This is a genomic window from Hydrogenophaga sp. SNF1 (assembly GCF_034421675.1).
GTDB lineage: Bacteria > Pseudomonadota > Gammaproteobacteria > Burkholderiales > Burkholderiaceae_C > Hydrogenophaga > Hydrogenophaga borbori.
This window is the reverse complement of record NZ_CP139793.1, coordinates 1550454-2004563: the sequence shown is the minus strand read 5'-3', so window position 1 is coordinate 2004563 and position 454110 is coordinate 1550454. Positions and strand designations below refer to the sequence as shown.

Below are 454110 nucleotides of genomic sequence, written 5' to 3'. Positions count from 1 at the left end.
CGATGAGCCAGGTGCCCGACAGCCGGGCCGCGCGGTTGCGCGGCGCGCGCGACCAGGTGGGCGCGTAGAGCCAGTCGGCCACGTCGCGGCTGAAGGCCAGGTCCTGGGCCCCGCCCGCCTTTGCGACCGGCGCGTCGGCAGCCGGCGCGGGCGCCGGCGCGGACGCATCGATCGCGCAGCGCTGGCGCTCGAAGGGATAGGTGGGCAGGGGCACGCGGCGCGCGGGGCGCCCGCCATGCAGGCCGGCCCAGTCCAGCGCCACGCCCGCGAGCCACAGGCGGCCCGCCGCGTCCAGCGCGGCCGGCGCTTCCTGCTTCGCCTCGCGCGCGCCGCCCAGCGAAGCGGCCACGCGCCGCGCGCCCTGCGGGCCCAGCGCCAGGCCGGCCAGCGTGGCCAGCGCGCGGCCCGGGCCCACCTCCAGCAGGTGCAGCGAGGCATCGGCCGAGAGCGTGCGCACACCGGCGTCGAACAAAACGGCGCGGCGCAGGTGCTCGGCGTAGTACGCGGGCGAGGTCGCCTGCTCGGGCGTGATCCACTGGCCCGTGAGGTTGGACACGTAAGGCAGCGTGGGCGCGTGCAGCGCGATCCCGCGCACCAGTGCGGTGAAGGGCTCGAGCACGCCGTCCATCATGGAGGAGTGAAAGGCGTGCGAGGTGTGCAGCGGCTGCGCCTCGGTGCCCATCGCCGCGAGCGCGGCCAGCCCGGCCTCCAGCGCCTCGCGCGGGCCGGCGATGGCGCACAGGCCGGGCGCGTTCACGGCCGCGATCTCCAGCGCCGGCGCGTTCGCCGCCAGCCAGGCGCGCAGCGCGCCTTCGTCCATGTGCACGGCCGCCATGCCACCGGGCGCCATGCCCTGCATCAGGCGGCCGCGCGCGGCCACCAGCGCGAGCGCGTCGGCCAGCGACAGCACGCCCGCCAGGTGCGCGGCCACGTACTCGCCGATGCTGTGGCCCAGCATGGCGGCGGGGCGCACGCCCCAGCTCTGCCACAGCAGGGCCAGCGCGTATTCGGTGACGAACAGCGCGGGCTGGGCGTAGCGCGTCTCGTTGATGGTGGTGTCGCCCGCCGGCGCGAACAGCAGCTCGCGCAGGTCGCGGCCCAGGGGTTCACGCAGCAGCCCGGCGCAGCGGTCCACGGCCTCGCGGTAGACGGGGTACTGCGCGTACAGGCCCGCGCCCATGCCCGCGAACTGGCTGCCCTGGCCGCTGAACAGGAAGGCCACGGGGCGCTCGCCGCCTTCGTGCCGCGCGCCGTGCATGGGCGGGCGCTGCGGCGCGTCGAGCGCGGCGATGAGTTCGGCCACCGAGGACACGGCCACCGCGCGGCGCTGCGCGAAGGCGCGCCGGCCGGTCTGCAGGGTCCAGGCGGTGTCGCGCAGGGCCGCCTCGGGATGGGCCTGCAGGTGCTGCTTCAGGCGCTGGGTGGCGGCGTCCAGCGCGGCCTCGGTGCGCGCGGACAGCACGATGAGCTGCGGGCCTTCGTCGGCCAGCGGGCGCTCCCGCTCGGGCGCCTCTTCCAGCACCACGTGCGCGTTGGTGCCGCCGATGCCGAAGGAGCTGACGCCCGCGCGGCGTGGCGTGGGCCCGGCCGGCCAGGGCGCGGCCTCGGCACTGGCGGTGAAGGGCGAGGCCTCCAGGTTGAGCTGCGGGTTGGGCCGCTGGAAGTTCACCAGCGGCGGCAGCTCGCGGTGCTTGAGCGCCAGCACGGCCTTGATGAGCCCGGCCACGCCGGCCGCCGCGTCCAGGTGGCCCAGGTTGGCCTTGAGCGAACCCAGGCGGCAGAAGCCGCGCTGGTCGGTGTCGCCCTCGAACACCTGGCGCAGCGCGGCGATCTCGATCGGGTCACCCAGCGGCGTGGCCGTGCCGTGCGCCTCGATGTAGCCGATGCTGCGCGGCGCCACGTCGGCCAGGATCTGTGCGGTGGCGATGGCCTCGACCTGGCCGTCCACGCTGGGCGCGGTGTAGCCGGCCTTGCCGGCGCCGTCGTTGTTGATGGCCGCACCGCGGATGACCGCGTGGATGGTGTCGCCGTCGGCCAGCGCGTCGGCCAGGCGCTTGAGCACCACGATGCCCGCGCCCGCGCCGGGGCGCGTGCCCTTGGCCTCGGCGTCGAAGGGGCGGCAGCGGCCGTCGGGCGAGAGGATCATGCCCTCCTGGTAGAGGTAGCCGCCGCGCTGCGGGAAGCTCAGCGAGACGCCGCCGGCCAGGGCCATGTCGCATTCGTGGCGCTCCAGCGCGCGGCAGGCCGCCTGCACCGCCACCAGCGAGGTGGAGCAGGCGGTCTGCAGCGTCATGCTGGGGCCGCGCAGGTCCAGCTTGTAGGACACGCGCGTGCAGAGGAAGTCCTTGTCGTTGCCCAGCATGAGCTGGTAGCCGCCCACCGCCGCCGCCAGCGCGGGCTGGCGCAGGATCTGCGACATCAGGTAGGTGTTCATGCTGGCGCCCGCGTACACGCCCACCGGTGCCTCGATGGCGCCGGGCGCGTAGCCCGCGTGCTCCAGCGCCTCCCACGCGCATTCCAGAAAAATCCGCTGCTGCGGATCGATCACCTGCGCCTCGCGCGGCGACAGGCCGAAGAAGGCGGCGTCGAAGTGCTCCGATTCCTGCAGCACGGTGCCGCGTTTCACGTAGCCCGGCGAGGCGCTCAACGCGGGGTCCACGCCGGCCTCGCGCAGGTCCTGGTCGCTGAAGTCCTCCAGCGATTCCACGCCCTCGCGGATGTTGCGCCAGAAGGCGTCGAGGTCGGCCGCGCCGGGGAAACGCCCCGCCAGGCCGACGATGGCGATGGCGTGCGCGGGGTACTGGTCCTTGAGGTTCATCCGTCAACCCTGAATCTGTTTCGCGGCCCGGGCGCGCGCGCGCTCCAGCGCCGAACTCGCGCCCACCGGCGCGCCCAGGCGCTGCGCCTGCGCCGCCACCGTGGTGCGCTGGAACAACTCGACCAGCGCGATCTCCTGCCCGAACTCGCGCTTGAGCGCGGCCTGCAGGCGCACCAGCAGCAGCGAGTGCCCGCCAATGTCGAAGAAGTTGGCGTGCAGGCCCACGCGATCGATTTTGAGGATCTCGCGCCACAGCGCGGCCACCTGGCGCTGCACGGGCGACATCAGGGCCTCGGTCACCTCGTCGGCCTCGCTCGGCGCGGCCGCCTCGGGCACCGGCAGGGCCTTGCGGTCGACCTTGCCGTTGGGCGTGAGCGGAAAGGCCTCCAGCACCACGAACTGGCCGGGCACCATGTACTCGGGCAGCTGCGCGCGCAGCGTGGCGCGCATGGCCTCGGCCTCGGGCCGGGCGCCGGCCTCGGGCACCACGTAGGCCACCAGGCGCTGGTCGCCGGGCGTGTCCTCGCGCACGTGCACCACGTTGCCCTTGAGGCCGGGGTGGCGCGAGAGCACGGTCTCGATCTCGCCCAGCTCGATGCGAAAGCCGCGCACCTTCACCTGGTGGTCGCGCCGGCCCACGAACTCCAGTCGGCCGTCGGCCAGGAAGCGCACCACGTCGCCGGTGCGGTACACGCGCGTGGGACCCACGCCGGGCAGCGCCAGCGTCACGAACTTCTCGGCCGTGAGCTCGTCGCGGTGCCGGTAGCCGCGCGCCAGGCCGTCGCCGCCGATGCACAGCTCGCCGCCGACGCCGATCGGTGCCGGCAGGCCCGAGGGCTCCAGCACGTAGACCTGGGTGTTGGCGATGGGCCGGCCGATGGAGATGCCGCGCGCGGTGTCGGTGATGCGCTGCACCGTGGACCAGATGGTGGTCTCGGTGGGCCCGTACATGTTCCAGAGCTCGCCACCGGTGGCGATGAGCTTGTCGGCCAGCTCGCGCGGCAGGCCCTCGCCGCCGCACAGCATCTTCAGGCCGGGCCGGCCGCGCCAGCCGCTGTCGAGCAGCAGGCGCCAGGTGGCGGGCGTGGCCTGCAGCAGCGTGGCCTCGTGCCAGTCCAGCAACTGCGCCAGGCGCAGGCCGTCGAGCGCGGTGGCGCGCGCGGCCAGCACCACGGTGCCGCCCACGGTCAGCGGGCCATGGATCTCCAGGCCGGCGATATCGAAGGACAGCGTGGTCACGGCCACGAAGCGGTCCTGCGCACCAATGCCCGGCTCGCGCTGCATGGACAGCAGGAAGTTCACCACCGAGCGGTGTTCCAGCATCACGCCCTTGGGGCGGCCGGTGGAGCCCGAGGTGTAGATGACGTAGGCCAGGTCGTGGGGCCCCGCGATCGCGGGCGGGTTCAGCGGCGACAGCGCCGCCAGCTCGGCCTCGCCCGCGTCCAGGCGCACGCCGTGCACGCCATCGGGCAGGCCATCGGCCAGCGCGGACTGCGTGACCACGATGCCCAGCTCGGCGTCTTCCATCATGTAGTCGAGCCGGTCCTTGGGAAAGGCCGGGTCCAGCGGGACGTAGGCCGCGCCGGCCTTCAGGATGCCCAACACCGCGACCACCATGTCCAGGCCGCGCTCCATCCACACGCCCACCAGCGAACCCGCCCCCGCGCCGAGCGAGCGCAGGTGGTGGGCCAGGCGGTTGGCGCGCGCGTTCAGCTCGCCATAGCCCAGCGCCTGCTCCTCGAAGCGCACGGCCACCGCCTCGGGCGTGCGCGCCGCCTGGACCTCGAACAGGCCGTGCACGGTCTGCTGGCGCGGGTAGTCCTGTGCGGTGGCGTTCCAGTCGAGCAGCAGCTGGCGCTCCTCGGCCGGGGTCAGCAGGTGAAGGTCGGCGATGCGCGCCTCGGGCGCGTCGATGAACCCGCGCAGCAGTCGCTCGTAGTGGCCCTGCCAGCGCGCGATGGTGCTGTCGTCGAACAGGTCGGCGTTGTATTCGAAGTAGCAGCGCAGGCCCTGGGGGATGTCGAAGACGTCGACGGCGAGGTCGAAGCGCGCCGACTTCACCTCCAGCTCCACGGGCTCGCAGCGCAGGTCGGGCAGGTCCAGGCCGGTCAGCTGCATGTGCTGCAGCACGAACAGCACCTGGAACAGCGGCGAGTGGTCGAGCTCGCGGCGCGTGCCCAGCAGGTCGACCAGCATGTCGAAGGGCATGGCCTGGTGCTGGTAGGCCTTGAGCGCGCGGTCGCGCACGCGCGCCATCAGCTCGCGCACGCTGGGGTTGCCCGAGAGGTCGGCGCGCAGCACCAGGTTGTTGGCGAAGAAGCCGATGACGTGCTCGACCTCGGTGCGGTTGCGGTTGGCGATGGCCGAGCCGATGGCGATGTCGGTCTCGCCGCTGTAGCGGTGCAGCAGCACCTGGAAGGCCGACATCAGCACCATGTACAGCGTGACGCCTTCCTGGCGGCCGAAGGCCTTGAGGCGCTGCGACAGCTCCGGCGAGAGCTGCAGCGTGCGGCGCGCGCCCCGCGTGGTCTGCACCGGCGGGCGCGGCCGATCGGTGGGCAGCTGCAGCAGGGAAGGCAGGTCCTGCAGCTCGCGCTTCCAGAACGCCGCGTGCTCGTCCAGCGCGCCCTGCGCGAAGGCCTGCCGCTCCCACTCGGCGTAGTCGTGGTACTGCACCGGCGGCGGCGCCAGGTTGGGCTCCTGCCCGGTGACCAGGTGGGTGTAGAGCGACTGGAATTCCAGCATGAAGATGCCGATCGACAGCCCATCCGAGACGATGTGGTCGATCGCGATGGCGAGCACGTGGCGATCGGCGGCCTCGCGGATCAGGCCCACGTGCAGCAGCGGCGCGCGCGTGAGGTCGAAGGGCTTTTGCACGACGCCCTCCGCCGCCCGGGTGGACGCCGCCGCCAGCGCCTCGCCCCGCAGGTGGGACAGGTCGATGCGTTCGATGGCCAGCGGCGTCTGCGCCTCGATCACGCAGCGCGGCTCGCCCTGCACGGTGACGAAGCGCGTGCGCAGGCTTTCGTGGCGCACCACCAGCATCTGCAGCGCGCGCTCCAGCGCGCCGTCGTCGAGCGCGCCCGTGAAGCGCAGCACCGCCGGGATGTTGTAGGCGTGGCTGTGCGGATCGACCTGGCGCAGGAACCACAGGCGCTGCTGGGTGTGCGACACCGGCATGTCGGCCTGGCGCGGCACCGGCACCAGCGGGGGCAGCGCCGATCGCGCGGGGGCCGCGCCCGCCCCGGCCTGCGCGCCCAGGTGCGCCTTGACCTCTTCCTTGCGCCGGCCGAGCTCTTCGCGCAGCGCCGGGGTCAACGCGCCCTTGGGCGCGCTGACGTTGAGCTTGTCGCCGTCGACCGAGAGGCGGATGTCCAGTCGCGCCAGTCGCGCCAGCAGATCGGCCACGCCGCCCGAGGCCGGCGGCGCGGGCGCGGCCTTGTCGCCGAGCGCGGCCAGCAGCTCCGCGCGGCGGCCCGCCAGTTGCTGGCGCGTCTCGGCCGAGAGCGCGCCCGGCGGGGCGCGGAAGTGCAGCTGGCCGCCCTCCGCCCACAGCTCCACGCCCTGCGCCTGCAGGGCGGCCATCCATTGCCTCAGCTCCTCGGACACGTGCTCATTGCCTTTCATGGGGAAGTCCCTGGCGCGCCGCGCGGGCCGGCGGACACCCGCCAGGCGAGCAGCACGGCCACGCCGATCAACAACAGCGCCAGCCACTGCCCGCGCGACGGCCCGCTGCCTCGGGCCAGGGATTCGATGCCGAACATACCAGCCAGGTGCAGCACCAGGACCGGCGCGGCCAGCGACACCGGCGCGGCCTCGCAGGCGCGGTCCAGCGCCCACAGGCCCAGCAGGCCCACCACGCCGATACCGGCCAGCACCAGCGCGTCGTGCGCGCTGGGCGTCACCCACACCCAGGGCATGAGCGGCGTCAGCAGCGCGAACACGCCGGCGGCGGTGTAGAACAGGTTGGCCTGCACGGTCTCCTCGCGCAGCTGGCGCGTCATGGCCACGTACAGGGCGAACGAGGCCGCCATGGCCAGCGGCCAGGCCAGCCGGCCCGGCGCGGCGGGCCAATGGGGTTGCAGCAGCAGCACCGCGGCCAGCGCGCCGAGCGCGGCCGCCGCCCAGGCCAGCGGCGGCACGGCTTCGCGCAGCCAGCCGCGCGAAAGCGCCAGGATCAGCAGCGGAGCCACCCAGAACAGCGCCCACACGGTGTGCCCGCCCACACCGCCGACCAGGGCCAGCGCGAAGCTCAGGGGCATGACCAGCATGCACAGCGAGCGCAGCAGCTGGAACACCGGGCGGCGCGTGCGCCACAGCCGCGAGGGCTCGCGCCAGCCGCAGACCAGCAGCAGGCAGGCCAGGTGCACGGCGTAGCGGCACCACACGATCTGCATCAGGTGGTAGGGCTGCTGGAACTGCGCGCCGACCACGCCTTCGAGCAGCGTCCAGGAGAGCACGAACAGCGCGAGCAGCAGCAGCGCGCGGCGGCCGTCGCCCAGCGGCGCGGCCCAGGCCGGCGTGGCCAGACCGGTGGTCATGGGACCACGCTCCGTGCGGCGCGCGGCGCGGCGGCGCTCATCACAGCCCTCCCCGCACCGACACCGGTGCACCGAGCCCCGAATCGCCGAGCAAGGAATCGCCGGTTCCGGTCCTCGCCACGCGGCGCGCCGAGGCGCGCCACCACACGATGGCCACCACCCCGCCGATCAGCGCCGAGGCCAGCACCAATCGCCACGACGGCCACTGGCCCCGCCACAGCGCCGGCAGCCACTGCAGCACCAGCACGTGCGCGTACAGCAGGGGCGCCAGGTGCGACAGCGACCAGCGGCGCAGCGCCTGGTCGAGCAGCCACAGCGCCAGGTAACCGAAGGCGCCGACGCCCGCCAGCAGCGCCAGGTCGCGCGCGCTGGGCCGCACCCACACGCCGGGCAGGAAGGGCAGCAACACCAGCAGGCCCACGGCGGCGACGAAGAACAGCCCCGTCTGCACGGGTTCGTCGCGCAGCAGGCGCGTCAGCAACAGGTAGACCGCGAGGGCCGCGCCCGACAGCAGCGGCATCAGCAGCGCCGCTGGCGAGCCCGGCAACGCCGGCTGGAACAGCAGCAACACGGCCCCCAGCCCCGCCAGCGCGCCCAGCCACAGCACGGCGGGCGGCCGCTCGCGCAGCCACAGCGCCGCCAGCGCCAGTGCGAACAGGGGCGCGAACCACAGGCCCGAGAGCGCGAGCGGGATGGACACGCCCGAGTAGACCGCGGCGGCGAAGGCGAAGGGCAAGGCCAGCATGGACAGGCCGCGCAACACGTGCCAGGGCGCGCGCCGGCTGCGCCACCAGCCCTGGCCGGCGTCGCCGCGCCAGGTCCACAGCAGCACCATCAGCAGCAGCTGCACGCCGAAGCGCACGCCCTCGACCTGCACCAGGCTGTAGGCCTGGTGCAACTGCGTGACCAGCACCTCGACCAGCGACCACACCAGCGCGAAGGCCAGCGCGAACAGCACCGCCCACTGGCGGCTGGAGCGCTGGGCCAGCCAGCGGCGCGCGGGGCGCACGAACGGCACACGGTTCACAGGGTTCCCTCCTCCCATTCGACGCCCTCGACCGTACCGGCCTCGAGCGCCGCCTCGCCGCCCGGCAGGTCCAGGCCGTCCAGCAGGCTGCTGGCCAGCGAGGACACGCTGGGGCCTTGCAGCAGATCGGCCACGGCCACGGTGGCCTTGAGCGAAGCCTGGATGCGGTTGCGCAGCTCCATGGCCATGAGCGAGTCCATGCCCAGGTCGATCAGCGAGCGCTGCGGATCGACGTGGTGGGCCGCGCCCAGGGCGAGCACGCGCACCACCTGATCGGCCAGGAAGTCCGAGAGCACGGCGTGGCGCTCGGGCGCCGGCGTCTCGCTCAGGCGCGGCAGGATGTCCACCGGCTCGGCCACCGGCGCGCCCGCCTGGGCCGCCGGCGCGTTGACCAGCGCGCTGAAGAAGGGCCCCAGGTTGGCGGGCAGTCGCGCGCGCACCAGCGGCATCGCCGCCATCTGCGGCGCGCGCGCGCCGCGCAGCATCTGCCCGAGCATGCGCATGCCGTCATCGGGCGTGATCATGCCCAGCCCCATGGCGGCCCATCGGCGGTGGTGCAGCTCGCCCAGGCCGGCGGCCATGCCGACCTCGGCCCAGCTGCCCCAGTTGATGCTGAGCGCGTGGCGGCCCTGGCTGCGGCGCAGGTGCGCCAGCGCGTCCATGAAGGTGTTGGCCGCCGCGTAGTTGCCCTGGCCGGGCGAGCCCATCAGCGCCGCGCCCGACGAGAAGCAGACGAAGAAGTCGAGCGCCAGCCGCGCCGTGGCCTGGTGCAGGTTCCAGGCGCCGCGCACCTTGGGCGACAGCACGGCCTCGAATCGCTCGGGGGCGAGTTCGGCCAGGGTGCCGTCGTCCACCAGGCCAGCGGCGTGCACCACGCCGCGCAGGCGCGGCATGTCGCGACCCAGTCCGTCCACCACGGCCGACACCTGCCCGGCGTCGGCCACGTCGGCCTGGGCCACGCGCACACGCACGCCCGCCGCTTCCAGTTCGGCGATGGCGACCTGCGCCTCGGCCGAGGGCGCGCGCCGGCCCATCAGCACCAGGTGGCGCGCGCCTTCGCGCGCCAGCCAGCGCGCCGTCACCAGCCCCAGGCCGGTGAGACCGCCGGTGACGAGGTAGCTGGCGTCCGCGCGCACGGCGGGCGCGTCGTGCTGGGTGATGACGATCTTGCCCACGTGGTGCCCCTGGCCCATGAAGCGGAAGGCGTCCTCCGCGGCTTCGATGGGGTACAGGCGCTGCGGCAGCGGCTTGAGCACGCCGGTCTCGAAGTCGGCCAGCAGATCGCGCAGCATGTCGCGCACGAACTCGGGCCGCTCGGCGGCCACCTCGCCCAGGTAGAGCGGGTGGTAGTGCACGCCGGGGAACTCGGCGCCGACCTTGGCCGCGTCCCAGATGCCGGTCTTGCCGATCTCGATGAAGTGGCCGCCCGGGCGCAGCAGGCCCAGGCTGGCGGGGATGAAATCGCCGGCCAGCGAGTTGAGCACGATGTCCACGCCCTCGCCCTTCGAGTCGCGGCGCACGTCGGGCACGAAGCTCAGCGAGCGCGAGTCGGCCAGGTGGTGGGTGCCCAGCTCGGTGGCCAGGGCGCGCTTGGCCGGCGAGCCGGCGGTGCCAAAGACCTCGGCGCCCGCGCGGCGCGCCAGCTGCAGCGCGGCCATGCCCACGCCGCCGGTGACGGCGTGCACCAGCACGCGGTCACCCTTCTTCATGCCGGCCAGGTGGCGCAGCGCGTACTCGGCGGTGAGGAAGGTGACAGGAATGGTCGCGGCCTCGGCGAACGTGAGGCTGGGCGGCTTCTTCACCGTCATCACGGCCGGCGCGATGACCCAGGTGGCGAAGCTCTTGTCGACCATGGCGACCACCTCGTCGCCCACGGCCAGGTCGGTGACGCCCTCGCCCACGGCGGAGACGACGCCCGCGCATTCGTTGCCCAGCGGCCCCGGGTCGCCCGGGTACATGCCCAGGGCGTTGAGCACGTCGCGGAAGTTCAGGCCCGTGGCGTGCACGCGGATCTCCACCTGCCCCGGCCCGGGCGCTTCGCGCGGCACCGGCAGCAGGGCCAGGCGGTCCAGCGAGCCGCGCTCGGTGATCTCCAGCCGCAGCGGCCGGGGCTCGGGCACGAAGTCGCCGGGCACCAGGCGCGAGACGTGACGCAGGCCACCGCGCAGCGCCACGCGGTCCTCGGCGTCGGCCGAGCGCAGGCTGGCGCACAGCAGCTCGGTCTCGTCGTCGCGGGGCGTGGGGTCGAGGTCGACGCGCACGCAGCGCAGGGCGGGGTATTCGGAGGCGACCACGCCGCCCAGGCCCCACAGCGGCGCCTGCAGCAGGTCGGGCACCGAGCCGGCCACGGCCTGCGCGCCGCGCGTGAGCCAGTACAGGCGCGCGCTGGACTCGCCCAGCGATTGCACCGCGCGCAGCAGGTCGCCCAGCAGCGCCAGGTGCGTGTCCTGCAGGTCGGCGCCACCGGCCGGGGGCGTGAGCGTCCAGGCCACCACGATGCCCTCGAGCGCGCGCGCATCGGCGCGGGCCGCGGCCTCGATCGCCTGGCGGATCTGCGCGGCGTTCGAGGGGTCCACCCGCCAGCCCTCGGCGCCGCACTCGGCGTACCCCTCGCCCCGGGCGATCACCGCCACGCCCGCGCCGTCGCGCCGCAGCCGCGCCGCCAGTGCCTGGCCCACGCCGCTGCCGTCGGCCAGCACCAGCCAGCGCCCCTCGGCGTCCGCGTCCGGCGCCGGGGCCGGCGGCAGCGCCTGCCAATCGGCCTCGAAGGCCCACTCGGCGGCCGGCGCGTTGCCGGCCATCGCACGCTGCAGCAGGGCGCGCGTGACGCGCTTGAGCACCAGCCGGCGCACCTCGGCCACCACCACGCCGTGGTCGTCGAACAGGGTCACGTCGGCGCCCACCGCCTCGGCGTCGGGCGTCGCCTCGTCCACGCTGACATGGCACCAGGCCTGCGACAGGCCGCTCTGGTGGACGCGGTAGTTGCCCATGCCCACGGGCACGCAGAGGTCGTCGCTGGGCGTGCCGTCGGGCGCGGTATCGCCCCAGGACAGGCCCACGCCCACCAGTTGCAGGCAGGCGTCGAGCAGGGCCGGGTGCAGCACGAAGGACGGCGCCGCGGCGGCCACGCCCGCCGGCAGGGCCACGCGGCCCAGCACCTGGCGGCCCTCGCTGCGGATCTCGGTGATGCAGCGCAAGGCCGGGCCGTAGTGCGCGCCTTGCTCGGCGAGCCGCGCGTAGTAGGCGTCGACGTCGTGCTCGCGCGCGGCGGCGCCCAGCAGGCCGGCCCGCCGCAGGGGCGCGGGCGCGGCGCTGCCCTGCCCCACCACGAAGTTGGCGCCGACGTGCAGCTTCCAGGCCGGCGCGTCGGCGCCCGGCGCCTCGGCGTCGGCGCGGCTGAACACGCGCACCGCGTAACGGCCCTGATCGGGTTCGTCCACGACCACCTGCACCGTGCGCTGGCCCTCCTCGGGCAGCGGCAGGCCTTCGCGGATGAGCACGTCAAACAGCTGGCCGTCGTCGCTGCCCGCGGCCTCGCGCCCGGCGATCTGCGCCAGCTCCAGGAAGCCGGTGCCCGGGAACAGCGTGAACTCGAAGATGCGGTGGTCGGCCAGCCAGGGCTGGGAGGCCACGCCGATGCGGTTCTGGAAGATGAACAGCGGGCTGGGCACCACGCCGCCCAGCAGCGGGTGGCCGCTGCGCGTGGGCGCGAGCGCGGCGCCCTCGGCCCGGCCGCCCGGCTCGAACCAGTAGCGCTCGCGCTGGAAGGCGTAGGTGGGCAGCACCACGCGCTGGCGCGCGGTGGCTTCGCCGAGCACCGCGCGCCACTGCACCGGCAGGCCGCGCGCGTGCAGGCGGCCCAGGCTTTCCAGCAGGCAGCGCGTGTCCGCTCGCCCCTTGCGCAGGGAAGCGATGAAGCTGGCGTCGGCGAGCGCGCTGGCGCGCTGGGCCATGTTCACCAGCGTGGGTGCCGGGCCGACCTCCACGAACACGCGGTAGCCTTCTTTCTGCAGCGCGGCGATGCCGTCGCCAAAGCGCACCGCGTCGCGCACGTGCTGGCACCAGTACTCGGGCGTGCACACCTCCTCGCCGGCCAGGGTGCCGGTGAGGTTGGAGGCCAGGTCCATGCCCGGCGGGTTCAGCTGCACCGTGGCCAGCTCGGCGCGGAAGGCTTCGAGCATGGGCTCCATGAGCGGCGAGTGGAAGGCGTGCGACACCACCAGCGGCTGCGACTCCACGCCCTGCGCCCGCAGGCGCGCCAGCGCCGCCGCGAGCGCGTCGCTGCGGCCGGAGACGACGGTGTTGCCCGGGCCGTTGACGGCCGCGATCGACAGCACCGCCGCGTCGGCCGCGATGGCCTGGCGCACCGTGGCCTCGTCGGCGAACACGGCGGCCATGCCGCCGTCGCGCGGCAGCTGGCCCATCAGGCGGCCGCGCGCGGCGATCAGGCGCAGGCCATCGGCCAGGCTGAACACGCCCGCCAGGCAGGCGGCCACGTACTCGCCCACGCTGTGGCCCATCACGGCCGTGGGCACCACGCCCCAGGAACGCCACAGCTGCGCCAGCGCGTACTCGATGGCGAACAGCGCGGGCTGGGTGAAAGCGGTGTCGTCCAGGCGCGCGGCGTCCTCGCCGCTGCCGAAGAGGGTGTCCAGCAGGCCGTGCGGCAGCAGCGGCGAGACCAGGCGATCGCATTCGTCGAGGGCGGCGCGGAACACCGGTTCCTGTTCGTAGAGCTGGCGGCCCATGCCCGCGTACTGCGCGCCCTGGCCGGTGAACATGAAGACCACCTCGGGCGCGGCGCCGAGCGCGGCGCGCGCGCGCACCACGCCGGCGGGCGCAACGCTCTCGCCATCCGGGGCAGCGACGCTGTCCAGGAAGGCCTTGAGCTGGGCGCGCAGCTCGTCGGTGCTGGCGGCCACCAGGGCCAGGCGCTCCACGAAGTGCGAGCGGCCCAGCGCCAGCGTGGCCGCGACCGGCGCCAGCGGCAGCCCGGGTCCGGCGGCCAGCGCCTCATCCAGGCGGCGCGCCTGCGCGGCCAGGGCGGTGGCGGTGTGCGCCGACAGCACCACCAGGTGCTCGGCGCGCGGCGCCTCGCCGCTGGCGGGCGCCGCCGGCGGGGGCGGCGCCTCCTCCAGCACCACGTGCGCGTTGGTGCCGCTGAAACCGAAGGAACTGACGCAGGCGCGCCGGGGCGCGTCGCCGGGGCGCGGCCAGGCGGTCGGCGTGGTCGGCACGGTGATGGGGTACTGGTCCCAGGCGATCAGGGGATTGGGCTGGCGCAGGTGCAGGTGCGGCGGCACGGTGGCGTGCTGCAGGGCCATCACGACCTTCATGACACCGGCCACGCCGGCCGAGGCCTCCAGGTGGCCGATGTTGGTTTTCACCGAACCCACCATGAGCGGGCGCTCGCGCGGGCGGTCGCCGAAGACCTGGTTGAGCGCCTTCATCTCGATCGGGTCGCCCAGCGGCGTGCCGGTGCCGTGCGCCTCGACGTAGCCGATGTCGCCGGGCTGCAGGCGCGCGTTGGCCAGCGCGGCGCGGATCACCGCCTCCTGCGCGGCGCCGTTGGGCGCGGTGAGGCCGCTGCTGCGCCCGTCCTGGTTGAGCGCCGAGCCGCGCAGCACGGCCAGCACGCGGTCACCGTCGCGCTGGGCGTCCGACAGGCGCTTGAGCACCAGCACGCCGCAGCCCTCGCCACGCACGTAGCCGTCGGCCGAGGCGTCGAAGGTCTTGCAGTGGCCGTCGAAGGACATCATGCGGGCGCGCGAGGTCAGCACCGCGCCATTGGGCGCCAGCGTGAGGTTGACGCCGCCGGCGAGCGCGAGCTCCGCCTCGCCGTTGCGCAGCGACTGGATGGCCCAGTGGATGGCCACCAGCGAGGACGAGCAGGCGGTGTCCACCGCCACGTTGGGGCCGTGCAGGCCGAAGAAGTACGACAGGCGCCCGGCCGCCACGCTGTGCGCGGTGCCCGAGGGCGTGTAGGCATCGCCGTGGCAGGGGCCGCGCTCCTCGTTCATGAGGCCGGCGTAGTCGCTGGTGGTGATGCCCATGTACACGGCGGTGCGCGAGCCCGCCAGCGACGAGGGCGCCAGGCCCGCGCGCTCCAGCGCCTCCCACGACACCTCGAGCAGCAGGCGCTGCTGCGGGTCCAGGCTCACGGCCTCGCGCGGCGAGATGCCGAAGAAGGGCGCGTCGAAGCGGTCCACGCCCTCGACGAAGGAGCCCCAGCGCGTGTAGCTCTTGCCCATGGCGTCGGGGTTGGGGTCGTAGTAGCGCTCCACGTCCCAGCGGTGCGGTGGCACCTCGGTCACGGCGTCGCGGCCGCTGTGCAGCAGCGACCAGAAGGCCTCGGGCGTGTCGGCCTGGCCGGGGAAGCGGCAGCCCATGCCGATGATGGCGATGGGTTCGCTGCGGGCCTGTTCCGCGGCCGCCAGCTGGGCTTTCAACTGGTCGATGGCCACCAGCGAGCGCTTGAGCAGCGCGGCGTGGTCGGTGCCTTGGCGGGGTTCGGTCACGGTGTTTCCTAAAGGGTGTGAATCGCTTCAGCCCAGGCCGTCGAGACGGCGCATCAGCTGCTGGGCCAGTTCGTCTTCCGACAGTTCGTCGAAGGCGTCGACGTCGGGCGCGGCGGCGGGGGTGGGCGCGGGGTCGGGTGCGGGCCCCTGGGGCGCCGGCGCGCCGGCCGCGGGCATGAGGTCGGCGAACACCTCACGCGCCAGGTGCTCGGTGAGCGCCGCGACGCTGGGGTGGTCGAAGGTGAGCGTGGCCGGCAGGGTGCGCCCGACCGCCTGACCCAGGCGGTTGCGCAGCTCCACCGCCATCAGCGAGTCCAGGCCGAGCTGGCGCAGGGGTTCGGTCACGTCCAGGTCTTCGCCGCGCTGCAGGCCCAGCACCTTGACGGTGAGCTGGCGCACGTGGTCGCGCAGCAGGGTCTTGCGCCGGTTGGCGGCGGCCGATGCCAGGCGCTCGCGCAAGGACGGCTCGGGTGCGGCGGCGGTCTGGCCGGGCGCCGGCGCGTGGCCGGGCCGCGCCAGCCCGCGCAGCAGCTCGCCGAACAGCGGCGGCGCGCCGTCGGCCAGGTGCGCCCAGTCGCTGTCCAGCACGGCCAGCTGGGCGTTCGGGAACAGCGCGCCGGGCGCGGACCGGCGCATCGCGTGGTCGAGCGCGGCCAGGCCGTCGGCGGGTGCGATGGCGCGCAGCGAGCCGGGCTTGTCCAGGCGGCGGTCGGCGGCGGCGCCGATCTCCGCCCAGGGGCCCCAGTTGATGCTGACGGTGGGCAGGCCGCGCGCCTGGCGGTACCAGGCCAGCGCGTCCTCGAAGGCATTGGCCGCCGCGTGGTTGGACTGGCCGGCCGGCCCCGCCACCGACGCGCCCGAGGAGAACAGCACCAGGAAGTCCAGGCCCGGGCACAGGGTGTGCAGGTTCCAGCTGCCCCGCACCTTGGGCCCCATCACGGTGGCAAAGCGCGGCCAGGTCTGCGCCGCGATGACACCGTCGTCCAGCACGCCGGCCGCGTGCACCACGCCGGCCAGCGGCGCCAGCGCGGCGGCCTCGGCCAGCACGCGCTGCAGCTCGGCGCGGCGCGCCACGTCGCCGCGCGCGGCCAGCACTTGCGCGCCCTGCCCCCGCAGGCCTTCGATCACCGCCAACGCGCGGGCGTCGGGCGCCTGGCGGCCCATCAGCACGAGGTGGCGCGCACCCCGCTCCACCAGCCACTCGGCCACGCGCAGCCCCAGGCCGCGCAGGCCGCCGGTGACGAGGTAGGCGCGGTCGGCGGCGAGGCGCGTCGGCCCCCGGCCGGCGCGGTGGCCGCGTCGTGGCGCACCAGGCGGCGCGCCAGGCGCGCGCCGCCGCGCCGCGCGATCTGGTCCTCGCGCGAGGGCGATTGCAGTTCGTCCGCCAGCGCGCGCGCCTCGGCGTCCTCGCTGGCGGGATCGAGGTCGAGGCGCACGCAGCGCAGCTCGGGGTGCTCCACCGCCACCACGTGGCCCAGGCCCCAGGCCGTGGCCTGGGCGGCGTCGGCGCTGTCGTCCGCGCGCGCGGCCTGCGCGCCGCGCGTGACCAGCCACAGGCCCGGCGCGCCGTCGGCGCTGCCCGCCTGGGCGGCCAACGTCTGCACCGTGGGCAACAGCCCGCCGATCAGGCGCTGCTGCTGCTGCTCGACGGCGTCCAGGTCCAGCGCCTCGTCCAGGCGCGCGTCCAGCGGCTGCAGCTGCACGACGCCCTGCCAGGGGCCCTCGCCCAGCGCGGCGGCCAGGCCGGCCGGGCCCTCGGCCAGCACGCGCACCTCGTCGCCGCGCGCGCGCAGTTCGCTGGCCAGCGCCTGCTGCAGGCCCGCCGCGTCGGGCAGCAGCAGCGCCGCGCCGCGCCGCGTGGGCCTCGGCCTTGGCCTTGGCCTCGGCCAGCGGCTGGCGGGCCAGGAACACGGCCTGCTGTTGCAGCACGGGGTGTGGCGTGTCGCCGGGCAGCGCGGCCGGCTCGCCCAGGCCGTGCTGTTGGAACAGATCGATCCAGGCCCCGCGCGGCATCAGCGCGTACTGGCGGCGCTGGGTGTCGGCGTAGGCCCACCAGCCCTCGAGCAGGCCCACGGTGAGGTCGCCGAAGCGCTGGGGCGTGGTGCCCTCCAGCAGCACCAGCGTGCCGCCGGGTGCCAGCAGGCGGCGCACGTGATCCATGGTGGTGTCGAGGTCGGGCGTGGCGTGCAGCACGTTGGCGCCAATCACCACGTCGTAGGCGGCCTCGGCGAAGCCCTGCCCGGCGGGCGCGGCGCCGATGTCGAGCACGGCGTAGCGCATGAAGCCATGGGCGGCGAACTTCTCGCGCGCGCGGTGCAGGAACAGCGGCGACACGTCGGTGAAGGTGTAGTCCAGGTTCGCCGTGGGCAGGCGCGAGAGCACGTGGTGCGTGGTGCTCCCGGTGCCAGCGCCGATCTCCAGCACGCGCAGGGGCCGCCCGGCGGGCCAGGCCGCCGCGATGGCCGCCAGCGCGTCGGCGATGAGGGCGTTGTAGACCTGGGCTGGCGGCGAGTGCTGGTACAGGCGCTCGGTGTCGGCCAGCGAGCCGCCGGGGAACAGCAGGGCCAGCGGGTCGGCCTGGCCGCGCAGCACCGCCGCGAGTTCGCGCGCGCAGCGCGCGGTGAGGTTCAGCTCGGCGTCGCAGTCGGCGAAGCGCGCCAGCAGCTCGTGGTACCGCGCCTCGGGGTCGCCGGCCCCGGGCCAGTGCCGCACCGCGTAGCCGCCGGCACCGCGCACGAGCGCGCCGTCTTCCACCAGCATGCCCAGCATGCGCTCGAACAGGCGGCCGTGGCGCGGCAGCACGCCCAGGCGCGTGGCGAGCGCGGCGGCGGGGCCGAGGGCTTCGCCGGGACGCGGGTCCAGGCCCAGGCCATGCAGGGCCTGGCGCACGTAGTCGGCGGCCAGGGCGTCGAGTTCGGGCAGGAAAGCGGCGTAGCGGTCCAGGCCGTGCTGGCGCGCGAGTGCGTCCACGCGTGGGCCCAGGGCCTGGGCGATGGCGGCGGGCGAGGCGGCGCCGGCCGCGTTCGGCGGCAGCTCGCGCCACACGATCTCATGCAGCATGCGGCGCACGCTGGCCGGCACGCGGCCCTGCGGCGCCAGGGCCTCGGGCCGCGCGCGCTTGAAGTGCATGCCCTCGAAGCGGGCCAGCACGGCGCCGGCGTCGTCGAGCAGCGTGAGGTCGGCGCTGAAGGTCTCGGCCCGGGCCGGGTCGCGGCCTTCGCCGGGGCGCAGCCTCACGTGGTTCCAGACCGCGCGCCCCGGCGCGCCGTCCAGGCGGATGCGGTCCACCTGCAGCAGCAGGAAGGCCTGGTCCAGGGTCGCCCCCTGCTGGGGCAGGCCAGCGCCGATGACGTGGAAGCAGGCGTCCAGGCAGGCGGGGTGCCACAGCAGACCGGCCTCGGGCGCCAGGCCTTCGGGCCAGCACATGCGCGCCAGCACCTCGCCCTCGCCGCGCCGGATCGACTCGACGCCGCGGAACAGCGGGCCGAAGTCCAGGCCCAGGGTCTTGAGCCAGCCGTAGTAGCGGTCCACGTCGATCGCTTCGCCCAGGCGCGCCGCGATCGCGGCGGGCGCCTCGTGCGCGGGCACCGGCGCGGTGGCGGCCGCGAGCCGCGCGCTGGCGTTCACCGGCCAGCCGCCCTCCTCGGCGTCGAAGGCGGCGATGCGCAGGGCGCTCACGCCCGCCTCGGGCGCGCCCAGCACCAGTTGCGCGCGCACCGGTTCGTCGCCGTCGAGTGGCATCGCGCGGTGCACGACGACATCGGTGATCTCCACCGGGCCGTCGCCGAACTGCAGCTGCGCGGCGGCGCGCGCCATTTCCATGTACACGGGCGAAGGCAGCAGCCAGCGGCCCAGGATGCGGTGGTCGCGCAGCCAGGGCTGGGCCGCCAGGCCCCAGCGCGTCTCGAACAGGCGGTCGCTGGTGAGCGACTGCGCCACCTCCCAGCCCCAGCAGCGGGTGCAGCGGCGTGGGCAGCGGCTCGGCGCCGCGCGCGGGCGCGTGGTCGTCCGGCGCCCAGTAGCGCTCGCGCTGGAAGGGGTAGCCCGGCAGCGCGACACGGCGGCGCGCGCGGCCGGCGTCGAAGGCCGTCCAGTCGATGGCGGCGCCCAGGCCGTGCAGGCGGGCCAGGCTGCCGAGCAGGCTCTCCCAATCACCGCGCCCTCGGCGCAGCGAGGGCAGCCAATGGCGCTGGCCGTCGCCCGAACCGTCCGGCAGGCAGGCCTGGCCCAGGCCCAGCAAGGTGGGGTGCGGGCCCACTTCCAGAAAGACCTCGACGCCCGCCTGCGCCAGCGCCTGCACCGCGGGCGCGAACTGCACCGCCTCGCGCACGTGCTCGCGCCAGTAGCCGGGCCGGGTGATGGCCTCGCCCACCGGGCGGCCCGTGAGGTTGGAGATCAGCTCGATGCGCGGCGCGCGCAGGTCCACCGACGCCACCACCCGCTCGAACTCGGCCAGCATGGGCTCCATCAGCGGCGAGTGGAAGGCGTGCGACACCTTGAGCCGCGAGCAGCGCAGGCCCTGGGCCTGGCATTGCGCCTCGACGGCCTCGATGGCGCGCAGGAGGCCCGAGACCACCACGTTCTGCGGCCCGTTGACCGCGGCGATGGACAGCTCGCGCGGCCAGGCCGCGATGAGCGCGGCCACGCGCGCGGGCTCGGCCATCACCGCGAGCATGCCGCCGTCGCGCGGCAAGGCGCCCATCAGGCGGCCGCGCGCCGCGATCAGCCGCAGCGCGTCGTCCAGGGCGAACACGCCGGCCACGCAGGCCGCCACGTATTCGCCCACGCTGTGTCCCATCACCGCCGCCGGCCGCACGCCCCAGGACAGCCAGAGCTGCGCCAGCGCGTACTCGACGGCGAACAAGGCGGGCTGGGTGAAGGCGGTGTCGTCGATGGCGCCGTCGGCCTCGGGCGCGAACAGCACCTCCAGCAGCGGGCGCGGCAGCTCGGCGTCGAGCCCGGCGGCGCAGCGCTCCAGCGCGGCGCGAAACACCGGCTCGCTGGCGCAGAGCTCGCGCGCCATGCCGGCGTACTGGGCGCCCTGGCCGGTGAACAGGAAGGCGATCTTGGGCGGGCGCGCGCCGGCCGTGGCGGCGAACACGCCGGGCGGGTCCTCGCCCGCGAGGTGCGCGCGCAGGCGCGACGCGGCTTCCTGCGGCGACGCCGCCAGCACCGAGAGGCGGTGCGCGAAAGGCGCGCGGCCGGTGTTGGCGCTGTAGGCCATGTCGGCCAGCGAGGCGCCGGCGCCGTCGAGCGCCTCGGCATAGGCCGCCGCGAGGGCGCGCAGCGCGCCGTCCTGGCGGGCCGCGGCGGTGAGCAGGTGCAGCGGCCGGTCGGGGCCGGCGGGGGCTGCGGCGGGCGCGGGCTCGGGCGCCTGCTCCAGCACCAGATGCACGTTGGTGCCGCTGAAACCGAAAGAGCTGACGCCGCCCAGGCGCGGGCCCGCGCCGGCGGGCCAGGGCGTGAGCGCGGTGGGCACGCGCACCGCCAGATCGTCCCAGGGGATGTAGGGGTTGAGCGTCTGCACGTGCGGCTGGCCGGGCACCTGGCCGTGGCGCAGGGCCAGGGCCAGCTTGATCACGCCGCCCACGCCGGCGGCCGCTTCCATGTGGCCCACGTTGGCCTTGACCGAACCGAGCAGCAGCGGCGCATCGCCCGCCTGGCGCGGCTCGCCCAGCACCTTGGCCAGGGCCTGCACCTCGATCGGGTCGCCCAGCGAGGTGCCGGTGCCATGCGCCTCCACGAAGCCCACGCGCGCCGGGTCGACGCGCGCGTCGGCCAGGGCCTCGCGCAGCACGGCCTCCTGCGAGGGGCCGTTGGGCGCCGTGAGGCCGTTGCTGCGGCCGTCCTGGTTGGCCGCGCTGCCGCGGATGAGCGCGACGATGTTGTCGCCCGCCGCCTGCGCGTCGGACAGGCGCTTGAGCACCAGCACGCCGCAGCCCTCGCTGCGCACGAAGCCGTCGGCGCGCGCGTCGAAGGTCTTGCAGCGGCCGTCGGGGGCCATCATGTGCGAGCGCGACAGCGCCACGCTGACGTCGGGCGTGAGGATCAGGTTGACGCCGCCGGCCAGCGCGGCGTCGCACTCGCCGCGGCGCAGGCTCATGACGGCCTCGTGGATGGCCACGAGCGAGGACGAGCAGGCGGTGTCGATCGACAGGCTGGGCCCGCGGGTGCCCAGCACGTAGGACAGGCGGCCCGAGGCGATGCTGTGCGCGATGCCCGAGGCGGTGTAGGCGTCGAAGCGCTCCTTGCCGCCGTCGCGCAGCAGCTGGTAGTAGTCGCCGGCCGACATCCCGATGAAGACGCCGGTGCGGCTGCCCTCCAGGCGATCGGCCGGGATGCCGGCGTGCTCCAGCGCTTCCCAGGCCACCTCGAGCAGCAGGCGCTGCTGCGGGTCCATGCTGCGCGCCTCGCGCGGCGAGACGCCGAAGAAGTGCGGGTCGAAGCCGTCCACGTCGCCCACGAAGCCGCCCCAGCGCGTGTTCATCTTGCCCGGCGCGTCGGGGTCGGCGTCGTAGAAGTCGTCGATGGCCCAGCGCTGCGGCGGCACCTCGGTGATGGCGTCCACGCCGTCGCGCACCAGGGTCCAGAACCGCTCGGGCGTGTCGGCCCCCCCGGGGAAGCGGCAGCCGATGCCGACGATGGCGATCGGCTCGCGCGCGCCGGTGCCGCCGGCCTCGGCGAGCCGCGCCTGCAGCGCCGTCACGCGCTCCTGCAGCTCGTCGGCCAGCAGCGCCAGGCGCTTGGGCGAAAAGTGGCTGATGCGTTCCAGGAAGTCAGACATCCGATGGCTTTCTCTGCAGCTTCTTCGCAAACAAGGCCTCGATCTCCTCGTCGCTCAGGTCATCGATGGCCTCGACCGCGCCACTGGCCGTGGGCACGGGCGCGGGCGCGGCGGCGGCTTCGGTCTCGGCCTGCGGCGCCAGCAGCTGCCCGATGTACGCGGCCAGCGCGTCCAGCGTGGGGTAGTCGAACACCAGGGTGGCGGGCAGGCCGCGCGCCAGGCCCAGGTCGTTGCCTTGCCCAGGCGGTTGCGCAGGTCCACGGCCATCAGCGAGTCCAGGCCCAGCTCGTTGAGCGGCTGGCGCGGGTCGATGCGGCGGGCGTCGGCCACGTCGACCACGCGCGCCACGTGCTCGCCGACGAAGGCGAGCAGGCGCTCGGCGCGCTGCGCGCTCGACAGCCCCTTGAGTTGATCGGCCAGCGAGGCGCCGCGCTCGGGCGCCGGCGCGCTCGCCGCGCGGGGCGCCTCGCTGCGCGCCGCGGCGCGGAAGCGCTCCAGCAGCGGCGGCGCGCCCGCTTCCAGGAAGCGCTCCCAGCGCACCGGGAACACGCCCACGCTGGTGGCCTCGCTGCGCATCAGCGACTGCAGCAGGTCCAGGCCCATGCGCGGCGCGATCGCTTCGATGCCGCGCGCGCCCACGCGCTGGTCGATCGCGCGGTCGGCGGCGGCGCCGACCTCGCTCCAGGCGCCCCAGGCGATGCTCAGTCCCGGCAGGCCTTGCGCGCGGCGGTGCAGCGCGAGCGCGTCGAGGAAGGCGTTGGCGGCCGCGTGGTTGCCCTGGCCGGACGAGCCCAGCAGGCCGGCCACCGAGGAATACAGAACGAAGAAGTCCAACGGCAGCTCGCGCGTGAGCGCGTGCAGGGCCCAGGCGCCCTCCACCTTGGGGCCCAGCGGGCGCGCGAAGCGCTCCCAGGTCTGCTGCTGCAGGGCGCCGTCTTCCAGCACGCCGGCGCTGTGAATGACGCCGCGCAGCGGGTGGTCCTCGCCGATCAGGTCCAGCACGCGCGCCACTTCGTCGGCGCGCGACATGTCGGCCTGCACCAGCTTGAGCTGCGCGCCGAGCGCGCGCATGGCGTCCAGCGTGGCCAGGGCGGCCTCGCCGGGTGCGCGGCGGCCCACCAGCACCAGGTGGCGCGCGCCCTGCTCGGCCAGCCGCATGGCGCTGATCAGGCCCAGGCCCGAGAGGCCACCCGTGACCAGGTAGCTGGCCTCGGGCGAGAGCGATTCCATGCAGGCCTGCGCCGGATCGTGGCGCGTGAGCACCACCTTGCCGGTGTGGCGCGCCTGGGCCATGAAGCGGAAGGCCTCGGCGCCGCGCGCCAGCGCAAAGGCGTGGTACGGCAGCGGCTGCAGCTCACCCGCGTTCACCAGGCCCATCACCCGCTCGAACAGGGCCTGGGCGGCGGCCGGGTCCTGGTAGCGCTGGGCGTTGAGGTCGATGGCGTGGTAGCGCGCCTGGGGGCGCTCCTGCGCGAAGCGCTCGGGCGTCCAGATGTCGCGCTTGCCGATCTCCAGGAAAACGCCATCGGCCGCCAGGCAGCGCACGCTGGCCGCGATGAAGTCGCCGGCGAGCGAATTGAGCACCAGGTCCACGCCGCGGCCCTGCGTGAGGCGCAGCACCTCGTCGGCGAAGTCCAGCGTGCGCGAGTCCATGACGTGGTCGACGCCGAGCGCGCGCAGCGTGGCGCGCTTGGGCTCGCTGCCGGCGGTGGCGAACACCTGCGCCCCCGCGCGCCGCGCCAGCTGGAGGGCCGCCATGCCCACGCCGCCGGCACCGGCGTGGATGAGCACGCGCTGGCCCGGGCGCAGCCCGCCGAGCGTGTGCAGCGCGTGGCAGGCGGTCATGAAGGCAAAGGGCAGCGTGGCCGCCTGGGCGTAGCCCAGGCCGCGCGGCAGCGGCGCCACGTGGCGTTCCTGCGTGATCACGTGGCTGGCGAAACAGGCTTCGCCCGTGGCCACCACGGCGTCGCCCACGGCGAAGCGGGTGACGCCTTCGCCCACGCGCACGATGCGCCCGGCGCATTCGCCGCCCAGGGGCTCGGGGTCGTCGCGCAGGGCGACGGCGTTCATGATGTCGCGAAAGTTCAGGCCGGCCGCGCGCACCGCGATCTCGACCTCGCCCGGGCGCGCGCGCGCCGCGCCATCGGGCGCAGGGCCATGTCGTCGAACACGCCGCTGGCGGCCTTTTCCAGTCGCACCGGCGCGTCGTCGGCGGCCACCAGCGGGAAGGGCGCCAGGCGCGCCACGTGGCGCCGACCGCCGCGCAGCGCGACCTGGTCCTCGGCATCGGCCGCGGCCAGCGCGCGCAGCAGGCCGCCGGCCATCGCGGACGCATCGGCCCGCGGATCGAGATCGACGCAGCTGGCGCGCCACTCGGGGTGCTCCAGCGCAATGACCTTGCCCAGGCCCCAGGTCGGCGCCTGCGCGGCGTCGACCGCGTCGGCGCCATCGACGGCCACCGCGCCGCGCGTGGCGATCCACAGGCGCGGCGCGGTGGCGAACGCGGTGGCGCCCATGGCCTGCACCAGATCCAGCAGCGAGCCGAGGCCGGCGCGCAGCGAAGGCACCACGGCGCCGGCAGGGGCCGGGGACGTGTCGAGGCTGCCGAGGTGGACCACGCCCCGCCAATCGGCACCGGCCAGGGCCTGGCGCAGCGCGGCGGCGTCGGCCCCGGTGGCGGCGTTCGCGGGCCGCAGGTCCACCACCTGGCCGGCCCCACGCAGGCCGGCGGCCAGGGCGTCGCCCACGCCCTGTTGATCGGTCAGCAGCAGCCAGCGCCCGCCCGTGGGCATCGGCTCCAGCGCTTCCACCGGTTTTCGCGCGGCCAGCAGCACCTCGCGCGATCGCGGGTCGGGCGAATCGATGGCCGCGGCCTCGAAGCCGGTCTCGGCCAGCAGCGACAGCCAGCGCTCGCGCGACAGCAGCGGCTGGCGGGGCCGCAGGTCGGTGTCGGTGAAGCGCCACCAACCCTCGGTGAGGCCGAAGGTGATGTCGATCCAGCGCTCGTCGCCAGCCACCTCCAGCATCAGCAGGGTGCCGCCGGGCGCCAGCGCCCCGCGCAGGCGGCCCAGGGTGCGGCGCAGGTCGGCGGTGGCGTGGACCACGTTGGAGGCGATCACGAGGTCGAAGCGGCGCCCGTCCAGGCCCTGCGCGGCCAGGTCCTGCTCCAGGTCCAGGGCCTGGAAGGCCATGAAGCGGTGCGCCGCGAAGGCCTCCTTCGCGCGCGCCACCATGGAGGGGCCGACGTCGGTGAACAGGTAGTCGCAGCGCCCGGCGGGCAGCGCGGGCGCCAGCCAGGCGGTGGTGCCGCCGGGCCGCCGCCCACCTCCAGCACGCGCAGGCGCTGGCCCGGGGGCAGTTGGCGCAGCGCGGCGCGAACGGTTTCGCGCACCAGTTGGTTGTAGGCCTTGGCCTCGGGGGCGTCGCGGTACAGGGCCTCGGCCAGCGCGGCCGAGCCGTCGGGGAACAGCCGGTGCAGCGGGTCCACCGCGCCGCGCAGGATGCCGCCCAGCGCCTCGCCGCAGTTCGCGGTGAGCGTGAAGCGCGGGCGCGCGGCCGGGTGGCGCTGCAGCAGCGCGGGCAGGCGCTGCAGGGGGTCGGCCGGCGTGGGCCAGTGCAGCACGCGCCAGGCCCCGCCCTCGGCGCGCAGCACGCCGTCCTCGGCCAGGATGGCCAGCAGGCGCGGCAGCAGGCGGTGGTAGCGCGGCGCCACGCCGAGCGTGCGCGCCAGCGCGGCGGCTTCCACCCGCTCGCCGGCCGCGGGGCGCCAGCCCAGCTCGGCCAGCGCGCGCACGATCCAGTCGGCGCTCAGGGACTCCAGCGCCAGGAAGGCCTGGTGGTAGTCGTCCAGGCCATGCTCGCGCGCCAGGCCGTCGAGCAGCGGGCCGGCGCACGCGGCCAGCTCGGCGGGCGCGGGCAGCCAGGCGGCGTCGCTCGCGCGCGGCCATTCGATCGCGTAGACCGGGGCCTCGCCCGCGCCCAGCGGGCGCAGCGCGATGCCCTCCAGCGTGGCCACCGGCCCGTGCTCGTCGGCGACGGTGACGCTGGCCTTGAGCAGCCCCGCCCCGCCCTCGCCCACGGCGATGCGCGCGTGGCTGGTCACCCGCGGCCCCGGCGTGCGGTGCCATTGCAGGCGCTCGATCGCCATCGGCAGGTAGGCCTGGCCGGCGGCCGTGCGCTCGGGCAGCGCCGCCGCCATCACCTGCAGGCAGGCGTCGAGCAGGGCCGGGTGCAGCAGGTAGTCGCCCTCGCCGGCGGCGGCGGGCAGTTCGATCTCGCCCAGGGCTTCGCCGTCCTGGCGGTGCAGGCGTTGCACGCCGTGCAGGCTGGGACCGAAGTCCAGCCGGCGCGCGCGCAGGCCCTCGCGGTGCGCGGCGCCGTCCAGCGTGCGGGTGCAGCGTTCCCGCACGGCCTCGCGCGGCTCGGGCAGCGGCGCGTCGGCGCGCTCGGCCGGGTCGGCGTAGCGGCCCAGCACGTGCCGTTGCCACGCGTCCTCATCGGCGCCATCGGCCTGCGACAGCACCTCGACGCTGGCGGCCTCGCCCTCGGGCCGGCGCACGATGACCTGCACCGTGCGGGCCTCCTCGCCCTCGAAGGCCAGCGGCTCGACGATCGCCACCTCGTGCAGCGCACGCGCCTCGCCCCAGACCTGGCGGCTGGCGGCCAGCGCCATTTCCAGGAAGCCGGTGGCCGGCAGGATGGCGCGGCCGTTGACCTGGTGGTCGGCCAGGTACGGCAGGTCGGCGGCGCGCAGGCGCTGTTCGAACGACACCACCTCGCGCAAGGCGCCGCGCAGGCGCGCGCCCAGCAGCGGTGCGCGGTGTCGCGGCCCACGGGCCGGGGCGCCACGGCGCGCGCGCGGAACCACTGGCGCTCGCGCTGGAAGGGGGTGCTGGGCAGGTCGGCGGGCCGGCAGCCGGACGAGGACCAGACGGCCCGCCAGTCCAGCGGCGCGCCGGCCAGGAACAGGCTGCCCAGCGATTCGGCGAGCTGGTCGAGGTCGTCGCGGCCCTTGCGCAGCGTCGGCACCAGGGTGGGCAGACGGGCGGGCGCGCCCTCGCCCAGCGTGGCCTCCACGAACGGCAGCAACGTGGGGTGGGGGCCGACCTCGATGCACACGTCGGGCGAGAGGCCGGCCAGCGTGCGCAGGCCGTCGGCGAAGCGCACGGCCTCACGCACGTGGCGGCGCCAGTAGCGGGGCTGGGTCACCTCGGCCGGGTCGGCCCAGCCGCCCGTGAGGTTGGACACCAGGCGCAGCCGCGGCGCGGCGAACGGCACGCTCGACGCGGCCTGCTCGAAGGCGTCCAGCACCGGGTCGACCAGGGGCGAATGGAAGGCGTGCGAAACCGGCAGCACCTGGCAGCGGTGGCCGCGCGCCGCGAAGCCCTCGCACAGGGCGTCCACGTCGGCGGCGGCGCCCGCGATCACGGTCTGGCGCGGGCCGTTGACCGCCGCGATGGCGACACGCGCCGCGCGCGGGGCGAGCGCCTCGGCCACCTCGGCCTCGGGCGCGGACACGGCCGCCATGCGGCCACCGGCGGGCAGCGATTGCATCAGCCCGCCGCGCCGGGCGATCAGCCACAGGGCGCGCTCCAGCGGCATCACGCCCGCGAGGCAGGCGGCCACGAGTTCGCCCACCGAATGGCCCATCACCGCGTCGGGCCGGACGCCCCAGCTGATCCAGAGCTGCGCCAGCGAGTACTCGATGGCGAACAGCGCGGGCTGGGTGAAGCCGGTGTCGTCGAGCCGCTTCGCCGGCGCCTCGGGGTCGAACAGCAGCTCGAGCAAGGGGCGCTCGATCGCGCCCTGCAGCCCGGCGGCGCATTCATCGAGCGCGCGGCGGAACACCGGCTCGCGCTCATAGAGGGTGCGGCCCATGCCCGGGTACTGCGCGCCCTGCCCCGTGAACAGGAAGGCGATGCGCGCCGGGTCGCGGCGGTTCACGCGCGCGGTGCGCAGGTTCGGCGCCTCGCGGCCCTCGGCCAGGGCGCGCAGGCCCTCGACCAGTTCGGTCACGCTGCGCGCCAGCACCACGGCGCGCTGCGCGAAGGCCGCGCGGCCCACGGCGGCGCTGAAGCAGAGATCGGCCAGCGATTCGTCGGGCCGGCCCGCGAGGGCCTCGGCGCAGCGCGCGGCCAGCGCGGCCAAAGCGGCTTCGTTCTTGGCCGACAGCACGAACGGCCACTGGCGGCCCAGGGCGTGGTCCGCCCTGGCCGGCGCCGTGGGGGCCTCCTCCACCAGCACGTGCGCGTTGGTGCCGCTGAAACCGAAGGAGCTGACGCCCGCGATGCGGCGGCCGTTGATGGGCTCCCAGGGCGTGAGCGCGGTGGGCACGCGCAGGGCGAAATCGTCCCAGGGAATGTGCGGGCTGGGCGTCTTGAAGTGCAGGTGCGGCGGGATCTGCCGCTGCTGCAGCGACAGCACCAGCTTGATGAGCCCGGTGACGCCGGCCGCCGCTTCCAGGTGGCCCACGTTGGTTTTCACCGAACCCAGCCACAGCGGCTGTTCGCGCCCGGCGCCGAACACCGCGCCCAGGGCCTGCACCTCCAGCGGGTCGCCCAGTTGCGTGCCGGTGCCGTGCGCCTCGATCAGGCCGACCTCGTGCGGCCGCAGGCCGGCGCGTTCCAGGGCCTCGCGGATCACCGCTTCCTGCGCCGGGCCGTTGGGCGCCGTCAGGCCGCTGCTGGGACCGTCCTGGTTGACGGCGCTGCCGCGAATCACCGCGAGCACGCGGTCGCCGTCGGCCATCGCATCACTCAGGCGCTTGAGCACCACCACGCCGCAGCCCTCGCCACGCGCGAAGCCGTCGGCGGACGCGTCAAAGGTCTTGCAGCGGCCGTCGGGCGCGAGCATGCGCGCGTGCGACAGCGCGATGTACAGGTCGGGCGAGAGGATCAGGTTGACGCCGCCGGCCAGGGCCATGCGGCAGTCGCCCGCGCGCAGCGCCTGGCAGGCCAGGTGCACGGCCACCAGCGAGGACGAGCAGGCGGTGTCCAGCGTGAGGCTGGGCCCCTGCAGGCCCAGCAGATACGAGAGGCGGCCCGAGCCGATGCTGTGGGCGATGCCGGAGGTGAAGTGCGCATCGAGCAGGGAACGGTCGCCGCTCATGAGCTGCAGGTAGGCGTAGTCGCTGCTGCACATGCCCATGTAGACGCCGGTGCGCGTGCCCTCCAGCCGGTCGGGCGCCTGGCCCGCGTGCTCCAGGGCCTCCCAGCTCACTTCGAGCAGCAGGCGCTGTTGCGGGTCCATGCCCTGGGCCTCGCGCGGCGCGATGCCGAAGAAGCCGGCGTCGAAACCGTCGATGGCGCCGAGGAAGCCGCCCGCGCGCGTGGCGATGCGACCGGGCGCCTCGGGGTCGGGGTCGTACAGGGCCTCGGTGTCCCAGCGATCGGCGGGCAGCGGGCCGATGGCGTCCACGCCGTCGCGCATCAGGCGCCAGAAGCTGTCGGCGTCGTTGCCGCCGCCGGGCACGCGGCAACCCAGGCCGATGATGGCGATGGGCTCGCGCGCCGCGGCCTCCAGCGCGGCCACGCGCGCCTGCGCCGCCTCCAGCGCGAGAAAGGCGCGCTTGAGGGGCGACAGGGCGGATTCGCCAACGGGGGCCGGGGAGCTTGCGTCGTTCATCGTTCAGGTCTTGTCCAGGCGCGCGAGCAGCAGCGCTTCGATCTCGGCGTCGCTCATGGCGGCCACGGCGGCCTCGCCCCATGCGGCGGGCGCGGCGGCGGGGCGGGGCGCGGCCAACGGGGCGGCGGGTGCGGCCGTGTCGGTGGGCGCCACGCGACCCAGCAGGTGCGCGGCCAGCGCGTCGATGGTGGGGTAGTCGAACATCAGCGTGGCGGGCAGCGGCTTGTCCAGGCCCAGGCCGGTGCCGAGCTGGTTGCGCAGCTGCACGGCCATGAGCGAGTCGAATCCGAGGTCCATCAGCCGATCGTGCCGCCCTGGCGGCTCGTTCTGGTCCAGGCGCAGCACGCGAACGACCCGATCGCGCACGAATTCACGCAAGAGGTCCAGGCGTTCGCCTGGCAAGGCCTCGCGCACCCGCCGCCGCAGCGCCTCGGCCGCTTCCTGCGGCCCGGTGCGCGTGGGCGCGCTCGCTGGCGCACCGGCCGGCTCGATCGCCTGCGTCACGCCACCGGCGGCCTCGGCCGAGCCCGGCGCGCGCGCCACGATGAGGTGCTGGCCCAGGGCCTCGGCGGGCGAGCCCGCGGGCGGCCAGGCGCCGGCCTCGTCGAAGCCGGCCTCGCGCAGGGCGCGCACCCAGGTGGTGGGCGGCAGCAGCGGGTTGTCGGTGCGCAGGTCGTCGGCGAAGTGCTGCCAGCCTTCGATCAGGCCGGTGCTCATGTCGAACCACGCCAGGTGGGTGGTGGACTCCACCAGCACCAGCACGCCGCCCGGGGCGAGCAGGCCACGCAGGCGCTGCAGCGCGGTGCGCAGGTCCTTGCTCGCGTGCACCGCATTGGCGGCGACGATGGCGTCGAAGCCGCCCGGCGCATAGCCCTGCGCGGCCGGGTCCTGGTCCATGTCGAAGGCGCCGAAGCTCAGGAAGCGGTGCTCGGCGAAGCGCTCGCGCGCGCGGTCGAGGAACACGTCGGACACGTCGCTGAAGTGGTAGCGCGCGCGATCGGGCGGCAGCGCGGCCAGCACCGCGGCGCTGGTGCCGCCGGTGCCGGCGCCGATCTCCAGCACGCGCAGCTGGCGGCCTGGCGGCACCGAGGCGCCCAGCGACTCGAAGGCGGTGGCGGCCAGGCCGTTGATGTAGCGCATGGTGGCCGAGCGCTGGTACAAGTTTTCGGCGAGTTCGAAGGAGCCACCAGGGAACAGGGTTTCCAGCGGGCTTTCGCGGCCACGCAGCACGGGCTCGACCAGCGAGCCGCAGTGGCGCAGGTAGTCCAGCAGGGGCTGGTTGTCGGCGAACAGGGCCTCGGCGCCGGCCCACAGCGCGGGCAGGTCGGGCGCGGCCAGCGGCGCGTCGGCCACGAAGGCCTCGCCCGCGGCGCGCAGATCGCCGCGCGCGGCCAGGCCGGCCAGCCAGCGCGCCACCAGGTGGCGGTAGCCGGCCGCGATGCCGCCGGCCTGCAGCACCTCGTCGAGCGTGCGCGATTCGCCGGCCACGCGAAACAAGCCCGCTTCGTGCAGCGTGTGCGCGGCGTGCGCGAGGGTGATGGCCTCCAGGCAGGCCCATTTGGCGGGGTAGGAGGCGATGCCCAGGTCCAGCGGGCCGCGTTGTGCCTGCCGGTCCAGCGCCTGGCTCAGCGCGGCCCAGCGCTGGCCCGCGTTCAAGGCCATGCCCGGCGCCTGGTTGACCACGTCCATCCAGTGGCGCGTGGCGCGCCAGGGATAGCTCGGCGCGGCCACGCGGCGGCGCGCGAAGGGTGCGTCGAAGCCGGCCCAGTCCACCTCGGCGCCCGCCGCGTAGAGCTTCTGCAGGCCCTCCAGCATGTCGTTCGCCTCGGGCCGCTCGCGGTGCAGCGAGGGCAGCCAGTCGACGGCCGACCCGGCCGCGCATTCGGCCCCCATGCCCAGCAGCACCGGGTGCGGGCCGACCTCGATGAAGTGCGTGATGCCCTGGCGCAGCAGCACCTGCAGGGCCGGCGCGAAGCGCACCGGCTGGCGCATGTGGCGCAGCCAGTAGTCGGGGGCGGCCAGCTCGTTCGGGCCCACGGGCTCGCCCGTGAGGTTGGACACCAGGGCGATGGCCGGCGGCGAGAAGCGCACGCTGGCCAGCGCTTCGCGCAGGCCGGGCAGCGCGGGCTCGATGAGGGCCGAGTGCGCCGCGTGCGGCACGCGCAGCGATTTGGCGCGCACGCCCTGGGCCTGCAGCGCAGACACGGCGGCCATCACGCTGTCGCGCGGGCCGCTGATGACGAAGAAGCTCGCTCGGGGCCGTTGTCGGCGGCGATGGCGAGCGCCGGGTCGCCGCTGGCGGCCAGCTGGGCCTGCACCGTGGCCAGCGGCGCGAACACGGCGGCCATGCCGCCGTCGGCCGGCAGCGCGTGCGTGAGGCGCCCGCGCGCGGCCACGGCGCGCAGGCCGTCCTCCAGCGACAGGGCGCCGGCCACGCAGGCCGCCGCGTACTCGCCCAGGCTGTGGCCCAGCAGGGCCTCGGGCTCGATGCCCCAGGAGCGCCAGAGCGCGGCCAGCGAGACCTCGATGGCGAAGGTGAGCGGCTGGGCGTAGACCGTGTCGTCGATGGACACCGCCGCGTCAGGCGGGGCGTACAGCAGCGCCAGCAGGCCCCGGTCCATGTGCGGGCGCAGCGCGGCGTCGCAGGCGTCCATGGCGGCGCGGAACACGGGCTGCTGTTCGTACAGCGCGCGCCCCATGCCCACGTGCTGGGCGCCCTGCCCGGTGAACAGGAAGGCCACGCGCGGGCGCGTGGCGCCTCGTTGTGGCCGCTCACCAGCGCCTCGGACTCGCGCCCGTCCAGAAAAGCGCGCAGGCCGTCGATCATCTGCGCCGCGTTCTGGCCGCGCACGGCCAGGCGGTGCGCGAAATGCGCGCGGCCGGCGTTGGCGGTGAAGCACAGGTCGGCCAGGTTCAGGTCGGGCGCGGCCAGGGCCTGCGCGTAGCGCCGCGCCAGCTCGGCCAGCTCGCCGTCGTGCCGCGCCGACAGGGCCAGCAGGTGCGTGGTGCGCTCGTGCGCGGGCGCCTCGCGCGCGCGCGCCTCGGGCGCGGCCTCCAGGACCACGTGGGCATTGGTGCCGCTGAAGCCGAAGGCGCTGACGCCCGCGAGCCGGCGCCCCTCGATGGGCGCCCAGGGCGTCACGGCGGTGGGCACCTTCAGCGGCCAGGCGGCCCAGTCGATGTGCGGGTTGCCCTGGCGGAAGTGCAGGTGCGGCGGCAGCTCGCCGCGCTGCAGGCCCAGCACCACCTTGGCGACGCCGGCCAGGCCGGCCGCGGCCTCCAGGTGGCCGATGTTGGTCTTGATGGAGCCGATGAGCAGGGGCCGCGCGGCCTCGCGGCCCGCGCCGAGCACGGCCCCCAGGGCGCCGACCTCGATCGGGTCGCCCAGCGGCGTGCCGGTGCCGTGCGCCTCGACGTAGCCGATCTCGCCCGGCCGCACGCGCGCGTTGGCCAGGGCGGCGCGGATCACGTCTTCCTGCGCCGGGCCGTTGGGCGCGGTCAGGCCGCCGCTGCGGCCGTCCTGGTTGATGGCGCTGCCGCGCACCACCGCCAGCACGCGGTCGCCCCGCGCCTGCGCGTCCGACAGGCGCCGCAGCACCAGCACCACGCAGCCTTCGCCGCGCACGTAGCCGTCGGCGGCGGCGTCGAAGGTCTTGCAGCGGCCGTCGGCGGCCATCATCCGCGCCTTCGAGAAGTTGATGTTCATCTCGGGCGTGAGCATCAGGTTGACCGCGCCCACCAGGGCGGTGTCGCACTCGCCCAGGCGCAGGCCCTGGACCGCCAGGTGCAGGGCCACCAGGGACGACGAGCAGGCCGTGTCCACCGTGACGGCGGGACCCTGCGCGCCCAGCACGTAGGACAGCCGCCCCGAGGCCACGCTGTAGGAGTTGCCGGTGCCGAAGTACGGGTCGATGAGTTCGTGGTGGCGGTAGATGGCGCGGCCGTAGTCGTTGTTGCCCACGCCCATGTAGACGCCGGTGCGCGTGCCCGCCAGCTCGCCCGGCGCCTGGCCGGCGTTCTCCAGGGCTTGCCAGGCCACTTCGAGCAGCAGGCGCTGCTGCGGGTCCATGCTGGCGGCCTCGCGCGGCGAGATGCCGAAGAACTCGGCGTCGAAGCGGTCCACGCCGTCGAGGAAACCGCCATGGCGCGTGGTCATCTTGCCGGGCGCGTCCGGGTCCGCGTCGTACAGCGCGTCGAGCGGCCAGCGATCGGCGGGAATGCCGCCGATGGCGTCGCGGCCGTTCCACAGCAGATCGCCCAGGCCCTCCATGTCTTTCACGCCGCCCGGCAGGCGCAGCGCCAGGCCGACGATGGCCAGCGGTTCGTGCGCGGCCGACTGCGCGCGCGCCAGCTGCGCCTTGAGCTCGCGGATTTCGAGCAGGGCGCGCTTGACGGGCGACAGGGCTTCGGTGGCGGGCTGCGGGTCGTTCATGTTCCGGGGCTTTCGGGTCCGCCCGAGAGTTCCTGCATCAGCAGGGCCTCGGCTTCTTCGTCGGAGAGCGCGGCGAGCTCGCCATGGGCCGGCGCGCCGGCCGTGGCCTGGGGCGCGGGCGCGTCCTCCAGGCCGAGCGCGCGCATCAGGTAGGCGGTGAGCGCGTCGAGGTTGGGGTAGTCGAACAGCAAGGTGGCCGACAGCGGCTGGCCGATGGAGCGCGTCAGGGCGTTGCGCAGCTCCACCGCCATCAGCGAGTCGAGGCCGATGTCCTTGAGCGCGCGCCGGGGGTCGATGGCGGTGCCGGCGTCCAGGCCCAGCACCTGCAGCGCGCGCTCGGCGAGGTGGGCCATGAGCGCGCCGCGGCGCTGGCCGGCGGGCAGCTGGCGCAGGCGGGCGGCCAGGGTGGCGTCGGGCACGGCCTCGGCGGCGGGCGCGGGGCGGCGCGCGGCGGCCGGGAACAGGGCCGCGTCCACGCCGGCCGGCAAGTGCGAAAGGAAGGCCGACCAATCGATCGGCAGCACCAGGGCGTGCGTGGCCCCCTCGCGCCACAGGGCTTCCAGGCGTTGCAGGCCCAGCTCGGGCTCGATGGGCTTGAGGCCACGCCCGGCCCAGGGGTCGCGGCCCGAGGCCGCCAGCTGCGTGGCCATGCCGCCCTGCGCCCAGGCGCCCCAGCCGACGCTGAGCGCGGGCAGGCCCGCGCGCGCGCGCGCGCGCCAGGGCGTCGAGTTCGGCGTTGGCGGCGGCGTAGGCGCACTGGCCGGGCGCGCCCAGCCAGCCGCCGCCGCGGCGGAATAGAGCACGAAGAAGTCCAGCGGCCACTCGCGCGTGAGCGCGTGCAGCACGCGCGCGCCCCCACCTTGTTGCGCAGCACGGCGGCGCAGCGCGCCCAGGTCTGGCGGATCAGCGCGCCGTCGTCCAGCGCGCCGGCCGCGTGCACCACGCCGCGCAGGGGCGGCAGCTCGCGCGCGCGCGAGTTCGGCCAGGAGCGCGCCCATGGCGCCGGCGTCGGCGGCGTCCAGCGCGGCCACGCGCACGCTCACGCCGCTGCCGCGCAGCGCGGCGATGGCCGCCTGCGCCTCGGCCGAGGGCGCGCGGCGACCCAGCAGCACCAGATGGCGCGCGCCGCGCTGGGCGAGCCCGCGCGCGGTGTGCAGCCCCAGCGCCCCCAGTCCCCCGGTGATGAGGTAGCTGGCGTCGGCGCGCACGAGACCGGCCGGTGCCGCCTGCGGCGCCGGGGGCAGGCGCAGCACCAGTTTGCCGGTGTGCCGGGCCTGGGCCATGTGGCGGAAAGCTTCGCTGGCGCGCTCGAAATCGAAGGGCGTCACCGGCAAGGGGCGCAGGCTGCCGTCGGCCAGGCCGGCCAGCACCTCGTCCAGCAGCGGCGCCACCATCGCGGGGTCGGCGTAGGCCTCGTCGCCGAAGTCGTAGGCGCGGTAGCGCAGGCCGGGGTGGCGCGCGGCCACGGCCTCGGGCGTCCAGATGCCGCGCTTGCCCAGCTCCAGGAACCAGCCGCCCGGCGCGACCACCGACAGGCCCGCGGGAATGAAATCGCCCGCCAGCGAGTTGAGCAGCACGTGCACGCCCTCGCCTTGCGTGGCGCGCTTCAGTTCCTCGGCAAAACCGGTGCTGCGCGAGTCCATCACCTGCGCCACGCCGAGCGAGCGCAGGAAGGCGCGCTTGTCCTCGGAGCCCGCGGTGGCGTACACCGTGGCGCCCGCGCGCAGGGCCAGTTGCACCGCCGCCAGGCCGACGCCGCCCGCCCCCGCGTGGATCAGCACGCGCTGGCCGCGCCGCAGGCCGGCGATGCGCTGCAGGCCGAACAAGGCGGTGAGGAAGGCCACCGGCAAGGCGGCCGCCTGCTCGAACGACAGCGTGGCGGGCAGGCGCGACAGGAAGCCGCGGGCACCACGGCCTCGCTGGCCATGCTGCCGTGGGCGAAGCCGAACACGGCGTCGCCCACGCGCAGGCCGTCGACGCCGGCGCCGCATTCGATCACCGTGCCCGCGCATTCGGCGCCGAGCGGGATGCCCGTGCCGGGGTAGACGCCCAGGGCCAGCAGCACGTCGCGGAAGTTCAGCGCCGCCGCGGCCACGCGCAGGCGCACCTCGCCGGCCTGCAAGGCCGGGCGCGCCAGGGGCGGATGGCCAGCCCGTCGAGGGTGCCGGCCTGCGCCACTTCCAGGCGCCGGGGCGCGTCGGCCACGGGCGCCGGCGCCGCGTCCGGGTGAGTCAGCGCCAGCGGCACCAACCGCTGCACCCAGGCGCCGCCGCCGCGCAGCGCGGTGTCGGGACCGGCGCCCAGCAGCCAGGGCAGCAGCGCCGCGCCGTCGCTGGCCGCGGCATCGATGTCGATCGCGCGCGGCTGCAGTTCGGGGTGTTCCACGCGCAGCACACCCAGGAAGGCCCAGGCGCCCGCGGCCGCCAGGCCCGCCGGTGCTTCGCCGGCGTGCAGCGATTGCGCCGAGCGCGTCACCAGGGTGAGCGGTGCCGGCGCCGCGACCAGGGCCTGGGCCAGGTGCAGCAGCGCGCGCCGGCCAGCCGCTCGGCGTGTTCGGGGTCATCGGCCTCCAGCGCCGGGGCGTCCAGGCCCCAGAGGTGCACCGCGCCGCGCAGCGGCCGCTGGCCTGGGCCGCGTCCAGCACCGCCTTGAAGTCCTGCGGGCCGTGCGGGTCCACGGTCCAGCGGTCCCCGCCCAGGGATTGCAGGCGCTCGCCCGGCCGCACCTCGATGCAGCGCGCACCGCGCGCCTGCAGCGCCGCCCGCAGCGAGGCCGCCAGGCCCGAGGCGTCGCTCAACAGCAGCCAGGCGCCGTCGGCGGGACGCTCGGGGGACACGGCGCCGGCGGGCGCCGGCTGCCAGCGCGCCTCGTACACACCTCGTCCGGCGCGTCGCCGGCCAGGCGCCGCGCGTCGGCGCGCGCGAAACGGGCGCCGGTGATGAAGGCCACCGGCTCGCCGGCCTCGTCGTCGAGGCGCAGGTCGGCCGCGAAGGCCTCGGCGCCCGGCGCCGGTTCGGCGCGCAGGGTGGCGCTGGCGCGCAGCCGCGCCAGGCCCGGGCGCCACAGCGCGAAGCGCTCGACGCCCATGGGCACCCAGAGTTGGGTGGGCAGCCCCGCCGAGCCGGCCGAGGCGGCGGCCGCGCAGAGCTGCAGGGCCGCGTCGAGCAGGGCCGGGTGCAGGCCGAAGCGCGGCGCCTCGTGCGACAGCTCGGGCGGCAGGGCCAGCTCGCCCCGGGCCCAGCCGTCGCCGGCGGCCAAGACCTGCACGCCGCGAAAGCCGGGGCCGAAGGCCACGCCGAGCGAGTCGAAGCGTTGATAGAAAGCGGCGCGGTCGACGGCGGCGCCTTCCATCGGGGCGGGTGCGGCGCCAGGCGACGGCGCGGCCTCGCGCCGCCCGATGGCCGAGCACACGCGCTGCCAGCCGGGTGCCGCGTCGATGGCCTGGAACAGCTCCAGCACCGCGCCCGCCGCGCCGTCGCGCACGACCACCTGCCAGGCCAGTTCGCCCGCGTCCGGCAGCGGCAGCGGGCGGTCGACGGCGAAGGCCTCGAGCGAGCCTGCGCCGGCCTCGGCGCGCCAGGCCGCGTGCAGGGTCTCCAGCATGGCCGCGCCGGGCATCAGCAGGCGCCCGCCGATGCGGTGGTCGCGCAGCGCGCCCGCGCTGTCCACCGTCCAGCGCGCCTGGTAGACCCGGTCGCTGGTGGCCGCGAGCGGCAGGCGCGCGCCCAGCAAGGGGTGCGCGCCGCTGGGCCGCGCGGGGGCGGCAGCGGCCACCGGCGTGGGGCGCAGCCAGTAGCGCTGGCGCTGCCAGGGGTAGCGCGGCAGGTCCACCACCTCGCCCGGGCCGCCGAGCAAGGCCTCGGTGTCCAGCGTGTGGCCCACCACGCGCGCGGCGGCCGAGGCCAGCAGCGTGTCGCGCTCGGGCTTGCCCCGGCGCAGCGAGGCGGCCACCGTGGCGGCGCGGCCGCGGGCCTGCAGCGTGTCGCCCAGCGCGCCGCTGAGCACCGGGTGCGGACCGATCTCCAGGAAGGCGTTGAAGCCGTCGTCCGACAGGGCCTCGATGGCGGCTTGCAGGCGCACGGGCTCGCGCACGTTGCGGCCGAAGTAGTCGGCGTCGAAGCGCTGGCGCGGCGCGGCGGCGCCGGTGACGGTGGAGTACACCGGCACGGCCGCCGGCGAGGACGCCACCTCGCCCAGGCGCGCCACCAGCTCGCGCTGCAGCGGCGCCATCTGGGCGCTGTGAAAGGCGTAGTTGACCGGCAGCAGGCGGTGGTGCACGCCGCGCGACGCCAGGGCATTGAGCGCTTCGTCCAGCGCGGCGGCTCGCCGGAGAGCACCACGCTGCGCGGCGCGTTCAGGGCCGCGAGCGAGAGCCGCTCGCCGAAGGGCGCCAGCAGGGCCTCGGCCTCGGCGGCGCTGCAGTCGACGGCGGCCATGCGGCCGTGGCCGGTGGCCTGCTGCATCACGCGGGCGCGCAGGCAGACCACGCGCACGGCCTCGGCCAGGCTGAGCACACCGGCCACCTGCAGCGCGGCGATTTCGCCCACGCTGTGGCCGACCACTGCGCCGGGGCGCACGCCCCAGGCGGCCCAAAGCGCGGCCAGCGACACCTGGATGGCGAACAGCGCGGGCTGAGCCACCTCGGTCTGGTGCAGGCGCGACGCCGCTTCGTCCACGGACAGCTCGGCCAGCAGCGACCAGCCGGTGGCCGCGCGGATCAGCGCCTCGCATTCGTCCATGCGCGCGCGAAACACCGGTTCCTGCGCCAACAGCTCGCGGCCCATGGCGTACCACTGCGGGCCCTGGCCGCTGAAGACGAAGGCCAGGCGCGGCGCGGCGTCGGGCGCCACGCGGCCCAGGCAGGCGCCGGGCGCTTCGCCGTCGCGCGCGAAGGCCTCGAGCCGGGCGCGCAGTTCCTCGCGGTCGCGGCCCAGCACCGCCAGGCGGTGGTCCAGCGCGGAGCGGCGCGCGCCCGCGGTGAAGCAAAGGTCGGTCAGCGAGGCCTGGCTGCGGCAGGAACCCGGCCCAGGACCGGGCGAGTTCGCGCAGCGCGGGCCCGCTCTGCGCGGACAGGTGCAGCAGATGCGTGCCCTGCCCGGCCGGCGCCTGCGGCGCGGCGCCCAGGCGCGGCGCTTCTTCGAGCACGACGTGCGCGTTGGTGCCGCCCACGCCGAACGAGCTGGTGCCGGCGCAGCGCGTGCGCGCGCGCGCGGCCAGGGCGTGAGCGTCGTGGGCACGGCCAGGCGCGTGCCGTCCAGCGAGGTGCTTGTTGAGCGACTTGAAATGGATCTGCGGCGGGATCGCCTCGTGGCGCATGGCCAGCACGGTCTTGATGACACCGGCCACCCCCGCCGCCGCCTCCATGTGCGCCAGGTTGGCCTTGGCCGCGCCCAGCCAGCAGGTGCCGCCGCCCACGTCGGCGCGGCCCACGGTGGCCGCCAGGGCCTCCACCTCGATCGGGTCGCCCAGCGGCGTGCCGGTGCCGTGGGCCTCGATGAAACCGATGCGGCCGGGCTCGAGCTGCGCCGCGGCCAGGGCCTCGCGAATGAGGTCCTGCTGGGCCAGGCCATTCGGCGCGGCCAGCAGGGTGGAGTGGCCGTCCTGGTTGACGGCCGAGCCACGCACCACGGCCAGCACGCGGTCGCCGTCGGCGACGGCGTCGCTCAGGCGCTTGAGCACGATGACGCCGCAGCCCTCGCCGCGGCCGAAGCCGTCGGCGCTGTCGTCGAAGGTCTTGCAGCGGCCATCGGGGGCCATGAAGCCGACCTTGGAGAGCGACACCATCAGGTCGGGCGTGACCATCAGCGAGACGCCACCGGCGAGGGCGATGTCGCTCTCGCCGTGGCGCAGGCTCTGGCAGGCCAGGTGGATGGCCACCAGCGAGGACGAGCAGGCGGTGTCCACCGACACGCTGGGGCCGCGCAGGTCCAGCAGATAAGACAGGCGGTTGACCAGCACGCTGTGCACCGTGCCGGTGAGCGTGCGCGCGTCGATGGCTTCGGGGTCGCGGTACTCCAGCAGCTGGTAGTCGTTGTGGTAGCTGGCCACGAAGGCGCCGGCGCGGCTGCCGCGCAGCTTGTCGCGCGTGAAGCCGGCGTCGTCCAGCGCCTCCATCGCCACTTCGAGGAACAGGCGCTGCTGCGGGTCCATGCGCTCGGCTTCGCGCGGCAGGATGTTGAAGTAGGCGGCGTCGAAGCCGTCGATGCGCTCCAGGAAACCGCCTTCGCGCGCGATGGACTTGCCGGGCACCGAGGGGTCGGCGTCGTAGACGGCCTGCACGTCCCAGCGGTCGGCGGGCACGGGGCGCACCGCGTCCACGCCGTCGACCAGCAGCTGCCAGAACGCCTCGGGCGAGTCCGCGCCGCCAGGGAAGCGGCACCCCATGCCGACGATGGCGATCGGGTCGGCCCGCAGCACGGCCTCGCTCTGCGCGCGCACCTTCTGCGCCATCAAGGCGAGCTTGATGGCCGACAGCTGGCCCAGCGAAGGAGAGGAAGGCGTGTCGCTCATGGGGGTCAGCGGCGCTGGCGCAGCAGCAGGGCCGCGTCCTCGTCGGAGAGTTGGTTCACGTCGTCGAGCGCGGCGGCGAGCTCGGGCGCTGGCCCGGCGGCCGGCGCCGCCACGGGCGCGGCGGCTGGCGCCGGCGCGGCGGCGTGCGCCCCGGCGAGAAAGCCCGTGAGGGCCTCGATGGTGGGGTAGTTCCAGGCCAGCGTGGCCGACAGCGGCTGGCCGTGCAGCGGCTCCAGGCGGTTGCGCAGTTCCAGCGCCATGAGCGAGGTCAGGCCCAGGCTGCCCAGGGGCTTGCGTGGGTCGATGCGCGCGGGGTTGAGCTTGAGCACGCGGCCCACGACCTCGCGCACCGTGAGCTCCAGGGCGCGGCGGCGCTCAGCCGGGTCGGCCGGGTCGGCGGGTGCCGGCGCGGTGGGCGCCGCGCCGGGCTGCGCCGGGGCGGCCTCGGACTCGAACAGGTCGCGCAGCAACGCGCCTGGCGCGCGCCGCCTTGCGCGCGCAGCCGCGCCCAGTGAATGGGCATGGCCAGCAGGTGACCGTGCGGCCAGCGCAGGGCCTCGTCGAACAGGGCCAGGGCCTGCGCCGGCGCAAAGGCGGCGATGCCCTGGCGCTGCAGCTCGTCTTGCTGGCGCTGGCCGGTGTCGCCCCGCATCACGCCGGTCTGCGACCACACGCCCCAGCCGATGCTCAGCGCGGGCTGGCCCAGGGCACGTCGGTGCCGCGCCAGGCCGTCGAGGAAGGCGTTGGCCGCCGCGTAGCTGGCCTGCCCGGCCTGCGGCATGACAGCGGCCATGGACGAAAACAGCACGAAGGCATCGAGTTCGGGCAGCAGGCGGTGCAGGTTCCAGGCACCGCCCAACTTCGGGCGCAGCACGGCGGCGAGCGAGGCGGCGTCGAGGTCGCGCACCAGCTGGTCGTCGGTGAGGCCGGCGGCGTGGAACACGCCACGGATGGGCGGATGGGCCTCGGCGGCGAAGCCCTCGAGCCAGTCGCGCAGGGCGGCTTCATCGGCCACGTCGAGCGCGACGTGGCGCACGCTGGCGCCCTGCGACTCGAGACCGCGCACGGCCGCCACGGCGCGGCCCGCGGGCGTGTCCGCGCCCAGGCCCGCCCAGGCCGCGCGCGCCGGCAGCGGCGTGCGCGACAGCACCACGAGGTGGCGCGCACCCTGCGCCACCAGGCGCTGCGCGATCTGCTGGCCAATGCCGCCCAGGCCGCCGGTGATGAGGTAGCTCGCGTCCGGGCGCCAACGCGGCGGCGCCTCGGGCGCCCAGGGCGCGCGGCGCAGGCGCGGCTCGACGCGCTGGTGGCCGCGCAGGGCCAGGGTGCCCGGCGCCGCGCCCGGCAGGGCCTGGGCCAGCGCGAGCGCCGCGTCGCCGGGCGCGGCGGCAGGGTCCAGATCGATCAGCCCCCCCAGCGCTCGCCCTGCTCCGTCGCCATGACGGCCGCCAGCCCCGACAGCGGCGACTGCGCCAGCGCCAGCGCCGTGGCGGCCTCGGCCGGCGACACGGCCATGGCGCCGCGCGTGACCCACCACAGGCGGGCGCGCGAGGACGGCGGCAGGCGCTCCAGCGCCTGCGCGCCCAGCAGCAGGCGGTGCAGCCCGGCGGCGTGTTCGGCGTCGAGGCGGGACAGGTCCAGCGCGCGCAGGTCCACCAGCTCGATGGGGGCACCGGCGTCGTCGGCGGCGGGCGGGCCGTCGACCAGCTCGGCCGTTTCACCGGCCTGCCGCAGGGCGTTCAGCAGCGCGGGGCCCAGCCCGCCCTGGTCGGCGATCAGGCACCAGCGGCGGGCACCCGCCGGCGCGGCGCTGGCCGCCGGCTCGGCCGGCACCCACTGCAGGTCGTAGAAGCAGTCGGCGGGGTCTGCCGGGGCGCGCTCGCCCAAGGGCTGCAGGCGCAGGCCGCGCAGTTCCAGCGCGGGGCCCTGCCCGTCCCTCAGCGTCGCATCGATCAGACCGCTGCCGGCGCGCCGGATCAGGTGCACGCTCAAGGCGCCCCGTGGCGCGCGTGCGCCGCCACGTCGTCCAGGCCGGTGGGCAGGCAGAGCTGGCCTGGCGGCGCCAGCAGCGCGGCGGCCTGGAAGCAGGCGTCCAACACCTCGGGCGCCCAACAGAAGCCGGGCGCGGCGGCGGTGTCCTCGGGCCGGGCCTCGAGGTCCACCAGCGCCTCGTCGGCCGACAGCCAGGCGCGGGCGATGCCACGCAGTGGCGCGGCGAAGCCGGCGCCCAGCGCCGCGAGCCGCTGGTAGACCGCGTCCGCCGAGAGCGCCGCGCCACGCCGCAGCGCGGCCGTGTCCACGGGCGACACCGGGCCGGCGCGGCGGGCGCTGGGCGCCGCCAGCCGGGCCCGCGCGTGCGACAGCCACTCGCTGCCGCTGTGCGTCTGGAACGCGAGCCGCAGACCGCCCTGTCCGTCCGCGCTGGCCTGCAGCTGCAGCGCGCAGGCCGCATCGGCCTGCAGGTGCAGGGCGCGCTCGAAGCTCAGGCCCTCGAGCGCCAGGGGCTGCCCGGGCGACAGCGCGCGCGCGCGCCGCGAGCGCGAGCTCGAGGTAGGCGGAGGCCGGCAGCAGCGCGCTGCCGTGCAAGGCGTGCCCGAACCAGGCGGGCACGCGCTGCGGGTCCAGGCTCAGCGCCCACAGGGCGCCCGCGCGGGGCGCCCGCGAGTTCGATGCCCGCGCCCAGCACCGGGTGCTGGCTGGGCACCGTCCGCCCGTGGCCCTGGGCGCCCGCGGCCGCCCGCTCGGCGGCGGCGATCCAGTGCCGCTCGCGCTGCCAGGGGTAGGTGGGCAAGGCCAGGAAGCGCCCGCCCTCGGGCATCAGGCGCGACCAGTCGGGCGCCACGCCGGCGCAGAACGCGGCGCCCACGGCCGCGAGCCAGGCCGCCTGTTCGGGTTCGCCGCGGCGCGCGCAGCCGATCACCGCCACCTCGGCGCCCGCCGCCTGCGCGGTCTGCTCCACCGAGGGCAGCAGCACCGGGTGCGGCCCCAGTTCGATGAACACCGTGACGCCATCGTCGAGCAGGCGCTGCACGGCGGCGCCAAAGCGCACCGGCTGGCGCAGGTTGTCGCCCCAGTAGGCGGCGCCCAGTTCGTGCGCCTCGGCGCGGCGAGCCAGCACGGTGGAGACCAGCGGCACGGCCAGCGCCCCGGGGCTCAGCCCCGCGAGTTCGGCGCGCAGTTGCTCGGCCAGCGGCTGCATCTGCGGGCTGTGCGAGGCCACGTCCACCTTCACCAGGCGGCAGAACACGTTCTGCGCTTCCCAGGCGGCCATCAGCGCCTGCACGGCCTCGGGCCGGCCGGAGATCACGCTGGAGCGCGGGCTGTTGCTCACCGCCACCGAGACCTCGTGCTCGTGGCCGGCCAGGCGCCGCTGCGCCTCGTCCATGGGCAGGTCGACCAGGGCCATGGCGCCCTGCCCGCTGGTGCGGCGCATCAGCGCGCTGCGGCGGCAGATGATGCGCATCGCCTCGTCCAGGCTGAGGGCGCCCGCGATGCAGGCCGCCGCCACCTCGCCCATGCTGTGGCCCACCACCGCGTCGGGCCGCACACCCAGCGAACGCCACAGCTCGGCGTAGGCCAGGGCGATGGCGACCAGCACGGGCTGGATGACGTCGATGCGCTCCAGCAGGTGCTTCGGATCGCCGGGTTCGAGCGCCAGTTGCTCGACGATGGACCAATCGACGTAGGGCCGCGCGGCCGCGTCGCAGCGCTGCAGCGCGGCTTTGAACACGGGCTCGCGCGCCATGAGTTCGCGGGCCATGCCGTCCCACTGCGCGCCCTGCCCGGGGCAGATGAAGGCGATGCGCGGGCGGGCCTCGGGCGCGCGACCTTCGGCCGCGGCCGCCTGGCCATCGCCGTGCTGGCGCAGGGCCTCGGCCATGGCGGCGGCGTCACCGGCCACGAAGGCGGCGCGGTGTTCGTGCGGCGTGCGGCGCACGGCGGCGTTCCAGCACAGGTCGGCCAGGGACGCGCCATCCGACAACACCTCGGCGAAGCGCCGCGCCTGGGCGCGCAAGGCGCCTTCGTCGCGCGCGCTGAGCACCAGCAGCGCCGCCTCGCCCGCCGGCGCCAGGCGCGGCGCGGGCGGGGTGGTGGTGGCGGCGGGGGCTTCCTGCAGCAGCACGTGCGCGTTGGTGCCGGCGATGCCGAAGGCGCTCACGCCGGCCAGACGCGGCTGCTCACCGCGTGGCCACGGCGTGGCCTCGCGCGCCACCACCACGGGAATGTCGGTCCAGGGAATGGCGGGGTTGGGCTGCTGGCAGTGCAGGCTCTGCGGGATGCGCCCATGGTGCAGGGCCAGGGCCGCCTTGATGAGGCCGGCCACGCCGGCCGCGCCTTCGGTGTGGCCGATGTTGGTCTTGACCGAGCCCACGCGCACCGGCTGCGCGGCGTCGCGTCCGGCGCCCAGCACGGCGGCGATGGCCCCGAGCTCGACCGGGTCGCCCGCGCGCGTGCCCGTGCCATGGGCTTCCACGTAGCCCACCTGGGCCGGGTCGATGCCCGCGTCCTCGCAGGCGCTGCGCAGCAGGGCCTCCTGGCCGGCCTGGCTCGGCGTGCCCATCGATCCGCTGGCGCGGCCGTCGTTGTTGAGCGCGCTGCCGCGGATGACGGCGTAGACGCGGTCACCGTCGGCCAGGGCCTTGTCCAGCGGCTTGAGCACCACCAGCCCCGCGCCTTCGCTGCGCACATAGCCGTCGCCGCGGGCGTCGCCGAACTTGCAGCGGCCATCGGGCGCCATCATGCGGCTCTGCGAGTAGGCCACGCTGATGTGCGGCTGCAAGATGATGTTCACGCCGCCGGCGATGGCGACTTCGCTCTCGCCGCTGCGCACGCTGCGCGCCGCCAGGTGCACCGCGGCCAGGGACGACGAGCAGGCCGTGTCCAGCGTGAGGCTGGGGCCGCGCAGGCCCAGCAGGTAGGACAGGCGCCCCGAGCTGGCGTAGCGGCCGCTGCCCGTGGTCATGAAGAAATCCACGCCCTCGGGATCGGCGAACAGCCGGGCCTCGAAGTCGCTGAGCCACTGGCCCACGAACACGCCGGTGCGCGAGCCGTCCAGCGCGCGCGCATCGAGGCCGGCGTCCTCCAGAGCTTCCCAGGCGGTTTCCAGCAGCAGGCGCTGCTGCGGGTCCAGGCGCTCGGCCTCGCGCGGCGAGATGCCGAAGAAGCCGGCGTCGAAGCGGTCGATGCCCTCGAGGAAGCCACCCCAGCGCGTCATCATGCGGCCCGGCGTGGCCGGGCGCGGATCGAAGTAATGGCCGAGGTCGATGCGGTCGGTGGGGATCTCGCCAATGGCGTCGACCCCTTCGGCCAGCAGGCGCCAGAAGCCCGCCGGATCGGTCACGCCTCCGGGAAAGCGGCAGCCGATGCCGACGACAGCGATGGGCATCGGTGGATTCGGGCTCATTCGGAGAACCCCGCGCAACGCGCTGCGGTGCGAGCCCCTTCGGGCGGCCGTGCGGGGCGAATTCGAGACACCTGCGCGCAACGCGCTGCGGTGCGAGCCCCTTCGGGCGGCCGTGCCGGGCTCATGCCACCACCCTCCCCAGCAGCGGTGCCAGGCTGGCCGACACCTCGGCCAGCAGCGCGTCGCGCTGGGCGTTCAGGTAGAAATGGTCGCCCGGCAGCACGCGCAAGCGGAAGGGTCCGCTGGACTCGTTGCGCCAGGCCTCCAGGTGCTCGCGCGGCGTCAGCGGGTCGTGCGAGCCGCCGAACACGGACAGCGGGCAGGCCAGCGGCGGGCGCCCGGCGAGCGGCGCGTGCGTCTCCAGCGCGTGGATGTCGGCGCGCAGGGACGGCAGCAGCATGGCCATCAGTTCCTCGTGCTCGGCCACCTCGGGCGGAATGCCGCCGTAGCGGCGCTGGATCTCGGCCACGAAATCGGCGTCGGACAACACGTGCAGCAGCGGGTCGGGGTTGGGCCAGTGCGGCGGGCGCCGGCCCGAGACGAACAGGTGCCCGGGCTGGGGCGCGCCCTCATGGCGCAGCGCGCGCGCCACTTCGTTGGCCAGCACGGCGCCCATGCTGTGGCCGAACAGCGCGTACGGCCGGTCCAGGTGCGGCCTCAACGCGGCCACCACGGCCTCGACGATGGTGTCCAGCCGCGTGACCACCGGATCGTTCAGGCGATTGGCCCGCCCGGGCAGCTGGATGGCGATCAGCTCCACCGCGTCGGGCAAGGCATTGCACCAGGGCCGATAGACCGCCGCGCTGCCGCCGGCGTGGGCGAAACAAAAGAGGCGCAGGCGCGCGCCGGGACGGGGAACGAAGCGCTGAAACCACGGGCTGTTCATGGCGCGCCCCGGCGGCTGGAGACCTGAGCGTCGACGGCTGGTGCGACCCTGCGTTGCATGATGACTTCCTCTGGCTCGCCCAGGTGGGCGCACCTGCTCCCCATGTAGAGGGAACGTATGGGTTTTTGGCCTTCGATGTTACCGAATGTATCGTCTCGGGCGGCTCCGCCGACCCCCTATTTCAGTGCCTTTCATCACGTTCCTTCCTCTACCTGTATCAAGTTCCATGCGAGCACCGTGCGCAGAGTGAAGAACTGGTGAAATCCGGGGGCCTCCGAATACCCGTTACAGAATGTCGGCCGGGGCCGGCAGGCGATTAGACGGGCACCGGCCAAAGATAGGTAGTAAATATTCACGCAACGGCCCACGAGGGTGTAACCAAGGATGCGGATCAAGCAACAGGCGCCCCTCGCGGCCCCGGGCATCGAGCTGTGGCTGGTGGACCTGGAGGTCCCGGCGCGCGAACACGAGGCGCCCGCCCCCGGCGACTGGCTGGACGACGCCGAGCGCGCGCGCGCCGCGCGCTTCCACTTCGAGCGCGACGCCCACCGCTACCGCGCCAGCCACAGCGCCCTGCGCCACCTGCTCGCCCAACGCACAGGCGTGGCGGCGGCCAGCCTGCGCTTCGGGGCGGGCAGCCACGACAAGCCGCGCCTGGACCTGCCCGGCGCGCCGGCCTTCAACATGAGCCACAGCGGGCGCTGGGCCCTGATCGGCATCGGCGGGCAAACGCCCATCGGCGTGGACATCGAGGCGCCGCGCGAGATGGGCGAGCTGATGGCCCTGGCCGAGCGCAACTTCACCGCCACCGAGTGCCGCGAACTGCTGGCCCTGCCCGAGGCCGGGCGCCTGCGCGCCTTCCTGCGCTGCTGGACGCGCAAGGAAGCCTGCCTCAAGGCCATCGGCAGTGGGCTGTCGATCGAGCCAGGCCTGTTCGAGGCTGGCACCACGCCCGAGCAGCGCACCACCACCGTGCCGGTGTCGGGCCAGGCCTGCCAGGTGACGGTGCTCAGCGTGGACGTGGACCGCGAGGCCCTGGCGGCCGTGGCCTGGCTCGAACCCGGCTCACGGCACCTGGCGTTCTAGTCCGGCGAGACGGGGTCGCCGCCCCCTTCAGCCCACCGGCGCCGGCACCGGCGCGGGCGTGCGCGGCATTTGCGTGAGCACCAGCAGCGTGACCACCGAGGTCACCGCCATCACGCCCAGCAAGGCGGTGAAGCCTGCGGCCTTCACCACCGGCCCGATCAGCCACACCGCCACCGAACTGGCGCCCAGCGACACCGCCAGCCGCATGCCGGCCACGCGCGAGCGCATGCCGTCGTCGACGAAGCGCACGATCATCGCGTCGGTGAAGGGAATGGCGCCGAAGATCGCCGACATGAACAGCAGCTGGATGAGCAGGAAGGCCCAGCCGTTCAGCGTGGTGGCCAGCAACAGCAGCAGCGCCTGCAGGGTGATGACGCCGATGTAGAGCCGCTTGAGCGAGTGCCGGTCGATGAGGTGCCCCACGATGAGCTGCGTGACCGAGGCCACCGCGTAGACCAGCGCCAGCAGCGTGCCGATGCGCGCCGGGTCCTGCGAGACCTCGCGCAGGCGGTCGGTCAGCAGCTCGAAGTTGGCGTTGGTGGAGAAGTTGAACAACAGGCTGCCGCTGGTGGCGGCCATGGTCATGATGAGGAACAGCCGCGCCATCGGCACCCCGGACACCTGCGCCGCGCCGCCCTTTTTCTTGGCTGGCGCCGCGCTCTCGCGCGAGCCGTAGACAGCGAACAGCAGGCCGCAGGCCAGGCACAGCAGCCCCGGCACCACAAAGGCCACACGCCACCCCGCGTACTTCACGAGAAAGCCCGTGACGATGGCCGCGAAGGCCACGCCCAGGTTGCCCGCCAGGCCGTTCACGCCGATGGTCCAGCCCGGGCGCGGCGCGCCCTGCACCAGCATGGGAATGCCCACCGGGTGGTAGATCGACGCGAAGGCGCCCAGCAGCGCCAGCGCGAACGCCATCTGCAGCGGCGTGTTCGTGGCGGCCACCAGCAGCGAGGCCAGGCCCATGCCGAAGAAGAACACCAGCATCATCTTGCGCCGGCCCCAGTGATCGCCCAGCTTGCCTGCGGGCAGCGAGCCGATGCCGAAGAAGAAAAACGCCGCCACGCCGTAGGGCATGAGGTCTTCCCAGCGCGCCAGGCCGAACTCGGTGGCGATGCTGGTCACCGCGGTGGCGAAGATCAGCAACATCATGTGGTCCATGGCGTGGCCCACGTTCAACAGGGTCTGGGTGGTCTTGTTGTGCATGGGGGCGATCATCGCCGGTTAAGCTGCGCGGAAGAAATTCAAGACCGCCAGAAATGCGTCCAAAACCGCCAAGCCGTCCCGGCGTGCTGCGCCGGGGTCCCAGCGCCGACGCGCAGGCCGCCAACCGGGTGCCGCGCCCCGTGGCCGCGCTGGCGCGCTCCGATCCGGCCGGCATGGAAATCGCCCCCCACCTGCACGCGCGCGACCAGCTGATCTACGCCATCCGTGGCGTCATGACGATCCGCGCCAAGGGCTTCATCTGGACCCTGCCGCCCAGCCACGGCATGTGGATGCCCGCGCACACCGTTCACCAGATCCGCATGGACACCGAGGTCGAGATGCGGACCCTGTACTTCCAGCCCGGCACGGTCACGGGCCAGGGCCGCGACTGCCAGGTGCTGGCGATCACACCGCTGCTGCGTGAGCTGATCCTGCGCGCGATGACGATCCCGCCGCGCTACGCGCTCGACAGCGCCGACGCGCGCCTGATGGACCTGATCGTGGACGAGGTGGGCTGGCTGGAGCCCCGGCCCCTGTCCCTGAAACTGCCCGACGACAAGCGGCTCGCGCGCCTGTGCCAGTGGCTGATCGAGAACCCGGGCGAGGCCGCCTCCATCGCCGAACTGGGCCGCGAGGTGGGCCTGTCCGAGCGCAGCGTGATCCGGCTGTTCCCGCAGGAAACGGGCCTGAGCCTGCACCGCTGGCGCCAGCAGGCGCGGCTGATGCGCGCCTTCGCGCTGAGCGACCAGGGCATGAACATCGGGCAGTTGGCGGATGAACTCGGCTATGCGAGCGCGTCGGCCTTCGGAAAGATGTTCGCCAAGCAGTTCGGGCAGGCGCCGAGGAAGGTGTTGGGCGGGTCGGGGTGAAGGGGCCGCGGGTGGGCGGGTGTCAGGGAAGGCGCCCTGGTGCACCCACGGGGCACCTGCTTCGTTTCCGGGTGCCGGCTGGGGGCCCGAAGCCGTCTTTGGCACTGGCCACAACGCGCTGCAGAATCCGGTCCTCAATGAATCAGGCAAAAGACATCCTCATCCTTACCGGTACTCCAGGCGCGGGGAAAACGACCACCGCCAAGGCGCTAGCAGCGACATCGGGCTCGCCCAAGGTGCATCTTCATTGCGATGACTTCTGGCACTTCATCAAGCACGGAGCGATCCCACCTTTTCTGGAATCGGCGCACAAACAAAACGAAACGGTCGTCAAGGTGTTGGCCCAGGCGGCGGAGGGCTATGCGAAGGGTGGCTACTTTGTCATCGTGGATGGCATCGTCGGGCCGTGGTTCCTGGACGCCTTCATTGGGCTTTCGGCGCGCCTTCACTACATAGTGCTTCAGATCGATGTCGACAGCGCAATTGCGCGCTGCCAAGCCCGTGGCGGCGACACGCTCACCGATGCGCAAGTGATTGCATCCCTGCATCGCCAGTTGTCGTCTCTTGGGGCGCTGAACAAGCATGTGCTGGACATACGAAGCCTGTCGCCAGAACTCACATTGGCTGCCGTGGTCGCCGCAGTTGAAAGCGAAAAGTTTCTCCTGAACGCCTAAGCGCCTGAGTTCACCACCGCCGCGCTTGGTAAGAGCCCGCTCCTGGCCGTGAGCCGCGATCGCAGTCGACACGAAACCACTCGGCCCACATCCGCGCCAGGGCGCACGCCCGCCAATGCTTCGCGGCGATCGCCCGCCCATCGCCAGCCGAGGGCTTGGGCCCGGCCGCTGGGGGCGACTATGCGCAGGCGAGGAGCGCAGGACGGCCGGCCCAAGCGACCGACTCACCCCCGCCCGGCGCGTCCCAGCAAAGACGACACCTCGTCCGCCGCCGCCCGCAGCTTCGGCAGCAGCTGCTCCTTCATCACCGTCGCCGAGGTGCGGTTCGCCTGCCCCGACACGTTGAGCGCCGCGATCACCGCGCCCGCGCGGCTCCTCACCGGCGCCGCGATGGAGATCAGGCCCTCCTCCAGCTCCTGGTTCACCAGCGCCCAGCCCTGGCGACGCACCTGCTGCACACGCGCCAGGATCTCGGCCGGCTCGGTGGCCGTGTGGCGCGTGTTCGCGCGCCGCTCGCTGGCCTTCAGCCGCGCCTTCACCTCGGCGTCGTCCAGCCCCGCCAGCAGCACACGGCCGAGCGAGGTGCAGTAGGCCGGCAGGCGTGTGCCCACGTTGAGGTTGAGCGAGACGATCTTGTGCGTGTGCACACGCAGCACGTAGACGATGTCGCTGCCGTCCAGCACCGCCGCCGAACACGACTCGCCCACCGCGTCCGCCAGGCGCTCCATCACCGGCTCGGCCAGGTTCCATATCGGCATGGACGTGAGGTAAGCGAAGCCCAGGTCCAGGATGCGCGGCGTGAGGCGGTACAGCTTGCCGTCGCCCTCGACGTAGCCCAGCGTCTGCAGGGTGAGCAGGATGCGCCGCGCGCCGGCGCGCGTGAGCCCGCTGCGCGCGGCCACCTCGGACAGGGTCTGCTCGGACGCCTCGGCGCTGAAGGAGCGGATCACCTCCAGACCACGCGCGAAAGACTGCACGTAGCCGTCACCGGGCGTGGGGGCGTCGGGTGCGCGACGGGCGTGGGTTGCCATGGGCTTTGGTGGGCGACTAGAATGATTCGTCAATCGAACAAGTGTTCGTCATTAGAACATCTGGCGATCGACACGGCAAGCGCCCCTCCCCGCTGTTTCAGCGTTCCGTCCGGAGACCAACCCCCGTGATCAACAAGATCGCTTCCTCGGTGGCCGAGGCCCTGCACGGCGTGCGCGACGGCGCCACCGTGCTCATCGGCGGCTTCGGCACCGCCGGCATTCCCAACGAACTCATCGCCGGCCTGATCGAACAGGGCGCGCGCGAGCTCACCGTGGTGAACAACAACGCCGGCAACGGCGAGCACGGCCTGGCCGCGCTGCTCAAGACCGGGCGCGTGCGCAAGATCATCTGCAGCTTCCCGCGCCAGGCCGACAGCCAGGTGTTCGACGGCCTGTACCGCTCGAAGCAGATCGAGCTCGAACTGGTACCCCAGGGCAACCTGGCCGAGCGCCTGCGCGCCGCGGGCGCGGGCATCGGCGCCTTCTTCACGCCCACGGGCTACGGCACCGAGCTCGCCAAGAACGCCGACGGCTCGCCGAAGGAAACGCGTGTCATCGACGGCCGGCCCTATGTGCTGGAGTACCCCATCCACGGCGACGTGGCGCTCATCAAGGCCGAGCGCGGCGACCGCTGGGGCAACCTGGTCTACCGCAAGGCCGCGCGCAACTTCGGCCCGGTGATGGCCACCGCCGCCAAGCGCTGCATCGCCAGCGTATTCGACATCGCCGAACTCGGCGCGCTCGACCCCGAAACCATCGTTACCCCAGGCATCCACGTCAGCGCGGTGGTGAAGATTGCGCGCGTGGCCACGCAGGCCGGCGGTTTCAAGGAGGCGGCATGAGCTACACCCGACGCACCAAGGACGCGCTCGCAAAGCGCGTCGCGCAAGACATCCACGACGGCGCGTACGTGAACCTGGGCATCGGCCAGCCCACGCTGGTGGCCAACCACCTGCCACCGGGCATCGAGGTGATCCTGCACAGCGAGAACGGCATCCTCGGCATGGGCCCGGCGCCCGCCAGCGGCCAGGAGGACTACGACCTCATCAACGCCGGCAAGCAGCCCGTGAGCCTGCTGCCCGGCGGCGCCTTCTTCCACCACGCCGACAGCTTCGCCATGATGCGCGGCGGCCACCTCGACATCTGCGTGCTCGGCGCCTTCCAGGTCTCGGCCACGGGCGACCTGGCCAACTGGAGCACCGGCGAGCCCGGCAGCATCCCGGCCGTGGGCGGCGCCATGGACCTGGCCATCGGCGCCAAGCAGACCTGGGTGATGATGGACCTGCTCACCAAGCAAGGCACGAGCAAGGTGGTGCCGCAATGCAGCTACCCGCTCACCGGCATCGGCTGCGTCAAGCGCATCTACAGCGACCTGGCCACGCTCGAATGCACGCCCCAGGGTCTGCGCCTGATCGACACGGTCGAGGGCCTCTCGCTCGACGAACTGCAGCGCCTCGTGGGCCTGCCCATCGCCGCCCCGGCCACGCCCGCCTGAACCCCTTCACTTCTTCCGGAGAACCCATGAGCACCCGTCAAGCCTTCATCTGCGACGCCATCCGCACCCCCTTCGGCCGCTACGGCGGCGCGCTGTCCAGCGTGCGCACCGACGACCTCGGTGCGATCCCCATCAAAGCCTTGATGGAGCGCAACCCGTCCGTGGACTGGGCCGCCGTGGTCGACGTGCTGTACGGCTGCGCCAACCAGGCCGGCGAAGACAACCGCAACGTGGCGCGCATGGCCGCGCTGCTGGCGGGCCTGCCCATCGAGGTGCCCGGCGCCACCATCAACCGACTCTGCGGCTCGGGCCTGGACGCGGTGGGCAGCGCGGCGCGCGCCATCAAGGCCGGCGAGGCGGGCCTGATGATCGCCGGCGGCGTGGAGAGCATGAGCCGCGCGCCCTTCGTCATGCCCAAGGCCGAGAGCGCCTTCAGCCGCGCCAATGCGGTGTACGACACCACCATCGGCTGGCGCTTCGTCAACAAGCTCATGAAGGGGCAGTATGGCGTGGACTCCATGCCCGAGACGGCCGAGAACGTGGCGGTGGATTACAAGATCGAGCGCGAGGCCCAGGACCGCATGGCCCTGGCCAGCCAGCTCAAGGCCGTGGCCGCGCAGAAGGCCGGCCACCTGGCGCGCGAGATCGTGCCGGTGACCATCCCGCAGAAGAAAGGCGACCCGGTCATCGTCGACAAGGACGAGCACCCGCGCGAGACCAGCCTGGAGGCGCTGGCCAAGCTCAAGGGCGTGGTCAAGCCCGAGGGCAGCGTGACCGCCGGCAACGCCAGCGGCGTGAACGACGGCGCCTGCGCTCTGCTGCTGGCCGATGAGGCGAGCGCGTCCAAGCATGGCCTCACGCCCAAGGCGCGTGTGGTCGGCATGGCCACGGCCGGCGTGGCGCCGCGCGTGATGGGCATCGGCCCCGCGCCGGCCAGCGAGAAGGTGCTCGCGCTCACCGGCCTCACGCTGGAGCAGATGGACGTGATCGAGCTCAACGAGGCCTTCGCGGCCCAGGGCCTGGCGGTGTTGCGTTTGCTCGGCCTGAAGGACGACGATGCGCGCGTGAACGCCTGGGGCGGGGCCATCGCCCTGGGCCACCCGCTGGGCGCCAGCGGCGCGCGCCTGGCCACCACGGCCGTCAACCGCCTGCACGCCACGGGTGGGCGCTACGCGCTGTGCACCATGTGCATCGGCGTGGGGCAAGGCATCGCGGTGATCGTCGAGCGGGTTTGAGCGCTGCGGGGCTGGCCGGGGCGAAGCACCCGGCACTCGGCCATCCACCCGGTCGTCGGCTTGCAACGCTGGCCCGCCCCGGCCCTTGGCTCACCCCCCCTTCACCCAGGCATCGAACTGCTCCGCGCTGGCCAGCCCACGTTCGAGCACCAGCTCGCGCAGCGGTCTCCCCGAGGCCTGGACCTCGCGGTACAACACCGCCGCTTCCTCGTGCCCGATGCGCTTGGCCAATAGCGTGGCCTGCAGCATCGCGGGCGACAGCGTGGCCGCGATGCGCTCGCGATCGGGCTCCATGCCGCGCACGGCATGTTCCTCGAAGCTGCGCATGCCATCGGCCAGCAGGCGGATGCTCTGCAGCAGGTTGTGCGCCAGCAGCGGCTTGGCGGCGTGCATCTGGAACTGCCCCAGCGTGGCGCCAACGCCGATGCTCACGTCATTGCCCATCACCTGCGCGCACACCATGAGCAGCGATTCGCACTGCGTAGGGTTGACCTTGCCCGGCATGATGGAGCTGCCGGGCTCATTGGCCGGCAGCCGCCATTCACCCAGCCCCGGGCTGGCCTCCCAGCGCAGGTCGTCGGCGATCTTGCACAACGCCAGCGCCAGCCCCCGCAGCGCGCCGTGCAGCTGCAGCAGCGCGTCGTGCGCTGCCTGGGCCGCGTAGGGGTTGTCGGCGCGGCGCAGCGGCAGGCCGGTGGCCTCGCTCAAGGCCTCGGCCATGCGCGGGCCGAAGTCGGGGTGGGCGTTGGCGCCGCTGCCCACCGCCGTGCCACCAATGGCCAGGCCCTGCACCGCGCGCAGCGCCGGCGCCAGCGCGGCCCCGGCCTGATCGAGCTGCGCCACCCAGGCCAGCAGCTCGTCGGCCAGCGTGAGCGGCAGCGCGTTCTGCAGGTGGGTGCGGCCCGTCTTCATCACATCGTGCACGCCCTCGGCCTTGGCGGCGAGCGTGTCGCGCAGGGTGCGCAGCGCCGGTTGCAAGGCGCGTTCCACGCCCAGCAGCGCCGCCAGGTGGATGGCGGTGGGAATGGTGTCGTTGGACGACTGGCCGAGGTTGACCTCGTCGTTCGGGTGCACCGGCCGGCCCAGCAGCGCCGAGGCGCGGCGCGCGATCACCTCGTTCATGTTCATGTTGCTCTGCGTGCCCGAGCCGCTCTGCCAGAGCGACAGCGGAAAGGCATCGGGCCAGCGGCCGTCCACCACCTCGGCGGCGGCCTGCGCGATGGCGTCGGCCACGGGCCGCTCCAGCGTGCCCAGGGCCGCGTTCACGCGCGCCGCGCAGCGCTTGGTGAGTGCCAGCGCGTGCAGCAGCTCAGGCGGCATCTTCTCGGTGGAAATGGCAAAGTGGCCGATGGCCCGCTGCGTCTGCGCGCCCCAGGGCGCGTCGGCGGGGATGTGGATCTCGCCCCAGGCATCGTGTTCGGTGCGGGGCGAAGGCGAAGGTGGGTTCATGGCGTGTTCCTGGCGTCGGGTGGCCGTGTGGCCGTACGGCGGCCGTCGGGCGAGCGGCAAGCGGTGTGCCCATCCGTCCCCGATCCGCCAGCTTGAGGCCCGCGCTTGACGTTCGTCAAGCGGCCGGGGCCGCCCCCATGCTGCAATCCCCGGCATGCCTGCCACGCCTGTCTTTTCCGCGCGCGCGCTCACCAAGGTGTACGGCGAAGGCCCCACCGCGGTGCACGCCCTGCGCGGCGTCGACCTGGACGTCATGCCGGGCGAGTTCGTCGTGCTGCTCGGGGCCTCGGGCAGCGGCAAGAGCACGCTGCTCAACATCCTGGGCGGGCTCGACTCGCCTTCGGGCGGCTCGGCGCGCTGGACGCACGCCGGCCAGACCCACGAGCTGGCCGGCGCCAGCGACGCCGAGCTCACGCGCTACCGGCGCGAGCACGTGGGCTTCGTGTTCCAGTTCTACAACCTCATCGCCAGCCTGACCGCGCGCGAGAACGTGGCCCTGGTGACCGACCTCGCCACCGATCCCATGGCGCCCGAGGAAGCGCTCGCGCTCGTGGGCCTGGAAGGGCGTCTGGACCATTTCGCGGCCCAGCTCTCCGGCGGCGAGCAGCAGCGCGTGGCCATCGCGCGCGCCATCGCCAAGCGCCCCGAGGTGCTGCTGTGCGACGAGCCCACCGGCGCGCTGGACTGCGCCACCGGCGTGCGCGTGCTGGAAGCCATCGAGCGGGTGAACCGCGAACTGGGCACCACCACCGTGGTCATCACGCACAACGCGCCCATCGCGCAGATGGCCGACCGCGTCTTGCGCCTGGCCGACGGGCGCATCGCCTCCGTGCAGGCCAACCCGAGCAAGCTCGCCGCCGCGGCGCTGAGCTGGTGAGCAGCGAGGCCAGGACCATGCGCGCGCTGACCATCAAGCTGGGCCGCGACCTGTGGCGCCTGCGCGCCCAGGTGCTGACCATCGCCATGGTCGTGGCCATCGGCGTGGGCGGCTTCGTCGGCCTGTTCTCGGTGCACGCGTCCCTGCTCGACGCGCGCGACCGGTTCTACGCCAGTCACCGCCTGGCCGACGTGTTCGTCGCGCTCAAGCGCGCGCCGCTGGCGCTGCGCGAGCGCATCGCCGCCCTGCCCGGCGTGGCCGAGGTAAAGACTGGCCTGGCCTTCGATGCGCGCGTCGACCTGGGCGACCCCGGCCCGCCCGTGACGGGCCGCTTCGTGGCCCTGGACCTGGCGCGCGTGCAGCGCGGCGAACAGGGACTCAACGCCCTGCGTCTGCGCGAGGGGCGCTGGCCCGAGGCGGGCACCACCCTGGAGGCATTGGTGAGCGAGGCCTTCGCCAAGGCGCGCGGCCTCAAGCCCGGCGACAGTGCGCGGGCCGTGCTCAACGGCCGGCAGCAGACGGTGCGCATCGTCGGCCTGGCGATCTCGCCCGAGTACGTGTTCGCCTCCGGCGGCGCCGCGCCCGACGAACGCAGCTTCGGCATCTGGTGGACCGACGCGCGCCGCCTGGGCGAGCTGCTGGACCTGCAAGGCGCCTTCAACCAGGCGGCGCTGCGGCTGGACACCGGTGCCTCCAGCGAAGCCGTCATCGACGCGCTGGACCGCCTGCTCGAGCCCTATGGCTCGCTGGGCGCGGTGGCGCGCGCCGACCAGCTCTCGGCGCGCGTGGTGGACGACGAACTCGACCAGCTGCGCGTGATGGGCACGGTGCTGCCCGCCATCTTTCTCGGCGTGGCGATGTTCATCCTCAACGGCGTGCTGGCGCGCCAGGTGGCCACGCAGCGCCCGCAGATCGCCGCGCTCAAGGCCCTGGGCTACGACGACGCGGTCATCGGCGGGCACTACCTGCAGCTGGCGCTGGTGGTGGCCGGCCTGGGCGTGCTCGGCGGGCTGCTGCTCAGCGCCGTCATCGGCCGGCTCATGCTGGGCCTGTACGAGCCGGTGTTCCGATTCGATGCCCTGGCCTACCGCACCACGACCGCCGCCGTGGGCGTGTCGGTGCTGCTGTCGCTGCTGGCGGCGGGCCTGGGCACCTGGGCCTCGATCCGCGCCGTGGTGCGGCTGCGCCCGGCCCAGGCCATGCTGCCACCGGCCCCCCCGCACTACCGGCGCACGCTGCTGGAACGCCTGGCGGGCCGGCGCGTGCGCGCCGCGCCGCTGCTGGTGCTGCGCGATGTGCAGCACCGGCCCTGGCGCACCGCCTTCACCATCGGCGGCGTGGCCATGGCCATGGCGCTGCAGATCTCGGGCGCCTTCTGGCTCGACGCCATCGCCCACATCGTGGACGTGCAGTTCCGCCAGGTGCAGCCCGGCAACGTGGCGCTGCAGTTCGAGCCGCGCGCGCCCGAGGGCGTGTTGCACGAGTTGCGCCGCCTGCCCGGCGTGCTGCAGGCCGAGGGCTACCGCAACGAGGCCGTGCGCGTGCACCACGGCGCGCGCTGGAAAGACGCCAGCCTCGCCGGCATGCCGCCGGAGGCGCGGCTGATGCGCGTGGTGGACGATCCGCTCGGCGCGGTGGAACTGCCCGACGAAGGCCTCGTGCTGTCGCACCTGCTCGCGCGCGCGCTGGACGCGCGCGTGGGCGACACCGTGACGGTGGTGTTCCGTACCGGCCACCGGCGCCGGATCGACCTGCCCGTGGTGGCCGAGGTGCACGCCCTCATGGGTCAGCAGGCCTACATGCGCCTGTCCACCCTGCAGGGCCTCACGCGCGATGGCGCGGGCCTGTCGCAAGCCGTGCTGCAGGTGGACCCGGCCTCGATGCCGGCGTTCTGGTCGGCCGTGAAGGCAGCGCCCTCGATCGGCGGGGTGTTCGACAAGCGATCGGTCCAACAGACCTTCGACGAGCGCACCCAGCACAACATGGGGGCCTTCAGCGCCATCCTCACGCTGTTCGCCATTGCCATGGCCGTGGGAATCACCTACAACGCCGCGCGCATCGCGCTGTCCGAACGCGCCTGGGACCTGGCCAGCCTGCGCGTGTTGGGCATGACGCGCGCCGAGGTCTCGGTGCTGCTGCTGGGCCAGCTCGCCGTGGAGCTGCTGCTGGCGCTGCCGCTGGGCCTGCTCGCGGGGCGCGCCCTGGCCGGCCTGCTCATGCGCCTCATGTCATCGGACAACATCGATTTTCCCGTGGTCATCGCGCCGTCCACCTACGCGTGGGCGGCGCTCATCGTGCTGGCCGCTGGCGCGGCCAGTGCCCTGCTCGTGCGCCGCCACGTCGACCGGCTCGACCTGGTGGCTGTTCTGAAGGTGCGCGAATGAACGACGACAAGACCCCACCCAGGCGCCGCGTGCGCCTGATCGCCGCCGCCACGGCCGCGGCCCTGGCCATCGCCGCCCTGCTCGTCTGGGCCCTGCGGCCCGCGGCCTTGCCGGTGGAGATCGCCACGGTGCAGCGCGGCGACTTCGAGCAATCCATCGAGGAGGACGGCGTGCTGCGGCTGCTGCAGCGCTACACCGTGGCGGCGCCCACCGCCGGCGAACTGCTGCGGCCCGGCCTGAAGGTGGGCGACACCGTCGCCGAGGGCGAGCCGCTGGCGGTGCTGCGGCCCGCGGCGCCATCGATGATCGACAGCCGCACGCGCGAGGTCTTGCTGCCAGCGCGTCGGCAGCGCCGAGGCCGCGCTGGCGGCCACACGGGCGCAGGCCGCGCGCGCGCAGGCCGCGCTGGCGCAGGCCGAGCTGGACGCGCGGCGCAGCGAGGAACTGGCGCGCGCGCAGTTCGTGGCGCCGTCGGCGCGCGAACAGGCGCAGCTCAACCTCACCGCGGCGCGCCAGGCCCTGGCCGGCGCGCAGGCCGAGCAGCGCGTGGCGGCGCATGGCCTGAGCGAGGCGCGCGCGGCGCTGGCGCGCGCCGACGGCGGCGGCGAGGCCAGCGAGGGCCTGTGGACGCTGCGCAGCCCGATCGCGGGCCGCGTGATCGCGGTGCACCGCGACAGCGCGGGCCCGGTGGGCGCAGGGCAGGCCTTGATGGAGCTGGGCGACACCACGCGGCTGGAAGCCATCGTGGACCTGCTGTCGGGGGATGCGGCGCGCGTGCCGCCGGGCGCGGCGGTCACGCTGCAGGCGGGCAGCGGCCTGCCGGCCTTGCCGGGGCGCGTCACGCGCGTGGAGCCGGTGGCGTTCACCAAGGTGTCCGCGCTCGGCATCGAGGAGCAGCGCGTCAACGTGCACGTGGAGCCGGCCGCTCCCTGGCCCGACCGGTTGCCGCTGGGCGAGGGCTACCGCGTGGAGGCCCGCATCGTGACGCTGGCGCAGACCGACGCGCTGCTGGTGCCGAACGCGGCCCTGGTGCGCACACCAACCGGCTGGCAGGTTTTCGTGGTGGACGGGGACGGGCGGGCGCGGGCGCGCGCCCTCACCCTGGGGCCGCGCGGCAACGAGCAGGCCGTCGCCACCGACGGGCTGCGCGCTGGCGAGCGGGTGGTGCTGTACCCGGGCAACGGGGTGCGCGAGGGACAGCGCGTGCGCGAGCGCTGAGGCCTGGCGTCCGCACCGGCCTCGACCGGCGCGGCTCGCTAGGCCCGCAACGCCGCCCGGACCTCGCGCACCAGCGCCTGCGCCGTCAGCGACAGCGCGCGCCCGCGCTTGGTCACGATGCAGATGTCGCGCGAGACGCGCGGCGCGCTCAGCGGCAGCACCGCCAGTTCTTGTGGCCGCGCCGCGCGCGCATACGCCGCCGGCATGATGGCGATCGCCATGCCGGCGCGCGTCATCCACAGCGCGGTGGAGAGGAAAGTCACCTCGTGCACCACGCGCAGCCGCACGCCCGCGCGCGCGGCGCTGGCGTCGATCAGCGGGCGCACGCCGTAGCCCGGGCGCACGGTGATCACCGGGTGGCCGTCCAGGTCGGCCCAGCGCAGGCGCGAGCGGCCCGCCAGCGCATGGCCCGCCGGGCAGACCACCGCCAGGTGGTCGCGCACCAGGGTGTCGGTGTCCACGTCGGCGCCGGCCTGCTCGGGCACACCGATGCCGAAGTCCACCTGCTCGCCCACCACGCGCGAGACGAACTGGTCGGGCGCGCAGTCGTTGATATCGACGTGGATGCCCGGGTGGCGCTCGCGAAAACGCACCACGGCCGCCGGCAGCAGCAGCTCGGCCAGCGTGGGCGTGACGGCCACGCTCACGCGCCCGCGCCGCAGCTGCGACAGCTCCAGCGTGCCCGCGCCCAGGGCCTCCGCGTCGCGCAGGATGCGCTCGGCCAGCACGATGGCCTCGAGCGCGGCCTGCGTGGGCTGCAGCGTGCGGGTGGTGCGGTCGAACAGGCGCGCGCCCAGGCCCTCTTCCAACTGCCGCAGCGACAGGCTCACCGCCGACTGCGTGACCGACAGCTGCTCGGCCGCCGCGCTCACCTTGCGCAGGTGGAAAACCGCAGCGAAGGCGCGCAACTGGCGCATGCTGGGGATGAAGCGGGCGTCCATATTCATGAGTTCGAATAATAAATGGTTCGATAAGTTTTACTTTACGCATGAATCGGGAGCGGGTTGAATCGCGGGCGGACAAGCACCACCAGAAACAGGAGACAAGTCAATGAAGCCTTCCGCCCTCCGGCGCGCGCTGGGCGCCGCCCTTGGCGCCAGCGCCCTGCTCGCGCTCGCCGCCCCCGCGCTGGCCAACGAGGCCGCCTGGCCCACCAAGCCCATCCGCGTGATCGTGACCTTCCCGCCCGGCGGCAGCGCCGACGCCATCGTGCGCGCCATCGGCCCGCGCGTGAGCGAGAAGCTGGGCCAGCCGCTGGTGATCGAGAACCGCCCTGGCGCGGGCGGCAACATCGGCCTGACCGCCGTGGCCAAGGCCGAGCCCGATGGCCACACGGTGGGCCTGGGCGCGGCCGGCGCGCTGTCGGCCAACGTCAGCCTCTACCCGCAAATGCCCTACGACCCGGTGAAGGACTTCAAACCGGTCTCGCTGGTCGCGGCCATCCCCTTCGTGTTCGTGGGCCACCCGTCGGTGGGCGTGCGCACGCAGGCCGAGCTGATCGCCCTGGCCAAGCGCGACCCGAGCAAGCTGACCATCGGCCACGGCGGCAACGGAACGGCCATGCACCTCACCGCCTCGTTGTTCGATCAGATGGCGGGCACGAAGATCGTGCAGGTGGCCTACCGCGGCTCCGGCCCCGCCGCCGTGGATGCGCTGGCGGGCCAGATCCCGCTGGCCGTGACCGACCTGCCCGCCGCGCTGCCGCACATCCGCGCCGGCAAGCTGCAGGCCTTCTCCGTCACCAGCGACAAGCGCGTGCCCGCCCTGCCCGACGTGCCCACCGTGGCCGAGGCCGGTCTGGCGGGCTACGAATCGGTGGGCTGGTTCGGCATCGTCGCGCCCGCGGCCACGCCCGACGCCATCGTCAACAAGCTCAACGCGGCCCTGGTCGAGGCGCTCAACGACCCCGCCACGCAGGCCACCATCCGCGGCCTGGGCGTGGAACCCGCGCCGACCACGCCCAAGGCCTTCGGTGACTACATCAAGTCCGAAACCACCAAGTGGGCCAAGGTGATCCGCACCGCTGGCATCAAACTCGAATGAACCCCTCCGCCCCCCTGACCGACCCGACCAGCGCGTCGTCCACCGACGTGCTCATCGTGGGCGCCGGCCCCGTGGGCCTGACGCTCGCCATGGACCTTGCCGCGCGCGGCGTGCGCGTCACCATCGCCGAGCTGCGCGCCTACAAGGAGCCGCCCAGCGTGAAGTGCAACCATGTGGCCTCGCGCACCATGGAGCGCTTCCGTCAGCTCGGCGTGGCCGACCGGCTGCGCCAGGCGGGCCTGCCCGATGAACACCCCAACGACGTGGTGTTCCGCACCGCCATGACGGGCATCGAGCTCACCCGCATCCCCATCCCGAACCGGCTGGAGCGTTTCGTCGACAACGGCGGCCCCGACACCTGGTGGCCCACCGCCGAGCCACCGCACCGCATCAACCAGATCTACCTGGAGCCCATCCTGCTGGAGCACGCGGCGGCGCTACCGAACGTGACCCTGCTCAACCGCACGCGCGTGGACGGCTTCGAACAGGACGCCGATGGCGTCACGGCCACGCTCGTCGGCCTGGACGGTGGCACCCCGCGCCGCGTGCGCGCGCGCTTCCTGGTCGGCTGCGACGGCGGCTCCTCCGGCGTGCGAAAGGCCATCGGCGCGCGGTTCGAGGGCACGGCCGTGATCCAGCGCGTGCAGTCCACCTACATCCGTGCCAAGGACCTGCTGAGCCGCCTGCCCGGCAAGCCCGCCTGGTGCTACTACTCGGTGAACCCCCGCCGCTGCGGCACGGCCTTCGCCATCGACGGCCGCGAGACCTGGCTGGTGCACAACCACCTCAACCCGCACGAGACCGAGTTCGATTCGGTGGACCGCGACCAGAGCATCCGCCACATCCTGGGCGTGGGTGACGACTTCCAGTACGAGGTCATCTCCAAGGAGGACTGGGTGGGCCGCCGCCTGGTGGCCGACCGCTTCCGCGACCGGCGCGCCTTCATCGCCGGCGACGCCGCCCACCTGTGGGTGCCCTATGCCGGCTACGGCATGAACGCGGGCATCGCGGACGCGCTCAACCTGTCGTGGCTGCTGGCCGCGCAGGTGCAGGGCTGGGCCGACCCGTCCATGCTCGACGCCTACGAGGCCGAACGCCAGCCCATCACCGAACAGGTGTCGCGCTTCGCCATGGACCACGCGCAGAAGATGATCAAGGCGCGCAGCGCGGTGCCGCCGAACATCGAAGCCAACGACGCGGCCGGCGCGGCGGCGCGCGCCCTCATCGGCGACGAGGCCTACCAGCTCAACGTGCAGCAGTTCTGCTGCGCGGGCCTGAACTACGGCTACTACTACAGCGGCTCGCCCATCATCGCGGCCGATGGCGAGGCGCCGCCGGCCTACACCATGGGTGACTTCACGCCCTCCACGGTGCCGGGCTGCCGCGCGCCGCACTTCTGGCTGGCCGACGGCCGATCGCTCTACGACGCCTTCGGCGCCGGCTACACGCTGCTGCTCGCGCAGGCCGACACCGAGGCCCAGCCGCTGCTCGACGCCGCCGCCGAGGCCGGCGTGCCGCTGACGGTGCTGGATGTCTCTCGCGAAGTGCGGCGCCCGCCCGAGTACCGCCACGCGCTGCTGCTCTGCCGCCCCGACCAGCACGTGGTCTGGCGCGGCGACACGGTGCCCGCCGACGCGCGCGCGCTGGTGGCGATGCTGCGCGGCGCCGCCCGCACGGGCACCAGCGCCGCGCCCCACCCCAGCGCCGCGCTGGCCTGAGGCCGCCCGCCCCCGCCGGCCCCCGCGCCGGCGGGGCCCCCGTGCCGTGTACATTGGCGCACCCCGCGCGCACCCCATCGAACCGGCCATGGACCTCCCCTCCCACCAGCTGAGCATGACCGTGCTCATGACGCCCGACATGGCCAACTTCTCGGGCAATGTGCACGGCGGCACCATCCTCAAGCTGCTGGACCAGGTGGCCTACGCCTGCGCCAGCCGCTACGCGGGGCGCTACGTGGTCACGCTCTCGGTGGACCAGGTGATGTTCCTGCAGCCCATCCACGTGGGCGAGCTCGTCACCTTCCTGGCGTCCATCAACCACACCGGCACCTCGTCCATGGAGGTCGGCATCAAGGTCGTGGCCGAGAACATCCGCTCGCAGGTGGTGCGCCACGCCAACAGCTGCTTCTTCACCATGGTGGCGGTGGACGACGGCGGCAAGCCCGTGCCGGTGCCACCGCTCAAGCCCGCCACGCCCGACGAGCACCGCCGCCAGGCCGCCGCGCGCGTGCGCAAGCAGCTGCGCCAGGAGTTCGCGCAGCGCACCGAGGCCCTTCGCCAGGCGAGCTGAGCCGCGCCGCCCGGCCTGCCGGGAAACCTTGACGGCGCGCGCCACCGCATGCCGGGAAAGCTTGCGACTTGGCGTCAAACCTCAAGAAAACCTCTGCCCGAAACGCGCGCCCTCTAAAGATAGATTGCGGGCCTCCGAGATCGCAGACAGGCACGCACCCCACCCGGACCGTGCGGCCGAGGTCTCGATGTCCGTCCAGGAGGTCGCCATGTCCCGCTGTCACACCCCCATCCGCCGCACCCTGGCCGCCGCCGGCCTGTGCCTGGCCGCGCTGCCCGCGCTCGCGCAAAGCAGCGCCACCTTCGGCGTCACGGCCACCGTGCTGGCCAGTTGCACGGTGGTCGGCGGCATTCCCCTGGCATTCGGCATCGTGTCGCCCGGCGTGCAGGCCGACAGCAGCACCGTCGTCACCGCCACCTGCACCGTGGGCACCCCCTACAGCCTCTCGCTCGACGCCGGCACGGGCAGTGGCGCCACGGTGGCCGACCGGCGCATGACCAGCGGCACGGACACCCTGGCCTACCGCCTCTACCGCGACGCCGGGCGCACCCAGCTCTGGGGCGATGGCACCAACGGCACCGTGTTCAACAGCAGCACCGGTACCGGCCTGCTGCAGTCCTTCACCGTGTACGGTCGGGTGCCGTCCAGCGCCACCGCCACGGTGGGTGTCTACGCCGACACCATCACCGTGACCGCCACCTACTGAGGCGGGGTCCGGCATGAAGCGCCTGCTCGCCCCGCTGCTCGCGCCAGTGGTTCTCGCGCTGGCCTTCCCGCCGGCCGCGTCGGCCTTCCAGGTGCGGCCCGTGCGGCTGGAGCTGGGCAGCCGCGCCCCGGCCTCGCAGCTGACGGTGCACAACCCCACCACCCGCCCCCTGCTGCTGCAGGCCGAGGCCTTCGATTGGAGCCAGGACGGCGGGGCCGACCGGCTCAAGCCCACGCAGGCGCTCATCGTCAACCCGCCCATCTTCGAGCTCGCGCCAGGCGCCACCCAGGTGGTGCGCGTGGGCCTGCGCCAGGCGGTGGAGTCGGGCGTGGAGCGCAGCCACCGCCTCTGGCTGAGCCAGGTGCCCACGCCTGGGGACGTCGACGACGGCGTGCAGCTGCTGCTGCGCGTGAGCCTGCCGGTGTTCGTCACCGGCGTGGCCACGCCGGCGGCCCAGCCGCAGTGGCAGCGCCACGGCGACACGCTGGAGCTGCACAACGCCGGCGGGCGCCACCTGCACGTGCATGGCCTGCAACTCCTGTCGGACCAGGGCGGCAGCACCCACTTCGGCCCCTGCTACGCCTTGCCCGGCCAGGGGTGCCGCTGGACGCTGCCGGCCGGCTGGTCGGCCGCCACCACGCGCTACGACGCCGACACCAGCGCGGGGCCGCTTCGCGGGGTGGTCGATGCGGTGGCGCCGCGTTGAGGCCCTGCTGCTCGCCATCGGCCTGTGCGGCGCGCTCACACCCGCGCGGGCCGAACCCGCGCCGCGCCTGCTGGAGGTCTGGCTCAACGGCGAACGCGTCGACGGCTTCGCGCCGCTGATGGAGGACGACGGCCGCTGGTACGCCACGGCCGAGACCCTGGCGCGCTGGCGCCTGCGCCCCGCCGATCCGCCGCGCACCATCGCCGGCGTGGCGCACCATGGCCTGCAGAACTGGTCGCCCCGCTTCGACAAGGCCCAGCAGCGGCTGGCGCTGCAGGCGCCGCCCGAGCAGTTCCTGGCCCAGCGCCTGCGCCTGGACGGTCGCAGCGACAGCGAGGCGCCGCTGATGGAGCCCCTGCCCGGCCTGGCCATGGACTACAGCGTGAACGCCGAACGCAGCGGCGGCCAGAGCAGCACCGCCGCCCTGCTCGACCTGCGCGGCTTCGGCTGGAGCACCGGCGGCCTGGCGCGCGCCAGCGGTGTGCTGCGCGCCGGCGCCAACCCGGCCGGACTGCCGCGCTGGCAGCGGCTGGACACCAGCCTGCAGCACAGCGACCCCAACGGCCTGTGGCGCGCCAGCCTGGGCGACGCCATCACCTGCGGCGGCGAGCTTGCGCCCGCGCTGCGCTTCGCCGGCGCGCAATACGGCACCGACTTCAGCCTGCGCCCCGACCTCGTCACCCAGCCCCTGCCCTCGGTGTCGGGCAGCGCGCAGGTGCCCAGCGGTGTGGACCTGCTGATCGACAACCGCCCGGCCGGCAGCGCCCAGGTGGGGCCGGGCAACTACACCCTGGATCAGTTGCCCGGCGTGACCGGCGCGGGCGAGATCCGCGTGGTGCAGCGCGACCTGCTGGGTGTGGAGCGCGTGCAGGTGGTGCCCTACTACAGCAGCCCGCGCCTGCTGCGCCAGGGCCTGAGCGAGCACTGCGCGGAGGCCGGCGTGCTGCGCCGCGGCTACGCCTCGGCCAGCGACACCTACGGTGGCGGTTTTATCGCCGGCAGCCTGCGCCACGGACTGAGCGACACGCTCACCCTGCTGGGCCGCGCCGAGGCGGGCCAGGCCGTGCGCGCCGTGCACCTGGGCGCGCATTGGGTGGTGGCGGGCGCGGGCGTGCTCAGCCTGCAGCTCGGGCGCAGCCAGGCCGACGGCACCGGCGCCGGCCAGCGCACCGCCATCGGCTTCGAGCGCGTGGCGCGCGCCGGCAGCCTGAGCGCCACGATCGACACCGCCGGCACCGGCTTCCGCTCGCTCGACGGTTCGCGCCTGCCGCAGCGGCGCACCACCCTGTTCGCCGGCACCAGCATCGGCCAGACCAGCCTGTCCGCCGGCCTGGTGTGGCAGCGCGGCGCCCAGGGGCAGGACACACGCGTGCTCACCGCCGGCCTGCAGCGCCGCCTGGGCGCGCACTGGCACGCCGGCCTGAGCCTGTACCGGCGCGACGGCCAGTTCAGCGCGGCCCTGCTGCTCACCCGCGCGCTGAGCCCCGACACCACGCTGGCCGCGCGCGCGCAGGCCGGCGCGGACGCCGGCCTCACCGTGCAGGCGCAGCGCAGCGAGCCCGACGCCGGCGGCCTGGGCTGGCGCCTGCAGGGGGGCAGCGACGCGCTGAGCGCCCTGGCCGGCGTCAGCTGGCTGGGCCAACTCGGCCGTGTGGAAGCGCAAGCCACGAAATGGCGCCACGACCCCGAGGCCCACCTGCGCGTCGCGGCGCAGGGCGGCGTGTTGTGGATTGGCGGCCAGCCCATGCTGGGCCGCACCATCGGCGAGGCCGCCGCCGCGCGCGTGGAAATCGAGGGCATGGGCGGCGTGGGCGTGCGCCTCAACCACCGCGACACCGCCGTCACCGACGCCAAAGGCCAGGCCTGGGTCTGGGGCCTGCAGCCCTGGCAAGAGAACACCCTGGGCGTGGCCGCCGACGTGCTGCCGCTGGACGTGGTGCTGGGCGTGCCCGAGCTGCAGGTGCGCCCGCCCGCGCAGACCGTGGTGCGCGTGCGCTTCCCTGCCCGGCGCACGCGCTCGGCGCTGGTCAGCGTGCGCCTGCCCGACGGCAGCCCCGTGCCACCGGGCGCGCGCGCCTACCGCGCGCCCGGTGGCGCCCCGGCCGGCGACGAAGGCGCGCCCTTCGCCCACGGCGGCCAGGTCTGGCTCACCGATCTCGACGACTTCAACACCCTGCGCGTCGAAGGCCCGCAGGGCCTGTGCCGGGTGAGCTTTGCGCTCGCACCGACCCAGGGCGCCGCCGCCACCCTGGGCCCATTCACCTGCACACCATGAACACCAAGCCCCTCCTGCGCGCACTGCTCCTGCTGCTGACCGCCCTGCTCTGCGGCACCGCCGCCCGGGCGCAGAGCTGCAGCGTGAGCGCCACGGCCCTGGCCTTCGGCAACTACACCTCGCCAGGCGGCGCGCGCGCCGACAGCAGCGCGGCCGTGCTGGTCACCTGCACGCCCCAGTACCTGCTGCTCGCCTGCAAGAGCAGCTACACGCTCTCGCTGTCCGTGGGCGACCACGCCAGCGGCGCCCAGCGGCAACTGGCCGCCGGCGCGGGCCGCCTGGCCTACGGCCTGTTCAGCGACAGCCTGCGCCAGCAGCCCTGGGGCGATGGCGGCGCCAGCGGTCCCACCACCGGCGGCACCATCACCACCAGCCTGCTCAACCTGGTGTGCCTGCCGGGCAGCAAGTCGCACACCGTCTACGGCCGCCTACCCGCCAACCAGAGCGTGCCGGCCGGCAGCTACAGCGACAGCGTGGTGCTGACGGTGACCTACTGAGGTGAGGGAAAGGTGATGAGCCGCGCGGGACGTGGCGGTTACTGAAGGCGCTTCCCCTCCGCTCGCGCTTTCCCTCGACATGCAACGCTTCTCGTCCTTCTTCTTCTCGAATCCCAAACCACCGTCCATCCCCCGCGCCGAGCACAAGCCCCTCATCAACCGAAGCGGCACCGAGGCCGCCGACACACCTCACCCCTCCAGTCGCAACGAAGCCAACCGACGCAACGCCCGGTTCCTGGAGGCATCGCTGAACATCCAGGACCAGCGGGTCCTCGCGCAGGCCACGCAGGCCTTGGAGTCGACGCTCAATGCCCTGCTCGACAGCCGCCCCCCGGTGCTGCGCATCTGGGACGGCAACGGCGGCTGGCACTGCAGCGCCACGCCGACAAATGCGCAGCAGGTGGAGCACTTGCTGCACCTCGGCCAGTTTCTGCTCCAGCACCGACAGAGGAGCGCCGTGTTCGTGCTGTCGGCGACCGTGCTGCAACTGAAAGACCCTCATCACCCGGAGATGCCCCGGCTCATGCTCGCCTGCGGCCAGGCCGTTCGCCAGGTGCGCGGGGCCATCGACCCCCAACTGCTGCAGGCCTTGCAGGGCCTGGCCAGCGACTGCGCCCAGGCGAACCGGCTGTCGCCCGATGAACTCGCGCTGTTCCTTTCAGCAGAGAAGGATCCGCCGCCCCACCCCGCCTTCGACGCGCTGCTGGACCAGCTCGGCGCCAGCGCCGAGCAGCGCCGCCAGGCCCTGGAGCGCGACGATCTGCGGCAAGCGTTCGACACCCTGCAGTCGGGCGAGCCGCCCGCACTCACCGTGTGGAACGACGGCGGCTGCCAGCACTGCCTCGTGCCCCCCGGCGACGAGCGTGGCGGGCGTTTCGACCAGTTGGCCTGGTTCGCCCACCAACTGCAGGCACTGCACATCCCCGGCGCGGCGAACCTGCTCGCGGCCCTGAGCCTGGCCGCCCACCACCAAGGCGGCAAGGAAATCGATCTGATCGAACGCTGCGGCAGGGCCCTGCTCGACCGGCTCACCCAACAGCACCTCGGCAGTGCCCCGCCAGCCCGCAGCGGCGCACTGCCCCACGAAGTCTTGACGGCGCTGTGCGCGCGCGTCGGCGAGCTGGTCGCCCGTGGCGCGCTCCCCGCCGAATGGCTGCAGACCTTTGAATCGATTGCCCAGCGGCACCAGGCCCCGGGCTGCGTCGTCGGGCTTCGCCTGCGGGGCATCACCCTGGACATCCAGCGCCTGGGCGCCATGGGCGCGGCAGAGGAGCGGCAGGCCCTCGCGGCGCGGCTGGTGCTCGACATCCAGAAGGTCCACCGCCTGCTGGGCGCCAATGGCCTGGATGGCAGCGGCGCCCTGGCGTTGATGCGAACGCTGTGCGCCGTCTGTGGGAACGACGCCCAGGCCCAGGCCGTGCAGGCGGCCCTGCAAGCCATGGGTCAGAAGACCCCGCAGCAACTCGCGCTCGAACAAGGCATCGACGACATGCGCGAGGCGATGGCGTCCTGGCTGCCGTCCTTCGACAAGCGCCCGGTGGACGACGCCGTGCGCCTCTACCTGTCGCGCGACGACGCGGCCACGCCCGGGCTCGCTCTGCAGCGCCAGGCGCAGCTCCTGCACTACATCGAGGCCCTCGCGGACAGCCCCCAAGCCCCCCGCGCGCTCATCGAGCGGCTGGTGGAGTTCACCCTGAGCGCCTTCCCCGCCCCGACCCCGACCCCCATCGACAGCGCGCTGCGGCTGCTCGACCGCTTGGACGGCGGCCCCCTCACCGAGCGCCTGACCCAACTGCTGAAGGCCCTGCCCAGCGGCACCCCGTGGACCACTCCCCAGCGCGGGCGCCTGATCGCCCTGGTGCTGCGCGCGCCGCGTCCCCGGGCCACGCTGCTGAAGCTCTGGCTGGAGCGGGGTCCCTTGACCCGTGGCACCCGCACCGAGCAACAGGCCGTGGGCGCCCTGTGCTTCGGCCTGAACCAACTGGCCAAAGGCACGAAACCCGAGGCGGTGATGGCGCACGTGCTGCACACGCTCGACAACAGCGGCGTCGCCGACGTGCCCGAGTGGCGCTCCTTGGCCCAAGGGCTGCTGATCGCCTGGCTGGAGCAGGACCACAGCGCCGCCCGCCTGCAGTCGCCCGAGCTGCTGCGCTTCGCCGTCGATATCGTCGTGCCCCCCGTCGAGCACACCGCCATGGCCGAGGAGGCCTGCGCCGAACTGGCCCGCGCGCTGCACCCCACCCTGCTGCGGCTGGACCGGCGCGAGCCATCGAGCCGCCAGGCCGCACCGGTCGAGCTGTTCGGCCACGCGCTGCTGCAGCCCGCCCCACAACACCTCGCGCCATTGCAGCGGCCCCAAGGCCTGGGCCTGTTGCAGGCGGCCTGGCGGGCGCTGGTCCCCGCACGGCCAGAGACCACCACGCCCCTGCCCGCGACCGACAGGCCGGCCACCGAGCCGCCGCCCTTCGCCGGCTGACGCCGGGCGCGGCCCCGGCGGCGCGTCCCGAGGCCCCGGGCGCCATGCGTACACTCGTGGCACCCCATGAGCCCGCAAGACTACGTCCAGCAGAAAGCCGCCGCTTCCGGCAGCAGCTTCTACTACGCCTTCCTCTTTCTGCCGCCCGAGCGGCGCGCCGCCATCACGGCCTTCTACGCCTTCTGCCGCGAGGTGGACGACGTGGTCGACGAGGTGAGCGATCCGGGCGTGGCGCAGACCAAGCTGGCCTGGTGGCGCGGCGAGGTGGCGCAGGCCTTCGCGGGCCAGCCCAGCCACCCGGTGACGCAGGCCCTGATGCCGCTGGCCGCCGCCTACGGCATCGAGGCGCGCCACCTGCTGGGCGTCATCGACGGCTGCCAGATGGACCTGGAGCAGAGCCGCTACCTCGACTTCGCCAACCTGCAGCGCTACTGCCACCTGGTGGCCGGCCTCGTGGGCGAGGTTGCCGCGCGCATCTTCGGCCAGACGCAGGAGCGCACCACCGAGTACGCGCACCGCATGGGCCTGGCCTTCCAGCTCACCAACATCGTGCGCGACGTGGGCGAGGACGCGGTGCGCGGGCGCATCTACCTGCCCATCGACGAGCTGCAGCGCTTCGACGTGAAGGCGCACGAGCTGCTGCGCCGCGGCGCGGCGCCGGGTGGCGAAGCGGCCGATTTCGAGCGCCGCTTCACCGCGCTCATGGCCTTCCAGTGCCAACGCGCGCTGGCCACCTACGACGAGGCCCTGGCCCTGCTGCCCGACGCCGACCGCCGCAGCCAGAAACCCGGCCTGATGATGGCCAGCATCTACCGCACGCTGCTGCGCGAGATCGAGGCCGAGCCGCTGCTGGTGCTCACGCGCCGCGTGAGCCTGACGCCGCTGCGCAAGTTCTGGCTCGCGTGGAAGGTGCAGGCGCTGGGGCGGCTGTGAGCACGGGCCCCAGCGTCGCCATCGTCGGTGGCGGCTGGGCCGGCTGCGCCGCCGCCGTGGCCGCCGCGCAAGGTGGCGCCCGGGTCACGCTGTTCGAGATCACCCACACCCTGGGCGGGCGGGCCCGCCGGGTCGACATCGCCCCCCCCGACGGCGCGCCCCTGCCGCTGGACAACGGCCAGCACATCCTCATTGGCGCCTACACCGCCACCCTGGCCTTCATGCGCGCCGTGGGCGTGAACCCGCGCGAGGCCCTGCTGGCGCTGCCGCTGTCGCTGCGCTTCGCCGACGGCCAGGGCCTGGCGGTGCCGCCCTGGGCCGCGCGCTGGCCCGCGCCGCTGGACGCGCTGGCCGCCATGCTCGGCGCGCGCGGCTGGCGCGCCGCCGAGCGGCTGGCCCTGCTGCGCGTGTCGCTGCGCTGGCGCGCGCAAGGTTTTGCCTGCGGCGCGTCGGACACCGTGGCCACTGTCTGCGAGGGCCTGCCCCCGCGCGTGATGGACGAGCTGATCGGGCCGCTGTGCGTCTCGGCCCTGAACCTGCCGCCCGACCAGGCCAGCGGCGCCACCTTCCTGCGCGTGATGCGCGACGCGCTGTTCGGCCGCGGCGCGCCGGGCTTCGCGCCCTCGGCCCTGCTGCTGCCGCGCCACGACCTGTCCGAACTCGGCCCCGACCCGGCCGCGCGCTGGCTGCGCGAGCGCGGCCACGCCGTGCACCTGGGCCGGCGCATCGAACGCATCGAGGCGGACGGGCAGGGCTGGCGCCTCAGCGGCGAAGGCCAGAGCGAGCGCGTCGACCGCGTGGTCTGGGCCACGCCCGCGCCGGTGGCGGCCGACGCGCTGCGTGGCATTGCCCCCGACTGGGCCGGCACGGCGGCGGCGCTGGCCCACACCGCCATCACCACGGTCTACGCCCTGGGCCCGCGCGAGCACCCGCCCTTGCCCGCGCCCATGGTGTCGCTGCGCGGCGGTCCCGCCCAGTTCGCCTTCGACCGCGGCCGGCTGCGCACCGCCGACGCCGGCGTGCTGGCCTTCGTGCTCAGCGACAGCCACGGCGAACGCGAGGACCTGCAGGCCGCCACGCTGGAGCAGGCGCGCGCGCAACTCGGCCTGGAGGGCCTGATCCCGCTGCGCACCATCACCGAGCGGCGCGCCACCTTCGCCTGCACGCCCGGCTTGCGCCGTCCGCCGGCCACCGTGGCGCCCGGGCTCTGGGCGGCGGGCGACCACGTCGACGGCCCCTACCCCGCCACCATCGAAGGCGCGGTGCGCAGCGGCCAGGCGGCGGGCCAGGCCGCCGCGCGCGGGCGCTGAAAACGCCCCATCCGTGACGTACGGCGGTCTCATGAACCGCTTCGCCCCTCGGCATGGCGAATCGGGGCTGTTAACCTTGGCCCCTCGGGGGAACCTGGGTCGCGCGAGCGGCTCCCACCCCCTTTGTTTTTTCTTGACCCGAGGAAAGGAGCCCATCGCCATGCCGGTCAACACCGTTGCACGATCCCTGTTCCGCGGCCTGTTCGCCCTGACTCTGGGTGTGGCCGCCATCAGCGCCCATGCCCAGAACATGGTCAGCATCAGCGGCAGCACCGTGAACATGCGCGATGGCCCCAGCCTGAAAAGCACCGTGCTGTGGGAGCTGCGGCGCGGCTTTCCGCTGCAGGTGACCGAGCGGCGCGGCAACTGGCTCGAGGTGAAGGACTTCGAGGGCGACACCGGCTGGGTGGCGCGCTCGCTCACCGGCGACGAACCGCACCACATCGTCACCAGCAAGATCCTCAACGTGCGCAGCGGCCCCGGCCTGAACAACGAGGTGGTGGTGCAGGCCCAGTACGGCGAACTGCTCAAGACCCTGGAGAAGCGCGGCGACTGGGTGCGCGTGGAGCGCGAGACGGGCGAGTCGGGCTGGGTGTCCGAGCGCCTGGTCTGGGGCTGGTGAGGCGCGGGCGGGCGCTCAGTCCTCGCTGAGGTAGCCCCGCTCCAGCTGCTGCTGCGGATTCGAAAAGATGGCCATCGCCGTCTTCATGCGCAGGAAGCCGAACTTCCGATAGAACGGCTCCTTGCCGGGCACCGCGTACAGGATGATCTTCCTGTGGCCGCGTGAGCGCTCCACGAGCTGGGCAACGATCTGTTTGCCCAGGCCCGTGCCCTGGTGACCAGGCAGCACGGCGATATCGCAGAGGTAGGCGCAGTCGGCGCCGTCCGCCAGCGCCCGGCCGGCGCCGACCAGGCGGCCGCCCTCGAACACGAAGCACTTGAACAGGCTGTTGCCGAACACCGTGCGCAACAGGTCCGGCGGCTTGTCGCCCAGCGGCGCGTCCCGATAGAGCGCGCTCAGCTCATCCCAATCGATGCCTTCGGCCGTGTGCCGCCAATCGAGTGCCATGCGTCTGCTCCGATCATTGAACTCAGCCGCTCTCGCGCACGCGCAGGTAGGCCGGCCGCTCCATGCAGCGCCGCAGCCATTCGTGCATCAGCGGGTGCGCGCCCAGCAGGGGCCGCGACACGCGCACCCAGTTCAGCACGCTGGCCACGCACAGGTCGGCGACGGTGAAGCGCCCCGCCGCCAGCCAGTCCTGTCCCGCGGCCTGCTGGCGCTTCAGGTGCTGTTCGAGCACGCGCAAGGGCACCGCCAGGCGCCGCTCGGCCGCCAGCGCGAGCTCGGGTCTGCGGCGCTCTTCGGGCATGGCGTGCAGGTGCGCCAGCACGGTGAGCGCGTCGCGTTCCACCTCGTTGACCACCCAGAACGACCAGCGCAGGGCCTCGGCTTCCTCGCGCGCCGTCGCCGGCGCGATGCCGCGGCCATCGGGCCGGCCGTGCACGCGCGTCAGGTACAGGGTGCAGGCCATGCTCTCCCACACCACCACCTCGCCTTCGGGGCGCCGGTCGATCAGCACCGGGATATGGCCGTTGGGGTTGAGCTCCAGAAACGCCGGCGTGCGCGTGCTGCCGTCCACGTAGGGCGTGGGCACGTGCGCGACATCCAGGCCCAGCTCGGCCGCGGCCCACAGCGGGCGCAGGGCGCGCGACGCGGGGATGCCGTGGATGGTGAGGCTCATGGGACGGACTCCGTCAGGCCAGCTGGTTGCACAGCGTCATGAGGTCGGCCACGGTGGTGTGCGGCGCCAGCGGCGCATGGTCCCAGGCGTGGCCGTCGCGGTTGAGCCAGGCCACCTGCAGGCCCGCCACCAGGGCGCCGAGCGCGTCGAGCTGCGCGTCGTCGCCGATGTGCAGCACCTCGCCTGGGCGCACGCCCGCGGCGCTGGCCGCCGCGTGAAAGATGCGCGCGTCGGGCTTGGCGACACCAAACTCGCGCGCGCTGATGGCCGCGCGAAAGTGCTGGCCCAGGCCGATGCGCCGCACGTCGGCGTTGCCGTTGGACAGGGCCACCACCGGGTAGCGCCCGGCCAGCCATTCGAGCGCGGGCAAGGCGTCGTCGAACAACTCCACGCGCTGGCGCTCGGCGAAGAAAACATCGAACGCCTCCTCGGCCAGCTCAGGGTCGTCGCCGGCCTTGAGCAATACGAAGCGGATGGACTCGCGGCGCAGCGCGCTCAGGTCGTGCGACAGATCGGGCCGCTTGATCTGCAGGAAGTGCCGCGCCTCGCGCAGCGACTGCGGGTTGGCGGCGAGGATGGCCGCGGCCGGCGCGTGCTCGCGGAACCAGGCCAGCAGCGCGGCCTCGGCCCGCTCGATGGTGGGTGCGATGGGCCAGAGGGTGTCGTCGAGGTCGATGCTGATCGCGCGCACGCGCGACGGCTCCAGCGTGGCGGCGCCGGACCCCGCGGGCTCCGTGCTCAAGGAATCGTCTTTCATGCTTGCGAGAGAATAGCGCATGCCCTTCGCGACCGAACCGCCCCTCCGCCATGGCCGCGCCGAGCGCACGGCAGTGATCTGGTGCAACCTGGGTACCCCCGAGGAGCCCACCCCCGCCGCCCTGCGGCGCTACCTGGCCGAGTTCCTCGCCGACCCGCGCGTGGTCGAGATCCCGCGCCTGCTGTGGTGGCCGATCCTGCACGGCGTGATCCTGCGCGTGCGGCCCGCGAAGTCGGCCGCCAAGTACGCCAGCGTCTGGACACCCGAAGGCTCGCCGCTGAAGGTCTGGACCGAGAAGCAGGCCAAGCGCCTGCTGGGCCACCTGGGCGAGCGCGGGCACGCGGTGCTGGTGCGCCACGCCATGCGCTACGGCCATCCCTCCATCGCCTCGGTGCTCGACGAGCTCAAGGCCCAGGGCGCCACGCGCGTGCTGGTGCTGTCGGCCTACCCGCAGTACAGCGGGGCCACCACCGCCAGCCTCATCGACGCCGTGAACGCCTGGAGCGCCCGCCAGCGCGCCGTGCCCGAGTTGCGATTCGTCAACCGCTACCACGATGACCCGGGCTACATCGAGGCGCTCGCGCGCTCGGTGCGCCAGCACTGGCAGGCCCATGGCCAGGCCGAGCGGCTGGTGATGAGTTTTCACGGCGTGCCCGAGCGCACCCTGCACCTGGGCGACCCCTACCACTGCGAGTGCCACAAGACCGCGCGGCTGCTGGCGCAGGCGCTGGGCCTGGCGCCGGAGCGTTTCGCCGTCACCTTCCAGAGCCGCTTCGGCAAGGCCAAATGGCTACAACCCTACACCGAGCCCACGCTGGTGAAGCTCGCGGGCCAGGGCGTGAAAAGCGTGGACCTGATCTGCCCCGGCTTCGTGGCGGACTGCATCGAGACCCTGGAAGAAATCGACATGGAAGCGCGCGCCGCCTTCCTGCAGGCCGGCGGCGAACGCTTCGCCTACATCCCCTGCCTCAACGACCGACCCGAATGGATCCAAGCCCTGGGCGATATCGCCGCGCGGCACCTGCAGGGCTGGCCCACGGCGCCCGCCGACGAGGCCGAGCGGGCCGCCAGCCGCGAACGCGCGCTGGCCCTGGGCGCGAAGGACTGAGCCGGCAGGCTCAGTGCGCGCGCGGATCGCTCAGGAAGCGCTGCACCAGCTCCAGCTGATCGGGCACGTTGAGCGCGGGCGCGTGTCCGCAGCCGGGGATGGTCACCACCAGGGCGCGCGGCCCGCGGTCGCGCATGGCCTCGGCGGTCTCGGCCAGCAGCAGGTCGGACTCCGCGCCGCGCAGGCACAGCACGGGCACATCGATGGTGTCGAACACCGGCCAGAGTTCGTAGTCGTCGGGGTGGTGCTCGAACTGCTGCACCATGGCCGGGTCGTAGTGCGGTGTCACGCGGCCGTCGGGCAGCCGGCGCATGGAGCTTTCGCTGAGCAGGCGCCACTGCGCGTCGGGCAAGTGGCCGTAGGGCTTGTAGACGGCGCGAAAGTACTGCTCCAGCTCGCGCATGGTGTTGAAGGCCGCGGGACTGCCCGCGTAGCTGCGGATGCGCTGCACCGCGGGCGCCGCGAGCTGCGGGCCGATGTCGTTGAGCACCAGGCGCTCGATGCGCCCGCGCAGCGGCCCGGCCGCGCAGGCCATGCCGATGGCACCGCCCATGGACGTGCCCACCCAATGGAACTGCTTCAGGCCGAGCTGGTCGACCAGCGACTTCGCCAGACGCGCATAGAAGTCCAGGCAGTACTCGGCCTTCGGGTCCGGGCTCCACTGCGACAGCCCGCGCCCGATGGTGTCGGGGCAGATCACCCGCCAACCCTGGGCGCACAGATGCGCCGCCAGCGGGTCCATGTCGCGCCCGGTGCGCGCCAGGCCGTGCCAGGCCACCACCACCGGGCCACCGGCCTGCGCGGGCACCCAGTCCATGAAGTGGATCTCGCGCTCCTCGCAGGTGATGTAGCGCGAGCGCGGTTCGAGAGCGGCGAAGTTCATGTCGACTCCTTCGTCGCCTTGTGCGCCGCGCGCTCGCGCAGCTTGCCGACGACACCCGTGGGGAAGTGGTAGACGGACAGCACGAACAGCAGGCCCAGCCACAGCAGCCAGCGATCGGGCGTGAGCAGCGCGGGCAGCAGCGGCAGGCCCTCGAAGAGCCCGCCGAGCCAACGCAGCAGGTCTTGCAGGTAGCTCTGCGCGACCAGGAAGACCACGCTGCCGATGATGGCGCCGTACAGCGTGCCCATGCCACCGATCACGACGATGAGCAGGATGTCCAGCATGATCTCGAAGGACAGCGAGGTGTCCGGCCCGTTGTAGCGCAGCCAGAGCGCGAGCAGGCAGCCCGCGAGCGTGGCGAAGGACGCGGCGATCACATTGGACAGCGTGCGGTAGACCACCACGCGATAGCCCAGGGCCTCGGCGCGGAAGTCGTTCTCCCGGATGGCCTGCAGCACGCGGCCGAAGGGCGAGTTCACGATGCGCAGCATCACCAGGAACATGACCACCACGCTCACGAACAGCAGGTAGTAGGTGATGAAGCGGCCATTGAGCGGCACGGCGCCGAAGGGCCCCTGGAAGTCCTCCTCCATCAGCGCGAAGCCGGGCGACAGCAGCTCGGGCAGGCGGAAGGTCAGGCCGTCTTCGCCACCGGTGATGTCCGACAGCTGCGAGGCCAGCGTGAGGAAGGCCGAGGCCACGGCCAGCGTGATCATGGCGAAGAAGATCGCCCGCACGCGCAGCGAGAACAGACCGATGAGCAGCGACAGCAGGAAGGACAGCAGCAGCGCGCCCACGGCGCCCACGACCAGCGCCCACCAGGTGGGGCCGAGCGCGCTGGCCGAGATGGCGATGCCATAAGCGCCGATGCCGAAGAACATGGTGTGCGCGAAACTCACGATGCCGGTGTAGCCCAGCAGCAGGTCGAAGCTGACCACCAGCGCGATGAAGATCAGCACCTTGGCCGCGACGTTGAGCGCCTTCACGCCGGGAAACAGGAAAGGCGCGAAGGCCAGGCCCAGCACCAGCAGCGTGAGCAGCAGCGCCAGCCAGCGGCTGCGCGGCAGGTCGTGGGAGAGCAGACGGGACAACACGATCGGCGCTCCTCAGCGGTTCGCAACGGGGTACACGCCCTGCGGTCGCCACAGCAGGATGGCCACCATCAGCGCGATGTTGGAAAACAGCGCGACCTTGGGCATGAGAAAGCCGGTGTAGTTGGCCATCAGGCCCACCAGCAGCGCGCCCACCAGAGCGCCCAGCGTGGAGCCCAGGCCACCGATGATGATGACGATGAAGATCAGCACGTTGACCTGCGCACCCATCTGCGGCAGCACGGTCTGCTGGTACAGCCCCCACATCACGCCGCCCAGGCCGGCCAGCGCACTGCCCGCCACGAACACGCCCACGAACAGGCGCCGGATGCGGTAGCCCAGCGACTCCACCATCTCGCGGTCCTGCACGCCGGCGCGGATCAGCAGGCCGACCTTGGTGCGGTTGAGCGTCCAGACCATGGCGGCGAACACCGCCAGGCCCACGGCCATGGCGAGCAGGCGGTACTTCTCGATCGAGGCATCGCCCAGCAGGAAACTGCCGCGCAGCGTCTCGGGCAGCGGCAGCGCGAGCTGGCCCGGGCCCCAGACCACCTTGATGAGCTCCTCGCCGATGATCATGCCGCCCATGGTGATGAGGATCTGCTTCAGGTGCTGGCCGTAGACCGGGCGCACGATCACGCGCTCGAACACCAGGCCCACCGCGCCGGCCACCACCATGGCGGCCAGCATGGCAGGCACCAGGGCCACGAGGTTGAGCCAGAAGCTGTCGGCGATGGCGTAGGCGTTCAGGCCACCGAACACGCTGACCGCGACGAAGGCGCCCAGCGCGATGAACACGCCATGGCCAAAGTTGAGCACGTCCATCAGGCCGAACACCAGCGTCAGGCCGGAGGCGATGATGAAGACGATCAGGCCCATGGCCAGTCCGGCCACGGTGAGCGTGAGCCAGGTCGAGCCGCTGCCCACGGCCGGCAGCGCCAGCGCGGCCAGCAGCGGCACCAGGGCCACGGGCTTCCAGTCGAAGTCTCTCAGCGCCTGCCAGCGCGCAAGGCTGCCGCTGGCGGGCGTGGGGATGGCCGTGGTGTTCATTGATGCGCTCCCAGCGAGAGGCCGAGCAGGCGCGCCTGCAGCGCGCTGTCCTCGGCGAGTTCGGCCATCGCGCCGCTGTGCACCACGCGGCCGTCGTCCATCACGGCCACGCTGTCACCGAGCTGGCGCGCGAAGTTGAAGTTCTGCTCGACGAGCAGGATGGTGGTCTGCGCGACCTTGAGTTCGCGGAAGGCCTCGATCATGTTCTGGATGATGGCCGGCGCCAGGCCCTTGCTGGGCTCGTCGATGAGCAGCAGCTGGCGCGGCTCGACGATGGCGCGCGACACCGCCAGCATCTGCTTCTGCCCGCCCGAGAGCTTGCCCGCCGGGTGCAGCCAGAACTTCTTCATCGCCGGGAACATGTCGAAGATCCACTCCAGGCGCTGCGTGTCGATGCCGTCGATGGAGCGCGCGCCGCGCGCGGCCAGCAGCATGTTCTCCTTCACGCTCAGGTCGGCGAAGATGCCCATGCTCTCGGGCACGTAGGCCACGCCGCTCTGCGCGATGTCGGGCGTCGCCTTCGCGGTGATCTCCTGGCCAGCGAGCGTGATCCGTCCCCGGCTCGCGTGCCACAGGCCCATGATGGTGCGCAGCGTGGTCGTCTTGCCCGCGCCATTGCGGCCCAGCAGCATGGTGAGCTGGTTGGCGGGCACGGCGAGGTCCACGCCGTGCAGGATGTGGTACGCCCCGATGTGCGTGTGCACGCCTTCGAGCGTCAGCAGTGGCTGCGTCATGCCGCGACCTCTTCTTCGGGGTTGATGCCCAGGTACGCCTGCTGCACCACGGGCGAAGCGATCACCGCCTCGGGTTCGCCGTCGGCCACGAGCTCGCCGTTGTGCAGCACGATGATGCGGTCCGACAGCTCGCGCACCACGTCCATCTTGTGCTCCACCAGCAGGATGGTCTTGCTCTTGTCGGCCTTGAGGCGGCGGATCAGGTTCAGGATCACCGGCACCTCGTCCACGCTCATGCCGGCGGTGGGCTCGTCGAACATGTAGACCTTGGGGTCCAGCGCCATCAGGATGCCCACCTCCAGTTTGCGCTGGTCGCCGTGCGGCAGGCTGGCCGCGCGCGCCTCGGCCTTGTCGGCCAGGGCCACGGTCCGCAGGATGTCGTCGGCCTGGTCCAGCAGGTCTTTGCGGTCGCTCCAGATGCGGAAGAAGTCCAGCCCCGCGCCCGCGCGCGCCTGCACCGCCATGCGCACGTTCTCGCGCACGCTGAGCTGCGGGAACAGGTTGGTGAGCTGGAAGGCCCGGCCCAGGCCGGCGCGCGTGCGCAGCGGCGCGCTCAGCGGCGTGAGCTCGCGCCCATCGAGCGTGACCGTGCCGGCCGTGGCCTTGATCTGTCCCGAGATCAGGTTGAAGTAGGTCGTCTTGCCCGCGCCGTTGGGGCCGACGATGGCGGTGAGCGTGCCCGGCGCGAATCCGCAGGAGACAGCGTTCACCGCCACGTGCCCGCCGAAGCGGACCGTGAGGTTCGAGGTTTGCAGCATGGGGATCGTGCGCCCGGCGGGCGCACGCCAGGTTCAGCGCTTGTTGCGGATGGGGATGTTCATGTCCCCGGGCTTGATCTCACGCACCAGCTCCGGCACCCCCCAGGCGAAGGCCGGGTCGGCCTTGATCTTGAAGTGGTACATGCTCTGCATGGCCTGGTGGTCTTCCTTGCGGAAGGTCATGGTGCCCTTGGGCGTGTCGAAGCTCATGCCTTCCATGGTCTGGATGAGCTTCTCGCTGTTGGTGTCGCCATTGGTTTTCTTCAGCGCGGTCACCACCGCCATGGCGGCCGAGAAGCCACCGGCGGTGAAGAAGTCCGGCGGCTGCTTGAACTGGCGGTAGTGCTCGGCCACCATGGCGTCGTTGACCGGGTTCTTGGGGATGCCGAAGTAGTAATACAGCGCGCCTTCCATGCCCGGGAACTGCTTGTAGGCCACCATGGCCGGCAGGATGTTGCCGCCCGTGGCGAGCTTGATGCCGTAGCGCTTGTCCAGCTCCATCTCGGCGATCTTGGGGAAGGGCGTGGGCGCGCCCGACCACACCACCGAGATGTACTTGTTGCCCGGCTGGTCCTTGAGCTTGTCGACCAGGCGCAGCAGGCCGGCAGTGAAGTCCGTCGTGCCCACGGGCAGGTACTCCTCGTGCACGATCTTGGCCTTCTTGGTGAAGTCCTTGGAGGCCTTCACGGCGTCGCGGCCGAAGGCGTTGTCGTTGGCCAGCACACCGATCACGTTGTTCGGGGCGTCGAGGGCCACGGCGTTGGCGGCCGCGTCCTGGCTGCTGTTGCGGCCGGTGCGGAAGATGTACTTGTTCCACTTGTCACCGGTGATGGAGTCGGCCACGGCAGGCTCCACCAGCAGGATCTTGCGGTACTCCTCGGCCACCGGCAGCATGGCCAGCGCCACGGGCGAGGCGGTCGGGCCGATGGCGAGGTCGACCTTGTCGTCGGCGTAGGCCGCCGCCAGCAGGCTCTTGCCCACGTCGGGCTTGCCCTGGTCGTCCTTCTCGATCACCACGATCTTCTTGCCGGCCACCATCATGGTGCCGCCCGTGGCGTAGTTCAGGCCCATCATCAGGCCCGCCTGGGTCTGCTTGGCGTAGGCCTCCAACGGGCCGGTCTTGCTGTGGATGTGGGCGATGCGGATCTCGCCCTTGTTGGCTTGGGCGAAACCCAGGGTGGCCGTGCAGGCCAGGGCAATCACCGCCAGGCGGCGGGTGGTGTCGAACATGCTTGTCTCCTGATGGTTGCTGGCACAGCGCGGTGCGCCGTGCGCCTCTTTTGCACATGCCGTGCCAACCCAGCAATGCCTTGATATCAAAGGAATTTTTCTTTGACACCCGATCGATTGACGGAATTTCAGACAACCCATCGCACACGATTTGTCTGAAATTCAGACAGTTGCCGGAATTTCAGACAGCTTATCCAGCGCGGCGAGCCGGTCGTACAGGCTGGCGCGGGAGATGCCCAGCAGCTTGGCCGCCGCGCTGCGGTTGCCGCCTGTGGCCGCCAGCGCCTGCGCGATGGCCCGGCGTTCGAGCTCGGCGATCTGCTCGGCCAGGGGGCGCAGAGCGTCCTGCTGCGCGGGCGCGGCGGGCGGCGCCTCGCGCACCGGCGCCAAGGCGGGCAGGCCGGCCTCGCGCAGCACCTCGTCCACCTGCGCGGCATCGATGAGGGCCGAGTCGGTGCGCAGCGCGAGCTGCTCCAGCACGTTGCGCAGCTCGCGGATGTTGCCGCGCCAGGCCTGCGCGGCCAGCAGGGCCTGGGCCTCGGGGCCGAACTCCAGCTGCGGTCCTCCGCCGCGCGCGGCGATGTCTTCGCACAGGGCCTCGATCAGCAGCGGCACGTCGCTCTGGCGCTCGCGCAGCGGCGGCACGCGGATGGGCAGCACGTTGAGGCGGTAGTACAGGTCCTCGCGGAAGCGCCCTTCCCTCACCATCAGCGGCAGGTCGCGCGAGGTGGCGGCCACCACGCGCACGTCGAAGGGCACCAACTGGTTCGAGCCCAGGGGCTCGATCTCGCCCTCCTGCAGGGCGCGCAGCAGCTTCACCTGCATGGCCATGGGCATGTCGCCCAATTCGTCGAGGAACAGCGTGCCGCCATCGGCCAGCTTGAACTTGCCGTCGCGGCCCTTCTTGTCGGCACCGGTGTAGGCGCCGGGCGCGACGCCGAAGAACTCGGCCTCCAGCAGGGTCTCGGGCACGGCGGCCATGTTCACGCTGACGAAGGGCCGGCCCGCACGCGGCGAGGCCGCGTGGATGGCGTGCGCGAGCAGTTCCTTGCCGGTGCCCGTCTCGCCGAGCAACAGCACCGGGCTGCTGGACAGCGCCGCGCGGCGCGCCTGGCGCTTGACCTCCACCGCCGCCGCGCTGGTGCCGACGAAGCTGGCGAAGGTGTACTTGCTGCGGCGCTGGTGGGCGAGCTCGCGGCGCGCGTCGTTCAGGTCCTGCTCCAGCCGCGCGAACTTGGTGATGAGGGGCTGCAGCGTGGTCTCGGGGTGGTCGAACAGCACGATGCCGAGCACGCCGATGACCTCGCCCGCGTCGTCGCGCAGCGGAATGCGCGTGACCACGAAGGTGCCCGCGCGGTTGGTGAGCAGGTCGATGAGGATGGGCTTGCCGGTTTCCAGCACGCGGTGCATCTGGGTGTTGTGCACCACATTGCTCACGGGCTGGCCGACAAAGTCTTCCTCGCGGTCGAAGCCCAGCGCGGGCAGGAAACGCCGGTACTGGTCGTTGATCCACACCACGCGCGCGTGCCGGTCCACCAGCAGCATGCCCTCACTGGCGTTGGCGAAGAGATCGAACATGGAGCGCGCGGCGAGCTCCAGGATGCTCTGCGCGTCACGGGGCAGGCGGTCGTCGCGGGTCATGCCCGGGATGGTACCCGGGGCGGGTATGCGAGAGAAAGCGGCCTTATTCCGATCGACTTGCCCAGCTTGCCATTCCGAGCACCACCACTGCCGCGCCCAGTGGCCAGGCCAGCAGCGACCATCGTCCCTCCAGGGCGGCCCTCAACTGGCAGAGGCTTGCGCCGGCGCCCAGCGGCAGTTGATGGCGGGGCTTTGGCCGCACCAGCAACACGGCCAAGGTCAGGCCCAATGCCACCCCACCCAACCCATCACCATTCATGTCTCTGCCCCGCCTTGTCTCAACCCTTGGGCTGACGTCGTTTGTTCCATGCGATACGCAGGATGCATGCCAGCGGCACGGCGTGCGGCAAGGCTTTCCAGAGCAGCCCTCGCCAGATATCAGGCCACGAATCCATTGGCGCTGCCCAAAGAAAAATCGACAACGCCGTACCCAGGACTGTCGTCAGATAGGCCACCAGGTAGGCGACGGCATACAGCCGCCAAGAGAGTGCTTTCATGGCTCGCCTATCGGCACATGCGAAGAAGCGGGCGACTCTAGGCGAGCACCCCGGACAACGATGCCCTCGAATCGGCGGGTTCAGGCAATGATGAAAAGCAAGAAGCGGCTCGCGGCCTGGGGTCCGCGAGCCGCTGCGCCGAAGTGGGGTGGTTTCAGGCGGCGGCCATCGCCTGCCGCCGCGCCAACAGCCTCGGCACCACCAGCACCGCCAGCACCACGAGCAGCAGCACCAGCGACATCGGACGCTGCACGAAGATCAGCCAGTTGCCTTCGCCGATCGACAGCGCGTTGCGCATCTGCGCTTCCGCCAGCGGCCCGAGGATCAGGCCCACGATCACCGGCGCGGCCGGGAAATCGAAGCGGCGCATCAGCACGCCCAGCAGGCCGATGCCCAGCATGAGGTACAGGTCGAACGCGCTCTGGCGCATGCCGTAGACGCCCACCGTCGCGAAGATCATGATGCCCGCGTAGAGCTGCGGGCGCGGGATCTTCAACAGCTTCACCCACAGGCCCACCAGCGGCAGGTTCAGCACCAGCAGCATCACGTTGCCGATGTAGAGCGAAGCGATCAGCGCCCACACCAGAGCGGACGACGTCTGGAACAGCTGCGGCCCCGCGTTGATGCCGTAGTTCTGCAGCGCGGACAGCAGGATCGCCGCCGTCACCGAGGTCGGGATGCCCAGCGTCAGCAGCGGCACCAGCGTGCCCGTGACGGCCGCGTTGTTGGCCGCCTCGGGGCCGGCCACGCCTTCGATCGCGCCCGTGGTGCCGAACTGCTGCCGCGCCTCGGCGTCGGCCAGCTTGCGCTCGGTCGCGTAGCTCAGGAAGGTGGGGATCTCGGTGCCGCCGGCGGGAATGGTGCCGAAGGGAAAGCCGATCGCCGTGCCGCGCAGCCAGGCTGGCCAGGACCGGCGCCACTCGCCGCGCGTCATGTGCACCTTGTTGAGGTGGTTCATGGCGGTCTGCATGCGGCCTTCGTACAGCGCGTTGTAGAGCGCCTCCGTCACCGCGAACAGGCCCACGGCCACCAGCACCACCTCCACGCCATCCATGAACTCCAGGATGCCTGCGGTGTAGCGAACCTGGCCGGTGATCTGGTCGATGCCCACCAGGCCCAGCGAGATGCCCAGGAACAGCGCGGCCAGCCCCCGCAAGGCGCTTTGCCCCAGCACCGAACTCACCGTGGTGAAGGCCAGCAGCATCAGGCAGAAATACTCGGGCGGGCCCAGTTGCACGGCAAAGTCGGCCAGGATGGGCGCAAACAGCGTCACCAGCACGGTGGCGATGGTGCCGGCCACGAAGGAGCCGATGGCCGAGGTGGCCAGCGCGGCACCCGCGCGGCCGTGCTTGGCCATCTTGAAGCCTTCGAGCGCGGTCACCATGGTGCCGGTCTCGCCCGGCGTGTTGAGCAGGATGGAGGTGGTGGAGCCACCGTACATCGCGCCGTAGTAGATGCCCGCGAAGAAAATCATCGAGGCGGTGGGCTCCACCTGGCCCGTGATGGGCAGCAGCATGGCCACCGTGACGGCCGGCCCCAGGCCCGGCAGCACGCCGATGGCGGTGCCGAGCGCGCAGCCGGCCAGCGCCCACAGCAGGTTGATGGGCGTGCCGGCGGTGGCGAAGCCACCCAGGAGTTGCGAGAGGATGTCGCCCATGTCAGATCCAGCCGCTGGGACTGATGCCGGGCAGGTTCACCGCCAGCACCTTGGTGAACACCCAGAACACCGGCGCCGAAATCAGCACGCCGGTGACCAGGTCGATGAAGGTGGCGCGCGCGCCGCCGCCGGCCCGGCCCTCGCTCAGGCGCAGGCCGCGCACGGCCAGGGCGTAACACAGCGTGCAGCTCAGCACGAAGCCGATGGTGGTGATGAGCGAGGCGTTGGCCACCACGCCACCGGCCACCCAGGCCAGCGCGCGCCAGTCGCCGCGCTCGGCGCCCGAAGGCGTCTCCACGTGGCGCCAGCCGCCGCGCAACGCTTGCCACACCAGCAGCGCGCCGCACACGGCCATGGCCGCGCACATCAGCCAGGGCAGGAAGTCGGGGCCGACGCCCGAGTAACCCGCGGCCGAGGGGATCTGCCAGGCGCCCACGGCGAGCACCAAGGCCACGCCCAGCGCGCCCAGGCCGATGGCCACCTGTCCCACGTCCGTGGACGCGGGCTGCTGCATGTCGCTCATGTCGCCGTCCGCGTCAGACCATGCCCGCGCGCACCATGGTCGCGCGCAGGGAGGAGAAGTCGCGGTCCACGAACTCCTCGAAGGCCTTGCCGGTCAGCAGCGCGGGCGTCCAGTTGTTCTTCTTCACCGCCTCCGCCCAGGATTTGCTCTGCGTGGCCTTCACCACCATGGCCACCAGCGCGTCGCGCTGCGCGGGGGTGATGCCGGCCGCGCCATACACGCCTCGCCAGTTGCCGATCTCCACGTCGATGCCCTGCTCTTTCAGCGTGGGCACGTTGATGCCGTCCAGGCGCTTGCCCGAGGTGACGGCGATGGCGCGCATCTTGCCGCTCTCGATGTAGGGCTGGAACTCGCTGAAGCCGCTGCCGCCCACGGTGACGTTGTTGCCCAGGATGGCCGCCACGGCCTCGCCACCGCCACGGAAGGGCACGTAGTTGATCTTGGCCGCCGGCACGCCCACGGCCTGCGCGATCTGCGCCGCCGCGATGTGCTCGGTGGCGCCGCGCGAACCGCCGCCCCACTTGACGCTGCCGGGGTCCTTCTTGAGCTGCTCGATCACGTCCTTCATGGTCTTGAGCGGCGAATCGGCCGGCAGCACGAAGACGTTGTACTCGGTGGTGAGGCGCGCGATGGGCGTGACCTGGGTGATGGACACCGGTGGCTTGCCGGTGATGATGCCGCCCAGCATGACGGCACCCATGACCATGAGCGCATTCGGGTCGCCCTTGCTGGCGTTGAAAAACTGGGCCAGGCCGATGGCGCCGGCCGCGCCGCCTTTGTTCTCGAAGGTCACCGAGGAGGCCACGCCGGCGTCGCGCAGGGCGTCGCCCAGCGCACGGCCGGTGCCGTCCCAGCCGCCGCCGGGGTTGGCGGGGATCATCATCTTGATGTTGGCGCTGGCCCAGGCCGCGTTCGGCAGAGCGCCAGCGGCGGCCAGGGCGGCCAGGGATTTGAGGAAGGTATCGCGGCGCATGGCTTGTCTCCGTGGTTGATGGGAACGACGCCGCGAATGGTCGGCGGGCGGGCTGTCAGTTGGCTGTCGGGCACCCTGGGATAAACCCTGAGGCGCGCGCGTCCCCATAATCGGTCCCCCCATGAAACTCCTGCTCGTCGAAGACAACACCACCATGCAGGCCACGCTGAGCCGCGCCTTCGAGCGGCGCGGCATCCAGGTGGTGACCTGCGACGACGGCGAGCGCGCGCTGGCGGTGTGGCGCGACACCCAGCCCGACGCCGTGCTGCTGGACCTGTCGCTGCCCGGCAAGGACGGCCTGGAGGTGCTGGCCCAGGCGCGCGGCGGCGGCCTGAAGACGCCCGTGATCATCCTCACCGCGCGCGGCACCGTGGGCGATCGCATCCTGGGCCTGAACACCGGCGCCGACGACTACCTGCCCAAGCCCTTCGACCTGGACGAGCTGGAGGCCCGCGTGCGCGCCCTGGTGCGCCGCGCGGGCGACGCCGACGCCGCGCCCGCCGCCTGGTGCGGCATGGCCGTGGACCGCGAGAGCGGCGCCGTGTACCACCTGGGCCAGCCCCTGGAGCTGCCGCCGCGCGAGCTCGCCCTGCTGCGCGCCGTGCTCGCGCGCCCGGGCCATGCCATCGCCAAGGAGCGCCTGTTCGAACTCGTCTTTCCCGGTGAACCCGACGTGCAGCCGGAGGCGATCGAGGTCGTGGCCTACCGGCTGCGCAAGAAGATCGCGCACACCGGCGCGCAACTCGTCACCCTGCGCGGCCTGGGCTACCTCATCAAGGCCCAGCCATGAAGCCGCGCGCGACCTCGCTGCGCCGCACCCTGCTGCTGGGCATCCTGCTGCCGGTGTTCGGCTACGTGGTGTTCAACACCGTGGTGCTGTACCGCCAGGCCCTGGCGGCCGCCGACACCGCCTACGACCGCACGCTGCTGGCCACCGCCAAGTCGCTGGGCGAACAGCTGCAGGTGACGTCGCAGGGCGGCGAGGTGCATGTGCAGGCCACGGTGCTGTACTCCGCGCTGGAGGCCTTCGAGGCCGACAACCGCAGCCGCCTCTTCTACCGCGTGAGCGGCTTCCAGGGCGAGATGGTCTCGGGCTTCGCCGACATGCCCGCGCCGCGGCGCCACGCGCCCTCGGACAACATCTACGCCGCGCTCGTGAGCTTCTACGACGACCACTACCGCGACATGCCGGTGCGCATGGCCGTGCTGCTGCAGCCGGTGGCCGGCGTGCAGGGCCAGGGCATGGCCACCATCCAGGTGGCCGAGACCCTGGAACTGCGCGAGACACTGGCGCGCCAGATCCTGGTGGATACGCTGTGGCGCCAGGCCGCGCTGCTGGCCGTGATCGCCTTCGTGGTGGTGCTGGTGGTGCAGCGCGCCACGCGGCCGGTGCGCGACATCAGCCGCGCCCTGGCCTCGCGCAGCGAAAACGACCTGTCGCCCTTGCCCGGCCAGGACGCGCCGCGCGAACTGCTGCCGCTGCTGGATGCCACCAACCAGCACATGCAGCGGCTGTCGCAGTTGCTGGAACACCAGAAGCGCTTCGTGCGCGACACCTCGCACCAGCTGCGCACGCCGCTGGCGGTGCTGAAGACGCAGGTGCAGTCGGCGCGGCGCGGCGACGTGGAGCCGCGCCAGGCGCTCGACGAGATCGCGCACACCGTGGACCGCGCCACCGAACTGGCCAATCAGATGCTGGCCCTGGCCAAGGTAGAGCAGCTGCGCCAGGACCGCGACGTGCCGGTGAGCGACTGGGCCGCCGTGGTGCGCGCGGTGGCGCTCGACCTGTCGGCGCTGATCGCCGAGCGGTCCCTGGACTTCGCGCTCGACGTCGGCCAGGCCGCGCCGGTGCGCGCGCACGAATGGGCGCTGCGCGAGCTCACGCGCAACCTGCTGCACAACGCCATCAAGCACTCGCCACCGGGCGGCGCGCTGCGCGTGGGCCTGCTGAGCGACGAACGCACGGCGGCGCTGATCGTGCGCGACAGCGGCCCCGGCATCGCGCCGGCGCTGCGCGAGCGCCTGTTCCAGCCATTCGCTACCGACCACCGCGCGGGCCCCAGCCTCTCGGGCTCGGGCCTCGGGCTCGCCATTTGCCGGGAGATCGTGCAATCGCTCGGTGGCCAGATCGAGCTGGACAACCGCACCGACGGCGGCAGCGTGCGCGGACTCGACGCCACGGTGCGCCTGCCCCTGACACCCGCGAACGCATGACAAGCAGAACCGAACCCGAGCGCGTGCGCCTGGACAAATGGCTTTGGGCCGCGCGCTTTTTCAAGACCCGCGCGCTCAGCGCCGAGGCCATCGACAAGGGCCGCGTGAGCGTCAACGGCCAGGCGGCCAAGGCCTCGCGCGAGCCGCGCGTGGGCGACACCATCGAGTTCCGCCAGGGCAATGAGGCACGTGTGGTGACCGTGAAGGGCCTGAGCGCGGTGCGCGGGCCGGCGCCCGTGGCGCAGCAGCTCTACGAGGAAACACCCGCGTCGGTGGCGCGCCGGCTGGCCGCGGCCGAGCAGCGGCGCCTGGCCCCCGAACCGGCATTGAGCCAACCCATGGGACGCCCCACCAAGCGCGACCGGCGCACGCTCAAGGACTGGGGAGACCGCTGGAGCGCGTCGCTCGACGACAACGGCAGCGAATGAACCTGGCCCCGCGCGCCGGCCTCAGCCCTTGCGCAGGCCCAGCCACATGACCGTGGCCACGACGATCAGGCCACCGGCCACCTGAATGGCCGCGATCGATTGCCCCAGGAACACCCAGGCCAGCACCAGCGCGAAGATGGGCTCGATGTTCATGATGGCCGAGTTGCCCACCACCCCCAGGCGCGGCAGCACCGTGAACATGATGGTGAAGGCCGTGCCGTAGAGGAAGGTCAGGCCCAGCAGCCCCCACCAGCCCGGCAGGGCGTTCGGGAAATGCAGCCCGCCCTGCGTGGCGCTCGCGGCCAGCGCGATCACCGCGACGATGCCCATGGTGGTGGCGGTGCGCAGGCGGCCGTCGAGATCGCCCGCTTCGTGCTGCGTGAACACCAGCGCCAATCCGAAGCTCGCCGCGGCCGCCAGCGCGAAGCCCACGCCCACGCCGATGCGCGCCCAATGCCCACCCGCGCCCAGGCCCGAGGCCGCGCCCGACACGTCCAGCGCCAGCGCCAGGCCCAGCAGCATCAGCGGCATGGCCTTGAGCAGGTGCGGTGCCGGCTTCTGGCCATAGACGATGCGCGACCACAGCGCCGTCCACAGCGGGTAGGTGTTGAAGGCCAGCAGCGCCAGCGCCACCGGCAGGCGCGCCACCGCCGCGTACAGGCACAGGCTCTGCACACCCACCAGCAGGCCGATGGCGGGCAGCGCCTTGCGGTGCCGCGCGGTGAGCGCCAGGGGCACGCGGTAGAAGAACAGAATGCCGGCCACCACCAGCGCCGTGACGCCGCTGCGGAAGGTCACGGCCGTGGCCACGGTCACGCCGTGGTCGAAGGCCAGGCGCGCGGCCACGTGGTTGGCGCCCATCATGAAGGCGATGAGCAACAGGGTGGCGAACGCGGTGCGCGACAGGCTCTGAGACATGGCGGGTCCGGCGGCAAGAACAGCAGGAGGACAAAAAACAAAGGCGCCCCGCAGGGCGCCTTGTCGATGTGAACATCTGGCGGAGTGAGAGGGATTCGAACCCTCGATGAGGCTCTACACCCCATACTCCCTTAGCAGGGGAGCACCTTCGGCCACTCGGTCATCACTCCGCGAAGCCCGCATTATGCCCCAAAGCACACGCGGGCCAGGCCCTCTCAGGCGCTGATCGTGTCGGCGGCCTGGTCGAGATCGAACTCGCGGTGCAACGCGCGCACGGCCAGCTCCATGTACTTCTCGTCGATGACCACCGAGGTCTTGATCTCCGAGGTGGAGATCATCTGGATGTTGATGCCTTCGGTGCTGAGGCAGCGGAACATGCGGCTGGCCACGCCCACGTGGCTGCGCATGCCGATGCCCACGATGCTGACCTTGCAGATGCGGTTGTCGCCCACCACGTCGGCGGCGCCCAGCGCGGGCACGACCTGTGACTTGAGCAGGTCCAGCGTCTTCTGGTATTCGTTTCGGTGCACCGTGAAGCTGAAGTCGGTCTTGCCGTCCTTGCTCAGGTTCTGGATGATGACGTCGACCTCGATGTTGGCGTCGGCGACCGCGCCCAGGATCTGCGCGGCGATGCCGGGCTTGTCGGGCACGCCGAGCACCGAGACCTTGGCCTCGTCGCGGTTGAAGGCAATGCCGGAAACGACGGCTTGTTCCATGTCTTCGTCTTCCTCAAAAGTGATCAGGGTGCCGGAGGCCGCTTCTTCGGCCAGGTCGATGTCCCAGGGCGTGAAGCTGGAGAGCACGCGCAGCGGCACGTGGTACTTGCCCGCGAACTCCACCGAGCGGATCTGCAGCACCTTGGAGCCCATGCTGGCCATCTCCAGCATTTCCTCGAAGCTCACGCGCAACAGGCGGCGCGCCTCGGGCACCACGCGCGGGTCGGTGGTGTAGACGCCGTCGACGTCGGTGTAGATCAGGCACTCGGCGGCCTTGAGCGCCGCGGCCACGGCCACGGCCGAGGTGTCGCTGCCGCCGCGGCCCAGCGTGGTGATGTTGCCGCCGTCGTCGATGCCCTGGAAGCCGGTGACGATGACCACCTTGCCCGCGTCCAGGTCGGCGCGCACGCGCGCGTCGTCGATGGATTCGATGCGGGCCTTGGTGTAGGCGTCGTTGGTCTTGATCGGCACCTGCCAGCCCGCGTAGCTCACCGCCTCCAGGCCTTCGGCCTGCAGCGCGATGGCCAGCAGCGCGGAGGAGGCCTGTTCGCCGGTGGCCGCCAGCATGTCGAGTTCGCGGCCATAGGACGTGCCCGGTTTGGCGGGCGCGAGTTCCTTGGCGAGCGCCAGCAGGCGGTTGGTTTCGCCGCTCATGGCGCTGGGCACCACCACCATCTGGTGGCCGGCCTTGTGCCATTTGGCGACGCGACGCGCGACGTTGCGGATGCGTTCGGTCGACCCCATAGAGGTGCCGCCGTACTTGTGAACGATGAGGGCCATTGGAAGGGAGGAAGGACGCGGCGCGGCGCGTCCTTCAGGGCTTCGTCGGGGCGCGCGCCGCACAGCCACTGGGGCCGGGCAGAACCGCGGGATTATACCTAGGGGGTATAGGCCAGGCACGGGCCATCGCGCACCACGAAGCCCTCGGCCACCTTGAGCCGGATCGCGTGGCCGCGCGTGCGGCAGGCCCCGACCTGGTCGAGCAGTTCGTCGAGCTGCGCGGCGCTGGGCGCCACGCCGTGCGCGCGGCGCAGCCAGTGCCGCAAGGCGTTGGCCTGGCGGTCGCGCGACAGGCCCTGCAGGGTGGCGATGCGCGGCGGCTCGCCGCTGGCCGCCAGGTCCAACGCCGCCAACTCGTCCAGCAGGCGCTGCGCCTGCGCCGCGTGCGCCGCGCTGCGCGCGAGCGCCGCGCGGTAGCCCGGAAAGGCGCGCGCCCAGGCCGGCATCAACTGCGCGCGGATGCGGTTGCGCGTGTAGCGCTCGTCGCCGTTGCTGGGGTCGTCGACGAAACGCTGGTCGCGCGCGATCAGCGCTTCGCGCAACGTGTGCGCGGGCACGCCGAGCCAGGGCCGGCCAAACCGCTGACCATGGCGCTCGAAGGCCTCGGGCATGGCGGACAGGCCGGGCAGGCCCGCGCCGCGCGAGAGCGCGAGCAGCACGGTCTCGGCCTGGTCGTCGCCATGCTGCGCGAGCAGCACCCAGCCGATGCCCTGGTCCCGCGCCAGGCCGGCCAGCGCGGCGTAGCGCGCGAGCCGGGCCGCGTCCTCGGGGCTTTGGCCCGGTGCGTGCCGGGCGTCGACGCGGGCCACCTGCACGGGCAGGCCCAGGGACGCCGCGACCTCACGCACGCAGGCCTCGAAGCCGTCGGCTGCGGCCTGCAGGCCGTGGTGCACGTGCAGGGCCACGCAGCGCCCCGGCCAGCGCGCGTGCGCGGCCAGCAGCAGGGCGACCGAGTCGGCGCCGCCGCTGCAGGCGATGCCGATCGGCGCGGTGTCCTGGTCGAGGGCGTGGCGCGCCGCCCAGCGCTGCAGCTCGGCGGCACCGGGAAAAGCGTCCGCCTCAGCGGCGGTCTTTGGCGTCGGCCTTGGTGTCGGTGAAGCGGCCATAGCCATCGAGGCGCGCATGGCGGCGCTCCAGCAGTTCCTTCACCTTGAGGTCGGCCACCTGGCGGTAGGCGTCGGCCAGGGCGCGCTTGAGGAAGGCGGCCATCTGCTTGTGGTCGCGGTGCGCGCCGCCCACGGGCTCGTTGACGATCTTGTCCACCAGGCCCAGGGCCTTGAGGCGGTGCGCCGTGATGCCCAGGGCCTCGGCCGCGTCGCTCGCGCGTTCGCTGGTCTTCCAGAGGATGGAGGCGCAGCCCTCGGGGCTGATCACCGAATACACCGAGTACTGCAGCATCAGCACCTGATCGGCCACGGCGATGGCCAGCGCGCCGCCGGAACCGCCCTCGCCGATGATGGTGGAGATGATGGGCACCTCGAGCTGCGCCATCTCGAAGATGTTGCGCCCGATGGCCTCGGACTGGCCACGCTCTTCGGCGTCGATGCCCGGATAGGCACCCGGCGTGTCGACGAAGGTGAACACCGGCAGCTTGAACTTCTCGGCCAGCTTCATCAGCCGCAGGGCCTTGCGGTAGCCCTCGGGCTTGGTCATGCCGAAGTTGCGCAGGCCGCGCTCCTTCGTGTCACGGCCCTTCTGGTGGCCGATGACCATGCAGGGCTGGCCGTTGAAACGCGCCATGCCGCCGACGATGGACAGGTCGTCGGAGAAGTGGCGGTCGCCGTGCAGCTCGACGAAGTGCGTGAAGATTTCGCGCACGTAGTCCAGCGTGTAGGGCCGGTCGGCATGGCGCGCGATCTTGGTGATCTGCCAGGGTGAGAGGTTGCTGTAGATGTCCTTGGTGAGCTGCAGGCTCTTGGACGCCAGCTTGTCGATCTCTTCGGAGATGTCGACCGCCGATTCGGTCTGGACGTAGCGCAGTTCCTCGATCTTGGATTCGAGTTCCGCGATCGGTTGCTCGAAGTCGAGAAAGTTCTTTTTGGCCAAGATAGGCTCCTTTGCTCAGGCGGCTCAATAGCTCACGGGGAGCGGATCGAGCGACCGCCAAATATACCAAGTGGCCACGCTGCAGAACGGGGCCCAGGAGCCGGCCACCTCGCGGATCTCGCTGCGGCTGACGGGCTCACCCGAAAAATAGGCCTGACTGATGCCGTTCTGCAAGCCGAGGTCGTCCAGCGGTAGCACGTTGGGCCTCATGAGGTGGAAGATGAGGAACATCTCGGCCGTCCAGCGGCCGATGCCGCGGATGGCCACCAGCTCCGCGATGATGGCCTCGTCGTCCATGTGCGGCCACTCGTTCACGCGCACGCGCTTGTCCGAGAAATGCAGCGCCAGGTCCACCAGGTACTCGACCTTGCGCACCGACAGGCCGGCCGCGCGCATGTCGTCCACCTTGAGCTTGAGCACCTGCGCGGGCGTCATCTTGCGGGTGAGCGATTCGAAGCGGTCCCACACCGACTGGGCGGCCTTCACCGAAATCTGCTGGCCCACGATGCTGCGCGCCAGCGTGACGAAAGCGTCGCCCCGCGACTGCAGGCACACGTCGGGGTGGCGCGGGATGAGCTTCTTCATCACGCGGTCGCGCTTCATCAGGTGCTTGCAGGCGTCCTGCCAGTAGGCGGGCTCGGGCACGGTCAGCACGGCGCTCATCAGGCGCGCTCCCAGGTGGTGCCTGCGGCGCTGTCTTTCAGCACGATGCCCTGGCCGAGCAGCTCGTTGCGGATGCGGTCGGCTTCGGCGAAGTTCTTTGCTTGCTTGGCTGCGGCGCGCGCGGCGATGCGCGCGGCGATGGCGGGCTCGTCCAAGCCCGATGTCACATGGGCATTGCCAGAGACGCAGGCGCCCTGCCCAACAAGGGCACCAGACGCTTCATGATGCCTAGATGGTCCGCCCTGCAACCATGCCATCGGATCGGCCTGCAACAACCCCAGCACGCCGCCCAGCGCGCGCAGCAGGCCCGCGTGGCGCGGGTCCTTGCCGCGGTTGACCTCGCTCGCGAGCTCGAACAGCACGCTCAAGGCCACCGGCGTGTTGAAGTCGTCGTCCATCGCGGCCTTGAAGCGCGCGGCGAAGGGCTCGCGCCAGTCGATGGAAACGTCCGCCGCTTTCACCACCGACAGCGCGGTGTACAGGCGCTTGAGCGCGGCGCGCGCGTCGTCCAGGTGGGCGTCGCTGTGGTTGAGCGGGCTGCGGTAGTGGGCCCGCAGCATGAAGAAGCGCACCGTCTCGGCGTCGTACTTCTGCAGCACCTCGCGGATGGTGAAGAAGTTGCCCAGGCTCTTGGACATCTTCTCGTTGTCGACGTTGACGAAGCCGTTGTGCATCCACACCGCGGCCAGCGGCACGCCGTTGGCGCCCTCGCTCTGCGCGATCTCGTTCTCGTGGTGCGGGAACTGCAGGTCGGCGCCGCCGCCATGGATGTCGAAGGTCTTGCCGAGCAGCGCGCAGGCCATGGCCGAGCACTCGATGTGCCAGCCCGGACGGCCGCGGCCATAGGGCGAGTCCCACTGCGCGTCGGCGGGTTCGTCGGGCTTGGCGGCCTTCCACAGAACGAAGTCCAGCGGGTCGCCCTTGCCCTGGGCCACGGCCACGCGCTCGCCCGCCTGGAGTTCGTCGAGCGTCTTGCCGGAGAGCTTGCCGTAGCCGGGGAAGCGGCGCACCGCGTAGTTCACGTCGCCGTCGGCCGCGCGGTAGGCCAGTTGCTTGTCTTCGAGCGCGCGCACGATGTCGAGCATCTGCGGCACGTAGTCGGTGGCGCGCGGGTCGTGCGTGGGGCGTGCGATGCCCAGGGCGTCGAAGTCCTGGTACATGGCCTCGATCATGCGGTCGGTGAGGCCGCGCACCGTTTCACCGTTCTGCACCGCGCGGCGGATGATCTTGTCGTCGATGTCGGTGATGTTGCGCACGAAGGTGACGCGGTAGCCACTGGCCTCGAGCCAGCGGCGCGCGACGTCGAAGGCGATGTTGGAGCGGGCGTGGCCCACATGGCACAGGTCGTAGACCGTGATGCCGCAAACGTACATGCGCACGTGGCCGGGCTCGATGGGCGCGAAAGGCTCGAGCCGGCGCGTGAGGGTGTTGTGGATATGCAGGGTCATCGCAAGGCGCAGGGCAGGCGCGGTGCCGACCGCTTCCAACCACGCTCGCCAGCGCGGCGCCTCACGGGTCCGGCGCCCCGCAGGCACGGTCTGAAACGACCGGCTCGCCGGTACCCCTCAGATACAATGCGCCAGTATATCGACGCCCATCCCGCGCACGCACGCACCGATGGGCGCCACTGGTCGGGCATCCGCTTCGCCCGGCGCATCCCATGAGGTTCCATGTCTCACCGAGCTTCACCGCTGGACCGCGCCGTCCTCGCTTGTTTCCGTGGTTTCACCCGTGCGCTGCTGGTCGGCCTGGCCGCCGCCCTGCCCTGGCTGGCGCAGGCCCAGTCGCCCAGCATCCCCGCGCCCTCGGCCTACGACGAGGTCTCGCGCCTCATGCGGGCCCAACAGCTGGACCAGGCCCTGAGCCGCGCGCAGGACTACCTGCGCAGCAACCCGCGCGATCCGCAGATGCGCTTCCTGCTCGGCGTGGCGCAGAACCAGAAGGGCGACAGCGCGGCCGCGCTCGAGACGTTCACCAGCCTCACGCAGGACAACCCCGAGCTGCCCGAACCGCACAACAACCTGGCCGTGCTGCACGCCGCGGCCGGCCGCTACGACGAAGCCCGCGTTGCGCTCGAGGCCGCCATCCGCGCCAACCCGCGCTACGCGGTGGCGCTGGAGAACCTGGGCGACGTCCATGCGCGGCTGGCCGAGCGCGCCTGGCAGCGCGCGCGCGAGATCGACACGCAGAACCCGCGCCTGGCGCCCAAACTCAAAGCCGTGCAGAACCTGCTCGCCCCACCCCCCCGCTGAGGACTTCGCCCATGACACTGCACCGCCGCGGCTTCGCCCGCCTGGCCACCGCGCTGACCACCAGCCTGACGCTCGCCCTGGCCTTCGCGGCCCAGGCCCAGGACAACAAGGCCCCGCGCGTGCGCCTGTCCACCTCGCTCGGCGACATCGTCGTCGAGCTCGACCCCGCCAAGGCGCCGAAGACGGTCGAGAACTTCCTGCAGTACGTTAAGGACAAGCACTACGACGGCACGGTGTTCCACCGCGTGATGGGCAACTTCATGATCCAGGGCGGCGGCTTCACGGCCGACATGCAGCAAAAGCCCACGCGCGCGCCCGTGCCGCTCGAGGCCGGCAACGGCCTGAAGAACGACCGCGGCGCCATCGCCATGGCGCGCACCGGTGACCCGGACTCGGCCACCTCGCAGTTCTTCATCAACGTCGTGAACAACCCGGGCCTCAACGCGCCCTCGCCCGACGGCCACGGCTACACCGTGTTCGGCAAGGTGGTCGCCGGCATGGACGTGGTCGACAAGATTCGCGCGGTGCCCACCGGCAACCGCGGCATGCACCAGAACGTTCCGCAGACCCCCGTCACCATCGTCAAAGCCAGCCTGGAGAAATGAACATGGCCAATCCGAAAGTCGAACTGCACATCGCCGGCATGGGCGTCATCACGCTCGAACTCGATGCCGAGAAGGCGCCGCAGTCCACCGCCAACTTCCTGGCCTATGTGAACAAGGGCCACTACGACAACACCGTGTTCCACCGCGTCATCCCCGGCTTCATGATCCAGGGCGGTGGCTTCGAACCCGGCATGAACCAGAAGCCCACCGACAAGCCGATCCAGAACGAGGCCAACAATGGCCTGAAGAACGACGTCTACACCGTGGCCATGGCGCGCACCAGCGACCCGCACTCGGCCACCGCGCAGTTCTTCATCAACGTCACCAACAACGGCTTTCTCAACCACACCGCGCCCAGCGCGCAGGGCTGGGGCTACGCCGTGTTCGGCAAGGTGGTCGCGGGCAGCGAGATCGTCAAGCAGATCGAGGGCGCGCCCACGGGCCGCCGCGGCTTCCACGACGATGTGCCGAAGACCGACGTCGTGATCGAGAAAGCGGTCGCCGTCTGAGCGACCGGCCCACGCCCATGACCGAGCGCTTCCCCGAGCTGGTGGCGCCCGCGTCGTGGCGATCCGTCGAGCTGATCTCCGATCTGCACCTGCACGCGGGCGATGCGGCCACACACGCCGCCTGGCTCGCCTACCTCGCGCGCGCGCCGCGGCCCGACGCGCTCTTCATCCTCGGCGACCTGTTCGAGGTCTGGGTCGGCGACGACCTGCTCGCGCCCGACGAGGCGCACGACGACACCGACCGCCGTTTCTGGCGCGGCTGCGCCCAGGCGCTGAGCGGCTTCGCCCGCCACACCCCCACCTTCTTCATCGCCGGCAACCGCGATTTCCTGCTCGGCGCCGAGGGCCTGGCCGCCTGCGGCATGACGGCCCTGCACGACCCCACCGTGCTGGTGTTCGCCGGCCAGCGCTGGCTGCTGAGCCACGGCGACGCGCTGTGCCTGGCCGACACCGACTACCAGACCTTTCGCACCCAGGTGCGCGGCGCCGGTTGGCAACGCGACTTCCTTGCCCGCCCCCTGGCCGAACGCCAGGCCATCGCGCGCGATCTGCGCGCGCGCAGCGAGGCGCGCAAGCGCAGCCTGGGCCCCGACCCCGGCCTGTGGGCCGACGTCGACGCCAACGCGGCCACCGCCTGGCTCGAACAGGCCGGCGCCGCCACGCTGATCCACGGCCACACGCACCGCCCCGCCGAGCACACGCTGGCCCCCGGGCGCCGGCGCCTCGTGCTCAGCGACTGGGACGCGGGCGCCCGACCGCCGCGCGCCGATGCCCTGCGCCTGAGCGAGCGCGGCGCGCAGCGGGTGAGCGCCGCGTGAGCTGGCTGGCCTCGCTGCGGCGCCGCTGGCGCCGCCCCGCCCCCATTCCCGAGGCCCTGTGGCGCGATACGCTCGCGGCCCTGCCCTTTCTCGCCGCGCTGGACGGCGGGGACCGCGCGCGCCTGCGCCTGCTGTGCCAGCATTTCCTGGTCGAGAAGGAGTTCAGCGGCGCCAACGGCCTGGTGGTCACCGACGCCATGGCGCTGTCGATCGCGGCGCAGGCCTGCCGACCGCTGCTGCACCTGCACGGCCCCGGTGGACGCGCCCTGCGCCGCGCGCCCGACCTGCTCGACTGGTACGACGACTTCGTGGGCATCGTCCTGCAGCCCGGCGCCGTGCTGGCGCGCCGCAAGGTGCACGACGCCGCCGGCGTGGTGCACGAGTACACCGAGGCCCTGGCCGGCGAGGCCATGGACGGCGGCCCGCTGATGCTGAGCTGGGAGGACGTGGCCAGCGCGGGCGAGCGCGCCGCCATCGGCCACAACGTGGTGATCCACGAGTTCGTGCACAAGATGGACATGCGCGAACTGCAGGCCGGCGAGCACCCGCAGGGCGCGCCCACCCTGCCCCAAGGCTTCCTGGGCACGCGCAAGCCGCGCGAGGCCCGCGCGCGCTGGCAGCGCGTGATGAAGGAGCACTTCGAGGGCTTTCGCGAAGCCGTGTCCATGGCCGAGCGCTTCGGCGGCGAGCCGCCCTGGCTGGACGACTACGCCGCGAAGGACCCGGCCGAGTTCTTCGCCGTGACCTGCGAGGCCTATTTCGTGAGCCGCGAGCGCTTCGGACAGGAGTTCCCCGCCCTGCTGGCGCTCTACGACGCCTTCTTCCTCAGCGCGCGCCCGCTCAGCGTTTGAGCAGCGCCTTCAGCGCGGCCTGCAGGCGCCGCGCCGACTTCTCGTCGTGCGCCCCACCCAGCACCTGGGCCACGTCCTGCGCCCAGGTTTCCGTGGGCGACGGTGCGTTGCGGCGCGTGAGCAGCTGCAGCTGCAGCAGGCGGCGCTCGCTCAGGTGCTCGGCCGGGGTCGGCGCCTCGGCGGCGATCTCCAGGCGCAGCAGGGCCTCGGCGGGCAAGGCATTCGCGGGCTGGCCAAGCGCGGAGGCCCAGGCCGAGCGCTGGGCCGGCGCCACGCGCCCGCCCAGGGCCTGCGCGGCGGGCAGCTGCTGCGCGTCGCGCGCGCGCCAGGCGTCCAGCACCTGGGTGAGCACCTCGCCGTGCGCCTGCTCGGCCAGGCGGCGCAGGCTGGCCTGCGCGGCTTCCATGGCCTGGCGCTGCGCGCGAAAGGCGGTGTCGCCCAGGCGCGGGCCACGCGGCTCGCGGTCTTCGCGCGAATCGCGGAAGTCGCGGCGGTCACGGCCATCGCGACCGTCTCGGCCGCCGCGCGCGTCGGGGCGGCCAGGGCGGCCATCGCGGCGCGCGTCGCGGGGCGCGGGTTCGGCTTTCCTGGCGCCGGGGCGGTCGTCGCCCCGCATGGCCACCAGCTTGCGTGGCGCCGCCGGGGGCGCGGCGGGGGCCGGCGCGGTCTCGGCGCCATCGGCCGGTGCGGTCTCTCCGCCGGCGGCGGTCTCAGGCGCTGCGGCCGGCGTGGCCGCCGGTGCCGCGCGCCCGGCGGCCTCCAGCGCGGCCATGGCCGCGCGGATGCGCTGCGCGTCGCCCGACTGCGTGGCGGCCTCGAGCTCGCGCGAGGCGTCCAGCACGCGCTGGTCGACGGCGCTGAGCGCCCCCGCCTGCTGCTGGCGCTCGCTGGTCTTGCGCTCGAAGGCGGCGTCGATGGGCGAACGGAAGGCCTCCCACAGCTTCTGTTCCTGCTTGCGGTCGAGCGGCACCGCGTGCGCCTCGGCCTGCCAGCGCTGCTGCAGGGCCTTCACGGCGTCGATGCGCAGCGGCAGCGCCTGCGACAGCGCGGCGGCCTCCTCGATCAAGGCCCGGCGGCGCGCCACGCTCTCGGCCTGCGCGGCCTCCAGGCGCGCGTGCGCCTGGTGCATGGTGTCCTTCCACAGCGGCTGCACCTCGGCGAAGGCCTTCTCGCTCAGGTGGCCGGCCTGGCGCCAGCGCTCGGAGAAGGCATGCAGCTCGCGCAGCTGGGCTTTCCAGTCGCTGCTCTCGGCGTGCGCGGCGGTCCAGGCCTTGAGTTCGTCGATGATGGCCTGGCGCTGGGCGCGCGTGGCCTCGGCCTGATGGCGCACCTGCGACAGCCAGGCCTCCACGCCCTTGTGCGCCTCGGTGCAGGCCTCGTCGAAGCGCTTCCACAGGGCGTGGTTGGGCGCACCGCCCTGGTCGGTGGTCTTCCACTGTTCGCGCAGCTGGCGGATGGCCTCCTGCAGCTTGCGCCCGGTGGGCCGCTGGCCCTCGGGCGCCTGCGTCAGCGCCTCGGCCTTGGCCACCAGCTCCTCACGCAGCTGGTCGGCGCGCCAGCGCTGCCAGCCTTCGAGTTCGCCGGCTTGCGACAGCACGGCATGCGCGCGCGCTTCCAGCGCCTGGCCGATCAGGCGGCCGTGCTGCTTGAGCAGCTGGCGCAGCTCGGCCGCGGCCTTGGGCGTGGCCTTGCCATGGCCTTCGGCCACCTCGGCCTCGAGCGCGGCCACGGCCTTTTCGATCTCGGCGCCGGCGCGCTCGCGGCGCGCCTGCTGGGCCTGTTGCGCCTGCTCGTTGGCGGCCTGCTGCTCGGCGGGAGCCAGGCCGCGCGCGGCGCGCAGCTCGTCGGCCCACACGGGCACGGCGGGCAGCGGGGCATTGGCGTCGGCGGCGGCCGCGGTGGCCTGGGCCAGCGCGGCATCGAAGGCGTCCCAGACCAACTGCAGCTGCTGGCGCGAGGCCTCGAGCATGGGCGGGAACTTGGCCTCCACGCTGGCCCATTGCGGGTCCTGCGTCAGGCCGTCGATCTGCTGCTGCCACTGGGCCACGTCGCCGCGCAGCGCGTCGGCGGCCTGGCGGGCCTCCTGCCAGGGCTTGGTGGACAGCACCTCGATGCGCTGGGCGATCAGCACGGCGGCCTCGCGCTCCACCTGCACCGCGTGCTGCAGGTCCTCGATGGACTTGATGCGCTCGGCCAGGCGCTGGCGCAGCGTGGCCAGGGGCTCGCGCGACAGCGGCGCGCCGGCGCGCGCGGCGTCGCGCTGCCAGGCCAGGGCGTCGGCCAGGTTCAGGCGCGACGCGGCCAGCAGGGCCTCGGCCTTGGCCGACCATTCGCTGGCGGCCTGCTCCTGCGACTTCTGGCGCTTGAGCTCGTCGAGCTTTTCCTTCAACGCCTTGGCCGCGCCGCGGTCGCGCTGGCTGAGCTCCTTGAACACCTCGTTCATGTGCTCGGCCGAGGGATCGGTGGCGAGCCAATCGCGCACGCGCGCGGCGCGCTCGCCGGCGGTGGGGGCCGAGAAGACGCCGCCGGTGAGCGCGTCCAGGGGATGGGCGTTGGCGGACTTGGGGTTGGAGGGGGTGTTCACGGCGGGCTCGGGGGCGGATGTCTGGCGCGGAGAAAACAGCGACATGTGAAAAGGGCAGCGGATGCGCGGCGGGCCGCGCGGATAAACGCGTATTGTCGCCGCTCAGCGCGGCGCCGGCGCTCCTGCGGTCGCGCCGCTCAACGCGGCGCGAGTTGCAGTTCGGCCCGAGGCACCCACCGGTCGCCGCTGGCCCGGGTCTTGGGCGCGCCCAGGAACAGGCGGTCCTCGGGCAGGCGCAGGCCGGCCAGGAAGTCCTTCACCGCCACCGCGCGCGCCACCGCCAGCTCGCGCATGGTGTCCTCGGAGGGCGATTGGGCGGCCAACAGCAGCGCCTCCATTTCTTCCAGCGGAATGTCCTTGGCCAGACCGATGAGGTTGCGCGGCTTGGGGATGTCGGCGCGGCGGTAGGCCTCGCGCAGCAGTTCGGGGCGCTCCTGCGCGCTCACGCTCACGCGCGCGGGCACCTCACCGCCGGCGCGCGCGAGGCGGCGGCGCTTCTCGGCCTGCAGCAGCCCGTCCAGCCGGGCGCGCTGCCAGCCCGCGCGCTCGGCCTCCAGGTCGCTGTGGCCCACGATGGTGACCCGCAGCGCCGGCCGGTTCTCCAGTGCCTTGGCCAGTGACTCGAGCTGCGTGCGGTTGGCGTCGCTCAGCACGGCGCGGCCGGGATCGAAGCCGATCTGGCTGGCGTCCGCGCCGCCGCCCGAGAAGGCGCTGGCGATGAGCGAGAACGGCGCGGTGATGGCCTTGCCGATCAGGTTGACGATGACCCGCACGATCACCGGGCCGAGCCGGAACTGTGGGTCGTTGAGCGAGCCGCTGATGGGCAGGTTGATGTCGATCACGCCGTTGCGGTCGGCCAGCAGGGCCACGGCCAGCTTCACCGGCAGGTTCGCCGGGCTGTCGGGCACCCGCTCGCCGAAAGCGAGCTGGTTCAGCACGATCTGGTTGCTGGCGGTGAGCTGGCCGTTCGGCTCCACCTTGTAGGCCACGTCCACGCTGAGCTTGCCGCGCTCGATGCCGTAGCCCGCGTACTTCACGCTGTAGGGCGACAGCGGCGGCAGCTCCAGGTCGCGCACCACGCCCTTGATGTCCAGCGCCAGCGGCGTGGCCAACGGGTTGATGCGGCCATTGATGTCCAACGTGGCCGTGCCCTCGGCGCGGCCCTTGAGCGACAGCGTGGCCATCTCCGGCGGCTGGCCGGGCGCGGCCGGGGTGCTGGAAAACGCGCTGAGCGAGCCCGTGACCTCGCTGAGGTTGGCGCTGTAGTTGGGCCGCACGAAGTGGTCCGAGAACAGGATGCGGCCGTTGACCAGGCTGATGGGGCCGATGCGGATGTCGGCCGCCGGGCCGGGCGGCGGCGACGCGGCCGCCGCCACGTCGGTTGTGGTGGTGTCGGCGTTGGGCGCGGCCACGCCGGGTGCCGGGGCGGCGGGCGCGGCCGGCTCGCCCGGCGCGGGCTTGACCAGGTCCTGCAGGTTGAAGCGCCCGTTGGGGTCGATGGCGATGCGCGCGTAGTAGTCGCTCAGCACGGTCTCGGCCACCTGCACCGACAGGGGCTGCCCTGGCGCCTGGCGCACCCGCAGGCCACGCACCTGCAGCGACTGCCACTGCAGCAGTTCCTCGCCGGGCGAGCGGGTGTTGGCGCGGAAGTCCTCCACCGCGAGGTCCACCGCGGCCTGCACGCGCGGGCCCTTGGCCGGCAAGGCCAGATCGACGTCGCCGCGCACGCTGGTGTCGGCGCGCAGCAGCTCCAGGTTGAGGTAGTCGGCCAGGTAGGGCTCCAGCGCGTGCACGGGAAAGCGCTCCACCTGCACGCGGCCGCGCCAGTGCAGGTCGGGGCCGGCGCCGGCCGGCCCGGGCAGGCGCAGGCGGCCGTCGGCGGCCACGGTGCCGGCGGTGGCCCCCCCGCCGGCCACGCGCAGCCTGAGGTTCAGCGGCGCCTCGGGGGCGCGCTCGCCGGGGGGCTGCAGGTCCTGCAGGCGGACGTCGAAGCGGTCGAGGTCCAGCCGCACCGGGTTGGCCTTGCTGTCGTCGATGAAGCGCACGCGCCCGCCGCGCAGGCGGGCATCGGCCAGGCGCCAGGTCCAGGACGCGGTGGGCTCGGCCGCCGGGCCAGCCGCCTTCGTGGCCGCGGGCGCGGCCGGCGCGGGCGTGAGCCAGCGCTCCACCATCCAGCGCCCCTGCGCGTCGCGGTGGGCGTCGAGCACGGGGTTGTCCAGCGCCAGCTGGCCCAGCTCGGCGTGGTGTTTCGCCAGGTCGATCTTCAGCTCGGCCAGGCGCAGGCTGTCCAGCCGGGCCAGCGGGCGCTTGGCCGGGCCCAATTGCAGCTTCTCCAGCACCAGCTCCGCCCCCTGCAGGCCCAGCTGGTCGGGCTGGCCCTCGGCACCGCGCACCCAATCGAACACCAGGCTGGCGCGGGCGCGGCCGTCGAGTTCGGGCGCCAGCACGCTGGCCAGATAGGGCGCGGCCAGGCGCAGGCCCCAGTTGTCGAGCGCGGCGCGCACCTGGGCGCGGTCGCCCGCGACCTCGCCCTCGGCCTTGAGCGTGGCCTCGCCCACGGCGGCGGCGAGTTGCAGGCGCGCGGGGTCCTTCACCGGCCAGGCGATCGGCGCCAGCGTCAGCGATGCGATGCGCAGGTCCTGCTCGGCGCGGGGATGCACCGAGGCGTCGCGCCAGCGCACCAGGGCCTCGTGGAGTTCGAAGCCCTGCATGGCCAGTTGCCAGGCCGCTTCCGGCGCCGGGGCGGGGGCGGGGGCGGGTGTGGCCTCGGCCGCCGGGGCCATGGGCCAGCTGGCCGCCAGCCGCTGGAGATTGAGCCGCCCCTGCGCGTCGCGGCCCAGGTCGAGTTCGAGCCCCTGCCAGCGCACCGCGCCCAGGGCCACGCGCCGGCGCAGGGGCTCCACGCGCTGCAGCGCCACGTCCAGGCGCGGCGACAGCAGCAGGGGCGCGCCGCCCGCTTCGTCCAGGCGCAGGTTCGACAGGCCCACGGTGCCGGCCACCACCAGGGTCGGCTCGGCGTGCTGCTCGAAGTCGAGCGTCAGGTCCAGGTGCAGCGCCCCCGAAGTGAACTGCACCGGCCAGGCCTTGGGCCAGTACGGCCGGTAGGGGGCCAGGTCCAGCTCGGGTATCTGCAGCCGCGCGCGCGTCTGGTGGTCTTCGGCGAAGGGCGTGGTGGCCACGCGGCTGTCGAAGGCGCTGCCGTTGAGCGTGAAAGCCAGGCGCGGTTCGGTCACCACCTCGCGGCGCGAACCCAGGTTGCTCAGGAAGGGCACGGCGATCTGCAGGCCGTCCAGGTGGTGGGTCACGCCCACGGGCTCGTCCCGCACGCTGGCCTGGCCGTCGGCCACTTCTATATTGAAGACGGCGAAGCGCGCGGGCGAGTTGTCCTGGGGCCCGCTGGGCGGCGGCGGCGTCAGGCGCTGCAGCACGTCGTCGAAGTCCCAGCGCCCTCCCCCCAGGTGGCGCAGCGCCAGACGCGGCGTGTCGATCCTCAGGGCATCGATCACCGGCGCGAGCCTCACCAGGGACTGCAACTCCGCATTCATATAGAGCTGCTTCACCGACAGCAGGTCGTCGGCGCCCTCGGCGCCGGCCACCCGCAGGCCATCCACCCACAACTCCAGCGACCAGGGGTGAAAGCGCACCTGCTCCACCGTGACCGCACGGCCCAGCCGCTCGCTGCCCTGCTTTTGCAGCTGCCACTTCAGCAGCGGCGGCAGGCCCAGCCAGGTCAGACCCCACAGCAACAGCAGGCCGCCCGCCGCCCAGGCCACGCCCCGCGCGAGGCGCGAGCGCGGCGTGGCGGCGGGCGGAAGGGGGGCGGGGGTATCCGTTGCGGTGTCGGCCATGCGCGAGTGTCGCGCAAGCCAAGGCCCCGCCGCATGACGGCCCCAAAAACAAGAAACCCCGGCGGGAAAAACCCGCCGGGGTTGACGGCGGGCAATGAAGCACTTGCCGTCGGTTGGGTGGTGGGAGGGTGATGTCCCGCCAGCCGGGGAGCAAGAGATTGCTCCCAAGGGGGCCGTTCGGTGGAACTCCACCGGGTCGGCTGTGCCGGTCTGCGACCGACCGATGAAGCGTACGCCGCGCCACCGGTCGAATCAAGGCTCACGCGTCGCCCGACCATGGAACTTTTCAATCGTGGCCCGGCAACCCATTCCGGCCCCCCAAAACCCCGTTTTGCCCCATGAAAGGTGGGTATCGGCCGACCAGCGGTCATACGCCTGTCATCGCGCGCAAACCCGCGTGGCCATTGGCGGCGGCGCTGCGTTTGTCCACTTTGGCACGTCGGCCGACGATTTTATATTACTAATTATTCTTCAAACAGCGTTCAAAACCATTGACTGGCTATTAACGCCTCCCTACCATCCGCCGACTTTTGCCCACGCGAGGGTAAACCCGGGCCTGCACGGCAGGCCCACTCGTTGGAAGCGGCCCCCTGCGGCCCTCCACCGAGAGCCCCCCCAACGACCGCCCGCGCCGTTCCCACGAACGCCGCGGGCGACCTGCAAGGAGCGACCCATGAGGACCCACTCGCCGACGCCGCAGAAGAGCACGACACGTGCCCTGGCATCGTCCCTGAACCACGCCGCCTCCGACGTGTACCAGGGGTTCATCCACACCACGCAGAACAGCCTGGCGCTGCTCGGCACGGTGGCCGCGGTGGCCCTGCTCGTCTTCGGCATGCGCGCCGACCTGCGCGCCAGCGCCGAGGAGCGGCTGCTGAGCTGGCTGCTGCAGCGCCAGGAAGCGCAGCAGATGGTCGAGCGCGACGTCGAGGTGGAACCCACCGCCATCGACCGCGTGACCGTGGCCAACCTGCGCGACCTGACCGAGCAGCAGGCCAAAGTGACGCAGTGGCTCAGCCGCAAGTACCGCGTGGCGCCCGAGCCCGTGGGCGCCCTGGTGGCCGAGGCCTACCTGATCGGCGAGCGCAGCCGCCTGGACCCGACGCTGCTGCTGGCCGTGATGGCCATCGAGTCGCGCTTCAACCCCTTCGCCCAGAGCCCCGTGGGCGCCCAGGGCCTGATGCAGGTGCTCACGCGCGTGCACACCGACAAGTACGAGGACTTCGGCGGCGAGCTGGCGGCCTTCGACCCGCTGTCCAACCTGCGCGTGGGCGCGCGCGTGCTGAGCGACGCGGTCAAGCGCGCCGGCTCCCTGGAGGGAGGCCTGCGCCTGTACGTGGGCGCGGTCACCACCGACGGCAGTTGGTACATCAACCGCGTGATGGCCGAGCACCTGCGCATCCAGCGCGTGGCCCAGGGCAAGCCGCTCAAGCACTTCGACGCGCCGCCGCCGGCGCGCGCCATCCCCGTCAATGCGCCGGCGCCGAGCAACGAGGTCGAGGCCGAGGTCCGGCCCACGGTGGCGCCCCCGTCCACGGCCATTCCATCCTGAAGCCACCCGCCCGCGCGGCCGGCGGGATCCGCATCCCGCTGGGCTAAACTAGCGCGGTGCGCGACTGGCGATAGGCGGCCACCCCTTGCGGGGATCGGCCGCTGACGTGGACACCCGGCCCCCTGTTCAGGGCGACCACCGGGACAACCACTGGGAAGCGCACCGCCCGCGCCGCCAGGCCGGGCGTTCAGCCGTTCGCCTGGGCAGCCCTTGTCACGCGCAAGGTTCCTCGTCATTCAGGACTGCCATGTACGACCGCCGCATCCTCATCGAACAGACCGACCCCGAGCTGTTTGCCGCCATCCAGGCCGAAAACGCCCGCCAGGAACACCACATCGAGCTCATCGCGAGCGAGAACTACGCCAGCCCGGCCGTGATGGCCGCGCAGGGCACCCAGCTCACCAACAAGTACGCCGAGGGCTACCCCGGCCGCCGCTACTACGGCGGCTGCGAGTACGTCGACGTGGCCGAGCAGCTGGCCATCGACCGCATCAAGCAGCTCTTCGGCGCCGAAGCCGCCAACGTGCAGCCGCACTGCGGCGCCTCGGCCAACGAAGGCGTGTTCCTGGCCTTCCTCAAGCCCGGCGACACCATCATGGGCATGAGCCTGGCCGAAGGCGGCCACCTCACCCACGGCATGGCGCTCAACATGAGCGGCAAGTGGTTCAACGTGGTCTCCTACGGTCTCAACGAGAAGGAAGAGATCGACTACGACGCCATGGAGCGCAAGGCCCACGAGACCAAGCCCAAGCTCATCATCGCCGGCGCCTCGGCCTACAGCCTGCGCATCGACTTCGCGCGCTTCGCCAAGGTGGCCAAGGACGTGGGCGCGCTCTTCATGGTCGACATGGCGCACTATGCCGGCCTGATCGCCGCCGGCGTCTACCCCAACCCGGTGCCGCACGCCGACGTGGTGACCTCCACCACCCACAAGAGCCTGCGCGGCCCGCGCGGCGGCTTCATCCTCATGAAGGCCGAGCACGAGAAAGCCATCAACAGCGCCATCTTCCCCGGCCTGCAGGGTGGCCCGCTGATGCACGTGATCGCCGCCAAGGCGGTGGCCTTCAAGGAGGCGCTCTCGCCCGAGTTCAAGGCCTACCAGCAACAGGTGCTGAAGAACGCCCAGATCGTGGCCGAGACGCTCACCCAGCGCGGCCTGCGCATCGTGAGCGGCCGCACCGAAAGCCACGTCATGCTGGTCGACCTGCGCGCCAAGGGCATCACCGGCAAGGAAGCCGAGGCGGTGCTGGGCCAGGCGCACATGACGATCAACAAGAACGCCATCCCGAACGACCCCGAGAAGCCGATGGTGACCAGCGGCGTGCGCATCGGCACCCCGGCCATGACCACGCGCGGCTTCAAGGACGAGGAAGCGCGCCTGACCGCCAACCTGGTGGCCGACGTGCTCGACAACCGCGACCCGGCCAACATCGCCGCGGTGCGCGAGAAGGTCAACGCGCTGACCGCGCGTTTCCCGGTCTACCGCTGAACCCGGAGCGGCGGCGATGCGGTGCCCCTTCTGCGGCCATCTCGAGACCCAGGTGGTCGAGACGCGGGTCTCGGAAGACGCCGACTTCATCCGCCGCCGCCGCCGCTGCGGCCACTGCGAGAAGCGCTTCACCACCTACGAGCGGCCCGACGTCAGCTTTCCGATGGTGGTCAAGAAGGACGGCCGCCGCGTCGAGTACGTACCCGACAAGCTGCGCGCCTCCTTCGCGCTGGCCCTGCGCAAGCGCCCGGTGAGCACCGAGCAGGTCGATGCCGCGATCGAGCGCATCGAGGAAAAGCTGCTCAACCTGGGCGTGCGCGAGATTGCGGCCAACCGCATCGGCGAGATGGTGATGCGCGAGCTCAAGAAGCTCGACAAGGTCGCCTACATCCGCTTCGCCAGCGTTTACCGCAGCTTCGAGGACATCGACGAGTTCCGGGCGCTGGTGGATGAGGTGAAGCGCTGATGGCCTGCGGGCGCTCCAGTCCATCGGCGGATGCATGGCATGGAGAATAGGCGGAAAAAATAGTTCTTTAGGGGTATTTATTGACGAGAAAAAACCCCGTCGAAAAGCCAACCGTTCGTCTCGCACAGCCCACACTTCGGCGCTTGTGCCGGATACCCCTAGACCGCCCGTCGACAATCCGGGCGTGAAACATCCGCTAACCACCTACCGTTTCCATCGCCAGCAGCAGGGGTTCACGGTTATCGAGTTGATGACGGTGCTCACCTTGCTCGCCGTGCTGGCCGTGCTGGCGACGCCAGCTTGGCGAACCTTGGTGGTCCGCAACGCGATCCGCTCAATGACGAACGACTACACCCTTTCGGTGTACTTCGCCAGAACTGAGGCGGTTCGCCAGAACTCCCCCGTCACGATCTGCCCCAGCAACAACGGCACCAACTGCACCGATAGCGCACTGGAAGCCGGGTGGATCGTTTTCGCCGGCCTGCCCAATGCTGCCGCCCCAACCATCCTTCAAGACACTCTGCCGAGGGCGAGGGTTCGAACCGCGTTCAGCGACAACGCCGTAGCCAGTCGCGCCCTTACGTTCCTTCCCAACGGTCAGCCCGCCGCCAATTTCGCTGGGAACACACTGCGCGTGTGTTCAACCGAAGCGGACTTTGCCAATCTGTCGCGCGACATCACCATCACCCGGGCCGCGCGCATCAATGTGGTAACCCCTGGCGTATGCAACATTCCCTGACTTGCACAGGCCGCATTTCACGGCAACGTGGTGCCTCACTGCTAGAAGTGCTCATCACCATGCTGGTGGTGGCCATAGGCCTGCTCGGCGTTGCCGGACTGCAACTCGCCTCCACACGGTATCAGCAGACATCGACCGTACGCACACAAGCCCTCCTGCAAGCCGACGTCATCATCGAGAAGATGCGTGTCAACAATGCCAACCTCACCTTTTCGAATCTCCTGACAGCGCAAGCCAACCCCGAAACCGCCTATCTGGCAGAAGACGAGTACGACGCTGCCGACGCGTTACCCGATGACCCGGGATGCGGGCTTAGCGGTCAACCAGATTGCACCGCAGCGCAATCCGCCCAGCGCGATCTCCGCGAATGGCGGCAGTCACTCGCGCGTGAACTGCCAGGAGGGCGTGGTTCAATTTTCCCTGTCGCGAATGCAGGCGGAACGACGGAGCCCAATGCCCGTCTGGTGGTTGTCATGTGGCGTGAAAAGGCAGAGGCAGTCACCGACGAGAACACCGCCGAGGCCGCCGACGCATCCTGCCCTGGCGACCCAGTCCCTGGCATCCGGTGCCTCAACATTTGGGTGACACCATGAAGATCGCTTCGTCCACCGCACGACAAAGAGGTTTGACCCTCATTGAATTGCTTGTCAGTCTGGTCATCGGCCTGGTGATCCTGGCCGCGATTGGCACGGTCTACCTCAATACTACGAATACCACCCGGCAACGCGAAGACCAAGCGCAGTTGAACGAGCCTGCCAGGGTAGTGATGCGCATGTTGAAGCAAAGTCTTACGCAAGCGGGGTATGTGGATTTTTTTGACCTAGACGCCGCCAACCGCGCGCAGGCTGCGGCAGTGTTTGTGCCAGGCAACGCCGTGCAAACCAATATGTTCGTGCGGGTGCCGTCCGCCACACCCCTTCCTTCCCCGCTGAGCCAATTCTTCGGCGGTCTGACGCCGGTGTTTGGCTGCGATGGCGCCATGACGAGCTCACCCAACACAATCGCCACGTCGGCACCACCAGCAGCGCAAGCTTGCGGAGCAGCAAATGCCACGCGCCATACGCTGCAAATTGCCTACCAAGGACTGCCAAACAACCCGGCCAATCCAAGCAATAGCCTTGTGCCTGCGGATACGACCACTGGCGACGGCCTGGATTGCCTGCAGCGTGTGCCCGCTGCCGGGGTAATGGTGATCAATCGCTTCTCAGCCCCTGCGCCAGCGGCAGGCGCGGCGTCTCAATTGATGTGCGAGGGCTCTGGGGCAGCCGGTGCGCAACCCATTGCCGAAGGCGTCGAAGAGTTTGTGTTGCGCTATCAGATGTCGGCGCCTGGCACAGCCGGCAACCTCGTCGCCGCAGGCAGCGGACAACAACGCTATCTCAGTGCCAGCGACGTCACGGCCAGTGCGCAGGGTTGGGCTGCCGTCACGGCTGTCGAGATCTGCATCGTAGCGGCGACGCCCGTTACGTCTGGCGCAGCCGCGCAAGGCACGGCAGCGCTGCAAGCGACCCGACCCACTTGCACGCGGGATGCCGACGGCGCATTCGACGCGAACGTTGCCAGGGCGGCAGGTGACAACCGGTTATGGAAGCGATACGTCTCCGTTGTCTCACTTCGCAACGCAGTTTTCGCCACCCCCTTATGAGCCCGGCACACATGCATCGCCAACGCTCCAAGGGCTTCGTGCTCGTCACGAGCCTCATTTTCCTTATCGTGCTCTCGGTATTGGGAGTCATGGCCATGCGCGGCTCATTGTTTGAAGAGCGTATGGCCGCCAATGATCGCGACATGGCCACGGCCCGCGAATTCGCAGAAATGGCGCTACGCGATGCTGAGCGCGACATATTAGGATTGAGCTTCGACGGCACCACCTATTGCCGAGCCCCTGACGGCTCCACTGCGTGCACTACCGTACGCCCGCTCGGAACCCGGCCGACCAGCGATGCGGACTCCGGCAACTTCTGGGTGGCTGCCAATCCCATTGTCGATGACATTGGCCTAGACAATGGTGGAATCGGCAGCGCACCAGAGCAGCAGGGCGTATTCAATGCCCGCTCAGCCACCGCTTGCGGCATGCCTGTCTGGGGTGGGGCCAATTGGGGGGATGGTGCAGTCCCTCCCCGCAGTTGCGCCGGGGTGATTGGCGCCGCGGTACCAACCATCGCATACGGCACTTTCACCGATGCGCCCCTACCCGCGGGCGTTACGGCGCCCCGATACATCATCGAGTTGTTCAAAGCCGACGATCTCGGCATTACCCCACCGTCGAACAAGCTCTTCTTCCGCATCACCGCCGTAGGCTTTGGTCGCACGCAAGGCGTCGCAGGGCGCACGTCGGTGACTCTGCAATCGGTTTTCTCACCGCTTTGATCTCGCTCAGGAACCTCATCATGAAAACCTCATGTGAACTCCGACTGGCGGCAGGCCTGCTGGCCTCCGCCTTCGCGGTGACGGCGTTGGCATTCGAGCCTGTTCAGCAACCCCCCGCCACCAGCGCCGTGCCAGGCAACGTCATGTTGGCGCTGTCCGTCGAATTTCCGACAGGCCTCCAGGTCTCCTACACAAGTACGACGTACAGCAGCCCGACCAAATACGAGGGCTACTTCGACAATCGCAAATGCTATACCTACGACAGCACCGCTGAAGTATTCAATCCCACCAGCGCCATCACCTCGACCGGAGGGTGTGGCAGCTCCGAATGGAGCGGAAACCTGCTGAATTGGCTCACCATGACCAACTTGGATCAGTTTCGCTCGGTGATGACAGGAGGCACGCGCGACAATTTCTCCGCAAAGGCCCTGAGCAACAACAACTACTACGGCGACACCACGAGCCGCACCATCCTGATCCGATCATTTAGTGACCGGAACAGCTACAACCCAAACAAAACACTCCCCAGCGGCTCCAGCGCGCCACTCCCTAGCACTTTCCGGGGCAAGACCGTGCGCTCTGGGGGCTATGGCTCAAAATTCATTGTGTCTGACAGCGGTTTTTCCGATATGACAGACACACAACAAAGGCAGAGCTGTAGCCAACACACCGACTTGAACCGACTCGGATGTTTCAACATCCGAGTGTCGGCCTGCGTTATGTCGCCGGCTCAGGGGGTCACAGGAAATACCCGAGAAGCCAACTGCCAAGCCAAGTACTCGGGAGTGGCCAAGCCCGAAGGATTGATTCAAGAGTACGCGGCGACCCTGCGATTCGCAGCTTTCGGCTACCTCAACCAAACGGGAAATGACCGCAACGGCGGCGTGCTGCGTTCGGCCATGAAAAGCGTAGGGCCGGTCGCGGCCACCAGCACAGGCGTCACCACCAATGCAAACGTCGAATGGAACACGACCACTGGCGTCATCTTGGTCAACCCGGATCCCACCGATGCCACAGCGAGCGGCGTCAGCAATTCGGGCCTAATGAACTACCTCAACAAGTTCGGTTATGCCGCAGGCTACAAAGGCAATGACCCCGTCAGCGAGCTGTACTACGCGGCCCTGCGCTACATGCGCGGCTACGCACTGCCCACCAGCTACACAGACAACCTCACCAACGCCTATAAAGACGGGTTCCCTGTGATCACTGGCAGCGCCCATGAGCGGGGCGGCAACCGGGATCCGATGATCAACACCTGCCAGAAGAACTTCATCCTGGGAATTGGGGACATTTACACCCACCAAGATGGCCAGCTGCCTGGCAGAACCGGCGGACCCTCCGACCCCAACGGCTTGAACGTCGACACCCTGTGGAGCCACCTTACCGACCAAGAAGGCAGCACGTCATGGACAGGTGGCGCCAGCGGCGGCACACCCTACATCGCAGGACTCGCACATTGGGCAAACACCAATGACATCCGCGAGGAATCCGCCATGCCTGGCAAACAAACGGTTCGGACGTACTGGGTCGACGTGCTGGAAAACGGGAACGGCGTTGGTGGCATGCCCGCCGCCGGCACGCTGAAGACCCAGTACTGGCTCGCAGCCAAGTACGGCGGATTTGACAGCACACTGACCCCCGCAGACAACCCGAATGTGAAACTGGACCCCGCCAGTCCGGTGTCGTGGGACAAAGACGGCGATGGCGTCCCCGACACTTGGTTTGCGGGAAGCACGCCAACCTTGTTGAAGTCAGGCCTCGCTGCGGCCTTCAGCAACATCAATGCCGAAGCCGGTGCCGGCGCGGCTTCCAGTGCGGCGGTAACGTCTAGCCGCCAGACAGACACCAGTGAAATCATTTACGCGGGATATGACCCCAAAACCTGGACGGGAAATGTTCGTTCCTGTTCACCGACTCAGACCGCCACGCAATGCGCCAATAATCCTCGATGGGATGCATCCAATTGGCTCAACAGCGCCACCAATCCTGTCGCGGCCGCAGACAAGCTAACCCCCAGCACTCGAAAAATCTTCACGTCCACGCGCAGCGGCGGCACATTTGCATCGATGCCATTTCTGTGGGACAGCTTGAACAGCACGCAACAAAATACCCTGAATAGCGACGCCAACGGCGCCAACCGCGTCGCCTTTTTGCGTGGCGCTCGCACCCATGAGGGCACACTCTTTCGGGTCCGCCCCACCAACCTTCTGGGGGATGTCGTCAATGCAGGCGTTACCTATCTGGCCGGCCCTGGCCCCGCATTGACGGGCGCCAATTTTCCTGGCCATACCGCCTACAGAAACACCAATAAAACCCGACCAGCCGTGGTATATGTTGGGGCCAACGATGGCATGCTGCACGCGTTCTCCGGAGTCAATGGCAAGGAATTATTTGGCTATATCCCCGGAAGCGTATTTAACAAGCTGAATGGCCTATCGGCATTTAGCTTCCGTCATGAGTATTTGGTAGATGGCACGCCCATGGTGGGCGACTTTGAGAGAACCGGCTCAACCGCTACGGCCCCAAGCTGGGGCACGATATTGGTTGGAGGCCTGGGTGCTGGCGGGCGTGGTTATTATGCGCTCGACATTACCAATCAAAGCAATTTCGCAACTTCCACTGAAGCCGCATTGGCCTCCAGCGTTCCCATGTGGGAATTTACCTCCGCCGACGATGTGGACCTCGGTTTCACGTTCAATGAACCGTCAATCCATCCAGGCAATGGTACCTATCGCCAGATCTCGAAAGTGGCCGATGCGACAGAGGCAACTGGCGTTTGGCGGGTCATTGTGGGGAATGGCTATGGCTCGATTGACGCAAGCAACAACCCCATCGGCAAAGCCATTCTATTCATGCTGAACGCGAACACCGGGGCCGTCGCCACCAAACTCCAGGCCTATGCACCCACAGCAGCAAGTCCGGCTCAAAACGGGCTGTCCGCTCCCACGCCGGTAGATACCGATCGCGACGGTCTGATCGACACAGTCTACGCTGGTGACTATCTCGGCAATATGCATAAGTTTCAGTTTTCCAAAGCATCGGGCGGCGATTTCGTATTGGCCAAATCAGGGGAAGCCGACGGTGCTTGGCGCTACCTGGGCAAAGTGTATGCCTCTGGAGAGCCCATCACCACAGCGCCATCTGTAATACCCGCATGCTCAGGCATTGGCTGGAACGTGCTTTTTGGCACTGGGAAACTCAACGAAGCGGGTGACTATACCGACAACTCCGCCCGCGGTTTCTACAACGTGCTGGACCGCTCGCCGTCCTCTTCGCTCACGGTTCCTGCCACCGATCTCGCCACGATTTCCAGCTTTACCGAGCCGGTCCTTGGCGATGGATTCGTCGGTCGAAATTGGAGCACACCGAACCTGACAGGCAAACGTGGCTGGAAAATTTCATTCTCCGGTGGCGAGCGGGTTCTGACCAATTCCACGCTACCTCCTGATACCGGCGCAGTGTTGTTCGGCACCACCCAGCCTACGGGTGACATTTGCACCCCCGGAAATTCCGGATACCTGATGGCGGTCAACATCTGTTCTGGCGCAACCGGCGATCTGATCTTTAATGGCGTCGCAGTAGGTGGCGTTGCGGTCGACTCATCTGGCGTCATCAAAGTCAGCAACACCTACACCAGCCAACAAAACAAGCAAGTGGTGGTATGCAATCAAGAGCACTGCAAGGAAGTCGGTGGCGGCGGGCAATTCGCACCCAGCATTGCCCCACGCGGCCGCTACTCTTGGCGGGAACTTCTCTCGAAGTAAACACATGAAAACATTACATCAGCCGAGCAAAGGTTTTACGCTTATCGAGGCTATGATCGTGGTGGCGGTGATCGGCATTCTTTCAGCCATTGCCTATCCCAGCTACACCGCCTATATATTGCGCAGCCACCGTGCGGAAGCCAAAAATTATTTGCAATCCGTAGCGCAGCGGTTGGAGCAGAATTACTCTCTATCCGGCAGTTACAATGCCACGCAAGCGGGAGGGGCCGTGAACAATGCTTTCATTGCCGCTACAGGCTTTGGCAGCGTCCCGGCGGGCGGGCCTATCCGATACAACATTTCCTTCGTTGCAGGGCAGCCCACTGCCGGCACGTTCATCTTGCAGGCTGTGCCGGCGGGTGCGCAGGCCAACGACACCTGTGGCACCCTGATGCTTGATCACCGAAACGTAAAAGGAGCGGGTGGAGTGCTCAGCAATCGAGCGGCCCTTACCGTCGATTGCTGGGGCCGATAGGTGAACCATATATTCCCAGCGTCTGCGCTGACGCTGGCCGAACAAGCCCTCTTCCTCTCCAATCCCAACCCTCGGGTGGCTTGTGTTATCACCAACACGGACGGTCGCGAGATCGGCTCGGGCCACACCCAACAGGCCGGCGGACCGCACGCCGAGGTCATGGCCCTGCGCGACGCCCAGGCGCGCGGCGAGAGCACGGCCGGCGCCACCGCCTACGTCACGCTGGAGCCCTGCTCCCACCACGGGCGCACCCCGCCCTGCTGCGACGCGCTGATCGCGGCCCAGGTGGCGCGCGTGGTGGTGGCCACCACCGACCCCAACCCCCGCGTGGCCGGCCAAGGCCTGCAGCGGCTGCGCGCCGCCGGCCTCGCGGTCGAGCTGCTGCCCGGCGACCACCCCATCGCCAGGGGCAGCCGCGAACTCAACATCGGCTTCTTCAGCCGCATGGTGCGCGGGCGGCCATGGGTGCGCATGAAGATGGCCGCCTCGCTCGATGGCATCACGGCCCTGCCCAACGGACAGAGCCAGTGGATCACCGGCGAAGCCGCCCGCGAAGACGGCCACCGCTGGCGCGCCCGGGCCTGTGCCGTGCTGACGGGTGCGGGCACCGTGCTCGAAGACAACCCCCGCCTGGACGCGCGCTTGCCGGGCCTGCTGCGCCAACCGCACCTGGCCGTGATCGACAGCCGCCTGGACACCCCGCCCACGGCGCGGCTGTTCGAGCCGCCGCACGGCGGCCTGCCGCGCCAGCGGTGGTTCTTCCACGCCGACCCTGCGGCGGCCCGGGCCGCGGCGCTGCGGGAACGCGGCGCCGACACCCTCCCGATGCCCGGCGCGAACGGCAAGGTCGACCTGGGCGCCGCGCTTCAAGAGCTGGGCCGGCGCGAGGTGAACGAGCTGCACGTCGAGGCCGGGGCCAAGCTCAACGCGTCCCTGCTGCGCGAGGGCTGGGTGGACGAGCTGCTGGTCTATCTGGCGCCCCGCCTGCTCGGCCAGGGAGCGGGCATGGCGCCCTTCGGTCCGCTGGAACGTTTGGCCGACGGCGTGGCCCTGCGCTGGCTGGACACCCTGCCGGTGGGCATCGACCTGCGACTGCGCGCGCGGCTCGAAGGCCGGGACGCATTCCTCACGGACCGCTGATCATCCAAGCGCGACCGCTGGCGGCCGAACTACCGCAAAGTGAGTAGCACTTAGTTCCACATCCGTTTGGCCGCGCAGCCCATCGGCTGATGCCCGGCGGGCCTGGCGCACAGGCTGAACCATCGCGGGCCATGTCGCGCTCGCCCTGCTCCCGACCCCTGCCCCATCCCGCGCCTGGCCCGGCGCCCATCGCCCGTCCGCCACGCGCCCCACGCGCGGCAGCGCATCTGCCGGGCTGGCTGCTGTGCGCCATCGGCACCGCCGCCGGGCTGGGTACGGTGGGTGCCCAGGCCCAGCCCAGCCAGCGCCCGCTGCTGGTCAGCAGCACGGGCGCCAAACCCAACATCGTGGTCTCGCTGGACAACTCGGGGTCGATGGCGATCCCCTATCCCGATGGGTACGACGTCAGCAGGCCAGGGTGGCGCGGCCTGCCCGCCGGAGACGACGGTCAGCCGATGTTCGAGGCGCAGCGCTCACCCGACGTCAACCCCATGTACTACAACCCTCGGATCACCTATCGGCCACGGGTGGATGCCAAGGGTGACCCGCTGCAGGCCAACGACGGCATCCAGTTCATCTCCAACGCCCGCTCCGCGCAGTTCTCGTACAAAGTCTTCGCCGATCCGGCGGCCCCCGCCGGGGGCGGCCCGGTTCTGATCTTCAGCGCCCAGTTCCCCCACTACCCGGCGGTGCAGGAGCCCAAGGACCAGGCGCCGCTCTACTCCCTGAGCCTGAGTCAATGGGCCCCGGTGAATCAGGCCCATGGCGCCGCCGATCCCAAGGGCAATACGCCGCCGTTCACCTACGTCCTCTGCGACCCCTCCGCGCCCAATGGCCTGCTGAGGACGACGGCATCCGGCACGACCTGCAACAAGGTACTGCGCACCGTCGACATCCGCTACGACGACACGGACGCGATCGTCTTGCCGGCCGACCACCGGCGCACCGAATGCAAACAGGCCTCCAACCTGCGCTGCAGCCACCAAGAGGAAGTCACCAACATCATCAACTGGTACCGCTACTACCGCACGCGGATCGAGGCGATCAAAACCGCCCTGGGCCAGGCCCTGCAGAGCGACAAGCTCACCGACGGCCTCGCGCGCGTCGGCTACCGCCCCATCAACATGGCTCCCGTGTCCGGCGCATTGCCGCACCTGGGCAAGGACACCAACACGCCCCAGGTGCTGCGGGGCGTGCGCCCCTGGGCGAAGGGCTCGGCCAACGATCAGTTCTACCAGTGGCTCTATGGCAGCTACGCCAACGGCGGCACCCCCTTGCAACGGGCCTACAAGGACGTGGCCAACTACCTTGGTGTGGGCGCCGGGGCCAAGGAAAACCCTTGGGCCCGAGACCCGAGCCGCGTGAGCGACGACACCAACCCCGAGCTGGGTTGCCGGCGCGCCTACCAGGTGGTGCTGTCCGACGGCGGCTGGAGCGACGACGACCTGCGAGGCACGCCGCCCGACACCCCCAACCAGGACGCCACCCAAGGCCCGAGCTTCGCGCGCAGCACCGCCGGCGACGCCCCCGCCGAGACCTTTGCCTACCAGCCCGAGGGCATCAACAGCGGCCGGCAACGGTACATCCCCTACCCCGGCTCCGCCACGGGCGGGCTGGCCGATCTCGCCGCCCAGTACCACTGGCATACCGACCTGCGGCCTCAACTGGAGAACAACGTGCCCACCCGCGACTTCCAGCCCGCGTTCTGGCAGAACCTCACCACCTACGCCATCGGCTACCTGATCCGCCCCTCGGGAGACAGCGGCGTCGCATCGGGCCTGAGCTTTCAGCAGATCAACACCTACCGCAACCAGTACCTGGTGAAGGGGTACCAGGGCGCCACGCCTCCCCATTGGCCCGCCAAGGGCGCCGATCTGCGCACCACCGCGTGGAACAACAACGACAAATTCTGGGCATTCGCCCGCCCGGAATCCGACCGCATCGACGACTTCATCCAATCGGGCTACACCGGTGGCGGCCGCAGTTTCAGCGTGCAGGACGCCGCTGGCGTGCGCGCCACCATCGACGCCATCCTCTCGGACATCCTCGACGCCAGCGGCAACGACGCGGGCATCGCGCTGGGAAGCGCCCCGGCCGCGGCCAATCCGCTCGGCGGCCGCCTGAAGTTCAAGGTGGACTACCGCACCACCGACAACATGGGCAACGTCACGGCCCAGCGGATCGATCAGAACGGCAAGCCCCAGCCGCTCGACCAGGACGCCAACGGCCAGGCACTCAATCCCCCCAGCGAGACCTACTGGTCGGCCCAGCAACTGACGCCCGCTCCCGCCGACCGCCGGCTCTACAGCCTCGGCGACGACGGGCTGGGCATCGAGCTGAAGGGTCGCCTCGACCGACTGCCGAACGGCATCCGCAGCGCCCTGCGCACGGGCGACCAGGCCGCCAACCTGCCCGACGACGAGCGCTTCGTCGACTACCTGCGCGGCAAGGATCCGGTCGTCGACCTCAAGAACCAGCCGTACCGCCTGCGCGCCTCGCCCCTCGGCGCCATCGTCAACAGCGCGCCGGTGCTGCTCGGCGCGTCGCAGCACCATGGCTATGAAGACGCCCAGAGCACCGTGAGCGGCAAGGAGCGCTACGCGGCCTACCGCGACCGCATCGCCCTGCCCCCCGACACCCTGTTCGTGGCCACCAACGCCGGCGTGGTGCACGCCCTCGACGCCGCCAACGGCCGGGAGATCGCGGCCTACATGCCCCGGCGCAGCCTGCGCCGCCTGCTCGACCAGGCCCAGCCCGACAGCGGCTTCCGCTACGTACTGGACGGCCCACTCAGCACACACGATGTGTACGACGGCCGTTCATGGAACGCGCTGGTGGTGGGCAGCGGCGGCCGGGGCGAGCGCGTGGTCTATGCCCTGCGGCCCCGGCTCGACGCGCAGGGCCAGGCCCAGATGGACCAGGGCGGCTGGCGGCGCGCCGCAGCGCCACCGTCGAAGAGATCAGCAACAACGCGCGGGTCCACCAGGTCGCCTGGCTGTCCGCCGAGAGCGGCCTGCGCTACTGCGAGGCCGTGGTCATCGACTCGGTCGAGGGCGGCGGCCGATTCGAGGGCGTGATCAAGCAGCGCGTGGGCACCACCACCATCGCCGACGCCAGCGACCGGAACGCCGCCTGGTCCAGGATCGCCAACTGGGCCGACACCAGCGCCGTGCTGATCACCGCGCCGGTGGCCGGGCAGAACGCCAGCGCCGCCCTGCAGGGCGCGCCCGCGCCGCGCTGCCTGGCCGAGCCCCTCGCCGATGGCCGCTACCTCGTCACGGCGCGCGGCCTGTCGGCGGGCGCCAGCTTCAATGGCAGCGGCCAGTTGCTGGGTGGGGCGGAGGTCTGGCTGCAATCGGTCATCTCGCCCGAGCCCGTGCACTTCAATGGAAAAGGCTATGAATGAGCTTCGTGTCCCGGCGCGCCCCGCCCGGATCACCCGGTACCGCCGGCCCGGCCCCCGAGGCTTCACCCTCATCGAACTGATGGTCACCTGCGCCATCGTCGCCGTGCTGGCCAGCATCGCCTACCCCAGCTACGCCGAATACGTGCGCCAGGGCCGGCGGGCGGACGCCCAGCGCGCCCTCGAAGAGGCCAGCCAGTTCCTGCGCCGGCGCTACAGCAGCATGGACACCCACGTGGGCGCGACGCTGCCACCCGCCATGGCCCAAAGCCCACGTGAAGGCGCGGCGGCCTACACCCTCACGCTGGTCGAGAACGGCCAGGCCGTTGGCGTGGCCACGCAGGCCCACAGCTACACCCTGCGCGCCGTGCGGGCCGGCGCCATGGCCGCCGACCGTTGCGGAGACCTTGAACTCGCCCACACCGGCGCCCGTGCCCTGCGCAACGCCGCCGCGAACGCGGTGCTGGCGGACTGCTTCCGCGGCGGCTGACCGCGCCCGTCACGGGGCCGGCGACGCACCCGCGACGGACGGTCCTGCAAACCCTGCGAAAATGCCGGGATGTTCACCGGCATCATCACTGGCGTGGGGCGCATCGCCGACTCCCATGCGCTGGGCGGTTCTTTGCAGCACGGGCGGCGCCTCACCATCGAGGCCCCGGCCGGCTACCTGGCCGACGTCGGCCTGGGCGACAGCATCGCCCTCAATGGCGCCTGCATGACCGTCACCACCCTCGACCCCAGCCGCGACCACTTCACCATCGACATTTCCGCCGAATCGCTGGCCCGCACCGCCGGGCTGGACGCCGTCGGCGCCCGCCTGAACCTCGAGAAGGCCCTGCGCGCCCACGACCGGCTCGGCGGCCACATCGTCTCCGGCCATGTGGACGGCACCGGCACCGTGGTGCGATTCGCCCCCATCGGTGAAAGCCACGAACTGGCCGTGCTCGCACCGCCGGAACTGGGCAAGTACCTGGCCTACAAGGGCTCGATCACCGTCAATGGCGTGAGCCTCACCGTCAACCGCGTCGCCGACCGGCCCGACGGCTGCGAGTTCAGCATCAACCTCATCCCCCACACGGTGCAGCACACCACCCTGGGCGACCTGGTCGCCGGCAGCGCCGTCAACCTCGAGATCGACACCGTGGCCCGCTACGTCGAGCGCATGCTCGGCGCGGGCCTCAGCCCGGCCAAGGAGCCCGCATGAACGCCCCCGAAACCCTGGCCCCCGTGGCCATCTCCCCCGTCGAAGCCATCGTGGCCGACATCCGCGCCGGCCGCATGGTCATCCTGGTGGACGAGGAAGATCGCGAGAACGAGGGCGACCTCGTGCTGGCGGCCGACCACGTCACGCCCGAGGCCATCAACTTCATGGCCCGCTTCGGCCGCGGCCTGATCTGCCTCACGCTCACGCGCGAGCGCTGCGAGCGCCTGAACCTGCCGCCCATGGTGCCGCGCAACGGCACCAAGATGGGCACGGCCTTCACCGCCTCCATCGAGGCCGCCGAGGGCGTGACCACCGGCATCTCCGCCGCCGACCGCGCACGCACCGTGCAGGCCGCCGTGGCCCCCAACGCCAAGGCCAGCGACCTGGTCCAGCCCGGCCACATCTTCCCTCTGCAGGCGGTCGAGGGCGGCGTGCTCATGCGCGCCGGCCACACCGAAGCCGGCTGCGACCTCGCCGCCATGGCGGGCTGCTCGCCCGCCGCCGTCATCTGCGAGGTGATGAAGGACGACGGCACCATGGCCCGCCTGCCCGACCTGCAGCTGTTCGCGGCCGAGCACGGCATCAAGATCGGCACCATCGCCGACCTCATCGAATACCGCAGCCGCACCGAGTGCCTGGTGCGCAAGGTGGGCAGCCGCCCGCTCAAGACGGCTTTCGGCACCTTCACCGCCCACGCCTTCCGCGACCAGCCCAGCGGCGCGCTGCACCTGGCCCTGGTGATGGGCGAGTGGCAAGCCCACGAAAGCGTGCCCGTGCGCGTGCACGAACCGCTGTCCGTGCTCGACGCGCTCGAGATCGACCGCTCCATGCACAGCTGGGGCCTGGACGCCAGCCTGCGCCACCTGGCCCAGGCCGGGCGCGGCGTCGCGGTGCTGCTCAACTGCGGCGAGGCGGCCGAGCAGCTGCTCGCCCAGTTCGAGGGCACCGCCCGTTCCGCCCAGGCGCCCGAGCGCGGCCGCATGGACCTGCGCACCTATGGCGTGGGCGCGCAGATCCTGCGCGAGTGCGGCGTGAGCCGCATGGAGCTCCTGGGCACGCCGCGCCGCATGCCCAGCATGCAGGGCTATGGCCTCGAGATCACCGGCTTCATCGGCCACCCCCACTGAACCCTCCCACGACAACGAAAGCCCCTCCATGTTTGGCGCAGACAAAGGCACGGCCGACCTGCTCGACGGCAAACGCCTGCACATCGGCATCGTGCAGGCACGCTTCAATGAAGCCATCACCGACGCGCTGTTCAGCGCCTGCCAGGCCGAGTTGCTCGCCCTGGGCGTGCACGAGAAGAACATCGCCCACGTCAAGGTGCCCGGCGCGCTGGAAGTGCCCCTGGCCCTGCAGGCCATGGCCGAGCTCGACGAGTACGACGCCCTGATCGCCCTGGGCTGCATCATCCGCGGCGAGACCTACCACTTCGAGCTGGTGGCCAACGAATCCGGCGCGGGCGTCACCCGCGTCGCGCTCGACCACCAGATTCCCATCGCCAACGCCATCCTCACCACCGAGAACGAAGCCCAGGCCCTGGCGCGCCAGATCGACAAAGGCCGCGACGCCGCGCGAGTGGCCGTCGAAATGGCGCTGGTGCTCGACCGCATCGGCTGATTCCATGAGCACCGCCCCCGCTTCCGACCCCAGCCACGCCAAGCCGCGCAAAGCCACCGACAAGTCGGCCCGCACCCGCGCCCGAGAATTCGCGCTGCAGGCGCTCTACCAGCACCTGGTGGGCCACAACCCGGTCGATGACATCGACGCCTTCACGCGCGACCTCACCGGTTTCCACAAGTGCGACAGCCTGCACTTCGACGCCCTGGTGCGCGGCTGCATCGAACAGGCCGCCGAACTCGACGCGCTGATCGCGCCGCGACTGGACCGCCCGCTCGCCGAGACCTCGCCCATCGAGCACGGCGTGCTCTGGATCGGCGCCTACGAGCTGCGCCACTGCCTGGACGTGCCCTGGCGCGTGGTGCTCAACGAGTGCATCGAGCTCGCCAAGTCCTTCGGCGGCACCGACGGCCACAAGTTCGTCAACGGCGTGCTGCACCCCCTGGCCGAGCAGCTGCGCCCCGCCGAGGTGGCGGCGTCGCCCCGCGCCGGGGCCCGTCGATGAGGGTCTCGCGCCGGGCCGAGCGCGTCGAGCCTTTCTACGTGATGGAGCTGGCCAAGGCCGCCACCCGCCTCGCGGCCGAGGGCGGCGCCGGCCAGCGCCCGATGATCTACCTCAACATCGGCGAGCCCGACTTCACCGCCCCGCCGCTGGTGCAGCAGGCCGCCGAGCGCGCCATCCGCGACGGCCGCAGCCAGTACACCCAGGCCCTGGGCCTGCCCGCGCTGCGCGAGGCCATCGCCGGCTGGTACGCCACGCACTTCGGCGCCGCGGTCGACGCCTCGCGCATCGTCGTCACGGCCGGTGCCTCGGCCGCGCTGCAGCTGGCCTGCCTGGCGCTGATCGACGCCGGCGACGAGATCCTCATGCCCGATCCCAGCTACCCCTGCAACCGCCAGTTCGTGCAGGCGGCCGAGGGCGTGGCGCGCATGGTCCCCTGCGGGCCCGAGCAGCGTTTCCAGCTCAGCGCCGAGCAGGTGCACGCGCACTGGGGCGAGCGCACGCGCGGCGTGCTGCTGGCCTCGCCGTCCAACCCCACGGGCACCTCGATCGCGCGCGACGAACTGCAGCGCATCGCCGCCGCCGTGCGCGAACGCCAGGGCATCACGCTGCTCGACGAGATCTACCTCGGCCTGAGCCACGACGCCGCCTTCGGCCAGACCGCGCTCACCCTGCCCAACGGCCTGGGCGAGACCGTCATCAGCGTCAACAGCTTCAGCAAGTACTTCAACATGACGGGTTGGCGCCTGGGCTGGCTGGTGCTGCCGCCCGCCCTGGTGCCCGCGGTCGAGCGCCTGGCGCAGCACCTGTTCATCTGCCCCAGCGCCATTTCGCAGCACGCCGCGCTGGCCTGCTTCGAACCCGACAGCCTGGCCGAGTACGAGCGCCGCCGCGCCACCTTCAAGGCCCGGCGCGACTACTTCATCCCCGAACTCAACCGCCTGGGCCTCACCGTGCCCGTGATGCCCGACGGCGCCTTCTACGCCTGGGCCGAGGTGGGCGCCCTGTGCGAGCGCTGGGGCATTGCGCCGCCCGGCGACAGCCCCGAGACCGGTGGCAGCTGGCCCCTGGCCTTCGAGCTCATGCGCCGCTGCCAGCTCGCGGCCACGCCGGGGCGCGACTTCGCGCAGGCCGAGGCCGGGCGCTACCTGCGCTTCTCCACCGCCAACTCGATGGAGCAGCTGCAGGAGGCCGTGGCGCGGCTGGAGGCGGCCTGGTGAACGCGCAGCCACCGCTCATGGCGCCTTTCGAGTGGCGCGTGCGCGTCTACTGGGAAGACACCGACGCGGGCGGCATCGTGTTCTACGCCAACTACCTCAAGTTCTTCGAACGCGCCCGCACCGAATGGCTGCGCGCGCGCGGCGTGGAACAGCAACGCTTGCGCGAGGCCGAGGGCGCCATGTTCGTGGTGAGCGCCACCGACCTGCGCTACCTGCGCCCCGCGCGCCTGGATGATTTGCTTCTCGTTACCGCCGAGGTCACGGAAGCGGGCCGCGCCTCGCTGACAATCGCCCAGTCGGCGCGCCGGGACACCCCGGCGGGGGAATGCCTGTGCGAAGGCAGCATCCGCATCGGCTGGGTCGACGCCCACACCCTGGTGCCCCGGCGCATGCCGGCCTCCCTGCTCCAGGCCCTGGGCCTGGCCTGAACCGCCCCCGGTGACAGACCGAAACCTTTTCCACCTGTTCCGATCTCTGCACCCATGACCCCAGAACTCTCCATCGTCCAGCTCATGCTCCACGCGACCTGGGTGGTCCAGGCCGTGGTGGCGCTGCTCGTGCTGATGTCGCTCATCAGTTGGGCGGCCATCTTCCGCAAGCTCGGCACGCTCAAGCGCGTGCGCGCCCGCAACGACGCCTTCGAGCGCGAGTTCTGGTCGGGCACCAACCTGAACGAGCTGTACGCCGCCGCCGCGCAGAACGCCCGCCAGGCCGGCCCCATGGAGCGCATCTTCGCCAGCGGCATGCGCGAATTCAGCAAGCTGCGCGAGCGCCGCATCACCGACAGCGGCGCCCTGCTCGATGGCGCGCGCCGCGCCATGCGCGCCAGCTTCCAGCGCGAACTCGACGTGATGGAGTCCAACCTCTCCTTCCTGGGCACGGTGGCCTCCGTGGCCCCCTACGTGGGTCTGTTCGGCACGGTCTGGGGCATCATGCACGCCTTCACCGGCCTGGCCTCGCTGGCCCAGGTCACGCTGGCCACGGTGGCGCCCGGCATCGCCGAAGCCCTGGTGGCCACGGCCATCGGCCTGTTCGCCGCCATTCCGGCGGTGGTGGCCTACAACCGTTTCGCGCACGACATCGACCGCGTCGCCAACGGCCTGGAGACCTTCATGGAGGAGTTCTCCAACATCCTGCAGCGCAACCTGGGCTCGCACCCGCCCCAGCACGCCACGGCGTCGGCATCCACCTTCTGAGGCACTGAACCATGGCCAAGCTCGCCGCCCGCGGCCGCGGCCGCCGCACGATGAACGAGATCAACATGGTCCCGTTCATCGACGTCATGCTGGTGCTGCTGATCATCTTCATGGTCACGGCCCCGCTCATCACACCCAGCCAGATCGCCCTGCCCACCGTGGGCCAGGCCCAGCGCCAGCCCGACCGCTTCGTGCAGGTGACCATCGACAAGGAAGAACAATTGCGCGTGCGCGAAGGCAGCAGCAGTGGCGAGGGCGCGCTCGTGCCCCTCAACCTGCTGGCCGCGCGCGTGCTCGAGCTGCAGGGCACGGGCCAGGCCGATCAGGCCGGCGTGCCCGTGATCATCAGCGCCGACAAGACCATCCGCTATGAGACCGTGGTGCGCACCATGGACGCCCTGCAGCGCGCCGGCGTGCAGCGCGTGGGCCTGTCGGTGCAGACCACCCGCTGAGCTTGTCCGACCCGATCGCCATGCGCTCCACCGCCGACCACCTCGACCTCGCCCCGCCACCACAGGGCCGTTGGGGCGGCGCACTGGGCAAGGCCATCGGCGTTCACGCCCTGCTGATCCTCGCGCTTACCTGGGGCGTGAACTGGCGCCGCGACGCCGACACGCCGGCCGTGGAGGCCGAGCTGTGGTCGCGCCTGCCCCAGCAGGCCGCGCCGCGCGCCACCGCCCCGCCACCGCCACCCGCACCGGCCCCCACGCCGCCCGCGCCGGTGCCACCGCCCCCGCCTCCTGTGCCGGCCCCCGCGCCGGCCCCTGCGCCGCGCCCGGCGCCGCCACCGCCGCCCGCCCCGGCGCAGCAGCAGGCCGACATCGCCACGCAGAAGGCCAAGGAGAAGGAGAAGGCGGAACGCGAACGCGCCGAGCGCCTCGCGGCGGAGAAGAAAGCCGAGGAAAAGAAGGCGGCGGAGAAGGCCGCCGCCGAGAAGAAGGCCGCGGCCGAGAAAGCCGCCGCGGAAAAATTGGCGGCCGAGAAGAAGCGCGCCGAGGCCGAGCGCCAGCAAAAGCTCGCCGAGGAAAAACGCGAGGCCCAGCGCAAGGCCGAACAGGAGAAGCGCCAGGCGCAGCTGCAGGAGCAGCTGCGCAAGGAGCAGATGGCCCGCATGATGGGACAGGCCGGCGCCAGCGGCTCGCCGCAGAGCACGGGCACGGCCCAGCAGTCCAGCGGGCCTTCGGGCAGCTACCTGGGCAAGGTGATCGCGGCCATCCGGCCCAACATCGTGTTCACCGAAATCGCGCCGGGCAACCCGCGGGCCGAGGTCGAGGTGCGCGTGGCGCCCGACGGCACCATCACCGGCCGCCGGCTGGTCAAGAGCAGCGGACACCCCGCCTGGGACGAGGCGGCACTGCGCGCCATCGACCGCACCGGCACCCTGCCGCGCGACACCGACGGTCGCGTGTACTCACCCATGCTGATCGGCCTGCGACCGCAGGACTAGGGTCCGCGGCACACTGCGCACATGCCCGCCGCTGCACCCGCCACCCCCACACTGTTCAAGAACGCTGAGGCCTTCGAGGCCTGGCTCCGGAAGCACCACGCCACGTCCGACGGGCTGTGGCTCAAGATCGCCAAGCGCGGTACCACCGAGCCCAGCGTCACCTATCCCGAGGCGGTGGAGATCGCGCTGTGCTGGGGCTGGATCGACGGCCAGAAGAAGGGCCTGGACGACCGGCACTTCCTGCAGCGCTTCACGCCGCGGCGCCCGCGCAGCCTCTGGTCGAAGACCAACGTCGACAAGGTGGCCAGGCTGATCGAGGCCGGCCGCATGCAGCCGCCGGGCCAGGCGCAGATCGAGGCCGCCCAGGCCGACGGCCGCTGGGCCCAGGCCTACGACGGTGCGAGGACGTCTACCGCGCCCGACGACCTCGTCGCCGCGCTGGACGCCAGGCCGCCGGCCAAGGCCTTCTTCGCCACCCTCAACGCGAGCAACCGCTACGCCGTGCTCTGGCGCATCCAGACGGCCGTCCGGCCGGAGACGCGCGCGAAGCGCATCGCGCAGCTGGTGGACATGCTCGCCCGCGGCGAAACCGTGCACATCTTCAAGCCCAAGCCCAAGGCTGGCGCCTGAGGCCGGCATCTGAGGCCCGACCCATCGCGCATGGCCCGGCGCCTCGGCCGAGCGCGCGGTGCCCGCGGCACTCGGTCAATCGAACACGATCTCCGCCCGCTGCTCGTGCGCCTGGGCCATCCAGCTCGCCAGCGCCGCGTCCGTCGGGAAAAACAGCGCGCGGTCGTCCAGCTGCAGCTCGCAGCGCGCGCCCTCCCGCTGCAAGGCCAGGCGCACCGGCAGGCCACGCACGAACTCGCCCTGGTCGCTCATCTCGCGCTTGGGCGGGAAGTCGCGCACCAGCTGAGCCACGGACGGCGCGTGCCCGTTCACCGCCACGCGCAGGTACTTGCCGAAGCGGCAGCGCGCGCTGGCGAGGTCCCAGACCTGCTGGATCTTCAGGCGCAGGCCACCCGAGAAGCGGTCCGGCTGCGCCACCGCCTGCACCACGATCAGTTCGTCGTCCTTCAACAGGGCGCGGTGCGTGTTGATGAGGTTTTCGTCGGCGCTGGTTTCCATCACGCCGGTCTTGTCGTCGATCTTGAACAGCGCGAGCTTGCCGCGCTGGCCATTGATGACGCGGAAGTCCGTCACGATGCCCGCGAGGATCACCGGGTCGCGGCTGTCCACCACGTCCACCAGGCGCGTGCGCGCGAAGCGGCGCACCTCGCGCTCCACCTCGTCGAACAGGTGGCCCGAGAAGTAGAAGCCGATGGCGCTCTTCTCGTGCGTGAGCTTTTCCTTCACGCCCCAGGGCATGGCGGCGACCAGATCGGGCTCCTGCGTGCTGGAGCCATGGTCGTCGCCGCCCAGCATGTCGAACAGCCCACCCTGGTGCGCGTTGGCCTGCGTGGTGGCCGCGTATTCGAAGGCGATGTCCAGCGTGGCCAGCAGCTCGGCGCGGTTCAGGTGCAGGGCGTCGAAGGCGCCGGCCTTGATGAGGGCTTCCACCGTGCGCTTGTTCAGGCGCGTGCGGTCCACGCGCAGGCAGAAGTCGAACAGGCTCTTGAACGGGCCGCTCTCGCCGCCGTTGGGGCCTTCGCCACGGCCCTCGCGCGCGGCCACGATGGCCTCGATGGCCTGCTGGCCCGTGCCCTTGATGGCGCCCAGGCCGTAGCGGATGAGCTTGTCCGTCACCGGCTCGAAGCGGTAGACGCCGCGGTTCACGTCGGGTGGCTCGAAGGCCATGCCCATCTTCTGCGCGTCCTCGAACAACACCTTCAGCTTGTCGGTGTCGTCCATTTCCACGGTCATGTTGGCGCAGTAGAACTCCGCCGTGTAGTGCACCTTGAGCCAGCCCGTGTGGTAGGCCAGCAGCGAGTACGCGGCCGCGTGCGACTTGTTGAAGCCGTAGCCCGCGAACTTCTCCATCAGGTCGAAGACCTCGTCGGCCTTGTCCTGCGGGATGCCGTGGGTCTTGAGCGCACCGGCGCGGAATTTCTCGCGGTGCTCGGCCATCTCCTCGGCCTTCTTCTTGCCCATGGCGCGCCGCAGCAGGTCGGCGCCACCGAGCGAGTAGCCGCCCAGGATCTGCGCCGTCTGCATCACCTGCTCCTGGTAGACCATGATCCCGTAGGTCTCGCTGAGCATGTCGGCCACGGCCGGGTGCGGGTACTCCACCGTCTCGCGCCCGTGCTTGCGCGCCACGAAGCTGGGGATCAGGTCCATCGGGCCCGGCCGGTACAGCGCGTTGAGCGCGATCAGGTCCTCCAGGCGCGTGGGCTTGGCGTCGCGCAGCATGCCCTGCATGCCGCGGCTTTCAAACTGGAACACGGCTTCGGTCTGGCCGCGCGAGAACAGGGCATAGACCTTGGGATCGTCGAGCCGCACATCTTCGTAGCGGAAGTTCTCCTGGCCCTTGTGGCGCTTCATGATGAACTCGCGCGCAATTTCCAGGATGGTGAGCGTGGCCAGGCCCAGGAAGTCGAACTTCACCAGACCGATCGCCTCGACGTCGTCCTTGTCGTACTGGCTCACGGCCGATTCGCTGCCGGGCTGTGCGTACAGCGGGCAGAAGTCGGTGAGCTTGCCGGGCGCGATCAGCACGCCGCCCGCGTGCATGCCCACGTTGCGGGTCATGCCCTCGAGCTTCTGCGCCAGCTCGATCAGGGTCTTGACGTCCTCTTCCTGGCGCACGCGCTCGGCCAGCACAGGCTCCATCTCGAGCGCGTAGTTGTTCTTGTCGCCCTCCTTCTTGGGCACGGGCGGGTACTGCAGGGTCACGCTCATGCCGGGCTTGTTGGGCACGAGCTTGGAGATGCCGTCGCAGAAGCCGTAGGACAGGTCGAGCACGCGGCCCACGTCGCGGATGGCCGCGCGCGCGGCCATGGTGCCGAAGGTGGCGATCTGGCTCACCGCGTCCTTGCCGTACTTCTGCTTCACGTACTCGATGACGCGGTCGCGGTTGCCCTGGCAGAAGTCGATGTCGAAGTCGGGCATGGACACCCGCTCCGGGTTGAGGAAGCGCTCGAACAGCAGGTTGTATTGCAGCGGGTCGAGGTCGGTGATCTTGAGCGCATAGGCCACCAGCGAGCCCGCGCCCGAGCCGCGGCCCGGCCCCACCGGGCAGCCGTTGTTCTTGGCCCAGTTGATGAAGTCGCCCACGATCAGGAAGTAGCCCGGGAAGCCCATCTTGAGGATGGTGCCGATCTCGAACTCCAGGCGCTCGACGTAGCGCGGGCGCTGCTTCTCGCGCTCGGCCTCGTCGGGGTACAGGTGCGCCAGGCGCTCCTCCAGGCCGTCGAAGGAAGACTGGCGGAAGAAGTCCTCCATGGGCATGGGCACGCCATCGATGAGCGGCGTGGGGAAGTTGGGCAGCTGCGGCTTGCCCAGCACCAGCGTGAGGTTGCAGCGCTTGGCGATCTCGGCCGTGTTGGCCACGGCCGATGGCAGGTCGGCGAACAGCGCGCTCATGTCGGCGGCGGGCTTGAACCACTGCTCGCGCGTAAAACGGCGCACGCGCCGGTTGTTGGCCAGGATCTCGCCCTCGGCGATGCACACGCGCGCCTCGTGCGACTCGTAGTCGTCGGGCTGCAGGAACTGCACCGGGTGCGTGGCCACCACCGGCAGGCGCAGCCGCGCGGCCAGCTGCGCGGCCGCAACCACGTGGCGTTCGTCGTCGGCGCGGCCGGCGCGCTGCACCTCGATGTAGAAGCGGTGCGGGAACAGGGTGGCCAGGTTCAGGGCGGCGTCGCTCGCGCGCTGCGGATCGCCGGCCATCAGCGCCTGCCCCACCGGGCCGGCCTGCGCGCCCGACAGCAGGATCAGGCCCGCGTTGAGCTCTGCGAGCCATTCGCGCTTGATCACGGCCTGGTCGCGCACCACGTTGCGCGTCCAGGCGCGCGCCAGCAGCTCGCTCAGGTTCAGGTAGCCCTGCTTGTCCTGCACCAGCAGCAACACGCGCGGCAGCGGTGGCTGGTGGGCGCCGGGCATGGCGTTCGGGGTTTCTTCGGTGAAGCCTTGCAGCAGCACCTCGGCGCCGATGATGGGCTTGACGCCGGCATCGCGCCCCGCGCGGTAGAACTTGACGGCGCCGAAGAGGTTGCTGAGGTCGGTGATGGCCAGCGCGGGCTGGCCGTCGGCCGCGGCGGCGGCCATCACCTCATCGATGCGGTTGGTGCCGTCGACGACGGAAAACTCGGTGTGCAGGCGCAGGTGAACGAACATCGCCCGATTTTAGAAGGCGCCCCTCTGTCCCCGATTCAGTCGCGCAGGATGCGCAGCACCTCGGAGCGGAATTCCCGGCTGTACAGGATGGCCGTCACCACGGCCGTGGCCATCACCATGGCCAGGGGCGAGACGAACCAGCCCAGCAGCGCGAACGAAAAGTAATACGCGCGCAGGCCGTCGTTCATGGTTTCGGCGGCCGAGGCCACCAGGGCACCCGCGCGGTCGGCGTAGGCCCGCCGGTCGAACTTGCCCGAGGCGAAATCCTCGGGCGGTGGCATGGAGCCGATCACCAGGGCCACGAAGGTGTACTGCCGCATGGACCAGGAGAAGCGGAAGAACGAATACACGAAGATCGCGATCAGCACCAGGATCTTGAACTCGAAGACGATCAGCGTGGTCGCCTGCGCGAAGGGGATCTCGCTCATCAGCTCGGTCGCCTTGTCCGTGGTGCCCAGCAGCGCAAACAGGCCGCCGATGATCAGGATGGACGTGGACGAGAAGAAGGACGGCGTGCTCGACAGGTTCTGCGTGATCAGGCCATCGAGCATGCGTGGGTCGCGGGCGATGGCCTGCTCCATCCAGTAGCGCCGGTAGCGGTTGGTGGTGGCCAGCAGCGAGGGCCTGCGCCGGGCCCAGGGCTTGGCAACCATCGCGTAGCCGATCCAGAGCGAAAAAAAGCAGACCAGCGCGAGCCAGTCTGCCCAGGGGAGGATGCTGAAGATCTTCATGGAGGCGGAATATTAGACCCCCGCGCTCCGCCGCTGCGCGGGTCGCTGCCCCCAGGGGGGGCTGATCCGCCTTGGGGCGGCCCGGCGGCGGATCGGTCTTCGCCAGCCACCGTTGCCGCACGCATCAGTTCTTGAACCTTGCCGCGATCGCCGCCACCCGCTCGCCGAACAGGCGCGCCGTTTCCAGATCGCCCGCCCGCATGTCCTTGGCGCCCGCGTCGGACGGCGACTGCGCGATGGCGCCGCTGTACGACACGAGGTAGTTCACGTCGTCGCGCTGGGCCGCCTGGGTGTTGGCGGGCATCAGTCCCTGGCTCACCCAGATCATGCCGTGCTGCATGGCCAGGGTGAACAGGGTGTTCAGCGTGGCCAGCTTGTCGCCGTTCATGCCCGCGCTGTTGGTGAAGCCGGCGGCGATCTTGTCCTTCCACTTCTGCGCGAACCAGGGTTTGCTGGAGGCGTCGGCGAACTTTTTGAACTGCCAGCTCACGCTGCCCATGTAGGTGGGCGAGCCGAAGACGATGGCGTCCGCCGCGTCCAGCGCCTCCCAGCCGCCTGGGGGCAGGTTGCCATCGGCGTCGATGGCGATGAGCTCGGCCCCCGCGCCATCGGCCACCGACTGCGCCATGCGCTGCGTGTGGCCGTAGCCGGAGTGGTAGACGACAAGCACTTTGGTCATGCGTGTGCGCTCCGGCGTGCGATCAGGCGCCGCGCTTGGCGTCCAGGCTCCAGCCGCCGGCGCCGAAGGCGGCGAAGGCGAGCAGGCCACCGACGACCGCGATGTTCTTGAAGAACAGCAGCTGCTGCACCATCTGCTGCTCGGCCGGCACCGCCCAGTAGGCGTGGAAGAAGACGCTCGCCACCAGCGTGAACACCGCCAGCGCGATGGCCGCGAGGCGCGCCCGGTAGCCGATCAGCAGCGCCAGGCCGCCGAAGAGCTCGATCACCAGCGCGATCGCCACCCCCACGGTCGGCAGCGGCAGGCCCATGGCCGTGGCATAGCCCACGGTGCCGGAGAAACCGGCGATCTTGCCGAAGCCGGCCGGCACGAAGAGCACGGCCAGGAGGATGCGGCCGATCAGGGCCAGGGGGTTTTGCAGGGCGTTCATGGGAGTTTCTCCAGGGTTGAAAAGCGGTTGGGGGAATCAGTGGGCGAGGTCGAACACCAGCACCTCGGCGTCTTGGCCCTTGTCCAGGGTAAGCGAAGTCTCGCCGTCCAGCACGGCCGCGTCGCCGCCGGCCAGGCGCTGGCCATTGACCTCGAGCTGGCCGCGCACCAGGTGCACGTAGGCCTTGCGCTTCGGGTCCAGCGCGATCTGCGCGGCTTCCGCGCCGTCGAACAGGCCCGCGTACATGGCGGCGTCGGCGTGAATGGTCACCGAGCCGTCCCGGCCGTCGGGCGAGGCCACCAGGCGCAGCCGGCCGCGCTTGTCGGCCTCGGCGAAGCCCTTCTGCTCGTAGCTCGGCTCGATGCCGCGCTGGTTCGGCTCGATCCAGATCTGCAGGAAGTGCGTGGTGTCGTTCGGCGCGTGGTTGAACTCGCTGTGGCGCACGCCGCTGCCGGCGCTCATGCGCTGCACGTCGCCGGGCGGGATGCCCTTGACGTTGCCCATGCTGTCCTTGTGCGCCAGGTTGCCCTGCAGCACGTAGCTGATGATCTCCATGTCGCGGTGGCCATGCGTGCCGAAGCCGGTGCCCGGGGCGATGCGGTCCTCGTTGATGACGCGCAGGTTGCCCCAGCCCATCCAGGCGGGGTCGAAGTAGTCGGCGAAGGAGAAGGAGTGGTAGCTCTTGAGCCAGCCGTGATCGGCGTAGCCACGGGCGTCGGAGCGGCGGATCTGCATCATGGTGGGGTCCTTTCTTTCGGGGGCCAGCGGGCTGGCATGGGCTGAATTCTGGGCGTCGAGCCCCCGACCCGGGCCGCAGGCTTTTGATGGCATCATTCAAAATCTTTGAACACAAACACCCCCAGATGCCCGCTCCCATCAGCGCCCGCAGCGCCCTGTCCGCCGAGAACCTGGCCCTGGTGGAGGCCGTCTCCCGGCTCGGCAGCATGGCCGCCGCCGCACGCGACCTGGGCATGGTGCCCAGCGCCCTCACCTACCGCATCCGCCAGATCGAAGACGCGCTGGACGTGCTGCTGTTCGACCGCAGCGCGCGCCGCGCCATGCTCACCCCCGCCGGCGAGGAACTGCTGCGCGCGGGCGAATTCCTGCTCAACGAGTTCGACGCCGTGGCGCGCCGCGTCAAGCGCGTGGCCACGGGCTGGGAGCCGCAGTTCACCATCGCGGCCGATGCGCTGATCTCGCGCGCCACGCTGTTCGAGCTGTGCGAGTCCTTCTACGCCACCGGCGCGCCCACGCGGCTGCGGCTGCGCGCCGAAACGCTCTCGGGCACGCTGGAGGCCCTGCAGAACGGGCTGGCCGACATCGCCCTGGGCGTGGCGGCCGATTCCGTGGGTCCGGGCCTGCAGGCCGCGCCGCTGGGCACGGCGGGCTTCGTCTATGCCGTGGCGCCGCACCACCCGCTGGCGCGCGTGGCGGCCACGCTGACCGAGGAGCACATGCGTCAGCACCGCGCCGTGGCCGTGGCCGACAGCACCCAGCGCGGCCGCGGCGTCAGCCACAACCTGCTGCCCGGCCAGGACGTGCTCACCGTGCCCACCATGCAGCACAAGCTGGAGGCGCAGTTGCGCGGCCTGGGCGCGGGTTTCCTGCCCACGGCGCTGGCCCAGCCCTTCATCAACGCCGGGCGGCTGGTGGTCAAGCCGGTGCAGCAGGGCGAACGCAGCTTCCGCGTGGCCTATGCCTGGCGTCAGACGCGCCACGCCGCCGACGGTGCCCGCGCGCTGCGCTGGTGGCTGGACCACCTCAAGCACGCCGGCACGCGCGAGGCCTTGCTGAACAACCACCACCAGAGTTGAGCACCGCCACTGCTACATTCGCGCCATGACTTCACGCCCCGCCCCGATTCCGCGCGCTCCCTTGCACGTCGCCGTGGTGGGCGCGGGCATGGCGGGCGTCACCGCCGCGCGCACCCTGCTGCAGGCCGGTCACCGCGTCACGCTGATCGAGGCCGCGTCCGCCGTCGGTGGGCGCATGGCCACCCGGCGCACCGAGTTCGGCGGCTTCGACCCCGGCGTGCAGTACTTCACCGTGCGCGATGCGCGCTTCGAGCTCGCGCTGCGCGCCACCGCCACCCGCGCCGTGCGCGCGTGGAGCGCCAGCACCGTGCGCGTGCTCGACGCCGTCGGCCATGTGCTGGCCAGCGCCCCGCCGCCCACCGAGCCGCACTTCGTGGCCGCGCCAGGCATGAACGCCCTGGTCGCGCTCTGGGCGCAGCCGCTGCTGCAACCCGAGGCCCACGGCCAGGCGTCGGCCCTGGCGCTGCTGGACACGCGGGTGGCGCAAATCGAAGCCGACGCCCTGCACCCCCGGCAATGGCAACTGCGCACCGACGACGGCGAGGGCGGCCAGCGCGTGCTGGGCGGCTTCGATCGCGTGCTGCTGGCCATTCCCCACCCGCAGGCGCACGCGCTGCTGCTGGCCTCGGGCCTGGCGCCCGAGCTGCGCGCCGCGCTGGCGCCGGTGCATGTGGCGCCGTGCTGGACGCTGATGGTCGCCTTCCCCCAGGCCATGCAACCGGGCCTGTACCACCTGGGCCCGCAGTGGAGCGCGGCGCGCAGCACGCACCACCGCATCAGCTGGCTGGCGCGCGAGTCGAGCAAGCCGGCGCGCGACCCCATCGAGCGCTGGACGGTGCAGGCCAGCCCCGCGTGGTCGACCAAGCACCTGGAAGACGACGGCGAGCGCGTGAAGGCCAAGCTGCTCAAGGGTTTCGCCGAGATCACCGGCATCCGCGCCACGCCGCCCTTCGCCGAGGTGCAGCGCTGGCGCTACGCGCAGACGCAGACCCCGCTGGGCCGCAGCCACCTGCTCGACACCGCGCTGGGCATTGGCCTGTGCGGCGACTGGTGCCTGGGCCACCGGGTGGAGGACGCCTTCGTGTCCGGCCTGGAGCTTGCGCTGGCCGTGGCCTGACAGCCCCATGAACCGGTGAGCTACCGCGGACGCTTCGCGCCCTCACCCACCGGCCCGCTGCACGCGGGCTCGCTGGTGGCCGCGCTGGCCAGCTGGCTGGACGCGCGCGCCCACGGCGGCGCCTGGCTCGTGCGCATCGAGGACGTGGACACGCCGCGCTGCATCCCCGGGGCCGACCAGCTCATCCTGCAACAGCTCGCCGCCTGCGGCCTGGAGAGCGACGAGCCCGTGGTGTGGCAATCGGCGCGCGGCGCCGGCTACCAGGCCGCGCTGGACCGGCTCATCGCGCAGGGCGACGTGTTCCCCTGCGCCTGCTCGCGCCAGGACATCGAGCGCGCGCTGCTGGCCAACGGCACGCCGCGCGAACGCCACCAGGCCGCCGTGTACCCGGGCACCTGCCGGCCGGAGAACGGCGGCCTGCGGGGCCGCGCGCCGCGCGCCTGGCGCTTTCGGGTGCCGGACGGCGCCCCGGTGCGCTGGCACGACCGCCGCCTCGGCCCGCAGTCGCAGGACGTGGCGGCCACGGTGGGCGACTTCATCCTGCGCCGCGCCGACGGCCTGTGGGCCTACCAGCTCGCCGTGGTGGTGGACGACGCCGCGCAAGGCATCACCCACGTGGTGCGCGGCGAGGACCTGGCCGACAACACGCCGCGCCAGATCCTGCTGCAGCGCGCGCTGGGCTTGCCCACGCCGCAGTACCTGCACACGCCGCTGGTGCGGGGCGACAACGGCGAGAAGCTGAGCAAGCAGAACGGTGCCCAGGCGCTGGACCTGAGCGACCCGCTCGTGGCCCTGAACGCGGCGGCGCGCGCGCTGGGCTTGAGCCCGCGCACGGGGACCGTCGCCTCGGCACTGAAGGACTGGTCCCGGGCCTGGGCCGGCTCTGCGCCTTAAGCGCTCCATCAGGAACGGGCCTGTCCGGCCGACCACTCAACCGGCGTTCAGCGACCGCGGCCCCCGGCCGCAGCCTCACCGCCCGACCATGGAACGCCACACATCGCCCACGGCGCCAAAGACCGCGCAGCCTTTGCGGACCAGCGCCGAGACCGCGCCACCCGAGCGCCCACCCGCCACACCCCCATCGACCGGGTGGGGATCCAGCCTATCCACGCACTTCCAGCGGATGGGCATCGGCCTCAACGCCGCCCTCAACCAAGACGGCCAATACCAACAGGCCCACCGCCAACGCATGGCGTGGGGGCACGACGCGCAAGCGGCCACGGCCATCGCCACGACGGCCGACTACCCCCGCCTGCACGCGCTGGTGTTCAGCACCCTGATCGGCCCACCGCCCTTCGCCCCACGCACACCCCGCCGGTGCCGCCAGGCCGCCGCCAGGGCCGGCGACGCGTCCACGCTCCGGGCGGCCCTGTTCCGGTGGTGCGTCGGCGCCGACTGGACGGTCTGGCGTGCCGTGGCCAGCGCCTGGCTGGGTGAGATCGTGAGCCTGCAAGGTCCCGACGATGGCGACACGGTTCTCACCCTCATTCAGACACTCGCCCAACCCGACCCCTCCCGGCCGCACGAATGGGTTCCGCGAATGGCCGAGCTGCTGAGCGACACCCTGGAGCACCTGCCACCCGAGCGGCGCCTGAACTGGCTGCGGGCGCTGGACGCGCAGGCCACGCGAAGGCTCCACGCGCAATGGCCCGCGGAGACCGCCTTCCCGGTGGCGCAGGCGGCCTTGTGCGGCGCCGCGCGCGCGCTGATCGACGCGCACAGCGACCCGGCCCCCCCCGCCCCTGGATGGGGTGCTCACCACCCCGTCCCGCGACGACAAGCCGCGCCTGATCGAGCTGTTCCGCCGCTGCGCCTCGGCGGCGCTGGCCTATCACGCCGGCGATGCGACCAAGGCCGCGGCGCTGGCCAGCCGGACCCACTCTTGTTCCGCTCCACCGGCCTCACACCATGCACCACGACCCCGGCACTTTCGCGACCGACCTCGCCCGCCTGCTGCAGGCCGAGCCCGAGCTGTTCGGCCAGCTCGAAATCGACGGTCAGGTGGTCAGCGGCGCGCTCGGGCACGAGCACCCCATGGCCTGGCGCTGCCTGAGCGATCTCGAGGCCGTCGAGACCCTGACCCTGGTGTCGCCCTCGCCGGCCGAGCTCGACACCCTGCCCCACTGGCGCGACCCGGGCTGGTCCATCTCGACGCGGGACCTGGCGCCCGAAGCCAGCCTCACGCTCTGGTGGCACGCGGCCACGCAGCAGGCCATGCTGGCCTCGCAGATCCCGCTGAATGAACTCAGGCACGACGCGGTGGCGCGCACGCTGCGCCTGCACCACGAAGGACTGGACCTGTGCCGCCGAATGGCGCGCCAGGCCTGGGCCGACGCCCGCCCGCGCGGCGCCATCGCGCTCGGGGGCGCCGAGGCGATGGCGGCCGCCAACACCCACTACTTGGCCTTCAACCTGCTGAAGGCGCTCTCGCCGGAACTCATCCCGCTGGCCCACCAAGCGCCCGCGCTGAAGCACTGCCCGGGCATCGGCCGGGCCATCCGCCTGCTGGCCAAATCCGGGTGGTCGACGAGGCGGCCGTGCTGTTCGCCCATGGCTTCCTGTGCCAGCTGGCGGCCCGCGACCAGCAGGAAGAGTCCCGGCGGCACTGGCTGAACGCGCTGTCGCTCCGATTCGACCGGTCCATCACCAAGAGCCACGCGCCGGACATCGCCCGACTCATCCACACGCTGTTCCTGCCCAGCCCGCTCCACTGAACCCGGCCCATGTCCTGCAGCAAAGCCCTGTCCCCATCCCACGCACGGCGCCACTCATGGCCTGGCCCGGGCCTGCCGAACCCCGGTCCACACCCACCGCACAACCCGCTCGCCGCCGGGCGTGCCGCGCGGCTGGTGCGCGACAACCCCCCGCCCTTCAGCCGCGGCCGCCAGCCACACGGCCCGGCCTCGGCCCTCTGGTTGCTGCTCATGCCCCGCCTGCCGGCGCGCACCCCCGAGCAGGCGGCGACGCACGCCGCGGTCCTCCGCGTCCTGCTGGCGCAACAAGATCCCGCGGCGCGCGCGGACCTGTTCCGCGGCTACGAGCGGTGGCACCCCTTCCATGCGCCCACCGACCCCACCGCCCGCCTCTTCCACCTGGTGTCTCACCTGCAAAAACCCGAGCACCGCGCGACGGAACGCACCTGGGCGGCCCTGCACCGCGCACCGAGCCCGGGCCCATCGACGCACTGGACCCTGTGGCGCGAACTCTGCCGCGTGCTGGCCGCGCAGTTGGCGCCGGTGGTGCAATCGTTCCAGCGGTCTAGGCAGTCGGCGCCGAACCAGCGCCGGCTCGACGCCCTCGTCCTGCGCGCGCTGCTGCGCCTGTCGGACCCCGACGGGGGCGATGCCACGGTGGCCATCCAGCACCTGTTCGAGTTGCTCAGCGACCTGACGCACGCCATCGACGTGGCGCATCGACCGCACTTCGCGCAGCGGCTCTATGGCGCCTGCACCTCGTGGATCCAGCAGTCGATGCGGCCTCCCTTCGCCCCTTTCACGCCGGCCCGGCCGCCCGTTCACCTCCTGGCCTTGCAAGGGGCCCTGTACGTGCTGCGCAAGGGCCTGTGCCCCTCCGAGGAAGCGTCGCCGCTGCACGCGCCGCCAGCGCTGGCCCACACGGTATCCGCCTTCGCCCAGCTGTTCTGTGCCCTGCACGCGCCCGACCTGGCGCAACGCCGGCGCCAACTGGCCGCGCTGCGCGATCGCGTCGAGGCCGATGCGCTGCTGTCGATGCACCGCGAGGACGCGGCCCGGGCCCTTCAAGGCCTGCTGTCCGTCTGTCTGCACGATGGAGGCCGTCGCGCCGACGGACCTGGCGGGCCTGGCCATGGGCGGCCCGGTCGGCACGCCCCCTAAAATCCCGGCCCGACCATGACCGACCCCCGCCACGCGCAACCGCGCACTCCCCCCAGCGACGTGCCCTTCCTGCGGCAGGTCAAGAGCTACGTGCTGCGCGCGGGCCGCACCACGGCCGCGCAGGCCAAGGCCTACGAGGTCTACGGCCCGCGCTTCCTGCTGCCCTACACCGCCGACCAGCACCTGGACGCCCGCGCCGCCTTCGGCCGCGAGGCCCCACTGGTGCTGGAGATCGGCTTCGGCATGGGCGGCGCCACGGCCCACATCGCCAGCGTGCGGCCGCAGGACAACTTCCTCTGCTGCGAGGTGCACGAGCCCGGCGTGGGCGCGCTGCTCAAGCTCGCGGGCGACGGCGGGCTGGAGAACATCCGCATCCTGCGCCACGACGCGGTCGAGGTCATGGACCACATGCTGGCCGACGCCAGCCTGGACGGCGTGCACGTGTTCTTCCCCGACCCCTGGCACAAGACCAAACACCACAAGCGCCGCCTCATCCAGGGCCCGTTCGTGAACCGCCTGGCCAACAAGCTCAAGCCCGGCGGCTACCTGCACCTGGCCACCGACTGGCAGCCCTACGCCGAGCAGATGCTGGAGGTGCTGCGCGCCGAGCCCCTGCTGCGCAACAGCGTGGGCGACGACGCCGGTGGCTACGCCCCCAAGCCCGACTACCGCCCGCTCACCAAGTTCGAGAACCGCGGCTTGAAGCTCGGCCACGGCGTGTGGGACCTGGTCTGGCGCCGGGTCTGAGCGCGAGAGGCCCATCCGGCCCATCCGGCGGTCGGCCATTGAATCGGCCATTGAACGGGCGCACGCTGCCCCCCCTGCTGGAGCAGGCCTGCCACCTGCCATGCACGCCCGGCGAGCGGCTCCAGCGGTTCGACGCCATCTTCAATCCACTGCCGGCGCGCAACGAGGCCAGCGGCTCGCTGCACGCGCTTGTGCCTGCAGGCCATCCTGACGCTGATCGACCCGCTGGAGCGCTGGGATCTCTGCACGGCGGCCCTGCGCAGGGGCGAAGCGCCGTCCGCCTGGACGACAGCCGCGCCGAGTCCGCCGTGCAAGGCTTCTTCGATCGGTGGAAGAAGGGCCAGCGCCTCCAGGGGGCCGCCAAGCTTTAGGGAAGCGCTGCGCCACACCCGCCGCACAGGCCCATTTGCTTCATGCGGCAATGCCTCGCGTCACGCGGGCGGGCCAGGGTGGGTGCAGACCCTCCCGAGTCAGACAGGATGCCTGCCTATCCAGCGGAACCTGCGTGTTTTCAATGGAAAGCGGTATCGGGAATCCGGGGCGTGAAATTTCCCTGCGCGATGGAACGCTTTGCAGCGCTGTTGCGGATGAATGCTTTGAACCCGTCCCCATTGGCCGTGGCGGCTTTGTCGCGCCGAGACCCGCCGGATTTCGCGTTGTGGTGCATGGCAAGCGGCTGGCCCGCCCAATTTCCGAAGATATTTCCATGGCATACTGGCGAGAATTCGCCGGAATGGGCGGCCTTTAGTGTGAAGCCTCGCATCAATGCAATGCGCAGGAATCTGCGCGGGGCCCATTACCAGCCATGCCCCCGACAGACGAAATGCACAACCGATATGGAAAACTGGCCTCTTGGGTTTACAACCTGGACAAACCGGTCGGCCGTTCCTTTGGGGACATAGAGTACTATCGACAGCGCCTGCAGAATGGCCCGGCCGGACCCATTCTTGAGCCCGCTGTCGGCAACGGCCGCATTTTTGTGCCGATGCTTGAAGCTGGTTTCCAAATGGAGGGCTTCGATGCGTCCAATGAGATGCTTGATTATTGCCGGCGTGAGTGCCAGGCCCGAAATCTCTCCGCCGGCTTGACGCAACAGACATTCGAAGAATTCTCTTACGAGAAGAGCTTTGCTGCCATCATCGTTCCAGCCGGGTCGTTTCAGCTGGTCACGGATGTGGCCTCGGCTGGCGCCTTATTGAAGCGGTTCCATGATCAATTGTCGCCCAATGGGAGGGTGATCATCGACCTCGATGCCATCGGCGGATTTCTTGGGCCTTCCGGTTCCGTTCGCCATTGGGTGACGGAAGACGGCGACCTGCTGACACTGACGGACCATCGACTCGAAACCAACCACATCTCGCAGACGACCCTTTCCAGTCTCCGCTATGAGCATTGGCACAGTGGACGCCTAATGGCGACCGAGCTCGATTTGTTCGAATTGCGCTGGTGGGGTGTCCATGAATTCTCGCTCGCGTTGCGAGAGGCCGGTTTCACTGATGTGGTGGTGTCAGGCAACTACCAGCACGGCAAAGCGCCGCAGAAGGACGACGCAATCATCAGCTTTGAAGCGCGGCGCCCATAGGATGCGCGCAGCGCAGTCGGTCGGCCCCGTGCTGTTCGGGCCCGGCCACGACCCCGCGGGTGCGCCACGCCAGCCCGCCGCCCGTGCCCGACACGCCCGACCGGCGCCTGCGGTACAAAGCGGCCCTCTCGCCCGTCTGACACCCGCATGGCGCACCGCCCCAAGAACCCCCTGATCCCCACGCGCGAGGGCGTGTCGCCCAGTTGCGTGGCCATTCCCTTCGCCAAGCCGGCGCCCTGGGCCTCGGTGCTGCAGTTCCTGAGCGAGCGCCTGCCGGTGATCGCCCCCGGCGAATGGGCGCGGCGCCTGGCGCGCGGCGAGGTGCTCGACGACCATGGCCAGGCCCTGGCGCCCGAGGCCCCCTGCGAGCCCGGCGCCCGGCTCTACTACTGGCGCCACATCAAGGACGAAGCGGAGATTCCCTTCGAGCCCCAGATCCTGTTCCAGGACGGGCACCTGCTGGTGGCCGACAAGCCGCACTTCATGCCCGTCACGCCCAGCGGGCGCTATGTGCGGCACAGCCTGATGGTGCGGCTCAAGCAGCGCACGGGGCTGGACACGCTCAACCCCATCCACCGCATCGACCGAGAAACCGCCGGCCTGGTGGTGTTCAACCTCCGGCCGCAGGACCGCAACGCCTACCACGCGCTGTTCCGCGAGCGCGCGGTCGACAAGACCTACGAGGCCATCGCGCCGCACGACCCCGCGCTCGCGCTGCCGCTCACCCGCCGCAGCCGCATCGAGGAAGACGTGGAGGCCTTCTTCCGCATGGTGGAGGCCGAGGGCGAGCCCAACAGCGAGACGCGCGTCGAGCGGCTGGAGGTGCGCGGCGCCTGGGCGCGCTACGGCCTGGCACCACGCACGGGCAAGCGCCACCAGCTGCGCGTGCACCTCGACGCCCTGGGCCTGCCCATCGCGGGGGACCAGTTCTACCCACGCGTGCGGCGCGGCCCCGACGAGGCCGAGGATTTCACCGACCCCTTGCGGCTGCTGGCGCGCGCCATCGCGTTCACCGACCCGGTGACGGGCCAGGCCCGGCGCTTCGAGAGCGCGCGCACGCTGGACTGGCCCTTGCACTGACCGGCGGTCGCCCACAGGCGCAGGCGATCCGCTGGCGGGGAACGCCAGGTCAAGAAAACCTCGAAGCTGCCGACGAGAGAGGGTGGGACACCGCCCTCGCTGTACCCGCTGTCGCGCTTTCGCCTTACATGCCCCGCACTTCCATCGATACGCCCGCCGCCGTCGTGCAGGCGCTCAACCACGACGGCGCCGTGCTGCCCCCGCGCAGTTCCTGCGACGTGTTCTCCCAGACCCAGGCCAAGGTGCAGTGCATGGTCTGCATCGCGCCGGCCATGAAGCGCACCGTGCCCCACGTGGTGGTGGTGCTGATGGGCGCCGACCGCCACGACCAGCGCGAGGCCGCCACCGTGCTGCAGCGCCTGCTGGGCGAGGGCTCGGCCACGCCGGTCGACCTGCGCGTGCTGCAGTCCGGCGGCGTCACCCTCATGCTGGCCCCCTGGGCCGCGCGCGAGCTCGTGCGCGGCGTCGCCGATTCGGTGGCCAAGAGCTGGCACCCGCAGCGCATCACGGTGGACGGCTCGCGCCTGGACGGCGACGGCGTGGTCGTGGTGCCCGGCCCGGGCTCGCAGGGCGACATGGCGGTGGAAATCCGCCAGGCGCTGGAGTCCTTCGTGGCCGACACCGGTTCGCTGTGGGAACACGCCCGCCGCCTGCTCTCCAGCAAGACCGAGCCCAAGCGCTGGACGCTGCCGCTGGGCTGCAGCGTGATCGAACGCCACGAGGGCCGCCAGGTCTGCTGGGACATCGGCTTCGAGGACATGCGCAAGCTGGAGCGCGCGGTCGCCCTGGTCGACGCGCGCCTGGCCATGGGCCGCGACCACCTGCTGCGCCCCTGGGCCGCCGCCGAGGACGACGCGGTGGAAACCCGCCTGCCCTCGATCTCGCTGATGGCCCTCGCGCCCTCGCGCGAAGCGCGCGCGCAACTGGCGCGCCTGCTGCGCAACGTGCTGTTTCAGATCGGCCGGCTGGGCTTCGTGGCCTCGCGCCCGGCGGACATGGCGGACACCTCGGGCCAGCCGGGCTGATCAGACCCGCTCGGCCACCCAGCCCTGCACCGAAGCCAGGGCCTTCGCCAGCCCGCTCGGGTCGGTGCCGCCGGCCATGGCCATGTCGGGCTTGCCGCCGCCCTTGCCGCCCACCTGCTGGGCGACGAAGTTCACCAGCTCGCCGGCCTTCACCTTGCCCACGCTGTCGGCCGTGACGCCGGCGGCCAGCTGCACCTTGCCGCCGTCCACCGCCGCCAGCACGATGGCCGCGCTCTTGAGCTTGTCCTTGAGCTTGTCCATCGTGTCGCGCAAGGTCTTGGCGTCGGCGCCGTCGAGCGTGGCGGCCAGCACCTTGAGGCCCTTCACGTCCACCGCGCGGCCCAGCAGCTCGTCGCCCTGGCTGGACGCCAGCTTGCCCTTGAGCGCGGCGATTTCCTTCTCCAGCGCCTTGATCTGCTCCAGCGTCTGGCCCACGCGTGCGGTGAGCTCGGACGCCGGCGCCTTCAGCGCGCCCGCGGCCTGGGCCACGGTGCTTTCCAGCGACTGCAGGTAGGCCAGCGCGTTCTCGCCCGTGACGGCCTCGATGCGGCGCACGCCGGCGGCCACGCCGCCCTCGCCCACCACCTTGAACAGGCCGATGTCGCCGGTGCGCGTCACGTGCGTGCCGCCGCACAGTTCGCGGCTGCTGCCGATGTCGAGCACGCGCACGGTGTCGCCGTACTTCTCGCCGAACAGCATCATGGCGCCGGTCTTCTGGGCCGACTCGATGTCCATCAGGCGCGCCTGCGTGGCCGCGTTGGCCAGGATCTCGGCGTTCACCAGGGCCTCGATGCGGCGGACCTGTTCGTCGCTGAGCGGCGCGTTGTGCGCGAAGTCGAAGCGCGTGCGCTCGGCGTTCACCAGCGAGCCCTTCTGCTGCACGTGATCGCCCAGCACCTCGCGCAGGGCCTTGTGCATCAGGTGGGTGGCGCTGTGGTTGCGCACGGTGGCGGCGCGCTGGGCGGTGTTCACCTGCGCGTTCACCGCATCACCGACGTTGAGCGTGCCCTGTTCCACCGTGCCGTGGTGGCCGTACACGTCGGCCTTGATCTTCTGCGTGTCGGCCACCGCGAAGCGCGCCGAGCCGGCGCTGATCAGGCCTTCGTCGCCCACCTGGCCGCCGCTCTCGGCGTAGAAGGGCGTGCTGTCGAGCACCACCACCCCGCTCTGCCCGCTCTTGAGCGCGGCCACGGGGGTGCCGTCGAGGTACAGCGCGACGATCTTGCCCGGGGCCTCGAGCCGCTCGTAGCCCACGAACTGGTTGCCCGCCCCGCCGTACTCCAGCGCCTTGTCCATCTTGAACTTGCCGGCCGCTCGGGCCTGCGCCTTCTGGCGCTCCATGGCGGCCTGGAAGCCGGCCTCGTCCACGGCCACGCCGCGCTCGCGGCAGACGTCGTTGGTCAGGTCCAGCGGGAAGCCGTAGGTGTCGTGCAGCTTGAAGGCCACGTCGCCGGGCAGCACCGTCTGGCCGCCCGCGAGCGCGGCGTCCAGGATCTCCATGCCATTGGCCAGCGTTTCATAGAAGCGCTCCTCCTCGGCCTTGAGCACCTCGACGATGCGCGACTCCTGACGGGCCAGGTTGGGATAGGCCGCGCCCATCAGCCGCACCAGCACCGGCACCAGCTTGTGGAAGAAGGGCGTCTTCTGGCCCAGCTTGTAGCCGTGGCGGATGGCGCGGCGCACGATGCGGCGCTGCACATAGCCGCGGCCCTCGTTGCTGGGAATGACGCCGTCGCTCACCAGGAAGGCGGTCGCGCGGATGTGGTCGGCGATGACCTTGAGCGAAGGGTTGGCCAGGTCGCTGGTGTGGGTCTCGCGCGCGGCGGCCTCGATCAGCGCCGCGAAGATGTCGATCTGGTAGTTGCTGTGCACGTGCTGCAGGATGGCGGCCAGGCGCTCCAGGCCCATGCCGGTGTCCACGCAGGGCGCGGGCAGCGGCACCACGCTGCCGTCTTCCTTCATGTCGAACTGCATGAACACGTGGTTCCAGATCTCGATGAAGCGGTCGCCGTCCTCGTCGGGGCTGCCCGGGGGGCCGCCGGGGATGTGCGGGCCGTGGTCGTAGAAGATCTCCGAGCAGGGGCCGCAGGGGCCGGTGTCGGCCATCATCCAGAAGTTGTCGCTCTTGTACTTGCCGCCCTTGTTGTCGCCGATGCGGATCACGCGCTCGGGCGGCAGGCCGATTTCCTTGGTCCAGATGTCGAAGGCCTCGTCGTCTTCGTGGTAGACGGTGGCGAGCAGGCGCTCCTTGGGCAGCTTGTAGACCTCGGTCAGCAGCTCCCAGCCCCACTTCAGGCTCTCGCGCTTGAAGTAGTCGCCAAAGCTCCAGTTGCCCAGCATCTCGAAGAAGGTGTGGTGGCGCGCGGTGTAGCCCACGTTCTCCAGGTCGTTGTGCTTGCCGCCGGCGCGCAGGCAGGCCTGCACGGACGCGGCCCGCACGTAGGGGCGCTTGTCGGTGCCCAGGAACACGTCCTTGAACTGCACCATGCCCGAGTTGGTGAACATGAGCGTGGGGTCGTTGCCCGGCACCAGCGGGCTGGACGGCACCACCGTGTGCCCCTTGGAGGCGAAGAAGTCCAGGAAGCTCTTGCGGATGTCGGCGACGGAGACGGGAGCGGTCGTGGGGGCTGTCATAGGACCTTTGGGGCTGCGGGATGGGAGCGCGCCGGGCACGCGAACCCGCTATTTTCCAACATGCGGGACAGGCGCCACCATCCCGGGGAAAACCACCGCCCCGGGTGGGCGGTCGCCGGCGTTCGCGCACCCCGCCCCACCCCCGGGGCTATGCTCCCACCCCGGATCGGGAGCACAATCGCGCCCTGAATTATTTAACAAGTTAAATTTTCACCTTCCCGCTGCCTCGCGAACCGACGGAGACACCCATGGACATGAAAACCTCCCCCCTGGCCCTGCTGAAAGACCCCAGCCTGCTCAAGACCGACGGCCTCATCAACGGCCAGTGGGTCAAGGGCGGCGCCCGCTTCGACGTGCACGACCCCGCCACCGGCCAGAAGCTGGCCGACGTGGCCAACCTGGGCGCGGCCGACGCCGAGGCCGCCATCGCCGCCGCCGACAAGGCCTGGCCGGCCTGGCGCGCGCGCAGCGCCAAGGAACGCGCCAACCTGCTGCGCAAGTGGTACGACCTGCTGATGGCGAACCAGGAAGACCTGGGCCGCATCCTTACCGCCGAGCAGGGCAAGCCCTTCGCCGAGGGCAAGGGCGAGATCGCCTACGGCGCCAGCTTCGTCGAGTGGTTCGCCGAGGAGGCCAAGCGCGTCAACGGCGAGACCCTGCCCACCTTCGACCCCAACCGCCGCCTGCTGGTGCTCAAGCAGCCCATTGGCGTGTGCGCGGCCATCACGCCCTGGAACTTCCCGCTGGCCATGATCACGCGCAAGGTGGCGCCGGCCCTGGCCGCCGGCTGCCCGGTGGTGATCAAGCCGGCCGAGCTCACGCCGCTGACGGCCCTGGCCGCCGCCGAGTTGGCCGTGCGCGCCGGCATCCCGGCCGGCGTGCTCAACGTCATCACCGCCGACTCGCAGCAGAGCATCGCCGTGGGCAAGGCCCTGTGCGCCAGCGACACGGTGCGCCACCTGAGCTTCACCGGCTCCACCGAAGTCGGCCGCATCCTCATGGCGCAGTGCGCGCCCACGGTGAAGAAGCTGGCGCTGGAGCTGGGCGGCAACGCCCCCTTCATCGTCTTCGACGACGCCGACATCGACTCCGCCGTGGAAGGCGCGCTGGCCAGCAAGTACCGCAACGCCGGGCAGACCTGCGTCTGCGCCAACCGCTTCTACGTGCAGGCCGGCGTGTACGACGAGTTCGTGAAGAAGTTCGCCGCCAAGGTCCAGGCCTTCAAGGTGGGCAACGGTTTTGAAGACGGCGTGGTGCAGGGCCCGCTGATCGAGGACGCGGCGGTGGACAAGGTGCAGCGCCACGTGGACGACGCCGTGGCCAAGGGCGGCACGGTGGTGGCCGGCGGCAAAAAGCTGCAGGGCCAGTTCTTCGAGCCCACGGTGGTGGCCGGCGCCAAGGCCGACATGCTGTGCGCGCGCGAGGAGACCTTCGGCCCCTTCGCGCCGGTCTTCAAGTTCGAGACCGAGCAGGAGGCCATCGACGCCGCGAACAACACCGAGTTCGGCCTGGCCAGCTACTTCTACAGCCGCGACGTGGGGCGCATCTTCCGCGTGAGCGAGGCGCTGGAGTACGGCATGGTGGGCATCAACGTGGGCATCCTGGCCACCGAGCACGTGCCCTTCGGCGGCGTCAAGCAGTCCGGCCTGGGCCGCGAGGGCTCGCACCACGGCATGGACGACTACGTCGAGATCAAGTACCTGTGCCTGGGGGATGTTCTGAAGTGATCCCCCCGCGCCGGCCTGCGGCCGTCCCCCCCCAGGGGGCGGCCGCTGCGGCCCGGCAAAGCCGGCTCCGCGCGGCCCCCGGCTGAGGGGCGTGCTCTCCACCGCCTCTTCGTCATGCAATTTCACTGGAACAACCCCTACCCCGTCTCACGCGCGCCGCTGATGGCGCGCAACGCGGTGGCCACCACCCAGCCGCTGGCCGCGATGGCCGGGCTGCGCATGCTGCTCAAGGGCGGCAACGCGATCGACGCGGCCATCGCCACCGCCGCCGCATTGACGGTGGTGGAGCCCTGCTCCAACGGCCTGGGCAGCGACAACTTCGCCATCGTCTGGGACGGCGAGCGCCTGCACGGCATGAATGCCTCGGGCGTGGCGCCCATGGGCTGGAGCAAGGCCTACTTCGATCAGAAGCACGGTGGCCAGATGCCCCTGCGCGGCTTCGACGCCGTCACCGTGCCGGGCGCCGTGAGCGGCTGGGCGGCGCTGTCCGAACGCTTCGGCGCCCTGCCTTTCGCCGATCTGATGGAGCCCGCCATCGAACTCGCCGAGCGCGGCCACGCAGTGGCGCCGGTGATCGCGAAGAAGTGGGCGCAGGCCGTGCCCCTGCTGCACGACAAGCCCGGCTTCGCCCAGGCCTTCCTGCCGCGCGGGCGCGCGCCGCAGGCGGGCGAGCGCTTCGCCTTCCCCGATGCCGCCCGCGCGCTGCGCGCCATCGCCCAGACGCGCGGCGAGGCCTTCTACCGCGGCGAGATCGCCGCCGCCATCGAGGCCTTCGCCCGCGAGCACGGCGCCCAGCTGCGCGCCAGCGACCTCGCCGCCCAACAGGCGCAATGGGTGCAGCCCATCGAGATCGGCTTCGCCGGCCACACGGTGCACGAGCTGCCGCCCAACGGCCAGGGCATCGCCGCGCTGATGGCGCTGGGCATGCTGGAGCAACTGGACATCGGCCGCTTCGGGGTCGACAGCATCGAAGGCCAGCACCTGCAGATCGAGGCCATGAAGCTGGCCTTCGCCGACACCTACCGCTGGGTGGCCGACGAGCGCTACATGACCGAGGTCACCGCGGCCGACCTGCTGGACCCCGCCTACTTGCGCGAGCGCGCCCAGCGCATCGACCCCCAACGCGCCATCGACCCCGGGCCCGGCGAGCCGCCGCGCGGCGGCACGGTGTACCTCACCACCGCCGACGCGCAGGGCCGCATGGTCAGCCTGATCCAGTCCAACTACCTGGGCTTCGGCAGCGGTGTGGTGGTGCCCGGCTGGGGCGTGAGCCTGCAGAACCGCGGCCACGGCTTCACGCTGCAGGACGGCCACCCCAACCAGGTGGCGCCGGGCAAGCGGCCCTTCCACACCATCATTCCAGGCTTTCTCACGCGCGGCGGCCAGCCGGTGATGGGCTTCGGCGTGATGGGCGCCAACATGCAGCCGCAGGGCCATGTGCAAACGCTGGTGCGCATGCTGGTGCACGGCCAGCAGCCGCAGGCCGCCAGCGACGCGCCGCGCTGGAAGTGGGGCAAGGGCCTGGACGTGGACTTCGAGTCCACCATGGACCTCGCGCTGCGCGAGGGCCTCAAGGCCCTGGGCCACCGCTTCGAGCCCACCGCCGACAGCTACCTCGACTTCGGCAGCGGCCAGTTCATCGCCCGCCTGAGCGACGACCTGGAGGACGGCTACGTGGCCGCCAGCGACTCGCGGCGCGACGGGCAAGCGGTGGGGTTTTGAGCGCCCCGGCGGCGCGAGCCCCCGCCCGCGCCCCCTGCTGCGCCATCGACTTCGGCACCTCCAACTCGGCCATCGCGCTGCCAGCGCCCGGCGGCGGCGTCGAACTGGTCGAGGTCGAGCCCGGCCGGCGCACCATGCCCACCGCGGTCTTCTACCAGGTGGAGGGGCTGGCGGCCCACGAGGAGCCGCAGCGCGCGTACGGCCGCGAGGCCCTCGCCGCCTACATGGAGGGGCATGAGGGGCGGCTCATGCGCTCGATGAAGAGCATCCTCGGCTCCAGCCTGGCCGAGCAGAGCACCGAGGTGGGCGCCGGCCGCTCGGTGCGCTACCTCGACGTGGTCTCGGGCTACCTGCGGCACCTGAAGTCGCTGGCCGAGCAACAGGCCGGCGCGCCGCTGGAGCGCGCGGTGCTGGGCCGGCCGGTCTATTTCGTCGACGGCGATCCGGTGCGCGACGCCCAGGCGCAGCAGGCGCTGGAAGACGCGGCGCGCGCCGTCGGCCTGCGCGAGCTGAGCTTCCAGTACGAGCCGATCGCCGCCGCGCTCGACTACGAGCAGACCGTGCAGCGCGAGCAGCTGGTGCTGGTCGCCGACATCGGGGGCGGCACCTCGGACTTCTCGCTCGTGCGCGTCGGGCCCGAACGCCGCCAGCGACTGGAGCGCCAGGGCGACATCCTGGCCAACCACGGCGTGCACGTCGCCGGCACCGACTTCGACCGCCACATCGAGCTGGCCAGCATCCTGCCCCTGTGCGGCTACAAGGGCCTGGGCCCGCAGCGCCCCGGCGAGACGCCGCGCGAGGTGCCCAGCCGCGTGTACTTCGACCTCGCCACCTGGCACCTCATCAACACGGTCTACAGCCCCCGGCGCATGGCCGAACTGCGCCGCATGGGCGGCTTCTACGGCGACCCCACGCAGTACCGGCGGCTGATGACCGTGCTGGAGCAGCGCCTGGGCCACGCCCTCGTCGGCCAGGCCGAAGCGGCCAAGATCGCCGTCGCCGAGGGCGGCGCCACCCGCATCGACCTGGCCCGGCTGGAACCCGGCCTGCACGCCACGCTCGACGGCGCCCAGGCGGTGCAGGCGCTGGACGCGCAGTTGCAGCGCATCGTGGCGGCGGCCGACGAAACGCTGCGGGCGGGCGGCGTGCGCGCCGACGCGGTGGACGCCGTGTACTTCACCGGCGGCTCCACCGGCTTCAGGCCCCTGACCGAGCGCATTGCCGCCCGCCTGCCGGCGGCGCTCGCCTGGCATGGGGACCGCGACGCCAGCGTGGCCCGGGGGCTGGGCGTGCAGGCGCTGCGGCTGTTCGCGTAGGCGGCCTCGGCGGCCTCGGCGGGCTTGCCCGGCGCGATACCGCGTATCGCTGCGAGCGATGCGCCAGCGCCATCCCCGCCCGTAGACTGCCCGGCGTTCCCTCAACGCCACGGCAGACCCCATGAACATCACCCAGGACGGACAAGGACCTCTGGTGGTCCTGAGCCACGCACTCGCCCTCGACCGCCACATGTGGGACGCGCTCACCGCCCTGCTCGCCCCGCGCTGCACCGTGGTCCGCTACGACCACCGTGGCCATGGACGGGGCCCCTCGCCCGAGGCGCCCTACACCATCGACGACCTGGCGGACGACGCCGCCGCCGTGATCCGCTCGGTCTCATCGCGACCCGTGGTGTTCGCCGGCCTGTCGCTCGGTGGCATGGTCGGTCAGGCGCTGGCCGCGCGGCACCCTTCGCTGCTGCGGGGCCTGGCGGTCATCAACGCCGCGCCGCACTACGCCGACCGCGCGCTGTGGGACACGCGCATCCAGGCCGTGCGCACCAGCGGCATGCCCGCCGTGGCCGAGGCCTCGCTCGACCGCTGGCTCACGCCGGGCTTTCGCCAGAGCCCGGCCGGCCAGGCCGTGGCCGAGCGCCTGCGCCAGACCTTGCTTGGCACCGATTCGCTGGGCTACGTGCGCGCCTGCGAGGCCATCGCGGCCATGGACCTGCGCCCGGGCAACCGACGCATCCACACGCCCACGCTGGTCGTCGCGGGCCGGCACGACCTCGCCACGCCGCTGGCGCAGTCGCAGGCCATCGCCGCCGACATCGCGGGCGCGCGCATCGTCGAGGTCGACGCTGCGCACATCAGCGCCGCTGAATGCCCGGCCGAGCTGGCCCGCGCGCTCGACGACTGGATGCGCACGCTGCCCGCCGAGGCCGCCTGAGCCCTCAGCCGCGCGGTGCGTTGGCCGCGCGGCCGTTGCGGTCGTAGGCGCGCGCCTGCAGGCGCGGGAACTCGCGGATCAGCGCCTGGCGCAGCCACTGGTTGGCCGGGTCGGTGTGCGCGCTGCGGTGCCAGTACAGGTTGGCCTGGAACGTCGGCGGCCGAAAGGGCAGCCGCACCTGCTTGATGCGCGGGTGGTCGATGATGAAATCGGCCAGCGCCTGCGGCACCACGGCCACCGCATCGCTCTCCGCCACGATGACGGGCACGCTCATGAAGTGCGGCGTGCGCAGCACCACGTCGCGCTGCAGCTGGCGCCGCTGCAGGAAGCGGTCGAACACCTCCTGGCTGCGGCCGGTGGCCTCCACCACCACGTGCGGCAGGCGCGCGAACTGCTCCGGCGTCATGCGCTCGCCCAACTCGGGGTGGCGCGCGGCCGCGAGACAGGCGAACGAGTGCAACGCGATGCGCCGGTGCATGAAGGCCGAGCCCTTGATGTCGGGGTAGAAGCCGGCCGCCATGTCCACCTCGCCCGCCGCCATCGCCTCCTCCAGGTCGCGCGGCGACATGAACACCGAGCGCAGGCTCATGCGCGAGGCGTTTTCCTTCAAGGCCCGCAGCGCGATCGGCAGGTAGATGCCCTCGGCGATGTCGGTGAGCGCGATGCGGAACTCGCGCGTGGAAGTGGTGGGGTCGAACACCGGCGGCTTGAGCACCTCGGCGTCCACCGCGCGCATGATGCCGCGCACCGAATCGGCCAGGCTGCGCGCCCGGCTGGTGGGTTCCATGCCGCTGGCGCCGCGCAGGAACAGCGGGTCACCGAGCTGCTTGCGCAGGCGCGCCAGCGCGGTGCTCAGGCCCGGTTGGCTCATGTTCAGCGCCTGGGCGGCGCCGCCCACGCTCTTGGCGTCGTACACCGCGAGAAACACCCGCAGCAGGTTGAGGTCGAAACGGGGGGCTGCGTCTTGTCCCATCTGCAATCCAGATACTGTTGATCGCCTTCATCTTATCGACTTATGAATGGCGCGTCCCTAGCATCCGCACACCTTCTTCATCCCGCCCCCACGAGACATGGACACCACCTCCTGCGAACTGCACGACGCCGATGCGTGCGCTGGCGCCGCGAGCCAGCGCGCGGCCGAGGCCCCCGTGGCCCCGCCCGTGAGCCTGCGCTGGCCCGCCGGCGGCGCCACGCGCGTGCCCTACCGCGTCTTCTCCGACCCCGCCATCTACCAGATGGAGCAGGAGAAGATCTTCCGCGGCCCGATCTGGCATTACCTCTGCCTCGCGGTGGAGGTGAAGAACCCCGGCGACATCCGCACCACCTGGATCGGCGACACGCCCATCATCGTCACGCGCGACGAAAACGGCGAGCTGCACGGCATGGTCAACCGCTGCGCGCACAAGGGCGCCCTGGTCTGCCTCAAGGACCACGACAACAAGAAGTCGCTGACCTGCGTGTACCACGCCTGGAACTACCGGCTCGACGGCCGCCTGCGCGGCGTGGCCTTCCAAAAGGGCGTCAAGGGCAAGGGCGGCATGCCCGAGGACTTCGATGTGTCCAAGCACCGCCTGCAGCCGATCCGCGTGTCGGTGATGGCGGGCATCGTCTTCGGCACCTTCCAGGACGAGACGCCGCCGCTGGAGGAATTCCTGGGCGATCGCATCACCGCCTTCCTCAAGCGCAACATGGACCACCCCCTGAAGATCCTCGGCACGCACAGCCAGATGATCCACAACAACTGGAAGCTGTACGCCGAGAACGTGCGCGACTCCTACCACGCCACGCTGCTGCACACCTTCTACACCACCTTCAAGGTGAACCGGCTCGACATGGACGGCGGCATCATCCTGTCCGAGAAGAAGTGGCACCACATCAGCTACAGCAAGCGCGCCACGCTGGACACCGCCGCCGAGTACCAGAGCGCCGAGGTGCATTCGGCCAAGTACAGCTCCGAGCTCGACGGCCCGCAGCTGCTGCAGGCCTGGGACGGCTTCGACGACCAGATCACGCACAGCATCCAGACCATCTTTCCCACATTGGTGAGCCAGCTCACGCTGAACTCGCTGGCGGTGCGCTTCGTGGTGCCGCGCGGCGTGGACAAGACCGAGCTGTTCTGGATCTTCCTGGGCTACGAGACCGACACGCCCGAGCAGGAAAAGATGCGCGTCATGCAGGCCAACCTCACCGGCGCCGCGGGCCTGGTGGCGCTGGAGGACGGCTGCATCAACTCCTTCGTGCAGCGCGGCACGCGCGGCTCCGACGACAAGGCCTCGTTCATCGAGATGGGCGGCAGGCTCGCCGAATCGAACGAGTCTTCGCGCGCCACCGAAGCGGCCGTGCGCGGCTTCTGGCACGGCTACCAGACCATCATGGGATTCCACGAATGAGCGCCGCCGTTCTCTCCCCCACCCCCACGCCCACCCCGGCACAGGCCGCGGCGCCAAGCCTTTCCCCGGCGGCGCGCGAGGCCATCGCCGACCTGCTGGAGCGCTACGGCCACGCGCTCGACGACGACCGCGTCGAGGAATGGAGCGGCTTTTTCGAGCCGGACGGCGTCTACCAGGTGACCACGCGCGAGAACCTGCGGGCCGGCCGTCCCATCGGCATCGTGCTGTGCGAGGGTCGCGGCATGCTGGACGACCGCGTCAAGGCGCTGCGCATCGCCAATATCTTCGAGAGCCACACCCACCGCCATGTGATGGGCCGGCCCCTCATCGAACCCCGGGCCGACGGATGCTGCGAGGCGCGCACGTCCTTCGTGATCTACCGGACCATGTACACCGGCGAGACCGAGGTCTTCGCGACGGGTCGCTACGACGACGTGCTCAAGCCGGGACCTCAGGGATGGCGAATCGCGCAAAGACGCGTCGTGCTGGATTCGCGGATGGTCGACACCTTGATGGTCTATCCGCTCTGACCCCCCACCCCTTCGGAGACAAAAGCCCATGACACCCAAGATCCCGCGCCGCCTGGCGGCGCTGGCGCTGCTCGGCGCCGGCCTCGCGCTCTGCAGCCCCTTCGCCCTGGCCAGCGATCCCTGGCCGAACAAGGCCATCCGCATCGTCGTGCCCTACGCGCCGGGCGGCATCGGCGACATCGTCGCGCGCATGATCCAGCCCGTCCTGCAGGACGAACTCAAGCAGCCGGTGATCATCGAGAACAAGCCGGGCGCCGCCGGCAGCCTGGGCACCGAGTTCGTGGCCAAGGCCCCGCCCGATGGCTACACGCTGCTGCTCGCGCTGGCCGCGCCGCAGACCCTGAACCAGTACATCTTCAAGGTCGGCTACGACGGTGTGAAGGACTTCGCCCCCATCACGCTCATCAACACCAACCCGCTGGTGCTGATGGTCAACCCCTCGCTGCCAGTGACCAACCTCAAGGAGTTCATCGCCTACGCCAAGGCCAACCCGGGCAAGCTCAACTTCGGCGGGGCCGGTGGGCTCACGCAGTTCGCGGGCGAAATCCTGAAGCACCAGGTGGGCATCAACATGGTCCACGTGCCCTACCGCGGCGGTGCGCCCGCCGTGGCGGCGGCCGCGGCCGGCGACGTGCACCTGAGCTTCGCCAACTACTCCGACGCCTTGACCTGGATGCAATCGGGCAAGCTGCGCGCCATCGCGCTGACCACCGCGCGCCGCTACCCGCAGACACCCGACATCCCCACCATCGCCGAATCGGGCGTGCCCGGCTTCGACGTCACCGGCTGGAGCGGCCTGTTCGCCCCGGCCGGCACGCCACCCGCCATCGTCGAGCGCATCGCCAACGTGCTGCGCCCGGCCCTGCAGACGCCGGCCATGCGCAAGCGCATGGAAACCGTGGGCGCCGAGCCCGGCGGCAACTCGCCCGCCGAGTTCGCCAAGCAGGTGGCGAACGACGCGCGCAAGTGGTCGGAGTTCGTCAAGACCAGCGGCATCCAGGTCACCCAGTAAGCTCTGCCCATGATCCACGAACTCAAACGCTACGAGGCCGCGCCCGGCCAGGGCCCCGCCCTGCGCGAGCGCTTCGCCCGGCTCACCATGCCCCTGTTCCAGCGCCACGGCATCACCCTGCTGCACTGCTGGGAGCCCGAGGGCGAGCCCGACACCTTCCTCTACCTGGTGGCCTTCGCCGACGCGGCCGCCAGCGAGGCCGCCTGGAAGGCCTTCGGCGCCGACCCCGACTGGAAGGCAGGCAAGGCCGCCAGCGAAGCCAACGGCCCGCTGCTGGCGCGCCAGACCACCACGGTGCTGCGCCCCAGCGCCTTCTCGCCCGGCGCCCGCTGAGCCGCCCGGCCTCCCGCTGCCCATGAACGCGCGCCTGCTGCCCCTCACCGTGGGGCTGGCCTTCTTCATGGAGCAGCTGGACTCGACCATCATCGCGCCGGCCATACCCGACATCGCGGCGAGCCTGGGCGTGGACCCGCTGAGCCTGAACCTCACGATGACCGTCTACCTGCTCTGCAGCGTGGTCTTCATCCCCACCGGCGACTGGCTGGCCTCGCGCTTCGGCACGCGCACCGTGTTCCAGGCCGCGCTGGCGGTGTTCGCGCTCAGCTCGCTGATGTGCGCGCTGGCCACCAGCCTGCCCCTGCTGGTGGCGGCGCGCGCCCTGCAGGGCGCCTCGGCCGCGCTGATGGTGCCGGTGGGCCGCACCTCGATCGTGCACGTCACGCCCAAGCCGCAACTGGTGAACGCGCTGGCCTGGATGATCACGCTGGCCATGGCCGGCCCCATGCTCGGCCCGCCCCTGGGGGGCCTGCTCACCACCTGGCTGTCGTGGCACTGGGTGTTCCTCATCAACGTGCCCATTGCGCTGCTGTGCCTGCTGGGCTCGCTGCGCGCCTTCCCGCAGATCCGGCAGGCGGCCGACGGCCGCTTCGACCCGCTGTCCTGGTTGCTGCTCGGCGGCGCGCTGGCCATCGCCATCGTCGTGCTCGAAGGCTTGCGCGAAGGGCGCTGGAGCGGGGCCTTGTGGCTGGTGCCGATGGCCGCGCTCGGCCTGGCCTACGGCTGGCGCCACCGCCGCGCGCAGCTGCCCATGCTCGACTTCTCGCTGCTGCGCGTGCCCACCTTCGCGGCCTCGTTCTGGTCGGGCTCGCTGCTGCGCGTGGGCTACGGCGCCCTGCCCTTCCTGCTGCCGCTCATGCTGCAGCTGGGCCTGGGCTACACGCCAGTGCAAAGCGGCCTGGTGCTGCTGGCCGCCGGCCTGATCGCCATGCTCACCAAGACCCAGACCACGCCCATGCTGCGCCGCTGGGGCTTTCGCCGCGTGATGCTGGCCAACGGCAGCCTGTGCGTGGCCGGCCTGCTGGTGTGCGCGCTGTTCCGCGAATCCTGGGGCCTGGGCGCCATCGCGCTGGCCGTGTCCATCGCGGGCTTCTTCCGCGCGGTGCAGTTCAACGCGGTGGCGGCCATCGCCTACGCCGAACTGCCGCCGGCGCGCATCGGCGCGGCCACCACGCTCAACACCATGGTCTGGCAGCTCGCCATCATGGTCGGCATCGCGCTGTCTTCGGTGGTGGTGTCGCTGGCCGCGCGCGGCGCCGGCCGGGCCGAGGCCGCGCCGGTCGACTACGGCATCGCCTTCCTCATGCTTGCCCTCATCGGCGCCCTGGCCACGCCCGCCTGCCTGCGACTGCCGCCCGACGCGGGCAGCCAGCTCAGCGGCCACAAGGCCTGACCCTCCCTCTCTGCCTTTCGACATGAACCACACCACCCTGATCAGCGCCGACGACCTGGCCACCGCCCTGCGCTCGCCGAACCCGCCCACCGTGCTCGACTGCAGCAGCGACACCAGCGACCCCGAGATCGGGCGCCGCGCCTACGAGGCGGGCCACGTCCCGGGCGCCCACCACGTGCACATGGGGCGCACGCTGTCCGGCCAGCGCACCGGCGACAACGGCCGCAACCCCCTGCCCGAGCCCTTGGTATTCCTGCAGGCCATGAGCGCGCTGGGCATCGGCACCGACACGCAAGTGGTGGCCTACGACAACAGCGGCGGCGTGTACGCCTCGCGCCTGTGGTGGATGCTGCGCTGGATCGGCCATGGCGCGGTGGCCGTGCTCGACGGCGGCCTGGGCGCCTGGAAGGCCGCGGGCCAGCCGGTGACGGCCGATCTGCCGCCACGCCCCACGCCCGCGGCGCTGAAGGCCCGCCCCTCGCTGGCCACGACGGCGGACCACGGGCAACTGCGCGCCAACATCGACACGCCGCGCTGGCTGGTGCTGGACGCGCGCGCGCCCGACCGCTTCCGCGGCGAGAACGAAACGCTGGATCCCCTGGGTGGCCACATCCCCGGCGCGCGCAACCGCCTGTTCCGCGACAACCTGCAGGCCGACGGCCGCTTCAAACCGGCGGCCACGCTGCGCGCCGAGTTCGAGGCCGTGCTGGACGGCCGCCCGCCCGAGGCCGTGGTGAATCAGTGCGGCTCTGGCGTGAGCGCCTGCCACAACCTGCTGGCCATGGAGGTCGCGGGCCTGGGCGGCTCGATGCTCTACCCGGGCTCCTGGAGCGAGTGGTGCAGCCGCCCCGGCGCCCCCATCGCCACCGGAGCGGACTGAGCGCAGGGCGCTAGAATCCGCCCCCACGCGGGTGTAGTTCAATGGCAGAACGGCAGCTTCCCAAGCTTCATACGAGGGTTCGATTCCCTTCACCCGCTCCACTGCATCTTTCTGCGGAGGTCCGCTGAAATCCAAGGGAGTCTGCAAGTCGTTGTCACGCAACGGTTTTCTCTCTCTTTGATGTTCTGCTGTCATCCACGGAAATCCGCCTGAAGCCAGGACTTTTATGTCCATGATTGTGTCCATTTTTGCGGGCACGACCGCTTCCGGATTGTTTGTAGAGGCGCGCAGGTGATGTGACCAGCATCGAGTTCCTGACTCACGTTCAGGAGCTAGAAGCATGGCACTTTCCGACCTGGCCGTTCGACGCGCCAAAGCCACCGGCAAGGACTACACCCTCCCCGACACGTTGGGCCTCTCCCTCGCTGTTGCAGCGACGGGAGGCAAGACCTGGCACTTCCGCTACTACTGGCTCAAGGAGCCCAAGCGGATGTCGTTCGGCACCTATCCCGAGGTATCGCTGCTCGAAGCCCGCGCGCTGCGCGACGAGGCGCGCGCCTTGGTGGCCAAGAGCATCAACCCCCGTGTTCACCGCAAGCAGAAGCGCGCCGCGGTCAAGCTCGCCGGCGAGCACACCTTCGAGGTCATCTACAGGAAGTGGTTTGCCCATCGTGCGCTCAGCCTCAAGAAGGGCCGGCAGACCACGCACTCCATCCTCCCGCGCGTCTTCGACAAGGATGTACTGCCCTACCTGGGCAAGCGCTCGATCTACGAGATCAAGCGCTCCGACCTCTTGGACGTGATCGCCAAGATCGAGAAGCGCAAGGCGCTCTCCGTCGCCGAGAAGGTCAGGACGTGGTTGAACCACTTGTTTCGCTACGCGCTGGTGATCGTGCCGGGGCTGGAGCAAAACCCGGCGTCCGACCTCGATGTGGTCGCCGTGCCGTTGCCGCCGGTGAACCACAACCCGTTCCTGCGCATGGAGGATCTGCCGAAACTGTTGCAGCGGCTGCGCAAGTACCGCGGCAGGCTGCGCACCCAGCTTGGATTGCGGCTGCTGTGCCTGACCGGCGTGCGCACGGGCGAGTTGCGGCTGGCGACGCCCGATCAGTTCGACCTCGACAAGGGGTTGTGGATCATCCCGCCCGACGTCGTGAAACAGTTGCAGGTGGACATGCGCAGGAAGCGCCAGCGGCCGCAGGACATTCCACCGTACATCGTGCCGCTGTCGGTGCAGGCCATCGAGATCGTCCGGCACATGCTGGAGGAGTTCAAGCCGGCCCAGCGCTATCTGCTCCGGCACGACAACGACCTGAAGAAGCGCATGAGCGAGAACACCCTCAACGGTGCGCTCAAGCGCATGGGCTACCGTGACCTGCTGACCGGGCACGGCATCCGGGCCACGATGTCCACCGCGCTCAACGAGTTCGGCTATCCGAAAGCCTGGGTGGACGCGCAACTCTCCCACGTCGATCCCAACAAGGTCAGCAGCACGTACAACCACGCCGAGTACGTGGAGCAGCGCCGCCGCATGATGCAGGATTGGGCCGACCGCCTCGACCTCTTTGAGCAGAACATGGTCGAAGCGGCGAGCATGCCGCTCACCATTCACCTGGAAGGCGTGCCCGCCATCGGGGGCGATCCCGCTGACAGCGCACCGCCCAGGGCGGCGACGACGCCGATCCTGCTCGTGACCAAGCCTGGCGATGCGATGCCGCTGGTGTCAGCTGCGGCGCAGCGGCTGCCGGCGGTCACGGCGCCGCGCTCGGTGATGGAGCAGCCACTGTCCGACGTTCAACGCAAGCGGATGGAACTCGTCGATGTTTTCGAGTCGCCGCACAACCTTCCGGTCGTCGAGTTCGCCAAGATGGCGGGCAAGTCGCGCCGGTGGATCAGCTACGAGATCAAGGCGGGCAACCTGCTGGCACTGAACCTGGGAAACCGCGGCCAGCGGGTGCCGGACTGGCACCTCGACCCGCTCAAACACGAGCTGGTCCAGTCCGTCATGAAGCTGAGCCGGGGCGCGGACCCTTGGCAGATTTACCACGCGCTGCTGCAGCCGCGTGCGATGCTGCGCGGCCGCTCGGCCCTGGAGGGCGCCACCGCCAACAATCTCGACAAGATCATCATGGCCGTGGTCACGAGCGTGAAGGCAAGCGAGTGGGATCAGGAGAAGGTGGTGGGGTTCGCATAGCAGCCTTGCGCTGCGCCCCTCATCAGGACACGGAACGGGCGCGGCGCGCGAATCGCTCCTGGGGCTCGGTCAAGGACGTGCAGGGACGCAGCAGATAGGCCATCACGATGGCCGGTGAGCCGGCCAGCGGCCGCGCGGCGATGCCTCGGCACAGGTAGCTGGCCAGCCTTGCGGCAGGCGCAAAGGCAATGCCGTAGCCCGCTGCAACGAGCGTCATGGCCATGTCGAAGGTGCTGACCACCTGCTCGCGGCCCTGCAGCTCGTCCTCGAACAGGCGCTGCGCCACCGCGCGCCACGGCTCGTCGGCCGTTGACTGCGCGCAGATCAACGGCTGCTTGAGCAGTTCTTGGCGAGGCACTTCACGGTAGGACAGCAGGTGCGAGCGCTTGGCGACGGCGACCGCCAGCGTGTCATGCCACAACGGTTCGCACACCCAGCCCGGCCACTCCCAGGCGGCTGTGGACAGGGCTAGGTCAAAGTTATCGTGCGGCAGTTCCTGCGCCTGCGCCGTGGCACTGCATCCGATCAAAGCAGTGGCGGTTTCTGGCTCTTCGGCGCGCTGTAACGCCAGCAAGTCGGCAAGCGGTGAAGGCACCCACTCGCCGAGCACAGCCACCCGGATTTCAGTGGAGGCATCGCTCGATTTCACGTCCAGTTCCCCCAGGCAGTGAACTCGCGACGACCGATGAAGTCGCTTCTCGTGAGTTAAGTTTAACGTGGTTTATATCGTGTCAATCCTCGACGCTTTTGGCAATGCAAAAGCGTTCGATTCAGAGAGGCCGGCCCACCGGCACAACAACCTACGAAGCGGAACCAGCCATCGCGTTTGGGGCCTCCGTGCGCGAAGAAAGAACCAGTCAAGGCATCGCCCAGGAAACGCTGGCCCATCTGTCAGGAATCGAGCGTTCGCACATGGGAAAGATCGAGCGTGGAGAGCATGTCCCCACGCTCCCCCTCATTCTCAAAATCGCCCGTGCGCTGAAATGCAGTTCTGCCCACTTGATGGCGCTGACTGAAGCCAAGCTGGCAGAGACGGCTACGCCCAAGTCCGCGGACTGAAGCCGGCCCGCGCCGTGGCCCCTTGTCTACCCCTGTTCGTTGTCGTTCTTATTACCGGCGGCTGAATTTTCGCGCTTTACGGCCTCGGTGAGGAGGCGCAGGTATGGATTGTCCGGAGGCATTTCCTGGAACAGCGCTTCGGGAGCGCTCAACAGGTAGCCGTGCAGTCGCCTGGATTTGCGCGGCCCCGTGACTTCGCAGGTCCAGATATTCAACCCGCTGGCTTGCTTGCGGTGCAGGCTCAGTTTCTCAAAACGCTTCTGCACCCACTGCCATCCCTCCAGGTTCTCCGGTTTCGCCAGTGCGGCAATTTGCAGATGTTCTTGCGCATACCGCTGGAAGACGCCGGGGCTCACCAGGTAGGCCGTTCCCGCGACGCTATGCACCAGGGCTTTGGCGTCGTTGATGATGAGCTTGTGCGTCTGGATGCCCTGACGCAGCCAGGCCATGAAATGCTCGCCGGAAGGCTCCGGCCGATCCCGAGATGGCGCGGGGCTCACCTGCGGCAGCACCGTAGGCGACGGTGGCGAGGCCGGCTCGGGGTCGCTCGGGGGCTCCGGCGCTACGGGTGGGGCCGTGTCACTCAGCAGATCGAGCAACGCAGCCACGCCGTTGTCGGCGGGCACGGGCGCGGTCGGCGCGGTGCTCGGTGGCACGGTATCGGCGCTTTCCAGGCCCGGCGCTTCGGCTGCCGGTGCCTGTGGCGTCGGCACCCCTTGTTCCGCGTCGGCCTGTACGCGACCCGCGAACGGTGCCGGCCGGTCTGCCGCATCCCAGACCATGGCCGGAGACAGCTTCAAAAAGGTGAAGCTGTGCGACCAGCCGGCATCGCTGGTGACGGTGGCCTTCCAGATCGCCTTGCCGTCTGGCGTGGCCAAGGCGATACCGTGATCCTGCAGCACGTTGAACACCGCCGTGTTGTTGGCCGGGATGCCGTCGATGCCCTGAGACAGCAGATGCGCGCGCAGTTTGTCCGAGACGGTCTTGCTCACCAGCCAGAGCGCGTCCTGGGTCAGCCAGCCATCCGAGGCCTGGGGCTGGTTCAGCTTGAACTCTTCCTTCAGGAGGTAGCGCAGGCCATCGAGCAGCTTGCGCTGCAATGCGTGCCGGGGTGCTGCCAGGGCCTTGCTGGGATCGCCGCCGAGTTCCTGGGCGACCGATGCCTGGTCCGCTTGCACGACCAGTTCGCCGAGCATGCCGGCGTGCTCGTACTGGCCGGCCAGCACGTACAGCAGCGCGGCCCAGAGGTCGGGATAGCCGGCGAGCCAGTCGAAGATGCCGGGATCGAGCAGCCGGGCGTAGAGCAGCCCGGTGGCGGCGCTGTGCAGCCGATATTCGCGCTCCCTGCGGTAGCGGAAGCGGTACGGCCGCCGCAGCGGGCCGTGCCAGGGGTGCCAGACCGTGCCGTCCGCGTACTCGACGTGCAGGTCGACCGCGATCTTGCCGATGTCGTGCAACAGCGCCGCGTAGGCGGTGCCGGCCGTCCAGGCCTCGGCCTGGGCGGCTTGCGCCTCCGGCGTGGCGCCGGCGGGCAGCAGATGCGACTGCCGCAGCTTGAGCGCGTAGGCGACGATCTCCAGGCCGTGGTCCAGCATGCCGCCCGGATAGGCGTGGTGATGGGCCTCCGACGCGGGAAATTGCTGGACCAGCTCGGCGTAGCGTTCCAGCGGGGCGAGGTATAGCGTGGCGAACTGCCGGCGCGAGAGCGAGGTGCGCTGCCAGATGTGTTCCAGCAGCTTCTGCCGGCGGGGTGTCGCCAGCAGCAATGCGGCCGGCTCCGGCCGCATCAGCCCTTTGCCGGGCTCGGCGGAAGGTTTGGGCGTCGGCGCACTGGCGGCGGGCGGCACCCGTTTGCGTTGGAACAGCGAGAGCATGGCGAACCCCGGACGGCGGGCCGGTCGGGAGAGCCTTTTGGCCTTTTCGGGTAGGGCCTTTCCCCTTGGCCCCATTCCCTTGCCCCTTCCCCAGCCCTTTGGCCTTTACGGAAACCTTTGGATATAGGGCAACGACGCCTGCCAGACCACAACCAATGCGGGTTTGGCCCAAGTCGGATTGATACGGGAAGGCTGGCTGTGCCGCCCCTACGATGGAGCCGTTTCATCGACCGGACGGAGCACCATGCACACCCAGATTGACAAGGTAAGGAAATTTCCTTACCATTCAGGCGTTGCCATCAGGAGTGCCGCCATGCCCGAAATCCACGAAGTCGCGACGCTGACCTCCAAGGGTCAGATCACGCTGCCCAAGTCCATCCGGCAGGCGCTGGGCGTGGACACCGGCGGCAAAGTGGCGTTCGACCTGCGCGGCGGCGAAGTCGTCGTAACCCGCGCCGACGCCGACCATGAAGACCCGGCCATCGGCGCTTTCCTGGGGCTGCTGGAAGCGGACATCCGGGCCGGGCGACACGTCCAGTCCCTGCCGGACGATCTGGCGCGGGCCATGCTGGCCAACGCGCACCACCCGGTGAACCTCGATGAAGACATCGAAGGCGAAGTGGCGCTCTGATGCAGCGGCACGGCTGGACGCTCCTGTTCCACGAGGGCGTGATCGAGCAGTTGCGCAAGCTGCACGCGGCCGCGGAACGGGCCGAACAGAACGACCCGCAGGGGTTCGAGAGCAACGCCAACGTCAAGCTGTTCCGGGCGTTGAGCCAGTTGATCATGGATGCCGTGCCGAGCGATCCCGCGCGCGACGAATTCCGCCAGGGCAACACCTTGGGGCCGGCCTACCGGCACTGGCGGCGCGCGAAGATCGGTCGGCGGTTCCGACTGTTCTTCCGCTACGACTCCAAGGCCAAGGCGATCGTGTTCGCCTGGGTCAACGACGAGCAGACCTTGCGGTCGACGGGCAGCAAGTCCGACCCCTATGCGGTGTTCGAGAAGATGTTGGGCCGCGGCAACCCGCCGGACGATTGGGCGGCGCTGGTGGCCGCAAGCAAGGCCGACTGGCGAGCAACGGACAAAGGCTAGGCCGCGGTTGAAGAACTGCACAGGATTCAATCGCGATATGGACAGGGATCACAGCCACACGACAGGATGAACATGAGGTAGCCACCATGAAGACCGCCGCACAGACCACCTTCGCAGAACGCCTCGGCCGGACACTGGGCCGGGCGTGGCGAAGCTGCGCGCGTCTGGATCGGCGGGCGCAGGGCTGGCTGCTCGCGCGGGGATGGGCGCCTGGCATTGCCAAGGCCGCGCTGCTGGCCGTCAAGCTCGCTGCGATCGGTGTCCTGCTCTACACCGCGTTCTGGCTGGCGCTGTTGCTTGCGTTCGCGCTGGTCGGCGCCTGGGTAGTCCGCAACGACGATGGGAGCTACGACGAGGAACACAAGCCGGAATGGCGATACGGCCCTGCCGGGTACGGCCTCTACACCCATGATGACTACCGGATCGACCCCCACGATCCAGAAGACGAGCAAGCCTAGAGGCGTTACTTCGCTGCTTTCATAGCGACACCCGCACCCCTGCCGCCAGCGGCTTGGGCGTCCCTGGTTCCTGCCGCCAGCCCTTGAATTGCCGTTCCCGCGCGCACGCCCACCCAGCCCAGCGCAGCCACCCAGAAGGTAGGCAGCACGATGAACATCGTCGCCATGACGAAGTTCAGCAGCATGTCGCCGAAGGCGTTGTTCAGGCCGATCAGCGGATCGAAGTTGCTGTGCGGCCGGTTCGCGCCGAACCCCCAGCCGTAGAGCGCGTCGAGGATCGTGCTGTCGAGCCAGCGCGCGAGCTGGAACCAGAAGTCCACGAAGAACAGCGCGAACTGCACGCAGCTCACGGCGACCAGCGCCTTCAGCTCGTAGGTGCCGAAGACCAGCACCAGCGGGATGCAGATCACCAGCGCCATCTTGAGCAGCGACAGCACCATCGGCAGCGCTTGGCGCACCACGTCCATCGCCGGGAAGAAGCCCAGCGAGCCCATGGTCAGCCCCAGGTCGCCGGCGCCGCGCGTCACGACGTTGGGCAGCGTCTTCTCGATCTGGCCGCCGTAGTCCGTATAGACCGAGCCCTGGTTCATCTTCTGCTGCCGCGGAGAGACCACGGCGCGGATCACCGAGTCGTTCACCTCGCCCTGCGACAGGAAGCCCGCCCAGCGGCCGATGCGCGTCAGCAGGTCGGGATCGACCTGGGCCAGCAGGCGCGCGCGCAGGCCGCTGCCGCCATCTGACCACCACTGCCGGCACGTGGGGTAGCCCCCGCCGCTATCCACCTGGGCCAGCCCCGCATCGCGCGTCGCGTCGTAGGGCCAGGCCGTGCGCGGCGTGTTGGAGTGGTAGGTGTCGTAGAAGCCCGCGTTGTTCAGGAAGTAGCTCGAACCGATCCAGGTCACGTCGTTCATCTGCTCGTCGGAGAGCGTGGGCCGAGACATGAACAGCTTGGCACGCGAGGGGCCGTAGCAGTCATGCACGAAGTCGCCAACCTCCTGGGCCAGCACCGGGTCATTGATGCGCGTGGCATCCACGTCCATGCGCATCTGACGCAGATCCGTCCCGCAGGGGATCGCCGCCACAGCGCCGCCCGTCACCGCCTTCGAGATAGCGTGCATGAAGAACCACCACACCGGCACCAGCGCACTCTGGTTGTTGAGCGTGGTGTAGGCGTTCGACCAGCCCGTGTCGGTGGGCTGCGGGACGCTGACCTGACATTGCGCGGAGCGCGTCGTGTCGAACTTGATGGTGCTGAGGTCGACCGGAATGAAGGGGATGCCGGCGAACAGGATGACGACGATCGCCACCCACACGCGGTTCTCGATGCGCATCGAGGACAGCACCCCCTTGTTGCCCTCGTCCGCGCCTTCGGCCCGCGCGCGCAGCCATTCCTGCACCACCATGACCACGAACGGCAGCGCGAACACGCCGCTGGCCACGAGGATGTTCCAGATGCCGTTGCTGACGATCCACCCGACCAGGGTCAGGTAATACTCCAGGTAGTCCGTTGTGTTGAGCGTCATGGCGTTCTCCGGGGCTCAGCCATTGCGCAGTAGCTGGCTGCCTTCGAGCAGCACGAGGGTGGCGACGGCCGCGATCTCGACGCGCAGCAGGCGCTGATGGGTCTCGGCCGACGGCTCACGTTCGCGCAGGCGCCGACGCATCCACCACCAGCCGTAGGCCGTCGCTGCGTAGAGCAGTAGCCGCCAGACGAGGAAGTGGCCCGAGTGCTCGCGCAGCCATTGCTCCCAGCCGTCGATGCTGCCGACGACATGGAGGCCGACGACGTTCACACCGACCGCGATGCCCGCCACCAGCAGCACCCACAGCAGCACGATGCCGACGCGGCGGCCGAGCAGCCATGCCGGCCGCAGCCAGGCCCGGCTGGTCATGGCCCGCTCCGCGGCTTCTGCACTTCCTTGAGCCGGTCGCGCGTCGTGTCGCCCTCGAAGATGCCGCGCGAGCCCGCAGCGCGAGTGCCGTGGCGCTGCACGATCGCCATCGCCGAATTGGCGGCCAGCGTGCGCCGCAGCTCCAGCTCGGTCTTGAGGTTGTTGATCTCCTGCTCCAGCGCCGTGTTCTCCTGATCGACCGCCTTCACAGCCAGCTCGTTGGCGGCGACGTTCGGCTCCTTCTTGCCGGTCAGCAGCGTGCGCTGCAACAGCAGGGCCTTCTCCAGCACGCTCGACAGCGCGGCCTCGGACGCCAGGCGCTTGCCCAGCAGGTCTTGATCGGGCTCGTCGCGCAGCGCCTCGATCACGCCGCGCGTGATCGGCAGCGAGTTGCTGCCGGCCGCTTCGAGGTTCGCCACCGTCGTCGGCTTCGCGCCCGTCACCAGCTCCTGCAGTGCCTGCAGCTTGGTCTCGTACTCTTCCTGGATTACCGGCGTGAGGCCGACGCCGGGCGTCGTCTGCGTCTTGGTGCAGGTCTCGCAGGTGCGTTGCTCGCGCTCGCCGAGCACGCGGGTTGCGAAGTCGGCGGCGGCCTGCGGCGAGGACCAGGTTTGGCAGGTCAGCCGGTTGCCGCAGGAGGCGCGCGGGATGGACGACGTGTCCATAACGCCGCGGCTGTTGAGCAGGTTGTAGCCGGCGCGGGTCACGTCGCCGACCACCTTGATCGAGCCCTGGCCCGAACCGCCCGCGTTGCCGCCGCCCACCCAGGGCACGCCGTTGTTGCCTTTGTTCGATTCGGCCTGCTCGACGGCGGACACCGCATCGGTGCTGCTCACCGCATCGCGCAGCGCGAAGCCTTCGGCGAGCTGATCCCACCCGGCCTGGCCGCCGGCCATGTCCGCCATCCGGTTGGCCATCGCCTTGCACGTCAACTTGCTGCGGTCGAAATCGAGCCGCGCCTGCAGCACGCCGTTGGTCAGCAGGTTGTAGAGGCCCGGATCGGCGCGCTGGATGATCAGCGCCGGCAGCGAGGCGACGGCGCTGGTCGCGCTCTGGATCACGTTGCTCATGATCTGTTGAAAGCCATTGGTGATGCCGTTCAACTGGTTCTGCAGCGTCGTCGTGATGCTCATGTCGCCGCAGATCAGGTTGCTGTTCCAGCCGATGCCCACGCCGATGCTCTGCATGTTCCCGGCGCCGCCCATGGACACGGCGCGGCCGCCGCCGATGCTGTAGAGCACGTCGTCGCCGATGACGCTGCCGCTCACGCCGACGCCGGTGGGGGTGATGCGGGTCTGCGCCCAGGCGACGCCTGCTGCTGCCGTGACGGCGCAGGCGAGCGCGATGCTGAGCGCGTAGGGCCTGGCGCGCTGTGCGAAACGGGAGAGAGACGCTTTCATGGGAACACCTCAGAGGAAATCGACGCTGCCGAGGAAGACCTGCCCGCGGCGCTGGCAGCAGGCATAGGGCCGCCACAGCGCCCAGGCGTAGTCGCCTTGCTGGGCCTGCACGCGCGTGTTGGAGTGCGGGAACACCGCGCAGGAGTTGGAGAGGGTCGGCGTCAGCTCCTGCCACTTGCCGGTGGAGGCATCGCTCTCCACCAGGGCGCCGGCCGGCCAGTAGCCGTCGCTCGAACTCGCGAGCAGCGGCTGGTAGACGTGCGGCTGCATGCGCCGCGTGACGACATCGCCCGCGCGTTGCGCGACGACGGCGCCGCTCTTGTAGTCGTCGGTCTGGTGCAAGAAGCCGCCGCGCGGATAGACGTTGCCCCACAGGTTGAGCGTCGTGCGGCCGCCGATCTCGCGCATGCCGGGGATCAGCGCCTCGGGGTACACCATCTCCGGCACGTTGTAGCGCCAGGCCAGCGTGTCGAGCGTGCTCAGCAGGTACGGCATGAAGGCCGTGCCTGCGCCCTGGCAGGCGTAGCCGGAAGCGCTGGCGAACTGGCTGAACACCGAACCACCGGGATGCCCGATCACGTCGGCGTTCTTGAACTTCGCCAGGTTGTTCTCGTTGTCGTGGTTCGTCGTCCCGTCGCCGCCGGCCTGCGCCGTGGGGTTGGGCATGCTCATGGCGCGCACCTCGATCCACGGGTTCTCGCCGGTGTTGCTGTAGCTCGATACCACCGCGTCGGGCACGTAGTGGCGCACCTTCACCGAGGTGCGCACCGTGCAACCCGTCCAGGTGCAGAACAGCCAGTAGCAGATGCCGACGACGCGGTATTCCAGGCAGTCGGGCGACAGGGCCGAGGACACGATGGTGGCCGTGTTCAGCGCGAACGTCGAAGCGGCGCCGCCGAGCAGCACCGAAGCGATGGCAAGGCGGGCCCGGCGCGACGACGCCGACAGCAGGCGGTTCATGGCTGTGCCCTCCGGTGGGATTCGATGCGGGCCACGGCGCGCGCGACATCGGGCTCGCCGTAGACCACGTAGCGGCGATCGACCACCACGGCAGGCACCTTGGCGATACCCAGGCCCCAGGCATCGGCGACGCCCTGATAGGCGCTGCCGATGCGGCGCTGCAGTGCCTGGCCGCCATCGCGCAAGCGCTGCTGCACGAGCGCGGCTGCTCGGCTGGGGTCGTTTGGCAGGCCCGCGGCCAGTTCCGCCTCGATGCGCTCGGGCAGGTCCAGCTCGATCACGCGCGCGTCGGATGCGGACTGCACGGGATGGCGGCTGTCGGTCACAACCAGCACGTCGGTTGCGGATGCGTCCTGGCCGAGCAGACACAGCAGCAGCCCTCCCGCGCAGGCGGTGCGCGTGGCCCGCAGCCGCGGGATGGATTTTAAGAAGGGAGCCGTCATGGCGGGCGTCCTGGGAATGAGAGCAAGGCTCTAGTCGAACGCCGAAGGCAGTCCACCCGCGACAAGGAATGCGCACCGCGCGCGCTCCGCTTTGGGCAGACAGGCGAAAGAAAAGCGGGAGCCGAAGCTCCCGCGGGGACCAGGCGGTCAGCGCCGCTACAGCAGGCCGGATTCGGCGAAGGAGTACGGCGTGCCCTTGCCGACGATGAAGTGATCCACCACGCGGACATCGACCATCGCCAGGGCGGCTTTGAGCCGGTCGGTCAGCGCCTGATCGGCGGTCGAAGGCACGGTCATGCCGGATGGATGCTGGTGGGCCAGGATGACCGCCGAGGCGTTGAGGGCCAGGGCGCGCTGCACCAGCACCCGCGGGTAAACCGAGGTTTGATCGACCGTGCCCTTGAACATCGGCTCGTAGGCGAGGACTTGGTGCTGACAGTTGAGGAACACGACGGCGAAGACCTCGTTGGGCTCCGCGACCAGCTTCAGATGCAGGTAGTCGCGCACGGCGGCGGGACTGTTCAGCATCGGGCCGGCCTTGAAGATGCGTTGTTCCAGCAAGGTGATGGCCTGGCGGATGATCCAGTCTTCGTGCTGGGCGGCGATCAGGCTGAGCGACTCGGGACGCGAGTCGGCTACGACATAGGACATGGCGAACCTCCACGGAATGAAGTCGGAGGACGCCTGTCCCGGAAGGGACAAACCCTCCGGGGGACGATGAAGAACGAGCGGCAGAAGAGCGGGCATCCGCCACCACATGCGCAGTGGCTGTTCGCGTCCAGGGATGCGAAGCGAACGGGGTCGATCAGCGCGGTCAGGCCGCGTCGTAGCCTTGAAGATCGTGGCTACCTGGGCATGTCGCCGAGAGACTCGGCAGGCATTTCCTTCGATGCGGGCTCGGCCGCTGCACTGGCCGCCAGCAGGTCGATCGCGGACAGCAAGGCATCTCCTTCGACCGGGCCGTGCAGCAGCAGCGTCTTGCCGGACTGGCGATCCTGCAGGCGCAGCGTGGGCGTGACCTTGATGCCCTCCTGCGCCGCGCTCGCCGACTGTGCGCGGATCAGCGCATCGGGGCGGTCGCTGTCGAGGCATTGCTGCGCGGCCGGCGTGAGGTCGGGATAGCGCAGGCCCTCGGGCAGGCCCTGGCCGTCGCCCCGGGTGTGCGTGTAGACCCACTCGGCGGCCTGCCAGAACGCCGCCTGGCCGCCGGCCTCGCCGACGCACTCCACCAGGCGCGCATCGGCGGAAGCGGCCGGCTCGTGCAAAGGCAACGGCAGGTGATGCCATTGCCAGCTCACGTCAGGGTGCGCGTCGATCCAGCGCTTGAGCACCGCGAAGTACGCGCGGCAGAACGGGCATTCCAGGTCGGCGTACTCGACCACCGTGAAGCGCGCATCGGCGCGGCCATAGCGCCAGGGCGGGCCGGCTGGTGCCGTTGCCGGCGCAGGCGTTGCTTCTGCCAAAGGAAAAGCGGGCTCGGCGGGCGACGGCGGCTGCAGGCCGAGCCACGCGGCCGTGGTCAGGGCCGCGGCCACCAGCAGCGCGACGATAAGGACGGTGCGGGACGGCGCGAATCGAGGGATGCGCATCGTGGACTCCCCGTCACGCCAGCGCATCGAGCGCCAGCGGTTCGATGCTGCGGGCGCGGTCGATCTTCTCGGCGATCTTGAAAGCGGCATCCAGTTCGCCGATGCCGTACTGCTGCATCAACTGGAAACGCTCGGCCTTCTCCTCCGGCTCGGTCTGAGCCAGCGCTAGGTACAGGCTGGGCGGCACCGCACGGAACAGCACTTCCATGCTCTTGGAAAGGATCACGCCCTCGCTGAACTTGCCGGCCTCCTTGCGGGCCGACAGCATCAGCGCCTTCTGCGCCGCGTTCAGCTCGCGGAAGCGCGCGATCTTCTCCACCTCGTCGGGCGGCATCGAGAGGCAGATCCACCACTCGATCATGTTGAGCATGGGCTCGGCGGCCTTGGGCAGGTCGTCGATGTTCTGCGTCGCCAGCCAGTACCAGGCGCCGAGCTTGCGCCACATCTTCGTGATCTTGACGACGTAGGGCGCAAGCAGCGGGTTCTTGGTGATGATGTGCCCCTCGTCCGTCACGTTGATGATCGGCCGGCCGAGGAACTGGTCGCGCTCGGCGATGTTGTTGACCGTGTTGATGAGGCTGATGTAGGCGATGGAAAGCTGCGCGTTGTAGCCCTCGCGTGCGAAGGTCGCCAGATCGACGATGGTGATGTCGGCCTCGGGCCAGGGCGTGCCGGGCCGGTCGAACATCTCGCCGTCCACGCCCTGGCAGAACATATCCATCGCGTCGGCCATTTCCAGCAGCCGCGCGCGCCGCACCTCGGGCAGTGCCGTATCGCGGGCGCGCTCGCGCAGCGCATCGCGCACGTCGCGCGTGAGGACGGTACGCTGGTCGGCCACGCAACGCTGGGCCGCATCGAGGATGCACTGGCGGATCAGGCTGCGGTCGGCGCGCGTCATGCGCGCCTCTTCCTTGTCCTCGCCGCCGGTGATCATCAGCCGCGCGGTGATTTCCAGTTCCCCCAGCACGTCACGCTGCTCGTCGGCATCCGCTGCCTGTGCCGCCTCGTCGCGGTCCTCGTCCAGGGCGTCGGCATCCAGCGTCTGCACCTGGCTGGGCGTTTCGACCAGCCGGTGGGCGTCGGCGAACGGCGCGAGGCTCACCCCGGCACCGGGGGCCAGCTTGACGCGATGCACCTTCATGCCCAGCCGCGCCGCGAAGTCGCCGAACAGGCCGAAGCTGTTGCCCGCCTCGACGATGAACAGCCGCGGCCGGTAGATCGCCGTCACCTGGTTCAGGATGTTGTTGAGCGTGGCGCTCTTGCCCGAGCCGGTGGGACCGAACAGGAACAGGTGAGCGTTCATCTGCCGGTCGAGCCGGTTCAGCGGGTCGAAGGTGATCGGCCCGCCGCCGCGGTTGAAGAACGTGATGCCCGGATTGCCGGTGCCCTGGCTGCGGCCCCACACCGGCGCGAGGTTCGCCGCGTGCTGCGCGAACATCAGTTGCGTGTACCACTGGCGCTTGTCGGCGGCCGGGTCGAACACGCACGGCAGCCAGCGCAGGTAGCTGTTGAGCGGCGCCACTTCGTCTTCCTCGCGCACCGGCTGCAGGCCGGCGTTGAGCATGACGTTGACCAGTTGCAGGCCGCGGGCGTCGAGCTGCGCCAGGTCGCGCCCGCGCAGGTAGAAGGCCAGCGCGCCGCGGTACAGCTTGTGCGCGCTGCCGATCAGCCCGCGCGCTTCCTGCACGTCGCGGCGCGTCTGCTCCGAGGCCAGCGTCTCGCCGACCGACTTCTTGCTCAGGTGGTTCAGGTGCGCTTCGAGCACGTCCTGCGGCGTCGCGACGACCGTCAGGCACATCACCGTGTCCTCGGGCATCTGGTCGAACAGCGCGTTGACCGCGTCGCCGCCCTTGCGCGTCTCGCCGGTGACGTGGCCCGTGGCGGGCGGCATGCGCAGGCGGTCCATCACGATGACCCGGTGCGGCATGCCGTCGAAGACCCAGGTGCCGTTCGCCACGTCCGAGCGCGGCTGGCCGAAGAACAGGCGCTGCGCGAAGTCGCCGCTGGCCAGCTCAATCCCGCCTTGCTCGGCTTCCTCGGGGTAGCGGGTCAGCGCGTAGAACCGTTCGCGGTCGGCGGCGGCGGGGCCAAGCATCGTGGGGTGCGGGTTGAACCAGCGCAGCAGCCAGTCGTGGATGTCGCTCGCCTCCATGCGCCGGGCCTTCACGCCCGTGTTGGCGAGGCCACCTGCGAGCCGGTCGCAGATCGTCGTCAGCGCCTGCTCGGGAGACTGGCCGCGCCGGGACGCGCCAGACGCACTCGCGCGCCGGTAGACCACCATGCGCACGCGCCGCACCTGGCCGCGCCACGGCAGGCGCGTCACCGTCGTGTCCTCGAACAGGCCGCCGGGCTTGGCGATCGCACGCAGGTGATGCCCGAAGAAGCGCAGGTAGAACTCGGTGAAGGCGCTGCCCTGAGCGCGCGGCCGCACGTAGTTCGTGAGCCCGCGCAGGTAGTTGTCCCAGGTTGCTTCGTCCTGGGCGTAGAGCTGCACCACCCAGGGGTTCTCGTCGAGTTCGTCGAACGAGTCCTGCAGCGCGTTCTCCAACGCATCCCGCGCCTGCCACAGCCAGGCCATCTCGCGGCCCTCGGTGCCGACCGGCGCCAGCTCGAAGAAGGCCGCCACCGACTGGCCGTCCTCCAGCAGCAAGCTCTTGGAACCGGGCAGGTACTCCACCCAGGGGAGCAGGTCGGCGAAGGACGGCGCCACGCCGTAGAGCGCCTGCAAGTCCGCCTCGGTGGCCGGCCGGCGCGGCTGGCCGCCCACCGCGCTACCGGGCTCGGGAATACCGTGCGCGGCCAGCGTCGAGACATGCTGCGCCCAGGCGTCATCGGCATCCAGGTCGGGGCCGGCAGGCGTGGCGGCCTTGCGTGCCCAGGGCAACGACCAGGCCATCAGTAGTCCTCCAGGCGCTCGCCGGGCATCGCGTACTGCACGCGCTGGTAGAGCGGGAACACGGTGGTGTAGCCGGGCACCGGCACCGGGTCGGTGCCGGCCAGGTGCGGGAACACGTACATCACCAGGTCCGGGTTCGGCAGCCGGTGGAACTGGCGGTAAATCTCGTTGGCCGCGGTGCGCGTGTAGGCGGCAGCGGCGGCGGGCGCCGCCTGCACGTCGGCCTCGGTCAGCGGCCGGCGCAGGCCCTGACGCGCATCGAGCAGTTGCCGCGCCGCCTGTCCGCCACCGGCGCTGCCGCCCGTCTCCTGGTTCCACACGTCGAGCATGGTGTGCTCGCCGTGCGGCAGCAGCTCGTCCTTGCTGGTCGCGCAGCCGCCCAGCACCATGACCGCGCACAGGGCCGCGGCCGATTCAATCCAAATCCGACGCATGGGCGCCTCCGATGCGGTGATTGACCCGCCGCCCCTTGGCGTCGTAGTCGATGTTGAGCGGCTGCTCCAGATGCACGGCGACCTTGGCGCCGGGCCGCACGTAGACTGCGGCGAAGGCCTGCCCGTAGAGCTTGTTGACCCAATCGGCCATGTCACGCACGCCGCCGGCCAGGATGCGGCCCATCGCCTCGTTGCCGCTGATACCGACGGTGCCGAGCGAGCCGTTGCTGTTGGCGACCACGGCCACGCTGCCGTTGTCCGACTTGATCAGCGAGGCCGCGCCGGCGCCGGCCGCGGTGATCAGCGCCTGCGAACCCAGGTACTGCTGCGCGTTGCTGCGCCGCTCGCCCGAGACGCACGGGATGCCATAGGGGTCGCTGATCCAGCCCAGGCCGCCCTGCGTCGTGCTGTTCGCGCTGCTGCCCTGACTGCCGCTGCTCCGATTCCGATTGCCGTCCTCCGGCACGGTGCGGATCGTGCCGTCGTTGAAGACGAACGTGACCGAGCGGATCTGGCCGCGCACGCAGGAAAGCGTCCAGTCGCCCGAGGCCGTGCCGCTGACCACCGCACCGGCCACGTCGGGGATGTCGATGCCGTTGGCGGTGAGGTTGTCGGGGCCGATCAGCACCTTGAAGGGATACGGATCGTTGACCGTGCCGTCGATTGGCACGCGGCCGATCAGCGCCGTCATCGCGATCGAGCCCATCAGCGTCGAGTTCGACGGCACCGTGTAGACCGGCTTGGCCGACGCGCCCACGGCGCGGCTGCCCGCATCCGCGACGGTGCTTGCCACACCGTCGGCCGTGTCGGAAAGCGTCTTCTGCGCCGGCCCGAAGCTGGTCGGGAAGTTCAAGCCGCCGCTGCTGCCGTTCTTCGCCGAGGGTTTCGCATCGTCCGGCTCCACCCAGCGCGTGCCGTTGGTGTTGCGCGCACTGCCGCTCTGGTTGCCGCCGAAGTTCTTGCCGTCGCCTTCCTCCAGCCCGAGGCCCACCGGCAGGTCGGCCTGGCCGCTCTTGCCGGAGAGGCCGTCCAGGCGCCGCTGCAGGTCTTGCAGCAGGCCCTGGGTCTGCTGGCGGTCGCCGGCCAACTGCTCGCGGTCCTGCTGCAGGCGGCCGCGCTCGCCGTCGAGCGCGGACTGGATGCGCTGGTCGATCGCGCTTTCCCTCGCGCGCATGCGTTCGTTCTCGGTCTTCTGGTTCTTGTTATCGTTGAGCGCCGTCTGCAGTTCGTTGCGCAACTGCTTGACCTGGGCCACCAGCGTGGCGACGGTATCGCGCGGCGTATCGCCTTCGATGCCCAGCGCCTTCATCTCTTCGGGCGTGAGCGGGTTGGCGCTGCCGGGAGGTGCCGGCCTGGCGCTGCGCTCGCCCGAGAAGAGCTTGATGCCGACGAACACCAGCACCAGCGCCATCGGGATCAGCAGCCACTTCAGGAGGGGGTTACTTTTCATCGCGCGCTCCTCCTCCTTCGGCCTGGCCGGCCGCCGCCGCCGGCGGCAGGTTCACCGTCGCGTCGATCGGCGCCACCTTGGGCAGCAGCGACTCGGCCAGGCCGTGGCCACGGGTGACGAGATAGACCACGGTGGTGTCGGCCGCGCGACCGGCCGGCGCCAGGGTCGGGTGCTGGAAGGTCGCGGCGAGGAAGTCGCCCTGCAGCGCCCGCGGGTCGAGATCGAGCCAGCGCCCGGAGGTGTTGGTGAGCTTCACGGCCGTCACCCACTGGTCTTCGAGCCGCCACGCGGCCAGCGCCTGCGCGCGCACCGGCAGCGTGGGCAGCAAGGTGTCCAGCGCGAGGTTGCGGCGCAGGTTGACGCGGCCGATGCCGGCCACGGGCTCCACGGTGCGCAGCGGCGCATAGAGGTTCTGCGCCGCGTAGCGCGTCAGCACCACGGCCACCGGCGTTGCGCGGCGGGCGGCTGGTGTCGGGCGCTGCGCATCGTCGTCCACGGTGGCCGAGGGGCTGGCCGGCTCGCCGTAGCGGGTGGCCGGCACATCGCCCTCGACGATGCGCACGGGTTCGAGTGCGGGCTGGCCTGCTTTGGCCGGCTCGGCGGCGATGTCGAGCAGGATCAGCGCGCCGGATTCCACGTCCTGTAGTTGCAGCCGCGTGGGCGGGATGGGCGCGCTGGCGCGCAGGTAGATCGCGCCACCGGCGCTCTGCACGCGCAACTGCTCGCCGACGCCGGCCGGCACGCCGATGCGCACGTTGCGCTCGATGAAGACCACGCGCTCCTGGCCGACCACGAGCGGCACCGCCAGCGGCAGGCGCTCCCAGCGCAGGATTTCGATGGCATGGCCCGCGGGCACGAAACCCAGGCACAACAGGACGCCGGCCAGGGCCGGAAGGAAGCAGCGCTTCATGGGGTGTCTCCCTGCAGATTGGCACCGGGGCTGGCGGGCTTGCCGGCTGGCGCCGGGGGCGGCGGGGTTTCGATGCGCTCGGGCGCACGCGCATAGCAATCCAGCACGAGGCCGAAGGGATTGCGCTCGGGATCGATGTCGATGCGCACGACCTTCAGCGCGTAGCGCACGAGTGCGCGCTTGACCTGCTCGGCGCCCAGATACTCGTCGGCGCTCACGTCCAGCGTGACGATCCAGTCGTTCACCGACACGGTGCGCACGCGCGCGGCGGGATCGTCGCCGTAGCCGCGGCCGGGAATCTCGTAGATGCCGCGCACGCGCTGGCGCAACTCGCCGTTGCTGCGCCGGAATTCGTAGTCCTGCTGCAGGAAGGCCCGGCAGCTCGGCGTGAAGTAGGCCGACAGCCCATGCAGGTTGCGCGGGTAGTCCTGCTCGCCGTTGGTCGGCCAGCGTTGGGCCTGCTGCCAGATGTAGAAGGTGAAGGCGTAGACGCTCTCCGGCGGCACGTCCCACCACTTGCGGGTGCTGCCCGAGCGCAGGTCGGGCGGCACGTGGATGGTCAGGCTCTTGGGTGCACTCCACCAGCCGAAGCCGAGTAGCAGCGCCACCACGAACAGCGCGGCGCCGGCCAGGCGCAAGGTCTTCACATGCGCCTGCAGGTGCGCGACCTCGTTCTTGAATCGGCTCATGCTGTACCTCGACGCAGGGACGGGTTGGGCCGCAGGCGCCGCGTGGACCACCAGCCCGAGCGGGTGATGAGTTGCCCACCGCCCGTGTGGGCCGCCAGCGCGGGGTAGCGCAGCGCGAGCCGCCACTGAAACTGGCGGTACAGCCAGGTGTCAGGCCGGCCGCGCTTCCACCGCCGCAACAGACCGCCGCCCACGAAGACGCCGATGCCGATGCCGGCGACGACCAGCGTGGGCACCATCGCAATGCTGTGGGTCAGCCAGGCCAGCGGCACGCCGGCCACGAACCCGACCGCGCCCGACAGGCCGGCGCAGACCCACAGCTCGTCGGCCGTGAGCCCGCGCACGACCACCGGATGGCGGTTCAGGCGATGCGGCATAAAGGTCACGAGCCCGTCGCGCGGCGGGCTCTCCAGGGCGCCAGCCATGGTCGCCGGCCCTTACAGCACGCCGGTGGCCTTGGTCAGCAGCCAGATGCCGACGACCAGGAGGATCGCGCCGACCGCCACCGTCAGGCCGAACTGGCCCCAGGTGGCGCGGCCGGTGTGGATCTCCGCGTAGCGCGTGTAGGCGTGGTAGCAGACGCCGACGAACATCGAGGCGACCACGAGCAGCGCGATCAGCAGCACGATGTCGTAGCCGTAGTTCTGCAGCGTCTGCATGATGCCGCTGCCGGTGCCGCGCGACGGGTCTTCCAAGGTGGGCAGGGCCGCCAGCGAGACGAGCGGCGTGGCAGCGAGGCCCAGCGGGGCAAGCATGGCTGCGATGCGCGCAGCGGGGCGACGAGGAATCAGCGAAGCGTTCATGGCGATACACCCTTTCATGGTGGTCAGGACAGGAGGAAGAAGCCCAGCACCAGGTACATCGCGACGAAGCGCACGATGACGCCGAGGAACTGGCGTTGGGTCAGGTGGTGCTCGGCCCAGCCGACATAGGCGGTGCGCATCGCCCACACGCCCCACAGCAGCAGAACGGCGAAGACGAAACCGAGCACGACGGTGGAGACGGCCGCGGGCGCGAACCCGCCGTTGGCCTGGAAGGCGGCGACCTGATCGGCGGAAGGCGTCATGGCGACGGCGCCTCCTTGTCGCTGGCCGCGCCGCTGCGCGTGTAGTCGCCGGCCAGCGGCACGGGATCGCGCGGCTGGGCGCGCTGGGGAACGAGGTAGTCCCGCACGCCTGCGCGCATACGCTGCAGGTCGGCGCGCAGCCGGGCGTAGTCGAAGTGGTAGCGGGCGCGCTCCTGCGGTGCGGTGGTGGCTCCACGCTCGGCGAGGCGATCCAGCAGTTCGAGCTGGCGCGTCACCGCGGCGAGCATCTCGCGCTCTGCGGCGTTGTCGGCGGCATCGGCAGCGACGGCCGGCTGAAGCCCCGCAGCGGCGAGCAGGAGCGCGGCCAACGGCGCGGCGATGGCGTGGCGCCGGACATGCGCAGGACTGCGGAAGGTTTCCATCGAGCCGTTCTCCGGGGATGCGGATGGCTCATGCTCGAACGCCCGGTCTTCCGGCGCCGCAATCAATCGGAACCGGCCCGCCACCGCTTTCCGGCAGCGCAAGGAACGACGCGCCTACAGGTACTTCTTGAAGGTGGCCGCGGAGATGGCCACGGCAACGCCCAGCAGCGCCGCGCTGGGCAGCAGGATCAGCAGCGGATGCACGCTGACCGGCAGCGCGAGGTACGTGACCCAGGGCAGCACCGCCAGCGGCATTAGGCTCGCCCTGGCCCGGTGGTAGACGAAGCCCGATTCGCGCCCGGCGCCGAAGCCGCGCACGTCCCTGCGCACCAGCCCATCGACCAGGCCGACGAAAGCAGCCATCACGAACAGCGGCAGGATCAGGATCAGCACCAGCAGCCGCACGAGGAACACCAACACGGTGTAGGCCGAGGCGATCAGGTAGCTCTCCACGTGCACGTAGACCTGTCCGAGGTAGTAGCGGAAGTCCTGCACCTGGCTGTGGGCGCCGGCACGGGATTGCGAGGCGGCATCGCGTATCCAGTCCAGCAGCCCGGTCTTCACGAACAGTCCTTGGTAGGCCCACTCGACGAGCTGCCGCGCACTGCGCCCCGGCTCCTGCACCAGCACGCTGCGCGTGAAATGCTCCGAGACCTGCGACAGCTCGTAGTTCAGCATGCCCTGCGCATGGCGCCAGCCCTGCTCGGGCCAGAAGAAGTGCATGCCGATGCACTCGATCACGATGCACAGCAGCAGCGAGCCACACAGCACGCCGAACAGCCGGAACGGCAGCGTGACCAGCCCCGCGATCAGGCCCTGCTGGCGGACCTGCTGGCGCTGGACGGCGACGGCGGGGTCGCTCATGCCGCGGCCCCTTCATCCACGCTCGCCATCTGCTTGAAGTCCGCCAGCAGATCGTCGGGCAGCGCCTGATCCTGCAGGCCGGGAAGCCCCTTGCTGTCCCACCAGTCGCCGGCCTCGACGTAGTGCTGGCGCATGTAGCCGGCCAGCTCCTGCAAATCCTTGGGCATGGCCTCGTCGGGATCGGGCGCCGGCAAGGGCATGCGCACCTTCCACAGGTGGCCGCCCTCGATCAGCGCAAAACACTGCCCCTTGGGCAAGCCGACGACGTGTGCCGGTTCGATCAGCGGAACGCTGTTGCTGCTGATGCGGTCCTGCGTGTTGGACGTGAACGCGGTGTTGCCGGTCGGGTCGGAACTGTCGGTGGCACCGCTCATCACCGTTGTCGTGTAGACCTCGACCTTGGGCAGTTGCCGCGTCAGCAGCTCGGCCGTGATGGTCTCGCGCACGCGCAGCATGAACAGGTTATTGAAGTTCCCGATGACCTGGCCGGCCTTGGCGCGGTTGCCGATGCGGGCCTCGATGTCGCTCATGGTCTGCGTATAGGCCGTGACCTGCACCCCGGCGCCGCCGCCTTTGTTGACCATCGGAATGAACTCGTCGCCCATCAGCTCGTTGAACTCGTCGGCGTGCACGTTGATCGGCACCTTCACGCCTGCCGACGCGCCCGGCAGGCCATCGTCGATACCGAACTTGTAGATGTGCCCGGCGACCGACACCAGATCGCTGAACATGGAATTTCCCACTGCGGCCGCGACCTCAGCGTCCGACAACGCATCCAGCCCGACATAGACCACGGCCCGCTTCCGGATGATCTGCATCCAGTCGAAGATCGGCCGCGGGTCGCCCAGGTCCGAGTAGTTCGGCGCGAGCAACTGCGCGATCTTGCCGGTGGTCAGCTTCTCCAGCAGCGGCAGGAGCGACGCCACGATCTTGTCGAAGTACGTCCTGTCGTAGCGCACCGCGCTGCGCAGCCCGTCGAGCACCGGGTCGTAGATGCGCACCTGCGAGAGGTACTGCTCCAGCGCGACGACGCGCTTCTCCCGCCCGATCATGTTGCGCGGGATGTTCTTCTCGTTCAGCTTGGCTTCGAGCTGGACGATGACCTCCCAGGCTTTCGGCTCGCTCCTGGCGAAGTAGTGCTGGGCGTACTCGATGAACAGCGCATCGATGTTGATGACGTGGCGCTGGATCAGCAGGTAGTCGGGCCGCTGCCCCAGCTCGACCAGAGCACGAGCGATGATGTTGACAAACCTCCACGCGAACTCCCTGAAGGCGGCCGAATTGCCTTCACCGGAGAGCTGGCCCGCGATGCGCGTAGCGACTTCGCTGATGCGCCCGAACCGCCCCACGGCGTTGTAGCGGGCGCTGATGTCCGGCCAGCCCAAATGGAAGACGTAGAACTCGCCTTCGCGTCCGGCGCGTTTGGCTTCCACGTACATGCGCTTGAGCAGATCGGCGTCGCCCTTGGGGTCGAAGACGATCACGACCTCGTGCTGGCCGCCCACCTTGCGGCGGATGTCCTGGGTGATGAACAGTTCGGCCAGGCGGGTCTTGCCGACGCGGGTGGTGCCGAGCACCAGCGAATGGCCGACGCGCTCGGCCAAAGGCAGGGTGACGTCAACCTCGTGCGGTTCGATGCCGTGCAGGCGCGGCAGACCACCGACCGGCGGTAGCGGCCGCGCCGGGTTGAGCGGGCTGTCCCAGGCCAGGGCCTTCGCCAGCTTGGACAGGGGGTACGGCGCGAACTCCAGGCGCTCCTCGACGTGCCGTGCCGCCCGATAGATCGCCGTCGGTTCGACATAGCGGCGGAACTCCGGCCGGTAGGTCTGCATCAGCCGGTGCGTGTGGCGCTGGTCCCAGCGGAAACCCCGGCCGACGAACAGCCGCTGCTGGCTGACCGGCACGTCGCGGCTGGTCATCACGTAGCGCGGCAGGCGCCGGATGTTGCGCCGGTAGCGCAGGATCGCCCAGGCGTCCCGGAAGCGGATCGCACCGAAGGTCAGGAAGGCCAGCGCGCTGCCCAGGCCGAGCAAGGGGCTCAGCGCGAGCGACCACGGGGCCACCAGGCACAGAAGCGCGGCGCCCGCACAGACCGCGACGGTGTAAAGCTCCACCGCTGGCCGCAGCAAGACTTCGACGGCTTGGGAGTGGGCCATGGTGGGCGCTTCACCTGGCTCTACCGCGTCAGGGCTCGATGCCGGTGGCGGTGATCAGCACCGGGTAGTGCTTGATGCCCAGGCGGTGTGCCAGGTCGTCGCCCGAGGCCGGGGACAGCACCAGACCCGGCGCGAGGCGGCGCAGCGCGGCCAGTGCCTCGGGTGTTGCGACATTGACCACCAGGCCCACGGCGCGCTGCGCTTGCAGCTCCACGCGCCGCTGCTTGAGCCAGGCGCGCGAGCGGTCGTCGTCACCGACCAGGAACAGCGGCGTCAGGCTCGGCGCGCGGATCACGCGGCGCAGCTCGTCGCCCGGTGTGAGCCGCGCCGACCGCACGGGCAGCATGGCCGCCTCGGCTTCGGCAGGACCGCCGATGCGGGGTACTGGTTGCGGCGTGGCCGGTTGGCCTGGCTGCGTATCCTGCGGGTTCAAGGCCCGGTAGTACGGCAGCGCCGAGGTGCCGCCCTTGTCCTCGACCACGATCAGCGGCGGGGAACTGCTCTTGGTGGCGGGGCCGCGATCCTGCGCGTCGGCGGTGGCGGCCAGCAGCGCCGCGGTCGCGGCAAGGAGGATGCGGTTCATGGCATGGAACTCCGGGCAGAGGGAAGTGAAGCGCCCGGCCCGAGCACGCGGGTCAGGTGCTGGTGGACGCTGCGGCGGTAGCGGGCGGCCGGCGCACCGCCTGCGGGGCGGTGGTAGCGGCCGATGGCGACCAGCCAGTCCTCGCCCGGCGTGTGCTGCTCTTGCAGGATTTCCGCGGCGATGGCGAGGTTGCGGTAGGGGTCGAGCAGATCGCAGGGATGCGCGTAGCGGTGCGCGTGGTAGCCGAGGTTGACCTGACCGAGACCGGCGTCGATGCGATTGGCCGGCGTGCGTGCCAGCGCCCGGCGGATGCCTGCGCAGGCCTCGGCGCGTGTCGCGTAGCGTTCGGCGCGGCCGGCGACGTTGAGCGTCCACGGCCAGGGGATCAGCCGGCCGCGCAGCCGTGCGCCGCTCTCTTGCAGCGCCACCGCGTAGAGCACCGGCGACGGCACGCCCGCCTGCTGGGCGGCGAGCTGGTAGGCCGGTGGTGGCACTTCTTGGCCGAAGGCGATGGCGGCATGGGCGCTGAGGCCGAGGACCAGGGCCGCGCAGCCCGCGCGGTGGGTTACTGCCGCTGCCATTGGCCGTTGACCTCGCGCACCACGGCGGGCAGATCGCCGGGCAGGCCAAGCGACAGCCAGCGCCCGGCGTCATGGTTGAGCGTGATGGCGCGCGAGCGCACGCGGCCGGCGTCGATGCCAGCCTGCGTCGCCCATTGGCGGATGCGGGCGTCGTCCTGGCGGCTACCGACCATGTAGAGATCGAAGGCGGTGCCGGCCGCCTGCAACTGGCGCGCGCGCTGCTCGCACGGCGGACACTCGGCCTTCACGAAAACCGCCAGCCGGCCCGAACCCCGGTTGCCGGCGCCCGGCGCCTTCACGCCCGGCATGTCCACGCGCTGCTGGCCCGGATAGAGCCGCTTCCAGGCGGCGTCGTAGGCCCGCTGGTAGGCCAGCGTCTTGCCCACGCGCTTCGATTCCGCCTGCACCTGCAGCTCCGCATAGCGGTTGCGTTCCTCGTCGCTGCGCGCCTCGATGCCCAGGGCCGTGAGCGGATCGAGGTTCGGGGAATAGATGCCCAGCGGTCCCTGCATCACTTGCCGGTAGCGCGCCCATTCCTCCGGCCGCAGACCCCAATCACGCGCCAGGCGCTCGTCCAGCGCGGCGTCGGCGCTGTTCTGGACCTGGGCGGGAACCGTGCGCGAGGACGCAACCGGCGCCGACTGCGCCGAGGCAGCACCCGCGACGACAGTGAGGATGGCGGCAAGACCGATCGCGGCTGGTTTCATGGCCGGCTCCTACGGCAGCGCGATGCGCTGCGTCTGGCCGTCCACGCGGAACACGGCGGCGTGCGCCTCGATGACCTGTAATTGCCAGGCGCCGATGGCATCGCCTTCGCGCAGCAGTCGCAGTTCGCGCACGGCGGCCACACCCGGCGCCGCGATCGACAGGAAACGCTCGCCGCCGCGCAGTTCCAGGCCTGCCACGCTGAACGGCGGCTCCGGCGCCTTGGGCTTGACCGCCTCGGCGGTGCGCCGGGGCGCCGCGGCAGGTGTAGCGGCTTTCTTCAGGCGCGCCTCGATGTCGCCCATGCGGGCCTGCAGCGCCTGCAGGTCGCCGGCACGGTTGTCCGCGGTTTGGGCCTGCTCCACTTGCGACAGCCGTTCGTCAAGCGCCTTGCGGGCGGCCTCGAAGTCCGGTTGGGCGACGGGCTTGGGCTGGTTCTTCGAGGCTGCGGACTGCTGTTCGAGTTCAGCGACGCGCGTGTTGAGCGCCTGCACGTGGGCATCCTGGGCACTGGCCTGGCTTTGCTCGGCCAGGCGCGACAGGCCCACGCTGTTGACCACGGCCAGCACGCTCACGAGCAGCAGCCAGGCGGCCGCTGCGATCTTCAGCCAGCGCGCGCGGTCGGCGCCTTCGGCGGGAAGTTGCGGGATGTTCATGGCTGGGCCTCCTGGGGCTGCGCGGGTTCGGCTTCCGTCGTGCCGGGTGCGGGGACGGCGGCGACGCGGCCAGCGGAGTGCGCTGCCGTCACGCGCGTGAAGCACACCGCGCGCGAAGCGTCATCGACGGACAGTTCCCAGGCCGGGCCGGCGAGTGCCAGCAAGGCATCGCGCAGCGACAGCGGCCCGAGCCGCAGATGCGCCGCCGGCAGCGGCAGCGCGTACAGCGCCGCGGCCTCAGTCGTGTCGCAGAGCCGGTAGCCGGTGCGCAGCAGCACGTGCCGCAGGGCATCGCCGACGTTCGCATCGAAGGTCGGCGGAATCGAAACCTCGATCACCTGTTGCGTCAGGTCGCGCTGCGCCGGTTCCGGCACCAGCTCGACCAGCGTGTAGCGCCCGTAGCGGGCGACCGGGATCAGGGTCGGCTCGGGTTCCGGGTAGATGATCCTGGCCGACAAGACCGGCTCGGGCGGCACGGCAGTGGCCGTCGGGGCATTCGCCGCGCCGGTGGCGGCGCAGCCGGAGATGAGCACGCAGCCGACGAGCAAGGCGGGCACAACCAGGCGATGGGCGACGCAGGTGAGTGATTGCATGGTGCAGTTCCCTGGAACACGGAGCCCTCACCATCGCCGCCACAGAGCGTTCGGGCAGCAAACAAAGGGAACTGGCATGCGCCCGACTTCATGGCGTGGCGCAGTGGCGCAGAAAAAAGAAGCCGGCGCCCCGAAGGGCAGCCGGCATGGGTGGGTGGATCAGGCCGCGACGAGCTGCCGGGCCAGTGCCACCTCGACGGAATCACCGTCCTGGTTCAGCACGTCCAATCCCGATTCGGGCACGTCTCCCGACGTGCTCTGCGAGACCATGATCTTCCGTGCCATCAGCCCCAGGCAGGTCATCTGCGAGGAAGCCGCGTAGCCGAGGTAGATCACGCGAACCGGCTGCTTCTGGCCGATGCGCCACGAGCGCCGGGCCGCCTGCTGCAGGCTATAGACGTTGTAGCCCGACTGCATGAACACGATCGTCGGAAACTCCAACAGGTCCAGGCCGGTTTTCACCAGCTCGGGATTGGTGATCAGCACATCGATGCCGCGATCCAACTGCTCGGCGATCCAGTCCTCGCGGCGGGAGGCATCCACGCTCGCGCGCAGCACCGCCACCTTGAAGCCTTCCTGCTCCAGCAGCACCTTCAGGCGCGACGTGGTGTCGCGCGTGCCGGTGTAGACCGAATAGACCAGCGTCTTGCGACCCGCAGCCTTCTCCTGCTTGCAGATCTCGATCAGCTCGCGCTCCTTGGGCATCACCTCCAGCTCGTTGAACTGAGCCGGAACGAAGGCCAAGGTCTGGCGCGTGCGCGGGTGCACCACCGTCTCCGACCGGAAGCAGCAATCCGGCCAGGCCAGCAGCACGTTGAGGACCACGCCGAGCAGCGTCGTGTCGCGTTTCGCCAGCGCCTGCTTCAGCGCTGTGGTCAGCCGGCCCGACAGGTCGCGATAGGCCGCGGCTTGCGCCGTGTCCATCGCCACCTCGCGGAACTCCTCGTCGTAGGACGGCAGCACATTGCCGCCGATGTCCTTCAACTTCAGGAAGACCGTGAACGGCAGCACGCAACGCAGCACGCCTTTCGGGCCGAAGCCCGGCGCCTTGACCGTGCGCACCGAGACCTTGTTGCCCTTGGCCGTCTTGTGCGCCGTGCCCGTGCTCTCGGAATAGATGTCCTTGAGGACGCCGTGATCGCGCATGAACGCCATCGCGGCCGAGGTCATGCTGCCGCTCTTGGTCGGGCGGTAGCCGTCTTCGATCATTCGTCCCGGCAGGGCTCGGAACAGCAGGTGGAAAAGATCGTCGCCGTAGCCGCCCATCAGCGTGCCGGTGAGCAGCAAGGTCTTGCGCGCCTTCGCTGCGAGCACGCCCATGGCCTGGCCCTGGGCACTGCCGCCGTTCTTGTACTCGTGCGCCTCGTCGGCGATAAGCAGGTCGAACGTGCCTTGCGGCAGGTAGCGTTTGATGAACTCGGACGGCTGGTAGCCGCCCTCACCAAAGCCGAACTCCATGTTCGCCATCGCCCGCTCCATGCGGTGCGCCTGGCGATCCGAGAAGACCAGCTCGCCGTTGCCATCCATGAGGTTGATGAACTCGTGGATGTTGTCGCCGAGCATCGACGCCAGGAAGGAGTCGCCGAACTTGCGCATCAGCTTCTGCGCGGTGACTTCCCCGATGGTCGGGATGCGCTGCAAGGCTTTGAAGACGGCCGTGGACTGGTCGCTGGCGGACAGGCTCCTGGGTCGCATCAGCGTCCACAGCGGTGCGGCGCAATGGCTGCACCGGCGGCGGTAGTCCTCGGCTTCGAGTTCGACCGGGTTGATCGGCTCGCCGTCGAGGTTGGTGATGACCTGGCCGCAGTCCGGGCATGCGCCCACATCGCCGTGTCGCGTGCGCCGCACGTTGAAGACTGGCTTCCAGTGGAAACCCATGCGCATGCGCACACGGCCGAGAACGTAGAACTCCTGGCCGCGCACCGGCACGCCCAACTGCTCGCGCAGCTTGATGAGCTTGACCAGCGTGTCCGGGCCATTGAGCACCCAGACCTTCGCGCCGGCCACGGTCTCCTGAATTTCCCGGCGCCACTTGTAGACCAGGTGCGGGGGACTCAAGACGAGCGTGCGACGGTAGCCTTCGGCGTGCAGCACGGCCGCCGTGGCGATGCCAACGGTGGTCTTGCCGCAGCCCATTTCGCCATTGACGATCGCGGCGCGTTCGCCGCGGTCGGCCAGCAGCTCGGTGACGGCATGCACCACCTCGGCTTGCGCGCCGAACAGCTTGCGCTTGAGACTGGCCAGCACGAGCTGGCGATGCGGCCGGGCCTGGCCGGTGTAGACGGGAGGGTTGGCGCGGTTGAGCGAATCCAGCAGTTCGTCGCCGAATTCGGCAACGAAATCCTGAAGGCTCATCGCCAGTGGAGAAGCAGCCGCGTCGAGCAGGTCGCCCTGGACGGGCGTGCCATCGGCGGCGGGAACAACGTCGGTATCGAGGGACATGGTGATGCTCCAATGAAGATGGGGCATGCACCTCCCCCTGCGGGGCGATGGCATGCCCCGGGGTGGGAAGAGAAGAACGGCGCGAAGCCGCAGTGGAAGAACAGATCGACGGCGAACCGTCAGGGAACAGCGATCAGCGGATGGTCAACACCTCGCCGCAGGTCGGCGAGCCTGGTGTCATGTCCCAGGCACGGATGACCGGCACGAACTTGTCGGTCAGGATGCGCGTCTCGGCCACGGAGCCGTCGTCGCGTTCGGTGTATTCCGTCTGCAGCGTCTTCTCCTTGTGGGTGTCGCCCTTGACGACGAGCATGCGGCCCGTCTTGGACTTCACCACGCCGGAGATCGCGCCAGCAGCAAGCGCCAAGGCAAGATGCCAGTGCGACAAGGCCCGCGCCGGAGGCCGCAGCGATTGCTGTGCGGCGCCCAGGTGCGTATCGAGCGTCGGCCAGAGCCCTTGCAGCCGGCCGACTTCCTCGGCGAACTGCTCGGGTTCCATCGTCACGCGGTAGAAGTGCTCCGGCTCGGCCGGGCTGGCAGGCACCGTGTAAGGCAGGAACGGCCATTCGACTGGCAGTTCCTCGGCTTCGGCGTCGCCTTGCCCGATCTGCAGCAGCAGCGCGCGCGTGGCCTTGACCGAATCCGATGCCTGGTCGCGCTGACGAATACGGCGGCCGAAGATCACCACCTGCTTGAACTGCGCTTCCACCGCGCGGTAGATGCGCAGATCGGCGAAGTGCCGGGTCAGCCATCCGACCAGCTCGGCGTCGAGCACGTAGTGCGGCACGATGTAGATCAGCACGCCGCCGTATTGCAGCAGCGGCAGCGCCTTCTGATAGAACAGCTTTTCGAGCCGGGCGCGGCCCTGGCCCTGGTAGCCGACATTGCCGTTGGTGTCCTTGGACAGGTCGCCATACGGCGGGTTGAGCCACAGCAGGCCGAAGCTCTGCCGGCTGATCAGCGTGTCCATCAGGTCGCCGTGGATGCAGCGATCGACCAGTTGCCGGGCATGGCGTGCACGCTCGGCCTCGTACTCGACGGCAAAGGCCTGGACCTGCTCGCGCCCGAGGGCGTGCGCGGCTTCGGCGATCGCCACGCCTTCGCCGGCGCAGGGATCGATGATGCACAGCGGCCCGTTCGAGGATTCGGCGGGCGCCAGCGCGGCGAGTGCTCTTTCGAGCGTGGGTTCATCCGTGGGGAAGTACCCGTTCTTGACGAAGTTGCGGGCGAGCCGCGGGAACATGAGGGCCATGGGAATCTCCTGGCATTGAAGATGAAGGGATGCGGACATGCGCGCGTGCATGTCCGGTGAAGGAGCCTCAAGCCACCGCTTCGAGCGGTTGTGCCGAGGGGATGCGGCTGGCGGGCGTGCCGGCGACGAGCGCGCCGCTGCGGATCAGGCCGCCCAGCACCTGGGTCAGCGTCGGCACGTCGATGGCGAGCCGATGGCCTTCCAGAGCCCCGAGGGCGAACGGCAGGCGCGTCAGCATCGACTTCGCCTGCAGCAGTTCCAGCACGGGTTCGCGCCAGGGATCGAGAAGCGGCAGCGGGCAGGTGTCCCGCACCAGCTTCCACAGCCGGTCGAGCCGGTGCGTGGAATCGCGAGGCAGGAGCGCCAGCGCGCTGGCGTTGGCCTTGTCGGGCTTGACGCAGCGCCGGTCGAACAGCCAGATGTTGGTCAGCGAGCCGAACAGCGTGCGCCGGTAGGCGCGTGCGCTGCGCTTCTCCAGGTTCTCGACGTTGCCGACGAATACCGGGATGCTCGCGCCCTGCTCGGTGATGACGTGGAACTGATCCAGTCCCTGTTCGTCCCGGCCCAGGGTGAGGCGAGCCAGGAATTCCTGGACGGCGGTGTCGCGCGCCCAGAGGGAGATGAAGACCAGGTTGCCGTTCTCGTCACCGACGACGCCATCGGCCATCAGGTCGGGGCATTCGTCGATGCGATAGAGCGTCTTGGGGGAAGAAGGTGCAGGCATGGTGATGTCCTCGAAGTGAGCGGAGACAGCACCACCCGCGAGGGCAGTCACTGCCCCAGGGGGATGGAAGAAAACGCGGTGAGCGTCGTGGCGAAGAATCAGACCGTGCGTCGCAACGCACCGTAGCCTTGAAGGTCTGGGCTACCTGGGCATGTTGTCGGCAGCGCCGACGGACATGGGCGTAGCCTGCGCTCATGCGGGTGGTTTACGGCAGCGAAAATCCGCCGCGCAGCGCACCCCTGTTTGCCAGAGACTCACCCATCAAAGAAAAAAGCGGACCATGCCGCATGGACACGATCCGCTTGTGGGTCAGGCTTTGAGCTGGCGCAAGCCATCCGCGAGCAGCCACAGCGCCCGGTTGAGCCGGACGTTCTGGTCGATGCCCTGAACGGGGCGCGTGCGCTGCTGGCGCCCGTTGGCGGCGCGGCCGGCCAGGCCGCCTTTGACCAGGTTCTCCTGGATTCGGTTGAAGACCGACCACAGATCGGCGCAGTTGTCGTCGAAGCGACGGGGCCGCAGGATCTGGGTCTCCGTGATGGGCAATGCCTTGCCCGAATCGTCGTACTTGAGGGTCAGCGCCGATCTGGCGAAGACTTCGGCCTCGCCGTCGTCGAGCGTGATGACACGCATGGCGTCGCGCGAGTCCAGCACCCTCTCGAAGCCGTGCAGCACCTCGTAGGCGCCTTCGATCACGTGATCGGTGACGTTGCCCTTGTGAGGTACGCGCACGTCGGCGAACGTGTCGCCGCACACCAGCCCGTTCTGGCAGACGAAGCGGAACATGCCCGCCAGCATCTGGTAGCTGCTGGTGCCGTCGTGCGAATTGAGCAGGATGATCTCGTTCGCCTCGGCGCCGTTGATCTGGCTGGCGTGGCGAAGGCGCAGCATGTGCTTGGTGTATTCGCGGCGATCCTCGTGTCGCACGCGGGTCTGGCACACCATGAACGGCTGGAAACCTTCCTTGCGCAGTTCGGTCAGCACAGCCGCCGTGGGGATGTAGCTGTACCGTTCGGAGCGGCTTTCGTGCGGGGTGTCCGCGAAGATGGAAGGGGCCACGGTGCGAATCTGATCATCCGACAGCGGGTGACTTGAGCGCAGCACCGGGGAGCGATGAGCGAAGCGGGATGCAAGTTGCATGACGATCTCCTTGGGAAAAAAGAGACCGGAGCCCCGCCCCACCGGGGAGGAACCCCGGTGGGTGGTGGAATGCCGCGCAAGGCGGCGGTGGGAATCAGACCCTGGCGAGGTGCCAGTCCTGGGACAGCGGAGCGAACTCGTAGCCGAGATCACCGAGGCGGTCGCGCTGCTGACGCAGCACACGCCGATCCACGGTAGCATCGAGCTTGACGACATCGCCCAGCGGCCAGAGCGCGCCGAACAGCGTCGCGTCGCCGCCATCGTCTGCATCGGCCGAAGCCTCAGCAGATGCAGTCGCCGGTTCGCTGCCGAACGGCGTGGTATCGACCAGCGGGTCGCGCGGACTGCGCGCCTTCTTCCTGCCGGCCGCCTTGGGGGCGGTCGTTGCAGTCGGTGCGGCGGTCTGCGCTTCCTCGTCGATCGGATCGACTTCCTGCGGACTCAGCCGGCTGGCATCGTCGCGGCTCAGGGCGTCGATGTTGGACAAGGTCATCCCGCCCAGAAGGGCGCGAATCTCGATGACCATGCGGCCGTTAGCGGTGTACGTGGACGGGCGAATCTCGGCGATGGCGAAATCGCCCTCGTACTTGCCTTCGGCGTACTGGTCGAGTTCGGCGTTCTTCACGACGAACTCGCCGATGGAGGTCGCAAGGCGGCCGACGTTGAAGTCGCCGTTGCGGCCGTGGATGGTCTTGATGGCCAATTGGCCGGGAATGGTGATCATGAAGAACTCCTGCGGACGAAGCTGCGATCACGCACACGGCCGTCATGGCGACGGCGCGCGTGCGCACGCGAGTGGGAGAAGACAAGGCCCCGGGGAACGGGGCCTTGCGGATCAGAACGACTCGGCAACTTCCAATGCGGGGGCATCGGCAGCGGCTTCATCGGCAGCTTCGGCGGCGGGCCTGGAAGGCTCGGGCGCGGCGGCTTGCGGTTCGGCGGAAGTCGCGGGGACATCCGTGTTGCGCACGTCGCGGTCGTCGGCATCGGTCGGCTTGGGCTCGGCCTTGTAAACGAGCTTGCCATCGACCTTGATCCAACTGACGAACAGCAGGCGGGCCTTGAGGCTCACCCCCTGCTCGCCGGCACGCTTGCCCTTGGAGTAGGTGAAGGTGTCGGCCCACAGGTCGCCCAGGCGGAAGCCGATCATCACCTTCTTCTCGGCATCGACCGCTTGGATGCAGCGGCGCACCAGGTGCTGCGCTTCGGAGCCCGAGACGCGCGTGTCGAAACGCACGTAGGCAACGTCATCGCTGGGGCCGTTGAGCGCCGCGATGTCGCAGGCCAGGAACGCATCGCCTTTCTTGGGCTTCACTTCGCGGATGCGATTGAGATACCCGAGGCCGGTGATGTGCAGGTCGAAGAAAGACTTTTCGGTGGAAGTGGTCATGGTGAATCTCCTCAGAACAAAGAGGCGGAGACACACCCGACCCAAGGCGGGGAAGGTGTGGAACCCCCGCGTGGGTTGAAGGAACAGCTTGGGTGGCATCACCATCGGGAGAACCGATGGCCGTTCGCGCTGGGATGCCGGAGCGAACTGGTTGATCAACGCGGTCGGAACCGCGTCGCAGTCTTGAAGATCGAGACTGCCTGGGCATGCTGCTGACGGGTGTCAGCGGAACATGGCGGCAGCGTGGCGCCAGACGCGCGCCCGCGCGAGCGGTAATCGGCATCTGCGGCTGTCCGCATTGGCGCCGAGCGCCAGGCTCGCCTCTACGGCGCCTCCCACAGCAGCTTGGGCACGCGCAGCGCCTCGGGCGTGTCCCGCCGCGGCCGGCGCGCACGGTTCCAGTTGCCGCCGCCGCGCTGTCCGACCAGGCGCCAGCCGGCCGCCCGCAGGCTGGCGCCGCCCTCGGCCGGCAGCGTGTAGGTGATCAGGCGCGTGTAGCCCAGCGCGCGTGCCGCGCGGCCAGCAGCCGCATAGAGCTTGCTGCAGGCATTGGCCGTGCCATCGGTGCACAGCCGCGTGACTTCGAGCGTCCAGCCGTCATCGAGGTGCCGCGCCACCGGGCGGCCCGCGATCACCACGCCGACGATGCGGCTTGGCATCGCATCGCCGTCGCCCAGCGTGACCGCCAGGCTGAACTTGCCGCCTTGCACAGGACGGTGATGCCGGTGGTGTTCTTGCACGAAGGCGTTGGCCGCGCGCAGCGACAGCGGCCTCACGGCGAACCGCGGCGGCACGGCCCGCGCGTCAGTCGCCGCAGAAGCAGGCCATGGGTTCTTCGGCGGCATCGAACAGGTCGCGTTGGTCGGCCGCAAAGCGCGCCAGGTCGGCGTAGCTCGGACCATCGTTGCGGAAGCGCGCGCCGCTGGGGCGGCTGGCGAGGTTCAGCGACTCCATGCGTATCCACCACACCGCGGCCTCGGGTCTGGCCTTGATGAGTGCCAGGCGCTGGCCGCGGGGTTTGAGGAAACACAGGTCGCAGTTGCCTTCGAGCGTGCGGCCGTTGACGGTCAGCAGCTCCAGGTCGAAGGGCTGCGCCTGCCAGAAGGCGGACACGTCGCGCACGGTCACGCCGGCCTCGGCCAGCGGCATGCACATGGTTTCGTGGGTAGATTCGGTGGAATGGCCGCGCGCCCTGATCTTGGCGACGCGCCGCTGTTCGTCCGCGCGGATGCCGATGAACTGGTCCCAATCGGTCCAGCCCTGCCGCCGCAGGAAGCGGTGCATCGTCCTGATCTTCAGGGCACTGGTGCAGCCACGAGCCACGGGATTCGGCAGGTACTGCCGCTTGCGGATCAGCGCCTCGAAAGGTTCCCCCTTACGGCTGGCGGTATCGAAGTCCACCACCGCGAAGCCCGGTTCTGTCGGCCGGTATTCAAGCCAGTGGATGGGCACCTGCCAATGCTTGGCGCAGCCGCGCACAAAGCGCAGCGTGGCTTCGACCTCCTTGCCGGTGTTGGCGAAGCAGACCACCGTGTCGGCCGGCAAGCCGCCATTGGCCTGCAGCACGCGCCAGAGCATGTACGCGCTGGTGCGCCCGCCGCTGAAACTGATGCAGGTGGGGGATTCGATTCGGAACGGGTCGCGCATACGGGCTGTCTCCAGTCGGTGGCCCCGGCGGATGCCGGTGGGCGGCCCCGATCGGGGCTGGAGACAAGCGCGTGCGCGCGGCTGCGGCCGTGGCACAAAAGAAGAAGCCTCCGTGAGGAGGCTTGAAGGGCTGGCGGTCAGTGGCCGGACTGTGCCGGCGGCACCACCTGCAACGACAGGTGTGTAGCGGTGGCCGAGACTTCGAGGTTATCCTCGCTGTGCAGAAGCCGCGCGAACACGCCATCGTGCAAATCGAAGAACTCGCCGAAGTCGTCGCCGCCGAACTCGGCGCGCGCCAGTTCCCACCAGTCGTCGAACGGATCGGCGTCCGGGTTGCAGCCAACGGCGTAGGCGATGGTCTTGCGTCGCCCATCGGGCCGACGCTCGCCGCATTCGGCCATGAAATAGACGCCCTGGTCCTTGACCAGGATGACGCGGCACTGGTTGGCCAGCGCCTCGGTCAGCACGGGCCGCAAATCGGCGGCCTTGAATCGAACAGTCATGGAAGTGATCTCCAGCGGATGCAAGAAGAAGGCTTCCCGCCGCGAGGACGGGAAGCCGCATGGGGACGCAGAGGGGTCAGTGCGAGACCGGCTTGCTGCCAGACAGGCGCTGCACGCGGATGAGGCGCCAGGTGCCGTCGTCGATCAGCCGCTCCAGCGTCTGGCCCAGGGTGTCGAAGAACACTTCATCGACCCGCTCGACCAGTTCGCCGTCGCGGCGCAGTTCCACCGCGTAGAGATCGAGGCCGCGCTCGTAGAGCACGGTGACGCGCCCTTGGAACTTCGCCGAGGCGACCGTGAAGCCGATGGCCGGCGGCGTGGCGATGATGTTGCTGGGGCTCGGATCGACCACCGTGAAGTCCCGCGCGCCGGCATCCACCAGCAGGTGGGTGACGCGCCGGAAGCCATCGGGTGCAGGCAACTGCTCCAGTTGGTGGACCAGTTCCTGCAGCTCGGGGCACTGCGGCGCGGGGATCGGCAGCTTGGCCGGCGCGGAGCCGAGGATGAGCCGCTTCACCGTGTACGGCTGGCCGCCGGCGGTGAACTCGGTGCTCTCCTCGGGTGTGTCCGCGCGCAGGCCGTCGAAGCGGCGCCGCGCATACGGTTCGACCTGCACCTTGGCGCCTTCGTCGGGCACGTCGGTGACGAGCGCCTTGTCGAGCACGGCGAACTCGGCCCGCCCCGTCTTGACGACGATGGCCTCGTCGGTGGTGGCGATGACCTTGCCCTCGAAAGGCTTGGGATCGACGTGGAAGCCCAGCGTCGAAACCTTGGGCTGACCATCGAAGATGTTGAACTTGAAGCTGCGGACGTTGGAAGGCACGTGGCCGCGAACCAGCGTCGGCATCTGTGCACGGATGGCTTGGGTATCCATTGGGAAGCTCCTTGTGGCAATCCAAGGAACTCCCGCCCGCAAGGGAGGTGTGTCCCTTGGAGTGAGGTGGATGGACGCGACATGCGCCCCGGGAAGGAAAAACAACCAGCGCGGCGAACCGCACCGCAGCCTCGAAGGTCTCGACTGCCTGGGCATGCTTGCCGGCAACTCCAGCGAACATGCGATCAGCGTGCGGCAGACGCAGGCCAGCGTCGCGAGGGAATCGGCACTGCGCCGCCACCGACTTCCCCCAAAAAAACGAGCCCCGCGTGGAGGCTCGTGAGGTGGTGTCAGTCGTCGTAGATCGGCAGTCCGTCCAGCACCTGCGCATCGGCATCGAAGACCAGCATGCGCACGTCGGCGAGCGCGGCCAGGTGCAGCACCTGCATCAAGGATTCCGGCATGCCCTTCTTGCGGTGCTCCTGCATCAGCCGCTTGGCAGTGATGCCTTCGACCGCGCGCAGGTTCTCGTCGGTCCAGGGCGTGGCGATCAGCTTCAATCCGATGGCCGGGCTGTACGGGATGCGGAAGGCGATGAACAGGAACAGCGTCGGCGTGGCGATGTCCGCCAGCTCGGCGAGGAAGCGATGAGCCTCGGTGTCGAGGTGCCCGCTGCTGATCTCCCAGCACCGGCTGTAGAAGCCGGTTTCATAGCGCAGGCGCCGCACTACCTCGCGTGCGGCTTCGTCGGAGTAGGTATCGCCGACGTGCAGCGGCTTGCCTTCTTCCTGGGCCATGACGGCGTAGACCACGTTGCGGGCGAGCCCGTGGCTGGGGCATTGCGCCTGCAATTCATCGGGGACCGCCTGGTCCTCGGTAATCAGCACGAAGTCGTCCGAGAAGATGCAGGCCCGCCGTTCGAGCTGGCTGTCCGGCAGATTCGACTGCGAAGGATGCAGCGGCAGGTAGGTCAGCGGGCAATCGTCGTCGTAGGAGATGGCAATCAGCCGCTGGACGGACAGGCCGTCGTAGCCACGGACAAAGGGATTGTTGTTCGAGTAGGACATGGGATTTCTCCAGCAGAGGATGGCCGAGGCAATCCCCTGCTGGGGATTGAACCCCAGCGGGTGGATAAAGTGGCAGCCGGTCAGCCGGCAGCGACGGAGGACGGGTCGGTGAGCAGGCGGTCAGCGACGGTTCTGCGCAGGCGTGCGCGAACCTGGTCGTCGGTGATGGCCGCCAGTAGCGCCAGCGTTTCGTTGGCAATTCGGTTGGCCGCCGCCGCAAGGTCGCCGGCCAGGATTGCGGTGCGCAGTTCCGCGCCGAGTTGCAGCGCATGCGTGGATTCGCTCGATACCGTCAGCTCGCGGCTGATGAAGCAACCATGCCCGCCGAACTCGAAAAGCCGTGGGCGGCTGCAACGCCAGCATCCTTCGAGCTGGATGGCGACCAGGTGATGGCCGTCGTCGAAGCACGTGGCGATCAGGAACAGCGCGTCGAGGTCTGCGCTGCCCTCAAACGGGTGGTGCTCGATGAGATTGGCGAGGTCTTGGTTCTGGTCGGCGCCGAAGTGCGGGGCGATCAGGTCGATAAGGGCAGGCATCGACAGTTCGGCGTCACGGTCTTCGCCATCCTCGCCTTCGGCGTCGTCCGGTGCGGGCAGATCGAGCTGAGCGGCCAGCGTCAGCAGACCGTCGAGCACGTCGCTCCATTGCGGATCGTTGATCTCGGCGAGGCGAGCGATATAAGCCCTCCCGTTGCCGGGATAGCTCGCATCGAGGCGAAAGGCGCCGAACAGCGCGGAGATGACCGGCGTCACCCGGTCGAGAATGAGGACGCCGGTGGCGTCGGAGTAGGTGTTGGCCATGAAGGACTCCTTGCGATGAAAGGCGCGGAGCCCTCGCCCCTGGCGGACGAAGGCATCCGCAGGGACATCCCGAGGCCGCAAGGGCTCCGGGTGGAAGGAGGGACATGGCCCCTGGCGGGACGCATGTCCCTCGTGGGGTCGGAAGAAAAGAACGTCGGTGCGCCGCAGCGCGGCTCACCAGCCGTTGTAGTTGAGCGTCAGGTCGGCGATGACCTTGCGCCGTTCCAGATCGAGGCCGCCCAGGTCGGACAGACCCTCGAAGCCGCAACGCTTGAGCATCGCGCCGCCCTCGCGGGCGTTGTAGAAGCTCACCATCGCGGACAGGAACATCCGCTGGCCGCTACTCAGGACGCCGAGGGCGTCGTTGAGCATCAGCAGCTTGGGCCGCAGATCCCACTTGGTGGTGGCACGCTGCAGGCCGTCGCGGGTGCCGTCGCCAAACCATTCGGCACCGGCGATGTTGACGCCGCGCTTCCACGCCTCGAAGAAGGCTTGGGGCGCGGCGGCGAAGTGCTGGTGTTCCAGCTCGATCTGATCAAGTACCTCTTGAGGCAGGGCACGGTTCATGACATGGGCTCCAGGTGTTTGGAATCACGGGTTGAGGCGCTGCTGCCAGCGGCCCGTTTTCAGGGCGTGGTCGGCGGCGTGGTGCGAGCGGAAGTAGCTGACCGACTCGCGCGAGACCGGGCCGTCCGCATCGGCGGTGCCGATGTAGTGGCCGGCTGCGCTGCAAAGCACCTGCAGGGGCAGGCGCTTGCCGACGTAGGCCAGGGCCTGGTAGCCGATGGATTCGGCGCGGGCCTGTTCAGCGCTCAAGAGCGCCGATGCGAACGCAAGGGACATGGTTTTCTCCTGGTGGTTGAAAGACCGGGAGCACCACGCCCTGACGGGAGCGGATACCTCCCGAAGGGTTGAACATCGAAAGCACCCGCGTCGTGGCGACGCGCGTCCGCGGTGGTCGGTGCGAAGCGGACTGGATCGGTCAACGCGGCGAACCGCGTTGCAGCCTTGAAGACCGGAGCTGCCAGGGCATGGTGCTGACGACCGTCAGCGACACATGCGGGAAGGATGGAAGCGCGGCAGCGCGCCGTCGCCGATCAAACAGAACCGCCCGCCGTCCGGTTTGCCCCGAGTGCTGGTGCAGGAACCGATGCACGATCCGTCTGCCCACGACAAAGGCGCCGAAGCCCCGCAAGGCTTCGGCTGAGAGGAATCAATCCACCTGTGGGCTGCAAGCAGGCCAGGCCGTCGTCAAAGCCATTCGCTGCGTCAGCAATCTCACCCGGCCCGTTTCGTGGCTGGGGCCGGCATCCTCTGGCGTGTATCCACACACAAAGGGAACCCGTTTTTTCACCGGCGGGCACCGGCACCGAATACCGTCGACCGCAAGCGGTCTCCTGGCACCTCGCAGCCTTGCGGGCCAAGGCGTCAGGAGACCGCTCGCGGATGGACGCGAACACCTCGATCAGCGGAACCGCGTCGAGCGCGATTCGATGGAGCAATGACCTTCTCGCCCTGTGGCCGTCTCGGGCCAGCAGGACGCGCACACCGTTGCAGAAGGGAACGCGCGCTGGGGAATCCCGCGGGGTGCGGGAGGTTTGCCCCGCCGTCGGCAGCAGCCGGCGTGGCAGAGGGAGACGTGAGCGTCAGTTCGCCTTGGGGCGCCGACGCGCTGTGCTGGAGGTGCGGCCGGATGCACCGCGCTTGCCTGCCGCGGCATCTTCGATCGGCAGCGTGCCCTTGCAGTCCGGGTAGCGGCTGCAGGACCAGAACGCACCGCTCTTGCCGCTGCGCTGGCGCATCGGGGCGCCGCACTGCGGGCAGTTCGGCGCGGGCGGCAGCTTGAGGTCGAGCGTGGCGCCGCGGTACTGCTGCACGAGCTGGGCGACCCAGCTCGATTGCTTGTCGATGAAAGTGTCCAGCGTCATCTGGCCGGCCTCGATCATGTCCAGTGCCTGCTCCCACACCGCCGTGGTGCCCGGGTCGGCGATGGCCGCCGGCACCGCGTCGATCAACGTGAAGGCCGCATCCGACGCGCGGATGGCGCGGCCCTTCTTCAAGAGATAACTGCGGGCCAGCAGCCCGCTGATGATGTTGGCGCGCGTGGCCTCGGTGCCGATGCCCGTGGTGTCCTTCAGCTTCTGCTTCAGGCGCGGGTCGGTCACGAGCTTGGCGACGCCCTTCATGGCCTTGACCAGCTCGCCCTGCGTGTAGGGCTTGGGCGGCAGCGTCTTCAATGCCTTCAGTTCGACCTGGCCGACCTGGCAGGAAGTTCCAGCCGGTAGCGCCGGCAACACCTGGCCGCGCTGCGTGTCCTCGCCGTCACCGTCTTCGGGCTCCGGCGCCGCCAGCACCTGGCGCCATCCGGCCACCGCGATCTGCTTGCCGACCGCGACCAGCGACTGGCCGCCGCACGTGAGCTGCGCCACCGTCCGGTCGAACTCGTGATGCGGCAGGAACTGCGCGAGGTAGTGGGCGCGGATCAGCCGGTAGACGGCCAGCTCCTTGTCGCTCATCGCCGAGAGGTTCGCAGGCTCCAGCGTGGGGATGATGCCGTGGTGCGCCGTGACCTTGCCGTCGTTCCAGGCCCGCGAACGCTGGTTGCGGTCCAGGCGGTCGATCAGCGGCCGCAGGCTGGGGTCGGTCTTGACCAGACTGTCGAGTACGGCCGGCACCTCGGCCAGCATGCTCTCGGGCAGGTAGCCCGAATCCGAGCGCGGATACGTCGTCGCCTTGTGCGTCTCGTACAGCGCCTGGACAATGTCCAGCGTCTCCTGCACGTCGAGGCCCAATTGCTTGGAACACACCTCCTGCAAGGTGCCGAGGTCGAACGGCAGCGGCGGGCCTTCGCGCACGCGCTCGGTCTCCACCGACAGCACCTGGGCGGCGCCGGCCGCGCGCAGGCGTTCCGCGGCCTGCTGCGCCACCGGCTGCTGCAAGCAGCGGCCGGCGTCGTCGGTGCTGCCCTGCGGCGGCGTCCAGGTGGCGACGAAGGACTGGCCCGCATGCGACAGCGCCACCTCGATGGCCCAGAACGGCACGGAGACGAAGCGCGCAATCTCGCGATCACGGTCCACCACCAGCTTGAGCGTCGGCGTCTGTACCCGCCCGACCGACAGCACGCCGTTGTAGCCGGCCTGCCGGCCCAGCAGCGTGAACAGCCGGCTCAGGTTCATCCCCATCAACCAGTCGGCACGCGATCGGGCGAGCGCGGAGAAATACAGCGGCAGGGTCTCGGCCGAGGGCTTCAGCGCGCCCAGTGCCTTGCGGATGGACGCATCGTTGAGCGCCGACAGCCACAGCCGCTGGATCGGGCCGCGGTAGCCGCACAGCTCGATGATCTCGCGGGCGATCATCTCGCCTTCGCGGTCGGCATCGGTCGCGATCACCAGCTCGCCCGCCTTGGCGACGAGCTGCTGCACGACCTTGAACTGCGCTGCGGTCGCCGCCTTGGGCTCGACACGCCAGCTTCGGGGAAGAATGGGCAGTTGCTCGATGGCCCAGCGCTTGTACTGTTCGCCGTAGCCTTCGGGCGGAACCGCCTCGACCAGATGACCGATGCACCAGGTCACGACGACACCCGTACCGCTGTAGCAGCCGTTGCCGCGTTGACCGGCGCCCAGCACACGGGCGATGTCCTTGCCCTGGGACGGCTTCTCGCACAGGAACACGCGCATGAAGCCTCCTTGGAAGTGTGCGGTTCATCGGATGGCCCCAGCTTGGCCGGGCCAGCGGATGACGGCAGCAAGGAAGCCGATCAGCGCAGACACCGCTTTGTGATCGGCAGGCGATGCGTTGCCGCAGCGGCATGCGCAAAGCCGCAACGGCTGGCGCAGCGGGAGCGTCGTTTCGGGAGGGCGGCTGGAATTCGGTGGAACACCCTGGAGCTATCCCCTGGGGATAGCTGTGCATGGCGGGCGTCTGACGGTTGCTACAGCCGCCCCCTGCGGGGGAGTCAGCCCTTGGCCTTGGTTTCCTTTGGCGCCTTCGTCCCCTTGGCCTCCTTCGGCGGCGGTACTGCGGCCTCGGGTTCCAGCGTCCTGGCGCTGAGGGTCACGGCCTGGATGCGGTACGGCAGAATGCCGATGCGGCGGGCCTCGATCTTGAAGGTCGTGCGCTCGTTGTCGTCGGCGTCCTCCCACTCGTCCTTCACCGTGCGGCCTTCCACCAGCACGCGCATCCTCGGCTGGTACAACTTCTGCCAGTGCTCGGCGTCGCGGTGCCACAGTTCCACCGGCGCCCAGAAGCCGCCGCGGTCCTCGTACTCGCCGTCCTTCCGTGGGATCGGGTTGTCGAAGTAGACGTTCAGGCGCAGCAGCCGGCGCGGCTCGTCGTTGCCGTTGGGGAATTCGCGGTAGTCCGGCGCAGAACCGATGTTGCCCTCGCCGACGAAGTGCGTGCTCATGGTGACTCCTTGGGGGTGGTGGATGGAACGGACGCGGCATGCCCGTGGACACGTCGCAGGTAAGCCGCTTCGGCCTGCGCGGCCTTGCTGGCGCACTCCTGGGCCTGGCGGCCCAGCGTGTGAAGGAGGCTGATCTGCATGTTCAAAGCGATGCGCTGCAGCTCCATCGCGTACAGGTCGTCGATCAGCGAGGCCGGCGTCGCCGGGCGGTCGAGCAGCGATTCCCACAGCGCCACGCCCATGGAAGAACGGTCGTGGTTGCGCCAGCGCAGGAAGGTCGTGCCTGCGCCAGTGGTCTGCTGGGCCAGTTGCACGTCGAGCAACGTGAAGGGATAGGCCCGCGCCTGTTGCAGCACGCGCCGCTGCGCCAGGCCGATCAAGTCGTCGCGCAGCGCCGTGCATTGGTTGGCCCAGGTCTCCAGACTCCCCTTACCTTTAAAAGGCTGTAAAAGGCCTTTTAGGTAGGGGCCGTGTTCCAGGCGCTGGAAGTCCGCCTGTTCCAGCGGCAGGAAGCGCGCCGGTTGGCCGGTGGAAGACGATGCCGTCATGCCTTGGCGCCTTCGCCGTCCAGATCGTCGTCCGTCACGTCGGCTGCGCCAGCGCTGGGTGCGGCATCGGGGGCTGCACCCTGCTTGCCCGCCCGCCGCGCGATCGGTGGCGCAAAGCGCGAGCGGCGCGTGCCTTCGAGCACGTCCTGCGGCAACTCGCCGAACTTCTCCAGCGCCGCCCGCGCCACTGCGTTCTTCGAGGCGAAGTCGTCGCGCGTCGCGCCGGAGTAGCGGTACTGCTGTGCCAGCGAGAACAGGCTGCGCAGCGCGTGCGCGCCGTCGTTGAGCCAGCGTTCCAGCGTGCTGCGGTCGATCAGTGCGGTGTGATGCGCGAGGATCAGCTTGCGCGCCAGGTCGTCGTAATCGGCCAGCAGGTACACCGCCATGAAGCCGAGCTGCGCATTGACGAACAGCGGCAGCTTCACCGGCTGCACGTTCATGTTCTCGCCCAGGGTCAGCGCGGGCGGCACGTCGGCCAGCGCCTGGTCCACCTGCTCGCGCAGCGCCTGCAAGCTGGCCTTGGTCTGCGTCAGCTTGTCCTCGATGCGCAGCATCCAGAAATCCGAGTAGGGATCGTCCTGCTCGGCGCCGCGCTTCATCTTGTTCATCACGCTGATGTAGCCGTTCAGGCCAATGATCCCGGGCCGGCCCTCGGTGGGCGTTCGGCCATGCCAGATGCGTGAAGCGTGGTGGGTGTGCAGCGTCAGCGACATCGCGCTGCGCAGCGATCCGAGATTCAACTGCAGGGGCTGCTGGGATTCGTTGGCCATGGTGACGACTCGCGGTAAGGGAACGAGCCGCCAGCATCGGCATCGCCCGGAAGGGCGTCAGTCAACAAACCGCAGCGGGTGCGCTCCCGGTTGTCGTTCGGGAAGGCCGCGTGTTCCGTCTATCCCCAGGGGATAGCTGCCATCGCAAGCGATGAAGACGGCGAGTGAACCGGATGGCGCGGAAGGCTGCGTGTTCCATCTATCCCCTGGGAATAGGTCCGCACCGGGCTGCGACGATGTGACGCATGACAGCACCGAAGCCGATGGCTGGAAGGCTTCGTGTCCCAGCTATCCCCTGGGGATAGCTGCTCAGGAATCGCCAAGCGTCGAACGCAGCTTCGCCAGGTAGGCCCGCGCCGCCTCGCGACCGGGGCCGTTCGGCGCAGGCGGTGGCGGTGCAGAGGGCGCCGGTGCGGCAGGACGTGGCGGCGATGACGGCGCAGGCGGCGTCGATGCCGAACCAGCTTCGCCGGCCCAGGCCTTGAACTCGCCGCGGATCGCCTTCTGGACGATGCCGAACAGGTAGCCGGCCGGGTTGCGCACCGCGCTGTTGCGGCAGCGTGCATCCCATTCGTCCAGCACCGCCTGCCGCAGCGACTCGTCCACCTGCTGCAAGGCCACCATCGCGCCGCTTTGCTGCTCGTCCTTCAAGCGCAGCAGGCGCTCGGGCAGGCGCAGGTGCTGCAACGCCTTCGCGCGCGGTACTGTACGTACTTGATTTATACGATCCATACGTACAGTACGGTCCTCCTTCGGATTCCGAAGTGAGCCGTCTGGCGCGGGTTTCAGCCCTGCTTCGGATTCCGAAGACGGGCCATCGAGATTCCGAAGCAGGCCGTCCTGGCCTTCTTCGGATTCGTGATCCACAGGCGCTTGTGGATAACTCGCGTCCGCCCATTTGTTGCGCGCCATGCGCTGTGCCAGCACCTGCAGCCGCGTGGGCAGCGTGCGGCCGTTGAGCATCGGGTCTTCGGCGATCTCGCGCAGGGTGTTCATGCCGACGATCTGCACCGCCTTCGCCGCATGGGTCAGCGCCTGGCTGACCAAGCCGAGGTAGTCGGGGTCGAGCTGCATCGCCTCGAAGGGTGTCAGCGGTTCGTCGTGCAGCACGTAGAGGTTGCCCAGGATGCGCCCGGTCTTCGGGTCGCGGCGTCGTCGCACCAGGCTCAGCCAGCGCGTCAGCCGCAGCAGCGTCAAGGCGCGCGCCACGGTCTCGTGCGAGGCCTGCGCCGCGCACGGCATCGAAGCGAGATAGGGCCGGAGCTGGTCGTAGGTCGGGAACGCCGTCACGCCGTCGCTCTGGAGCTGCAGGCGGAACACCTGCCAGGCGTTGCGCTCCAGCGGCGTCAGGCGCCGGTCGAGGAACAGCGCGCGCGGCACGCTCTCGTGCCGGTTGCCGCTGTAGAGGAAGCCGTCGCTGACCGGCGCGGCCAGCGATGCAGCAGCAGCGCCGCGCGGGGCTGGTGGTGTCGGTGGTGCCGGTGGCACTAGTTCCCGCAGCGCGTCGTCGAACAGTGCCGACAGCGCCACGGGGCCATCGCGCCGGGGTGCGCCGCCGGTCGCCATGGCCTACACCAGCCCCTGGTCGATCCAGTTGCGTATCGCCGACCAGATCACCGACATCGGCAGGTTCAAGGTCTCGGCCAGGTCCATGGTCATCGCCAGCATCGCCACCTCGTCGTTCAGCGCGATGCCGCGCTCCATGACGCTGGCCTTCCACTGCTTCCACAGCGCCGTGTCCTGCGCTTCATCCAACACCGGATGCCGTCCCTTGCGTTTGGGCAGGCCGAGGATGTCGCGGCGCAGGGCCACCTCCTGGTGCGTAAGCCCGTAGAAGCGGCTGACCATCTCTGTGCTGGCGCCCAGGCGCAGCATGCGGTCGACCGTCGCGATCTCTCGCTCCACGTCGTGCACTTGGCTCAGCAGCCGCTTCAGCACATCGCGGTTCACCGACACCGAACACCACGACACTGTGGCGTTGACCAGCATGCTCACGAGTTCGGGGTGCTTGAGCGCGTCCAGCTCCTCCTCGCCGAAGCCCATCGCCTTGCAGCGCCGCAGTTGCCCATTGCGCAGGTCGTGCAGCGCCTGTGCGATGACGGCCTGGTTGAGCGGATGCGGTGCCGACATGATGGCCTCCGCTCAGGCGCCGTGGCCGGGGTTGCTGGAGGCCGCGCCGGTCTCCAGATCCAGCAGCCGGCGCGCCAGGCGCAGCAGCCGGAACAGCTTTACCAGCCCGGCATCGCTCAGGCGCGGATATGCGCCGCCGCCATGCAGCAAGGCCGCCAGGTCGTCGGCCAGCCGGGCGCCATCGAAGCCGGCGGCGGGTCGGGGCGCGGCGCACAGCGCATGCAGCAAGGTCAGCACCGCACACGCGAACGGAGGCAATGCGCGCACCGCCGGGGGCGCCACGCAGACGAAGCCGATGCCGCCTTCGCTGGGTTCGACCTGCCCGGCCACGTCGGCTTCCTCGGCGATCTCGCGCGCGAACTGCGCGATGTGCACCCGCAGCCGATCCGGCACATCCAGGCCGGGCTCGATGTACCAGACATCCGAGATGGGGTAGAGCCCGCCCGCTTGCACAGGGATCGCGCGCAGCGCGTCGGCCTCGAAGTCGGGCAGCTTGTCGCCCATCTGATCGGCCACCATGCGCTGGATGGATTGCAGGCGTTCGGTGGTCGGGGCCGGGGACACGATGTGACCCTGCAGGCGCTCGTCACCCTGCTTCATGCCCTTGTCGCTGGCGGCCGGCGTGGAACCGGCCTGCGGAGCCTGGCCAGGGCCAGGCTCCGACGACTGCACCGAGGGGCCGGTCGGCGGCGAAGGCGGTGACGGTGGTCGCGGTGGCTCGGCCGAAGGCCCGACCGGCACCGCAGGTCTTGCCGCCTGCAGCGGCGCAGGATCGCTGGTCAATGCGCGCTGCCGGCTCTCGCTGTCGTCGATTTCCAGGCTCAGCGTGTCGTAGTCCGCTCCCAGCGGCTCGGCCATCTGGCCGACCAGCTCGTCCTGCACCCGCTGCGGTGAGAAGTTGTCGGGCTGCGTGTCGAACTGCGCCAGCACGTCCTGGAACAGCGTAGCGAAGTCCATCGACAGGTTGCGCCCCAGGGCACGCCGCTCCCAGGTGCGTTCGCAGGCCTTGCGCAGCACCGCGAGCCGTTCCACCTGATGCCGGCCGAGCCCGCCGTACAGCAGCGTGGGGATCGCCGGGAGCAGGTAGTGCACGGCGTCCTGCATGCGGCTGATGTGCGACTGTGGCAGCGGGAACCCATCGGCCGTGAGCCGCCGCGCCAGCTCGCTCTGCGACAGCGCCTGGCCGCTTTCCTGCTCGTAGAACTCGCGCGCCTTCTCCACGCCCAAGGCCCGCTCGATGAAGCTCAGCCCGCCGCGCAGCTCGTTCTCGGCCAGGTGCCCGGTCAGCATCACCACTTCGCCGCGCTGCGGCCACGGGCGGAACAGACAGGGGATGCGGAAGAACCGTTCGTCCTTGGTCTCGCTCCACAGCTCGCGCAGGATCGCCAGGCGCGTGTTGCCGCCGTTGCGGATGATGTAGTGCGGTTCGCCGGGCCGGCGCGTGATCGCGGGCGGCGCATCCAGCCCGCGTTCGCGGATCGAGGCCTTGATGTCCTCGTAGGCCGGGTTGCGCGTCACGCGCGGGTCGTGGTCGTAGGGGCGCAACTGGTCCAGCGTCACCACCATCGGCGTGTCGGCGATGGGGTCGCTCAAGGTTGCGGCCGAAGGGCCGTTGCGCTCGAAGCCCGAGGCCAGCAGCTTGGCGGCCATGTCCTGCGGCGTCAGGTCAGCCACGGCCGTTCTCCTGAGATGCTGCAACACCCTGGGCCGCCTGTCGGTCGGCGCGGCGAAGCTGCGCACGGGCGTTGCGCTCCGCGCGGTGGTCGCTCGCCGTCGAACTGGTGTAGATCGGCGCGCAGCCTTGCTCCGTGAACAGCAGGTGCCCGCCGCGGGTGCGCACCACCTTCCAACCTTCGCCCAGGGCGAACTCGATCAGCCCTCGCAGCCGCTTGTGGCCGCGGGCCATGTCATGTGCGCTGACCATGGCCGGCCCCTCCCGTATCGCCTCGGCCGGTGACGAGCGCAAAGCGATCCTGCCATGCCGGGAACAGCTCGCCGGCCAGCGCGCGCATGGTCTCCAATGCGGCGGGTGCCGTGCGGCCCGCCGGTTGGCGGTACTCCACCCGATGCACCGGCAGGCCCCGCGTCGCGGCGCGCGGATAGGCTTCGATCGCCGGCACGTCGGTGTCCAGCACGCGCACGCCGGGCTGCTCCTGGAATACCTGCCGCAGCGCCTGCTGGATCAGCCGCGCATTGGACGACACCTGATGCACGCGGTTGATGAGCAGGTGCAGCGGCGGCGGTTCGATGCCGAGGTGGCGGTACGGCGCGATGTCCTCGATGAGTTGCAGCGTGCCGCGCCGCAGCTCGCGCGCCGCCAGGATTTCCGGCGTCACCGGCGACAGCGCCAGGTTCGAGGCCAGCACCGCCATCTCCAGCAGCACGCTGCGCGCGCCCTGGGTGTCGATCAGCAGCAGGTCGTAGCGCGGCGCCAGCGTGGGCAGCAGGTGGCGCAGCCGCAATCTGCCATCGGGCGCGTGCAGCAGCAACGTGTTCAGCTCGCCGCGGTCGTCGTTCGACAGCACCAGGTCAAGCCGCTCGATCGCGGTGTGCGACACCAGTTGCTCGGCGCGCTGCTCGTTATAGGCCAGCATCTCGTAGATGCCGGCCGGCGCGCGTTCGGCCAGCGTGAAGTAGCTCGACAGCGTGGGCTGCACGTCCAGGTCCAGCAACAGCACGCGCAGCCCGGCGTCGGCCGCGAAGCCGCCCAGGTTGGCCGCCGTCGTGGTCTTGCCCACGCCGCCCTTGGTCGAAATGATGGACACCACCTGCATGGGCTTCTCCCGGTTGAATGGCATGTACCGAGGAAAAGCGTCAGGCGCGCTCGTTGAGGCGATCGGCGATCCATTGCTCGACCTCCACCGAGTCCCAGCCCACGGCGCGCACGCCCAGGCGAAGCGCCTTGGGGAACTTGCCTTCTTTCATCAGGCTGTAGATGTGCGCGCGCTTGAAGCCGGTTTTGGCCTCGACTTCGGCGCGGCGCAGGATGCGGTGCTCGGCCGGCACTGCCGGCTCGGTGGTCTGCGAAGACATGAGAGACACTCCTTGACGCTCACTGGCGCTGTTCGGAAAGTGCCTCGTATTCAATACACCGCGGTCGCCGAAATCACTGCAATTGCAGAAGCAGCGACTGCAATTGCAGTGCGCCGCATCGGCATCATGCTGGCCGCGTCGTCAGCGCGACGCCTCAAGGTGGCGCCGCGCCTGCGCGAGCTTGCTCCACAGCGTCCGCTCGCTGAGACCCGGCCGCCCTTCGTGGTGTGCGATCAGCGCGCTGACCACGGCATCCATGCTGCGGAATGAAGAATAGGCCGCACCTGACGGCGAATTGCCCAGCAGCAGCGTCAGAAGTCCGCCGATGATGTTGAGGTAAGTCGTCTCGCTGCGCAGGCCAGGCTCGCGCGCCTGTTCGTCGTTGGCCGCGCGCGTGGCATATTCCTTCGCCAATGCTTCGTGCGCGATACGCAGCGTTTCATGCACCAGGGCAAGTTCGGCAAGTTGCGACTTCGTTGCTTCGCGATCGGCCAGCAGGATGTTGAGCGTGTCCACGCTCACCGCCGGATGCACCACGCGTTCAATGCCGTCAAACAAAAACCCCGGCCGATCGCCGGGGTAGAACTGCGACATCCACGCTTTCAAGTCCACGTGGCGCACGGTCAACTCGGGGTCGTCGAGCGCCGGCCGCTGCGAGTCCAGCACGATGCCGGCCTTGCCGCCGGGCAATTCGCCATGTGTCAGCGCGTCGAAGATGCGCTCGACATATAGGCGCAGCAGCGGCCAGCGCGGGAACTCGCCGGGCTCCGGCATGACCCGCTGCTCCAGCGCTTCCAGAATACGCTGCTCGAAGCGCAGGAGACCGCACCAGCGGACGGCCGCCTCGATCGGTCGGTAGTACGTCTTTGCGCCAAAGGCGTGGCTGCTCGATTTCGGCATATCGCGCTCTTCCCATCGTCGGATCGACACATGGCAAGCGCGCGCGGCCCACATGGGCGCAGCGATTGCCCAAAGAACCCGATGAAGCGCGAGCCGGTCGGCATCGTGGTGGAGGTTGGGTGCGGCGATGTCGCCGAGCGTTACGCAGGGGGCTAACACTCCTTGCGGTGCCCGCTACACCTCCACCATAGTGCACCTGCGAAAAATCTTGTTACCGGCGCAACGGTTTGAAAAGTCGCGCATCCAAGTTCGATCAGGAAGGGGATGCCGCGCTTTACCGGAAAACCAGGGCAAAGTTTTCGTAGGAAAACGGGCGAGGTAAAGCGCCAATGCGTCTTCCGGCTGAGCCGGTTTGCATCCAGCAAGGGCTCATGCGTTCTGCGTCACTGCAGTGACCTCGATAGCTTGAAGGTGCCTTGCTTGATGCCGGGTGGATAGGCCCGATTCGCCATTCAAGCCCGTGACGCAAAAGGTCGGCCGCCGATGCAATTCGGGTCAAGGTCCAGACCGAAAAGGAATCGCACCGTCCAGAATCCCCGCGTCACATCAGGCGTTGATCGGCGCCTTGCGGGCGTCCGACACGCTCCACGCGGTCGATGAACTGCCGCAGCGGCTCCATGATTTCGCCTTCGGGTCGCAGTAGATAGGTCGTCAGCGAAGCGGTCTCATCGGCCAGCGGCCGCACTACGACATCGGCCTGATGGCAACCCGCCAGGTGCGCCGCGCTCGAAAAGCCCACGCCGTAGCCGGCGGCCACGAGGGCGAGCATCAGGGAATGGGTTGTGACGTACTCGGCTACCGTCGGCTGCGCATCCACCGTGCGGAGCACCCGTTCGCGTTGCCGGCTGCAACCTTCGCAGACCTGGGGATCGCACAGCACCAGCGGATAGCTCGCCACTTCCTCCAGCGGCACTTCCTTGAAAGCCAGCAGCGGATGCCGGGCGGGCAAAACCACCACCAGCGGGTCTCGCCACACCGGCACGGCGACGACGCCGGAATCCACCTCACTGGCCAATGCAAAACCTGCGTCATACAAGTCGTTGCGCAGTCCAGTCACCAACTGCGCCAGTGGCGTTTCAAATATCCGAATGCCGACCTGTGGCGCCTCCTCCCGGCACAGCGCAAGCAACGCCGACAAGCGGGCCTGCCCCATGTCACCCGACAGCGCGATGCGCAGCGTGTTCCGCTGGTTCGCTGTGGCACGTGCCTTGGTCTGAGCCTGCTCGAAGGCCAGCAGTACGCGCCGGGCTTCTTCGAGAAAGACCTGTCCCGCCGACGTGAGACGAACACTGCGTGGCAAGCGGTCGAGTAGCGGCACCCCTATATCCGCCTCCATCTGGCGGATCGTGCGCGACAGTGGAGACTGTTCAATGTGTAGCCGTCGAGCAGCCCGGCCGAAGTGCAGTTCCTCGGCAACGGCGATAAAACAGCGAAGATGGCGTAAGTTCATGATTTCTCCCTACCGATGTGATCAGTCCATATGATCGTAGGGAGCCGCATAGGTGCGGATGAATCACGTCTGTATCGAGATGAGAGCTATCCTTGGGTGATGGTCGGATGCTTTTCACCCACGTCTGCGTCAACAGCGAGCCAAGCGCCATGGGGTTTTTTGCATAAATCTGCCTGAGAACGAACTACCCCAACCCCAGACGCAGCTATACCACGGCCACAGCCTTGGGCGTGCCCAGTTCGGTGAATCTGTTGAGAATGGAGCGCGTCTGATATGAGGCAGCAGATGGCAATTGTCTATCGCTGCGTGGAACACTCTCCCCGCAGAGCCATGTCTTTTCTCAGAATGCGTTGAATCTCTAGTATCGCGGCCGCGTCCTGTTGCACGCTGTGCCCCGAAGTGATGACTTTCTCGGACTGTGCGCCGGGAAGGTGGGCGCTGCGGTAAGGCACAAGACCATCATCGGAATCAACGAGGGCCACTTGGGGGTCAGCCTGGGCCACGATCGAGTGATAACGCACCTGGGATGAAATGGGAAAGCCAGCAGCCGTACGCACGAAAGGATCGTTTTCGTCGAGATTGTCCACGCTATTGGGCATGCTTCCCAGGCTTTCGCGGCTGCTGGCAGCCACATTCGGCGCCAATGTGTGGGCGAGTTCTTCGAGCATCGTAATGGGAAAGCGGATGAATCCCGCCATCCAGCGCCCCAAGCGCCCACCCGCGATCGACGTACCCCGATGAGGCGCTGCGATGAAGATGGCGCTGCTGACATTCGGAACGGGCTCGAAGTGCAGCATCGAGTCTATGCGCTTGATCTGCTGCGGCGTCAACCGTCCGTCATCCGCAACCAGTTGCACCAGCGACTGATCGGTTGACGACACCATCAACCTCGCGATGACGCCGCCCATGCTATGTCCCACCAGTACGAGGTCGGACGACGCCGGCGCCTGGCCGGATGGATCGAAATGTGCCAGCGTATCCCCGAGCGCCCTGCGAATCATGGCGTGGTTCAATGCTATTGGCATGTTTGTGGGGTAGTAAACCTGCCAGATCTGGTAATGGTGGCGCAGAGCCTCATCGCCCAGGATTTCGTTGGCGAGTTCAACCCAGGCTTCCGGGCTGCTGGCCAGTCCGTGCAGCATGACGATGATCCGCCTGTTCGGGTCATAGGGCTGCATCAGGTAAACGTGCGGGCGGTCGATGCCCCCCTCGCGCCCAAGCAAACTGCGAAGCGACTGTCGGTTGAACTTGGAACGGGCCAACCACAGGCCGTAGCCGGCCGTGAAATTGGCGGCCAGCGGCACACGTTGGCCGCGCAGCATGATGGCCGATTCCACATAGGGGTCATGCACCGTCAAACGAGCGGTATGGGTATGCAACACGCTGTCCAGGCTGTCTCCGTCGGGATGCAAAAGAACCGTCATGGAAGGCGCGGGCATCTCGCTCCAGGGCAGAGCTGGCTGACTATGTTTTGCCACGGGGTGGCCATCCTGAGTCGGAGTGGCGTTCAGGGAGTCGTCCGGCATGACCGCTACAAGCTCGGCGCCAAAGCCGTCGCGCCGGTAGAGGCTGCGCAAACCACGAAAAGACAGGGACGAAGCCGGCACCAGTTCGGCTGGCACCGCCGCACTACCCGACATGCGCGCACTGCGCAGATCCAACTTCAGTTCCCAGCCTGCAATGGTCCCACTGGTCAGGGCTGGCAGCTGCGCAGGCATTTGTTGCCGAATTTCAAACATGCCAGCGGCAGCATGCTCGACGGCATAGTTATACCAATCCCGTACTTGGGTCTGGCGATCCTCGAAGGCCCGCTCTCCCGGAGTATGGTCGCCAAGGAACAGATAGGCATAGGCATAGCGAATGGTCTCAAGCCAAGCGGCTTGCTGCACTGATCCGGGCTCCATGGCCTGTGCCTGCGCCAGCCATAGTTCGGACAGTGCCGCCAGGCGCCGATCCGTGGCAATCCCCGTCACGGCGGCCAGGGCCTCAACGCACTCCGATGAGATCGGCTTTGCGCATGCCTTTACATCCAATGCCGCCACCCTGATGGTCTGGATAGTCGCATCGCTGAGCTTGTCGCGTGTCAGGATGTCGCTGCGCTTGAGTTCGATGGCCTCCCTGGCCGTCAGCGCATGAACTTCAACGGCTGGGCGGAAAATCGAGCAGCCCCCCAACAACACTGGGGCAATGGCGACCCATGCCATGAGACGGCAGGCCTGTGGGAATCTCATGGATGTACCTCGTTGACCGGGATGCCTGGGATGCTTTGTCGAATCGACATCGAGAAGTCGTCCCCTGATGCATCGGAAGCAAGGGCATGTTCGTTGATGTACCCAAGTGCCTGCAATTCACCATAGCGATAACCGGGCGTCAATCCATGCAGGTCGTAGACATATTCCGCAAAATGTCCAGATAGCAGCAAGCGATAGTCGATCGGCAACGTGGGTGCAATGAGCCGAGCCAGCTCGAATACGATGGTCGTGCAGTTACTGGTTAACGTGTTGTAAAAGCGCGGTGTGTGCCGTAGTTCATTGGCCGCTTTCAGGTACTCCAGAAACAACGCGCGGACGCTGGCCTGACTTATCTGCAACCGATAGAGGTAAACGTCCTCGCCTCGCGCATTGCTGCGCGTACGCACAATGTCACGCTCATCGGCAGCAACCAGGACTTGCTCGAACTGACGGAAGAATCCTCCGATCGCCGAGAAGGACTCGTGGCGCTCCTTGCGTATTTCCAGCGAAAACACCACCCGTTCGCCACCATCGAAACCGAACGACACCAGGGTGTGGGCAATGTGCGGCCCCATCCAGTAGGAAAGCACCAGGTCGGCGCTGCGCAGGCGATCCAGGTCGTATGTGCGGCTCTCCCACAGCGGGGTGTAGTCGGTTTCGCTGCGCCACTCGAAGTTGCGTACGTTTTTCAGGTGAACATGGTTGCCGTCGATCCTGGCCTCCAGCAACTGGGCGACATCGTCCGCCCACACGCGTTGGTGTGACGGATGCAGCGTTCCCCTCCACATGAGCAGGAAGGCAGTTGCGACCACAAATGCGAATCCGGTAACGTTGCGAGTTTGTCGTCCAAGCAAGCTTGCCTGCGGCAAGACAACAGGAACGCCCAACGAAGACCATATGGCAACGACGAACCCTCGCGCCACTGAAGGCTGTGGCATCTGATACCACAGAGCCAGTGCACCCCACACTGTCAGCAGTTGTACCGCAAAGCCAATCGCCAGACGCGCAAGGGCGCGCAGGACTCTATGCGCAACCCTGCTCATTGGGGCTGCAAAATCTCAAGCAGCAGTTGCCGGTGCGCATCTCGTAGCTGTACGAACGAGATGGAAGGATCGCTCCTGGATAGCATCGAGGAGTTCAACCACAGCAGTGCGGGAGCGAGGGCCAGCGGGAAAAAAACTTGATCAAAACGCCTGGTCGAATGACTCCTCGGCGTATGTTGCTTTGGACGATGGTCTGCGCCCGCTCTTTGAACCCGTGCGCAACTTCGTTGTACCAACGCTGCACCAGTTCTGGTGTTCTAGCGCTTTCGGTAAGAAGCAGCTGGTAGATCGACATCGTGGAAGGGGATTCAAACGTCGTATGCAGGCGGTCAAGGTAGATATCGACCAGATCAGACAACGTCAGATCCGGGAACCAACTCTGGAAATCGCAAACCTGCTTCACCGTACGTTCGCACAAGGTGTGAAAAATCTCTTCCTTGCTTTTGAAGTAGGCGTTGATGCCTGCCTTGTACAAGCCCGCACATTCCGCCAGGGGCTCCTTCGACACAACGTTGTATGTCCGACCCGCGAATTCGACAAGGGTCGTGTCGAGTACTTCCCTCTTTCCTGGCGGCAGAGGACAGGTAGCGGTTCTTGTTGGGCACGTCATTTTCTTGGTTGGCATTCATGGAAACGAGGCAGGGTCAGATTTAGACGCTTACTGCGCCACCCGGACAATTTCCCCCACCTCGTTGGCGTAGCCCAATGCATAGGCGAGTTCCCCTTGCGTTTGCGCATGCAGGAGCAACAATGTTTGGCCGCGTGCAACCTCGTCGCCTAGGCGCACTTGTATGCTGATCCCGGCGGCCAGACTCTGCGGAGCCCCCGCCAGCTTGGCCAGCCGGGCGAGCTTGCGGTTGTCGATGTGCACGACCCGCCCTGCATGCGCCGCGATTAGGGGTTCCACGTACTCGGCAACGGGGGGTTGACGCAATCCTCCCTGTGCCGCGCAAATGCGCTGGAACTTCTCCCACGCGCAGCCGCTGTCGATCGTCTCCAACGCCAGCCGCATGCCGTCTCCCTCGGCCACCGTCCCAGCCAGCTCCAGCACGACGCCCGCCACAGAGGCAGCGCGTTCACGCAAGTCCATGGGAGCGTCTTCATCGCAACGAAGCACCGCCAGCACATCCTGCGCTTCCAGAGCGGGCCCAATGCCGCGTCCCACGGGTTGATTGCCATCGCTGAAGATGCATCGCAGAACCAACCCGAACTGCGCCGCAGTCTCCGTCAGACGATCCGCCAGGTGCTGTGCCGCTTCGATGCTGCGCACTTTGGCGGTGGGACCCACGGGAATATCGATGACGACGTGGGTCGCACCGGCAGCGATCTTCTTGGACAGCACGGATGCGATCAGTTGGCCTTCGGTGTCGATGTCCAGTTCGCGCTCGATGCGGACGAAAACGTCATCGGCGGGCGACAGGTGCATGGCGCCGCCCCATGCAAGGCATCCACCTTCGGTCTCCACCACGCGCCTTAGCGCAGCGATGTCCAGGTCCACCGGCGCCAGCGTCTCCATGGTGTCGGCTGTGCCCGCCGGCGAGGTGATGGCGCGCGAGGAAGTCTTGGGCATGACCAGGCCATTGGCGGCGGCGATAGCGACCACGATGGGCGTCGTCCGGTTGCCTGGCAGACCGCCGACACAATGCTTGTCCACCACGATGGGTGCGTTCCATGTCAGTGTTTCACCGACCTCGACCATCGCCCGAGTGAGGTGCTCTGTCTCCTGCAAGTCGAGTGGCAATGCTGCGGTAGCTGTCAGGAAAGCCGACAAATGCACGTCGGTGTAGCGCCCCTGAACCACATCGCGCACGATGGCCGCGAGTTCCCCTGCACTCAAGCGCTGACCGTGGACGCGCCGGCGGATGCCAGCTAACGACTCCAGCACCGGCGGATGCCGGACGACCACGCTGTCGCCGTCGCCGATATCCAGGGCCGTCCAGGCGGCCTCGGACAAGGCGACCTGGCCAGTGGCTAGCAAGTCGCTATCGATCTGGTACAGCAAAGCCTGTACCTCGCGCTCACCTGCGACGATCAGCACCTGGGAGCGAGGCGCCAGACCTTCGGAGCGACAGACGTGGCAGTCGGTGCGCATGAGCGCTACAGGCTGGTGCTGGGCATGCAGGTACATGCGCACCGCCCGCAGGGGCGGTGGAGGTGCCAGCCGCGCGCTCACAGCTCGAACTCCTGGCCTTGCAGCGGCACCGTGGCCTGCCAGCCTAGTTCGCGCTGGACACGCTCGCGCAGGCCTTCGGAGGCCTCGGGTTCACCATGCACGATGAAGAGGCGTTTGGGTGCTTGCCCAAAGCCCAACAGCCATTGAAGAAGCTCGTCGCTGTCCGCATGCGCTGAAAGCATCGGCAACTCGGCCACTTCGGCGTTCACGGGGATCCACTGGCCGAACATCTTCACCTCGCGCGCGCCTTCAAGCAGTTTGCGTCCCCGAGTGCCCGCGGCCTGGAAGCCGGAGAAAAGCAAGGTGTTGCGGTGGTCCGGTGCGAAAGCAGCAATGTGGTGCAGTACGCGGCCGCCCGTCGCCATGCCGCTGGCCGACAGAATCACCTTCGGATAGCGGTTGGCCGACAGTGCCTTGGATTCTTCCACCTCGCGCACGTAGGTGACGGCGGCGAAGGCTTGCTCGAAGTCGCGCTCCGCGAGCTTGTGTTCGCTCTTGTGCCGGTACAGCAGTTCGGTCGCATTGGTGGCCATAGGGCTGTCCAGAAACACGGGGACGTTGTTCAGGCCGCCTTGCTGACGCAGCAGCCACAGATCGTGGATCAAGGACTGGGCACGGCCGACCGCAAACGCCGGCACCACCACCGTACCACCGCGTTGCACCGTGCGGGAGATCACGTCGCCAAGCGCCTTGACCGCGTCCGATCGGTCATGGCGGCGATTGCCGTAGGTGGATTCGATGACGACATAGTCGGCCGATGGCACCGTTTCGGGATCGTGCATGACGCGGTCGCCATAGCGCCCCAGGTCTCCCGAGAAGACGATGCGCTGGCCACCGATATCGATCTGTGCAGTTGTGGCGCCCAGGATGTGGCCCGCGCGGCGCAGCATGAGCCTGGCGCCGCCGGGCAGTTCGACCTCGCTGTGCAGCGCTACCGGCTGGAAGTGCTTAAGAGCACGTTCGGCGTCGGGCACGGTGTACAGCGGCAGGGCCGGTTTGTGCCTGGAAAAGCCCTTGCGGTTCGCAAAGTCAGCGTCCTTCTCCTGCAACCAGGCACTGTCGAGCAGGATCAACTCGGCCACGTCGCGCGTGGCCTGCGTGCAGTAGATCTTGCCGCGGAACCCGTCCAGTATCAGTCGCGGCAGGTAGCCGCAATGGTCGAGGTGGGCATGGGTCAGCACCACCGCATCGATGTCGCGCGGCGACACGTCCAGGCGCTGCCAGTTGAGTTCACGCAGGTTCTTCAGTCCCTGGAACAGGCCACAATCGATCAGGATGCGTGTGTCGCCACTGGTGAGCAGGTGCTTGGAGCCGGTGACAGTGCCGGCTCCGCCGAGGCTGGTCAATGAAAGCATGGAATTTTTTCGCTGTTGGATGGGTTTGGATCAGGTTTCAGATGAGGCCGGAGCACCCGACTCAACGCGGAGGGGCACTGACTGGTCGGCCGCGCCATCAACGGCAGCCCGCTGGTTGTTCCAGCCTGTTACTTGCGCTGCGGCATAAATGGCATTCACCCAGGTGCTGCGGTTGGCGATCAGCATGCCGGTGACATCGAGTGTGCCGCCGCGGTTGATGTAGCCGAGCGCCCGTGTCTTGGCGGGGCCGGTATCGATCCGGCGCAGCACGCCCAGCATCGGCTCCGGACGGGTATGGCTCATCAGCACACGGGGCAGTTGTGGGGGAAAGAGGCTCTCCAGGGTGGCATCGCCGAGCACGAAACCGGCCTCGATCTCGTCGCGCGGCATGCGCAGCCGGCCGGGTTCGATCACCACAGTCACGCACGATCCCAGGCCGTGGAGGGCCAGGCGCGCATGGGCCTTGAGGGCTTCTTCGAGCTGGTAGGCGCCGACGGCCACGAACTGCATCTGCGCGGTGGCCGGGTCGCCGGCCACATGGGTCGCCCCCTGCGCGAGCAGCGATTGGGCCGCTTCGGCCGTGAAACGGTTCGGTGTGTCGCGCTTGGACACCACGATGCAGGCCAGTTGCCCGCGGCTGGCGTAGACGTCGCGCAGCGCGGCGGTAGCCGTGTTGGCATCGACCGGGAACAGCACCCGCGCAGTGTCCGACATCTCGCCCAGCAGCGCTTCGCCGATGGTGGGGTCCTGGTGCGACTGCTCGTTCTTGCTGTTCTCCCAGGTGTGGGAGGTGACGATCAGCGGAACCGAGATCCAGCCCGGCGATTGACCAAGCTCCTTCTGCCGGCGCGCGAAGATGATCTCCTGGCGCAGCATGCCCAGCATCTTCACGGCGAAGGCTTCGTAGCTGACGATCAGGTTCAGCCCGCCCTTGTTGCCGAGCGCGGCGCCGGCGACGGCCTCTTCGTTGAGCGCCGTGATCACTGCGCCGTCCACCGCTTCCGCAATGCCGGGCTCGGGTGCGTTGACGCGGTGTTTCAGCAGCGCCAGGGTGGCCCCCATCTTGTTGCTGGCGAGTTCGTCGGGGTTGCCGATGCGCACGCGCAGCTGCGGGTTCGCCTGCACCAGTGCGACGAACCAGTGATCCAGTGCGGCCATGGCGCTGGCCGAAGCGCCCACTGGCACCCCGTTCGGCGGAGGCAACTGGGGGCTCGCTGGATGGCGCTGGGCCATGGGGTGTGCGCTTTCGCGTGGGCGCCGGCTTCTTTCGTGGTTCGCGAGCGCGGCGAGCGCCTGCTCCAGCTCTGGCTCTGGCACGAAAAGCGCCGCCGCGCCCGCATTGAATGCCTCGCGTGCTTGGGCGTTCTCGCGCGGGTTGCCCGCGAGCGGCAGGTTGTGGGCGGCGTTGGTCGCCGCGCCGGGAAAACCGAAGCCTTTCTCTGTCTCGGCAATCATATAGGGCAGCTTGGCGGGATAGCGCTTGTCCGCGCTTGATGCGAAAGCGCTCAGCGCATCCTCGGCCTCGATGATGGCCCAGGCGATGGCCACGGGGTCGCGGCCATCGACGACGACGGGATCGAAGCCGTTGTGGCGCAGGTCCTCGGCCAGCCAGCCCGCGCCGCCTTCCTGCACGATCTGGGTGCGCTGCTCGATGCGCCGGCCGTTGAGGACCATGATGGGAATGGCAAAGCCGCAGTCCTCGGCCCGCCACCAGCGCGGCGCCCAGTCCGAACCGCGCTGCTCCTCAAAGGCACCGTCGCTGAGGAACGTGACCAGGCTTTCTCCCGGCAGTGGCGTGTGCACGTACTGCAGTCCAGCGAATCCCAGGTAGCCGCCTTCGGAGATTGCGCCGGCCGTGTTCGGCCCCGCGTGGCTACCCAGCGGCACGGCGGGCCGGCCCTGCTCGTCGATGGCGTAGGAGTAGAAGTCGCTGATCAGCCGCGACAGGCCGACTTCGCTGCGGTCGTAACGGCCACGCTGCGCGGCGGAGACGTCGCCGGTCAAGGCATTCACCGCCTCGATCGCGGCCACGCAGTGGCCTTGGCCCATCAGCCAGCCACGAGTCGTTCCGGTCAGCGCATTGGCCAGCAGGTAACCCACGAAGGCCGGCACCATGTTCAGCGAGCCGCCGGTGTGGCCCTCGGGTGTTGGCTTGAAGTCCTCGATCGCTAGCGGGCGGCCGCTGCGGTCGATGCGCCGGGCATAGGTCATGTGCGCCACCACGCTCATGGCGGTGCAGCTGAGGCGGTCGGCCGCCGCCAGCAGTGTATGGGCCGTGGCCTCGTCCGCGACGCGCTGCTGCGCGACCAGGCGCTGCACCAGGGCCTGCATGCGTTCGATGGTTTCAGCCCGGTGGACGATGGGGCCGTAGCCGGCCTGCCAGTCGGCAAGAGGGTTGGTCTGATGAGGGGGCATGTCGGCTCTCCTGGGGATGTGGGGCGCTCAGGGATCAGCTGCGCGAATCGGTCTGGCCGCTAAGCAGGGCTTGGACGAACAAGGGGGCCAGGGCAATGCCGTTGCTCGCATGCGGCACCGCGTCGGTGGAGGTGATTCGGGAGAACAGGGGCACGAGATGTGTCCAGGCATCCTCCGCGAACAGCGCATGTACCACGACGCACTCGGGCCGACGCATCCCCTGTTCGACGAGCTTGTGCGCCGCCATGATCAGCGTGCGTCCGGATGATGCGATGTCATCCACCAGCACCGGGGTTCTGTCGCGCCAGGAGGACAGGTCGGGCGCGTCGATGTCCACGCTGCGGTCGCCATGGCGGGTCTTGCGCAGCACGGCATGTGGGACACCGATGCGCGCCGCGATCGCACCGGCCCATTGCTCGCTCTCCTCGTCGGGACCAACGATCAAGGGCTGGTCGACCTCCTGTGCGATCCAATCGGCCAGCAGTGGCGCGGCGTGCAAGGTCGTGGTGGGAATGGTGTAGACCGCCGAGAGCGTTGGATGGCGGTGCAGATGGGGGTCTACCGTGAGCAGCTGGTCGAACGTCGACGAGACCAAGCGTGCGAAGGACCGCGACGTCACGCTTTCCCCATCATGAAATCGCTTGTCCTGCCGCATGTAGGCCAGATACGGCGCAACCAGGTTCACCTCGCTGGCGCCAAGCTCGCGCGCGGCATCGGCGGCGAACACTAGGGACAAGAACTGTGGATCGGGCCGATCCAGCGTGCAGACCAGATCAACGGCCCGCCCGGCTGGATCGCCATGCAGGCGGACATAGCTCTCGCCGTCGGGGAAGCGACGTGTTTCGATACTGCCGACATCACTGCCGCAGGCCTGGGCGAGTTGATGGGCCAGTGCTTCATTGCCGGGAAGGGCCAGAGTCAGTCGTTGCAAGGGTGTTCTCGTTCTTCATGAATTGTTCAGGGTGGCCCATGGGGCACCCAGGACGGGATTGATCCGCATCAAAATCTTCGCCCCACGGTGATCGTCCCGTAAACGGGGACCTCTTGCTGGCCGCGGAATTCGCGTGTGCGGTGGTAGCGCGCGAACGCGATGCGCCAGTTGCCATGCGTGAACGCGAGGCCATAGCCGATGTCGGCTACGAAGGGCCGCTTGTCCACACTGTGGCTGGACTTGAAGGTATTGCCGTCCAGTGTGATGTCGTGTAAGACCCAGCGGGCATCAAGCGCAACGAATAGGTGCCCGTTCCAGTTGCCGCCAGCAGTTTCTCTGACGGGCGAGGTGTTCTCGCCGGCTGGCCGCAGCGGCGCGGTACCGAAGTCATCGGGCAGCCGTATTCCATAGCGCAGTTCTGCGCCCGCGTTCGCGTAGGTGGCGAAATTGCCCAGGCTGCCTCCCCAATGGCGGGTCAAGTCCCATCCCCAACCGTTGGTCGTCTCTTGCCTGAAAACGCGCTTTCTGCGTTCGTGGAGCAACTGCAGCACCGGTTCGTCGCGCAGTTGGTGTCCCCAGCCATTGAAGCGATCCACGCCGATGATGCCGTGCCACCAGTTCTGTGTTTGTCTGGCCAGGGAGGACGGCCCTACTACGCCAACGCGAATCTGCGAGGTACGAAGCGTATCTGCAAGCCTCGCGTTGTAGCCGAAACTCAGCATCAATGCGCCGGCGAAAGGCCGGTCATCAGCCATCAGATCACTGCGCGTCTTGTCGGTCGGGGTGTACATCATCTGCCCGAGTCCGATCGTCATGTTCTGCTCGTCGAAACCCTCGGGCTGCAGAACTGCGAGAAAGCGATTCAGTCCACGGACAAGTCGCGGAAGGCATGGGTCATCGATATAGTCGATCAGGTTTGGAGAGACCCAACTGACGAGAAACCCATTGGAGTACCCCCGGTCCTGACCGACGCCTCCGAACATGTCATTGTCGATCCGCAGATTGAGGGTTCCAGTCGAGCGCAGCGGGTTGTCGCGCGGGCAAGACTGCTCCTGCCCAAAGGCATTCTCGGACGCGATGCTCAGCGACAGCAGCAGTACGGCTGCGGCGCCAAGCCTCTGAACAAAGTTGGCGGGTTGGACTGCCGTCACGCAGCAGTGCCCCCCCACCCCGGCGGTTGGCTGGTCGTAGCGGCTGATGGGGGCTGGCGCACCAGCATGACCGGAACCGGCGCAATGCGGGCGACCTGCTCGGCGTCGCTGCCCAATAGAAGCCGGTCCACGCCGCGGCGGCCATGCGTGCCCAACACCACCAGGTCGCAGCGCGCGGACAAGGCCTGCTGGGCGACCAGCGCCGACACGCGCTCGCCCTTGCTCTCGATTAGCAGGGTTTCCACCGTCAGGCCCTGGCCGCGCAGGCGCGCGGCAGCGGCGTCGAGCAAGGCCTGGCCGGCAGCCAGGAAGCCGGGACGGACCTGTTCGACATAGACCTGCGGCCGCTCGAAGCCATTGCAGTGCTTCATCTCCTCGATCACGTGCAGCAGCACTAAGGTCGCGCCACTCAGGCGTGCCAGCGCGGCTGCATGGTGCAAGGCGAGTTCGGCAGTGGCGCTGCCGTCGAGCGGCACTAGAAGTCTGGAATACATGGAGTTCTCTCTGGAATTAGGAAGGGTCAATGGCCGCGGTACCGAGCAGGCGCTGCGCATAGCGGGCCGCGATCCACTCCTCGTTCGTCGGCTCCACGGCCACGCGTACGCGACTGGTGGCGGTGGAGATCAGGGGGGCATCGGTCGCGTTGGCCAGCGCGTCGATGTCCACGCCCAGCCAGCCCAGCTCGGAGCAGATGCGTTGGCGCAGCGCCACGCTGTGCTCGCCGATGCCGGCCGTGAACACCAGCATGTCCAGCCCGCCGAGCACGGAGGTGAGCGCACCGATCTCGCGCACGATGCGGCGTACATACAGCTGCAGCGCCAGTGCGGCGCGTGGCTCGGTGGCTTCCCGGGCCAGCAATTCGCGCGGGTCGGACGAGATGCCCGACACGCCCAGCAGGCCGCTCTCGTGGTACAGGATGTGGCCGACCTGTTCCAGCGTCAGCTTCTCGACTTCCATCAGGTAAAGCACGGCCCCAGGGTCCAGCGCGCCGGTGCGCGTGCCCATCATCAGGCCGTCTAGGGCCGAGAAGCCCATGGTCGTGGCCTGGCTTTGGAGCCCGTGCATCGCGCACAGGCTGGCGCCCGAGCCCAGGTGGGCGACCAGGGTGCGGCCGCACGCGGCCTCGCCATGGCGCTCGGCCAGTACGACGGCCATGTATTCGTACGACAGGCCGTGGAAGCCGTAGCGGCGCAGCCCGCGCTCGGCCAACGCATGTGGCAGTGGAAGCAACTGCTCGACCGGCGGCAGCGTGTGGTGGAAGGCAGTGTCGAAGCAGGCGAACTGCGGTAGATCGGACCGCTCGCGCAGCAGTATTTCTATGGCCTCCAGCGCGAAGGGCTGGTGCAGCGGCGCGAGCGGGATCAAGGTCTTCAACTCGGCCAGAACCTGCTCATCGACGCGTGTAGGGGCGAAGTACTTGGCGCCGCCATGCACTACGCGGTGGGCGATGGCCGCGATGGACCGGCCGTTCAGCCAGCACAAGATCTCGTCGCGGATGATCTGCAGCGCTGCGGCATAGGGGTGCGCGCGGCCCAGGTCCACCGAGCGCACCGGCACAGTGCGCGCGCCGAAATCGGGGTGCGGACCGCCGATGCCCTGGACCTTGCCGTTCCAAGCCGGCTGGCGAGCGCTGCCGCTGGCCTCGAACACGCCGAACTTGATGCTCGACGAGCCGCAGTTCAGCACCACGATGTAGGAAGGAACGCTCATGCTCATGGCGGGTTGCCCTGGAAGTGATGGGCCAGCAGCACCGCGACCGCGCAGGAGGCGATGCGCGTCTCGCGGCTGTCAGCGCGGCTGGTCAGCACGATGGGCAGCCTGGCGCCCAGCACGATGCCGGCGGTAGCGGCGTCGCCCATGTATTCAAGCTGCTTGGCCAGCATGTTGCCGCTCTCCAGGTCGGGCACGATCAGCACGTCGGCCTGACCGGCGACCGGCGAGGCGATGCCCTTGGTGCGGGCGGCCGCAGCCGACACGGCGTTGTCGAAGGCCAGCGGGCCGTCCAGCACCGCGCCGGTGATCTGGCCGCGGTCGGCCATCTTGCACAGCGCGGCGGCGTCCAGCGTGGCCGGCATGGCCGGGTTCACCGTCTCCACGGCCGCGAGGATGGCGACGCGCGGTTCGGCCACGCCGATGGCATGCGCCAGCGTGATGGCATTGCGGATGATGTCGGCCTTGTGCTCCAGCGTGGGCGCGATGTTGATCGCGGCGTCGCTGATGATGAAGGGGCGCGGGTAGGCCGGCGTCTGCATCAGGAAGCAATGCGACAGCCGGCGCTTGGTGCGCAGCCCGGCGGCCGGCACCAGTACGGCGCTGACCAGTTCGTCGGTGTGCAGGCTGCCCTTCATCAGCGCCTGCACCGCGCCCTGGCCGCCCAGCTCGGTGGCGCGTGCGGCGGCGGCGTGGCTGTGCGGCACGTCCTCGATCTCGATGCCGGCCAGGCTCAGCCCGGCCTCGGCGGCCACCGCTTCCAGCCGGGCGCGCGGCCCCACCAGCACCGGCTCGATCAGGCCGGCCGCGCGCGCGTCCAACGCGCCGCCCAGGCTCAGGGCATCGCAGGGGTGGACCACGGCCACTCGGATCGGGCCCAGGGGTTTGACGTGGTCCAGCAGGCGCGGCAGGCCGCTGGCCGCCAGCAGCCGCACCTCGGGCAGGGTGGTGGCCGGGCGCTCGATCTTCTGCTCGGGCGCCTGCACCAGGGCCTCGCCCTCGATCGCGGCTTGGCCATCCTGGTTGACGCAACGGCAGGCCAGCGTGACGCGGCGCCTGGCCTCGTCCTTGGCGCTGACGGTGACGCCGATCGTGAGCCGGTCGCCGACGCGCACCGGCGCGCGGAACTTCAGCGTCTGGCTCAGGTAGACGGTGCCGGGGCCGGGCAGCCGGGTGCCGAGCACGGCCGAGATCAGCGCGCCGCCCCACATGCCATGCGCGATGACGCCGTGGAACTGCGAGGCGGCGGCGTATTCGGCGTCCAGGTGGGCCGGATTCAGGTCGCCGGACATGACGGCGAACAGCTCGATGTCCTGCTGGGTCAGCTGGCGCTCGATGCTGGCGCTGTCGCCGAGCTGCAGCTCGGCGAAGGTGTGGTTGCGCAGCATGCCGATGGGCTGCGTGGTGTCGTTCATGCCTGGTCTTTCTTGTTTGCCCGCGGCGAGCGGCGGGATGTGGTGGTCTGGCGTGCCGGCTTCGGCTTGACCTGCGCTGCGACTGCAAGAGCGTCGAGCACCCGCGCCAGCGCCTGTTCGCCTTCGTCCGTCAGCCCGGCCCCGCTGCTGCGCAGCAACTGCTCGATGAAGCGCGCCGTGGCCTGCAGCGTGCGGGCGGGCGTGCCGCGCAGCAGGACCGGCAGCGCGTCGACGATGGCCGGCCCGTGGTAGCGCACGATCAAGGCCTGCTCGCGCAGCACACGGCGGAGCTCCGCGCTGCCGGCCCGGCCGCTGACGTTGTCATGTAGCAGCCGCGCGGCCTCGTGATGCAGGCGCTCGTCCATCTCCCCGCAGTGGCCGAAGATGTAGAACAGCGCGCGCAGTGCGGCCTCCGGCAAGCCGCCCACGTGCAATTGCTGTTGCAGATAGGCCTCGACCTGCTCGATGAAGGCGCGGTGCTCGGGTGATTCGCCGGGGTGTGGGCGCACGGGGCCGGCGGCGTCGCCGCCGATGAGCGACTGCAGCCACGGCGAGCTGTACAGCGTCTCGAAGGCGAGGCGCCAGCCTTCGTCGCGCTGCACGCGGTAGGCGTCCAGCGAACGCTCGATCACCTGCGAGGCCAGCGCCTGCCACTGCAGGAAGGGGTTGTCCGGCGCCACCGCCACGCGCTGCGCGCGCGCCTGCTCGGCCAGGGCCTGCACGCAGGGCGCCAGCGGGTGCGCGCTGGACCAGTGCGCGAAGCTGACGCGCATCGGGTGCAAGGCCTGCAGCGCCTGCGCCACCGGCGGCGTGGCCCAGGCCCTGACGCAGGGTTGCAGCAGGCTGCGGTACAGCGCCAGGTTGATCTCGGAGACGCGCGCGGCGGCCGCGAAGCGGCGCTCGGAGACGGCGTCGGGCTGCACGATGGCGCGTACCTCCTCGATGCCGCTGCGGCGTATCGCCAGCAGGTGCGGGTCCTGCAGCGGGGTGCCCGGCGGCGCGTCCTTCACTGTGGCGTGGAAGATACCGGCCGGCAGCAGCTCGATCTGCTCGATGGCGCTGGCGAACTTGCGGTGCTCCTTGCCGCCCACGGTGCTGGACACGAAGATGCCCAGGTGGCCGATGCTGTCGTGCGTGGCGTAGACGATGGTCTGGTCGTGGCCCAGCAGGTCGCGGTCGTCGCGGTACAGGTCGGTGATCCAGCCCAGCGCCTGCGCGGGCGGCGTGATGTCGTCGCCGTAGGAGCAGAACACCAGGATGGGCGAGCGGATGTTGCGCAGGTCGATGCGGACGCCGTCCGAGGTCAACAGCTGCGCGGTCGACAGCTGGTTGCCGATGAACAGCTTGTCGGCGATGTACTGCATCTCGACATCGTTCAGGAACACATAGCCGCCCCAGTATTTCTCGAATCCCAGGTAGCGCGGCCCCTCGGTGTCGGCGTTGGCGTAGAGGTGGTAGTGCTTGCCCCACAGCGTGTGGGCCGGGTCCAGGTTCTCGAAGTTCTGTACCAGCCAGGCGCCATCGAAGCGGCCCGCGCCCAGGTCGCCGCCCAGCGCGGTCAGCCAACTGCCGCCGGTCAGCCCGCCGCCGTAGCGCATCGGGTTGTCGCCGGCCCAGTAGGACAGGGGCGAGCCGGCCGCGATGATGGGGCCGAACAGCTCGGGCCAGACCGCCGCCGTCATCAGTATCTGCCAGCCGGCCTGGCAGTTGGCGACCACGGCCGGCTTGCCGGCGCTGTCCGGGTGCAACTCGGCCACCCGGCGCAGGAAGGCCGCCTCGGCGCGCATCACGTCTTCCACCGTCTGGCCGGGAACCGGGTCGGGCGTGAAGCCGACGAAGTAGCAGGGATGGCCGGCCTGCAGCGCTGCACCGACCTCGCTCTCGGCCTTGAACCCGCCGATGCCGGGGCCCTGGCCGGCGCGCGGATCGACCACGACGAAGGGCCGCATGCCGGCCTCGGTGGGCCGCCCCTCGGACGGAAGGATGCGCACCAGGCCGTAGTTCACCGGGCGCGGCAGCTCCGCGCCGGACATCACCGGCTCGAACTCGAAGTGCAGCACGTGCGGCGCGTCCATGCCGCGCTGGGCCTGGTATTGGTCGCCGACTTGGCGCTCGATGTCGGCCACCAGCAGCGCCCGCTGCCAGGCGTCCGCGGCATAGGCGCAGGCGGCCTGGGCCAGCTGCGAGAACGGGGCCGGCGCGCCGCAGGCGACAGGCGGCGCGCCCGCCAGGGCGCTGTCATCCGGTGGGGTCATGGGGGGCTCGGTCGGTGCAAGGGGCTCGGCGCTCAGCCCATGTACTGGCCGCCGTTCATCGAGATGTTGCTGCCGGTCATGAAGCCGGCCGCCTCGCTGGCGATGAAGCTGACGAGTGCGGCGATCTCCGCAGGCTGGCCCAGGCGGCCGACGGGAATGCCCGCGACGATCTGCTGCAGCACGTCCGACGGCACGGCCGTCACCATCTGGGTGGCAAGGTAGCCCGGCGACACGGTGTTGACCGTCACGCCCTTGCGCGCCACCTCCTGGGCCAGGGCCTTGGTGAAGCCGTGCATGCCGGCCTTGGCTGCCGAGTAGTTGGTCTGGCCGAACTGGCCCTTGAGTCCGTTGATCGACGAGATGTTGATGACCCGCCCCCAGCCGCGCTCCAGCATGCCGTCGAGGAAGGGCTTGGTGACGTGGAAGACCGAGTCCAGGTCGGTGCGCAGCACGGCGTCCCAGCCGTCCTTCGTCATCTTCTTCAGCGTCGCGTCGCGGGTGATGCCGGCGTTGTTGACGACGATGTCGACCTGGTGGCCGTCGGCGGCGATGCGCGCGGCCATGCGCAGGCAGGACTCCCAGTCGGCCACGTCGGCGGCGTAGGACTGGAAGGCGTAGCCCTCGCCTTGCTGCGCGGCCAGCCAAGTGGCCGCGGCGCCCTCGTCGCGCGCGCGCGTCAGCAGCACGCGGTGGCCCGCGTCGTGCAGGCTGCGTGCGATGGCCTCGCCGAGACCGCCCATGCCGCCGGTGACCAGAGCGGTGCGTTGTTGTTGCGTCATTGGATCACTCCTTCTGAGCCACTGCGGTCGTGCCTTGCTGCGGCAGCAGCGCGGCCCAAGGTTTGAGCCAATCGGGCACGGCGGCGGCCGTCGGCTGTTCCGCGCCGCTGCGGGTCACGGCGTGCTGCCAGTGGACCAGCGCCTGCTGCACGCCGCTCGCGAAGGCGGCCTGGTTCTGCACGGCCAGCTGGCCTATCGTCTGGCTTTCGGCCAGGCGCCGCTGCACCGCGGACGGGAAGGATTCGGCGGGCAGGCGGGTCAGGGCCTGCCAGTCCGCAGCGCCCTGCAAGCCGTCGATGCCGGCCTTGGCTTCGGCCAGACCTTGGGCGGCGCTGCGCTGCAGCAGCTCGCCGTTGCGCTGCGCGTTCTCTAGCAGCAAGCGGCCGAACTCAAGCTGCAACTCGCCGTTGGCCTTGCAAAGGTTCAGGGCAAAATTTTCGTGACTCATGGCGATCTCCAATTCAACAGGAATGACGGTGAAAGGAACTCAGGCCATCTGCGTGATGGTCTTGCGAAAGCGCGCCAGCGAAAGCGCGAACAGCACCGAGCCGATGGCCAGCAGCGCCAGGAATTGCGGCCACACCACGGACAGCCCGGCGCCGCGATACAGGATGGCCTGGGCCATGCTGACGAAGTGGGTGGTCGGGGCCAGCAGCATGATGTCCTGCACCATCTGCGGCATGGATTCGCGCGGCGTGGCGCCGCCCGACAGCAACTGCAGCGGCACCAGCGTGAGCACCAGCAGCAGGCCGAACTGCGGCATGGAGCGCGCCACCGTGGCCATGAAGATGCCCATGGCCGTAGTGGCGAACAGGCTCAGCGCCGAGCCGGCGAGGAACAGCCCCACGCTGCCTTCGATGGGCACTTGCAGCCAGCCTCGCACCACCAGGTTCAGCGACACCCCGGCCGCGAGCAGCACCACCGCCCCCATGGACCAGACCTTGGCCAGCATGATCTCGGTGGGCGTCACGGGCATCACCAAGAGATGCTCGATGGTGCCGTGCTCGCGCTCACGGAGCAGCGCCGCGCCGGTGAGGATGATGGACAGCATGGTCACGTTGTTGATGATCTGCATCACCCCGCCGAACCAGGTCTTGTTCAGCGTCGGGTTGAAGCGCGCGCGCAGCGTCAGGTCCACCGGAGAGCTGCTCGCCGCGCGGTGGCGCTGGGTGAACTCATTGATTTCGTCGCTCACGATCTGCTGCACATAGCCGCTGCCCGAGAAGGCCTGGGACATGCGCGTGGCATCGACGTTCAGCTGCAGTTCCGCCGTCTTTCCAGCCAGCACATCGCGCTGGAAGCCCGGCGGGATGGTCAGCGCGAAGGTGATGCGGCCGGCATCCATGGCCGGGTCCACCTGCGCGAAGTTCATCATCTGCGGCGCCGTGAAATGCGGCGGGTAGAACGCCGACGTGATGCGCGCGGACAGCGGCGACTGGTCCTCGTCGACGATGGCGATCGGCGCGTGGTGCAGCGTCTCTGGCATGGCCGAGGCCGCCGTGTAGACCGACAACGTGAAGGTGTAGACGATCAGCACCAGCATCACCGGGTCGCGCCACAGGCTCCACAGCTCCTTGACGCCCAGACGCCAGATGTTTTTCAGATGGTGCGCCATGGCTACTTTTCCTGTTTGGGGAGCGCCCAGATGGCGATGCCGACGATCACCGGGATGGCGATCAGCATGGGCCAGAAGGAACTGCTCAGGTCCTGCCAGCCGAGCGACTTGCTGAACACGCCGCGGCTGATGATGATCATGTGGGTGGCGGGGTAAATCTCGCCAATCCAGCGGCCCGCCCCCTCCAGCGAGGAGACCGGGTCCGTCAGGCCGGAAAACTGCGTGGCCGGGATCAAGGTGCCCAGCATGGCGAAGAACATGGCCGCGATCTGGCTGCGCGTGACCGCAGAAGCCAGCAGCCCCATGCCGGTGGAAATGCAGCTGAACAGCAGGGCGGCCAGCGTCAGCGTGAAAAAACTGCCCTTCATCGGCACCCCGAACACAAACACCGCCAGGCCGCTCATCAGCAGGTAGTTCAGCATGGCCAGCGCCACGTAGGGCAGCTGCTTGCCCAGCAGGAATTCCACCCGCGTCACAGGCGTCACATAGAGGTTGACGATGGAGCCCAGCTCCTTTTCGCGCACCACGGCCAGCGCCGTCAGCATGGCCGGGAACATCAGCAGCAGCAGCGGCATCACGGCCGGCACGATGGCCGGCAGGCTCTTCACATCGGGGTTGTAGCGGTAGCGGGTCTCGATGCTCACTTGGCTGCTCAGTTGCTGGCCCGTGCGTTCGCGTACCTGCTCGCTCAGCCACCGCTGGTGCATGCCTTGCACATAGCCCTTGACCGTTTCCGCGCGCGTGGGCATGGCGCCGTCGAACCACGCTCCGATGGCGGTGGCGCGGCCGCTCAGCACATCGCGGCCGAAGTCGGGCGGGATTTCGATGGCCAGCGCGATCTTGCCGGCGCGCATGCGCTGGTCCAGTTCCTCGTAGGAGCGCAGTGGCGCCTGCTCGATGAAGTAGCGCGAGCCCGACAGGCCATGTGTGTAGCTCTGGCTCAAGGTGCTCTGGTCGCGGTCGAGCACGGCGACCGTCAGGTTCTCCACATCCATGTTGATGCCGTAGCCGATCACGATCATCAGCACCAGCGAGCCCACCAGGGCCAGCGCGGCGCGCACCGGGTCGCGCTGCAGCTCCAGCGCTTCGCGCCACAGATAGCTCCACAGGCGCTGCAGGCTGAAGCCCGCGGCGCGCGGACGCGGCTCTGGAGCCGGCGCAGCCGCGGCGCCGGCTGGATCGGCATCAGCCGCTTCCACCTTGGCGGCCGGCGCGGGCGCCGCTTCGCCCGAGGCTTCCACCAGATAGCCGATGAAGGCTTCCTCCAGCGTGGCGGCGCCGCGCTTAGCCACCAGGGCGGCGGGCGTGTCGGAGTCCAGCACCTTGCCCGCATGCATCATGGACATGCGATCGCAGCGCTCGGCCTCATTCATGAAATGGGTGGAGATGAAGATCGTCACCTGGTCGCGGCGCGACAGCTCCACCAGCAGGCGCCAGAACTGGTCACGGGCGATCGGGTCCACGCCCGACGTTGGCTCGTCCAGGATCAGCAGTTCGGGCTTGTGCACCATGGCCACGGCCAGCGACAGGCGCTGGCGCAGGCCCAGCGGCAGCTTGTCGGGCAGGTCATGGCGCTCTTCGCGCAGGCCAAAGCGCTCCAGCATTTCCTCGACGCGCGCGGAGATCTCGGCCGCCGGCACGTCGAACAACTGGGCGTGCAGCACCAGGTTCTGCAACACCGTCAGCTCGCCGTACAGCGAAAAGCCCTGCGACATATAGCCCACGCGGCGGCGCGTGGCGATGTCGCCGGAGTCCACCTCGTGGCCGAACAACGAGGCCCGGCCTTCGCTGGCAGGCATCAGGCCGGTCAGCATCTTCATCGTGGTGGATTTGCCGCAGCCGTTGGAGCCGAGAAAGCCGAAGATCTCGCCGCGCCGGATCCGGAAGTTGACATGGTCCACGGCGACGAAGTCGCCAAAACGCATGGTCAAGTCCTGCGCCTCGATGGCGATGTCGTCCGCTCGGGTCTGCAGCGGGGGAATCACCACGGCGGCGTGGCCGCGTTTCTTGTCTTCAGGCAGCAAGGCGATGAAGGCCGCCTCCAGCGATTCGGTCTGGGTGCGCGTCAGCAGTTCCGCAGGCGTGCCCGTGGCCAGGACCTGGCCATCGTCCATAGCCACCAGCCAGTCAAAGCGCTGGGCCTCGTCCATATAGGCCGTGGCCACCAGCACGCTCATCTGCGGGCGAGTGGCGCGGATGCGGTTGATCAGGTCCCAGAATTGCGCGCGCGCCAACGGGTCCACGCCGGTGGTGGGCTCGTCCAGGATCAGCAGGTCGGGGTCGTGTATCAGCGCGCAGCACAGGCCGAGCTTTTGCTTCATGCCGCCCGAGAGTTTGCCCGCAGGGCGGCTCAGGAATTTCTTCAGGCCCGTGCTCTGCGTCAGGTCATCGATGCGCCGGCGGCGTTCAGCGGCGTCGTGCCCGAACAGGCGCGCAAAGAACTGCAGGTTCTCTTCGACCGACAAGGTGGGATAGAGGTTCTTGCCCAGGCCCTGCGGCATATAGGCAATGCGTGGGCACACGGCATTGCGGTGCCTGCGGCGGGCCATGTCGCCGCCCAGCACGAGCACCTGCCCGTGCTGCACGGCACGTGCGCCCGCCACCAGCGACAGCAGACTGGATTTGCCGACGCCGTCAGGGCCAATGAGGCCCACCATGCCGCCCGCGGGGACGTCCAGCGTGATGCCGCGCAGCGCTTCGGTCTTGCCGTAGTGCTGGCGCACATCATGCAGGGAGATGACCGGGGTTGAATCAGTTGCAGAGACCATGAAGCCTAGCCCTGTGTCGCGCCGTTAAGGCGCAAGCTTGGTTTGCAAATGGGCCGGCCACGCGCTGTGCGGGTCAAGCTTGATCCACGCCTCGCCAGGCAGGCCCGTCTTGACCTGCTCCAGATGCTTTTGCAGCAGCTCAGGCGCTATGCGCGCCTTCACGCGGAACATGAGCTTCTGGCGCTCGCTCGCGGTTTCCACTGTCTTGGGCGTGAACTGGGCCGTGCTCGACACGAAGGACACTTCGGCAGGAATCACGAACTGGGGCGCGGCATCGAGCACGATGCGCACCTCGGTGCCCAGCGCCACGCGGCCGGCCGCGGTTTCGGGCAAGAAGAAGCTCATGTAGACGTCGGACAGGTCCACCAGGTTTAGCACCTTGCCGCCAGCGCCGAGTACTTCGCCGGGCTGGGCCAGGCGGAACTGCACGCGGCCATCGCGCGGCGCTTTCAGCTGGCTATCGTCGATTTCGGCCTGGATGCGCTCCAGCGTGGCATCGATGGCTTGGACCTGGGACTGCGCGCTGGTGACCTGCATGCGTGCGGCGGCGACGGCGGCATCGGCCGAATCGGCCTGCGCCTGCACAGAGGCAATCGCGGCTTCGGCGCTGCGCGCGCGAGCCCGGTCGTCGTCCAGCGTCTGCACCGAGGCTGCACCTTCCTTTGTCAGGGTCTCCGAACGTGCCAGCCGGCGCTTGGCAGCGTCGAACTCGGCCTCGGCCTGGCGCATCCGGGCCAGCTGGGCCGTCTTGTCGCTCTGGCGCATGACCACCTGGGCCTGCGCGCTGGCGACGGCGGCCAGGGTCTGCTGGCGCTGGGCCTTGGCCTCGCGCAGCTGCGCGTTCAGCGTCTGCACCTGCATGGTGGCCAGCACCTGGCCTGCCTTTACGAAGGCTCCTTCGCTGACCAGGATATTGTCGACGCGCCCTGCCAGCTTGGTCGCCACGTCGACTTCGGTCGCCTCGATGCGGCCGTTGCCGTGCAGTAAGGCGCCGTCGTCTTTGCCGCCTTTGTACTTCTGCCATGTGTACCAGGCACCCGCAGCCAGCGCTATCGCAATGCCGACGGTAATCAGTTTCTTTTTCAATGCGTTGTCCATGGTTTTCAGTGGGCTGTGGGTGCTGCGGCAGAGGCAGGAACAGTGGGAGATGCCAGCAGTGGCGCGTCAGGCAGCGCTTGTGCGCCGCCGCCCAGCGCGCGGTACAGGGCGACCTGGCTGGCCAGCAGCGCGCGGCGGGTTTGCACCAGTTGCTGCGCGGCGGAGATCAGCGAGCGCTCGGCATCGAGTACGTCCAGAAAGCTGGTGGCGCCGTTGTCGTAGGCCAGGCGCGACAGGCGGGCGCGTTCCTGCTGCACGGTCAACGCCTCGCCCTGGACCTGCACCTGCTTGGCGAGCCAGCGGCGTGCCGACAGCGCGTCGGCCACTTCGCGGAAGGCGGTCTGCACCGCCTGCTCGTACTGCGCCACGGCCAGATTGCGGCGCACTTCGGCCAGGTCGAGGTTGGCCTGATTTCGGCCGCCGTCAAAGATCGGTAGGGAAAGGCTGGGCGCGAAACTCCACGCGCGGTTGGCCCCTTTGAACAGGCCATCGAGCTCGTTAGAGGCCGTACCGCCGAAGGCCGTCAGCCGGATGCTAGGGAAAAAGGCCGCACGAGCAGCGCCGATCTGAGCGTTGGCAGAGCGCAACTGGTGTTCGGCCGCGACGATGTCGGGACGCTGCAACAGCAACTCCGATGGCAGTCCCACCTGTAGCGGTGGCAACTGCCATGCCGCTTCGGCCTGGGCCGGAGCCGGAGCCGGCATCGGCGGCAGTTCGGCTGGGCTGCCCAGCAGCAAGTCCAGAGCATGAGCCTGCTGGTCGCGCTGCTGCTGAATCTGGACGACCAGCGAATCCGCCTGCGTGACCAGGGTCTGCACCTGCGTCAGCTCCAGCCGCGAGGCAGAGCCGACATCGAAGCGGCGCGTGAAGATGCGCAGGGACTCACGTTGGCTGGCCGCGCTCCCTTGCGCCAGGCGCAGGCGTTCATCCAGCTCACGCAGGCCAAGGTAAGTATCGGTCACCTGCGCGATCAGGCTCAGCGTGGTGGCGCGGCGGGCCGCGTCCGTGGCCAGGAAGCTTTGCTTGGCAGCCTCGCTCAGGCTGGCGATGCGGCCCCAGAAGTCGATCTCCCAGCTGCTGACACCCAGGCCGACCTGGAACTGGCTGGCGGTGATGGCGTGGCCGGTGAGGCTCAGGTCGGCGGGGGTGCGGGCGCGCGCCGCCTCGGCGGACAGGCCCAGCGTGGGGTAGCGTGCGCTGCGCTGGATGCCGTAGGCGGCCTGCGCCTCCTGCACGCGCAGCACGGCCGTGCGCAGGTCGTGGTTGTGCGCCAGCGCCTGCTCGATCAGCCGCTGCAGCGCCGGGTCGGTGAAGTAGCCGCGCCAGTCGAGCGCGGCGGCATCAGCACCAGTGGCCGCCAGCCCGGCACCGTACTGTGCGGGCAGCGGCGCGGCCGGGCGCTCGTAAGAAGGTGCCATCGAGGCACAACCGGCCAGCAGCAGAGCGCCGGCCAAAGGGAGGAGTCGGGATATCAGCATGCGTTCAACCGAGGATGTGGTAGCCGGCGTCCACGTAGAGCGTGCTGCCGGTGATGGCCTTGGCTCCATCGCCGGCCAGAAAAGTGCACAGTGCACCGATTTCGTCAATGTCCACCAGACGGCGCAGCGGTGCGCGCTGCACGGCCTCTTGCAACAGCGTATCGAAATCGGGGATGCCCGAGGCCGCGCGCGTGGCCAGCGGGCCGGGCGAGATGGCATTGACACGGATGCCCTTGGGGCCCAGTTCGGCTGCCAAGTAGCGCGTGCTGGCCTCCAGCGCGGCCTTCACCGGCCCCATGAGGCCGTAGCCCGGGATCACTTCCTCCGCGCCCACATAGCTCATGGTCATCAGGCTGCCTCCACGCGGCATCAGCGGCTCTGCCAGATGTGCCATGCGTGCGAATGAATGGCAGGAAATGTCCATGGCGCGCGCGAAGCCCTCGCGCGAGCTGTCGGCCACGCGGCCGTGCAGATCGCTCTTGGGGGCGAACGCGATGGAGTGCAACACGAAATCCAGCTGGCCCCAGCGCTGTGCGATGGCGTCGAACACGGCCTCCATCTGGCCGGGTTGCTCCACGTCCAGTGGCAGCGTGATAGCGGCCTGCAGTTTCTGCGCCAAGGGCTCGACATGCGGGCGGGCCTTGTCGTTGAACCAGGTGAGGGCAAGTTCGACGCCGGCATCGCGCAGGGCGCGTGCGCAGCCCCAGGCGATGCTCTGGTCGTTGGCGATGCCGACCACCAGGCCCTTCTTGCCTTGCAATGAGTTAGTCATTTACTTTTCCAGAACATAGCTGCCGGGTGCATCAGCGATCGCGGGATAGGCACTGCTGCCCAGGCGCGGCGGCTTGACTGGCTCGCCCGAGTGCGCGGCCAGCCATTGCTGCCAAGCCGGCCACCACGAGCCCTGCACGGTGGGTGCGGCGGCCAGCCAGTCGTCGGGCGCCAGATAGGTGCCACCGGCCTCGCGCGTCAGCCCCTGGTAATGGCGCTTGGACGTGGGCACCGGCGGGTTCACGATGCCGGCGTTGTGGCCGCCGCTGGTCAGCACGAAAGTGATCTCGGCCGGACTGAGAAAGTGCAGTTTGTGCACCGAGCGCCAGGGCGCGACATGGTCCGTGGCAGTGCCCACCATGAAAGTCGGCAGCGTCAGGCTGCCCAGCGACACGGGCCGGCCACCGACCGGGTAGCGGCCTTCGCTCAAGTCGTCGTTCAGGAACAGCCGGCGCAGGTACTGCGAATGCATGGTCGCCGGCATCCGCGTGGCGTCGGCGTTCCAGGCCATCAGGTCGTTGAAGCCGCTCCGCTCGCCGAGCAGATAGTCGTTCACCAGACGCGACCACAGCAGGTCGTAGGAGCGCAACATCTGGAACGCGCCGGCCATCTGGCTGGCCTTCAGATAGCCGGTCTTCGCCATCTGCGCTTCGAGCATACTGACCTGGCTCTCGTCGATGAACAGGGCCAGCTCGCCGGGCTCGCTGAAGTCGGTCTGCGCGGCAAAGTAGCTGGTGCTGGCCAGGCGCGTATCGCCGTCGCGGGCCATGGCGGCGGCCGCGATGGCCAACAGCGTGCCACCCAGGCAGTAGCCGGTGGCATGCACCTTGCGCTTGGGAACGATGGCGTTGACGGCATCCAGCGCGGCGTGGAAGCCGTCGCGCAGGTAGTCGTCCATGCCGAGATCGCGCTCTGCCTCGCCGGGGTTCTTCCAGGAAATGCAGAACACCGTGTGGCCCTGGTCCACGAGGTACTTCACCAGCGAGTTCTGCGGCGACAGATCGAGGATGTAGTACTTCATGATCCAGGCCGGCACCAGCAGCACCGGCTCGGGGTGCACGGTGGCGGTGGCGGGCGCGTACTGGATCAGCTCCATCACGCGGTTGCGCAGCACCACCTGGCCGGGCGTGACAGCGACATCGCGGCCGACCGTGAAGCCGGTCTCCTGCGCGGTGCCGGTGGCGGCCTGCCGCAAATCCTCGGCCAGGTGCTGCGCGCCGCGCACAAGATTGGCGCCGAGTTCCTCGGCCGTCCGGTGCAGCACCAGCGGGTTGGTGGGCAATTGGTTGCCGGGTGAAAAAACATCCAGATACTGGCGCGCCCAGAACGCCACCATGTTCTCGTGGTGCGGATCAACGCCCCGCACGCCATGGGTCGCAGCATCCCACCACTGCTGCGTCAGCAGGAAGGACTGCTGCCAGAGACAGAACGGCCACTTGCGCCACGCCGGATCGACGAAGCGGCGGTCTTGTGCCGGCGGCTCGACTAGCACCTGCTCTTGGTGCGGCGCGGCCTGCAGGCGCTCGCGCATGTACTGACCCAGCGCCTGGGCCTGCGTGGCGGCCAGCTGCGCCAGCGCAATCTGCTTGCCGGGCGAGGTGGCCAGGTGCACGGCCCAATCCTGCCAAGCCAACAACGCAGAGGCCGGCGAGAGTCCGCTGGAGGCCCGAGCCAGCTGGGCGTGGGCCTGCGTGTCGAGACGATCCGCCAGCGTCGCGCCTGGCAATGAGGATGTGGTTGCAGAGGTCATGGGTAGGATCTTGGGACTTTCCCGGAGGATGAATTTGACATATATCAATCGATCATCTTTTAAATACCGACTGGCCGGTCAGTAGTATATTGTTGCATGACCACGATGACAAGGCGAACAGTCGCCGGGGTAAGGCGTCGGCTTCTTCTTATCTAGCACACACCACCATGATCAGAAACGATATCTCGGCAGCATCGCCCGGCGTCAGCGAGCCATGCCCGCCGCGCCGGCGCCTGCCTGCAGTCACTCGCGTCACGCAGATCCTCGACGCAGCGCTGCATGTGTTCTCCGACAAGGGCTTCGCATCCGCACGCCTGGACGACATCGCCGCGGCCACGGGTCTGTCCAAAGGCGGCGTCTACACGCATTTCGCCAGCAAGGAGGAGATCTTCGGCGCACTGCTCAAGCGCCTAGTCCAGCCTGTGCCGGCCGCCCCCGAGCCTTTGGCGGACGACGAACCCGTGACCGTGGACCTCCTGGTGAGTCGCGTTGTGGAGCCGATGTACCAATCCTTCGGCGATGCCTCGGTGCTGCAGGCTGTGCGCTTGCTGCTGGCTGACGGCACGCGTGCGCCGCAGGCCTTCGACCAATGGCACCAGACCATGCTTGAGCCGCACATCGCCGATGTGGCGCGCCTGCTCCAGCGTGGCGTCCAGCAGGGCACGCTGCGCAGCAGTGCCATCACGCGTGAGCCGCGTCTGATCCTGTCGCCCGGCATACATGCCATGCTCGACTGCGTGGTCCGCGGCGCGGCGGCCCCTGATGCGATGAGCGCATGGGAGCGCCTTCACGTAGCGATGCTACGGGAGTTGCTGACGCCATAACGCGGCTTTGTCGCTCGGGGCTTGGGATATTCGCCTGGTGGAGTGCAGGCCTTTGGGCAGAAACCAGGCATTCAAAACTGATGCGTGAGTCGAAACAGGTGAGTCTGAGGTGTTGATGAAGTAAGGAGGACTGTGGCGAATCTGTTCCCTCTGTAGAGCCAGAACCTCTTTCCAATCATCGTAGGAGAGAGCGAGACGGAGTCCACATGAGGTGGGCGCCGGCCAAGAACGGGCAAACAGGAGGCCGCTTTGGAATTCAGACTACTGCGCTATTTCGTTGCGGTCGCGGAAGAACTGCATTTCGCACGAGCGGCCGAGCGCCTTGGCGTCGAGCAATCGCCCGTGTCGCGCGCAATGCGCAATCTCGAAGCCACTCTCGGCGTGCAGCTGTTCGACCGCAGCGCGAACCAGACACGGCTAACCTGGGCCGGCCAAGTGTTCCTCGGCGAGAGCCGGCGCGTGCTGGCCACCGTGGAGCAGGCGGTGAGTGCCGCAAAGGCGGCGGCGCAAGGCTATCAGGGTTATCTGCGCATCGCCATCTGCGACAGCTTGGCGCAGCCCCACATTGCCACCTTGCTGGCGCGCAGCCGCGAGGAAGAACCGGAACTGGAGATTCGCGTCTTCGAGCTGCCTTTCGCGCAGCAGCTCAAGGGCCTGCACAACGATCTGCTGGACATCGGCTTTGCGCTCTCGGATGCGGTGAATGATGGCCTCGTCGCCGTGCCTGTTTGGACCGATCCGCTATCAGTAATCGTGCCCGTGCGCCACCCCTTGCTTGTGCATGCGGAAGTGCCGCTGGAGGAAGCCTTGAAGTTTCCGCTGGTGCTGTGCCATCCCGACGCGGGATCGGGCTGCCACCATCAGATCCAGGCAGTGCTTCAAGGTGCGTCCAAGCCGCTCAAGCTGGTAGATCAGGTGACGAGCTTAGGCGTGATGCTGACTCTGGTCGGTGCCGGTTACGGCATCGGTTTCGCCATTGCTTCGCAGGTGCAGACCCTGAACCGCCCCGACATAACCGTCCGCCCCTTGGCCGGTACGCCACCCATGCTGTCCACCTACCTGCTGCGCCGCGGCGCCGAACCCTCTGAACCCATGAGGCGGTTCCTGCAGCGCGCACACGAGGAGTTCCTGCTAAAAGGAGATGAGCCGGCCTCGTGACGTTGAGCGCTGGGGTACATTGGCTATTGCTGGCTGTCCATGGCTCGCACTGGACTTGCTCGGAGCGCGCGTTGACCAAGCGTGGTTTTTCAGTCCATAATTATGTCCATCTCGGTTCGCCGAGTGCGGAAAACTCGTTATCAATCAACGAGTTGGGAACACGATAAGGTTCCCATCACCCGCTCCAACACCGCCAGCCGCGGGCGCCATCGCGCCATTCCACATGGCCACCGCCCGCCGCCACCTGAGCCGGGAGGGCTTGCCATGAAGCTGAAACCGCTCGCCGCCGGCGCCGCCGCACTCACCCTCCTGGGCCTCGCGGCCTGCCAAAGCCCCATGCCCAGCGCACCAGCCACCCCGGGCGCCTGCCGGCCCGATGCCGCGCAAGCGCTCGCCGGCAAGGACCGCGTCAGCGACGACCAGGCCCGCCAGCTCACCGGCGCCAGCCTGGTGCGGCAGATCGCCCCCGGCCAGCCCGTGACCCTGGACTACCGGCAAGAGCGGGTCACGATCGAGACGGACCCCAAGACCGGCAAGATCGTCCGCGCCTTCTGCGGCTGAACGCGGCCGGACCGCCTCAGTAGGCCGTGGCGGACGGCAGGTTCTCTTCCCGCAGCTCCGACAGCCATTCCTCGAACGCCGCCAGGTTGCGGCGGGCCGGCGCTGGCCGGGCCTCGCGCGCCGGGCGCACCAGCGCCGCGGCCTGTTCCAGGGCGGCGATGAGCGACAGCACGCGAAAGCCTGCCTCCAGCGGCACCGGGCAGGCGCCCCAGGCCAGTACCGGGATCGGCCCGACGCACAGGTTCACCCGCTGAGCGCCTCGCGGCGGTGGGCCATGGCACACCAGCACCTCGGCATCGGCCGGGCGCACCAGCGCCCACGTCGTGGTGCATCGCGCCCTGGCGACCGGGAACAGGGCCGCGAATCGCACCCGAACCGCCTCGGGCAGGGCATGGACACCGATCTTGATGGGCGTTTTGCTGGGCGTTTTGCTGGGCGTTTGCATGGCGCGGTCGCTGGAAGCCGTGAGGTCTTCACCTTATGCCCACCACCCCTACCCGTATATCGTTTGGATGCTCTACATCCGAATGCCTAGGCGCCCCCGCTCGCCGGGCATCGGCCGCGCGCGCCAGCACCCCGACCACCCACGCGTTCACCAGGTCGATGAAGAAGCCGCACACCAGCGGCACCACGATGAAGGCGCGCGGCGCGGCGCCGTACACGCGCACGACGGCACCCCTGTTGGCGATGGCCGTGGAGGCGTGCAGACCGTGCGCACGTCCCGCCGCATCGGGTGCTTGCCGATGAACAACAGCAGGATGGCCCGCGTCGGCGTGACGAAGGCGTCGATCCCGTGCGTGGTGCGCCAGTGCGGGGGACGCGTCGAACCGATGCCAGCCAAAAGGGCGGCCGATGCCTTGGCACAGCCATCACTAGGCCGTCCGGTGAATGGCTTTCCGTCGGGGTTTTTCTTTCAATGCCCTTCTCCTTTTCCCATTGAGGCCATCGAGATGAACACGTTCAAAAGGTACCTGTCTTGCGCGACCGTCTGGACGGCCGCTTGCCTCCTGACCGCCTGCGGCGGGCATGTCGTCGATGGCGGTGAATCGCCCTCGGATGGTGGAGGCGGTACCGAGGCGCTGAGCCTGACGCCGCAGAGCGTCAAGACCTTTCATTTCAGCTGGGCCGCGGTGGCCGACGCCACCAGCTACGTCCTGCTCGAGGACCCCGACGGCCAGTCGGGCTACACGGCCGTGGCCACCCTGCCCGCCAGCGCCCGCGCGTACGACCATGAGGTGTTTCTGCCGGCACGCGTCAACGCGCGCTACATGCTGCAGGCCTGCAACGCCAATGGCTGCGCCAACCGCGCCAGCGCCGACGCCAGTGGCCATCTCGCGGGCGCCAGTGGTTACGTGAAGGCCTCCGCACAAAGCCAGAACATGGGCTTCGGCGCCCGTGTGGCGATATCCGGCGACGGCAACACCCTGGCCGTGGGCGCCAGCGGGGACGGCAGCGATGCCACCGGCACGGCCGGCGCACCCGACCCGCTCAACCACGGCTCCCCCAACAGCGGCGCGGTCTACGTGTTCGCGCGCAGCGGCAGCACCTGGGTGCAACAGGCCTACATCAAGGCATCCAACCACGACGCCGGCGACCTGTTCGGCGACCATGTGGCCCTTTCCGCCGATGGCTCGGTGCTGGCCGCGAGCGCCGTCGACGAGGACGGCTTCTCCAACGGCGTCGCGAACCCGGACCCGGTCGACAACAGCGCGCCCAACGCGGGCGCCGTCTACGTGTTCCGGCGCGCCGGCGCGGCCTGGAGCCAGGAGGCCTACGTGAAGGCCTCCAACGGCGAGGCGGGCGACGCCTTCGGCAGCGGCCTCGCCCTCTCGGGCGACGGCACCACCCTCGCGGTGGGCGCCCCGTCCGAACAGAGCAACGCCACGGGCATCAACGGCGACCAGCACACCAACAACGGCCCCGACTTCGGCGCTGTCTACGTCTTCGCCCACAACGGCACGGGCTGGGCGCAGCAGGCCTATGTGAAGGCCTCCAACGCCGGCAGCGGCGACCAGTTCGGCGTGTCGGTCGCGCTGTCTGTCGACGGCAACGTCCTGGCCGCGAGCGCGCCGGGCGAAGATGGCTTCTCCAACGGCGTCGCCACCCCCGACCCGGCCGACAACAGCGCGCCCGACGCGGGCGCGGTCTACGTGGTCCGGCGCGCCGGCACGGCCTGGAGCCAGGACGCCTACGTGAAGGCCTCCAACGGCGAGGCGGGCGACGCCTTCGGGGGCGCCCTCGCCCTCTCGGGCGACGGCACCACCCTGGCCGTTGGCGCGCCCGCCGAACAGAGCGGCGCCACCGGCATCAACGGCAACCAGCACGTCAACAACGGCCCGGACTTCGGCGCCGTCTACGTCTTCGCCCACAACGGCGCGGGCTGGGCGCAGCAGGCCTATGTGAAGGCCTCCAACGCCGGCAGCGGCGACCAGTTCGGCGTGTCGGTCGCGCTGTCTGTCGACGGCAACGTCCTGGCGGTGGGCGCCTGGCAGGAAGGCAGCAATGCCACGGGGCTCAATGGCATTCAGACCGACAACAGCCGCGCCTACAGCGGCGCCGCCTATGTGTTCGCCCGCCAGGGCAGCACCTGGGCGCAGCAAGCCTACGTGAAGGCGTCCAACCCGGACGCGAACGACCAGTTCGGCGGCAGCGTGGCGCTGGGTGGCGGTTCAGGCGGACGCCCCCTGGCGCTGGCGGTGGGCGCGGTCAACGAATCCAGCAACGCCACCGGCGTCAACGGCGACCCGGCCGACAACAGCGTCGCTGGCAGCGGGGCCGTGTACCTCTACTGAGCGCCGGTCAGGGCGGGGCCCGCCCCCAGCAAGGCGAGCACCCCCAGCACCGCGAAAATCAGCGCCGCGACCGCGTGCACCAGCTTGATGGGCACGCGGCGCGTGATCGCTTCACCGAAGAACACCACCGGCGCGTTGGCGATCATCATGCCCAGCGTGGTCCCGATCACCACCGCGAACAGGGGCTCGTACTGCGCCCCCAGGGCGATGGTCGCGATCTGCGTCTTGTCGCCCATCTCGGCCAGGAAGAAGGCCCAGGCGGTGGCGGCGAACACGCCCAGTCCGCGCGAGGCCTTCACCTCGTCGCCATCCAGCTTGTCGGGAATCAGCATCCACGCCGCCATGGCGATGAAGGACAGGCCCAGCACCCAGCGCATGGCCACCGGCCCCACGGCGGCCATGACCCAGGCCCCGGCCGCGCCCGCGAGCGCGTGGTTGAGCAGGGTGGCCACGAGGATGCCCGCGACGATGGGCCAGGGCTTCTTGAAGCGCGCGGCGAGCACCAGCGACAGCAACTGCGTCTTGTCGCCCATTTCGGCGAGCGCGACGATGCCAGTGGACAGGAGAAAGGCTTCCAAGGGGGGACTCCAACGGCCGGCGAACAAACCAAAGACCGCAGCGCCTCCCCGGCGCGTGCGGAGGCGGTGCGGTCAAAGGTCTTGCCAGGCTGGAAGGCTGCTCGCGCCATGGCCTGCGGGCCAAGTCTGTTGACGCGAGCCCCGGCGCATGGCGCGCCGGGCGGCTACTCCCCAATGACGGGTGCGGGCGGGAGTATACCCGCCACGGTCATCAGACCAGGGTGACGCCGGTCTTGGACTGAATGAACTCGCGCGTGACGCCGGGCGCCAGCTCCACGAGTGTCAGGCCCTGCGGGGTCACGTCCATCACGCCCAGGTCGGTGATGATGCGGTCGACCACGCCCACGCCGGTGAGCGGCAGCGTGCAGTGCGGCAGGATCTTCAGGTCCTCGCTGCCGTCCTTCTTCTTCGCCACGTGCTCCATCAGCACGATGACGCGGGGCACGCCGGCCACGAGGTCCATGGCGCCGCCCATGCCCTTGACCATCTTGCCCGGGATCATCCAGTTGGCCAGGTCGCCCTTCTCGCTCACCTGCATGGCGCCCAGGATGGACAGGTTGATCTTGCCGCCGCGGATCATGGCGAAGCTGTCGTGGCTGCCGAAGATCGATGAGCCCTTGATGGTGGTCACGGTCTGCTTGCCGGCGTTGATGAGGTCGGCGTCGACCTGGTCTTCCGTGGGGAAGGGGCCGATGCCCAGCATGCCGTTCTCGCTCTGCAGCCACACCTCCTTGGTGCCGGTGTGGTTGGCCACCAGCGTGGGGATGCCGATGCCGAGGTTGACGTAGAAGCCGTCCTCGAGCTCTTGTGCCGCGCGCGCGGCCATCTGGTCTTGGGTCCAGGGCATGGTCAGGCCTTTTCGGTGATGGTGCGCTTCTCGATGCGCTTCTCGGGATTCGGGTTGTGCACGATGCGGTGCACGTAGATGCCCGGCAGGTGCACCTCATCGGGGTGGATGGCGCCGGTCTCGACGATCTCCTCCACCTCCACGATGCAGACCTTGCCCGCCATGGCCGCGGCCGGGTTGAAGTTGCGCGCGGTGTAGCGGAACTGCAGGTTGCCGCTCTTGTCGGCGCGGTGCGCCTTCACCAGCGACACGGCCGGCACCAGCGAGCGCTCCATCACATACGTCTCGCCGTCGAACTCGCGCAGTTCCTTGCCCTCGGCCACGATGGTGCCCACGCCGGTCTTGGTGAAGAAGGCCGGGATGCCCGCGCCACCGGCGCGCAGCTTCTCGGCCAGCGTGCCCTGCGGCGTGAACTCCAGCTCCAGCTCGCCGGCCAGGTACTGCCGCTCGAACTCCTTGTTCTCGCCGACGTAGCTGCTGATCATCTTCTTGATCTGGCGCGTGTCGAGCAGCTTGCCCAGGCCGAAACCGTCCACGCCCGCGTTGTTGGAGATGACGGTGAGGTTCTTCACGCCGCTGTCGCGCAGGGCGTCGATGAGCGCTTCGGGAATGCCGCACAGGCCGAAACCGCCCACGGCCATGAGTTGGCCATCGGCGACCACGCCCTGGAGCGCCGCGGCCGCGCTGGGGTAGATCTTGTTCACGGGGATTGCCTCCGGGGAGTCGTGCTGGGGAATGCGGAAAAGCGCAACGATACTACGTAGCGGATTACGTAGTATTTCGTAAAGGGCAACCATGATGGACATCGACTACCGGCTGGCCTTCGACCTGGCCCCCGTGGGGCTGGCGCTGTCGCGCGAGCGCTTCATGGTCGACTGCAACCAGGCCCTGTGCGAGATGTTCGGTGCCACGCGCGAGCAGCTGGTGGGCCAGAGCTTCCAGATCCTCTACCCCAGCGCAGACGAGTACGAACGCCTGGGCGCGCGCATGGCGCCGCTGCTGGGCCGCAGCGGTACCTACGCCGACAACCGCATCATGAAGCGCGTGGGCGGCCGCCAGGCGGGCGAGACCTTCTGGTGCCACGTGACGGGCCGCGCGGTGGACCGCGGCGCGCCGCACGCGGCGGGCATCTGGAGCTTCGAGGACCTGAGCTCGCACCGGCCGGTGCGCGCCGAACTGACCGCGCGCGAGCGCGAGGTCGCCGCGCTGATCATGGACGGGCTGACCAGCAAGCAGATCGGCAAGCTGCTGGCCATCAGCCACCGCACGGTGGAGGTGCACCGCGCGCGACTGATGCGCAAGTACCAGGCGCACAGCACGCCGGACCTGGTGCACCGCCTGATGGCTGGATAAGGGGCCTCACTGCGGCTGGTAGCCGCTGTCCTTGATGATGCGGGCCCAGACCTCGCGGTACGCGGCCTCGCGCTTGCCGAGTTCGGCGCCGCTCATGTAGCCCACCGTCAGGCCCATGGCCGAGAGCTTTTCGCGCACGTCGGGCAAGGCAATCACCTTCTGCACCGCCGCGCCGATTTTTTCCACGGCCGCCGCTGGCGTGCCGGCGGGCGCGAAGATGCCGTAGTACGGCATGTCCTCGAAGCCCTTGATGCCCAGCTCGCTGAAGGTGGGCACTTCGGGCAACGCGGCCTGGCGCTGCGTGCCCATCACGGCCACCACGCGCAGCTTGCCGGCCTTGTGGTTCTCAATGAAGTCAGGCACCGAGCCCACGCCCGCCGGGATCTGGTTGCCCAGCATGTCGCCCATCATGGGCGCGCTGCCCCGGTAGGGCGCGGCCACCAGGTCCAGGCCGTACCGCTTGGCGATCACCTGCACCGCGAACTGGGGCGTGGAGGCCGGCGCCGGAATGCCCACGGTGGCCTTGCCGCCGGCGGCTTTCACGCTGTCGATCCAGGCCTTGAAGTCGCGCGCGGGCGTGCCGCCCGACAGCGCCACCGCGTTCACGAAGGTGGCGAAGCCGGCCACGGGCACGAAGTCCTTCGCCGGGTCGAAGCCCGGGTTCTTCATGGTCAGCGGCAGGATGCTCACGCTGTGGTCGTGGCTGAGGAACACGGTGCTGCCGTCGGCCGGCGCGGCCTTCAGGGCCTGGCCCGCGAGCTGGCCGCCCGCGCCGGGCTTGTTGTCCACCACCACCGCCTGGCCCAGCTCGGGCTGCAGCTTCTCGGCCAGGATGCGCGCGATGGCGTCGGTGCCGCCGCCGGGCGGGAAGCCCACCAGGATGCGCACGTTGGACTGGGCCTGGGCCAGGCCGGTGCCCAGGGCCAGGGCGGCCAGCAGCGCCACGCGGCGGGTCAGGGGGAAAGATCGCGACATGGAAAACCTCCGGTAGAAAAGAAAGGACGAACACATCAGCGCGGCTCGCCGTCGACCACGCTGGCGGCGGTGCGAAAGGCGTCCACGGCGGTGGGGATGCCGCAGTACACGGCGGCGTGCAGCAACACCTCCTGCAATTCCTCGGGCGTGGCGCCGTTGTTGAGCGCACCGCGCACGTGGCCCTTGAGCTCGTGCTGCTTGCCCAGGGCCGCGAGCATGGCCACGGTGATCAGGCTGCGGGTCTTGCGGTCCAGCACGCCGCGCTGCCAGACGTCACCCCAGGCGCGGCGCGTGATGTGGTGCTGCATGGGCTCGGTGAACGGGGTCATGCTCTCCAGGGCGCTGGCCACGAAGGCTTCGCCCATCACGTCGGTGCGCGCGGCCAGGCCGCGCTGGAATTCGGGGTCGTCGGGCAGGTTCATGCGGGCTCCGTGGATTCAGGGCGGCGCAACGATACCGCACCACGCGCGCGCGGCACGTCCCGCGGCTCGGGGATACTGGTGGCCATCGACACCCCCGCACAGGAGACACGCCATGGCCCGCTACCCCTTGCCCGACCTCAACAGCCTGCCCGACGACATCCAGGCCCGCATCCGCGAGGTGCAGGAAAAGTCGGGCTTCATCCCGAACGTCTTTCTCGCGTTCGCGCGACGCCCGGCGGAGTGGCGCGCCTTCTTCGCCTACCACGACGCGCTCATGCTCAAGGAGACGGGCAGCCTCAGCAAGGGCGATCGCGAGATGATCGTCACCGCGACCAGCGCGGCCAATCAGTGCCTCTATTGCGTGGTGGCGCACGGCGCCATCCTGCGCATCTACGAGAAGAAGCCCCTGGTGGCCGACCAGGTGGCCGTGAACCACCGCAAGGCCGACATCACGCCGCGCCAGCGCGCCATGCTCGACTTCGCGCTCAAGGTTTGCGAGCGCTCGCACGAGGTGGAGGACGCCGACTTCCAGGCCCTGCACGCGCATGGCTTCGACGACGAGGACATCTGGGACATCACCGCCATCACGGCCTTCTTCGGCCTGTCCAACCGCATGGCCAACGTCACGGGCATGGCGCCCAACCCCGAGTTCTATCTGCTCGGGCGCGTGCCCAAGGCCAAGCCGGCGGCCTGACCGCTGTAGGACAAGGCCCCCTTTACGGGCCGATACCGCCAGGCAACCAAAAAAAACCGAACGCGCGGCGCCCGGGCGTTTCAATACCTCTCGTCATCACTTCGGAGGTTCACCATGCCGCTCAGCCACCCGTTCCGCGTCCGCGCCTTCCTGCTCGCCTCGGCCCTCGCCCTGGGTGTGGGCGCCGCGCACGCCGAGGACCTGAAAGGCCGCATCCAGTCCATCGACCACAGCGCGCGCAGCTTCACGATCAACAGCGAAGTGGTCTACGTCACCGACAAAACGGACTACGAAAACGACTACAAGCGCTTCGAAGACCTGCGCGAGGGCCACTACGTGGAAGTGGACATCAAGCGCCGCGACGGCCGGCTGTACGCCGACGACATCGAGTTCAAGAAGAACAAGCAGTGAGCGCGCCGGGCCGCCGCGGCGCGGCCACCGCGCGTCCGGTCCACCCGGGTCAGCCTTGCAGGTGCTGGCGCAGGCTGTCCGGGATCGGCGCCGACTTCTGCTGCGGGAAGTTCACCCACACCGTGGTGGCGCCGCCTGACGCGTAAACCGTCTCGGGGTCGTCGGCGCGCGTGAGCGTGCACCAGCTCTCGAAGCTGGTGCGGCCGGTGTCGCTCACGTACATGGTGGCGATCACCTCGCCAGGAAACTCCAGCTGCTTGTGGAAGGTGCAGAAGGCATTGACGATCACCGGCCCCTCGCCGCGCGGGTCGGGCTGGCAACCGATGGACTGCATCCACTCGATGCGAATGGTTTCGAGGTAACGAAAATACACCGTGTTGTTCACGTGGCCCATCGCGTCCATGTCGCCCCAGCGGATGGGGATGCGCATGCGGTGGACCTGTTTTTTCTTCTCAGGCAGTTCGAATTTCATCGGTGGGCTCGGATGGAGGCAAGGATGCCCAGCACGAACAGCGCGCACGCCAGCCATTGCGCGGCGGCGGGCCATTGCCCGTTCCAGGCGAAGGTGTAGAGCAGGCCGAAGACGGTCTCGCTCACGATGAGTTGTCCGGCCAGGCTGGGGCTCAGGCGCCGGCTGGCCATGTTCCACAGCACCGAGGCCACCCAGGCCGCGCCGATGCCCGTGACCAGGCACACCGCCACGAACAGGCCGAAGCGCGGCTGGGCGATGAGCCCGGCCGGTGCGCTGCCCGCCACCGCCGCGATGCCCAGCGCCCCCAGGCCGGCGGCCACGCCCAGCCAGTTGGCCCACAGCGTGGAATTCACCTCGGGGTGGCGCGCCAGCCAGCGCGCGTTGAGCAGGCCATAGGCCGTCCAGGACGCGGTGGCCAGCAGGGCAAACGATACACCGCGCCACAGGTCGGAGCCGGCGCCGGCCTCGCCGCCGTGCGCGCTGGCACGCACCATCAGGGCGATGCCCGCGGCCGTCAGCAGCAGGCCGGGCAACAGCGCGCGCCAGCGCAGGCGCTGCGGCTTGCCCAGCAGCATCACCCACAGCGGGATGGTGCCAATGATGAGCACCGGCAGCGCCGCGCCCGCCGCCTGGATGGCCAGCACCAGCAGCAGGTAGTAGCCCGTGTAGCCCAGCAGACTCAGGCCCAGCGCGGCCCAGGCCTGGGGCGCCGTGGGCCAGCGCGCGTCCCCGCGCAGCGCGGCCCACAGCAGCAGCGCCAGCGACAGCAGACCGCAGGCCAGGAAGCGGCCCACCGTGAGATCGACCGTGCCGAATTCGGGCAACACCAGCGGCGCCACGAAGGTGGTGCCCCAGAAGGCGCCGGCGCCCAGGCCGGCGGCCAAGCCGGTCGCCATGCCCGGCGGCAGACCGCCGGGTTGGTGCAGCGCCAGCGAAGTCATCTAGACGCCAAAGCCGTCGTCGGCGGCGATCACCGCGCCGTTCACGAAATGGCTCTCATTGGCGCACAGCATCACCAGCAGCGCATCGAGGTCGCTCGCCTGCCCCAGGCGCTTGCGAGGCGTCATCTCGATGAGCTTCTTGCCCTGCTCGGTCTTCCAGTGCTCGTGGTTGAGCTCGGTGTCGATGTAGCCCGGGCAGATGGCGTTGACATTGATGCCGAAGCGGCCCCATTCCATCGCCATGGCCTTGGTCATCTGCACCACGGCGGCCTTGCTCATGCAGTACACGCCGATCTGCGGGAGCACCTTCAGCCCGGCCATGGACGCGATGTTGACGATGCGCCCACCGACGAAGGTGCCCGGCGCCGCGCCTTTGGCGCGCGCGATCATGCGCTTGCCCACTTCCTGCGCGACGAAGAAGGCGCCCTTGGTGTTGGTGTCGAAGACGAAGTCGTAGTCGGCCTCGTCCACGTCCTGCAGGCGCTGCGTGGTGCTCACGCCCGAGTTGTTGACCAGGATGTCGATGGGCCCGACCTCGGTCTCGGCGTGCGCGATGGCGGCCTTGATGGAGGCCAGCTCGGTCACGTCCAGCGCCACCACGTGCGCCGCGCCGCCGCCGGCCTCGATGTGCGCGCGCAGGTTCATGAGGCGATCGGTGCGGCGGCTGGCCAGCACCACGGCGGCGCCGGCCTGGGCCAGGGTCTTGGCGAACTGCGCGCCCAGTCCGCTGGACGCGCCGGTGACCAGGGCCACGCGGCCCGACAGGTCGAGGGTGTACGCCATGCTCAGTCTCCCGAAATGTGAACGGTCGTTCGATTTTGTGCGGTCGCCGCATAAAATGCGGTCCGCTCCGGGACACGAGCCCTTCGCAAAGGAGGGTGGCCGGAGGTTGCCAAACATTATGAGCGAGACCCCCCATGACGCATGATCAGATCCTGGCCCAGTTCGGTCCCCGCGAAGCCATGGAGTACGACGTGGTCGTGGTCGGCGCCGGCCCGGCCGGCCTGTCCACCGCCATCCGACTGAAGCAGCTGGCCGCCGAGCAAGGCAAGGAGGTCAACGTCTGCGTGCTGGAGAAGGGCTCCGAGCCCGGCGCGCACATCCTCTCGGGCGCGGTGATGGACCCGCGCGCCATCAACGAGCTGTTCCCCGACTGGAAAGCGCGCGGCGCGCCGCTGAACCAGCCCGTCACGGGCGACGACCTGCTCATGCTCAGCGAGACGGGCTCGAGCCGCACGCCCGATTTCCTGATGCCGCGCAACTTCCACAACGAGGGCTGCTACGTCATCAGCCTGGGCAACGTGGTGAAGTGGCTGGCCGAGCAGGCCGAGGCCCTGGGCGTGGAGATCTTCCCCGGCTTCACCGCCGCCGAGGTGCTCTACAACGACGACGGCTCCGTCAAGGGCGTGGCCACGGGCAACCAGGGCATCGGCAAGGACGGCGAGCCCACCGAGGCCTTCCAGCTCGGCATGGAGCTGCACGCCAAGTACACCGTGTTCGCCGAGGGCGCTCGCGGCCACCTGGGCAAGCAGCTCATCGCCAAGTTCGACCTCGACAAGGGCAAGGACCCGTCGAGCTGGGCCATCGGCGTCAAGGAGCTGTGGGAGATCCCGGCCGACAAGGCCAGGCCCGGCCTGGTGGTGCACACCGCCGGCTGGCCCATGACGGACGACACCTTCGGCGGCGGCTTCCTCTACCACCTCGAGGACAACAAGGTCACGCTGGGCTTCGTCATCGGGCTGGACTACAGCAACCCCTGGCTCTCGCCCTTCGAGGAGATGCAGCGCTGGAAGACGCACCCGGCGATCAAGGCGCACATCGAAGGCGGCAAGCGCCTGGGCTACGGCGCGCGCGCCATCAACAACGGCACGCCGCAGGCCATGCCCAAGACGGTGTTCCCCGGCGGCGCGCTGGTGGGCTGCGACGCGGGCTACCTGAACGCCGCGCGCATCAAGGGCAGCCACGCGGCCATCAAGAGCGGCATGCTCTGCGCCGAGGCGGCCTTCGAGGCCGTGACGGCCGGCCGTTCGAGCGACGAGCTCTCGGCCTACCCCGCGGCCTTCGAGAAAAGCTGGCTGCACGAGGAACTCTGGCAGACCCGCAACTTCAAGGCCTGGTTCAAGAAGGGCCCGACCATCGGCAAGCTGATGACGGGCATCGAGCAGTGGTTCCTGCCCAAGATCGGCGTGAGCGCGCCGCCCTGGACCCTGCACCGCGACAAGCCCGACCACGAGTACCTCAAGCCCGCGGACCAGATGCCCAAGATCGCCTACCCCAAGCCGGACGGCGTGCTCAGCTTCGACCGCCTCTCCAGCGTCTTCGTCTCCAACACCAACCACGAGGAAAACCAGCCCGCGCACCTGACGCTGAAGAACAGCACGGTGCCGGTGCAGGTGAACCTGGCAAAGTACGCGGGCCCGGAAAGCCGCTACTGCCCGGCCGGCGTGTACGAGTTCGTGAAAACCGATGCGGGCGAGGACCGCCTGCAGATCAACGCGCAGAACTGCGTGCACTGCAAGACCTGCGACATCAAGGACCCGACCCAGAACATCGTGTGGGTAACGCCCGAAGGCGGCGGCGGTCCGAACTACGCGGGCATGTGAGGCCGCGGGCGTGTGACGTCTCTCACGCGATCGCCACGAAGCCGCCCCCGGGCGGCTTTTTCACGCCCGCGTGACACGCGAGCGTCATGCGCCCCGCCCAGAGTGCGGCGTCCACCGCTGCCTGCGCACCGCACATGCTCATCAAGACCGACAAAGGCCGCACCGAACTGCTCCCGGGCCAGCGCTCGCTGGGCCAGCGCGAGCGCGCCATCCTGCTGGTGGCCGATGGCCGCAAGTCCACCGCGTCGCTCCATGCCCTCTTCCATGGCGAAGGCCGCGCCATGGTGGAGGCGCTGCTGGCCGACGGCTACCTGATCGACGAAGCCCCGGCCGAGCCGCCCGCGCGCCCGGTGCCGCCGCCCCCGCGCGGCTCGGTGGACACCTTCAGCGGGCCACGCTCGCTGGCCAGCGCGCGCATGTTCCTGTTCGACCTGTCCGACCGCATGTTCGCCGCGCGCGACCGCGCCCTGGCCGACCGCTTCCGCCAGGCGCTGCGCGAGGCGCGCGACGCCGCCAGCATGATGGCCGTGGGCCAGGACATGCTCACCGAGATCGAGCGTGTCGCGGGCGCCGAGCGCGCCGCCTCGATCAGCGAGCGCCTGGCGAAGGTGCTGCCCGAGACCGCCCCGCAGGACGCCTGAGCGCGCCCTCGCGCCCCTGGGGACGCCGGGTGGCGTTGTCCGTGCACGCCGGGTTCCCGGCTAGAATTCGCCGCATTGTCAGGAGAGCGTTCCCCCGGGGAACCGCCGAAGGCGCAGGGGCCGGATCAGGCCCCGAACGCTCAGGCAAAAGGACTGGCAAACGCCCGCCACCCGGCGGGCGATCCCCCCTGGAGAGAGGCCCCACCCGATGGGGTCCACCGAAGGAGCAAGCGCGGCATCGCCCGCGTGAATCTCTCAGGTAAAGCGGACAGTGGGGCAGCGCACGGATGAACCCGTGTCCCGCCCCGCGAGGGGCCTGCCCCCGCCAGAGAACCCGCCGTGTCCGCCGACGCTTCCACCGACCTCCTCAAGACCCCGCTGCACGCGCTGCACCTCGAACTGGGCGCGCGCCTGGTGCCCTTCGCGGGCTACAGCATGCCGGTGCAGTACCCGGCCGGCCTCATGGCCGAGCACCTGCACACGCGCGAAGCCGCCGGCCTGTTCGACGTCTCGCACATGGGACAGCTGCGGCTCATCGGCCCCGACGCGGCCACCGCCTTCGAAAGCCTGATGCCGGTGGACGTGATCGGCCTGGCGCCCGGCAAGCAGCGCTACGGCCTGCTGCTCAGCGACGAGGGCACGGTCATCGACGACCTGATGTTCGTGAACCGGGGCGACGACCTTTTCGTCATCGTCAACGGCGCCTGCAAGCACGGCGACCTCAAGCACATCGTCGAGCGCATCGGCGCGCGCTGCACCGTGGAGCCGCAATTCGACCGCGGCCTGCTCGCGCTGCAGGGCCCGCGGGCCGTGACGGCCCTGCAGCGCCTGCTGCCCGGCGTGGAGAAGCTGGTCTTCATGACCGGTGGCGCCTTCAGCTGGCAGGGCAAGCCCCTGTTCGCCACGCGCAGCGGCTACACCGGCGAGGACGGCTTCGAGATCTCGCTGGCCGCGGCCGACACCGAGGCCTTCGCGCGCGCCCTGCTCGCGCAGCCCGAGGTGAAACCCGTCGGCCTGGGCGCGCGCAACTCGCTGCGCCTGGAAGCCGGCCTGTGTCTCTATGGCAACGACATCGACACCACCACGACCCCCGTGGAAGCCGCGCTCAACTGGGCCATGCAGAAGGTGCGCCGCACGGGCGGCGCGCGCGCGGGCGGCTTCCCTGGCGCCGAGCGCGTGCTCGCGCAGCTCGATGGCAGCGCGCCCCTGTCGCGCGTGCGCGTGGGCCTGCTCGCGCAGGAGCGGGTGCCGGTGCGCGAGCACACCGAACTGCAGAGCGAGGCCGGCGAGCGCCTCGGTGAAGTCACCAGCGGCCTGCTCGGCCCCAGCATCAACCAGCCCATCGCCATGGGCTATGTGCCACCGGCCTTCGCGGCCGTGGGCACGCGCCTGAACGCGCTGGTGCGCGGCAAGGCCGTGCCCATGCAGGTGGCCTCCCTGCCTTTCGTTCCCAACCGTTACCACCGCGGCTGATCGCCGCAGGAGCACAACCATGACCGTCAAGTACACCCCCGATCACGAGTGGATCCAGCTCGAGGACCACGAGGCCGCCGTCGTCGGCATCACCCTGCACGCGCAGGACGCGCTGGGCGACGTGGTCTTCGTCGAGCTGCCCGAGGTGGGCCGCACCTACGCCAAGGGCGAGGTCGCCGGCGTGGTCGAGTCGGTGAAGGCCGCGGCCGACGTCTACATGCCGCTGGACGGCGAGGTGACCGAGGTCAACGAAGCCCTGCGCGCCGACCCCTCGCTGGCCAACAGCGACCCCCTGGGCAAGGGCTGGTTCTTCAAGGTCCTGATCAAGGACATGGGCCAGTTCGATCCGCTCATGGACGAACCGGCCTACCAGAAGTTCGTCAAGGACAACGCCTGATTTTTCCCCCGCCACCGAGGCCCGCCATGCTCATGCCCTCCGTCAAGCCCCTGGGTGAACTCGAGAACGCCAGCGAATTCGTCGCGCGCCACATCGGCCTCGACGAAGCGGGCGAGCGCCACATGCTCTCGGTCATCGGCGAGGCCTCGCGTCGCGCGCTGATCGACAGCATCGTGCCGCGCCCGATCGCGCGCCGCCAGGGCATGCAGCTGCCCGCGCCGCTGACCGAGGCCGCCGCGCTGGCCGAGCTCCAGGGCATCGCGCGGCAGAACAAGCTGCTCAAGAGCTTCATCGGCCAGGGCTACCACGGCACCCACACACCGGGCGTCATCCTGCGCAACATCCTGGAGAACCCGGCCTGGTACACGGCCTACACACCCTACCAGGCCGAGATCTCCCAAGGCCGAATGGAGGCGCTGGTCAACTTCCAGACCATGGTCACCGACCTGACGGGCATGGACATCGCCAACGGCTCCATGCTCGACGAGGCCACGGCCGCGGCCGAGGCCATGACGCTGGCCAAGCGCTCCGTGAAGGCCAAGGGCCATGCCTTCGTGGTGTCGGGCGACACGCACCCGCAGACCATCGAGGTGATCCAGACGCGCGCGGCACCGCTGGGCCTGGAGGTGCGCGTGGCCATGTCGGGCGAAGAATGGGACGCCATGCTGGCGGCCGACGACTACTTCGCCGCCTTCACGCAGTACCCGGCCTCCAGTGGCTGGCTGCACGACTGGACGGCGGACGCCGCCACCGTGCACGGCAAGAACGCCGCCTTCATCGTGGCCGCCGACCTGCTGGCCCTGACCCTGATCAAGCCGCCCGGCGAGATGGGCGCCGACATCGTGGTCGGCACCACGCAGCGCTTCGGCATGCCCATGGGCAACGGCGGCCCGCACGCCGCCTACATGGCCTGCCGCGACGAGTTCAAGCGCAGCCTGCCCGGCCGTCTGGTGGGCGTGAGCGTGGACGCCCACGGCCAGCCGGCCTACCGCCTGGCCCTGCAGACGCGCGAGCAGCACATCCGCCGCGAGAAGGCCACCAGCAACATCTGCACCGCGCAGGTGCTGCCCGCCGTGATCGCCAGCATGTACGCCGTGTACCACGGCCCGCAGGGCTTGAAGCGCATCGCGCAGCGCGTGGCGGCCTACACGGCCATCCTGGCCAAGGGCCTGGCCCAGCTGGGCTACACCGACACGCACCACGGCGACCGGGGCGTGTTCGACACCCTCGCCCTGCGAGTGGACCCGGCCCGGGCGAACGCGCTCATGGCCCGTGCCGTGGCCCACGGCGCCAACCTGCGCCGGGCCTGGGACGGGTATGTGATCGTCACGCTGGACGAAACCACCACGCGCGAAGACATCGCCCTGCTGTGGACGATCTTCGCGACCGACGGCCAGGCCCTGCCCTCCGTGGAGGCCTTCGAGAAAGGCGTGGAGCCGCTGATCCCCGACGGCCTGCGCCGCCGCAGCGACTTCCTCACGCACCCGGTGTTCAACACCCACCACAGCGAGACCGGCATGCTGCGCTACATCCGCATGCTGTCGGACAAGGACCTCGCGCTGGACCGCAGCATGATCCCGCTTGGCTCGTGCACCATGAAGCTGAACGCCACCAGCGAGATGATCCCCATCACCTGGCCCGAGTTCGCGAACGTGCACCCCTTCGCCCCGGCCGACCAGCGCCAGGGCTATGCCCTGCTCGACCAGCAGTTGCGCGACTGGCTGTGCGAGGCCACCGGCTACGCCGGCATCAGCCTGCAGCCCAACGCCGGTTCGCAGGGCGAGTACGCCGGCCTGCTGGTGATCCAGGCCTACCACCGATCGCGCGGCGAAGGCCACCGCAACATCTGCCTGATCCCCAGCAGCGCGCACGGCACCAACCCGGCCAGCGCGCAGATGGTGGGCCTGCAGGTCGTGGTCACCAAGTGCGACGAGAACGGCAACGTCGACCTGGCCGACCTGAAGGCCAAATGCGAGCAGCACTCGAAGAACCTGGCGGCGGTGATGATCACCTACCCCAGCACGCACGGCGTGTTCGAGACCCAGGTGAAAGAACTGTGCGCGCTCGTGCACCAGCACGGCGGGCGCGTCTACGTGGACGGCGCCAACATGAACGCCCTGGTGGGCGTGGCCGCGCCGGGCGAATTCGGCGGCGACGTGAGCCACCTCAACCTGCACAAGACCTTCTGCATCCCGCACGGCGGCGGCGGCCCGGGCGTGGGCCCGGTCTGCGTGGTGGACGACCTGGTGCCCTTCCTGCCTGGCCACGCGGCCGGCGGCCTGCCGGTCAACGGCGTGGGCGCCATCTCGGCCGCGCCGCTGGGCAACGCGGCCGTGCTGCCGATCTCGTGGATGTACATCCGCATGATGGGCGCCGAAGGCCTGCGGCATGCCACCGAGACGGCCATCCTCTCGGCCAACTACATCAGCGCGCGCCTCAAGGACCACTTCCCCACGCTGTACGCGAGCGCCAACGGGCATGTGGCGCACGAGTGCATCCTCGACCTGCGCGACCTGAAAGACACCAGCGGCGTGATGGCCGAGGACGTGGCCAAGCGCCTGATCGACTACGGTTTCCACGCGCCCACGCTGTCCTTCCCCGTGGCCAACACGCTGATGGTGGAGCCCACCGAGAGCGAGACGCTGGAGGAGATCGACCGCTTCATCGAGGCCATGATCGCCATCCGCGAGGAAATCCGCCGTGTCGAAAAAGGCGAATGGCCGCAGGACGACAACCCCCTGAAGCACGCGCCGCACACCGCGGCCAGCCTGCTCAAGGGCGAGTGGACGCGCGCCTACCCGCGCGAGACCGGCGCCGCCGTGCTGGACACGCGCGCACACGCCAAGTACTGGCCGCCCGTGGGCCGCGTGGACAACGTCTACGGCGACCGCAACCTGTTCTGCAGCTGCGTGCCGATCGGGGACTTGGCGGACTGAGGCGGGCGGCGGCCACGCGGTGGCCCTGACGGCATTCGTCGGGCGTGGGCGAGGCCCGGCAGCCCATGGACCGGGCGTTGCGGCACCGGCAGGCGCTCGAAACGGCCACCGCCGCTGGCCGGTGGTGTGTGGACCGATCGCGGGGGCGCTTCGCTCTCACGCGCCCAACCGCCTGGGGCTCAGGTGAGCGTGCCCCGGCCGCGCGGCACGATGTTCTGCGTGGCCCCGCCTGCCACGGCCGCCGCGGCGCCGAGTGCCAGCCGCGCGGCCAGCGCGGCGCGCCTCATGGCCTGGCGCCTTCGCCCACGGTGAAGGTGCCCACGGTGACCTCGTCGCCCCGGCCGCTGAGGCGCAGCACCACGTCCTGGTCATTCTGCGTGGCTCGGCCGAAGTCGGTGGACAGGCGCAGCATGAGCGTGGTGGCCGGCGCCACGATCTGCTGGCGGTGGCCATAGAACTGCGCCTTCACCGTGTAGGTGCCGGGCTTGGCGTGGCGCAGCGAGAACTCCTCGGGGCCGTAGCCACCGACGAAGTCGCGCGACATGCGCCCGCCCTGGTAGGTGAGGCGGTTGGCGTAGTAGGCGCGCTCGCCGTTGGGGTCGATCACCCAGAGGTCGATGTCGGTGTTGTCGGCGTCCCAGGACAGCACGGCGCGCAGGTCCAGCGGCAGGTTGCGCCGCAGGCGCGGGTCCAGGCGCGACAGGTCCACCGGCCGGCCGGTGGCCTCGGCGCGCGCGGCGATGGCGTTGAGCTCGGCCAGCGCGATCAGCTCGATGTCCGGGAAGCGGTTGTTCCAGGCCCGCGAGACGACCTCCACCAGGGTGTCGACCGCGCGCTGCGCCTCGCCGGACTGGTCCAGCGCCAGGCCCAGGTCGCGCCAGGACTGGGGTTCGTCGGGCGCCAGGCGCCGCACCTGCTCCAGCACGGGCAGTGCGTCGGCCACGGCGCCGGCCTGCTGCAGGCGGTAGGCGAGGATGCGCAGCAGGTGGCGGTTTTCCAGGTCCATTTCGGCCAGGTTGGACAGCACGCGCAGCGCCAGGGCGTTCTGCCCGCGCGCCACCAGCAGGTCGGCCACGTCCAGGAAGAAGGCCGAGCTTTGCGCGTAGCCGGGGCGCTCGTCGAGGTAAATGGCGTAGAGGTCCTCGTCCCTGGCGGCGCGCAGGCGGCGGGCATAGGGCTCGTCGGGCTGCCAGGGGCGCAGCGCGATGGTGGTGTCGCCCGGCAGCGGCGGCTGCGGGGCCGCGCCACCGGGTGCGGGTGCAGGGGCCGGCGGACGGGCCATGGCCGCGGGCGCCGCGCGCCGGCTGTCCGAGCCGCTGCCCGGCGCGACCCGGGGCGGCGGCGGCGCGTCCTTCGGGAAGGCCTTCTCCCACCAGGCCACCTTCTCATTGAAGCGCTCGACCGTTGTCGCCAGCGCGATGCGCTGTCGGCGCACCGCGCCTTCGCGCCGGTGCAGCATCAGCGTGTCCCATTCGGCGCGCAGATCGGGCGGCGGCTCGACATCGAACAGCACGTAGTCCTCGGCGGTGTCGAGCACCAGCAGCGAGGTCTCGGTGCTGGCGATGCCGAAGGCCTGGCCCAGGCGGCGGATCGCCTGGCGCTGGCGCTCCAGGTCGGCCTCCAGCCGGGCGATGCGCCAGCCGGCCCAGCGGTGCGCGGCCACGGCCACCCGCGTGGCACCGCGCACCGGTGGCGGTGCGCCGTCGGCGGACAGCTCGAGGCGGCGGACCTGGCGCGAGCCGTCGGGTGCAGAAAGCGTGAGCCGCAGGCTCGCCCGCGGCTGCGTCAGCACGCCGGCCACGCCGATGCGCCCGCCCTGCGGGTAGACCGATCCCAGCTCCAGGTCGCGCGCGCCCTCGGCCTGCACGTCCACCACGCGCTGGCGCTCGTGCGTGAGCAGCGATAGGGCCTGCGCCGTGTCCAGGGCCTGCAGGTCGGCGTAGGCGCCGCCGCTGGCCTCGGCGGCGTGGCGCAGGGTGCGCGCCGCCGCGCCCGCCGAGGACGAGAAGGCCACCAGCGGCAGGGCGGGGCTGGGCAGGCCGGCGGCGCCCCAGTTGCCCATGCCGTCGGAAAACAGCACGGCGATGTCGGCGTCGGCCGGCGGCTGCAGGGCCTGCAGGCGCGTCGCGCCGTCGTAGGGCAGCGATTGCAGGCGCTGGCGCAGGGCGTTCCAGTCGCCACCGCGCACGGTGTGCGGCTCCATCGGCTCGGCCTCGTTGCGCACCACCACCAGCTGCACCTGCACCTCGCCCAGCTGGCGGAACCAGGCGTCGAGCACGGCGAATTCGCGCGCGTGGTCGCGCTGCGCGCCGGAGGCCGAAGCGTCCCACAGCAGGGCCACGCGGCGCGGCGCCGGGCGGGCCCAGCGCGGCGCGGCCACCGGCAGTTCGGCCAGGAAATAGCGCTGGTCCTGCCAGATGTCGGTGCTCACCAGGGGCTCGCGCGGCGCGGCCGGCAGCGCGACGCGCAATCCGTCGCGGCCCTGGTGCTGGGTCCGCCCGAAGGCGATGCGGCTGCCGCCGTTCTGCGCCGTGGCGAGCAGGCGCTCGGCGCCCAGCGTGGCCGACAGCGCGCGCGGCGCCACGCCGGCCACCTGCACCGCCACGTCCAGGGCGCCCACCGCGCCGCCGAAGCGCAGCGGCAGGCGCCAGACGGGACGGGCGCTGGCGGGCACGGACTCGCGGACCTCCAGCACCACGCGGCGCTGGCCCCGGGCCGGCAAGGGATACACATGCAGCTTGTGGTGCCCGCCCTGCGTGGTTTCCAGCAGCGCCGGGTCCACGCGGGCGCGCACCACGTCCTCGAACACCTGGCGGCCCTTGGGCTTTTCCACCGGCACCGCCGCGCGCAGCTGGCCGCCGATGTCGAGCGCGAAGCCCGTCACCACCTGCCCTTCCAGCAAGGGAAACTGCAGCTCGGCCTGCAGCTCTTCGGCGTTCGGGTTGAACAGCTCCAGCTCGACCCGCGTGGCCGCCGCCAGGCCGACGATCTCGGTGCGCACGACGGCCCGCTGCACCCGCACCGGCAGCCGCGCCTCGGGCGCGAGGATGCGGATCGGCGGCAAGGGTGGCCCGGGGGACCGCACCTGGGCCATGGCCGTGGCCGCGACGAGCAGCGCCGAGGCGCCCATGACCAGCCAGCGCCCCAGGCGCGGCGGCGAACAACGGATCACAGGCATATCATCCCCGGGCATCGCGGGCATTCTAGGAACGCCCCCGGTGCCGGCCGCATAGTGCAAATGCACCGACCCCGCGAAGAAGATCACAGCCCGAGCCGCCGTCCACCCGCCCATGTCACTCGAAGATTTCAGCCAGTTCGTCCTGACGCTGTACCGCCTCTCGCACGAGCTGCCGCTGGAGCGCTTCCAGGATGCGGCGCTGCAGCATCTGCGCCAGGCGCTGCCCTTCGACTCTTCGATGTGGGGCACGGCCACCAGCCGGCCCGACGGCATCGACATCCACACCATCCACCTGCACGAGCAGCCGCCCGAGATGCTGGCCAGCTACGAGCAGATCAAGCACCTGGACACCGCCGCCGTGGCCGCTGGTCTGCAGCCGCGCACCACGCTGGCCTTCAACGCCCGCGACTGGTTCCACCACCGCGAACAGGCGCCGCTGCGCGAACACGGCCGCCGCTTCGAGCAGGCCAACTTCTTCATCAGCTCCGAGCACGACCCGCGCACGCGCTTCGTGCACTGGCTCACCCTGTTCCGGGCCGACGAACGCGCGCGCTGCTCCGGCGACGAGCAGCGCCTGCTGGCCGCGCTGTCGCCGCACGTGATGCAGGCCCTGGCCTTCAACCGCATCGCCCACCTCGACCGGCTGGAGGCCGCCCGCCGGCCGGCGCACGGCACGGCCATCGCCGACGCGCACGGCGTGATCTACCACGCCGACGCCGGCTTCGAGTCCGCGCTGCGCGCCGAATGGGCCAGCTGGAACGGCGGCGCCGCCCATGCCCCCGCCCTGCTGGACCACCTGCGGCGCGGCCAGGCCCGCTACCTCGGCGCGCGCGCCGTGGTCTGGCACCGCGTGGAACAGGGCCTGCTGTTCCTGGGTGCGCGCCCGCGCTGCGCGGCCGACGACCTGTCGCCGCGCGAGCTGGTGATCGCGCGCCTGGTGGCCAAGGGCCACACCCACAAGGAGATCGCGCGCCTGCTGGAGCGCGCGCCCGCCACCATCCGCAACCAGATCCAGGGCATCTACGGCAAGCTGGGCGTGGGCAACATCGCCGGCCTGGTCGAGGCGCTGCGCCCGCTCGACTGAACGGGGGATCGCGCCGCCCCGACCGCGGCCCCGTACACTGCCCGGTTCCGCCCTGCCATGACCGCCTCCGCCTTCCGCGTGCTCAGCGTCATCCCGCCGATGACGCAGCTCAACACGCCCTACCCCTCCACCGCCTACCTCACGGGCTTCCTGCGCTCGCGCGGCATCGAGGCCGAACAGACCGATCTGGCCCTGGCCCTGGTACTGCGACTGTTCACGCCCGCCGGGCTGGACGCCATCCGCGAACGCGCCCTGGCCCTGCCCGAGCGGCGGCGCAGCGCCAGCGTGCACGCCTTCCTCGACGACTTCGCGCGCCACCGCCGCGCCATCGCGCCCACCATCGCCTTCCTGCAGGGGCGCGACAGCACGCTGGCACACCGCATCGCCGCGCGCGAGCTGCTGCCCGAAGGCCCGCGCTTCGCCGCGCTGGAGCAATACGGCCACCTCACGGGCGACGACGGCGAAGACGGCGGCGGCGACCCGCTGGGCTGGGCCTTCGGCGCCCTGGGCACGAACGACCGCGCGCGCCACATCGCCACCCTCTTCCTCGACGACCTGGCCGACGTGGTCCGCGACGCGGTGGATGAGCGCTTCGCCTTCGTGCGCTACGGGGAATCCCTGGCCAGCAGTCAGCCCACCTTCGAGCCCCTGGCCCAGGCCCTGGCCGCGCCGCCCACGCTGGTGGACGACCTGCTGCGCGAACTGGCCCTGAACGCGGTGGCGCGCGCGAACCCGCAGCTGGTGCTGCTCTCGGTGCCCTTCCCCGGCGCGGTCTATGGCGCGCTGCGCATCGCGCAGGCCATCAAGTCGCGCTGGCCGGCGCTGCCCATCGCGCTCGGCGGTGGCTACGTCAACACCGAACTGCGCGAGCTGAAGGAAGCGCGCCTGTTTCACTTCGTCGACTACGTCACCCTGGACGCGGGCGAACGCCCGCTGCTCGCGCTCATCGAGCACCTGCAGGGCCGGCGCAGCGCGCAGCGCCTGGTGCGCACCTTCCTGCGCGACGCCGGCAGCGGCACGGTGAAGTACCTCAACCTCGCCGAGCCCGACGTGCCCTTCGAGGACGTGGGCACGCCCACCTGGGACGGCCTGCCGCTGCACGACTACCTGAGCCTGCTCGACATGCTCAATCCCATGCACCGGCTCTGGAGCGACGGGCGCTGGAACAAGCTCACGGTGGCGCACGGCTGCTACTGGAAGAAGTGCAGCTTCTGCGACGTGGGGCTGGACTACATCGGCCGCTACGAGACCGCCGCCGCCAGCACGCTGGTCGACCGCATCGAACGCATCGTCGATGAAACCGGCCAGACCGGCTTTCACTTCGTCGACGAGGCCGCGCCGCCCAAGGCCCTGAAAGCCCTGGCCGAGGAACTGCTGCGCCGCGACCTGGCCATCAGCTGGTGGGGCAACATCCGCTTCGAAAAGACCTTCACGCCCCAGCTCTCGCAGCTGCTGGCCGACAGCGGCTGCATCGCCATGAGCGGCGGGCTGGAGGTGGCCAGCGACCGCCTGCTCGCGCTCATGAAGAAGGGCGTGACGGTGGACCAGGTGGCGCGCGTCACCAAGGGCTTCAGCGACGCCGGCATCCTGGTGCACGCCTACCTGATGTACGGCTTTCCCACGCAGACCGTGCAAGACACGGTGGACGCGCTGGAGTACGTGCGCCAGCTCTTCCTCAACGGCTGCATCCAGAGCGGCTTCTTCCACCGCTTCTCGTGCACCGTGCACTCCCCCGTGGGGCTGGACCCGAAGGCCTATGGCATCGAGCTGGTGCCCCTGCCACCGGTGAGCTTCGCGAAGAACGACATCGGTTTCATCGACCCCACCGGCGTGGACCACGACGCGCTGGGCATCGGCCTGCGCAAGGCGCTCTACAACTACATGCACGGCAGCGGACTGGACGAGGACGTGCGCGCCTGGTTCGAACACCTGGCGCATCCGGTGCCACGGCCCACGGTGAAGAAGCAGCGCATCGCGCGGGCGCTGGCGCAGCGCGAGGCGGCCTGAACGGCCATCCCCCTACACTTTGCGCATGAGCCTCAAGATCACCGTCTATTCCAAGTCCGCCTGCCCGCAGTGCGAGTCCGCCAAGATGCTGCTGAAGTCCCGCGCCATGGACTTCGAGGAGATCAAGATCGACGACGAGGCCGAACGCCTCGCGTTCTATGAAAAGTGCGGTCCCTCGGTGCGCCAGATGCCGCAGATCTTCATCAATGACCAGCGCGTGGGCGGTCTGGCCGGCCTGCAGGCGGCGCTGGCGCAGCTGGGGCGTTGAAGGCGCCGTTCACGCGGTACGCGGCTGACTTGCTGCGGTTTTCAAAGCACACAGACTTGCGTGCGGATAGGCACGCTGGTTACCCTGCGGCCGCATGGACGCGTTGAACTGGCTGCCACCCGCCCTGCTGACCTGGCTGCCCTCGCTGGGCAGCATGCTGATCGGCGTGCTGCTCGCCAGCCTGGCCTTTCGCCTCGGCGAACGCGTGGTGCGCCGCGCCACGCGCGATGCGCCCGTCGCGGCCAGCGTGGCCAAGGCCATCCGCTCGCCCGCGAAATGGGGCCTGCCGCTGCTGCCCGTCAACGCCGTGCTGCAAGGCACACCGGCCGACGCGCCGGGCCTGGCCGGCGCGCAGCAGCTCTGCGCTCTGCTGCTGATCGGCGCCGTGACCTGGCTGGTGTCCAACGCGGTGCGCGGCGCGGCCCAGGGCGTCATCGCCGCCAACCCCACCAGCACGGCCGACAACCTGCACGCGCGCCGCGTCCAGACGCAGACGCGCGTGCTCGCACGCACGCTGCAGGGCCTGGTGCTGCTGATCGGTCTGTCGCTCATGCTGATGACCTTCCCACAGGCGCGGCAGATCGGCACCAGCCTGCTGGCCTCTGCCGGCCTGGCGGGTCTGGTGGCGGGCTTCGCCGCGCGGCCGGTGCTGGGCAACCTGATCGCCGGCCTGCAGATCGGCCTGAGCCAGCCGATCCGCCTCGACGACGTGGTGATCGTCGAAGGCGAGTGGGGCGTGATCGAGGAGATCACCGGAACCTACGTGGTGGTGCGCATCTGGGACCAGCGCCGCCTGGTGGTGCCGCTGCAGTACTGGATCGAGAAGCCTTTCCAGAACTGGACACGCACCACATCCGATCTCATCGGCACCGTCTTCCTGTGGGTGGACTACCGCACGCCGCTGGCGCCGCTGCGCGAGGAGTTGCAGCGCATCTGCGAGGCCTCGCCCCACTGGGACAAGCGATTCAGCCTGTTGCAGGTGACGGAAGCCGGCGAGCGCGCCCTGCAATTGCGCTGCCTGGTGACGGCGGGCTCGGCCGGCGCGGCCTGGGACCTGCGCTGCGAGGTGCGCGAGAAGCTGGTCGACTTTCTTCAGCGGGCCTACCCGCAGTACCTGCCGCGCCTGCGCGCCGAGCTGGACATGGCGTCGGCGCCTTCGGCCGCGCCGGCGCACGGCGGCGCGGCGCGCGAAGCGGCCCGCTGAGCCCCGCGCCGCCGCGCGATCACTCCGCCGGCCCGGCCGCGATCTGCCGCAGCGCCTGCTCGTAGGCCGCCGCCGGCTGGCCACCCGAGATCAGGTGGCGGTCGTTGACGATCACCGCCGGCACCGCGTGGATGCCGTGCGACAGGTAGAACTGCTCGCGCTCGCGCACGTCCTGCGCGAATTCGTCGCTGGCCAGGATGGCCTGGGCGCGCGCCCCGTCCAGCCCCGCCTCGCGCACGCAGGCCAGCAGCACCTCGTGGTGGCCCATGGCCTCGCTGCGCGTGTGGCAGGCGGCCATCAGCGCCTTCTTGAGCGCGTGCTGCTGGCCGGGCGCGCCCTCTTCGGCCGCCCAGTGCAGCAGGCGGTGGGCGTCGAAGGTGTTCCAGATGCGGCCCCGGCCCGCCGGGTTGAATGGGAAGCCCACCTCGGCGCCGCGCGCGGCGATGGTCCCGCGTATCTGCGCCTGCTGCTCGGGCGTGCTGCCGTACTTTTCCGTCAGGTGCTCGCCGATGTCCTGGCCCTCGGCACCCATCTGGGGGTTGAGCTCGAAGGGCTGGAAGGTGATGTCGGCCGCGACCTGGCCGTCGAGCCGTTTCAGGGCCTGCTCCAGCCCGCCCAGGCCGACGGCGCACCAGGGGCAGGAGACGTCGGAGACGAAATCGATCTTGAGGCGTGGGATGTTCATGGGCGGGATTGTCCCGCCCGGCGCTGCGAGACAATGCCGGCTTCCCCGCAATGACCCTGCCCGCAGGGCGTGATAGCCCCCCATCCCCTCCATGACCGACCGCTACGCCGTCATCGGCCACCCGATCTCGCACAGCAAGTCCCCGCAGATCCACGCCGCGTTTGCCCAGGCCACCGGGCAGGACATCGCCTACACCGCCATCGAGGCGCCGCTGGACGGCTTCGCGGCCACGGTGCGGGCCTTTCGCGAACAGGGCGGGCGCGGCGCCAATGTCACCCTGCCCTTCAAGCTGCAGGCCTGCGAACTGGCCACCGACCCGAGCGAAGCCGCGCGCCTGGCCGGCGCGGCCAACGCCCTGCGCTTCGAGCCGGGCGACCGCATCCGCGCCGAGAACTTCGACGGCGTCGGCCTGGTCAACGACATCCAGCGCAACCTGGGCCACGCGCTCAAGGGCCGGCGCGTGCTGCTGCTGGGCGCCGGCGGCGCCACGCGCGGCGCGCTGCTGCCCCTGGCGCAACAAGGTCCCGCCGCACTGGCCGTGGCCAACCGCACGGCCGACAAGGCGCACGCGCTGCGCGCCGATTTCGCCGCCCACGCCACGCTGCAGAGCGGCGGCTACGCGGACCTCGCGGGCGAGCGCTTCGATGTGGTGATCAACGCCACCTCGGCCGGCCTGTCCGGCGAGGCCCTGCCCCTGCCCGGTGGCCTGTTCGCGCCCGGCGCCCTCGCCTACGACATGGTCTACGGCAAGGGCCTGACCCCGTTCCTGCGCCAGGCGCGCGAGGCCGGGGTGCATGCGCTGGCCGACGGCGTGGGCATGCTGGTGGAACAGGCGGCCGAGGCCTTCGCCTGGTGGCGCGGCGTGCGACCGGGCACGCGCGAAGTGATCGAGCGGCTGTCGGTGCCCCTGGTTTAAAGTCGGTCGGATCACAAGGAAAGCCCGCCCATGCCCGCCATCCTGCTGCTCAACGGCCCCAACCTGAACCTGCTCGGCACGCGCGAGCCCGCCACCTACGGCGCGGCCACGCTGGCCGACGTGGAGGCCCGCTGCCGCGCCACCGCAGAGCGCCTGGGCCACACGCTGGAGGCGCTGCAGAGCAACCACGAAGGCGCGCTGCTCGACGCCATCCACGCCGCCGGCCGGCGCTTCAAGGCCGGCGAACTGCTGGGCGTGGTGATGAACCCCGGCGCCTACACCCACACCTCCATCGCGCTGCACGACGCCATCGCCGGCGTCGCGCCGCTGCCGGTGATGGAGGTGCACATCTCCAACGTGCACGCGCGCGAGTCCTTCCGCCACCACTCCTACGTCTCGCCGGTGGCGGCGGGTATCGTGGTCGGTTTCGGCGTCGCGGGCTACGAACTCGCGATCGAAGGGCTGGTCCGCAAGGCCGCCGCCCGGTGAAAACCCGCCACTTCGCCCAGCTCGTCGGGCTGTCGGCGCTCTGGGGGGCTTCCTTCCTGTTCCTGCGCATCGCCACGCCGGCGCTCACGCCGCTGCCGCTGGCCGGCATCCGCGTGGCGCTGGCGCTGGTGGTGCTCACCATCGTCATGCGCGCGCTGGGCCAGCGCTGGCCCTGGAAGCACTGGCGCGAGCTGCTGGGGCTGGGCACGCTCACCGTGGTCCTGCCCTTCCTGCTCTATGCCTGGGCCGCGCTGTACCTGCCGGCCGGCTACAGCGCCCTGCTCAACACCACGGCCGTGCTGTTCGGCACCCTGGCCGCCGCCTGGCTGAAGGAAGACACGCTGACGCGCCACAAGCTCATCGGCTGCGCCCTGGGTTTCGTGGGCGTGGGACTCATCGTGCAACTGGGCCCGGTCCGGCTCGACGGCCCGACCATCCTGGCCGTGCTGGCCTGCATCGCCGCCTCGGCCGGCTACGGGGCCTCCACCCCGCTGATGAAGCGCGCCACCACGCGCATGGAGCCACTGGCCATCGCGGCCGGCCTGCACGCCGGCGCGCTGGTGTTCCTGCTGCCCGGCGCGGCCTGGGCCTGGCCGCAGGCCACGTTCACGCCGGCCGCGCTCATGGCCGTGGGCGTGCTGGGCATCATCACCTCGGGGACCGCCTACTGGGTCCACCTGCGCATCCTGCGCCACGTCTCGCCGGTGGCGGCCATCAGCCCGGCCTTCATGATCCCGATCTTCGGCGTCACCTGGGGCCACCTTTTCCTGGGCGAGGAGCTCTCCAGCGGCCTGTTCATCGGCGGCGCGCTGGTGCTGGTGGCCACGGGCCTGGTGACGGGCTTCAACCCCTTGCGCCGCTGGCTCGCGTCAACGCCCGCACCTTGAGCGCGCAAGCGGCCGCCACCAGGCCGCAGAGCGCGCCCAGCCAGAACACGCTGGCCAGGCCGAAGCGGCTGGACACCAGGCCGCCCAGCAGGCCGCCCGTGACACCCGACAGGCCATAGCCCAGCACCGCGTACAGCGCCTGCCCGCGCCCGCGCAGGCGGCCCGGGAAGTGCTCGCTGATCCAGGCGATGCAGACCGTGTGGTGCGCCGCGAAGGTGATGGCGTGCGCCAGCTGCGCCAGCGCCAGCAGCGGCCACACCGACGGCAGCCCGGCCGTGATCGCCATGCGCAGCGCGGTGAGCGCGCCACCCAGCACCAGCCAGCCCGGCAAGGACAGCGCGGGCATCCAGCGCCCCTGGGTGAGGAACCAGCCGATCTCCACCAGCACCGAGGCGGCCCAGAACGCGCCGATGGCCGACTTGGGGTAGCCCAGCGCGTCCAGGTGCAACGAGAAGAACACGTAGATGAACACATGCGCGAGCACGTGGAAGAACACCGCCGCGAAGAACCAGCGCATGCGCGGCTGGCGCAGCACGGGCCCGATCGGCTCGGCCCTGGCCTGGTGCGCGGCGGGCTCGCGCGCGTCGGGCAGCAGCCAGGTGCTGAGTGCCACGGCGGCCAGGCTGAGCGAGGTCCAGGCCGCGAAGCTGCCCATGCCGAAGGCCTGGAACCAGGCACCGGCCGCCAGCACCGTGACCAGGAAGCCCAGCGAACCCCAGACGCGCACGCGGCCGTAGCGGCGCACGTCCAGCCGGCCATCGCGGCTCACCTGCTGGGCCAGCACGGCCTCGCTCATGGGCATCATGCCGCTGGTGTGGGTGAACATCAGCAGCAGCACCACGAACAGCAGCGGGCCGCTCAGTTCGAACCACAGGCCCAGCGAGCACAGCAGCGCCACGCCGGCGCCCACCCGCAGCAGGCGCACGCGCTCGCCGGTGTGGTCGCTCAGCCAGCCCCAGCCATAGGGCGCGAACAGGCGCGTGGCCGCCTGCACCGAGGTGAGCACGCTGATGGCCAGCAGGCCGAAACCCAGGTCCTTGAGCCAGAGCGGCAGGTAAGGATTGAAGAATCCGATGTGGGCGAAGTAGCTGCCCGACAGCGCGCAGAAGGCAAAGAGCCGGCCGCGCTCAGCCACGGGCGCGCGCGGCGATGTCCGGCGTGTCCGTGCGCACGTCGCCACACTGCGCGCGGTGCAGCAGCGCGTGGTCCATGACGACCAGGGCCAGCAGGGCCTCGGCGATGGGGGTGGCGCGGATGCCCACGCAGGGGTCGTGGCGGCCCTTGGTGATGAGCTCGGTGCTCTTGCCCTCGATGTCGATGCTCTCGCGCGGCACCAGGATAGAGCTCGTGGGCTTGATGGCGATCTGCACCTCCAGGTCCTGTCCGGTGCTGATGCCGCCCAACACGCCGCCGGCCTTGTTGGCCGCGAAGCCCTCGGGGGTGAGGCTGTCGCCGTGCGTGCTGCCGAAGTCGGCCACGCTGGCGAAGCCGGCGCCGATCTCCACGCCCTTGACCGCGTTCAGGCCCATCAGGGCGTGCGCGATGTCGGCGTCGAGCCGGTCATACAGGGGCTCGCCCAGGCCCACGGGCATGCCGGTGGCCGTGACCCGCAGGCGCGCGCCGCAGGAGTCGCCGCGCTTGCGCAGGGCGTTCATGTAGTCCTCGATGGCCGAGACGTCGGCCACGGGGGCGAAGAAGGGGTTGTTCGGCACGTGCGCCCAGCCCTCGAAGGGGATGGCGAGTTCGCCCACCTGCACCATGCAGCCGCGGAAGCGGGTGCCGTATTGCCGCGCCAGCCACTTCTTGGCCACGGCGCCGGCGGCCACGGTGGGGGCGGTGAGGCGGGCCGAGGAGCGGCCGCCGCCGCGTGGGTCGCGGATGCCGAATTTCTGCCAGTAGGTGTAGTCGGCGTGGCCGGGGCGGAAGGTGCGCGCGATCTCGCTGTAGTCCTTGCTGCGCTGATCGGTGTTGCGGATGAGCAGGCAGATGGGGGTGCCGGTGGTCTTGCCCTCGTACACGCCGCTGAGGATTTCCACCGCGTCGGGCTCATTGCGCTGGGTGACGAACTTGCTGGTGCCGGGGCGGCGGCGGTCCAGGTCGCCCTGGATATCGGCCTCGGACAGGTCCATGCCGGGCGGGCAGCCGTCGATGACGCAGCCGATGGCCGGGCCGTGGGATTCGCCGAAGTTCGTGACCCGGAACAGGGTGCCTAGGGTGTTGCCGCTCATAGGCCGCCGATTATCGGCGAGGCCTTTGCCGGGCCGACAAGCGCCCGCGCACCTGTCAGTCGGCGCCGGCCAGCCACCATCCATGCAGCGCCTCGATGTCGCCGGAGCACAGCATCGGCATCGCGTCGCGGATGCGCTCGATGGGCCAGTCCCACCAGCGCATCTCCAGCAGCAATGCGATGCGTTCGTCGCTGAAGCGCTTGCGGATCGTGCGCGCGGGGTTGCCGCCGACGATGGCGTAAGGCTCGACGTCCCGCGTCACCACGGCGCGGCTGGCGATCACCGCACCGTCGCCGATGGTCACGCCCGCCATCACGATCGCTTCGGCGCCCATCCAAACATCGTTGCCTACCACGGTGTCCCCCGCGGGCTGCCACGCGTCCAGCGCCTGGGCGAAGGCCGGTTCTTCCTTCATGTAGAAGAAAGGAAACGAGGAGACCCAGTCGTACCGGTGTCCCTGGTTGCCCGCCATCACGAACGACACGCCGGTGCCGATCGAGCAGAAGCTGCCGATGCGCAGGCGATCGGCCGCGCCACCGGGCTCGGGCGAGAGATAGCGGGCGCAGTCGTCGAACGATCTGCCGTGGTAGTAGCCTGAGTAATAGCTGTAGCGGCCGACTTCGATGTTCGGGTTGGCCACCTGCTCCGAGAGGAGCTTGCCTTTGAAGGGACTGTCAAAGAAGTTGTCGTGCATGAGCCGCCATCCTATTCGACGCGAAGCGGTCCATCCCTGGGGCCGCGACGCGCCTACTGCGCCAGGGCTTTTCCGCTCGCGCATCGGCCTAAGGCCGAGGGCTGGGGCTGTGGCGCCAGGGCTGCGCGCTGCGCCAGGCACACCAGGTCCAGCGCCAGTTCGCAGGCGATGACGCACGACAACACCACCGGCCCGGCGATGCCGGCTCCGTGGTGTCCCGGGACGGGTGGCGGTGGGCGATCAGCGCGCGACGCGCAGCTGCGGCGGCGGGTCCGCGGGCGTCTCTTCCTCGGGCCAGTCGCGGATATAGGCCTTGAGCATCTTGTTCTCGAAGTTCTGGCTGTCCACCACGGCCTTGGCCACGTCGTAGAAGCTGATGACGCCCATGAGCATGCGGGCCTCCATCACCGGCATGTAGCGCGTGTGCTTCTCCAGCATCATGGGGCGCACGGCTTCCAGCTCGGTCTCGGGGGTGCAGGTCATGGGGTGGTCGTCCATGACGCTGCGCACGATCTTGCCGCCCAGCTGGCCGCCGTTGGCCGCCAGCGTCTCGATCAGCTCGCGGAAGGTCAGCATGCCCACCAGTTCGCCATGCTCCATCACGGCCAGCGAACCGATGTCGAACTGCGCCATGGTCTGCACGGCCACGTCGAGTCGCTCGTCGGGCGAGACGGTGTAGAGCGTGCCGCCCTTGACGCGCAGGATGTCGCTGACTTTCATGGTGGGTCTCCTCTGAGGGGGTGTCGCTTCCGCTCTGAGCGGGTGGGTCAATATAGCCCACAATCCCCCAGAAATCACAGAGGAGACCGTCCCCATGGCAGGCCACGCCGACCCCGGCTTCGACACGCTCGCGCTGCACGCGGGCGCCGCGCCCGACCCCGCCACCGGCGCGCGCGCCGTGCCCATCCACCTCACCACCTCGTTCGTTTTCGAGTCGAGCGACCACGCCGCCGCCCTGTTCAACCTGGAACGCGCAGGCCACGTCTACAGCCGCCTGAGCAACCCCACCAACGCGGTGTTCGAGCAGCGCATGGCCGCGCTGGAAGGCGGCATCGGCGCCATCGCCACCGCCAGCGGCCAGGCCGCGCTGCACCTGGCGGTGGCCACGCTCATGGGCGCGGGCTCGCACATCGTGGCCAGCACGGCGCTGTACGGCGGCAGCCAGAACCTGCTGCACTACACCATGCGCCGCTTCGGCATCGACACCACCTTCGTCAAGCCCGGCGACATCGACGGCTGGCGCGCCGCCATCCGGCCCAACACCCGCCTGCTCTTCGGCGAAACCGTGGGCAACCCGGGCCTGGACGTGCTGGACATGCCCACCGTGGCGCAGATCGCACACGAGGCGCGCGTGCCCTTGCTGGTGGATTCAACCCTGACAACCCCTTACCTGGTCAAGCCGCTGGAGCTGGGCGCGGATCTGGTCTACCACTCGGCCACCAAGTTCCTCAGCGGCCATGGCACGGTCATCGGCGGGGTGCTGATCGACGGCGGCGGTTTCGACTGGGACGCCGCCGGCCACTTCCCCGAGTTCAGCGCGCCCTACGACGGCTTCCACAACATGGTGTTCACCGAGGAGTCGACGGTGGGCGCCTTCCTGCTGCGCGCGCGCCGCGAGGGCCTGCGCGACTTCGGCGCCTGCATGAGCCCGCACACGGCCTGGCTGATCCTGCAGGGCATCGAAACCCTGTCGCTGCGCATGGAGCGCCACCTGGGCAACACCGAGAAGGTGGTGCAGTTCCTGGCCAGCCACCCGCTGGTGGGCCGCGTGGGCCACCCGCTGATCGAGTCGCACCCCAGCCACGCGCTGGCCAACAGGCTGCTGCGCTTCGGCGCGCGCGGCGCGGGTTCGGTGTTCAGCTTCGACATCAAGGGCTCGCGCGCCCAGGGGCGCGCTTTCATCGAGGCGCTCAAGCTGTTCAGCCACCTGGCCAACGTGGGCGACTGCCGCTCCCTGGTGATCCACCCGGCCAGCACCACGCACTTCCGCATGAGCGACGAGGCCCTGGCGGGCGCAGGCATCGGCCCGGGCACCATCCGCCTGTCCATTGGCCTGGAAGACGCCGACGACCTGATCGACGACCTCAAGCGCGCGCTCAAGGCCGCCGAGAAAGCGGGGGCCTGACATGGAGCTCACCGTCAACGGCGCCAAGACCTACTGCTACACCGGCGGCAAGCCCTTCGACGCCGCCAAGCCCACCGTGGTCTTCATCCATGGCGTGCTGAACGACCACAGCGTCTGGATCCTGCAGAGCCGCTACCTGGCCCACCACGGCTTCAACGTGCTCGCCGTGGACCTGCCGGGCCACGCGCGCAGCGAGGGCGAGGCGCCGGCCAGCGTGGAGGCGGCGGCCGATTTCATCGCCGCGCTGCTCGACGCCGCGGGCGTGCAGAAGGCCGCGCTGGTGGGCCACAGCTGGGGCTCGCTGATCGCGCTGGAGGCCGCGGGTCGGCTCAAGGAGCGCATCACGCACGCCGTGCTGGTCGGCACGGCCTACCCGATGAAAGTCTCGCCGGCGCTGATCGAAGCCTCGCTGAACCAGCCGGAGAAGGCGCTGGCCATGATCAACGTCTTCAGCCGCAGCACCCTGGCCGCGCCGCCCTCGGCGCTGGGGCCGGGCACCTGGGTGTACGGCGCCAGCATGGCCCTGGGCCGGCGCGTGCTGCGCAGCAACCCGAGGGTGAATGTGTTCCACCGCGGCTTCGTGGCCTGCGACACCTACGCCCACGGCGAGGCCGCGGTGAAGGCCCTCACCTGCCCCGTGCTGTTCCTGCTCGGCGCGCAGGACCAGATGACCCAGGCCAAAGCCGCGAAGCCGCTGATCGACGCCGCCCAGGCGGCCGGCAAAACCGTGAAGGTGGTCACCCTGCCCGTGGGACACCACCAGATGACCGAGACCCCCGACGCCACGCTGTTCGCGATCCGCGACTTCCTCCAGGCATGACGATCTCCGCCGACCACATCACCCCGCCGATGGGCGACACGCGCGCGCGGGCCATCGCACAGGCTTTCGACCTGCGCGCCCTGCCGCCCGACTTCTTCACCAACCCCTACCCGGTGTACCGCGCGCTGCGCGAGCAGGACCCGGTGCGACGCATGCCCGACGGCTCGGTTTTCCTCACGCGCTGGGCCGACCTGGCGGCCGTCTACCGCGACGCCGCCTCGTTCAGCTCCGACAAGCACGTGGAGTTCGCGCCCAAGTACGGCCTGGGCACGCCGCTGTTCGAGCACCACACCACCAGCCTGGTGTTCAACGACCCACCGCTGCACACGCGCGTGCGCCGCCTGATCATGGGCGCGCTCACGCGCCGCGCCATCGCCGACATGGAGGCCGGTCTCGTCGAGCTGGTGGACCGCCTGCTCGATGGCATCGCCGTGCACGAGGGCGGCGACCTGATCGAGGACTTCGCGTCCGCCATTCCGGTGGAAATCATCGGCAACCTGCTGGGCGTGCCCCACGCCGAGCGCGGGCCCTTGCGCGACTGGTCGCTGGCCATCCTCGGTGCCCTGGAGCCCACCATCACGCCCGCCCAGGCCGAGCGGGGCCACCGCGCCGTGACCGAGATGTGCGACTACCTGCGCACCCTGGTGGCCGCTCGCCGCCAGGCCCCCGGCGACCCGGAGCGCGACGTGCTCACGCGCCTGATCCAGGGCGAGTCCGACGGCGAACAGCTCAGCGAGGTGGAGTTGCTGCAGAACTGCATCTTCCTGCTCAACGCCGGCCACGAAACCACCACCAACCTGATCGGCAACGCCCTGGTGGCGCTGCAGGAGCACCCGGCGGTGCGCCAGCAGCTGCTGGGGCGCCTGGGCGGCGCGGACGAGGTGGCCGTGCTGGACCGCGCGGTGGACGAGTTCCTGCGCTACGAATCGTCGAACCAGCTCGGCAACCGCCGCGCGGTGAAGGACGTGAGCATCGGCGGCGTGGACCTGCCCGCGGGCACGCTGGTCACGCTGTGCATCGGCGCGGCCAACCGCGACCCGGCGCAGTTCGCTGACCCCGAAGCGCTGGACGTCTTGCGCGAGCCCAACAAGCACTTGGCCTTCGGCTTCGGCATCCACCAGTGCGCCGGCCTGAGCCTGGCGCGGCTGGAGGGCCGCATCGCCATCGGGCGCTTCCTGCACCGCTTCCCGAACTACCGGCTCACGGCCGCGCCCACGCGCGGCGGACGGGCGCGCTTTCGGGGGTTTCTGGCGGCGCCGTTCGCGGTGGGCTGACGCACGCCGCGCCTCAGCGCAGCGCCATCGCCTCCGGCAGGGCCTCGGCCACCGTCATCCCCGCCCAGCGGCTTTGCTCCCACAGCCGCGCCGTGGGACCCTGGCGCGCCAGCAGCAGACGCTCCATCAAGGGGCCCAGCGCCGTGTGGTCGGGGTCGATGAGCAGCACGTAGCGCTCGCCCTCCTCGTCCAGCCGGCCCAGCCAGTCGAGCGCGACCAGCGCCGCCACGGGCTCCTCCAGCTGCAGCGCCTCCACGCGCAGGGAGGCGGCCAGCGCCTCCAGGCTTTGGCCGCGCGGCACCTCGGCGCGCGCGGCGCTGAGCTGCGCCAGCACCTCCAGCGCGAGCTGGAAGTTCCAGCCCGGCGAATCGCCGCGCCGCGCCACGCCACGCAGCAGGCTCGGCAGGTAGGCCGCGATCACCGCGCCCAGCAGCACGATCACCCAGGCCAGGTAGATCCACACCAGCAGGATGGGCGCCGTGGCGAAGGTGCCGTACAGCACCGAGAAGGTGGGCACCTGCTTCAGGTACCAGGCCAGCAGCTCCTTGGCCAGTTCCAGCGCCACCGCAGCGAAGAAGCCGCCCGCCAGCGCATGGCTCCAGCGCACGCGCGTGTTCGGCACGTAGCGGTACAGGGCCGCCAGGCCGCCGGTCACCAGCAGCAGCTGCAGCGAGTCGAGCAGGAAGCCCAGCGGGGCGGGCAGCGCCGCCGCGTGGCGCGCGCTGCCGATGGCGTAAGTGGTGGCCGCCGTGCTGGCCGTCAGCAGCAGCGGCCCCAGCGTGAGAACGGCCCAGTACACCAGGATGCGCTGCGTCACCGGGCGCGGCTGGCGCACGCGCCAGATGTCGTTGAGCTTGCGGTCGATGGTGAGAATGAGCGCCAGCGCCGTCACCAGCAGCGCCAGCGCGCCCGCGCCGCCCATCTGCGTGGCCTTGGCCGCGAACTGGTTCAGGTACATCAGCACCGGGCGCGCGATGCTCTCGGGCACCAGACTTTCCACCAGGTTGCGCTGCAGGTTGCGCTGCAGGCGATCGAACATGGGAAAGGCGCTGAAGATGGCCAGCGCCACCGTGAACAGCGGCACCAGCGAGATGGTGGTGGTGAAGGTCAGGCTGCTGGCGGTGATGCCCAGCCGGTCCTCTCGGAAGCGCTCGCGCAGGGTGATGGCCGTGGTGCGCCAGGGAAAACGCAGCGCGCCGTGCCAGGCGTCGCGCGCCAGTTCGCGCAGGGTGTCGAGGCGCTCGGACAGGGTCATGCCGGTATCATGCCAGCCTCGTTTTTCGCCCCGCCCGCATGCCTTCCATCGACTCCACCACGGCTTCGCGCGTGGCCTTCACCCGCCGCCTCGCGGTGGCCTGCCTCGTCGGCCTGATCGCGCTGGGCCTGGCCTGGGAACTGTGGCTCGCGCCGCTGCGCGAAGGCGGCTCCTGGTGGGCGCTGAAGGTGCTGCCACTGACCCTGCCGCTGGCCGGCCTGCTCAAGAACCGCATGTACACGTACCGCTGGCTCAGCCTGCTGGTCTGGCTGTACTTCACCGAAGGCGTGGTGCGCGCCACCAGCGGCGAAAGCGCCCTGTCCACGGCCCTGGCCGCCGGGCAGACCCTGCTGTGCCTGCTGCTCTTCGTGGCCTGCGCGCTGCACGTGCGCATCCGCCTGCGCGCCGCCGGTCCCGAAGCCGTGGCGGCCGACGTGGCCGCCGCCAACGAGGCCGCCGAGCGCGCGGCCGGCCAGCCATGAGCGGCGCCTTGCTGGCCACCCTGCGCGAGGTGGTGGGCGCCGCGCATGTGCTCACGCGCGACACCCACGACCTGAGCGCCTACGAACGCGACTGGCGACAGCGCGCGCACGGCCACGCCCTGGGGGTGGTGCGCCCCGGCTCCACCGCCGAGGTGGCCGCCGTGGTCCGCGCCTGCGCCGCGCACGGCGCCAGCCTGGTGCCCCAGGGCGGCAACACCGGCCTGGTGGTGGGCTCGGTGCCCGACGGCAGCGGCACCCAGGTGGTGCTGAGCCTGCAGCGCATGAACGCCGTGCGCGCCATCGACCGCGCCAATCTCACCATGACCGTGGAGGCCGGCTGCGTGCTGCAGTCCGTGCAGCAGGCGGCCGAGGCCGAGGGCCTGCTGTTCCCGCTGAGCCTGGCGGCCGAGGGCAGCTGCACCATCGGTGGCAACCTCGCCACCAACGCCGGCGGCACCCAGGTGCTGCGCTACGGCAACGCGCGCGAGCTCTGCCTGGGCCTGGAGGTGGTGACGCCCGAGGGTGAGGTCTGGCATGGCCTCACCGGCCTGCGCAAGGACAACACCGGCTACGACCTGCGCGACCTGTTCGTGGGCAGCGAGGGCACGCTGGGCGTCATCACCGCGGCCACGCTCAAGCTCTTTCCGCCGCCCGCGGCCAGGCTCACGGCCTGGGCGGCCGTGCCCACGCTGCAGTCCGCCGTGGACCTGTTGGGCCTGGCGCAGCAGCGCCTGGCCGCCGGGCTCACCGGCTTCGAGGTGATGGGCCAGTTCGCGCTCTCGTTGGTCGACCGGCACATGCCGCCATTGCGCGTGCCGCTGTGGCGGCAGTCGCCGTACTGCGTGCTGCTGGAAAACAGCGACAGCGAGGGCGAGGACCACGCCCGCACCCAGTTCGAAGGCCTGCTGGAGGCCGCCATCGAGCGGGGCCTGGTGAGCGACGCCGTGGTGGCCGAGTCCATCGCCCAGGCGCGTGGCCTGTGGCACATCCGCGAGAGCATCCCGCTCGCGCAGGCGCAGGAAGGCCTGAACATCAAGCACGACATCAGCCTGCCGGTGTCGCGCATCCCCGCCTTCTGCGACGAGACCGACGCCCGGCTGGCGCGCGAGATCCCGGGTGTGCGCCTGGTCAACTTCGGCCACCTGGGCGACGGCAACCTTCACTACAACGTCCAGGCGCCGGCCGACGAAGATGCCAAAAAGTTCCTGCAGACACAGGAAACGCGGGTCAACCAACTGGTGTTCGACGCGGTGGCTCGCTACGATGGTTCGATCAGCGCCGAGCACGGCGTGGGCAGCCTCAAGGTGGAGCACCTGGCGCACTTCAAGGACCCGGTCGCGCTCGCGCTGATGCGCCGCATCAAGCAGGCCATCGACCCCCACAACCGCCTCAACCCCGGCCGAGTGATCCAGTGACACACCCTCGCCACGCGTCGCGCGCCCCCCTCGAGGGAGCGGTGCCCGCGGGCCGGCCCGACCGGCCCCGCGGCGCCTCGCGGCTCGCCCTGGGCGCGCTCGCCCTGGGCCTGCTCGCGGGCCCCGCGCAAGCGGCGGCCGACGCCAGCGAACGCCAGGCCTGGCGCGAGCAGGCCGTCGCGCTGGAACACGGCGAAGGCGTGGCGCGCGACATGGCGGCGGCCATGCGCCTGTACTGCCAGGCCGCGCTGGCCGGCGACGCGCCCTCGGCCTGGAACCTCGGCTGGATCCACGCCAACGGCCGCGGCGTCCCGCGCAACGACGGCCTGGCCGCCCACTGGTTCGCGCGCGCCGCCCTGCTGGGCGACGACAAGGCCGAGGCCATGTTCCAGCGCCTGGGCGTGCCCGCCGACAAGCCCGACTGCGTGCGCGAGGCCGAGGCGCGCGAGGCCCGCCTCGCCGCCGACCAGGCCGAGCAGCAGCGCCAGGCCGAGGAGAAGCAGGCCCTGTCCACCGCCTACCGCGCGCACGTGGACACGGCCGAGCAGCAGCGCATCATGAAGATCGTCTACAAGCTGGCGCCGCGCTACGGCCTGGAGCCCGGGCTGGTCTACGCGGTCATCCGCGCCGAATCCAACTTCAACGTCAACGCCGTCTCCGACAAGAACGCCCAGGGGCTGATGCAGCTGATCCCCGAGACGGCGGCGCGCTTCGCGGTCAGCAAGCCCTTCGACGCCGAGCAGAACATCCGCGGTGGCATGGCCTACCTGCGCTGGCTGCTGTCCTACTTCCGTGGCCAGGTGCCGCTGGCCGTGGCGGCCTACAACGCGGGCGAGGGCGCGGTGGACAAGTACGGCGGCGTGCCACCCTTCGCCGAAACGCGCGACTACGTCCGCCGCATCCAGCGCTTCTTCGCCATCACCGAGCACCCCTTCGACGCGCGGTTGACGGCGCCTTCGCCCCTGCTGCTGCAGCCGGTATCCGCGCAGCGCTGACGGGGGGGCACGGGCCGGTGCACAATGCCGGCGACCCGCGCCACCTCTCCCGCGCCATCCCCATGACAGCCCCCCGCCCCGCCCGCTCCCAATACGAAGACTTCATGCGCCACGTGTTCACCACGGGCGTGCCCAAGACCGATCGCACCGGCACCGGCACCGTCAGCGTGTTCGGGCACCAGATGCGCTTCGACCTGAAGGAAGGCTTCCCCCTGGTCACCACCAAGAAGGTCTTCACCAAGGCCATCATCGTGGAGCTGCTGTGGTTCCTGCGTGGCGACAGCAATGTGAAGTGGCTGCAGGAGCGCGGCTGCACCATCTGGGACGAATGGGCGCGCGAAGACGGCGACCTCGGCCCGGTGTACGGCGTGCAGTGGCGCAGCTGGCCCACGCCCGACGGCGGCCACATCGACCAGATCGCCGAGGTGGTCAAGCAGCTCAAGACCAACCCCGACTCGCGCCGCATCATCGTCAGCGCCTGGAACGTGGCCGACCTGAACAAGATGGCGCTGATGCCCTGCCACGCCTTCTTCCAGTTTTATGTGGCCGACGGCAAACTGAGCTGCCAGCTCTACCAGCGCAGCGCGGACATCTTCCTCGGCGTGCCGTTCAACATCGCCAGCTACGCCCTGCTCACGCACATGCTCGCGCAGCAGTGCGACCTGGAGGTGGGCGAGTTCATCTGGACGGGCGGCGACTGCCACATCTACAGCAACCACCGCGAGCAGGTGCAGGAACAGCTCTCGCGCGAGCCCTACCCCTACCCCACGCTGCGCATCAAGCGCCGCCCCGGCTCGATCTTCGACTACACGCTCGAGGACTTCGAGATCCTGGACTACCAGCACCACGCGGCCATCAAGGCGCCCGTCGCGGTCTGAACGCCATGCCGCGCCTCCACCTGATCTATGCCCGCGCCGCGAACGGCGTGATAGGCAAGGACAACGCCCTGCCCTGGCACCTGCCCGAGGACCTGGCGCACTTCAAGCGCCAGACCCTGGGCCACCCGGTGCTCATGGGCCGCAAGACCTGGGACTCGCTGCCGCCGCGCTTTCGGCCGCTGCCGGGGCGCCGCAATCTCGTGCTCACGCGCGATCCGTCGTGGCGGGCCGAGGGCGCCCTGCGGGTGGGCTCGATCGACGAAGCGCTGGCCCTGTGCGCCGATGCGTCCGAGGTCTGGGTGATCGGCGGCGCCGAGGTCTACCGCCAGGCCCTGCCACGCGCGCAGCGTGTGGAGGTGACCGAGATCGCGCGCGACTTCGAGGGTGATGCCTTCATGCCCGCGCTGGGCCCCGAGTGGCGCGAAACGGCGCGCGAGGCCCACACCGCCGCGAACGGCCTGCCCTTCGCCTTCGTCAGCCACGACCGTCCGACGGGTCGAGCCGATCCGCAACCGCAAGAACCATGAAGCTCGCCACCTGGAACATCAACTCCCTCGCCGTGCGTCTGCCCCAGGTGCTGGATTGGCTCGCCGCCAACCCCGTCGACGCCCTCGGCCTGCAAGAGCTCAAGCTGGTGGACGAGAAGTTCCCGTTCGATGCCTTGAAAGAGGCCGGTTACCACGCCGCGGCCTTCGGGCAGAAGACGTACAACGGGGTGGCGATCCTGAGCCGCACGCCGATCACGGATGTGGTGCGCAACATCCCGCAGCACACCGACGACCAATCGCGCGTGATCGCGGGGACCTTGGACACACCGGACGGGCCCCTGCGCCTGGTCAACTGCTACTTCGTCAACGGCCAGGCGCCCGGCACCGAGAAGTTCGCCTACAAGATGCGCTGGCTGGAGGCCCTGCACCGCTGGCTGCAGGAGGAGCTGAAGGTGCACCGCCGACTGGTGCTGCTCGGCGACTTCAACGTCGCCCCTGAAGACCGCGACTCCTACGACCCCGTGGGCTTGAAGGACACGATCCACCACACGGTGGAAGAACGCCAGCACTTCCAGGCCTTGCTCCAGTTGGGCTTGACGGACGCCTTCCGCCTGTTTGACCAGCCCGAGAAGAGCTACTCGTGGTGGGACTACCGCATGCTCGGCTTCCAGAAGAACCGGGGGCTGCGCATCGACCACATCCTCGTGAGCGAGGCCTTGCGCGGCCGCGTGATCGCCTGCCAGATCGACCGGCTGCCGCGGAAGAACCCGCAGCCCAGCGATCACGCGCCGGTGGTGCTCACGCTCGGCTGAACCGCCTCATGGGGTGGATCACTCCATCCCCAGTTCCTGGATCTTTCGCGTGATGGTGTTGCGGCCGATGCCCAGCTTGTGCGCGGCCTCGATGCGCCGCCCGCGGGTGTTCGCGAGCGCGGTCTGGATCAGCCGGGTCTCGAAGCGCCGCGTGAGCACGTCCCACACATCGGTGCGGCCATTCTCCAGCAAGGCCATGGCCTCGGCCTGAAGGCCGGCCTCCCAGGCGGCCGGCACGCTTTCCGCCGGCGGCGCGTCCACGGCAACGGAGGTGGCCTGGGGCGCCGGCGCCCCGGGCGCCGCCGTCGCGTACCCGCTCACGGCCACCGGCTCCACCGGCCGCGTGGCCGGCACCGGCGCGCTGGCCACCACACCCGACACCTCGGTCGCACCGACGGCATGGAGCACCTCGGGCGGCAGGTCCTTCACTTCGATCACCTGGGCCGGCGCCATCACGGTCAGCCAGTGGCAGACGTTCTCGAGCTGGCGCACGTTGCCGGGGAAGTCGAAGCCACCCAGCAGCTTGAGCGCTGACTCGGCGATGCGCTTGGGCTCCACGCCGAGCTGCTTGGCGCTTTGCTGCAGGAAGAAGCGCGTGAGCATCGGGATGTCTTCCCGGCGCTCGCGCAGCGCGGGCAGGCGCAAGCGGATGACGTTGAGGCGGTGGAACAGGTCCTCGCGGAACACGCCTTCCTTCACCCGTTGCTCGAGGTTCTGGTGCGTGGCGGCGATGACGCGCACGTTGGCGCGCACCGCGCTGTGCCCCCCCACGCGGTAGAAGTGTCCGTCGGACAGCACGCGCAGCAGGCGCGTCTGCAGGTCGAAAGGCATGTCGCCGATCTCGTCGAGGAACAGCGTGCCACCGTCGGCCTGCTCGAAGCGGCCGCGGCGCATGGTCTGCGCGCCGGTGAAGGCGCCGCGCTCGTGGCCGAACAGCTCGCTCTCCAGCAGATCCTTGGGAATGGCGGCGGTGTTGATCGCGACGAAGGGGCCGTTGGCGCGCGGCGAGTGCTTGTGCAGCGCGCGCGCCACCAGTTCCTTGCCCGAACCCGACTCGCCCGTGATCAGCACCGTGACCTGGCTCTGGCTGAGGCGGCCGATGGCGCGGAAGACGTCCTGCATGGCCGGGGCCTGGCCCAGCATCTCGGGTGCCGCGCTCAGCCGCTCCTCGGACACCTCCTCGCGCAGGCTTTCGTCCACCGCGCGGCGGATCAATTCGACCGCCTTGGTCAGGTCGAAGGGTTTGGGCAGGTACTCGAAGGCGCCGCCCTGGAAGGCCGCGACCGCGCTGTCGAGGTCGGAGAAGGCCGTCATGATGATGACGGGCAGCAGCGGGAAACGCGCCTTGACCTTCTCCAGCAGATCCAGGCCGGAGCCCCCCGGCATGCGGATGTCGCTCACCAGGATCTGCGGTCCGTCGGTGTCGCCCGGGTCGCTCAGGGCCTTGAGCACTTCTGGCGCGCTCGTGAAACTGCGGGTGGGCAGGTTCTCTCGGAGCAAAGCCTTCTCGAGAACGAAGCGGATGGACTGGTCGTCATCCACTATCCAGATCGGCTTCATGTATCGGTCGTCCCTTCAGTCGCGCAAGCGCGTGCGTGTCGAATCGGTCAGGGCAGCGGGATCAGGATCTTGAAATCCGTCTCCCCCGGCGCGCTCTCGCACTCGATCAGGCCATGGTGCTGCTGCACGAAGGTCTGCGCCAGCGTCAGCCCCAGGCCGGAGCCGCCCTCGCGTCCCGATACCAACGGGAAAAAGATGCGGTCCTTGATCGAGTCCGGCACACCGGGCCCGTTGTCGATGACATGCAATTCCAGTGCCAGCCGGTAGCGCTGCTTGCCAAAGGTGAGCTGGCGGCCCACGCGCGTGCGAAAGGTGATGCGCGCATCGCCCGCCTCGATGCGCTCGGCCAGCGCCTGGGCCGCGTTGTGCGCGATGTTGAGCACCGCCTGTATCAACTGCTCACGGTCGCCGCGGAATTCGGGGATGGAGGTGTCGTAGTCGCGCACCACCCGCAAGCCCCTGGGGAACTCGGCCAGGATGAGCGCGCGCACGCGCTCGCAGACCTCATGGATGTTGACGTCGCCCACCACATGCGGGCGGCGGTGCGGCGCCAGCAGCCGATCGACCAGCGATTGCAGGCGGTCGGCCTCGTGGACGATGACCTGGGTGTACTCGATCAGCTCCTTGGCCTGCAGCTCCATCTGCAGCAGCTGCGCCGCGCCGCGGATGCCACCCAGCGGGTTCTTGATCTCATGCGCCAGGTTGCGGATGAGCTCCTTGTTGGCCTGGGCCTGGTCGAGCAGGCGCGCCTCGCGCTCCTGGCGCGTCTGCTGCTCCAGCGGCAGCATTTCCACCACCACCTCGCCCGTGCCCTCGGTCTGGGCCACGACGACGTGCACGGACAGCGCGTCGTGGTTGAGGCGACGCAGGTGGGCGTCGTAGCGCAAGGCCGCGAACTCGTTGTCGCGCGCGCCCTTCAGGGCGTTGTCGAGCAGCACGGGTTCGGTGAAGCAGTCCTGCAGCTGCGCGCCGGTGATGCTGCGCCGGGACAGGCCCAGCGCGTCTTCCAGCACGGCATTGGCGAAGAGCACGCGGCCCTGGTGGTCCACCACCGCCACCAGGGTGGCCAGCAGATCGAGCGCCTGGAAGCGCGGGTGAGCGGCGGGCTCCTTGGGCGCCGCGCCGCGCCGGGCGACGAGGTGGATGAGGGAGGTGGCGTCGGGCGTTTTCAAGCCGCCCATTGTGCGGCAGAAGCCGCGGCGCCAGCGCCCTGCCCGCAGAGCTCAGTTGGCGGCGGGTCCCAGGCGCTGCAGTTCGCGTCGCAGGCCGGCCACGTCGCTCTCGGCGCGCGCGACGGCGGCCTTCAGTTCGGCCACCCGGTCAAGGTAGCGCTGGTAATTGCGGCTCTCGATGCCCTGTTTTTCGGGCTCCCCGTTGGCGTAGGCCTTCTGCGCCTCGGCGAGCCGTTCTTCGGCCCGCCGCAGCTCGGTCTCGAGAATGGCGCGGGCGTCCGCGTCGCGGGCACGCTGCGCGGCGTTGTCCACACGCGGCGCGCTGCCGCTGCCGCCACCGGCGCTGGGGTTGCGCGGCGCGGCGGCCGGGCTGGGGCGCGTGCCTTCGATGACGGTGACATTGCCCCCCTGCAGCGGCGTGCAGCCACGCTGCTTGGCCACGGCGGCGTTGTTGGTGTACTCGTTGCCGCAGCGGTAGATGGTGTCCTGCGCCATGGCCGGCGTGGCCAGCAAGGCCGCCAGGACCAGCGGCAGGCGGGGCATCGGACGGGACGGGACAACGGACACGGAACCTCCAGCAAGGGTGAGCGCGGGGCAGTATGACGCAATTGCCCGGCGAAAGTGCCGGGGGCGAACCCGCAGCGACGTGCGCCCAAGAAAAAGGGACGGCCGGAGCCGTCCCTTCTGCGAATGCGGGCCCGCTCGCGCGGGCCGGCCATCAGAGGCTGTAGTACATGTCGTACTCGACCGGGTGAGGCGCCATGCGAAAGCGCGTCACCTCGGCCATCTTGAGTTCGATGTAGGCGTCCAGCATGGAGTCGGTGAACACGCCACCCTTGGTCAGGAAGGCGCGGTCCTTGTCGAGGTACTCCAGGGCCTGGTCCAGGCTGTGGCACACGGTGGGGACCAGTTTGTCCTCCTCGGGCGGCAGGTGGTACAGGTCCTTGGTGGCGGCCTCGCCCGGGTGGATCTTGTTCTCCACGCCGTCCAGGCCGGCCATCATCAGTGCCGAGAAGCACAGGTAAGGGTTGGCCGAGGGATCGGGGAAACGCGCCTCGATGCGGCGGCCCTTGGGGTTCGCCACGTGCGGGATGCGGATGGAGGCCGAGCGGTTGCGCGAGCTGTAGGCCAGCTTCACCGGGGCTTCGAAGCCGGGCACCAGGCGCTTGTAGCTGTTGGTACCGGGGTTGGTGATCGCGTTGAGCGCGCGGGCGTGCTTGATGATGCCACCGATGTAGTACAGCGCGAAGTCGCTCAGGCCGGCGTAGCCGTCGCCAGCGAACAGGTTCTTGCCGTCCTTCCAGATGGACTGGTGCACGTGCATGCCCGAGCCGTTGTCACCGGCATAGGGCTTGGGCATGAAGGTGGCGGTCTTGCCGTAGGCGTTGGCCACGTTCCAGACCACGTACTTCAGGACCTGGGTCCAGTCGGCGCGCTCGACCAGCGTGCTGAACTTGGTGCCGATCTCGTTCTGACCGGCGCCCGCCACCTCGTGGTGGAACACCTCGACGGGGATGCCCAGGGATTCGAGGATCAGGGACATCTCGGCGCGCATGTCCTGCGTGCTGTCGACCGGGGGCACCGGGAAATAGCCGCCCTTGACGGTGGGGCGGTGGCCGCGGTTGCCGCCTTCCAGCTTGGCACCGCTGTTCCAGGGTGCTTCGTACTCTTCGATCTCGAACATCACGCGGCCGGGCTCGTTGCTCCAGCGCACGCCGTCGAAGATGAAGAACTCGGGTTCCGGTCCGAAGAAGGCGGTGTCGCCCAGCCCGGACGCCTTCAGGTAGGCCTCGGCGCGGCGGGCGATGGAGCGCGGGTCGCGGTCATAGGCCTTGCCGTCGCTGGGCTCGACCACGTCGCACTGCAGGAACAGGGTGGTCTCTTCGAAGAAGGGGTCGATGTTGGCGGTGTTCGGGTCGGGCATGAGCTGCATGTCCGAGGCCTCGATGCCCTTCCAGCCGGCGATGGACGAACCGTCGAAGGCGTGGCCCGAGGTGAACTTGTCCTCGTCGAAAGCCGAAATCGGCACGGTGACGTGCTGCTCCTTGCCGCGGGTGTCGGTGAAGCGGAAGTCGACGAATTTGACTTCGTTGTCCTTCACCATCTGCATCACGTCTGCGACGGTCTTGGCCATCAATTGCTCCTGTATCTGGAAGGGTGGGTTGAAAAGGTACTTCGGGGGCATGGCATGCAGTTTCCATGCCATGCGACGGCGCCCCCAGGTGCACACGCACCGCCTTGGCACCGGCTGGCCGCCGCATTTATCACCTTAGTGGTGCATTCATGCACCGTTTTGGAGATTTTCAAGGACGCACCAACTCGGGGCCCATTTCGGCCTTGCACGCGCGCAGGCCGGCCAGCAGCTCGGCAAAGGCGGGTTCGACGTCGGGCGCGGCGCCCTTGACGCCCAGCTCGATGTGGCGACCGTAGGTGGGGTGGTCCACGCTGGGCAGGCTGAACACCTTGACCGCGTGTGCGGCTTCGATCTGTTCCATCAGCGGGGTCAGCGCCGCTTCCATGGCCCCCATGACGATCACCGAGCGCTCGCGCCAGGCGCCTTGCCGGTGCAGGTGGCTGTAGCGTTGGTCGAGCACCCAGGCCAGCATGGGCCAGGCCATCACCGGGAAGCCGGGCACGAAGTGCACCTCGGCGCCGCCAGGGCCGCGGCAGCTGAAGCCGGGGATCTTGTTGTACGGGTTCGGAATGAGGCTGGCGCCCACGGGAAACACGCCCATGTTGTAGCGGTGCACGTTGTCCGGCCGCTCGGGCTCGAAGGGCACGCCCTGTTCGGCCGCCACGTCGCGCATGCGCTCTTCGATGAGCCGCGCCGCCTCGGGATGCAGCGCGAGCTCCACGCCCAGGGCCGCCGCCGCGCACTGGCGGGTGTGGTCGTCGGGCGTGGCGCCAATGCCGCCGCAGCAGAAAACCGGCTCGCGGCCCTCGAAGGCCGCCCGCAGCACGGCGGTGATGCGCGCGCGCTCGTCGCCCACCACCTGCGCCCAGGACAGCGCCAGCCCGCGCTCGGCGAGCAACTCGGCCACCTTGGGCAGGTGCTTGTCCTGCCGCTTGCCCGACAGGATCTCGTCGCCGACGATGATCAGACCGAAACCGGTGCTCATGGCGCGGGCGCGGTGGGCGGCAAGGGCAGCGGGTCGGGGCTGGGCGGCGGCGCTGGGGGCTCCAGCGTGGGCTCGACCGGTACCACCTCGACCGGCACGACGGCGCGCAGACGTTCCAGGGCGGTCAGCGCGTAGTGGGCGAACCACAGCGACGCGAACGCGAACACCAGCGTGTAGACCCAGATTGCCACCGGCACCAGCAGCGGCGCCAGGGCGATGAACATGGCACCCGAGGCCCACAGCAGGCTGGGCGCGGCGCCCAGGTAGCCGCAGAGCACCCCCATCAACAGCAGCGTGCCGCGGTGCTCGCGCATGATGCGCCGGCGCTCGTCGCCACTGGCGTGCGTGGCCAGGGCATCGAACGCGAACACGCGGTAGGTGAGCCAGCCCCAGATCAGCGGCGGCAGGATCAGCACCAGGGGCGGCACCAGCCACAGCGGCATGGACAGCACCAGCACCACCACCGCCAGCAGCGTCGAGCCCAGCGACCAGAACACGCTCACGATGAACGAGCCACCGCGCCGCTTCTCGAGATGGGCAAAGCGGCGTTGCCCCACGAGATCGACCATCGCGGGCGTCATGAACACGGCCACCAGCAGCAGGCACAGCAGCACGATCACCGGCGTGGCCAGCACCAACACGATGAGCGGCGCGAACACCGCTCGCAGCGATCCCATGCCCATGCGCTCCAGCCAGCCCAGGAAGGCCTGCACCAGGTCGAAGGCTTCGAACCAGGCCATGACGGAGGCCACCGCCCCATCCCAGAAGAAATAGCCCAGGGCGAACGACAAGGCCACCATGAGCACCAGAGGGAGGAAGGACAGCGCGATCACGCGCGGGTGCAGGCAGTAGGCCACCGCCCGCCAGAAGGCATCGAACATCGCTCGCATGGCGCGAAGAATACCCGCAAGCGCCGACCAACCGGCCGCTAGGATGTCGCCCATGGATCGCATCGACATTCACGGCGTGCGGCTGGAGGCCGCCCACATTCCTGGTCCATCCGGCCCCGCCCCCCTGGTGTTCTTGCACGAAGGCCTGGGCAGCGTCGCCATGTGGACCCAGCGGAACCTGTTTTGGCCCGAAGCGCTGTGCCGCGCCAGCGGGCGCGCCGGCTGGCTGTTCTCACGCCGCGGCTACGGCCAATCGGACCCGGTGGCCGACGTGCGCGGCACGCCGCGCCAGGACGGCTTCTGGCACATCGGCCGCCACGAGCCCGACTACATGCACCGCGAGGCCTTCGAGGTGCTGCCCCTGCTGCTGTCCCGACTGGGCTTGCGCGAACCGGTGCTCGTGGGCCATTCCGACGGGGCCACCATTGCCCTGCTGCACGCCAGCCGGTACCCGGTGGCGGGCTGCGTCGCCATCGCACCGCACGCCTTCGTCGAAGACGTGTCCATTCGGTCCATAGCCCAGGCGCGCGACCAGTACCTGGCCACGCACGACGACCCGCGCGGCCTTCGCCAGCGCCTGGCCCGTTACCACCGCGACGTGGACAACGCCTTCTGGCAGTGGAACGACATCTGGCTCAGCCCGGCCTTTCGCGACTTCGACATCCTGGGCGCCTGCGCGGACATCCGCGCCCCGCTGCTCCTGGTGCAGGGCGAGCAGGACGAATACGGCACGCTGCAACAGTTACATCGCGTGCGGGAACAAGTGCCCCACGCCGACGTCCTGACCCTTCAGGATTGCGGACACAGCCCGCACCGTGACAAACCACACGAACTCACCGAGGCACTTGAACACTGGTTCCGGTCTTCCATCACGGCCTGAGCGGGGATTCCTTTCTCTGAGGGAGGGAGCGCGCCCCATCCCACCCCACAATCGCCTCGCCCGCCCCGTTCCCACCCCGCGCCCCGCAGCCTGCAGACCACAGCCTGGCCGCCAAATCACCAAACAAATCACGAGCGGCCCGGCTTTGCCCCAAGGCGGATACCCGGCGCGTCCGGCACCTCTATACACTTTGATACATCTTGGTCGCCCCTGACCCCAACGCATGAGCATCTGGACCCACCCCTGGCTGATCGCCGCCCTCGTACCCGCCCTGCTGGCGGTGGGTGCGCTGGCGCATCGGGCCTGGGCGGAGCGCCAGGCGCGGCAGAAGCGCCGCCTGCCCAAGCATTGGCCGCTGACCGGGCGTCCGCTGGCCAACAGCGAGGAAGCCCGCGTCTGGCACTGGCTGGCGCGGGCCTTCTACGACCACCACGTCATGATCAAGCTGCCGGTGACGCGCTTCACCCTGCCCCGCCAACGCGAGGAAGGTATGGAGTGGTACCGGCTTCTGGGCGGTGTGTACTGCACCTTCACCGTCTGCAAGTCCGATGGCCGCGTCATCGGCTGCCTGGACGTGCCGGGTCCTGCGGGCATTCCCCGCAGCACGCGCGCGCTCAAGCATTCCCTGTTGAGCCAGATCGGCCTGCCGTACTGGGTGGTGCGCTCCAACAGCCTGCCCACGGTGGCCGAGATCCGCGCCGAGTTCCTGGGTGAATCCGAACTCAACCGCGCCATGCGTGAACGCGAGATGGAAGAGCGCGCCATCATCGCGGCCCAGACCAACCTGCGAAGCGCGCTCAACCGCCAGCGCAGCACGCGCTCGCACAGCGACTTCAACCCCTTGTCCAGCTGGCCCAACAGCGTGCCCGACGCGCGCAGCAGCGACTACCACTCGCAGTGGCAGGACAACAATTCCTTCCTGATGCCGCTGGACAGCCGCAAGGGCGATCTGCTCTGAACGGCCCGCGCGGCGCGCCGTTCAGCGCCCGCGCAAACCCTGCACTTCCTCTGGCGTGAGCCAGCGCCAATGGCCCGGGGCCATATCCGGCGGCAGGCTCAACGCGCCAATGGCCGAACGGTGCAGCGCCTCCACGCGGTTGCCCACCGCGGCCACCATGCGCTTGACCTGGTGGTACTTGCCCTCGGTGAGCACCAGCCGCAGGTGGTGAGCGTCCACCAAGGTCGCGCCGGCCGCCCGCACCGGCCGGGGATCGTCGTCGAGCACCACACCGTCGAGCAGCCGCTGACAGGCCGGGCCGTCCATGCCGTGGCGCAAGCTGACCTCGTACACCTTGGGCACGTGGTGGCGGGGCGAGGTGAGGCGGTGGATGAACGCGCCGTCGTCGGACAGCAGCAGCAGCCCCGTCGTGTCGTGGTCGAGCCGGCCGACGGCCTGCACCCCTGCGGCCGCGCCACCGCCGCGCTGGCGCAGCGGCGCGGGGAGCAGGGTATAGACGCTGGGGTGCGCGCCGGGACGCTGGGAACACTCAAAGCCAGCGGGCTTGTGCAGCGCCAGGTAGGCGCGCTCGTGCCAGGTCCAGGGCACCCCTTCCACCTCGAACGCGAAGCCCTGCGGCTCGAACAGCGCGTCGGGGTCCAGGCAAGGCTGCGGCGGCGAACCGACGCGCACGCGCCCCTGCTGCACCAGGCCGCGGCACACGCGACGGGTGCCGAAGCCCTGGGTGAAAAGCAACTCTTCCAAGCGTTTCATGGGCCGCGAGTCTACTGAGGCGACAGGCCACGACAATGGCGCCAGGCGCTCCGCGCGAACTCGCTGCGCCTGGCCGGATCGGTGAGAGACCGCCGCCCCCCCTCGTCTGCCGCCTTTCCCCGTGACATCCCGTTTTTCACAAAAGCTCAAGGCCTGGCTGCCCACGCCCGAGACCATCCTTGGCAACCGCTGGCTGCGCTGGCTGGCGCCGTTCATGGCCCATCCCCGCCTGTGGCACCTGAGCCGCAAGGGCGTGGCCCTGGGCGTGGCGCTGGGCGTTTTCTTCGGCCTGCTGATCCCGATCGCCCAGATGCCCGTGGCGGCCACCCTGGCCGTGGTGCTGCGCGCCAACCTGCCGGTGGCCATGGCCAGCACCTTCGTCACCAACCCGGTCACTTTCGGGCCCGTGTACTACGTGGCCTACCGGCTCGGCAAGGCCGTGCTGGGCGAGGACGAAGCCGCTCAGCCGCCGGCCATGAGCGAAGAGCGCCTCGTGGAAGAGCTGACCGTCACGCCCGACCCGGTGGCCGAACGGCTGGGCCTGGTCGATCGGTTCAAGCGCTGGCTGGCGCAGATCGGCCAGGTCGGCAAACCGCTGTTCGTGGGGCTGGCGATCCTGGCCGTCGCTTGCGGCCTGCTGGCGTACGCCATCGCACATGCGGCGTGGCGCCTGCGCGTGCGCTGGGACAGGCGTCGGCGCTTGAAACAGCGCGGGCCCGCGGGCCAGCGGCCCACGGGCGGAAAGGGTGGTGGAGCTGGGGGGAATTGAACCCCCGTCCGCAAGCCTTCTTCGAGCAGTTCTACATGCGTAGCCGTCTGTTTTGGGTCTCGCCGGCCGGATCGCGCAGTGGCACGCTACCCGGTCGACCAGCAGCCTTGGATCTCATTCCACGCCAAGCTGCCCGGCGCGGAACCAGTCGATGTGAATGACCTCGCGGCTTCGGGCCTTGCGGCCCTCGGCGCAGCCCATCGACGAGCTGTTGCGAGGATCGGGGAGGTTAAGCCCCGAACGACTCTACTTAGGCCGCGAGGGCGAAAGCTTTGTCGTTTGCTGCTTCAGTATTGGCAGTTGGTTTGTTTCTGCGGATTTACGAGGTGACAGAACCTCGGCATGCCCTGCTGCGCGTCCGAACCCACGTCGAAACCGGTGCAGCCCCAGGAAGATGGGATTTTAGGGCAGTTCGATCAGATTCAAGACCTCGAGTGGTGCATCAATCTGCGCATCGGCGCCCCAGGCCTGGACGTCGGCGCCAGGGCCCAGGTAACCATAGCGGGCGGCCACCGTGCGCATGCCGGCGGCACGCCCGGCCTGGATGTCGCGCTCATCATCGCCCACGTAGACGCACCGCCCGGGATCGACCCCCAGGCGCCGAGCCGCCTCCAGCAGCGGCGCGGGATGGGGCTTGGCGTGCGGCGTGGTGTCGCCGCAGACGATGGCCCCCGCCGCGTCGAACAGGCGCAGCGACCGGGCAATGGGGTGGGTGAGGCGCTCGGCCTTGTTCGTCACGACACCCCAGCGCATGTCCGCGCCGCTCAAGGTCTCCAGCAGCGTTGGCACGCCGTCGAAGGGCCTCGTGAGTTGCAGCATGCGCGCCTCATAGGCGTCCAGGAAGGCCAAGCGCAGGGCCGCGTACTCCGGGTGATCGGGCGCCATATCGAACGCCACGCGCAGCATGCCGCGCGCGCCCGCGCCGGCATGGGCACGGTACGAGCCGATCGGCAGCGGCGGCAAGCCGCGCGCCTCGCGCAGGCTCTCGGCCGCACCGCCGAGGTCGGGCGCGCTGTCGAGCAGAGTGCCGTCCAGATCGAACAGCACGGCCTGCAGGCCATTGAAGCGCTGACCCACCGCTCAGACCTTCCGTGTGCCGAACAGGTAGTTCACGCTGGTGTCGCCGCTAAGCCAGTAGCGCCGCGTGAGCGGGTTGTATTCCATGCCGCGCGTGTGCTCCAGCGCCAGTCCGGCGCCACGGCAATGGGCCGCGAGCTCGCTCGGCCGAATGAAGCGCGCGTATTCGTGCGTGCCCCGCGGCAGCAGGCCCAGCACGTACTCGGCCCCCAGGATGGCGAAAAGGAAGGCCTTGGGGTTGCGGTTGAGCGTCGAGAAAAACACGTGCCCGCCCGGCTTCACCAGCGCGGCGCAGGCGCGGACCACGGAGGACGGATCGGGCACGTGCTCCAGCATCTCCATGCACGTCACCACATCGAAGCTCTCCGGCCGCTCGCGCGCCAGTTCCTCGACGCTGATCTCCTGGTAGCGCACGCCGGACGTGCCCGCCTCCAGGGCATGGAGCTGGGCCACGCGCAAGGCCTTGGACGCCAGGTCAATGCCCAGCACGTCGGCGCCCAGCCGCGCCATGCCATCGGACAAGATGCCGCCGCCGCACCCCACATCGAGCACTTGCTGACCCTTCAATGGCGCAATTCCATCAATCCAGGCCATGCGCAGCGGATTGATCTGATGCAAGGGCCTGAATTCGCCATCGGGATCCCACCAGCGGTGGGCGAGGTCGGAAAATTTGGCCAGTTCGGCCGGATCGGCATTCGTTTGCGCAGTCATTGGGCAATTATCGAGAAGACAACAAAAAACCGCGCCGAAGCGCGGTTCTTTGAGAACGATCGAATCGATCAGTTCTTGCGGGTACCGACCACTTCGACTTCCACGCGGCGGTTCTTGGCGCGGCCTTCGCGGGTGGCGTTGTCGGCCACCGGCTGGGTCAGGCCCTTGCCCTCGGTGTAGATGCGGTTGCTTTCAATGCCTTTGCTCACCAGGTAAGCCTTCACGGCTTCGGCGCGGCGAACCGACAGGGTCTGGTTGTAGGCAGCCTTACCGGTCGAGTCGGTGTGGCCCACGGCGATCACGACCTCGAGGTTGATGCCTTTCACCTTGCCAGCCAGGTCGTCCAGCTTGGCTTTGCCCTCGGGCTTGAGCACGGCCTTGTCGAAATCGAAGAAGGCGTCGGCGGCGTAGGTCACCTTGGTGGCAGCGGGGGCCACGGGGGCGGCGGCGGGCGCGGGTTTCGGGGCCGGAGCGGCGGCGGGTGCAGGAGCCGGGGCCGGTGCGGGGGCCGGAGCGGCCGCCGGCACGATGGCGCCGTCGCAACCCTTGGCAGCGGTCGCGGGGGTCCAGGAGGCGTCACGCCAGCAGAGTTCGTTGGTGCCGTTTTTCCACACCAGCTCGCTGGTGCCATTGCGCCAGTTGTCGATGGTCTGGGCGCCAGCAGCCGTTGCCATGGCGGCGGTTGCAAACAGCATTGCCACTCGGTTGAGTTTCTTCATGGTTTTCCTCTAGGTAAGCCGCAGACGACCTGCGTGACGTATTTAGATATAGAGGCGCCTGGATGTGAGCACTCCAAAACGCTCGACTCATTGTGCCACAAGGACGATCGCGCCAATCCCGGGGCTCCAAGATCAGACAACGCCTACGAACCTGACGCGACATCCGTTGCCCAGGTACAACATGAAGGCCAAGGCAGGTGCCCGATTGGCGCCGATTAAAATCTTCCGTTGCCTTGCCGAGACCCAACACGCGCCCTTCTTCCATGACCTCATTCGCCAAAGAAACACTGCCCATCAGTCTGGAAGAGGAGATGCGCAGGAGCTACCTCGATTACGCCATGAGCGTGATCGTGGGCCGCGCCCTGCCAGACGCCCGCGACGGTCTCAAGCCGGTGCACCGGCGCGTGCTCTATGCGATGCACGAGCTCAACAACGACTGGAACCGGCCCTACAAAAAATCGGCCCGTATCGTCGGCGACGTGATCGGTAAGTACCACCCGCACGGCGACTTGGCGGTGTACGACACCATCGTGCGCATGGCCCAGGACTTCTCCCTGCGGCACATGCTGGTGGACGGTCAGGGCAACTTCGGCTCGGTCGATGGCGACAACGCCGCGGCCATGCGTTACACCGAGATCCGCCTGTCGAAGATCGCCCACGAGATGCTGGCCGACATCGACAAGGAGACCGTCGACTACGGCCCCAACTACGACGGCAGCGAGAAAGAGCCTCTGGTGCTGCCGACGCGCCTGCCCAACCTGCTGGTCAACGGCAGCGCCGGCATTGCCGTGGGCATGGCCACCAACATCCCGCCGCACAACCTCAACGAGGTGGTGGACGCCTGCCTGCACCTGCTGAAGAACCCCGAGGCCTCCATCGACGAACTCATGGAGATCATCCCGGCGCCCGACTTCCCCACCGCCGGCATCATCTATGGCGTGCAGGGCGTGAAGGACGGCTACCGCACCGGCCGCGGCCGCGTGGTGATGCGCGCCAAGTGCCACTTCGAGGACATCGACCGCGGCCAGCGCCAGGCCATCATCGTTGACGAGCTGCCCTACCAGGTCAACAAGAAGACGCTGCAGGAGCGCATGGCCGAGCTGGTGCACGAGAAAAAGATCGAGGGCATCAGCCACATCCAGGACGAGTCGGACAAATCCGGCATGCGCCTGGTGATCGAGCTCAAGCGCGGCGAGGTGCCCGAGGTTGTCCTGAACAACCTGTACAAGCAGACGCAGCTGCAGGACACCTTCGGCATCAACATGGTCGCGCTGGTGGATGGCCAGCCGCGCCTGTGCAACCTGAAGGACCTGGTCACGGTCTTCCTGGAGCACCGCCGCGAGGTGGTGACGCGGCGCACCATCTTCAACCTGCGCAAGGCGCGCGAGCGCGGCCACGTGCTCGAGGGCCTGGCCGTGGCCCTGGCCAACATCGACGAATTCATCCGCATCATCCGCGAGTCGCCCACGCCGCCGGTGGCCAAGGCCGAGCTGATGACCCGCAGCTGGGACAGCCAGCTGGTGCGCGAGATGCTCACGCGCGCCAGGGCCGATGGCGGCACCATCAATGCCGACGACTACCGACCCGAGGGCCTGGACCGCGGCTACGGCATGCAGGGCGACGGCCTGTATCGCCTGTCGGACACGCAGGCCCAGGAAATCCTCCAGATGCGCCTGCAGCGCCTAACCGGGCTGGAGCAGGACAAGATCGTCGCCGAGTACAAGGGCGTGATGGCCGAGATCGACGACCTGCTCGACATCCTGGCCCGGCCCGAGCGCGTTTCGATCATCATCAGTGAAGAACTGATCGCGGTGAAGCAGGAGTTCGGCCAGACCAAGCTGGGCGCGCGCCGCAGCGAGATCGAGCACAACGCCCAGGACCTGGCCACCGAGGACCTGATCACGCCGACCGACATGGTCGTCACGCTGAGCCACTCGGGCTACATCAAGAGCCAGCCGCTCAACGAGTACCGCTCGCAAAAGCGCGGCGGGCGCGGCAAGCAGGCCACGGCCACCAAGGAAGACGACTGGGTCGACCAGCTCTTCATCGCCAATACGCACGACTGGATCCTGTGCTTCTCCAACCGCGGCCGCCTGTACTGGCTCAAGGTCTGGGAAGTGCCCAGCGGCTCGCGCGGCTCGCGCGGCAAGCCCATCGTGAACATGTTCCCGCTGGCCGAGGGCGAGAAGATCAACGTGGTGCTGGCGCTCACCGGGGAGTTCCGCAGCTTCCCCGCCGACCACTACGTGTTCATGGCCACGGCGGGCGGCACGGTCAAGAAGACCGCGCTCGATGAATTCAGCAACCCGCGCAAGGCCGGCATCATCGCCGTCGACCTGGACGAAGGCGACTACCTCATCGGTGCTGCGCTCACCGACGGCCGCCACGACGTGATGCTGTTCTCCGACGGCGGCAAGGCTGTGCGCTTCGACGAGAACGACGTGCGCCCCATGGGCCGCAACGCGCGCGGCGTGCGCGGCATGATGCTAGAGGACGGCCAGAGCGTGATCGCCATGTTGGTGGCCGAGGACGAGACGCAGAGCGTGCTCACCGCCACCGTCAACGGCTACGGCAAACGCACGCCGATCGGCGAGTACACGCGCCATGGCCGGGGCACCAAAGGCATGATCGCCATCCAGCAGAGCGAGCGCAACGGCAAGGTCGTGGCCGCCACGCTGGTGCACACCGAGGACCAGATCATGCTGATCACCGACAAGGGCGTGCTGGTCCGCACGCGTGTCGCCGAGATCCGCGAAATGGGCCGCGCCACGCAAGGCGTGACGCTGATCTCGCTGGACGATGGCGACGAACTCTCCGGCCTGCAGCGCATCGTCGAAAACGACGCCAACGTTCCCGAGGGTGGTGAACCCGACAGCGGCGACGCCGCGCCGGCCGCGTGATGGCGCGGCCCTATAACTTCTCCGCTGGTCCGGCCGCGATGCCGGTCGAGGTGCTCGAGATCGCCGCACGCGAGATGCTCGACTGGCACGGTACCGGCATGGGCGTGATGGAAATGAGCCACCGCGGCAAGGCCTTCGGCGAAATCGCCGCCCAGGCCGAGACCGACCTGCGCGAGCTGCTGGCCGTGCCCTCGCACTTCAAGATCCTGTTCATGCAGGGCGGCGGCCTGGCCGAGAACGCCATCGTGCCGATGAACCTGTCGCGCGGCGGCGTGGTCGACTTCGTGGTCACGGGCGGCTGGAGCCAGAACTCGCTGAAGGAGGCCGGGCGCTACGCGCAGACCCATCTGGCCGCGAGCAACGCCGACAGCCGCCACACCACCCTGCCCGCGCCGGCCAGCTGGCAACTCTCGCCCGACGCCCAGTACGTGCACATCTGCAGCAACGAAACCATCCATGGGGTGGAGTTCCAGGCGCTGCCCGACCTCAAGGCCCTGGGCAGCGACGCGCCGCTGGTGGTCGATTTCTCCTCGCATGTGGCCTCGCGCCCCGTGGACTGGTCGCGCGTCGGCCTGGCCTTTGGCGGCGCGCAGAAGAACCTGGGACCCGCCGGCCTCACGCTGGTGGTGGTGCGCGAGGACCTGCTCGGCCATGCCCTACCCATCTGCCCCAGCGCCTTCAACTACAAGACCGTGGCGGACAACGCCTCGATGTACAACACCCCGCCCACCTACGCGATCTACATCGCGGGCCTGACCTTCCAGTGGCTCAAGCGCCAGGGCGGCGTGGCGGCCATGGAGGCGCGCAACATCGCCAAGGCCAGGCTGCTGTACGACTTCCTCGACCAGTCGCCCTTCTACGAAAACCGCGTCGCGCCCGACTGCCGCTCGCGCATGAACGTGCCCTTCTTCCTGAAGGACGAGTCGCGCAACGAGGCCTTCCTGGCCGGCGCGCAGGCGCGCGGCCTGCTGCAGCTCAAGGGGCACAAATCGGTCGGCGGCATGCGCGCCAGCCTCTACAACGCGATCCCCATCGAAGGCGTCCAGGCCCTGGTGGACTACCTGCGCGACTTCGAAAAGGAAATGGCCTGATCCGATGGCAGCTTCACCGCAACAATCCGAAGCCCTGGGCGAACTGCGCGTCCAGATCGACGCGATCGACCAGCAGCTGCTGACACTGCTGAACCAGCGCGCGCTGGTGGCCGAAAAGGTCGGCGAGCTCAAGCGCCAGGAAGGCTCGCCTTTCTTCCGCCCGGACCGCGTGGCCCAGGTCATCGAGAAGATCCAGACCGCGAACCCCGGCCCGCTGCTCAACCAGCACGTGGGCGCCATCTGGCGCGAGATCATGTCGGCCTGCCTCGCGCTGGAGACGCCGCAGCGCGTGGCCGTGCTGGGTCCGCAGGGCACCTTCTGCGAGCAGGCGGCGATCGAGTTCTTCGGCAGCGCCGCCAACCTCATCCACTGCGCCAGCTTCGACGAAGTCTTCCACGCCACCGCTGCCGGCACGGCCCAGTTCGGCGTGGTCGGCGTCGAGAACACCACCGAAGGCGTGGTCGCGCGCTCGCTCGACCTGTTCCTGCGCTCGCCCGTGCACGTGGTGGGCGAGGTGAGCCTGCTGGTGCGCCACAACCTGCTGTGCCGCGAGGCCTCGCTCGAGGGCATCGAGGTCGTGATGGCCCACCCGCAGGCGCTCGCGCAGTGCCAGGGCTGGCTGTCGCAGCACCTGCCGAACGCCGAGCGCCGCGCCGTCTCCAGCAACGCCGAGGGCGCGCGCCTGGCCGCCGAGGACCCGCGCTTCGCCGCCCTGGCCAGCGAGCGCGCCGCTGCGCAGTTCGGCCTGCACATCGTCGCGCACGCGGTGCAGGACGAGGCCTACAACCGCACGCGCTTCGCCATCATCTGTCTGCCGCAGACCCTGGCCATGCCGCCCGCCAGCGGGCGCGACTGCACCAGCCTTGTGGTGTCGGTGCCCAACCGCCCCGGCGCCGTGCACGACCTGCTGGTGCCGCTCAAGCAGCACGGCGTGTCCATGACGCGCTTCGAGTCGCGCCCCGCCAAGTCCGGTCAATGGGAGTACTACTTCTACATCGATCTCGCCGGCCACCCCTCGCAGCCGCACGTCGCGGCGGCGCTCGACGAACTGCAACGCCTGTGCGCCTTCTACAAGGTGCTGGGCGCCTACCCGGTGACGGAATGATGTTTGAGCAACTCGGACTGATCGGCTGCGGCCTCATGGGCGGCTCCTTCGCGCTCGCGCTCAAGCGCGCTGGCCTGGTCAAGCGCGTGGTGGGCTACAGCAAGTCGCCGTCCACCACCGAACGAGCGCGCCAGCTCGGCGTGATCGACGTGGAAGCGCCGTCCGCGCTGCTCGCCGTCTCAGGCGCCGACCTGGTGCTGCTGGCGGTGCCGGTGGCCGCCACCGAGGCCACCTTCAAGGCCATCCGCCACCTGGTGCGCAACGACGTGCTCATCATGGACGTGGGCTCCACCAAGCGCGAGGTCATCGACGCCGCGCGCCGCGTGCTGCGCGAGCAGGTGGGCGTGTTCGTGCCGGCGCACCCCATCGCCGGCAAGGAACTGGCCGGCGTGGACCACGCCGACCCCGACCTCTACACCGGCCGCCAGGTCATCCTCACGCCCATCGAGCGCACCCTGCCCGCGCACCTGGACAAGGCCGAGAAGGTCTGGCGCGCCCTGGGCTGCCAGGTCAAGCGCATGACGCCCGAGGGGCACGACGCCGCCTATGCGGCTATCAGCCACCTGCCGCACCTGCTGGCCTTCGCGCTCATGAACGCCATCCAGAAACAGGACGAGGGCAAGGACTTCCTGGCCCTGGCGGGTCCCGGCTTCCGCGATTTCACGCGCATCGCGGCCAGCGACGCCGCCGTCTGGCGCGACATCCTGCTGTCCAACAAGGAAGAGCTGGTCTCGCAGTCGCGCCATTTCCTGCGCGCCCTGCAGGAGCTGGAGGCGGCGATCAAGAACAACGACCCCGACGCGCTCGAAACCCTGATCGACCAGGCCAGCGAAGCGCGCGCCGGCTGGCGCATGACGGCCGTCAAGCCCCAGGGCTGAGCCGCCGACCGCGCATGTTCGACATCCCCAGCCTCGACCTCCCTTCCCTCATCAGCGCCGGCGGCCGAGTGCGCCTGCCCGGCTCCAAGAGCATCTCCAACCGCGTGCTGCTGTTGGCAGCGCTCAGCGAAGGCCCCACCCTGGTCGAGGACCTGCTCGACTCCGACGACACGCGCGTGATGCTCGCGGCCCTGCGCCAGCTGGGCTGCGCCATCGAAGAGACCGGCCCCGCCAGCGTGCGCGTGCAGGGCCTGGGCGGGCGGCTGCCGGTGCGCAAGGCCGCCCTCTTTCTGGGCAATGCCGGGACCGCCATGCGCCCGCTGACGGCCGCGCTGTCGCTCCTGGCCGCGGCCCAGGGGGCGCGCTTCGAGTTGTCCGGCGTGCCGCGCATGCACGAGCGCCCCATCGGCGACCTGATCGACGCCCTGCGCCAGCTCGGCTGCCCGGTGGCCTGCCTGCAGAACGAGGGCTACCCGCCGCTGCGCCTGGGCGACGGCACCATGCACCCGCTGCGCCTGGACGAGCCCATCCGCGTGCGCGGCGACGTCTCCAGCCAGTTCCTCACCGCCCTGCTGCTCGCGCTGCCGCTGGTGGCGCAGGAGCGGGACGCGGTGATCGAAGTCACCACCGAGCTCATTTCCAAGCCCTACATCGAGATCACACTCAAGCTGCTGCAGCGCTTCGGCGTGGACGTGCGGCGCGAGGGCTGGCAGCGCTTCACCATCCCGCGCGGCAGCCGCTACGCCTCACCGGGGCGCATCGCCGTCGAGGCCGACGCCTCCTCGGCCAGCTACTTCATCGCGCTGGGCGCGATCGCGCCCGCCACGCCGGGTACCGACGGCGTCGTGATCGAAGGCGTGGGCACGGACTCCATCCAGGGCGACATCCGCTTCATCGAGGCCGCGCGGCTCATGGGCGCCGAGGTCGAGGGCGACGGCAACCGCCTGCGCGTGCGCCGCGGCGCCTGGCCGCTCAAGGCCATCGACCTCGACTGCAACCACATCCCCGACGCGGCCATGACCCTGGCCGTGATGGCGTTGTACGCCGACGGCACCACCACGCTGCGCAACATCGCCAGCTGGCGCGTGAAGGAAACCGACCGCATCGCCGCCATGGCCATCGAAGGCCGCAAGCTCGGCGCCACCATTGAAGAAGGCGCAGACTTCATCCGCATCACGCCGCCCGCGGGCCCCGCCGCCGGGCCGCCCCAAGGCGGGGCAGCCCCCTCGGGGGGCAGCGAACCACACGCAGTGGGGAGCGTCGGGGCCCACGGATGGCGGCGGGCGAGCATCCACACCTACGACGACCACCGCGTCGCCATGTGCTTCTCGCTCGCGGCCTTCAACCCCGCGGGTCTGCCGGTGCGCATCGAAGACCCCAAGTGCGTGGGCAAAACCTTCCCCGACTACTTCGAAACCCTGTTCGGCGTCTGCCACACGCCGGCCGAGCGCATCCCCGTCATCTGCATCGACGGGCCCACCGCCTCCGGCAAGGGCACGCTGGCGGCCGAGCTGGCCTCGCGCCTGGGCTACCACCTGCTCGACTCCGGTGCCCTGTACCGCCTGGTGGGCCTGGCGGCCGAGCGCGAGGGCCTGTCCACCACCGAGGCCGACCTGCGCGAACCCGCCCACGCCGAGCGACTGGGTCGCCTGGCCGCCGGCCTGGACGTGCGCTTCACCCCCGGCAAGACCTGGCTGGAGGGCGAGGACGTCACCGAGGCCCTGCGCGCCGAACCCGCCGGCATGGCGGCCTCGCGCGTCTCGGCCGTGCCCCAGGTGCGCGCCGCCCTGGTCGACCTGCAGCTGCAGATGCGCCACCTGCCCGGGCTGGTGGCCGACGGCCGCGACATGGGCACCGTCATCTTCCCCGGCGCCCCGCTGAAGATCTACCTCACGGCCAGTGCCGAGCAGCGCGCCCAGCGCCGCCATAAGCAATTGATTTCAAAGGGAATACCGGCTATACTCGACGACCTTTTGGCCGATCTCAAGGCGCGCGACGCACGCGACATGAACCGCGCGCACGCTCCCCTGAAGCCGGCCGAAGACGCGGTGCTGCTGGACAACTCCGAACTGGACATCGAGCAATCGGTGCAATTCGTGTTGAATCGCTGGCACGGCCAACAGGCTTTCCCGGTCCGCTGAGCAAGCCACCCCCAGGCCCCGAAGACCCCGCCGGATGTTCCCCGTCCGCAGGTCCCAGGGATCGTCAACCAACCCGCCGTGTTCCACACGGCACAACGCTACGCCGCCCACCCGTCGTCACCCGCGCCGCCCCCTGCGGGCCTCCGTGCGCCGACACCAAGCGGTTTCAGGAAAACCCAATGTCTGAATCTTTTGCCGCCCTCTTTGAAGAGTCCCTCAAGCGCGCCGAAATGCGCGCGGGCGAAGTCATCACCGCCGAGGTCGTTCGCATCGAACACAACCACGTGGTGGTCAATGCCGGTCTGAAGTCGGAAGCCTACGTTCCGCTGTCCGAATTCAAGAACGACCAAGGCGAACTCGAAGTGCAGGTCGGCGACTTCGTGTCCGTGGCCATCGACTCCGTCGAAAACGGCTTCGGCGACACGCTGCTGTCGCGCGACAAGGCCAAGCGCCTGGCCTCGTGGATGGCCCTGGAAAAGGCCCTGGAGTCGGGCGAATTCGTCACCGGCACCACCACCAGCAAGGTCAAGGGCGGCCTCAAGGTCATGGTCAACGGCATCAGCGCCTTCCTGCCGGGCTCGCTGGTCGACAGCCGTCCCACCAAGGACCTCACGCCCTACGAGAACAAGACCCTGGAATTCAAGGTCATCAAGCTCGACCGCAAGCGCAACAACGTGGTGCTGAGCCGCCGCGCCGTGGTGGAAGCCTCCATGGGCGAAGAGCGCGCCAAGCTGATGGAAACCCTGAAGGAAGGCGCCATCGTGCACGGCGTGGTCAAGAACATCACCGAGTACGGTGCGTTCGTGGACCTCGGCGGCATCGACGGCCTGCTGCACATCACCGACATGGCCTGGCGCCGCGTGCGCCACCCCAGCGAGGTGGTGCAGGCCGGCCAGGAAATCACGGCCAAGATCCTCAAGTTCGACACCGAGAAGCAGCGCGTCTCGCTGGGCCTCAAGCAGATGGGCGACGACCCGTGGCTGGGCGTGAGCCGCCGCTACCCGCAGGGCACCCGCATGTTCGGCAAGGTCACGAACATCGCCGACTACGGCGCGTTCGTGGAACTCGAGCCCGGCATCGAAGGCCTGGTGCACGTCTCCGAAATGGACTGGACCAACAAGAACGTGGCCCCGTCCAAGCTGGTGTCGCTGGGCGACGAGGTCGAGGTCATGGTGCTCGACATCGACGAAGACAAGCGCCGCATCTCCCTGGGCATGAAGCAGTGCCGCGCCAACCCCTGGCACGAGTTCGCCGAGCAGACCAAGCGCGGTGACCGCGTCAAGGGCCCGATCAAGTCGATCACCGACTTCGGCGTGTTCGTCGGCCTGGCCGCCGGCATCGACGGCCTGGTGCACCTGTCCGACCTGTCCTGGAACGAAGCCGGCGAACAAGCCGTACGCAACTACAAGAAGGGCCAGGAAGTCGAGGCCGTGGTGCTCGCCATCGACGTCGAGCGCGAGCGCATCAGCCTGGGCATCAAGCAGCTCGACGGCGACCCGTTCACCACCTTCGTGTCGGTGAACGACAAGGGCTCCGTCGTGACCGGCAAGGTCAAGACCGTGGACGCCAAGGGCGCCGAAATCGACCTCGGCGAAGACGTGCTCGGCTACCTGCGCGCCTCGGAAATCAGCCGCGACCGCGTGGAAGATGCCCGCAACGTGCTCAAGGAAGGCGACGAAGTGTCGGCCGTGGTCGTCAACGTCGACCGCAAGACGCGCAACATCCAGCTGTCGATCAAAGCCAAGGACAACGCCGACGCGCAGGAAGCCATGGCCAGCCTGAGCCAGAGCGCAGGCAATGCCGGCACCACCAGCCTGGGCGCCCTGCTGCGCGCCAAGCTGGACAACAACAGCAACGGCCGCTGATCCGCGCCCAATGACCCGCAGCGATCTTGTCGAAGCCCTGGCCGCCCGGTTCGGCCAGCTCACCCACCGCGATGCCGAGTTCGCCGTCAAGGCGATCCTCGACGCCATGGGCGATGCCCTGGTGAAGGGCCACCGCATCGAGATCCGGGGCTTCGGCAGTTTCTCGGTCAATCGCCGCTCGCCTCGCATCGGACGCAACCCGCGTTCGGGCGAGAGCGTGATGATTCCCGAGAAGCGCGTGCCCCACTTCAAGCCCGGCAAGGCCTTGCGCGAGCAGGTCGACGAGCGCACCGCCCTCATGCAGCAGCACGAGGACCAGCGGCGCACCGGCTGATACCCCCTCGCTACAATCGTCCCCCACCACTTGAGGGGATGTTTTGAAGTACCTCATGTGGCTGCTCAACGCGGCCATTTTTTTTGTCCTCTTCGCCTTCGCGCTGAACAACCAGGACAGCGTCACGCTCAAGCTGTTCTTCGGCCACAGCTGGGAGGCGCCGCTGGTGCTGGTGCTGCTGCTGGTGCTGCTCATCGGCGTGTTCCTCGGCGTCATCGTGATGCTGCCGCTGTGGCTGCGCGCCCGCCGGCACCGCCAGCGCGGCCACACCACCCTGTTCGGCAGCGAAACCACGCTGATGCCACAAGACCCCGTCGATCGCCGGCATGGACTTTGACCTGACCTGGCTGCTCTGGGGCCTGCCGGTGGCTTTCGCGCTGGGCTGGGTGGCCTCGCGCCTGGACCTGCGCCAGTGGCGCATCGAAGGCCGGCAGGCGCCCAAGGCCTACTTCCGCGGCCTGAACCACCTGCTCAATGAACAGCAGGACCAGGCCATCGACGCCTTCATCGAGGCCGTGCAGGGCGACCCCGACACCACCGAGCTGCACTTCGCCCTGGGCAACCTGTTCCGCCGCCGGGGCGACTACGACCGCGCCGTGCGCGTGCACGAACACCTGCTTTCGCGGGCCGACCTCAACCGCAAGGAGCGCGACCGCGCACAGCACGCGCTGGCGCTCGATTTCCTCAAGGCCGGCCTGCTCGACCGCGCCGAGTCTGCGCTGAGCAAACTCGAAGGCACGGCCTTCGAGAACGAGGCGCGCCTGGCCCTGCTGGGCATCTACGAACGCTCGCGCGACTGGGCGCAAGCCCGCGCCATCGCCGAAAAGCTCGACTCGGCGGAACACGGCGCCTTCACCACGCGCGTGGCCCACTACCTGTGCGAACTGGCCGAGCTCGCGCACCGCGAGGGCCAGGCCGAGCGCGTGCGTGCCCTGCTCGACGAGGCCGTGCGGCGCGCACCCACGCTGGCGCGCGGCTGGATGGCGCGCTCGGCCCTGCGCAACCAGCAGGGCGACGCGGCAGGCGCCCTGGACGACCTGCTGGCCCTGGCCGAACAGGCGCCCGCCGCCCTGCCGCTGGCCGCGCGCGCCATGGCCGAGCTGGCCCAGCAGACCGGCCGCACCGATCCCGTGCTGCGCACCCTGGGCAACGCCCAGGCGCGCGCGCCCTCCATCGACGTGACCGAAGCCCTGGCCCGCCTGGCGCCCCAGCCCGAGGGCGCGCGCGGCATGTACTTGCGCCACCTGGAAGCCGAGCCCTCGCTCGTGATCGCCAGCCAGTGGCTGGCGGGCGAAACCCTGTCCAACCCGCAGGCCCAGTCCAGCGTGCAGCGCGCGCTGGAGCACGCCAGCGGCCCGCTGCGGCGCTACCGCTGCGCGGCCTGCGGTTTCGAGGCGCGCCAGCACTTCTGGCAGTGCCCGGGCTGCCAGGCCTGGGACAGCTACCCGGCCCGCCGCGTGGAAGAGCTCTAGGCCTGCCCGTACCCACCGCCGCCCGGCGTGTGGATTTCGAAGATGTCGCCCGCAGCCATCTCGGCCTGGCCGATGTGCTTGAGTTCTTCCGTGCGCCCGTCGGCGCGCACCACGCGGTTGAGGCCCAGAGCCCCCGGCTGGCCACCGGCCATGCCGAACGAGGGGTGCACGCGCCCGTTGGACAGGATGCTCGCCGTCATGGGCTCCAGGAAGCGCACGCGGCGCACGCCCCCGTCGCCGCCATGCCAGCGACCCGCACCGCCCGAGCCCTGGCGGATCTGGTAGCTCTCCAGCCGCACCGGAAAGCGGAACTCCAGCACCTCGGGGTCCGTCATGCGCGAGTTGGTCATGTGCGTCTGAACCACCGACGTGCCGTTGAACCCATCGATCAGGCGGCCCGCTTCGTCCGTCACGCCGCCCGCGCCGCTGCCACCCGAGATCGTCTCGTAGTACTGGTGGCGCGCATTGCCGAAGGTGAAGTTGTTCATCGTGCACTGGCTCGCCGCCATCGCGCCCAGCGCGCCGTACAGCGCGTTGGTGATGCAGGTGGACGTCTCCACGTTGCCCGCCACCACGGAGGCCGGCGGGTTGGGGTTGAGCATGCAGCCCGGCGGGATGATCACCTCGATCGGCTTGAGGCAGCCCGCGTTGAGCGGAATGTCGTCGTCCACCAGCGTGCGGAACACGTACAGCACGGCCGCCATGCACACCGCCGTGGGCGCGTTGAAGTTGTTGGTCTGCTGCGGGCTGGTGCCGGTGAAGTCGATGCGCGCGCTGCGCTCGGCGGCATTCACGCGCACCGCCACCTGGATCTGCGCGCCGTTGTCCAGCGGCAGGGTGAACTGGCCATCCTTCAGGCGCGTGATCACGCGGCGCACCGATTCCTCGGCGTTGTCCTGCACGTGGCGCATGTAGGCCTGCACCACGTCCAGGCCGAACTGTTCGACCATCTTGCGCAGTTCCTGCACGCCCTTCTCGTTCGCGGCGATCTGTGCCTTCAGATCCGCCATGTTCTGCTGCGGGTTGCGGCTGGGGTACTCACCACTCTGCAGCAGCGCGATCATCTCGGCCTCGCGCAGGCGACCGCCCTCCACCAGCTTCACGTTGTCGATCTGCACGCCCTCTTCCTCGATGCGCGTGGAGAACGGCGGCATGGAACCCGGCGTGGTGCCGCCGATGTCGGCGTGGTGGCCACGCGAGCCCACATAGAAGGTCGGCTGGTCGGCGCCGCCAATGTAGACCGGCGTGATCACCGTCACGTCGGGCAGGTGGGTGCCGCCGTGGTACGGGTCGTTGAGCACGTACACGTCGCCCGGCTGCATGCGCCCCGCGTTCTTTCGGATCACGGTCTTGATGCTCTCGCCCATCGAGCCCAGGTGCACCGGCATGTGCGGCGCGTTGGCGATCAGGTTGCCCTCGGCGTCGAACAGCGCGCAGGAAAAGTCCAGCCGCTCCTTGATGTTCACCGAGTAGGCGGTGTTCTGCAGCTGCAGGCCCATCTGCTCGGCGATGTTCATGAACAGGTTGTTGAACACCTCCAGCAGTACCGGGTCCACCGTGGTGCCCACGGCGTGGCGCGCCGCGCGCGGCACGCGCCGCTCCAGCACCAGGTGGTCCAGCGCGGTGAGCTGGGCCTCCCAGCCCGGCTCCACCACGGTGGTGGCGTTCTTCTCGGCGATGATGGCCGGGCCGGGAATGACGTCGCCCGGGCGCAGGTCCTCGCGCACCACCAGCGCGGCGTCCTGCCACTGGCCCTCGGCGTACAGCCTTACCGTGTCGCGGCGCGGCACCTCGCGCGGCTCGTGCAGGGCGTGACGCGGCTCGGCGGGCGCGTCGCCCGCCACCACGGCCTCCACCGACACCGCCTCGGCGATCAGGCGCTTGCCGGGCATGAGGAAGGCGAAGCGCTGGCGGTAGGCCGCCTCGAAGGCCGACTCGATCGCCGCCAGCTCGCCGAAGGGCACGATGAGCGCGGCGTCGCTGCCCTCGTAGCGCACGTGCACGCGGCGGTGCAGTTGCACCTCGCCCTGGCTCACCTGCTGGGCGCGCAGCTCCTCGCCCGCTGCCTGGGCCAGCGCCTCGAGCTGCCCGGCAATCGCGCCGAGCGCGCCGGCCTCCAGCACGCGCTCCACCGCCTGCTCCTTGATCACGTTCTGATCGGCCAGGCCCATGCCATAGGCGCTCAGCACGCCGGCCAGCGGGTGCACGAACACGCGGCCCATGCCGAGCGCGTCGGCCACCAGGCAGGCGTGCTGCCCCCCCGCGCCGCCGAAGCACTGCAGGGTGTAGCGCGTCACGTCGTAGCCGCGCGCCACCGAGATCTTCTTGATCGCGTTGGCCATCTGTTGCACGGCGATGCGGATGAAGCCCTCGGCCACGTCCTCGGCGGTGCGCCCCGTCTGCTGCGCCAGTTCATCGAACTTCGCGCGCACGGCCTCGGCACTTAGGGCCTCGTTGGCCTGCGGACCGAAGACCTTCGGAAAGTGAGCGGGCTGGATCTTGCCCAGCATCACGTTCGCATCCGTCACGGCCAGCGGCCCGCCGCGGCGGTAGCTCGCGGGGCCGGGGTTGGCGCCCGCGCTCTCGGGGCCGACGCGAAAGCGTGAGCCGTCGAAGCTGAGAATGGAGCCACCACCGGCCGCCACGGTGTGGATGCTCATCATGGGCGCGCGCATGCGCACGCCGGCCACCTGGGTCTCGAACTCGCGCTCGAACGCGCCCGCGTAGTGCGACACGTCGGTGGAGGTGCCGCCCATGTCGAAGCCGATCACCTTGTCGTGCCCGGCCAGGGTGGCTGTGCGGGCCATGCCCACGATGCCGCCCGCCGGGCCCGAGAGGATGGCGTCCTTGCCCTGGAAACGGTGCGCGTCGGTCAGGCCGCCGCTGCTCTGCATGAAGAACAGCGGCACGCCCGGCATCTCGCCCGCCACCTGGTCCACGTAGCGGCGCAGGATGGGCGAGAGGTAGGCGTCCACCACCGTGGTGTCGCCCCGGCTCACGAACTTCATCATCGGGCTGGTTTCGTGCGAGGTGCTGACCTGCGTGAAGCCAATCTCGCTGGCCAGCCGCGCGGCAGCGGCCTCGTGGGTGGTGTAGCGGTAGCCGTGCATGAAGACGATGGCCACGCTGCGCAGGCCGGCATCAAAAGCGGCCCACAGGCGCTCGCGCAGGTGCGCCTCGTCCAGCGCTTTGATCAGCTCGCCGTGCGCGCCGACGCGCTCCTGCGCTTCGATCACGCGGCTGTAGAGCAGCTCGGGCAAGACGATGTGGCGGTCAAACAGGCGCGGGCGGTTCTGATAGGCGATGCGCAGCGCGTCGCGGAAGCCGCGCGTCGTGACCAGCAGCGTGGGCTCTCCCTTGCGCTCCAGCAGCGCGTTGGTGGCCACCGTGGTGCCCATCTTCACGCAGGCCACCTGGCGGGGCGTCACCGGCTCCCCGGGCTTGAGGCCCAGCAGGTAGCGGATGCCCGCCACCGCGGCGTCGCGGTATTGCTCGGGGTTCTCGGACAGCAGCTTGTGCGTCGTGAGCGTGCCGTCGGGCCGCTTGGCCACGATGTCGGTGAAGGTGCCGCCGCGGTCGATCCAGAACTGCCAGCGGGGGTCTTGCGTTGAGGTCATGTCGGTCGGGCGCGTGCGCCGTGAAAGGGAAACAGGGAAGAAAGCCGCATTCACGCGGGAATGAATCCCACGGATCGTAGCGAGTCGCGTGCCAGGCTGTCTCTCAGCCCTGCATGCGCGAGGGCAGCCAAAGCGCCAGCTCCGGCACCACGTAGGTCAGCAGAACGGCCGCCATCATCAGCGTGAACAGTGGCAGCGCCGTGCGCGCGATCCAGGTCACCTCGCGCTGCGTCAGCCCCTGCAGAACGAAGAGGTTGAAGCCCACCGGTGGCGTGATCTGCGCCATCTCCACCACCAGCACGATGAAGATGCCGAACCAGATGAGGTCGAAGCCCGCCGCCTGCACCGTGGGCAGCAGCACGGCGATGGTCAGGACCACCATCGAGATGCCGTCCAGGAAGCAGCCCAGCACGATGAAGAACAGCACCAGCAAGAGCATGAGCGCGAAGGGCGAGAGCTGCAGGCCGCCAATGAACTCGGCCACCTGGCGCGGCAGGCCGATGAAGCCCATGGCCAGCGTGAGGAAGGCCGCGCCCGCCAGAATCAGACCGATCATGCAGTACGTGCGGCAGGCCGCCACCAGGCCTTCGCGAAAACTCCCCCAGTTCAGCGAGCCTTCCAGGCGCGAGAGCACCAGCGAGCCCGCCACGCCGAGCGCCGCCGCTTCGGTGGCGGTGGCGATGCCGCTGTAGATGCCACCCAGCACCAGCGCGATCAGCGTGACCACCGGAATCAGATGGCGGGAGGCGTGAAGCTTGTGCCGCAGCGAGGTCGCCGGTTCCTTGCCCGGCAGGCGCTCCCGGTTGAGCAGAGACCAGACCACGATGTAGCCGCTGAACAGCACGGCCAGCATCACGCCCGGCACCACGCCCGCCAGGAAGAGCTTGGCGATCGACACGTTCGCCGCCACACCGTAGACGATCATGATGATCGAGGGCGGGATCAACAGGCCCAGCGTTCCCGCGCCCGCGAGGGTGCCGATGGCTTGAGCGTCCGGGTAGCCGCGCTTCTTCAGTTCGGGCAGCGTGATCTTGCCGATGGTGGCGCAGGTGGCGGCCGACGAGCCTGAAATGGCCGCAAAGATCGCGCACCCCACCACGTTGGTGTGCAGCAAACGGCCGGGCAGCCAGTTGAGCCAGGGCGCCAGGCCCTTGAACATGTCGTTGGACAGCTTGCTGCGGAACAGAATTTCCCCCATCCACAGAAACAGCGGCAAGGCGGTCAGCGTCCAACTCGAAGTGGAGCCCCACACAGTGAGCGCCATGCTGTCGCCCACCGGGCGTTGGGTGAACAGCTCCATGCCCACCAGGGCCACGCCCAGCAGCGACAGGCCGATCCACAGGCCCGACCCGAGCACGGCAAACAACAGCACGATGAGGGTCAATGCGATCACGGCGTCCATGACAGCGGCTCCTTGGGTGGGTTCATTCGGTGCGGGCAGCCGCGCCCGGCGCCAACAGATCGGTGCCCCGCCAGCGGTGCAGCACCACCTGCAGGAATGCCAGAGCCAGGCCCGCGCAGCCCACGGCCATGGCGGTTTGCGGGATCCACAGCGGCGTCACGTCGGCGCCCGGCGAGACGTCGTGCGTCACGCGCGAGACCCACACCAGGCGCGCCGCGTACCAGCTCAGGTAGCACGACAGCGCCGTGCCCGCGAGCAGGCACCACCACTCCATGGCGGCGCGCCCCCAGCCGGGCAGGCGCTCCAGCACCAGCGTCACGCGGATGTGCTCGCCACGCAGCAGCGTGGCCGGCAGGGCCAGAAACAGCGAGGCCGCGATGGCGTAGCCCGCGTAAGCGTCCAGCCCGGCCATGTCCCAGCGCAGCAGGCGCGCCAGGATGCCCAGCGAGACGGAGACAAAAGCCGCGAGCATGCCCACACACGAGAGCGCGAGCAGCCAGCGATGAACAGTACGGACGAACGCATCCATCGTGCCCTCCGGCATCGGTTCACAAGAAAGGAAGGAAGCGCAGTCGGTGGGGCGAGGCGGCCTGCGCGGGCCGGGCCCCGCCGTGCGCGAATCGGTTCAGGGCTGTTTGCGGTACGCGTCGACGATGGCCTGCCCCTCGGGACCCGCGGCCTTGATCCACTCGGCGGTCATGGTCTCGCCGATGGACGCCAGCGCCTTCCTCATGTCATCGCTCGGTTGGCTGATCGACATACCGGCGGCCTTCAACTGGCCGATGTACTCGCTGTCGAGCTTCTCGCTCAGCGCCCAGCCGCGCGCTTCCGCCTGCGCCGCCGCCGTGGTCAGCGCGTTCTGCGTGGCCTTGTCCAGCGCGTTGAAATCCTTGAGATTCACCACCGTCACATTGCGCGGCAGCCAGGCCGATACCGGGTAGAAGTGCTTCACCTGCTCGTGAAGCTTGCTCTCCACACCGCTGGCGCTGGAGGTGAGGAAATTCTGCACCGCGCCCGTGGCCAGGGCCTGCGGCAGCTCGGCGAGCTGGATCGTCACGGGCTGCGCCTTGAGCAGCTGGGCGATGCGCGTGGTGGCCGGGTTGTAGGCGCGCATCTTGGTGCCCTCCAGGTCGGACGCGTAGTTCACGGGCTTGATCGAGTACAGCGACTGCCCGGGCCAGGGCACCGAGAACAGCACCTTCAGGCCCTGCTGGGCCAGCAGCTTCTCCTGCGCGCCTTTGGCCGCCTGGTACAGGCGGCGCGATTGCTCGTAGCCCGTGGCCAGGAAGGGCACCGAGTCCACCCCGAACAGCGGGTTCTCGTTGGCCGCGCCGGAGAGAATGAACTCGCCGATCGGCGTCTGCGCGGTCTGCACCGCGCGCTTGATCTCATTGGCCTTGTAGAGCGATCCGCCCGCGTGCAGGGTGATCTTGAGCTTGCCCCCCGTGGCCTTGTCCACGTCGTTGGCGAACTGCTGCAGGTTCTGCACCTGGAAGGTATTGGCGCCGTAGCCGCTGGGCAGATCCCACCGGGTCTGCGCGTGCGCGGCGCCGGCCAGGGCCAGAGCACACAGGCCGATTGTTGTCTTGATCATGGTCGCTCTCCTTGTTCGCTCGCGAGTTGCTGGTTGAGAAGGTCGGTGATCAGCATCGCGCCCGGGGCGTGCGTGATGCAGAACGGGAGGCGGGCCTGGGCGATCGCCGCCTGGGGCGTGACCCCGCAGGCCCAGAACACGGGCACTTCGTCGGGCAGCACCGCCACGGCGTCGCCGTAGTCGGGCCGCGACAGGTCGTGGATGCCGATGGCCGCGGGGTCGCCCACATGCACCGGCGCGCCGTGCACGTCGGGAAAGCGGGAGGTGATCTCCACGGCGCGCGCCGCATCGGCTGCCTTGAACGGGCGCATGCTCACCACCATGGGGCCCGCGAACGGTCCGGCCGGCGCGGTGGCCAGATGGGTTCGGTACATGGCCACGTTGCGGCCTTCGTCCACATGGCGCAGCCGCATGCCAGCGTCCATCAGCGCCTGCTCGAACGAGAACGAACACCCGATCACGAAGGTGACGAGATCCTCCCGCCACACATCGGCGATGTCTGTCGGCTCCCCGACCAGTTCGCCGTCGCGCCAGACGCGGTAGCGCGGCATGTCGCTGCGGATGTCGATGCCCTCGCCCAAACCGGGCAGTGAGGGATCGCCCGGTCGCCCCAGCGCCAGCAGCGGGCAGGGCTTGGGGTTGCGCTGGCAGAACAGCAGGAAATCGTCCGCCAACGCCTGCGGCAGGATCACCACGTTGCCCTGCACCAGTTCGTCGGCGAGGCCGCTGGTGTGCTTCGTCCATTCGCCGCGGCGAATGGCGCCGCGCACGCGGCGCGCCAGGGCTTGCGCATCGGCATCGATTCGCCGTGTCGCCAGGTCGTCCAGGAATCCCACTGCGTTCGCCTCCGGTCCTTTGTGTTCGTGACGAGCCCGTCACATTGGGGCCGGATTGTGGTCAGTGGCCGAAGCCACCACAAACGAAAATTTTCTTGCTTATCTCATCGATTTTTTCGATGCCTTTGACTGGGGCGACTTCTGCGACGTCTTTGTGCGCGGCCGCCCCAATGCGGTGCCGTCGCCCGACCCGTTCCAGACGTCAACGAACGCCTGCGCCGAGCGCATCACCGTCTCCACCGCCTGCGCGGACGGGTCGCTGCGGTAGCTGGCATGGATAGGCAGCGGCTGCAGGCGCGCGTCGCAGGGCAACTCGCGCAGGTCGGCCACCACGAACAAGTGCCGCACCGCCTCGCGCGGCAGCGTGGCCACACCGAAGCCACCCTGCGCCATCTGCAGCATGGCCGAAACGGACGAGATGGTGTGCACGCGCCGCGGCTCCACGCGCGCCGCGCGAAAGAGCTCCAGCAGGGCCACGTGCGGCAATGAGCCGCGCTGGAAGGTCAGCAACTCCAGCTCGGCCAACTCCTGCAGCGTGTAGCGACGCCGCCGGTGCAGGCTGGCGCTGCCCACGAACACCATTTCCATCGACGGCAGCGCGCGCGAGCGCACGCCATCGGTGGTGGCTGGCAGCGCCGTGAACACCAGGTCCTGCGTGCCACGTCGCATCTGCTCGATCAGCACCGGCGTGGTCTCGACCGACAACTCCAGCTCCAGCGCCGGGTTCTCGGTGCGCAGCTGCTCCATCCACGGGATCAGCCAGGCGTGCAGCACCGACTCGATGGCGCCGATGCGCAACGACACCGCCAGCGCATCGCCCGAGCCCATCTCGGCCTTGGCCTCGCGTTGCAGCTCCAGCAAGCGCTGCGCGTAGACCAGGAAGCGCGTGCCGGCCATGGTCAGCCGAAACTGCTTGTCGCGCCGATCCAGCAGCAGCACGCCCAGCTCCTCCTCCAGCGCGGCGATTCGGCTGGACATCGCCGATTGCGTGAGGAAGAGCTTCTCGGCCGCGCGCGTCACGCTCTTGAGTGTGGCCACCCAATAGAAGGCCTCGACGAAGCGCAGATTCATGGTGTTCTCCGGGGAAATACGGACGGGCCTGGCCCGGCTTTTGCAACTATGCTGCCCGTCTTCGTCATCCGTTCAACTTTCTGGAGCGACCATGAACTTCAAGCTTGCCCTGGCCGGCGCGGCCTTCGCACTGAGCGCCAGCGCCCAGGCTCAGACCGCCTGGGACCTGCCCGCCGCCTACCCGGCCACCAACTTCCACTCGGTCAATCTTGCCAGCTTCGCCAGCGACGTCGACAAGGCCACCGGCGGCAAGCTCAAGATCACCGTGCACCCCGGCGCTTCGCTGTTCAAGGCGCCGGAGATCAAGCGCGCCGTGCAGGGCGGCCAGGCCCAGGCCGGCGAGGTGCTGCTGGCCAACTTCCAGAACGAGTGGCAGGTCTTTGGCGTGGACGGCATCCCCTTCCTGGCCACCAGCTACGCCGATTCGAAGAAGCTCTACGCCGCGCAGAAGCCCATCCTGGAGAAGAAGCTCGCCGAACAGGGCATGGTGCTGCTGTATGCGGTGGCCTGGCCGCCGCAGGGCCTGTACAGCAAGAAGCCCGTGGCCAGCGCCGCCGACCTCAAGGGCAGCAAGTGGCGCGCCTACAGCCCGGCCACCTCGCGCATCGCCGAACTGGTGGGCGCGCAGCCCGTCACCGTGCAGGCCGCCGAGCTGTCGCAGGCCCTGGCCACCGGCGTGGTCGAAAACAACATGACCTCGGGCGCCACCGGCGTGGACAGCAAGCTCTACGAACACCTCAAGTACTACTACGACGTGCAGGCCTGGCTGCCGAAGAACGCCATCATCGCCAACAAGAAGGCCTTCGACGCGCTCGACAAGGCCACGCGCGACGGCCTCATGAAGGCGGCGGCCGACGCCGAGGCGCGCGGCTGGGCGGCCTCCGAGAAGGTCAACACCGACACGCTCGCCACCCTCAAGGCCAATGGCATGGCGGTGGAGCCGCCCTCGGCCGCGCTCAAGGCCGACCTGCAGAAGGTGGGCGCCACCATGCTGCAGGAATGGCTGTCGAAGGCCGGCCCCGAAGGCCAGCAACTGATCGACGCGTACAGGAAGTAACACCCCCGCCGCGCTTCGCGCGACCCCCTCGAGGGGGCGGCACCTGAGGACCGGCGCAGCCGGATCCTCGGTGCCCTGGGTCTGGCTTCGCGGCGCCTCCACCGTTCCTCATGCGCAAACTGCTTGACTCTCTCTACCTCGGCGCCGGCTGGCTGGCCGCCCTCTTCATGATCGGTGTGCTGGTGATGGTGCTGCTGTCCATCGTCAGCCGCGTCGCCGGCTTCTACGTGCCCGGCACCGACGCCTACGCGGGCTACGCCATGGCCGGCGCCGGTTTCCTGGCGCTGGCGCACACGCTCAAGAGCAACGAGCACATCCGCGTCACGCTGATCATCGGCAAGCTGCGCGGCGGCGCGCGGCGCGGCCTGGAGCTCTGGGCGCTGTCGGTGGCGGTGCTCATGAGCGGCGCGCTGGCCTGGTACGCCTGGCGCCTGGTGTGGCAGTCCAACACCTTCCACGACATCTCCACCGCCGCCGACGCCACGCCGCTGTGGATTCCCCAGGTGCTCATGGGCCTGGGCTGCACGGTGCTGTTCATCGCACTGCTGGACGACTGGGTGCTCGAATGGCGCGGCCAGCGCTCGCGCGCCGAGGGGGAGACGCGGCATGAATGAGTTCGTCGTCACCAGCCTGCTCATCGCCTCGCTGTTCCTGCTGCTGGGCAGCGGCGTATGGATCGGCCTCACGCTCGCCGGCGTGGCCTGGATCGGCATGGAGCTGTTCTCCTCGCGCCCCGCGGGCGACGCCATGGCGCTCACCATCTGGGGCTCGGCCAGCAGCTGGACACTGACCGCGCTGCCGCTGTTCGTGTGGATGGGCGAAATCCTGTTCCGCACCAAGCTGTCGGAGAGCATGTTCAAAGGCCTGGCGCCCTGGGTGAACGCCCTGCCCGGGCGCCTGCTGCACACCAACATCCTGGGCAGCACCATCTTCGCGGCGGTCTCGGGCTCGTCGGCGGCCACCTGCGCCACCATCGGCAAGATGACCATCCCCGAGCTCACGCGGCGCGGCTACCCGCCCGAAAAAATCGTGGGCTCGCTCGGCGGCGCCAGCACGCTGGGCCTGCTGATCCCGCCCTCGATCATCATGATCGTGTACGGCGTCGCGGCCGAGGTTTCCATCGCGAAACTCTTCGTCGCCGGCGTCATCCCCGGCATCGTGCTGGCGGCGCTGTTCAGCGGCGCCATCGTGGTCTGGGCCCTGCTCAACCCCGACAAGGTGCCCAGCGCCGACACGCGGCTGAGCTTCACCGAGAAGCTCCATGAGGCGCGCCACCTGATCCCCGTCGTGGTGCTCATCGGCAGCGTCATCGGCGCCATCTACAGCGGCATCGCCACCGCCACCGAGGCGGCGGCCATCGGTGTGGTGGGCTCGCTCATCCTCTCGGGCTCGCAGGGCTCGCTCAACTGGGTGAGCTTTCGCGACTCGCTGCTGGGCGCCACGCGGCTGTACTGCATGATCGCGCTGATCCTGGCGGGCGCGGCCTTCCTCACGCTGTCCATGGGCTACATCGGCCTGCCGCGGCACCTGGCCGAATGGGTCGGTGGCCTGGGCCTCACGCCCGGCATGCTGCTGATCGCGCTGGCCGTGTTCTACATCGTGCTCGGCTGCTTCCTCGACGGCATCTCCATGATCGTGCTCACCATGGGCGTGATCCTGCCGACCGTGCAGGCCGCCGGCATCGACCTGATCTGGTTCGGCATCTTCATCGTCATCGTGGTGGAGATGGCGCAGATCACCCCGCCCGTGGGCTTCAACCTCTTCGTGCTGCAAGGCATGACGCGGCGCGAAATCACCTGGATCTCGACGGCCTGCCTGCCCTACTTCCTCATCATGGTGTTCGCCGTGCTGCTGCTCTACTGGTTCCCCGGGCTGGTGAACTGGCTGCCGTCCAAGATGTAGGCCCGGGCGCTTCCCACCGCCAACCCGCCACCGTTCGGTGTGCGGGTTTTCTTTTGCCGGTGCGGCGGCGGGCCCGCCCGTTCGACGCAACAGTGCCAACCAAAGGATCAAGCTTGCGCCGCATCGGCGCCGGCTCGGGCCAGTTCGCCCAGCATGGTGCCCCGCTCAAACCAGGGAGTCCACCATGCACAGCACGCCACCCGCGACGCTGGCCGACGTCTTGCTCAACGCCGCCAGCCTTCCCGCCCCCCACGCCCTCGTCACCGTGCACCGCGACGGCAGCGAGACCCCCTTGAGCTACCCCGGCCTGCTGGCCCGCGCGCGGGGCCTGCTGGCCGCGCTGCAGGCGCAAGGCCTGTCGCCGGGCCAGACGGTGCTGACGCAGGTCGGCGCCAGCGCCCGCCAGCTCGAGGTCTTCTGGGCCTGCGTGCTCGGGGGTCTGGTGCCCGTGCTGCTGCCCAAGGTGGCGAGCTGGCGGCGCGAGAGCGAGGCTTCCCGCCGGCTGCGCGCCGTGTGCGGTTTGCTCGGGCCTGACGCCACGCTGCTGATCGACGAAGACCAGCGGGCCGACTACGCCGGTGGCGTGGCGCCCCTGCCCAGCGGCATGCGCTGGCTCCGCGACCCCGGCGAGGCCGACGCCGCGCGGGCGCGTGCGCACCGGGCCCAGCCCGGCAATCTGGCCTACCTGCAACTGTCCTCCGGCTCCACCGGCACGCCCAAGGGCGTGCGGCTCACGCACGCGAACATGCTCGCCAACCTGCGCGACATGGCGCAGGCCCACGGGCTGCTGCCGGCGCACGGCTTCCTCAACTGGATGCCGTACTACCACGACATGGGTCTGGTGATGTTCCATCTGCTGCCCGCCTACCTCGGGGCGGGCCAGGTCAAGCTCGATGCCACCGACTTCGTCGCCGATCCGCTGCTGTGGTTGACCAAGATCCACCAGCACCGCTCGGCCGTGGTGGGTGGCCCCAACTTCGGCCTGCGCCACGTGCTCGAAGCGCTCGACGGCGGCCCGCCCGTGGGCGTGGACCTGTCCTGCGTGCGCCTGTGGTTCAACGGCGCCGAGCCGATCTGGGTGCCAACGATGCGCGCGTTCATGTCCCGCATGGCCACGGCCGGCCTGCGCCCCGACGCCATGACGCCGGCCTACGGCCTGGCCGAGGCCACGGTGGTCGTGTCGCTCTCCCCGCAGGGCGGGCGCGCGCTGGCCCACCGGCTCGACCGCCAGGCGCTGCTGCGCGACGGCCTGGTCCGGGACGCCGCCGATGGCGTGGAGGCGATCGAGTACGCCGATGTCGGCCTGCCCCTCGCCTCCACGCAGGTGCGCGTCGTCGGCGAAGACGGTGGCGAGCTCGGCGAAGAGCGTCTGGGCGAGGTCCAGGTCCGTGGCGCCAGCGTCACCAGCGGCTACGAGACCCGCGCCGAGGGCGCCGCGCGCGAATGCTTCGACGCCGAGGGCTGGCTGCGCACCGGCGACCTCGGCTTCCTGCGTGGCGGCCGCCTCACCATCACCGGCCGGCTCAAGGACGTGATCGCCCTCCACGGCCGCCAGGTGATGGCGGTCGACGTGGAGCAGCACCTGAGCCAGCTGTTCGGGCTCAAGACCGGGCGCATCGCCGCCTGCGGCGTGCCGCAGGCCGATGGCAGCGAGGCCGTGGTGCTGTTCGTGGTGGCACGCGCGCGCGACGGCGGCGGGTGCCTGCTGCACCGCCTGCGCGCCGCCGCCGAGGCCTACCTGGCGCACCCGGTGGCCTGCGCCGTGCCGGTGCGCCGCATCCCGCACACCTCCAGCGGCAAGCCGCAGCGCCACCAGCTCCGGCGGCAATGGCAGCTGGGCGAATTCGCCGAGCGGCTCCAGGCCGTCCCTGCCCCTGCGCCCCAGGCGCCGTCCCCGGCACCGGCCAACGACGACCTGGTGCGCCAGGTGGTGCAGGCCTGGTCCGAGGCCCTGCGCCTGCGTCCCGGCGATATCGGCCTGGACACCCCGTTCACCTCGCTGGGCGGCGGCTCGGTGCAGGCGATCCAGGCGCTGGCGCTGCTCGAAAAACGCCTGGGCCGCCGCCTCGGCACGGGGCTGCTGGTCGACGGCCGCACGGTGCGCGACACCGTGGCCTACCTGGAGCGCCACCCAGCGCCCTCGCAGGCCGCGCGTGCCACCTCCGCCTCCACCTCTGCCTCCACCTCTGCCTCCACCGCTTCCCCCGCCTGTGCGCCGGCGCAGGCGCCTGCCGACGCGTCGCCGGCCATCGCCGTCATCGGCATGGCCTGCCGCTTCCCCGGCGCGGCCTCGCCGGCGCAGTTCTGGGGCCAGCTGCGCGACGGCGTGTCGTCGATCCGCGAAGTGCCGGCGCCGCCCTGGATGCCCGAAGGCCAGCGCCTGCACATGGGGCGCATCGATGGCATCGAGCTGTTCGCGGCCGACTTCTTCGGCGTGGACGACGAAGAGGCCCGGCTCATGGACCCCCAGCAGCGCCTGATGCTCGAGTTGGGCTATGAAGCACTCGACGACGCCGGCTACACCGGCGCCCGTATGCCGGCCCAGCGCAAGGTCGGCGTCTGTGTCGGCTCGATCCACAACGCCTACCTGGAGCCGCTCATCGAACTGCGCCGCCGGGGCGATTGCCCTGCCGCGCAGCACCCGCAGCTGCTACCGGGCAACCTGTTGAGCATCATCGCCGCGCGCGTGTCGCAGCGGCTCGACCTCAAAGGCCCCGCTCTGCACATCGACACGGCCTGCGCGTCCTCGCTGGTGGCGCTGCACTGCGCCTGCACCGAACTGCGGTCGGGCCAGTGCGAGATCGCGCTGGCCGGCGGTGTGAGCCTGCTGTCCACGCTCAGCATGTTGCAGCTGCTCAGCCAGACCGGCACCCTGTCGGACGAAGGCGTCTGCCGGGTATTCGACGAGGCCGCCAGCGGCATGGTGGCCAGCGAGGGCGCGGGCCTGGTGGTGCTCAAGCGGCTCGACCAGGCGCTGGCCGACGGCGACCGCATCGACGCGGTGATATCGGCCACCGCCGTCACCAACGACGGCCACTCGATCGGCCTCATGGCGCCCACGCTGGAAGGGCAGGAAGCGATGCTGCGGCAGGCCCTGGCCCAGGCCGGCCTACACCCCTCGCAGATCGGCTACGTCGAGGCCCATGGCACCGGCACGCCGGTCGGCGACGCGATCGAGGTGCACGCGCTCACCAGCGTGTTTGGCGAGCCGGGCGGCGCGCCGTACTGCGGCATCGGTTCGGTCAAGGCCAACATCGGCCACCCCATGGCCGCGGCCGGCGTGGCGGGGCTGATCAAGCTGCTGCTGTCCCTGCGGCACGGGCTGCTGCCGCCCACCTTGAACCTGCGCAAGCCCCACCCGAACCTGCGCCTGGAGCACACGCCGTTCTGGCCGGTGCTGTCCGCCGCGCCCTGGCCCCGGGGCGCGGCCCCGCGGCATGCCGGCATCAGCTCCTTCGGTTTCGGCGGCACCAACGCGCACGCGATCGTGTCCGACGCGCCGCTGCCCGCGGCCCGCGCGCGCACCACGCGTTCGCACCACCTGCTGTGCCTGTCGGCGCGCAACCGCGAGGAACTGCTGGCGGTGCGCTCCCGCCTGCTCGACCAACTGCTGGAGCAACCCGACCTGTCGATGCTCGACCTGTCGTTCACCCGCTGCGCGGGGCGCGAAGCCTTCAGGCTGCGCGAATGCCTGGTGGTCTGCGGCGTGCGGGACGCCATCGACCAGCTGCGGCACGGACCTCGGGCACGGCCCGGCGACGAGGGGCTGGCGGCCCTGGTGGCACTGGGCCAGCGCTGGCTGCGCGGCGAACCCGTCGACTGGCGCGAGCACTTTCGTGGCAGCGGCGCGCGCATCGTGCCCCTGCCGACCTACCCCTTCACCCGCCGCGCGTACTGGCTGCCGGGCAGCTCACCCGACACGCGGGGGCCAGCCGCGCCAGTGGCGCGCGAGCCAGCCGGCGGATCGCCCGGTGCCAGCGCCGCGGGCCGTGACGACCCGCGCCCCGCCCCGGCGCGGACCACCGACGCGCAGGCAGCAATCGGGCAGACCGCCACCGCCACCACCGCCACCACCGCCACCACCACCGCCACCGCCACCACCACCGCCACCACCACCGCCACCGCCAGCCCACCGGCCGCCCCGCCACCCGCCGGTCCGCTGGCCGAGGACACCGTGGCCCACTGGATCGAGACCGAGCTCGCGTCGCACGGCCTCTTGTGCGCCGACCGCTCGGTGCCGTTCTCGCGGCTCGGCGCCGACTCGCTGATCGCCGTGCACACCTGCCACGCGCTCGCGGCCCGGCTGGGCACCGACGTGTCCATGGCGCTGTTCTTCGAGTACGCCTCGGTCGAGCGCCTGGCGCGCCACCTGGCCCGGCTGCACGGCCCGTTGATCGAACGCCTGCTGGCCGAGGCCACCACCCGCACGCCGCTGGCGCCGCGCTGATCCACCGCCGCTAAGATGCACACCCCGCCACCACCCAGGTGCGCGGGGTTCGTTTTTCCGGAGATCCCTTTCGTGTTCAAGAACCTCACGCTCTACCGCATCGGCCCCGGTTGGGCGCCCACGCCCGATGCGATGGAGAAAGCCCTGGACGGCCAGCGCTTCGTGCCCTGCCCCGCCACGCAGGACAAATCGGTCGGCTGGGTGGAGCCGCGCGGCGAGGCCCACGGCCCGCTGGTGGAAGCCATCGCCGGCCAGCGCATCCTCAAGCTGCAGATCGAAACCAAGTCGGTGCCCGGTGCCGTCGTGCGCCGCAAGGCCCAGGAGGCGGCCGATCACATCGAAGCCACCACGGGCCGCAAGCCCGGCAAAAAGGAAACCAAGGCCCTGCGCGAAGACGCCCTGCTCTCGCTGCTGCCGCAGGCCTTCTCGCGCCAGCAGACGTCCTGGGTGTGGATCGACCCCGAGCGCGGCTGGCTCGCCACCGACGCCAGCAGCCAGGGCAAGCTCGACGACCTGGTCACCGCCCTGGTGCGCGCCTTCGACGGCCTGGTGCTCACGCTCTTCAATACGCAGCAGACGCCGCAGAGCGCCATGACGCAGTGGCTCAGCGCCAGCGACGCCGAGGAATGGCCCGAGGGCCTGGCCGTGGAGCGCGACTGCGAGCTGCGCTCCAGCGATGAGGAAAAGTCGGTGGTGAAATTCACCCGCCACCACCTCTTCAACGACGAGGTGCGCCGCCACATCAGCGAAGGCAAACTGCCCACGCGCCTGGCGCTCAACTGGGAAGGCCGCGTCGGCTTCACGCTCACCGAAAGCATGGCGCTCAAGAAGATCCAGTTCCTCGAAGGCGTGTTCGAAGAGAACCAGGGCAAGGAAGAGCAGAGTTTCGACAGCAACGTCGCCATCGGCACGGGCGAGCTGCGCGGCGTGCTCGACGCGCTCATTGCAGCGCTCGGCGGTGAACTGCAACCGGGTCAGGTGCCGGGGCATGAGCCCGCGCCGGCCGGCGCGGCGCCCGCGTCCGACGCCACCCTGGCCAAGGCCAGCGACGACGCACCGTTCTGAACATGGCCTCGGTGCTCGCCATCTGCCTCGGGGCCTGCGCCGGCGCGCTGCTGCGCTGGCGCCTCGGGCTGTGGCTGAGCCAGCCGCACAGCCTGCTGCCCTGGGGCACGCTGGCGGCCAACTGGATCGGCGCCTATGCCATCGGCCTGGCCCTGGCCGTGTTCCACGCCAACCCGCACATCGACCCGGTCTGGCGCCTGGCCATCGTCACCGGCCTGCTGGGGGCGCTCACCACCTTCTCCACCTTCTCCGTCGAGGTGATCACGCTGCTGCAGCAGGGCCGGCTGGCGCTGGCCCTGGGCGTGGCCTCGCTGCACCTGCTCGGCTCGCTGCTGCTCACCTGGCTGGGGCTCAAGACCCTGGCCTAAGCGGCGGGCGCGCCCCGCTCAGGCCGACCGGCCGTCGAAGTGCTGCACCGGGATCGCCGCGAGGTCGATGCCCTCCACGCAGCGCAGGTTGATCGCCGCCATGGCCCGGCCCTGCGGGTCGGTGCCCTCGCCATACGGGTGCATGCCGCACACCGGGCAGAAGCGGTGCTTGATGAGGTGCTGGTTGAAGGTGTAAGTGCTCGCGGCGTCCTCGGGCGTCTGGAGCACGAGGCTCGCGCGCGGCACGAACCACAGCAGCGAACCCTTGCGCGAGCAGATGGAACAGTTACAGGCCAGCGCGCCGTCGATGCGGCCTTCGACCTCGAACGCGACGCGGCCGCAGTGGCAGCTGCCTTGGTACTTCATGGCGGTGTCCTCCTGAAAAGCTCATGCTGATGTGCCGGGTGGGCGGGCGCGAGCGCCAGCCCGCGGCAGCGGCCCAGGCGAAAGGCGGTCGGGCATGGAAACGTCCTCGGGGTGCGTGCGTGTGCTCAGGCTGGCGAATGGCAGGCCACGCAGAGCTTGTTGCCCTCGGTGTCGCGGAAGTAGGCGCCGTAGTAGTGGGCGTGGTATTCGGGGCGCGGCCCGGGCCGCCCCTCGCAGGTGCCACCGCTGGCCAGCGCCATGGCGTGGGCGAGGTCCACGGTGGCGCGCCGCTCGGCCAGGAAGGCCACCATCTGGCCATTGCCCACCGCGTGGGCCTGCGCGTCGTGTGGCCGGCCGATGAGGAACAGGGGCCGCGGGCCGGGCTCGGACTGCCAGCCGGCCCAGGGCCGCGCGGGATCGCAGAAGCGCTCCTGGATGCCCAGCACGGGCATCAGTTGCCGGTAGAAGGCCAGCGCGCGGTCGAAGTCGCTGACGCCCAGGTGGATGTGGGAAAACACAAGGGCTCCGCTCAGGTGGGCGCCACGCAGCCCTGGGGCTTGAACACGCGCTCGGTCGAGGCGGGGTGGCGGTCCAGCTTGCCGGCGGGCCGCACCGGGCGGCGAACCAGTTCGCCGCCACAGTTGGGGCAGACGCCCGCCAGCGAGCCGCTGGCGCAGTCCTCGCAGAAGGTGCACTCGAAGGAGCAGATGCGGGCGTTGCGCGCCTCGGGCGGCAGGTCGGCGTTGCAGCACTCGCAGTTGGGACGCAGTTGGAGCATGGAGGGTCTCGGCGGGCAGCGGAGGAAACGGCCAGTGTAGGCAATCCACGGGCCGCGCACAGCCCCCTCGACCGCTGCCGGCCGCGCGCCCGGCTTCAGTAGTACGGCACCACGCGCTGCGGCCGTTCGGCGTGGCGGCGGGCCGCCCGCCACAGCGCGGCGGGCGCGGCGCGCAACCGCCGCCCCAGGCACCGGGCCAGCGCGGCCACGGGGGAAGGGGCGCGGGACAACGCGAAGAAGGGAATGGCTTTCATGCGGGGCTCCAGCGCGCGCCGGTCGCGCGAGCCGCCATTTCAGCGGGGCCACGCCATCCGCGCGCGGGGCATCTGTCCCGCGGCGCCCCCCATGGCCGCAGCGCGGCGCCCTAAGGCCGGGACAGCCGTCCCGCGCCCCCATCGGCCAGTGGCAGGCCGTGGCCATAGCCCGCCTCGCGCGCCCGCACGATGGCCTGCGCGCGCGTGGCCACCTCGAGCTTGCCGAACACGGCGGAGACCTTGTTGCGCACCGTCTTCTCACTCAGGCCCAGGTGGGCCGCGATCTGCAGGTTGTCGAGGCCCTGGGCCAGCAGTTCCAGCAGGGCCCGTTCGCCAGGGCTGAGCCGCGCGAACAGCGGCGAGGCGGGCGCCGCGCCCGCGTCCGCCTGCGCGAGGAAAGCGCGCACGGTGGCAAAGGCCTCGGCGAAGGCCGGCTCCTGCCGCAGCAGCACGTGGTTCCGGCTATCGAGGGCAACGAAGCGCGCACCCTCGATCAGACCCGCGATGAGGCGCCCCTCGTCGAAGGGCACACGCTGGTCCCCGCGAGCGTGCATCACCAAGGTCGGGCAACGCACACGCCGGGCTTCGTCGCTGACGTCGATGTGCCCGAAGGCCGCGATGGTGCGCGCCGCGTGCCCGGGGCTGCATGAGAGGCGTTCCAGCTCGTTGAACCAGCGCGTCTGCTCGGGCGTGCCGCCCGGAATGAACAGCGAGGTAAAGACCTGGCGAAAGGCCTCATTGTCCTGGCCCCAGCCGATCTCGACCAGGTCGAGCAGCATCCGGGCCTCCCTCAGCTGCGGCGGCGTGGGCTGGCGGTGCAGCAGGCCCCGCACGTAGCCGCCGAGAATGGCCAGCGCGGTCACGCGCTCGGGGTGGCGCGCCGCGTAGGCCACGGCCACGGCGGCGCCTTGCGAGCAACCGAGCAGCGCAAAGCGCGCCAGCCCGGCCGCGTCCACCACCGCCTCCAGATCGGCCAGCCAGGCCTCCAGCGAGGGTGGCGTCTCGCCGCGGTCGGACAGGCCGCAACCTCGTCCGTCGTAGCGGATCAGCGTGTGCCCGCGGCCCAACTCGTCGATCCAGGGCCGCCAGACCGGGCTGCCGAGGTCGCCGTCGAGGTGGGTGAGGAAATGCGCCGCGCGCACCAGCGGTGGGCCTTGCCCGGTGCTGGCGTGGGCGATCCGCACCCCGTCGGCGGTGGTGCAGAAGCGGATGGACTGCGTGAGCGGCGGCGCCACGCGGGCATTATGAAATCGGGCATGCCCCGTTCCCCCATCGTTTGGTCGGAATTGGGCGCTGACCAACAATGCCCCGACCACCCGGGCCATGCGCCCATCCATCCCCCGCAGGAGATCCTCCATGGCCCAGTACAAGGTCGGCTACATCATCGGCAGCCTCGCCAGCGCCTCCATCAACCGCCAGCTCGCCAAGGCCCTGGTCAAGCTCGCGCCGGCGGAATTGGCCCTGCACGAGATCCCCATCAAGGACCTGCCGCTGTACAGCTACGACCACGACGCCAATTACCCGGCCGTGGCCACCGCCTTCAAGCAGGCCATCGCCGACGCCGACGCCCTGCTCTTCGTTACGCCCGAGTACAACCGCTCCATCCCGGGCGGCCTGAAGAACGCGATCGACTGGGGGTCGCGCCCCTGGGGCAAGAACTCGTTCACGGGCAAGCCCTCGGGCGTCATCGGCGCCTCGGTGGGCGCCATCGGCACCGCGCTGGCGCAGGCCCACCTGCGCGCCGTGCTCAACTTCTGCGCTGCGCCGCAGATGGCGCAGCCCGAGGCCTACATCCAGTTCAAGAAGGGCCTGGTGGCGGAGGACGGCAGTTGCACCGACGCCGGCACCGAGGAGTTCCTGCGCAACTACATGAAAGCCTTCGCCGCCTTCGTGGCGGCGAACAAGGCCCGCGGCTGAGCCCGTGGGCGCCCCGGCCACTCCCCTGGCGAGCGTGCTGTCGCGCTCGCCCAGCTACCGCCTCGACCAGGTCACGCCCCTCGCGGGCCGCTGCCGCGGCACCTTGATCCACTGCACCTTCGAGGCGCACACGGTGGAGATCCCGCCGCTGGACGAGGTGGTGCTGCTGGCCGCCAACGAGTACCGGCTCAAGCGCGCGCTGTTCGACTTCGGCTGGGGCTTTCGCGACCACTTCAGCAGCCACCCGCACCCGCTGCACGTCTTTCCCGCCGGCAACGCCTACCGCTGGTGCAAGGACGGCTACGCCGACGTCACGCTGCTGGCGCTGTCGGCCGGCGACCTCAATGGCCTGCTCGACGAGCTGGGCCACCGCAACCCCGGCGACGGCCTGTGGCAGCTGTCGCAGCGCGGCTTCGCCAACCCCACCATCTACCAGCTGGTGACGCAGTTCATGCAGCACGCCTCCAGCGCCAGCCCGCGGCTGATGGTGGACAGCTACTGCGCCGTGATCGCCAACGAGCTGGGCCAGCAGTGGGGCGCGCGCGGGCGCGCCGGCCCCGCGGTGCGCAAGCTGCCGCCGGCCGTGCTCAAGCGGCTCATCGACCACATCAAGGAACACCTCACGCAGGACCTGAGCCTGGACGAGCTCGCGGCCATCACGGGCTTCTCCAAGTTCCACTTCCTGCGCTGCTTCAAGGCCTCCACCGGCCGCTCGCCGCTGCAGTACGTGGGCGACCTGCGCGTGGCGCACGCGCGCCGCCTGCTGGAGCGCACCGGCCTGCCCATGGACGCGGTGGCGCGCGACAGCGGCTTTTCCGGCGCCGACCACCTGGCGCGCGCCTTCGGCAAGGCCACGGGCCTGTCGCCGCGCGCCTACCGCACCGCGCTGGGCGGCGTGAGCGGGCGGCGCCGGCACTGAGGGCCGCGCCACGCCGCGTGGCCTCAGCCCGCGTGGCGGCGCTCGTGGTCGGCCGCGGCGCGCAGCACCAGCGCGTCGTCAAAGTGACGCCCGATCAGCATCAGGCCCACCGGCTTGCCGTCCGCCTCGCCGCAGGGCACGCTGACCGCGGGATGGCCGGTGAGGTCGAAGGGGCTGGTGTTGGCCAGCATGGTCCAGCTGTGCTGGATCACCTCGGCCACCGGCGCGTCGTCGGACGGAATGGGCAACGTGGGGAAGGGCGTGGTGGGCATGAGCAGCAGCTCGCGGCCGTCCAGTGCCTCGTCGTACGCCGCGCGCAGGCGCCGGCGCAGGTTCTGGGCCTTGGCGTAGAAGCGGCCCTGGTACTGCTGGTGCAGGTAGGCGCCGAGCAGCATGCCGATCTTCAGCGTGTGCGGCATCTCGTTGGCGCGCGCGCGCAGGCCGCCCAGCGCGGTCATCAGCGACAGCGGGTACGCGCCCGTGGTGAGGTGGCCCGCGCCCTGGCCGCCGTAGAGCGTGTGGTAGGTGCCTTCGTTGGCGATGGCGCTCCAGATCGCAAAGCCATGGCGGTGCCAGGGCACCGAGACCTCGTCGACCACCGCGCCCGCCGCGCGCAGCGCCTCGATGGCGGCGCGCACCGCGCTGTCGGTGCCCGGGTGCGACTCGGGCAGGCCGAAGGACTCCTTCACCACGCCGATGCGCAGGCCCTTCACGCCGCGGTCCAGGCCCTGGGTGTAGCGCTCCACCCGCACGCCGCGCTGGCGACCGTCGATGCCGTCCTCGCCCGCGATCGCCTCCAGCAGCAAGGCCACGCCGGCCACGTCGCGCGCCATGGGCCCCACGTGGTCGATGCTGTGGTCCAGGCCCATGACGCCGGTGTAAGGCACCAGGCCATAGGTGGGCTTGAGGCCCACGATGCCCGAGAACGAGGCCGGGATGCGGATGGAGCCGGCCTGGTCGGCGCCGATGGCCAGGTCCACCTCGCCCGCCACCAGCAGCGCGGCGCTGCCGGTGGTGGAGCCGCCCGGCGTGTGGCCCGGATTGCGCGGGCTGTTCACCGGGCCGCCTGCGCTGGTGGCGCTGCCGCCAGAGAAGGAGAAGTACTCGCAGGCCGACTTGCCCACGATGTGTCCGCCCGCGTCCAGGATGCGCGTGACCAGCGTGGCGTCGCCCTCGGGCGCATAGCCTTCCAGCAGCGAGGCGCCGTTCATCATGGGCACGCCGGCGATCTGCACGTTGTCCTTGATCGCCACCGTCTTGCCCGCCAGCGGGCCCTCGGCCGCGCCACGGATGTCGCAGCGCACCGACCAGGCGCCCCAGGGGTTGTCCTTCGCCTCGGGCCGCGTGCCGCCGGCGCGCGGGTAGCGCACGGGCAGGGTCTGGTCGGGCAGGCGGTCGACCGTGCGGAACTCGGGCACCAGCGGGGCCAGCATGTCCAGCACGGTTTGCGCGTAGTCGGCGTCGACGTCGATGCCCAGTTCCTCGCCCAGGTAGCGCAGGCGGTCCTTGTTCGGCAGATGGAATGCCATGGTGTTCCCTTGAAAGTCTTGTTGGAGATCGGCGGGCGCGGGTCGCGCCGCCTCAGCCCGCGAACTCGGCCGACTCGACCAGCGCCGCCATCGCCGCGGCGTCGCTGGCGCGGGCCTCGCGCACGGTGCGGCCCTTCTCCAGCACCACGATGCGGTCGGACAGGGCGCGCAGGAAGTCGAGGTTCTGCTCGACCAGCACGATGGACAGGCGGTGGCGCTCGCGCAGTGCGCGCAGCAGCACCACCATGTCCTCGATGATGGAGGGCTGTATGCCCTCGGTGGGTTCGTCCAGCAGCACCAGCGTGGGCCGCGTGCACAGGCAACGCGCCAGCGCCAGGATCTGCTGCTCGCCACCGCTCAGCAGGCCGCCGGGGCGCTCCAGCAGGCGCGGCAGCGCGGGGAAGTCGGCCAGCACCTCGTCCACCACGCGCGCCGCCTCGCGCCGCCCGTGCACCGAGGCCGCGAACAGCAGGTTCTCGCGCACCGACAGCAGCGGGAAAATGCGCCGGCCCTGCGGCACATAGCCGATGCCCAGCGCCACGCGCCGGTGCGTGGGCAGGCCCGCGATCGACTGGCCCCGCCAGCGCAGCGTGCCCGCCGTCAGCGCGATCTCGCCCACGATGGCGCGCATGAGCGTGGTCTTGCCCATGCCGTTGTGCCCCAGCACGCCGAGGAACTCGCCCTCACCCACCGACAGCGAGACGCCGTCGAGCACGTTGATGCGGCCGTAGCCGCCACGGATGCCTTGCAGTTCAAGCACGCACATGCTCCTCTCGACCCAGGTAGACGTCGCGCACCACGGGATCGGCCAGCACCGCGTCCACGGCGCCGTCGCGCAGCACGGCGCCGCGGTGCAGCACCGTCACGCGCTCGGCAATGCGGCGCACGAAGCGCATGTCGTGCTCCACCACCACGATGGCGCGGCCCGCGCCGCGCATGGACAGGATCAGCTCGGCCGTGCGCGCGGTCTCCTCCTCGCTCATGCCGGCCACCGGCTCGTCCAGCAGCACCAGCAGCGGGTCGGTCGCGAGCACCATGCCCAGCTCCACCCACTGGCGCTGGCCGTGCGAGAGCGCACCCAGCTGGCGCTGGCGCACCGCGCCCAGGCGCAGCTGTTCGAGCACCTCGTCGACCACCGCGCCCACCGGGCGGCGCGCGCGGTGGCGGCCGGCGGCCACGCGCAGGCTGGCGTCCACCGTGAGGCCGTCGAACACGCTGGACACCTGGGTCTTCACGCCCACGCCCAGCCGCGCGATCTCGTGGCGCTCGAAGCCATTGACCTCGCGGCCCAGGATGCGCACGCGGCCCGCGCTCGGCGCCTGCTGGCCCGTGAGCGTCTTGAACAGCGTGCTTTTGCCCGCGCCGTTGGGGCCGATGAGGCAGCGCAGCTCGCCGCGCGCCACGGACAGGTTCACCCGGTCCACCGCCACCACGCCGCCGAAGCGCACGCTCAGGTCTTCGGTGTGGATGGCCAGGTCCTGCGGGGATGCCGGGGCGCTCATGCGGCGCCCCCGTCGCGGCCGGGCATGCGCTCGCGCAGCCAGGGCAGCAGGCCCTTGGGCAGCAGCAGCACGCACAGCACGAAGATCGTGCCCAGCACCAGGTTGGTGTCGGCCAGGCGCGTCTGGCCCAGCCAGGTGGTCAGCCACTGGATCAGCACGCAGCCCAGCACCGGGCCGAGCAGCAGGCCCACGCCACCCACCTGGGCCCAGATGATGATCTGCGCCGCGAAGCTGATGCCGAACACATCGGGTCCGACGAAGCCGCCCCAGGCCGCGTGCAGCGCGCCCGCCAGACCGGCGATGGCCGCGCCGATCACGAACACGCCGAGCTTGTGGGCGCGCGCGTCGTAGCCCAGAAGCTCGGCGCGCAGCTCATGCTCGCGGATCGCCGCGACGACCTGGCCGAAACGCGAACGCACCAGGCCCTCGAGGCCCGCGTAGACCAGGACCAGCAGCACCGCGCTCAGCAGGTAGAGCTGTGCGAAGTCCAGCTCCTGCCCGAACAGCGCGATCGGTGGCACGCCCGGGATGCCGTTGTAGCCACCCAGCGCCACCTCGCCGAGGCGGAAATCCGAGCCCGACACGGTGTTGACCAGATGGAACAGGATCAGCGAAGCGGTCAGCGTGATCACGCCCAGGTAGACGTCGCTGATGCGGCCGTAGAACAGGAAGTAGCCCATCAGCGCCGCGCCCGCCACCGGCAGCAGCAAGGCGGCGCCCAGGGCGATCGCGCTGCCCTGGCCATTGAGCGCCAGCACCGCGTAGGCGTAGGCGCCCAGGCCAAAGAACACCGACTGGCCGAAGCTGAAGATGCCCGCCACGCCCCACACCAGCGCCATGCTCAGCGCCAGGATGGACAAGATCACGTAGACGTTGAGCGTGACCAGCGTGGCCAGGTCCACCAGCCAGGCGACGCCGAACAGCGCCACCACCGCCAGCGCCCACGCCAGCGGCTTGACACCTGCAATGCGTGCGCTCACAGCGACCTCCGGAAGAAGCGGCCGGTGATGCCCGACGGCATGAGGCGCAGCAGCACCACGGCCAGTGCCAGCAGCGCCACGTGCCCGGCCACCGGCGTGGCCCAGCGCGTGACCAGCTCGCTCAGCGTGCCGAACAGCGAACTCGCCACCACCGTGCCCGTGATCGCGTTGGCCCCGCCGGTGATGACGGTGATGAAGGCGCGCGTGACGTAGGCCGTGCCGATGGTGGGCACCGCGCCGGTCAGCGGTGCCATCACCGCGCCCGCCAGGCCGCTGATGGCCGCGCCGGCCGCGAAGGTCCAGGCGTACACGCGCGAGGTGTTCATGCCCAGGGCCTCGGCCATCGGCGCGTTCTGCATGGTGCCGCGCGCCAGCAGGCCGGTGCGCGTGTGGCGCAGCACCCACCAGGTGCCCAGCACCAGCGCGGCGGCGACCGCGATGATCAGCACGCTGTACCAGGAGTCGCGGTAGCCGCCGAGCGTGAAGCTGCCCAGCGGCGCGACCACGCCGCGCTGCTGGAAGCCGAAGGCCCAGGTCGCCAGGCCGATGAGCGCCAGGCTCACGCCCCAGGTGGCGAGGATGGTGTCGAGCATGCGCCCGTAGAGGTGGCGGATGATCAGCCGCTCCAGCGCGTAGCCCACCAGCCCCACCACCGCCGGCGCGACCACGAACATGGCGAGCCAGATGTTGAGGCCGGCCTGCACGCTGAGCACCAGGGTATAGCCGCCGATCATGAGGAACTCGCCGTGTGCGAAGTTCACCACCCGCATCATCCCGAAAACGATGGCCAGGCCCAGGCTGGTGAGCACCAGCAGGGCAATGGCGTAGACGAGGTGGAAGGACAGGACCGCGTAGTCCATCAGATGCGCGGCTCGAACTGCTGGTTGGTGTTCGGGTTCTTCACCAGGTCGCACTGGCCCACCATGTCGATGGCCGTGACCGCTCGGCTCTTGTCCAGCACGCGGTAACCGCCGTCGCGCACCTCGGCCAGGTACATGTCGTAGCTGCAGTGGTGGGTGGCGGGGTCGAGCGCCACCTGGCCGTGCGGCGCGTCGATCGACAGGTTCGACTCCAGCGCCTTGAGCACCGCGTTGCGCTCCAGGCTGCCGGCCTTGGCCACGGCGGCGGCCCACAGCCGCAGCGCCACGTACTCGTTCATCGTGGTGTTGCTCACGTAGTCCTTGTGGCCCGCGTCGCGGTAGGCCTTGATGAAGGCCTTGTTCGAGGGCATGTCCAGCTCCTCGAAATAGTTGGTGCAGACGATCACGCCGTTGGTGATCTCCTTGGGCATGAGCAGGTGCTCGCCCACGTCGCCGAAGGTCTGCGAGGCCAGGGCGACCTTGCCCTTCATGCCCGAGGCCGCCCACTGGCCGTAGAAGCTGCCGTGCGCCGGACCGACGAAGCTGTTGATGATGGCGTTGGGTGCCGCGGCCTGGATCTTGGCGATGGTGGTGTTGAAGTTCGCCGCGTCCATGGGGAACAGCTCCACCCCCACCACCTCGCCGCCGTGCTCGGCCGCGAGCCGGCGGATCCATTTGGCCGAGAGCTGGCCGAAGTTGTAGTCCGCGCCCAGCACGTAGAGCTTCTTGCCGTGGTTCTTGATCAGGTGCGGCACGATGGTGCGCAGCGCGTGGCTGGGCGTCACGCCGGTGAGCACGGTGTTGCGGTCGCACACGCCGCCCTCGTAGGGCATGTTGTAGAAGTAGGGCACGTTGGCGCGGCGCAGCACGGGGCGCACCACCTCGCGCGCGGCGCTGGTCACGCCGCCGAAGGCCACCACGGCCTTGTCGCGCAGCGCCAGCTGCTGGCCGAACTGCGCGTAGAGCTGGTTGTTCGACTGCGTGTCGTATTCGACGATGCGCAGCGGGCGGCCCAGCAGGCCGCCGGCCGCGTTGATCTGGGCCACGCCGAACTTGAGCACGTTGCTCTTGCCGCGCCCGAAGGGCTGCAGCGGGCCGGACATGTCCTGGATGCTGCCGATGACGATCTCATTGCCCTGGGCGCGCGCCAGGGAAGACAGGCCCGCGAGCGGAGCGGCCAGCAGGCCGGAGGCCAGGGTGCCGGTGAAGGCGCGGCGGTTCAGGTTCATTGGAGGTCTCCTCGTCGTTGCCACAAGACCCGGGCGGGTCGAACGGGGAGCGAAGGTATGTCAGGCCAGCGGCGCGGTGGGCCCCACCGGAGCGCGCGGCCCAGCTTCCGCGCAATTTCGGCCGGGTCGGCGCAATCCGGCCCGGATGGGCTGGGCACGCGGCTTGCCGCCGCGCGGCTTTCCCCCACCCAGTTCAAGGAGGTATCACATGGCCCGATGCGAGGTTTGCGGCAACAACTACGACCGATCCTTCCAGATCGTCACGCAGGACAAGACCGTGACCGTGGACAGCTTCGAGTGCGCCATCCACGCCTGCGCGCCCGCGTGCGCGCACTGCGGCTGCAAGGTCATTGGCCACGGCGTGCAGGACGGCGAGCGCATCTTCTGCTGCGCGCATTGCGCCCGCGAGTCGGGCGTGACCGAACTGCAGGACCGCAGCTGATCCCTCAGCGCGATCCTGGTCGCTTGACCGGCCCCTTGCGGGGCGCACCCACGCGGTCGGGCGAGGGCCGGGCCGGCGAATCGTCCATCGGGCGCTCGTGGCCTTCGCGCACGTTGTCCAGGGCATCGCGCGACTGCTGGCGCAGGCGCCGCGCCCCGTCGCTCTGGGGCTCCCGCGCCGAAGGCTTGGGCGCGTCCGAGGCCGCGGCGTTCACCGGGTCGCCCGCGCCGGGTTCAAGGTGCCAGTCCTTGTCGTCGCGCGAAGTGGCGTGCGGCTCCCGTGGCTGAGCAGCCGCACTGGCCGCCACCGGGTCGCTGGCCGGAAAGGTGTTCTCCAGCGCCTCGTCCAAGGCCTCCTGGTAGGTCGGTACCTTGTCCTTTGGTGAGCGCGCCTGACCGGACAGGCGCACGTCCTCCTTCTCCTTCAGGTCCTTCTCTTTCGGGTTGTCGTGTGGCATGGGGCAAGCTCCTTGGCGCCCTGCTGGCCGGCGAAGGCCGGGCACCTGGGGCGCGCTCGACCTGCAATCGATGTTCCTGGACCTGGGCCGTGAGGCGGCGTCAGACCACGCTCAGGCACAGCGGCAGCAAGGCGGGCACCAGGGCCTGGCTCGCGCACCCCAGGTGCCCGAGCACCAGCAGCACCATCAGGCGCGCGAGCCGCAGCATGATCCACCCGCCTTGGCCGCCGGAGCGCTCTCGTAGCGGTCGTGGTGCCGCACCCAGCCCATGGTGTCGTCCAGGCCGTCCTCGTGGCGCCCGCGCGGCGTGAGGTCCAACAGCCGGTAGGTGCCCATCATCACTTCCACCCCGCGCCCGTAGGTCGAGTAGGTGTGGAAGACCTCGCCGGCGCCGTTCTTCGCGAACACGCTCACGCCGGGCATCTCGTCGTTGGCGAAGGGCTGTTGCGCGAAGTTGTAGTGCATGGATTGCGCGGCCACCTCCGCGGGTGTGAAGCTCACGCCGAAGTCGCGGTTGAAGTCGCTGCCATGCGAGGAGACCCAGCGGAAGTTCCAGCCCATGCGGCGGCGGAAGCGCTCGATCTTCGCCAGCGGCGCGCGCGAGATCGCCACGAAACTCACGTCGCGCGCGGCCAGGTGCGCCAGCATGCCGTCGGTGTGGTCGGCCATGTACGAGCAGCTCTTGCAGCCCTGCTCCCAGTCCGGGCCGAGCATGAAGTGCTGCACCAGCAGTTGGCTGTGTCCGTCGAACAGCTCGGCGAGTTCGCGCGGGCCTTCGGGCGTGTCGAACAGGTAGCGCTTGTCCATGCGCACCCAGGGCAGCGCGCGGCGCGCCTCGGCGAGTTCGTCGCCCAGGCGGCTCAGCTCCTTCTCGCGGGCCAGCAGCGCGAGGCGCTGCGCCAGCCATTGCTCTCGGTCGGTGGTGGTGGTCGGGTTCATCTGACGCTCCTGTCTCAAGATTGAAGGGACTTGGGCCGGCGCACGGCGCGCACCTTGCCGCTGGCGCCGCCACCGCAATAGAACAGCTCGGCGCCGTCGGACTCCAAGCCGCTCACGCCCTCGCCGGCCGGCAGGCGCAGACGCTGCAGCACCTCCCCGCTGGCGGGGTCGAGGCGGCGCAGTTCGCTGTCGTCGGCTTCCCAGGTGCCGTGCCACAGCTGGCCGTCGACCCAGGTGACGCCGGTGACGAAGCGGTTGGATTCGATGGTGCGGCGAATCGCGCCGGTCTCGGGGTCGATCTGGTGGATCTTGCGGTCGCGGTACTGGCCCACCCACAGGCTGCCCTCGGCCCAGGTCAGGCCCGAGTCGTAACCCTGGCCCGGCGCGGGAATCGACGACAGCACCTTCCCCGTGGCCGGGTCGATCTTGTCGATGCGCGACTCGGCGATCTGGTAGAGGTGCGTGCCGTCGAAGGCGGTGCCCGCATCGCACGGCTGCTCGATGCGGCGCACGGTCTCGCCGCTGGCGGGGTCGAAGGCCACGATGCGCGGGCCGGTCGCGGCCCACACATGGCGGCCGTCGTAGCTCACGCCGTGGACCTGGGCAGCGCCGTCGAAGGGGCCGTACTCGCGCACGACCTCGGCGGGCTGGATCGATGGTTTGCTCTTCATCGCTTGCTCCTTGAAGGCGCCACACGCGGCGCCTTGAGGTGCACTCTAGTCAAGCGGCAGCGAAGCGGGGAGTAACAAGATCGTCGTGAATCCCGTCAGCGGCGGCGCCAGCCAGCGGCGCGCGCGGGCCTGCCCGATGGCGCGCACACGGCCCTGGTCCTGGAGCTCCGCGAGGGCGCGCTGCACCGTGCGCTGGCTGGCGCCCAGCGCCAGGGCCAGGGCCGACGTGGACCAGGCCGCGCCATCGGACAGCAGCGCCTGCAGCGCCGCCTGTTCGCCCTCGATCGGCGGCGCCAGCACGATCACGGGCCGCTCGTCCCGGGGCACGAGCCGAAAACCGCGCGGCGTGGCCGTGATGTCGGCCACGCCCGCCGCCATGGCGCGCAGGCGGCCGATCTCCACGCGCAGCCGCGCGCGGTGGGTCTCGTCGGGGTGCTTCGTTCGAAAGGCGCGCGCGATGAGCGCTTGTCGGTCCACGTCGCCGGGCCAGGCCTGCGCCAGCGCGAACGCCAGCGCGAACAGCACCGGGCGGCTGGCGAGCGACTGCCACGCCGCGCCCGCGCTGAGGCCGCGCCGGCAGGCGTCCACCACCAGGGCGCGCGACGCGAGCAGCGCCTCCACGTCCTGCAGGCGCAGCACCTGCTCACCACCGCCGCCCACGCGGCGCGCGGCCGGGCGGTCCAGGGCCGCGCGGGCCTCGTTCACCTCGGCGCGCAGCGCGGGCACACCCGCGCGCTCGGCCGCCTGCGTCGCGCGCGCCAGCGCCTGGCGTGCCGGGCCGGTGCGCAGCGAGCGCAGCGCGAGTTCCGCCGCCGTGAGGTGGGCCAGGGCGGCCAGTGGCGGCGGCAGGGCCTGGCCATTCAGCGGCTCCAGCTGCGCGGCGGCCTCGTCCAGCCGCCCCATCAGCAACGGCCAGCGCGCGGCGATCAGTTGCGCCCGCCAGGCATTGGGCCTGTCGCCGCGCGCGGCCAGGGCTTTGGCGGCGGCCATCAACGCGCGCGGCGAGCCCCCCAGCTCGCGCTGGGCCAGCGCCACCTCGGCCTCGGCCACCACGCAGCGCGCGCGGGCCAGGGCCTCGTGCGGTCCGAACCCCTTGCCCGCGCGGCGCAGCAGCTCGCGGGCGCGCGGGTACTCGCCCAGCTGCGCCATCGCGGTGCCGCGCAGGGCCAGCGCGGGCGGGTCTTCGCGCAGCGCCACGCGCTGCAGCGCGCCCAGCGGATCACCAGCGGCGAGCGCGCGGGCGGCAGCGGCGATGAGGGAGTCCATGGGCGCGCAGCTTAGCGAGCTCGCCGCCGCCCGGCCCGGCTGGCACTCACACCGGTGCGTACGCCCCCGTGCCGTCCGGCCAACGGGTCAGCACCTCGCACCCCTCTGGCGTCACGGCCACCATGTGCTCCCACTGCGCCGACAGCGAGCGATCCTTCGTCACGACGGTCCATCCATCGGCCAGGGTGCGCGTCTCGCGCCGGCCGGCGTTGAGCATCGGCTCGATGGTGAAGACCATGCCCGCCTCCAGCCGCAGCCCTTCCCCCCGCTGGCCGTGGTGCGGCACATCCGGCTTGTCGTGGTAGATCTGCCCGATGCCATGTCCGCAGTACTCGCGCACAACGCTGAAGCGCTCGCGGTGCGCGACCGACTGGATGGCATGACCGATATCGCCCAGCGTCGCGCCGGGCCGGACCTGCCGGATGCCGGCGACCAGGGCCTCATAGGTCGCCTCCACCAGGCGGCGGGCCAGGATGCCGGGCTCGCCGACGAAATACATGCGGCTGGTGTCACCGAACCAGCCGTCCTTGTTGACGGCGACGTCGATGTTGACGATGTCGCCCTTCCTCAGGATCTTGTCGGGCGACGGAATGCCGTGACAGACCACCTGGTTGACGGAGGTGAGGATGGTCTTGGGGTAACCGTGGTAGCCCAGGTTCGCGGGAAGGGCGCCTTGCACGTTCACGATGTGCTCGTGGCAGAGGCGGTCGAGCGCCTCGGTGCTCACGCCCGGCACCACGTGGGGCGCAACGGCGCTCAGCACCTCGGCCGCCAGTTGGCCGGCGCGCCGCGCCTTCTCGATGCCCTCGGCGGACTGGATGGCGACGCCCCGGGTCATCCGCGTTTTCCGTTCGATGGCGCGCGGGACTGGCGGCCCCTGCCCTCGGGCGGAACCGCCAGCGCGATGTCCAGCCCGCCCTCGAGTTCGGCCCGGACCAACAGGCGCGCGATCGCCTGGTGGTCCAGGTCCGGGTGCAGCTCGGCCAACATGCCCACACGCATCCAGTGTTCGGCCTGCGCGTTGATGGAGCGGCTGAGCGCGTTGCTCGCCAGGCGCAGGTTCTCGTGCATCTGGTCTGAAATCTTTACGATGCCCATGGGTCTGATTCTATACGAAACATATACGAAGTATATAGAACCGGATGGTGCCTGCGTCCAGGACGCGCCGACAGGGGCACGGCCCCACGGAAACATCTGCGAACACCCTTTCGCCAGCGGTGCGCGCAGACTGCGCGCTGATCCCCACCACCTGCCGCGACCCATGAAGCCCCTCCCCCTCCTGGTCTCCTTGGTCTCCTTGAGCGCCCTGGCCTTGGCGCCCGCCGCGCTGGCACAGGCCCCCGCATCCCAGGCCGTGGCCAAGCCCGCGTCCCAGACGCCGACCCAGAAGCGCGCGCCCCTGGCCCGCTCCGCGGCCAAGGCCGTGGAAGAGGCCACGCCGATCGACGAAGACACCGACGTGTCCCTGAGCGACGCCGAGCTCGCGGTGGCCCAGCGGGTCTACGTCGGCAACATCCCCTGCGAGCTGGGCAACGCCGTGCAGGTCACGCCCGCCAAGCGCCAAGGCTTCTTCATCCTGCAGGTCGACAAGCCCCGCAAGGCGCGCTACTTCATGCACCCGGTGGAAAGCCGCACCGGCGCCATCCGCCTGGAAGACCCGAAACGCGGCGCGCTCTGGCTGCAGTTGGGCAACAAGTCCATGCTCATGAGCCAGAAGCTCGGCCTGCGGGTGGCCGACGAGTGCATGAGCCCCGAGCAGGTGACCCTGGCCGACGAGATGAAGCGCAACCCGCCCAGGAGCATCCTGGAGCCGGCCGAGCCTCACCGATAGGGTGCGGCCTCGCCCTCGCCCTGCGCGGCACGGCTCATCAGGTCCCGGCCGATGTTGAGCATGCGCTCGCCGAGCGCGGCGCGGCGCGTCGGGTGCAGGCGCGATTCGCTGGCCACCAGCACGATGGCGCCCACCGGCCGGCCGTCGCGCTGCTGCAGCGACACCCCCAGCGCCCAGTAGCCCGGCACCACGATGCCCGGGATCACCGCGTAGCCGCGCTCGCGCGTTTCGGCCACCAGGTGGCGGATCACCGCCACCGGCGACTTGGGAAAGTGCTCGTCGATGTAGGGGCCGTTGACCGACAGCGCGTGCTCCACCTCGTCGTCGGGCAGCGCCGCCAGGATGGCCAGGCCACCCGCGCCCACGCCCAGCGGGTGCCGGTCGCCCAGGCGCAGCGCGTCGCTGGGAATCGGACCGTGCCCCGTCTCGCGCGACAGGCAGATCGCCTCCAGCCCCTGCACCACCGAGAAGAACACCCAGTCACCGGTCTCCAGCGCCAGCGCGCGCAGCGAGGCCGTGGCCAGGCGCTGCAGCGAGTAGCTGGGCTCGGCCGCCAGCCCCACCACGAAGGACTCCGGCCCCAGGCGGTAGCAGCGCGTGGCCGGGTCGTGCACCACGAAGCGCTCGTCGGCCAGCGTGTGCGTGAGCCGCACCGCCGTGGCCTTGCTCAGGCCCAGGCGGCGCCCGATCTCGCCGATGCGCAGCCCCTCGGGCTGATGGCGCGCCAGCAGCTTCAGGATGCCCAGCCCCCTTCTCAGGGTCTGCGCGCCGGCGGTTTCGCCGGCCGGTGGTTCGGGTGTGTTCATCTTGGTGAAAACCCGCAAACCGCGGATCACATAGTGGACCGCTTTTGCGGACGGATTCAGGGTTTTCCTCTGACGCAGCCCCGGGTTGTGCTGCCAACATCGGCCCATTCGATTCACATTCTGGACATTCAACCTCACAAGGGCGAGATGGACAACCCCAATCAGCACGGCGGGCGCATCGCCCTGGTCACGGGCGCCGCCAGCGGCATCGGTCTGCAGATCGCGCAAGACCTCGCGCAACAGGGCGCCACGGTCTGCATCGTGGACCGCAACGGCCCGGCGGCCGAACAGGCGGCGCAGGGCATCCGCCAGGCCGGCGGCCAGGCCGAAGCCCTGGTGCTGGACCTGGCCGACGCCGAAGCCATTCAGCGCGCCATGGCCGCGCTGGGGCAGCGCTTCCCTCGGGTGGACATCCTCATCAACAACGCCGGCGTGGTCTCCACGCAGCCGCACGACCAGGTTTCGCTGGCGCAGTGGAACACCACGCTGGCCATCAACCTCACCGCGCCCATGCTGCTCACGCAGGCGGTGCTGCCCGGCATGAAGCGCCAGCGCTGGGGCCGCATCGTCAATGTCTCGTCCATCAGCGGCGTGCGCGCGGGCACCGGCCGCCTGGCCTATGGCAGTTCCAAGGCCGCGCTCATCGCCATGACGGCGCAGTTCGCCATCGAACTCGGCGAGCACGGCATCACCGTCAACGCCATCGCGCCCGGCTTCGTGGACACGCCCATGATCCGCACCCTGCACGGCAGCTCGAAGGCCAGCACCTACCTCGACGTCTGCCCCATGCACCGCTTCTGCTCGCCGGCCGAGGTCTCGGCCGCCGCGCTGTTCTTCGCCTCCGAGCAGGCCAGCTTCGTCACCGGCCAGACCCTGGGCGTGGACGGTGGCTACCTCGCCAGCGGCCTGTACATGCGCCAGCTGTTCGACATTCCCGCCGCCACCGCGCCCGCCGCCTGAGCCGCACCGCTTTCCCCGCCAGTCCCACCACACAGAGGAGACACACGATGAGCCTTTCCCGCCGCACCCTGATCAAGGCCACGGGCATCACCGCGGCCAGCATTGCCGCGCCGCTGAAGCTGGCGTACGGCCAGAACGCCGAGTTCACCTTCAAGTACGCCAACAACCAGCCGCCGCAGCACCCCATGAACGTGCGCGCCAAGGAAGCGGTGGAGGCCATCAAGAAGGAAACCAACGGCCGCATGGACATCCAGCTGTTCCCCAGCAACCAGCTCGGCTCCGACACCGACACGCTGAGCCAGCTGCGCTCGGGCGGCGTGGAGATGTTCAACCTCTCCGGCCTCATCCTGTCCACCCTGGTCACGCCAGCCGCGCTCAACGGCCTGGGCTTCGCCTTCCCCAACTACGACGCCGTGTGGAAGGCCATGGACGGCGACGTCGGTGCCTACATCCGCGCGCAAATCGCCAAGGCCAACCTGCACGCGCTCGACCGCATCTGGGACAACGGCTTCCGCCAGACCACCTCGTCCACCAAGCCCATCAACACGCCGGCCGACCTCGAGGGTTTCAAGATCCGCGTGCCGGTGTCGCCGATGTGGACCTCGATGTTCAAGGCTTTCGGCTCCTCGCCGATCTCGATCAACGCGTCCGAGATGTACACGGCCCTGCAGACCAAGGTGGCCGATGGACAGGAGAACCCGTTCGCGGTCATCTCCAACTTCAAGCTCTACGAGGTGCAGAAGTACTGCTCGCTCACCAACCACATGTGGGACGGCTTCTGGACGCTGATCAACCGCCGCGCCTGGGACCGCCTGCCGCCCGACGTGCGCGACATCGTGACCAAGCACATCAACGCCGCCGCCGTGAAGGAGCGCGTGGACGTGGCCGCCAACGAGGCCACGCTGCAGAAGGACCTCACGGCCAAGGGCATCGTCTTCAACTCGCCCGCCACCGCGCCCTTCCGCGAGAAGCTGCGCAGCGCCGGCTTCTACGCCGAGTGGAAAGCCAAGTTCGGCGACGAGGCCTGGGCGGTGATGGAGAAGTACACCGGCAAGCTGGGCTGAAAAAATGAACCCCCACGCTCATCACTTCGTGTATTCGCTGCCCCCCAAGGGGGCGCAGACCGCCCTTGGGGCGGCCCGGCGGGCGGTCCGATGAGCGAACTCATCGCCGGCACCTCCGCCGACGCCGACGGCGCCTTCAAGGGCGCCGTCCTTCACGACACGCGCCGCAGCCCGCTCTGGCTCAAGCCGCTGGAGGCCGTCTCGGCCCTCCTGATGCTCAACATCACGGTGCTGCTGCTCGTGGGCGTGATCTCGCGCTACCTGTTCAACCAATCCCTGGTGTGGTCCGACGAGGTCGTCTCGATCTCCTTCATCTGGCTCACCATGCTGGGCGCGGCCATCGCGGTTCACCGCAACGAGCACCTGCGCCTGGGCCTGTTCGTCGACCTGCTGCCGCCGCGCCTGCGCGAGTTCGTGCACGCCTTCGCGCTGGTGGCCATCGCCGCCGTGCTGCTGGCGCTCGTCGGCCCGGCCATCGACTACGCCAGGGACGAGTGGTTCATCCACACGCCGGCGCTCGACCTGCCCAACACCTTCCGCGTCAGCTCCATCGCTTTCGGCTTCATCGCCATGCTGGCCCTCATCGTGCAGTACGCGGGCCGCTCGGCACGCAAGCTCGACCTGGCGCTGGCGGTGCTGCTGGTGGCGGCCGTCGCGGGCCTGTGCTGGCACTTCTCGCCGCAGCTCATGAAGCTGGGCACGGCCAACATCGGCCTCGTGCTCATCGGCTTCGCCGCCGTCTGCCTGGTGGCCGGCGTGCCCATCGCCTTCTGCTTCGGCATTGGCGCGGTGTGCTACCTGGCCTTCACCACGCACGTGCCGCTCACCGTGGTCATCGGTCGCATGGACGAGGGCATGTCCAGCCTGGTGCTGGTGTCGGTGCCGATCTTCGTGCTGCTGGGCTGCATCCTCGACGCCACCGGCATGGGCAAGGCCATCGTCGACTTCCTGGGCTCGCTGCTCGGGCACGTCAAGGCCGGCATGTCCTACGTGCTGCTGGGCTCGCTGTTCATCGTCTCGGGCATCTCGGGCTCCAAGGTGTCGGACATGGCCACCGTGGCCCCCGCCCTCTTCCCGGAGATGAAGCGCCGCGGCCACAAGCCGCGCGAGATGGTGGCCTTGCTGGCCACCGGCGCGGCCATGGCCGACACCGTGCCGCCCAGCATCGTGCTCATCGTGCTGGGCGCGGTGGCCGGCGTGTCCATCGCGGGCCTGTTCCAGGCCGGCTTCGTCATCGCCATGGTGCTGCTGGCCGTGCTGCTGGTGCTGGCGCGCTGGAAGGCGCGCCACGAGGACATGAGCCACACCCAGCGCGCGCCGATGCAGATGGTGGGCCGCTTCCTGCTCATCGCCGCGCCCGCCCTGGTGCTGCCCTTCCTCATCCGCGCCGCGGTGGGCGAAGGCGTGGCCACCGCCACCGAGGTCTCCACCGTCGCCGTGGTCTACGCCCTGTTCGTGGGCCAGGTGATGTACGGCGGCATCGGCCTGCGCAAGTTCTACGACATGCTGGTGGAAACCGCCGCGCTCTCGGGCGTGGTGCTGCTGGTGCTGGGCTCGGCCTCGGCCATGGCCTGGTCCATCACGCAAAGCGGCGTGGTGCAGCACCTCTCCGGCTTCATGACCACGCTGCCCGGCGGCTGGGTCGGCTTCATGGCCGTCACCATCCTGGTCTTCGTGGCCCTGGGCTGCCTGCTCGAAGGCCTGCCCGCCGTGCTGCTGCTGGCGCCCATCATGTTCCCCATCGCGCACAAGCTGGGCATCAACGACGTGCACTACGCCATGGTCATCGTCTGCGCCATGAACATCGGCCTGATGATGCCCCCCATCGGCGTGGGCTTCTACATCGCCTGCCGCATCGGCGACGCACCGCCCGACGAGGTGATCGGCGCCATCTGGCCCTACCTCATCGCGCTGCTGGTGGGCGTGCTGATCATCGCGGCCGTGCCGGGCATCACCACCCTGGCCTTGTGACCCATCCCACTGTCTCCATGATCGATCTCTACCGGACCATGGCGCGCATTCGCGCCTTCGAACTCGCGGCCGAGGTGGCCAGCCAGGGTGGCGTGGGCGTGCTCGGCGCCAAGGTGGACGAGCGCGCCAAGGTGCGCGGTCCCCTGCACCTGTCCATCGGACAAGAGGCCGTGGCCGCCGGCGTCTGCGCCCACCTCACGCGCGAGGACCTGCTCACCAGCACCCACCGCGGCCACGGCCACACCCTGGCCAAGGGCGGCGACATGCGCCGCATGATGGCCGAGCTGTTCGGCCGCGCCGGCGGCAGCAACGGCGGCAAGGGCGGCTCCATGCACATCGCCGATTTCTCGGTCGGCATGCTGGGCGCCAACGGCGTGGTCACGGCCGGCCTGCCCATCGCCTGCGGCGCGGCGCAGGCGCTCAAGCTGCAAGGCAAGCCCCAGCTCGTGGCCTGCTTCTTCGGCGACGGCGCCACCAACCGCGGTCCCTTCCTTGAATCGCTGAACTGGGCCGCCGTCTACCGGCTGCCCGTGCTCTTCGTCTGCGAGGACAACCGCTACTCCGCCACCACCGCCACCGCCGGCCTGAGCGCCGGCCCCGGCGTGGCCGCGCGCGCGGCGGCGCTGGGCGTGCCCGGCGAAACCGCCGACGGCAACGACGTGGAAGCCGTGCACGCGGCGGCCGGCCGCCTGGTCGCCAGGATCCACGCGGGCGAAGGCCCGCAGCTGTTGCACGCCCTCACCTGGCGCGTGCGCGGCCACGTCTCGGTGGACACGCAGGGCTACCGCGACCCGCAGGACCTGCAAGGCGCCATCGACGCCGACCCGCTGCGCCGCGCGCGCGAACGCGCCCTGGCGCGCGGCGCCACGCTGGCCCAGCTCGACGCCATCGACGCCGAGGTGCGCGCCGAGATCGACGACGCCGTGGCCTTCGCCGACGCCTCGCCCGCGCCCGACCCGTCCAGCGCGTTCACCGACATCCAGACCACCGGAGCCGGCCCATGGCACTGATCCGAACCACCTACGCCGACGCCGCCGTGCGCGCCCTGGCCAACGCCATGCGCGCCGACCCCCGCGTCGTGGTGCTGGGCGAGGACGTGGGTCGCGGCGGCATCTTCCAGCAATACAAGGGCCTGCAGGCCGCTTTCGGGCCGGAGCGCGTGATCGACACGCCCATCTCCGAGGCCACCATCGTCGGCGCCGGCGTGGGCATGGCGCTCGTGGGCATGCGCCCCGTGGTGGAAATGCGCGTGGTCGACTTCGCGCTCTGCGCCATGGACGAGATCGTCAACCAGGCCGCCAAGAACCGCTACATGTTCGGCGGACAGGGCCGCGTGCCGCTGGTGATGCGGCTGCCCATCGGCTTCTGGTCCAACTCGGCGGCGCAGCACTCGCAAAGTCTGGAAGCCTGGTTCGCCCACCTGCCCGGCGTGGTGGTGATGTGCCCCGCCACCCCGCAGGACAACTACAGCATGCTCACCCAGGCCCTGCGCGGCGAGGACCCGGTGATCTACATGGAGAACAAGGAACTCTGGGGCCTGGAAGGCGACGTGGACGAATCCCTCGTCGCCACGCCCGGCCGCGCGAACGTTCTGCGGCGCGGCGATGACCTCACCCTTGTGAGCTGGTCCGCCGCCGTGCGCACCGCCAGCCAGGCCGCCGACGAGCTGGCCGCGTTGGGCGTGCGCGCCAGCGTCATCGACCTGGGCACGCTCTGGCCCTGGGACCGCGACACCGTGCTGGCCGACTGCGCGCGCACGCGCCGCCTGCTGGTGGTGCACGACGCGGTGCAGGCCGGCGGCTTCGGCGCCGAGGTGGCCGCCACCGCCGCGCAGGCCACGGGCTGCCGCATCGGTCGCCTGGGCGCGCCGCGCATTCCCGTGGGCTACGCCACGCGCCTGGAGACCGTGGCCCGCGTCTCCCCGTCCGCCGTCGTCGAGGCGGCGCAACAGCTCATGGCCGACGCCGCGCAGGCAACGGCCGCCTGACCCCCCTTCCGTTTTCACCCACCACAGACAAGACCATGAAAGTTTTCTACGACAAGGACTGCGATCTGTCCCTCATCAAGGGCAAGACGGTCGCGATCATCGGCTACGGCAGCCAGGGCCACGCGCACGCGCAGAACCTCAACGACAGCGGGGTGAAGGTGGTGGTGGGCCTGCGCAAAGGGGGCGCGAGCTGGGACAAGGTGGGCAAGGCGGGGCTGAAGGTGCTGGAGGTCAACGAGGCGGTGAAGTCCGCCGACGTGGTGATGATCCTGCTGCCCGACGAGCAGATCGCCGAGGTCTACCGCAACAACGTGGAGCCGAACATCAAGCAGGGCGGCTCGCTGGCCTTCGCGCACGGCTTCAACGTGCACTACAACCAGGTGGTGCCGCGCGCCGACCTGGACGTGTGGATGGTGGCGCCCAAGGCGCCGGGCCACACGGTGCGCAGCACCTACGCGCAGGGCGGCGGCGTGCCGCACCTGGTGGCGGTGCACCAGGACAAGAGCGGCAAGGCGCGCGACCTGGCGCTGAGCTACGCCATGGCCAACGGTGGCGGCAAGGCCGGCATCATCGAGACCAACTTCAAGGAAGAGACCGAGACGGACCTGTTCGGCGAGCAGGCGGTGCTGTGCGGCGGCGCGGTCGAGCTGATCAAGATGGGCTACGAGACGCTGGTGGAAGCCGGCTACGCGCCCGAGATGGCCTACTTCGAGTGCCTGCACGAGCTGAAGCTGATCGTGGACCTGATCTATGAGGGCGGCATCGCCAACATGAACTACTCGATCTCCAACAACGCGGAGTACGGTGAGTACGTGACGGGCCCGGAGGTGATCAACGAGCAGTCGCGCGCGGCCATGCGCAACGCGCTCAAGCGCATCCAGAACGGCGACTACGCCAAGACGTTCATCCTGGAAGGGCGCACGGGCTACCCCAGCATGACGGCGCGCCGGCGCAACACGGCCGAGCACAGCATCGAGGTGGTGGGTGCCCAGCTGCGCGCCATGATGCCCTGGATCGCCAAGAACAAGCTGGTCGACCAGAGCCGCAACTGATCCCGAACGAAGGAACGCCCACGCCATGCCGCAGGACGTACAGGAACACAAGGTCGCCATCGTCACGGGCGCCGCGCGTGGCATCGGCCTGGCCAGCGCGCGCTGGTTCCTGGCGCGCCAGTGGCGCGTGGTCATCGTCGACAAGGACGCGCCCGCGCTGAACGCGGCGCGTGAGCAACTCGAATGGGAAGCGCCGGGCCGCTCGCTGGCCCTGCCCGCCGACGTGTCCCACCCGGCGCAGGTGGCCGACGTGGTCGCGACCGTGGACACCACCTGGCAGCGCATCGATGCGCTGGTGAACAACGCGGGCGTGGCCGTCTTCAAGCCGCTGGTGCAGACCAGCTTCGAGGAGTGGCGCTACGTGATGGCCACCAACCTCGACGGCGCCTACCTCTGCAGCCAGGCCGTGGTACCGGTGATGCGCCGCCAGGGCGGCGCCATCGTCAACATCGCCTCCATCTCGGGCCTGCGCGCGAGCACGCTGCGCGTGGCCTATGGCACCAGCAAGGCCGCGCTCATCCACCTGACCAAGCAGCAGGCGGTGGAGCTCGCGGGCCTGGGCATCCGCTGCAACGCCATCGCGCCCGGTCCGGTGGAAACGGCCATGGCCCGGCAGGTGCACACGGCGGAGATCCGCGCCGACTACCATGCGGCGGTGCCGCTGGCGCGCTACGGTTCGGAAGAGGAAATCGCCAACGGCATCGGCTTCCTCTGCTCGCCGGAAGCCAGCTACGTCACCGGCCAGGTGCTGGCGGTGGACGGCGGCTTCGATGCGGCGGGGGTGGGCCTGCCCACGCTGCGGCGGGATTTCGGCGGGGTCTGAGGCGCTCGCCTTCTTTCGGGTGTTGAAACGCCCGCCCATGGGCATCCTCTGCCGACAGGTCCTTTCAGATCCTTGCGCGAGGCTTGAGTCGGAAACTGACGCCGAGCCGGTTGATCGCGTTCATGGCGGCAATGGTCAGGGTGAGGTCCACCAGATCCTTCTCGCCGAACACGGCCAGCGCCGCGGCGTACGCCTCGTCGGAGGCATGCGTTTCGCTCACGCGCGTCACTTCTTCCGACCAGGCCAGCGCGGCACGCTCTTGCTCAGTGAACAGGTACTCGGCCTCGTGCCAGACCGGCACCAGCACGGCCTTGTCGACGGACACGCCTTCTTTGATCAGGTCGCGGGTGTGAATGTCGATGCAGTGGGCACAGCCGTTGATCTGCGACACACGCAGGAATACCAGATGGATGAGCGTGCTGGGCAGCTTCGTGTCGTTCACGACATAGTGATGCAAGGCGCCAATGGCCTTGGCGCCTTCGGGAGATACAGCAAACCAGTTCGCGCGATTCATGAGGATCGATCCTTCCTATGGGTGGGCTTTGACGGCCAGGACTCGGCCAGTCCCCCATAAGACGGACCACCTCCGCGCCTTGTGACAACCGGCGGCGGTGCGGGCCCCGCAGACGCGCCTCAACAGGGCCTTGATGCGTCGCCCACGCCTGCACCACGCCTGTGGCGCCCGCCCCTGGCGGGCCCACCCGCTGGCGCGCGCCAGGCAACGGCCCTCACTCCCGCTCCACCCAGGCCCCGCCCTCCTCGTCCCGGCACCACTGCCGCCAGCCGTGGCGGTAGGCGTGCTGCACGTAGGGGCCGCGCAGGATGCGGGCGTCGGCTTCGGTGCTGTGCTCCTGGCCCAGCAGGTGGACCGCGCCGGCCCAGGCGCCGACCCGCGTGGGCCGGGCGCGGCGCAGGGCTTCGTCCGCGAGGGCCGCCGCCTGCTCCACCGAGCCCGCGCGCACCAGGAAGCCCGTGTCCGGCCCATTGGGGCCGCCGGTGAAGGGGTCGTCGGCGTCGTTGCCCCAGCGGATGACTTCGTACAGGTTCATGAAAAACGTCACCCGTTCCAAGGGCCGGGGCAGTGTACCGTCGGGGGCCCGACCAACCGTCCCCGAGCCCTCGCATGAAGCCCGCCCCGATCCTCGCCGCCGCCCTGCTCGCGCTGTGTTTCACCGCCGGGGCCCAAGCCCAAGGCAACACGGGCAAGCTCGACTTCCAGCCGCCGGACCTGCCGGCCGAGCTCAAGGGCCTGCAGAGCCTGCAGCAGATCGGCGGCGCCTGCGACATGCTCTTCAACCGCACCACCAAGACCCTCAGCCAGGCGTACTTCAAGTCCACCGACAGCGCGCGGGCCGGCACGGTCTTCGGCTGGATGCGCGACCTGTCCGCGCGCCGGCACGCGCTGGACACCGCCGGCTTGACGGGCATGGGCATCGTGCCGGCCGACATCCCGGTGATCCAGCAAGCCTTTCGCGCGCCGAACATGAGCCCCGCCGGCATGGAGCGAGCCTTCAAGTTCTGCGACGACCTGGGCGACTCGGTCACGGTGGCGGTCAAGCAGGCGCTGGACGCCAGCGAGTGGGCGGACTATCAGGCCCAGGTGTCCAAGCGCACGCTCAAGGCGCTGATGGACAACGCCCCCGCCGAAAAGAAAGCCAACTGAGAAAGCCAACCGAGGCGGCCCGCCCGCCTCACTGCACCGGCGCCACCGCCAGCAGGTGGTTCGAGAAGCTGGTCTCGGTCTCGCAGCGCCAGGTCGCCCACAGCTTGCAGCCCTCGGGCGTGCCCTCGTCCAGCTCCAGCGCGAGCCAGTTGCGCGCCGCCATCACGTGCTTGTCGTGGCCGGGGAACAGCATCATCTCGGCCACGTACATCACGTCGATGGCCTGCGGGTGCTTGGCGCTCGAATTCAGCCACGACAGGAACAGGCGCTCCATCACGCCCATGAGCGAGGGGTGCACCACCGCCGACGAGGTGAACTGGTGCATCTGCGACCAGGTCTCGGAGGCCGGCAGGTCCTTGCGGTAGGCCGTGCCCCAGGCCGCCACGTGCACGTCGCCCGAGACCAGCGACACACGGATCTTCTTGTCCTTGGCCAGGGCCGAGAACACCTCCAGCAGGCGCTTGCGCTCGCCCTCGTGGTCGTCGTGCGACCAGTGGTCCTTCAGGTCGTCGGCGTTGCTGTCGGTCACGTGGTCGGCGCCGAACTTGTCGAGCAGCAGCTCGGCCAGCGAGAGCTTGGGGTGCACCACCGGCACCGAGGACATGAACAGCAGGTGCCGGCAGGGCTTGGTCTTCGCCGGGCTGTCGCTGCCCGGCAGCGCGTTCAGCCAGGCCTTGACCTGGCGCCAGGTGTCGGTGCCCATCACCTGATGGCGCGAGCGCTCGGTGCGCAGGTCGGCCGCCACGATGGCCAGCGGGCCGATCGGGTACACCGAGGAGAAGCCCGGCTGGGCATCGAGCAGCGGCAGGGCCAGCGGGTCCTTCGCCAAGGCTTTTGTCCAGCCGATGGGCCGGTACATCGGGTCTTGCGTCGAAAAACCCTGCGGTGTCGCGTCTTGCAGCTCGGGCAACTCGTCCAGCGCGTGCTGCATCTGGAACACCCAGAAGGCGCGCCGCGCGTGGCGGAACAGGGCCTGGAACAGCGGGCTGTGCTGCATCTCGCCGCTGTACGACCCCCAGCCGTCGAAGATGTCGTGGTCGTCCCACATCATGATGGTGGGGATGCGCGACATGGCCGTTGCGGCATCCAGTGAAGGCAATGTCGACGACCAGGCGTTTCTGTCCTTCGGCAGCCAGCGCTGGCGGTACAGGCCAAAGTAATACGCCTCGATCTTGCGCTCCAGCGCGGCCGTCACCGGAAAACTCAGTTGGTCCGCGCGCGGCAGCGCCACCCACTGGCGCAGCGCATCGATCTCTTCCCAGATGGAATCGAAGTAGATCTGGTCGCCGCCCATGAGCATGAGGTGGAAGCGCTGCAACTGCTTGTCGTGGATGCGGCGCTCGTGGTACAGCTGTTCCTTGTCCAGCAGCTTGGGCTCGCCCGAGGGCAGCGGCACGCGCAAAGACTTGTCGTGGCTGAACAGCAGGTCTTCCCACACGGCGTTGGAGGTGCGCACCAGCTTGCGCATCACCGCCGGGTCCGAGAAGCCGTTGCACGACACGTAGGCCATTCGCGGCGCCTCGTCCTTGGCCGGCACGGTCATCGCCCAGCTCGGCCCGCCGGCGATGCCGTAGTCGACCAAGCGCTCACCCTTGAGCAGCTTGCACGACAGGTCGTAGCGCAGGTAGCGCTCGCCTGGCGTGAGCAGCAGCTCGCGCGGCCTGGGGCAAGGCTTGCCCTCCACCTCCATGGCCGGAATGGGCGCAGCCTCTTTCAGGCCGATGAGCGCGGTGACTTTCCAGATGCCGCCCGCGCTGCCCCGAAAGGACAGCACGGGGCCGACGAGCAGGTCTTTGTCGTTCATGGGGTTCTCCGTCCGGATGGGTTGGGGGTTGGGGCAGGCCCCGCGAGCATGCGCGGTTTCGGACGTCCCGGGCGACGGGGAGTGGACAAATGGGGGATGTGGTGCGCTGCCAGAATGCGCGGCATGAAGACGCTCTACCAAGCCGCCAACGCCGTCGAAGCCCACATGCTGGCGGACTACCTGAAGCAGGAAGGCCTGCATGCGCAGGTGCTGGGCGAGCACCTGCAAGGCGCCGTGGGCGAGCTGCCGGCCGCGGGCCTGGTGCGGCTGGTGATCGACGAGGCGCAGTACGAGGCTGGGCGCGAGGCCATTGCGCGCTGGGAGGCCACGCAGCCCCTGGACACGCCGGCAGCGCCCAGCGCAGTCAACCCCGGCCAGGCCCTGTGGATCTTCGTGCTGGGCCTGCTCGCCGGTGCCATCGGCATGTACGCGCTGATGCAGGCACGCTGAGGACAGCCCATGACCACACCCACCGTGCTCGACCGCTTCGACGAGGCCCTCAAGGCCTTGTTCGCCGAGGCATTGGCCGAGCGGCCCAGCGCGTGAAGCGGGTATGGGGCTTCCCCCTCAAGCCAGAATCGCAAGGGCGGCGCCCACCACCGCCACGATGCTGCCGATCCAGGCCTGAACCGGGAAGCTCTCCCCGCGAAGCACAGACATCAGGAGGATGTACATCACCGGCGACATCGACGACAAGATCACGGCGCGCACGATCCCCGTGCTGGCCAGTGCGGCCAGCAGCAAGGTCATGCCGCCGATCGTGCTGACCAGCGCGCTCACCAGGACGATGGGCAGGTGGGCGCTGCCCTTGGCGCGCGGCGCCCCCCGCACCACCAGGAACACGGGAAGGAAGGCGATGGTGGCAGCGAAGGTTCGCAGGAAAGAGGCAAAGAACGGCGCCACCTCATTGACCACCTCCTTGGCCAGCAAGGCACCGGCGACCTGACAGGCGAGCGCCACGGCAACCAACAAGAACCCCAGACGGGCCGTCGCGGGCTTGTGATACGTACCGCCGGCCTTCTCGGTCGGCGCGCGGAAGATGACAGCCGCAGACACCCCCGCGAAAGCCAGTGTCACGCCAAGCACGGTCAGGGGCTTCACCGCTTCGCGGAACAGGACGCTGCCCAGAACGGCGGTCAGCGGCGCGTGCAGCGCAAAAATGACCGAAGACCGGCGCGGCCCCAGCAGGAACACCGCCTGGAACAGGGCCGCCTCGCCCAGGGCCACGCCGATCACGAACGTGCCGAGCGCCTCGACGCCCTTGTAGGCCACCAGGGGACCGATGGCCCAGCACACCGAGGCGCCCTGGGCGAAGCCTTCGCCCAGGAAAGGTCGCGAATTCTCAGGACCCGACGGACAGGTTTCACGCCACTGATGGGGGGCAGTGATTCAATGTTCATGACCCGCCTTGGGCAGCGCTGAACACCAGCCCAAGCGCCAGGCGCCGCCGGGGCGCCCAGGCGTTGGCCCGTGGCGCCCAGGGTGCCTGGGTTTTTCTGATGGGCCGCTCCAAGGAGCCTGTCAGGAACTTTCTATCGGCGCCTCGACAGCGCGCTGCGGCTCACAGCGCCGGCGGCGGCGCTTCCCGCGTGACGAACCACAGGCGCATCTCGATCTCGACGGCGCGATCGCGGTGCGGCTCGACGAGCGCGAACACGGTGTCGTCGAGGGCTTCGGGCACCTGGTGGCCCAGGTCCAGCACGGCGGACTGCAGTGGCGCGCGGCTGCGCGAGTCATGCACGGCCAGTTCCAGGCGTTCGAGCCTCAAGCGGGAATACCAGTGGGCGATGCGCAGCACCGCCGCCACCGTGTGGTGGCCGAACCCTTGTCCCGCGGCCCTATCCGCCTGCGCATCGGTGCCAGGGTGGCACACGGTCACGAACACGCGCCCCCGCTGATCCAGCAGCGACTCGGCTTGCGCGAGGAAGCGCCCCAACTCGGCCTCGCTGAGGTAGGGCGCCACGCGCACCAGGCGCAGGTAGGCCACCCGCCCCGAGAAAGGCATGGCTTCGTCCAAGCCCATGCCCTGGATGAAGCGCAAGTTCCTGCGCGCGGCGAACCACTGGCTCAGGCGACTCAGCACCCTCGGGCATTGCTCGATGACCACGACCTGGCCGAGGGGCACGGCGTCCGACAAGGCATTTAGGTCGCGCCCCAGGCCCGGGCCCACCTCGACCACGAGCGCGTTGGGGGCCAGCTGGCGGAGCTGCTCGTCGTCGATGGGAGGGACGGTGCGTCCGCCCTTGTGCCAGTGTTCGGCAACGTCCATCAGCTCCTGCGAAGGTGCCCCGGTCCAGGGGTCCCAGTACGGCATGGTGTGCCAGCGTTGGGCGTGCCGATGCGGCGCCGGCACCTGCACGGGTGGCCGCCCACCGGGCAAAGCCCGGGAACCTGCCCCCATGAGCAGTGGCTTGTTCCAAGTGAATGGTGGGCATGGACGGGCACGCAGGTACACGGAGATCCTTTGCTTGGCCGGGTGGTGGGGACCCACTGGGTGGCCAAGGATCAAAGAACGATCCTGCGCGGGTCGCTCAAGCCCCCAAGCGCTGGCCCGTGGCGTCGCTCACCGTCAGGCGCACGTCCATGCCGGTGCGCACGCTCTGCGTGACGGTGCAGAAGGCCTCGAACTGCGCGAGCACGCGGTCCAGGTGCTCCAGCTCGGCGGCGGGCTTGCCCAGGCTCAGCGCCACGTCCACACCCGTGACCCGCAGGCGCTTGTCTTCGTTGCGGCCGATGGTGGCGGTGGCCGTGGCGCGAACCGTGCCGGGGTCCTGCTTGTACTTCTGCAGCGAGAACACCAGGCTGGCACTCAGGCAGTTGGCCACGGCCGCCAGCAGCAGGTGCTCGGGCGAAGGGCCTTCCCCCTGGCCCAGCGGCGCGGGCAGGTCCGCGTTGAGCGTGGGCATGGCGTCGCCAAAATCGACGAGGAACTGGTAGTTCTGCTGGCGGGTGATGGTGACGCTGACGGTATCGCTCATGGTCGGGGGCGGGTGCGGTGGTGTGGGACGGCCACACCTTAACGCGCGCGCGGCGGGCCAGGCTTGAGGCAGGTCAATACCGGCCGCCGCGGCGCACCACCCAAGGCACCTGCCGTGTCACACTGCGCCCGCCCCGCCCCTCCGCTCAATCACCCGGCCCAACCGCCACACCCATGAGACACAGCGAAAGACACCGAACTCACCGCACCGGCTGGCTGCGCGCCGCCGTGCTGGGCGCCAACGACGGCATCGTCTCCACGGCCAGCCTGGTACTGGGCGTGGCGGCCACCGGGGCCGGCACGCAGGCCATTCTGGTGGCGGGCGTGGCCAGCCTGGTGGCCGGGGCCATGTCCATGGCGGCGGGGGAATACGTGTCGGTGAGTTCGCAGGCCGACACCGAAAACGCCGACCTGGCCCGCGAGAAGGCCGAGCTGGCCGACAACCCCCAGCAGGAGCACGCGGAGCTCACCGCCATCTACGTGAAGCGCGGGCTCGACCAGCCGCTGGCCTCGCAAGTGGCCACGCAGCTCATGCAAAAGAACGCACTGGAAGCGCACGCCCGCGACGAGCTGGGCATATCGGACACGCTGGCCGCCAAACCCGTGCAGGCCGCGCTCGCCTCGGCCGCCACCTTTGCGGCGGGTGCGGCCCTGCCCTTGCTGGTGGTGCTGCTGCTGCCGGCGTCGGCGCTCATGTGGGGGGTGGCGGGCACCTCGCTGTTCTTCCTGGCGGCGCTGGGCCTGATCGCGGCGCAGGCCGGCGGCTCGCCGCTGCTCGTGTCGACCGCGCGCGTGAGCTTCTGGGGCGCCCTGGCCATGGGCCTGACTGCGGGCGTGGGGGCGCTGTTCGGGGTGGCTGCGTGAAGGCTCGGTCAAGGAGCGCGGCGAGGGCTCTTCACCGACGTTCGATTTACTGGCGGACCCGCGCCAACTAAACGCCCGACAGCACGGTATCCATCGCCGACACCAAGGCTCGGCTGTTCACCAAGGGCGCAAATCCGCACCTGGAATGCCGTGCGTTTCGAGGCGGGCGTTCTGGGCGGCGATCCAGTCGCCAAACTCGGCGTCGAATGCCTTCTTGCGCGCGGCGCGCGTGGACTTCTCGTGTCGGGTTTGCAGAGCCAGGTACTGTTCGGCCGAGAGGATCACGGTGTCGATCTGGCCGGCTTTCTCCACGAACACCGGTTCGCGCTTGGCCTGGGCGCAGAGGCTGCCAAAACGATTCTTGGCTTCGGTGGCGGTGACGCGCATGGCGGGCTCCTCAAGAGATTGGCCATGTTAGCCATTCAGCCATGGTCAGCACACGAAGGCCGAGGCCTTGCCTCACAAGGGCTGCGTGCCCTTGCAGGCCGGGTAAGCCGAGCAGCCCCAGAACGCACGGCCGGCGCTGGCGCCGCGCTTGGCCACCCGGCGCACCATGGCTTGGCTGCACACCGGGCAGGTGGGCACTGCGGCGGCCGATGCCGCCCCCGCAGCCGCTGGTGATGCCGTGGCTTGCGCGGCGCTAGGCGCCGAGGCCGTGCGCACGGGCGCCGTGGAGGCCCCTGCGGTGGGCCGGCCGCTGCGAATGAGCTGCAGCAAGGCGGGGCCCGTGAGCAGCTGGATGTTGCGGCCCTGCGCGAAAGCCTGGGCCTCGTCGGTGAACCGCCCCGAGCTGACGACGAAGCCGCCCGCCGCGCCGCGCGCGGCCATCACGCCATACAACTCGCGCACCACCGTCACGCCGACCTTCAAGGCCTTCCATTGCTTGCACTGCACCAGGAAGGTTTCGCCGTCCTTGCGCAACACCAGATCGACGCCGCCATCGGCTCCGCCGCCGCCCGACTCCTGCACCGCATAGCCGCGCTGGCGAAAGCCCTCACCCACGAGGACTTCGAAGTCGCGCCAGGACATGCGCTCCAGCGCGTCGGCCGCGCTGCTTTGGCGGACCTCCTGGTGAAGCGACTCGCGCTTGCGGCGCCGCAGAAAGGACAGCAGTGCGCCCAGCAGACAAACCATGGGCACGATGTACTGGCCCGCCATGGCCAGGGCTTTGAGCCAGGTTCCCCAGATCAGCGAAGGGCCGATGGCGCCCGGGGCGAGTGGTGCCGGCGGCGACACGGCCACCGAGTGGAGCAGCAGATAGCCCACAGGGGCGAGCGCCACGCCCACCCACCAGGGCATCAGCGCCACCAGGTCCACAAGGTCATCAAAAAAGCTGGATTTCCGCCTTCTGGGCATTTGTGCATTTCCTCCCTGATTAACCAACACATCGGGTATACCTGTAGGCCAAGAGGCCCGTCGAACCGAACGCCCACATGTGCGAGAAAGTTGCGCTTAATGCGAAGTGCGTGAAGTATGCATTTGGGGCGCGTTGGATGTCGGCATAATCGCCCGCGGTCCGGCAGCTCGAGGTCTCATTCCGGCTTCACGCAGGTTGCGGTGCTGGATCGATGCGCATTCGGATACCCAGATCGTAGAAAGCGAATCGATGATGACGATGAGAAAGGCGGCGGCGGCGGCGGTTTTCTGTTCCCTGGCTGTCGCGGCATGCGGCGGCAGCGGTTCGACTTCCTCCTTCGAAACCCCGGAGTACCGAACCATCCCGGTGACCGTCGTGGGTTTGGCCGGTACGGGTCTTGTTCTGCAGCGCGATGGCTCGGAGACGCTGAGCATCCCCTTGAGCGGCAGCTACCAGTTCACGGCCCAGGTCGCCGTCGGTAGCACTTTTGCCGTCACCGTCGCCAAGCAACCGCTCGCACCTCGACAGACCTGCACGGTCATCCAAGGCTCGGGGACGGTCGACGGCGACGCTTCATTCGGTGTGACGGTGAAATGCATCAATCTCACCACCCGATTCGTGTATGCCACGGACACGGGAGGCAATGAGCTGGCCGCCTTCTCCTTCGACAATGCCGGCGCCCTCTCGCTCATTGGCACGGTGAACAACGGGGCCAGCTCGTATGGCGCGGGCCTGACGCCCGATGGCTTGTTTCTCTATACCGCCAATCGCACGCCAAACACGCTCAGTGCGTACAGCGTAGACACAGGAACCGGCGTCCTGAGCGGCGTTGCCGGTGCTCCATTCGCCGTCGCGGGTCTCGCCCCAAGGGTGCTGGCCATCGCGCCGAGCGGTAAGTTCCTTTATACGGCCACACAAAGCGGCAACACGATCGAGGGCTACGCCATAAGCCAGGGCAGCGGTGCGCTCACCTTGCCCGGATCGTCCACGGCGACCGGAGGTCAACCCCTCGATGTCACCATCACGCCAAATGGCAAGTACCTCTACGCGGCTGCTTTCAACAGCCGTTCCGTGTATGGCTACAGCATCGACGCGAGCACGGGTTCCCTAACGCCCGTTCCGGGCAGCCCGTTCCCGGTCTACGACCTCAGCACCTATGCGCGTTCGTTGAGCATGGATCCGCGCGGTCGATTTCTGTTCGTGCCAACGTACACGACCTCTGTGGCAGCGATGACAATCGACGACGCGACCGGGACGCTGACGATGGTGGCGGGGTCGCCGTTCGGCACGGGCGGAGCGCAGGCGTCCTTCGCGGCAAGCGACGTGAGCGGAAAGTTTCTCTATGTGACCAACGAGAACTCGAACAGCCTCTCAGCGTACAGCGTCGATCAGACGAGTGGACAGCTGACGCCACTGCCAGGCTCTCCTTTCGCCCTCGGCTTCTCGCCGCAGGCGGTTGCAGCCGAGCCGGGCGGCCAGTACTTGCTGGTGTCGCTCCAATCGAGCAAGAGGATCGGCGTGTACGCCCTCGATGCGGACGGCGTGCCGACGGCGGTTAGCGGGTCACCCTTCTCGACGGGCTCCCTAACGCCGGGAGCCCTTGCGGTCCTGGCAAGGTAAACACCTGCCGCAACCGCGGCAGCGCCGTTGACGCGCCGCACGTCGCGGGCGGTAAGCCGGCAAAACGGGCTGGCAGCCACGATCTCTACCGCCGCGTGCTTGGCCATCATTGGGATGGCCCCGCCAGGCGTATCGCTAGAGACAAGGATAAGACCGAAAGCTTCGCGCGTCCGTTGACGACGGTGCCAGTACTGACGTAAGCACGCGGCCAACACATCTTGACGCTGGCCGCAGCGTGCGGCGGCCAGCACAAGCAGGCCGTCAGCTCTGCTGCCAGTGATGCGGGAGCAGTTCGTCGATGCGGCGATACGGCTGCGTCGGCAGGCGTAGGAACACGTCCTTCAGATAGGCATACGGATCGTGCCCATTGGGTTTCGCTGATTGGATCAAGCTCATGACGGCCGCGGCGCGTTGACCAGCACGCAGGCTCCCTGCGAACAGCCAGTTCCCTCTGCCCACGGCAATAGGCCGGATCTGGTTCTCCACGCAGTTGTTGTCCGCAGACAATTTGCCGTCGTGCTTGGAAGTCCGCTCAGGGCCCTGAGCGGACTTCGATTCCTACCGCTTCTTCCGGTAGAGGAAGCCAAATCGTTTCTCGTCGGCTACCGCCACAGCGCGAGCATTCGGCTGGGGAAGTTGCAACTCCAACGCCGCCTTGTTGACATCGTCTGGCACTACCAGTCCGTGTTTGATGTCGAGCTCTGCGAGGGCAGCGATGATGTACTCATCGTTGTCCGCATCATCGAGCCATCCAACCACGATGCGGACGCCATCAGGCGTATCTCCTAAAGTCCGTTCCGCAAACTCGATAAGTTCCTGTGCCCCAGCTTCGGAGTTGCTGAAAGTTGCTTCCGCGTAGCCGTTGGATTGCTCAACAGCGACCTGAAGATTGCCTGATAGCACCAATATCGCGATGAGTTTGAGCATTGAGAGGTCCGTCCGCTTCTGGCCGAACGCGGAAGTCTAGCCATCGCATCGTTGCGCGCAAGCGGTCGACGTTGAAGGCCCGCATCCGAACGACTGGAAAGTGGCGCAGATCGCAAGCTCAAGGCGTCACTCCAGCCGACCGCTCCCAGTCTTGAGCCGACCCAAAAGTCCAGACTTCGGCTTCGCAGCAGAAGCAACCGAAGAACATGACGAGGCCCTATTCACGAGCAGCTCACCATGCGCAAGGAACGCATTGTTCACCGACGACACCATGAGCTGCAGCCTCGTCTTTTCTGACTCCACGAGAGACCCCATGCCCCATTGTCAGGACACCAGCTCAAGATACTCCTGTCGTGTCTGCGGCAGCACGCCTCCTACAACTTGCTCGTAGGACGTGTGGTGGCTGGCCAGCATGCGGGCCGATGCCACGGACTTCGAACGGCAATACCAGTGACAGGTGTGCTGCATCAGGAGCATCTCGGCCAGAATGGCAAAGGCGCGGTCCTTTGCGGAGGTGCCCTGTCGCTCGATCGCACGGCAGATGCCGCGGGCGTGTATGCGCAGCGCCTCGCGCATATCGAAGGACCTGTCGAGCGCGGGCGAGCGTGGCAACCAGATCGGGAACTTGCTCACGCGTGTGGCCGTAGGCTCGACGCCCGCAAAGTCCTCCGCCAGCTTGCAGACTTGCCGACTCAGGACATCTTCGGTCCCGCGCAGCACCTCCCAAACCTGCGCGCTGCGGGTGGAGTCTGATTCGCCCAGGGCGCGCAAGTAGCCCTGCGAAAGCGTCTCAATGTGCTTTTCGATGTCGCGGCCGTCCAGGTAGCGGGCCAAGATGGCTATGCGCCGTTGCTGCTGCCTGGCCTTGGTGATCCATACAGCGACGAGCGTAATGGGAAGGAGAAGAAGGAAATCCACGGACCGATGGTACACAGGCCATCCCCAGATGGCCGCCCGCTATCCAACGGTTGATCACCGAGAACCATGTGGCGATAGCCGCAAAGCGTGTGCTGACGATCACGCCAGGTTGAGGTAGGCGACTGGCCGACGTGTCTAAAGCAGATTGGTCGTTTCCGCTGTCGCTTCATCTGAACTTCGGAGCTGCAACGGCTGCTTCAGACTGGGTGCCGCCGTTGGCGGCAATGTGGCGTGGTGACTGCTGAAGGCTGAAAACAGTCGTTGACGTCCAAGGTTCAAGTGACCGGTAGTCGTGAGACAGGGCATCTGAGCCGCAAGCATTGCCGTTTTCAATCGCTTGCAGCGATGCGGAGACGGTCCACCCGAAAAGTTTCGTGCCTCGCAACCGCGGCTTCTTGGCAACGGCAACCCTAGACGCCCGGCAAACTCCTACCGCTGCAAATGATCGTCAGCGACTTCGCACCCCTAGTCATGGCGACATAAAGATCTTTGGTACCGAGCGAGTCGGCGTCCAAGATCACAGCATGGTCGTACTCGAGTCCTTTGACCAGCAACGTCGTGCCGATGAGCTTCTGGTGCCTGATCGGCCTGCCCGTGTGCCGCATCTCCCTCTGGTACAGGTTCGCGGCTTCAAGGAACGTCGCCGCTGACCCATCTATGTGCAGTTCTAGGACGCTCATGAAGCGGTAGAGCAGATCCCGCCGGTAGGCCGCGGTCTCAGGGTTGTCCTTCAGCAGCAAGATGAAGGCTTTGAGGTTCTTGCTCATCGGCGTCGTGAGGTACTGGTTCGCGGCCGCCAGTAACTCGGGATACTTCGTGGCCTTCGTCTGCTTGGCAATGTTGCCGAGCTTGGTGCCAGCGGTCAGTGTCTTGTCGACACCGGTGAAGCAGTCCTTGGCGAAATCCACGACGTGAAGGAACCTGGCCTTCGTGGTCTTTGCGGAATCGAGCTTCTTGACGAACGAGAAGAGCGCCTTCCCCTCCACTTCCTCAATTGATGAGAACCGGCCTCCCATGGTCCGAGCCAGACGGTGGGTCTTGTTCTTGGATTCCTGATCCCCGCCGTGTAAGGCAATCACGGAGGCGGTGTTGCCCAAGTGCTCACAGAGGATCGCGTACTGCTTGTTGGGTAGGTACTGGGGATCGGTGTAGGCCCGTTTAACGCATGCAGGCAAGCCGTTCATGAGGTCAATTTTCTGACCCTGCTCCAAGGTCTTTCTTGCGGCCTTGAGCCATGCACCCAACAACGGCTGTCCCGCATTGACCCAACGCCATGGCTTCTCCAACTGACCCAAGCAGGTGAAGTTCGGATAGATGTTGGCGTCCCAGTCCACGGGCTTGGCGTCGTCAAAGTCGAAGATGGCCTGCATGGGATCACCCAGAATGCGGGTTGGCAGCACTTCGGCCAACGCGCATACAAGACCATGCTGCAGATCCGAACAATCTTGGTACTCGTCCACATAGACGCCCGCGTAGGTGGCTTTGACGGCACGGCGAACAAAGTCCTTTTTCAGCAGGTTTGAACATGCCTCGTAGAGCGTCGCCCACTGCTTGCTAGTCGGGTTTTCAATCTTCCATCCAGAATTCTTCGGGTAAGCGAGGCAAAGGCGAAGTGACCAACTGGCAATGGTGTCAATCTGGTACCGGGACGCAGGAACACCGAGGGTGCTCATCTTCGTCTTGATGGAATTGATCCCGGCGAACGTGTGAGTCAAGATCAACTGACGGTGGGTGCCCGCCTTCACCGCCATGGCAATCAGGTGCGTCTTGCCGTAACCAGCAGGAGCGATTACATATCCCTTGCCGGTGCATTCAGCGAGCTTGATTGCCAGTTCTTCAGACATGCTCTGCCCATTCCCAGAGCTTGGAGAGCTTCACAGGAATGTCCGTCTTCGAAAAATCGGGATCGCCGAAAGAAGGACTGATGGCCTGAACCCACAAGTCCCCTCGGGTGATGTCCTTGAACCAGGCGCAACTCTTCGCAGCCTTCCCGATGGCAAGTCTCAGATCGGCACTTTCCGCCCACGTGCCAACGTCTTCACTGAGCTCCTTCAGGTACTTGGAACGCACGTTGGCATAGACGGTTAAGCCAGGAACGGTTTGGGCAAGTTTCACACTTGCGATCACACTCGCCCATGGCAAGTCTTGAAAGGCCCGTTCCTCCAACGAGAGCTTGTCGGTCCACACATGAACCGGAATGCCCTTGTCTCTCAACTCTGCTTCATGTCCGGGCGAGAACTGTTTCTCGGCGTCTCCGTCAGCAAGCACGCAGACCTCATAGCCAAGCAGCTTGAAGGCTTCGGCCAATGCTTTGATCCTGCTCGCACCACCAGCGTTCAACAAGGACACGCCGTGGTATGAGAACGGATCCTTTCCTTTCCCGAACTGGTAGTCGTCAAAGCCTCTGAGGAAACCCACTTCCGTAGCCCCTTCACAGACTACGACCTTCTTGGACAGGAAGGCTTCAGCGCTGGATCGAATCTTCCCCTGTGCCTCGTGGGCAACCAAGCCTTCACAGAAGGCGGGAATGACCCGTACAGTGCCAGCCTTGCTGTGAACGATGTAGAGCTCATTGACGGTGAGCTCACGAAGCACAACAGGTGAATGAGTGGTCAAGAAATACTGACCTCGCTTGTCCTCCCGCACATGCTTCAGCAGCCGAGAAATGCGGTGAGGCTCAAGCCCGAATTCAACCTCGTCAAAGAGAGTCACATGGCCCTCTTCAAGACCCATTTTCTGAATGCCGCACAACAGCATTCGCCGTGACCCCAGCCCCAATTGGCGAAGCGGAATGTCGCCGTCATGAAGAGCAAGGCCACCGACCTTCAGGTTCACCGAACTCAGATCCAGGTGGGCCTTGTAGGCTTCCACGACGGGCACACCCAAAATCTTGGCCACCTCCTGAGACTTCACGGCAGCAGCGTCAAAGTTCTTCAGCGTGTTGGGCCTGTCAGCGTCAAGCGAGGTGCGGGCCGTCCTTGTAGCATTGGCAAGCAACTCGTTCAGGCTCTGCGCTTCAGTGAGCTTTGCCAAGGCTGTGCCTGTCGCCCATGAAAGTTGCCTTTCGCTGTAGGTTCCGATCAGGCCCACGCTGACCTTGTTGCGATCACCTTGCATGAAGGGCACACCGTCAGGATTGCGATCACAAACCACCAGCCACTTAGGCTCCAAGTCTTTGCCGACCGTGAAGCGGATTGTCAGGACGGATTCAAGGGCGTCGTCGGCCTCGTCAACGAGCATCCCGGTCTTGGCGTCCCAACCTCGCAGGTACTGGCCGTACTTGTAGAGGGAGACGAAGTCTTCAACGAGATCGCCGATGGACACCTCAACGACGATGGCGTTTTCTACCTTGCCCTTGTAGAAATCCGAGTCGTTGAGAGTCAGGTTCCACTGGGGATAGAACGCATACCTGATTGCTTCAAGGATCGTGGACTTGGACGAGTCGCCTTTCCCAATGAGACAGAAGATGTCCGATGTTGGAAGGCTCCAGTCAAGGTCTTTGACCCCGCGAAAGTTCCTGATCGATATTTTTCTGATTCTCACGAACCCCACTCCCAATTGATAGTTTGCTGACCTTGGGCTTCTCCTCCGCCCAGATCTACTCGTTGCGAGGAAGATTTTCCCCGAACATGAGCGTGCTCTTGCCCCCCCAGCATGTTTAGCGCGTATGCACGACATGAGCAGCAAAGCTGCTTCCCCGCCATTCGGGCGTGTGGGCCGGTCCGTTGAAGAAAGCCGCCTTTGGCTGCCGGGGATCGAAAGACGGTTCCCGCTGCGAAGCCGAAGCCCTGGGAGGACGAGGTCGGCTCAAGAATGATTTCGGCCATTCACGGCCTTCACCAGGAGCACTGCCACCAGCGCAAGCAGATTTACGCCTTCGCCGAACCCAAAGGCGAGCCCGACAGATTGGTCGACGCCAACACGCTGAAACCCGCCGTGAGGAACGGAAGCATCGTCGAGAACACCCGTTCCAGATCGCGAGACGCGTACCGGCCTGATGACAAGCTCTCAATCCGGCCGGGTTCTGCGACCAGCGAAAGCATGGTGCCCACCATGAAGCTGAAGGCATGGAATATGCGCTCCTCCTGCACCTCGGGAAGCGCGCGGGAGAACTCCGCCAGGAACAGCCGCGCGACGGCGTTGTAGTGCACGCCAATGACCTTGGCATAGTCGGGCGCGTTGGAGGCACGTGCCACCAGAAGGGCGTAGTGCTTCCATCCCCGACCGCCTTTGCTGCTCCGTTCGACAAAGGGGCTGACATACCCTGCCACCAACTCTTCGAGGGGAATGGGGCCGTCACCGGCCCGATCACGCGCCGCGTCCAGCAACTGCAACCGCTGATGCGCCATGTAGGAGGCTCTTCGCTCCACCACGCGATCGAAAAGCGCCTCCTTGGTGCCGAAGTGGTACGCGACCAGCGCCAAGCGTGCTTCTGATTGCTGGGCCACCTCCCGCATGGAGGTGCCATGGAAGCCGTGCAACGCAAACAGGATTTCCGCCGCGTCCAGCATCCTGTCGCGTGTTGCGTCGCCCGCCTTGCGTCCGTTCGGTCGGGCCGATCCAGGTACCTGCGGCGGTTCAACGGGCGTTCCGGGCTTGGTCGAAGGCGTGTTCATTTCGGTTGCGGGTCACCGTCGATTGTCGTTTGCCACCTTGTGTGGTCGCGATAAGCATGATAGCTGAACGATTGAACAATCATTGAAAACAGTTTTCCAGTTTTGAGGGGTTCTACATCTCGGACCTTGTCTGTATAAACTTGGTCATGCGTTCAGTTATCTGTTCGAAGTTCGGTAGAAAACCCAGGGGACAAGATATGGGCAGCCCTCTGGAGGTGCGGATTGATGGCACCTTGATCACGCCTGACCAGGTGGAAGGCTGGGAGCGTCGCCGCGCCAAAGCAGTGCTGACGAGGTTGCGAAAAGTCCTCAAGGTCAAAGATGGCTCTCGCGACGACCCGCACGACTTGCGGGCGCAAAGGGCGGAATTGCTTCAACTGAAGGAACGCCTGGGGCGCGCTGGCTTGCGAACGGCCTTGGGCGGCGACATGCGCATGTCGGCCGTGGTGACAAAGCTCATCGTGCGTCTGTCCGGCGCCAAGCGCAAGCAGTGTGTCGTGGAAATTCGGGTGGCTGACTGCAACGCAAGAGCGCTGTCCGGGCATCTCGATGACCTGATGGGCAGTGACACGGCGGTGAACCGCAAGGTGAACCTGTCGGTCTGTCCGGATCACTACCTCCTGGAGCCGCGTGGTGATGTACTGGAAGTCATCGAGACCACAGGTGGCGCACCGTTCCCAGCGCAGTTCTTCTTGCGCTTCAACGACGAGACGGGCCTGAAGACGCCGCGCGATTCGTCGTTTCCCTATCAGTCGGCGGGTACGGCCCGCCTCGCGGATGGAACGGTCATTGGAGGCGTTCGCCATCAGTTCCGTGACGAGGGCGGTGGCTCCCTGATGCGCTTGATGGTCGAGTTTCCGCAACTCACGCTGAGCAGCATGATTCGAGAGCATCAGTGGCATCTCGCCTGCGAGTTCACAAGCTGGGTCCAGGAAATCCTGCGTCGGCGTGATGCAAGCGCGGCGAGTGCATCGACCTGACCGCCAGCGGACCAATTGACCGTGGAACATGACTTCCTGATCGTTGGCGGCGGCACCGCGGGCGCTGTTCTCGCGGCACGCCTCTCAGAGAACGCAGCACATCGCGTCCTGTTGGCCGAGGCAGGTGGCGACGTTTCTGCCTCGGATGCACCCGCAGACATTCGGGACGCCTTCCCCACTGCCACGCTCAATCCCGGCTACTTCTGGAGCGGTCTGACCGCGGCTTCAAAAGACGGCGAAGCACAAGCGCCCTACCCGCAGGCCAGGGTACTGGGAGGCGGCTCTGCCATCAATGGCATGTTTGCGCTCCGAGGCGTACCTTCGGACTATGCGCGCTGGGCGGATTCCGGTGCTGGGGACTTTTCCTGGGAGAAGGTGCTACCTTACTTCCACAGGATCGAGAACGACCATGACCGGCCCGGCGTCAAGGGCGGTCTGCATGCCGTCTCACGGATTCCGAAAACCCAGTGGCCGTCGTTCGCTCGATCGATGGCGACCGCCGCCCAGCGACACGGCTGGCCATTCATTGATGACATCAACGAGCAGCCGGGCGATGGTTTCTTTTCGATGCCGAACGCCATTGACACCGATGCGCGTGTGACCACAGCGGGCTGCTATCTGACCGCAGCGGTTCGGGCACGACCCAACCTCGACATCTGGACGAATACCCAAGTCACCCGCCTGCACCTGATCGACAAACGCGTTTGCTGCGTCGAGGCGGTCCGTAACGGTCTCCGGATTCAACTGCATCCGCGACGCGTGGTGCTATCTGGAGGCGGGATTCACTCGCCGGCCATTCTTTTGCGATCAGGCATCGGCCATGGTCGCGCACTCGCCGCGCTGGGCATCGACGTCAGCCTCGATCTGCCAGGCGTGGGACGAAACCTGCAAAACCATCCGTACGCATTTTTCGCCCTCACGCTGCCACGCGGCAAACGGATGCCGACGGCTCTGCGGCGATTCGCCGTCGCAGGCATGCGTTCGTCGTCACGTCTGCCAGGTGCTCCTGCCGGTGACTTATTCAACTTCGTCATCGGGCGCGTGAGCGGAGAGGCTTTCGGGCCGAGCTTTGCATTGGTGGGGAGCGCCCTCTACGCCCCCAAGTCCCGCGGAAGCGTCACCCTCGCCAGCGCCGATCCCTCCGAACATCCGGTCGTCAATTTCCGGTTCCTGTCTGAACCGTCGGACGCGCCTCGCATGCTCCTGGCCTTGCGACGGGCCGAAAGTCTATTGCGAGAGCCCGACGTTTCATGTGAGTTTCAGGAGGCGTTCCTGCTGCCGGGTGCCTTGTCGGTCAAGCAATTCAACCGGCCCGGCATAGCCGGCAAGGCATTGTCCCTGGCCGCTTCTGCGGCGTCCAACGCGCCTGGCTTTCTGCGCCGCACGATCTTTGGTCACGCTTTCAAAAGCGGCGGCCCCGTGGTGTATCGAGGTGGGCATCGCACCATCTCCGACGAACAGATCCTGACATCCATCAGCCCCATGGGGCACCCGACAAGCACTTGCGCCATGGGTCGCAGCGACAACCCGTTGGCGGTCGTCGACGACGGCTTTCGCGTGCACGGCAGCCACAACCTCTTTGTGGCCGACGCGTCGGTGATGCCGAGCATCCCCAGCGCTAACACCAACCTCCCCACGCTGATGCTGGCCGAAGTGGCAGCAGAGCGCATCGCAAGCCTTTCGATCTGAGAACACTTCCATGTTCAATTACTTCAAGGTCTATTCTTGGAATCTCGCGCTCTCCATGGCCTTGGACGCCGGAGCCAACATGGACGAGGTGGACCGCGCGTGCAGAGAACTGCGCGATGTGGAGGATGACCAGACCCATGCGAACGCGTTCTTCCAAGCGTGGGAACAAGGCGCGGCGAAGCTGTCCCAATCGGCCGCGACGGACGAAGCGGCAGGTCATCTGCTTTCGGCAGCCGAGAAGTACCGTCGCGCCTGCGTGATGTACATCACCGCGGAACGCATTCCTGCGCACGACCATCCCCCCCGACTTGCTGCCTACGACGAATTGCTGTGGACCTTCCGCAAGCACGTCGAGTGTTCGGGGGCCAATTGCGAGAGGGTTTCAGTTCCTTTCGGAGAGTCCTTCATTCCCGCGCTGATGGTTTCGGTGGTTGCGCCTGGGGAGCCCGCACCTTGCATCGTTCACTTCAATGGACTCGACGGTGTCAAGGAGTACCTGTACCTGTGTGGCCTCCCAGACATGCTCGGGAAACGCGGCATTTCGATTCTTCTGGTCGACAACCCGGGCGTTGGTGAAGCGCTGCGCAAGAACGGTCTGCACAACGCCCCTGAGGCGGAGATTCCTGCAGGTGCCTGCATCGACTATCTGCAGACACGAGCGGATGTGGACCCTAAACGCATTGGGATGATGGCGCTGAGCCTTGGTGGTTACCACGCACCGCGCGCCACTGCCTACGAACCGCGCTTCGCCTGCTGTGTGGCGTGGGGCGCCAACCACGACACCGGCAAGCGCTTCCGCGCTCGCCTCGCAGGGACTTTGAATGCCCAGAAATCGGTTCCCCACTACTTCGATCACGTGAAGTGGGTTCTCGGCAAGAACAGCATCGAGGAATGCGCAGAGGTATTCGATCGATTCACGCTGGAGGGAATCCTAGATCGCATCCGCGTCCCGATCTACATCACCCACGGTGCAGACGACCGTCAGATTCCCGTATCGGAAGCGCACCAGACCTATGAAGGCTGTGTCAACTCCACGCGCAAGGAGCTTCGCATCTTCACAGCCGAAGAAGGTGGCGAGCAGCACTGCAGCATCGGGAACATGAGCCTGGCCACCCATGCCATGGCCGACTGGATCGCCGATGTGCTCAAGAGCTCTTGACGCAACCCACATCCCCCACCCTGTCCCACAACGAGGAGACATCATGCTCAAAGGACTGACTTCCACTATTGCGCGCATCGCAATCGCTGCGGCTTTCTTACCAAGTATGGCATGGGCCCAGCCTGACCTGGTGCGAATCATCGTTCCGCTCGGCGCGGGACATCCGTTTGACACAGCGGCGCGTGCGCTGGCTGAAGGCTTGGCCAAGTCATCTGGAAAAACGGTCATCGTAGAAAACAAACCAGGCGCGGGCGGCCGAATCGCCACTGCGGACGTTGCCAAAGCCAAAGCCGATGGCTCGGTTCTGCTTTTCACCACCGCCGGGCATGCAACCAATGCCGGTCTCTACTCGAACCTCCCATACGACCCCATCAAAGACTTCACACCGATTTCGGTGGTCAGCAAGTCATCGGGCTTCGCGCTGCTGGTGCCGGCCAACTCGCCTTACAGGACCATCCAGGAGCTCATTGCAGCCGCGAAAGCACAGCCCGACACCCTCAACTACGGGTCATTCGGCAATGGCAACACCACACATGTGGTTGCAGCCATGTTTGCTCGCGCAGCCAATCTCAAGCTGATCCATGTTCCCCATCAGAACCCGGTCAACGACTTGATCGGTGGCCACATCAACATGCTCTTCATGGGGGCATCGACGGCTTTGCCACTCGTCAGCGATGGACGTGTGCGTGCGCTGGCGATCTCGTCTGAAGCACGTGACCCGGAGTTTCCGGGTGTACCCACGTTCCGTGAGCTGGGCTACAACGACGTCGATGTGCCCGCGTGGTCCGGGCTTCTTGCACCCGCCGGACTTCCTGCAGATCAAGCTCAGGCATTGTTTTCGCAAGTGAAGGAAGCGGTGAAGCAACCGGCCTATCAGAACAATCTGAAGATCACCAAGGCAACGGTGGTCCTGTCATCGCCGGAGGAGTATCGGAAATCGCTGGAGGCCGACGTGGTGCGATTCCGCAAGGTATTGCCTGAGCTGGGCATCAAGGGGAACTAGACGCATACTCATCTAGGAGGGCCTGCTCCCGGTTGCGTTGACGCCGACCCGAACTTGTGGGGCCCGCGGCTTGACAGAAGCCAGCTCACTGGCGTCTCGGCTTGAAGGTCCGCATCCTAGCCAGTAGGAGTCGTTCAGGTCCGGCGATCCAGCGTCCGAGAACGCTGCGAAGCGGTCCGCCAGTCTCAGAGATGGAGTGACTACGTCCAGTCTTCAGCCGCCCCTCGTCAGTTTCAAAAACTACGCTGCGCCGCCGCACGAGCAAAGAGCAGACGCCCTCACCCAGCTCTGCGCTAAGCATCCGTCCGCACACTCAAGCGATTCCCCCGCGGGCCGCCCGCTCATACAACAGCCGCCGTCCCGCCACCTCCCCCACCGGCCGAAGCAACGCATCGCGCACCACCGGGTCTGCCTCGCACCGGATCAACAAACGCCCCACCTCGCGGACCTCTTCGGGTGCCGGCTCCCACAAGGCATCGATCCACTGCAGGCCCCAGCAGGGGCCAGGACCATGGCGCCGATCGAGGCGGCCAATGCCTCGGATGTCTGCCGCCACCATCTCGGCCAGCGTGTCGACCAGCGCCTCCTCACAAGCTACCAGGGACGTTTGCGACACCCGCTGCCCCCTGTGACAAGTCACGTCGTGCACAAGCAGGTACCACGGCGCTTCCAAAGACCGAGTCACCACCGGCCACCGCCACTGTTTGCGTGCGATCCGGGACGGGTGAAGGACGGGAACGCCGCCTGCGGCTGTGATGAACACACGTTTCTCCCTGAGGGACGGGGTTCGAATTCTGTATCAAAGCAATCCAAGCAAATTTCAAGGAGGCAACACTTTTGCGGTGCCCAATACCGTCTCTCAAGCCCCAGATCCGTTCGAGTGCCTGAGCGCCAACATGGTCGCTCTTCGTGCGCAAGGAAACTGGACCACGCGCGCCTTGGCCGCACACGCGCATGTCAGCCGAAACTCGCTGGTGAATCTGGAGAATGGGCGTTCCAACCTGTCCTTGAGCACGGTGGACAAGTTGGCCGGGGCGCTTGGGGTCAGGACGGGCTCCCTCTTCGGCCAACGGCCCGTGTCACGCAAGGCCCATGACGAATCGATCGGGGTGGTGCTCGCGCTGAACCTCATTTCAGCGCGCCGGGCGCTGAAGTTGACGCAGGAGACGCTGGGCCGGCAATCCGGCGTCGACATGTACGTCATCGCGCACATCGAGCGTCAGGCATACAACCCCTCGCTGCAGACGCTGGCGAAGCTGACTGTCCCTTTGCGCCTGACGCTGGAAGAACTCCTGTCCGCTGAGGCCAAAGCCTCGGGTGTGCAGGGCACGCCCCCGCACCCTGCCTGACCATAGGCCGCTCCATCGGCGGCGCTTGCGCCGCAGCCCCCGCTACAGATGAAAGTCGCCCGCCGCCTCCGGCTGGTACAGCACCTTCTCGATGCGGATGTGGCAGGTGCGGTGGGGCATGCGCCAGTTGAAGGCGTCGCCCGCCTTGTAGCCCAGGATGGCGGTGCCGATGCCGGAGCACACCGAGAGCTTGCCGGCGCCTTCGTCGGCGTCTTCGGGGTACACCAGCGCCACTTCCCGCTCCTCGTCGTTCACTTGCAGCAGGGCCTTGGAGTTCATGGTGACCACGTCGTCCGCCACCTGCCGGGGGTCGACGACGATGGCGCGCTCGATCTCGTGCTCCAGCTCAAAAATGTCCGCGCCGCGTTCGAAGGCCAGCAGGCTCTGGAGCCGGGCCTTGTCGATTTCGGTGATGTGGATGCTGGCGGTGTGGGGCGCGGGGCGCTCGCGCAGCAGCCGCAGGTAGTGCTCCGAGTGCATCACCAGCGACTTCGTCGCGGGCGTTTCGCTGTGCGGCAGAAAGCCGCTGTTCAGAAAGGCCTTGAGCGACCGGGCGTTGTCCGGGTGGATCTTGGCAATGAGCTTCTCGGCCCGCATGTCGAAGAAGGCGAGCTTCATGCCTTCGTGGATGGCGCTGGCGCCAAGCTTGCGGCCCCAGTTGTCGCGCTGGCCGATGACCAGCACCATTTCGCAGTCGGCACCCGATTTGACGAGGCGCACAAAGCCCACCGGCACGTCGCGCTCGTCGCAGGCCATGAAGAAGCGGCCGCCCTGGTTGAACAGGTGGGTCAGCACGGGCAGCTGGACCCGGCCGATGACCTGTTCGATGAAGCGGGAGACGTGGCGCGAGTCGCTGAGGTAGCGCGTGACTTCTTCGTCTTCCAGCCAGTCCATGAGCGTGAGCGCGTGGGACCGGGTGATTTCGGGGCACAGGGAAATGAAAGGCTTGTTCATCTTCACCACCGGTGGTTTCAAGAATGAAAGCCTTCCATGGGCGCGGCCACGGCGGTTCTTTCGAATAACCCCCAATTTTACCGGGGATGGCCGCGCCCCGCTTGCCGTCTCAATTTGAGAACAAATCCTGACGCCGCCCGCCTCCAAGGGTTAACCCACCCCTCCCCTGCCGACCCCGAGTGCTCCACTGTCCCCGGCTTCCCCACGAACCCAGGAGACAACCATGCCCGTAGAACTCAAGGTCAACGGCCGCGCCGTGACCGTGGACGCGGCGCCCAACACGCTGTTGGTGCACGCCCTTCGTGAACACCTGCGCCTCACCGGCACGCACGTCGGCTGCGACACGGCCCAGTGCGGGGCCTGCACCGTGCACCTGGACGGCAAGGCCATCAAGTCGTGCAATGTGCTGCTGGCCCAGGTGGCCGGGCGCGAGGTGACCACCATCGAGGGCATGGCCGCCGCCGACGGGACCATGCACCCCATGCAGGCCGCATTCAAGGAGTGCCACGGCCTGCAGTGCGGCTTCTGCACGCCGGGCATGGTGATGAGCGCGGTGGACCTGTGCCAGCGCCACCCCGGCGCCAATGAGGCGCAGATCCGCGAGCAGCTGGAAGGCAACCTGTGCCGCTGCACGGGGTACCACAACATCGTCAAGGCCGTGCAGCAAGGCGCTGCGGCCATGAAGTGATCGCACACAAGGAGAACGACCATGGGTGCCATCGATTTCGCCAAACTCCCTCACATCGGTGAGCCGCTGCGCCGCAAGGAGGACTACCGCTTCCTCACCGGCGCCGGCCAGTACACCGACGACATCCAGCTGCAAGGCATGAAGCACGCGGTGTTCGTGCGCTCGCCGCACGCGCACGCCGCCATCCGCTCCATCAACAAGACCGCCGCGCTGGCCGCGCCGGGCGTGGTGGGCATCTTCGACGGGCAGGACGTGGCCAACGACAAGGTGGCCGGCCTGCCCTGCGGCTGGCTCATCACCAGCACCGACGGCCAGCCCATGAAGGAGCCGCCGCACCCCTTCCTGGCCCAGGGCAAGGTGCGCTACGTGGGCGACCACGTGGCCATCGTGGTGGCCGACACGGTGGAGAACGCCAAGAACGCCGCCGAGCTGGTGGAGGTGGACTACGAGCCCCTGCCCGCCGTGGTGGACGTGCGCGACGCGCCCAAAGGCACGGCGCTGCACGAGGTGGCGCCCGACAACCACTGCTACAAGTGGGCCATCGGCGACAAGGCGGCGGTGGACGCCACCTTCGCGAACGCGGCGCACGTGACCAAGATCGACCTGGTCAACAACCGCCTCGCGCCCAACCCCATCGAGCCGCGCGCGGCCATTGGCGCCTACAACCGCGCCAACGACGAGTACACGCTCTACGTGGCCAACCAGAACCCGCACGTGGAGCGGCTGCTGATGACGGCCTTCGTGCTGGGCCTGCCCGAGCACAAGGTGCGCGTGATCGCGCCCGACGTGGGCGGCGGCTTCGGCGCCAAGATCTTCCTCTACGCCGAAGACGTGGCCGTGACCTGGGCGGCGAAGAAGCTCAACACCGCCATCAAGTGGACCTGCGAGCGCGCCGAGGCCTTCCTGTGCGACGCGCACGGCCGCGACCACGTGACGCACGCCGAGATGGCCATGGACAAGGACGGCAAGTTCCTGGGTTTCCGTGTGCACACGGACGCCAACCTGGGCGCCTACCTGTCCACCTTCTCCACGGCGGTGCCCACCATCCTGTACGCCACGCTGCTGGCGGGCCAGTACACCACGCCGCAGGTCTACGTTGAAGTGGACGCCTGGTTCACCAACACCTCGCCGGTGGACGCCTACCGCGGCGCCGGCCGGCCCGAGGCCACCTACCTGCTGGAGCGCATCGTCAGCCGCGCCGCCTGGGAGATGAACCTGAGCCAGGACGAGATCCGCCGGCGCAACTTCATCACCCAGTTCCCGTACCAGACGCCGGTGGCGCTGCAGTACGACACGGGCGATTTCCACGCGTGCATGAACAAGGCCACCGAACTGGCCGACGTGGCCGGCTTCGCGAAGCGCCGCGAGGCCAGCAAGGCCAAGGGCCTGCTGCGCGGCATCGGCTACAGCAGCTACATCGAGGCCTGCGGCCTGGCGCCGTCCAACCTGGCGGGCGCCCTGGGCGCGCGCGCCGGCCTGTTCGAGTGCGGCGAGGTGCGCGTGCACCCCACGGGCAGCGTCACGGTGTTCACCGGTTCGCACAGCCACGGCCAGGGGCACGAGACCACCTTCGCGCAGGTGGTGGCCTCGCGCCTGGGCATCGATCCCTCGCAGGTGGACATCGTGCACGGCGACACCGGCCGCGTGCCCTTCGGCATGGGAACCTACGGCTCGCGCTCCATCTCGGTGGGCGGCGCGGCCATCATGCGCGCGCTGGACAAGATCGAGGCCAAGGCCAAGAAGATCGCCGCGCACCTGATGGAAGCGAGCGACGCCGACATCGAGTTCGCCAACGGCGAGTTCAGCGTGAAGGGCACCGACAAGAAGATCCCCTTCGGCCAGGTGGCGCTCACGGCCTATGTGCCGCACAACTACCCGCTGGACAAGCTGGAGCCGGGCCTGAACGAGACCGCCTTCTACGACCCGACCAACTTCACCTTCCCCGGCGGCACCTACATCTGCGAGGTGGAGGTGAACCCGCAGACCGGCGAGACGCGCGTGGACCGCTTCACCGCGGTGGACGACTTCGGCACCATCATCAACCCCATGATCGTGGAGGGCCAGGTGCACGGCGGCCTGGTGCAGGGCATCGGCCAGGCGCTGCTGGAGCACTGCGTGTACGACCGCGAGACGGGCCAGCTGGTCACCGGCTCCTTCATGGACTACGCCATGCCGCGCGCCGACGACGTGCCCAGTTTCACCCTGGGCCACGTCTGCACGCCCTGCACCACCAACCCGCTGGGCACCAAGGGCTGCGGCGAGGCCGGCGCCATCGGCTCGCCGCCGGCGGTCATCAACGCCGTGCTCGACGCCCTGGCGCCGCTGGGCGTGAAGGACATCGACATGCCCGCCACGCCTTCGCGCGTGTGGCAGGCCATCCAGTCGGCCAAGCAGTAAGCCCTTCAAGGAGACAAGACCATGTACGCCTTCACCCTTGAACAACCCAAGACCCTGGCCGATGCCAAGCGGCTCACCGGCGGCGGCGCGCAGGCGCTGGCGGGTGGCCAGACGCTGATCGCCTCGCTCAAGCAGCGCCTGGCGCAGCCCGGCGCGCTGGTGGACCTCGGTGGCGTGGCCGAGCTGCGCGGCATCCGCCGCGAGGGCAACAGCCTCGTCATCGGCGCCATGACGCGCCACGAAGAGGTGGCCACCAGCGCCGACGTGAAATCGTCCATTCCCGGCCTGGCCGCGCTGGCCGGCGGCATTGGCGACCGCCAGGTGCGCGCCATGGGCACCATCGGCGGCTCGGTGGCCAACAACGACCCGGCCGCCTGCTACCCCAGCGCGGTGCTGGCGCTGGGCGCCACCATCGTCACCGACAAGCGCGAGATCAAGGCCGACGACTTCTTCCAGGGCCTGTACAGCACCGCGCTGGACAGCGGCGAGCTGATCACCGCGATCCGCTTCCCCATCCCCAAGAAGGCGGCCTACGCCAAGTTCCGCCAGCCGGCCTCGCGCTTCGCACTGGTGGGCGTGTTCGTGGCGCTCACCGACGGCGGCGCGCGCGTGGCCATCACCGGCGCGGGCAACGGCGTGTTCCGCCACGCCGGGCTGGAGGCGGCGCTCGGCAAGGGCTTCACGCCCGAGGCCGTGCAGGGCGTGGCCATCGACGCCAGCCAGCTCAATGGCGACCTGCACGCCAGCGCCGAGTACCGCGCGCAGCTGATCCGCGTGCAGACCCAGCGCGCGGTGGCCGCGGCCAACGGCTGATGCCCGAACTCGCTGCCGCCACCACCGAACCGCGCGACATCGACGGCTGGCTGGCCGCGCTGCGCGGCGTGGGCTACCACGCCCCGCGCGCGCTGGCCACGGCCGTGTTCCTGGCCATGCGCCTGCAGCGCCCGCTGCTGCTGGAGGGCGAGCCCGGCGTCGGCAAGACCGAGCTGGCCAAGGCCCTGGCGCGCGTGCTGCAGCGCCCGCTGCTGCGCCTGCAGTGCTACGACGGCATGGAGCAGCGCGAGGCCCTGTACGAGTGGAACCACACCGCGCAGCTGCTGCACATGCGCGCGGCGCAGAACACCTCCACGCCCGAGCAGATCGAGCGCGAGGTCTACCAGGAGCGCTACCTGATCCGCCGCCCGCTGCTGCAGGCCCTGCAGACGCCGCCGCCCGGCGCGGTGCTGCTGATCGACGAGGTGGACCGCGCCGACGAACCCTTCGAGGCCTTCCTGCTGGAGTACCTGGGCGAATACCAGGTGAGCATCCCCGAGCTGGGCACCATCACGGCCATGGCGCCGCCGCTCACCCTGCTCACCAGCAACCGCACGCGCGACCTCAACGACGCGGTGAAGCGCCGCTGCCTGTACCAATGGCTGGACCACCCGGACCGCGAGCGCGAACTCGCCATCGTGCGCGGCCAGGTGCCGCAGGCCAGCGCCGCGCTCACCGAACAGATCGCGCGCTTCGTGGAGCGCCTGCGCGCGCAACCGTTCGCCAACGCCTTCCAGCGCGCGCCCGGCATCGCCGAGAGCGTGGAATGGGCCAAGGCCCTGGTGGCGCTGGACACGCTGGTGCTGGACCCGGAGGTGATCCAGGACACGGCGGGCATCCTGTTCAAGCAGCGCGAGGACGTGGCCGCCCTGCTGCCCATGATCGACCAGCTGCTGGAACCGGACGTGGCCTGAGCGCAAGCGCCGTATGCAACTCGGGGATGCACGCAGCGGCAAGCTGCCGGACCAGATCACCGCCTTCGGCCGCGCCCTGCGCCGCGCCGGCGTGCCGGTGGACAGCGCGCGCATCGCCGGCGCCATCAGCGCCACGCAGCTGGTGGGCCTGGAGCGGCGCGACGACCTGCAGGCCGCGCTGGCCGCGGTGCTGGTGAGCCGGCCGCAGGACATCGAGGTCTTCGGCGAACTCTTCGCCGCCTTCTTCCGCAACCCCGAGCTGGAAAAGCAGCTGCTGTCGCAGATGCTGCCCAAGGCCCCGTCGGCCCAACCGCCCGCGCGCAGCGCGCGTTCGCAAGAGGCGCTGACCGTGGCCGGCGCCAGCGCCAAGCAGCGCGCCCCCCAGGAGACCGAGCTGCGCCTGGACGCCGCCATGACCGCCAGCGACCTGCGGCGCCTGCGCCACGCCGATTTCGCGGGCCTGTCGGCCAGCGAGTTCCGCCTCGTCGACACCCTGGCGCGCGACATCGCCCTGCCCCTGCCCGAGCTGCCGAGCCGGCGCCAGCGGCCCGGCCCGCGCGGCCACCGCATCCACTGGGGCCGCGCCCTGCAGCAGGCGCGCCGGCACGAGGGCGAGCTGCTCGCCCCGCCGCGCCGCGAACGGCGCCGCCAGCCGCTGCCGCTGCTGGTGCTGGTGGACGTGTCGGGCTCCATGGAGCGCTACGCGCGCCTGCTGCTGGCCTTCCTGCACCAGGCCACGCGCGGCGTGCCGCGTTCGGCCTTCGCCTTCGGCACCCGCCTGAGCGACCTGCGCGCCGCCTGGAGGCAGGCCGACGCCGACGCGATGTTGGCGCTCGCCAACGCGGCCATCGCCGATTTCGCGGGTGGCACGCGGCTGGGCGCCTCGCTGGCCGAGCTGCGCGAGCGGCACGCGCGCTGCCTGGTGGGGCGGCGCACGGTGGTGCTGCTCATCAGCGACGGGCTGGACACCGGCGCGCCCGAACAGCTCGACGCCGAGCTGCACTGGCTGCGCCGCCACTGCCGCCAGGTTTTCTGGCTCAACCCGCTGCTGCGTTACGCTGGCTACCAGCCCCTGGCGCAGGGCGCCAGCGTGCTGCACCGCCACGCGCACGGCATGCTGGCCGTGCACAACCTGGAACACCTGCATCAGCTGGCGAGCGCCCTGGCCGAACTGTTGAAAACCCGCTGAATCCCACGCACACGCACCGGAGACCCACCATGGACATGCAAGGCAGCCGCCTCCTCCCCGTCAACCAGGTGCAGGCCTGGGACGCCCTCAACGACCCGGCCGTGCTCAAGGCCTGCGTGCCCGGCTGCGACAAGTTCGAGCCCCTGGGCGACGACGCCTACGCCGTGGGCGCGGGCATCAAGATCGGCCCGGTGTCGGCCAAGTTCACCGGTCGCGTGCAGCTCAGCGAGATCGTGCCGCCGCGCAGCTACAAGCTCGGCTTCGAGGCCCAGGGCGGCGTGGCCGGCTTCGGCAAGGGCGAGTCCACGGTGACGCTGGACCCCGCGCCGGGCGGCAGCGAGCTCACCTACACCGTCAAGTCCACCGTGGGCGGCAAGATCGCCCAGCTGGGCCAACGCCTGATCGACGGTGCGGCCAAATCCATGGCCGACGACTTCTTCCGCCGCTTCGAGGAAGAATTGCTGCGCCGCCACCCCGAGGCGGCGGCCGCCCGCGCCGCCGCCGCGCCGGTGCCGGCGGTGGTCGCCGGCCCATCCGGCCCCTGGCCCGGCTGGGCCTGGCCGGCGCTGGCCTTCGCCATCACCTTCGTCATCGGCCTCATCGTTTTCTTCACCGCCGCCTGGGGGTGAACCGACCGCCATGGAAAATCTCGATCTCTTCGTGCTGCGCACGCTGCTGGACTGGCGGCGCGCGGGCAAGGCCACCCTGCTGGCCACCGTCACCCGCACCTGGGGCAGTTCGCCGCGCCCGGTGGGCTCCATCATGGCCCTGTGCGAGGGCGGCGCCGTGGTCGGCTCGGTCTCGGGCGGCTGCATCGAGGACGACCTGATCCACCGCTTCCGCGACGCCCTGGCCGACGGCCCGCCCCAGAAAACCAAGTACGGCGTGAGCGCCGACGAAGCCCACCGCTTCGGCCTGCCCTGCGGCGGCACCCTGGAGCTGCTGCTGGAGTTCAACCCCGACGCGGCCACGCTGGGCGATCTGGTGCAGCGCCTGAGCGCGGGCCGCATGGTCCAGCGCAGCACCGAGATCGCCAGCGGCCGCGTGACACTCACCGACATCGAGCAGCCCGAGGCCCTGCGCGAGCACGGCGGCTGGCTGCACAACGCCTTCGGCCCCGAGTACCGCCTGCTCATGATCGGCGCTGGCCAGCTCACCGAGTACCTGGCCACCATGGCCCTGTTCAGTGGCTTCTCCGTCACCGTCTGCGACCCGCGCGAGGAATACCGCGGCGGCTGGCAGGTGGCCGGCGTGACGCTCACCACCGACATGCCCGACGACGTGGTTCGCGCCTTCCGCGCCGACCGGCGCACCGCCATCGTCGCCCTCACCCACGACCCCAAGCTGGACGACCTGGCGCTGCTGGAGGCCCTGGAGACCGAGGCCTTCTACATCGGCGCCATCGGCTCGCGGCGCAACCAGATGGCGCGCCACGCGCGCCTGATCGAGCACTTCGAGCAGACCGAGGACAGCCTGGCCCGGCTGCGCGGGCCCATCGGCATCTACATCGGCAGCAAGACGCCGGCCGAGATCGCGGTGAGCGTGATGGCCGAGGTGCTGGCCGTGAAGAACGGCGTGCCGCTGCCGCGCGACCTGGCCGTGGGCCCGGCCAAGGACCAGCTGGACGTGGCGCCGAACGCCCCGTCCATGGTCTGCTTCATGCGCGAAGACCCGTGAGCGGCGCACGGCCGCCCGAAGGCGCTCGCACCGCGGCGTGCGGCGCGGAGGTTTCGCTATGAAGCCCTGGAGCGACACCACCGCGCTGGTGCTGGCGGCCGGGGCGGGCCGCCGGCTGGGCGGCGTGCCCAAGTGCCTGGTCCGCGTGAACGGCCAGACCCTGCTGCAGCGCCTGCTGGACGCGCTGGCCGAGGCCGACGTGCACGACGTGCGCCTGATCGTGGGCCACCACGCCGAGCCCATCGCCGCGCACGTGAGCGCCCTGGCGCCCGAGCGCCGGCCCGTGCTGCTGCGCAACCCCGAGCCCGGCGAGGAGCCCGCCGATTCGCTGCGCGTGGGCCTGCGCAGCCTCACGTCCATGCCCAGCCGGCTGCTGGTGCTGCTGGGCGACCAGCCGCTGCTGGGCGCGCCGCAGATCCAGGCGGCCCTGGACGCCTTCGACCAGCGCGAGCGCGGCCGCCACGCCCTGGTGCCGATGGTGAACGGCCAGCCCGGCCATCCGGCGGTGCTCGACGGCCTGGCCTGCGCCCTGCTGCGCAACCAGAGCGGCGGCCTGCGCGCCTGGCGCCAGCGCCAGCCCGAGGCTGTCGCGTTGTGGAACACATCGGACGAGGCGCACATCCGCGACCTGGACACGCCCGAGGACCTGCCCCGCCTGGCGCAGGCCACCGGCTGGACCGTGGCGCTGCCCACCGCCGAGGCTTTGCCGCGCTGCGGCATGGACAACGGTTGATCGACGCGCGGCGGGCTGATTCAATGCACCCCATGCCCACCGGCCCCGCCGCCTCCCCCGCCGACCGCCTGGCCGTGATCGCCCAGGCGCGCCGCGCCGTGCTGGACGCGCGCGACCCCGACGCCGGCCCGCGCCTGGCGCCCTGGGTGGCGCGCTCCTGGCGGCGCTGCCTGCAGCTGGGCCTGGAGCCGCGGCGCGAGGTCGCCTTCGACCCCGTGAGCAGCGCGCAGGTGCGCCACGCGCTGGACGCCAGCCAGCCGCTGCTGCGGGCCGCCGCGCCCGTCATCCGCTCGCTGGCGCGCGCCATGGCCCACACGCGCTACTTCGCCATCCTCACCGACGCGCAGGGCGTGGTGATCGACGTCAACGGCCCCGTGGACCGGCACGAGCCCAGCGTGGGCCGCATCGCGCGCGTGGGCGTGGACCTGTCGGAGCGCGCCGTGGGCACCACCGCCATCGGCATGGCGCTGACCGACCTGCAGCCCGTGTGGCTGCACCGGGGCGAGCACTTCTTCGACGCCACCAGCGTCTACAGCTGCGCCGGCGCGCCCATCTGGGACCCGGACGGCCAGTGCGTGGGCATGCTGGACCTGACCGGCGTGAACGTGGCCGAGCAGCCCGCGCTCAAGCACCTGGTCTCGCAGTCGGCGCGCAGCATCGAGAACGCGCTGACGCTGGCGCGCCCGCACCACCTGCTGCTGCGCCTGAACTGGCCGGGCCGCGTGCTGGGTGACGACAGCGACGGCCTGATCGGCCTGGACGCGGACGGCCACATCACCGGCCTGAACCGGCCCGCGGCCGACATGCTGGGCGTGGCACCCGGCGCGCCGGCCGGGCACGCCAGCCTGCATTTCGCGGCGCCGGTCGAATCGCTGTTCGACACCGCCGCCGCGCACGGCGGCGCGCTGGAACTGCCGCTGTGGTCGGGCCTGCGGCTGCAGGTGCTGGCCCAGCTGGACCGCCCCGCCGCGCGCAGCGCCGCCGTGGCCCAGGCCGTGCCCCTGAAAGACCTGGAAACCGCCGCCATCCGCAAGGCGGTGGACGACGCGCGCGGCAACGTGCAGGAGGCCGCGCGGGCCCTGGGCATCAGCCGGGCGACGATTTACCGCAAGCTGGGGGCCGGGCGGCGCTGAGGCCGGGGCCAGCGCGGGATCTCACCAAAGACCGAACAGGCCTTTTTTCTTCGGCTTGATGCCCGCGGCGCGGTCCTGCGCAGCCAAGCGGAACTTGAGATCAGCGTCCTGCTTGTCCCACTTGGCCTGCAGCTTGCGCTCCGCGTCGCTCAGGTCGCTCGGCGTCCGTGCGGCATTGGCCAAATCCCTGAGCACTTCATCCCACTCGCCAAAAGGATCGGCCGCCAGCGCTTGCTCCCTGTCCTCCAAGCTCTTGGCCACAGGAGGCACCACGGCGGCGCCGACCGGCACGGACTGGGACACCCGCGTCTCCACGTCTTTCCTCGTCGTCGGGTCCTGCAGCACACCATCGACACCCAACCGCGGCACGGGTGCGCCATCTTGCGGCCTATCCCTCTCCAGCAGGTACCGGTCCAGTTCCGCCTTGCTGGTCTCCGGTGTCGGGCTGCGGTAACGGCGGGAATTCAGCGGGGCCGTGGGCAGCTCGAACGCCGGTGCCGCGCCGGAGGCCCCGGGGCGTGCCGACGCCCCCCTTCGGCGCCGGTCTGCCAAGGCGCGGCCCTCCAAAGGCCTGGGGGTGCCCGGCGTGGGCTGCGAGCCGTGGTCCGCGCTCGCCGGCGGCGTCTCGGGCTCGCTGATGAAGCGATCGAATTCCTCATCGCTCATGTTGATCAGCCCGCCATAGTCCACCTTCCCATCGAGTGGTGGAAGGTCCGGGCGCACGCGCCCACGAGCCTGCCTGGTCTGCGAGGCGTGCTCGGCCTCGGTGGCATCGCCAGGCGACGCCACCGACTTGAGAGACTCCACCAGGTCGTCCATGCGCTTGGCCCGGACCTGTGGCCGGGGTTTTCTGGGCAGAGCGCGCCCACCGCCGGACGGCGCCGAATCCGCACGCGGCCTCCACAGCGCCGGGCTTGCGTCCGGCTTCTGCAGCAGGGCGTCAGCCTCAGCCTCGAGGCGGCTGAGGCTGGCCATGGAGGCGCGCCGCGCCAAGGGCGTGGGCCGCTGCTGCGCATCGCCTTCGACTTTCTGGGCCTTGGCGGGTCGTCGGTTGGCGGCCCCCAGGTACTGGCGTTCGGGAGGCAGCCTGGTGCTGCCCTTCCTTCCAGTCAGGAAAGCGTTGCGTGCCCCGTTGTAGATCTGCATGAGATGGCTGGCGGGCGCCACCAAGGTTTGCGCCAGCTGTACCAAGGCGGTGCCACAGGCCATGCAATCGTTGCGCCACTGCCGCGGCCAGCGCGGGTCCAGCGCCGCATTCACCAGGAAGTGGCCGATCGCGGCCACACCGCCCACATAAACGGAGGCCTGCCGCATCGTCTCTTCGCTGCACAGCACGATTTGCTCATTGAGCGAAGCCGTTGGCGTGGCCTCATAGGCGGTGCGGAGACCATCCAGCTTCTGCGAGAGCCGATTCAGTTGATCGGGAAGGTCATTGAAGAGCCCACGGAAAACATAGTCCGACGACAAGCCATGGTCATCGGCGAAGTTCGCCCAGGCGTCTTGCAAGCCGTTGCCCAGTTGCTCCGCCAGATCTGCATTCGGGGCCTGCGCCGGCAACCACATCCAGGCCTCGACGCGCTGCGTCGCCACATCGGCTCTATCTAGGGCTTGGTCACAGGCGGCAGCCGCCTTACCCGATGCGTCGGCGGTGACCCGCGGCAGGGCCGGCCCGAGGTCTCCGGTCGTCAAATCCGTGCTCACCAGGCCGAGCACTTGAGGCAGCACGGCGTCGTATTGCGCCTTCGTCTGGCGGGCGGTCCGCTCATTGAGCGCCGTTCGCAGGTTCTGCGCGGCCCATTCATAGGCCGACATGAATGGGCTGTCGGGCTCCATATCGCGAGCGGCCAGCTTCACCGCATTCACGCCCGCGGCCGCCGCCGATTGCCCCATCCTCCCAGGCAGGCTTGGCGCCAGCTCATTGGCCAGCCAGTTGCCGACCAGCGCGCGCTGCCTCACGGCCTCCCGGACGGTGCGCATCAATTCCGCGCTGAAGAGAATCAGCTGCTTTTGCCGATGGACTTCCTGCTGGTCATTGGCGCATGCCATCTTGTGCAGATATTCGATGGTGGACTTCAACTCGAGAATGCGCTGCTCTGGTGCCACCAGCAGTTGGTGGCCCAGCGTGTCCAGCGTGATGTCGTTGTCCCGGTGAGGTTCGACCCCCATCGTTCTCCAGACGCAGGACACAAAGCGATGTGTCTCTTCGAACCGCTTGTCCAGGAACCTACGCTCTTTCGTGGGACGCGTCGATGGTTCCTTACAAAGGTCCTGGAACAGACCGATCCACTCGTCCGTCAGCTTGCGCTCCTCGCTCTGCCTCTCCGAAGCGAACCAGTCACCGGCCACCCGCACGTCGAGGTCTGGCGCGGCCGCGCGGCTCTCGTGACCCAGGCGCCGGGCCTCCTCCACGACGACCTCAGACACCTGGCGGGCATTGGCGCAGCGCTGCGCGTTCGACACCGGCGTCAGTGCGTCGCACAACTCATCCAGCGTGAGACTGCCCTTGTTCCTCTGAGCCAGAAGCTGCTCCTGCGCTCGTATGGCGTTGCTGTTCTTGCCGTCCTTGCCATAGCGGCCATATGTGCGTTGATTGGCCTGGCTGCCAAAGTGGTCGGCGAAATAGAGCAAGGCCTTCTCATGCCGTCGCGCGGCACTTTTGCTGCCGGGCTTGGCCGGCACGATGTACACGGAGCCCTTGTGCTCGAGCAGTTGGATTCCCTTCTTCTTGAAGGGGGCCGCCCGTGGGTCCGAGCTGGTTTGCAAGTCATTGGCGAACTTGGCCATACGGCCAACATCCTGCGTCGTCAGGAATTTGTCCTTCTTGCTCACCGTGCCGGGAAATTTGAGTCCCATGGATCACCACCCTTGGTTCAAAACAGACCAGAAATCAAATGCGCTCCAGCCATTGGCTGGGCAGGCTGGGCGGGTGGGCCGGTTCACGGCCCACCCGCTCGAAGGTTTCCATCCAATGGCGCCGCAAGCTTTCAAAATGAATCAGCGCCGCGCAAAACCCCTCGACATCCGCGTCCTCGGGGCCCACTTCGCCGATCAGCAGCAGCTCACCGTCTTCGCCGTCGCGCGCCATGCGCAGCTTGCCCAGCTGGCGCCACAAGGCGTTGTAGGACAGCGCCAGGTTCAGGGCGATGCGCTCGCCCTCGGGCGGCGGGTGACCCAGTTCGGCGGTCAAGACCAGCCAGCCCCAGTCGTCTGACCACTCCAGCTCATAGGCCCCGCCGTCCTTGAACAGCACGTACCAGCGGTGCGGCTCGATGGCGGCGAAACGCAGGTGCTCCTGCAGGCGCTCGCCCGCCCGCGCCAGCAGCCGGGCGGCGTCGTCGAGGGTGTTCAGGGCGGTCATGCAGCGACAAGAGGCGGAGGAGGTGCGCTTGGGTGAATCGCCGCGACGCCTTTGTTCCGGGACTAGACCATCGCCCCCCGCCGCCGCGCCGAAGGGGCAGAATGCCGCCCGTGCAGTGCCTGGAGACCAAGCTCCCCGCCCCCGTCATCGCCGCCCTGGTGGGCGCGGCCATGAAGTGGTCGGCGCGCGCGGCCGGCGTCGCCATCGACCCGAGCGTGCTGCGCATGCAGCTGGGCGTGGGCCTGTCTCAGCTCAGCGCCGCCCTGGCGCTGGCGGCGGTGGCGGGGCTCTGGTGGGCCCGCACCACCCTCAACCCGCTGCAGCCGGCGAAGGCCACGAGCCTGGTCACGGGCGGCGTCTACCGCGTCTCTCGCAACCCGCTGTACCTGAGCCTGCTGATGCTGCTGGTGGCCTACGCCATCCGGCTCGACGCCGCGCCGATGTGGCTGGGCCCGCTGTTCTTCGCCGCCTACGTCACGCGCTTCCAGATCGCGCCGGAAGAGCGCGCGCTGGCCCTCAAGTTCGGTGAGGACTACCAGCGCTACCGCGCGCGCACACGGCGCTGGATCTGAGCGCCCGGCGGGCGTCTTGATGCGTTCTTGACGCCCACACCCGAAGTCTTTCGCCCGCCTTGACGGGCCCCTGCCTACGCTCACCGAGGTCTTCACTTCGGGAGTTCCCATGGACTTCGTGACGCTCGCCGCCCTGTTGGCGGCCGGGCTGTTTGCCTACCTCGTCGCCGTGCTCGCGCGACCGGAGGATTTCTCATGAGCGCCGCCTGGAGCCTGCTCGCGCTCTTCCTCGCGGCCCTGCTCGCCCTGGCCTGGCCACTGGGCCGCTGGATGCACACGGTCATGGAGGGCCGCTTCACCCTGGGCCAGCGCCTGGAGGCGCCGCTGTGGCGCCTGCTGGGCATCCGGCCCGAGGCCGAAACCGGCTGGTGGCCCTACGCGCGCGGCCTGCTGCTGTTCAACGCGCTGGGCTTTCTCGCTGTGTTCGCGCTGCAGCGGCTGCAGGGCGCGCTGCCGCTGAACCCGCAAGGCTTTGACGCGGTGGCGGTGGATTCCGCCTTCAACACCGCCGTCAGCTTCGTCACCAACACCAACTGGCAGGGCTATGGCGGCGAGACCACCATGAGCTACCTGACCCAGATGCTCGCGCTGACGGTGCAGAACTTCCTGTCGGCGGCCACGGGCCTGGTGGTGGCGATGGCGCTGATGCGGGGCTTCGCCCGGCACTCGGCGCGCGCGGTCGGCAACGTGTGGGTGGACCTGTCGCGCGCCACCCTGTGGGTGCTGCTGCCGATCGCCACCGCGCTGGCGCTGGCCTTCGTGGCCACGGGCGTGATCCAGAACCTCTCGCCCTATCTCACGCTCACGCCCCTGCAGCCGGGCCTGGGCGAGCAGACGCTGGCCATGGGCCCCACGGCCTCGCAGCTCGCCATCAAGATGCTGGGCACCAACGGTGGCGGCTTTTTCAACGCCAACTCGGCCCACCCGTTCGAGAACCCCAGCGAGTGGAGCAACGCGCTGCAAATGCTGGCGATCTTCGCCATCCCGGCGGGCCTGTGCTTCACCTTTGGCCGCGTGGTGGGCGACCGGCGCCAGGGCTGGGCCGTGCTCGGCGCCATGGCGCTGATCTTCGTGCTCGCCGCGATCGCCGCCGCCCGCTTCGAGCAGCAGGGCAACCCGGCCCTGGCCGCGCTCGGCGCCGACCAGGCCGCCAGCGCGCTGCAGTCGGGCGGCAACATGGAGGGCAAGGAGGTGCGCTTCGGCATCGCCGCCAGCTCGCTGTTCGCGGTGGTCACCACCGCCGCCAGCTGCGGCGCGGTGAACGCCATGCACGACAGCTTCACCCCGCTGGGCGGCCTGGTGCCCACGGCGCTGATGCAGCTGGGCGAGGTGGTGTTCGGCGGCGTGGGCTCGGGCCTGTACGGCATGCTGGTGTTCGCGCTGCTGGCGGTCTTCGTGGCCGGCCTGATGATCGGGCGCACACCGGCCTACCTGGGCAAGAAGATCGAGCCCTTCGAGATGCAGATGGTGTCGGCGGCCATCCTGGTCACGCCGCTGCTGGTGCTGTTGGGCACGGCCGTGGCGCTGATGAGCGAGGCCGGGCGCGCCGGCATCCAGGACGCGGGGCCGCACGGCTTCACCGAGGTGCTGTACGCGCTGAGTTCGGCCGCCAACAACAACGGCAGCGCCTTCGCGGGCCTGTCGGCCAACACCCCCTTCTACAACGTGCTGCTGGCCATCGCCATGGCGCTGGGCCGCTTCGGCGTGATCCTGCCGGTGCTGGCCCTGGCGGGTTCCCTTGCCGCCAAGCCGCGCGCCGAGGCCACCACCGGCAGCCTGCCCACGCACGGGCCGCTGTTCGTCGGCCTGCTGGTGGGCACGGTGCTGCTGGTGGGCTTGCTCAACTACGTGCCCGCGCTGGCCCTGGGGCCGGTGGTGGAGCACCTGATGCTTTGGACGAAGTGAGGCGCCCGCCATGACACGCAAGACATTGACCCTGTTCGATCCGGCCCTGTGGCGGCCGGCCCTGATCGGCGCGCTGCGCAAGCTCGACCCGCGCGCGCAGATCCGCAACCCCGTGATGTTCGTGGTCTACGTGGGCAGCGCCTTCACCACCGCCCTGTGGTTCGCGCGGCCCGAGGGCTTCACGCTGGCCGTGGCGCTGTGGCTGTGGTTCACGGTGCTGTTCGCCAACTTCGCCGAAGCGCTGGCCGAAGGCCGCAGCCAGGCGCAAGCCGCGAGCCTGCGCGGGCTCAAGCGCAAGACCTGGGCGAAGAAACTCGACGGCGCTTTCAAGGCCGGCACGCCGCGAAGTGCCATGCGCTGGCTGCCGATCGAGGCCGACTCGCTGCGCAAGGGCGACGTGGTGCTGATCGAGGCCGGCGACACCGTGCCCGCCGACGGCGAGGTGATCGACGGCGTGGCCTCGGTGGACGAGAGCGCCATCACCGGCGAATCGGCGCCGGTGATCCGCGAGTCGGGCGGCGACTTCTCGGCCGTCACCGGCGGCACGCGCGTGCTGTCCGACGCGGTGGTGGTGCGCGTGAGCACCAACCCCGGCGAGACCTTCGTCGACCGCATGATCGCCATGGTGGAGAACGCGCGGCGCCAGCGCACGCCGAACGAGATCGCGCTGACGATCCTGCTGGTGGCGCTGACCCTGGTCTTCCTGGGCGTGGTGGTGACGCTGCTGCCGTTCTCCACTTTCAGCGCGCAGGCCTCGGGCGGCGCCGGCCAGCCGGTCGGCCTGGTGGTGCTGGTGGCCCTGCTGGTCTGCCTGATCCCCACCACCATCGCGGGCCTGCTCTCGGCCATCGGCGTGGCGGGCATGAGCCGGCTCATGCAGGCCAATGTGATCGCCACCTCGGGCCGCGCGGTGGAAGCCGCGGGCGACGTGGACGTGCTGCTGCTCGACAAGACCGGCACCATCACGCTGGGCAACCGGCAGGCCGCGGCCTTCCTGCCCGCGCCGGGCGCGAGCGAAGGCGCGCTGGCCGACGCCGCGCAGCTCGCCTCGCTGGCCGACGAAACGCCCGAGGGCCGCAGCATCGCGGTGCTGGCCAAGCAGCGGCACGGGCTGCGCGAACGCGAGCTGCAATCGATGGGCGCCCACTTCGTGTCATTCAGCGCGCAGACGCGCATGAGCGGCGTGGACCTGGCCGACGGCCGCCAGATCCGCAAGGGCGCGGCCGACGCCATCCGCCGGCACGTGGAATCGCTCGGCGGCGCCTGGTCCGCCCCGGTGCAGGCCCTGGTGGACGACGTGGCGCGGCGCGGCAGCACGCCCCTGGTGGTGGCCGAGGGCGCGCGCGCCCTCGGCGTGGTGGAGCTCAAGGACATCGTCAAGGGCGGCCTCAAGGAGCGCTTCGCCGAGCTGCGCCGCATGGGCATCCAGACCGTGATGGTCACCGGCGACAACCGCCTCACGGCGGCGGCCATCGCGGCCGAGGCCGGCGTGGACGACTTCCTTGCCGAGGCCACGCCCGAGGCCAAGCTCGCGCTCATCCGCGAGCACCAGGCGCGTGGGCGCCTGGTGGCCATGACCGGTGACGGCACCAACGATGCGCCCGCGCTGGCCCAGGCCGACGTGGCCGTGGCCATGAACACCGGCACCCAGGCCGCCAAGGAGGCCGGCAACATGGTGGACCTCGACAGCAACCCCACCAAGCTGATCGAGATCGTGGAGACCGGCAAGCGCCTGCTGATGACACGCGGCGCGCTGACCACCTTCAGCATCGCCAACGACGTGGCCAAGTACTTCGCCATCGTGCCGGCCGCCTTCGTCACCACCTACCCGCAGCTGCAGGCGCTCAACGTGATGCAACTGGCCAGCCCGACCTCGGCCATCGTCTCGGCGGTGGTGTTCAACGCCCTGGTCATCGTGGCGCTGATCCCGGTGGCGCTCAAAGGCGTGCCCTACCGCGCCGTGGGCGCGGCCTCGCTGCTGCGGCGCAACCTGGCGGTCTACGGCCTGGGCGGCGTGGTGGTTCCCTTCATCGGCATCAAGGCCATCGACCTGCTGATCGCCGGCCTGGGCCTGGCCTGATCCCACAGGAGTTCCCAATGAACACCGAATCCCCCTCCACCGACAAGGCCCCGGCCGGCGAAGGCCTGGGCACCACCCTGCGCGCCGCCGTGCTGCTGTTTCTGCTGCTCAGCGGCGTCACCGGCCTGCTCTACCCGCTGCTGGTCACGGGCGCGGCCCAGGCGCTGTTCCCGCGCCAGGCCAACGGCAGCCTGATCGAGCGCGGCGGCCGCCCCGTGGGCTCGGCCCTCATCGGCCAGGCCTTCACCGAGCCGCGCTACTTCTGGGGCCGGCCCTCGGCCACCGCGCCCGCGCCGTACAACGCCGCGGCCTCGGGCGGCTCCAACCTGGGGCCCACGAGCGAGCCGCTGAACGACGCCGTGCGCGAGCGCATCGCGGCGCTGCGCGCGGCCGATCCCGACAACACCGCGCCCGTGCCGGTGGACCTGGTCACGGCCTCGGGCAGCGGGCTGGACCCGCACATCAGCCTGGCGGCCGCGCTGTACCAGGCGCCCCGCGTGGCCCGCGCCCGTGGCCTGGCGCCGAGCGCCGTGGCGGCGCTGGTGGAACGCCAGGCGCAGCGCCCGCTGATCCCCGGCCTGGGCGAGCCGCGCGTGAACGTGCTCGAGCTCAACCTGGCGCTCGAAGCCGCCGCGGCGCCGGTGCGATGATGCGGTCCCGATGAACGACGCACCGCTGCGACCCGACCCCGACATCCTGCTCGCGCAGGTGCGGGCCGGCGAAGACCGGGCGCGGCGGGGGCGCCTGAAGATCTTCTTCGGCGCCTCGGCCGGCGTGGGCAAGACCTACGCCATGCTGTCGGCCGCGCGCGCTGCCCAGGCCGAGGGCACGCCGGTGACCATCGGCGTGGTGGAAACCCACGGCCGGCCCGAGACCCAGGCCCTCACCCAGGGCCTGCCGCGCCTGCCCCTGCGCGAGGTGGCGCACAAGGGCCACACGCTGCGCGAGTTCGACCTCGACGCCGCGCTGGCCTTCGGCGCCCGGCACCCCGGCGGCCTGGTGCTGCTCGACGAGTTCGCGCACAGCAATGCGCCCGGCTCGCGCCACCCCAAGCGCTGGCAGGACGCCGAGGAGCTGCTGGCCACCGGCACCGACGTGTGGACCACGATGAACGTGCAGCACCTCGACAGCCTGAACGACGTGGTCAGCGGCATCACCGGCGTGCGCGTGTGGGAGACCGTGCCCGACCGCCTGTTCGACGAGGCCGACGAGGTCGTCGTCGTCGACCTGCCGCCCGACGAGCTGCTGGAGCGCCTGCACAGCGGCAAGGTGTACCTGCCGACCCGGGAAGGCGGTGGCGACGACCAGCGCGCCGAGCGCGCCGCCGCCCACTTCTTCCGCAAGGGCAACCTGCTGGCCCTGCGCGAGCTGGCCCTGCGCCGCACCGCCGACCGCGTGGACGACGAGGTGCGCGCCTTCCGCCAGGCCGGCGCGGTGCGCCCGGTGTGGCCCAACCGCGAATCGCTGCTGGCCTGCGTGGGCCCGGGCCCGGCCGCCGACAAGGTGGTGCGCTGCGCCGCGCGCATGGCCGCGCAGCTGGACCTGCCCTGGCACGCGGTGCACGTGCAGGCGCTCTCGCGCGAGCCCAGCGCCGCCACGCAGAAGGCGCTGGACCTGGCCGAGTCGCTGGGCGCGAGCGTGAGCAGCTTCAGCGACCGCGACCCCGCGGGCGCGCTGGTGCGCCACGCGCGCGAGCACAACCTCAGCCGGCTGGTGCTGGGCCGCGCGCGCCGGCGCCGGCCCTGGTCGCGCCCGCTGGCCGAGCGCATCGCGGCGGTGGCCGGCGACCTGGAGCTGCTGCAGGTGGCCGAGCCGCCCGGCGCGCGCCAACGCGAGGGCGCCGCCCCCGCGGCCGAACCGCCGAGCGGCCCGCGCTGGCCCGGCTACCTCGCCGCGGGCGTGGCCTGCGCGCTCACCGCCGTGCTGGCCACGCCGCTGATCCCGTTGCTGGAGCTCAGCAACATCGTGATGATCTTCCTGCTCATCGTGGTGGCCATCGCGCTGCGCTACGGCCGCGGGCCGGCGGTGCTGGCGGCCTTCCTGGGCGTGGCGCTGTTCGACTTCTACTTCGTGCCGCCGCGCTTCACGCTCGCCGTGAGCGACGTGCAGTACCTCGTCACCTTCGGCGTGATGCTGGTGGTGGCGCTGGCCATCGGCCAGCTCACTGCCGTGCTGCGCCAGCAGGCCGACGCCGCCACCCGGCGCGAGCGGCGCGTGCGCGCGTTGCACGACATGTCGCGCGACCTGTCCGCCGCGCTGCTGCCCGAACAGGTGGCCGACATCGGCGCGCGCTTCGTGCGGGCCGAATTCGGCATGCCCAGCACCTTGCTCGCGGCCGACCTGAACGACCGGCTGCAGCCCTTGCCCGGCGGGCAGGCGCCGGTCGACATGGCGGTGGCGCAGTGGGCTTTCGAGCGCGGCGAGCCCGCCGGCCGCGGCACCGACACCCTGCCCGCCAGCGCCACGCTGGTGGTGCCGCTGAAAGCGCCCATGCGCGTGCGCGGCGCGCTGGTGCTCGACCCCGGCGGCGCGCGCGCCCTGGACACCGAACAGCGGCGGGCGCTGGCGGCCTGCGCCTCGCTGCTGGCCATCTCGCTGGAGCGCATCCACTACATCGAGGTGGCGCAGCACAGCACGGTGCAGATCGAATCGGAGCGGCTGCGCAACTCGCTGCTCGCCGCCATCTCGCACGACCTGCGCACGCCGCTGGCCTCGCTGGTGGGCCTGGGCGAGGCGCTGCGCCTGACGCCGCCGTCGCTGTCGCCCGCGCAGGCCGAGCTGGCCGAGGCCATGGCCCAGTCGGCGCGGCGCATGGCCGCGCTGGTGAACAACCTGCTGGACATGGCGCGCCTGCAGGCCGGCGCCGTGCCGCTGCAACGCGCCTGGCAACCGCTGGAAGAGGTGGTGGGCAGCGCCCTGGCCGCCTGCGGCGACGCGCTGCACGGCCGCGCGATCCAGGTCGACCTGCCGGCCGACCTGCCGCTGCTGCAGTTCGACGCCGTGCTGATGGAGCGGGTGCTGGTGAACCTGCTGGAGAACGCCGCCAAGTACACGCCGCCCGGCTCGGCCATCCGCCTGTGGGCCGAGGCCGACGCCGAGGCGGTGCGCCTGTGCGTGGACGACCACGGCCCCGGCCTGCCGCGCGGGCAGGAGGCGCGCGTGTTCGAGAAGTTCGAGCGCGGCGCGCGCGAAAGCGCCACGCCCGGCGTCGGCCTGGGCCTGGCCATCGGCCGCGCCATCGTGGAGGCGCACGGCGGGCGCATCGAGGGCCGCAACCGCACCCGCGAAGGCCGCGTGGAAGGCGCGCGCATCGAGATCACGCTGCCGCGCGGCGCGCCGCCGCCGGCCGACAATCCGCCTGCATGAGCAACGCCCGGCCGCCCGAAGGCGCCCGCACCGCAGCGCGCCGCGCCAAGGTTTCACCATGAGCACCCACGCCCCGCAGATCCTGATCGTCGAGGACGAGAACGACATCCGCCGCTTCGTGCGGCTCACGCTGCAGGCCGAGGGCCATGAGGTGCACGAGGCCGCCACGCTGCAGCGCGGCCTGATCGAGGCCGGCACGCGACGCCCCGACCTGGTGGTGCTGGACCTGGGGCTGCCCGACGGCGACGGCGTGGACCTGATCCGCGACCTGCGCCAGTGGTCGGCGGTGCCGGTGATCGTGCTTTCGGCGCGCAGCGCAGAGGCCAGCAAGATCGAGGCGCTGGACGCGGGCGCCGACGACTACCTCGTCAAGCCCTTCGGTTCGGGCGAGCTGATGGCGCGCGTGCGTGCGCAGCTGCGCCGCCACCGGGCGCAGACGCCGGCCGGCGAATCGGTGCTGCGCTTCGGCGAGGTGGAGATCGACCTGGCGCGCCACCAGGTGCAGCGCGCGGGCGAGCCGCTGCGCCTCACGCCGATCGAATACAAGCTGCTCACCCACCTGGCCAGCCAGCCCGAACGCGTGGTCACGCACGCCCAGCTGCTGCAGGCCGTCTGGGGCCCCGGCCACCGTGAGGACACCCACTACGTGCGCGTGCACATGGCCAACCTGCGCAAGAAGATCGAGCAGCACCCGGCCATGCCCCGGCACCTGCTCACCGAAACGGGCATCGGCTACCGCTTCGTGCCCTGAGGCCCGCCGCTTCAGTCCAGCACGTTCACCGCGCGCAGCGGCCGCAGCACGCTGGAGGGGGTCATGCCGAAGGTGTGGCGGAACATGCGGCTGAAGTGGGCCGAATCGGCGAACGCGCCGTCCAGCGCGGCCTCGGTCAGGCTGCCGTCGGGCCGGTAGGCGGCCATGGCGCGGCGCACCTGCGTCCAGATGCGGTAGCTGCGAAAGCTCACGCCCAGCTCCTCGCTGAACAGGTGGTTGAAGCGCGAGGCCGACAGGTGCGCCGCGCGCGCCAGCGCCTCGCGGTCGGGCACGCCCTCGCCCGCTTCGCGCAGGCGCCGCAGGCTGCTCAGCACGCGGGGGTCCACGCTGGCCAGGGGCGGCAGGCCGCCCGGCCCCAGCAGCGTGGGCAGGTCGAAGCTGTGCAGGCGCTGCTCGGTGTGCCAGCGGCTGCGCGCGCGCGGCACCGGCTCGCCGATCACCGGCCCCTGGGACGCGAACACCGGCCGCAGGCGGCGCACCTCGGGCGCGTCGGGCTCCAGGTACATCAGCGCCACGCGCTCGCCCCGCGGATCGAACACATGCTCCACGCCGGCGTCGATCAAGGCGCTGTGGCAGCTTTCCTCGCGCCCCTTCGGCAGCAGCAGGCGAAACCGCCCCGACAGCCCCAGCAGCAGCACCGGCGCGGCGTGGCGGTGCCAGCCGGTGGCGGGAATCTCGCCCAGGTAGAGCGCCTTGTCGGCGCACAGGGTGAGCGCGTTGCCGCTCAACACAGCCCAAACCTCCAAGACAGGCGCGCCGCCCGCCCGTACCGTGGCGGCTTCATCCCACCGCACCACAGGAGAACGAGTTGTCGATCCGCACCGCCCACCACTGGGCGCTGAACCTGGCCGCGCAGGCCGGCGTCGTCCACACCGCGAAGAGCGGGCTGTCGCATGTGCTCAAGTCTCCTCTGGTGAATCTGAACCGCCGGCTCGCGGGCCTTGCGGCGCGCGAGGTCCGGGTGGCGGGGCACGGCCTGCATTATCTGGAGGGCGGCCGTGGCGAGCCCGTGCTGCTGCTGCATGGCATCTTCGCCGAGAAGGACCATTGGGTGGACCTGGCGCGCCGGCTGACCCCGCACCACCGCGTGGTCGTGCCCGACCTGCCCGGCTTCGGCGCCAGCGAGCGGCACGAGGACCAGCGCTACGGCTACGCCGAGCAGGTGGAGCGGCTGCGCGCCTTCCTGGACGCCATCGGCGTGCAGCGCGCGCACGTGGCCGGCAACTCCATGGGCGGCACGCTGGGGGCCCTGCTGGCCGGGGAATACCCCGGCCGCGTCGCCTCGCTGGCGTTCATCGGCGCGCCGCACGGCCTGCGCTCGCCGCGCCCCAGCGAGACCGACCGGCTGATCGACGCCGGGCAGGCCCCGCTGATCGCGCACGACGCGGCGGCGTTCGACGCGCTGCTGGAACGCCTGTTCGGGCAGCGGCCCTGGCTGCCCTGGCCCATCCTGCGCGCGGCGCGCGAGGACGCGATCCGCCGCGCCCCCTCGAACCTTCGCCTGTGGCAGGAACACCTGGCCGACCGCTACCTGCTGGAGCGGCGCCTCGCGCGGGTGCCGGCGCCGCTGCTGGTGCTGTGGGGGCGGCGCGACCGCGTGTTCCACGTGTCGGGCGCGCGCACGCTGCGCTGGCAACGTCCCGACGCGGACATCCAGGTGCTGGACCGTTTGGGACACTTGCCCATGATGGAGGCGCCGCTGACCGTGGCGCAGCGCTACCGCCCCTTCCTGGAACGCCACCGATGGATGCGCCACCGGACATGAGACCGCCCGCCCACCCCCTCGCCGCGCCGGCCGCGCGCGCCGCCGCCCTGCTGGCGGCCTGCGCCGCCCTCGCCGGCTGCGAGACCGCGCCCCGTGCCGGCGGCCTGACCCGCGCCCAGGTGCTGGACGTGGTGAAGGACCGCCACGACGTCCGCGACGGCCACCCCGAGCTGTACGCGGCCCTGCGCGCCGGCGTGACCCGGCGCGAGCTCGAGCAAGGCCGGCTGTTCGAAGGCGAGTGCGGACTGCCCGACGCCGCGCAGGCCTTGGGCATGCGCTGGCTCACGGTGACGGTGCTCGCCCCGGCCGGCCTGCGCCTGGCCAGCGGCAGCGCGGTGGACGTGCGCGGCTTGCGCGCGGCCTGGCCGGCCGTGGGCGGCGGCACAGCACCGCGCTGGCACGGCGTCTATGCGGGCAGCGCCAGCGCTCAAGGCGAGGCCACGGCCTCCGCCCTGGCCCCCCGGCCCGGTGCGCCCTGCCTGGCGCCGGACGCGCCACCCGGCCAGTGGCGCGTGAAGCTGCGCGGGCCGGCGCCGGCCTGGGCCTTCGACTTCGCCCAGGCCGGCCTGCGCCGCCTGGACGCCCTGCGCGACAGCGACCTGGCCGCCGGCCGCGTGCTGCGCCTGGGCTGCCAGCTCAAGGTGTTGGACGGCGGCGACTGGTACGCCCCGGTCTGGGTGGCCACCGCCCCCGAGGCGCTGCGGCTGCGGGCGGGCGACGTGGTCCGCCTGCGCGCGGGCGCCGAAGCCGGATCGAAGGACCCGGGCCCGCCCGCCGAGGTGCTGGAACGGCTCGACGGCGTGGCTGCGCCCGGCGGCCACGCGCTGGTGCGCTGCGGCTAGCCGGCCGCGCCCGGGGCCAGCGCCCTGAGCCGCTGGTGCGCCGGCCCGTCCCGGTCCACCGGCCGGTTCTGCTTGCCTTTGAGGTAGTGCTCGCTGAACACGTCCAGCCAGGCGGCCAGGGCCTCGGCCGCGCGCGCCTCGCCCGCCAGGGCCAGGCACAGGGCCGCCACCTCGGCGGTGCAGAAGTGGTCGGCGCGCGCGGCGCGGCGCAGGCGGTAGTTCGAGGGGTGGTCGGGGTGCAGGCTCAGCACCGGGAAGGGGTCGAGGTAGCGGCTCTTGTTGAACATCTTGCGCGCCTCGGACCAGGTGCCGTCGAGCAGCACGAACAGCGGGCGCCGCGCGGGCGCGCCGGCCGTGGCGGGCCCGGCCGGCGGCGGCGCCGCGATCACGCGCGCCGGGTCCACGAATTCGCCGGGGAACACCACGCAGGGCTGCCACTGAGGGTCGTTCAGCAGGGCGATGAGCGCGGGATCGATGACCGTGCGCGACCAGGCGAAGGCCCAGGTGTGTGCCACCAGGTCGGCGATCAGCCAGCCGGTGTTGCTGGGCTTGAGCGCCTCGATATCGCCCATGAGCAGGCAGACGCCGGCGCGGGTGTCCACGCGCGGGCGCAGGTCGCAGATGCAGTAAGGGGCCAAGAGCCGGCAGCGCTCGCAGCGCCCGGGCGCGGAGCCGCGCGCGACGAAGGGCTTGGAACTGGCGGCCAGGCGCGTGGCGCGCAGGCGGGAGACGGCGTGGGGCATGGGGCAGCGACTGTACCGCCGCCCCGGGCGCGGCCGGTTCAGGGGATGAAGTTCAGCCCCTCGGGCAGATCGCCCTGGATAGGCACCTCGAACAGCGGCCCGCCGGCGTCGGGGTCGATGACCGTCGCGCCATGGCTGGCGAAGAAGACGGCGATCTGCGTCTGCGCCGCCACCGCCAGCGGCGCGGCCGCCGCGACGCCGATGTTGGTGAGGAAGGTGTGCGGGTTCTTCGGGACGCCTGGGTTGCCGGCGAAGGCCAGGTCGTTGCGGTAGTAGGTGACGCGGTCTTTGAGCCCGCCCGCGCGCACGATGGCGCTGGTGGTGGGGTTGGGCACGGTCTGGTCGCCCTTGGCGAATTGCAGGATCACCGGCTTGGCCGCGTGGCCCGCCGGCGGGTCGCGGCGGATCAGCTCGGCGTAGGACACCGGGTTGCCCGACTGCTGCACCCATTGGTTGCGGTCCAGCAGCTCGGCAATGGCCATGGCGCCCGGCACGGTGTTGATCAGCGGCGGCTGGTCGCGCAGCGGGATGTTCTCGTCGAAGTTCAGCGGCACCGGCCGCTCGGGCGTGGGCGGCAGGTTCAGCAGCACCGGCTGGCGCGTGGCCAGGCTCAGGCCGGTGAGGATGCGAAAGGCGGGGCTCAGGCGCGCGATCTCGGTGATGGAGCCGCCCGGCACGTTGGGCACGCCGGCCTTGATGTTGCGCTCCACGCCCAGCAGGATGGTGCCGTAGATGCCGCCGAAGGACTGCCCCGCGTAGTAGATGCGGCCGGGGTCGAGATCCGGCGCGCCATCGCCGTCGGCGTCGACGCCGACCTCGATCTGGCGCACCAGCTGCATCAGGTCGACCACCGTCTGGCGCAAGCCGTCGCGGCTGCTGACGATGGTCTGCGGCGCGGCGGCGTTCACGCCCTCGGTGCTGTCGATGCTGCCGTTGCCGTCCTGGTCGATGCCGCGCCCGCCAGCGGGGATCTGCACCGGCGCGCCCGCGGTGGGCAGCGCGTTGAGCGTGCCCAGCGCGCCGCCGCCGTGGCCCACCACGTTGATCGACACCGTGGCAATGCCCTGCGAGGCCAGCACCGAGGCCACCGTCCAGGGCGCGCCGTACATGCTGTCGGTGAAGCCGTGACCGAAGATCGCCACCGGCCAGCCCAGGGCCGGCTTGGGTCCCGCGGGCAGGAAGAACTGGGCCGTCAGCGTCTCGCTGCCCAGCAGGCGCGGCGCGCCGGTCAGCGTGTCGGTCGCGGGGATCACCTTGGCGGCGTTCTGGTACGAGGGCGAGTCGAAGCGGCCGTAGGCCACTTGGCCCACCGCGCCCGGCACCACCTGCAGGGCGGGCGTGGGCAGGAAGCTGGGCGTGAACGCCGGTGCCGTGCCGGTCTGGCGGTTGAACTGGATGCCCTGCAGCCCCGCCACCGGGAACAGCGCGCGCACGCTGCCGCCGTTGCCCACCATGAAATTCATGGGCGCGGGCGTGCTGGCCTTGATGCGCCGCTGGATCTTGAGCAGGTCGCCGGTGGCCGACTGCGTGGTGAACAGCGAGGCCGCCACCACGTTGCGGCCGCCGCCGCGCGCCATCGGCAGCGCGTCGCGCAGCTCGCGCTGCTGCGGGTCGCGCCCGTCCAGGAAGCTGGCCGGCTTGAGCTTCTTGCCGCTGGCGTCGCGCACGCCATTGGTGATCACCAGCAGGTAGCGCGAGCGCTCCTGCAGCAGCTCGTCGGATTCGAACGCCAGGGTCTTGCTCGGCGGGTCCCACACCACGCGGTTGATGCCCACCTTCTGGCCAAAGCCGCGCAGGGTGAGCACGTCGCCCAGGTTGACCAGGTAGATGCTGTCGCTGCCCACCGACGTCGGGTCGATGTCGCCCGTGAACGGCACCGTGAAACGCGGCTGGGTGGAAAAGCCGTCCAGCGTGTTGATGACGTCGATGTCGGCGCAGTCGCTGGGCCGCGCGGCGCAGTCGGGCTTGGGCAGGTTCACCCGGCGCAGCGTGGCGTTGCCGAAGTCAGGCACCGTCCAGCGGTTGCTGGGAAAGGGGGCCGTGGTGGCGTCGTAGCGCACGGCCACGCCGTCGGCCAGGGCCAGCACCGGCCACAGGGCCAGCAAAGGAATCCAACGGGTCGAACGCGCGCGAAGTCGGTTCATGGCGTGTCTCCTGGGTGAGCCGCGCAGCGGCTCTGGGGGCCGGGTGCTGTTCCGAGCGGCGGTTATAGGCCCGCCGTGGTACGCGCACCAGGGGGGTCTGGCGTTTTCCCTGAGCCGGGCGTACCGTGCCGTGTCGCCTGCGCGACGCGCCGGGCCGCGGAACCTCCGCCGGTCGCCCCGCTCCATCCCTGGCCATGGAGATGTCATGTTCAAGACCGTCAAAGACCTGATCGAGCGGCTCGCCGGCGAGCTCGCCGCCCCGACGGACACGCCGCCCGACGGGCACACCCTGCAGCTGTCCACCGCCGTGCTGCTGGTCGAGGTGATGCGCGCCGCGCCCGAGGTGCACGAAGGCGAGTACGGCGCCGTGCTGCGCGCCCTGCGCCGTCAGTTCGAGCTCAGCGACGACGAGTTGCAGCGCCTGATCGAGCTGGCCCACGAGACCGCCCGCACCGCCTACGACTACCAGCGTTTCACCCGCCTGCTCAACGAGCGCTTCACGCACGCGCAGAAGGTGGCCATGGTGGAAGCCATGTGGGCCGTGGCCTACGCCGACGCCCACCTGGACGTGCACGAGAACGCGGTCATCCGCAAGGTCGCGGGGCTGCTGCACGTCACGCACGGCGAGTACATCGCGGCCAAGCTGCACGCGCAGCACGCGGGGCCGCCGTCGGGGCACGACGTGCTGCCTTGAACCCACACAATCTTTGCGGGGGCGCCGCAACCGGTTTACCGGCGCGATACACGGCCTGGGCACGATGAAGGCTCAACAACACCTCCCGAAAGGAGACCGAGATGAAAGCCCGTTCGCTGATCTCCATCGCCGTCGCCACCGCCACGCTCGCCATGAGCACCGCCGCCCTGGCCCGCGACGACCACCGCGGCTTCTCGCGCCATGACGGCCCGCGCGCCGAGCGCCACGTCGATCGGCATGTCCACGACCGCGGTCCGCGTTTCGACCGAGGCCCGCGCTTCGGCCACGGTCCGCGCGACGTGCGCATCGTGAACCGCAACCACTACTACTACGGCCCCGGCCCGCGCTGGCAGCGCGGCCAGTACCTGCCCCGCGAATACCGCGGCGGCCGCTACATCGTGGTGCAGCACAACCCGCGCCTGTACCAGCCGCCGCGCGGCCACCACTGGGTGCAGGTCAATGGCGAGTTCCTGCTGATCGCCGCCGCCACCGGCCTGATCGCCCACGCCATCCTCAGCAACTGATCCGGCACTACCATCGCGGCATGAAACGCCGCCACGCCCTCCTCTCCTCCATGGCCGCTTTCGCGGCCATGGGCTTGTTGTCCGCCTGCTCGCGCGAGCCCGAGGCCACGCCGCCGGCCCCACCCATCGACCACAGCCAGGCCCTGCAGGTGCTCGCCGCCGAAGGCAAGGGATTCACCGTGGGCGCCATGATGGCCGCCCAGACCGTCTACGTGCTGTTCGACCCGCAGTGCCCGCACTGTGCCGCGCTGTGGGAGTCGTCTCAGCCCCTGCTGCGCCAGGCGCGTTTCGTCTGGCTGCCCGTGGCCCTGCTCAACGCCAAGAGCCTGCCCCAAGGGGCGGCCATTCTCGGCGCGGCCAACCCGGCCGAGGCCATGGCAAGCCACGAGAAAAGCCTGAGCACCGGCCAGGGCGGCATTTCCGCTTCCGCCAGCGTGCCTGCCGAACTGGAAGCCGCCATCAAGCACAACACGGCCCTGCTGACGCGCCTGGGTGCGGAATCGGTGCCCTTCATCGTGGCGCGCGACCCGAAAGGCAATGGCGCCCGCACCGTGGCCGGTGCCATGCCCACCGGGCAGCTGGCCAGCTTCATCGGCCTGGGCGGGCAGTAAAAAAACCAGCCAGGCGGCGAACGTGCAGGCATGACCGCCAGACGCAACAGATTCTTAATTAATTAGTGCCAAGGGAGTATCTAGAAAGTAGATCGATCGGCTGAAACTTGGTGGACACCCGCTACCGCTTTCGTGCGGGCCCCACCAACTGTTCATCGATCGATCCATGCCTCGTCCCTTGCTTCCACCGTGGGCCATGGCCGTCCTGGCGGCTCCGCTGGCCGTCGCACCCGGTTTTGCCCAGACCGATCCCGGCCCAGCAGCCCCCCTCCCGGCCGCCACCCCGTTCGGCGCTTCGCCCCACGCGCCCCGGCCCCCGGCAGACGGCAGCCCGGTCATGCCCGACCGGCGACCGGGGCAGGCCAGCCAGGCCCACCCGGCGGTGCAGGCCGGCGGCCTGAGCCTCAACGACTCGGGCGCCCAGTACAGCAGCGAATCGCGCGACACCCGGCTCAACGCCAGCATCGGGCGCGACTGGGGGGGCGGCAGCGGCCTGCGCGCCGGCGTCGACTACGCCCGCCTGCTCAACGACCAATGGGCCGTGGGCGGCAACTTCATTGCCAGCATCGAGCACCAGGAGGTCGTGCTCAACGGCCTGTACTCGCCCAGCCAGGACCTGCACCTCGGGCTGTCGCTGGGCTGGCTGCGCGACACCGACACCTACCCGTTCTATTCCGGCCCCGCCGACGTGTCGGTCGACCAGGCCTCGTTACTGGCGCGCGCGATCAAACGCTTCGATGAAGGCTCCTGGCTCACGCAGCTGAGCGGCAGCGTCTACATGGCCCGCGCGCGCAAGCCCGACGTGCCCGACGCGGTGATGGTGGAGGAATCGCCCACGCTCATCCGCTTCCTCGTCGACCCGCGCGAGATCGCGCCCGGCCGCCTGCAGGGCTTCAATGTGGGCATGGGCTTGCGCCCCTGGGCCAACGCCGAGCTCAAGCTCTCGCTGGGCCGCGAAACCCTGCGCTACCGCTTCCAGGACGGCTCGGGCGAAAGGGACCGCCGCACCACCGCGGGCCTGGGCTACACCCATTCCCTGCCGGGCTGCTGGCAGTTCGAAGGCAACGCCAACACCAGCGTGGCGGGCGATCGCCTGTCCCTTGGTGTGCGCCACGGCCTGTGGAACGTGGCGCTGGCGCGCGACGGCGGCGCCTCGGGCATGAAGGCCCGCACCAGCCTCGTGGTCGGCGTGGACGTTCCGCTGGGCCGCAACCACCCGGCGCGCTGCGCGGCCGGCGCAGGCGCGCGCCCGGCACGCGACGTGCGCCGCCTGGACGAGGTCTTCCAGCGCCCGCGCGAGCTGCCCTCGCGCGCGCTCGCCAAGGTCGACCTGACCGCCACGCCCTTCGTGCTCGCCAGCCTCGACACGGCCGGCCTGGGCGGCTCCACCGTGACGGCCACACCCGACGACCTGATCATCAAGCTGCCCTCCCCCGCCACGAACGTGGCCCAGCTGAGCTTCAACGGCCTGCCCACGGGCAACCAGGGCAGCGACGGCCGACCGCTCGTCTGGGTGCAGGACGGGGCGCTGCACATCGGCATCCGCCGCTTCCCCAACCCGGGGGCCGGTTCGGCCATCCCGGTGTCCGTGATCGTGGTGATGGCCGACGCCTCGCTCACCCTGGTCACCTTCAACGCCGTGGGGTTCTGACATGCGCCTCGTCCCTCGCTTCGCTGCCTGGTTCGCGCGGTCGCTCGTCCAGGGCCTCGTTCATCGCCAACCAGGGCACCAACAACACCGTGGGCGGCACCCTGCTCACGAACAGCGACGGTCCCTTGTTCTACCCCATGGGTTCGGAGCCCGGCAACATTGGCAATGCCGGGCCCAACCAGTTCAAGCCCTACTACCTGCGGTGGATAAACCACCGGGCCTACACGCCAGAGATGGCGGTGTGGAGCGATGCCTGGGTGGAGCAGGGTGCCACCAGGGACTTCGAAGCCGCGACCAGCGAGAAGATCCAGTTCTCCGTCTGGGGCAACGACCGCGTGATCTTCAGCAACGGGCAGTGGGTCTTGTCCTGCAACCAATGAAGCCCCGGCGGCCGCGGCAGTTCAGCGCCGCCGCGGCCCGCGCGGCGGCCGCCGCTCCTGCAGCCGCTCCTGGCGGCGTTGCGCGTCCGCCGCCTGTCCCGCGCGCAGCCATTGCAGGTACTGCTCGGGCGTCTCCAGCGTGATGCGCCCCATCAGCGTGGCGCGGAAGTCGCCGATCACCAGCTCGGCGGCCTTCTGCGCGTCCACGCGCCCACCGCTCACCAGCGCGCCGCGCTGGCGGCCGATGGCGTCGAGCAGTTCTTCCGCGGGCGCCTGGGCCAGTGCCTCGGCCGTGAGGCCGAAGCCGTAGCGCGCGAGCAGCAGCGCGGGATAGGCGAGCTTGAGGTTGTCCAGCAGCTCCAGCGCCACCTCCTGGTCGTCGTAGGCGTTGCGGCCCACCGCCCCGCTGGCCGCCAGGTGAAAGCCGCTTTGCGGGACGATGATGCGCGGCCACAGCATGCCCGGCGTGTCGTAGAGGTAGAAGTCGTCGGCCAGCACCAGGCGCTGCTCGGTGCGCGTCACCCCCGCCTCGTCACCGGTCTTGGCCGAGCGTTTGCCGACCAGGGTGTTGATGAGCGTGCTCTTGCCCACGTTGGGGATGCCGCAGATCAGCACCCGCAGCGGCTTGACCATGCCGCCGCGGTTCGGCGCGAGTTCGCGGCAAGCCGCGATCAGGGCGCGCGCGGGCGCCGCCACGCCCGCGTCGAGCGGGATGGCGCGGGTGCCGGGTTGGGCGTTGTAGTGCGCCAGCCAGAGCGCGGTGCGCTCGGGATCGGCCAGGTCCTGCTTGTTGAGCACCTTGAGCGAGGGCCGCTTCTTGGTGAGTTCCCCCAACAGGGGATTGGCGCTGGAGCCCGGCAGGCGCGCGTCCAGCATCTCGATCACCACGTCGATGGACTTCACGCGCTCGGCGATGGCCTGGCGCGTGAGGTGCATATGACCGGGGAACCACTGGACGCTCATGGGAAGACGGGCGGCGAACGGATGCGCCGCGAAGGGGCTGGAAGGTCGCGCATTGTGCCTTGGTGTAAGCCCGTAGGCCGCCCCCGGGCGGCCTGCCTAGAATGCCCCGTCCCTCTTCCCACCCAGCGAAAGGCGCCCATGGCCATCACCGTCAAGATCGACCTCGGCTACGAATTCGCCGTCAAGGCCAAGGCGGCCGATGTGTTCAAGCTGCTGTCGGACGTGCCCGCCTCGGTGGCCCACTTCCCCAAGGTCGACAAGCTCACCGACCTCGGCGGCGGCAGCTACCAATGGGAGATGGAGAAGGTCGGCACGGCCCAGGTCAACATCCAGACCGTGTACGCCAGCAAGTACACCAGTCAGTGGAATGACGCCAAGGGCACGGGCACCGTGAAATGGGTGCCCGTCAAGGGTGTGGGCAACGCCCAGGTGGGCGGGCACTGGAAGATCAGCGACCAGAAGAAGTCCACCGCGATCGAATTGGCCATCGAGGGCACGGTGGACGTGCCGCTGCCCAGCCTCATGAAGATGGTGGTGGCGCCGGTGGTCGAGGCGGAATTCGAAAAGCTGGTCGACAAGTACATCGCCAACCTGGTCAAGAAGTTCGGCGGCGAGGCCTGAAGATGATGTGAACGGGCGCTCAGGCCGCCAGCGCCTGGCCCTGCCCCGCCACCGTGCGCGGGCGCCCCAGCCGCTCCGCCGACACGTACTCCTGCCGGTACACCTCGAACGGCAGGGTGTCGGCCGCCTCGATGGCGCGCTGGTCGTCCAGCGACCGTTGGGCCAGCGCCTCGAAGCGCGACTGCTGCGGCTCGCCCCAGGGCAGGCCCAGCAACTGCCGGTGCGTCAGCGCCGACTGGCCGCGCACGAAGGCGACGAAGGAGTCGTCGTGGTGCGCCGACATGGCGTGCAGCACGCGCGCCGAGGGCAGCAGGTCGGGTTGGCGCAGCGTGCTGCGCGCATGCGCCACGGCCAGCGCGTGCGCGTCGGTGCCGTCCAGCTCGTCCAGTGCGTCGGCGATGGGCTGCAGCTGCTCGACGATCTCCAGGCCCCAGTCGCCGAGCTTCACGGGCGTGCCGCGGCGCAGCAGTTCCAGGCCGGGCTCGCGGCCGCGCGCGGCCGTCAGGTGCTGGTTCTGCGCCAGCTCGCGGATCTCGCTGGGCGTGTCCGGGGGGCTGTCGCTCAGCAGGCAGTGCAGCAGGAACACGTCGAGGAAGCGCAAGGTCATCGCATCGATGCCGATGGGCTCGAAGGGGTTGAGGTCCATCAACCGGACCTCGATGTACTCCACCCCCCGCTCGCGCAGCGCGTGCAGCGGACGCTCGCCCGGGAAGATCACGCGCTTGGGGCGGATGGTGCCGTAGAACTCGTTCTCGATCTGCAGCAGCGTGGTGGCGAGCTGGTTGTAGTCGCCCCCCGGGTTGCGGATGCCCACCGTCTCGTACGCGGGCCAGGGCCGCGTGAGCGCGTCGTGCAGCGAGGCCGCATAGCCCTCCAGACCGTTGTAGCTCACGGCCAGCGTGCCCTGCGCCTCGCTCTGGTAGCCCAGGCGGCCCATGCGCAGCGAGGTGCCGTGCGGCATGTACAGCGTGCCGCTGGCGCCAAGCTTCTGCAGCTCGTGGGGGCGGCCTTCGACAAAACTCGAACACACCGCCGGCGAAGCGCCGAACAGCGTGAGCAGCAGGAAGGCGTGGCGGCGGAAGTTGCGGATGAGCGAGAAGTAGCCCTCGTTGTCCACGCCGGGCAGCGACCAGTTGTAGTGGATGCCCGAGATCGTCTGCATGCGCCGGCCGTAGCGGTGGGCCAGGCCCATGCGGTAGACGCTCTTGGCGCGGCCCACGTTGGACGAACCGTAGCGGCCGATGGGAATGGTCTCGTCGGGCGGCAGGCCGCAGGGCATGCTCGACACCCACAGCCGCTCGTCGCCCTGCGCCTGCAGCGCGCGCAGCACGAACTGGTGGATTTCCGTGAGCTCGGCCAGGCAGCTGTCCACGCTGGCGTGCACGCCCGTGATGAGCTCGAGCTGCGACTCGCTGTAGTCGGTGGTGATGTGCGGGTGCGTCAGCGCGCTGCCCAGCGCCGCCGGGTGGGGGGTGAGCGCCAGCTTGCCATCGGGCAAGGAGCGCAGGCTCTCCTTCTCGATGCCGCGGCGCATGCCCCGAAGTCGCTCGGGCCCCAGGGCGGCCAGCCGGTGTTGCAGTGCGGACATAAAGCAGAGACTCTTGCGAAGCGGGGGCCGGAAGTTAACACGGCTGCGCGGATTCTGCCGAGGCCGCTTCCCGGCATCCCCAGGCGGCCTGGGCCCGTGCGATCCAGGCCTCGATCGCCTCCGGGTCATGGTGTAGGCGCAGCTCGTCGAAGGCGGCCTGCGCCTCGGGGTGGCGCTGGCGCAGGTAGTTGAGCCACTGCTTGAGCCGCCCCGCGCGGTGGCGCCGCTCCACGCGCGCGCTCACGCGGGCCCAGAACAGCGGCAGCAGCGGCACCACGCGAGACCAGGGCACCCCGCCCTCGCCGCGGATGGCCGAGGCCAGCCCCGGGTCGGTGATCTGACCGCGGCCAATCATGAGGTGCTCGCAGCCCGTCACGGCCGCGCAGCGCCGCGCGTCCTCCACGCACCAGATCTCGCCGTTGGCGATCAGCACCGGCCGCCGCGCGGGCAGCGCCTGCGCCACCTGCGCGATGCGCTCCCAGTGCGCGGGCGGCTTGTAGCCCTGGGCCTTGGTGCGCGCGTGGATCACGAGCTCGCTCGCGCCCGCGTCGGTGATGGCCAGCGCGTTGTCCTCGGCGCGCGCATCGTCCAGGTAACCCAGGCGCATCTTGGCCGACACGGGAATGTGCGCCGGCACCGCGCGCCGCACCGCCGCCACGATGCGGCCCACCAGCTCGGGCTCGTCGAGCAGCACGGCGCCGCCCCGGCTGTTGTTCACCGTCTTGGCCGGGCAGCCGAAGTTCAGGTCGATGCCGGGCGGCTGCAGCGTGGCCAGGCGCGCGGCGTTCTCGGCCATGAGGGTGGGGTCGGAGCCCAGCAGCTGCGGGCGCACGGGCACGCCGGCCACGGTGCGCCCGCCGTTGAGCAGCTCGGGCACCACGCGGATGAAGGCGCGCTCGGGCAGCAGGGTGTTGGTGATCCGGATGAACTCGCTGGTGCAGCGGTCCACGCCGCCCAGGCGCGTGAGCACGTCGCGCAGGGTGGCGTCGAGCAGGCCTTCCATGGGAGCGAGCAGCAGCATGGGGCGTATTGTCCTGTGCCGCGCCGCCGCCCCCGGCCGGCGGGGACAATCGCGCCCCATGGACGTTGTCGACGATTTGCGCGTGGTGCACGAGGACGAGGCCCTGCTCGTGCTCGACAAGCCCTCGGGCCTGCTGGCGGTGCCGGGCCGCGGCCCGGACAAGCAGGACTGCCTGAGCGCGCGCGCCCAGGCGCGCTGGAGCGACGCCCTGGTCGTGCACCGCCTGGACATGGCCACCTCCGGCCTGGTGGTGATGGCGCGCGGCCTGGCCATGCAGCGCGCGCTGTCCCTGGCCTTCGAGAAGCGCCGCGTGCACAAGCGCTACACCGCCGTGGTGGCCGGGCGGCTCGACAACCCCGACCCCGGCAATGGCTGGCAGACCATCGACCTGCCGCTCATGATCGACTGGCTCAACCGGCCGCGCAGCATCGTGCACCATGGCATGGGCAAGCCCAGCCTGACGCGCTGGCGACTGGCCGGCGATGACCCAGGCCCGCGCACGGGCTTGGTCACGCGTTTAGAACTGGAGCCCGTGACCGGCCGAACCCACCAGCTGCGCGTGCACCTGCAGGCCATCGGCCACCCCATCGCGGGCGACCCGCTCTACGCGGACGGGGCACAACGCGCCCTGTCCAAGCGCTTGCTGCTGCACGCGGGCTGGCTCGCCCTGCCGCACCCGCTCAGCGGCGACACGCTCGAACTGCACAGCCCCTGCCCCTTCTGAACCCCGAACCGAACGAGACAAGCCACATGACGACATCCCATCTCACCATCCTCACTGGCGCCTCGCGCGGCATGGGCCAGGCCATGGCCCGCCAGCTGCTCGCACGCGACCGCGTGCTGCTGTGCCTGTCGCGCCAGATCAGCGACGGGCTGCAGGCCGAGGCCGAGCGACTCGGCGCGCCGCTGACCCAGTGGTCGCAGGACCTGGCCGACACCCACGGCGCGCGCGAACGCCTGGCGAACTGGCTCGCCGGCCTCGACCCCAAGACCCTCGCCAGTGCCACGCTCATCAACAACGCGGGCGTGATACCGGCCATCGCGCCACTGGGCGACTGCCCGCCCGAAGGACTCAGCAACGCCCTGCGCGTGGGCCTGGAGGCGCCCATGCAGCTCACGGCCGCCTTCCTCGCCGCCACGCGCGCCTGGGCGCGGGCGGGCTGGGGCGGGCCGCGCAAGGTGCTCAACATCTCCTCCGGCCTGGGCCGCAACGCCATGGCCTCGCAAGCGCCCTACTGCGCCGCCAAGGCCGGGCTCGACCACTTCACGCGCTGCTGCGCGCTGGAAGAAGCGCCGCAGCCGAACGGCGCCAAGCTGGTGTCGCTGGCACCGGGCGTGATCGACACCGACATGCAGGTCCAACTGCGCAGCGGCGACACCAGCGCCTTCCCTGACCACCAGCGCTTCGTCGACCTGCGCGAGAAGGGCATGCTCAGCACGCCCGAGGACGCGGCCCGCCGCGTGCTGGCCTGGCTGGGCCGCGCCGATTTCGGCCAGAACCCGGTGGCCGACGTGCGCGACGCCTGAGCGTCGCCCGCACGCCCGACAGGCGTCGCCTGCGCGACGCCGGCCCTGTTGCCCCTGCGCGCTACCATGACCGGCTTCCCCTTCCCCTTTCGATCCCTGGAGTTCACATGAGTCGAGACGTCTACGTCGTCAGCGCGGTGCGCACCGCCATCGGTACCTTCGGCGGCAGCCTGAAAGACACGCCGCCCACCGCGCTCGGCGCGCTGGTGGTGCGCGAATCGCTCGCGCGCGCCCAGGTCAGCGGCGAGGACGTCGGCCACGTGGTGTTCGGCCACGTGGTGAACACCGAGCCGCGCGACATGTACCTCTCGCGCGTGGCCGCGCTGGACGGCGGCTGCGCCCAGGGCACGCCGGCCTTCAACGTCAACCGCCTGTGCGGCTCTGGCCTGCAGGCCATCGTCTCGGCCGCGCAGGGCATCCTGCTCGGCGACGCCGACATCGCCATCGGCGCCGGCGCCGAGAACATGAGCCGAGCGCCCTACGCCAGCCTGAACACGCGCTTCGGCGCGCGCATGGGCGACGCCACGCTGGTCGACATGATGGTCGGCGCCCTGCACGACCCCTTCCACAAGATCCACATGGGCGTGACGGCCGAGAACATCGCCGCCAAGTGGGGCATCGGCCGCGAGGAGCAGGACCAGCTGGCCGCCGAAAGCCACCGCCGCGCGCAGCACGCGGTGGAGGCGGGCTACTTCAAGGACCAGATCGTTCCCGTGATGCTCAAGGGCCGCAAGGGCGAGGTCGCCTTCGACACCGACGAGCACTTCCGCCCCAACGCCACGGTGGAGGACATGGCCAAGCTCAAGCCAGTGTTCCTGAAGGACAACGGCACGGTCACCGCGGGCAACGCCTCCGGCATCAACGACGCCGCCGCCGCCGTGGTGCTGATGAGCGGCGAGCAGGTGAAGGCGCGCGGCCTCAAGCCCCTCGCCCGCCTGGTGGGCTACGCGCACGCGGGCGTGGACCCCAAGTACATGGGCATCGGTCCGGTGCCGGCCACGCAGGCCGTGCTGAAGAAAACCGGGTTGAGCGTCCAGGACATCGACGTGATCGAGGCCAACGAAGCCTTCGCGGCCCAGGCCTGCGCGGTGATCCGCGACCTGGGCCTGGACCCGGCCAAGGTCAACCCCAACGGCTCGGGGATCTCGCTGGGCCACCCCATCGGCGCCACCGGCGCGCTCATCACGGTGAAGGCCCTGCACGAGTTGCAGCGCCGCCAGGGCCGCTTCGCGCTGGTGACCATGTGCATCGGCGGCGGCCAGGGCATCGCCGCCGTCTTCGAACGCGCCTGAGGCCGCGCATGCACGGACTGCCGACCGCCGCGCCGGCGGACCTGGGGCTGTGCCCCGAACGCACGCAGGGCATCGTGCAGGCGCTGCAGCGCGACGTGGACCGCGGCCGCCTGCCCGGCGCCGCGGTGCTGCTGGCGCGGCACGGCCGCGTGGTGCTGGACGCGGCCGTCGGCCGACTGGACCCGGCGCGCAACACGCCCATGGGCACGGATGCGGTCTTCCGCATCTACTCCATGACCAAGCCCATCGTCTCGGTGGCGGCCATGCGGCTCGTCGAGCAGGGCCGGCTCTTGCTGAGCGACCCGGTGGGCCGCTACATCCCCGGCTTCCTGCGGCAGCAGGTGGCCGTGCCCGGCCCGCACGGCGTGGCGCTGGTGCCCGCCGCGCAGCCCGCCACCGTGCAGGACCTGCTGCGCCACACCGCCGGTCTCACCTACGAATTCACCGGCAATGGCCACGTGAACGCGCTGTACGCCCAGGCCGGCCTGGGCCGCCGCGACCAGACCAACGCCGAGCTCTGCGAGCGCCTGGCCGCCCTGCCGCTGGCGCACCAGCCCGCCAGCGCCTGGGCCTACAGCCGCGCCACCGACGTGCTGGGCCGGGTGATCGAGGTGATCACCGGGCAGGCGCTGGGCGAGCACCTGCGCGAGACCATCCTGCAACCGCTGGGCATGCGCGACACGGGCTTTCACGTGCCACCCGAACACCACCACCGCATCGCCGAGGCTTTCGGGCACGACCCCGACGGCGGCGTGCAGATGCCCATGCACGACCCGCGCGAAGTGCCCCGGCTGGAGATGGGCGGCGGCGGCCTGATGTCCACCGCGCACGACTACGCGCGCTTCCTGCAATGCCTGCTCAACGGCGGCGCGCTGGACGGCCATCGCCTGCTGTCGCCGCACACCCTGGCCTTCATGACGGCCGACCACCTGGGCACCCGCGTGGCCCACGCCGACAACCCGCTGCTGCCGCCCGGCCACGGCTTCGGCCTGGGCTTCGCGGTGCGCACCGCCCTGGGCGAGGCCAGCGTGCCCGGTTCGGTGGGCACCTACCACTGGAGCGGCATCGGCGGCACGCACTTCTTCGTCGACCCGGCGCTGGGGCTGTTCGCGATCTTCATGGCGCAGGCGCCGAACCAGCGCATCCACTACCGGGGGGTGATGCGGGGGCTGGTGTACGCGGCGGTGCTGGACTGAGCGGCCGAGCCCGGCCGCGCCCCTGGCGATGAAGCGTCACCCGGTCCTCAATCTGCGCGAACTGCAGGTCTTCCAGGCCGTGGTCGAATGCGGCTCGCTGGGCAAGGCCTCGGAAGTGCTGAACCTGACCCAGCCCGCCCTCACGCGCATCCTCAAGCGGCTGGAGGAGCAGCTCGGTGTTGCGCTGTTCGATCGCCACGCGCATGGCATGTCCCTCACGCCGTACGGACGGGCGCTGGAGCCGCACGCCAGCCTGATGCTGTCCGAGTCGGGCCACGCGGTGCGGGCGCTGCGCGAGATGCAGGGCCTGGAGCGCGGTGTCGTGCGCGTGGGCGCCGTGTCCAGCGCGGTGGAGCACTTTCTGCCCGATGCCGTGGGCCGGCTGACCGAGCGGCACCCCGGCGTGCAGGTCCACATCGTGGAAGGCCTGTCGGACGAACTGGCGGTCTGGCTGGCCAAGGGCGACATCGACCTCGCCATCGGTTTTTCCATGCCCGCCGACGACGCGATCTCCCTCGTCTCCGAAAGCGAATGGCAGGAAGGCTGCCATGTGGTGGCCGCCATGGATCACCCGCTGCGCGCCCGGCCGTCGCTCACGCTGGCGGACCTGGCCGGCCAGCGCTGGGTGCTCGTGCCCCGCAAGATGGGGCCGCGCGAGGAATGGCAGCAGCTGTTCTGGTCCCAGCGGATGGCGCCACCGCCGGTGGCCGTGGAGGCGCGCTCGACGAGCGCCATCCGCGCCCTGGTGGCGCGCTGCGGCTTTCTGAGCTGGATGCCCCGCGTGCTGCTCGGGGAATGCCAGGGACCGTCCCGCGCCATCGAGGTGCTGCCCGTCGAGGGCGTCGCCTCGGTGCGCACCTTCGCCCTGTTCCAGCGGCGCCATGGCACGCTCTCGCCGGCCACGGTGCGCCTGCGCGACGACCTGCTCGCCTCGATCCGCGCCCTGCCCTCAGCCGTCCGCACCGGTCCCTAGCGCCAGGCCTTGGCGCCCGGCGCGGGCAGCCATACCGTTTCGCCATGCCTTTCGCCGGCGAAGTCATGCCCGGCCTGGCCTGCAGCGCGCCTAGACTGGCCGCCCCACGGACACCACAGGACAGCGCGAGATGGAGAGACAGGATTGGCAGCGGGTCATTGAAGAGCGGCGGCGCACGGTGCGCCAGCGGGTGAGCGAGCAGGAATGGGCGGCCAGGGAAGACCTCGCCGCCTGCTACCGGCTGTGCGTGCACTTCCGCATGACCGACATGATCTACAACCACATCTCGCTGCGGGTGCCGGGCCGGCACGACCAGTTCCTGATCAACGCCTTCGGACTGCTCTACAGCGAGGTCAGCGCCTCCAACCTCATCAAGGTGGACCTGGATGGCCGCCTCGCCGAGGACACCGAGCTGCAAGCCAACCCGGCCGGCTTCGTCATCCACGCCGCCGTGCACACAGCCCGCCCGGACCTGGCCTGCGTCTTCCACACCCACACCCGCGCCGGGGTGGCCCTGTCGGCGCAAGAGGGCGGCCTGCTGCCGCTGTCGCAGCACGCCATGCGTTTTTACCAGCGCATCGGCTACCACGACTACGAAGGCATTGCCCTGGACCTGGACGAGCAGCAGCGCCTCGTCAGGGACCTCGGGCCGCACAAGGCCATGATCCTGCGCAACCACGGGCTGCTCACCGCCGGGGCCAGCGTGCGCGACGCGTTCGAGGAGATGTACTACCTGGAGTTGGCCTGCCAGATCCAGCTGGACGCCACCTCGGGGGGCGCGCGCACCGTGCTGCCCCCGCCCGAGGTCTGCGAGCGTGCGGCCCGGCAATTCGCGGACTCCAACAGCTTCATCCGCGACCGGGACTGGCACGCGCTGCGGCGCATGCTGGACGAGCAGCAGCCCAACTACCGGCAGTAGCGGCAACGGACGCCGTCCACACCGCGCGGGCGGCGTTTCGCGGCGCGCGGACGGCGTTTCGTCGCAGCGGGGAGGCAGCGCCACGGGGCGCCGGTGCACAGTGCGGCATCGGCCCTGCGCCCTGTCCACCACCCGCCCGGAGTACCCCATGCTGCTGCAGCTCATCACCACCCACCCCGACGCCATCGGCCCCATCCTGCGCGGCACGCCGCTGTGGGTGTGGGGACTGCTCACGGGGCTTCTGGCGCTGGGCCTGAGCCAGATGCGCGAGCGCACGGCCAGCCTGAGCCGGGTGTCGCTCCTGCCCTTGGCCATGACCGTCTTTTCGGTGTCGGGCACCTGGACGGCATTGGGCGGCTCGCCCCATCTGGCCACGGCCGTCGCGGTGTGGGCAGCGGCGGCGGTGGCCGGCTTCGCCCTGCTCGCTCCCGGGCGCGCGGGCGGACAGTTCGATCCGGCGCGGCGCGTCTTCCACCTGCCCGGCAGCGCCGTGCCGCTGCTGCTCATCGTCGGCATCTTCCTGGTGAAGTACGGGGTCGGCATCGAACTCACCATGGCCCCCCGGCTGGTGGATGAACGCCCGTATGCGCTGACCATCGCGGCCCTGTATGGCGCGTTCACCGGCGTCTTCGTCGGACGGGCCTGGCGCCTGCTGCGCCTGGCGCTGCGCCCGGCGACCGCCCGCGCCGCAGACTGAGCGGTCCTGACCGGTCCGAAGCCGGTGGGCTGCCGGGCCTTCAGCCGCGGCCCGGCGGCAGGCCCTTCAGGTACAGGTGCAGCGCCCGCAGATCGGTCTCGCTCATCTGCCCCAGCGAGCCGAAGGGCATCACCTGCACCGCGCTGCCGTCCGGCCGCTTGCCGCTGCGAAACATCGCGATCAGGGACTCGGCATCGGGGTAGCGCGCCATGGCACCGCCGGGGCCGGGCCGCAGATCGGCCGCCGGCGGCCAGTCGGGCGGCCCCCCGGGGATCTTGCCGCCGCGCAGGCCCTCGCCGTGGCAGCCCAGGCACATGTTGGCCACGTACTGGCCATGCGCCAGCGTCACGCCTTCGGGCACGGGGGGCTGTGGTGGCCGCGAGTGGTCGATGCGCGAGGCGGCGTCGGGGATCAGGCCAAAACCGTACATCGCCTTCACCGGCAGCGGCAGGCGGACCACCGCGCCCTGCCCGTTCGCGGGTGGCAAGGAACGGATGTAGGCCACCAGCGCGGCCAGGTCGTCGTCGGTGAAGCGGTTGTAGTCCTCGCTGGGCATCACCATCAGGGCGCGGCCCTTCGGGTTCACGCCGTGGCGGATGCTGCGCACCCAGTCCACCGGCTGGTAGGCGCCCACCACGCCGCCGGGACCGGTGGTGATGTTCGGGCCGGCGATGGTCAGGCCGCCGTCGTCCACGAAGGTGCGGCCCGCGCCGTTGGCCCCATGGCAGTCGACGCAGCCGCGCGAGCTGAACAGGTAGCGCCCGCGTTCGACCGACGCCGCGTCGGTGCGGTAGGCCACCGGCTGCACCGGCACGTCCACCTGGCGCGCCATGCGGCGCTCGGCCAGGAACAGCCCAGTGGCCAGCGCCGCCGCCAGCAGCACAACCAGCGCGCCCAGGCCCAGCCCGAGCACGCGCAACCATCGCCGCTTCTTCGCCATCTCCGCCTCCTCGTGTGGGGTGGCGCGATTGCATGCGCGTTGCGGCGCGCCGTCAAGCACCCCGGCAGCCGTCGGCGCGCCGTCCGGTCGGCGGCGCCCCGCTCAGACCCGGCCCCCGTCCACCAGGATGCTGCGCCCCGTGATCCAGCGCGCGTCGTCCGAGCACAGGAACGCCACCGCACCGGCGATGTCCTGCGGCTCCGCCAGGCGACCGAGCGGGGTCAGCCGCGTTTCGCTCTCCAGGTAGTCGGCGGGCAGCCCGGCCGTCATGTCGGTGCGCGTGACCGCCGGCGCCACGGCGTTGACGCGGATGCCGCGCGCGCCCAGCTCGATCGCGCAACCGAGCGTCAGGCTGTCGACCGTGGCCTTGCTGGCCGAGTAGCTGACCGTCTGCGGCTCCGGCCGCACCGCCAGGCTGCTCGAGACATTGACGATGGCACCGCCCGAAGCCGGAAAGTGGTCCAGCGCCGCCTGCGTGCTGGCAAGCACGCTCCACGCGTTGGTGAGCAGCTGGTTCTGGAAGGACTGGCGGCTGATCCGGCCCACCGGCTCGCTCTCGAAGATGCCGGCGTTGTTGATCAGCGCATCGACGCGCCCGAAACGGGCCACCACCGCCCGCATGGCCGACTCGACCGCCGCCTCATCCGCCACGTCGGCCCGGAAGGCCTCGGCTTCGCCGCCCGCGGCCCGAATGGCCTGCACCGTCGCGTCGGCCGCCGAGCCGTTGCTGCGGTAGATCAAGGCCAGTTGCGCCCCGTCGGCCGCCAGCCGGCGCGCGATGGCCGCGCCGATGCCGCGCGAGCCACCCGTGACGATGGCGACTTTTCCAGACAACTTCATGTTCGCTTCCTTTCCACGATTGAGAGAGAAAGCCAACGATAGTCAGCGCCCCTCGGCGCGGGTAGTCCTCCCCAACGCGACACGTGGTTGCAGAAATGGAACGCCGTCAGGCGCCGCCACGGAATCGCTCTTCCAGAAAGTCGATCAGGGTGCGCACCGCGAAAGCCAGGCCGCGCCGGCTGGGGTAGATCGCATACACCGTGGACGCCGGTGGCTCCAGCGCGGGCAGCAGTTCAACCAAGGCGCCGGTGCGCAGCGCGTCGATGCAGGCCTCGCGCGGGATCTGGGCCACACCGGCGCCGCCCAACAGGGCTTCGCGCAAGGCCAGCAGGTTGTTGCTGACGAAGCGGGCCTGCGGCTGGTAGTTCAGCTCGTGCCCGTCGGGTCCGCGAAAGGCCCAGGGGCGAACGCTCTCGCCCTGCACCTGCGCGATCAATGGAAAGCCGCCGAGCTCGGCGATCGAGTGCGGCGCGCCGTGGCGCTCGACCAGGCTCCGGTGGCCCACCAGCACCATGCGCCCGGTGCCGATCGGCCGGGCCACGAGATCGGCCGCCGCCAGCGGCGCCGCCGACACCCGGATCGCCAGGTCGATGCGCTCGGCCAGCATGTCCACGTAGTGGTTCGACAGGTCCAGCGACACCGTGACCTTCGGGTACCGGCCCATGAACTCGGCCAGCCAGCCCGCCAGGAAAAGCTCGCCTTGCAGCAGCGAGGAACTCACGCGGATCAGGCCGCTCGGCTCGGCCTGCGCCTCGCTCACCGTGGCCCGCACGGCGTTCGCCTCGTCGGCGATCGCGCGGGCGTGCCGGCGGACGCGCTCGCCCACATCGGTGAGGTGAAAGGCGTGCGACGAGCGCTGCAACAGGCGCACGCCCAGCTCCTTCTCCAGCGCGGCGATGCGCCGGCTCAGGCGCGACTTCGGCACGCCCGTGCTGCGCTCGGCCGCCGAAAACCCGCCGGCGTCGGCCACGCGCAGAAACGCCATCAGGTCGTCGAGCCGGTCCATCCGTCTCAGCTGTCCTTGGCGGGCATCGGCTGCGCTCGCCAGCGGAAGAACATGGGGTAGACCTTCTCCACCACCGGTCCGTCGAAGTCCCAGGACACGCACTGGCCCAGGTGAGCGGGCGGGCGGCCGTCGCCGGTCGGCGCGAACGAGCCGGCGCGGGTCTGCATGGCCGCCGTCGCCAGGTTGTAGAGCAGCTCGCGCAGGTGGGTGCAGCCGTCGGTGTGGCCCAGGTGGCGCTGGATGGTCTGGCGCCAGCCCTTGCCCAGCACCTCGCCCACCATGCGCCGCATATTGGGCAGGATGCTCGGGCAAGGGCCGTGCGGAAAGGCGTCCATGGCGACGGCGATGTCGCGGATCACCATGTCTTCGCCATAGGTCACGCGGATGCGCATGTGGTGGATCGCCTCGTCGGCCGCCCAATGGCCCTCGCCGCGGATCTCGAAATCGAAGGGTTTGCTGTCGTGCAGCTCGCCTTCGATGTCCCACAGGCCGTCGTCGCGGCGAAAGCCCTGGTAGGTGACGCGGCGGGTGTGCATGGGCGTGCGCGGAGCGGGGGTGGGCAAAGGCAAGGCGGCTCTCCGGGTGCGGGAAAACCCGCAATTGTCGGGTCAACGGGCCGCAGGCGCTGGCACACTGGTGTCTTGTCCCCCGAGGAGCGCGCCATGGCCCACGATCACCCGCACGACCATCCCCATGACCACGACCACCCGCACGACCACGGACACCCCCCCGAGGGCGCCCGCTGGAAGCACGATGGCGTGCGCGTGATCCCGGGCAACCAGCTCGACGGCAACGTGCCCTCCACCCCGGGCATGGACCGCAAGGCCGCCATCAACTTCGCGCGCGTGGGCGCGCAGAAGCTGTGGGCCGGCACCGTCACCATCCACCCCGATGCCAAGACCGGCGCCCACCACCACGGGCACCTGGAAAGCGTGATCTACGTCGTCAAGGGCCGCGCGCGCATGCGCTGGGGCGAGCACCTGGAGTTCACGGCCGAGGCCGGGCCGGGCGACTTCATCTACGTGCCGCCCTACGTGCCGCACCAGGAAATCAACGCCAGCCCCACCGAGGTGCTGGAGTGCGTGCTGTGCCGCAGCGACGGCCAGGCGGTGGCGGTCAACCTGGACATCGAACCGGTGGAGAAGCCACAGACGGTGCTGTGGGTCGACCCGACGCACCCCACCGGGGGGGTTTGAGCGCTCCTCAGGCGGCCGCGCCCCAGGCGCGCCACGCCCACCAGGCGGCGCCCCCCAGCAGCAGCGCCCACAGGGCGGCGATCGCGCACGCGCCCGCCCGGCTGCGCGGCCGCTGCCCGCCCTCGGCCGTCCAGCGCGCGGCCCGTGCCTGGGCGTCGGCGCGAACGTGCGGCGGCAGCCAGCGCAGCGCCAACCAGATCAGCAGTGGCAGCAGCACCGCGTCGTCCAGCAGGCCCAGCACCGGGATCGCGTCGGGGATGAGGTCGATCGGGCTGAGCGCGTAGGCGACCACGACCAGCACCAGCGCCTGAACCCACCACGGGGTGTCCGGGTGGCGGCGCGCGAACCACAGGGTCATTGCGTCGGACCTGAGCCGGCGCGCCCAGGCCCTCAAGCGATCGACAGGGCCACCGGCCATGGCGGGAGGCGCCGGGCTCACTCGCCCTGAAAACCGCCCGCCCGCAGCGTCACCACCAGCGTGTCGCGCCAGCCGTGGCCGTCGGCCGGGTCGGGCTGGATGGGCGTGCTTTCGTGGATCACGCGCCGATCGTCCAGCAGCAGCAGCGACCAGGGGTCGCGCAGGGTGAAGCGCTGGCCGCTGGGCCCGTTGGCCTCGAACACCCGGCTCTCGCCGCCCTTGATGGCGTGGCGCTGCACCAGGAACACGGCCACCAGGTCCACGCCGTCGCGGTGCGCGCCCTCGGGCGTGGGGCGGCCGATGCCGTCGGTGGTGTCGATGCGGAAGGGGTGCGCCTCCACGTACCAGGGCCGCTCGCCACGCAGGGCGCTGGCCGCCGCCGCCAGGCGCCGCAGCAGCAGCGACCAGGCGGGCGCGTTCGCCATCGCGGCCTCCATGGGCTCGAACCAGCGCTGCATGCCGCCGTGCAGGGCGTTGTATTCCACCGGTTGCCAGTGCGCGCGGTGCGGCTCCAGCGCCACGCGCTCGCCGTCCACCACGAAGCAGCTGTGGCGGCGCTGGCGGTAGCGGCCGCCGTCCTTCAGGTAGGCGTCGGGGGCCAGCCGGTCCCAGTGCGGCTCCAGCGCGCGCAGATCGGCCAGCGGCACGCCGATCCAGGCGGCGCTGTCCTCGCCGCTGAGCAGGCCCACGCCGCGCTCGCGCAGGGCGGTGTCGATGGCGTTGGGGGAGAGGTAGGGGGGAGAGAACTCGGCGGCGCTCATCGGCTGCGGTTGGCTGCGGCAAAGGGAGCCGCGAGCATACGCCGGGTCGCCAAGGGTAAGCCCGCATCGGGGAATACCGGCGCCGATGGCCCAATGCCGCCATGACCGCCACCGCCGACCCCACCCCGCCCGAGGCGCCCCCGCCCAGCGACGCGCCGCGCGAGCCCTCGGTGTTCGAGCTGCCCATCGCCGACCTGCGCCCCGCCGACCCGCTGCGCTGGCTGCGCGCCGGCTGGACCGACTTCCTGCGCTGCCCCGGCATCGGCCTGTTCTATGGCGCCTGCTTCTTTGCCATGGGGCACGCGCTGCTGGCCGTGTTCCGCGCCGCGCCGGCGTACGTGCTCGCGCTGTCGGCGGGCTTCCTGCTGATGGGACCCTTCCTGTGCCTGGGCCTGTACGACGCCAGCCGCGCGCTGCAGCGCGGCGAGGCCCCGTCGCTGGGCCGCTCGCTGCGCGCCTGGTTGCCCACCAAGGGCACCATGGCGCTTTTCGCCGGCGTGCTGCTGGTGCTGGAGATGCTGTGGGGCCGCGCCTCGCTGGTGGTGTTCGCGGTCAGCTTCACCACCCTGCCGGACACGCAGAACCTCATCGGCCAGATGCTGCGCGGGCAGCACCTGGAGTTCCTCATCACCTGGACGCTGGTGGGTGCCCTGTTCGCGGGGCTGATCTTCGTCACCAGCGTGGTGAGCATTCCCATGATCCTGGACCGCGGCACCGACGCCATCTCGGCCGGCCTCACCAGCATCCGCGCCTGCCTGCAGAACCCGGGCGTGATGCTGTTCTGGGGCCTGCTGATCAGCGCCACGGTGGCGCTGTCGATGCTGCCGTGGTTCCTGGGCCTGCTGGTGAGCGGCCCGGTGATCGGGCACGCCAGCTGGCACGCCTACCGCGCCACGGTGGCGCCGGACGAAGCGCGCGGGCGGGCGCCCTAGTCAGGCGCCGTGCTGAGGCCGGCGGCGCTCACGCCGCCCGGCGGCCGCACCCAGCAGGGCCGGCTCCACCAGGCCCTCAAACAAGGGCTGCAGCTTCATGACGCGGTCCATGGCGGCCCGCTCTTCCAGGCCGCGGCACAGCCACTGCAGCAGGTCGGGGCGCATGAACCACAGGGCGCGGGCCGATTCGGCCACCAGCAGGCGGTGGCGCAGCTGCTCGGCCTCCCATCCGCCTTCTTCGCCGACCAGCGCCAGCATGGCCTTGCGCACGCGCGCCAGGCGGTAGGGGTCGTCGTCGTGGCGGTTCTCGCCCTGCAGCCGCTGGGCCACGGTGTCGAAGAGCGTCGAGAGGAACTGCTTCATGCCTGGACGGGTGCGGTTTCTGTCTGTGGTTGTGGGCACAACGGCGGGCGGCGCCCGCCATTCCAGCACAAAACGGCCATTTTGTAACTGTCCTTGTCAGCCTTCGCCGCGCCACAGGCGCGCGAGCAGCCACCATGAGATGAGCGTGTTCGTCAGCGCCAGCAGCCCGAGCATGAGGCGCAGGCCGGCCGGCGGTTCGTGGAGCTGGATGAACAGCACCAGGGCGCTGGACAGCGCCTGAAAACCCAGCATGAGCCAGAACAGGCCCTTGCGCGGCTGCCACAGCCGGCGAAAGGCGTCGGTGAGGGACGGCATGCCGCTCATTGTGCCCGGGCGGGCTCGGTGCGCTCGAGCTCACGCTCCTGCAGCCAGCGCCACATCACCTTGCCGCTGCCGCTCTTGGGCAGGGCGTCGGCGAACGCCACCTCGCGCGGGCACTTGTAGGCGGCCATGTGCTCCCGGCACCAGGCCAGGATGTCGGCCTCGCTGGTCTTGCCCCGGGCGTCGGCGCGCAGCACCACCACGGCCTTCACGCTTTCGCCGCGGTAGGCGTCGCGCGTGGCGATGACGCAGGCCTCGGCGATGGCGGGGTGTTTGAACATCAGCGCTTCGACCTCGGCCGGCCAGACCTTGAAGCCACTGGCGTTGATCATGCGTTTGAGGCGGTCGGTGAGGAAGAAGTAGCCGTCCTCGTCGATGCGGCCCAGGTCGCCCGAGCGGAAGAAGCGCTTGCCCTCGATGTCGATGAACGCCGCGGCCGTGGCCTCGGGGCGCTTCCAGTAGCCGTCGAACACCATGGGGCCATGGATCACGATCTCGCCGGCCTCGCCCACCGGCAGTTCGCGCAAGGTGTCGGGGTCGACCACGCGGGCGTCGCAGCTCATGAAGGGAATGCCCAGGCACTGCTGCTTGGGGTCGTCCGGCGGGTTGCTGTGCGAGGGCGCGGCGGTTTCGGTGAGCCCGTAGCCTTCCGCGTAGCGCAGGCCGAACAGCTCCAGCAGCCGCTGCGCCACGGCCTGCGGCATGGCCGCGCCGCCGCCGCCGATGTAGACCAGGCTGGACAGGTCGTAGCGCTCGAAGCTGGGGCTGGCGAGCAGGTCGATCACCATGGTCGGGATGTTGGTCCAGTGCGTGACGCGCCAGCGCGAGATCAGCCGCCCCGCCAGCTCGCGGTCCCAGCGCGGCATGAGCACGATGGTGGCGCCGCCGTAGATCGCCGTGTGCATGCCCGACACCATGCCGGTGATGTGGAACAGCGGCACCACCAGCAGCGACACGGCCTCCGCCGTGCTGTTGCCCCACAGGGCGCCGGCGACCGCGTTGTGCATGAGCGTGCGGTGCGGGTGCATGCAGCCCTTGGGCAGGCCGGTGGTGCCGCTGGTGTAGGGCAGCACGGCCAGGTCGTCGGGGCCGCGGTTGTGCTCGGGCAGCGGCGCGGTGCTGGACAGCGCCTCGGCCCAGGTGGCCACGCTGCCGCCCGCCAGCGCGGGGCGTTCGTGGCGCGCGCCCAGCCAGGCCTGCCAGGCGGGCGGGACTTCCGCCGCCGGGCCGATGGCGTCGGCGTAGTGCGTCACCACCAGGTGGCGCAGCCGCTGCGCCTCGGGCAGGCCGGCGTCGGCCTTGAGCAGTTCGCCGGCGAGATCGGCCGCGCAGAGGGCCACGCGCGCGTCGGGATCGGTGATGTAGTGCCCGAGCTCATCGGCCTTGTTCATGGGGTTGACCGGCACCACCACGGCATTGGCGCGCAGCACCGCATAACAGGCCACCACCCACTGCGGGCAGTTCTGCATGAACAGCAGCACGCGGTCGCCGTCGCGCACGCCTTGCGCGCGCAGGTGCGCGGCCAGGCGCTCGGCCTGGGCCAGCAGCTCGGCGTAGGAGGTACTGAGATCGAAGAAGACCAGGGCGGGCTTGTCCGGGTAGCGCCGAGCGCTGACCACGAGGTTGTCCCACAAGGAGGTCCGGGGTGTCCGAATGGCGTAGGGCAAACGGCGGGGCCAGACGCGGTGGTGCGCCCGCGCCGGTGGTTCCTGTGGGCTCATCTCCGCGGGTCTCCGGTTGTCGTCTGTCGTGGCACGAATTCTGCGTCGCCCTCCCGGGGGCGCAATCGTGCGGATTGTTCAATAAAGCATCGGCATGGCGCTCCCACGTAAACCCCGATCCCCGGTGCAAAAAGCGGGGTCTACATTGGCCCGCTTGCGGCTGGGCACCGAAGAGGTGCCTGTCCGTTCGTGTTCGACAACTGACACTGACTACGGAGTACCCGATGAATCTCAAGGCCCTGAAGCTGACCGCCCTGACCCTGGGCACCACGGCCGCGCTGCTCGCCCTGCCGGCGCATGCGGGCAAGGACCTGGACGCGGTCAAGAAGCGCGGCGAACTCAACTGCGGCGTCAACACCGGCCTTCCCGGCTTCTCGGCGGCCGACAGCCAGGGCAAGTGGAGCGGCATGGACGTGGACGTGTGCCGCTCGGTCGCCGCCGCCATCCTGGGCAACCCCGACAAGGTGCGCTACGTGCCGCTGACGGCGCAGCAGCGCTTCACCGCCCTGCAGTCCGGCGAGATCGACCTGCTGGCCCGCAACACCACCTGGACGCTCACGCGCGACGCCTCCCTCGGCCTCACCTTCGTCGGCGTCAACTTCTACGACGGCCAGGGCTTCATGGTGCCCAAGAAGCTCAACGTCAAGAGCGCCAAGCAGCTCAAGGGCGCCACGGTCTGCGTGCAGTCGGGCACCACCACCGAACTCAACCTCACCGACTACTCGCGCGCCAACAACCTGGGCATCAAGCCCGTGGTGTTCGAAAAGCTCGAGGCCGCGCTGGCCGCCTACGCCTCGGGTCGCTGCCAGGCCTACACCACCGATTCCTCGGGCCTGGCCTCCTCGCGCGCCAAGGACATGGCCAAGCCCGATGACCACGTCATCCTGCCCGAGCTGATTTCCAAGGAGCCCCTGGGCCCGGCCGTGCGCCGGGGCGACGACGAGTTCGCCGCGATCGTCAAGTGGGTGGGCTTCGCGCTCATCGAGGCCGAGGAGTACGGCATCACCCAGGCCAACGCCGACGAACTCAAGAAATCCAGCACCAACCCTTCCGTGATGCGCCTGCTCGGCATGGGCAACGAAGACACCGGCAAGCTGCTGGGCCTGGACAAGGAATGGGCGTACCGCGCCATCAAGGCCGTGGGCAACTACGGCGAGCAGTTCGAGCACCACGTCGGTCCCAAGACCGCCATCGGCCTGCCGCGCGGCATCAACAACCTCTGGACCAAGGGCGGGGTGCTGTACGCCCCTCCGATCCGCTGAACCACGCCGGGCCACCACCGTGGCCCGGCCTTTGTCCGGCCCGCAGCGATACCCATCGCTGCGGGCGTTCTTCGTTCCTGTCATTTCTTCGTCGCGAGGTCGCCGTTGACCACCCCCGCATCCCCCCCACCCCCGTCCCGGCGCTGGTCGCTCAACAGCCGGGCCACGCGCGGCGTGCTGTACCAGTTGCTCGCCCTGGCCCTGCTGGGCCTGGGCCTGTGGTACCTGGCGCACAACACCCAGATCAACATGCAGGCGCGCGGCATCCAGAGCGGCTTTGACTTCCTGGGCGCCAGCGCCGGTTTCGACATCGGCGAAACCCTCATCCAGTACGACCCGAGTCAGAGCTACGGCAAGGCCATCTGGGTCGGCGTGCTCAACACCGTCAAGGTCGCCCTGGCGGGCATCGTCCTCACCACCCTGCTCGGCGTCGCCCTGGGCGTGGGGCGCTTCTCGCGCAATGCCCTGGTGCGCGGCCTGTGCTACGGCTATGTCGAGCTCTTCCGCAATGTGCCGCTGCTGCTGCAGTTGCTGATGTGGTACCTGGTCTTCATCGAGCTGCTGCCCGCCTCGAACGAGGCCATGTCGATGGCCGGCCTCGTCTACCTCAGCAAGGGGGGCCTGTCGGTCCCCTGGCCCACGGCCGGCGTGGGCGCGGTGATCGCCGGCCTGGCCGTGGGCGCCGTGGCCGGCGTGCTGTGGCGCCAGCGCGTGCAGCGGCGCTTCGAGGCCACCGGCCAGGACGGCGACCGCCTCTGGGTGCCGCTGGTCCTGCTGCTGGTGTGCGCCGTGCTGGGCTGGGTGGTGGCCGGCATGCCGCGCGAGTGGAGCGTGCCCGAGCAGCTGCCCTTCATGGTCGACGGCGGCCTGGCCCTCACGCCCGAGTTCCTCGCGCTGCTCATCGGCCTGACCACCTACACCGCGGCCTTCGTGGCCGAGGTGGTGCGCGGCGGCATCCAGTCGGTGAGCCGCGGCCAGGACGAGGCCGCCTCCGCGCTGGGCCTGAGCCCGCGGCAGAAGATGAAGCTCGTGGTGCTGCCCCAGGCCATGCGCGTGATCATTCCGCCACTGACCAACCAGTACCTCAACCTCACCAAGAACTCCTCGCTCGCGGTGGTGGTGGGCTACCCCGATGTGGTCTCCATCGCCAACACCACCATCAACCAGAGCGGCCGCGCGGTGGAGTGCATCGCCATCATCATGCTGGTCTACCTCAGCACCTCGCTCACCACCTCGCTGCTGATGAACTGGTACAACCGCCGCATGGCGATCAAGGAGCGTTGATCGCCATGGGCACGCAGTTCCAACCCATCGCGCCCCGGCCCTCGCCGGTGCGCCAGTCCGGCCCCCTGGTGTGGGCGCGCCGCAACCTCTTCGCCGACTGGAAATCCAGCCTGTTCACGCTGATCATCGGCGTGGTGCTGGTGTGGGCGCTGCCCAGGCTCTGGCAATGGGTGATCGCCGGCGCCGTGTTCCAGCCCGATCCCAACGCCTGCCAGGCCGCGCGCGGCGTCGGCGCCTGCTGGGGCGTCATCGCCGAGAAGTACCGCGTCATCCTGTTCGGTCGCTACCCCTACGACGAGCAGTGGCGCCCCCTGGTGGCCACGCTGCTGATGGTGGCCACGGTCGTGGTCAGTTGCATGCGCGTCTTCTGGACGCGCTGGCTGGCGCTGGTCTGGGTCGCCTCCCTGGCCGGCTTCTTCGTGCTCATGGGCGGCGGCGTGCCGGGCCTGTCCAAGGTGCGCACCGAGCTCTGGGGTGGCCTGCCGCTCACGCTCATGCTGGCCGTGCTGTCGCTGTTCCTGGCGTTCCCGCTCGCGGTGCTGGTGGCCCTGGGCCGGCGCGCCAGGCTGCCCGCCATCCGCACCATCAGCGTGCTCTATGTCGAACTGGTGCGCGGCGTGCCGCTGATCTCGGTGCTGTTCATGGCCTCGTTCATGTTCCCGCTGTTCGTGCCCCAGGGTGTCACTGTCGACGTGCTGGTGCGCGTGGTCGCGGGCCTGACCCTGTTCATCGCGGCCTACATGGCCGAAACCGTGCGCGGGGGCCTGCAGGCCGTGCCCAAGGGCCAGTTCGAGGCGGCCGACTCGCTGGGCCTGGGCTACTGGCAGGCGCAGCGGCTCATCGTGCTGCCGCAGGCCCTGTCCATGGTGGTCCCCAGCATCATGAACACCTTCATCTCGCTGTTCAAGGACACCTCGCTGGTGACCATCGTCTCGCTCTACGAGCTCACCGGCGCGCTCGCGCTGGCCCTGAACTCCGACGTGCAGTGGCGCCCGTTCAAGCTCGAGGCCTATTTCTTCATCACGCTCATCTATTTCTCCGGCTGCTTCGCCATGTCGCGCTACAGCCTGTGGGTCGAAAAGCAGCTTGCCGCCAGCAAGGCGCGCTGAAAGCACAACATGCCAGAACAATCCCCCGCCATCATCCGGTTCGACAAGGTCAACAAGTGGTACGGCAACGACTTCCACGTGCTGCGCGACATCGACCTGTCCGTCGCCAAAGGCGAGCGCATCGTGATCTGCGGCCCGTCGGGCTCGGGCAAGTCCACGCTGATCCGCTGCATCAACCGTCTGGAGGAACACCAGCAGGGCGTCATCGAGGTCGACGGCGTCGAGCTGCGGGACGACATCAAGGCCATCGACCAGGTGCGCAAGAACGTGGGCATGGTCTTTCAGCAGTTCAACTTGTTCCCCCACCTCACGGTGCTGGAGAACCTCACCCTCTCGCCCATGTGGGTGGGCAAGCTGCCCAAGAAAGAGGCCGAGGAACGCGCCATGCAGCAGTTGAAGCGCGTGCGCATCGCCGAGCAGGCCGGCAAGTACCCGCTGCAGCTGTCGGGCGGCCAGCAGCAGCGCGTGGCCATCGCGCGCGCGCTGTGCCTCACGCCCAAGATCATGCTGTTCGATGAGCCCACCTCCGCGCTCGACCCGGAGATGATCAAGGAGGTGCTGGACGTGATGATCGAACTCGCCAACATGGGCATCACCATGCTGTGCGTGACCCACGAGATGGGCTTTGCCAAGGCGGTGGCCGACCGCGTGATCTTCATGGACCAGGGCCAGATCGTCGAACAGAACACCCCCGAGGCGTTCTTCAACAACCCGCAGAACGAGCGCAGCAAGGACTTCCTGTCCAAGATCCTCGGGCATTGACTTGAGGCGGTCATCGCGCGCTGGGAGAATGCGCGCGATCAGAGGCCTGCACCGAGCGGGCCCGGCAAGGAGACCGCCATGCAGCTGCCCGCCCCACCCGCCGCCCGGCGCCTGACCTGGCTGCGCTGGAGCTGCACCACCGCCCTGGGCCTGTCGATGTGGTGCGCGGGCGCCGCCCTGGCCTTCGACCTGCAGGGCCACCGCGGTGCGCGCGCCCTCGCCCCCGAGAACACGCTCAGCGGCTTCCAGCGCGCGCTCGCCATCGGCGTGAGCACGCTGGAGCTGGACGTGGTGTTGAGCGCCGAGGGCGTGCCCATCGTCTCGCACGACACCGCGGCCAACCCCGACATCACCCGCGACCCGTCCGGGCGCTGGCTGCAGTCGCGCGGCCAACCCTTCCACCAGCTCACGCTGGCGCAGATCGGCGAGCTCGACGTGGGCCGCATCAACCCCGCGAGCCGCTACGCGCGTGACTTCGCGCAGCAGCAAGCAGTGGACGGCGAACGCATCCCCACGCTGGCCGCTGTGTTCGAGCAGGTCAAGCGCCTGCGCGCCGACCACGTGCGCTTCAACATCGAGCTCAAGCGCAACCCCGAGCGCGCGCACGAGTCGCCCGAGCCCGAGGCCTTCGTGCGCGCCGTGCTCGAGGTGGTCCGGACCGAAGGCATGGCCTCGCGCACCAGCCTGCAGAGCTTCGACTGGGGCCTGCTGAAGATCGCCCAGCGCCTGGCGCCCGAGCTGCCACTGGCCTTCCTGAGCGCGCAGCGGCCCCGCTTCAACACCCTGCACAGCGGCACCTGGAGCGCCGGCCTGCGCGAGGCCGACTTCAAGGACGCGCCGGCGCTGCTCGCCGCCGCCGGGGCGCGCTTGTGGTCGCCCCATTTCAACGACCTCAACCGCACGCTGATCGAGCGCGCGCGCGAGGAAGGCCTGCGCGTGATCCCCTGGACCGTGAACGAGTGGCCCGACATGGAGCGCCTGATCGACTGGGGCGTCGACGGCCTCATCACCGACCACCCCGACCGGCTGCGGGCCGTGATGGAGCAGCGCGGCATGACCCTGCCGCCGCCGGTGGCGCCCATGGTGGCGCGGCAGAATTGAGCGCCATGCGCCCCCCTTCCCTGCTCCAACCCGTGGCCGATGCCCTCGCCGGCCTGCGCGAGGGCTCGCTCTCGCCCGCCCAGGCCAGCGAGCGCCTGCGCGCGCAGCACGACCTGTTCGCTGCCCTGCCCCCGCGTTTCGCCGAGGTGCTGGGCAATCTGCTGGACCGCCTCGAATCCAGCGCGCTGTTCGATGGCGAAAGCTGCTCGTTCAGCTCGCGCGAGCTGCACGACAGCCTGCAGTACTGGATCGACAAGGCCCAGGCGCAGCTGGCGAACGCCTGAACCGCGCCGGGGAACTTCCCGCCCGCCCCGCGGCTCATTCCCGCGCGCTCGCACACGCCTGGCGCCCCCCGGACACCCGAAAGAACGAACACCATGCCCGCCACGAACCGTCGACAACTGCTGTTGGCCAGCGCCGCCCTGGCCCTGCCCCTCGGGGCCCTGGCCCAGGCCAAATCCCCCCTGCCCCCGCTGCAGGTCTGGAAGGACCCCAACTGCGGCTGCTGCAAGGACTGGGTGAGCTACCTGCAGGCCGACGGCTTCACCGTCCAGGTCTACGACAGCGGCAACACCGCCGTGCGCCGCCGCCTGGGCCTGCCCGAACGCTACGGCTCCTGCCACACCGCCTTGATCGGCGGCTATGTCGTCGAAGGCCATGTGAACGCGCGCGAAATCCGCCGCCTGCTGGCCGACAAGCCCCAGGCCCTGGGCCTGGCCGTGCCCGGCATGCCGGTGGGCAGCCCCGGCATGGACGGCCCCGACTACGGCGGCCGCCAGGACCCCTACGACGTGCTGCTGGTGCAGCGCGACGGCACGGCGCGGATCTACCAGTCCTATTTCAAGCGCAGCTGAGCCCCCGAAGGGGCGCCCGCCCCCTGGGCGCCCGACGCCGAGGGCATTTGATCTGGGTCAAACCCGGCGCCGGAAAATGCACCGGGCCCCGAGGCCGTACTACATATCGGCGAGGTAATGCCGATAGCGCATGGGTGAGGCGGCCGACCACAGCGCCGCCCCTCCCCCAACCACCATCTCATGCGCGCCAACCTGCCCGTCTCCCAACAGGAATACGTCATCCCCGATGGCGTCACCCTGGTCTCCACCACCGATCTGCAGAGCCACATCACCTACTGCAACCCGGCATTCGTCGCGGTCAGCGGTTTCAGCCGCGAGGAGCTGATGGGCCAGCCGCACAACATCGTGCGGCACCCCGACATGCCCCCCGAGGCCTTTCGCGACATGTGGGAGACGCTGCGCTCGGGACAGCCCTGGTCGGCGCCGGTGAAAAACCGCCGCAAGAACGGCGACCACTACTGGGTGATGGCCAACGCCACCCCCGTGGTGCAGAACGGCCGCACCGTGGGCTACATGTCCGTGCGCACCAAGCCCACACGCGAGCAGGTGCAGGCGGCCGAGGCCCTGTACGCCCGCCTGCGCGCCGAGCGCGACCAGGGCCAGGACCGGTTGAGCCTGCGGCGCGGCCAGGTGGTGCAGAAAGGCCTGTCCGGCCTGCTGCGGCGCGCGCTGCGGCCCAGCCTGGGCCGCGCCATCGGCGGCGTCTGCGTGGCACTGGCCGTGGCCGGTGTGCTGGTCGGCGAGATCGGCGCCCGCCTGGGCCTGGTGGCCCACCTCGTCATGGCCCTGCCCCTGCTGGCGCTCGCCCTGCTCGCCGCCTGGGCGCTGCGGCGCCAGACCGTGCAGCCGCTGGCGCAGGCCGTTCGCTTCGCCAACACCATGGCCGCGGGCGACCTCACCTCGCGCCTGGCCCTTCGCGGCCCGGCCGAATTCGGCGACCTCGCCGTGGCACTGAACCAGCTCAACGTCAACCTGCAAGCGGTGGTGGCCGACGTGCGCCATGAAATCGAGGGCGTGCAGGTCGCCAGCCACCAGATCTCCAGCGGCAACCACGACCTGTCCTCGCGCACCGAGGCGCAGGCCGGCAACCTGCAGCAGACGGCGGCGTCCATGGAGCAGATGAACAGCACCGTGGCCCAGAGCGCCAGCACCGCGCAGGAAGCGGCCCAGCTCGCGCAGCGCGCGGCCGCGGTGGCGCGCGAAGGCAACAGCGCCATGTCGCAGGTGGTCACCACCATGGCCGAGATCAGCCGCGGCTCGGCGCGCATCGGCGAGATCATCCAGGTCATCGACGGCATCTCGTTCCAGACCAACATCCTCGCGCTCAACGCGGCGGTGGAGGCCGCGCGCGCCGGCGAACAGGGCCGCGGCTTCGCCGTGGTGGCCGGCGAGGTGCGCCACCTCGCGCAGCGCACGCTGGACGCGGCCAAGGAAATCAAGGCCCTGATCGAGGATTCGGCCGACCAGGTGCGCCGCGGCAGCGAACTGGTGCACGGCACCGGCCAGACCATGACCCAGGTGGTGGGCGCGGTGGAGCAGGTCAACGCGCTCATCGGCGACATCACGCACGCTACGCGCGAGCAGTCCAGCGGCATCGCGCAGATCAACCAGGCCGTGGGCCAGCTCGACTCGGTGACGCAGCAGAACGCTGCCATGGTGGAGCAGCTCGCCGCGGCCGCGAGTTCGCTGCAGTCGCAGGCGGAGGTCATGCACCAGGCGGTGCAGGTGTTCCGCCTGCAGCCGCGCGGCAGCGCCGCGGACTGAGGGCCGGGCGGCCGGCGACTCTCCCTCATACCCCGGCCTTCCTACACGTCCCTCTCGACCCGTCCCTCTCGACCCGTCCCTCTCGACCCGTCCCTCTCGACCCGGCCTTCTCGACCCGGCCTCGCGCGCCAGCCTCTCGCGCTGACCGACCCGCGCGGGCCGCCTGGCGCAGGCATTTCGCGCCGCCGCGGCGGCGTTTCACGGCGCGCCCGCGCCGTTTCGTCTCAGCCCCGTGGCGCACGCGGGGCCGGCGGCCGACAGTGCGGTCTCCCCGCCCACCGGAGACCGCCATGCAGCTCACCCCCGTCATCGCCATCCACCTCAGCGCCGCGCTCGCGGCCCTGGCCATCGGGCCGGTGGCGCTGTGGGCGCGCCGCACCGGCCACCCGCGCGCGGTGCTGCACCGCGCGGCCGGCTACGCCTGGGTCACGCTGATGCTCATGGTCGCCGTCACCGCCGTGTTCATCCGCGATTTCCGCCTGCCCAACGTCGCCGGCTACACGCCCATCCATCTGCTGGTGCCCATCACCCTGGGCACGCTGGCCCTGGCCTTCTGGCACCTGCGGCAGGGGCGCATCCGCTCGCACCGGCTGACCATGATCGCGCTGTACCTCAGCGCCTGCATCGTCACCGGCGCCCTCACGCTGCTGCCCAGCCGCTACCTGGGCCAATTGGTCTGGGGCCAGTGGCTCGGACTGCTTTGACCTTCACCCCTCCCCCCACCCACCGGAGCAACCGCCATGAACACCCTCTCGATCGACAAGGACCTCGAACGCACCGCGCGCCGACGCGTCGCCGCCCGCATGGGCTGGACCCTGCACGCCCTGGTGTTTCTCGCCGTCAACGCCGGCCTGGTCTACCTCTCGCTGCGCAGCGGGCGCGATTGGGCCGTCTACCCCGTCCTGGGCTGGGGCCTGGGCCTGCTGATCCACGGCCTGGCCGTGTGGGTGCGCCTGGGCGGCGGCGGCCTGTACGAGCACTGGATGGACCGGGAACGCGAACGCCTGCAGCGCGACCGCGGCCAGCGCCCCTGAACGGCGGCCCGGCATACTGCGCCCATGGCCGCTTTCAACCCCCGCACCGTGGCGCGCCGCGTATTGATCGCCGCGGTGTTCAACACCGTGCTGGCACTGGCCATCAGCGCCATCAAGGGCGACCACTTCGCCCCCACCCTGCTGTACTCGCAGCTCATCGGGCTGTGCATCTGGGCCGGCATCGACGGCGGGCGCTACCTGCTCTCGCCCCAGGGCTGGCCCGGCGTGCGGCCGATGGCGGTGCTGGTCGTGGTGGCCGTGTTCGCGGGCTACGGGCTGGGCCTGACGCTGGGCAACCTCTTGCTCGGCCGGCCCTTGCTGGCCAGCGCGAGCAACCTGCCGGGCGCCACCGTCGGCTTCCTGCTCATGTCGCTGGCCCTCGGCGCCTTCGGCGCCTACTACTTCAGCAGCCGCGAGATGCTGGCCATGGCCCGCCTGGCGCAAGAAGAGGCCCAGCGCCAGGCCAGCGAGGCGCGGCTGCGCCTGCTGGAGTCGCAGCTGGAGCCGCACATGCTGTTCAACACCCTGGCCAACCTGCGCGCCCTCATCGCCACCGACCCACCGCGCGCCATCGACATGCTGGACCGGCTCAACCACTTCCTGCGCGCCACGCTCGCGGCCTCGCGCAGCGACGCGCGCGGCGGCCAGCACACCCTGAGCGACGAATTCGCCCGGCTGGACGACTACCTCAGCCTCATGAGCATGCGCATGGGCCCACGCCTGCGCGTGCGCCTGGAGCTGCCCGAGGCCCTGGCGCCGCTGCCCGTGCCGGCGCTGCTGCTGCAGCCGCTGGTGGAAAACGCCATCCGCCACGGCCTGGAGCCCAGCGCGCGCGGCGGCGAGCTGCGCGTGGCCGCGCAACGCGAGGGCGGCACCCTGTGCCTGAGCGTGAGCGACGACGGCGTGGGCAGCGAGGCCCCGGCACTCGAGGGCTTCGGCCTGACGCAAGTGCGCGAGCGCCTGCAGGCCCTGCACGGCGCGGCCGCGCGCCTGGAGTGGCACAGCGCGCCGGGCCAGGGCACGCAGGCGCGGCTGTTCCTTCCCCTGCCCGACGCCACCCCATGAACGCCACCGCCCTCATCGCCGAAGACGAACCTCTGCTCGCGCAAGCCCTGCAAGCCGAATTGGCGCGCGCCTGGCCGGGGCTTCGGGTGCTCGCCAGCGTGGGCGACGGCCACAGCGCCGTGCAGCAGGCCCTGGCGCTGCGCCCCGACGTGCTGTTCCTGGACATCCGCATGCCCGCCCTGAGCGGCCTGGACGCCGCCGCCACCCTGGCCGACGACTGGCCCGCCGAGCAGCCGCTGCCCGCGCTGGTGTTCGTGACCGCGCACGACGAGTTCGCGGTGCAGGCCTTCGAGGCCCAGGCCCTGGACTACCTGCTCAAGCCCGTGCAGGCCGAGCGGCTGCAGCGCACCGTGGCGCGCGTGCAGGCCGCGCTGCGCGCGCGCGGCGCCAGCGCCGCGCCCGACTGGGCCGGGCTGCGCGCGCTGCTGGGCGGTGCGCCCTCGTCCGCGCCGCGCCTGCGCCACCTCATGGCCAGCGTGGGCGCGGCGGTGCAGCGGGTCGCCATCGACGAGGTACTGGCCTTCGAAGCGGCCGACAAGTACGTGCGGGTGCTGGCGGGCGGGCGGGAGTTCCTGATCCGCACGCCGCTGAAGGAGCTGCTGCCGCAGCTCGACCCCGAGGTGTTCTGGCAAATCCACCGCGGCACCGTGGTGCGGGCGGACGCCATCGATCGCGTCACCCGCGACGAGGCGGGCAAATGGCGGCTGACGCTGCGTGGCCTGGACGAGGCCTTCGTGGTCAGCCGCCTCTACGCCGACCGCTTCCGCGCGATGTGAAGCGGTGGCGGGACGGGACGCGCCTCAGTCGTCCCAGCCGCCGCGGCGGCCGTCGCGGTAGCCGTGCTGGTAGCCGCGTTGGTAGCCGTGCTTGCGCCAGTGCTTGGGCGGGCGGTCGTAGCGCCACTGCGGGGGATAGGCGTACACCGGGTAGGACTGCACCACCACCGGTCGCGGGTGCACGATCACGGGGCGCGGGTAGACCACCACCGGCCGGGGGTCGTACACCGGATAGCCGTAGGACGGGTAGCCATAGACCACGGGGGGCGCGTTGGACACCCCCACACTCACGCCGGGTGAGTTGACGCCAATGGACCAATAGACGTTGTCGCGGGCCTGGGCCTGCGTGGCGGTGCCCGACAGGGCCCAGGCGCCAGCGGCCAGCGTGAGCAGGACCAGACCGCGCGTCGCGCGGTGGCGGGGGCTGAGAGACACGGTATTCATGGGGAGACTCCGGAGCGACGGCGGTTTGCCGCCTTGGAATTACAGACAATCCCGGGACCGGGCGCACCCTACGCGCGGTCAAAGCTGTAGCAAGGCGTAAATGGCGAACGATCTTTACATTCCCCCCGAGGCCCAGGCCCTGCTCGACCACTGGTGCGGCGACGGCCTGGCCCGCGGCTGGCCCAGCGAGTCGCGCGACCAGCTGTGGTTCGGGTTCAACCCCGAGCAGGACGAGGCGCTGCGGCGCCACTACGGCGCCCTGGTGGAGCAGGCCCTGGCCGGCGGCCTGACCGATTGGTCCGCCACGCCGCTGGGCCGCCTGGCCCTGGTGCTGCTGCTGGACCAGCTGACGCGCAACCTGTTCCGGCGCCAGCCGCGCGCCTTCGCCGGCGACCCGCGCGCCCAGGCCCTCACGCTGGAGGCCATCGCCACGGGAGAAGACGAAGGCCTGCCCGTGGTGGGCCGGGTGTTCCTCTACATGCCGCTGCTGCACGCCGAGTCGCTGGCGTTGCAGGACGAGGCCGTGCGCCGCTTTGAGCGCCTGCGCGAACAGGCGCCGGCCTTCTGCCACGCCGAGTTGGACGACAACCTGCGCTACGCACGGCTGCACCGGGACATCGTGGCGCGCTTCGGGCGGTTTCCGCACCGCAACGAGGCCCTGGGCCGCGACAGCACCGCCGAAGAGCGCGCGTTCCTGACGGACGGTCCGCGCTTCGGGCAGTAGGCGTCACGCCGGCGCCACCGACACGACACGCGGACGTCATGTCCGCTGCCTACAACCTCGTGCTTTGTTCTGACTTGCACGAGGAGATTCGATGACACGCGCCAATCGCCGGCCCACCCCGGGCCGTTTCGCCGCCGCCCTGGTCGCCACCGCCGCGCTCGCGGCCTGCGGAGGCGGCGGCGATGGCCAGCCCAGCGGCCCGGTGTCGCAGCCCCTGAGCGTCCAGCTCGAGAAGATCGGCGGCTACGCCACCGGCCAGTTCGGCGTGTCGGCGGCGGAGATTCCCGCCTACGACGCGGCCAGCCGGCGCCTGTTCGTGGTGAACGCCCAGGCCGGCAAGGTGGACGTGCTGGACCTGCGCGTGCCCGCCCAGCCGGTGAAGATTGGGGAGATCGACGCCGCCACCTCACTCGCGCTGCCGGGCGCCAACATCAACAGCGTGGCCGTGCACGACGGCCTGGTGGCCGTGGCCGTGCAGGCCGCCACCAAGACCGACCCGGGCCGGGTGGCCCTGTACCGCGCCAGCGACCTTGTCCTGCTCGGCTCGGCCAGCGTGGGCGCGCAGCCCGACATGATCAGCTTCACGCCCGATGGCAAGACCGTGCTGCTGGCCAACGAAGGCGAGCCCAGCGACGACTACCAGATCGACCCCGAGGGCAGCGTCAGCGTGGTCGACGTCAGCCAACCGGCCGCGCCCGTGGTGCGCACCGCCGGCTTTGGCGCCTTCGTCGGCCAGGAGGCCACGCTGCGCGCGCAGGGCGTGCGCCTCTATGGCCCGAACGCCAACGCGGCGCAGGACCTCGAGCCGGAGTACATCGCCGTCTCGGCCGACGGCGCCACCGCCTGGGTGACGCTGCAGGAGAACAACGCCCTGGCCAAGATCGACGTCGCCAGCGCCACGGTCACCGCCCTGCTGCCGCTGGGTTTCAAAGACCACGGCGCGCCCGGCAACGAGCTGGACGCCTCCGACAACGACGGCCGAATCAACATCCGCGGCCTGCCCGGCGTGCGCGGCCTGTACCTGCCCGACGCCATGGGTGCCTACACGGCCGACGGCCAGACCTACCTCGTCACCGCCAACGAGGGCGACGCGCGCGCCTGGGGCGAAGACAACAGCGCCTATTGGGCCGGCGACGCCAGTCAGGGTTTCGTCGAGGAGTTCCGCGTCAAGCACCTGATCAACAAGAGCGGCTGGGCCGGGCGCGCGGGCGATGACCTGCCGCCGCAGCTCGGCGCCATGGCCGCGGGCGGCCTGCTCAACCCGGCCACCTTCGGCTACTGCGGCGCCGTCGCGGGCGATCCCATGGGCTGCCGCGCCGACGACGTGCTCGGCCGCCTCAACATCACCTGGACCATGGGTTACCGCACCAACCCCGACGGCTCGCCCATGATGTTCGACGCCACGGGCACCGCCAACCCGGCCGGCAACCGCCTGATGTACGACCAGCTCTACAGCTACGGCGCCCGCTCCTTCAGCATCTGGAACGCCAACGGCCAGCTGGTGTGGGACTCGGGCGCCGAGTTCGAGAAGTTCTTCGCCAGCGACGCATGCCGGCTCGGCAGCGCGCGCAACATCCCGTGCAAGGACCACTTCAACTCTGGCCACGACGAAGGCGGCGCCTTCGACAGCCGCAGCGATGCCAAGGGACCGGAGCCCGAAGGCATCGCCATCGGCCAGGTCCGGGGCCGCACCCTGGCCTTCATCGGCCTGGAGCGCATGGGCGGCGTGCTGGTCTACGACATCACCAACCCCGCCGCCCCCCAGCGCCTGGACTACCTCAACAGCCGCGAGGACTGGACGACGGCCGACCCCGGCACCGTGCTGGCGACGGCGGGCGACCTCGGCCCCGAAGGCCTGGTGTTCATCCCCGCCGACCGCTCGCCCGACGGCACGCCCCTGCTGGTGGTGGGCAACGAGGTCAGCGGCACCACGGCGGTGTACCGCGTCAACGCCTCGGGCGGCCAGCCCTGAGCGTTCGGCCCCGGTGGCCGGGCCTCAGCGCTGCGCCAGCGGCCGCAGGGCCGCTGGCAGCCAGCCCGCCAGGCGCGCGTGGATGCGCGCCTCGCGCCGCTGCCACCAGATGCCCAGGGCCACGATGCCCAGGCCCAGCAGCGTGAGCACGAAGGGGAACAAGAGGCTGTCGGCGAAGACCTTGTAGCTGAGGTAGCCCAGGTAGCCCGCCACGCCAATGGCGCCCAGCACGGTGAACACGCGCCGGCCGATGGCCGCGCCCAGGAACACCAGCGCCACGTTGAGGGCCGCGTAGCCGGCCTTGGCCAGCTCGCTGTCGCTCTCGCGCAGGCTCAGGCCGCACCAGAACATGAGCGCGCCGAACAGGTAGAGCCAGAAGGCGAAATCCTGCCGGTCGCGCGGGTCGCTGGCCAAACGCGAGCGCAGGTCCACCCAGACTGCGATGGCGCAGGTGGCCAGGCCGAACACCAGCGACACGTCGCGCGTGAAGGTCCAGTCGAAGCCGTCTTTCTGCATGAGCATGTGCGCCAGGTCCATGTTCAGGTACCACAGGGTCACGGCCACCGGCATCACCATGAACGGCAGGCGCAGCCACCACAGCATGACCACGGCGGCGGCCAGCGTGGCCAGTTCCAGCGTGAGCCAGCGCCAGTCGATAAAGCGGTGGTAGTCGCGGTAGCTGTCGGGCCCGCCCTCGGGCCACAGGCCCAGGCCGCTCTGCAGCGACCAGGCCGCCAGCGGCACCAGGCAGACCGCGATCGTCGCCAGGATGCCCGCCGGGATGTGCAGGTGGCGGCGCTGCAGGTGGCGGGCCACCGCGACCGCGCCCACCGCGTAGCCCACCGACAGCAGCAGCACGCCCCAGGCGCCGAACAGCTCCCAGCCCAGGGTCATGAACAGCGTCATGGCACCGATGGCGAGCAGGCCGCCGAAGTAATAGAGCACGTGCGTGAAGCCGAAACGCGCGGGCGCGATGGCCTGGCCGGCCCAGCGCGCCCACAGGCGCTCGGCCTGCTCCATCGAGATGTCGCCGGCCCGCGCTGCGGCCTGCAGTTGGCCCCAGTGAATCTGCAGGCGCTGGCCGCGCTCGGGCGCTGGGGTGCTGTCGTCGCTCATGCCAGGTTCCTCCTGGCGCGCACGATAGCGCACCGCGCCCTCCCTCGGCTGGCGGCCCTAAGCCGGGGCCGCCCCGCTTGGCCTAGGCCGGGAACGGCGCGGCGCGCGCCCCCACCCATGCGAATTCCTTGATGGTTTCGATACCGATGCACGCCCTGAACGATGCCAGCGATGCCCGGCGCCTGATCACCCAGGCGGGGCAGCGGCTCGCGCAGATCACCGGCATCACCGAGGTCGATGACGGCAGCTGGTGCATCGACTTCGACGGCGGCGACGGCTTCGCGGCCGAATGGTCCCCCGGCGGGTCCCGCCTGGTGCTCACCGCCGACCTGGGCCTGCCCACGCCCGAGGGCGAGCTGAGCGCGCTGAACCTGGCCCTGTCCTACAACGCCCTGTGGCGCGAGATCGGCGACCTGCGCATCGCGCGCGACGGCGACGAAGGCGAGCTGATGCTGATCGGCGAACTCGGCCCCGAAGACAGCGAGCCGGAAACCTTCAACGCCGCCCTGCTGCACTTCGTGGCCCTGCGGCGCTGGTGGGCCGACGCCATCGCCCGCGCGGCCAGCGCCAACCCGGCCCCGCCCGCGCCGCCGGGCGTCATGTTCGAGCGCATCTGAGCGCCGCCGGCGTGGATTTGCGGCCCCGCCGCCGCGGTGGCGGGGCGGCGGTCCCTAGAATCCGCCCATGACCTCCCCCGCATCCCCCGCGCCCACCGAAGGCGACGCCAAGGCCAGCAACTTCCTGCGCCAGATCATCGAGGCCGACCTGGCCAAAGGCACCTACGCCAGCCGCCACTGGGCCGGCAGCCCCGGCGACGCCGCCCACCAGGCCGCCGGCCAGCCGGACCCGGCCAAGATCCGCACCCGCTTCCCGCCCGAGCCCAACGGCTACCTGCACGTCGGCCACGCCAAGAGCATCTGCCTGAACTTCGGGCTGGCGCGCGACTACGGCGGCGTCTGCCACCTGCGCTTCGACGACACCAACCCCGAGAAGGAAGACACCGAGTACGTCGACAGCATCATCGACGCGGTGAAATGGCTCGGCTTCTCCTGGGAGGGGCAGGGCGGCAGCCACCTCTACCAGGCCAGCGACTACTTCGACTTCATGTACCGCGCGGCCGAGGCATTGGTCGAGCGCGGCCACGCCTACGTCGACGAACAGAGCGCCGAGGACATGCGCGCCAACCGCGGCGACTTCACCACGGCCGGCACCAACAGCCCCTTCCGCGGCCGCACGCCGGCCGAGAACCTGGCGCGCCTGCGCGAGATGCGCGACGGCCAGTTGCCCGATGGCGCGGCCGTGCTGCGCGCCAAGATCGACATGGCCTCGCCCAACATCAACCTGCGCGACCCGGCCATCTACCGCATCCGCCGCGCCACGCACCACAACACCGGCGACAAGTGGTGCATCTACCCCATGTACACCTACGCGCACCCCATCGAGGACGCGCTGGAGCAGATCACCCACAGCTTCTGCACGCTGGAATTCGAGGACCAGCGCCCGTTCTACGACTGGCTGCTGGAGCGCCTGACCGAAGCGGGCCTGCTGGCCAGCCCGCCGCCGCGGCAGTATGAGTTCGCGCGCCTGAACCTCACCTACGTCATCACCAGCAAGCGCAAGCTGGCGCAGCTGGTGAACGAAAAGCGCGTGAGCGGCTGGGACGACCCGCGCATGCCCACCATCGTGGGCCTGCGCCGGCGCGGCTACACGCCCGAGGCCATCCAGCTCTTCGCCGAGCGCATCGGCGTGACCAAGAGCGACAGCTGGATCGACTACAGCGTGCTCGAAGGCTGCCTGCGCGAGGACCTGGAGAACAAGGCCCACCGCGCCATGGCCGTGCTCGACCCGGTGAAGCTGGTGATGGTCAACTGGGCCGAGGTCTTCGGCAGCGACGGCCACACCGAGGACTGCACCCAGCCCGCCCTGCCCCACAGCGCCATCGCCGACGGCCAGACCCCGCCGCCGGAACGCCGCTTCAAGATCGGCAAGGAAGTCTGGATCGAGCGCGAGGACTTCGAGGAAGTGCCGCCCAAAGGCTACAAGCGCCTGTTCCCCGGCAACGTGGTGCGCCTCAAGGGCGGCTACGTCATCGAATGCACCGGCTGCGCGAAGGACGCCGAGGGCCGCGTGACCGAGGTGCACGCCAAGGTGATTCCCGGCACCAAGAGCGGCACGCCGGGCGCCGACAGCGTGAAGGCCAAGGCCGCCATCACCTGGGTGGGCGTGGCCGACGGCATCGCCGCCGAAGTGCGGCTCTACGACCGCCTGTTCAGCGACCCGCACCCGGACGCCGGCGGCAAGGACTTCCTCTCGGCCCTGAACCCGGACAGCCTGAAGGTGGTCCAGGCCTGGGTGGAACCCTCACTGGCCACGGCCCAGCCCGACGACAAGTTCCAGTTCGAACGCCACGGCTACTTCGTGGCGGACCGGGTGGACCACGGGGTGGGCGGCCAGGCGGTGTTCAACCGGGTGACGGGGTTGAAGGACAGCTGGGGCAAGTGAGATGGCTCACGGCCGGCACTGGGAGCCGCCACCGGCTGCCTGGGAAGGCACCCGGCGTGTGACGTGAATTCCCTCGGCTGGCACGCTTAGCCGGAGCGCTCCGTTGTGGCCTTGCGGCGCCTCTGCGGCCAGGGGGATTTCAATCAACCACCGCGAGCCGAGGTTGGACAACACCTGAGCATGGGCGGAGCCCCATTCGGAGCGCTCGCAATCCAGCTGATTGCCCGCTTGTGCCGCACCCAGCGCGCTCTCGACCAATAGGCAAGTGCTTCGGGGCATTCGCAGCTCGATCACGCTCGATGAGCGGATGCCCGCGAGCTCGGCCACCTTGGTGGGAAACAGAGACGGCGTTCCCATGAGAACCGAGAGCGACAAAACCACGGCTGGAAAAGACACCGTCGCCATGAGGACGCAGGCCCACACGGGGAAGCGGTCCAGAAAGGCCGACGCCACCACCACACAGAGCCACAGCACGGCAAGCACGCCCAGGTGCCACCATTCCGCGCCCTGGCTGGGCCACGCGAGGGTCAGCAAGGCACCAACGGGAAGCACGCCCCAGATGCACACCCACAACACGCGGTGCAGGCGCTTCCACCACACCGGCCTCATGCCCTGGATCTTCCACTCGCTCCAACCCCATCCGGCGGCGCCCAATAGCGTCAGCACCGCTCCAATCCACACGATGGAGTCCGCATAAGGGCGACATTCGCGCCACATCGGCCCCCCGATCCAGAGCAACAGGAACAAGCCCACACCCAGGAGTTGAAGCGCGGGCAGGGCGAAGGCCGCTGCGCGAGGGGCCACCTGGCCGTCGACCATCGCAACGGGTGGTAGACCCATCTCTCTGTGCATCCAGAGCGGCCCGACCAATGACACCACCACCCACAGGCAGAAGGCAAACGCCAGCATCGCCACGAACACGCTGGCGCTGAGGATCGACGGAATGTCCGGCGGCACGAAGTCGATCGACCAAAAGTAGAAGGCCAGCAAGGCGACGCCAAAGCCCGTGCCGATCGCACCCAGTCCCACCCAGGGAATGGCCGCCAGTTGCTGCAACAGCAGCCTCGCCAGTTCCACCGGATCGGGCGGCGGCTCCGCACCGTCGGGCACCGGTGGGGCGACGGCCGCGCCGTCGGTTTCTGTTTTCATGCGGGCTCCCTGGAATTCGGTCGAATTCTAGGGAAGGGGTAACGGACTGGCCCCATACTCCAACGGCCTTTCCCTCCTTCAGACCGCTCCGCCATGCTCGCCAACCTCACCCCCTTCCTCCTCCACTGGGCCCTCACCGCCTTCGCGCTATGGGTGGCCAGCCATGTGTTCAAGGGCATGCGCTTCAGCAGCACGGGCGCGCTGGTGGTCGCGGCGCTGCTGCTGGGCCTGGCCAACGCCATCGTGCGGCCGCTGCTGGTGCTGCTGACGCTGCCGCTCACGCTGATCACCTTCGGTCTGTTCCTGCTGGTGATCAACGCGCTGGTGCTGATGCTGGTGGCCAAGCTGGTGGAAGGCTTCAGCATCGACGGGTTCTGGACAGCCCTGTGGGCCAGCCTGTTCATGTCGGTGCTGAGCGTGGTGCTCGGCGCCTTCGTGCTGGGCGGCACGCCGGACTTCACCATCCAGACCAGCCCAGGGCCGGGACAGGTCTGGCTCTGATGCGGCTAGCGCCCGGCCTCGCCGCCTGGGCGGACGGCTTCAGTGGGCGGGCCCGGCGGTCGCCACGGCCGGCGGCACCGGCAGCTCCAGCGCCTCCCACTGCGTCAGCAGCTTCACCTGCCGCTGCAGGTAGTCCGTGGGCATGGCTTGGGAGCCCCACACCGGTACGCGGCCGGCGTACTCGCCCAGCAGCCAGAACTGGCGCACCGCCACGAAGGGTCCCAGGGCGGCGATGTCGGCCTCGCCCAGCTCGCGCACCGCACGGTAGGCAGCGATGAATCCGTTCCAGCGCGCCAGGGCCTTGTCGCTCCAGACGCCGTCGACGCTGCGCGGGTGCAGCGACCACGGGTACACCGCGAGCTCGTAGGCCAGGTAGCCTGGGCCGATTTCGTCGAAGTCGAAGAACACCGCCTGCCGCTCTCCGTGCTCATGCCCAACGACGAAGTTGTTCTCGCCGTGCGCGTCGCCGTGGCACAAGACCCGACTCAAAGGGCCGAGCGCCAGGATGCGGTCCCGCAGCCGCACACCCAGGACCTCGAACGGGGAGCGCAGTTCGGCGGTCATGGTGGGCGCCCTCAGCAGGCGCTGCAGCGGTTGCATCAGCAGGTAGTCCAGGTCCAGCCTGTAGCGGCTGGCGCCGGCATCGAAGGCCTCACCGGCCGCATGCAGGCGCGCCAGGCCACGGCCAAAGGCCTCGATGTTGGCGGGCACGTCCGCGGTGGCCTCGCCGTCCAGGTGCTCGAAGAGCATGAGCGCGCGTTCGCCTTCCGGCAGACGAACCCGCATGGCCACCTCGCCCTGCGCCGTGGGCAGACTCGCGGACACCGGGCAGCCCTGGGCCTGGAGGTGCCGCAGCGCGGCGGCTTCGAAGGCCAGGTTGGGCTCGCCGCGCGGGCGCTCGGCGCACAGGCGGGCCACCACGCGGCGCCCGTCGGCCAGCGTGAGGCGGTAGACCTGATTGAAGCTGCGGCGCAGGAACTCGCTCGCCACGACCTCGCCCACGGGGTAATTCGCCTGCACCACGCGCGCGATGGCCGCGGCGGTGGGGGTCGACTGCGCAATCTCCAGGTCCATGGCCACTCCGCGCAAAAAAAGGGCGCGATTCTAGGCTTGAACCGATACTCCGGCCAGCCCCGAGCCGCGCCATGCCCCGCCCCCACCACCACGTCTACGTCATCGAGCTGCACCCCGACGTGCTGCTCGAGCACAAGTTCCGCGCGTGCAATCCCGGCTATGTGGAGGGCAGGCCCTGCGTCTATGTGGGCATGACCGGCCTGGACCCGGACGTGCGCTTCGACAAGCACAAGGCCGGCATCCAGTCCAACGCCTACGTCTTCAAGTACGGGCGGCGGCTGCTGCCGGACCTGTACGAGGGCTTCAACCCCATGCGCTACCGCGACGCGGTGGACAAGGAGATCGAGGTCGCCATCGACCTGCGCTCGGCCGGCTTCGGCGTCTGGCAGGCCTGACGCAGCGCCTCGTGCCGCGCGTCAGTGCGTGGCGCCCGCGCCCAGCGCCCCATCCTGCCGCACCCGCAGCGCGGTGTGCACGGCCAACCGCAGGCCACGAACGATGTCGTCCAGCGCCATGTTCGGCGCGCCCTGTTCGGGCAACCAGGGCACGTGCACGAAGCCACCGCGCGCGTGGCGCAGGCTGCGGTGCGTGGCCAGGGTGCGCATCAGGCCGTAGAACACGTGGTTGCAGACGAAGGTGCCCGCCGTCTGCGAGACCTCGGCCGCGAGGCCGGCCGCCTGCAGTTCGGCCAGCATGGCCTTGATCGGCAGCCCGGTGAAATAGGCGGCGGGGGCGCGGGGCCGCACGGGCGCGTCGATGGGCCGCGCGCCGGCGTTGTCGGCGATGGGCGCGTCGTCCACGTTGATGGCCACGCGCTCCAGCGAGATCGCGCCACGCCCGCCGGCCTGGCCCACGCAGATCACCAGCGCGGGCCGGTGCGCGTCAAGCAGCGCGCTCAGGCAACGCAGCGACTCGCCGAACACGGTGGGCAGCTGCGCCGCCACCACGGTGTGGTCCAGCAGGCGTTCGCCGTGCAGGGACTGCACGGCCTGCCAGCTCGGGTTCACGGTCGCACCGCCGAAAGGATCGAAACCGGTGAGCAACACCGTTTTCGACGGCGCGGAGGAAGTGGTCGAGCGGGTGGGCATCGCGCCAATCTACCGCAGGTGCCACCGCCCAGGCCGGGCGGCTCAGCGGCGCGCGAGGCGGCCACGCACGTCGGCCAGCTTGGCCTGCAGGCGGCGCTGGTGGTCCGGGCCCATGCGCAGCAGGATCTTCTGCCCGGCCGACAGGGCTTCCAGCTTCGGGTCGGCGTACTCGTAACGCACCCAGGGCCGGGTGGACGGCACCTCGCCCTTGACCTGCACCAGCGCCACGGCGGGCGGCGCGGCAGGCACCGGCGTGGCGATGAGCTGGTCCAGCACCTGTACCAGGCGGTCGTTGAAGTAGCGGCCCGGAAAGCCCAGTTCCTCGTACGCCTGCTGGAACAGCGGGTAGAGGCGGCGGTACAGCGCCACGGCCCGGCCCGTGTCCACCGACTCGGCGAACTGCACGAAGGGCGTGTAGCGCGCGCTGTTGTCGGGGGCAATGGTCTCGGTGGCGCCGTCGGCGGCCTTGACCGAGGCAAAGCGCCCGGGGGTGGGGGTCACGGGCCACATCAGCACGGGTGCGTGCGAACGCCCCAGGTTGTCCACCGTGGCCACGGCGCGCTTGACGAACCCGTCGAGCTGCAGGAAACGCAGCGCGTTCGGGCGGCCGAGCAGCGCGGCGAGGTGATCGCTCACGTAGGGGTCGGCGTCGGCCAGCGCGGGCAAGGGCGCGGGCGGGGCGATGGCTTCGGCCGCCGGGGGCTCCACCGGGTGCTGGATGGCGGGCGGCGCCGGTTCGGCGAGCGCGGGTGGGGCGGCGGGGGCGGGGGCGGCCGCCGCCGGGGGTTCCACCGGGGCGGGGGCCTGCCGGTCCTGGTAGTACCGCCAGCCGAAGTAGGCCACGGCGGCCAGCGCCGCCAAGGCGATCAGGACGGTGGGAAGGCGGGAGCGGTCGTCTGGGTCGGGTTGGCGTGTCATGGCCTCGTCACCTCGGGGAAGCGGGAAGGCGTCCTATGCTACGCCCCGGGGGGTACCCCAGGCCCCTGGTCGGGACCCGGCCCGCCCGGCCGGCCCCGTTTCCCCTCGCGCTCGGGCGGGCGGCGACAACCGGCGGTACCCCGGCCCATCCGCCCGCGCCGGTTGGAACTTCCGCTTTAGCACTCCCTCCAAGCGAGTGCTAATATTCTTGTTCGATACCCCGAGGAGGTCATCCATGTCCCATTCGCTGATTCCCGTGGCCGCTGCGCCGAGCAGCGATCTGGCCGTGGCCGGTTCCTGGACGAACCGCTCGCTCACGCTGCCGCCCCTGGGCAATCTGGACGCCTACATCTCCGCCGTGAACCGCCTGCCCCTGCTCAGCCTGGAGGAGGAACAGGACGCGGCACGCCGCCTGCGCGACCACAACGACCTGGACGCCGCCGGGCGCCTGGTCCTGTCGCACCTGCGGCTGGTTGTTTCCATCTCCCGCCAGTACCTGGGCTATGGCCTGCCGCACGGCGACCTGATCCAGGAAGGCAACGTGGGCCTGATGAAAGCCGTCAAGCGCTTCGACCCCGAGCAGGGCGTGCGCCTGGTGAGCTACGCCATCCACTGGATCAAGGCCGAGATCCACGAATACATCCTGAAGAACTGGCGCATGGTCAAGCTGGCCACGACCAAGGCCCAGCGCAAGCTGTTCTTCAACCTGCGCTCGCGCAAGCAGGGCCTGCGCGCCGAGGCCGCCGACGGCGACACCCACCGCGAGGTGCTCAGCGACGCCGAGGTGGGCCTGGTGGCGCGTGAACTGAACGTCAAGCCCGACGAGGTGCGCGAGATGGAAACGCGCCTGGCCGGCGGCGACGTCATGCTGGACCCAGGCCCGGGTGACGACGGCGAAGAGGCTTTCGGCCCCATCGCCTACCTGGCTGACCAGTCGCACGAGCCCACGGCGGTGCTCGAATCGGCCCACCGCGACCGGCTCGCCACCGAAGGCGTGGCGCAGGCCATGGGCGAGTTGGACGAGCGCTCGCGCCGCATCGTGAGCGAGCGCTGGCTCAAGGTGAACGACGACGGTTCCGGCGGCATGACCCTGCACGAACTGGCCGCCGAGTACGGCGTGAGCGCCGAGCGCATCCGCCAGATCGAGGTGGCGGCCATGAAAAAGATGCGCAAGGCGCTCGCCGGCTACGCCTGATCCGGCCGGCGCGACGGCACAATCGCGCCCCATGCCTTTCTTTGTTCCCGTGGGGCGGCGCCTGAGCGCCGCCCTGGGCCTTTGCCTGGCCCTGCTCTGCCTCCCCGCCTTCGCCATTGACGCGGCGCCCGCCGACGCCGACCCCGCGCCCATCGCGCTGGACGCGCGCCGGGCCACCATTTCGCTGGACGGCCGCAGCCAGCAGTTGCTGGACCCGACCGGCGCCTTGGGCATCGATGACATCGCGGCGGGCCCCCCGGGCCTGGGCTGGCGCCTGCGAGGTGCGGGCGAGCGCACCGTGTTGTCGGGCCAGACCGCGCTGTGGCTGCGTTTCGACGTGCTGATGCGCGACACCCAGGCGCACTGGGAGCTCGAACTCGCGCGCTCGGGCACCGACGCCATCACGATGTACTACCGCGACGCCCAGGGCCAGTGGCGCGTGCAACGCGCCGGCGACCGGCTGGCCGTGAGCGACTGGGCCAACCCCGACCGCTACCCCGTGTTCAGCCTGGACGTGCGCCCGGACGAAACCGTGCGCTACTGGGTGCGGGTGGAGCACGCGCGCGTGCCCTTCTCGGGCGTCTTCCAGCTGCACGACCACAACACCCTGCGCGAGCAACGCATCCACCAGCAGTTTGTGCTGGGCGCCTATTTCGGGATGGCCTTGCTGCTGACGGTGGTGGCGCTGGCCAACATGGCGGTGTTCCGCGACGCCGCCTTTGCGACCTATGCGATCTATATCAGCCTGCTGGGCCTGAGCATGGCCGCGTCCTTGGGCGTGGGCGGACAGTTCCTCTGGCCGAACCTGGTGCGATGGAACCAGGAGGCGGAGTTCGTCCTGCTGCCCCTCATGGGCCTGGTGGGCCTGATGTTCGTGCGCCAGGTGGCCCAGCCGCGGCGCATCGGGCGCACCCTGGACCGGCTGTGCCTGGCGCTGGCGGCGGCCTGGCTGATCGGCATCGTGTGGGACCAGTCGCTGCCCAGCGCCTTGAGCCTGCAGGCCTTGAGCGCGCTCGGCACCCTGTCCATGCTCACCATCGCGGCCATGCTGGGCCTGGCGTGGCGCAGCGGCGAGACCTGGATCCGCTGGTTCGCGGTGAGCATGGTGCCGGTGCTGCTGGCCTCTACCCTGCCGGTGCTGCGCAATTTCAACCTGCTGTCGTCGAACTTCCTGTCGCAGTACGGCATCGTGATCGCCGCGTCCATCGAGGCGCCCCTGCTGTTCTACGCCCTGCTGATGCGGTCGCGGATTCAGCACGAGACCCAGGCCCGTGCCCATGCGCTGGAGCGCACCGAGCCCTTGACCGGCCTGACCCACCGGCCGCATTTCCTGCTGCGCCTGCACGACAGCCTGGTGCGGGCCCAGCGCTATGGCCACCACAGCGCCCTGCTGCTGGTGCACCTGCACAACCACGCCGAGATCGCCGCCCGCCACGGACGCGAGGTCGCCGACCGCGCGCTGGTGATCGCCGCCTCGCAGCTGCGCGCGGTGGCGCGCGACGTCGATACGGCCGCGCGGCTGGACGACGACAGCTTCGCGCTGCTGATGGAGGGCCCGGTCAAGCCCGATCAGGTGCTGCACACGGCCACCAGCCTGTTGGCCAATGGTCTGCGCCTTTCACCGCGCCTGCCCGCGGGCACCACGCTGCGCCTGCGGGTGGTGGCCGCGCTGCTGCCCGACACCGACAGCGAGCTCGCCCAGGATGCCGCCGCCCACCTCGAGTGGATGCGCCAGGGCATGCTCACGCTCAGCGAAGAGCCGCGCAAGGCGATTCTTCGGCTGAACTTCTGAGCGCCGGGGTTCAGCTCTCGCGGCGCAGCGCGGGGAACAGGATCACGTCGCGGATGCTGGGGCTGTCGGTCAGCAGCATCATCAGGCGATCGATGCCGATGCCGCAGCCGCCGGCGGGCGGCATGCCGTACTCCAGCGCGCGGATGTAGTCGGCGTCGAAGTGCATGGCCTCGTCGTCGCCGCCGTCCTTGGCGTCCACCTGGGCCTGGAAACGCGCGGCCTGGTCCTCGGCGTCGTTCAGCTCGGAGAAGGCGTTGCCGAATTCGCGGCCGGTGATGTAGAGCTCGAAGCGCTCGGTCACCTCGGGCCGCTCGTCGTTGGCGCGCGCCAGCGGCGAGATCTCGGTCGGGTGCTCCATGATGAAGGTGGGGTTCCAGAGCTCGCTCTCCACCTTCTCCTCGAAGAACAGCACCTGCAGCGAGGCCAGGCTGCGCTTGGAGAGCTGGTCCTTTTCCTCGTTCAGGCCGAGCTTGCGCAACTGGCCGAGCAGCCAGTCGGCGCTGTCCACGTTCGCGCCGGCGTCGGTGTACTTGACGATGGCGTCGCGGATGGTCAGGCGCTCGAAGGGCGAGTCGATGTCGACCACGCGGCCCTGGTAGCTCACCTCGCCCTCGCCGCGCACCGTGCGCACCACATGGCGGATGAGCTGTTCCGAAAAGTCCATGAGGTCGCGGTAGTTCCAGTACGCCGCGTAGAACTCCATCATGGTGAACTCGGGGTTGTGCCGCACCGAGATGCCTTCGTTGCGGAAGTTGCGGTTGATCTCGAACACGCGCTCGAAGCCCCCCACCAGCAGCCGCTTGAGGTACAGCTCGGGCGCGATGCGCAGGAACATTTCCTGGTCGAGCGCGTTGTGGTGCGTGACGAAGGGCTTGGCATTGGCACCGCCGGGGATGGGGTGCAGCATGGGCGTCTCGACCTCCAGGAAGCCGTGCGACACCATGAACTGGCGCAGTGCCGTGACGGCCTGGCTGCGCGTGACGAAACGGCGGCGCGCGCCCTCGTCGGTCATCAGGTCCACGTAGCGCTGGCGGTACTTGATCTCCTGGTCGGCCACGCCGTGGAACTTGTCGGGCAGCGGGCGCAGGCTCTTGGTGAGCAGGCGGATCTTGTCGGCGTGAATGGTCAGCTCGCCGGTGCGGGTGCGAAACAGCGTGCCCTCGGCGGCCACGATGTCGCCCAGGTCCCAGTGCTTGAAGGCGTTGTGCTGGGCCTCGCCCACGCTGTCGTTGTTCAGGTAGATCTGGATGCGACCTCCGCTGGGGCCCAGCGAGGCGTCCTGCAGCGTGGCGAAGCTGGCCTTGCCCATCACGCGCTTGAGCATCATGCGCCCCGCCACGCTGGCGCGCACCGGCGTGGCCTCCAGCGCTTCCTTGCTGCTCTCGCCATGGGCGGCGAACAGTGCGGCGGCGTTGTCCGTGGGCTTGTGGTCGTTCGGGAAGGCCACCCCCTCGCCCCGCTTCTGGCCCTCGCGCAGGGCCTTGAGCTTCTCGCGCCGTTCGGCGATCAGCTGGTTCTCGTCTTGCGCAACGGGGGCGGCGGTGTCGGGGGTGTTGGCTTGGCTCATGAAATGAAAAGCGGGTTGGGCGCCCGAATGGCGCGCAACCCGCGATTGTAGTTTTGCGACGGAAGCCGCCGCGCCACGGGGCCTCGGGCCTATTCGCCCAGGTACGCCGCGCGGACCTTCGGATCGGTCAGCATCTGCTTCGCGTCGCCGCTCATGATGATCTCGCCCGAGTCCATCACGTAGCCGCGGTCGGCGATCTGCAAGGCGCGGCTGGCGTTCTGCTCCACCAGCAGAATGGTCACGCCCTGCGCCGACACGTCGCGCACCACCTCGAAGATCTTGTCGACCATGATCGGCGACAGGCCCATGGACGGCTCATCGAGCAGCAGCACCTTGGGCTGGCTCATGAGCGCGCGCGCCATCGCCAGCATCTGCTGCTCGCCGCCGCTCATGGTCCCGGCGAGCTGGTCCTTGCGCTCCTTCAGGCGCGGGAAAATGCCGAACATGCGCTCGATGTCCTGCGCGATGCCGGCCTTGTCCTTGCGCACGTAGGCGCCCATCTGCAGGTTCTCGGTGATGCTCATGCGCGTGAACACGCCGCGGCCTTCCGGCACCATGGCCAGGCCCTGCTTCACCAGGTCCCAGGCGCCCTTGCCCTTGATGCTCTGGCCCAGGTACTCGACGTCGCCCGCCTCCATGGCGAGCGAGCCGGTGATGGCCTTCATGGTGGTGGTCTTGCCCGCGCCGTTGGAGCCGATCAGCGTGATCAGTTCGCCCTCGCGCACTTCGAGGTCGATGCCCTTGACCGCCTTGATGCCGCCGTACGAAACCTTGAGGCCGGCGACCTTGAGTAGTGTGTTTGCCATGCTGTTCTCCTGCCGACTCAATGCCCGCCGGTGCCGAGGTAGGCCTCGATCACCTTCGGGTCCTTCTGCACCTCGGCCGGCGTACCGGTGGAGAGCTGCTTGCCGTAGTCGAGCACGGTGACGCGGTCGCACAGGCCCATCACGAGCTTCACGTCGTGCTCGATGAGCAGGATGGTGCGGTTGTCCTGGCGGATGCGGTCGATGAGTTCCCGCAGCTGGACCTTCTCGGTGGCGTTCATGCCGGCGGCGGGTTCGTCGAGTGCGATGAGCTGCGGGTCGGTCGCCAGGGCGCGCGCGATCTCCAGGCGGCGCTGGTCGCCATAGCTCAGGGTGCGCGACTTGTAGTCGGCGAACTTGCCGATGCCCACGTAGTCGAGCAGCTCCTTCGCGCGCTCGGCGATCTCGCGCTCCTCGCGCTTGAAGCCACCGGTGCGCAGGATGGCGCCGAGCAGGCCCGAGTGCGTGCGCACGTGGCGGCCCACCATCACGTTTTCCAGTGCCGTCATTTCGGCGAACAGGCGGATGTTCTGGAAGGTGCGCGCGATGCCGGCGCGGGCCACCTCGTGCACGGCCGTGGGCGTGTAGGGCTTGCCGGCCAGCTCGAAGGTGCCGCTGTCGGGGGTGTACAGGCCGGTGAGCACGTTGAAGAACGTGGTCTTGCCCGCACCGTTGGGACCGATCAGGCCGTAGACCTGGCCG

Annotated in this window: 412 protein-coding genes, 2 tRNA genes, 1 other RNA gene, 9 pseudogenes and 4 riboswitches (2 of these 428 running past the window's edge); of the genes and pseudogenes, 198 read left to right on the top strand and 226 right to left on the bottom strand. The window is 70.0% G+C overall.

Annotated elements, in window-relative coordinates; translation table 11 throughout:
* From SOM08_RS09590 to SOM08_RS09475, 27 genes and pseudogenes are all read right to left on the bottom strand, one after another.
* Positions 1 to 2818, bottom strand: partial view of a type I polyketide synthase gene (locus SOM08_RS09590; protein ID WP_322470575.1) — the 5' portion only. Its footprint begins 1736 nt before the window's first position; the window shows 2818 of its 4554 coding nt (coding positions 1-2818); its start codon is at positions 2816 to 2818; its stop codon lies off the left edge, out of view.
* 3 nt (positions 2819 to 2821) lie between these two features.
* Positions 2822 to 6445: an amino acid adenylation domain-containing protein gene (locus SOM08_RS09585; RefSeq protein ID WP_322470574.1), complete on the bottom strand. Its 3624-nt coding sequence runs from the start codon at positions 6443 to 6445 to the stop codon at positions 2822 to 2824.
* Positions 6442 to 7359 carry a DMT family transporter gene (locus SOM08_RS09580; RefSeq protein ID WP_116957745.1) on the bottom strand — a complete coding sequence of 306 codons (918 nt, stop codon included), beginning with the start codon at positions 7357 to 7359 and terminating at the stop codon, positions 6442 to 6444. The genes SOM08_RS09585 and SOM08_RS09580 overlap by 4 nt, the downstream gene beginning before the upstream one ends.
* A 40-nt stretch (positions 7360 to 7399) precedes the next feature.
* Positions 7400 to 8386: a DMT family transporter gene (locus SOM08_RS09575; RefSeq protein ID WP_322470573.1), complete on the bottom strand. Its 987-nt coding sequence runs from the start codon at positions 8384 to 8386 to the stop codon at positions 7400 to 7402.
* Positions 8383 to 14904: an SDR family NAD(P)-dependent oxidoreductase gene (locus SOM08_RS09570; RefSeq protein WP_322470572.1), complete on the bottom strand. Its 6522-nt coding sequence runs from the start codon at positions 14902 to 14904 to the stop codon at positions 8383 to 8385. Before SOM08_RS09570 ends, SOM08_RS09575 begins: the two co-directional genes overlap by 4 nt.
* A gap of 27 nt (positions 14905 to 14931) precedes the next feature.
* A complete protein-coding gene (locus SOM08_RS09565) occupies positions 14932 to 18843 on the bottom strand; it encodes an SDR family NAD(P)-dependent oxidoreductase (protein WP_322470571.1) in 3912 nt (1303 codons plus the stop codon).
* Positions 18844 to 19066: 223 nt separating this feature from the next.
* Positions 19067 to 21688, bottom strand: a pseudogene (locus SOM08_RS09560) (type I polyketide synthase); the annotation flags it as partial.
* A gap of 54 nt (positions 21689 to 21742) precedes the next feature.
* Positions 21743 to 23758: a type I polyketide synthase gene (locus SOM08_RS09555; protein WP_322470570.1), complete on the bottom strand. Its 2016-nt coding sequence runs from the start codon at positions 23756 to 23758 to the stop codon at positions 21743 to 21745.
* Between the two features lie 14 nt (positions 23759 to 23772).
* On the bottom strand, positions 23773 to 25635 hold the full coding sequence (locus tag SOM08_RS09550; protein WP_322470569.1) for a methyltransferase: 1863 nt from the start codon (positions 25633 to 25635) through the stop codon (positions 23773 to 23775).
* 80 nt (positions 25636 to 25715) lie between these two features.
* Positions 25716 to 26459: pseudogene (locus SOM08_RS09545) on the bottom strand (polyketide synthase dehydratase domain-containing protein); the annotation flags it as partial.
* A 242-nt stretch (positions 26460 to 26701) separates the two neighbouring features.
* A pseudogene (locus SOM08_RS09540) lies at positions 26702 to 29311 on the bottom strand (type I polyketide synthase); the annotation flags it as partial.
* Between the two features lie 3 nt (positions 29312 to 29314).
* Complete coding sequence (locus tag SOM08_RS09535) at positions 29315 to 31525, bottom strand: methyltransferase (RefSeq protein ID WP_322470568.1); 2211 nt, start codon at positions 31523 to 31525, stop codon at positions 29315 to 29317.
* Positions 31525 to 32052 carry an acyltransferase domain-containing protein gene (locus SOM08_RS09530; RefSeq protein WP_322470567.1) on the bottom strand — a complete coding sequence of 176 codons (528 nt, stop codon included), beginning with the start codon at positions 32050 to 32052 and terminating at the stop codon, positions 31525 to 31527. The genes SOM08_RS09535 and SOM08_RS09530 overlap by 1 nt, the downstream gene beginning before the upstream one ends.
* A gap of 110 nt (positions 32053 to 32162) precedes the next feature.
* Positions 32163 to 33581 (bottom strand): annotated as a pseudogene (locus tag SOM08_RS22505) (type I polyketide synthase); the annotation flags it as partial.
* Between the two features lie 158 nt (positions 33582 to 33739).
* Positions 33740 to 35587: a KR domain-containing protein gene (locus tag SOM08_RS09525; protein ID WP_322470695.1), complete on the bottom strand. Its 1848-nt coding sequence runs from the start codon at positions 35585 to 35587 to the stop codon at positions 33740 to 33742.
* Positions 35518 to 35865 (bottom strand): alcohol dehydrogenase catalytic domain-containing protein, encoded by a 348-nt coding sequence (locus SOM08_RS09520; protein ID WP_322470566.1) that lies wholly within the window; start codon positions 35863 to 35865, stop codon positions 35518 to 35520. Before SOM08_RS09520 ends, SOM08_RS09525 begins: the two co-directional genes overlap by 70 nt.
* On the bottom strand, positions 35820 to 36218 hold the full coding sequence (locus tag SOM08_RS09515) for a hypothetical protein (protein WP_322470565.1): 399 nt from the start codon (positions 36216 to 36218) through the stop codon (positions 35820 to 35822). The genes SOM08_RS09520 and SOM08_RS09515 overlap by 46 nt, the downstream gene beginning before the upstream one ends.
* Positions 36215 to 36346, bottom strand: coding sequence for a hypothetical protein (locus SOM08_RS09510; RefSeq protein ID WP_322470564.1), 132 nt, complete (start codon positions 36344 to 36346; stop codon positions 36215 to 36217). Before SOM08_RS09510 ends, SOM08_RS09515 begins: the two co-directional genes overlap by 4 nt.
* An 89-nt stretch (positions 36347 to 36435) precedes the next feature.
* Positions 36436 to 36579, bottom strand: a pseudogene (locus SOM08_RS22500) (KR prefix domain-containing protein); the annotation flags it as partial.
* A pseudogene (locus SOM08_RS22495) lies at positions 36537 to 38888 on the bottom strand (acyltransferase domain-containing protein); the annotation flags it as partial. The pseudogenes SOM08_RS22500 and SOM08_RS22495, both read right to left, overlap by 43 nt.
* Positions 38829 to 40127 (bottom strand): annotated as a pseudogene (locus SOM08_RS22490) (type I polyketide synthase); the annotation flags it as partial. The pseudogenes SOM08_RS22490 and SOM08_RS22495, both read right to left, overlap by 60 nt.
* Before the next feature lie 131 nt (positions 40128 to 40258).
* A complete protein-coding gene (locus tag SOM08_RS09500) occupies positions 40259 to 40603 on the bottom strand; it encodes an acyl carrier protein (protein WP_322470562.1) in 345 nt (114 codons plus the stop codon).
* Positions 40522 to 41430 carry a ketoreductase domain-containing protein gene (locus tag SOM08_RS09495; protein ID WP_416187014.1) on the bottom strand — a complete coding sequence of 303 codons (909 nt, stop codon included), beginning with the start codon at positions 41428 to 41430 and terminating at the stop codon, positions 40522 to 40524. The genes SOM08_RS09500 and SOM08_RS09495 overlap by 82 nt, the downstream gene beginning before the upstream one ends.
* Before the next feature lie 227 nt (positions 41431 to 41657).
* Positions 41658 to 42245 carry a hypothetical protein gene (locus SOM08_RS09490; protein ID WP_322470561.1) on the bottom strand — a complete coding sequence of 196 codons (588 nt, stop codon included), beginning with the start codon at positions 42243 to 42245 and terminating at the stop codon, positions 41658 to 41660.
* Complete coding sequence (locus SOM08_RS09485) at positions 42242 to 42553, bottom strand: polyketide synthase dehydratase domain-containing protein (RefSeq protein WP_416187004.1); 312 nt, start codon at positions 42551 to 42553, stop codon at positions 42242 to 42244. Before SOM08_RS09485 ends, SOM08_RS09490 begins: the two co-directional genes overlap by 4 nt.
* Before the next feature lie 182 nt (positions 42554 to 42735).
* The gene (locus SOM08_RS09480) at positions 42736 to 45639 is read right to left on the bottom strand and encodes a type I polyketide synthase (protein ID WP_322470560.1); all 2904 of its coding nucleotides are present in this window, start codon (positions 45637 to 45639) and stop codon (positions 42736 to 42738) included.
* A gap of 139 nt (positions 45640 to 45778) precedes the next feature.
* The gene (locus SOM08_RS09475) at positions 45779 to 46543 is read right to left on the bottom strand and encodes a thioesterase II family protein (protein ID WP_322470559.1); all 765 of its coding nucleotides are present in this window, start codon (positions 46541 to 46543) and stop codon (positions 45779 to 45781) included.
* Between the two features lie 384 nt (positions 46544 to 46927).
* Between SOM08_RS09475 and SOM08_RS09470 the strand changes: the two genes are divergently transcribed.
* Positions 46928 to 47629, top strand: coding sequence for a 4'-phosphopantetheinyl transferase family protein (locus tag SOM08_RS09470; protein WP_116957736.1), 702 nt, complete (start codon positions 46928 to 46930; stop codon positions 47627 to 47629).
* A 27-nt stretch (positions 47630 to 47656) separates the two neighbouring features.
* Here the strand turns inward: SOM08_RS09470 and SOM08_RS09465 are convergent, their stop codons facing one another.
* On the bottom strand, positions 47657 to 48835 hold the full coding sequence (locus SOM08_RS09465; RefSeq protein WP_245980811.1) for an MFS transporter: 1179 nt from the start codon (positions 48833 to 48835) through the stop codon (positions 47657 to 47659).
* A gap of 83 nt (positions 48836 to 48918) precedes the next feature.
* On the opposite strand from SOM08_RS09465, the gene SOM08_RS09460 reads away from it, so the two are divergent.
* Together SOM08_RS09460 and SOM08_RS09455 are read left to right on the top strand one after the other, a co-directional pair.
* Positions 48919 to 49704 carry a helix-turn-helix transcriptional regulator gene (locus SOM08_RS09460; RefSeq protein ID WP_322470558.1) on the top strand — a complete coding sequence of 262 codons (786 nt, stop codon included), beginning with the start codon at positions 48919 to 48921 and terminating at the stop codon, positions 49702 to 49704.
* A 137-nt stretch (positions 49705 to 49841) separates the two neighbouring features.
* The gene (locus SOM08_RS09455; RefSeq protein WP_116957733.1) at positions 49842 to 50378 is read left to right on the top strand and encodes an AAA family ATPase; all 537 of its coding nucleotides are present in this window, start codon (positions 49842 to 49844) and stop codon (positions 50376 to 50378) included.
* A 224-nt stretch (positions 50379 to 50602) separates the two neighbouring features.
* Here SOM08_RS09455 and SOM08_RS09450 read toward each other — a convergent pair whose 3' ends face one another.
* Entirely contained in the window at positions 50603 to 51409 is an 807-nt protein-coding gene (locus tag SOM08_RS09450; protein WP_116957732.1) for an IclR family transcriptional regulator domain-containing protein, read from the bottom strand.
* Positions 51410 to 51534: 125 nt separating this feature from the next.
* Here SOM08_RS09450 and SOM08_RS09445 point away from each other — a divergent pair, with 125 nt between their 5' ends.
* From SOM08_RS09445 to pcaF, 3 genes are read left to right on the top strand one after another with little or no spacing between them, the layout of a single operon-like run.
* A complete protein-coding gene (locus SOM08_RS09445; RefSeq protein ID WP_116957731.1) occupies positions 51535 to 52251 on the top strand; it encodes a 3-oxoacid CoA-transferase subunit A in 717 nt (238 codons plus the stop codon).
* Positions 52248 to 52904 (top strand): 3-oxoacid CoA-transferase subunit B, encoded by a 657-nt coding sequence (locus SOM08_RS09440; RefSeq protein WP_116957730.1) that lies wholly within the window; start codon positions 52248 to 52250, stop codon positions 52902 to 52904. The genes SOM08_RS09445 and SOM08_RS09440 overlap by 4 nt, the downstream gene beginning before the upstream one ends.
* Before the next feature lie 26 nt (positions 52905 to 52930).
* Complete coding sequence (gene pcaF / locus SOM08_RS09435) at positions 52931 to 54139, top strand: 3-oxoadipyl-CoA thiolase (RefSeq protein WP_116957729.1); 1209 nt, start codon at positions 52931 to 52933, stop codon at positions 54137 to 54139.
* A gap of 90 nt (positions 54140 to 54229) precedes the next feature.
* On the opposite strand, the gene SOM08_RS09430 is transcribed toward pcaF, so the two are convergent.
* Positions 54230 to 55588 (bottom strand): class II fumarate hydratase, encoded by a 1359-nt coding sequence (locus tag SOM08_RS09430; RefSeq protein ID WP_322470557.1) that lies wholly within the window; start codon positions 55586 to 55588, stop codon positions 54230 to 54232.
* A gap of 154 nt (positions 55589 to 55742) precedes the next feature.
* On the opposite strand from SOM08_RS09430, the gene SOM08_RS09425 reads away from it, so the two are divergent.
* Both SOM08_RS09425 and SOM08_RS09420 read left to right on the top strand, forming a co-directional pair.
* On the top strand, positions 55743 to 56465 hold the full coding sequence (locus SOM08_RS09425; RefSeq protein ID WP_116957727.1) for an ABC transporter ATP-binding protein: 723 nt from the start codon (positions 55743 to 55745) through the stop codon (positions 56463 to 56465).
* A gap of 17 nt (positions 56466 to 56482) precedes the next feature.
* Positions 56483 to 58849 carry an ABC transporter permease gene (locus SOM08_RS09420; RefSeq protein ID WP_322470556.1) on the top strand — a complete coding sequence of 789 codons (2367 nt, stop codon included), beginning with the start codon at positions 56483 to 56485 and terminating at the stop codon, positions 58847 to 58849.
* 190 nt (positions 58850 to 59039) lie between these two features.
* On the opposite strand, the gene SOM08_RS09415 is transcribed toward SOM08_RS09420, so the two are convergent.
* On the bottom strand, positions 59040 to 59168 hold the full coding sequence (locus SOM08_RS09415; protein ID WP_322470555.1) for a hypothetical protein: 129 nt from the start codon (positions 59166 to 59168) through the stop codon (positions 59040 to 59042).
* Between the two features lie 143 nt (positions 59169 to 59311).
* Here SOM08_RS09415 and SOM08_RS09410 point away from each other — a divergent pair, with 143 nt between their 5' ends.
* Entirely contained in the window at positions 59312 to 60067 is a 756-nt protein-coding gene (locus tag SOM08_RS09410) for an efflux RND transporter periplasmic adaptor subunit (protein ID WP_322470554.1), read from the top strand.
* Between the two features lie 38 nt (positions 60068 to 60105).
* Here the strand turns inward: SOM08_RS09410 and SOM08_RS09405 are convergent, their stop codons facing one another.
* Complete coding sequence (locus tag SOM08_RS09405; RefSeq protein WP_116957724.1) at positions 60106 to 61014, bottom strand: LysR family transcriptional regulator; 909 nt, start codon at positions 61012 to 61014, stop codon at positions 60106 to 60108.
* 103 nt (positions 61015 to 61117) lie between these two features.
* On the opposite strand from SOM08_RS09405, the gene SOM08_RS09400 reads away from it, so the two are divergent.
* The 11 genes from SOM08_RS09400 to SOM08_RS09350 all read left to right on the top strand — a co-directional run bounded on the left by SOM08_RS09400 (position 61118) and on the right by SOM08_RS09350 (position 73924).
* Entirely contained in the window at positions 61118 to 62110 is a 993-nt protein-coding gene (locus tag SOM08_RS09400; protein WP_070398041.1) for a Bug family tripartite tricarboxylate transporter substrate binding protein, read from the top strand.
* Positions 62107 to 63828, top strand: a complete 1722-nt coding sequence (locus SOM08_RS09395; RefSeq protein ID WP_322470553.1) for an FAD-dependent oxidoreductase — start codon at positions 62107 to 62109, stop codon at positions 63826 to 63828. Before SOM08_RS09400 ends, SOM08_RS09395 begins: the two co-directional genes overlap by 4 nt.
* An 88-nt stretch (positions 63829 to 63916) precedes the next feature.
* On the top strand, positions 63917 to 64399 hold the full coding sequence (locus SOM08_RS09390; protein ID WP_116957722.1) for an acyl-CoA thioesterase: 483 nt from the start codon (positions 63917 to 63919) through the stop codon (positions 64397 to 64399).
* A gap of 208 nt (positions 64400 to 64607) precedes the next feature.
* Entirely contained in the window at positions 64608 to 65105 is a 498-nt protein-coding gene (locus tag SOM08_RS09385; protein WP_116957721.1) for a spore coat U domain-containing protein, read from the top strand.
* 13 nt (positions 65106 to 65118) lie between these two features.
* Positions 65119 to 65811 carry a molecular chaperone gene (locus SOM08_RS09380; RefSeq protein WP_322470552.1) on the top strand — a complete coding sequence of 231 codons (693 nt, stop codon included), beginning with the start codon at positions 65119 to 65121 and terminating at the stop codon, positions 65809 to 65811.
* Positions 65792 to 68086, top strand: coding sequence for a fimbria/pilus outer membrane usher protein (locus SOM08_RS09375; RefSeq protein ID WP_322470551.1), 2295 nt, complete (start codon positions 65792 to 65794; stop codon positions 68084 to 68086). The genes SOM08_RS09380 and SOM08_RS09375 overlap by 20 nt, the downstream gene beginning before the upstream one ends.
* A complete protein-coding gene (locus SOM08_RS09370; RefSeq protein WP_116957718.1) occupies positions 68083 to 68583 on the top strand; it encodes a spore coat U domain-containing protein in 501 nt (166 codons plus the stop codon). Before SOM08_RS09375 ends, SOM08_RS09370 begins: the two co-directional genes overlap by 4 nt.
* Positions 68584 to 68662: 79 nt before the next feature.
* Positions 68663 to 71059, top strand: coding sequence for a hypothetical protein (locus SOM08_RS09365; RefSeq protein WP_322470550.1), 2397 nt, complete (start codon positions 68663 to 68665; stop codon positions 71057 to 71059).
* A gap of 66 nt (positions 71060 to 71125) precedes the next feature.
* Positions 71126 to 71992 (top strand): presqualene diphosphate synthase HpnD, encoded by an 867-nt coding sequence (gene hpnD / locus SOM08_RS09360; protein WP_245980809.1) that lies wholly within the window; start codon positions 71126 to 71128, stop codon positions 71990 to 71992.
* On the top strand, positions 71989 to 73302 hold the full coding sequence (hpnE, locus tag SOM08_RS09355) for a hydroxysqualene dehydroxylase HpnE (RefSeq protein ID WP_322470549.1): 1314 nt from the start codon (positions 71989 to 71991) through the stop codon (positions 73300 to 73302). The genes hpnD and hpnE overlap by 4 nt, the downstream gene beginning before the upstream one ends.
* Before the next feature lie 160 nt (positions 73303 to 73462).
* Positions 73463 to 73924 (top strand): SH3 domain-containing protein, encoded by a 462-nt coding sequence (locus tag SOM08_RS09350; protein WP_116957716.1) that lies wholly within the window; start codon positions 73463 to 73465, stop codon positions 73922 to 73924.
* Positions 73925 to 73939: 15 nt separating this feature from the next.
* Here SOM08_RS09350 and SOM08_RS09345 read toward each other — a convergent pair whose 3' ends face one another.
* Genes SOM08_RS09345 through SOM08_RS09335 form a run of 3 tightly spaced genes read right to left on the bottom strand, consistent with a single transcriptional unit; the run spans position 73940 to position 75801 of the window.
* On the bottom strand, positions 73940 to 74371 hold the full coding sequence (locus tag SOM08_RS09345) for a GNAT family N-acetyltransferase (RefSeq protein WP_116957715.1): 432 nt from the start codon (positions 74369 to 74371) through the stop codon (positions 73940 to 73942).
* A 22-nt stretch (positions 74372 to 74393) separates the two neighbouring features.
* Positions 74394 to 75044: a glutathione S-transferase family protein gene (locus SOM08_RS09340; RefSeq protein WP_116957714.1), complete on the bottom strand. Its 651-nt coding sequence runs from the start codon at positions 75042 to 75044 to the stop codon at positions 74394 to 74396.
* Between the two features lie 13 nt (positions 75045 to 75057).
* The gene (locus tag SOM08_RS09335) at positions 75058 to 75801 is read right to left on the bottom strand and encodes an HAD family hydrolase (RefSeq protein ID WP_116957713.1); all 744 of its coding nucleotides are present in this window, start codon (positions 75799 to 75801) and stop codon (positions 75058 to 75060) included.
* A gap of 19 nt (positions 75802 to 75820) precedes the next feature.
* Between SOM08_RS09335 and hemH the strand changes: the two genes are divergently transcribed.
* Entirely contained in the window at positions 75821 to 76909 is a 1089-nt protein-coding gene (hemH, locus tag SOM08_RS09330) for a ferrochelatase (protein WP_322470548.1), read from the top strand.
* A gap of 10 nt (positions 76910 to 76919) precedes the next feature.
* Here hemH and SOM08_RS09325 read toward each other — a convergent pair whose 3' ends face one another.
* From SOM08_RS09325 to SOM08_RS09275, 11 genes are all read right to left on the bottom strand, one after another.
* Positions 76920 to 77792, bottom strand: a complete 873-nt coding sequence (locus tag SOM08_RS09325; protein ID WP_116957711.1) for an alpha/beta fold hydrolase — start codon at positions 77790 to 77792, stop codon at positions 76920 to 76922.
* Positions 77789 to 78886, bottom strand: coding sequence for a branched-chain amino acid ABC transporter permease (locus tag SOM08_RS09320; RefSeq protein WP_181936409.1), 1098 nt, complete (start codon positions 78884 to 78886; stop codon positions 77789 to 77791). Before SOM08_RS09320 ends, SOM08_RS09325 begins: the two co-directional genes overlap by 4 nt.
* A 12-nt stretch (positions 78887 to 78898) precedes the next feature.
* The gene (locus SOM08_RS09315; protein ID WP_181936408.1) at positions 78899 to 79933 is read right to left on the bottom strand and encodes a branched-chain amino acid ABC transporter permease; all 1035 of its coding nucleotides are present in this window, start codon (positions 79931 to 79933) and stop codon (positions 78899 to 78901) included.
* On the bottom strand, positions 79930 to 80667 hold the full coding sequence (locus SOM08_RS09310) for an ABC transporter ATP-binding protein (protein ID WP_322470547.1): 738 nt from the start codon (positions 80665 to 80667) through the stop codon (positions 79930 to 79932). Before SOM08_RS09310 ends, SOM08_RS09315 begins: the two co-directional genes overlap by 4 nt.
* Positions 80664 to 81425, bottom strand: a complete 762-nt coding sequence (locus SOM08_RS09305) for an ABC transporter ATP-binding protein (protein WP_116957708.1) — start codon at positions 81423 to 81425, stop codon at positions 80664 to 80666. Before SOM08_RS09305 ends, SOM08_RS09310 begins: the two co-directional genes overlap by 4 nt.
* Positions 81426 to 81458: 33 nt before the next feature.
* The gene (locus SOM08_RS09300; protein ID WP_116957707.1) at positions 81459 to 82655 is read right to left on the bottom strand and encodes a substrate-binding domain-containing protein; all 1197 of its coding nucleotides are present in this window, start codon (positions 82653 to 82655) and stop codon (positions 81459 to 81461) included.
* Between the two features lie 162 nt (positions 82656 to 82817).
* Complete coding sequence (locus tag SOM08_RS09295; protein WP_116957706.1) at positions 82818 to 84296, bottom strand: sigma-54 interaction domain-containing protein; 1479 nt, start codon at positions 84294 to 84296, stop codon at positions 82818 to 82820.
* A gap of 278 nt (positions 84297 to 84574) precedes the next feature.
* A complete protein-coding gene (locus SOM08_RS09290; RefSeq protein ID WP_147326174.1) occupies positions 84575 to 84793 on the bottom strand; it encodes a hypothetical protein in 219 nt (72 codons plus the stop codon).
* Between the two features lie 154 nt (positions 84794 to 84947).
* Entirely contained in the window at positions 84948 to 86450 is a 1503-nt protein-coding gene (locus tag SOM08_RS09285) for a tripartite tricarboxylate transporter permease (RefSeq protein ID WP_322470546.1), read from the bottom strand.
* 1 nt (position 86451) lies between these two features.
* Entirely contained in the window at positions 86452 to 86973 is a 522-nt protein-coding gene (locus SOM08_RS09280; protein WP_116957704.1) for a tripartite tricarboxylate transporter TctB family protein, read from the bottom strand.
* 13 nt (positions 86974 to 86986) lie between these two features.
* Positions 86987 to 87946: a Bug family tripartite tricarboxylate transporter substrate binding protein gene (locus SOM08_RS09275; protein ID WP_116957703.1), complete on the bottom strand. Its 960-nt coding sequence runs from the start codon at positions 87944 to 87946 to the stop codon at positions 86987 to 86989.
* Positions 87947 to 88067: 121 nt separating this feature from the next.
* Between SOM08_RS09275 and SOM08_RS09270 the strand changes: the two genes are divergently transcribed.
* From SOM08_RS09270 to SOM08_RS09260, 3 genes are read left to right on the top strand one after another with little or no spacing between them, the layout of a single operon-like run.
* Complete coding sequence (locus tag SOM08_RS09270; protein ID WP_116957702.1) at positions 88068 to 88736, top strand: response regulator transcription factor; 669 nt, start codon at positions 88068 to 88070, stop codon at positions 88734 to 88736.
* Entirely contained in the window at positions 88733 to 90160 is a 1428-nt protein-coding gene (locus tag SOM08_RS09265; RefSeq protein ID WP_322470545.1) for a sensor histidine kinase, read from the top strand. Before SOM08_RS09270 ends, SOM08_RS09265 begins: the two co-directional genes overlap by 4 nt.
* Positions 90157 to 90588, top strand: coding sequence for an RNA-binding S4 domain-containing protein (locus SOM08_RS09260; protein ID WP_322470544.1), 432 nt, complete (start codon positions 90157 to 90159; stop codon positions 90586 to 90588). Before SOM08_RS09265 ends, SOM08_RS09260 begins: the two co-directional genes overlap by 4 nt.
* Positions 90589 to 90609: 21 nt before the next feature.
* Here SOM08_RS09260 and SOM08_RS09255 read toward each other — a convergent pair whose 3' ends face one another.
* The 7 genes from SOM08_RS09255 to cysS all read right to left on the bottom strand — a co-directional run bounded on the left by SOM08_RS09255 (position 90610) and on the right by cysS (position 97159).
* Entirely contained in the window at positions 90610 to 91506 is an 897-nt protein-coding gene (locus SOM08_RS09255) for an EamA family transporter (protein ID WP_116957699.1), read from the bottom strand.
* Positions 91507 to 91583: 77 nt separating this feature from the next.
* Positions 91584 to 91676, bottom strand: a tRNA-Ser gene (locus tag SOM08_RS09250).
* A 45-nt stretch (positions 91677 to 91721) separates the two neighbouring features.
* Positions 91722 to 93002 carry an aspartate kinase gene (locus tag SOM08_RS09245; RefSeq protein WP_116957698.1) on the bottom strand — a complete coding sequence of 427 codons (1281 nt, stop codon included), beginning with the start codon at positions 93000 to 93002 and terminating at the stop codon, positions 91722 to 91724.
* A gap of 98 nt (positions 93003 to 93100) precedes the next feature.
* Entirely contained in the window at positions 93101 to 94126 is a 1026-nt protein-coding gene (gene tilS / locus SOM08_RS09240; RefSeq protein ID WP_245980805.1) for a tRNA lysidine(34) synthetase TilS, read from the bottom strand.
* Positions 94062 to 95048, bottom strand: a complete 987-nt coding sequence (locus SOM08_RS09235; protein WP_116957696.1) for an acetyl-CoA carboxylase carboxyltransferase subunit alpha — start codon at positions 95046 to 95048, stop codon at positions 94062 to 94064. Before SOM08_RS09235 ends, tilS begins: the two co-directional genes overlap by 65 nt.
* Positions 95049 to 95072: 24 nt before the next feature.
* Positions 95073 to 95711: a DNA-3-methyladenine glycosylase family protein gene (locus tag SOM08_RS09230; RefSeq protein ID WP_116957695.1), complete on the bottom strand. Its 639-nt coding sequence runs from the start codon at positions 95709 to 95711 to the stop codon at positions 95073 to 95075.
* On the bottom strand, positions 95711 to 97159 hold the full coding sequence (gene cysS / locus SOM08_RS09225) for a cysteine--tRNA ligase (RefSeq protein WP_322470543.1): 1449 nt from the start codon (positions 97157 to 97159) through the stop codon (positions 95711 to 95713). Before cysS ends, SOM08_RS09230 begins: the two co-directional genes overlap by 1 nt.
* Positions 97160 to 97381: 222 nt before the next feature.
* On the opposite strand from cysS, the gene SOM08_RS09220 reads away from it, so the two are divergent.
* From SOM08_RS09220 to SOM08_RS09200, 5 genes are read left to right on the top strand one after another with little or no spacing between them, the layout of a single operon-like run.
* Entirely contained in the window at positions 97382 to 97963 is a 582-nt protein-coding gene (locus SOM08_RS09220) for a tetratricopeptide repeat protein (protein ID WP_322470542.1), read from the top strand.
* Between the two features lie 11 nt (positions 97964 to 97974).
* Positions 97975 to 98568, top strand: a complete 594-nt coding sequence (locus SOM08_RS09215) for a peptidylprolyl isomerase (RefSeq protein ID WP_116957692.1) — start codon at positions 97975 to 97977, stop codon at positions 98566 to 98568.
* A 2-nt stretch (positions 98569 to 98570) separates the two neighbouring features.
* On the top strand, positions 98571 to 99077 hold the full coding sequence (locus SOM08_RS09210) for a peptidylprolyl isomerase (protein WP_070398074.1): 507 nt from the start codon (positions 98571 to 98573) through the stop codon (positions 99075 to 99077).
* A gap of 17 nt (positions 99078 to 99094) precedes the next feature.
* Positions 99095 to 99895: a UDP-2,3-diacylglucosamine diphosphatase gene (locus tag SOM08_RS09205; RefSeq protein ID WP_116957691.1), complete on the top strand. Its 801-nt coding sequence runs from the start codon at positions 99095 to 99097 to the stop codon at positions 99893 to 99895.
* Complete coding sequence (locus SOM08_RS09200; protein WP_322470541.1) at positions 99892 to 100746, top strand: M90 family metallopeptidase; 855 nt, start codon at positions 99892 to 99894, stop codon at positions 100744 to 100746. The genes SOM08_RS09205 and SOM08_RS09200 overlap by 4 nt, the downstream gene beginning before the upstream one ends.
* Here the strand turns inward: SOM08_RS09200 and SOM08_RS09195 are convergent.
* Positions 100736 to 103375 carry a DUF349 domain-containing protein gene (locus SOM08_RS09195; protein WP_322470540.1) on the bottom strand — a complete coding sequence of 880 codons (2640 nt, stop codon included), beginning with the start codon at positions 103373 to 103375 and terminating at the stop codon, positions 100736 to 100738. The genes SOM08_RS09200 and SOM08_RS09195 overlap by 11 nt on opposite strands.
* 92 nt (positions 103376 to 103467) lie before the next feature.
* Complete coding sequence (locus SOM08_RS09190) at positions 103468 to 107178, bottom strand: DUF748 domain-containing protein (protein WP_322470539.1); 3711 nt, start codon at positions 107176 to 107178, stop codon at positions 103468 to 103470.
* A 673-nt stretch (positions 107179 to 107851) separates the two neighbouring features.
* Between SOM08_RS09190 and SOM08_RS09185 the strand changes: the two genes are divergently transcribed.
* From SOM08_RS09185 to SOM08_RS09075, 23 genes are all read left to right on the top strand, one after another.
* Positions 107852 to 108730 (top strand): lytic transglycosylase domain-containing protein, encoded by an 879-nt coding sequence (locus SOM08_RS09185; RefSeq protein ID WP_116957687.1) that lies wholly within the window; start codon positions 107852 to 107854, stop codon positions 108728 to 108730.
* Positions 108731 to 108780: 50 nt separating this feature from the next.
* Positions 108781 to 108942: riboswitch (ZMP/ZTP riboswitch) on the top strand.
* A gap of 35 nt (positions 108943 to 108977) precedes the next feature.
* The gene (gene glyA / locus SOM08_RS09180; RefSeq protein ID WP_322470538.1) at positions 108978 to 110219 is read left to right on the top strand and encodes a serine hydroxymethyltransferase; all 1242 of its coding nucleotides are present in this window, start codon (positions 108978 to 108980) and stop codon (positions 110217 to 110219) included.
* 16 nt (positions 110220 to 110235) lie between these two features.
* Entirely contained in the window at positions 110236 to 110685 is a 450-nt protein-coding gene (gene nrdR, locus SOM08_RS09175) for a transcriptional regulator NrdR (RefSeq protein ID WP_116957685.1), read from the top strand.
* Between the two features lie 184 nt (positions 110686 to 110869).
* A complete protein-coding gene (locus tag SOM08_RS09170) occupies positions 110870 to 111424 on the top strand; it encodes a GspH/FimT family pseudopilin (RefSeq protein WP_322470537.1) in 555 nt (184 codons plus the stop codon).
* Between the two features lie 47 nt (positions 111425 to 111471).
* Positions 111472 to 112017 carry a type IV pilus modification protein PilV gene (pilV, locus tag SOM08_RS09165; RefSeq protein ID WP_416187003.1) on the top strand — a complete coding sequence of 182 codons (546 nt, stop codon included), beginning with the start codon at positions 111472 to 111474 and terminating at the stop codon, positions 112015 to 112017.
* A complete protein-coding gene (locus tag SOM08_RS09160) occupies positions 112014 to 113069 on the top strand; it encodes a PilW family protein (protein WP_322470535.1) in 1056 nt (351 codons plus the stop codon). Before pilV ends, SOM08_RS09160 begins: the two co-directional genes overlap by 4 nt.
* An 11-nt stretch (positions 113070 to 113080) precedes the next feature.
* Positions 113081 to 113794, top strand: a complete 714-nt coding sequence (locus tag SOM08_RS09155; protein ID WP_322470534.1) for a pilus assembly PilX family protein — start codon at positions 113081 to 113083, stop codon at positions 113792 to 113794.
* A 20-nt stretch (positions 113795 to 113814) separates the two neighbouring features.
* A complete protein-coding gene (locus SOM08_RS09150) occupies positions 113815 to 117558 on the top strand; it encodes a pilus assembly protein (RefSeq protein ID WP_322470533.1) in 3744 nt (1247 codons plus the stop codon).
* 4 nt (positions 117559 to 117562) lie between these two features.
* A complete protein-coding gene (locus SOM08_RS09145) occupies positions 117563 to 118033 on the top strand; it encodes a type IV pilin protein (RefSeq protein ID WP_322470532.1) in 471 nt (156 codons plus the stop codon).
* Positions 118034 to 119173, top strand: coding sequence for a bifunctional diaminohydroxyphosphoribosylaminopyrimidine deaminase/5-amino-6-(5-phosphoribosylamino)uracil reductase RibD (gene ribD, locus SOM08_RS09140; protein ID WP_322470531.1), 1140 nt, complete (start codon positions 118034 to 118036; stop codon positions 119171 to 119173).
* Between the two features lie 131 nt (positions 119174 to 119304).
* A complete protein-coding gene (locus SOM08_RS09135) occupies positions 119305 to 122250 on the top strand; it encodes a PilC/PilY family type IV pilus protein (protein WP_322470530.1) in 2946 nt (981 codons plus the stop codon).
* Positions 122205 to 122579, top strand: a complete 375-nt coding sequence (locus SOM08_RS09130) for a hypothetical protein (protein ID WP_322470529.1) — start codon at positions 122205 to 122207, stop codon at positions 122577 to 122579. The genes SOM08_RS09135 and SOM08_RS09130 overlap by 46 nt, the downstream gene beginning before the upstream one ends.
* On the top strand, positions 122572 to 123066 hold the full coding sequence (locus SOM08_RS09125) for a type IV pilin protein (protein ID WP_116957678.1): 495 nt from the start codon (positions 122572 to 122574) through the stop codon (positions 123064 to 123066). The genes SOM08_RS09130 and SOM08_RS09125 overlap by 8 nt, the downstream gene beginning before the upstream one ends.
* Positions 123067 to 123135: 69 nt before the next feature.
* Complete coding sequence (locus SOM08_RS09120) at positions 123136 to 123780, top strand: riboflavin synthase (protein ID WP_322470528.1); 645 nt, start codon at positions 123136 to 123138, stop codon at positions 123778 to 123780.
* Complete coding sequence (gene ribBA / locus SOM08_RS09115; RefSeq protein WP_070398089.1) at positions 123777 to 124907, top strand: bifunctional 3,4-dihydroxy-2-butanone-4-phosphate synthase/GTP cyclohydrolase II; 1131 nt, start codon at positions 123777 to 123779, stop codon at positions 124905 to 124907. Before SOM08_RS09120 ends, ribBA begins: the two co-directional genes overlap by 4 nt.
* Before the next feature lie 28 nt (positions 124908 to 124935).
* Complete coding sequence (gene ribH, locus SOM08_RS09110) at positions 124936 to 125400, top strand: 6,7-dimethyl-8-ribityllumazine synthase (protein WP_070398090.1); 465 nt, start codon at positions 124936 to 124938, stop codon at positions 125398 to 125400.
* Positions 125401 to 125404: 4 nt separating this feature from the next.
* Positions 125405 to 125905: a transcription antitermination factor NusB gene (gene nusB, locus SOM08_RS09105; RefSeq protein WP_322470527.1), complete on the top strand. Its 501-nt coding sequence runs from the start codon at positions 125405 to 125407 to the stop codon at positions 125903 to 125905.
* Positions 125902 to 127122 carry a pyridoxal phosphate-dependent aminotransferase gene (locus tag SOM08_RS09100; RefSeq protein WP_322470526.1) on the top strand — a complete coding sequence of 407 codons (1221 nt, stop codon included), beginning with the start codon at positions 125902 to 125904 and terminating at the stop codon, positions 127120 to 127122. The genes nusB and SOM08_RS09100 overlap by 4 nt, the downstream gene beginning before the upstream one ends.
* Before the next feature lie 17 nt (positions 127123 to 127139).
* Positions 127140 to 127550, top strand: coding sequence for a tol-pal system-associated acyl-CoA thioesterase (gene ybgC, locus SOM08_RS09095; protein ID WP_116957998.1), 411 nt, complete (start codon positions 127140 to 127142; stop codon positions 127548 to 127550).
* 54 nt (positions 127551 to 127604) lie between these two features.
* Entirely contained in the window at positions 127605 to 128318 is a 714-nt protein-coding gene (tolQ, locus tag SOM08_RS09090; protein ID WP_116957674.1) for a protein TolQ, read from the top strand.
* 11 nt (positions 128319 to 128329) lie between these two features.
* A complete protein-coding gene (locus SOM08_RS09085) occupies positions 128330 to 128770 on the top strand; it encodes a biopolymer transporter ExbD (protein ID WP_322470525.1) in 441 nt (146 codons plus the stop codon).
* 2 nt (positions 128771 to 128772) lie between these two features.
* Positions 128773 to 129765, top strand: coding sequence for a cell envelope integrity protein TolA (tolA, locus tag SOM08_RS09080; RefSeq protein WP_416187002.1), 993 nt, complete (start codon positions 128773 to 128775; stop codon positions 129763 to 129765).
* 21 nt (positions 129766 to 129786) lie between these two features.
* Entirely contained in the window at positions 129787 to 130395 is a 609-nt protein-coding gene (locus SOM08_RS09075) for a YdeI/OmpD-associated family protein (RefSeq protein ID WP_116957672.1), read from the top strand.
* 75 nt (positions 130396 to 130470) lie between these two features.
* On the opposite strand, the gene dnaE is transcribed toward SOM08_RS09075, so the two are convergent.
* From dnaE to SOM08_RS09050, 5 genes are all read right to left on the bottom strand, one after another.
* Positions 130471 to 134040 carry a DNA polymerase III subunit alpha gene (gene dnaE / locus SOM08_RS09070; protein WP_322470524.1) on the bottom strand — a complete coding sequence of 1190 codons (3570 nt, stop codon included), beginning with the start codon at positions 134038 to 134040 and terminating at the stop codon, positions 130471 to 130473.
* A gap of 35 nt (positions 134041 to 134075) precedes the next feature.
* Entirely contained in the window at positions 134076 to 134771 is a 696-nt protein-coding gene (locus tag SOM08_RS09065; protein WP_116957670.1) for a DUF599 domain-containing protein, read from the bottom strand.
* A 124-nt stretch (positions 134772 to 134895) separates the two neighbouring features.
* On the bottom strand, positions 134896 to 135450 hold the full coding sequence (locus SOM08_RS09060) for a flavodoxin family protein (RefSeq protein WP_116957669.1): 555 nt from the start codon (positions 135448 to 135450) through the stop codon (positions 134896 to 134898).
* Between the two features lie 22 nt (positions 135451 to 135472).
* Entirely contained in the window at positions 135473 to 135880 is a 408-nt protein-coding gene (locus SOM08_RS09055) for a DoxX family protein (RefSeq protein WP_116957668.1), read from the bottom strand.
* A gap of 36 nt (positions 135881 to 135916) precedes the next feature.
* On the bottom strand, positions 135917 to 136618 hold the full coding sequence (locus SOM08_RS09050; protein ID WP_116957667.1) for a pirin family protein: 702 nt from the start codon (positions 136616 to 136618) through the stop codon (positions 135917 to 135919).
* A gap of 125 nt (positions 136619 to 136743) precedes the next feature.
* On the opposite strand from SOM08_RS09050, the gene SOM08_RS09045 reads away from it, so the two are divergent.
* The 11 genes from SOM08_RS09045 (at position 136744) to SOM08_RS08995 (ending at position 147099) form a co-directional block, all read left to right on the top strand.
* Positions 136744 to 137694 (top strand): LysR substrate-binding domain-containing protein, encoded by a 951-nt coding sequence (locus SOM08_RS09045; protein WP_245980803.1) that lies wholly within the window; start codon positions 136744 to 136746, stop codon positions 137692 to 137694.
* A gap of 25 nt (positions 137695 to 137719) precedes the next feature.
* Positions 137720 to 138811 carry an NAD(P)/FAD-dependent oxidoreductase gene (locus SOM08_RS09040; RefSeq protein WP_116957665.1) on the top strand — a complete coding sequence of 364 codons (1092 nt, stop codon included), beginning with the start codon at positions 137720 to 137722 and terminating at the stop codon, positions 138809 to 138811.
* 15 nt (positions 138812 to 138826) lie between these two features.
* Positions 138827 to 139705 (top strand): tRNA glutamyl-Q(34) synthetase GluQRS, encoded by an 879-nt coding sequence (gene gluQRS / locus SOM08_RS09035; protein WP_322470523.1) that lies wholly within the window; start codon positions 138827 to 138829, stop codon positions 139703 to 139705.
* A 1014-nt stretch (positions 139706 to 140719) separates the two neighbouring features.
* A complete protein-coding gene (locus SOM08_RS09030) occupies positions 140720 to 141424 on the top strand; it encodes a hypothetical protein (RefSeq protein ID WP_322470522.1) in 705 nt (234 codons plus the stop codon).
* Between the two features lie 236 nt (positions 141425 to 141660).
* Positions 141661 to 142665: a hypothetical protein gene (locus tag SOM08_RS09025; RefSeq protein WP_322470521.1), complete on the top strand. Its 1005-nt coding sequence runs from the start codon at positions 141661 to 141663 to the stop codon at positions 142663 to 142665.
* 15 nt (positions 142666 to 142680) lie between these two features.
* The gene (gene trmB / locus SOM08_RS09020) at positions 142681 to 143412 is read left to right on the top strand and encodes a tRNA (guanosine(46)-N7)-methyltransferase TrmB (protein WP_116957657.1); all 732 of its coding nucleotides are present in this window, start codon (positions 142681 to 142683) and stop codon (positions 143410 to 143412) included.
* Positions 143413 to 143462: 50 nt separating this feature from the next.
* Positions 143463 to 143783, top strand: coding sequence for a hypothetical protein (locus tag SOM08_RS09015; RefSeq protein ID WP_322470520.1), 321 nt, complete (start codon positions 143463 to 143465; stop codon positions 143781 to 143783).
* A gap of 134 nt (positions 143784 to 143917) precedes the next feature.
* Positions 143918 to 144160 (top strand): hypothetical protein, encoded by a 243-nt coding sequence (locus SOM08_RS09010; RefSeq protein WP_322470519.1) that lies wholly within the window; start codon positions 143918 to 143920, stop codon positions 144158 to 144160.
* 75 nt (positions 144161 to 144235) lie between these two features.
* Entirely contained in the window at positions 144236 to 144994 is a 759-nt protein-coding gene (locus tag SOM08_RS09005; protein WP_116957996.1) for a class I SAM-dependent methyltransferase, read from the top strand.
* A gap of 147 nt (positions 144995 to 145141) precedes the next feature.
* A complete protein-coding gene (locus SOM08_RS09000; RefSeq protein ID WP_322470518.1) occupies positions 145142 to 146074 on the top strand; it encodes a pseudouridine synthase in 933 nt (310 codons plus the stop codon).
* 128 nt (positions 146075 to 146202) lie between these two features.
* The gene (locus SOM08_RS08995) at positions 146203 to 147099 is read left to right on the top strand and encodes a hypothetical protein (RefSeq protein ID WP_322470517.1); all 897 of its coding nucleotides are present in this window, start codon (positions 146203 to 146205) and stop codon (positions 147097 to 147099) included.
* Here SOM08_RS08995 and alaS read toward each other — a convergent pair whose 3' ends face one another.
* Complete coding sequence (gene alaS, locus SOM08_RS08990; RefSeq protein WP_116957654.1) at positions 147100 to 149733, bottom strand: alanine--tRNA ligase; 2634 nt, start codon at positions 149731 to 149733, stop codon at positions 147100 to 147102.
* Between the two features lie 248 nt (positions 149734 to 149981).
* On the opposite strand from alaS, the gene SOM08_RS08985 reads away from it, so the two are divergent.
* From SOM08_RS08985 to SOM08_RS08970, 4 genes are all read left to right on the top strand, one after another.
* Positions 149982 to 151460 (top strand): NAD-dependent succinate-semialdehyde dehydrogenase, encoded by a 1479-nt coding sequence (locus SOM08_RS08985; protein WP_116957653.1) that lies wholly within the window; start codon positions 149982 to 149984, stop codon positions 151458 to 151460.
* 114 nt (positions 151461 to 151574) lie between these two features.
* Positions 151575 to 153182 carry a gamma-glutamyltransferase family protein gene (locus SOM08_RS08980; protein ID WP_322470516.1) on the top strand — a complete coding sequence of 536 codons (1608 nt, stop codon included), beginning with the start codon at positions 151575 to 151577 and terminating at the stop codon, positions 153180 to 153182.
* Positions 153179 to 154498 (top strand): Hsp70 family protein, encoded by a 1320-nt coding sequence (locus SOM08_RS08975; protein ID WP_322470515.1) that lies wholly within the window; start codon positions 153179 to 153181, stop codon positions 154496 to 154498. Before SOM08_RS08980 ends, SOM08_RS08975 begins: the two co-directional genes overlap by 4 nt.
* Positions 154499 to 154619: 121 nt before the next feature.
* On the top strand, positions 154620 to 155387 hold the full coding sequence (locus SOM08_RS08970; protein WP_116957650.1) for an alpha/beta fold hydrolase: 768 nt from the start codon (positions 154620 to 154622) through the stop codon (positions 155385 to 155387).
* Between the two features lie 4 nt (positions 155388 to 155391).
* On the opposite strand, the gene SOM08_RS08965 is transcribed toward SOM08_RS08970, so the two are convergent.
* Positions 155392 to 156360: a LysR family transcriptional regulator gene (locus SOM08_RS08965; RefSeq protein ID WP_116957649.1), complete on the bottom strand. Its 969-nt coding sequence runs from the start codon at positions 156358 to 156360 to the stop codon at positions 155392 to 155394.
* A 97-nt stretch (positions 156361 to 156457) separates the two neighbouring features.
* Between SOM08_RS08965 and SOM08_RS08960 the strand changes: the two genes are divergently transcribed.
* The 8 genes from SOM08_RS08960 (at position 156458) to SOM08_RS08925 (ending at position 164122) form a co-directional block, all read left to right on the top strand.
* Positions 156458 to 157777 carry an aromatic ring-hydroxylating oxygenase subunit alpha gene (locus SOM08_RS08960; protein WP_245980801.1) on the top strand — a complete coding sequence of 440 codons (1320 nt, stop codon included), beginning with the start codon at positions 156458 to 156460 and terminating at the stop codon, positions 157775 to 157777.
* Positions 157774 to 158307, top strand: coding sequence for an aromatic-ring-hydroxylating dioxygenase subunit beta (locus SOM08_RS08955; protein WP_322470514.1), 534 nt, complete (start codon positions 157774 to 157776; stop codon positions 158305 to 158307). The genes SOM08_RS08960 and SOM08_RS08955 overlap by 4 nt, the downstream gene beginning before the upstream one ends.
* Before the next feature lie 28 nt (positions 158308 to 158335).
* Complete coding sequence (locus SOM08_RS08950; RefSeq protein WP_116957647.1) at positions 158336 to 159319, top strand: Bug family tripartite tricarboxylate transporter substrate binding protein; 984 nt, start codon at positions 158336 to 158338, stop codon at positions 159317 to 159319.
* 9 nt (positions 159320 to 159328) lie between these two features.
* Entirely contained in the window at positions 159329 to 159652 is a 324-nt protein-coding gene (locus tag SOM08_RS08945; RefSeq protein WP_322470513.1) for an NIPSNAP family protein, read from the top strand.
* A 22-nt stretch (positions 159653 to 159674) separates the two neighbouring features.
* Entirely contained in the window at positions 159675 to 161048 is a 1374-nt protein-coding gene (locus SOM08_RS08940) for an MFS transporter (protein ID WP_322470512.1), read from the top strand.
* Between the two features lie 22 nt (positions 161049 to 161070).
* Positions 161071 to 161928, top strand: a complete 858-nt coding sequence (locus tag SOM08_RS08935; RefSeq protein ID WP_116957644.1) for a sulfurtransferase — start codon at positions 161071 to 161073, stop codon at positions 161926 to 161928.
* Between the two features lie 27 nt (positions 161929 to 161955).
* Positions 161956 to 162029 (top strand) — tRNA-Gly (locus SOM08_RS08930).
* 239 nt (positions 162030 to 162268) lie between these two features.
* Entirely contained in the window at positions 162269 to 164122 is a 1854-nt protein-coding gene (locus tag SOM08_RS08925) for a tyrosine-type recombinase/integrase (RefSeq protein WP_127805031.1), read from the top strand.
* Positions 164123 to 164144: 22 nt separating this feature from the next.
* On the opposite strand, the gene SOM08_RS08920 is transcribed toward SOM08_RS08925, so the two are convergent.
* Positions 164145 to 164771 carry a substrate-binding domain-containing protein gene (locus SOM08_RS08920; RefSeq protein ID WP_127805033.1) on the bottom strand — a complete coding sequence of 209 codons (627 nt, stop codon included), beginning with the start codon at positions 164769 to 164771 and terminating at the stop codon, positions 164145 to 164147.
* A gap of 104 nt (positions 164772 to 164875) precedes the next feature.
* Between SOM08_RS08920 and SOM08_RS08915 the strand changes: the two genes are divergently transcribed.
* On the top strand, positions 164876 to 165181 hold the full coding sequence (locus SOM08_RS08915; protein WP_127805035.1) for a helix-turn-helix domain-containing protein: 306 nt from the start codon (positions 164876 to 164878) through the stop codon (positions 165179 to 165181).
* 26 nt (positions 165182 to 165207) lie between these two features.
* Here the strand turns inward: SOM08_RS08915 and mobH are convergent, their stop codons facing one another.
* Positions 165208 to 167055, bottom strand: a complete 1848-nt coding sequence (mobH, locus tag SOM08_RS08910; protein ID WP_127805038.1) for a MobH family relaxase — start codon at positions 167053 to 167055, stop codon at positions 165208 to 165210.
* A 313-nt stretch (positions 167056 to 167368) separates the two neighbouring features.
* Between mobH and SOM08_RS08905 the strand changes: the two genes are divergently transcribed.
* The 3 genes from SOM08_RS08905 to SOM08_RS08895 all read left to right on the top strand — a co-directional run bounded on the left by SOM08_RS08905 (position 167369) and on the right by SOM08_RS08895 (position 168608).
* A complete protein-coding gene (locus SOM08_RS08905) occupies positions 167369 to 167686 on the top strand; it encodes a type II toxin-antitoxin system PrlF family antitoxin (protein WP_127805040.1) in 318 nt (105 codons plus the stop codon).
* Positions 167686 to 168150, top strand: coding sequence for a type II toxin-antitoxin system YhaV family toxin (locus tag SOM08_RS08900; RefSeq protein ID WP_127805042.1), 465 nt, complete (start codon positions 167686 to 167688; stop codon positions 168148 to 168150). The genes SOM08_RS08905 and SOM08_RS08900 overlap by 1 nt, the downstream gene beginning before the upstream one ends.
* 86 nt (positions 168151 to 168236) lie before the next feature.
* Positions 168237 to 168608 (top strand): DUF3742 family protein, encoded by a 372-nt coding sequence (locus tag SOM08_RS08895; RefSeq protein WP_006411717.1) that lies wholly within the window; start codon positions 168237 to 168239, stop codon positions 168606 to 168608.
* A 5-nt stretch (positions 168609 to 168613) separates the two neighbouring features.
* Here SOM08_RS08895 and SOM08_RS08890 read toward each other — a convergent pair whose 3' ends face one another.
* The 70 genes and pseudogenes from SOM08_RS08890 to SOM08_RS08545 all read right to left on the bottom strand — a co-directional run bounded on the left by SOM08_RS08890 (position 168614) and on the right by SOM08_RS08545 (position 240808).
* On the bottom strand, positions 168614 to 170131 hold the full coding sequence (locus SOM08_RS08890) for a conjugal transfer protein TraG N-terminal domain-containing protein (RefSeq protein WP_127805044.1): 1518 nt from the start codon (positions 170129 to 170131) through the stop codon (positions 168614 to 168616).
* 15 nt (positions 170132 to 170146) lie between these two features.
* Positions 170147 to 170500 carry a hypothetical protein gene (locus SOM08_RS08885; protein ID WP_006411722.1) on the bottom strand — a complete coding sequence of 118 codons (354 nt, stop codon included), beginning with the start codon at positions 170498 to 170500 and terminating at the stop codon, positions 170147 to 170149.
* The gene (locus SOM08_RS08880) at positions 170497 to 171900 is read right to left on the bottom strand and encodes an integrating conjugative element protein (RefSeq protein ID WP_006411707.1); all 1404 of its coding nucleotides are present in this window, start codon (positions 171898 to 171900) and stop codon (positions 170497 to 170499) included. The genes SOM08_RS08885 and SOM08_RS08880 overlap by 4 nt, the downstream gene beginning before the upstream one ends.
* A 9-nt stretch (positions 171901 to 171909) precedes the next feature.
* Positions 171910 to 172860, bottom strand: a complete 951-nt coding sequence (locus SOM08_RS08875) for a TIGR03756 family integrating conjugative element protein (protein ID WP_127805046.1) — start codon at positions 172858 to 172860, stop codon at positions 171910 to 171912.
* Positions 172857 to 173303, bottom strand: a complete 447-nt coding sequence (locus SOM08_RS08870) for a TIGR03757 family integrating conjugative element protein (RefSeq protein WP_127805048.1) — start codon at positions 173301 to 173303, stop codon at positions 172857 to 172859. The genes SOM08_RS08875 and SOM08_RS08870 overlap by 4 nt, the downstream gene beginning before the upstream one ends.
* A 156-nt stretch (positions 173304 to 173459) precedes the next feature.
* Positions 173460 to 173954 (bottom strand): RadC family protein, encoded by a 495-nt coding sequence (gene radC, locus SOM08_RS08865; protein ID WP_127805050.1) that lies wholly within the window; start codon positions 173952 to 173954, stop codon positions 173460 to 173462.
* A gap of 194 nt (positions 173955 to 174148) precedes the next feature.
* Positions 174149 to 174892 carry a DsbA family protein gene (locus tag SOM08_RS08860; protein WP_127805052.1) on the bottom strand — a complete coding sequence of 248 codons (744 nt, stop codon included), beginning with the start codon at positions 174890 to 174892 and terminating at the stop codon, positions 174149 to 174151.
* A 13-nt stretch (positions 174893 to 174905) separates the two neighbouring features.
* Positions 174906 to 177788, bottom strand: coding sequence for a conjugative transfer ATPase (locus SOM08_RS08855; RefSeq protein ID WP_275052762.1), 2883 nt, complete (start codon positions 177786 to 177788; stop codon positions 174906 to 174908).
* Entirely contained in the window at positions 177788 to 178222 is a 435-nt protein-coding gene (locus SOM08_RS08850; RefSeq protein WP_127805054.1) for a TIGR03751 family conjugal transfer lipoprotein, read from the bottom strand. The genes SOM08_RS08855 and SOM08_RS08850 overlap by 1 nt, the downstream gene beginning before the upstream one ends.
* Positions 178203 to 179672: a TIGR03752 family integrating conjugative element protein gene (locus SOM08_RS08845; protein ID WP_127805056.1), complete on the bottom strand. Its 1470-nt coding sequence runs from the start codon at positions 179670 to 179672 to the stop codon at positions 178203 to 178205. The genes SOM08_RS08850 and SOM08_RS08845 overlap by 20 nt, the downstream gene beginning before the upstream one ends.
* On the bottom strand, positions 179662 to 180582 hold the full coding sequence (locus tag SOM08_RS08840; RefSeq protein ID WP_127805058.1) for a TIGR03749 family integrating conjugative element protein: 921 nt from the start codon (positions 180580 to 180582) through the stop codon (positions 179662 to 179664). The genes SOM08_RS08845 and SOM08_RS08840 overlap by 11 nt, the downstream gene beginning before the upstream one ends.
* Positions 180579 to 181271 (bottom strand): PFL_4703 family integrating conjugative element protein, encoded by a 693-nt coding sequence (locus SOM08_RS08835; protein WP_127805060.1) that lies wholly within the window; start codon positions 181269 to 181271, stop codon positions 180579 to 180581. Before SOM08_RS08835 ends, SOM08_RS08840 begins: the two co-directional genes overlap by 4 nt.
* On the bottom strand, positions 181268 to 181696 hold the full coding sequence (locus tag SOM08_RS08830; protein ID WP_127805062.1) for a TIGR03750 family conjugal transfer protein: 429 nt from the start codon (positions 181694 to 181696) through the stop codon (positions 181268 to 181270). The genes SOM08_RS08835 and SOM08_RS08830 overlap by 4 nt, the downstream gene beginning before the upstream one ends.
* A gap of 12 nt (positions 181697 to 181708) precedes the next feature.
* Positions 181709 to 182074: a TIGR03745 family integrating conjugative element membrane protein gene (locus SOM08_RS08825; protein WP_127805064.1), complete on the bottom strand. Its 366-nt coding sequence runs from the start codon at positions 182072 to 182074 to the stop codon at positions 181709 to 181711.
* Positions 182075 to 182097: 23 nt separating this feature from the next.
* Positions 182098 to 182337, bottom strand: a complete 240-nt coding sequence (locus tag SOM08_RS08820) for a TIGR03758 family integrating conjugative element protein (RefSeq protein WP_006409219.1) — start codon at positions 182335 to 182337, stop codon at positions 182098 to 182100.
* Positions 182334 to 182720 carry an RAQPRD family integrative conjugative element protein gene (locus SOM08_RS08815; RefSeq protein ID WP_127805066.1) on the bottom strand — a complete coding sequence of 129 codons (387 nt, stop codon included), beginning with the start codon at positions 182718 to 182720 and terminating at the stop codon, positions 182334 to 182336. The genes SOM08_RS08820 and SOM08_RS08815 overlap by 4 nt, the downstream gene beginning before the upstream one ends.
* 114 nt (positions 182721 to 182834) lie before the next feature.
* Positions 182835 to 183584, bottom strand: coding sequence for a TIGR03747 family integrating conjugative element membrane protein (locus SOM08_RS08810; protein ID WP_127805068.1), 750 nt, complete (start codon positions 183582 to 183584; stop codon positions 182835 to 182837).
* On the bottom strand, positions 183581 to 185740 hold the full coding sequence (gene traD / locus SOM08_RS08805; protein WP_127805070.1) for a type IV conjugative transfer system coupling protein TraD: 2160 nt from the start codon (positions 185738 to 185740) through the stop codon (positions 183581 to 183583). Before traD ends, SOM08_RS08810 begins: the two co-directional genes overlap by 4 nt.
* Before the next feature lie 28 nt (positions 185741 to 185768).
* The gene (locus SOM08_RS08800) at positions 185769 to 186323 is read right to left on the bottom strand and encodes an integrating conjugative element protein (protein WP_127805072.1); all 555 of its coding nucleotides are present in this window, start codon (positions 186321 to 186323) and stop codon (positions 185769 to 185771) included.
* Positions 186320 to 186904: a transglycosylase SLT domain-containing protein gene (locus tag SOM08_RS08795; RefSeq protein ID WP_127805074.1), complete on the bottom strand. Its 585-nt coding sequence runs from the start codon at positions 186902 to 186904 to the stop codon at positions 186320 to 186322. The genes SOM08_RS08800 and SOM08_RS08795 overlap by 4 nt, the downstream gene beginning before the upstream one ends.
* Positions 186889 to 187611 carry a TIGR03759 family integrating conjugative element protein gene (locus tag SOM08_RS08790; RefSeq protein WP_127805076.1) on the bottom strand — a complete coding sequence of 241 codons (723 nt, stop codon included), beginning with the start codon at positions 187609 to 187611 and terminating at the stop codon, positions 186889 to 186891. The genes SOM08_RS08795 and SOM08_RS08790 overlap by 16 nt, the downstream gene beginning before the upstream one ends.
* 9 nt (positions 187612 to 187620) lie before the next feature.
* Positions 187621 to 188265, bottom strand: coding sequence for a hypothetical protein (locus SOM08_RS08785; RefSeq protein ID WP_127805078.1), 645 nt, complete (start codon positions 188263 to 188265; stop codon positions 187621 to 187623).
* Positions 188262 to 188858, bottom strand: coding sequence for a PilL N-terminal domain-containing protein (locus SOM08_RS08780; protein WP_127805080.1), 597 nt, complete (start codon positions 188856 to 188858; stop codon positions 188262 to 188264). The genes SOM08_RS08785 and SOM08_RS08780 overlap by 4 nt, the downstream gene beginning before the upstream one ends.
* 159 nt (positions 188859 to 189017) lie before the next feature.
* Positions 189018 to 191300 (bottom strand): helicase-related protein, encoded by a 2283-nt coding sequence (locus tag SOM08_RS08775; RefSeq protein WP_275052759.1) that lies wholly within the window; start codon positions 191298 to 191300, stop codon positions 189018 to 189020.
* 133 nt (positions 191301 to 191433) lie between these two features.
* On the bottom strand, positions 191434 to 192552 hold the full coding sequence (locus SOM08_RS08770; protein ID WP_127805084.1) for a DUF6094 domain-containing protein: 1119 nt from the start codon (positions 192550 to 192552) through the stop codon (positions 191434 to 191436).
* A 67-nt stretch (positions 192553 to 192619) separates the two neighbouring features.
* Positions 192620 to 193276: a hypothetical protein gene (locus SOM08_RS08765; protein ID WP_006410653.1), complete on the bottom strand. Its 657-nt coding sequence runs from the start codon at positions 193274 to 193276 to the stop codon at positions 192620 to 192622.
* Positions 193277 to 193585: 309 nt separating this feature from the next.
* Positions 193586 to 194413, bottom strand: a complete 828-nt coding sequence (locus SOM08_RS08760) for a DUF932 domain-containing protein (RefSeq protein WP_127805086.1) — start codon at positions 194411 to 194413, stop codon at positions 193586 to 193588.
* A 94-nt stretch (positions 194414 to 194507) separates the two neighbouring features.
* Positions 194508 to 195137 carry a DUF3275 family protein gene (locus SOM08_RS08755; RefSeq protein ID WP_127805088.1) on the bottom strand — a complete coding sequence of 210 codons (630 nt, stop codon included), beginning with the start codon at positions 195135 to 195137 and terminating at the stop codon, positions 194508 to 194510.
* A gap of 111 nt (positions 195138 to 195248) precedes the next feature.
* Entirely contained in the window at positions 195249 to 195803 is a 555-nt protein-coding gene (locus SOM08_RS08750; protein ID WP_006410650.1) for an STY4534 family ICE replication protein, read from the bottom strand.
* Positions 195804 to 196126: 323 nt separating this feature from the next.
* Positions 196127 to 196597, bottom strand: coding sequence for an XF1762 family protein (locus SOM08_RS08745; RefSeq protein WP_241559728.1), 471 nt, complete (start codon positions 196595 to 196597; stop codon positions 196127 to 196129).
* Positions 196598 to 196607: 10 nt separating this feature from the next.
* A complete protein-coding gene (locus tag SOM08_RS08740) occupies positions 196608 to 197450 on the bottom strand; it encodes a phosphoadenosine phosphosulfate reductase family protein (RefSeq protein WP_127805092.1) in 843 nt (280 codons plus the stop codon).
* A 137-nt stretch (positions 197451 to 197587) separates the two neighbouring features.
* The gene (locus tag SOM08_RS08735) at positions 197588 to 197953 is read right to left on the bottom strand and encodes a DUF3085 domain-containing protein (RefSeq protein WP_127805094.1); all 366 of its coding nucleotides are present in this window, start codon (positions 197951 to 197953) and stop codon (positions 197588 to 197590) included.
* 76 nt (positions 197954 to 198029) lie between these two features.
* Positions 198030 to 198827: a GTPase gene (locus tag SOM08_RS08730; RefSeq protein WP_127805096.1), complete on the bottom strand. Its 798-nt coding sequence runs from the start codon at positions 198825 to 198827 to the stop codon at positions 198030 to 198032.
* A 290-nt stretch (positions 198828 to 199117) separates the two neighbouring features.
* Positions 199118 to 199834: an ABC transporter substrate-binding protein gene (locus tag SOM08_RS08725; RefSeq protein WP_127805098.1), complete on the bottom strand. Its 717-nt coding sequence runs from the start codon at positions 199832 to 199834 to the stop codon at positions 199118 to 199120.
* A gap of 80 nt (positions 199835 to 199914) precedes the next feature.
* Positions 199915 to 200634: a hypothetical protein gene (locus tag SOM08_RS08720; protein WP_127805100.1), complete on the bottom strand. Its 720-nt coding sequence runs from the start codon at positions 200632 to 200634 to the stop codon at positions 199915 to 199917.
* Positions 200635 to 200808: 174 nt separating this feature from the next.
* Complete coding sequence (locus SOM08_RS08715; protein ID WP_127805102.1) at positions 200809 to 201201, bottom strand: hypothetical protein; 393 nt, start codon at positions 201199 to 201201, stop codon at positions 200809 to 200811.
* Positions 201202 to 201225: 24 nt separating this feature from the next.
* Entirely contained in the window at positions 201226 to 201477 is a 252-nt protein-coding gene (locus SOM08_RS08710) for a hypothetical protein (protein ID WP_069352951.1), read from the bottom strand.
* 803 nt (positions 201478 to 202280) lie between these two features.
* Positions 202281 to 204311, bottom strand: coding sequence for a DNA topoisomerase III (locus SOM08_RS08705; protein ID WP_127805104.1), 2031 nt, complete (start codon positions 204309 to 204311; stop codon positions 202281 to 202283).
* Between the two features lie 278 nt (positions 204312 to 204589).
* A complete protein-coding gene (locus SOM08_RS08700; RefSeq protein ID WP_127805106.1) occupies positions 204590 to 205039 on the bottom strand; it encodes a single-stranded DNA-binding protein in 450 nt (149 codons plus the stop codon).
* Complete coding sequence (locus SOM08_RS08695; RefSeq protein ID WP_006410647.1) at positions 205036 to 205587, bottom strand: DUF3158 family protein; 552 nt, start codon at positions 205585 to 205587, stop codon at positions 205036 to 205038. Before SOM08_RS08695 ends, SOM08_RS08700 begins: the two co-directional genes overlap by 4 nt.
* Positions 205584 to 206357 (bottom strand): PFL_4669 family integrating conjugative element protein, encoded by a 774-nt coding sequence (locus tag SOM08_RS08690; protein ID WP_127805108.1) that lies wholly within the window; start codon positions 206355 to 206357, stop codon positions 205584 to 205586. The genes SOM08_RS08695 and SOM08_RS08690 overlap by 4 nt, the downstream gene beginning before the upstream one ends.
* A 309-nt stretch (positions 206358 to 206666) precedes the next feature.
* Entirely contained in the window at positions 206667 to 207923 is a 1257-nt protein-coding gene (locus SOM08_RS08685; RefSeq protein WP_127805110.1) for an STY4528 family pathogenicity island replication protein, read from the bottom strand.
* Between the two features lie 3 nt (positions 207924 to 207926).
* Complete coding sequence (locus tag SOM08_RS08680) at positions 207927 to 208487, bottom strand: DUF2857 domain-containing protein (protein WP_127805112.1); 561 nt, start codon at positions 208485 to 208487, stop codon at positions 207927 to 207929.
* Between the two features lie 12 nt (positions 208488 to 208499).
* On the bottom strand, positions 208500 to 210161 hold the full coding sequence (locus SOM08_RS08675; protein ID WP_127805114.1) for a ParB family protein: 1662 nt from the start codon (positions 210159 to 210161) through the stop codon (positions 208500 to 208502).
* The gene (locus SOM08_RS08670; RefSeq protein WP_127805116.1) at positions 210154 to 210411 is read right to left on the bottom strand and encodes a type II toxin-antitoxin system HicA family toxin; all 258 of its coding nucleotides are present in this window, start codon (positions 210409 to 210411) and stop codon (positions 210154 to 210156) included. The genes SOM08_RS08675 and SOM08_RS08670 overlap by 8 nt, the downstream gene beginning before the upstream one ends.
* Positions 210395 to 211261, bottom strand: coding sequence for a ParA family protein (locus tag SOM08_RS08665; protein ID WP_127807332.1), 867 nt, complete (start codon positions 211259 to 211261; stop codon positions 210395 to 210397). The genes SOM08_RS08670 and SOM08_RS08665 overlap by 17 nt, the downstream gene beginning before the upstream one ends.
* Positions 211262 to 211301: 40 nt before the next feature.
* On the bottom strand, positions 211302 to 211520 hold the full coding sequence (locus tag SOM08_RS08660) for an AlpA family transcriptional regulator (protein ID WP_127805118.1): 219 nt from the start codon (positions 211518 to 211520) through the stop codon (positions 211302 to 211304).
* A 141-nt stretch (positions 211521 to 211661) separates the two neighbouring features.
* Complete coding sequence (locus SOM08_RS08655; protein WP_127807333.1) at positions 211662 to 212420, bottom strand: ATP-binding protein; 759 nt, start codon at positions 212418 to 212420, stop codon at positions 211662 to 211664.
* Positions 212421 to 212961: 541 nt separating this feature from the next.
* On the bottom strand, positions 212962 to 213870 hold the full coding sequence (locus SOM08_RS08650) for a LysR family transcriptional regulator (RefSeq protein ID WP_127805120.1): 909 nt from the start codon (positions 213868 to 213870) through the stop codon (positions 212962 to 212964).
* A 296-nt stretch (positions 213871 to 214166) separates the two neighbouring features.
* Positions 214167 to 216101: an esterase/lipase family protein gene (locus SOM08_RS08645; protein ID WP_127805122.1), complete on the bottom strand. Its 1935-nt coding sequence runs from the start codon at positions 216099 to 216101 to the stop codon at positions 214167 to 214169.
* Positions 216098 to 217144 carry a DUF4105 domain-containing protein gene (locus SOM08_RS08640; protein WP_127805124.1) on the bottom strand — a complete coding sequence of 349 codons (1047 nt, stop codon included), beginning with the start codon at positions 217142 to 217144 and terminating at the stop codon, positions 216098 to 216100. The genes SOM08_RS08645 and SOM08_RS08640 overlap by 4 nt, the downstream gene beginning before the upstream one ends.
* Before the next feature lie 94 nt (positions 217145 to 217238).
* Positions 217239 to 217619: a TetR/AcrR family transcriptional regulator gene (locus SOM08_RS08635; RefSeq protein ID WP_241559781.1), complete on the bottom strand. Its 381-nt coding sequence runs from the start codon at positions 217617 to 217619 to the stop codon at positions 217239 to 217241.
* Positions 217620 to 217625: 6 nt separating this feature from the next.
* Positions 217626 to 217754, bottom strand: a pseudogene (locus tag SOM08_RS08630) (hypothetical protein); the annotation flags it as partial.
* Between the two features lie 48 nt (positions 217755 to 217802).
* On the bottom strand, positions 217803 to 219317 hold the full coding sequence (locus SOM08_RS08625; RefSeq protein ID WP_127805126.1) for a thymidine phosphorylase family protein: 1515 nt from the start codon (positions 219315 to 219317) through the stop codon (positions 217803 to 217805).
* Positions 219314 to 220672 (bottom strand): MBL fold metallo-hydrolase RNA specificity domain-containing protein, encoded by a 1359-nt coding sequence (locus tag SOM08_RS08620; RefSeq protein WP_127805128.1) that lies wholly within the window; start codon positions 220670 to 220672, stop codon positions 219314 to 219316. The genes SOM08_RS08625 and SOM08_RS08620 overlap by 4 nt, the downstream gene beginning before the upstream one ends.
* 30 nt (positions 220673 to 220702) lie before the next feature.
* The gene (locus tag SOM08_RS08615; protein WP_127805130.1) at positions 220703 to 223087 is read right to left on the bottom strand and encodes a xylulose 5-phosphate 3-epimerase; all 2385 of its coding nucleotides are present in this window, start codon (positions 223085 to 223087) and stop codon (positions 220703 to 220705) included.
* Positions 223088 to 223121: 34 nt separating this feature from the next.
* On the bottom strand, positions 223122 to 224018 hold the full coding sequence (locus SOM08_RS08610; protein WP_127805132.1) for a ribose-phosphate pyrophosphokinase: 897 nt from the start codon (positions 224016 to 224018) through the stop codon (positions 223122 to 223124).
* A gap of 68 nt (positions 224019 to 224086) precedes the next feature.
* Entirely contained in the window at positions 224087 to 225169 is a 1083-nt protein-coding gene (locus tag SOM08_RS08605; RefSeq protein ID WP_127805134.1) for a lipid A deacylase LpxR family protein, read from the bottom strand.
* Complete coding sequence (locus tag SOM08_RS08600) at positions 225166 to 225663, bottom strand: universal stress protein (RefSeq protein ID WP_127805136.1); 498 nt, start codon at positions 225661 to 225663, stop codon at positions 225166 to 225168. Before SOM08_RS08600 ends, SOM08_RS08605 begins: the two co-directional genes overlap by 4 nt.
* Positions 225664 to 225679: 16 nt before the next feature.
* Complete coding sequence (locus SOM08_RS08595; RefSeq protein WP_409794743.1) at positions 225680 to 226879, bottom strand: acetate/propionate family kinase; 1200 nt, start codon at positions 226877 to 226879, stop codon at positions 225680 to 225682.
* A gap of 2 nt (positions 226880 to 226881) precedes the next feature.
* Complete coding sequence (locus SOM08_RS08590; RefSeq protein ID WP_322470511.1) at positions 226882 to 228294, bottom strand: bifunctional enoyl-CoA hydratase/phosphate acetyltransferase; 1413 nt, start codon at positions 228292 to 228294, stop codon at positions 226882 to 226884.
* Positions 228291 to 230549: a DUF3141 domain-containing protein gene (locus tag SOM08_RS08585; protein WP_322470510.1), complete on the bottom strand. Its 2259-nt coding sequence runs from the start codon at positions 230547 to 230549 to the stop codon at positions 228291 to 228293. The genes SOM08_RS08590 and SOM08_RS08585 overlap by 4 nt, the downstream gene beginning before the upstream one ends.
* A 32-nt stretch (positions 230550 to 230581) precedes the next feature.
* Positions 230582 to 231328 (bottom strand): acetoacetyl-CoA reductase, encoded by a 747-nt coding sequence (phbB, locus tag SOM08_RS08580; protein ID WP_322470509.1) that lies wholly within the window; start codon positions 231326 to 231328, stop codon positions 230582 to 230584.
* Between the two features lie 4 nt (positions 231329 to 231332).
* Positions 231333 to 231776 carry a phasin family protein gene (locus SOM08_RS08575; protein WP_276706194.1) on the bottom strand — a complete coding sequence of 148 codons (444 nt, stop codon included), beginning with the start codon at positions 231774 to 231776 and terminating at the stop codon, positions 231333 to 231335.
* A gap of 39 nt (positions 231777 to 231815) precedes the next feature.
* Positions 231816 to 232943, bottom strand: a complete 1128-nt coding sequence (locus tag SOM08_RS08570) for an ABC transporter permease (RefSeq protein ID WP_276706193.1) — start codon at positions 232941 to 232943, stop codon at positions 231816 to 231818.
* A 2-nt stretch (positions 232944 to 232945) separates the two neighbouring features.
* Positions 232946 to 235711: a ribosome-associated ATPase/putative transporter RbbA gene (gene rbbA, locus SOM08_RS08565; RefSeq protein ID WP_322470508.1), complete on the bottom strand. Its 2766-nt coding sequence runs from the start codon at positions 235709 to 235711 to the stop codon at positions 232946 to 232948.
* A 24-nt stretch (positions 235712 to 235735) separates the two neighbouring features.
* Entirely contained in the window at positions 235736 to 236809 is a 1074-nt protein-coding gene (locus SOM08_RS08560; RefSeq protein WP_322470507.1) for an HlyD family secretion protein, read from the bottom strand.
* A gap of 5 nt (positions 236810 to 236814) precedes the next feature.
* Entirely contained in the window at positions 236815 to 238287 is a 1473-nt protein-coding gene (locus SOM08_RS08555; RefSeq protein ID WP_322470506.1) for an efflux transporter outer membrane subunit, read from the bottom strand.
* A 4-nt stretch (positions 238288 to 238291) separates the two neighbouring features.
* The gene (gene fabI / locus SOM08_RS08550; RefSeq protein ID WP_276706186.1) at positions 238292 to 239059 is read right to left on the bottom strand and encodes an enoyl-ACP reductase FabI; all 768 of its coding nucleotides are present in this window, start codon (positions 239057 to 239059) and stop codon (positions 238292 to 238294) included.
* On the bottom strand, positions 239060 to 240808 hold the full coding sequence (locus SOM08_RS08545) for a PHA/PHB synthase family protein (protein ID WP_276706184.1): 1749 nt from the start codon (positions 240806 to 240808) through the stop codon (positions 239060 to 239062).
* Positions 240809 to 240975: 167 nt separating this feature from the next.
* On the opposite strand from SOM08_RS08545, the gene SOM08_RS08540 reads away from it, so the two are divergent.
* The 3 genes from SOM08_RS08540 (at position 240976) to SOM08_RS08530 (ending at position 243351) form a co-directional block, all read left to right on the top strand.
* Complete coding sequence (locus tag SOM08_RS08540) at positions 240976 to 241632, top strand: TetR/AcrR family transcriptional regulator (protein WP_275052748.1); 657 nt, start codon at positions 240976 to 240978, stop codon at positions 241630 to 241632.
* A 249-nt stretch (positions 241633 to 241881) separates the two neighbouring features.
* A complete protein-coding gene (locus tag SOM08_RS08535) occupies positions 241882 to 242790 on the top strand; it encodes a LysR family transcriptional regulator (protein ID WP_275052747.1) in 909 nt (302 codons plus the stop codon).
* A 264-nt stretch (positions 242791 to 243054) separates the two neighbouring features.
* Positions 243055 to 243351, top strand: a complete 297-nt coding sequence (locus tag SOM08_RS08530) for an I78 family peptidase inhibitor (RefSeq protein ID WP_322470505.1) — start codon at positions 243055 to 243057, stop codon at positions 243349 to 243351.
* Positions 243352 to 243367: 16 nt separating this feature from the next.
* Here SOM08_RS08530 and SOM08_RS08525 read toward each other — a convergent pair whose 3' ends face one another.
* The gene (locus SOM08_RS08525) at positions 243368 to 243796 is read right to left on the bottom strand and encodes a hypothetical protein (protein WP_116957642.1); all 429 of its coding nucleotides are present in this window, start codon (positions 243794 to 243796) and stop codon (positions 243368 to 243370) included.
* A gap of 505 nt (positions 243797 to 244301) precedes the next feature.
* On the opposite strand from SOM08_RS08525, the gene SOM08_RS08520 reads away from it, so the two are divergent.
* Positions 244302 to 246143, top strand: a complete 1842-nt coding sequence (locus tag SOM08_RS08520) for an integrin (RefSeq protein WP_322470504.1) — start codon at positions 244302 to 244304, stop codon at positions 246141 to 246143.
* Here SOM08_RS08520 and SOM08_RS08515 read toward each other — a convergent pair.
* The 3 genes from SOM08_RS08515 to SOM08_RS08505 form a co-directional block, all read right to left on the bottom strand.
* On the bottom strand, positions 246137 to 246721 hold the full coding sequence (locus tag SOM08_RS08515) for a TMEM165/GDT1 family protein (protein ID WP_070398136.1): 585 nt from the start codon (positions 246719 to 246721) through the stop codon (positions 246137 to 246139). The two genes, SOM08_RS08520 and SOM08_RS08515, sit on opposite strands and share 7 nt — an antisense overlap.
* 5 nt (positions 246722 to 246726) lie before the next feature.
* Positions 246727 to 246906: riboswitch (yybP-ykoY riboswitch) on the bottom strand.
* 26 nt (positions 246907 to 246932) lie between these two features.
* Positions 246933 to 247568 carry a 3-oxoacid CoA-transferase subunit B gene (locus SOM08_RS08510; RefSeq protein ID WP_116957640.1) on the bottom strand — a complete coding sequence of 212 codons (636 nt, stop codon included), beginning with the start codon at positions 247566 to 247568 and terminating at the stop codon, positions 246933 to 246935.
* 2 nt (positions 247569 to 247570) lie between these two features.
* A complete protein-coding gene (locus SOM08_RS08505) occupies positions 247571 to 248272 on the bottom strand; it encodes a CoA transferase subunit A (protein WP_116957639.1) in 702 nt (233 codons plus the stop codon).
* Positions 248273 to 248366: 94 nt separating this feature from the next.
* On the opposite strand from SOM08_RS08505, the gene SOM08_RS08500 reads away from it, so the two are divergent.
* Positions 248367 to 248921, top strand: a complete 555-nt coding sequence (locus SOM08_RS08500; protein ID WP_116957994.1) for a PAS and helix-turn-helix domain-containing protein — start codon at positions 248367 to 248369, stop codon at positions 248919 to 248921.
* A 6-nt stretch (positions 248922 to 248927) separates the two neighbouring features.
* Here SOM08_RS08500 and SOM08_RS08495 read toward each other — a convergent pair whose 3' ends face one another.
* Complete coding sequence (locus tag SOM08_RS08495) at positions 248928 to 249896, bottom strand: Bug family tripartite tricarboxylate transporter substrate binding protein (RefSeq protein WP_322470503.1); 969 nt, start codon at positions 249894 to 249896, stop codon at positions 248928 to 248930.
* Positions 249897 to 249931: 35 nt separating this feature from the next.
* Positions 249932 to 250318 carry a carboxymuconolactone decarboxylase family protein gene (locus SOM08_RS08490; RefSeq protein ID WP_116957637.1) on the bottom strand — a complete coding sequence of 129 codons (387 nt, stop codon included), beginning with the start codon at positions 250316 to 250318 and terminating at the stop codon, positions 249932 to 249934.
* Between the two features lie 112 nt (positions 250319 to 250430).
* Here SOM08_RS08490 and SOM08_RS08485 point away from each other — a divergent pair, with 112 nt between their 5' ends.
* Both SOM08_RS08485 and SOM08_RS08480 read left to right on the top strand, forming a co-directional pair.
* Entirely contained in the window at positions 250431 to 251012 is a 582-nt protein-coding gene (locus tag SOM08_RS08485; RefSeq protein ID WP_116957636.1) for a peroxidase-related enzyme, read from the top strand.
* 114 nt (positions 251013 to 251126) lie between these two features.
* On the top strand, positions 251127 to 251423 hold the full coding sequence (locus SOM08_RS08480; protein WP_116957635.1) for a DUF5666 domain-containing protein: 297 nt from the start codon (positions 251127 to 251129) through the stop codon (positions 251421 to 251423).
* 49 nt (positions 251424 to 251472) lie between these two features.
* On the opposite strand, the gene SOM08_RS08475 is transcribed toward SOM08_RS08480, so the two are convergent.
* Genes SOM08_RS08475 through SOM08_RS08465 form a run of 3 tightly spaced genes read right to left on the bottom strand, consistent with a single transcriptional unit; the run spans position 251473 to position 253619 of the window.
* Positions 251473 to 251895: an acyl-CoA thioesterase gene (locus SOM08_RS08475; protein ID WP_116957634.1), complete on the bottom strand. Its 423-nt coding sequence runs from the start codon at positions 251893 to 251895 to the stop codon at positions 251473 to 251475.
* Positions 251892 to 252836, bottom strand: coding sequence for a DMT family transporter (locus SOM08_RS08470; protein ID WP_245980800.1), 945 nt, complete (start codon positions 252834 to 252836; stop codon positions 251892 to 251894). The genes SOM08_RS08475 and SOM08_RS08470 overlap by 4 nt, the downstream gene beginning before the upstream one ends.
* The gene (locus tag SOM08_RS08465) at positions 252837 to 253619 is read right to left on the bottom strand and encodes an SDR family oxidoreductase (protein WP_116957633.1); all 783 of its coding nucleotides are present in this window, start codon (positions 253617 to 253619) and stop codon (positions 252837 to 252839) included.
* A gap of 134 nt (positions 253620 to 253753) precedes the next feature.
* Between SOM08_RS08465 and SOM08_RS08460 the strand changes: the two genes are divergently transcribed.
* From SOM08_RS08460 to gcvP, 5 genes are all read left to right on the top strand, one after another.
* Positions 253754 to 255439, top strand: a complete 1686-nt coding sequence (locus SOM08_RS08460; protein WP_116957632.1) for an electron transfer flavoprotein-ubiquinone oxidoreductase — start codon at positions 253754 to 253756, stop codon at positions 255437 to 255439.
* Positions 255440 to 255573: 134 nt separating this feature from the next.
* The gene (locus SOM08_RS08455) at positions 255574 to 256080 is read left to right on the top strand and encodes a hypothetical protein (protein ID WP_116957631.1); all 507 of its coding nucleotides are present in this window, start codon (positions 255574 to 255576) and stop codon (positions 256078 to 256080) included.
* Positions 256081 to 256149: 69 nt separating this feature from the next.
* A riboswitch (glycine riboswitch) is annotated at positions 256150 to 256246 on the top strand.
* 12 nt (positions 256247 to 256258) lie between these two features.
* A riboswitch (glycine riboswitch) is annotated at positions 256259 to 256362 on the top strand.
* A 57-nt stretch (positions 256363 to 256419) separates the two neighbouring features.
* Positions 256420 to 257553 (top strand): glycine cleavage system aminomethyltransferase GcvT, encoded by a 1134-nt coding sequence (gene gcvT, locus SOM08_RS08450; RefSeq protein ID WP_322470502.1) that lies wholly within the window; start codon positions 256420 to 256422, stop codon positions 257551 to 257553.
* A gap of 19 nt (positions 257554 to 257572) precedes the next feature.
* On the top strand, positions 257573 to 257950 hold the full coding sequence (gene gcvH / locus SOM08_RS08445; protein ID WP_116957629.1) for a glycine cleavage system protein GcvH: 378 nt from the start codon (positions 257573 to 257575) through the stop codon (positions 257948 to 257950).
* A 26-nt stretch (positions 257951 to 257976) separates the two neighbouring features.
* Positions 257977 to 260886: an aminomethyl-transferring glycine dehydrogenase gene (gcvP, locus tag SOM08_RS08440; protein ID WP_322470501.1), complete on the top strand. Its 2910-nt coding sequence runs from the start codon at positions 257977 to 257979 to the stop codon at positions 260884 to 260886.
* A gap of 283 nt (positions 260887 to 261169) precedes the next feature.
* Here gcvP and SOM08_RS08435 read toward each other — a convergent pair whose 3' ends face one another.
* The gene (locus SOM08_RS08435) at positions 261170 to 264064 is read right to left on the bottom strand and encodes a VIT domain-containing protein (RefSeq protein WP_322470500.1); all 2895 of its coding nucleotides are present in this window, start codon (positions 264062 to 264064) and stop codon (positions 261170 to 261172) included.
* Between the two features lie 112 nt (positions 264065 to 264176).
* Between SOM08_RS08435 and SOM08_RS08430 the strand changes: the two genes are divergently transcribed.
* From SOM08_RS08430 to SOM08_RS08415, 4 genes are all read left to right on the top strand, one after another.
* Positions 264177 to 265148, top strand: coding sequence for a helix-turn-helix transcriptional regulator (locus SOM08_RS08430; RefSeq protein ID WP_322470499.1), 972 nt, complete (start codon positions 264177 to 264179; stop codon positions 265146 to 265148).
* A 57-nt stretch (positions 265149 to 265205) separates the two neighbouring features.
* Positions 265206 to 267155 (top strand): radical SAM protein, encoded by a 1950-nt coding sequence (locus SOM08_RS08425; RefSeq protein ID WP_116957626.1) that lies wholly within the window; start codon positions 265206 to 265208, stop codon positions 267153 to 267155.
* A gap of 25 nt (positions 267156 to 267180) precedes the next feature.
* Positions 267181 to 267423, top strand: a complete 243-nt coding sequence (locus tag SOM08_RS08420; protein ID WP_070398156.1) for a glutaredoxin family protein — start codon at positions 267181 to 267183, stop codon at positions 267421 to 267423.
* A 94-nt stretch (positions 267424 to 267517) separates the two neighbouring features.
* On the top strand, positions 267518 to 268627 hold the full coding sequence (locus SOM08_RS08415; protein ID WP_116957625.1) for a mechanosensitive ion channel family protein: 1110 nt from the start codon (positions 267518 to 267520) through the stop codon (positions 268625 to 268627).
* Positions 268628 to 268646: 19 nt separating this feature from the next.
* Here the strand turns inward: SOM08_RS08415 and SOM08_RS08410 are convergent, their stop codons facing one another.
* Positions 268647 to 269312, bottom strand: coding sequence for a DsbA family oxidoreductase (locus SOM08_RS08410; protein WP_116957624.1), 666 nt, complete (start codon positions 269310 to 269312; stop codon positions 268647 to 268649).
* 91 nt (positions 269313 to 269403) lie between these two features.
* On the opposite strand from SOM08_RS08410, the gene aroE reads away from it, so the two are divergent.
* Genes aroE through SOM08_RS08395 form a run of 3 tightly spaced genes read left to right on the top strand, consistent with a single transcriptional unit; the run spans position 269404 to position 271604 of the window.
* Entirely contained in the window at positions 269404 to 270228 is an 825-nt protein-coding gene (gene aroE, locus SOM08_RS08405; protein WP_322470498.1) for a shikimate dehydrogenase, read from the top strand.
* Positions 270229 to 270258: 30 nt separating this feature from the next.
* Positions 270259 to 270717, top strand: a complete 459-nt coding sequence (gene aroQ, locus SOM08_RS08400) for a type II 3-dehydroquinate dehydratase (RefSeq protein WP_116957622.1) — start codon at positions 270259 to 270261, stop codon at positions 270715 to 270717.
* Positions 270714 to 271604: a DMT family transporter gene (locus SOM08_RS08395; protein ID WP_116957621.1), complete on the top strand. Its 891-nt coding sequence runs from the start codon at positions 270714 to 270716 to the stop codon at positions 271602 to 271604. The genes aroQ and SOM08_RS08395 overlap by 4 nt, the downstream gene beginning before the upstream one ends.
* On the opposite strand, the gene SOM08_RS08390 is transcribed toward SOM08_RS08395, so the two are convergent.
* The 4 genes from SOM08_RS08390 to SOM08_RS08375 form a co-directional block, all read right to left on the bottom strand.
* Complete coding sequence (locus SOM08_RS08390) at positions 271561 to 272739, bottom strand: MFS transporter (protein WP_116957620.1); 1179 nt, start codon at positions 272737 to 272739, stop codon at positions 271561 to 271563. The two genes, SOM08_RS08395 and SOM08_RS08390, sit on opposite strands and share 44 nt — an antisense overlap.
* Positions 272732 to 273832 carry a chorismate synthase gene (gene aroC / locus SOM08_RS08385; RefSeq protein ID WP_322470497.1) on the bottom strand — a complete coding sequence of 367 codons (1101 nt, stop codon included), beginning with the start codon at positions 273830 to 273832 and terminating at the stop codon, positions 272732 to 272734. The genes SOM08_RS08390 and aroC overlap by 8 nt, the downstream gene beginning before the upstream one ends.
* Positions 273833 to 273887: 55 nt before the next feature.
* Positions 273888 to 274526 (bottom strand): type B chloramphenicol O-acetyltransferase, encoded by a 639-nt coding sequence (gene catB, locus SOM08_RS08380; RefSeq protein ID WP_116957618.1) that lies wholly within the window; start codon positions 274524 to 274526, stop codon positions 273888 to 273890.
* A 240-nt stretch (positions 274527 to 274766) separates the two neighbouring features.
* Positions 274767 to 275246 (bottom strand): CBS domain-containing protein, encoded by a 480-nt coding sequence (locus SOM08_RS08375; RefSeq protein ID WP_070398165.1) that lies wholly within the window; start codon positions 275244 to 275246, stop codon positions 274767 to 274769.
* 94 nt (positions 275247 to 275340) lie between these two features.
* On the opposite strand from SOM08_RS08375, the gene SOM08_RS08370 reads away from it, so the two are divergent.
* Genes SOM08_RS08370 through SOM08_RS08360 form a run of 3 tightly spaced genes read left to right on the top strand, consistent with a single transcriptional unit; the run spans position 275341 to position 278745 of the window.
* Positions 275341 to 276651, top strand: a complete 1311-nt coding sequence (locus tag SOM08_RS08370; protein WP_116957617.1) for an O-acetylhomoserine aminocarboxypropyltransferase — start codon at positions 275341 to 275343, stop codon at positions 276649 to 276651.
* 1 nt (position 276652) lies between these two features.
* Positions 276653 to 277471, top strand: coding sequence for an alpha/beta fold hydrolase (locus SOM08_RS08365; protein ID WP_116957616.1), 819 nt, complete (start codon positions 276653 to 276655; stop codon positions 277469 to 277471).
* Positions 277468 to 278745: a cytochrome P450 gene (locus SOM08_RS08360; RefSeq protein ID WP_116957615.1), complete on the top strand. Its 1278-nt coding sequence runs from the start codon at positions 277468 to 277470 to the stop codon at positions 278743 to 278745. The genes SOM08_RS08365 and SOM08_RS08360 overlap by 4 nt, the downstream gene beginning before the upstream one ends.
* A gap of 13 nt (positions 278746 to 278758) precedes the next feature.
* On the opposite strand, the gene SOM08_RS08355 is transcribed toward SOM08_RS08360, so the two are convergent.
* On the bottom strand, positions 278759 to 280000 hold the full coding sequence (locus SOM08_RS08355) for a YihY family inner membrane protein (protein ID WP_116957614.1): 1242 nt from the start codon (positions 279998 to 280000) through the stop codon (positions 278759 to 278761).
* Positions 280001 to 280038: 38 nt separating this feature from the next.
* Between SOM08_RS08355 and SOM08_RS08350 the strand changes: the two genes are divergently transcribed.
* From SOM08_RS08350 to xth, 6 genes are all read left to right on the top strand, one after another.
* Positions 280039 to 280482, top strand: a complete 444-nt coding sequence (locus SOM08_RS08350) for a DUF2069 domain-containing protein (RefSeq protein ID WP_116957613.1) — start codon at positions 280039 to 280041, stop codon at positions 280480 to 280482.
* The gene (locus SOM08_RS08345; protein WP_322470496.1) at positions 280479 to 281897 is read left to right on the top strand and encodes an FAD-binding oxidoreductase; all 1419 of its coding nucleotides are present in this window, start codon (positions 280479 to 280481) and stop codon (positions 281895 to 281897) included. The genes SOM08_RS08350 and SOM08_RS08345 overlap by 4 nt, the downstream gene beginning before the upstream one ends.
* Positions 281894 to 282892 carry a lytic transglycosylase domain-containing protein gene (locus SOM08_RS08340; protein ID WP_322470495.1) on the top strand — a complete coding sequence of 333 codons (999 nt, stop codon included), beginning with the start codon at positions 281894 to 281896 and terminating at the stop codon, positions 282890 to 282892. Before SOM08_RS08345 ends, SOM08_RS08340 begins: the two co-directional genes overlap by 4 nt.
* 62 nt (positions 282893 to 282954) lie before the next feature.
* Positions 282955 to 283770, top strand: a complete 816-nt coding sequence (locus SOM08_RS08335) for a thymidylate synthase (RefSeq protein ID WP_116957610.1) — start codon at positions 282955 to 282957, stop codon at positions 283768 to 283770.
* 5 nt (positions 283771 to 283775) lie between these two features.
* On the top strand, positions 283776 to 284297 hold the full coding sequence (locus tag SOM08_RS08330) for a dihydrofolate reductase (protein ID WP_322470494.1): 522 nt from the start codon (positions 283776 to 283778) through the stop codon (positions 284295 to 284297).
* Positions 284294 to 285070 carry an exodeoxyribonuclease III gene (gene xth / locus SOM08_RS08325; RefSeq protein ID WP_116957608.1) on the top strand — a complete coding sequence of 259 codons (777 nt, stop codon included), beginning with the start codon at positions 284294 to 284296 and terminating at the stop codon, positions 285068 to 285070. The genes SOM08_RS08330 and xth overlap by 4 nt, the downstream gene beginning before the upstream one ends.
* Positions 285071 to 285088: 18 nt before the next feature.
* Here xth and ntrC read toward each other — a convergent pair whose 3' ends face one another.
* From ntrC to SOM08_RS08295, 6 genes are all read right to left on the bottom strand, one after another.
* Positions 285089 to 286630: a nitrogen regulation protein NR(I) gene (gene ntrC / locus SOM08_RS08320; RefSeq protein ID WP_116957607.1), complete on the bottom strand. Its 1542-nt coding sequence runs from the start codon at positions 286628 to 286630 to the stop codon at positions 285089 to 285091.
* Positions 286631 to 286677: 47 nt separating this feature from the next.
* The gene (gene glnL / locus SOM08_RS08315; RefSeq protein ID WP_245980798.1) at positions 286678 to 287811 is read right to left on the bottom strand and encodes a nitrogen regulation protein NR(II); all 1134 of its coding nucleotides are present in this window, start codon (positions 287809 to 287811) and stop codon (positions 286678 to 286680) included.
* 42 nt (positions 287812 to 287853) lie between these two features.
* Positions 287854 to 288345, bottom strand: coding sequence for a hypothetical protein (locus SOM08_RS08310; protein WP_116957606.1), 492 nt, complete (start codon positions 288343 to 288345; stop codon positions 287854 to 287856).
* Positions 288346 to 288520: 175 nt separating this feature from the next.
* Positions 288521 to 289936, bottom strand: coding sequence for a type I glutamate--ammonia ligase (gene glnA / locus SOM08_RS08305; protein ID WP_116957605.1), 1416 nt, complete (start codon positions 289934 to 289936; stop codon positions 288521 to 288523).
* A gap of 169 nt (positions 289937 to 290105) precedes the next feature.
* A complete protein-coding gene (locus SOM08_RS08300; RefSeq protein ID WP_322470493.1) occupies positions 290106 to 290921 on the bottom strand; it encodes a competence/damage-inducible protein A in 816 nt (271 codons plus the stop codon).
* Entirely contained in the window at positions 290918 to 291811 is an 894-nt protein-coding gene (locus tag SOM08_RS08295) for an EI24 domain-containing protein (protein WP_245980793.1), read from the bottom strand. The genes SOM08_RS08300 and SOM08_RS08295 overlap by 4 nt, the downstream gene beginning before the upstream one ends.
* A gap of 52 nt (positions 291812 to 291863) precedes the next feature.
* Here SOM08_RS08295 and SOM08_RS08290 point away from each other — a divergent pair, with 52 nt between their 5' ends.
* Together SOM08_RS08290 and SOM08_RS08285 are read left to right on the top strand one after the other, a co-directional pair.
* Positions 291864 to 292691, top strand: a complete 828-nt coding sequence (locus tag SOM08_RS08290) for an alpha/beta fold hydrolase (RefSeq protein WP_116957990.1) — start codon at positions 291864 to 291866, stop codon at positions 292689 to 292691.
* Positions 292692 to 292914: 223 nt separating this feature from the next.
* Entirely contained in the window at positions 292915 to 293649 is a 735-nt protein-coding gene (locus SOM08_RS08285) for a DUF2726 domain-containing protein (protein ID WP_070398180.1), read from the top strand.
* Between the two features lie 21 nt (positions 293650 to 293670).
* Here the strand turns inward: SOM08_RS08285 and SOM08_RS08280 are convergent, their stop codons facing one another.
* Entirely contained in the window at positions 293671 to 294402 is a 732-nt protein-coding gene (locus SOM08_RS08280; RefSeq protein WP_116957602.1) for a 16S rRNA pseudouridine(516) synthase, read from the bottom strand.
* A 121-nt stretch (positions 294403 to 294523) separates the two neighbouring features.
* Between SOM08_RS08280 and SOM08_RS08275 the strand changes: the two genes are divergently transcribed.
* On the top strand, positions 294524 to 295171 hold the full coding sequence (locus tag SOM08_RS08275; protein ID WP_245980792.1) for a DUF2062 domain-containing protein: 648 nt from the start codon (positions 294524 to 294526) through the stop codon (positions 295169 to 295171).
* Here the strand turns inward: SOM08_RS08275 and ssrA are convergent.
* The 4 genes from ssrA to ompA all read right to left on the bottom strand — a co-directional run bounded on the left by ssrA (position 295150) and on the right by ompA (position 297678).
* Positions 295150 to 295559: a transfer-messenger RNA gene (ssrA, locus tag SOM08_RS08270) on the bottom strand. The two genes, SOM08_RS08275 and ssrA, sit on opposite strands and share 22 nt — an antisense overlap.
* Before the next feature lie 14 nt (positions 295560 to 295573).
* Entirely contained in the window at positions 295574 to 296248 is a 675-nt protein-coding gene (locus SOM08_RS08265; RefSeq protein WP_322470492.1) for an HAD-IA family hydrolase, read from the bottom strand.
* 3 nt (positions 296249 to 296251) lie between these two features.
* The gene (gene ubiG, locus SOM08_RS08260; RefSeq protein WP_116957600.1) at positions 296252 to 296959 is read right to left on the bottom strand and encodes a bifunctional 2-polyprenyl-6-hydroxyphenol methylase/3-demethylubiquinol 3-O-methyltransferase UbiG; all 708 of its coding nucleotides are present in this window, start codon (positions 296957 to 296959) and stop codon (positions 296252 to 296254) included.
* A gap of 68 nt (positions 296960 to 297027) precedes the next feature.
* Positions 297028 to 297678, bottom strand: a complete 651-nt coding sequence (ompA, locus tag SOM08_RS08255; RefSeq protein ID WP_070398184.1) for an outer membrane protein OmpA — start codon at positions 297676 to 297678, stop codon at positions 297028 to 297030.
* A 263-nt stretch (positions 297679 to 297941) separates the two neighbouring features.
* Here ompA and gyrA point away from each other — a divergent pair, with 263 nt between their 5' ends.
* From gyrA to lapB, 9 genes are all read left to right on the top strand, one after another.
* Positions 297942 to 300578 carry a DNA gyrase subunit A gene (gene gyrA, locus SOM08_RS08250; RefSeq protein WP_322470491.1) on the top strand — a complete coding sequence of 879 codons (2637 nt, stop codon included), beginning with the start codon at positions 297942 to 297944 and terminating at the stop codon, positions 300576 to 300578.
* Positions 300578 to 301669 carry a 3-phosphoserine/phosphohydroxythreonine transaminase gene (gene serC / locus SOM08_RS08245; protein ID WP_322470490.1) on the top strand — a complete coding sequence of 364 codons (1092 nt, stop codon included), beginning with the start codon at positions 300578 to 300580 and terminating at the stop codon, positions 301667 to 301669. Before gyrA ends, serC begins: the two co-directional genes overlap by 1 nt.
* Positions 301670 to 301673: 4 nt before the next feature.
* Entirely contained in the window at positions 301674 to 302774 is a 1101-nt protein-coding gene (gene pheA / locus SOM08_RS08240; RefSeq protein WP_116957597.1) for a prephenate dehydratase, read from the top strand.
* Positions 302774 to 303652, top strand: coding sequence for a prephenate dehydrogenase (locus tag SOM08_RS08235; RefSeq protein ID WP_116957596.1), 879 nt, complete (start codon positions 302774 to 302776; stop codon positions 303650 to 303652). The genes pheA and SOM08_RS08235 overlap by 1 nt, the downstream gene beginning before the upstream one ends.
* Before the next feature lie 14 nt (positions 303653 to 303666).
* Positions 303667 to 305793 (top strand): bifunctional 3-phosphoshikimate 1-carboxyvinyltransferase/cytidylate kinase, encoded by a 2127-nt coding sequence (locus tag SOM08_RS08230; RefSeq protein ID WP_322470489.1) that lies wholly within the window; start codon positions 303667 to 303669, stop codon positions 305791 to 305793.
* A gap of 179 nt (positions 305794 to 305972) precedes the next feature.
* The gene (gene rpsA, locus SOM08_RS08225; protein WP_116957594.1) at positions 305973 to 307658 is read left to right on the top strand and encodes a 30S ribosomal protein S1; all 1686 of its coding nucleotides are present in this window, start codon (positions 305973 to 305975) and stop codon (positions 307656 to 307658) included.
* Positions 307659 to 307668: 10 nt separating this feature from the next.
* Entirely contained in the window at positions 307669 to 307992 is a 324-nt protein-coding gene (locus tag SOM08_RS08220) for an integration host factor subunit beta (protein ID WP_070398191.1), read from the top strand.
* 43 nt (positions 307993 to 308035) lie between these two features.
* Entirely contained in the window at positions 308036 to 308329 is a 294-nt protein-coding gene (locus SOM08_RS08215; RefSeq protein WP_116957593.1) for a LapA family protein, read from the top strand.
* Positions 308319 to 309464, top strand: a complete 1146-nt coding sequence (gene lapB / locus SOM08_RS08210) for a lipopolysaccharide assembly protein LapB (RefSeq protein ID WP_116957592.1) — start codon at positions 308319 to 308321, stop codon at positions 309462 to 309464. Before SOM08_RS08215 ends, lapB begins: the two co-directional genes overlap by 11 nt.
* On the opposite strand, the gene SOM08_RS08205 is transcribed toward lapB, so the two are convergent.
* The 6 genes from SOM08_RS08205 to SOM08_RS08180 form a co-directional block, all read right to left on the bottom strand.
* Complete coding sequence (locus SOM08_RS08205) at positions 309461 to 313081, bottom strand: hydantoinase B/oxoprolinase family protein (protein ID WP_322470488.1); 3621 nt, start codon at positions 313079 to 313081, stop codon at positions 309461 to 309463. The two genes, lapB and SOM08_RS08205, sit on opposite strands and share 4 nt — an antisense overlap.
* 103 nt (positions 313082 to 313184) lie before the next feature.
* Positions 313185 to 314483 (bottom strand): TRAP transporter large permease subunit, encoded by a 1299-nt coding sequence (locus tag SOM08_RS08200; RefSeq protein ID WP_322470487.1) that lies wholly within the window; start codon positions 314481 to 314483, stop codon positions 313185 to 313187.
* A gap of 22 nt (positions 314484 to 314505) precedes the next feature.
* Positions 314506 to 315012 carry a TRAP transporter small permease gene (locus tag SOM08_RS08195; RefSeq protein ID WP_322470486.1) on the bottom strand — a complete coding sequence of 169 codons (507 nt, stop codon included), beginning with the start codon at positions 315010 to 315012 and terminating at the stop codon, positions 314506 to 314508.
* Between the two features lie 96 nt (positions 315013 to 315108).
* The gene (locus SOM08_RS08190; protein ID WP_116957588.1) at positions 315109 to 316077 is read right to left on the bottom strand and encodes a TRAP transporter substrate-binding protein; all 969 of its coding nucleotides are present in this window, start codon (positions 316075 to 316077) and stop codon (positions 315109 to 315111) included.
* The gene (locus SOM08_RS08185) at positions 316074 to 316913 is read right to left on the bottom strand and encodes a putative hydro-lyase (protein WP_416187001.1); all 840 of its coding nucleotides are present in this window, start codon (positions 316911 to 316913) and stop codon (positions 316074 to 316076) included. The genes SOM08_RS08190 and SOM08_RS08185 overlap by 4 nt, the downstream gene beginning before the upstream one ends.
* Positions 316914 to 317012: 99 nt before the next feature.
* Positions 317013 to 317984, bottom strand: coding sequence for a LysR family transcriptional regulator (locus SOM08_RS08180; RefSeq protein ID WP_116957586.1), 972 nt, complete (start codon positions 317982 to 317984; stop codon positions 317013 to 317015).
* Positions 317985 to 318075: 91 nt separating this feature from the next.
* Between SOM08_RS08180 and SOM08_RS08175 the strand changes: the two genes are divergently transcribed.
* From SOM08_RS08175 to crcB, 6 genes are all read left to right on the top strand, one after another.
* Positions 318076 to 319041 carry a TRAP transporter substrate-binding protein gene (locus tag SOM08_RS08175; protein ID WP_322470485.1) on the top strand — a complete coding sequence of 322 codons (966 nt, stop codon included), beginning with the start codon at positions 318076 to 318078 and terminating at the stop codon, positions 319039 to 319041.
* Between the two features lie 110 nt (positions 319042 to 319151).
* A complete protein-coding gene (locus SOM08_RS08170; RefSeq protein WP_116957584.1) occupies positions 319152 to 319655 on the top strand; it encodes a TRAP transporter small permease in 504 nt (167 codons plus the stop codon).
* Positions 319648 to 320943, top strand: a complete 1296-nt coding sequence (locus tag SOM08_RS08165) for a TRAP transporter large permease (protein WP_116957583.1) — start codon at positions 319648 to 319650, stop codon at positions 320941 to 320943. Before SOM08_RS08170 ends, SOM08_RS08165 begins: the two co-directional genes overlap by 8 nt.
* Positions 320944 to 321127: 184 nt before the next feature.
* A complete protein-coding gene (locus SOM08_RS08160) occupies positions 321128 to 325390 on the top strand; it encodes a beta-ketoacyl synthase N-terminal-like domain-containing protein (RefSeq protein WP_322470484.1) in 4263 nt (1420 codons plus the stop codon).
* Positions 325391 to 325462: 72 nt separating this feature from the next.
* A complete protein-coding gene (locus SOM08_RS08155; RefSeq protein ID WP_322470483.1) occupies positions 325463 to 326455 on the top strand; it encodes a recombination-associated protein RdgC in 993 nt (330 codons plus the stop codon).
* A gap of 2 nt (positions 326456 to 326457) precedes the next feature.
* Positions 326458 to 326823, top strand: coding sequence for a fluoride efflux transporter CrcB (crcB, locus tag SOM08_RS08150; protein WP_116957580.1), 366 nt, complete (start codon positions 326458 to 326460; stop codon positions 326821 to 326823).
* Positions 326824 to 326841: 18 nt separating this feature from the next.
* Here crcB and SOM08_RS08145 read toward each other — a convergent pair whose 3' ends face one another.
* The 5 genes from SOM08_RS08145 to SOM08_RS08125 form a co-directional block, all read right to left on the bottom strand.
* Positions 326842 to 327189, bottom strand: a complete 348-nt coding sequence (locus tag SOM08_RS08145; RefSeq protein WP_116957579.1) for a GFA family protein — start codon at positions 327187 to 327189, stop codon at positions 326842 to 326844.
* 125 nt (positions 327190 to 327314) lie between these two features.
* Positions 327315 to 327707: a VOC family protein gene (locus SOM08_RS08140; protein WP_322470482.1), complete on the bottom strand. Its 393-nt coding sequence runs from the start codon at positions 327705 to 327707 to the stop codon at positions 327315 to 327317.
* Positions 327708 to 327718: 11 nt separating this feature from the next.
* Positions 327719 to 327967, bottom strand: a complete 249-nt coding sequence (locus tag SOM08_RS08135; RefSeq protein WP_322470481.1) for a DUF1272 domain-containing protein — start codon at positions 327965 to 327967, stop codon at positions 327719 to 327721.
* Between the two features lie 95 nt (positions 327968 to 328062).
* The gene (locus tag SOM08_RS08130; protein ID WP_322470480.1) at positions 328063 to 328221 is read right to left on the bottom strand and encodes a hypothetical protein; all 159 of its coding nucleotides are present in this window, start codon (positions 328219 to 328221) and stop codon (positions 328063 to 328065) included.
* Between the two features lie 110 nt (positions 328222 to 328331).
* The gene (locus SOM08_RS08125) at positions 328332 to 329456 is read right to left on the bottom strand and encodes an alpha/beta fold hydrolase (protein WP_322470479.1); all 1125 of its coding nucleotides are present in this window, start codon (positions 329454 to 329456) and stop codon (positions 328332 to 328334) included.
* Positions 329457 to 329577: 121 nt separating this feature from the next.
* Here SOM08_RS08125 and SOM08_RS08120 point away from each other — a divergent pair, with 121 nt between their 5' ends.
* Positions 329578 to 330138: an NADPH-dependent FMN reductase gene (locus SOM08_RS08120; RefSeq protein ID WP_116957577.1), complete on the top strand. Its 561-nt coding sequence runs from the start codon at positions 329578 to 329580 to the stop codon at positions 330136 to 330138.
* 4 nt (positions 330139 to 330142) lie between these two features.
* The gene (locus SOM08_RS08115) at positions 330143 to 331057 is read left to right on the top strand and encodes an AraC family transcriptional regulator (RefSeq protein ID WP_322470478.1); all 915 of its coding nucleotides are present in this window, start codon (positions 330143 to 330145) and stop codon (positions 331055 to 331057) included.
* Between the two features lie 23 nt (positions 331058 to 331080).
* Here the strand turns inward: SOM08_RS08115 and SOM08_RS08110 are convergent, their stop codons facing one another.
* From SOM08_RS08110 to SOM08_RS08085, 6 genes are read right to left on the bottom strand one after another with little or no spacing between them, the layout of a single operon-like run.
* On the bottom strand, positions 331081 to 332586 hold the full coding sequence (locus SOM08_RS08110) for an amidase (protein WP_116957575.1): 1506 nt from the start codon (positions 332584 to 332586) through the stop codon (positions 331081 to 331083).
* A gap of 52 nt (positions 332587 to 332638) precedes the next feature.
* Entirely contained in the window at positions 332639 to 333352 is a 714-nt protein-coding gene (locus SOM08_RS08105) for an ABC transporter ATP-binding protein (protein ID WP_116957574.1), read from the bottom strand.
* Positions 333339 to 334088, bottom strand: coding sequence for an ATP-binding cassette domain-containing protein (locus tag SOM08_RS08100; protein ID WP_116957573.1), 750 nt, complete (start codon positions 334086 to 334088; stop codon positions 333339 to 333341). The genes SOM08_RS08105 and SOM08_RS08100 overlap by 14 nt, the downstream gene beginning before the upstream one ends.
* Positions 334085 to 335068 (bottom strand): ABC transporter permease subunit, encoded by a 984-nt coding sequence (locus SOM08_RS08095; RefSeq protein WP_322470477.1) that lies wholly within the window; start codon positions 335066 to 335068, stop codon positions 334085 to 334087. Before SOM08_RS08095 ends, SOM08_RS08100 begins: the two co-directional genes overlap by 4 nt.
* Positions 335065 to 335928 (bottom strand): branched-chain amino acid ABC transporter permease, encoded by an 864-nt coding sequence (locus tag SOM08_RS08090; protein ID WP_116957572.1) that lies wholly within the window; start codon positions 335926 to 335928, stop codon positions 335065 to 335067. The genes SOM08_RS08095 and SOM08_RS08090 overlap by 4 nt, the downstream gene beginning before the upstream one ends.
* Positions 335928 to 337157 (bottom strand): ABC transporter substrate-binding protein, encoded by a 1230-nt coding sequence (locus SOM08_RS08085; protein ID WP_116957571.1) that lies wholly within the window; start codon positions 337155 to 337157, stop codon positions 335928 to 335930. The genes SOM08_RS08090 and SOM08_RS08085 overlap by 1 nt, the downstream gene beginning before the upstream one ends.
* A gap of 208 nt (positions 337158 to 337365) precedes the next feature.
* On the opposite strand from SOM08_RS08085, the gene SOM08_RS08080 reads away from it, so the two are divergent.
* The gene (locus SOM08_RS08080; protein ID WP_116957570.1) at positions 337366 to 337599 is read left to right on the top strand and encodes a hypothetical protein; all 234 of its coding nucleotides are present in this window, start codon (positions 337366 to 337368) and stop codon (positions 337597 to 337599) included.
* Between the two features lie 4 nt (positions 337600 to 337603).
* On the opposite strand, the gene SOM08_RS08075 is transcribed toward SOM08_RS08080, so the two are convergent.
* The 6 genes from SOM08_RS08075 to SOM08_RS08050 all read right to left on the bottom strand — a co-directional run bounded on the left by SOM08_RS08075 (position 337604) and on the right by SOM08_RS08050 (position 342030).
* Positions 337604 to 338056: a hypothetical protein gene (locus SOM08_RS08075; protein ID WP_116957569.1), complete on the bottom strand. Its 453-nt coding sequence runs from the start codon at positions 338054 to 338056 to the stop codon at positions 337604 to 337606.
* Positions 338057 to 338242: 186 nt separating this feature from the next.
* Complete coding sequence (locus tag SOM08_RS08070; RefSeq protein WP_322470476.1) at positions 338243 to 338995, bottom strand: DUF899 domain-containing protein; 753 nt, start codon at positions 338993 to 338995, stop codon at positions 338243 to 338245.
* A 14-nt stretch (positions 338996 to 339009) separates the two neighbouring features.
* Positions 339010 to 339666, bottom strand: a complete 657-nt coding sequence (locus tag SOM08_RS08065; protein ID WP_116957567.1) for a PQQ-binding-like beta-propeller repeat protein — start codon at positions 339664 to 339666, stop codon at positions 339010 to 339012.
* Positions 339667 to 339711: 45 nt separating this feature from the next.
* On the bottom strand, positions 339712 to 340932 hold the full coding sequence (locus SOM08_RS08060) for a helix-turn-helix domain-containing protein (protein WP_116957566.1): 1221 nt from the start codon (positions 340930 to 340932) through the stop codon (positions 339712 to 339714).
* 46 nt (positions 340933 to 340978) lie between these two features.
* Positions 340979 to 341770: a type I methionyl aminopeptidase gene (map, locus tag SOM08_RS08055; protein WP_116957565.1), complete on the bottom strand. Its 792-nt coding sequence runs from the start codon at positions 341768 to 341770 to the stop codon at positions 340979 to 340981.
* Positions 341767 to 342030, bottom strand: coding sequence for a ParD-like family protein (locus SOM08_RS08050; RefSeq protein ID WP_116957564.1), 264 nt, complete (start codon positions 342028 to 342030; stop codon positions 341767 to 341769). The genes map and SOM08_RS08050 overlap by 4 nt, the downstream gene beginning before the upstream one ends.
* A 163-nt stretch (positions 342031 to 342193) precedes the next feature.
* On the opposite strand from SOM08_RS08050, the gene SOM08_RS08045 reads away from it, so the two are divergent.
* A complete protein-coding gene (locus SOM08_RS08045; protein WP_322470475.1) occupies positions 342194 to 342763 on the top strand; it encodes a hypothetical protein in 570 nt (189 codons plus the stop codon).
* On the opposite strand, the gene SOM08_RS08040 is transcribed toward SOM08_RS08045, so the two are convergent.
* The gene (locus SOM08_RS08040) at positions 342754 to 343569 is read right to left on the bottom strand and encodes an IclR family transcriptional regulator (protein WP_116957988.1); all 816 of its coding nucleotides are present in this window, start codon (positions 343567 to 343569) and stop codon (positions 342754 to 342756) included. The genes SOM08_RS08045 and SOM08_RS08040 overlap by 10 nt on opposite strands.
* A gap of 147 nt (positions 343570 to 343716) precedes the next feature.
* On the opposite strand from SOM08_RS08040, the gene SOM08_RS08035 reads away from it, so the two are divergent.
* From SOM08_RS08035 to SOM08_RS08005, 7 genes are all read left to right on the top strand, one after another.
* Positions 343717 to 344529, top strand: a complete 813-nt coding sequence (locus SOM08_RS08035; protein WP_181936404.1) for an SDR family NAD(P)-dependent oxidoreductase — start codon at positions 343717 to 343719, stop codon at positions 344527 to 344529.
* A 47-nt stretch (positions 344530 to 344576) separates the two neighbouring features.
* On the top strand, positions 344577 to 345593 hold the full coding sequence (locus SOM08_RS08030) for a TRAP transporter substrate-binding protein (protein WP_116957562.1): 1017 nt from the start codon (positions 344577 to 344579) through the stop codon (positions 345591 to 345593).
* Between the two features lie 90 nt (positions 345594 to 345683).
* The gene (locus tag SOM08_RS08025; protein ID WP_116957561.1) at positions 345684 to 347564 is read left to right on the top strand and encodes a TRAP transporter large permease subunit; all 1881 of its coding nucleotides are present in this window, start codon (positions 345684 to 345686) and stop codon (positions 347562 to 347564) included.
* Between the two features lie 17 nt (positions 347565 to 347581).
* Entirely contained in the window at positions 347582 to 348574 is a 993-nt protein-coding gene (locus tag SOM08_RS08020) for a thiamine pyrophosphate-dependent dehydrogenase E1 component subunit alpha (protein WP_116957560.1), read from the top strand.
* Positions 348565 to 349551 carry an alpha-ketoacid dehydrogenase subunit beta gene (locus tag SOM08_RS08015; protein ID WP_116957559.1) on the top strand — a complete coding sequence of 329 codons (987 nt, stop codon included), beginning with the start codon at positions 348565 to 348567 and terminating at the stop codon, positions 349549 to 349551. Before SOM08_RS08020 ends, SOM08_RS08015 begins: the two co-directional genes overlap by 10 nt.
* A gap of 35 nt (positions 349552 to 349586) precedes the next feature.
* On the top strand, positions 349587 to 350603 hold the full coding sequence (gene ilvC, locus SOM08_RS08010; protein ID WP_322470474.1) for a ketol-acid reductoisomerase: 1017 nt from the start codon (positions 349587 to 349589) through the stop codon (positions 350601 to 350603).
* A gap of 25 nt (positions 350604 to 350628) precedes the next feature.
* The gene (locus SOM08_RS08005; protein ID WP_116960505.1) at positions 350629 to 351426 is read left to right on the top strand and encodes an SDR family NAD(P)-dependent oxidoreductase; all 798 of its coding nucleotides are present in this window, start codon (positions 350629 to 350631) and stop codon (positions 351424 to 351426) included.
* Between the two features lie 64 nt (positions 351427 to 351490).
* Here the strand turns inward: SOM08_RS08005 and SOM08_RS08000 are convergent, their stop codons facing one another.
* Positions 351491 to 351940: a carboxymuconolactone decarboxylase family protein gene (locus SOM08_RS08000; protein WP_116960506.1), complete on the bottom strand. Its 450-nt coding sequence runs from the start codon at positions 351938 to 351940 to the stop codon at positions 351491 to 351493.
* Positions 351941 to 352154: 214 nt separating this feature from the next.
* Complete coding sequence (locus SOM08_RS07995) at positions 352155 to 352475, bottom strand: hypothetical protein (RefSeq protein ID WP_116960507.1); 321 nt, start codon at positions 352473 to 352475, stop codon at positions 352155 to 352157.
* Positions 352476 to 352549: 74 nt separating this feature from the next.
* Here SOM08_RS07995 and SOM08_RS07990 point away from each other — a divergent pair, with 74 nt between their 5' ends.
* Entirely contained in the window at positions 352550 to 353089 is a 540-nt protein-coding gene (locus SOM08_RS07990; RefSeq protein ID WP_322470473.1) for a hypothetical protein, read from the top strand.
* A 28-nt stretch (positions 353090 to 353117) separates the two neighbouring features.
* Here SOM08_RS07990 and SOM08_RS07985 read toward each other — a convergent pair whose 3' ends face one another.
* On the bottom strand, positions 353118 to 354893 hold the full coding sequence (locus SOM08_RS07985; protein WP_322470472.1) for an alkaline phosphatase family protein: 1776 nt from the start codon (positions 354891 to 354893) through the stop codon (positions 353118 to 353120).
* A 123-nt stretch (positions 354894 to 355016) separates the two neighbouring features.
* Here SOM08_RS07985 and SOM08_RS07980 point away from each other — a divergent pair, with 123 nt between their 5' ends.
* The gene (locus SOM08_RS07980) at positions 355017 to 355343 is read left to right on the top strand and encodes a DUF2007 domain-containing protein (protein WP_322470471.1); all 327 of its coding nucleotides are present in this window, start codon (positions 355017 to 355019) and stop codon (positions 355341 to 355343) included.
* A 117-nt stretch (positions 355344 to 355460) separates the two neighbouring features.
* On the opposite strand, the gene SOM08_RS07975 is transcribed toward SOM08_RS07980, so the two are convergent.
* The 3 genes from SOM08_RS07975 to SOM08_RS07965 all read right to left on the bottom strand — a co-directional run bounded on the left by SOM08_RS07975 (position 355461) and on the right by SOM08_RS07965 (position 357871).
* Positions 355461 to 356165 (bottom strand): DMT family transporter, encoded by a 705-nt coding sequence (locus tag SOM08_RS07975; RefSeq protein ID WP_322470470.1) that lies wholly within the window; start codon positions 356163 to 356165, stop codon positions 355461 to 355463.
* 289 nt (positions 356166 to 356454) lie between these two features.
* Positions 356455 to 357207 carry a class I SAM-dependent methyltransferase gene (locus SOM08_RS07970; RefSeq protein ID WP_322470469.1) on the bottom strand — a complete coding sequence of 251 codons (753 nt, stop codon included), beginning with the start codon at positions 357205 to 357207 and terminating at the stop codon, positions 356455 to 356457.
* A gap of 217 nt (positions 357208 to 357424) precedes the next feature.
* Positions 357425 to 357871 carry an OsmC family protein gene (locus tag SOM08_RS07965; protein WP_322470468.1) on the bottom strand — a complete coding sequence of 149 codons (447 nt, stop codon included), beginning with the start codon at positions 357869 to 357871 and terminating at the stop codon, positions 357425 to 357427.
* 173 nt (positions 357872 to 358044) lie between these two features.
* Here SOM08_RS07965 and SOM08_RS07960 point away from each other — a divergent pair, with 173 nt between their 5' ends.
* On the top strand, positions 358045 to 358734 hold the full coding sequence (locus tag SOM08_RS07960) for a VIT family protein (RefSeq protein ID WP_322470467.1): 690 nt from the start codon (positions 358045 to 358047) through the stop codon (positions 358732 to 358734).
* A gap of 117 nt (positions 358735 to 358851) precedes the next feature.
* Here the strand turns inward: SOM08_RS07960 and SOM08_RS07955 are convergent, their stop codons facing one another.
* Both SOM08_RS07955 and SOM08_RS07950 read right to left on the bottom strand, forming a co-directional pair.
* On the bottom strand, positions 358852 to 359121 hold the full coding sequence (locus tag SOM08_RS07955; RefSeq protein ID WP_322470466.1) for a type II toxin-antitoxin system Phd/YefM family antitoxin: 270 nt from the start codon (positions 359119 to 359121) through the stop codon (positions 358852 to 358854).
* A 72-nt stretch (positions 359122 to 359193) separates the two neighbouring features.
* Positions 359194 to 360090, bottom strand: a complete 897-nt coding sequence (locus SOM08_RS07950; RefSeq protein ID WP_416187000.1) for a restriction endonuclease — start codon at positions 360088 to 360090, stop codon at positions 359194 to 359196.
* A 250-nt stretch (positions 360091 to 360340) separates the two neighbouring features.
* Between SOM08_RS07950 and SOM08_RS07945 the strand changes: the two genes are divergently transcribed.
* Positions 360341 to 361711: a lactonase family protein gene (locus SOM08_RS07945; RefSeq protein ID WP_322470464.1), complete on the top strand. Its 1371-nt coding sequence runs from the start codon at positions 360341 to 360343 to the stop codon at positions 361709 to 361711.
* A gap of 261 nt (positions 361712 to 361972) precedes the next feature.
* On the opposite strand, the pseudogene SOM08_RS07940 reads toward SOM08_RS07945, so the two are convergent.
* From SOM08_RS07940 to SOM08_RS07915, 6 genes and pseudogenes are all read right to left on the bottom strand, one after another.
* Positions 361973 to 362227 (bottom strand): annotated as a pseudogene (locus SOM08_RS07940) (transposase domain-containing protein); the annotation flags it as partial.
* 42 nt (positions 362228 to 362269) lie between these two features.
* The gene (locus SOM08_RS07935) at positions 362270 to 362638 is read right to left on the bottom strand and encodes a hypothetical protein (protein ID WP_147326243.1); all 369 of its coding nucleotides are present in this window, start codon (positions 362636 to 362638) and stop codon (positions 362270 to 362272) included.
* Positions 362639 to 362962: 324 nt separating this feature from the next.
* Entirely contained in the window at positions 362963 to 363556 is a 594-nt protein-coding gene (locus SOM08_RS07930) for a hypothetical protein (protein WP_322470463.1), read from the bottom strand.
* 410 nt (positions 363557 to 363966) lie between these two features.
* Positions 363967 to 365400, bottom strand: coding sequence for a UvrD-helicase domain-containing protein (locus SOM08_RS07925; RefSeq protein WP_322470462.1), 1434 nt, complete (start codon positions 365398 to 365400; stop codon positions 363967 to 363969).
* On the bottom strand, positions 365393 to 367099 hold the full coding sequence (locus SOM08_RS07920) for an ATP-dependent nuclease (RefSeq protein WP_322470461.1): 1707 nt from the start codon (positions 367097 to 367099) through the stop codon (positions 365393 to 365395). The genes SOM08_RS07925 and SOM08_RS07920 overlap by 8 nt, the downstream gene beginning before the upstream one ends.
* Before the next feature lie 326 nt (positions 367100 to 367425).
* Positions 367426 to 368172, bottom strand: a complete 747-nt coding sequence (locus SOM08_RS07915) for a TetR/AcrR family transcriptional regulator (RefSeq protein ID WP_322470460.1) — start codon at positions 368170 to 368172, stop codon at positions 367426 to 367428.
* Positions 368173 to 368369: 197 nt separating this feature from the next.
* Between SOM08_RS07915 and SOM08_RS07910 the strand changes: the two genes are divergently transcribed.
* The 5 genes from SOM08_RS07910 to SOM08_RS07890 all read left to right on the top strand — a co-directional run bounded on the left by SOM08_RS07910 (position 368370) and on the right by SOM08_RS07890 (position 374352).
* Positions 368370 to 369152 (top strand): hypothetical protein, encoded by a 783-nt coding sequence (locus SOM08_RS07910; RefSeq protein WP_322470459.1) that lies wholly within the window; start codon positions 368370 to 368372, stop codon positions 369150 to 369152.
* 21 nt (positions 369153 to 369173) lie between these two features.
* Positions 369174 to 370841: a GMC family oxidoreductase gene (locus SOM08_RS07905; RefSeq protein WP_322470458.1), complete on the top strand. Its 1668-nt coding sequence runs from the start codon at positions 369174 to 369176 to the stop codon at positions 370839 to 370841.
* 10 nt (positions 370842 to 370851) lie between these two features.
* Positions 370852 to 372000 carry an alpha/beta hydrolase family protein gene (locus tag SOM08_RS07900; RefSeq protein ID WP_322470457.1) on the top strand — a complete coding sequence of 383 codons (1149 nt, stop codon included), beginning with the start codon at positions 370852 to 370854 and terminating at the stop codon, positions 371998 to 372000.
* Positions 372001 to 372043: 43 nt separating this feature from the next.
* Positions 372044 to 373003, top strand: a complete 960-nt coding sequence (locus tag SOM08_RS07895; protein ID WP_322470456.1) for a tripartite tricarboxylate transporter substrate binding protein — start codon at positions 372044 to 372046, stop codon at positions 373001 to 373003.
* A 755-nt stretch (positions 373004 to 373758) separates the two neighbouring features.
* Entirely contained in the window at positions 373759 to 374352 is a 594-nt protein-coding gene (locus SOM08_RS07890; protein WP_322470455.1) for a helix-turn-helix transcriptional regulator, read from the top strand.
* Positions 374353 to 374394: 42 nt separating this feature from the next.
* Here SOM08_RS07890 and SOM08_RS07885 read toward each other — a convergent pair whose 3' ends face one another.
* Entirely contained in the window at positions 374395 to 375306 is a 912-nt protein-coding gene (locus tag SOM08_RS07885) for a bifunctional GNAT family N-acetyltransferase/nucleoside diphosphate kinase regulator (RefSeq protein ID WP_116960660.1), read from the bottom strand.
* A 223-nt stretch (positions 375307 to 375529) separates the two neighbouring features.
* On the opposite strand from SOM08_RS07885, the gene SOM08_RS07880 reads away from it, so the two are divergent.
* Genes SOM08_RS07880 through SOM08_RS07840 form a run of 9 tightly spaced genes read left to right on the top strand, consistent with a single transcriptional unit; the run spans position 375530 to position 384850 of the window.
* A complete protein-coding gene (locus tag SOM08_RS07880; RefSeq protein ID WP_116960522.1) occupies positions 375530 to 375994 on the top strand; it encodes a (2Fe-2S)-binding protein in 465 nt (154 codons plus the stop codon).
* 21 nt (positions 375995 to 376015) lie between these two features.
* Positions 376016 to 378391, top strand: coding sequence for a xanthine dehydrogenase family protein molybdopterin-binding subunit (locus tag SOM08_RS07875; protein WP_116960523.1), 2376 nt, complete (start codon positions 376016 to 376018; stop codon positions 378389 to 378391).
* Positions 378392 to 378412: 21 nt separating this feature from the next.
* On the top strand, positions 378413 to 379204 hold the full coding sequence (locus SOM08_RS07870) for a xanthine dehydrogenase family protein subunit M (RefSeq protein WP_322470454.1): 792 nt from the start codon (positions 378413 to 378415) through the stop codon (positions 379202 to 379204).
* The gene (locus SOM08_RS07865) at positions 379204 to 380118 is read left to right on the top strand and encodes a MoxR family ATPase (protein WP_322470453.1); all 915 of its coding nucleotides are present in this window, start codon (positions 379204 to 379206) and stop codon (positions 380116 to 380118) included. Before SOM08_RS07870 ends, SOM08_RS07865 begins: the two co-directional genes overlap by 1 nt.
* Positions 380119 to 380131: 13 nt before the next feature.
* The gene (locus SOM08_RS07860; protein ID WP_322470452.1) at positions 380132 to 381307 is read left to right on the top strand and encodes a vWA domain-containing protein; all 1176 of its coding nucleotides are present in this window, start codon (positions 380132 to 380134) and stop codon (positions 381305 to 381307) included.
* A gap of 29 nt (positions 381308 to 381336) precedes the next feature.
* On the top strand, positions 381337 to 381936 hold the full coding sequence (locus tag SOM08_RS07855; protein ID WP_116960527.1) for a CoxG family protein: 600 nt from the start codon (positions 381337 to 381339) through the stop codon (positions 381934 to 381936).
* 10 nt (positions 381937 to 381946) lie between these two features.
* Positions 381947 to 382984, top strand: a complete 1038-nt coding sequence (locus SOM08_RS07850) for an XdhC family protein (RefSeq protein ID WP_116960528.1) — start codon at positions 381947 to 381949, stop codon at positions 382982 to 382984.
* Positions 382985 to 383042: 58 nt separating this feature from the next.
* On the top strand, positions 383043 to 383717 hold the full coding sequence (locus SOM08_RS07845; protein WP_322470451.1) for a nucleotidyltransferase family protein: 675 nt from the start codon (positions 383043 to 383045) through the stop codon (positions 383715 to 383717).
* A gap of 23 nt (positions 383718 to 383740) precedes the next feature.
* A complete protein-coding gene (locus SOM08_RS07840; protein WP_116960530.1) occupies positions 383741 to 384850 on the top strand; it encodes a helix-turn-helix domain-containing protein in 1110 nt (369 codons plus the stop codon).
* Positions 384851 to 384871: 21 nt separating this feature from the next.
* Here the strand turns inward: SOM08_RS07840 and SOM08_RS07835 are convergent, their stop codons facing one another.
* Together SOM08_RS07835 and SOM08_RS07830 are read right to left on the bottom strand one after the other, a co-directional pair.
* The gene (locus SOM08_RS07835; protein ID WP_322470450.1) at positions 384872 to 387703 is read right to left on the bottom strand and encodes a hypothetical protein; all 2832 of its coding nucleotides are present in this window, start codon (positions 387701 to 387703) and stop codon (positions 384872 to 384874) included.
* Between the two features lie 34 nt (positions 387704 to 387737).
* Positions 387738 to 388208, bottom strand: coding sequence for a CesT family type III secretion system chaperone (locus SOM08_RS07830; RefSeq protein WP_322470449.1), 471 nt, complete (start codon positions 388206 to 388208; stop codon positions 387738 to 387740).
* Positions 388209 to 388309: 101 nt separating this feature from the next.
* Between SOM08_RS07830 and SOM08_RS07825 the strand changes: the two genes are divergently transcribed.
* The 7 genes from SOM08_RS07825 (at position 388310) to kdpE (ending at position 396882) form a co-directional block, all read left to right on the top strand.
* The gene (locus SOM08_RS07825) at positions 388310 to 388780 is read left to right on the top strand and encodes a methyltransferase family protein (RefSeq protein ID WP_116960533.1); all 471 of its coding nucleotides are present in this window, start codon (positions 388310 to 388312) and stop codon (positions 388778 to 388780) included.
* Between the two features lie 109 nt (positions 388781 to 388889).
* A complete protein-coding gene (gene kdpF / locus SOM08_RS07820) occupies positions 388890 to 388979 on the top strand; it encodes a K(+)-transporting ATPase subunit F (protein WP_116960534.1) in 90 nt (29 codons plus the stop codon).
* Positions 388976 to 390685, top strand: coding sequence for a potassium-transporting ATPase subunit KdpA (gene kdpA, locus SOM08_RS07815; protein ID WP_322470448.1), 1710 nt, complete (start codon positions 388976 to 388978; stop codon positions 390683 to 390685). The genes kdpF and kdpA overlap by 4 nt, the downstream gene beginning before the upstream one ends.
* A gap of 10 nt (positions 390686 to 390695) precedes the next feature.
* Positions 390696 to 392765, top strand: coding sequence for a potassium-transporting ATPase subunit KdpB (gene kdpB, locus SOM08_RS07810; RefSeq protein ID WP_322470447.1), 2070 nt, complete (start codon positions 390696 to 390698; stop codon positions 392763 to 392765).
* 17 nt (positions 392766 to 392782) lie between these two features.
* The gene (gene kdpC / locus SOM08_RS07805) at positions 392783 to 393415 is read left to right on the top strand and encodes a potassium-transporting ATPase subunit KdpC (protein ID WP_116960537.1); all 633 of its coding nucleotides are present in this window, start codon (positions 392783 to 392785) and stop codon (positions 393413 to 393415) included.
* A gap of 10 nt (positions 393416 to 393425) precedes the next feature.
* Positions 393426 to 396131, top strand: a complete 2706-nt coding sequence (locus SOM08_RS07800) for a DUF4118 domain-containing protein (protein WP_116960538.1) — start codon at positions 393426 to 393428, stop codon at positions 396129 to 396131.
* A 58-nt stretch (positions 396132 to 396189) separates the two neighbouring features.
* The gene (gene kdpE / locus SOM08_RS07795) at positions 396190 to 396882 is read left to right on the top strand and encodes a two-component system response regulator KdpE (RefSeq protein WP_070400546.1); all 693 of its coding nucleotides are present in this window, start codon (positions 396190 to 396192) and stop codon (positions 396880 to 396882) included.
* An 11-nt stretch (positions 396883 to 396893) separates the two neighbouring features.
* On the opposite strand, the gene SOM08_RS07790 is transcribed toward kdpE, so the two are convergent.
* Positions 396894 to 397634, bottom strand: coding sequence for an AraC family transcriptional regulator (locus tag SOM08_RS07790; RefSeq protein ID WP_116960539.1), 741 nt, complete (start codon positions 397632 to 397634; stop codon positions 396894 to 396896).
* Positions 397635 to 397711: 77 nt separating this feature from the next.
* On the opposite strand from SOM08_RS07790, the gene SOM08_RS07785 reads away from it, so the two are divergent.
* Together SOM08_RS07785 and SOM08_RS07780 are read left to right on the top strand one after the other, a co-directional pair.
* Positions 397712 to 398668: an alpha/beta fold hydrolase gene (locus SOM08_RS07785; protein ID WP_116960540.1), complete on the top strand. Its 957-nt coding sequence runs from the start codon at positions 397712 to 397714 to the stop codon at positions 398666 to 398668.
* Positions 398665 to 399510, top strand: a complete 846-nt coding sequence (locus SOM08_RS07780) for a hypothetical protein (RefSeq protein ID WP_147326272.1) — start codon at positions 398665 to 398667, stop codon at positions 399508 to 399510. Before SOM08_RS07785 ends, SOM08_RS07780 begins: the two co-directional genes overlap by 4 nt.
* Here SOM08_RS07780 and SOM08_RS07775 read toward each other — a convergent pair.
* Both SOM08_RS07775 and SOM08_RS07770 read right to left on the bottom strand, forming a co-directional pair.
* Positions 399507 to 400253, bottom strand: a complete 747-nt coding sequence (locus tag SOM08_RS07775; protein ID WP_116960542.1) for a tRNA-uridine aminocarboxypropyltransferase — start codon at positions 400251 to 400253, stop codon at positions 399507 to 399509. The genes SOM08_RS07780 and SOM08_RS07775 overlap by 4 nt on opposite strands.
* A gap of 38 nt (positions 400254 to 400291) precedes the next feature.
* A complete protein-coding gene (locus SOM08_RS07770) occupies positions 400292 to 402397 on the bottom strand; it encodes an Ig-like domain-containing protein (protein ID WP_322470446.1) in 2106 nt (701 codons plus the stop codon).
* Positions 402398 to 402602: 205 nt separating this feature from the next.
* On the opposite strand from SOM08_RS07770, the gene SOM08_RS07765 reads away from it, so the two are divergent.
* The 5 genes from SOM08_RS07765 to SOM08_RS07745 all read left to right on the top strand — a co-directional run bounded on the left by SOM08_RS07765 (position 402603) and on the right by SOM08_RS07745 (position 406257).
* Positions 402603 to 403091: a TerB family tellurite resistance protein gene (locus SOM08_RS07765; RefSeq protein ID WP_116960544.1), complete on the top strand. Its 489-nt coding sequence runs from the start codon at positions 402603 to 402605 to the stop codon at positions 403089 to 403091.
* A 101-nt stretch (positions 403092 to 403192) separates the two neighbouring features.
* Positions 403193 to 403615, top strand: a complete 423-nt coding sequence (locus tag SOM08_RS07760) for an RcnB family protein (RefSeq protein ID WP_116960545.1) — start codon at positions 403193 to 403195, stop codon at positions 403613 to 403615.
* A 20-nt stretch (positions 403616 to 403635) separates the two neighbouring features.
* Positions 403636 to 404226, top strand: a complete 591-nt coding sequence (locus SOM08_RS07755; RefSeq protein WP_116960546.1) for a thioredoxin fold domain-containing protein — start codon at positions 403636 to 403638, stop codon at positions 404224 to 404226.
* Between the two features lie 337 nt (positions 404227 to 404563).
* Positions 404564 to 405877: a hypothetical protein gene (locus tag SOM08_RS07750; protein ID WP_322470445.1), complete on the top strand. Its 1314-nt coding sequence runs from the start codon at positions 404564 to 404566 to the stop codon at positions 405875 to 405877.
* Positions 405878 to 405966: 89 nt separating this feature from the next.
* Positions 405967 to 406257 (top strand): hypothetical protein, encoded by a 291-nt coding sequence (locus tag SOM08_RS07745; RefSeq protein WP_322470444.1) that lies wholly within the window; start codon positions 405967 to 405969, stop codon positions 406255 to 406257.
* Between the two features lie 21 nt (positions 406258 to 406278).
* On the opposite strand, the gene ylqF is transcribed toward SOM08_RS07745, so the two are convergent.
* The gene (ylqF, locus tag SOM08_RS07740; protein ID WP_322470443.1) at positions 406279 to 407220 is read right to left on the bottom strand and encodes a ribosome biogenesis GTPase YlqF; all 942 of its coding nucleotides are present in this window, start codon (positions 407218 to 407220) and stop codon (positions 406279 to 406281) included.
* A gap of 138 nt (positions 407221 to 407358) precedes the next feature.
* Here ylqF and SOM08_RS07735 point away from each other — a divergent pair, with 138 nt between their 5' ends.
* Positions 407359 to 407841 carry an SRPBCC family protein gene (locus SOM08_RS07735; protein ID WP_116960550.1) on the top strand — a complete coding sequence of 161 codons (483 nt, stop codon included), beginning with the start codon at positions 407359 to 407361 and terminating at the stop codon, positions 407839 to 407841.
* A gap of 19 nt (positions 407842 to 407860) precedes the next feature.
* On the opposite strand, the gene gshA is transcribed toward SOM08_RS07735, so the two are convergent.
* Both gshA and SOM08_RS07725 read right to left on the bottom strand, forming a co-directional pair.
* Positions 407861 to 409429: a glutamate--cysteine ligase gene (gene gshA, locus SOM08_RS07730; RefSeq protein ID WP_116960551.1), complete on the bottom strand. Its 1569-nt coding sequence runs from the start codon at positions 409427 to 409429 to the stop codon at positions 407861 to 407863.
* A 34-nt stretch (positions 409430 to 409463) separates the two neighbouring features.
* Entirely contained in the window at positions 409464 to 410450 is a 987-nt protein-coding gene (locus SOM08_RS07725; protein ID WP_116960552.1) for a tRNA dihydrouridine synthase, read from the bottom strand.
* A 58-nt stretch (positions 410451 to 410508) separates the two neighbouring features.
* On the opposite strand from SOM08_RS07725, the gene SOM08_RS07720 reads away from it, so the two are divergent.
* The 7 genes from SOM08_RS07720 (at position 410509) to SOM08_RS07690 (ending at position 417054) form a co-directional block, all read left to right on the top strand.
* On the top strand, positions 410509 to 411174 hold the full coding sequence (locus SOM08_RS07720) for an RluA family pseudouridine synthase (protein ID WP_116960553.1): 666 nt from the start codon (positions 410509 to 410511) through the stop codon (positions 411172 to 411174).
* 26 nt (positions 411175 to 411200) lie between these two features.
* Positions 411201 to 411977, top strand: coding sequence for an SDR family NAD(P)-dependent oxidoreductase (locus tag SOM08_RS07715; protein ID WP_322470442.1), 777 nt, complete (start codon positions 411201 to 411203; stop codon positions 411975 to 411977).
* Between the two features lie 107 nt (positions 411978 to 412084).
* Positions 412085 to 413269, top strand: coding sequence for a beta-ketothiolase BktB (bktB, locus tag SOM08_RS07710; protein ID WP_116960555.1), 1185 nt, complete (start codon positions 412085 to 412087; stop codon positions 413267 to 413269).
* A gap of 8 nt (positions 413270 to 413277) precedes the next feature.
* Positions 413278 to 414465 (top strand): serine hydrolase domain-containing protein, encoded by a 1188-nt coding sequence (locus tag SOM08_RS07705; protein ID WP_322470441.1) that lies wholly within the window; start codon positions 413278 to 413280, stop codon positions 414463 to 414465.
* A 28-nt stretch (positions 414466 to 414493) separates the two neighbouring features.
* A complete protein-coding gene (locus SOM08_RS07700) occupies positions 414494 to 415438 on the top strand; it encodes a LysR family transcriptional regulator (protein WP_322470440.1) in 945 nt (314 codons plus the stop codon).
* Between the two features lie 130 nt (positions 415439 to 415568).
* On the top strand, positions 415569 to 416357 hold the full coding sequence (locus tag SOM08_RS07695; protein WP_116960558.1) for a class II aldolase/adducin family protein: 789 nt from the start codon (positions 415569 to 415571) through the stop codon (positions 416355 to 416357).
* Positions 416358 to 416505: 148 nt separating this feature from the next.
* Positions 416506 to 417054, top strand: coding sequence for a DUF6622 family protein (locus SOM08_RS07690; RefSeq protein WP_116960559.1), 549 nt, complete (start codon positions 416506 to 416508; stop codon positions 417052 to 417054).
* Positions 417055 to 417094: 40 nt separating this feature from the next.
* Here SOM08_RS07690 and SOM08_RS07685 read toward each other — a convergent pair whose 3' ends face one another.
* From SOM08_RS07685 to SOM08_RS07670, 4 genes are all read right to left on the bottom strand, one after another.
* A complete protein-coding gene (locus tag SOM08_RS07685) occupies positions 417095 to 417994 on the bottom strand; it encodes a c-type cytochrome (RefSeq protein WP_116960560.1) in 900 nt (299 codons plus the stop codon).
* Between the two features lie 102 nt (positions 417995 to 418096).
* On the bottom strand, positions 418097 to 418834 hold the full coding sequence (locus tag SOM08_RS07680; RefSeq protein ID WP_322470439.1) for a glucose 1-dehydrogenase: 738 nt from the start codon (positions 418832 to 418834) through the stop codon (positions 418097 to 418099).
* A 106-nt stretch (positions 418835 to 418940) separates the two neighbouring features.
* Entirely contained in the window at positions 418941 to 419840 is a 900-nt protein-coding gene (locus SOM08_RS07675) for a LysR substrate-binding domain-containing protein (protein ID WP_116960562.1), read from the bottom strand.
* Positions 419841 to 419845: 5 nt separating this feature from the next.
* Positions 419846 to 420409, bottom strand: coding sequence for a DUF2889 domain-containing protein (locus SOM08_RS07670; RefSeq protein WP_116960563.1), 564 nt, complete (start codon positions 420407 to 420409; stop codon positions 419846 to 419848).
* A 93-nt stretch (positions 420410 to 420502) separates the two neighbouring features.
* Between SOM08_RS07670 and SOM08_RS07665 the strand changes: the two genes are divergently transcribed.
* Complete coding sequence (locus SOM08_RS07665; RefSeq protein WP_116960564.1) at positions 420503 to 421036, top strand: cupin domain-containing protein; 534 nt, start codon at positions 420503 to 420505, stop codon at positions 421034 to 421036.
* A gap of 7 nt (positions 421037 to 421043) precedes the next feature.
* Here SOM08_RS07665 and SOM08_RS07660 read toward each other — a convergent pair whose 3' ends face one another.
* Together SOM08_RS07660 and SOM08_RS07655 are read right to left on the bottom strand one after the other, a co-directional pair.
* Entirely contained in the window at positions 421044 to 421394 is a 351-nt protein-coding gene (locus SOM08_RS07660) for a YkvA family protein (protein ID WP_245981094.1), read from the bottom strand.
* A 77-nt stretch (positions 421395 to 421471) separates the two neighbouring features.
* Complete coding sequence (locus SOM08_RS07655) at positions 421472 to 422215, bottom strand: 2OG-Fe dioxygenase family protein (RefSeq protein WP_322470438.1); 744 nt, start codon at positions 422213 to 422215, stop codon at positions 421472 to 421474.
* 101 nt (positions 422216 to 422316) lie between these two features.
* Between SOM08_RS07655 and SOM08_RS07650 the strand changes: the two genes are divergently transcribed.
* On the top strand, positions 422317 to 423147 hold the full coding sequence (locus tag SOM08_RS07650; RefSeq protein ID WP_322470437.1) for a DUF2189 domain-containing protein: 831 nt from the start codon (positions 422317 to 422319) through the stop codon (positions 423145 to 423147).
* Here the strand turns inward: SOM08_RS07650 and SOM08_RS07645 are convergent, their stop codons facing one another.
* From SOM08_RS07645 to SOM08_RS07635, 3 genes are all read right to left on the bottom strand, one after another.
* Entirely contained in the window at positions 423148 to 423510 is a 363-nt protein-coding gene (locus SOM08_RS07645; RefSeq protein ID WP_116960568.1) for a hypothetical protein, read from the bottom strand.
* A gap of 96 nt (positions 423511 to 423606) precedes the next feature.
* Positions 423607 to 423825, bottom strand: coding sequence for a hypothetical protein (locus SOM08_RS07640; protein ID WP_147326273.1), 219 nt, complete (start codon positions 423823 to 423825; stop codon positions 423607 to 423609).
* 5 nt (positions 423826 to 423830) lie between these two features.
* Positions 423831 to 425552: a long-chain fatty acid--CoA ligase gene (locus SOM08_RS07635; RefSeq protein ID WP_322470436.1), complete on the bottom strand. Its 1722-nt coding sequence runs from the start codon at positions 425550 to 425552 to the stop codon at positions 423831 to 423833.
* Positions 425553 to 425776: 224 nt separating this feature from the next.
* Here SOM08_RS07635 and SOM08_RS07630 point away from each other — a divergent pair, with 224 nt between their 5' ends.
* From SOM08_RS07630 to SOM08_RS07575, 12 genes are all read left to right on the top strand, one after another.
* The gene (locus SOM08_RS07630) at positions 425777 to 426814 is read left to right on the top strand and encodes an amino acid ABC transporter substrate-binding protein (protein ID WP_116960571.1); all 1038 of its coding nucleotides are present in this window, start codon (positions 425777 to 425779) and stop codon (positions 426812 to 426814) included.
* 174 nt (positions 426815 to 426988) lie between these two features.
* Entirely contained in the window at positions 426989 to 428098 is a 1110-nt protein-coding gene (locus tag SOM08_RS07625) for an amino acid ABC transporter permease (protein WP_416187013.1), read from the top strand.
* Positions 428099 to 428103: 5 nt separating this feature from the next.
* Complete coding sequence (locus tag SOM08_RS07620; protein ID WP_116960661.1) at positions 428104 to 429207, top strand: amino acid ABC transporter permease; 1104 nt, start codon at positions 428104 to 428106, stop codon at positions 429205 to 429207.
* A gap of 9 nt (positions 429208 to 429216) precedes the next feature.
* Positions 429217 to 429969 (top strand): amino acid ABC transporter ATP-binding protein, encoded by a 753-nt coding sequence (locus SOM08_RS07615; RefSeq protein ID WP_070400582.1) that lies wholly within the window; start codon positions 429217 to 429219, stop codon positions 429967 to 429969.
* A gap of 78 nt (positions 429970 to 430047) precedes the next feature.
* Positions 430048 to 431070, top strand: coding sequence for a glycerophosphodiester phosphodiesterase (locus SOM08_RS07610; RefSeq protein WP_116960573.1), 1023 nt, complete (start codon positions 430048 to 430050; stop codon positions 431068 to 431070).
* Between the two features lie 5 nt (positions 431071 to 431075).
* Positions 431076 to 431354: a hypothetical protein gene (locus tag SOM08_RS07605; protein WP_116960574.1), complete on the top strand. Its 279-nt coding sequence runs from the start codon at positions 431076 to 431078 to the stop codon at positions 431352 to 431354.
* Between the two features lie 93 nt (positions 431355 to 431447).
* Positions 431448 to 431924: a DUF411 domain-containing protein gene (locus SOM08_RS07600; RefSeq protein WP_116960575.1), complete on the top strand. Its 477-nt coding sequence runs from the start codon at positions 431448 to 431450 to the stop codon at positions 431922 to 431924.
* A gap of 180 nt (positions 431925 to 432104) precedes the next feature.
* Positions 432105 to 433688, top strand: a complete 1584-nt coding sequence (locus SOM08_RS07595) for a PAS domain-containing methyl-accepting chemotaxis protein (RefSeq protein ID WP_116960576.1) — start codon at positions 432105 to 432107, stop codon at positions 433686 to 433688.
* A 290-nt stretch (positions 433689 to 433978) separates the two neighbouring features.
* Positions 433979 to 434392, top strand: coding sequence for a DUF2306 domain-containing protein (locus SOM08_RS07590; RefSeq protein WP_322470434.1), 414 nt, complete (start codon positions 433979 to 433981; stop codon positions 434390 to 434392).
* 36 nt (positions 434393 to 434428) lie between these two features.
* On the top strand, positions 434429 to 434722 hold the full coding sequence (locus SOM08_RS07585) for a 2TM domain-containing protein (protein ID WP_116960578.1): 294 nt from the start codon (positions 434429 to 434431) through the stop codon (positions 434720 to 434722).
* A 24-nt stretch (positions 434723 to 434746) separates the two neighbouring features.
* Positions 434747 to 435787, top strand: coding sequence for a sensor histidine kinase (locus tag SOM08_RS07580; protein WP_116960579.1), 1041 nt, complete (start codon positions 434747 to 434749; stop codon positions 435785 to 435787).
* Positions 435784 to 436563, top strand: coding sequence for a LytTR family DNA-binding domain-containing protein (locus tag SOM08_RS07575; protein ID WP_322470433.1), 780 nt, complete (start codon positions 435784 to 435786; stop codon positions 436561 to 436563). Before SOM08_RS07580 ends, SOM08_RS07575 begins: the two co-directional genes overlap by 4 nt.
* Before the next feature lie 24 nt (positions 436564 to 436587).
* On the opposite strand, the gene SOM08_RS07570 is transcribed toward SOM08_RS07575, so the two are convergent.
* Complete coding sequence (locus SOM08_RS07570; RefSeq protein ID WP_116960581.1) at positions 436588 to 437007, bottom strand: hypothetical protein; 420 nt, start codon at positions 437005 to 437007, stop codon at positions 436588 to 436590.
* Between the two features lie 100 nt (positions 437008 to 437107).
* On the opposite strand from SOM08_RS07570, the gene SOM08_RS07565 reads away from it, so the two are divergent.
* Positions 437108 to 437731 carry a DUF924 family protein gene (locus SOM08_RS07565; RefSeq protein WP_322470432.1) on the top strand — a complete coding sequence of 208 codons (624 nt, stop codon included), beginning with the start codon at positions 437108 to 437110 and terminating at the stop codon, positions 437729 to 437731.
* A 91-nt stretch (positions 437732 to 437822) separates the two neighbouring features.
* The gene (locus SOM08_RS07560) at positions 437823 to 439703 is read left to right on the top strand and encodes a choice-of-anchor I family protein (RefSeq protein WP_322470431.1); all 1881 of its coding nucleotides are present in this window, start codon (positions 437823 to 437825) and stop codon (positions 439701 to 439703) included.
* Positions 439704 to 439727: 24 nt separating this feature from the next.
* On the opposite strand, the gene SOM08_RS07555 is transcribed toward SOM08_RS07560, so the two are convergent.
* Positions 439728 to 440819 (bottom strand): DUF2157 domain-containing protein, encoded by a 1092-nt coding sequence (locus tag SOM08_RS07555; RefSeq protein ID WP_116960584.1) that lies wholly within the window; start codon positions 440817 to 440819, stop codon positions 439728 to 439730.
* Between the two features lie 146 nt (positions 440820 to 440965).
* On the opposite strand from SOM08_RS07555, the gene SOM08_RS07550 reads away from it, so the two are divergent.
* Both SOM08_RS07550 and SOM08_RS07545 read left to right on the top strand, forming a co-directional pair.
* A complete protein-coding gene (locus SOM08_RS07550) occupies positions 440966 to 441436 on the top strand; it encodes a type III secretion system chaperone (protein ID WP_322470430.1) in 471 nt (156 codons plus the stop codon).
* 67 nt (positions 441437 to 441503) lie between these two features.
* The gene (locus SOM08_RS07545) at positions 441504 to 443321 is read left to right on the top strand and encodes a glutamine--tRNA ligase/YqeY domain fusion protein (RefSeq protein WP_322470429.1); all 1818 of its coding nucleotides are present in this window, start codon (positions 441504 to 441506) and stop codon (positions 443319 to 443321) included.
* Between the two features lie 6 nt (positions 443322 to 443327).
* Here SOM08_RS07545 and SOM08_RS07540 read toward each other — a convergent pair whose 3' ends face one another.
* The gene (locus SOM08_RS07540) at positions 443328 to 444470 is read right to left on the bottom strand and encodes a hypothetical protein (protein ID WP_322470428.1); all 1143 of its coding nucleotides are present in this window, start codon (positions 444468 to 444470) and stop codon (positions 443328 to 443330) included.
* Positions 444471 to 444563: 93 nt separating this feature from the next.
* Between SOM08_RS07540 and SOM08_RS07535 the strand changes: the two genes are divergently transcribed.
* A complete protein-coding gene (locus SOM08_RS07535) occupies positions 444564 to 444971 on the top strand; it encodes a phage holin family protein (RefSeq protein WP_322470427.1) in 408 nt (135 codons plus the stop codon).
* A gap of 39 nt (positions 444972 to 445010) precedes the next feature.
* On the opposite strand, the gene SOM08_RS07530 is transcribed toward SOM08_RS07535, so the two are convergent.
* Positions 445011 to 446045 carry a phosphotransferase enzyme family protein gene (locus tag SOM08_RS07530; RefSeq protein ID WP_322470426.1) on the bottom strand — a complete coding sequence of 345 codons (1035 nt, stop codon included), beginning with the start codon at positions 446043 to 446045 and terminating at the stop codon, positions 445011 to 445013.
* Positions 446046 to 446116: 71 nt separating this feature from the next.
* On the opposite strand from SOM08_RS07530, the gene SOM08_RS07525 reads away from it, so the two are divergent.
* On the top strand, positions 446117 to 446440 hold the full coding sequence (locus SOM08_RS07525) for a hypothetical protein (RefSeq protein WP_322470425.1): 324 nt from the start codon (positions 446117 to 446119) through the stop codon (positions 446438 to 446440).
* A 21-nt stretch (positions 446441 to 446461) separates the two neighbouring features.
* On the opposite strand, the gene pcp is transcribed toward SOM08_RS07525, so the two are convergent.
* Together pcp and SOM08_RS07515 are read right to left on the bottom strand one after the other, a co-directional pair.
* Positions 446462 to 447133 (bottom strand): pyroglutamyl-peptidase I, encoded by a 672-nt coding sequence (pcp, locus tag SOM08_RS07520; RefSeq protein WP_322470424.1) that lies wholly within the window; start codon positions 447131 to 447133, stop codon positions 446462 to 446464.
* Positions 447134 to 447175: 42 nt separating this feature from the next.
* A complete protein-coding gene (locus tag SOM08_RS07515; protein WP_322470423.1) occupies positions 447176 to 448051 on the bottom strand; it encodes a DUF3014 domain-containing protein in 876 nt (291 codons plus the stop codon).
* A gap of 235 nt (positions 448052 to 448286) precedes the next feature.
* On the opposite strand from SOM08_RS07515, the gene rpoH reads away from it, so the two are divergent.
* Both rpoH and SOM08_RS07505 read left to right on the top strand, forming a co-directional pair.
* The gene (gene rpoH, locus SOM08_RS07510) at positions 448287 to 449246 is read left to right on the top strand and encodes an RNA polymerase sigma factor RpoH (protein ID WP_181936568.1); all 960 of its coding nucleotides are present in this window, start codon (positions 448287 to 448289) and stop codon (positions 449244 to 449246) included.
* A 31-nt stretch (positions 449247 to 449277) separates the two neighbouring features.
* The gene (locus SOM08_RS07505) at positions 449278 to 451038 is read left to right on the top strand and encodes a 7TM diverse intracellular signaling domain-containing protein (RefSeq protein WP_322470422.1); all 1761 of its coding nucleotides are present in this window, start codon (positions 449278 to 449280) and stop codon (positions 451036 to 451038) included.
* A gap of 10 nt (positions 451039 to 451048) precedes the next feature.
* Here the strand turns inward: SOM08_RS07505 and lysS are convergent, their stop codons facing one another.
* From lysS to SOM08_RS07490, 3 genes are all read right to left on the bottom strand, one after another.
* Positions 451049 to 452605, bottom strand: coding sequence for a lysine--tRNA ligase (lysS, locus tag SOM08_RS07500; protein ID WP_116960592.1), 1557 nt, complete (start codon positions 452603 to 452605; stop codon positions 451049 to 451051).
* A gap of 89 nt (positions 452606 to 452694) precedes the next feature.
* Entirely contained in the window at positions 452695 to 453411 is a 717-nt protein-coding gene (locus tag SOM08_RS07495; protein WP_116960593.1) for an ABC transporter ATP-binding protein, read from the bottom strand.
* A gap of 17 nt (positions 453412 to 453428) precedes the next feature.
* Positions 453429 to 454110 carry the 3' portion of an ABC transporter ATP-binding protein gene (locus SOM08_RS07490; protein ID WP_070400603.1) on the bottom strand. 89 nt of this gene lie beyond the right edge of the window, so only the last 682 of its 771 coding nucleotides appear in the window; its start codon lies beyond the right edge, outside the window; the stop codon is at positions 453429 to 453431.

Coding starts and splice junctions, on each gene's coding strand:
- SOM08_RS09585 (WP_322470574.1), bottom strand. CDS start 6,445: ATGAAAGGCAATGAGCACGTGTCCGAGGAGCTGAGGCAATGGATGGCC.
- SOM08_RS09580 (WP_116957745.1), bottom strand. CDS start 7,359: ATGACCACCGGTCTGGCCACGCCGGCCTGGGCCGCGCCGCTGGGCGAC.
- SOM08_RS09555 (WP_322470570.1), bottom strand. CDS start 23,758: ATGAACGCCGTCGCCCTGCGCGACGACCCCGAGCCCCTGGGCGGCGAA.
- SOM08_RS09550 (WP_322470569.1), bottom strand. CDS start 25,635: ATGGCCGCGCGCGAGCGACGCCGCCTGGCTGCCCGCGCCCGCCGAGCT.
- SOM08_RS09535 (WP_322470568.1), bottom strand. CDS start 31,525: ATGGCCGCCGTGTCTGCGCTGCAGGCCCAGGGCGTGCGCGCCAAATCG.
- SOM08_RS09480 (WP_322470560.1), bottom strand. CDS start 45,639: ATGCCCATCGCTGTCGTCGGCATCGGCTGCCGCTTTCCCGGAGGCGTG.
- SOM08_RS09475 (WP_322470559.1), bottom strand. CDS start 46,543: ATGAACAGCCCGTGGTTTCAGCGCTTCGTTCCCCGTCCCGGCGCGCGC.
- SOM08_RS09470 (WP_116957736.1), top strand. CDS start 46,928: ATGCGGATCAAGCAACAGGCGCCCCTCGCGGCCCCGGGCATCGAGCTG.
- SOM08_RS09465 (WP_245980811.1), bottom strand. CDS start 48,835: ATGCACAACAAGACCACCCAGACCCTGTTGAACGTGGGCCACGCCATG.
- SOM08_RS09455 (WP_116957733.1), top strand. CDS start 49,842: ATGAATCAGGCAAAAGACATCCTCATCCTTACCGGTACTCCAGGCGCG.
- SOM08_RS09450 (WP_116957732.1), bottom strand. CDS start 51,409: ATGGCAACCCACGCCCGTCGCGCACCCGACGCCCCCACGCCCGGTGAC.
- SOM08_RS09440 (WP_116957730.1), top strand. CDS start 52,248: ATGAGCTACACCCGACGCACCAAGGACGCGCTCGCAAAGCGCGTCGCG.
- pcaF (WP_116957729.1), top strand. CDS start 52,931: ATGAGCACCCGTCAAGCCTTCATCTGCGACGCCATCCGCACCCCCTTC.
- SOM08_RS09430 (WP_322470557.1), bottom strand. CDS start 55,588: ATGAACCCACCTTCGCCTTCGCCCCGCACCGAACACGATGCCTGGGGC.
- SOM08_RS09425 (WP_116957727.1), top strand. CDS start 55,743: ATGCCTGCCACGCCTGTCTTTTCCGCGCGCGCGCTCACCAAGGTGTAC.
- SOM08_RS09420 (WP_322470556.1), top strand. CDS start 56,483: ATGCGCGCGCTGACCATCAAGCTGGGCCGCGACCTGTGGCGCCTGCGC.
- SOM08_RS09405 (WP_116957724.1), bottom strand. CDS start 61,014: ATGAATATGGACGCCCGCTTCATCCCCAGCATGCGCCAGTTGCGCGCC.
- SOM08_RS09400 (WP_070398041.1), top strand. CDS start 61,118: ATGAAGCCTTCCGCCCTCCGGCGCGCGCTGGGCGCCGCCCTTGGCGCC.
- SOM08_RS09395 (WP_322470553.1), top strand. CDS start 62,107: ATGAACCCCTCCGCCCCCCTGACCGACCCGACCAGCGCGTCGTCCACC.
- SOM08_RS09390 (WP_116957722.1), top strand. CDS start 63,917: ATGGACCTCCCCTCCCACCAGCTGAGCATGACCGTGCTCATGACGCCC.
- SOM08_RS09385 (WP_116957721.1), top strand. CDS start 64,608: ATGTCCCGCTGTCACACCCCCATCCGCCGCACCCTGGCCGCCGCCGGC.
- SOM08_RS09380 (WP_322470552.1), top strand. CDS start 65,119: ATGAAGCGCCTGCTCGCCCCGCTGCTCGCGCCAGTGGTTCTCGCGCTG.
- SOM08_RS09375 (WP_322470551.1), top strand. CDS start 65,792: ATGCGGTGGCGCCGCGTTGAGGCCCTGCTGCTCGCCATCGGCCTGTGC.
- SOM08_RS09370 (WP_116957718.1), top strand. CDS start 68,083: ATGAACACCAAGCCCCTCCTGCGCGCACTGCTCCTGCTGCTGACCGCC.
- SOM08_RS09365 (WP_322470550.1), top strand. CDS start 68,663: ATGCAACGCTTCTCGTCCTTCTTCTTCTCGAATCCCAAACCACCGTCC.
- hpnD (WP_245980809.1), top strand. CDS start 71,126: ATGAGCCCGCAAGACTACGTCCAGCAGAAAGCCGCCGCTTCCGGCAGC.
- SOM08_RS09350 (WP_116957716.1), top strand. CDS start 73,463: ATGCCGGTCAACACCGTTGCACGATCCCTGTTCCGCGGCCTGTTCGCC.
- SOM08_RS09345 (WP_116957715.1), bottom strand. CDS start 74,371: ATGGCACTCGATTGGCGGCACACGGCCGAAGGCATCGATTGGGATGAG.
- SOM08_RS09340 (WP_116957714.1), bottom strand. CDS start 75,044: ATGAGCCTCACCATCCACGGCATCCCCGCGTCGCGCGCCCTGCGCCCG.
- SOM08_RS09335 (WP_116957713.1), bottom strand. CDS start 75,801: ATGAAAGACGATTCCTTGAGCACGGAGCCCGCGGGGTCCGGCGCCGCC.
- hemH (WP_322470548.1), top strand. CDS start 75,821: ATGCCCTTCGCGACCGAACCGCCCCTCCGCCATGGCCGCGCCGAGCGC.
- SOM08_RS09325 (WP_116957711.1), bottom strand. CDS start 77,792: ATGAACTTCGCCGCTCTCGAACCGCGCTCGCGCTACATCACCTGCGAG.
- SOM08_RS09315 (WP_181936408.1), bottom strand. CDS start 79,933: ATGAACACCACGGCCATCCCCACGCCCGCCAGCGGCAGCCTTGCGCGC.
- SOM08_RS09310 (WP_322470547.1), bottom strand. CDS start 80,667: ATGACGCAGCCACTGCTGACGCTCGAAGGCGTGCACACGCACATCGGG.
- SOM08_RS09305 (WP_116957708.1), bottom strand. CDS start 81,425: ATGCTGCAAACCTCGAACCTCACGGTCCGCTTCGGCGGGCACGTGGCG.
- SOM08_RS09300 (WP_116957707.1), bottom strand. CDS start 82,655: ATGTTCGACACCACCCGCCGCCTGGCGGTGATTGCCCTGGCCTGCACG.
- SOM08_RS09295 (WP_116957706.1), bottom strand. CDS start 84,296: ATGACCCGCGACGACCGCCTGCCCCGTGACGCGCAGAGCATCCTGGAG.
- SOM08_RS09290 (WP_147326174.1), bottom strand. CDS start 84,793: ATGAAAGCACTCTCTTGGCGGCTGTATGCCGTCGCCTACCTGGTGGCC.
- SOM08_RS09285 (WP_322470546.1), bottom strand. CDS start 86,450: ATGGGCGACATCCTCTCGCAACTCCTGGGTGGCTTCGCCACCGCCGGC.
- SOM08_RS09280 (WP_116957704.1), bottom strand. CDS start 86,973: ATGAGCGACATGCAGCAGCCCGCGTCCACGGACGTGGGACAGGTGGCC.
- SOM08_RS09275 (WP_116957703.1), bottom strand. CDS start 87,946: ATGCGCCGCGATACCTTCCTCAAATCCCTGGCCGCCCTGGCCGCCGCT.
- SOM08_RS09270 (WP_116957702.1), top strand. CDS start 88,068: ATGAAACTCCTGCTCGTCGAAGACAACACCACCATGCAGGCCACGCTG.
- SOM08_RS09265 (WP_322470545.1), top strand. CDS start 88,733: ATGAAGCCGCGCGCGACCTCGCTGCGCCGCACCCTGCTGCTGGGCATC.
- SOM08_RS09260 (WP_322470544.1), top strand. CDS start 90,157: ATGACAAGCAGAACCGAACCCGAGCGCGTGCGCCTGGACAAATGGCTT.
- SOM08_RS09255 (WP_116957699.1), bottom strand. CDS start 91,506: ATGTCTCAGAGCCTGTCGCGCACCGCGTTCGCCACCCTGTTGCTCATC.
- SOM08_RS09245 (WP_116957698.1), bottom strand. CDS start 93,002: ATGGCCCTCATCGTTCACAAGTACGGCGGCACCTCTATGGGGTCGACC.
- tilS (WP_245980805.1), bottom strand. CDS start 94,126: ATGCGCGCCTCGATGGCTATGGCCGCTTCACCGACACCAAGGCCGACG.
- SOM08_RS09230 (WP_116957695.1), bottom strand. CDS start 95,711: ATGAGCGCCGTGCTGACCGTGCCCGAGCCCGCCTACTGGCAGGACGCC.
- cysS (WP_322470543.1), bottom strand. CDS start 97,159: ATGACCCTGCATATCCACAACACCCTCACGCGCCGGCTCGAGCCTTTC.
- SOM08_RS09220 (WP_322470542.1), top strand. CDS start 97,382: ATGTCTCACCGAGCTTCACCGCTGGACCGCGCCGTCCTCGCTTGTTTC.
- SOM08_RS09215 (WP_116957692.1), top strand. CDS start 97,975: ATGACACTGCACCGCCGCGGCTTCGCCCGCCTGGCCACCGCGCTGACC.
- SOM08_RS09210 (WP_070398074.1), top strand. CDS start 98,571: ATGGCCAATCCGAAAGTCGAACTGCACATCGCCGGCATGGGCGTCATC.
- SOM08_RS09205 (WP_116957691.1), top strand. CDS start 99,095: ATGACCGAGCGCTTCCCCGAGCTGGTGGCGCCCGCGTCGTGGCGATCC.
- SOM08_RS09195 (WP_322470540.1), bottom strand. CDS start 103,375: ATGTCGCTGTTTTCTCCGCGCCAGACATCCGCCCCCGAGCCCGCCGTG.
- SOM08_RS09190 (WP_322470539.1), bottom strand. CDS start 107,178: ATGGCCGACACCGCAACGGATACCCCCGCCCCCCTTCCGCCCGCCGCC.
- SOM08_RS09185 (WP_116957687.1), top strand. CDS start 107,852: ATGAGGACCCACTCGCCGACGCCGCAGAAGAGCACGACACGTGCCCTG.
- glyA (WP_322470538.1), top strand. CDS start 108,978: ATGTACGACCGCCGCATCCTCATCGAACAGACCGACCCCGAGCTGTTT.
- nrdR (WP_116957685.1), top strand. CDS start 110,236: ATGCGGTGCCCCTTCTGCGGCCATCTCGAGACCCAGGTGGTCGAGACG.
- SOM08_RS09160 (WP_322470535.1), top strand. CDS start 112,014: ATGAAGATCGCTTCGTCCACCGCACGACAAAGAGGTTTGACCCTCATT.
- SOM08_RS09155 (WP_322470534.1), top strand. CDS start 113,081: ATGCATCGCCAACGCTCCAAGGGCTTCGTGCTCGTCACGAGCCTCATT.
- SOM08_RS09150 (WP_322470533.1), top strand. CDS start 113,815: ATGAAAACCTCATGTGAACTCCGACTGGCGGCAGGCCTGCTGGCCTCC.
- SOM08_RS09145 (WP_322470532.1), top strand. CDS start 117,563: ATGAAAACATTACATCAGCCGAGCAAAGGTTTTACGCTTATCGAGGCT.
- SOM08_RS09135 (WP_322470530.1), top strand. CDS start 119,305: ATGTCGCGCTCGCCCTGCTCCCGACCCCTGCCCCATCCCGCGCCTGGC.
- SOM08_RS09125 (WP_116957678.1), top strand. CDS start 122,572: ATGAATGAGCTTCGTGTCCCGGCGCGCCCCGCCCGGATCACCCGGTAC.
- SOM08_RS09120 (WP_322470528.1), top strand. CDS start 123,136: ATGTTCACCGGCATCATCACTGGCGTGGGGCGCATCGCCGACTCCCAT.
- ribBA (WP_070398089.1), top strand. CDS start 123,777: ATGAACGCCCCCGAAACCCTGGCCCCCGTGGCCATCTCCCCCGTCGAA.
- ribH (WP_070398090.1), top strand. CDS start 124,936: ATGTTTGGCGCAGACAAAGGCACGGCCGACCTGCTCGACGGCAAACGC.
- nusB (WP_322470527.1), top strand. CDS start 125,405: ATGAGCACCGCCCCCGCTTCCGACCCCAGCCACGCCAAGCCGCGCAAA.
- SOM08_RS09100 (WP_322470526.1), top strand. CDS start 125,902: ATGAGGGTCTCGCGCCGGGCCGAGCGCGTCGAGCCTTTCTACGTGATG.
- ybgC (WP_116957998.1), top strand. CDS start 127,140: ATGGCGCCTTTCGAGTGGCGCGTGCGCGTCTACTGGGAAGACACCGAC.
- tolQ (WP_116957674.1), top strand. CDS start 127,605: ATGACCCCAGAACTCTCCATCGTCCAGCTCATGCTCCACGCGACCTGG.
- SOM08_RS09085 (WP_322470525.1), top strand. CDS start 128,330: ATGGCCAAGCTCGCCGCCCGCGGCCGCGGCCGCCGCACGATGAACGAG.
- SOM08_RS09075 (WP_116957672.1), top strand. CDS start 129,787: ATGCCCGCCGCTGCACCCGCCACCCCCACACTGTTCAAGAACGCTGAG.
- dnaE (WP_322470524.1), bottom strand. CDS start 134,040: ATGTTCGTTCACCTGCGCCTGCACACCGAGTTTTCCGTCGTCGACGGC.
- SOM08_RS09065 (WP_116957670.1), bottom strand. CDS start 134,771: ATGAAGATCTTCAGCATCCTCCCCTGGGCAGACTGGCTCGCGCTGGTC.
- SOM08_RS09060 (WP_116957669.1), bottom strand. CDS start 135,450: ATGACCAAAGTGCTTGTCGTCTACCACTCCGGCTACGGCCACACGCAG.
- SOM08_RS09055 (WP_116957668.1), bottom strand. CDS start 135,880: ATGAACGCCCTGCAAAACCCCCTGGCCCTGATCGGCCGCATCCTCCTG.
- SOM08_RS09050 (WP_116957667.1), bottom strand. CDS start 136,618: ATGATGCAGATCCGCCGCTCCGACGCCCGTGGCTACGCCGATCACGGC.
- SOM08_RS09045 (WP_245980803.1), top strand. CDS start 136,744: ATGCCCGCTCCCATCAGCGCCCGCAGCGCCCTGTCCGCCGAGAACCTG.
- SOM08_RS09040 (WP_116957665.1), top strand. CDS start 137,720: ATGACTTCACGCCCCGCCCCGATTCCGCGCGCTCCCTTGCACGTCGCC.
- SOM08_RS09030 (WP_322470522.1), top strand. CDS start 140,720: ATGCACCACGACCCCGGCACTTTCGCGACCGACCTCGCCCGCCTGCTG.
- trmB (WP_116957657.1), top strand. CDS start 142,681: ATGACCGACCCCCGCCACGCGCAACCGCGCACTCCCCCCAGCGACGTG.
- SOM08_RS09005 (WP_116957996.1), top strand. CDS start 144,236: ATGCACAACCGATATGGAAAACTGGCCTCTTGGGTTTACAACCTGGAC.
- SOM08_RS09000 (WP_322470518.1), top strand. CDS start 145,142: ATGGCGCACCGCCCCAAGAACCCCCTGATCCCCACGCGCGAGGGCGTG.
- SOM08_RS08995 (WP_322470517.1), top strand. CDS start 146,203: ATGCCCCGCACTTCCATCGATACGCCCGCCGCCGTCGTGCAGGCGCTC.
- alaS (WP_116957654.1), bottom strand. CDS start 149,733: ATGACAGCCCCCACGACCGCTCCCGTCTCCGTCGCCGACATCCGCAAG.
- SOM08_RS08985 (WP_116957653.1), top strand. CDS start 149,982: ATGGACATGAAAACCTCCCCCCTGGCCCTGCTGAAAGACCCCAGCCTG.
- SOM08_RS08980 (WP_322470516.1), top strand. CDS start 151,575: ATGCAATTTCACTGGAACAACCCCTACCCCGTCTCACGCGCGCCGCTG.
- SOM08_RS08970 (WP_116957650.1), top strand. CDS start 154,620: ATGAACATCACCCAGGACGGACAAGGACCTCTGGTGGTCCTGAGCCAC.
- SOM08_RS08965 (WP_116957649.1), bottom strand. CDS start 156,360: ATGGGACAAGACGCAGCCCCCCGTTTCGACCTCAACCTGCTGCGGGTG.
- SOM08_RS08960 (WP_245980801.1), top strand. CDS start 156,458: ATGGACACCACCTCCTGCGAACTGCACGACGCCGATGCGTGCGCTGGC.
- SOM08_RS08955 (WP_322470514.1), top strand. CDS start 157,774: ATGAGCGCCGCCGTTCTCTCCCCCACCCCCACGCCCACCCCGGCACAG.
- SOM08_RS08950 (WP_116957647.1), top strand. CDS start 158,336: ATGACACCCAAGATCCCGCGCCGCCTGGCGGCGCTGGCGCTGCTCGGC.
- SOM08_RS08945 (WP_322470513.1), top strand. CDS start 159,329: ATGATCCACGAACTCAAACGCTACGAGGCCGCGCCCGGCCAGGGCCCC.
- SOM08_RS08940 (WP_322470512.1), top strand. CDS start 159,675: ATGAACGCGCGCCTGCTGCCCCTCACCGTGGGGCTGGCCTTCTTCATG.
- SOM08_RS08935 (WP_116957644.1), top strand. CDS start 161,071: ATGAACCACACCACCCTGATCAGCGCCGACGACCTGGCCACCGCCCTG.
- SOM08_RS08925 (WP_127805031.1), top strand. CDS start 162,269: ATGGCACTTTCCGACCTGGCCGTTCGACGCGCCAAAGCCACCGGCAAG.
- SOM08_RS08915 (WP_127805035.1), top strand. CDS start 164,876: ATGCAAAAGCGTTCGATTCAGAGAGGCCGGCCCACCGGCACAACAACC.
- mobH (WP_127805038.1), bottom strand. CDS start 167,055: ATGCTCTCGCTGTTCCAACGCAAACGGGTGCCGCCCGCCGCCAGTGCG.
- SOM08_RS08905 (WP_127805040.1), top strand. CDS start 167,369: ATGCCCGAAATCCACGAAGTCGCGACGCTGACCTCCAAGGGTCAGATC.
- SOM08_RS08900 (WP_127805042.1), top strand. CDS start 167,686: ATGCAGCGGCACGGCTGGACGCTCCTGTTCCACGAGGGCGTGATCGAG.
- SOM08_RS08895 (WP_006411717.1), top strand. CDS start 168,237: ATGAAGACCGCCGCACAGACCACCTTCGCAGAACGCCTCGGCCGGACA.
- SOM08_RS08890 (WP_127805044.1), bottom strand. CDS start 170,131: ATGACGCTCAACACAACGGACTACCTGGAGTATTACCTGACCCTGGTC.
- SOM08_RS08885 (WP_006411722.1), bottom strand. CDS start 170,500: ATGACCAGCCGGGCCTGGCTGCGGCCGGCATGGCTGCTCGGCCGCCGC.
- SOM08_RS08880 (WP_006411707.1), bottom strand. CDS start 171,900: ATGAAAGCGTCTCTCTCCCGTTTCGCACAGCGCGCCAGGCCCTACGCG.
- SOM08_RS08875 (WP_127805046.1), bottom strand. CDS start 172,860: ATGAACCGCCTGCTGTCGGCGTCGTCGCGCCGGGCCCGCCTTGCCATC.
- SOM08_RS08870 (WP_127805048.1), bottom strand. CDS start 173,303: ATGACGGCTCCCTTCTTAAAATCCATCCCGCGGCTGCGGGCCACGCGC.
- radC (WP_127805050.1), bottom strand. CDS start 173,954: ATGTCCTATGTCGTAGCCGACTCGCGTCCCGAGTCGCTCAGCCTGATC.
- SOM08_RS08860 (WP_127805052.1), bottom strand. CDS start 174,892: ATGCGCATCCCTCGATTCGCGCCGTCCCGCACCGTCCTTATCGTCGCG.
- SOM08_RS08855 (WP_275052762.1), bottom strand. CDS start 177,788: ATGGCCTGGTCGTTGCCCTGGGCACGCAAGGCCGCCACGCCTGCCGGC.
- SOM08_RS08850 (WP_127805054.1), bottom strand. CDS start 178,222: ATGCGTCGGATTTGGATTGAATCGGCCGCGGCCCTGTGCGCGGTCATG.
- SOM08_RS08845 (WP_127805056.1), bottom strand. CDS start 179,672: ATGAAAAGTAACCCCCTCCTGAAGTGGCTGCTGATCCCGATGGCGCTG.
- SOM08_RS08840 (WP_127805058.1), bottom strand. CDS start 180,582: ATGAAGCGCTGCTTCCTTCCGGCCCTGGCCGGCGTCCTGTTGTGCCTG.
- SOM08_RS08835 (WP_127805060.1), bottom strand. CDS start 181,271: ATGAGCCGATTCAAGAACGAGGTCGCGCACCTGCAGGCGCATGTGAAG.
- SOM08_RS08830 (WP_127805062.1), bottom strand. CDS start 181,696: ATGGCTGGCGCCCTGGAGAGCCCGCCGCGCGACGGGCTCGTGACCTTT.
- SOM08_RS08825 (WP_127805064.1), bottom strand. CDS start 182,074: ATGAACGCTTCGCTGATTCCTCGTCGCCCCGCTGCGCGCATCGCAGCC.
- SOM08_RS08820 (WP_006409219.1), bottom strand. CDS start 182,337: ATGACGCCTTCCGCCGATCAGGTCGCCGCCTTCCAGGCCAACGGCGGG.
- SOM08_RS08815 (WP_127805066.1), bottom strand. CDS start 182,720: ATGGAAACCTTCCGCAGTCCTGCGCATGTCCGGCGCCACGCCATCGCC.
- SOM08_RS08810 (WP_127805068.1), bottom strand. CDS start 183,584: ATGAGCGACCCCGCCGTCGCCGTCCAGCGCCAGCAGGTCCGCCAGCAG.
- traD (WP_127805070.1), bottom strand. CDS start 185,740: ATGGCCCACTCCCAAGCCGTCGAAGTCTTGCTGCGGCCAGCGGTGGAG.
- SOM08_RS08800 (WP_127805072.1), bottom strand. CDS start 186,323: ATGAACCGCATCCTCCTTGCCGCGACCGCGGCGCTGCTGGCCGCCACC.
- SOM08_RS08795 (WP_127805074.1), bottom strand. CDS start 186,904: ATGGCAGCGGCAGTAACCCACCGCGCGGGCTGCGCGGCCCTGGTCCTC.
- SOM08_RS08790 (WP_127805076.1), bottom strand. CDS start 187,611: ATGAAACCAGCCGCGATCGGTCTTGCCGCCATCCTCACTGTCGTCGCG.
- SOM08_RS08785 (WP_127805078.1), bottom strand. CDS start 188,265: ATGAACATCCCGCAACTTCCCGCCGAAGGCGCCGACCGCGCGCGCTGG.
- SOM08_RS08780 (WP_127805080.1), bottom strand. CDS start 188,858: ATGCAATCACTCACCTGCGTCGCCCATCGCCTGGTTGTGCCCGCCTTG.
- SOM08_RS08775 (WP_275052759.1), bottom strand. CDS start 191,300: ATGTCCCTCGATACCGACGTTGTTCCCGCCGCCGATGGCACGCCCGTC.
- SOM08_RS08770 (WP_127805084.1), bottom strand. CDS start 192,552: ATGGCCCTCATGTTCCCGCGGCTCGCCCGCAACTTCGTCAAGAACGGG.
- SOM08_RS08765 (WP_006410653.1), bottom strand. CDS start 193,276: ATGCCTGCACCTTCTTCCCCCAAGACGCTCTATCGCATCGACGAATGC.
- SOM08_RS08760 (WP_127805086.1), bottom strand. CDS start 194,413: ATGCAACTTGCATCCCGCTTCGCTCATCGCTCCCCGGTGCTGCGCTCA.
- SOM08_RS08755 (WP_127805088.1), bottom strand. CDS start 195,137: ATGATCACCATTCCCGGCCAATTGGCCATCAAGACCATCCACGGCCGC.
- SOM08_RS08750 (WP_006410650.1), bottom strand. CDS start 195,803: ATGACCACTTCCACCGAAAAGTCTTTCTTCGACCTGCACATCACCGGC.
- SOM08_RS08740 (WP_127805092.1), bottom strand. CDS start 197,450: ATGCGCGACCCGTTCCGAATCGAATCCCCCACCTGCATCAGTTTCAGC.
- SOM08_RS08735 (WP_127805094.1), bottom strand. CDS start 197,953: ATGACTGTTCGATTCAAGGCCGCCGATTTGCGGCCCGTGCTGACCGAG.
- SOM08_RS08730 (WP_127805096.1), bottom strand. CDS start 198,827: ATGGATACCCAAGCCATCCGTGCACAGATGCCGACGCTGGTTCGCGGC.
- SOM08_RS08725 (WP_127805098.1), bottom strand. CDS start 199,834: ATGTCCTACTCGAACAACAATCCCTTTGTCCGTGGCTACGACGGCCTG.
- SOM08_RS08720 (WP_127805100.1), bottom strand. CDS start 200,634: ATGGCCAACACCTACTCCGACGCCACCGGCGTCCTCATTCTCGACCGG.
- SOM08_RS08715 (WP_127805102.1), bottom strand. CDS start 201,201: ATGAACCGTGCCCTGCCTCAAGAGGTACTTGATCAGATCGAGCTGGAA.
- SOM08_RS08710 (WP_069352951.1), bottom strand. CDS start 201,477: ATGTCCCTTGCGTTCGCATCGGCGCTCTTGAGCGCTGAACAGGCCCGC.
- SOM08_RS08705 (WP_127805104.1), bottom strand. CDS start 204,311: ATGCGCGTGTTCCTGTGCGAGAAGCCGTCCCAGGGCAAGGACATCGCC.
- SOM08_RS08700 (WP_127805106.1), bottom strand. CDS start 205,039: ATGAGCACGCACTTCGTCGGCGAGGGCAACATCGGTTCTGCGCCGGAC.
- SOM08_RS08695 (WP_006410647.1), bottom strand. CDS start 205,587: ATGACGGCATCGTCTTCCACCGGCCAACCGGCGCGCTTCCTGCCGCTG.
- SOM08_RS08690 (WP_127805108.1), bottom strand. CDS start 206,357: ATGGCCAACGAATCCCAGCAGCCCCTGCAGTTGAATCTCGGATCGCTG.
- SOM08_RS08685 (WP_127805110.1), bottom strand. CDS start 207,923: ATGGCGACCGGCGGCGCACCCCGGCGCGATGGCCCCGTGGCGCTGTCG.
- SOM08_RS08680 (WP_127805112.1), bottom strand. CDS start 208,487: ATGTCGGCACCGCATCCGCTCAACCAGGCCGTCATCGCACAGGCGCTG.
- SOM08_RS08670 (WP_127805116.1), bottom strand. CDS start 210,411: ATGGTCAGCGCACATGACATGGCCCGCGGCCACAAGCGGCTGCGAGGG.
- SOM08_RS08665 (WP_127807332.1), bottom strand. CDS start 211,261: ATGCAGGTGGTGTCCATCATTTCGACCAAGGGCGGCGTGGGCAAGACC.
- SOM08_RS08660 (WP_127805118.1), bottom strand. CDS start 211,520: ATGTCTTCGCAGACCACCGAGCCGGCAGTGCCGGCCGAGCACCGCATC.
- SOM08_RS08655 (WP_127807333.1), bottom strand. CDS start 212,420: ATGCCGAAATCGAGCAGCCACGCCTTTGGCGCAAAGACGTACTACCGA.
- SOM08_RS08650 (WP_127805120.1), bottom strand. CDS start 213,870: ATGAACTTACGCCATCTTCGCTGTTTTATCGCCGTTGCCGAGGAACTG.
- SOM08_RS08645 (WP_127805122.1), bottom strand. CDS start 216,101: ATGAGATTCCCACAGGCCTGCCGTCTCATGGCATGGGTCGCCATTGCC.
- SOM08_RS08640 (WP_127805124.1), bottom strand. CDS start 217,144: ATGAGCAGGGTTGCGCATAGAGTCCTGCGCGCCCTTGCGCGTCTGGCG.
- SOM08_RS08620 (WP_127805128.1), bottom strand. CDS start 220,672: ATGCTTTCATTGACCAGCCTCGGCGGAGCCGGCACTGTCACCGGCTCC.
- SOM08_RS08615 (WP_127805130.1), bottom strand. CDS start 223,087: ATGCCCCCTCATCAGACCAACCCTCTTGCCGACTGGCAGGCCGGCTAC.
- SOM08_RS08600 (WP_127805136.1), bottom strand. CDS start 225,663: ATGTATTCCAGACTTCTAGTGCCGCTCGACGGCAGCGCCACTGCCGAA.
- SOM08_RS08595 (WP_409794743.1), bottom strand. CDS start 226,879: ATGAGCGTTCCTTCCTACATCGTGGTGCTGAACTGCGGCTCGTCGAGC.
- SOM08_RS08590 (WP_322470511.1), bottom strand. CDS start 228,294: ATGAACGACACCACGCAGCCCATCGGCATGCTGCGCAACCACACCTTC.
- SOM08_RS08585 (WP_322470510.1), bottom strand. CDS start 230,549: ATGACCCCACCGGATGACAGCGCCCTGGCGGGCGCGCCGCCTGTCGCC.
- phbB (WP_322470509.1), bottom strand. CDS start 231,328: ATGACGCAACAACAACGCACCGCTCTGGTCACCGGCGGCATGGGCGGT.
- SOM08_RS08575 (WP_276706194.1), bottom strand. CDS start 231,776: ATGAGTCACGAAAATTTTGCCCTGAACCTTTGCAAGGCCAACGGCGAG.
- SOM08_RS08570 (WP_276706193.1), bottom strand. CDS start 232,943: ATGGCGCACCATCTGAAAAACATCTGGCGTCTGGGCGTCAAGGAGCTG.
- rbbA (WP_322470508.1), bottom strand. CDS start 235,711: ATGGTCTCTGCAACTGATTCAACCCCGGTCATCTCCCTGCATGATGTG.
- SOM08_RS08560 (WP_322470507.1), bottom strand. CDS start 236,809: ATGGACAACGCATTGAAAAAGAAACTGATTACCGTCGGCATTGCGATA.
- SOM08_RS08555 (WP_322470506.1), bottom strand. CDS start 238,287: ATGCTGATATCCCGACTCCTCCCTTTGGCCGGCGCTCTGCTGCTGGCC.
- fabI (WP_276706186.1), bottom strand. CDS start 239,059: ATGACTAACTCATTGCAAGGCAAGAAGGGCCTGGTGGTCGGCATCGCC.
- SOM08_RS08545 (WP_276706184.1), bottom strand. CDS start 240,808: ATGACCTCTGCAACCACATCCTCATTGCCAGGCGCGACGCTGGCGGAT.
- SOM08_RS08540 (WP_275052748.1), top strand. CDS start 240,976: ATGATCAGAAACGATATCTCGGCAGCATCGCCCGGCGTCAGCGAGCCA.
- SOM08_RS08530 (WP_322470505.1), top strand. CDS start 243,055: ATGAAGCTGAAACCGCTCGCCGCCGGCGCCGCCGCACTCACCCTCCTG.
- SOM08_RS08525 (WP_116957642.1), bottom strand. CDS start 243,796: ATGCAAACGCCCAGCAAAACGCCCAGCAAAACGCCCATCAAGATCGGT.
- SOM08_RS08520 (WP_322470504.1), top strand. CDS start 244,302: ATGAACACGTTCAAAAGGTACCTGTCTTGCGCGACCGTCTGGACGGCC.
- SOM08_RS08510 (WP_116957640.1), bottom strand. CDS start 247,568: ATGCCCTGGACCCAAGACCAGATGGCCGCGCGCGCGGCACAAGAGCTC.
- SOM08_RS08500 (WP_116957994.1), top strand. CDS start 248,367: ATGGACATCGACTACCGGCTGGCCTTCGACCTGGCCCCCGTGGGGCTG.
- SOM08_RS08495 (WP_322470503.1), bottom strand. CDS start 249,896: ATGTCGCGATCTTTCCCCCTGACCCGCCGCGTGGCGCTGCTGGCCGCC.
- SOM08_RS08490 (WP_116957637.1), bottom strand. CDS start 250,318: ATGAACCTGCCCGACGACCCCGAATTCCAGCGCGGCCTGGCCGCGCGC.
- SOM08_RS08485 (WP_116957636.1), top strand. CDS start 250,431: ATGGCCCGCTACCCCTTGCCCGACCTCAACAGCCTGCCCGACGACATC.
- SOM08_RS08480 (WP_116957635.1), top strand. CDS start 251,127: ATGCCGCTCAGCCACCCGTTCCGCGTCCGCGCCTTCCTGCTCGCCTCG.
- SOM08_RS08475 (WP_116957634.1), bottom strand. CDS start 251,895: ATGAAATTCGAACTGCCTGAGAAGAAAAAACAGGTCCACCGCATGCGC.
- SOM08_RS08470 (WP_245980800.1), bottom strand. CDS start 252,836: ATGACTTCGCTGGCGCTGCACCAACCCGGCGGTCTGCCGCCGGGCATG.
- SOM08_RS08465 (WP_116957633.1), bottom strand. CDS start 253,619: ATGGCGTACACCCTCGACCTGTCGGGCCGCGTGGCCCTGGTCACCGGC.
- SOM08_RS08460 (WP_116957632.1), top strand. CDS start 253,754: ATGACGCATGATCAGATCCTGGCCCAGTTCGGTCCCCGCGAAGCCATG.
- SOM08_RS08455 (WP_116957631.1), top strand. CDS start 255,574: ATGCTCATCAAGACCGACAAAGGCCGCACCGAACTGCTCCCGGGCCAG.
- gcvH (WP_116957629.1), top strand. CDS start 257,573: ATGACCGTCAAGTACACCCCCGATCACGAGTGGATCCAGCTCGAGGAC.
- gcvP (WP_322470501.1), top strand. CDS start 257,977: ATGCTCATGCCCTCCGTCAAGCCCCTGGGTGAACTCGAGAACGCCAGC.
- SOM08_RS08435 (WP_322470500.1), bottom strand. CDS start 264,064: ATGCCTGTGATCCGTTGTTCGCCGCCGCGCCTGGGGCGCTGGCTGGTC.
- SOM08_RS08430 (WP_322470499.1), top strand. CDS start 264,177: ATGTCACTCGAAGATTTCAGCCAGTTCGTCCTGACGCTGTACCGCCTC.
- SOM08_RS08425 (WP_116957626.1), top strand. CDS start 265,206: ATGACCGCCTCCGCCTTCCGCGTGCTCAGCGTCATCCCGCCGATGACG.
- SOM08_RS08420 (WP_070398156.1), top strand. CDS start 267,181: ATGAGCCTCAAGATCACCGTCTATTCCAAGTCCGCCTGCCCGCAGTGC.
- SOM08_RS08415 (WP_116957625.1), top strand. CDS start 267,518: ATGGACGCGTTGAACTGGCTGCCACCCGCCCTGCTGACCTGGCTGCCC.
- SOM08_RS08410 (WP_116957624.1), bottom strand. CDS start 269,312: ATGAACATCCCACGCCTCAAGATCGATTTCGTCTCCGACGTCTCCTGC.
- aroE (WP_322470498.1), top strand. CDS start 269,404: ATGACCGACCGCTACGCCGTCATCGGCCACCCGATCTCGCACAGCAAG.
- aroQ (WP_116957622.1), top strand. CDS start 270,259: ATGCCCGCCATCCTGCTGCTCAACGGCCCCAACCTGAACCTGCTCGGC.
- aroC (WP_322470497.1), bottom strand. CDS start 273,832: ATGAGCGGCAACACCCTAGGCACCCTGTTCCGGGTCACGAACTTCGGC.
- catB (WP_116957618.1), bottom strand. CDS start 274,526: ATGCACGACAACTTCTTTGACAGTCCCTTCAAAGGCAAGCTCCTCTCG.
- SOM08_RS08375 (WP_070398165.1), bottom strand. CDS start 275,246: ATGAAAGTCAGCGACATCCTGCGCGTCAAGGGCGGCACGCTCTACACC.
- SOM08_RS08370 (WP_116957617.1), top strand. CDS start 275,341: ATGGCAGGCCACGCCGACCCCGGCTTCGACACGCTCGCGCTGCACGCG.
- SOM08_RS08365 (WP_116957616.1), top strand. CDS start 276,653: ATGGAGCTCACCGTCAACGGCGCCAAGACCTACTGCTACACCGGCGGC.
- SOM08_RS08360 (WP_116957615.1), top strand. CDS start 277,468: ATGACGATCTCCGCCGACCACATCACCCCGCCGATGGGCGACACGCGC.
- SOM08_RS08355 (WP_116957614.1), bottom strand. CDS start 280,000: ATGACCCTGTCCGAGCGCCTCGACACCCTGCGCGAACTGGCGCGCGAC.
- SOM08_RS08350 (WP_116957613.1), top strand. CDS start 280,039: ATGCCTTCCATCGACTCCACCACGGCTTCGCGCGTGGCCTTCACCCGC.
- SOM08_RS08345 (WP_322470496.1), top strand. CDS start 280,479: ATGAGCGGCGCCTTGCTGGCCACCCTGCGCGAGGTGGTGGGCGCCGCG.
- SOM08_RS08335 (WP_116957610.1), top strand. CDS start 282,955: ATGACAGCCCCCCGCCCCGCCCGCTCCCAATACGAAGACTTCATGCGC.
- SOM08_RS08330 (WP_322470494.1), top strand. CDS start 283,776: ATGCCGCGCCTCCACCTGATCTATGCCCGCGCCGCGAACGGCGTGATA.
- xth (WP_116957608.1), top strand. CDS start 284,294: ATGAAGCTCGCCACCTGGAACATCAACTCCCTCGCCGTGCGTCTGCCC.
- ntrC (WP_116957607.1), bottom strand. CDS start 286,630: ATGAAGCCGATCTGGATAGTGGATGACGACCAGTCCATCCGCTTCGTT.
- glnL (WP_245980798.1), bottom strand. CDS start 287,811: ATGGGCGGCTTGAAAACGCCCGACGCCACCTCCCTCATCCACCTCGTC.
- SOM08_RS08310 (WP_116957606.1), bottom strand. CDS start 288,345: ATGCCCCGCCTGCCGCTGGTCCTGGCGGCCTTGCTGGCCACGCCGGCC.
- glnA (WP_116957605.1), bottom strand. CDS start 289,936: ATGGCCAAGACCGTCGCAGACGTGATGCAGATGGTGAAGGACAACGAA.
- SOM08_RS08300 (WP_322470493.1), bottom strand. CDS start 290,921: ATGAGCACCGGTTTCGGTCTGATCATCGTCGGCGACGAGATCCTGTCG.
- SOM08_RS08295 (WP_245980793.1), bottom strand. CDS start 291,811: ATGCGAGCGATGTTCGATGCCTTCTGGCGGGCGGTGGCCTACTGCCTG.
- SOM08_RS08290 (WP_116957990.1), top strand. CDS start 291,864: ATGGATCGCATCGACATTCACGGCGTGCGGCTGGAGGCCGCCCACATT.
- SOM08_RS08285 (WP_070398180.1), top strand. CDS start 292,915: ATGAGCATCTGGACCCACCCCTGGCTGATCGCCGCCCTCGTACCCGCC.
- SOM08_RS08280 (WP_116957602.1), bottom strand. CDS start 294,402: ATGAAACGCTTGGAAGAGTTGCTTTTCACCCAGGGCTTCGGCACCCGT.
- ubiG (WP_116957600.1), bottom strand. CDS start 296,959: ATGACTGCGCAAACGAATGCCGATCCGGCCGAACTGGCCAAATTTTCC.
- ompA (WP_070398184.1), bottom strand. CDS start 297,678: ATGAAGAAACTCAACCGAGTGGCAATGCTGTTTGCAACCGCCGCCATG.
- gyrA (WP_322470491.1), top strand. CDS start 297,942: ATGACCTCATTCGCCAAAGAAACACTGCCCATCAGTCTGGAAGAGGAG.
- serC (WP_322470490.1), top strand. CDS start 300,578: ATGGCGCGGCCCTATAACTTCTCCGCTGGTCCGGCCGCGATGCCGGTC.
- pheA (WP_116957597.1), top strand. CDS start 301,674: ATGGCAGCTTCACCGCAACAATCCGAAGCCCTGGGCGAACTGCGCGTC.
- SOM08_RS08235 (WP_116957596.1), top strand. CDS start 302,774: ATGTTTGAGCAACTCGGACTGATCGGCTGCGGCCTCATGGGCGGCTCC.
- SOM08_RS08230 (WP_322470489.1), top strand. CDS start 303,667: ATGTTCGACATCCCCAGCCTCGACCTCCCTTCCCTCATCAGCGCCGGC.
- rpsA (WP_116957594.1), top strand. CDS start 305,973: ATGTCTGAATCTTTTGCCGCCCTCTTTGAAGAGTCCCTCAAGCGCGCC.
- SOM08_RS08220 (WP_070398191.1), top strand. CDS start 307,669: ATGACCCGCAGCGATCTTGTCGAAGCCCTGGCCGCCCGGTTCGGCCAG.
- lapB (WP_116957592.1), top strand. CDS start 308,319: ATGGACTTTGACCTGACCTGGCTGCTCTGGGGCCTGCCGGTGGCTTTC.
- SOM08_RS08205 (WP_322470488.1), bottom strand. CDS start 313,081: ATGACCTCAACGCAAGACCCCCGCTGGCAGTTCTGGATCGACCGCGGC.
- SOM08_RS08200 (WP_322470487.1), bottom strand. CDS start 314,483: ATGGACGCCGTGATCGCATTGACCCTCATCGTGCTGTTGTTTGCCGTG.
- SOM08_RS08195 (WP_322470486.1), bottom strand. CDS start 315,012: ATGGATGCGTTCGTCCGTACTGTTCATCGCTGGCTGCTCGCGCTCTCG.
- SOM08_RS08190 (WP_116957588.1), bottom strand. CDS start 316,077: ATGATCAAGACAACAATCGGCCTGTGTGCTCTGGCCCTGGCCGGCGCC.
- SOM08_RS08180 (WP_116957586.1), bottom strand. CDS start 317,984: ATGAATCTGCGCTTCGTCGAGGCCTTCTATTGGGTGGCCACACTCAAG.
- SOM08_RS08175 (WP_322470485.1), top strand. CDS start 318,076: ATGAACTTCAAGCTTGCCCTGGCCGGCGCGGCCTTCGCACTGAGCGCC.
- SOM08_RS08170 (WP_116957584.1), top strand. CDS start 319,152: ATGCGCAAACTGCTTGACTCTCTCTACCTCGGCGCCGGCTGGCTGGCC.
- SOM08_RS08165 (WP_116957583.1), top strand. CDS start 319,648: ATGAATGAGTTCGTCGTCACCAGCCTGCTCATCGCCTCGCTGTTCCTG.
- SOM08_RS08160 (WP_322470484.1), top strand. CDS start 321,128: ATGCACAGCACGCCACCCGCGACGCTGGCCGACGTCTTGCTCAACGCC.
- crcB (WP_116957580.1), top strand. CDS start 326,458: ATGGCCTCGGTGCTCGCCATCTGCCTCGGGGCCTGCGCCGGCGCGCTG.
- SOM08_RS08145 (WP_116957579.1), bottom strand. CDS start 327,189: ATGAAGTACCAAGGCAGCTGCCACTGCGGCCGCGTCGCGTTCGAGGTC.
- SOM08_RS08135 (WP_322470481.1), bottom strand. CDS start 327,967: ATGCTCCAACTGCGTCCCAACTGCGAGTGCTGCAACGCCGACCTGCCG.
- SOM08_RS08130 (WP_322470480.1), bottom strand. CDS start 328,221: ATGAAAGCCATTCCCTTCTTCGCGTTGTCCCGCGCCCCTTCCCCCGTG.
- SOM08_RS08120 (WP_116957577.1), top strand. CDS start 329,578: ATGGCCCAGTACAAGGTCGGCTACATCATCGGCAGCCTCGCCAGCGCC.
- SOM08_RS08110 (WP_116957575.1), bottom strand. CDS start 332,586: ATGGCATTCCATCTGCCGAACAAGGACCGCCTGCGCTACCTGGGCGAG.
- SOM08_RS08105 (WP_116957574.1), bottom strand. CDS start 333,352: ATGTGCGTGCTTGAACTGCAAGGCATCCGTGGCGGCTACGGCCGCATC.
- SOM08_RS08100 (WP_116957573.1), bottom strand. CDS start 334,088: ATGAGCGCCCCGGCATCCCCGCAGGACCTGGCCATCCACACCGAAGAC.
- SOM08_RS08090 (WP_116957572.1), bottom strand. CDS start 335,928: ATGGACTACGCGGTCCTGTCCTTCCACCTCGTCTACGCCATTGCCCTG.
- SOM08_RS08085 (WP_116957571.1), bottom strand. CDS start 337,157: ATGAACCTGAACCGCCGCGCCTTCACCGGCACCCTGGCCTCCGGCCTG.
- SOM08_RS08080 (WP_116957570.1), top strand. CDS start 337,366: ATGGCCCGATGCGAGGTTTGCGGCAACAACTACGACCGATCCTTCCAG.
- SOM08_RS08075 (WP_116957569.1), bottom strand. CDS start 338,056: ATGCCACACGACAACCCGAAAGAGAAGGACCTGAAGGAGAAGGAGGAC.
- SOM08_RS08070 (WP_322470476.1), bottom strand. CDS start 338,995: ATGAACCCGACCACCACCACCGACCGAGAGCAATGGCTGGCGCAGCGC.
- SOM08_RS08065 (WP_116957567.1), bottom strand. CDS start 339,666: ATGAAGAGCAAACCATCGATCCAGCCCGCCGAGGTCGTGCGCGAGTAC.
- SOM08_RS08060 (WP_116957566.1), bottom strand. CDS start 340,932: ATGGACTCCCTCATCGCCGCTGCCGCCCGCGCGCTCGCCGCTGGTGAT.
- map (WP_116957565.1), bottom strand. CDS start 341,770: ATGACCCGGGGCGTCGCCATCCAGTCCGCCGAGGGCATCGAGAAGGCG.
- SOM08_RS08050 (WP_116957564.1), bottom strand. CDS start 342,030: ATGGGCATCGTAAAGATTTCAGACCAGATGCACGAGAACCTGCGCCTG.
- SOM08_RS08045 (WP_322470475.1), top strand. CDS start 342,194: ATGAAGCCCCTCCCCCTCCTGGTCTCCTTGGTCTCCTTGAGCGCCCTG.
- SOM08_RS08040 (WP_116957988.1), bottom strand. CDS start 343,569: ATGAACACACCCGAACCACCGGCCGGCGAAACCGCCGGCGCGCAGACC.
- SOM08_RS08035 (WP_181936404.1), top strand. CDS start 343,717: ATGGACAACCCCAATCAGCACGGCGGGCGCATCGCCCTGGTCACGGGC.
- SOM08_RS08030 (WP_116957562.1), top strand. CDS start 344,577: ATGAGCCTTTCCCGCCGCACCCTGATCAAGGCCACGGGCATCACCGCG.
- SOM08_RS08025 (WP_116957561.1), top strand. CDS start 345,684: ATGAGCGAACTCATCGCCGGCACCTCCGCCGACGCCGACGGCGCCTTC.
- SOM08_RS08020 (WP_116957560.1), top strand. CDS start 347,582: ATGATCGATCTCTACCGGACCATGGCGCGCATTCGCGCCTTCGAACTC.
- SOM08_RS08015 (WP_116957559.1), top strand. CDS start 348,565: ATGGCACTGATCCGAACCACCTACGCCGACGCCGCCGTGCGCGCCCTG.
- ilvC (WP_322470474.1), top strand. CDS start 349,587: ATGAAAGTTTTCTACGACAAGGACTGCGATCTGTCCCTCATCAAGGGC.
- SOM08_RS08005 (WP_116960505.1), top strand. CDS start 350,629: ATGCCGCAGGACGTACAGGAACACAAGGTCGCCATCGTCACGGGCGCC.
- SOM08_RS08000 (WP_116960506.1), bottom strand. CDS start 351,940: ATGAATCGCGCGAACTGGTTTGCTGTATCTCCCGAAGGCGCCAAGGCC.
- SOM08_RS07995 (WP_116960507.1), bottom strand. CDS start 352,475: ATGAACCTGTACGAAGTCATCCGCTGGGGCAACGACGCCGACGACCCC.
- SOM08_RS07990 (WP_322470473.1), top strand. CDS start 352,550: ATGAAGCCCGCCCCGATCCTCGCCGCCGCCCTGCTCGCGCTGTGTTTC.
- SOM08_RS07985 (WP_322470472.1), bottom strand. CDS start 354,893: ATGAACGACAAAGACCTGCTCGTCGGCCCCGTGCTGTCCTTTCGGGGC.
- SOM08_RS07980 (WP_322470471.1), top strand. CDS start 355,017: ATGAAGACGCTCTACCAAGCCGCCAACGCCGTCGAAGCCCACATGCTG.
- SOM08_RS07970 (WP_322470469.1), bottom strand. CDS start 357,207: ATGCCGTACTGGGACCCCTGGACCGGGGCACCTTCGCAGGAGCTGATG.
- SOM08_RS07965 (WP_322470468.1), bottom strand. CDS start 357,871: ATGAGCGATACCGTCAGCGTCACCATCACCCGCCAGCAGAACTACCAG.
- SOM08_RS07960 (WP_322470467.1), top strand. CDS start 358,045: ATGAGACACAGCGAAAGACACCGAACTCACCGCACCGGCTGGCTGCGC.
- SOM08_RS07955 (WP_322470466.1), bottom strand. CDS start 359,121: ATGCGCGTCACCGCCACCGAAGCCAAGAATCGTTTTGGCAGCCTCTGC.
- SOM08_RS07950 (WP_416187000.1), bottom strand. CDS start 360,090: ATGCCCAGAAGGCGGAAATCCAGCTTTTTTGATGACCTTGTGGACCTG.
- SOM08_RS07945 (WP_322470464.1), top strand. CDS start 360,341: ATGATGACGATGAGAAAGGCGGCGGCGGCGGCGGTTTTCTGTTCCCTG.
- SOM08_RS07935 (WP_147326243.1), bottom strand. CDS start 362,638: ATGCTCAAACTCATCGCGATATTGGTGCTATCAGGCAATCTTCAGGTC.
- SOM08_RS07925 (WP_322470462.1), bottom strand. CDS start 365,400: ATGTCTGAAGAACTGGCAATCAAGCTCGCTGAATGCACCGGCAAGGGA.
- SOM08_RS07915 (WP_322470460.1), bottom strand. CDS start 368,172: ATGAACACGCCTTCGACCAAGCCCGGAACGCCCGTTGAACCGCCGCAG.
- SOM08_RS07910 (WP_322470459.1), top strand. CDS start 368,370: ATGGGCAGCCCTCTGGAGGTGCGGATTGATGGCACCTTGATCACGCCT.
- SOM08_RS07900 (WP_322470457.1), top strand. CDS start 370,852: ATGTTCAATTACTTCAAGGTCTATTCTTGGAATCTCGCGCTCTCCATG.
- SOM08_RS07895 (WP_322470456.1), top strand. CDS start 372,044: ATGCTCAAAGGACTGACTTCCACTATTGCGCGCATCGCAATCGCTGCG.
- SOM08_RS07890 (WP_322470455.1), top strand. CDS start 373,759: ATGAACACACGTTTCTCCCTGAGGGACGGGGTTCGAATTCTGTATCAA.
- SOM08_RS07885 (WP_116960660.1), bottom strand. CDS start 375,306: ATGAACAAGCCTTTCATTTCCCTGTGCCCCGAAATCACCCGGTCCCAC.
- SOM08_RS07880 (WP_116960522.1), top strand. CDS start 375,530: ATGCCCGTAGAACTCAAGGTCAACGGCCGCGCCGTGACCGTGGACGCG.
- SOM08_RS07875 (WP_116960523.1), top strand. CDS start 376,016: ATGGGTGCCATCGATTTCGCCAAACTCCCTCACATCGGTGAGCCGCTG.
- SOM08_RS07870 (WP_322470454.1), top strand. CDS start 378,413: ATGTACGCCTTCACCCTTGAACAACCCAAGACCCTGGCCGATGCCAAG.
- SOM08_RS07865 (WP_322470453.1), top strand. CDS start 379,204: ATGCCCGAACTCGCTGCCGCCACCACCGAACCGCGCGACATCGACGGC.
- SOM08_RS07860 (WP_322470452.1), top strand. CDS start 380,132: ATGCAACTCGGGGATGCACGCAGCGGCAAGCTGCCGGACCAGATCACC.
- SOM08_RS07855 (WP_116960527.1), top strand. CDS start 381,337: ATGGACATGCAAGGCAGCCGCCTCCTCCCCGTCAACCAGGTGCAGGCC.
- SOM08_RS07850 (WP_116960528.1), top strand. CDS start 381,947: ATGGAAAATCTCGATCTCTTCGTGCTGCGCACGCTGCTGGACTGGCGG.
- SOM08_RS07845 (WP_322470451.1), top strand. CDS start 383,043: ATGAAGCCCTGGAGCGACACCACCGCGCTGGTGCTGGCGGCCGGGGCG.
- SOM08_RS07840 (WP_116960530.1), top strand. CDS start 383,741: ATGCACCCCATGCCCACCGGCCCCGCCGCCTCCCCCGCCGACCGCCTG.
- SOM08_RS07835 (WP_322470450.1), bottom strand. CDS start 387,703: ATGGGACTCAAATTTCCCGGCACGGTGAGCAAGAAGGACAAATTCCTG.
- SOM08_RS07830 (WP_322470449.1), bottom strand. CDS start 388,208: ATGACCGCCCTGAACACCCTCGACGACGCCGCCCGGCTGCTGGCGCGG.
- SOM08_RS07825 (WP_116960533.1), top strand. CDS start 388,310: ATGCCGCCCGTGCAGTGCCTGGAGACCAAGCTCCCCGCCCCCGTCATC.
- kdpF (WP_116960534.1), top strand. CDS start 388,890: ATGGACTTCGTGACGCTCGCCGCCCTGTTGGCGGCCGGGCTGTTTGCC.
- kdpA (WP_322470448.1), top strand. CDS start 388,976: ATGAGCGCCGCCTGGAGCCTGCTCGCGCTCTTCCTCGCGGCCCTGCTC.
- kdpB (WP_322470447.1), top strand. CDS start 390,696: ATGACACGCAAGACATTGACCCTGTTCGATCCGGCCCTGTGGCGGCCG.
- kdpC (WP_116960537.1), top strand. CDS start 392,783: ATGAACACCGAATCCCCCTCCACCGACAAGGCCCCGGCCGGCGAAGGC.
- SOM08_RS07800 (WP_116960538.1), top strand. CDS start 393,426: ATGAACGACGCACCGCTGCGACCCGACCCCGACATCCTGCTCGCGCAG.
- kdpE (WP_070400546.1), top strand. CDS start 396,190: ATGAGCACCCACGCCCCGCAGATCCTGATCGTCGAGGACGAGAACGAC.
- SOM08_RS07780 (WP_147326272.1), top strand. CDS start 398,665: ATGAGACCGCCCGCCCACCCCCTCGCCGCGCCGGCCGCGCGCGCCGCC.
- SOM08_RS07775 (WP_116960542.1), bottom strand. CDS start 400,253: ATGCCCCACGCCGTCTCCCGCCTGCGCGCCACGCGCCTGGCCGCCAGT.
- SOM08_RS07770 (WP_322470446.1), bottom strand. CDS start 402,397: ATGAACCGACTTCGCGCGCGTTCGACCCGTTGGATTCCTTTGCTGGCC.
- SOM08_RS07765 (WP_116960544.1), top strand. CDS start 402,603: ATGTTCAAGACCGTCAAAGACCTGATCGAGCGGCTCGCCGGCGAGCTC.
- SOM08_RS07760 (WP_116960545.1), top strand. CDS start 403,193: ATGAAAGCCCGTTCGCTGATCTCCATCGCCGTCGCCACCGCCACGCTC.
- SOM08_RS07755 (WP_116960546.1), top strand. CDS start 403,636: ATGAAACGCCGCCACGCCCTCCTCTCCTCCATGGCCGCTTTCGCGGCC.
- SOM08_RS07750 (WP_322470445.1), top strand. CDS start 404,564: ATGCCCGACCGGCGACCGGGGCAGGCCAGCCAGGCCCACCCGGCGGTG.
- ylqF (WP_322470443.1), bottom strand. CDS start 407,220: ATGAGCGTCCAGTGGTTCCCCGGTCATATGCACCTCACGCGCCAGGCC.
- SOM08_RS07735 (WP_116960550.1), top strand. CDS start 407,359: ATGGCCATCACCGTCAAGATCGACCTCGGCTACGAATTCGCCGTCAAG.
- gshA (WP_116960551.1), bottom strand. CDS start 409,429: ATGTCCGCACTGCAACACCGGCTGGCCGCCCTGGGGCCCGAGCGACTT.
- SOM08_RS07725 (WP_116960552.1), bottom strand. CDS start 410,450: ATGCTGCTGCTCGCTCCCATGGAAGGCCTGCTCGACGCCACCCTGCGC.
- SOM08_RS07720 (WP_116960553.1), top strand. CDS start 410,509: ATGGACGTTGTCGACGATTTGCGCGTGGTGCACGAGGACGAGGCCCTG.
- SOM08_RS07715 (WP_322470442.1), top strand. CDS start 411,201: ATGACGACATCCCATCTCACCATCCTCACTGGCGCCTCGCGCGGCATG.
- bktB (WP_116960555.1), top strand. CDS start 412,085: ATGAGTCGAGACGTCTACGTCGTCAGCGCGGTGCGCACCGCCATCGGT.
- SOM08_RS07705 (WP_322470441.1), top strand. CDS start 413,278: ATGCACGGACTGCCGACCGCCGCGCCGGCGGACCTGGGGCTGTGCCCC.
- SOM08_RS07700 (WP_322470440.1), top strand. CDS start 414,494: ATGAAGCGTCACCCGGTCCTCAATCTGCGCGAACTGCAGGTCTTCCAG.
- SOM08_RS07695 (WP_116960558.1), top strand. CDS start 415,569: ATGGAGAGACAGGATTGGCAGCGGGTCATTGAAGAGCGGCGGCGCACG.
- SOM08_RS07690 (WP_116960559.1), top strand. CDS start 416,506: ATGCTGCTGCAGCTCATCACCACCCACCCCGACGCCATCGGCCCCATC.
- SOM08_RS07685 (WP_116960560.1), bottom strand. CDS start 417,994: ATGGCGAAGAAGCGGCGATGGTTGCGCGTGCTCGGGCTGGGCCTGGGC.
- SOM08_RS07680 (WP_322470439.1), bottom strand. CDS start 418,834: ATGAAGTTGTCTGGAAAAGTCGCCATCGTCACGGGTGGCTCGCGCGGC.
- SOM08_RS07675 (WP_116960562.1), bottom strand. CDS start 419,840: ATGGACCGGCTCGACGACCTGATGGCGTTTCTGCGCGTGGCCGACGCC.
- SOM08_RS07665 (WP_116960564.1), top strand. CDS start 420,503: ATGGCCCACGATCACCCGCACGACCATCCCCATGACCACGACCACCCG.
- SOM08_RS07660 (WP_245981094.1), bottom strand. CDS start 421,394: ATGACCCTGTGGTTCGCGCGCCGCCACCCGGACACCCCGTGGTGGGTT.
- SOM08_RS07655 (WP_322470438.1), bottom strand. CDS start 422,215: ATGAGCGCCGCCGAGTTCTCTCCCCCCTACCTCTCCCCCAACGCCATC.
- SOM08_RS07650 (WP_322470437.1), top strand. CDS start 422,317: ATGACCGCCACCGCCGACCCCACCCCGCCCGAGGCGCCCCCGCCCAGC.
- SOM08_RS07645 (WP_116960568.1), bottom strand. CDS start 423,510: ATGAAGCAGTTCCTCTCGACGCTCTTCGACACCGTGGCCCAGCGGCTG.
- SOM08_RS07640 (WP_147326273.1), bottom strand. CDS start 423,825: ATGCCGTCCCTCACCGACGCCTTTCGCCGGCTGTGGCAGCCGCGCAAG.
- SOM08_RS07635 (WP_322470436.1), bottom strand. CDS start 425,552: ATGAGCCCACAGGAACCACCGGCGCGGGCGCACCACCGCGTCTGGCCC.
- SOM08_RS07630 (WP_116960571.1), top strand. CDS start 425,777: ATGAATCTCAAGGCCCTGAAGCTGACCGCCCTGACCCTGGGCACCACG.
- SOM08_RS07620 (WP_116960661.1), top strand. CDS start 428,104: ATGGGCACGCAGTTCCAACCCATCGCGCCCCGGCCCTCGCCGGTGCGC.
- SOM08_RS07615 (WP_070400582.1), top strand. CDS start 429,217: ATGCCAGAACAATCCCCCGCCATCATCCGGTTCGACAAGGTCAACAAG.
- SOM08_RS07610 (WP_116960573.1), top strand. CDS start 430,048: ATGCAGCTGCCCGCCCCACCCGCCGCCCGGCGCCTGACCTGGCTGCGC.
- SOM08_RS07605 (WP_116960574.1), top strand. CDS start 431,076: ATGCGCCCCCCTTCCCTGCTCCAACCCGTGGCCGATGCCCTCGCCGGC.
- SOM08_RS07600 (WP_116960575.1), top strand. CDS start 431,448: ATGCCCGCCACGAACCGTCGACAACTGCTGTTGGCCAGCGCCGCCCTG.
- SOM08_RS07595 (WP_116960576.1), top strand. CDS start 432,105: ATGCGCGCCAACCTGCCCGTCTCCCAACAGGAATACGTCATCCCCGAT.
- SOM08_RS07590 (WP_322470434.1), top strand. CDS start 433,979: ATGCAGCTCACCCCCGTCATCGCCATCCACCTCAGCGCCGCGCTCGCG.
- SOM08_RS07585 (WP_116960578.1), top strand. CDS start 434,429: ATGAACACCCTCTCGATCGACAAGGACCTCGAACGCACCGCGCGCCGA.
- SOM08_RS07580 (WP_116960579.1), top strand. CDS start 434,747: ATGGCCGCTTTCAACCCCCGCACCGTGGCGCGCCGCGTATTGATCGCC.
- SOM08_RS07575 (WP_322470433.1), top strand. CDS start 435,784: ATGAACGCCACCGCCCTCATCGCCGAAGACGAACCTCTGCTCGCGCAA.
- SOM08_RS07570 (WP_116960581.1), bottom strand. CDS start 437,007: ATGAATACCGTGTCTCTCAGCCCCCGCCACCGCGCGACGCGCGGTCTG.
- SOM08_RS07565 (WP_322470432.1), top strand. CDS start 437,108: ATGGCGAACGATCTTTACATTCCCCCCGAGGCCCAGGCCCTGCTCGAC.
- SOM08_RS07560 (WP_322470431.1), top strand. CDS start 437,823: ATGACACGCGCCAATCGCCGGCCCACCCCGGGCCGTTTCGCCGCCGCC.
- SOM08_RS07555 (WP_116960584.1), bottom strand. CDS start 440,819: ATGAGCGACGACAGCACCCCAGCGCCCGAGCGCGGCCAGCGCCTGCAG.
- SOM08_RS07550 (WP_322470430.1), top strand. CDS start 440,966: ATGCACGCCCTGAACGATGCCAGCGATGCCCGGCGCCTGATCACCCAG.
- SOM08_RS07545 (WP_322470429.1), top strand. CDS start 441,504: ATGACCTCCCCCGCATCCCCCGCGCCCACCGAAGGCGACGCCAAGGCC.
- SOM08_RS07540 (WP_322470428.1), bottom strand. CDS start 444,470: ATGAAAACAGAAACCGACGGCGCGGCCGTCGCCCCACCGGTGCCCGAC.
- SOM08_RS07535 (WP_322470427.1), top strand. CDS start 444,564: ATGCTCGCCAACCTCACCCCCTTCCTCCTCCACTGGGCCCTCACCGCC.
- SOM08_RS07530 (WP_322470426.1), bottom strand. CDS start 446,045: ATGGACCTGGAGATTGCGCAGTCGACCCCCACCGCCGCGGCCATCGCG.
- SOM08_RS07525 (WP_322470425.1), top strand. CDS start 446,117: ATGCCCCGCCCCCACCACCACGTCTACGTCATCGAGCTGCACCCCGAC.
- pcp (WP_322470424.1), bottom strand. CDS start 447,133: ATGCCCACCCGCTCGACCACTTCCTCCGCGCCGTCGAAAACGGTGTTG.
- SOM08_RS07515 (WP_322470423.1), bottom strand. CDS start 448,051: ATGACACGCCAACCCGACCCAGACGACCGCTCCCGCCTTCCCACCGTC.
- rpoH (WP_181936568.1), top strand. CDS start 448,287: ATGTCCCATTCGCTGATTCCCGTGGCCGCTGCGCCGAGCAGCGATCTG.
- SOM08_RS07505 (WP_322470422.1), top strand. CDS start 449,278: ATGCCTTTCTTTGTTCCCGTGGGGCGGCGCCTGAGCGCCGCCCTGGGC.
- lysS (WP_116960592.1), bottom strand. CDS start 452,605: ATGAGCCAAGCCAACACCCCCGACACCGCCGCCCCCGTTGCGCAAGAC.
- SOM08_RS07495 (WP_116960593.1), bottom strand. CDS start 453,411: ATGGCAAACACACTACTCAAGGTCGCCGGCCTCAAGGTTTCGTACGGC.